This window comes from Bacillus sp. LL01, assembly GCF_001037965.1.
In genome coordinates, this window is record NZ_LFEL01000004.1 from 57,672 (window position 1) to 497,957 (window position 440,286).

Sequence of the window (440,286 nt, forward strand, 5' to 3'; positions counted from 1 at the left end):
TTGGTAAGTCTATCATATTTATTGCAATTCTAAGTACTTTAATGGTACCAACTGAAATGCTGATCATTCCTTGGTATCTTATGAGTTCTGAATTCGGTTGGACAGATAATTACTGGGGATTGTTGTTCCCAGGTCTCATGACCGGTTTTGGTGTATTCTTAATGAAGCAGTTTATGGAGTCCATACCTGATGATCTGCTGGATGCGGCAAGAATTGATGGATTGGGAGAGTTTATAATTTTTTTCCGGGTCGCCATTCCACAAGTATGGCCTGCGATATCCGCCTTATTCATTTTCTCATTCCTGAGCAACTGGAACGCCTTCCTATGGCCGTTGATAGTAATTGAATCATCGAATTTATACACACTTCCGGTAGGGTTATCTTTCTTCGCCTCAGGTGAGTTCGAGTCACGCTGGGAGTTGATTATGGCAGGGGCAACCATTACTGCACTGCCATTGATATTGGTATTCTTCTTGTTACAGCGACACATTATCAAGGGGATAACGTTGACAGGTATGAAATAATTGCAAAGAAGCTGATGGTCCTTTGGATTATCAGCTTCTTTAATTTGACACTATTTCGGATTATAGTTATAGAACTTTATCCAACTGACTATATAGTTCCTCCCGCTCGGACTGTTTCAGGCTAAATTCTTCATGCAACTCCTGAAGCATAATTAAATCTTCTTCACGGTTCATCCTATCCTCTATCTCAATCATGGCAGTTTCTATTTGCTCCAGTTTGTATTCAAGCTCCTCAAAACCAGTCACTTTCTCAGGAACCTGAGTGTGTAAAGGCTGAGAATTATTTTTCATTCTTTTTTCCCCTTGCCCCGAACATGTACGATCCTCCGAGTTTATGTCCTTTTTCCGCTCCAACAATTCTTCCCGCTTCCCTCGTGCATACTGATAATTTCCTTCATAGGTCACTATTTCACCATCCTCAAGCCAGCACGTCTTCTCAAAATACTGATTCAAGAAGTAGCGGTCATGGGAGACTGCAAGAATGGTTCCATCGAAATCCTCCAACGCTTCCTCGAGCACCTCGCGAGAATCTATATCCAGGTGGTTGGTCGGTTCATCCAAGATCAACAGGTTGATGTCATGGTGCATCAGTTGTGCCAGACGCAGGCGCATCTTCTCGCCACCACTCAAGTTCTCCACTTTCTTGAATACAGCTGGTCCATAGAATAAGAACTTGGCCAACACATGCCTTGCCTGCTCCAACGTAATGGAAATGTCCTCCCTGAAGGCTTCAATCAGAGTTTGGTTTGGTTTGGTGGCTTGCACATGCTGGGAAAGGTATCCGATCTTCACATTGCTCCCAAGCTTTACCACACCGCTATCAGCTTGCAAGTCTCCAAGTACTATTTTTAACAATGTTGATTTACCGGTACCATTCTGGCCGACAATCGCAGCCCGTTCTCTAAAATAAACAGCAAGACTAATCGACCTGAAGAGGTCTTTCTTATTAAATGATTTACTGACCTCTTTCAATATGACCACATCCTTGCCGCTTCGGTCACTTCCATCAAATTGTAGACCCATTGTCTTTCTTTCAAGTATAGGCCGTTTCAGTTTCTCGATTCTTTCCAAGGCTTTTTCCATGCTTTTAGCACGGCGGTGCAAGGCGGCGTTCGGCGGGTTGCTTTGATTTGCCCATTCCTTCAGGCGTTTGATTGTCTCTCTCATTTTCTTGATTTTCTTCTGCTGTTCCTGATATGCCGCAAACTCCAACAGCAACCGTTCTTCTTTTTCCTTTATGAAACCACTGTAGTTGGTGTGATACACATGGACCTCACCATCCTCCAAATCGATGATCTTAGTTGCCACTTCATCAAGGAAATAGCGATCATGGGAAATTGCTACGACAGTCCCTTCATAATCCTTTAAATATTGCTCCAACCATTCTACCGAAAAGATATCAAGATGATTGGTCGGTTCATCAAGCAACAATACATCCGGGTTTTTTAAAAGGATGAATCCCAAGCAGACCTTGGTCTGCTCCCCGCCGCTCAAGCTTCCAAAATGCTGGGGTAGAAGAGGGGCTATTTTTAAACCATTAGCAATCCGTTGTATAGAGGCATCCATTTCGTAACCTCCCATAAAACCGAAGCGTTCCTGCAATACGCCATACTCCTGCATAATCCGATCTAGACGATTTTCATCGGTCACACATGCCATCTGCTCTTCCAACGCTCGTAATTTTTGTTGTAGTTCCACTGTCTCTGCAAAAGCCGAACGTAAAACATCCTCCCCAGTTGTCCCTTCAGGATAGGAGGGAATCTGGGCAAGGTAACCGATTTTTGCTCCTTTTCTGATATGAATGGCACCTTTATCAGGAGTCTCCATTCCGCTTATTAACTGAAAAATGGTTGTCTTACCGCTCCCGTTCCGTCCGACCAGGCCAATACGATCCTTTTTTTGGATTTCCATGGAAACATCTTCAAAAATCATCGTTCCTGCAAAGCTTTTACTAATATTATTTAACGTACATATCATTATTTTCATAATCTCCTTCAAAATAATATGAAAGCACAAAAAAACCATGAGTAAGAAGAAGGCTTCTTTCCCATGGTTTTATTCCGGCAATTCAAGTACGCCTCTGATAAATGGAGTACCTGACTTTCCTTGCGCTATTGGGCAAAAGATCTCTTACTATCTGTTTTTCCTATTCAACTGTCTAAAAATGGACATACGTGTCCCGTTAACAGCTGAATCATGAAAAATCGCACGACAAATATGAAGGTATGCCATGTATTGTGTGCGAGCATTTACAGATAGTAACATCTTTTTCCCTCCTTCCGAACATGTAAGATGTCTCCATTATATAATGTTCCGTTTGAAAGTTGCAAATTTATTTAGGCTCTTTTCCCCAAGACTGTTGCTATTCGCTTGTAAAAAGTCGGCAATTGGACTTTTTACCGTGTATCTACTTTCAAAATATCATGCAATCTCTCCGAATAATCAGGAAAAGAGCACGACAGCAACAGTTATAACGGTCGTTGTAAAAAATACGAAATAGCAACAAAGTTTACGAAAACAGCATTTATTTAAAACTTCAATTAGATATTTTGAAACCTAACTCCCTACTAAGTATAGGATGCGCTTTCCTACGTCAACACTAATAACATTTGTAACTTGGAAAAGCAGTTATCCGTCATAATAGACGGAGGAATATTGAAATGGGGTGGTTGTGTGTGCGGATTTGCGGGATTCATGAAGAACGGGGAGGAACTGCCGGAGTGGTCTTTGTCAACCATGCTTCAAGTGATTCAGCATCGTGGACCTGATGAAAAGGGATATTTCCAGGATGAGCATGTGCAGCTTGGATTTCAGCGGCTTAACATCATAGATATCGAGAAGGGACATCAACCATTAACAGATCAGAGTGGACGCTATCAGATTGTGTTCAACGGGGAAATCTACAATTATGTAGAACTGAGAAAAGAACTTATTCGGGAAGGATGTACCTTTATAACCGATTGTGATACAGAAGTCCTACTAGTTTTATATATAAAGGAAAAGGAGGCCTGTGTCCATAGACTTCAAGGTATGTACAGCTTTGTTATTTGGGATAGCAAGGAAAAGGTTCTGTTTGGAGCCCGTGACCCTTTTGGTATCAAACCGTTTTATTATATGGAAAATAAAGAAGGCTTCGCGTTTGCCTCTGAATTGAAGTGCCTGCTTGGTTGCCTTCCTGAAAATGAAAGACACCAAACGGACGCCCTGCAACACTATCTTTCTTTTCAATATGTGCCGGAGCCTGACACTGCTTTCCCTTCCGTTAAAAGAGTGAAGCCAGGCTATTATTTTGCCAAGAGGGCCGGTGGCGAAACAGAATGGACGGAGTATTGGCACCCGAATTTTCAACCAATCAGGCAATCTGAAAAAGGACTTCAGGGAGTCATTCAAGATGTGCTGCGTGAATCAGTGGAAAGACATATGAGAAGTGATGTTCCAGTTGGGAGTTTTTTATCGGGGGGGATCGATTCTACCATAGTTGTCGCTCTGGCGAAGGAGGTTCATCCTGATATCCACACCTTCTCCGTCGGTTTTGATTTGGAAGGTTACAGTGAAATGGATATTGCAGCACAAACAGCGGAGGCACTGGGCGTCAATAATATCCAATATACCATCACGGCAGAGGAATTCCGGAGAGAGGTGCCAAAAATCATTTGGCACCTAGATGAGATGGTAGCAGACCCCGCGGCAGTTCCGCTATATTTTCTTGCACGTGAAGCAAGGAAACATGTAAAAGTGGCTCTGTCAGGGGAGGGGGCGGATGAGCTGTTTGGAGGCTACAATATATACCGGGAGCCCTACTCCTTGCAAGTGTTCTCCTATCTTCCTCCCATCGTGAAAAAATGCTTGCGATACTTTGCGAAGGAATTGCCGGATGGGATGAAAGGAAAAAGTTTTATCACGAGGGGCTGCTCCAATTTATCAGACAGATTTATTGGAAATGCTCATATTTTCTCTCAAGAGGAAAAGCCCTATGTTTGGAAGTCCTTTAGAGGGGGGAACTCTACTCGTGCAATCACAAGTGACATGTATAAACTGGCGGAAGACTATGAGGATGTTACCAAGATGCAATACATTGACGTGATGACCTGGCTGAGAGGGGACATTCTAGTAAAGGCGGACCGGATGTCGATGGCGCATTCCTTGGAGGTGAGGGTCCCATTCTTGGATAAAAATGTCTTCGAAATAGCCTCCTCCTTAACGGTTCCGAACAAAATCAATAGACACACGACCAAGTTTCTATTAAGAGAAGCATTTAGGAATCTGGTTCCGGCGCATGTCGTTGATAGGGAAAAACTCGGATTTCCTGTTCCTCTGAGGATCTGGTTGAGGGATGAACTGTACGAATGGGCGGTAATGGTATTGGAAAACAGTGAAGCGGCAGATCAGTGGTTCCACGTGGCTTATGTGAAAAGATTACTGGAAGACCACCGGAACGGAAAACGGGACAACAGCCGCAAGCTTTGGACAATTCTTGTGTTCTTGGTTTGGCATGATGTATATGAGGAAAAGAGGAAAAGCTTAGATAGAAAGAGGCAGCTACGGGATTTTATTTCAGGAGAATCGGAAAAGGAGGCGTGAGGGCCTCCTTTTTCTAATATCTTATGCAAGCTCTTGAAGTTTATCAGGTGCTAATGTGTTCTTGTAGTCTTTTAATAGCTTGTCGAAAATCGCATCCCAGGATTGTTTGAGGGCATACTGGCGTCCGGCCAAGCCCATCTGTTCACGATTTTCTTCATCAACCAAAAGGCTAGTGATGGCTGCAGCGAATGCCTTGGCATCATTTTGGATACACAGATGGCCAGTCAGCCCTTGCTGAATGATGGTTTTAACTCCGCCGGCATTTGCGCCAACCACAGGAGTACCTGAGGCCAATGATTCCAATACCACATTCCCGAAGGTCTCGGTTGCGGAAGGAAAGACGAAAAGATCGGACCCGGCATACACCTCCGCAAGGTTCTGTCCTGATTGAAAGCCGGCGAAGGTCATATTCGGAGGGGCTTTTTTGTGCAACTCCTGCTTCAAAGGACCGTCACCTACAATTAACCAGTGCACATCGCGACGGATGGATGCTGGCAAGGAGGCTTGGATTTCAGGAAGAATCGCTACATCCTTTTCCGGTGCAAGTCTTCCAACATAGGAAAGCAAAAATTTCTCTTTGATATTATATTTGTTTTTCAGCTGTTTCGAGTAGGAGGCATCAGGATGAAATACGGAACAATCCACCCCTCTTGGCCAGATGGCTGTATTGATGAACCCATATTTTTTAAGGTGATTTTGAGTGTCGGTAGATGGAACAAAAATTTTTAGCAACGGGCGATGAAACCAGCGCATATAGCTCCAGAGTACTTTTGTGAGAAATTGAAGGTCGTAGTATTCGAGGTATTTGTCAAAGTCGGTATGGTAGGAACCTACTACTGGAATGTTGAGTTTTTTTGCATAGTGAAGTCCGCAAAGGCCGATATTGAATGGAGTTGCAACATGAATGAGGTCCGGTTTGAATTCTTGAAGCTCTGCTTTTACGGAGTTCATGTTTGGCAAGGCAAGCCGGCATTCCGGATACAAGAAAAATGGCAGACTGGCAAAACGGTGAACTTGGCTTGTGAACAGATCCTTGTTTGTACTTTCCGGTGCAAACACCCTGTACTCCATTCCCTTACTGTCCAGATAATTGGTAAAACGCTTCAAGGTTTTAGCTACACCGTTAACATCTGGAGCAAATGTATCTGTAAAAATGGCAATTTTCATGGTAAACCTCCTTTAATTAAAACAGCCAATTATAAAAATAACCAAACAAACATCATGTAAGACAGTACACTTGTACTCGTTCCAAGCAGCATGCCGACTGCAATATCAGAAGGGTAGTGGAGACCAAGGTATATTCTTGAAATACCTACGCACAGCGCCAAAGGAATCAATAAAATTGCTAGAGACGGCATCAATAAGATAAATGGGATGATGCTAGAGAAGACAGCAGTTGTATGACCGGATGGGAATGAGTGATCTTTCAACGGGTTTGTCGACACTTTTATCTCATCAAGCGCAAGATAAGGGCGTCGTCTCGGATAAACTTTTTTGGCGATGGCCACGGGGATATGACTGAGTGCCAAGGAAAGACCTGCTGCCATAGCTGTATATTTAAGTGAATGATTGCTGAAGATGATCAGAAGTAAAAGGGTGCAAATGGTGAAAGTCGCCCCACCAACATGTGTGATATTGCGAAAAAAGAAGTTTACATACTTTCTGTCAAAATGACGATTCACACTGCGAAACAAATTACACTCGAATTCATAGAAGTTAGCTAGTAATTTGACCATCATCACAACCCCTTTTAAGCTGTACTATATTCTATTTATCATTATAGATGGAAAATATTTAGGAAGTTATAAGCCTATGTAAAGAAAAGGTTAGAATTTGCTGAAGGAAAATTAACAGAAACTTAAGAATAGGCTGTTTCCGCAAAGTTTGTTGCTTATAGAAAAATTTAGACAAATAAGTGGATTGGAGCGGAAGGCACTCGACTCCTGCGGGAGGTAGCGGTAGACTTGAGACCCCTGAAGCGTTGTGAGGAGGCTCAAGCACCGCCCCGCGGAAAGCGAGTGCCTGCAGCGAAAAGAAACGGTCAAACTTTTTAGCAACTATCAACAATCTTTTAGAAAGGCTCTTTTCTCAAAGATTCTTGCTATTCATTAGTAAAAAGTCGGCAATTGGACTTTTTACAGGATATCTACTCTAAAACAGGCATGTAGTTTATTCAGTACAGCCGGGAAAAGAGCACGACAGTAAGGAATATAACTGTTGGTTTAAAATTTCGAAAAAGCAACAAAGTTTACGAAAATAGCCTTTAGAAAACAGACTAAGAATAAAAAACACACCACCCGTTAATGGGATGGTGTGTAGGAATAATCAGTTCTGGACAGATTTGTAAAATTGCCCTTTTTCCACATATTCTCTTCGGATTCGTGCCATGTCCAGCTTGTCTTCTTCCGTCAGTTCGCGAACGACTTTTGCAGGTCGGCCGAATGCAAGTGTGTTTGGGGGAATACGTTTGCCGGGTGGGACCAGGCTTCCGGCTCCGATAAAGGAGCCTTCTCCGATTTCAGCTCCGTCGAGAATGATGGAGCCCATGCCAATTAAGGCGTTTTTCCGAACAAATGCGCTATGTAGTGTACATTGATGCCCAACTGTGACATCATCTTCTATTATCAATGGTTTGTTGGGACTCTGATGAAGTAGGGATTGATCCTGGATGTTCACCCTGTCACCGATGATGGTCGGAGCTACATCTCCACGAATGACTGTGTGGAACCAAATACTGCTTTCTTTTCCGATGGTCACATCACCTGTGATGACCGAAAAGTCTGCCAGATAGGCGGTTTCATCAATCTGTGGTTTTTTATCAAGATATGGGTATATTTTATTCATGAGTTCCTCCAGCTTGTCAGAAATGATTATTTTATTTTATTATATTATATCAGAAAGAATTTCTTTTTTTTGAGGGAGTGTTTAGAAATGTGGAAATGGGAGGCGGAAAATCCGAAAGGTACCATCGTAATTGTCCATGGCGCACAGGAGCATCACGGGAGATACACATGGTTGATGGACCAGTGGAAGTCAAGCGGATTCAATGTCATCATGGGGGATTTGCCTGGGCAAGGACTTTCCACACGAAGAAGAGGACATATTGATAATTTCGATGAATATATAGAAGAAGTGGAAAAGTGGATCAAAGAGGCTTATTTGTTGAAACCTCCCGTTTTTGTCATTGGTCATAGCATGGGCGGATTGGCGGTTATTCGGACGCTTCAGGAAAAGAGCCCTCTGATAGTGGATGGGGTCATCTTGTCCTCTCCATGTTTGAAGCTGTTACACCATCCGACAAAAGGATTGGATGTGCTATCCAAAGGGCTTAATTTCATATTACCAAAAACGAAATTCAAAACAGGTCTTACCATCGATAAAGCGACGAGAAATGAAGAAATCCGAAGAAATGCTGCAGGAGATGAGCTATATATCACGAAAGTATCTGTTAGATGGTATCGTGAGCTGGTTCAATCGATGAATCAGGCTTTTACGGGGATAGAGAAGTTCCCGGATGTACCGGTTTTACTTCTGCAGGCAGGCGACGATCTGATTGTCGATAAATTTGCATCAGAGACATGGTTCAATTCCCTTTCAGCAAGAGAAAAAAGCTATAAGGAATGGGAAGGACTCTATCACGAAATTTTCAATGAACCGGAGCGGGATCGCGTTTTCCGTTATGCAAAAGCTTTTGTGGACTTACAAATAGAAGGAAGTGACTGAATTTGAAGGTACCCACTCATCCTTTTTCCTTGATGAAAAGGGTGTATCGAGATGTGTTTCCTGTTGTGTATGAGGAGTTGGATTATTGGAAGAAGAAGGCGTCTGAAATTCCAGATGAGGAGCTTCGGAAACAAGCGATGGCTAGTATTGAGACGAAATCTTTTCATTGTGAAGGCGGAGGTATATTATCGTTACTTGCAGGGGCAGACTTTCGAGAAGCCGTGAAATTCATTGTTGCTTATCAGACCATCAGCGACTATTTGGATAATCTATGTGACAGAAGTACCTCGATGGATCCTGCTGATTTTGCCGCCCTTCATGAATCCATGCCGGATGCATTAACGGTAGGAGCTCCTTTGAAAAATTATTATCGATTTCGGGAAGAGCAGGAGGATGGGGGATACCTTGCGAATTTGGTGACAACATGTCAGACGGTGCTGAGTTCGCTTGCTAATTATAATTTGATAGCCCCGCATTTGGTGAAGCTTGCCGGGTATTATTGCGATTTGCAGGTACATAAGCATGTAGTAGTGGAAGAGAGAGTGCCAAGGCTTGAGGAGTGGTTTTCGCTTTATAAGAAAGAGCTGCCCCAAATGGAATGGTATGAGTTTTCTGCTTGCTCCGGATCCACTTTAGGAATTTTCTGTCTGGTATCGCAGTCTTATCGTGACTCCTTTACTGCGGAACATGCGGAAAAGATTGTGGGCGGATACTTTCCTTATATACAGGGACTTCATATACTACTGGATTATTTCATTGATCAGGAAGAAGATTTGGAAGGTGGAGATCTCAATTTCTGTACCTATTATGAAAGTGAGACTGCATTCATGAACAGATTAAGACATTTCATGGAGCAGGCGGACGTCTTTACAGCAGGCTTGCCTTTTGAGAAATTCCATCGCCTTATCAACCGAGGTCTGCTCGGGGTCTATCTTTCGGATCGAAAAGTTCACGACTGTAAAGACATTTCCTCCATGGCCAAAAGCATCATCAAAGCAAGCGGCGGTACCGCCTACTTCTTCTACATGAACGGCAGGGCGTATCGCCGATTTCAGAGTTGGCGTGGGGCTTGAAGATGTAAGGGAGTGCGGGGTGCTTTAGTGGTTTAAAGAAGTAACGAGGGTCTGACCCTCACTACGTTAAAGTAACAAAGGGGTCCGGCACTTTCTGCCGATCCCTTTGTTATTTTTTTTCAATGGCTATGATGAATGGCGGGTTGTTCACTTGGTTCATGAAGCGGTATTGGAGGACATGTGCTTTTTTTTGGTCCAGTTTGGTGACGTACTCTAGAAGGGCATCCCGTTCGACCTGTCCTTCCGGGTGTCCGTGATAGACGACAATCACGATGACCGCCTCTTTTTTCATAACAGAAAGAAGGTTGTCCACAGCCTTAATTGTGCTTTTAGGCACCGTCACAATATCTTTGTTTCCGCCAGGAAGATAGCCGAGATTGAAGATCGCTCCTCTAATCTGAGCATGTTTGTCCGCAGGAATTCTCTCCAGCACTTCTGCATGACTTGCTTCAAACAAAGTGACACGACGACCATCCCCATGTGCCGCTAATAAAGCTTTAGTGTTCCTTAAAGCTTCACCTTGGATATCAAAGCCATAAACATGGCCGGATTCACCCACAAGCTCCGAGAGAAAGAGTGAATCATGCCCGTTTCCAACCGTACAATCCACCGCGATATCGCCCTCTGACACGGCAAGCTTCATTATTTTTTTACTGTATGGTAAGACTCGCTCTAATTTCATCGTTTGTCATCACCGCCAGGACCAACATAATACTTTCCTTGCCAACTGTCCCGCCTTTTCAGTTCCGCATCAATGGCATTAAGAACCGACCACTTGTCCACACTCCACATCGGACCGATCATGATATCAATGGGTCCGTCTCCTGTAATACGGTGAACAATCATCTCGGGCGGCAGTATCTCCAACTGATCGCAAACAAGCTGGATGTAATCTTCAAAGGTCAGGAATTCCAGCATCCCTTTTTCATACTGCTTTACCATTGGAGTACCCTTCAGGAGATGCAACAAGTGGATTTTGATTCCTTGCACATCGAGCTTTGCAACAGCTTCAGCGGTTTCCATCATCATTTTATTATCTTCAAGTGGTAATCCATCAATGATGTGGGAACAAACCCGGATGCCATGCTTACGTAGCTTATTGACACCTTCCACATACGTTTCAAAGTCATGGGCACGGTTGATCAGCAGAGCTGTACGCTCATGAACCGTCTGCAAGCCGAGCTCCACCCAAAGATAGGTGCGTTTATTTAGTTCTGCCAAATATTCCACTACATCATCTGGCAGACAATCAGGCCGAGTACCAATCGATAGGCCAACCACACCGTCCTGCTTGAGCACCGTTTCGTATTTTTCCCTCAGCTCTTCTACAGGTGCGTGCGTATTGGTGAATGCTTGGAAATAGGCCATATATTTGCCGTCTTTCCATTTGTGGTGCATTTTTTCTTTTATTTCATTGAACTGGGTAAGCAGATCGTCTGCACGATTGCCGGCAAAATCACCGGACCCTGCCGCACTGCAAAACGTACAGCCTCCATGGGCGACTGTACCATCACGGTTCGGGCAGTCGAAGCCACCATCTAAAGCTACCTTGAATACTTTATGTCCAAAGTGATTACGTAAATGATAATTCCACGTGTGATATCGTTTATCTTCAACGGAATATGGAAACGGATTTTGCTTTGTTGTTTTGTTCATCCGTACTCCTCCTCTTTTTATCCAAGGCTCTTTTCTCAAAGATTGTTGCTATTCACTAGTAAAAAGTCGGCTATTGGACTTGTTACAGCTTATCTACTCTAAAATAGGCATGTAGTTTCTCTGTATACCCGGAAAAGAGCACGACAGTACGGAATATAACGGTTGGTTGATAAATACGAAAAAGCAACAACGTTTACGAAAACAGCCTTATCCAATGGCTCTGTTAAACTCGGCTGTTGATTTCCGCAATATGCTTCGCTTTCCGTGGGGCGACCTTGAGCCTCCTCGGGTTTTGCCCTGCGGGGTCTCAAGATTGTCGCTACTCTCCCGCAGGAGTCTACGCCTATTGCTCCAATCAACAGCTAAGGGACTTCATCTTTCCAACGTTTAACTTTACCAGAGCTTATCCAGCAAATACTTATGCTAACAAATCATTTTAGCACGTATTTAAGCACACCTTCAATACCGGTCAATTTTTTAGCATGGACTTGAAAAAAATGTGCAAAATAAAGCGGAGTACACAGAAAAATTGTGGGGTGAATAGAACCATGGCAACGAGAGAATCAGTTGAACAGTTTATTCAACAATGTGAGGATGCACTGCGCAATGCACATGCACAATACAGCGAAGCGAAGCAGTTGGAGCACTATAACGATACCGAGTTCACGAGTGCACAGGAGCAGATTGAGGCAACATACAACGATTTGATGCACCTTTCCCAAAGCTGTAACGCTCAGCAGCGCGATCAATTGAACCGCATGCGCCTGCAGCTGCAAAACCTTCAGAATGAAATGACATTGTTGAGACATTAAAAAAGATTGTTGAAGGGAGACTTCCAATATGAAGAAACGTTCCAAGCAAAATAACCCGGAACAAAAAACGAGAAACGCCGAAAATACCGCAGTCGAAATGGGTGCAGAGTATAACCCGGTGAGGGAAGTAAAGCAGAAGAACCTAAAAAAAGCCCAGCCGGTCAGATCAAAAAATCATAGCGAGAATGAGTAGGAGAGCAGCCTTGGTGCTGCTTTTTTTTTTGTTGGTCCCCAAAAGTCAGAATAAATACATTTTCCCATTTCACATTTTTTATATTGAAACTCCCATCAAAACGGATTACAATTATTTTGGATTTCGAAATAATTTGGTTGAAGGAGGGCATAAAGAAATGTTGAAAATGCCCAGAGCCCTTTGGTTATTAGTTATTGGAATGGCAATAAACGTAACTGGGGCTTCTTTTTTATGGCCGTTAAATACAATATACATTCATGATATCCTCGGGAAGTCCCTTTCTATAGCGGGACTTGTTCTGATGGTAAATGCGGGGGCAAGCGTCATTGGCAACCTGATCGGTGGGGTCCTTTTTGATAAAATCGGTGGCTACCGGTCCATTCTTTTGGGAATTTCCATCACCATCACAGCGCTTATAGGGATGACCATCAATCACACCTGGAACTTCTATGTGGTATATCTGACCATTATTGGATTCGGTTCGGGAATTGTGTTTCCATCCATGTACGCAATGGCAGGTTCCGTGTGGAAGGAAGGTGGACGCAAATCGTTCAATGCGATGTATGTCTCCCAAAATCTAGGTGTGGCGATCGGAGCGGCACTCGGTGGACTTGTAGCGGATATCCGTTTTGACTACATATTCCTTGCGAATACGGTCACTTACGCTGTATTTTTCGCTATAGCACTATTCGGTTATCGAAAAATACAGGCTAACCCGACTAGCCAGACCTCCATTCTTGATCAGAGTAAGAAGATAAAAGACCACACTAAACTTTATGCCCTGTTAACGGTATGTATTGGCTATCTCCTTTGTTGGATGGGCTATGTTCAGTGGCAGACAACCATCGCCACGCATACTCAGTCACTTGGTATTTCGCTGAAACAGTACAGCATTTTATGGACGATCAATGGTGCAATGATCGTGTTGGCACAACCTATCATCTCGTGGATTGTAAAAAGATATACAAAAACGCTTAAAACACAGATCATTGTGGGATTGGTCATATTCATCATCTCGTTTGCAGTTGTGGGAGTAGCCGAACAATACACGGCTTTCGTTGTAGCCATGATTATCATTACAATCGGGGAAATGTTTGTTTGGCCAGCCGTGCCGACTGTGGCGAACCAGCTTGCACCGAAAGGGAGAGAAGGCTTCTATCAAGGAATCGTCAACTCGACAGCAACCGGAGGTAGAATGCTTGGACCTTTTATGGGGGGAGTATTGGTAGACTTATCCGGTATGGGGATGCTGTTTGGAGTTTTGATGGGTTTCATGTTGATAGCAATTTTTACAACGTACATTTACGACAGGAAATTGAAAGTGGAAACACCGGTTAAAGAGCTTTCCAAAAGTATCTCTTAGAAATGAAGAAGCAGTGCTGTTCTAACAGGAATAGCACTGTTTTTTTGTTTTCCGTATTGCTGAGCTGCTCTTATCCTGTATTTACAGGATAAACTGCACAAACCTTTGCTAAAAAGATTTTTTTAAGGTGTGATATTATTGAAATAATCAAAAAATATTCGGATGAGGTATAAAATGTGAAGAGAAAAATCAGTATACCAATTCGTTGGAAAATAACAGGGTTATCGTTTGGTATTGTCTTATTTGCACTTCTTATCATTGGGATTATCCTCCTTGGGTACATTGTAAGTGTAAAGGAAGAGCAGTTCTCGCAAAGGGCGCTGATTACGGCCCAGGTAGTGGCGAGCAACCCTGTAGTGCAGCAGAATGTGGAGGAACCGAACGCTTCCGAGTTGCTAAGGCCGGTAGTGGAACGAATCAGGGTCATTAATAATCATGATTATATTGTCATATTGAACATGGATAAGATCCGTCTCACCCATCCGATTCAAGAGAGGGTGAACACTCCTTTTGTCGGGGGAGATGAAGGACCGGCTTTTACGGAGCATATTTATATCTCCAAGGCGGCTGTCTCGGATGATATTACCTCTGTGCGGGCATTTGTTCCGATTAAAAAGCCGGATCAGGTACAAGAACAAGTTGGCGTAGTGGTAGTGGGAAATGTATTGCCTACTGTGAAAGATATCATTTATGAATACCTGCATTCGATTATTGTAATCGCGTTCATTACCACACTGTTTGGTGTATGGGGTGCCTGGCTGTTGGCAAATCACATAAAAAAACAGACCTTTGAAATGGAGCCGGGTGAACTGGCAAGGGTTTTGGTTGAAAGGACAGCTACATTTAATGCTATCCATGAAGGGGTCATTGCAATTGATGATCAGGAGAGGATAACCGTCATCAACCATGCAGCGAAAAGGATGTTAGGAGTGGAAGGGGACGCAGTAGGAGCCCCAATAAGAGATGTGATTCCTGATACAAGGCTGCCGGAAATACTGGAACTGGGTAGGCCTATCTTTCAGCGTGATCTATTTGTTCAAAATAAAGCGATTTTAAGTAATAGAGTGCCTATTACAGTGGGTGAAAGAACGGTTGGAGCCTTAGCTATTTTCCAGGACAGAACTGAGGTGAACCGTCTTGCTCAGGAGCTGACAGGGGTCCAGGCATTTGTGGAAGCACTTAGGGTTCAGAATCATGAATACTCCAATAAGCTGCATACCATTGCAGGATTGATCCAGCTTGACGAAGGGGCAAAGGCATTGGAGTATATTTTTTCACTACAGGATGAAGAAACAGGGATTTCCCAAGCACTCCAACAAAATATCCACGACGATAATGTGATGGGCTTATTGTTAGGAAAAATCAGCCGTGGCAAGGAGCTTGGGTATTTTGTAAAAATAAATCCCGAGAGCAAATTCGGTGAGTTTCCCGAGGGAATTACAAATCATGATCTGGTGGTCATTCTCGGTAACCTGATTGATAATAGCTTTGATGCTCTAAATGAATCCAGTAGAAGCAGTAAGGAAGTGAAAATTCTTCTGAAGCAAACGCCGACCGAATTGCAGATTTCCGTCAAGGATAATGGGAGTGGAATGAGTTCTTTAGATGCAGAAAAAGTATTTTCACGTGGCTATTCCACTAAGGCGAAGCAAGGGAGGGGCATTGGGTTGTTTCTCATTCATTCCATCGTATCCAGGGTGGACGGCGAAATTTCTCTTAAGAGTAAACCTGATCAAGGAACGGAATTTAATATAAGCTTGCCGATGAAGAGGAGAGTGTTGAGCCATGGCTAGAAAAGAGATGCTGATAAAGGTTTTGTTGATTGAAGATGATCCTATGGTCCAGCATGTCAACAAGCTATTTATAGAAAAAATTGATGGTTTTGTGGTGTCTGGAGTTGCGTCTTCTGGTGTGGAGGGGAAAAAGCTTATCAAAGAATTACAGCCGGATTTGGTTCTATTAGATGTCTATATGCCGGGGCAGGACGGGCTTTCCCTGATACAGGAGCTTAGACACGAACAGATCGATGTGGACATTATTGCAGTGACGGCAGCAAATGATACCAATACAGTAAAAGTGTTTATGAGAAACGGGGTTATCGACTATATCGTAAAGCCGTTCACCTTTGAGCGAATGGAGAAAGCATTCCTCCAATATAAAGAAGTTTACCGACAACTGTATCGCGAATCCGCTATTTCGCAGGATAAATGGGATGAGGTAATGGCATCAGCAAAAAAAGAACCGATAAGTAAAGGTACGGACAAATTACCGAAAGGGCTGCAGGAGCAGACTTTAAACCAGATCTACAAGTATGTGATTGGATTGAAAGAAGCGAAGTCAGCTGAAGAAATCGGTAAGAAGGTAGGACTTGCCAGAGTAACTGCCAGAAGGTATTTGAGTTATTTGGAATCTGTCGGAAAAGTGGAAATGGAACTTACATACGGCACGATAGGAAGACCCATTCAAACTTATCGTTTTAAAGGGTAGGTGGATGTAATGAAAGGATTTATTGCCATATTGATCTTTTTATGTCTTGGTGTCATATCTGCAATTTATATCGGATTCGGGACTGGTGCAAGTACAGAACCGAAAGCGGTAGACCATGAAATGGAAGGACTAAATGAAAAGTATGTATTGAAATTCAGCCATGTGGTTGCAGAAAATACTCCCAAAGGTCTGGCTGCTGCGATGTTTGCTAAACTCGTAAGAGAAAAGACGGATGGATGGGTGGAGGTTCAGGTTTTCCCGAATGGGGTCCTCTATGATGCTCAGGAAGAGTTTGAAGCATTGCAGGAAAATGATGTACACATTATTTCGCCTGCATTTTCAGAGGTTACGGTACATGACCCGAATTGGATGGTGATGGACCTTCCTTTCGTATTCGAAGACGAAACAGAAGTGAAAGAGGCTTTCGAAGGGAAATTGGGAAGAAAGCTTTTTGAAAGCATCGAAAGGCGTGGCTACAAGGCCCTTGCCTATTGGGACAATGGTTTTAAGCAATTTACCAACCGGATACGTCCGATAGTGAAACCTTGGGATGTAGAAGGCATTGCTGTAAGGGTCATGCCGAGTGACGTTCTAATGGATACCTACGAGCATCTTGGGGCAAAACCAAGTACCCATTCCTTTAATGATGTTTATGGGGTTCTAAGCTCAGGAAAAATTGACGGGACGGAGAACACATTCTCCAATATCTATTCCAAAGGCTTCTATAAACAGCAGGAATATATGACTGTGACGAATCATAATTACCTGGGATATGCAGTGCTGATGAATTCGGAATACTGGGACGCTCTTCCCCTTGATCATCAAAAAAACATAGAAGAAGCAATGGCGGAAGTGACTAAGTGGCTTCGTGAATATGCACAATCACACAATCAAGAAATGCTGGAAAAGCTGGTAGACAGTAATGTGCTTGAAATTCACTTTTTGTCGGAAGAGGAAAAGGATGTATGGAGGGAAGAGTTGGTCCCAGTTTATCAGAAGTACTCTGATTTTATCGGAGACGGACTCGTAGATGAGCTATTGGAGAAAGATGAGGGAGATATGGAATAGGTGGATAAGGTTTCTTTGGAAGAAAGTACCGGGCGGGTTTTGTCCGGTTTTTCTTTGTGTATAAGAAGACAGCTGGTAAGACCAAAAAGATCAAAAAGAAACTTAAGAGCAAATAACAAAATAAATATGAAAGCGCTTTATAATTTGAATAGTTCGACAAAAGATAAAGGGGGATATATGTATGAAGTTTAAGCGCACTTTGTTAGCTTCGGTTGCGAGTTTGGGGTTAATCTTCTCGGCTGCTTGCGGAGGAAATGAAACGGGAGGTAGCAGTGGTGATAATACGGAAGTTCAGTATCAGGATGCACCATCCACAGTGGTTATCGGAACTGCTTCCCAAGGTGGGGTGTATTACATCTATGGTGGTGGACTTGGTCAGTTACTTGAAACAAAATTAAATGTCACCGCAAACGTTGAGGTTACAGGAGGTCCAGTTGATAATATCCGTTTAATCCAAAATGGTGACCAGGACCTTGGTATGATTACAACCGGACCAGGATATGAAGCGATGAACGGTGTAGGTACAGAGTTTGATGGGAACAAGCATGATGATATCCGAGTGGTTTTTCCGATGTACTATACTCCTTTCCATTGGTGGGCACTCGAGTCCAGTGGTGTTGCATCAATTCAGGATATGATTGATAAGGGGATCAGCCGTGCTGGTGTAGGACCTATGGGAGGAACATCGGGAACATACCTTCCACAAATTCATGAGTTATTAGGTTTAGACATTACACCTGTTTTTGCTGGTGCAGGTGATATGGCCTCTCAACAACAGGACGGCCAACTTGATGTTATCGGATTTGCAGCAGGTCTTCCAATCCCTGCTGTGCAAGAGGTAGCGGCATTGCGTGATGTAACGCTTTTCGGAATTGATGGGGAACAGCGTGACAAGGTAATAGAGGAATTTCCATTCTTCACTCCTTTCACCATTGAAGCTGGAACGTATGAGAACATCGACCATGGCGACATTGAGACGATTGCTCAGTTCAATTTTGGGATTGTCCACAAAACGATGAATGTTGATTTTGTATATGATTTGGTGAAAGCCTATCATGAAAACAACGACCTATTAGTAACAACTCACTCCTCTGCAACGGAAGCGGAACCTGAAGCGATTCTTCTCAATGAAACGGTTCCTTTGCATCCTGGTGCAATCAAGTACTATGAGGAAATAGGGATTGAATTGCCTGAATCTGTTTATCCACCGGAATATAAGAACGAATAAGTAACGACATTTCCTCTTCAATGGTATTGGGGAGGGAATGTTCCTTAAAGAATGGTATTCCAAAAGGGGTTTAGCAATATAGAAACTTTTTGGAATACCATTTTATAAAAGAATTTTTGAAACAAAGGAGGGTTTTCCCGTGGACAAAAAGACGAACAGGAATGTTACTGAAGACGAGAGGGTTCAATCCATCGTCAGTGACGAAAAAGCAAAAGAGCTCGAGGAAGCGGTGGATGCCAGTTCCAATATGAGGGTCCTAACTGGTTGGGTGAAGTATGCTTTCATGGCAATTGCTGTCTTTGGTGCGTTATTTCATTTATATATTCTTAATTTCCACCCAATTGATCCTTTGATTTTTAGAAGTGTTCACTTGGCATTTGGGGCAGTTCTTGGTTTTATTTTATTTAAAGGTTGGAAAACCAACTCCAACAAGGTTTCAATTTTTGATTGGCTATTAATTGCTGCCATTCTATATGTGACTTTTTATATCTATACGAATCTGCAAGCTGTTCTTAGTCGATTTGGAACAGTACCGCAAACCCAGGATACTATCGTTGCTGTCTTAGGGTTTATCGTAGTGTTGGAGTTAACTCGACGTACTAGTGGCTGGACCTTGCCCATTCTTGCAGGTGTTTTCTCGTTGTATGCATTCGTTGGTCCGTATTTACCCGGTATTCTTAACCATAGAGGTTACAGTTTCGAAAGGTTTGTAACTTATATTTTCAAAGACAATGGCATTTTCGGAGTGACCTTGGATGTGTCCTCTAAATATATTCTGTTATTCATCGTTTTCGGTGCTTTTCTTCAAATGTCCGGTGTTGGACGTTATTTTATCGATTTTGCCTTTTCATTGGCAGGAGGAATGCGCGGAGGTCCTGCAAAGGTTGCGGTTCTTTCAAGTGGACTGATGGGGATGATGAATGGTACTTCCGCGGGGAATGCAGTAGCGACCGGTTCCCTTACCATCCCACTAATGAGACGTGTCGGCTATAGCGGTCGCTTTGCAGCAGCGACAGAGGCGACAGCGTCTGCAGGTGGGCAAATCATGGTTCCAATTATGGGAGCAGGAGCCTTTATCATGGCTGAAGTAACCGGAATCAAGTACTCAGAGATTATAGTTGCAGCGACGATTCCTGCTATTCTATACTTCATTTCGGTTTATTTTATGGTGGATTTCCAGGCGATAAAAAATAATATGCGTGGCCTGAAACGCAATGAACTTCCTTCCTTGAAGGGTATTTTCAAACAGGCATATCTGTTTATTCCAATCATTATCCTTATCACTTCTTTGGTAATGGGATATTCTGTAATCCGTTCAGGGACCATTTCTATCATTGCCTGCTTAGTGGTGAGTTGGATTCAACCTTCCACAAGAATGGGTCTTAAAAAGATCCTTTATGCATTGGAGCTGGGGATGAAGAATACGATTCAATTGCTCGCAGTGTGTGCATGTGCGGGCATTATAGTTGGAGTAATCGCCCTTACAGGTGTGGGACAACGTTTTAGTTCCCTACTATTAAGCATTGCTGATAACAATATGTTAATTGCACTTGTTTTCGCGATGCTCATTTCCATCATTTTAGGAATGGGGATGCCTACAACCGCTGCATATGCAGTTGCGGCTTCCGTTGTAGCACCTGGTTTAATACAAATGGGGCTTGAACCACTTGCAGCCCATATGTTTGTTTTCTACTTCGCGGTAATGTCCGCTATCACACCACCTGTTGCGCTAGCTGCCTATGCAGCGGCTGGGGTTGCAGGAACTGACCCGTTCAAAACTGGTGTAACAGCATTCAAGTTGGGGATTGCGGCATTTATCGTACCGTTCATGTTCATCTACAGCCCTGAGCTAATGATGATGGGGGCAGGATGGAAGATCATCGTTGCTACCATAACCGCATCTGTTGGAATCTACTTCCTAGCAGCTATGGTTCAAGGTTGGTTTGCAGGAACCAACACAAATCTGCTAGTTCGTATCCTATTGCTTGCAGCAGCTCTCACCCTAATAAACGCGGGATTAGTGACAGATTTGATTGCACTAGGTATTGCAGTATTAGCTGTGGCAATCCAAAGAATTAAAAGGAAATCAGGTCCTCCAATGGAGACTAATAAGGCAGTATAAACTATATAGCCAATACTCTGATAAAAAAGAGTACTGGCTTTTCTTTTGCTAACCTATTGACATAAATTATCCAAATATGATAATTATTTTATAGAGTGTTAGCACTCTTTACCTTAGAGTGCTAAAATATACAATGATACATAACCGGAAGGAGAAATTAGAACATGACAAAAAAAGAATTTCAAGCTGAATCGAAACGACTGCTGGAAATGATGATCAACTCTATCTACTCCCAGCGAGAGGTGTTTTTACGTGAACTCGTCTCCAATGCAAGTGATGCGATGGATAAAATATACTATCGCGCGCTAACTGATGATTCTCTTACATTTGATAAGGACAACTACTTCGTGAAGGTTATCCCTAATAAAGCCGAAAGAACGTTAACCATCATTGATACAGGTATCGGAATGACGAAAGAGGAACTTGAAGCAAATCTTGGCGTTATCGCAAAGAGTGGCTCCTTGGCGTTTAAAAAAGAAAACGAAGTCAAAGACGGACATGATATCATCGGACAGTTCGGTGTCGGTTTCTATGCTGCATTTATGGTCGCGGATGTTGTGACAGTGACAAGTAGAGCACTTGGAAGCGATGAGGCATACAAATGGCAATCAGAAGGTGCGGACGGCTACACGATCGAGCCCGGCGAGAAAGATTCTATTGGCACCGAAATCGTTCTGAAAATAAAAGAGAACACGGAAGACGAAAGCTATGACGAGTATTTGGAAGAGTACCGCCTGAAAGCCATCATTAAAAAGTACTCCGACTTCATTCGCTACCCGATTAAGATGGATGTAACAACGTCCAAACCGAAAGCGGACGACAATGAAGAGGAACTGGAAGAAGTGACAGAAGAGCAGACCATCAATAGCATGGTACCGATCTGGCGGAAAAATAAATCAGAACTTACAACCGAAGATTATGAGAAATTCTACAATGAAAAACACTACGGATTCGACAAGCCGTTAAAGCATCTTCATATTAGTGTGGACGGTACGATCCGCTATAACTCGATTCTTTATATTCCAGAGAGTATTCCATTCGACTACTATTCCAAGGAATTTGAAAAAGGTTTAGAGCTATATTCAAGTGGCGTATTAATCATGAATAAATGTGCAGACCTGCTTCCTGACCATTTCAGCTTTGTGAAAGGGTTGGTGGATTCCGAGGACCTTTCACTGAACATCTCCCGTGAAATGTTGCAACAGGATCGTCAGTTGAAATTCATCGCGAAGAACCTTGCGAAGAAAATCAAGAGTGCTCTCCTTGGTATGCTGAAAGACGAGCGTGAGAACTATGTGAAGTTCTTCGAGGCATTCGGCCGTCAGATGAAGTATGGTGTCTATGCAGAATACGGTGCGAACAAAGAACAGCTTCAAGACCTGTTAATGTTCCATTCTTCCACAGAGAAGAAGCTCGTGACGTTGGATGAGTATATCTCTCGCATGAAAGAAGACCAGAAATACATCTATTATGCAACTGGTGAGTCGAAGGAAAGAATCGAAAAGCTGCCGCAAACGGAACTTGTGTCGGATAAAGGTTACGAAATCTTGTACTTTACAGAGGACATCGATGAGTTCGCCATCAAGATGCTGATGAACTACAAGGAGAAAGAGTTCAAAAGCGTATCAAGCGGAGACCTTGGCATTGATTCAGAAGAGGACGATAAACAGAGTGAATCCGAACAGGAAGCAAACAAGGACCTGTTTGAGGCGATGAAGGAAATCCTTGCTGAAAAGGTTTCAGCTGTTAAGGTTTCCAAACGTTTAAAAACTCATCCGGTTTGCTTATCGACTGAAGGAGAAGTTACCATCGAGATGGAGAAAATCCTGAGCGCGATGCCGGATAACCAAAATATCAAGGCAAACAAGGTGCTTGAGATCAACACGAACCATGATGTGTTTGCGTCGTTGAAGAGTGCGCATGAAGGCGACCGTGAGAAGCTGGCGTTATACACGAACCTATTGTACAGCCAAGCGTTGCTGATTGAAGGATTGCCGCTGGAGGATCCAGTAGAGTTTACTAATGATATTTGCAAAGTGATGGTTTGAAAATAAGTTAATATAGTTCGAGGCCAATCCTGCTCGTTGACGAGTGGGGTTGGCCTTTTTTTGATTGGGAAAATGTTTTCAAAGGAAATCTCCGTCGAATCCAGAATACATAAAAGAGGAAAATAAAAAGGAGGGAATTAAAGAATGCAAAAAACCATTCCGATTAAAAATCAAATGAACGGAGTATTTATTCATGTTACAAACCTCAAAAAATCCGCTGACTGGTACGCCAATCTTCTGGAGTTAGAAGTGGACCTTGATACTGTCGAGTCTCCTGTGTACAACATCCCCTTGAATGGAACCACTTCCCTGACACTCGATGACCATACATTCGACCCTACGTTTAACCATGAACCAAGCGCCGCACCATTGTTCAACTTTTACTCACCAGACATTGACGAGGCATATCAATTTATTCAGAACAAAAGAATCGAAGTGGTACGTGAAATAGAAAGAGTGGGGGATACTGCATGGTTCAATATCAAGGATCCTGACGGGAACGTGGTGATGGTCTGTAATTGCTGATGAAAAGAGGGGTAACCAATCTGTCATTCTCCTTCTGTTGCAAAAAGTACCTAATTAAACCGTGTGATTAAGTAAACCCAATAACTTAGATATCTCCATTAAGAGGGAACGTGGTCTTTCCATGTTCTCTCTTTTTCTTGTTCAAAACTTCTTTTCGAAAAATGTATTGTTATTGTAATATAACTTCAAATATTTTCCTTTATCTTCAAGAAATATGGATACCTATCACTTTCTAATATTACGTAAATCTTGAACTGGGAAATAAATTATGAATATCTTGGAATTTTTATAGATATCACATCTTTTGGCTTGTTTTAGACAGAGATTAATGGGTTATATACCTACTAAGCAAATAAATAAGAAAATTTTTGATCATTTGATCATATGACTACATTTAAAAAGTAGAAAGGAGCAATACGTAAATGAGTGTTCAAAAAAGTACAGACAGTTCAAGTCTAGCAGAAGTGATTGATCGGATTCTTGATAAAGGAATCGTTATTGACGCATTTGTAAGAGTTTCATTAGTAGGTATTGAAATACTTACAGTAGAAGCGCGGGTGGTTATTGCAAGTGTGGATACATGGTTAAGATACGCAGAAGCGGTAGGCCTTTTACGTGATGAAGTTCAGGAAGAAGGTCTGGCTAATAGAAATCAAGAGGGTCAATTCAGTTTCTGATCATCTGATCCTATTAAATGAAAACTCTCTTATAAGTAAATGCGAGATTCATACACAGAAGGGATGAGGTTGGTTTACATGGCAGTTAAAGAGAAGAACGAACAGCAAGAAGAAAAAAATGATAATGGAAATCACTCCGTTAACCTTGCAATCATTGGAGGGGTGGTAGGTGCAGGAATCGGTTTACTATCCAGTCCTGGAACAAGTAAAAAGATTTATAGAAACTTCAGTGAATCAGAAGTGGTGAAGGTTGCCGGCTATCAATTAAGAAGGTCAGTGCAAGAGATGCTGGCTGCCCAAGCGCAAAACGGGATTAAACAATTGGCTTCAGGCTATATGGGTAAAAATGTGGTAAGTCTATTGAATCCAACAAAAAATAATGAAAAGAAGGATGCTAAAGACGGTGACACATCTTCCGAATTTGAAGATATAAAGGAAGAAAATAAAAATATAAACAATCGCCTCGATAAAATTGAAAGCATGCTTAGTGAATTAGTGGATTCAAAGAAATAGCTAGTACTCTTTCGATGAATCCAAAGGTGGTAATTGGATGGACAAAGAGATTAAAAAGACATTAGGCAAGGCAGCAAAGAAGGTATTTGAGCACACTCCCGAGCCGATTAAAGATGAAATTAAAGATAAGGTCAAGGAAAAAGCTAAAGAGAAATTTGTGGACAGTGTACAAGATAAAGCGGAGGAAGCAACAGAAAACCTCCAGGAGACCACAGAAGAGAATGCAGAGAAATTTCATGATAAAGCAGAAGAAGGAAAAGAAAAGGCGCAGGAGGCTTTACTTTCTGTTCGTGACAAAGTAGGTAAAGTTGTCGAAGCGGGAGAGGATTTCCAAGAAAAAATATCCTCGACGAATGATAATGACGATGACCGCAAAATCAAAGGTGTGAAGAGCATCAAGAGCTATACAGATATGAAAGGTGCCAGCAATATCAAAAGCTCAAAAAATATTAAATCCTCAAATGACATTAAGACGATGGGTTCTTGATGACTGAATGAAAGGAGAAATGATGTATGTCCGTTCAAAAAAGTACAGATAGTTCAAGTTTAGCAGAGGTTATTGACCGTATTTTAGATAAAGGAATTGTTATTGATGCCTTTGTTCGTGTTTCAGTAGTAGGAATTGAAATCTTAACAGTAGAGGCAAGAGTCGTAATTGCAAGTGTTGACACTTGGTTACGATACGCTGAAGCGGTTGGATTACTTCGGGATGAAGTAGAAGAAAACGGGCTACCTGAACAACAGAATGAACGCAGCCCCCGCTTTAGTATTTAGATATTAGAACGGGAAGCAACCAGGGGGGATCTCCACCTGGGCTTTCCCTTCTATTTATGTAGGAGGTCCATATGGAAATCAAAAAAATCATGGGGAATGTCGCCGATTTCTTTAATGAATTTGTCGCACCCCTTCATAAAATCACCTCAGTTGAAGAAAGTGACAACGAGGGATGGAAACTGACAGTAGAAGTAATTGAAGAAAAGGAATATATGAAAAAGTATGCAAAAGATGAAATGTTAGGTATATATGATGTCCATCTCAATAAAGATAAAGAAGTCACTTCTTATAAAAGGCGTGATATCAGGTATAGAAGTTCCATTAAACATGAGGCATAGCACGTGGTGAGTAGGAGGGAATGGAGTGACGGTTTTAAAAGAAAAAATAAAGAAGGATTCAAGGGCATTAATCCAAGATTCTGAGACGAAGGATTTACTTTCTCGCTCACTGCAGTATTTAAAGGCCGGATATCCTATTCATTTTACAGGCCCATCAGGTGCAGGTAAAACTTCCATGGCACTCGCTCTTGCAAAAAAGAGGAAAAAGCCTGTTATGCTCATACACGGAAATCATGAGTTGAACAATAAGGATTTAATAGGTGATTTTACAGGGTTTACAAGTAAAAAGGTTGTAGATAACTATATCCGTTCCGTATATAAAAAAGATGAAAGTATAACAGAAACTTGGAGGGACGGTCGTTTGTTGGAAGCTGTGAAAAACGGCTACACACTTGTGTACGATGAGTTTACCAGGTCTCAACCAACGACAAATAATATCTTTCTATCTATATTGGAGGAAGGCGTTCTTCCATTGTATGGATCAAAGCTTACAGAACCCTTTGTACCGGTTCATCCGGATTTTGCAGTAATCTTTACAAGCAACCCTGATGAATATGCAGGTGTTTTTCATACACAAGATGCCCTGCTGGACCGATTGATTACCATCCATGTTGATTATAAAGAGGTGGATAGGGAAGCAATGATTGTTTCGCAGAAAGTCGACACAAAAGAGGAAGAAGCGAAAGCCATTACTGCTCTTGTAGCAGAGCTCCGGAAAGCATGCAAAAAGAACGGTCCCAGTTTACGTGCTTCCCTGATGATTGCCAAGCTGGCATCTGAGGGTGATATTCCAATAGACGGGGACAACGAAGATTTCAAGCGACTTTGCAAGGATATTCTCGGACATCAATTAAGCAGATGTCTGGATAGCGAAGAGCCGCTCAAAGACGCAGAAAAATTGATATTAAAGGCCTGTGACAATATGAAGGTCAGTGAGTAATAAAGGAGAGTCTTATGATGAGCCAAGAGAAAATGGGTATATATATCATCTGTGGAATTCAGACAGATGCAGAAGAGGAATTTGGTCATATCGAATTGGAAGGGGAGAAAAGAGAACTCTTCACAATTTCGTATAAGGACTCTGCCATGGTAGCTGCAGAAGTACCAATGAAAATTTACCACCCGAATAAAGAAAATTTGATGATGCATCAACAAGCCATTTCACTTGTGATGAAACAGAATGATACAGTCATTCCTGTCAGCTTCGGTAATGTTTTTCATTCAAAAGAGGATGTAGCAGTCCTGCTTGAAAACCTGTATCCTCAATTCGAAAAACTATTTCCATCAATCAAGGGAAAAATCGAATTGGGCTTAAAAGTAATAGGCAAAAAGGAATGGTTGGAAGGATTAGCTGGCGGTAATGAAAAAATGGGGAAAATGGCAGAGAAAGTTAAAGGGAAATCAGAAGCAGCGAGCTACTATGAGCGAATCCAACTAGGTGAGGCTGCCCAAAAACTTTTCCTCTCACTGCAAGAAGAGGTGCAAGCAGAAATTTTTCAACCATTAAAGGATACAGCTGAAGCATCGAAAGTGAATGATCCTATAGGAGAGAAAATGCTGTTAAATGCCTCCTTTCTGATTGATAGAGACAAAGAAGAAGAGTTTGATCAAAAAGTGAATGATGCTCATGATAAATGGAAGGATAAGGTCGATTTCAATTACAGTGGTCCATGGCCGGCCTACAACTTTGTCAATATCAGATTAACAGTTGAGGACGCTTAAATGCTCCACAAAATTATATCTGCTCCTATCAATCTTGTCATTAAGATCGGCGAGAAGGTAAAAGAGGAAGCGGACAAAGAACTGTACGACCTTCCAACCATTCAAAAAAAGCTCATTCAATTGCAGATGATGTATGAACTTGGTGAGATTCCGGACGAAGCATATAAAGAAAAGGAAGCAGAGTTGTTGCATCGTTACGAAGTAGCCAAGAATCTGGAAATGGAACAATGGGAGCAGATGACCAAAAAGAAGTGAGGGTAATAAAATGGGGGAATTAATTTATTTATATGGGTTAGTCCCATCTACTGAATCAGCAAGCCTGCCGCTTCCATCAATGAAAGGGTTCGATGGAAAAGGTGAAATGTACACTATATCAATAGGGGAAATAACCGCTATTGTAAGTTCACTGGATGCAAAAGAGTATTCAGAGGATATCATCAAAGAGAAAATCAATAGTGATATGGAATGGCTGCAGGAAAAAGCTTTTCATCATCATGAAACAGTAATGGGATTATCAAAATTATATACTGTAATACCTTTAAAGTTCTGTACGTTATATAAAAATGAAAATAGTCTAAGAGATATTGTGCAGCAAAACCAGTCCAAGATGACAGAAAAATTTGCGCTGCTTAAAGGCAATGAGGAATGGAATCTTAAAATATATTGCAATGATGAATTATTAAAGAAACAAGTAAGCCAAAGCAATCCTGCGATAGAAGAGCGAAGAGAAGAAATAAGCCAATTATCCAAAGGAAAACAATTCTTTGAAAAGAAGAAATTAGATAAATTGATTGAAGAAGAAGTCGAAAAAGAAAAAGATCGTATCAGTGAAGAAATTCATACACACCTCCAAGGTTTTGTTCTGTTGGGGAATGTAAAGAGGAATTGGGGTAAAGATGTGACAGGCAGGAAAGAAAACATGACCTGGAACAGTGTCTATCTAATCTCTTCCTCAAAAGTGGAACAGTTTTTAGAAGAAATCCAGCAGTTTGAAAAGAAAATGGAGGAGATGGGTTGGCAGTTTGAACCAACTGGACCATGGCCTGCCTATCACTTCTCAAGCTTTTCATGAGTGAGGATGACTATATATGTCCCATAGAGATTCTATAGAAAATAAAGATATAGCATTAATAGATATTTTGGACGTCATACTTGATAAAGGTGTGGCAATAAAAGCGGATCTGGTCATTTCCATTGCGGGAGTTGATCTTGTGTATTTAGATCTCCGTGTCTTGATTGCATCTGTAGAATCCCTTGTCCAGGCAAAGCAGGGAAATGGCAAGACGGTATCTTCAGTAGAATTTGATAATCAAAGGGAGGGATTAATATATGCAACCGGCCAACCCGACAAGTGGAAGAATTAATTTAGATCCAGATAAAGCGGAACATGGATTGGCTCAGCTTGTCCTAACAGTGGTGGAACTTCTGAGGCAAATCGTGGAACGTCATGCAATGCGCCGCGTGGAAGGCGGAACGTTGACCGATGAGCAAATTGAGGATCTGGGCGAAGCTTTAATGAACCTAGAAGAAAAGATGGAAGAGTTAAAAGAAATATTCGGCCTTGATGCAGACGACTTGAACCTGGACCTTGGACCTCTAGGAAGCTTGCTATAAATAAGCTCTTTTCTCAATGTTTGTTGCTTACTTCGTAGATGTAGGAAAAGAGCACGAAAACTACGATTATTACGTGGAATTTAAGAATACGCCAAAGCAATGGAATATGCGAAATCAGCCTTCATCCGTTACCCTAAGGAGGGTTCATAAATGGCAGTTCAAACGACTGGACAATCAAGTACGATAGTTGATGTGCTTGAGAAAATTCTAGACAAAGGTGTCGTAATCGCCGGTGACATCACAGTAGGTATCGCAGATGTGGAGCTGTTGACCATCAAGATACGTCTTATTGTCGCTTCAGTTGATAAAGCGAAAGAGATCGGGATGGATTGGTGGGAGACGGATCCTTACCTTAGCTCAAAAGCGGTAGATAACAACACCAAAGCACTGGAAGAAGAAAATAAAATGTTACAGGAGAGACTTGAATCTCTCGAAAGAAAACTAGATTCAAACAGATTAAATTCAACTGAATTCAACTACTAATAGGAGGTTTTTATCATGGCAGAAAACAAAGGTAAAACATCAGAAAATCAAACAGAGGAACAAAACACAAGTAAGGAAGAAAAAGGGAATTCTTATGCAGGTCCGTTAACACGTTCTATCACTGGTGGCATCATTGGGGCGACAGTAGGCTACTTAGCTACTCCTGAAAACGGGAAAAAACTATTGGATAGTATCGATACGGATGCTCTTAAAACGAAGAGTTCCAGTTTTGGAGAGACTGCGAAGGAAAAATCCAAGAAAGCTTATGAATCTATTAAAAGTTCAACAAAAGGCTTATTTAATAAAGAAAATGAAGCAAGTGACGATGCATCTGAAAAGGATGATTCAGAAGAAGATAGTTCAAATGAAGAAGAAGTGGCAGCAACAAAAGAGTCTACAAAGGATTCCACAAATGAAGATTACGAATCCCTGAAGGAAGAAAACAAAAATCTTACCGACCGCTTAGGCAAATTGGAGGAAATGCTGACAAAACTAACGGATGAGAAAGAAGCAAGTAATAGCTCCGACGAAGAAGCTGAAGAGGAAAACGACAGTGAAGAAGAGCCAGTGGATGAAGGGGCAGAAGATTCTGCAGATGAAGATGAGAGCAATGAAGAATCGGAAGATGAAGAAGATAGTGATGAAGATGATGATGAAAAAGGAAAGCAAACAAAACCGAAAAAGAAACGTTCTACAGCTAAAAAATCATCTAAATCTCAAAAGAAAAAAGATGAAGAGAGTGATGAAACCACTCTATCAAGTGATGACGATACTTCATCTTAATGAATGGAGGGAGTTTTAACATGACTAAAGAACAAGCGACAGGGAAAGACAGCATTCTTGCTTTCCTTGTTCAGGCAACGAACAAGCATAATGTATCCATTGATATCACTTTAAATGTAAATGGTGCCATTGTTACAGGGACTACTGTTTCAGCTAAGGAGTACTTCGTTAGCTTGAGCGAAACTTTTGAAGACGGCAGTGATGTCGCTCAACAGCTTAGTGAAAAACTTGCACAAGCAGGAGAAGCAATCGATTCAGAAGAAGATGCTGAAGCTAGCTTCATCCACCTTAAGGATACAAAAATATTTTGTGGCAGCAGTAAATCAACCCCTTCAAAGGGGGAAGCTCTATGGAGAGGGCCGCTAAGTGATATTAACGGTTTCTTTTTAGATAATATTCCCGACAGTGATGAAGAGCAGGAACAGGAAGAATCGGACAATAGCGATTATCAATCCTTAAAAGATAAAAATGGTAAACTTACAGATCGTATTGGTAAGTTGGAAGATATGATAGCTAAACTTAGCCCTGATAATCAAGAAGAGGATAAGAGCGAAGAATCTGAAGGCGAAGAAGAGTCTGAAGAAAAGCCTGAAGAAAAGCCTGAACAAAAGCAGGATTCAAGTGAAGAGCCATCTGAAGATGATAAAGAGAAAGAAAAGAATCAGAAAAAGCGTTCTGGTACTAAATCTAGTACTTCCAAAACACAAAAGAAAACCACAGCTAAAAAGACAACCAAATCCAAATAAGTTTAGAAAGAGAAAATAAAATAGTCAGACTTTCTTTACTGCAGAAGAAAGGAGAATTGTAAATGAATAATGAACTTAGTGCCAGTAAGGATAGTATTCTAGAGTTCTTTGTGCAAGCAGCCAATATACATGGTTTTTCACTGGATATAACCTTGAACGTTAACGGTGCTGTTATATCAGGTACTCTTATACCGGCAAAGGATTACTTTGAGACGATGAGTGAAACCTTTGAAGATGGAAATGAAGTAGCCCAAAAAATCAGTGATCAACTTGCTGCGGCAGGAGAAAGCTTTGAATCAAGTAAAGAAGCTGAAGCGAATTTCATCCATTTGAAAAATACAAAGGTTTATTGTGGAGACAGTAAACCCACCCCATCGGAGGGTAAGATACTCTGGAGAGGGAAATTGAGCGAGGTGGACGGCTTCTTTTTAGGAAGGATCTCAAATGAATCTTAAAGGATATGAAATTCGGCAAGAAAAGCAGCTGTCAGATCGTTCTGACAGCTGCTTTCAGTTAGTTCATTTTCTTTTTCCAGGACGTGTGTAGCCTACTGAAGCTCCATCACGTCTTGCATCGGCAACACCAACATACTCGCCTTTTTCGTAATCTATTAAGATACTTTGCACATTTCCGATCAGTTCTGAACTTGATGGGAAACGGTGTCCCATGGAGTTGAGTTCAGATAGCACTTCATTGGATATTCCATCTTCGTAACGATAGCTGTTGATGGCATTTGTATAAATACGAGGTTCGGCGATCGCTTCTTCGAGCCCCATTTCATAGTCCATGACATTCAGCACCACTTGAAGTACGGAAGTAATGATGGTAGGTCCGCCAGGTGATCCGACACTCATAATAGGTTTGCCATCTTCAAAAACAATCGTTGGGGTCATAGAGCTAAGCGGCCGTTTATTAGGTTGGACTTCATTAGCTCCGCCTGGTCTTGCATCAAAATCGGTCAACTCGTTATTAAGCATTAGGCCGTAGCCAGGTACCATGATCCCGGAGCCGAATACTTGTTCAATGGTAGTAGTGTAGGAAACCAGGTTTCCCCATTGGTCAGCTACAGTAAAGTGGGTGGTTTCCCCAATATCCTTCTCATCATTTTGCTCTACTACACTATAATTAGGGTCAACGTTTTCATATTGCCAAGGATCTCCTGGCTGTGGGTTGGTGTTCACAGAATTTATATCGATTAGCGCACTGCGCTCAGCGATGTAATCTGGATGAAGGAGGCCTGTCATCGGAACTTCCACGAATTCAGGATCTCCCGCATACGCACCACGGTCTGCATACGATAGATGCATGGCTTCAGCAAGTAGATGATACACCTCTTTCGATCTCCGGTCATATTGGCTGATATCGAAGCTATCCAATGTCTTCAGCATTTGTAGTAAGAACAATCCTCCTGAGCTTGGAGGAGGCATACTGGCAATGTCATAGCCTTTATATTCTCCCCATACCGGATCGTCCTCTGTAACCTCGTAGTTTTGAAGGTCTTCTATCGTCATGCTCCCGCCAAAGTCTTGAACCACATCAGCAAGTGCTTCACCGATTTCTCCAGTGTAAAACACTTCTGATCCATGAGATCGAATCAGTTTGAATGTTTTCGCGAGATCCCTTTGGACAAGCCAATCTCCCTCTTTAAGTGGTTCACCATCAGGAAGCAACACTTCCTTGGCAGCAGTCCCCGCCAATTTTTCCTTATTGTTTTCAATTTGTAATGCCAGCTGCCTATCTACTGAAAATCCTTTTTGTGCAAGCTTGAATGCAGGGGTGATCAGCTGTTGAAAAGGTCTGGTCCCCCATTTCTCATGGGCAGCCTCAAGTCCCTTCAAGGTTCCAGGAACCCCCACAGAGTTACCGTGTCTAACACGCTCTTGAAATGGGATGATGCTACCATAAGGATTCAAGAACATATCCGGTGTCGCGCCAGCTGGAGCCCGTTCACGACTATTTACAATCGTTGTTTCATCCGTCTCTGCATCATATACCATCATAAAGCCACCACCGCCAATTCCAGACATCATCGGTTCTACAACATTTAATGCGAATTGGACAGCAATGGCTGCATCCATGGCGTTTCCGCCTTTACGCAGAATATCCGCGCCAATCTCAGACGCCAAAGGATGTGATGTGGATACCATTCCATCCTTACCAACGGCCACTTCGTTACTGCCTGTACCTGGTTTTTGGGCTAGTCCCACATTTGGGATAAATGCCAGTAACAAGGTTAGTGATAAAATAATTGAAAATATAGCTCTAAACTTTCTTTTCTTCATGTTCCCACCTCGCCTCATTTTTTTAAAGTATTTCTATAACAAGGGTAAGTTTTACGAGGAGGGGGGTCAATAAAATAGGTTGAAAATTCAGAAAAATAAGCAAACCTAACTAGAGGGTCATACATATGTCCTAATCTATTATTAAGAGAAAACATATTTATCCATCTTTGTTAGTAGGACGTATGAAGCATGGAATGCACATAAGAAAGGGATTCCGTTTAATGGTATCGTTCAGCTTTATAAAATGCTAAGTTCATATTTAAAGAAGTAGAAGTAAAGAATAAAACGAGCGTCATTATTGTTGAAATAATATCATTTACTGTCTAAAATAAAGCGGACCTCTTAGTAGAGTTGAATTAATAATTATCGATTTCTATGTACTATTGGATACAGGAGTGTGGGAGATGAGATGAAACAAATAACTATATTAATTGCTGATGATGAGCCGGAGATTGCTGATTTAGTGGCTATTCACTTAAAACAAGAAGGTTACCACGTTGTTAAGGCTTTAGATGGACAAGTAGCTATCCAGGTAATCAAAACTCATACTATTGATTTGGTGATTTTGGATATTATGATGCCGAAATTAGATGGATATGAAGTAACAAGGCGTATTCGCGAACAATATAATATGCCCATTATTTTTTTAAGTGCTAAAACGTCTGAATTTGATAAAGTGCAAGGTCTAGTTATAGGTGCTGATGACTATATGACAAAACCATTTGCTCCTATAGAATTAGTCGCGCGTGTAAATGCCCAATTACGACGTGCTATGAAGCTGAATCAGCATAAGGTCCAGACTATATTGGAATATGAAGGATTAGTCATTTCCCCTGAGCAAAGGACAGTTTTGCTTTATGGGGAGAGGGTCGAGCTTACACCGAAGGAATTTGATATTTTGTACTTATTAGCTAGTAATCCGAAGAAAGTCTACAATGTTGAAACTATCTTTCAACAGGTATGGGGAGAGGAATATTATGAAGGTGCGAATACAGTGATGGTACATATTCGTACATTAAGGAAAAAGCTTGAAGAAGATAAACGGAAAAATAAGTTGATAAAAACCATTTGGGGAGTAGGCTATGCATTCAATGGCTAAAATTTTATACAATTTCCGCTCGAAAATGTTGATCTTATTTGGATTAAGTATGGGATTAGCTGGTATTATTACCTTTTTAATTTTTATAGTACTGCAATACTATTATCGTACTTCCGTTCGTTTGGAAGATCCACTGGCACGTGTTCGCATGTTGATGGGACAATTTGGTGATATTAACTCATTTTTATTAATATTCATCCCATTATCCATTTTATTTTTCTTTATATTTACTCGTTCGTATTCTATCTATTTTAAAGAAATTTCAAAAGGAATTAACAAGCTCTCTGTGGGTGACTTTAACCACAGAGTTGAGGTTACAACTAATGATGAATTTAGCGAAATTGCCGAAGGGATTAATCTTGCAAGTAAGCAACTAAAAGAAGCAATAGAAAGAGGTGACTTCGCAGAAAGCAGTAAGGATCAATTAGTCGTAAATTTAGCCCATGATTTACGTACTCCTCTTACATCCGTATTAGGTTATTTAGACTTAATCCTAAAGGATGAAAGTTTAACGAAAGAACAACAAAGGCATTTTATAACGATTGCCTTTACTAAGTCCCAGAGGCTAGAAAGACTTATTGATGAATTATTTAAAATAACAAGAATGAATTATGGGATGCTATCAATGAAGAGGATGCAAATAAACTTACATGATCTTTTATATCAATTAACGGATGAATTGTATCCTCTATTCGAAAAGAATGGATTGAAAGTTAGAATGAAGGTAACCCCGTCACTTCCGATTTTTGGAGATGGAGAGCTGTTGGCAAGGGTATTTGAAAATCTTATGACCAATGCCATTCGTTATGGGTTTGATGGTGAGTTTGTAGATATTAATGGTTGTATAGATTCTGGGGAAGTGATTGTGCAGGTAGTGAATTATGGTGATAGTATTCCTTCTAATGATTTGCCTCATCTTTTTGACATGTTTTTTACTGGGGATCAGGCACGAACACACCAAGAAGGGGGAACTGGTCTAGGCCTATTCATTGCAAAGAATATTGTAGAACAACACCAGGGTATCATTTCTGTTGAAAGTGATCTAATACGAACAGTATTTGAGGTGCGTCTGCCCTTTGAAAGTAGTGAAGGAGAACAAGAATAAATTTAAGAAAAATTTAAACATTACCCTACTATTTATTTAAAAAGATTTTCCTATTCTATATATAGGTTCAAAGTAGATTGAAGGAGGAAGATTTAAAATGAAGAAGTGGGGATTTTTGTTTATAGTCGTATGTTGCTTATGCATTGTAACTATAAAGATGACGGAAGATAGAGTAGAGATTCAAAGGTTTAACCAAGAAAACTCGAATGAATATAGCGACAAAATAGAGATTTTAAGTGATCAAGTCTATCAGGGAAATCTACTATTAGTGAATAAGGCATTTCCTATTAATAAAGATAGTGTTAAAACTGATATCGTTAATTTATTTGGAAATGAAGAATTGACACAAGAATATCAGGTGCTCAAAACAGATATCAGCTTATCAGAGGGTGTCGCTCGAAAATTCTTAGAGATGGTAGTAGCCGCTAAAAAAGAAGGAGTTCGGAACTTCACCATTAGTAGTGGATATCGAAATTTTGAGGAGCAGCAAGCAATTTATGAAGAAATAGGTGCCGACTATGCTTTACCAGCAGGTTTTAGTGAACATAATTTAGGTATATCGCTTGATGTCGGATCCACACAAATGGCGATGGACAAGGCGCTTGAAGGGAAATGGATTGAAAAAAATGCTTGGAAATACGGATTTATTTTACGCTATCCAAAAGATAAAACGGAAATAACTGGCATTCAATATGAACCATGGCATATTCGCTACGTTGGTTTACCACATAGTGCCATTATGAAAGAGGAAAATTTAGCTCTGGAAGAATATTTAGAATATCTAAAAAAAGAAAAAGATATTTCCGCTAGCTTTAATGGGAAAAAGTATACTATATCTTATAATCACATTTCTCGTGACGTGACAATTAATGTACCGAATGGACAACATTATGAAATTTCTGGAGACAATATGGATGGTGTCATTGTGACTGTGCAACATTAGAAGAGGGGAATATGTAGTTACTTCTCTTCTATCAAATCTGTAATATATGATATTGTGTAATCGCTCTCATAATTGTCAGATTTTTGTGCTATATTTAGTGCAGACATGCAGGAGGGGTAAAACGATGGGAGTAAAGGAAAGCTTGCTGACAGATGAAATGATGGACACAATTATCGCTAATGCATTTGAGTGGATAGTCGTGGTCAATCATGAAGGCAATATCATTTATATGAATGATAGTTATTGCGAATTTATAGGGGTTGATAATAAAGAAGTGATTGGTAGGCATGTGACAGGTGTAATAGAGAATACACGCATGCATGAAGTGGTGAAGACCGGAAAGGTGGAGCTTGCCGATCTCCAATATATTCGCGGAAACTACATGATTGCCAACCGTGTACCGATTTTCGATAAAAATCAGAAAGTGATCGGAGCATATGGAACCGTCATTTTCCGGGATACGAGTGAATGGGACAAGATGAACAGTCATGTCAAAAGCATGCTTGGCAGAATACGAAACTATCTGCAGGAATACGAGCAGCAGACTGGTGTGAAATACACGCTAGAGGATATTATCGGAAACTCCAAGCTTATCGGTCTATTGAAAGATAAGGTGAAGCAGATTGCTGCAAGCGATGTATCAATTCTGATTCGAGGCGAGAGTGGAACGGGGAAGGAATTGTTTGCACACAGCATACACCAACTAAGCGACCGCAGCCAGATGCCTTTTATTAAACTAAATTGTGCAGCCATTCCTGAGCACCTCCTTGAATCCGAATTATTTGGTTATGAAGAAGGGGCTTTTACAGGTGCCAAAAAAGGCGGGAAAAAGGGGAAATTCCATCTTGCGGACGGAGGCACGCTTTTTCTGGATGAAATAGGGGACATGTCCCTGCCGATGCAGATCAAACTGTTGAGGGCCTTACAGGAAGGGGAAGTGGAGCCGGTTGGTGCGATAAAGCCTGTACAGGTGAACGTACGTGTCATTGCTGCGACCAATAGGCCTTTGGAAAAGATGATGGAGGAGAAGCGTTTCCGTGATGACCTATATTACCGGATCCATGTCATCCCATTTCATATCCCTTCCCTTAGCGAGAGAAAAGAAGATATCCCGTTACTTGTGGAGCATTTTATCCAGAAGATATGTAAGCGGACCGGCAGGAGGGTTACGTCGGTAGCGGAGGATGCCCTTGTTGCATTGTCCCGATACCGCTGGCCGGGGAATATCCGGGAGCTGGAGAATGTCATCCAGGCAGCCGTTCATTTGTCGACGGGAGAAAAGCTGACATTGGAGGCGCTCCCTGATTACCTGACAGATTCATTCTCCATCCCGATTGGGTCTAAGTCGTTAAAAGAAACTTTGGAGGATGCTGAAAAGCAGGCAATCATTCAGACCTTGGAAAAATATCAACATGATAAGCTAGGGGCCGCCAAACAACTTGGCATCAGTAAATCAAGTCTCTATGAAAAGTTAAAAAAATATTCGATTCAATGAAATAGTAAGCACTCTCAGGATTCCAGAAAATCGGAAAGTGTTCCGGATTTCTGGAATCCTTTAGTTTGTATGACTCTGTCTCCTTTTGTCCAGAAATCCGGAAAAACTTTTTGTTTGAAATATTGAAACAATTAACTTTGCAAGTTGGCACGGTTCTTGCATTGATAAGTTCGGAAGACAAAAAACAATGGTATTTGCTTTCATAGGTTTGTAAGCGTTTACCTAATTAGAGGAGGAAAGACAGATGTGGAGCATGATTGGTCTTATCGGTGGTTTGGCATTATTAATTATTTTAACGATGAGAGGCATGAACCTTCTTGTAGTAGGTCCATTGTCGGCACTATTTGTAGCACTTCTAAGTGGAATGCCATTATTTCCACAACTTGTGGCTGAGGGGGAAGTCAACTTTGTCAGCAGTTACATGGGCGGTTTTTCGTCCTTCGTGACATCCTGGTACCTGATGTTCTTGCTTGGTGCCATTTTTGGAAAGGTGATGGAGGATAGCGGAGCGGCGGATTCTGTATCCAAGTTGGTTGTAGATAAGCTTGGAATGCGTTTTGCTGTATTAGCAATTGTCGCAGCTTGTGCGATTTTGACTTATGGAGGAGTTAGTTTATTCGTTGTGGCGTTCTCGGTTTATCCGATGGCAATCAGCTTGTTTAAGCAAGCGAACTTGCCTCGGAGATTTATTCCGGCAGCACTTGCATTTGGTTCGGTAACATTTACGATGACATCTGCAGGATCTCCGGAAATCCAGAACTGGATTCCAATTCCTTATTTAGACACAAATCCATATGCGGGTTGGGAAGTAAGTGCACTAGTTGCAGTGTTTATGATGATTTTTGGCTACTGGTGGTTGAAACGTATGATTTCCAAAGCGGTTGGACGCGGGGAAACGTTTGTTTCCAGAGAGGCGGATCCTGTTATTGATGGAGGAAGGGCACTTCCTAATCCGTTCTTGAGTTTTATTCCGCTAGCTGTAGTTTTAATTATTTCGTTCATTTTCCATGATGATTTAAAGCAGTCAGCATTAATCATTGCTTTACTCGGTGGAATCATCACGACTTATGTTCTCGGCCGAAAATACTTCAAGAACTTCTGGAACGCAATCTCAGAAGGTACAATGGGTGCTTTAATAGCCATTGGTAACACGGCTGCGGTAGTTGGATTTGGTGGAGTGGCTCAAAAAGTTCCGGCATTCGGTACGGTCGTTGAGGCAATGACAAACATTCCGGGAAGCCCGCTCATCGGTGCAGCAATCGCGGTCAGCGTCATCGCAGGTATGACAGGTTCCGCTTCTGGTGGTCAGGTAATCGCCCTGCCATTAATTGCGCCTCATTACATGGATATGGGTGTAAACCCGGAGGCACTTCACCGTACGGTTGCCATTTCTTCCGGTGCGCTCGATTCCTTGCCGCATAACGGATATGTCGTAACAACCGTCCGGGCGATCTGTGGTGAGACGCATCAGGCGGCATACGGCCCGGTTGCAGCTGTAACGGTCATTGTTCCGTTAATCGGCTTGGCATTGGCAATTGCGCTGTTTTCTATGGGACTAGGAATCTAATAACTATTGTGAAGGGAGATTGGAGCATTGGTTAATGATAAAGTTGTTCTCATCACGGGAGCAGCCCAAGGAATAGGGTACGAGATTGGAAAGCAGTTTGCCGAAGCAGGAGCAAAGGTCGTTCTGACCGATCTGAATGAAGAGAATGTTGTAGAGGCGGGAGAAGGATTGAACCGCCTGGGGTTGACTGCACAAGGATTACGTTGTGATGTAACCTCGGAAGAAGAACTGAAATCCGTGATTGACGCAACCGTCGCTGAGTTCGGGCGGCTGGATGTACTGATCAATAATGCAGGATTGCAATATGTATCAATGATTGAAGATTTTCCTACAGAGAAATTTGAGTTGCTGACACGGGTCATGCTGGTTGCTCCTTTTGTCGCGACAAAACATGCCTTTCCAATCATGAAAGCCCAGGGGTTCGGTAGGATTCTGAATATGGCTTCCATTAACGGCTTGGTCGGTTTTGCCGGGAAAGCTGCCTACAATAGCGCGAAGCATGGAGTAATCGGGTTGACGAAGGTTTCCGCTTTGGAGGGAGCAGCCCACGGGATTACTGTAAATGCAATATGTCCGGGGTATGTGGATACGCCTCTCGTTCGTAATCAGCTGAAGGATTTGGCGGAAACCAGAAATGTTGCTTTGGAGAAGGTGTTGGAAGAGGTTATTTACCCACTGGTTCCACAGCGCAGACTATTGGAAGTGAAGGAAATTGCGGATTATGCGATGTTCCTGAGCAGTGATGCGGCTGGTGGGGTTACCGGCCAGGCAGTGGTCATTGATGGTGGATATACGGTGCAGTAATGGTTTAATAACAGAGAGTCTCAGGGTACTGTTCTTTTACGGAAGAGTGGATCTGAGACTCTCTTTTTTGAGGTTAGATTACTTTAATAAAATTTATGTCGAAAATTAAATCAAATATTTTTGATTTAATTAGTTGCATATTTTTTCCTTTGAACATATAATGAAATTAATTAATCAATAAAATTTGATTTAAAGGAGAGAGTAATGTGAACACACATCCATACACGCTTACAAAATTGAACGAACAAAGATTAGAATCCTTGCATCATGACAGCCGCTTGGCCATAGCTTCAATGGGTAGCAGAATAAACTTCCTCAGCAAACTTCAAAACCTGTATGACAAATTTATCAGACACAACCAGAATCAACAACAAGATCCATGCTGTGCACAAAACTAGTTTTTGGGGTTTTAATCAAAAAATATTGATTTAAATATCAAAAGGAGGAAAAAATCATGTTCTCATTTTTAAAGAAGAAAGATGCAAATTGTTGTGGGGTGGAAATTATTGAAGTGAAGGAAGATCAGGCATGTTGTGAAGAAGCTGAACAAGAGGATTGCTGCAACCAAAGCCAGAACGAAAAGGAATCATCCTGCTGTTAACAAAGCCTTGCTATTGAATACTTTTCCAAATAACGTTCATAATGATTAGTGAAAATACCCCTTGCAGTTTTTCAGCAAATTCATTACAATACAAACTAACAACTAAAACTTATACGTTGAAAAGGAATAGTAGTGGACGAAACGAGCATAGAGAGTTGACGGGTGGTGGAAGTCAACAAACGATCGGACATGAACTCGCCTTGGAGTAGCAAGTGTGAACCCTTCATTCAGAAGGCAGTAATATTTCGCCGTATCATCCGCGTTAAGGATTCGAGTGATTATCGCACTATACTGTGATAATAATCTGGGTGGTACCGCGGTAGGTTAAGTATATTCAAACCTCTCGTCCCTTTATTGGGATGAGGGGTTTTTTGTATTTTTCGGCTGTTTATCAATGTTTAATGCGTATTTAAAAAGTTAGACAATTAGTGGATTGGAGCGGAGGGCACTCGACTCCGGCGGGAGGTAGAGGGAAACGGGAGACCCCGCAGGCTTGCCGAGGAGGCTCCCGTCCCTCCCCGCGGAAAGCGAGTGCCTGCAGCGAAAAGGAACGAAAAACCTTTCGAGTCAATAACCAGAATTGTCTAGAAAACAGCCTATTTGAACTAACAGGAGGAAAAGAAGATGTCGTTTCAGCACCAGTCCATTGAACAAAAATGGCAAAAGTATTGGGAAGAAAACAAAACATTCAAGACACATGAAGAAAAAGGGAAAAAAAAATTCTATGCTTTAGACATGTTCCCATACCCATCCGGCGCAGGCTTGCACGTAGGTCACCCGGAAGGCTATACAGCAACAGACATCCTTTCACGTTTGAAACGTATGCAAGGGCAAAACGTCCTGCATCCTATGGGATGGGATGCATTCGGTTTACCTGCAGAGCAATATGCATTGGACACAGGAAATGACCCTGCAGAATTCACGGAGCATAACATCAACACATTCCGCAGACAGATCAAGTCCCTAGGCTTTTCCTATGACTGGGATCGTGAAGTGAACACGACAGATCCTGAGTATTATAAGTGGACTCAATGGATTTTCTTGAAGCTTTATGAAAAAGGCTTGGCGTATGTGGATGAAGTTCCGGTAAACTGGTGTCCCGCATTAGGTACAGTTTTAGCGAACGAAGAAGTAATCGACGGAAAATCTGAGCGTGGCGGACACCCGGTGGAACGCCGTCCAATGCGACAGTGGATCCTTAGAATTACAGAATACGCAGATCGTCTGCTTGAAGACTTAAACGAATTGGATTGGCCGGAAAGCTTGAAGGATATGCAACGCAACTGGATCGGTCGTTCGGAAGGTGCGAATGTACACTTCAGCATCGACGGCACGGATGAGAACTTCACCGTTTTCACAACCCGTCCAGATACACTTTTTGGTGCAACTTATGCGGTATTAGCTCCTGAACATCCTTTAGTAAAAAAAATCACTACCGATGAGCAGCGAGATGCAGTGGAAGCTTATATCGCGAAGGTACAAAGCAAGAGTGACCTTGAGCGTACAGAGCTTTCCAAAGAAAAGTCCGGAGAATTCACAGGCGCCTTCGCAGTAAACCCTGCCAACGGTGAGAAGCTGCCAATCTGGATTGCCGACTATGTATTGATGAGTTATGGAACTGGTGCCATCATGGCAGTTCCGGCGCATGACGAGCGCGACTGGGAATTCGCGACGAAGTTCGAGCTTCCTATCGTGGAAGTGGTTGCCGGTGGCGATGTTTCCAAGGAAGCCTACACAGGTGACGGCGAACACGTCAATTCCGATTTCTTAAACGGTCTTGGAAAGGAAGAAGCGATCTCCAACATGATCGAGTGGTTGGCTACAAATGAAAAAGGCGAAAAGAAAGTCTCCTACCGTCTTCGTGACTGGTTGTTCAGCCGCCAGCGTTATTGGGGCGAGCCAATTCCAATCATCCATTGGGAAGATGGCACAACTACAGCGGTACCGGAAGAACAGCTTCCACTTGTTTTACCGAAAACGTCGGAAATCCGTCCATCCGGTACAGGCGAATCCCCGCTTGCTGCCATTGAAGACTGGGTGAATGTCGTAGACCCTGAAACAGGCAAAAAAGGTCGTCGCGAAACAAACACCATGCCACAATGGGGCGGAAGTTGCTGGTACTACCTGCGCTATATCGACCCGAAAAACAGCGAGCAGCTTGCTGACCCTGAAAAACTGAAAGAATGGTTGCCGGTTGACATCTACATTGGCGGAGCGGAGCACGCAGTACTTCACTTACTATACGCTCGCTTCTGGCACAAATTCTTGTACGATATCGGTGTGGTTCCAACAAAAGAGCCGTTCCAAAAGCTTTTCAACCAAGGAATGATTCTTGGTGAAAATAACGAAAAGATGAGCAAATCCAAAGGGAATGTCGTAAACCCTGACCAGATCGTCGAATCCCACGGTGCCGACACCCTTCGTCTATATGAAATGTTCATGGGACCACTTGAAGCATCCATCGCCTGGTCCACGAATGGGCTTGACGGTTCACGCCGCTTCTTGGATCGCGTCTGGAGATTGTTTGTAGAGGAAAACGGCAAACTTAGCTCCAAAGTTGCAGAAGTGACAGAAGAGGATTCACTTGAGAAAACGTACCACGCAACTGTTAAAAAAGTGACCGAAGATTATGAAGGCTTACGTTTCAATACTGCCATTTCTCAGATGATGGTCTTCATTAACGATGCTTACAAAGCAGACACGATTGCCAAAGATTACGTTGAAGGCTTTGTTAAAATGCTTTCCCCGGTATGTCCGCACATTGCAGAAGAACTTTGGAAGAAGCTTGGGAACGAAGGCACCATCACTTATGAGGCTTGGCCAACATTTGATGAATCCAAACTAGTCGAAGATGAAATCGAAATCGTTGTCCAAGTAAACGGTAAGCTAAAAGCGAAACTTTACGTTCCATCCGACGCAACACGCGAAAAAATGGAAGAAATCGCCCTTGCAGATGATGCAGTGAAAGAATCCATCGAAGGCAAGACCGTCCGCAAAGTCATCGCCGTTCCAGGAAAACTTGTGAACATCGTCGCGAACTAAGCATTCAGTAGATGCAAGACTGCCGCCGTACTAGCCGTCCGGTTTGGCAGTCTTGTTTTCTTTTTGTTAAAATAGAGGTAATTAGCATTACACTACATAGAATCGAGGTTTTTCATATGTCAGAAATCCAAACAATTACGACCGATGAGTTGAAGAAGAAGCTTGACACAGGCGAAGAGCTATACCTTGTCGACGTCCGGGAAGACGAAGAAATCGAGATGGGCAAAATCAAACAGGCCGAGCACATCCGCATGGGCGATATTCCCGATAACCTAGACAAGCTAGATAAAGACAAAGAATACATCTTCATTTGCCGCTCCGGCCGCCGAAGCGAAAATGTCTGCCACTACCTGCAGGACCAAGGCTACAAAGTCCGCAACATGGAAGGCGGCATGCTGGAGTGGGAAGGCGAAACGGAATAACTACTTTGTGAATGACCACTGACCGGTGGGCGAGGAAGGGGCCGCTGGTTGGTGGTTTTTTGTTTTGAGTTTGAGGTTTGGGATTTTGCTTTTTCCAAAAGTGGGTAACTGGTACTTTCTTCTAGAAACGACTAACTAAGGATGATTTGCCTCGAGGATCGAATCGAAATATAAGCTCAGAAAAGCAATTAGTCAAAAAACGAGCAAAAGTAATCAAAAAACACTTCGAATTATACGAAAAACGCTTCCAATTATACAAAAAACCTCTTCAAATTGACGAGAATCCATATATTGTAAGAGGTGATACGATATTCTTTTTATAAAGTGGGGAATATTCTAAAAGAACTTTTGCGGAAAAGGAGGAGATATGTAGAAAGGTGTCTAATAGTACTCTTATCCTATAAAAGAGGTGATACTTTGATAAAAAAAACAAGAGGGGTCCCCCTAAGAGTGCATATTTTGAGAGCAATGAAGAGGAGAGTTCGACCGAATCATGAAAAATACCAAGATTTCCTCAACGAATTAGGAAGAAAAGAAGCAGGAATTTACGGTGAACAATCCTTAGACTACTACTTAAAACTTCTCCCAGAAACAGAACATCCCTACTACATTTTCCACGGGTTAAGACTTCCATTTAGGGACACCTTCTTTCAAATGGATACCCTCATTCTATTTTCAAATTTCTTTCTAGTTGTAGAGGTAAAATATTTTAAAGGAACTCTCTACTTTGATCCGAAAAACTATCAACTATTACAAGAAGTAGAAGGGAATCCGCTTAAAGTATATCCAGACCCAATACTACAAGCATCGAATCAATGTTCCAAATTACAGTCATGGCTAAGAACCAAACAGTTTCCTGAACTCCGGTGTGAAAAGCTGGCAGTATTAACTAACCCAAAAGTGATTATGAAAGTATTATCAGATCCTAGTGAAGTGGATAGATATGTAATAAAAAGCCCCGCACTTTCGATGAAAATAAATACACTACTAAAACGACATACAACACTTCCCTTAGATAAAAAGATCACTAAAAAAATAATTAAACTATTGCTTAGAGATCATACACCAGATACCTCTTCCCCTATTCTTCAGTATGGAGTCTTGCCTTCAGATATAATAACAGGTGTTTTATGCCCCAGTTGTAATCCCTGTAAGATAATGAAAAGAATTTTCGGTAAATGGGAGTGCTCCAATTGTGGAGGACAATCAGAAGATGCACACAGAGCGGCTTTAGTGGATTATGCACTATTAATAAGTCCATTCCTCACAATGAGAGAGTTAAAGAGGTATTTAGGGATAGAAAATCGTGCTACTATTATCAGATTGCTAAAAAACCTCGATATAGATTTTGTAGGAGGAACCAAATCCCGCACCTACAACCTCACCCCACTCCTAACAAAAACTTGAAACCATTTCCCAATCTTAACCGTATTTAAATACACAAGACTCTCAACCAGGTAGGAGGCCACATCAACCATGGACTACATCGACCAAAACATATTTCCGCTATTTCTTATTATGATAGGTACATTACTCATCCTGGAGGCAATTACAAGTTTCCAACAAAAAGGAGTTTCAAAGATCTCCACTGGTAATAGATTTCAAGGGATACTAATGACAGGGCTCATAACGATTGGCCTATTGGTGTACACGACTTCTAATAAATATTGGGACTTTAACTCGCTCTTTTTGGCGCTTATTCCCGTACTTTTGCCATTTATTATGATTCTTATGCAAAGAAAAAAAGACGAGATACATATAAAGAAATATGTACCGCAAAATGTGATGCATGTTCTAGAGAGAAATCTTGACGACAAAAGATATTCTTATAAAAAAGATGTCATTGCAAATGAGGATTATATTAGCAGCAATTATATTACGATGTATTATTTAGATGATCCATATCAAACTATCAAAATAAAGTGGAAGGATCTTGAAATAAGTGGATTAGAGGTGGAATTCCAAAATTTTGCCGATAAGGATTTCATTAAGGAAGTGGTGGGGGACCTTCGTGAGGAGAGACCACCTATCTCCTTTTTCAAATTCAACAAGATTTCCTTGAGCATTTCAGGCATTGCCATCTACATTGGTGCCATGCAGTTGCTTGGATTCTAAACAAAGAAGGAGATTCGCTCATCATTAGCGAAGCTCCTTCTATTTTTCTGTTACACTATCATTTATCCGCGCTACAACATATCCTTCCGATTCCCAAGAATCTCTAACTCTATAGATTTCGACGTAAAGAGCGAAAACCCTTTGGGGGTCTGACCCCCAAAGGGTTTTTTTTCTCATTTCCCTCAATCTAAGTATAAAACCCCAAATTTCCATCTATACATAGTAATAAAAACAAGCTCTATTAATCATGAAAGGAGGTTGTTCGGGTTGGTGCAGATAAGGATGTTTGATGAGGAGCATGAGCGGGATCTGGAGGATGCGGTGAATGATTTTTTAAAAGGGTTGTCGGACCGGGATGTGATTGATATTAAGTATCAGGTCGGTTGTATCAACGACGAAGAAGATCAGATTTATTGCTTCTCTGCAATGGTAATATTTAGAACCTGAAAACTTCTTTAAAAGATGTTTATCAGGTTCTTTTTTGTGGGTATAGATAAATATCTGAAACAAATCATAAATAATTGAAACATTTTCGTAACACTACTCGTCTAATTAGTAACAGGTCATAACAACAACAAAACAAATACAGAAAGGAAGTAATCACTATGAACCACCACACACAAAACGAGGTACTGCAAGAAGAAAGTAAATCATTTATCAACGAGTTTGGCATGTATGGAGTAGGACTAGCATTTGTAATGTCTTTCGTATTAATTGTAACTACGTAGGCTTGCCGCCTTTTTTCCGGCGTTCAGGCCTGCCAGTCTTCCTGTCACCAAGGCCGAGGTGATATTATAACCACCAGTATATCCATGGATATCAAGTACTTCTCCACAAAAATATAATCCGTCTTTCATTTTGGAAGCCATCTCTTTCGGATGAACTTCCTTCACTGAAACTCCACCACCGGTCACGAATGCCTTTTCGATGGAAAGCGTGCCGGATACTTCAAATCGGAATTGTTTGCACATTTTCGCAAGATCCCTTATTTTTTCATGGGCTAATGTCGCACCAATTTCCTGCTCGTCAATCCCGCAAACCTCCAACAAAAACAATAAATATCGTTCAGGTACAAGCCCTTTAAGAACATTCTTGATGGCTTTTTTTGGTTCGTCCTTTAATGCGTTGTGAAGCTGTTGGAAGACCTGCTCCTCATTCAATGCAGGCATCACATCCAAATTCATCGGTACTCTATTTACCCCAAACTTCTTCATCGTTTTCACGACGTACTGGCTGCACCGCAATACTGCTGGGCCAGACACACCAAAGTGGGTGAAAATCATATCCATCTGGTGCGTTTTTACGACTTTTCCTTTAGGGTTCAAGACGCTCAGAGCTACATCACGCAGGGATAATCCTTGTAATTTTTTCTCCCGAATAAATCTTTCCTGTGAATTCAAAGGAACCTCTGTCGGAAATAAATCCGTAATTTTATGACCGGCTTTCCGAGCCCATGGATATCCATCGCCAGTGGAACCGGTATGTGGCACCGATTTTCCTCCAACTGCTATGACAACACACGTACATTCCAAAAACTCGCCAGTTTTCAACAATACACCACGTGTACGATCCTCTTCGTATTCCACCGTTTCCACAGAAGTGTTTGTACGAATCTCCACGCGCAACTCTTTCATCCTATTCAATAACGCATCCACCACACTCTGCGCCTTATCGGACACAGGGAACATCCGGCCGTGATCTTCTTCCTTCAACTGAATACCAAGCTTTTCAAAAAACTTGATGATATCCTCGTTATTAAACTCGGAGAATGCGCTATATAGGAAACGCCCATTACCTGGGATATGTTTAATGATTTCGTCCACAGGTAAACGGTTTGTCACATTACAGCGTCCGCCACCTGAAATGGCAAGTTTCCGTCCAAGTTTATTTCCTTTATCTATCAATAATACCTTTGCTTTTTGTTCCGCTGCGGCGATAGAGGCCATAAGACCTGATGGGCCGCCACCTATGATAATAACATCGTATTTCATTTTTTCACCAACCAATTAATTTTTGCTTACATGTTGCCTATTATACCCTCTATTCTCATGTTGGACAAAAAGGACAACATTCCGTATTATTTTTATGAGATTAAGAATTAATGAAAAGGGGTATCAAATGACGTACTCACCGAACATTTCAGAAGCACATATTCCGTTCGACGGAGGCTGGACAGAGGAGAATGGAACCCCAGTCCTATTGCTTTCCGTTCCGACAATTCCTATAGAAATGAACATCAACATACATAAATTCTCCTATACATGGCTTTATGAAAAGGAAATGAATGCATATGTACTCTGTATCCTCCTTAACAAAGAGGAAGAATTCGGGCTGATTTTCAGTCAAAAAGAAGCGGGACAGCTCCTTCTGGATTCTGAAGCCTACGGGGTATTTACAGTTGTGATTACAAAAGAGTCTCTTCAACAGCTTGGAGACGACACACCATATCTATCTTTTCCAAAAATTTCACTATCTAGAAGTCTCCAGGCAGGCTGGTAATATAGTTCGCCATCACTAAGAAGTATGGTAAAATACAAAGGTTAAACAAAAAGTAACAAATAGTAGGTAGGGATTTTATGTCAACTTCAAATATATTGAGAGGTACCTTTATATTAACGCTGGGTACCATGATTTCCAGAGTTCTTGGGCTTGTTTATATCTTTCCTTTTTATGCTTTAGTAGGTAATGCGGGAGGGGAATTATATACATATGCCTATGTGCTTTATTCGGTTGTTTTAAGTATAGCGACCATGGGTGTGCCACTTGCGGTATCAAAATTTGTAGCTAAATACAATGCTCTTGAGGAATATGCAGTGGGAAGAAAGTTATTCAGTTCTGGTTTACTGTTAATGAGTATAACTGGAATTGTGTCTTTTTTAATACTTTATATATTGGCACCAGTATTTTCTCCAATGATAATTAATGAGAGCAGTCAGCATTCATATGATGATGTTACGCTAGTCATTCGAATGGTGAGTTTTGCTTTATTGCTTGTGCCTGTTATGAGTTTGATTAGAGGGTTCTTCCAAGGTCATGAATCGATGGGACCTACTGCTGTATCACAGGTTGTAGAGCAGATTGCGAGAATTATCTTCCTGTTAGGCAGTGTCTATATCATTATAAATGTGACGAAAGGAAGCTTGCCGACAGCGATTGGTTACGCAACTTTTGGTGCCTTTATTGGCGCGCTGGCAGGATTGGGAATACTAGTATGGTATTGGTTCAATAGAAAAAGACATCTTGATATACTTTTAGAAAAAGATAAAGGCAATGTAGTGGTTTCTTATAAAGAGATGTATAAAGAAATCCTATTATATGCGGCACCATTTGTTTTTGTCGGACTTGCCATGCCTTTATACCAATTAGTCGATACATTCACATTTAATAAAGCTATGGTATTTGCCGGTGTTGACAGTGAAACTTCCGGAAACGCTTTTGCCATTATTAACACTTACGGTCAGAAGCTTGTTATTATTCCTGTAACACTTGCAACAGCGTTTGCGCTTTCCTTGCTACCAGCTGTAACGAGATCGTTTATTAACAGTGAATCAGATGTCCTTCAGCGTCAATTAAGTACGACACTCCAAATTTTAATGTTCTTGACAGTGCCTGCATGTATTGGATTGGCGATACTTGGTGGTCCCGCTTATGCGGCTTTTTATTCCTATGACGAACTGGGAGGGTATTTGTTGACCTGGTATGCACCAACAGCAATCCCGTTAGCCATATTTACGGTAACAGCATCTGTACTTCAAGGGATCAATAAACAAAAATACACTGTATATGGTCTAGCAGCGGGTGTTGCTCTAAAGTTGATACTGAATTATCCATTAATCTTTTTCATGGAGGCGGAAGGGTCCATTGTTGCAACTGCAATCGGTTATTTGGCAAGTGTCTTCATTAACCTCTGGGCCATCCAGAAATTCACTGGTTTCAGTTATTCTATTGTGTTAAGGCGGGGAATGCTGATGACCATATTCAACGTAATCATGATTGTAGGAGTACTATTCGTATTGCAACTGCTTGAAGGGGTCGTCCCTTACAGCGAAGGCCGCCTACAAGCCATCATCGTTGTGGCTGTCAGCGGAATAGTAGGAGCAGGAATCTACTTCTTCCTCAGCTACAGAAGTAACCTGTTAATGTACTTGTTCGGTAACCGTTTTTCATTTTTAAATAGGAAAGAAAGAGGATAGAGGTCTCATATCGAAAGGGGCCTCTTTCCCTATGAAAGGAGCGGCAATTAATGAGATTAGATAAGATATTGGCAAACAGTGGCTTTGGAACGCGAAAAGAAGTGAAGAAACTTCTCAAAACTGGCGTCGTAAAAGTGGATGGACAGGTTGTGAAGGATGCAAAGGTGCATGTGGAACCTCACGAGCAGGAGGTAAGGGTGCTTGACGAAGTGGTAGAATACCGCGAATTCATCTACTTGATGATGCATAAACCACCTGGGCTACTGTCGGCTACAGAGGATCACAGACAGGAAACAGTGGTGGACATCCTGCAGGAAGAGGACAAAATATTTGAGCCGTTCCCTGTTGGGCGTTTGGACAAAGACACGGAAGGCCTACTTCTACTGACAAACGATGGTAAACTTGCACACCAACTACTATCACCCAAGAAACATGTATCGAAAACCTATTATGCAAAAATTGATGGAGAAGTGACAGTAGAGGATATCCAAGCCTTCCGAAAAGGAGTCACACTAGATGATGGCTATGAAACCATGCCAGCCGAGCTTAAAATCCTTGAGGCGGGTTCAGAATCTGAAATTGAGATTACCATTGTAGAAGGGAAGTTTCATCAAGTAAAGCGGATGTTCCAGGCGGTTGGAAAGACCGTTACCTACTTGAAGCGATTAAGCATGGGGGAACTGAAGCTGGACGAGGACCTGGAACTCGGCGAGTATCGTGAATTGACGGATGAAGAGCTTGACCTGTTACAACAAAGAAAATAAATAACGAAGAGCCCCATTCCTTAATGAAAAGGAACGGGGCTTTATTGTGTGATTTTCAGCATATCAATTGTATATGTAGTCTTATGAAGTCAACCTAACTTTTTTCTGCGTAGTAGTCCACTTACCTTTCGTAGGACTTTGAACCAAGTCATTAAATGCCAGCACATTTAAATCACGCTGGACGGTTCGGGGGGTGATCCCAAATTCATCGACCAACTGCTGAGTGGAAACAGTTCCCTTTTCATGAATAAACATGTAGATGGCTTTAATACGGGTTAGCATACGGTTAGTTGAAGGCTTCAAAAAACCACTCCTTATCCGGTATTTAACATGGCACTACTAGCTAAATTCTTGATGATAGGTGTTAGGTATTAAGTTAGTTTATATTGTACACGATTATGTGGATAAAATTCTAGAATAATGATGCAATTTACACAATATTAACATTAAGTCTAAGATGTGTTAAGAGAGAATCCAAAAAACATGAGTCTATATACATTATTTTACACTACTCGACAATATCCTGCTAGTAATTTTTAGAAAAATATGAAACTTTCGACCTAATGCATCGTATGAACATGTTAGGGGAGGGAATCGGTATGGAATTATTAACGTTAAAATTAAGAAAAGCAGGTTATGATGATGAGATGTCCATTGTGGAGGATATTAATTTCTCTGTTTCCAAAGGAGAGATGGTTGGCCTGATTGGTCCGAATGGAGCAGGTAAAAGTACGACCATTAAGACGTTGCTTGGATTGAATCCATTTTATGAAGGAGATATATCACTCCCTTCCGATAAATCGTATGCCTATATCCCGGAAAAGCCGGTATTCTATTATGATATGACATTATGGGAACATATAGATTTGATGGCATCTCTATTGGAGATTGATGAAAAGGTTTGGAAAGAGCGGGTGGAGGAGCTGTTGAAGTTATTTGATTTGGAAAAAGTCATACATGAATCTCCCGCCACCTTTTCAAAAGGGATGCAGCAAAAAGCCATGTTGATCTTTGCCATCATGTCCAGACCTTCTTTGTATATTGTGGATGAGCCGTTTATAGGCCTTGATCCGATTGCGACGAAGAGACTTCTCCATCTTTTTGAACAAGAACAGGCAAGGGGTGTCGGCATATTGTTGTGTACCCATGTGCTGGACACTGCAGAAAAGATTTGTGACAGGTTTATTCTTTTGGCTGAAGGACGTAAGAAAGCGGAAGGGACGTTAACAGATATACAGGCAGAATGCGATCTTCCTGGTGCTTCATTGCTCGACTGTTTTTATACCTTATCATCCAGGGAGCAAGAGAAATGACTGCATTTCAATTATACAGGGAGCGCCTCAAACAAGAGCGGAAGTATCAATGGAAAAACACGAAAGCCGTTATTGATTGGACCATTCTAGTCTATATTGTCCTTACATTACTATTCGTTGCCGCCATGGTTTATGATATGTTTCCGAGTTTTATAGCTGTGCTTCAGGAATTACCATACGGTCTGACTCTATTTGTCATCTACTATCTCGCATGGACGGGGACTATCCGAGTATTTTATCTGCAAGCGGATTCCTATTTTTTTGTTCATCGAAAAGACTTGTTGAGCGGATTAAAAAAATACGGGATTTTAGCAAGTAATAGTAAGAGTATAATCAAGGCAACACTGATTTCAATCCTCTCCTATTTCCTGATGGCGGCGGTCAGCCCTTCCATGTTGCCTTTGGTTGATTGGATTTTATATTATTCCGTTCTGTTCCTATTTATCACCATTCTTGGGAAAGTCATAGACTCACATTGGTCTGGGTGGAAGCGGAAAGGAATAAATTTTTTACTATTCCTTTTTATTGGGGTTCTGGCCTATATTACATTAGATAGAGGTATGTGGTTGATAGCAATTGCTGTACTTGTACTTGGTATTGTCCTCATGCATGTAATCTACTTGCGGTTGGAAAGTTTCTCGGTGGATATGGCTCATAATGAAAAAATCCGCCAAAAGTATGTCGGGATGATTTTTTATGCATCGGAATATGTTCAAGTTCCGCGGGCTTCAGAGAGAACCAAGCCTTTATTTTTCAAACGATCCCAACGAATTTTTGAGGACAGGAAACCTCACAGTGCTATGACTGAATTGTTTTTTAAATATTTGTTGCGCAACTCCCGCCATATTTTCTCGTATTTGCAACTGATCGGTATCACTATTGCCGTTATGGGGCATCTGCCACTGTGGATGACATTCGGCCTGTTTATGGCGTTTTTCTTTTTTCTGAAAGAATGGTTAAATATAGTATATGATGAACTGGTTGGACACCCCTTTTTAAATATGCATAAGGGGAAGAAATTGGTTCAGGAGCATTATCAGGACCTGGTGACGAGATGGCTGTATTATCCGGCCGTCGGTTTGGTCGGCTTTGTACTAGTAATGAATACGCTTTTTCATTTTCTAATGAGGTGATAAGATGACGAAAATCAAATGGCTGGAAGAAGTGGAGAAAAGAAAAGATTCCTTGATTAAAGATACACAGGAATTTTTGCAAATCAACAGTGTGTTGAATGAAGAGGAAGCAAGCCCTATGACCCCTTTTGGAAAAGGGATAGAGGAGGCGCTTCAATATTTATTACATAAAGGAGAAGCGGATGGCTTTCTCACTAAAAATGTAGATCATTACGCGGGACATATCGAGCATGGTCAGGGAGAAGAGCTGGTCGGAATTCTCTGTCACGTTGATGTTGTACCAGAAGGCGATGGATGGACCGATGAGCCGTTCAGTGCCAGCATCCGTGACGGGAAAATCTTCGCACGTGGAGCGATGGATGACAAAGGACCGACAATGGCAGCTTACTATGCCTTAAAAATTGTAAAGGAATTGGATCTTCCTGTATCGAAACGTGTCCGCATCATCATCGGAACGGACGAGGAAAGCAGCTGGCAATGTGTAGACCACTATTTCAAGCATGAAGAAATGCCAACGATGGGCTTTGCTCCTGATGCTGACTTCCCGATTATCTATGCGGAGAAGGGAATTGGTGATATTCAGCTTCAGCTCAAACTGGACGGGGAAGCACCTTCTGCTTCTGTGACCTTGTTAACGTTCGATTCTGGTCGTCGCCTAAACATGGTTCCGGATCATGCAAAAGCGGCACTAGAAATCACGGAAGGCATGGATGAAATTACGCATGCATTTAATGCGTATGTATCGGAACATGGGATAGAAGGCGGTTATACGAAGGAAGGAAATGCGTTATTCCTTTCCATCAAAGGTGTTTCCGCCCACGCGATGGAGCCTGATAATGGAACCAATGCAGGATATCATCTGGCTTCGTTCCTTCATACGGTAGAATTAGATGTAAGAGGGGCATCCTATGTCGGGTTCATCAGCGAAAAGCTAGCATTTGATTCCCGTGGGAAGAAGCTTGGCATCACCTTCCATGACGATATTACCGACGATCTGACAGTCAATACCGGTGTATTTCATTATAATCGTGAAGTCTCTGTTGGAGCTTTAGGGGTGAACATTCGTTTTCCGGTAACATGTGACACAAAGGAAACGGAAAAGCAGCTGCAGCTTGAGGCGGCTGAGTATGGATTTGAAGTGAACAAATTCAATGTTTCCCCTGCGCACCATGTTCCTCAGGATCACGAGCTTATTCAAAGTCTGCAAAAGGTTTATGAGGAGCAAACAGGCGAGAAGGCGGAATTGTTGTCCATTGGTGGTGGCACTTACGCTCGTTCTCTGGAAGCCGGAGTCGCTTTCGGTCCGTTATTCCCGGGTAGGGAGGATGTAGCCCATCAGAAAGATGAGTATATTTTCATAGAAGATCTGATCAAGGCGACTGCCATCTATGCTCAAGCCATTTATGAGCTGGCGAAATAACTTCTTTCATCGAAATGTATGTATGGTAGAATGTAAAGGTTACCTCCCATTTGGGTGGTAACCTTATTTATTGACCTTAATGTTGATTAATAGAAAGAAGGATATAAAAATGGGCAGTACCTCTATGAAAGACAAAACAACTCGTTATTTTAACAGCTTTTATTTTCTGATGTTTTTCAGCTTTGGCGCGCTATTCCCATTGCTGACCGTGTACTTGAAGGAAGATGTGGGCTTAAGTGGATCACAGATCGGGATGATCATGTCCATCAGTCCGGTCGTCATGATATTCGTCCAGCCGCTATGGGGAGTTTTTAGCGACTATACACAAAAGCCGAAGCAGATTCTGATTTGGACGTTGTTCCTGACAGCGGTAACCGGGATCGCTTTTTCTTTTATGGGAAGCTATGGAGGTCTGTTGGCGGTGGCCTTTTTGTTAGCTGTAACACAAAGTGCCCTAGTTCCCATCTCTGACAGCATTACATTGAACTATGTACAGAGGACGAAAGGAAATTACGGATCTATCAGACTGTGGGGGGCAATCGGGTTTGCAGTGGCAGTTTTAATTGCAGGATGGCTTTCTGATTTCTTCTCTTTAAAAGTGATATTTTTCACATTTGCGATAGCCTTATTGTTAGGCACAGTGGTTTCTACCTTATTACCGAAGGAAAGCCAGCCGGTCAGTGTGAATGTTCGTGATGGCATAGGAACACTGATGAAGATGCCGAAATTTGTGATGTTTCTTGTCACGACCTTTCTTATTTTCGGACCAGTGTTTGCCAATAATTTTTATTTTGGCTTGTTTATTACTGATATCGGAGGCACTGTAACGGGAGTCGGGATTGCTTTCTTGTTGGCTGCTGGTAGTGAGGCGCCTTTTATGAGGGTGGCAGGAAAATGGATTGGGCGCTTCGGATTGCATACAATCATGCTCAGTGCAGCGACGATCGCGATGATACGCTGGGTGTTGTATTTCTTTGAACCGCCATTATATGTGGTTTATGCCACGACCATTGCGCAAGGTTTCTCTGTCGGGCTTTTTATTCCGGCAGCGTTGCAATTTGTTCGTGACATCGCCCCGACTTCCGCGCGTGCGACAGCTGTCTCCTTGTATACTGCTGTCGGGAATGGACTTGGAAGCTGGTTCTGTACGTTTCTGGGCGGATTTATTTTAGAGTATTATTCTGTAGCACATGTATATCTGTTTTTTGGAATATTGACAATGTGTGGACTAGTTTTCATTATGATGATTAACCAGGCGGATAAGAAGGAGCTTGCGAAGGCTTCTTAAAAAATTTGGAGCCGATCTTTTCTCTGGATAGAGGAAGGCGGCTTTTTCTTTTTCGCATGGCTCTGTTACAGTTAACTGTTGATAACTGTTGATAATGAGAAGATTTCTAGCTGTTGATTGGCAAAAGGCGTAGACTCCAGCGGGGGAGTAGCGACAATCTTGAGACCCCGCAGGCAAAGCCCGAGGAGGCTCAAGGTCGCCCCGCGAAAAGCGAAGCCTTTTGCGGAAAGCAACAGCGGCGTCTAACCGATCCTTCCACATAAAAAAGACCCCGGCCATCTACCCCGCCAGGATCCTATACTTACTTACTCTCAAAATCAAACAAATCAGTCGACAAGTAACGCTCTCCAGTATCACAGGCGATACAAACTACTACATCATCAGGAGTCAATCTCTTCGCCACCTCTATCGCGGAGTAGCAGGCTGCCCCTGATGACGGCCCAACCAAGATACCTTCAAGACGTGCAAGCTTTCGTGTAATCTCATATGCATCCTCATCTTTAATCTTGAAAATCTCATCATATACTTTCTGGTTCAAGATGTCAGGGATAAATCCTGGGCTCGTTCCTACAAGCTTATGCTTCCCGGGTTTTCCACCTGACAATACCGGTGACCCAGCTGGCTCGACAACATGGACAGTCAATCCTTCATAATGCTTCTTTAACTCTTCTCCTGTCCCGGTGATCGTCCCGCCGGTGCCGGCAGTTGCCACAAAAGCAGACAATGGCTTACCGATCTGCTCCATCCCAGCAATGATTTCGAGTGCGGTGGATTTACGGTGTGCATCGGAGTTTGCATGGTTTTCGAACTGCATCGGCATGAAGCTGTTCGGGATTTCCTTCACCAGTTCCTGTGCTTTTTTTATCGCACCTGGCATTTTTTCATCTCCTGGTGTCAATACTACCTCTGCACCATATGCTTTAAGCAGATTAATTCGCTCGTTGGACATTGTATCAGGCATAATGAGTATCGCTTTATATCCTCTTGCAGCGGCATTCATTGCAAGGCCGATACCAGTGTTGCCGCTGGTGGGCTCAATGATGGTTGCCCCCGGCTCGATGAGACCGTCCTTTTCAGCTTGTATAATCATATTGAAAGCGGCTCTATCCTTTACACTGCCGCTTGGATTTTGGAATTCCAATTTCAAGTACACAGTTGCAGCTCCTTCTGGAACTATGCGGTTCAATTTAACCATAGGAGTGTCTCCGATTAAATCAGCCATATTTGTAACAACCTTCACGACTAAACACAACCTTTCTATCACATGCATCTAATAATTCGTATTGTAACATAAATGAGGAAAGTGGACTAAGTAGATGGATTATTGGGGTATTGACTAACCATATCGTCTGTATAATGCTAAGATACTATTCAAGGCTATACAGTATATCTGCTAAAATAAGAAGGGTGAGACGATGACAACACAAACTCATTATTTTCTAGCGGTACCTCTTCCACAAGAGTTGAAAGAAGAGTTACATCTATATATGAAGGAATTGAAAAACAAGTACCCATTCACCAGATGGGTGCATCCTGATGATTTGCATATAACACTTGCATTCCTTGGAAATATGGAGGATGCACAAAAGGTTAAGCTTACATCATTAATTTATGACGTTGCAGCTCAACATCATGCATTTTCACTTACCTTGAGTGATTTGGGCACTTTCGGTAATCCCCAGTCTCCAAGAATCTTTTGGCTAGGCATAGAAAAATCGCAATACTTGAACACCCTTCGCAAAGATGTATATGATGCATGTGAAAAGGTGGGTTTCCAGCTTGATTCACGGCCCTTCCATCCTCATATTACATTGGCAAGGAAATGGAAGGGGCCAGGCTCTATCAATCAAGACTCGCTTTCAACCTATAAAGATAAAAAAGGTTCTTTTGAAGTGAACGAAATCACTCTTTACGAGACACATCTCAACAGATTGCCAAAATATGAAGAAAAGGAAATTTTTCCATTAGTATAGGAGTAGGATTGGATTATGAGGGGAATGAAACTAGTAGTACAGGTAGGTATTCTTTATGTATTTTATCGGGTAGGAGTTTATATTCATGACATTTTTTCCATCCCGGTACCTGGGAGTATCATCGGCATGTTATTATTGCTGATGTTTCTAATGATAGGTTTGATCAAGGATAAATACCTGCAGGAAGGATCGCGTGTATTGCTAATCTACCTGCCTCTGTTTTTTGTGCCCGCTACAGTCGGAGTCATGGATCATCTTGAATTCTTATCTAGCTTGGATGGTCTGATCATGCTGTTTGCGCTTCTGGTAGGCACGATAGTAGTCCTGCTGAGTTCCGGATTGGTAGCTCAAAAAACGGCAGCAGCTGTCGATAATAAAACAAAGGATGCAAGGAGAGACGGGATATGAGTATTTGGGTCAGCATCCTGTTTATTCTGATTACGATTGTCCTTTTTCTTGGGATGAGGAGTCTATATAATCGCGTACGTAACCCGGTTTTCAATCCGGTAGCCACGACAACCCTAGTACTCATAATCGGATTGATGGTTTCAGATATTAGCTATGATACATATATGTTGGGGGGCTGGTGGATCCAGGAACTGCTTGGTCCGGCTGTGGTTGCCTTGGCATATCCACTATACTATCAACGGAAGAAAATCCTCCGTTACCGTTTTCCATTGTTTGTAGGCTTATTATCGGGAATTTCTATTGGTATCATTTCGGGTTTGTTGTATGTGAAAGCTGCTACTCTAAGCCCTGCCTATTCCGCTTCTTTTCTTCCAAAGTCTGTTACTTCCCCAATTGCAATGGATATTGCAGCCATTACAGGTGGTATTCCAAGCCTTGCTGCAGCATTAGTCATATTGAGCGGAATAATCGGAGCAGTATTCGGCCCGATGCTGATGAAGCGCATGGGAGTATCCCATTATCTTGGTGTCGGCGTTGCGCTTGGTTGTGCAGCCCATGGGATTGGTACTGCCAAGGCAATGGAATATGGAGAGGAAGAAGCTGCATTCAGTTCCATCAGCATGACGCTTTCTGCGTTAATCTATGCCTTAGTGCTGCCAATTACTATTCAATATTTATTATAGAAACGTTAAGAAATGCTAAAACAGCCTAAAGAAAAGAGTGACCGCCAGTGGCTCAGCTAATTAAATTACAAGATTATATTACACGTTATGAATCAGATATTTATCGCTATCCGAGCCAATATATCCGGCTGAAAAAGCAGCAGTGGAAGACATTTGAAACGATGCTCAGAAATCCTGTAGATCCTACTCTTTCAACAAAGGAGCCTGTGGAGGAAATACAGGGTGACAAAGAAAGCAGGCTGTCCTCCTTGATGAAGTCGTTCAAAAGGAAGGGAGCGAATGAAGAAGAACTGTTTGTTGGAAAGGTGAGTACACCTGCTCCAGGGTTGGAAGAGGAGTGGGAGTTTCCAGTTGTCAGCGGCAAGAAGACACCTGCAGAAAGGAAACAGCAATTTCTTGATTCCATTCTTCCCCTTCAACTCAAGTGGGCGAGTTCGACCATAAGGGAAATGTCCTATCTGCAAAAAAATTATAAACGGGAAACCCTATTGAAATATTTTTTGCAACGCTTTCCTGACACATTTTTTGTTATGTACAAGCCGATTTTCCTTGTTAAACAGGCTCCCGTTGAGCTTGAAATCATTCTCATCACCCCGAATGAAATTTTTGCGGTCTATTATATGGATGAACAGGAGGAAAGTGTGATCTTAGGTAATAATGAACGCTTCTGGTCCATCCGAGAAAAAGAAAATGAAAGAAAAATAGTGAACCCGACCATCAGCTTAAACAGGATGGGGTCCATCATAAAGAACATTCTTCCACAATATGAAGTAAGTCTTCCTGTAACGAAAATGTTGTTACACCCAAAAGGATATATCGACATTTTTGATGGCCCTACTGATGTACAGGTAATTGATAAACGTACATATGATAAATGGTTTGAGAAGATGAGGGCAAATAGTCTGCCTTTGAAACACAGTCAGCTTAAAGCAGCTGGAGCTCTCCTGTCCCACTGTCAATCGACTTATATAGACAGACCGGAATGGCAATAATGAAAGATTGGAAGAATATCTGTCAAGCTTGGGCTGGTATATGAATAAGATATAGAATGGTCATAGTTGCATAAGACTTCATTTTTGTTAGATAGGGAGGGAATCGCATGATTTTCATCAAAAGAGAATTCGAAGCTTACTTAGATGAAATGGAAAAAATAACCATACTCTTGCCAATGGGAAGTTACCATGGAGAATCTGCAACCTTCACCCTCCTTTTTGAAGAAAACACCTACCCATTGGAAATTATTGATAAAAAAACGTTATCCAACGTGGTCAAATATATTTGTAAAACGGAGAACTCCATCACCATCGGGTCCAAATACATGGTATCGGATGAACATGGAAGAAAAACAGATCTGCAAATTGGGGCAGTTATTCGTACGGATGCATTTGATGAGACCTTTTTTTATGACAGAAATGACCTCGGCGCCACCTACCAAAAAGGGGAAACGACCTTTACACTTTGGGCACCTACTGCGTCTGCAGTAAAAATAAAGCTTAAGGTTCCTAAAAGCGAAGAGGACATCCATTATAGCCTGATCCGAGAAAAGAAGGGGATATGGCGCATAACAGTGCAGGGCGATTTGGAGGGCTTTCTTTACACTTACCTTGTTTGTGTGAACCTTGTTTGGAGAGAAGCGGTCGATCCGTATGCCATCGCCTCCAGCCTTAATAGTGAAGCGGCGGTTATTATCGATAAAGAACGGATAAATAATCCGAAAGTTCTGCTCCCTCCTTTTATGGAAGCGACAGATGCCATCATTTACGAGCTGCATATACGTGACTTTTCCTCCCATCCTAAGAGCGGAATGACGCAAAAAGGGAAGTATGCGGCCATTTCGGAGGACCCAGCTCCGAGTATTGAATCTGGCGAAACCGGGCTACCGTATATAAAAAAGCTTGGCGTCACCCATATTGAGCTATTACCCTTCAATGATTATGGAGGGGTGGATGAGGCGGAACCTGATAAAACATATAACTGGGGATACAATCCGCTTCAGTTCAATGTGCCTGAAGGAAGCTATGCGACCGATGCTAACAATCCCTACTCAAGGATAGTGGAGCTTAAAGAAATGATTAACACCCTTCACAGAAAAGACCTGAGAGTGATTATGGATGTGGTATATAACCATGTATATATTAGGGAGGATTCCTCTTTTGAAAAGATTGTCCCTGGCTACTATTTCCGTCATGACGAATATGGAATGCCATCAAATGGCACCGGGGTTGGAAATGACATTGCATCTGAGAGGAAAATGGTTCGGAAATTCATCTTGGATTCCATTAAATTCTGGCTGGAGGAATATGATGTAGACGGATTCCGATTTGACCTTATGGGAATATTGGATGTTCAGACCATGAATGCCGTAAAGGAAGCAGTATCCATCATAAAACCAGGTGCCATCGTCCTCGGCGAAGGATGGGAATTGAACACGCCTTTAGCAGTTGACCGTAAGGCGATGATCATGAATGCAAAAAAAATGCCGGGAATCGCCTTCTTCAATGATATGGTCAGGGATTCGGTCAAAGGAAGCACCTTTAACATGTTTGACCGCGGATTTGCACTTGGAAATACCCATAAAATCCACCTATTGAAACAATCACTTTCTGGAAGTGTCCAGACAGTACCGAATACTAAAGGGCTATTCCTTGAGCCGACCCAGTCCATTAACTATATTGAATCCCATGATAACCATACGATGTGGGATAAAATATCGATCTGCAATAGTCATGAGGATGAAGAAACAAGAATGAAACGTCACAGGCTTGCCACCTCTGTCATCCTATTGTCACAAGGTATTCCATTCATTCATGCAGGTCAGGAGTTCTACCGGACAAAGGGCGGGGAAGAAAACAGTTATAAATCTCCAGACACCGTGAACAACTTAGACTGGCAAAGGAAACAGCAACACAAGGAAAGTGTCACCTATTTGAGTGGTCTTATGCGATTAAGGAAGTCCCATAAAGCTTTCCGTTTTTCCACAGCTTCACAAATACAACGGCATGTGCGGTTTCCAGTTGAAAAGGGGCACCTGCTCATGTACCATCTCAGTGATGTAAAGATATACGGAAAATGGAACCATCTGCTTGTCATTTTCCATAATGGTCTTGTTCCTGAAACTGTAGCTTTTCCCCTTCATGGGGAATGGGAACTACTTGCAGACGAGAAGTCAGCAGGTGATTCGCCGATTAGGAAAGTGACTGGTGAATTACAGGTGGCACCTATCAGTACAGTTGTGCTGGGACAATATTAATTGTTTCACAAAGACTTGATTTAATCGGGAAATAACGATAAAATTTAAAAGATAGCTATTGTGAAATTGTTCAATAGCTGTTTTTTTGCTTAAAAGATGAAATTTCTTATATAGCGCTTGCGCTTTTCTAATATTTGATAATGAAAAGTTGTGTTGAAATTGAAGGTGAAATGGTTGGAACATTTATTAGGTGATGAGTGGAAAATCAGTCCTGCAGGTGGTTTGACAGGAGATGCTTATTTTGCTCAAAACGAGGGGAAAAAGCTCTTCTTAAAAAGAAATTCATCGCCATTTTTGGCTGTTCTTTCAGCAGAGGGCATAGTCCCGAAGCTGGTCTGGACAAAACGCCTTGAAAATGGGGATGTAATCACGGCACAGCACTGGATAAGTGCAAGGGAACTGAAGCCCCATGACATGAATATGGAAACAGTGGCTCAGCTCCTACACAAGATCCACCACTCGAAAGAGCTGCTAGATATGCTTACTAGGTTAGGAAAAGAGCCCGTTGAGCCCTCAACTATACTAGAGGACATTAAAACCGGAATCGCATTGGAACTCTTTTCTTTGGATGTGATTCAAAAATCACTTAATTTTCTTACAAAGGAAATAAAAAATGTCCATTATAAAGATAAGGTGGTCTGCCATTGTGATCTGAACCATAACAACTGGTTGCTTTCAGATCATCAGGAACTCTTCCTGATTGATTGGGATGGAGCGGTTATCGCAGATCCGGCTATTGATTTATGCATGCTATTATATTGGTATATCCCAGAGCAGGATTGGAAAGATTGGCTTTCTACCTATGGAATACCATTGACAGATGATTTGCGCCATCGTATGCATTGGTACGTGATAGCTCAGACAATCCTATCCGTACAATGGTATCACCATAAAGATATTGAAAAAGAAAAACAGAATTGGTTGAACTATTTGGAGAGACTTCTACCAGTTGAACTATGAGTATTGATCGATGCTATCGATCCAGTTGGTGAATTTTGTTTGATGCAGTTGATTGTGATCATGGTCATTGCTGGAATTGATGCCAGCTTGACTGTATGAATAAATATCCTGTAAGATACTTTTCACATTTTGATCGATTGCATTATTGACCATTAATGATTTGATGACACGTTCCAGCTGCTCATATTCAGCAACAGAACCGCAGCAATCAATTTGATGATCCGCCAAAATATCCTTTAGAAGATGTATTTGATCATGATAATTTAACGGCATTTATCAGCACTCCTTTATATTATATATGTACTAGCCTTTGTTTATTTATCATTCTTATACACGACAGAAGAATCGGTCCATCGAGATCGGTTTTTTTCTGTGATAGAGGTAAAAATTACTATTAGAACAACGAGGTGACCTAACGACAATGAGATTCAGAAACAAACCATGGGCAACAGAGTTTATCGTAGAAAATGCGTATTACTGCATTCCAGATCCTGAAAAGCGTAAAGGAAAATGGGCGGAGGTTTTCGGTAATAATAATCCGATTCATATTGAAGTGGGAACAGGAAAAGGAACGTTTGTTACGGAGATGGCTAAAGCTAATCCATCTATTAACTTTATTGGAATAGAGCTTTTTGAAAGTGTTATTGTGAAGGCATTGGAAAAAGCGGTCGCAGCTGAAATTCCGAATGTGAAGCTTTTGAACGTAAATGCCCAAAAACTTGCCGACTATTTTGAGGCGGGGGAAGTGGAAAGAGTTTATTTGAACTTCTCTGATCCATGGCCGAAAACACGCCACGAAAAAAGAAGGCTTACGTACAAAGCGTTTCTCGATCTTTACAAGGAAGTAATGGTTCCACAAGGGGAAATCCATTTTAAGACAGACAACAGAGGGCTATTCGAATACAGTTTGATGAGTTTTTCGGAGTATGGACTTCTATTGAAATATGTCAGCTTAGATCTTCATAATAGCGATTTTGAAGAAAACATCATGACGGAATATGAAGAGAAGTTTTCAAGTAAAGGCTTCCCTATTTACCGTTGTGAAGTAAAATATCCAGAATGAAGCCTTAATGCGCCCCTTTCTTTTGAAAAGAGGGCGTTTTTTGTTGGGAAAATTATAAATTTTAACGAATGGTATTGTAAAGCGGTTGATTTCCGTTTCAGGCGCTTCGCTTTCCGCGGGCGGTCCGGGAGCCTCCTCACTTCGTTGGAGGTCACTGAAAAAGTACTGAATTTTAGTTCTTGGGTAAACACCGCTGTTGATTTCCGCAAATAGCTTCGCTTTCCGCGGGGCGACCTTGAGCCTCCTCGGGCTACGTCCACTGCACCCCTTTTGTTGGACACACCATTAACAATAGGAGGTGTGGTCTGGAATGCCTAAATTCACTAAGGAGGAAAAACTCCTTGCCGCAAGACGATATATAGATGAATTATTTAGTTACCGCGAATTAGCTCAACAACTTGGAGTAGATGATTCTGTACTCCGATATTGGGTGATGTTAGTAAAGCACCACGGTGATCAAGCGTTTGTGTTTCCCTATACAAACTATTCGCCAGCCTTTAAACTGAGGGTAATTCAATTTATAAAGGAATCGAATTATTCTGTTCGAGAGGCGTCGGCGATTTTCCACATCCCAGATCCTTGTATGGTTCGTAGGTGGAAACGTAAGTGGGAGACATGTGGAGATGCCGCCTTTAATCCAAAAGAAAAGAGGCCATCTACTATGACTTCCAAACAAAATAAAACATCCAATAACGACAAAGCTACCAACCCTTCCMTGGAAGAGTTGAAAAAAGAATTAGAATACCTTCGTATGGAGAATGCGTATCTAAAAAAGCTRAAAGCCTTAGTTCAGGAAGAGAAGTTACCAAAGAAATCAAAGCGAAAGTAATATATGAACTAAGGCATGCATTTCCTGTTAATCAATTGGTGAAGGTAGCTAAAATGTCTAGAAGTACCTACTACTTCCTTGTTCAAACCTKGGAACAACCTGATYCTGATCGTAAGTGGAAAAGACGAATTCAATTCATTTACCGTAAACATAGTGGCCGTTTTGGATATCGTCGTATTACCGATGTTCTGCAGGAAAAAGGTCATAAAATAAATAAAAAGAAAGTGTATCGTATTATGAGAGACCTAGGACTTCAATGCATCGTTAGGATGAAGAAGTACAAGTCTTATAAAAGGAGAAGTAGGAAAAGCTGCCGCAAACATCTTAGACCGTAATTTTAAGGCCGATAGGCCGAATCAAAAATGGGTCACTGACGTGACAGAGTTTAAATTGTTCGGGCAGAAATTATACCTTTCTCCTATACTTGATTTGTTTAACGGCGAAATCATAACCTACACACTTCAATCAAGACCGACGTATGACTTAGTTGGAACTATGATGAAACAGGGTTTAGAACGGGTAAAGGAAGGCGATAACCTCTTAATCCATTCTGATCAAGGCTGGCATTACAGAATGCCAAAATACAAAAGGACTTTAAAGGAAAATAATATTACTCAGAGTATGTCTAGAAAAGGAAACTGTTATGACAACGCAGTAATGGAGAACTTTTTCGGAATCATGAAATCCGAATTATTGTACTTACAAGAATTTGATAGCATCGACCATTTTAAGGAGGAGCTAGAAGAGTACATCCATTACTACAACCATCTGAGAATCAAATCAAGATTAAAACGTAAAAGTCCAGTAGCGTATCGAGCTAATTTTGAGCAAGCTGCTTAAAAAATAAGTGTCCAGTTTTAAGGGTCCAGTGCAGCAGCCCGAGGAGGCTCAAGGTCGCCCCGCGGAAAGCGAAGCTATTTGCGGAAATCAACAGCGGTGTTTACCCAAGATCTAAAATTCAGTACTTTTTCAGTGGCCTCCAGGCTTGTCCGAGGAGGCTCCAGCCGCGCCACGCGGAAAACGAAGCCTTTCGCGGAAATCAACAGCGGTGTTTAATGGAGTTTTTCTCAAAAAAAAAAAGCCGGGAACCCGGCATTTCATAATAGCCCTATAAAAGCGGTGACGCCAACCTTGCCATCGATTCAACCACCTTCTGATAAAACGGGCGATTTGCATAAACCTCTTTCGCTATCGGCTTCGCATCATGCAGATCCTGCTCATAATCAGCCACTAGTGTCTCTACGCTATCAGTATTGTATAGGAAAGCATTCACCTCAAAATTTAGATGGAAGCTTCTCATATCCATGTTGGCCGTACCGATTGACGCGACCTGGTCATCCACTATAACCACCTTGCTATGCAAAAAACCTTTTTCATATTGGAATATTTTCACCCCGGCCTCCATCATCTCCGGAAAGTAGGACCTAGAAGCATAGTAGACAATTCGCTTGTCAGGCCTTTTCGGTACGAGCAACCTTACATCCAACCCACTTAAAGCCGCGACCTTCAGTGCTGTAAAAATATCATCATCCGGAACAAAGTAAGGAGACGCAATCCAAATGGATTTTCGGGCAGAAGTAATCATGGAAAAGTATAGACTTTTGATGACCTCCCACTCTTGGTCCGGTCCACCTGCAATCATCTGGACTCCGCCATACTTCTTCTCAACCGCAGGTCTTGGAGTCAGATAGCTTGGGGTGAGAAGGGATTCGTCCGTTGCGTAGTACCAGTCTTGCAGGAAAATCAGTTGAAGGGTCCTGACCGCTTCACCCCTAACATATAGGTGTGTATCCCTCCAGAATCCAAAATAATCGTCACGACCTAGATACTCATCTCCTATGTTGAGGCCACCCACAAATCCCACTTCTCCATCTACCACAATTATTTTACGGTGATTACGGAAGTTTATTTTATTATTGAATACTGGAATTGTTACAGGTGAAAAGGAGATAATCTCCACTCCAGCACCACGGAGTTCCTTTATGTATTTACCGCCCAATTGGAAACTTCCGACTGCATCATAGAGGAACCTCACTTGCACCCCGCTTTTTGCTTTTTCAATTAAAAGGTCTTTGATTTGTGTCCCTATTTCATCATCTCTTACAATATAATACTCAAAGTGAATATGATGCTTCGCCTTGCTTATCTCTTCTAGAATCCTAGTGAACGTCTGATTCCCGTTCGTCAGTACCACCGTTTCTGTTTCAAACGAAATTGGACTTCTTCCAATATTCTGAGACAGTTGAAACATGCCTTTCTTGCTTTCATCAAGAAGACTCATATCTTCCTCAGAGTACTCTCTCGCCCCTTCCACCTCTTCCAATACTTCTTTATCCAATAATGCTTTTCTTTGAAAAAGTCTGCGTTTCCTTACATTTCTTCCAAAAATCAAGTAAAAGAAGAACCCAAGAACCGGAAAACTCCCCAGTACAACAAGCCACGTCAACGTCCTTGTTGGATGACGGTTTTCCAGTGAAATAAGGAATGCGATAAAAACGACGGAGATGGTGAAAAATAAGGAAATGGACCCTAGAAGCCAGCCTTCCCAAAGACCTTGAGTGGCAAATAGAACCGCTCCGATAACTAAAATAAATACGATAACCCGAATGGTGTTTTTCAAAAAAATCTCATCTCCTCATCCAAAAGCGAAAGTTCTCTGTATTATCAATAATTCTCCATTTGAAAAAAACCGATTTCAACTTTGTGAAATCGGTCTTTCATCATTTAAGTGGAAAATGCTTTGTCATTTCCTTCATCGCATCGTCCTTTGCGACTTCCGATCCATATTCTTGAAGACGGTGGATGGAGATTGCTGACTCTTCCCCAAATTCCAACAATACACTTAATACGTTGTCAATATCTTCATCCGTGTAATGTTCACTGGAGAAATCGACATATAGATAGTAGTTCTTCTCATAGAAGTATAGATGGTTACTTAGATTCTCCAAGTGCTGCAAACGGTGACTGGCAGATATGATATACTCCAGGTCTCTGAAACGGACCATAAACTGAAGCATATCTTTTTCGTCTTCCAGCTTATCTTCTTTTGCCTCATCCGTCTTCGCGGAAGAGTTGAAGTGCTGATCCAAAAGAGCCTCGATTCTTTCGTCGACCGGTATGTCAATTCGTTTGTCCTCCGACACAGGAACTTCGAAGTTTTTGCCATCCTTTGATAATTGTGCTCTGGTAACAATAACTTCCAATCCTTTATCTAGTGCTTGAACTTGGATCCACAATGGCCCTTCTACCATGAAGTCTTCTTCATCATGCGCTTCATCCATCATTTCCCAGAACAGTTCTTCACTGCGTTCACGGTTATACCATATCTCCTCACGGTCAAAGCCGCGTTCTTCTATATCACCATATGAAATGTAAAACTTGACTGTATGATCATTTATACGTTCAATTTCCATCCTTAACAACTCCCTTCTGATTAGGTAAATGATAAGCGTGCTCTTTTTCCAAACACATCCCGACTGATTCGTCTTTGAGATATGTCAGTCTCTAATTGTCCGCTCCTCATTTTCCTCCGTCTTTCCTTGGAAGGGACCCTCCACAAATTTTCTATACCTTATTGTTACAATTTATCCATTTAGCATAGCGAGTAAACCTTAAAACTATGCAAAAATGAGCAGATGCGGTTGGTTCCGGTCCATTAAGCAAAAACATAGATTGTATCCATCTCCTTGATGAGATGATTTGTGACCTCAAGTACCCAGCGTCCAAAGCTGGACCATGACCGCAGCAGTTAAAAAGCACATTGTACTAAAGTGTTATACTTGTACTTTTATTTTATGATAAAGAAAGGAAGAATGGAAACAAAAATGCTCACATTTTCAAAAATCGTTAAAATGCCTATCCAACGGAACAGAAAGCCTAATCAATCTGTTTTCACAAGTAATTCTTCTGTCATATTCTCTCCTCTTTCCCACTATATTTATATATGACTGGGACAAGAAGGGGCGATATAGTGGAGCTGGAACTGATTACTTCCATCCTTATCATCATTGGCATTGATATAGTATTGGGAGGAGATAATGCCATTATCATAGCACTTGCATGTAGAAACCTTCCAGAACGTTATCGGAACAAAGCAATTGTCATCGGGACACTCCTGGCCATCCTTTGCAGGATCATCTTACTATCGGTGCAGTCTATCTATTGGCCATCCCATTTCTCCAATTTGTCGGTGGGGTGCTGTTGATCTATATAGCTGTCAAACTAATCCTCGACCAGGGGGATGAAACGCTTGTAAAAGGTAGCAGTTCACTTGCTGTGGCCATCAAGACAATAGTGGTTGCCGATGTTGTAATGGGAATAGACAATGTCATGGCTGTTGCCGGTGCTGCACATGGTAATTTTTATTTGGTGATCATTGGCCTGGTATTTTCCATTCCAATAATAATTTGGGGGAGTAAGATTATATTAGTGGCAATGGAGAAATATCCTATAATTATCTATTTAGGAGCAAGCATTCTTTGCTATACAGCCGGTAAGATGATTATTTTTGAACCAATGGTTTCTACGATGCTTCCGGCTGGTGAGTGGCGGATTTTTTTTCCTTATTTACTTATATTAGCTGTGTTGGTTTTTACAGGGTTACATAAGAAAATGCCTTTAAAGACCCGGTGATCATACACTAACATTAGAAAAATGAGTTTAGTATTTTGTTCGACAACTTATTGATTTTCGTTCCAGGTGATCGCTTTCCGCGGGGCGGTGCTTGAGCCTCCTCACAACGCTTCAGGGGTCTCAAGTCTACCGCTATCTCCCGCCGGAGTCTCTCACCTTGCACTGCAATCAATAAGGGGAATTGAATGAATTTTGGAATTTCCGTTTCAATCATAGCTAAAAATAAAAACTTCTACATGTCTTCCATGTAGAAGTTTTTTGTTCTCTTAGCTATTTACTAATCGCTGGGCTTCTCTTAATTGGAACGTTCTTACTTTTCTTGGTAAGAAGCGGCGGATTTCATCTTCGTTGTACCCTACTTGAAGTCGTTTTTCGTCTATGATGATAGGTCTTCTTAAAAGACCAGGATGTTCTTTTATAACAGAATATAATTCTTGGAGTGGCATTGCTTCCACATTTATATTCAGTTTTTGGAAGATTTTAGATCTGGTTGAGATGATTTCATCTGTTCCGTCTTCCGTCATTCGTAAGATTTGCTTGATCTCATCAATCGACAAGGATTCTGAGAAAATATTTCTTTCTGTATATGGAATGTTATGTTCTTCTAACCAATTTTTCGCTTTACGACAAGAAGTACAACTTGGAGATGTATATAGGGTTACCATGAACTTTCCTCTCCTTTTTTATCTAGTATTATTCGAAAAGAACATGCTGAATGGTTCTAATTGTGAATCGCTCTCAATTTGAAATTACTATAAAGAAGTAATCTCTATTGTTTATTATACACGATTTCCGACTAAAAAGGTATAGTATTTTAAAAGTCGGACAAGTTGTCACAACATGTTCAAATTTTCTTTTTCTGCATTAACTCCTGTAGAGAGTTCGCTTTCCGCGGGGCGGTGCTTGAGCCTCCTCACTTCGTTGCGGGGTCTCAAGTCTACCGCTACCTCCCGCAGGAGTCGAACCTCTTCCACTTCAAACTACAGGGGAAATTTAATAAATCATTCGTCATTTGGCCTTATATATATTCAGACGTTTGCTTGTACTTGAAAGTTTCATATAAATGAAATTAGTTCTCAATCTTTTTTTACATGTTCACAAAGTAGTAACAATTTTACTGTTTCGAATGCCCTTAGATAGTTAGGAATTGTAAGGGTTTGTAATACATGTTAGTTTTATATTTAGACAAGATAAGTATGAGGTGATATATGTTGAAAAAATATTGGCTGCTTCCAGCTATGTTCGTGCTCTTATTTTCAACCGCTTGCAGTCAGAAAGAGATTACAAGCCAGAATACAGAGTCCAATAAGATCCCGGTCACAGTTGCTGAAGTTACAGAAAAGAACATCAGCGATACCATTGAACTGGTTGGACTGGCTGTACCAGAAACACAAGTACCACTCCTAACTACTTCCCCCCTTACCGTTGAATCTGTTCATGTGAAAATTGGTGATATAGTCAAAAAGGGCGATATCATTGTTTCATTGGATTCCGAAGCTGCTACCGAGCAGGTAACTCAAGCTCAAAGTGCAGTGACAGAACTCGAAAATGCCCTATCAAAAATGAAAGAAATGCAAGAGGCAGCTGAAAATCAGGCCTCTTTATCTGATATACCCAAGTTGCAGGAAGAATTAAACCAAAGTTTAGAAAAATCTCAAGCACTTTTGGATGGTGTGGATACAGGCGCTGTCACTTCCCTTGATTTGGTGCAAAGTACGGTAGATGTCATGGTGAAACAGGCGCAGCTTGCGAACGCAGCGAGTCAGCTCCAGCAGATGCCTTCTTTTAATACGATGGAAATGGAAGCGCAGTTGAACCAGGCCCGCCAAGGTCTGAAACAGGCGCAACAAATGGCGGATGCCACTTCCATTACGAGCCCGATAGATGGAATGGTTTCAGAACTGAACGTTGTTGAGGATGGTATCGCCTCCCCTAATGTTCCAATTGGAACCGTTATTCAATTGGAAACAATCGCAGCGACCTTCCAGGTGAACAGCTACCAGGTAAGTAAGCTGAAGACCGGACAGGATGCGACGATTTCTTTTGAAGGACTCTCAGATACGTTTGAATCAAAAATTGAAACCGTTTCGCCTACAGTAAACCAGCAGACGAACATGTTCTCTGTCACCATTCCTATCAGTAATTCCGAGTTATCTATCAAAGGCGGCATGAGAGCAACCGCATTCGTAGCGGTTGATAACCTTGAAGCCCAGACGGTTGTTCCGATGGACGCTATTCTATATGAAGAAACCAATCCTTTTGTGTATGTGATTAAAGAAGGAAAAGCGGTTAGACAAGATGTCACAACAGGCTTCCGCGACAACGAATTTATGCAGATCATTGAAGGTTTAAGCAAAGGTCAGAAAGTAGCCGTAAACGGAAAAGAAAGATTAAAAGACGGTGCAGAAATATCAGAACAAAGTGAGTGAACCTATTAGATGAAAATTGCCAAGCTTTCCGTATTACGTCCCATTGCCATGTCAATGGTCATCATACTTATGTTAATTCTCGGCGCCGTCAGCATGCGAGGAATGCCGGTCGATCTGTTTCCGGAGCTGACGTTTCCCATTGTAGCAGTCACTACCACTTATGAGGGAGCGGGTCCGGAAGAAATAGAGAACCTCATCTCTTCCCCTCTTGAGGATGCCATGAGCACTCTGCCTAATGTGGAGTCTGTCACTTCCATTTCACGGACAGGCGGTTCCCTTGTTCTCGTTTCCTTTACCTGGGGGACAAATATGGATTTTGCCTCCTTGGATATGAGGGAGCGCATAGATTCTGTACGCGATTTCCTGCCTCCAGGTGCCAATATGCCAAGAGTTCTACGTTTCAACCCAAGTGATCTTCCAATTGTTCAGTTAGCCATCACCGATCCTTCAGGGGAAATGACCAAAGCCAAGCAATTGGCAGAGCAGGATATAGAGCCGCAATTGAGCAGTGTGGACGGTATCGCATCCATCTCGGTGGAAGGTGGTGCCGAAAATGAGGTCAGAATCACCTTGGACCCGAACGCCCTTTCTTCATTTGACGTTTCCATTGATCAGCTTCAGCAAATCATTGCTGCTGAAAACTTGAATCTGCCAGGTGGTTCCCTGACAGACCAGAATCAGAACCTTCCGATTAGGATAACCGGCGAATACAAATCTATCTTTGATATTCAGACCCTCCCGATCCCCACCTCCAAAGGTGTTATTCAACTGGATCAGCTTGGTGAAATGAAGGAGACCTTGCAGCCGACCACCCAGCTCAGTTACCTGAACGGGGAACCTGCTGTCGGGATGTCCATCCTTAAGCAGTCCGGGAGCAACACCGTAACGGTTGCCAATGACATTGAAAAGAAGCTGGAGGAAATCAGAAAAACTTTACCTGCCGGTGTTGAAATCAAGCCGATATTCGACCAAAGTGAATTCATAGAAAAATCCATACGAGCAGTGGCAACCAACATGATTGTCGGTAGTCTGTTGGCAGCTCTTGTATTGTTTTTCTTTTTAAGGAACATACGAAGTACGTTAATTATCTTATTCTCCATCCCGGTTTCCATTGTCGCCACGTTCATCTTCATGTATTTCAGTGGGCAGACTTTGAATCTGTTGACATTGGGTGGTCTTGCGCTGGGAATCGGTATGATGGTGGACAACGCCATTGTTATTCTCGAAAATATTTATCGATTGCGGCAAAAAGGCTATTCCATGAAGGATGCCGCAATTGAAGGAACAAGTGAAGTCGGACCTGCCATTATCGCGTCGACACTTACAACCGTTATCGTGTTTCTGCCAATCGTATTTGTGGACGGATTGGCTGCACAATTGTTCAAGCCATTGGCGCTTGTCGTGTCATTTTCTTTACTTGCCTCTTTGTTTACGGCACTGATCATTGTGCCTTTGTTCTCTTCTCTTCTATTAAAAGTGAATATAAATACGTCCAGTTTTGAAGAGAGGTTTACCGGCTTTACCAATTGGTATCGTTCAGTTTTGGAGAAAGCGTTAAGGAACCCGAAGAAAACCGTGACATCCATCTTCATCCTGTTCTTGATTTCCTTGATTGGGATTCCGTTTATCGGAAAAGAGTTCTTGCCACAGCAGGACCAGAGTTTCATTTCCATGACCGTCCGTTTACCTGATGGCAGTTCACTTGATGCCACCTACGATGTAATGGAGGAAATCGATGAAAGATTAGGTGATATCTCTGAGATCGACCTTGCTTTTGTAACGGTCGGCGGAACAGACAATTTCTCGGTATCTGCCGGAACACAAACAAATCGTGCCAACTATAGTATTCTTTTAACACCCGTAACGGAGCGAAGCCGCTCTGACAAAATAATCGGGGATGAGATCAGACAAAAGCTTGAAAATATCCCTGGAGCTGAAATCCGTCTTTCCTCCGGCGACTCAGGTTTCTCCCAAAACCCGGTTTCCTTAAGCATAACAGGACCGGATTTAACCACCCTTAAGGCGATGGCGGACGAAACAGTTGTACTTCTTTCTGAAATAGAAGGAATTCGGGAACCTTCTTCCAACTATACAGAGGGCAACCCGGAAATCGTCGTTGATATCGACCGCGTGAAAGCCAGCCAGTTCGGTATCGGAAGTGGTCAGATAGCCTCCGCTGTCTCTAGTGCCACAAAAGGGCTTGTGGCAACGAGAATGGCTCGTGACGGTGCAGAGTTAGATGTCCGCTTGACCATCGAAGACACTTATACCGCATCGATTCAGGAACTGGAAAAGTTGCTGATCAATACACCGACTGGGGAGAACATTCCCCTTCAAGCTGTTGCGACCGTTGAAAGAGGACAAGGTCCTAGTCAAATAAGCCGTACGAACCGAAATCGTGAAATTACAGTGAATGCCGACATCGTCAATCGCGACCTCGGTAGTGTCATTAATGACGTCGAAAAAACATTGAAAGAAAACATCTACATTCCGAACAATCAATATAAAATTACCATCGGCGGGCAGGATGAGCAGATGAACGATGCCTTTTTCAAGCTCGGAGGCGCATTGGCTCTGGCAGTCGTATTGGTTTATATGGTTATGGCGGGACAGTTTGAATCCTATTTCTATCCATTCATCATCATGTTTGCAGTGCCTTTGACGATTATTGGAATTATTTTCGGACTGCTTGTGACCGGGCAACCGCTCGGCGTCGGTTCACTAGTCGGGATGCTTATCCTTACCGGGATAGTCGTCAACAACGCCATCGTGTTTGTCGACTATGTGAATATGATGAAACGAGATGGCAAAACAACGTGGGAAGCAATTCTTATTGCGGGACCTACTCGATTGCGACCGATCTTCATGACCGCCCTTACTACCATACTGGGATTAATTCCATTAACGCTAGGTTTCGGAGAAGGAATGGAAATCCAGCAGCCTATGGCAATTGTAATTGTATTCGGATTGAGCTTTGCGACCATCATCACGTTGATATTGATACCGGTCGTTTACTATCTGTTTGATACGTATAAGGAAAAGAGAAGGCTGAAGAAGTTGGAGAAGCTAGACATATAACTAATCAGGGAGAGGATGAAGAACATGCTGAAAAAATGGAGTTTGGTTATAGCGCTGCTTGTTTCTAGCTTTCTTATCTATCCTCCCGTGATTGCGGAGTCCCCTAGGCAGATTACGTACATTGCCATAGGGGATTCATTGACTGCAGGGCTTGGCTCATCTGAAGAAAATCATTTGCGCATTCACGGCTTTGTACCTCAATTCACGAAATACTTGCGTGGCGAACACAATGTCACAGTTGAGAATTATGGAATACCAGGGCTTTCTTCAACCGGACTGCTTGCACTGCTGACTGCGGATGAAGCATTGCAAAACCGTTTAAAAACAGCTGGAGTCATATCTGTTTCCATTGGAGGCAATGACTTTCTTCAGACCATCCGCTCTGTACCGGAGGCTGAAGATGAATCGGCACTGAACCTGCGAATGGAGATTCTGAAGAGGACCTATCAAGAAACCTACAAGCTGCTAAGGGACCTGAACCCTGATGCAACCATTATCCTTTTAGGTCTGTATAATCCCTATCCTGAGGACCATGAACTTACTGATCTTGGTGCAAAGTACGCCCCATTGTTTAACGGCTTTATCGAGGAGTATGCGGATGACGAAAAGACACTGGTGATTGACCCTTATGAAGCATTCAATGGTAAAGCTTTGGAATGGACACATATCGCAAAAGAGGACATCCATCCTAATGATAAAGGCTATTCCGAGATTGTTCGGTTGATGAAAGCAGCCTACGAAAACAGCCCGTAATAAAAAAAGCTCAATTTAATAGTTTTTCGTTAACTTTTAGATGAATGAAATTACCTTGTTGATTGGAGTGGAAGGCGCGCAGACGCCCGCGGGAGGAAGGGACAAGTGAGACCCCGCAACGTAGTGAGGAGGCTCACGGACCGCCCGCAGGCAAGCGAAGCGCCTGGAACGGAAATCAACCGGATTATATACCTTCATATTCTTAAAATAAGAAAACTCCGCCCGGAATGATAGCATATCGCTTCCATTCCAGGCGGAGTCTTTTATTAGTCCAAGGTGCATCAGTTTACAGTTTCGACAATATATCCTCATTGCCATCATCTTCATCATAGGTTAATACCTTGTCCACTTTGTCATAGGATTCACCGTACAGTTCTTTATCCTTATATGTATGAATCTGTTCATATGTAGCTTTCATACCTTCATAGATTGCCTCTTCTCCTGCATCCGTTGGGGACCAGTAAAGGATCTCCATTGGATTCACTTCATTTGTAGCAATGGAACGACGTCTGTAGCCGATGGAAGAAGCATGTTCAAACCCCTCTCTTTTATAGAAACGGAGTCGTTTTTCTGTGTCGGTATCATCATAGTCGACAGGCTCGACCTCTAAAATGATTGCCTTCCCTTTTTCTTTCATTTTGTCCAACAGCTTATGCCCAAGACCCAACCCTCTAGCATCTTTTGAAACAAACAGGTAATCAATAAAAATAAAGTTTTCGAGTTCCACATACATCAGCACATGGTGCTCCCCCTCATCCTTATGGTAGATATCCCCTTTTTCTTTTAAAAGAAGCTCCATGTGCTCCCTCGATTTCATTTCTTCTACTGGAAAATACTGATTCAATTTTTCATACCAATTCATTCTGTTAATTGACTCCCCTTTCGATATATATATGTACATGTCAAGTATAACAGACTTGAACAGACCTCACTGTTAATATACCCTCTTCCTTTTCTCCTAAACATAGCCTACAATAGAAACATAAGAGATTTTTGTATACGATTACATACTATAAAGGGGATGTATGGTTTGATTGAATATTTCATTGATTTCACTATCGTAGCCATATTGGTGATCGGTATTACCGCTGTAATGGGAGTATTGACAAATGGTATTGGGGAAAAGGTTTTTGGCAGAAAAAAAGGTTCTGAAAGCTTTGATAAATCAGCAAGCATGCAAGCAGGATGGAAAAGTGTCGGAGGAAAAAATAAATAACAAAAAAGCTGCCGGGCGCTCGGCAGCTTTTTCTGAATGATTCTAGTCATTCAATGGTGTAAAATCAAGGCCTTCTGTATAGTTGTTACCAGCGTTCCATATCAAATATTCATCTATTCCATTTTCGTTCAGAGCGCGAATCTGATCTTCCACTTCCTTCGGGCCGTAAGGGATATAATTACCCGCACCAAGCCAAGTAGCCGTGAAATCTTGAATCCAAGGTCTTGAAACCGGTCTGTTTTCCAATTCATCTAGCTTGGCATTTTCAAGCTTCGAGTACTCCGCAATAAGCTCATAAGGTTCTGTATCAGGTTTTGCTATACCAAAATAAGATGTCCAGTGACTTGGATAAATCATCGAAGAAATAACATCTACGTGCTCGGAAATGCGGCTGAAGTTCTGACCGATTCCCGGTGCTTCCGGTAATGTTGCCGTATAGCCGAAGATATCCACTGATACCTGTACATTATATGGCTCAAGTCTTTCTCTAGCATATTCCACAAAATCCGTTACCGATTCAACTCTCTTTTGAACATTGTCCAAGTCCATATCTTTGTATTCACCATACCCGTATTCAAGGGAAGTGTCTCTCTTTTCAAAGCCTTCCGGGAAACGGACATAGTCAAACTGAATTTCCTGGAAGCCCATTTTCGCCGCCTCGATTGCTATATCAATATTGTAATCCCAAACTTCCTTTAGAAAAGGATTCACAAAAGCCTCTCCACGCCCGTTCACCCATACCTTTCCGTTTTCCTGAAATGATAAGTCCGGTCGTTCTTTCGCTAGAACAGAATCCTTGAAAACTACGATTCTACCAATCGGGTACACTTCTTTTTCTTCTAAGGTCTTCATCATATCTGCGGGATCTTTGATATATGGCTGGGCAATATCCATGAATGGGGAATCTTCTTCTTTCGGTATGTACGTTAAGTATCCATGATCATCCTTAATATCAATAACCATTGCGTTCAGATCCGTTTTTCCCAATAGATCCAATAAGCGTGGGAATCTTTCTCCCCCTGCAGAATGCCCCGTTACATAAATACCTCTGACAGCATCAGGGTATGCAAAAGTATAGCCTGAATCAAAAGCGAATCTTGCCATAGAAACAGGCAGTTCACGCGCTTCCAATTCCACTTTCTTTGTAGCATGCTTAGCCGCTTCCATTACTTCTTCATCTGCTTGAGCAAGTGTACCACTAAAAGCGAGTATCCCGACTGCAGCAACCAGACCACCGATCATTTTATTTATCATTCCATTTCAAAATCCCTTCTCTTATGTGTTACTTCTATTATACTGGAAAATCGTTGTCTTTTTACCTATTTCAACAAATTCCTGCAAAATTCCTGCAAAATAATCCGAGAGTACTAGAGTCGTGTTGATTGCTATCACTTATCGGACTCAGTAAAAAAACGACCCCCACACTTGTGAGGATCGGCTGGCAAAAAAGTAATAAAATTACTTCCCTGCATATTCAACTTGATATCTTTTATACTCCGCTTCTGAACACAGTACAAAATGTCCAGGCTTCACTTCGCGTAACTCAGGCACTTCGTCTTTGGCATAGCCATGAGAAGCTGGGTCATAAGCAAAACGCTTACGGGTGCGCTCAGAGTCAGGATCCGGCTGCGGAATCGCTGATAGCAATGATTTAGTATATGGGTGGATCGGGTTATTGTAAAGCTCGTCACTGGCGGCAAGCTCGACGATTTTCCCGAAATACATTACTCCGATGCGGTCGGAAATGTATTTTACCATCGAAAGGTCATGGGCGATGAACAGATATGTCAGCCCTTTTTCCTTTTGAAGCTTTTTCATCAAGTTTACAACTTGTGCCTGGATAGAAACGTCCAGGGCGGAGATCGGCTCATCGGCAATGATAAAGTCCGGTTCCACAGCAAGGGCACGGGCAATTCCGATACGTTGACGCTGACCGCCACTGAATTCGTGTGGATAGCGATTTGCATGCTCTTTGTTCAGACCAACTGTTTCTAGCAGTTCATGTACACGAGCAAGACGTTCTTTTTTTGTCTTGGCCAATCCATGGATGTCGATACCTTCTGCGATGCAGTCAGCAACGGTCATACGTGGATTTAAAGATGCGGATGGATCTTGGAATATCATCTGCATCTTGCGGTTAAATTTCAGCAACTCTTTTTTGGACTTTTTGCCGTGAACATCTTCACCCTCAAAAAGAACCTCTCCATCAGTTGCGTCATACAGGCGGATGATAGTACGCCCTGTAGTGGATTTCCCGCACCCGGATTCTCCAACCAGTCCAAGTGTTTCACCACGATAGATGTCAAAGTTCAAGCCATCTACGGCTTTTACCATATTCGGTTTGCCTTCGTTGAAATATTGCTTCAGGTTACGAATTTCCAATAATTTTTCATTGGTTGCCATGTTACTCACCTTCCTTTACCATAACAGGCTTATCGAAGTTGTGTGGCATGTTGCGACGACGCTTCTGCACTGCCAAAGGAGGCTCTACAGCCGGTGCATCTTCATGTAACAGCCAAGTTTTTGCAAAGTGAGTTTTGGAGATCTGGAACATTGGGGGTTCCATTTCCAAGTCGATTTGCATCGCAAATTCATTACGTGGCGCAAACGCATCACCTTTGGGTGGATCTGATAAGTCCGGTGGAGAACCTGGAATTGCATATAGATCAACCGCATCTCCAAGCTCAAGGTCCGGCATGGAGCTCAACAATCCCCATGTATATGGGTGGCGCGGATCGTAGAAGATTTCGTCTACTGTTCCCATCTCAATGATTTGCCCTCCATACATGACAGCTACCCTGTCTGCAACATTTGCTACAACACCAAGATCATGCGTGATGAAGATGATAGACGTATCAATTTTTTGTTGAAGGTCCTTCATCAAGTCAAGGATCTGTGCCTGAATGGTAACATCAAGTGCAGTGGTCGGCTCATCTGCAATCAATACCTTAGGGTTACAAGCCAGAGAAATTGCGATAACCACCCTCTGTCTCATACCACCTGAGAATTGGTGAGGATATTGTTTAAAACGCTCTTCCGGCATCGGTATTCCAACAAGACGGAGCAAGTCGATCGCTTTCTCTGCAGCGGCGCTTTTACTCAGCTTTTGGTGCTTGATGATCCCTTCCATGATTTGTTTTCCAACTGTCATAGTCGGATTCAAGGAAGTCATCGGATCCTGGAAAATCATCGCGATTTCTTTTCCACGGATGCCCTGCATTTCCTTTTCGGAAAGCTTCGCAAGATCTTTGCCATCAAATAGGATTTCCCCTTGCTTAATGTTAGAGTTGTTCTTTGGTAATAAATGCATCACCGTTTTGGTTGTAACGGACTTCCCTGAACCTGACTCCCCTACAATTGCAAGGGTTTCACCTTTTTTTAAGTCGAAGCTCACGCCACGGATGGCTTTCACTTCTCCTCCGAATGTATCAAAAGAAACATGTAAGTTATTCACTTCAAGAATTTTTTCCACTGTCATTCACCTACCTTTATAACTAGTCTTTCATTTTAGGATCTAATGCATCACGGAATCCGTCTGCAACAAGGTTAAATGCAATCATCAATAAACTGATGATAACTGCTGGGAATACCATGATGTGCGGGAAGATCTGCAAGGATTTGAACCCGTCATCTATCAATGTACCAAGAGAAGCCATTGGCGGTTTGAGTCCTAAACCGATGAAGCTCAGGAAAGCCTCGAAGAAAATGGCACTTGGAATCGTGAACATTGTATTGATGATGACTACTCCAACTACGTTCGGCAATAAGTGTTTTGTAATGATTCGGTTATTCGTTGAACCTAGTGTCTTGGATGCGAGGACATATTCCTGACTCTTAAGCTTCAGAACCTGTCCCCGTACGACCCTGGCCATTCCGACCCAACCGGTTATGGTCAAGGCGATGGTAATGGCGATTATCCCCGGTTCCAATACGAGAATCATTAAAATTACGATAACAAGGTTAGGGATACCAACTAATACTTCGATGATACGCTGCATGATGTTATCTGTACGTCCACCGTAGAATCCGGAAATACCGCCATAGGCTACTCCGACCACCATATCAATGAATGCTGCAAGTAAAGCAATATATAAGGAAATTCGTGTACCTGTCCAGACACGTGTCCACAAGTCACGGCCAAGGCTGTCTGTACCGAACCAATAGTAATCAGTTACGCCACGCTGTTCGTAAACGTCTACACCTTTTCTCGTTCCATCCAAGATACCCAGGTTTTCAATACCTTGGACCTTTGGAGGCAAATTACCTTGAGTTACATTCTGGGTATTGAATCCGTGGTCGTTCATGAAAGGACCAAAGATTGCCAAGAATGCTATTACGATTAGAATGATAGAACCTGCGATGGCTGCTTTGTTTTTCTTGATGCGAAGCCAAGCAGTTTGCCAATAGGTAAGACTTGGTTTTGCAATCTTTTCACTTTTATTTGGGTCTTGTGCCGCCGGTTGGAATAACTCCTTTGGCAGCTTATCAAAATTGTTGTTATTCATTATTTCTTACCTCCTGCCAAGCGAATACGCGGGTCGATAATTCCATAAAGAATATCAACTACAAGAACGATGACAATGAACAATGCCGCAAAGAACAATGTTGTTCCCATGATAACCGGATAATCGTTTGTAGTAATGGAACGGACAAACTGCTCTCCAAGACCAGGAATGGAGAAGATTTTCTCGATTACAAGGGTTCCTGTCATCAAACTTACTGCTAACGGTCCAAGAACCGTCACTACTGGAATCAATGCATTTCTTAATGCATGTTTTACTGCAATGTCATAATTTGAAGCACCTTTTGCTCGTGCCAAAGTAATATAGTCGGAACCTAGAACTTCAATCATTTCCGTACGCATGAAACGAGCGGCAATGGCAATCGGGAACATAGCAAGCGCGATGGTAGGCAACACCGTAAATTCCCAGCCTGACCAAAACGCCACAGGGAACCAACCAAGTTTTACTCCGACCCAATATTGTAATAATCCTGCGAAGACAAAGGAAGGAATGGATTTACCAAGTACCGCCATGATCGTGGAACCATAGTCCACCCACGTATTTTGTCTCAATGCAGCAATAACCCCTAAGAATATTCCAATAATGGTACCGAAGAACATCGCTTGGAAACCTAATTGAGCTGAGGGGCCAATACGTTGCATAATCAAATCGGTAACACTTCTGTTGTCATATTGAAATGAAATACCAAGATCTCCTTGTGCAAGACTAATAATATATTTCGCATATTGTACAGGCACTGGATCATCAAGACCATATTTTGCATTTAGAATTGCTTGTTGTGCTTCTGACAGTTTATCCTGCATCGTAAATGGGGAACCTGGCATCATTTTCATTAAGAAGAATGTAAATGAGGCAATTAAGAATAAGGTGATAAACATGTATAAGATACGTTGCAACAAATACTTTGTCATTTCTGCACCTCCTAGAAAAATAATGCGTCGAATTATTTATAATTTTCCCTAAAATTCGACAATTACATTACAGGGAAAAAGAGAGTATATATTTTCAAATATACTCTCTTTCTCTCCATTTTAAAAGAAATATTTTTATATCGATATAATATTATTTACCGCTGATATAAGCCCATTTGTAACTGAAGTCAGGACCGAAGTTATGACGGTAAACATTTTGTACATAAGGCTTCCAAAGTCTTGTTGTACCGCGTTGATAGATCGGTGCAATCGCAGCGTCCTCTTCAAGTAAGATTCTTTCTGCTTCTTGCATCGCTTCAAAACGTTCTACAGGATCATTGGCATACGTAGTCATTACGTCATTCAACAGTTTGTCATACTCTTCGTTGGAGTAGCCCATCTTGTTGTTTCCTCCATCAGTAATCCAAAGGTTGGAGAAAGAGATTGCATCAAGATAGTCAGGACCCCATCCAGCAAGCTGCATGTCATAGTCCATAGCTGAATCCAAGTCAAGACGCTGAGCAAATGGTACTTCTTTCAATTTGATCGTTAAACCAGGCAGGTTTTCTTGTAACTGGTTTTGAAGATATTCTTGCATAGTTTTAGCAGTTTCTGTATCTCCACCAAGAATCTCGATGGTAACGGAATCTGTTCCTAATGCTTCTAGACCTTTTTCCCAATGCTCTTTTGCTTTTTCAGCATCAAAAGCGTTGAAATCTCCATTTTTTTCGCGGAAATCTTCACCAGTTTCAGGGTGTTGAACGAATTCAACCGGTACTGAATAGTTAGCTGGAATAGAACCATTGTTCAATACGTAATCAGCCATATCTTGCTTATTGAAGCCCATAGAAATTGCTTTACGGATATCAACATTTGCTAAAGCTTCGTTTTTCGTCTGGTTGAATTTGAACCAGAAAATTGTTGGCTCCAAGTAAGAAATCATGTCCGGATCTTCCTTGTACTGTGTTACAAAATCAGAAGTCAATCCAGGAGAGATATCGATTTGTTGAGCTGTGTATAAGTTGACACCAGTGGAAACTTCTTTAACCACTTTTACATTGATTTCATCTAATTTAACTGTATTAGCATCCCAATAGTCTGCATTCTTTTTCATTGTCCAGCCTACTTCATGCTCCCAGCTGTCTAATGTGAATGGACCATTGTAGATTAAAGTGTCTGATTCTAGTGCATATTTGTCACCTTGTTCTTCAAAAAACTTCTGGTTTTGTGGGAAGAACGTCGGGAATGTCATTAAAGATTCAAAGTAAGCAACAGGTTGCTCAAGTGTTACCTCTAGTGTGTAATCATCAAGTGCCTTTACTCCAAGCTCTTCTAGTGGTAATTCACCTTCTGAAACTTGAGTAGCGTTCTTGATTTTACCATTCATCATGTATGGACCATACTCAGAACCTGAGTTAGGATCTACCGCACGCTGCCATGCAAATACGAAATCGTTTGCAGTTACCGGCTCACCATTAGACCAAACAGAATCTTCACGTAAAGTAAATGTATAAGTAAGACCGTCTTCGGATGCCTCGTGACTTTTCGCAACACCTTCTACTACTTCGTCATTTTCTCCTAGTCTGTAAAGACCTTCAAAAACGTTATTCATTACGTTGAACGCAACTGCATCTGTACCTTGGACAGAATCCATTGTAGGAATTTCTGCAGAATCTACTACGTTAAGTACTTGTGGACCTGATGGTTCTCCTTCACCTGCAGGTAGCTCATCACCTTGTCCAGCATTGTTTTGCGCAGAATTCCCGCCACCACATGCAGCTAAGAAAGCACTAAGTACAAGTGTAAGCGCTAAAAGAAGTAAATATTTTGACTTTTTCATTTACTTAACCCCCTAAGAATATTATGTCGAAATTTGTTATGTTTCGAGGTAACGGTTTTTATTATACAAGTTTTCTAAACATTGTGCATTCATAATTTTAACGCCAATTTTACAAAATACTGATATTTCAAGTACTTTCATTACAAAAATAGTCCTAAAGACCTATGATATTTTTGCGGATTATTGAACAAATATTACAATTCATTTACAATCATTACAATAATTTGTCAGAGTGTATTTACAAGTAATTCCTTTTATAGTTTCTTTAAATTTGTCTTATTCTATTCATTTCATTACAATACATTTTAGAGACTTTTTTTATAGGAGGAACTATGAACATTTCTTTTAAGATTACACTTATATTTTTCTGCGTTCTTTTTGGTGTTACATTAATCACTAGCTATTTGTATTATGGGGATATTTCACTTCTCACATTCATTAATACTTCTTTCTTATATTCAAGCATTCTCATTTTCCTGTCATTGTTGACGCTTGTAACGCAAAAGGGGTTCTTCGATGGGATTACATACAGTTTCCGGAGAATTTTTGCATCCAGTCAAGCAGATAAACAACTTGAGCACGATATCAGAAATGAAATGCGTCCGCCATCGGAATTATTGCAGCCCCTTTCTACACAGCCGATGCTAATGGCTTCTTTACTGTTATTTCTTTGCATGCTAGGTTCACTTTTTGTGTACTACAGTAGTTGATATTTTCCAAAGAATTGGCTATAATAGAAGAATATTTAATTAATATAAGCAATGATGAAGAGTAGTACTAAACATTTTAGTTTTTAGAGAGTTTGTGGTTGGTGGGAACAGACAACTAACGTTTAGGAATGGACTTCTGAGCTTCATGGCTGAACAAAAATAGTAGGCCGTGACGTGTCCTTACGTTACAAGGTTAAGTGATTTCTGCATTTTTTTGTGTGAAATAATAAGGGTGGTACCACGGTCCATTCGTCCCTTTTTCAGGGATGAATGGGCCTTTTTGTGTTTTTTTCAACTCAATAATTGGTATTTGATGCTGAAAAAAGTATCCCCTTGTTGTTTGGAGTGAAAGGTGTGAGACTCCGGCGGGAGGTAGCGGTAGACTTGAGACCCCACAACGAAGTGAGGAGGCTCAAGCACCGCCCCGCGGAAAGCGAACACCTGGAACGGAAAACAACAAGTAGTTTACTAAAGCAAAAACGAAAGAGGAGATCGAAAATGAAAACTATATTTTCAGGAATTCAACCAAGCGGTAATGTTACCCTTGGAAATTACATCGGTGCGATGAAGCAATTTGTAGAACTGCAGAACGACTACAACAGCTACTTCTGCATTGTTGACCAGCACGCCATCACTGTTCAGCAGGATCCACAGGAACTTCGCAAAAACATCCGCAAACTGGCTGCCTTATATTTAGCAATCGGACTCGATCCGAAAAAGGCTACCCTTTTCATCCAATCGGAGGTACCAGCACATGCCCAACTAGGATGGATGCTGCAATGTGTCGCTTACATCGGGGAATTGGAGAGGATGACACAATTCAAAGATAAATCCACCGGGAAGGATTCCGTAACTGCTGGATTATTGACGTACCCCCCATTGATGGCGGCTGATATTCTTCTTTATAACACAGATGTGGTACCTGTTGGTGAAGATCAAAAACAGCATCTGGAATTGACAAGGGATCTTGCAGAACGATTTAATAAAAAATACCGTGACATCCTAACTGTACCAGAAGTAAAAATAGCTAAAGTCGGGGCACGAATCATGTCACTCGCAGAGCCTACAAAAAAGATGAGCAAGTCAGATCCAAATCAAAAATCTTTCATTTCCCTGTTGGATACACCAAAGCAATTGGAAAAGAAAATCAAGAGTGCTGTTACGGACTCTGAAGGAATTGTCAGATTTGATAAGGAAAACAAACCTGGCGTTTCAAACCTTCTATCCATTTACTCCATCCTAAGTAACAAATCGATTGAGGAATTGGAAGTTCAATATGAAGGAAAAGGATACGGGGATTTCAAAAGCGATCTTGCCCAAGTCGTGGTTGAAGCCCTTGAACCGATTCAAACAAAATATAATGAACTCATTGATTCTAATGAATTGGATGCCATCTTGGATGAAGGTGCCGAGCGTGCGAATCGAGTAGCTATGAAAACATTGAAAAAGATTGAAAATGCAATGGGATTAGGCCGAAAACGTCGATAATTAATACAAAAAGCTGTCAGATTGATAACAATCTGACAGCTTTTATTTCTAATATCAATTGAAATAAGGTAACCCTGTTGACCGGAGTGTAAGGCGCGCAGACTCCTGCGGGAGGAAGGGACAAGGGAGACCCCGCAACGGAGGAGGGCACTGAAAAACTGAAAGCAAATTGTTTTTAATGGTTTCTAGCTGTGGATTGGAGCAAATAGCGTAGACTCCTGCAGGGGAGTAGCGACAATCTTGAGACCCCGCAGGGCGCAGCCCGAGGAGGCTCAAGGTCACCCCGCGGAAAGCGAAGCTATTTGCGGAAATCAACAGCGGTGTATACCCAAGAACTAAAATTCAGTACTTCTTCAGTGGCCTCCAACGGAGTGAGGAGGCTAACGGACCGCCCGCGGAAAGCGTGCGCCTGAAACGGAGATCAACAATTTTAGTGCAAAAAGTAAAATATTTCAACTTTCCTTGTATTAAAAATAGCTGTCAGACTTATAAAAATCTGACAGCTTTTATTTCTTACCTCGGAAATATTCAATATTCAATTAACCTTCGGATGCTGCTCCAATTCCCACAGCTTTTCAAAAAACGGCTGCCCTTTTACAAGATGTTCACAGAAATTCTGATGCTTTTCCGACCATCCATCTCTTGTTTCCTCTAGCAGTTGGGCCCACACTTCCTCAAAACTCATCGTTTGAATTTCACGATAATGAATCGGATTCCACTCTGTGTACCAATACCTTACTTCAGCAGCATTGCATGTTGATCTCAGTTGGTCCATAGCCATGAAAAGGAGCTGCTTCAGTTGTCTTTCTTTTCTCGTTAAACCGTTCATTATTTCTGGTGATGGGGATAATATATGATAATCTTTTTGCGATTTGCTAGTTGGTGAGAATGAATACTTTTCATAGTCATGGTTTTCTACCATGTCATATACCAGTTGTTCTTGCCTTGGAATAAGCCTGCTTTTACGGATTGGAATATTATATCCAATAGTGTCCACTGCAATAATGCCTTGTCCATCTGTTACCACAAAACAATAGTCCAATTGGATTCGCTCATGATTTTTACGGATATAACTTTTTTGAAAAATATCTTCCAGCAAAGATGGAGGCAGCTCTTGGAGGTCGTTTTCAATATAATGAAACAGGACTGAATCCACTTTCAATAGAGGAACTTGGTCCAGCAGCTCCACACTGTCGTCTTTTCTCCACTCATGAAAATGACAAACATTATAACCGTTTTCTTCTCCTTCAAACCAATTTACCCATACGTCATGAAGATACAACATATCATACCCCTCACTTCACATCTATCTTTTATTTATCCAACAGTATGAACAGTGAAGTGCAATATTATTCCATTAAACCCAATAATTTTTACTAATGACTACTCTTTGTCCCGAAAACTCGGATCTTGGTTCCCTGTTAAATAGATGCTATAGGTAACCAGTAACATTCCAATCGGCAAAAGATAACATTCTGGTCTTGAAAATACAAATGTTATAAACTCTATGATACTCATTCCTGTTGCAAAAAGATTCAAATAGGCAAGTACACTTATTCCCCCTGCAACCGCAATTCCAAAACCGCTCAAAAAAAGAAAGCCCCTAATCATCAGCCATCACTCACATAATAAAGCGTGTTTAAGCTCATAAAAATATCCCCTTGTCCATTCTATTACTATCATCTTATGACCTACTCACAAAATAATGACAGGTTATGAGGAAAATGGGCAAAAAAAAGAAAAGCCGAGATTGGCTCTCAGCTTTTCTATTCTAGTGTTTTAGGATCTAGTGCATCACGCAATCCATCTCCAACGAAGTTGAAGCTCAACACTGTAAATAATATCATCAATCCAGGAAATAATGGGTACCACCAATGTTTTAACATGATTGTAAAGTTCTGCGCATCTTGTAGCATGTTGCCCCAACTTGGTGTTGGAGGTTGAATCCCTAAACCTAAGTAACTTAAAGCGGATTCAGCCAGGATAACTCCACCTACACCAAGTGTTGCAGATACGATGATCGGCCCCATTGCATTCGGAAGGATGTGAGAGAAAATTATCGTATGGCTTCGTGTTCCAATAGTTTTGGAAGCAAGAACGAATTCACGTGTACGAAGAGATAAAAATTCTCCACGTACAAGACGTGCAGTAAACGTCCAGCCCGTTAAAGCGAAAATCATGATAAGCTTGTCCACACCAGGTTGGAAGATAGTTACCAATGTGATAAGCAAGAAAATAGTTGGAATCGAAATGATGACATCCACAATACGCATTAGGATTGCATCAATTTTCCCTCCAAAATAGCCCGCTACGGAACCAATGACTGTTCCTATTGTAATGGAACCTGCTACAGAAGCAAATCCAACTAAAAGTGAAACCCTTGCACCAAACAGAATACGTGAAAATACATCACGTCCATATCGGTCTGTTCCTAGCCAATGTTCGCCACCTGGAGTTTGCAATTTATTCAACAAACTTTGTTTTTGTGGTTCAAATTGGGTAATCCATGGCGCAAGGATTGCTAAGCTAATAATAATGAAAAGCAACACAGCTCCAATGACAGCCAATTTATTCTTCATAAACTTATTAATAGTTATTTTAGTTAGAGTATCTGGTTTCTGCTTAATATTGGGGTTTAACGATTTATTATTTGGTTGAGTTGATGGTTGAGTTTGCATCGATGTTCCCCCTTCTAGTACTCAATTCTCGGGTCAAAAATTGCATATAGAATATCGGCAATCAAGTTTCCGATAACTACAAAGACCGCTGAGATAACTGTTAGTGCCATGATAACCGGATAGTCCCGCTGGAATGCGGAATCAAAGAACAACAATCCAATACCAGGCCAAGCAAAAATCTTTTCAACAATAACCGATCCCCCAATGAAACCGGGTAGCATTAAACCAAATATCGTAATTACAGGAATTAAACCATTACGTAAGCCGTGTTTATACGTTACTTTGTTTTCCTTTAAACCTTTCGCTCTTGCTGTACGCATATAGTCTTGCTTTAACACTTCAAGCATACTAGAACGTGTGTATCTTGTTAGACCTGCCATATCTGCTGTTGCCAGTACAAATGCTGGTAATATAAGATGGTGTAACCTGTCGAGAATACTAAAGTCTGCATTCAAAGTCGCCACACCACCCGTTGGCATCCACTGCAACTGAACGGCAAATATCATAATAAGTACCAGACCGATCCAGAAGTTAGGTGTTGCAAGTCCGAGGAAGGAAGTGACCGTTACAGTATAATCGGTCAAGCTGTACTGCTTCCTTGCCGATATCACTCCAAAAGGAATTGCGACAATAACCGCCAATATGGTGGAAACAATCATCAATAATAAGGTATTAGGCAATCGGTTCATGATCATTTCACTTACAGGTACACCACGGCGAATAAGTGAATCGCCAAAATCACCTTTTACCATGTTACTCACCCATCGGTAATACTGGATGTGTACAGGATCATTTAGTCCATAACGCTCTTCGTATTTCTTCATTGCCTCTTTACTAATATTCGGATCCATCATTAGGGAAGTAGGCCCACCTGGTGCCATTTGGATGATGGCAAAGGATAATACTGTAATACCGAATAATAGGGGAATCGCCATTAAGCAACGGCGGATGATATATGAGATCATAGCTGATTCTCCTTTTCTGTCTTTACTTTAGGAAGGTAATAGTAAACGTGAATGGTTTATTTTAATACTGTGCAATTTGCGACGTAACACAGTAAAATGTTCAATTTTAGCGATAAAAAACGGCTCGTCCAGGACGGCTGCATTCCATCTTTTCCAATGAATAAAGTGTCTAGACAGTTCATTTCAGTAAAAAAGAAGGAAGGGGAATGTCCCCTCCCCTCTTCTTTTACCTTTTTACGGGGGTTAAATTAGTTATTGTTTAACCACCATTTGTGGATGTTGTAGTGTTCCGCTCTTGCATGGAACTCAAAGCCTTCTAGATTAGTAGGCATTGCACGGTGTGCATTTGGATAGTACAAGAATGTGTATACTTGCTCTTCAGCAATGATTCTGTTGATTCCTTGGATCTTCTCAGCACGCTCGTCACGATCCATAGTAAGGTTAGCTTCGTCCATTAAAGCATCAGCTTCAGAGTTAGACCAACCAACGAAGTTCAAGCCTTCTTCGATTTCTTTAGAATGGAAGATTCCACTTGGATCTGGATCTGTAGATAGAGCCCATCCTAGGATGATAGCTTCAAAATTCCAAGCAGGAGGATCGATGTCAGCCAAGAATGCAGACCATTCCATGATATCTGGAGTTACTTTAATTCCTAGTTCAGAGAATTGCTCTTGAACTACTACAGCGATATCTTCACGAACTTTGTTACCTTGATTCGTTTTTAAAGTGAATTCAAATTTCTGTCCGTCTTTTTCTAATGTACCGTCAGCACCTGGAGTCCATCCAGCTTCTTCAAGTAAAGCTTTCGCTTTTTCTACATCGTACTCAAAACGTGGTACATCTTCGTCATAAGCCCAGCTAAGTGGAGACTCAGGGACATCAGCAACTTCACCGTCTCCGTCCATTACAGACTCAACGATAAGTTCACGGTCAAGTGCGTGAGTTAAAGCTTGACGTACTTTTTTGTCTTCGAATAATGGGTTACGTAGGTTGTAACCTAAGAAAGTGTAAGATAATGCTAAACCAGACTCAACTTTTAATTGACCATTCGCTTCCCACTCTTTAACTGTTGCAATATCAGAAGCAGGAACTGTGTAGTAATGTACATCTCCAGCAGCTAATGCAGTCATTAGAGCATCTGCATCAGGAATAATGCGGTAAGTTAAAGAATCTAAGTATGGACGGCCATTCCAGTAGTCGTCGTTCGCAACAACTTTAACATATTGTCCATCTTCCCAAGTTTCGAATTTGAAAGGACCAGCTCCGATAGGGTTTTTCGTGTTGAACTCAGTGTATTCACCAAGATCAGCAATCGCAACTTCACCTAAGATGTGCTCAGGAAGGATAGGGTAACCTAATGCGATGTGGATTGTTGGATCTACAGCATTAAGAGTTACTTGTACAGTCAGGTCATCGATTTTCTCGACTTTTTCGATTTTCTCGAAGTAACCTGCACGAGGACCATCATAGTCTTCGCTTAAAGGAACACTTAGAGTGAAGACAACGTCATCAGCATCTAAAGTTTCACCATCGTGGAACTTGATTCCTTCTTTGATTTTCAGCGTGTGTACTAGGTCGTCTTCAGAGATATCCCAGCTTTCAGCCATGTTTAATTGAGTTTCGAAAGAAGTGTCGCTTGTTAATAATCCATCAAAAATGAAACCTTCAATTGCAGAACTAGCAGTATCTGCAGAGTAAAGCGGGTTGAACATTGTAGGGCTACCAGTAGAACCTAATACTAGATCTCCACCTGCAACCGGCTCACCAGTTGTAGCATCTTCTTCATCTTCTTCACCGTTGTTACCAGTGTTTGTTTCGTTAGTTTCGTTGTTCGTGTTCTTTGTGTCTGTACCGGCATTGTTCGATCCGCTACAAGCAGCTAGGAACAAGGACAGAACCAACGTTAAAACGATAAGTAGTAATGATTTTTGTTTCACGTTTACTCCCCCTAAAATTTTTAATGTTCTGAAAATGAAAGGTAAAGAAAGTTGACTTTTGGATTATCTCCCCCTTTCAAAGGGTATATATTTTATGTACTTGCCACCTATTCGTATAGGTGACAAGCAACAAAATGATCTGGTTTAACCTCTTTGAACTGCGGAATAATCTGTTTGCAGACATCCATTGCAGCAGGGCATCTTGTGTGGAAAACACAACCTGTCGGCGGATTTGCCGGACTTGGCAACTCGCCTTTAAGCACGATTCGTTCCCTTTTCAGTTGACCTTTGCGGCGTGTGGATGGTACTGCAGAAAGCAATGCCTGTGTATATGGATGTAGCGGCTCGCTATATAGGTCATTCTTGGTAGCCAGTTCCATCATGCGTCCTAGATACATTACGCCAACTCTGTCGCTAATATGACGTACAACGCTTAAGTCATGAGAAATAAAGATATAAGATAATCCCATTTCACTTTGTAGGTCCTGCATCAGATTGATGATTTGAGCTTGAATTGATACATCCAATGCGGATACCGCTTCGTCGGCAATAATCATTTCCGGATTCAGTGCCAGCGCTCTTGCAATACCGATACGTTGACGTTGTCCGCCGGAGAACTCATGCGGATAACGGTTAATAAAACTTGGATCTAATCCAACCTTTGCTAACAGCTCCTGCACTTTCTCTTCACGCTCTTTCTTGGTGAACAGATTATGCGTATTATATGGCTCTTTTAAGATTGACCTTAAAGTTTTTCTCGGATTGAGCGTTGCAAATGGATCCTGGAAAACCATTTGAATGTCTTTTCGGACAGTCTTTCTAAGTTCTCCTTCACTCATTGTCGCAATATCTCTTCCCTTGAAGATGATGTTACCTTCAGTAGGCTCATATAATCGGATAATCGTACGGCCGGTTGTAGACTTTCCACAACCTGACTCTCCTACAAGCCCAAGGGTTTCACCTTTTTTTATGTAAAAGTTCAGGTCATCAACAGCTTTTACATCGCCTACATGCCTTTGCAAAAGTCCTGCTTTTATTGGGAAGTATTTCTTTAACCCTCTAACTTCCAATATGTTATCCGGATTTGTTTCTGTTACTATTTTTTCTGTCTTTATCTCAGTTGCTGTCATTATTTCGCCTCCTCACCTTCGTATAAAAAGCATCGAACGGATCGGTTTCCGCCTTGTTTTATCAATTGCGGAATTTCGCTGTGACAACGATCGAATGCTTTTGGACAACGTGGGGCAAAACGGCAGCCCTGAGGCAGGTTTGTCGGCGGCGGTACGTTTCCTTCAATTGATTGTAGACGTGATATGTCTCCTTCAATATCAGGTATAGAGCCCATCAAACCATTTGTGTACGGATGTAGCGGCTCTTCGAACAGATCGTCCACGGAAGCCTCTTCCACCACTTGGCCACAGTACATAACTACTACTCTGTCAGCAATTTCTGATACAACCCCTAAGTCATGTGTTATTAACAAGATGGATGTGTCAAATTTATGGCTTAGATCTTTCATAAGATCAAGGATTTGCGCTTGAATGGTAACATCCAGTGCAGTGGTCGGCTCATCTGCAATCAGAAGCTTCGGATTACAGCTCATTGCCATTGCAATCATTACCCTTTGTCTCATCCCGCCCGACAGACGGTGAGGATAGTCATTTACGATTTCAGCTGCTCTGGAGAAACCTACAACCTCTAGCATTTCAATCGCTTTCTTCATCGCTTCCGTTTTGGTCATTTTTTGGTGAAGTATCAGTACTTCAGTAATCTGCTCACCAACTGTTAAAACTGGGTTTAATGAAGTCATGGGCTCTTGAAAAATCATTGAAATATCATTTCCACGAACCTTACATAATTGGTTTTCTGTTAGTTTCACAAGATCTTGTCCGTCAAATAGGATTTCCCCATCAACGATCTTCCCGCCTGGGCTAGGTACAAGTCCCATTATTGACAGGGATGTAATAGACTTACCAGATCCCGATTCTCCAACTAATGCCACAGTTTCTCCTTTTTTAATGGAGATATCTACACCATCTACAGCTGGAATAGCTTGCTTTTTCCTAAAAAAGTGAGTTTTCAGGTTTCTCACTTCTAATAAAGCTGACATTTAGCCTTCACCATCCTTTTTTCTTTCGATGCATGGTCTGTATGATGTCTAAATATGCAATTTAAAGATTATGAAAATTTAACTTAATCTTAACCTTTATATTACAAATTTATGAAACTACTAGCTTTCAATCTATTTATTTACTGCTTTTATAGATTTTCCATGCTATTTATTACAAATTATTCAGTTTATTTTCTGAAATTTACTGTAAAAACTAAATTATCGGAAAATAATTATCGTCTGTTTGTATATTATTACAATTCCGTTACAAGTTCAAGCTTATTTTGAAAATAAACTAAAAATTTTTTTAATTGCAACTTGTAGCAATCTTCTACAAAAACTGATTATATACAAAAAAAAACAAAAAAACTAGCTTTTTTTGCTAGATTTTTTGTTTTTTGTAATATTTCTCCTATTCCTCAAAGAATTATATGGCTAATAGCTTTGTTAGTTCTGTAAGACTCTTTGACATCAGTGCGGAATAACTGAGTTTTTCTTTATTTAATATTTTTTGAATGAGATAGTAGCCTACACAATAACCGAGCATTTTGGGATAAAAGCCCTTACCATAAAGTAGTTTCATATGATCTCTTTCACTTTTCTTCACTTCTTTATTTGGAATGATGTATTTATTTAAGAAGCTTTCAAGTTCCTTGTCAGAATAATACGAAGTCCAATTGGAAGTGTAGTCCTCCCCCAATTGATTATTCACCGCGCTTTCCGCCAATCCCTCTATTAAGACAGAATCTAAAAGTGTGTATTGATCATCAGGCCTCTTATTTTTCGCCAATACACAAATGTGGTTGTACTCGTGGGTAAGCAGCGCTTTCATTTCATTTATGTCAATGTCTTCGGGCAGGAACAAGAACAGCTTATCCTTAAAAGCAACTCCCGCTTTCCCTTTAAAATCTCTTTTTATCTGACTGTTATATTTGTCTGAAGGAAAAATAAAGATTGGAATGTCGGGACCATTCCACAGTTTCTTTAATCGTTTCCATTCCAACATTACAATATTCCAGCAATCCATATTCTTCAGTTTTTCCACAGTCCCCTTGCCGTCTCTTACAGGCCGGTACATTCCATGCAAAATCAGATAGTCGTATAGTTCTGCTGCAGTTACATCCTCAAAATACTTCAGCAGTTTCTTGGAAATGTTCAATGGGTGATGATAGTCTTCCTCCAACCATCTATCCGTCTGAATAATACTCATGTTCTACAGCCCTTTTCTTTGCTTTTTGTTGACATTGTATGATTGGAATGTGGAATTGGTGAAGTGTGTAACTAGCGAAACGATATGAGTATTCTAATAAGAAAAACCGGACAAAACCCGCCCGGTCCTTGAATGCTAAATATTAAGCTAGCCTCCGCTGTTCCTTTCCGCAAATGGCTCCGCTTTGCACGTGGCGACCTTGAGCCTCCTCACTCTGTTGGAGGCCACTGAAAAATTACTGAATTTTAGATCTTGGGTAAACACCGCTGTTGATTTCCGCAAATAGCTTCGCTTTCCGCGGGGCGACCTTGAGCCTCCTCGGGCTGCGCCCTGCGGGGTCTCAAGATTGTCGCTACTCCCCTGCAGGAGTCTACGCTATTTGCTCCAATCCACAGCTAGAAACCACTAAAAACAATTCGTTTTCAGTTTTGCAGCGCCCTCCTCTGTTGCGGGGTCTCAACTTTGCCGCTACTATCCTGTGGGAGGAAGGGACATGGGAGATCCCGCAGGATTGTACTGGACCCTTAAAACTGGAAAGCGAAGCGCCTGGAACGAAAATCAACCAGATTTTATACTTTCTTACTTTTTAAAAAAAGCAGTAGGAAAATGAAGTTATTTTCCCTACTGCTTGAAACCTTTATTCGTATTTTTTGAAAACGAGGGTAGCGTTATGTCCGCCAAAGCCCAATGAGTTGCTCATTGCAGCTTTAACCTCTTTATGGCGGGCTTCATTTGGTACATAATCAAGATCGCATTCCGGATCTGGTGTATCCAGATTGATTGTTGGAGGGATAATGGCATTTTCAATGGCTTTAATGGAAAATATTGCCTCCACTCCACCAGCTGCACCCAACAAATGACCTGTCATCGATTTCGTGGAGCTGATCGCTACCTCTTTCGCATTTGTACCAAATACTTCTTTGATAGCAATTGTTTCGAATTTGTCATTATATTCGGTGCTTGTCCCGTGTGCATTAATGTAATCGATATCCTCTGGTTGAAGGTCGGCATCTTGAATAGCCATTCTCATCGCGCGTACACCGCCCTCTCCGCCTGGTGCAGGTGCTGTAATGTGATGTGCATCCCCTGTAGCGCCGTATCCGACGATTTCCGCGTAGATGCGAGCACCACGAGCCAATGCATGCTCCAGGTCTTCCAATACGACTATCCCGGCGCCTTCGCCCATAACAAAGCCATCCCGATTAGCATCAAAAGGTCTACTTGCCGTTTTTGGATCCGGGTTTAATGATAGAGCTTTCGCTGAACTGAATCCTGCAAAAGACATTTCCGTTAGAGGTGCTTCCGTTCCTCCAGAAATCATTACATCAGCATCACCGCGTTGAATAACTTTGAATGCATCCCCTATGGAATTTGTTCCTGTTGCACATGCCGTAACCGTACAGGAGTTTACCCCTTTTGCTCCTAAGGCGATACTAATTTGCCCTGTAGCCATATCAGGAATCATCATCGGTACGAAGAATGGGCTTACACGACGTGCGCCTTTTTCTAAAAAGGTTTTATATTGTTGTTCAAAGGTTTCCATTCCACCAATCCCGGAACCTACCCAAACTCCAACTCTAGGAGCGATTTCTTCGGTGATGTCCAAGTTAGCATCCTTTACAGCCATTAATGAAGCAGCAATGGCGTATTGAGTAAAACGGTCCATTCTTCTCGCTTCTTTTTTATCCATAAAATCTTCGGCATTGAAATTTGTAATTTCAGCAGCCACTTTCGCCGGGAATTTTTCGCTGTCTACTCTTGTCAGTGGACCTACTCCCGAAACTCCCTTTATCGCATTTTCCCAAGCCTCGTTTACATTTAATCCAATAGGAGTCACCGCTCCTAGTCCCGTTACTACTACTCTTCTTTTAGGCATTTGCATGATTTCCTGCTCCTTCCACCGTTGTATCCGAATTAATATTTATTTTTATCTTCCCCATCTGATGGCAATTGCTCCCCATGTTAATCCTCCACCAAATCCTACCATAACTATTAAATCATCGTCATTTATTTTTCCATTTTCCAATTCCTCCACAAGGGAAATGGGTATGGATGCTGCCGATGTGTTTCCATATTTCTGCACGGTCATGGACATCTTTTCTAGAGGAAGACCTAGTCTTTCCCTCGCAGCTTCCATGATGCGAATGTTAGCTTGATGCGGGATTAGAAAGTCTACGTCCTCTTTTGACAGACCGGCTTTCTCCAGTACATTCACAGCAGATTCGCCCATTTGGCGGACAGCAAACTTGAACACTTCCCGGCCATTCATCACAATGGTTTCATCTTGATATAAATGCTTTGCCCCTGTTCCGTCTGCACCGAGTTCGAAAGATAAGATTCCTCTTCCCTCTGATACTGGCCCGACAATTGTTGCACCAGCTCCGTCACCGAACAGAACTGCCGTGTTGCGATCCTCCCAGTTTGTTATTTTGGAAAGCTTCTCAACACCTACCACAAGTACATGTTTATATGTTCCTGCTTCCACAAATTGCTTCGCTGTGATAATTCCATACATGAATCCAGCGCAAGCTGCACTTATATCAAAGGCACATGCCTTTTTAGCTCCCAGTCGTTCCTGGATCGTGCACGCTACACTAGGGAAAGGATTATCTGGTGTTACTGTTGCGACTATGATCATATCCAATTCTTCTGCTGTAATTCCTGCGTTCTCCAAGGCCTTTTCTGCTGCAAAAAATGCCATATGTGACGTATTCACTTCATCGCTTGCAATTCTTCGTTCTTCTATGCCTGTTCTTGTTTTTATCCATTCATCTGTTGTATCGACCATTTTTTCCAGGTCTGCATTGGTTAATATTTTTTCAGGTACATATCTTCCAATTCCTAGTATCCCTGCATTCATAGATATAACACCTATCTCTCTTTTGGACTTTTTATTTAAGATGGCCATCTTATGTTGATATTAGTTTTATAATTCGGCCGTTCCTTTTCGCTTCAGGCACTCGCTTTCCGCTCCAATCCACTTATAATTCAAACTTTTCTATAAGCAACAAACTTTAAGACAATATAAACCTCTATTTATTATCAAATATTATGACTTGGTACTAATTTTAACTTATTCTTTGTGTCTTGACAATATATAAATGCCTATTTTACAGGTAGTTCACTCAATTGGACCAAAGCCCATCCCATTTACGACAGCTGGCATATTATAGTTTCAGAAGGGATAAATGTGATTTGGTGAGGTGATGAACATGAATGAAAAGCAGCGCAAACCTGAAAGGGAAGAAGCTGAAGTAGACCCTTTTACCAGAATGATGTTTGGTGGGCCGTCAAGAAGAGAGGTTACAGAAAAACCGGCAGAAAACAGGTCCGAAAAAGTTAGCGATGATTATGAAGCGCTTAAGGAGCAGGTGGACTCCATTATGGACTCGGTAAATAAATTGAAACCGATGTTAAAGGACTTTTCGCCGTTGTTGGAATATTTTAAGAAATAACGGAAACCGAAGCCATTCGCGGAAATCAACAGCGGTGTTTAACAGAGCATAAGAAATAAAAAAGGAGACTGCCCAGTTGTAATCTACATTCTGGACAGTCTCCCTTTTTCATTATTCCATATCTAAAGCGTTCTGTTTTCCCAATTCGTATGCTTCATCCATCACTTTGGTCAATAAAGAAACCAGTGGTTGGATGTGCTGGGGTTCAAGCTCCAAGCCTGTCTCGTCCAACATTTGTTTTGCTTCCGGTAAGTATTTCATTGCAATTGCCATATACTGCATTGTTCTATCTTGTTCCATAATAAAACCCACTTTCTATTTTTCATTCGGTAATAAACCGGATTTTTTATATTCCTCAATTTGATCTTGAATGCTGTCTTGGTATTCTTTGCTTATCAATGGACTAAATTTGCCCAAGGAAATCACATCATCTTTGAAATCAAAGTATAGATTTCCAGAATCCAGATCCCCAGCAAAATAACGGCTTGCCACCAGTTCATACAATGCCGGGACATGCTGGACCGTGCTGGTAAGTACCGTATTCTCCCCTAGGTCAGACTGATCGGAGACAAACCCAATTGCATAAAGGCCTTTTTCCTTCAAACTATTGATGACGGGTACATTAAATCCATCTCCAGCAGGATAGACGACATCCACTTCTTGTAGAAGCATATTGTCTAGTATAGCCAGTGCCTTTTCAGGATCATCCCAGTCTTGGGTATAATCTATCATGACTCTTGCATCTGGGTTTTCGTGAAGTACTCCCTCAAAGAAACCGTCCACTTCCGGTTGCCATTCAAAAGCTGCAATGATTCCAATATTATTCGTTTCCGTCATATTACCTGCTACCATGCCACCGAAAAACCCCATTGCATTCGCTTCAAAATTCAGGCTTGTGACATTATCACCTTGAGCTTCGGAATTAAAACAGACAAAATGAATATCTGGATATTCAGATGAAATCGAGTTAAATGTTTGCGCATATTCACTTCCATGACCAAAAATCAGGGTCACACCATCTTTATGAAATTCTTCTACTGCTTTTTTTATAGATGAATCTGTATGTATTCCTTCTTGGTAATATACGTCTAGGTCATATTCGGTCTGTATTCTTAAAAGACCCTTATATCCCTTTGTTCCCCATACCTGATCACTCACAGTATCCGGAACCAATAGACCGACTTTTTGATCTCCGCTGTCAGGAGTAGTTTGTCCACATGCAGATAACAGAAGTATTAATAGTATAATTGCCATTTTTGTTTTTTTCATGTATGTACCACCCCCTAGTGCCCAAAAGGAATACCCCTCTATTTCCTATTCTCCATTTTATATTGTACATGCTTTGAAGACAAAGGAAAAGTTAATATTCTGTTAAAAACCTTCGGAAATGAGGGGGACCTGTATCCTATACATCTATTCCAATTTCAATTTTTGGCGCAGTTGTTCCCGCTGTGCTTGAAGACTTTCTTTCGTAGTCAGACTCTGTTTCACCTTATACTCTGTTACTTCATCCCATTCGTCATCATGTTCGGTATGGTCTAGGAAAGTAAGATTCAGCTCTTTCATTAGTTCATTCATCACTTTTGGGTTTTCGTTTTTGAAGCGAACTTCCTGCGATTCCTCTTCCATGATTGAGAGCTCGTATATTGCTTTTGCAGCATCCTCCACATATAATACATCCGTATCTCTAATGGCAATTGGCTGACGATCTTTTTCATCCTTTTCTTCAAGTAGTCTTTTATGAACAGCTTCCTCTTCCCCCTGCCACGGACCAATTACCATCGGCAAGTAAATGGAAAAGCATGTTTTTTTCGTGTCACCCTTCACTTTCTTGTTTAGCTGTTCTTTGAAGTTGTTATTCTTTCGACGGTTGTGATAGGAAGATACAAAAAAAAGCTTGCTGGCATTCTCTGCAAACGCCAGATACTTCTCTTGGTTGTCTTGATTTAAACGCTCTATCGTGTCTAGGAAGTAAAATGCAACATCAAAATTTTCATTCGAAGTTCTATCAATTTGGAGATGAAAGAAGGCATTACGTCCTATTTCCATCAGCATCTCTTCCGCTCTTTCGTCCATTTTCCCCGACCATTCGAGCCCTGTTACTTCCACTTCACGACTAATCAGCTTTTGACAAAGGGCAAACCCAACCTGTGTTGTGGCACCGATAATTACTGCATTTTTCATCACTTTCCACTCCACTCATCATTATTGATATTGTATCCTTATGCATGGAAACATAATAATAGTCCCTATTCCATGAGAGATGAAATGGGACTTTTCATAGTTTCTGTTCATATTTTTTGAAGAACTGACATATGGATGGACCGTAGGAATATCGTTTCTCTACAAGGTGATAGGTAACCGCTATCGGGGATTGGTTCTTTTGTCGAAGTTCCTCATACCTTTTACAATGCAGATTGGGATCAAAAGAGAAATTGGTCGTGGTCTGCCATATTTTCACTGGTAACACACTATGCTGAAACCGATGGATTTCAGGAAACCCTTCATAGTCTTCGAATTCATTTATTGAAACTTTGTATGCCTTGGCTATTTCATTCCTGACCTTCTTATAGAAAAACTTCCTGTCTTTTTCTTGTGCCAGCTGCGCCTTCAAATCCATACAAGGATTGATGAGAGCGACCGAACGAACCTTTTCCCCCAACTCCTCCATCAGTTGCAAAGCTGTAAGTGCCCCCATCCCTTCTGCAATAATATGAATTTTGTCATTCAAGATTTCCTGTTTCATAATGATATGATAAAGTTGCTTGGCTTGCAGGACAGATTGACTGCTCCCCCAATGCGCACCGTATAGATTTGAATAGAATAACGTATATCCACATTTCAATATCTCTTCTACAATTCTGTTCCGGCCGATATGCTGTAACCACAGGCTATTATGTTCATCAACGAAATGGTTGGTATCCCCGATGATAAGACAGCCAAACCCGTTCGGCTTTTCCGGTACATGTACAGCATTCCATTGACCGCCCATTTGAAAAAAACGTTGATTTATGCTCATCCGATTCACCCAACCCTCCAATTCACGAACTCATATATCATATGCTATGTAGATTACCTTTTTAATGATAGGGACAAAAGACCACTTGTGACAATTAATAATAAAAAATCAAAATGAGCGAACACCTGGAACGGAAGAGAACAGGGAGATGCCCAGAACTACCATTGTAGCCGAAAAATTAGAAAAAGGAAGGTATAAAACCTAATCCCTTCCCACCTCATCATATTGTAACTCTTCCCTCAAAATCTCCAAAGTTTGTTGCCCCAGTTCCGTCAAATTACTGACCTCTTGATCTAGCAGCATTTTCAGTTCAAGAAGCTTTTCATTACTATTCATCATTTAACAACCCCTTTTTCGACTAAGTTAAACATATTTACATTTATTATATGTTCCAGTTGTGGTAAAATATCCTCTGAATGAGTTTCGAAATAATAGATGGAGGGGGAGTCACGATGCGCGCATTCTGGACTATTTTCTGGTCACTTCTTCTTATAAACATGGTTGCTTATGTTGTTGCTAACATGCAGGGTGATACATATAACTACGTATTAGCTTCAATCATTGCTGTCGTTTTCGCCGTATTAGTTATGCTGATCGGGGAAGCGTTACCAAACGAACCGGTTGAAAAGCATTAATGTCTGTAAAAAAAGAACTTGCTCCTATGGACAAGTTCTTTTTTGTCTTTTTATTTATTAGTCACCGATAACGAGTTTTCCTTCCTCTAACTTAATAATTATTTCTTGAAAATCTTGGATGGTCCCTTTTATTATTTCCTTTGCAATAAGGGTCTCGATGTATTTTTGTATGAACCTTTTGAGCGGCCTCGCCCCGTAAGCAGGATCGTAGGAACTATCAGCAATGAATAGCTTCGCATCTTCTGTAAGACGTAATGTAAGATGCTTATCCTCCAACCGCTTCTGTAGATCCCTAATCAATTTTTCCACTATAAGCCCTATTTCATTTTTGGATAATGGAGAAAAGATGACTGTATCATCAATACGGTTTAATAACTCCGGTCTAAAGTGGTTCCGCAACTGTTGTAGCACTTTGTCTTTCGCTTCCTCGGAAATGATATCTGCTGTATTATCCAGTAATATGTGGGATCCGATATTGGATGTCATGATGATGACGGTGTTTTTGAAATCGACCGTTTTCCCTTGTGCGTCCGTTATTCTTCCGTCATCCAACATTTGTAGCAGGATATTGAATACTTCCGGATGTGCTTTTTCGACTTCATCTAGTAGTACCACAGAATAAGGCTTCCTTCTTACAGCTTCCGTCAGCTGTCCGCCTTCTTCGTAGCCAACATAACCAGGAGGCGCACCTATCAGCCTGGATACAGCATGCTTTTCCATATACTCGGACATATCGATGCGAATGATCTGCTCTTCACTATCGAAAAGGGATTGAGCAAGCGCTCTGGCAAGTTCTGTTTTCCCGACACCTGTAGGTCCAAGAAAAATGAAGGAACCGATCGGACGATTTGGATCCTTAATCCCTGCCCTTGCGCGGATGACCGCCTCGGAAACAAGCTGGACCGCTTCTTCCTGACCGACAACACGTTGGTGCAAGATTTCCTCCAACTTCAATAGCTTCTCTCTTTCCCCTTCCACAAGTTTCGTAACAGGTATGCCTGTCCACTTGGCCACGATGCCAGCTATTTCTTCTTCTGTGACCTCTTCACGGAGTAGCTGACTGGAATCTTTCTTTTGTTTAGCTTTTTCCTCCAATTGTAAAAGCTCTTTTTCCAAGCTCGGAATTTTCCCATGTCTAAGTTCTGCTGCCTTGTTCAAATCATAGTTGTTTTCAGCCGTCTCCAGGTCACGTTTGGATCTCTCCAATTCCTCCCGTTTGACTCTGACTAACTGGATATCATCTTTCTCAAGCTGCCACTGGGCTTTCATCGTGGAGGCCAGTTCTTTGAGGTTGGCCAATTCCTGTTGGAGCTGCATCAGTCTTTCCTTGCTTGCCTGATCTTTTTCTTTCTTCAGTGCTGCTTCTTCAATTTCCAGTTGCATTACCCTTCTCGTCACTTCATCCAGTTCAGATGGCATAGAATCTATTTCCGTCCGAATTATGGCACACGCTTCATCCACAAGGTCAATTGCCTTATCCGGTAAAAAACGTTCGGAAATGTAACGGTTGGATAAAACTGCTGCAGATACGATTGCACGGTCGTGTATGTTTACACCATGATGAATCTCAAAACGTTCCTTAAGCCCTCTTAAAATAGAAATCGTGTCCTCTACCGTCGGTTCTTGTACAAGAACCTGTTGGAAACGGCGCTCCAAAGCCGGATCTTTTTCGATATATTGCCTGTGTTCATTTAGTGTAGTAGCACCGATACAATGCAGTTCCCCGCGGGCAAGCATGGGTTTGAGCATATTGCCTGCATCCATTGATCCTTCCGTCTTGCCGGCTCCGACAATGGTATGCAGTTCATCAATGAAGAGCAGAATCTGGCCGTCGCTCTTCTTGATTTCCTGAAGAACAGCTTTCAGTCTCTCTTCAAATTCCCCTCTGTATTTAGCACCCGCTACGAGCGAGCTGAGATCCAAGGAGAATATTGTCTTATCTTTCAGGCCATCCGGAACGTCCTTTCTTACTATTCTTTGCGCCAGCCCTTCAACAATTGCAGTTTTTCCTACACCCGGTTCACCGATAAGGACAGGGTTGTTCTTTGTTTTTCTGGAGAGGATTCTGATTACCCTGCGGATTTCCTGATCTCTGCCGATAACCGGATCCAGTTTGCCGCTTTTCACCTCTTCAATTAGATCTCTTCCATATTTCTTTAACGCCTCATATGTAGATTCCGGTTCTTTGGAAGTCACTTTCTGGTTCCCCCTTATTTCCTGGATGGCTTGGTGTAGTCGTACTTCAGTAAGATTGTAGGAATTGCTTAACTTTTTCAATAGATATGTCATGCTTTTCTGATGGAATAGAGCAAGAAGAATATGTTCGACGGATAGATATTCATCTTCCCAGTCTATTTTCCATTCTTCTGCTTTTTTGAACGTTTGGTTCAGTTGATTGCTTATATAGGCGTCGCTGGTTGCGCCACTCACTTCAGGCTTTGTTTTCAGCATGTCATTTAAATCCGATTGAAGCATCTGAGTATCTATTTTCAGTTTTTGCAGGACTCTATCTGTAAGCCCTTCATACTGCTGAACCAATGAAAGAAGGAGGTGCTCATGTTCTATTTGAGGATGGTTTAATTTTTCCGCAAGACTCTTGGCTAACATGATGGCCTCCTGGAGCTTGGTGGTCATTTGGTTAATGTTCATATTGGCATCACTCCTTTTGGACAATGGTCGCAAAAAAATTCTATCGTTTTCCATTAAAATTTTCGATCACCTTTATGTACGTACCATATTAATTAAAAGTTTCCCTTATTTACTTCCATAGAGTCTATCCAAAAAAGCCACCCTCTAAGAAAGAGGATGACCTTATCCATTACGGACGGCGCTTTTTCGCCCAAAGACGGTTATGATTGGAGGTTTCGGGAAATGTGTCCCCAGCTTTCAGATTGATTTTCTGAGGATGTTTGACGCCACTGCCAGTTTCTCCGATTTCCAAATAGATACCGTTATTAGGCGCTTTCTGTCCCGGTCTGAATTGTTGATTTTGGCCCATACGATTCCCTCCTATTGTCAGATCATGAACTTCTAATTAGGCAGACAGTATGTGCATCGAGATATATTATCTCGTTACTATCTTTCCCAAAGCGGTAGTTTTCATGTCCGATACAAATAGATGGGGTTCCCTCCAAAATTAAGCAATTGTTAAAACTTCGTGTTTGGATGCAAGGTCGATAAAATGAGCCATGCCGCTAATTTCCCCGCTTATGAGCTTCTGTTCCACCTCATAGTGATCTACACATGTCTTACATGCATAAACAGGAATTCCAGCTTCATGGATTTCTTTCAGATGTACAGAAACCAGAGAATCTTCCGTTAGCGTATAGACCCCTGTATTCATCAGGAAAATTGCCTCTGGTTTATCTTCGCGTTGCTTCAGAATGGTAAAAAAGGTTTCAAGTACACCTTCTCCTAGAGCTTCATCCCCTCTTCCCAACTGATTGGAACTGACAAGTATCACCTTATTTTTCATGGTCATTTCTCCCCTTTCATTTGTATGTATCTTCAGTCTGTAACGTTCAATGCGATTTTTGCAAGACGGGACATTCTATCCTTGCTCCATGGCGGGTTGAATGTGATGTTAACATCGACATTATTGATTTCTTCAACAGGGGCAAGTTTCTTTTTGACATCCTCTACAATTTCCCCTGCCAATGGGCATCCAATGGAGGTAAGGGTCATTGTAATATCCACATTATTTGAGTCATCAATTTCAACATCATATACAAGTCCGAGGTTTACAATATCTACCCCAAGTTCCGGATCCTCGACCTCTTCCAATATTTCCATGACTTTATCTTTGAGTACTTCCTGCATGATATCGCTCCTTTTCATTGTGCTGAAGATGATTGGCAAACCAATCCACTGTAGCCAATACACCTAGCCTACTTACTTTGTGATCTGCTTGTTCATCTACGATTACCTTTATATTATTCGGTTTCTTTTTATAATAACCTTTATTAGCATTTACAAACGTCAATAGCGGATCTATCGGCACCTCTTTGTCCTGTTTTCCGTGCCAGCATAACAAAGGTCTTTCATTAAGGGTGGCAGGATCAGCTGCTAGATCATATGGTTCCAATTTCGAAATATATGTTATCAGTTGCTCTTCACTGAATGGAAGCACAAATCCTGACTCGAGAACTTTTTCCACTTTATATCGTGCAAAGTCCTGATAGCTTGGACAGCCCATCAAGCTTACAGCTGCTTTAATCCAAGGATACTTTCTCAATGCACCAAAGGTGACGATGCCGCCCATAGATGTGCCGGCAACCCCGATATCCGTTTCATCAGAAAACCCCTCTTGGATCAGATGTTTTTTTAGAATATCTATCTCAAGGACGGTTTGTACAACAATCTCCCAAAACGCTTGCATCATTTCATGATTTTTCAGTCCACTATCCCGCTCTCCATGATGAATGCAGTCAGGAAGGATGACCCTAAATCCCTTTTCTGCTAAAAGGTAGGCATAATGCAGGTTGTTCTCCTTTACACTTTGAAACCCATGTATAAAGATAACAGTAGGCTTAGTATTTGAAAAGGATTGTGCTTCACAGACGTGAAGAAAGGAAACCGCTCCTGTTCTTTGCTTTGCCACATTAATCATCTTACATCCCCCTGTACAATATTTTACCTCATTTTTCCTATTCTATCTGGTCATGTCTAGTTTAACATGTAGACAATCAAAATTGAAAAAGGTTACACTTGGAATAGAACGATTTTTTATGGAGGAAAAGAGGAGTATTGATATGGCAAAAAAACATCTAATTGCAGTAGATTTAGACGGTACATTGTTGACAGATGATAAAAGAATTTCTAAACGTAACAAAATGGCTCTCCAAAAAGCGATGGAGCAAGGTCATGAAGTGGTAATTGCAACCGGACGTCCTTATCGCGCCAGCATCATGTATTACGAAGAATTGAACCTTACATCCCCGATTGTAAACTTTAACGGAGCATTTGTTCATTTTCCAGGCAACGATGACTGGGGTATCTACCATGAGCCACTATCTATTGAAACCGTAAAGGAAATTGTGGAAGTGAGCGAGAAATACAATATACATAATATTTTGGCGGAAGTGATGGATGATGTTTATTTTCACTTCCATGATGAAAAATTATTGGACATATTTGGTTTTGGGAATCCCAAAATTGAAACAGGTGACCTTAGACAGGTCCTGAAAAAGGATCCGACATGTATTCTCATTCATGCAAGTGAAGAGGAAGTTCCGAAGATAAGGGAATATTTATCCGAAGTGCACGCAGAAGTGATTGACCATAGACGTTGGGCGGCTCCATGGCATGTTATTGAGCTTGTTCGCACAGGCATGAATAAAGCCGTTGGATTACAAAGAGTCGCTGCACATTACAATATCCCTCAGGAAAACATCATCGCTTTCGGTGATGAGGATAACGATTACGAAATGATCGAGTATGCAGGAACAGGTGTGGCCATGGGAAATGCCATTGACGGACTAAAAGGAAAAGCCAATGAAGTCACACTGAGCAATGAAGAAGACGGAATCGCCGTCTATCTGGAGAAGAAACTGAAGCTGTAGGACCAATATTTTGCACTTATAGTTCAGCCCGTTATTACTTACACTACATAGTGGACAAGTGATTGTCCGATATGAAAAGGGGGCTTTCATAATGGGTAGAAGCAGCAAATCAAAACGTTTTGTTCAGCAGGGAAAGAATTCTGTACAGCTTCATGACCAGCAAATCCCTTATCACCTGACGATGGAACAGGCAGAACGCAAAGCTCATCAAGCCGATCGTAATTCACTTGGAGGGATATAATCATGGGAAACCAATTATTTCAATCCGCTCGTGAAGCCGTCATGAATGTGGTAAAGGGCAAGCATGATTCTGCACCTGAGCATAACAGCAAACATGATTATTCATCAGAAGTCGACTCGAATTCGATGAGTGTTGCCAAAAACGCATTATCCTCCGCTTATGCAAATTCCAATGATGCTGAGAAAGTTCAGCTTCGGGAATTGCAGGAAGAACTTTTCAGTAGTCAAAAACAGAAGTAACACCAAAAAACAGCGCACAAGCTTTCAAGCTTATGCGCTGTTTTTCTTTAATCTTTCCGAAAAAACCCGAAAATACCTGTAGTCTGCACGATATTCGTAAAAGCATTCGGATCCGCTTCCTTCAGAATCCGCTCCAAATCATACATTTCATAACGGGTTATGACAATCATCAGCATCTCCTTGTCTTCTCCGGTAAACCCTCCGCGAGCCGGAACAGCTGTAATGCCTCGAACCATTTTCGCATGTATGGCCTTCTTCACCGCCTGCCCGTTTTTCGTCACAATCATCGCTGTCAATTTCTCATGACTTGTATGTATGGCGTCAATCACACGAGTCGAGGCGTATAGCGTAACAAGCGTATATAATGCTTTTTCCCAACCGAATACAAGCCCAGCTGTAACGATGATTACTGAATTAAGCGCAAAAAAGTACGTACCAACAGGCTTGTCCTTCATCCGCGATAAGATCATCGCGATGATATCCAGACCTCCTGTGGATGCCCCCCATTTAAGTGTCAAGCCGACACCGACCGCTGCAATGACACCACCGAAAACCGCATTAAGCAGAATATCATTATTGAAAGAGTAAATTGGAACGACTTCCAGGAAAAATGACATCAAAAATACACTCAAAAAACTATAAATGGTAAAAGAGCGTCCTACCTTCTTCCAGGCTAAAATCGTAACCGGTATATTCAGTAGCAATAATATAACACCTGTAGAAATCGTAAAAGGTAGAAAATCTTCAGATATACGGAAGATCAGCTGTGATACACCTGTAAAACCACTAGCGTAAACATCCGCAGGAATCAGGAAAAAGTTCATTGCAATTGCATTCAATAGAGCTCCGATCAATACGATCAGCACTTTTTTCGTATGTTGCTGTACATTCATATGGCTTTTAACCTCCTAACAAACCTACTGCCTTATTTTATGTATTTTTCCTCTTTTTACCCTTCTGAAACGAAAACTTGAATTTCTTTTCTTGAAGAGTGGTTCATTAATAGGTAAACTTGAAAAAGGAGCAATATTCCTCTAATGGAAGGATCGTCAGTTTTTCAACATTAAGCTTAACCCATGCTTGTTAGTATAATAAAGAAGGTGACCTTATGACAATAAGAATTATTGCAGATAGTGCCAGCGACTTACCGAAAGACTTTTTTGCAAGTGAAAAGGTAGACCTTATACCTCTGAAGGTACTGTTTGGTGAAACCGAATATGAGGATATGGTCACCATTGATTCATCCAAAGTATATGATGCCATGCGCGAAGGTCAAGTAGTGAAAACTTCTCAAGCCTCCCCTGTTTTTATGAAGGAGCTCTTCACGGAGGTGGCAAAAAAAGAGGAAACAGCTATATATGTTGCCTTTTCCTCTGAATTATCAGGTACATATCAAACAGCCGTGCTTATGCAAAAAGAAGTTATGGAGGAGTATCCACAGCTTGATTTAACGATTATTGATTCTAGGTGTGCATCTCTTGGATATGGTCTAGTCGTTAAAAGAGCTGCTGAACTTGCAGCTGATGGAGCTTCCAAAGAAGAACTATTAGCCTCTGTTAACTACGACATCACACATATGGAGCACGTCTTCACGGTGGACAACCTCGATTATTTGGCACGTGGCGGCCGGGTAAGCAAAGCATCGGCTTTTGTAGGGGGACTATTGAATATCAAGCCTTTACTTCATATGGAAGATGGAAAGCTAATACCATTGGAGAAAATACGTGGCCGCAAGAAAGTATTGCGCCGCATGGTTGATGTCATGCGTGATCGTAACGGTTTTAATACTTCTGAGCAGCGTATCGGAATTAGCCATGGAGACGATTTGGTTACAGCTCAAGCACTAAAGGAAATGATTGAAGAATCATCAGATTGCAGCAATTATACCATTACTTCTATTGGTTCAGCTGTTGGTGCCCATGCAGGCCCTGGCACAATCGCCTTATTTTTCCTGAACGGGAAAAAAGCATAACACATAACCTCACCATATAAGGACAACCTATTCCTATCTATTTCAGAAAGGGGTAGGTTTTCTATGCCACACACAAGCGATAACGACAAAAAAGCGAAAGACAACAATGCAAAGCGCCATGAAAAGAACATGGAACGCGAGAAAAATGAACAAAAAGGTGAACGTCAGTATTCCAAGAAGACGGATCATTTGTAGGATATAAGGTATGGGTGGAGCCGCTTCTATTGGGAGGCGGCTTTTGAGTTTTTATAACAGCCTTTAAGAAGAAGCTCAAGAGATTAAGTAATGGGGGGAATTCTATCTTTTGTGGGGGGAATCTTCTTATTTTCTGGTTTAATTCTTCTCTATTATGGGGGGAATAATCTGTTCTTTGGGGGGATTGAGATTGTGATGGGGGAATTGCTGTGATTTATGGGGGGATTCACTTCTATTAATGGTTGGAATAAGTACCTATAATGACGAGAAAAACGATCTGAGTGGGGGGATAAGAAAGAAAAAAAGATTGACTGTGGAAATAGAAGCTGAAATATAAGTTTATGAGGCTAAAAAATCGAGAAAAAGATTGGTTAGCACTTCCTGCGTGCAAAAAAAGAAGCAGTCCATACAATGAACTGCTTCTCGCCAGTTAATTCTCTTCTTCCTTCTTATACGTCCAGCCCTCAGACTGTCTAACCAATCCCTGTTTCAACAGCTTACCCATCGCGCGCTTGAATGCTGCCTTACTTACATTGAACTGTTCCTTGATATCTTCAGGGGAGCTTTTGTCGCTGTATGGCATTGCTCCGCCTCTAAGCTCCAAATAATCCATGATTATTCTTGCATCATCATCCATCGCTTCCTGCTTGCGAGGCAATAGAGATACGTTGATGGTTCCGTCGTCCTTCACGTCGATAACTCTACCTTCGACAACCTGGCCCAACCTTGGCTCATCTTTTCTCTCGGAGTTATGGATAAAACCTACATAACCCTCATTAGTAATCATGTAACTGCCAACCTTCAATAATCGGTAGATTGCCCCTTGAATGTTTTGGTTCAGGATATTGGATGGTGCTTTGATGGAGCGATCCAACATCACATCCTGTGTAGCAAGCTTTCCGATCAGTTTACCACGGCGGTCCGTTTTCACACGGCATAGCAGCTGGTCGCCAACCTGAGGCCAAATTTCTTCAAACACCGGTAGATCATCTGCAGGAATAAGGGCATCCTTAGCAATCCCGATGTTGATGAATGTACCAAGCCCCGGCAGGACTTCCACCACTTCCATCCACTCATGTCCATTCAGACCCTTAGGGATTGTCATTGTTGCTGTGATGCGACTTTTTTGGTCGGAGTATAAGAATACCTCCACCGTTTCGTCTTCCCCTAATTCCCTTGTCGCTTCATTTTTATGAAGAAGAATGGTCTCTTCCCCATCTGTTAACATATATCCAAGCGGCGTCTCGCGATCGACTGTCAATTCCAATACCGTACCTGTTTCCATCATAATTATGTACCTTCCTTTTATACGCTTTGTATTATAAAGTGTACCCGACTTTGATTAAGTTGTCCAAACCGCTTTATTCTACTATAATTAAGTACAGAAAGCGATGTTTTTTCTTACCATTACCATTTGGTAAAATTTTAACCTATGCTGGAGGGATTTCCATGGCAAAAGAGAGTTCTTTTGATATCGTCTCTAAAGTCGATCTGTCTGAAGTAACGAACGCCATCAATATTGCATTAAAAGAAATTCAAAACCGATTTGACTTCAAGGGGTCTGTCAGTGACATCAAACTTGAAAAAGAAGAAATCGTTCTTCTTTCAGATAGCGAGTTCAAATTGGATCAGTTGAAAGATGTGATGGTCAGTAAAATGATCAAACGTAACGTGCCTACCAAAAACATTCAATACGGTAAAATTGAAGATGCATCCAAGGGGGCCGTACGTCAACGCGGGAAGCTTGTTCAAGGTATTGATAAGGACAACACGAAAAAAATCAACACTATCATCAAAAACTCTGGATTGAAAGTAAAAACACAGATCCAGGACGACCAGGTACGTGTAACCGGAAAGAACCGCGATGATTTGCAACAGGTTATCTCGGCTCTCCGCGAAGCAGACTTGGATATTGATTTACAGTTTGTGAACTACCGATAAAAATAAATGAGATGCTTCGCCTTTCCGTGGCGAAGCATCTCTTTATTTTATAAACTTTCCCATTATTAATTCATCCGAGTAGGTACCATCTTCAAATTTTACATGCTTTTCTTTTCTTCCTTCCACTTTAAAGCCCAACTTTTTGTAAAGATGAATGGCCCGCTCGTTATGGGCGAATACTTCTAGGCACACTTTTTCTATTTCTTCCACTTCTTTTGCCCAATCAAGCAGCCGATTTATCATCTTACTTCCTAAACCATTGTCACAGTGCTCTTCTTGTATGCTGATGCCAAACATACAGATATGCTTTACTCTTATTCTTGAACCCCTTGTGGCGTTAAGCATCCCTACAATTCTGGAATCTTGTTCTGCTACAAGGGTCAGATGTCCTTTGTCTAAATTGTCCCTTAGCCACTGTTCTTCCTGGTCTGTGGTGACCTTGAATTCTTCTGGTGCTGTTAAAAGATTGCGCCCTTCTCCATATACTTTTCTAGCATGTGTAAGGAGTGCTTCTGCATCTTCTATTCTTGCTTCTCTAATAATCATTCTTTCTCTCCCCCCCTTTTCTTCTCCCGTTGGATAAATTATAGTTTCTTTTCTAATAATAGGAAAGATTATTGGAGGTGCTTTTTTATGACAGATCAACAGAAACAGACTCTCCCCCCTCAGCATCAAAACCAGCAGCCAGGAATAGAGTCCGAGATGACACCTAAGCCTAAATCAGAAGATCCGGCTTATAAAGGTAGCGGAAAATTAAAGGATAAGGTGGCAGTCATTACGGGTGGGGACAGTGGAATCGGGAGAGCTGTAGCCATTTATTTTGCCAAAGAAGGAGCAGACGTTGTCGTCGTGTATTTAAATGAACACGAGGATGCGAAGGAGACACAAAAGCAAGTGGAGGCGGAAGGTCGTAAGTGTCATCTTATTTCAGGAGATATTGGTGAGGAGGCATTCTGCAAGCAGATCGTAGATGAAACAATGAGCAACTTCAGTAAATTGGACATCCTTGTCAACAATGCTGCAGAACAGCACCCACAGGAAAGTATTGAAAATATTACAGCTGAACAACTGGAGAAGACTTTCAGAACCAACATTTTTTCCTTCTTCTTTTTGACCAAGGCTGCCCTTCCTTTCCTGGCAAGTGGCAGTTGCATTATCAACACAGCCTCTGTGACAGCATACGCGGGTAATGAGCTGCTGGTTGACTATTCTGCAACCAAAGGGGCCATTGTGTCCTTTACACGTTCTCTGGCTCTGCAATTGGCTGGAAAAGGGATAAGAGTTAACGGAGTGGCTCCAGGGCCCATCTGGACCCCTTTGATCCCTTCCACGTTTTCGAGTAGTAAGGTGGCGAGTTTTGGAGCAAATACTCCAATGAAACGCCCTGGTCAACCAGAGGAGGTCGCACCAAGCTTTGTGTTCTTGGCAAGTGATGATGCTTCCTATATGAGCGGGCAAATGCTGCATGTGAACGGAGGGAAAATTGTGAATGGGTAGAGACTATTAAGAACGAAGGCTCAATGTCGTCCCGCGCAAAACGAAGCCTTTTGCTGAAATCAACAGCGGTGTCATATCGACTATACCTAAAATTAAAAGCCGGCCTCATCTTCTGAGGCCAGCTTCTATCAGAAAATCATTTCGTCAATTCCTTACAAGTATGCCGCTTCACCATGTTATGCGGAATGATAATCCGCTTTGTCGGCTCACTTGGGTCCTTTACCTTTTGAATTAAGGTCTTGGCAGCCTGGAAGCCAAGTTGGAAAATGTTGATGTCAACAGATGTTAATGGCGGACGTGCCACCTCGGCAAGCAGGACATTGTTAAAACTTACAATGGACATCTGATCTGGTACTGAAATTCCCATATCATGCAAAGTGTTAAGGATACCTAGTGACATTAGGTCATCGGAAACGACAAGTGCTGTTGGCGGCTCTTCTAGAGAAAGCAATTCGGATATCGCCTCTTGGCCACCTTCTTTCAGGAACTCTTCGTGAATGATGTATTCGTCCCTGTATTGAATTCCTGCGTCTCTGATCGCTTTTTCATAACCAAGCAACCGGTCGATGGTAACCACCAATTGGATACTACCTCCGACAAAGGCTACCCTTTCGTGTCCCAGGTCGATCAGATGCTGTGTTGCCTCTTTGGCTGCACGGTAGTTATCATTGTCAACATGGGTGATTTCTTCGACCTGCTCGAATGGTTTACCGATTACGACAAATGGAAAGTTCTCTTTTTGAAGGTATTTAATAATCTTATCCTCCACTGCTGAATAGAGGAGTACAATGCCATCCACACGACGGCCCTGGACCATTTGCATGACCCCTTCTAAAATCTCATTTCCCGTTACCCCTGTTGACATATGAAGTGCGTATTGCTTTTCATGGGCTGCAGTACTGATTCCCCGAAGTACTTCCGGAAAAAATGGGTTTTGAAATGTTTTATCTGCTGATGCCGGCATTACTAGTCCAATCACTTGTGTCGATTGGTTTGCCAGGCTTCGTGCGATAAAGTTTGGATGGTATCCAAGCTCTTCCATTGCTTCTCTCACGCGTTTTTTTGTCTTTTCACTTATGCGTGGGTTGTTCGCGATAACGCGAGAAACTGTGGAAGGTGCAACATTGGCCACTTTTGCTACATCTTTTATCGTTACTGCCATGCACCTATCCCTCCCCTATATTAATTGAAAACGCATACACATTTAACGATACCTTCCCCCTTATTGGAGGAAATAGGCATCTAATTTTTATTCTTTTTCTTTCTTCTGATGATAGCAGCGGCGATAAATGCTATAAATCCACCATAAATCAATGCCATGGCACTGACGAAGCCCACGTTCATTCCAGAGTCATCTTTTACGGTATAGATTTCTGCTGTTTCCCGGTCAAGTCCGATGGTGTATTTTCCATTAGAATTCCGTACCAACTCATCTCCGAGTGTACCGCGCAATTCAAGCCCTTCACCTACCAGTTCCGCATTGATTGGTGCCGCTTGAGTCTCACTGGAATTGTTGATGGCAACAAAACTGGTTTCTCCTTTATATTCACGTTTGATGACAGCCATTCCGGCATTGTCATAAACCATTTCATAGGAGCCATGTGTCAAGCTTGGCATCGTTTTGCGCAACTCTGCAAGTTTAGTAATATAAGCCATAATTTCTTTGTCCGCACGGAAATTCATATCTCTGCGATTATCAGGATCTTCCCCACCATCTAAGGCAATTTCTGTACCATAATACACAATCGGGATTCCAGGTGCAGTGTACATATATGCAAGAGCGAGCTTCAATCGTGTTGGTGGGTGCTGCTTCTTTTTTATGGCAGCTCTTGTAAAGCGCTCCACATCATGATTGTCCAGGAATGTTCCCAGAACATATGGATTGTCATATAAATTTTTGTTGTGGTAAAACAGTGTGTCTAAACGGCTCAACGATTGATCTGCCGATGAAAATACACGTGTCAATTCGTTGTATGTCGGGAAATCGACAAAGGAGTCGATTCCGGTTTCTTGATAGCCTGCCACGTACTCCGGCTTGTCATGCCAAACTTCCCCAATCAGGAAGAAGTCATCTTTCACAGATTTAACTTCTTGAGCAAACTCTTTCCAGAAATCTTTCGGAACGTGCTTTACGGTATCGAGTCTGTATCCATCAATATCTGTTTCTTCAATCCACCATTTGGCCATCTCCAATAGATACTCCCTGACCTCAGGGTTGTCCTGGTTTAAATCAGGTAGACCATAAATCCAGCCATTTTCAACCTGCTCTTGGTCATCCCAATTACGGATAGGTTCATCTGGATGGAACCAGTCCTCCCTACCCTCTTCATTGAGCCAAGCATGCTGATAACCTGTGTGATTGACCACCAGATCGACGATGACTTTCATATCTCTTTTATGCGCTTCTTGTACCAATTCCTTAAATTCTTCAATGGTACCGAAATGCTCTTCGGTTTTATAGAAATCTTCCGTCCAGTAGCCATGGTAGCCTTTTTCTTCATTCTGTACGATCGGGGTCAGCCATAGTGCGGTGAATCCCATATCCTTCAAGTAATCAAGCTTTTCTGTAATACCACGGAAATCTCCTCCGTGATATGCTTTTGGATCATCTCGGTTGACGTCAAAGTCATTGGAGATATCCCCATTATTAAAACGGTCAATCATAATAAAGTAAATAATCTCATCTTGCCATGCGTGTTCTTCTTTTTCGGCGTTTACAGGTTGAACGGGTGGAACGAACCATGCAGAAAAAAGAAGAAACGGAACGAGAATGAGCACCATCACTCTTTTCATCAATTCCGCTTCCCTCCCTTAAAATCGTTTTAGTATTTAGCTTACGGTAAATGTACCTTTGCTTTCCATAAACGATTATATACTATTATTATCCTTTTGTTCCACCTGCAGTTAGTCCGGCAATCAAATAACGCTGCAAGAATAGGAAAAGTAATGCAATTGGAATAGCAATCAATATGGAACCTGCCGCAAAGCGGGTAAAGTTGTTAGCGAACTGGTCATTGATAAAATTAAACAAACCAAGTGCCAACGTGAAATTCTCCGGGTTCCTCAAAACAATTCGAGGCAGGATAAAGTCTGTAAATGGTGCCATGAAGTTGAATAGTGCTACTACAGCAAGTATTGGTTTAGCAAGTGGTAGCATGATTTTGAAGAATACTCCAAAGTGTCCTGCTCCATCCATGCGGGCCGCTTCATCCAACTCTTTTGGAATGGTATCGAAATACCCTTTTACAAGCCATGCGTTAAATGGTATTTGTCCACCGATGTAAACCAATGTCAATCCTACGAGTGAATCCAATAGACCGACCATATTCAACATGATATAAATGGCTACCATTGCCATCAGTGCCGGGAACATTTGTAATAGCAAGAATGCGTATAACCCATACGTTCTTCCTTTAAAACGATAACGTGAAAATGCGTATGCCACAAAAGCCGTAATCATTACAGAGAAAAACGAATTGGCGATTGCAACCATGATACTGTTTTTATACCAGGTTACATAATCACTCTGTGGGTCTGTAAATAACCATTTATAGTGCACAAGCGACCAGTTTTCCGGAATCATGGAAGCGGAGTAAAGACTTGTTCCAGGATTCAAGGATAATCCAATAGTCCATAAAAGTGGGTAGGCAATAATGATGAACATGAAGCCAAGGAATAAATAGATCAATGATACTTCGATCTTTGATTTTGTTTTACGGTTCATTAAATATTACCCTCCTCTTTAAACGAACGGGTACGACGGAACTGGAAGAAGGCAAAGCCTGCTACAATTACTCCTAGTAAAATGGAAATTGCTGCTGCCATGTTGTAGTTACTCGTATCGAACGTCAATTTATAAACCCATGAGATCAGGATGTCCGATCCACCGGCATTCTGCCCACGAACTGCAGGACCACCCTGGTTGAACAGATAGATGATATTAAAATTGTTGAAGTTTCCAGCATACTGCATGATCAATAATGGCGCAGTTGCAAATAAAAGATGTGGCATCGTGATGAAACGGAATTTCTGGAAACGTGTCCCGCCATCAACATCCGCTGCTTCATACCAGTCTTTTGAAATACTTTGAAGTACCCCTGTGAATAAGGCGAATACGAATGGGAATCCAAGCCATGTTTGAATCATGATGATTGCAATCTTTGTATAGAACGGATCTGTTAACCAAGGAAGTGCAACACCAATCGTACCAAGTATGTCGCGGTTAATAGCACCAAATCGGTCATTGAACATCGCCGCAAAAATCAAAATAGTTACGAATGCAGGCACTGCCCACGGTAATATCAGGATTGTACGGATGAATCGTTTATATTTTATACGGGGGTCATTTACTAGCAATGCTAAAAATAGTCCTAATGCGATTTGTCCGGTTGTTGCACAAACTGTCCAAACAACCGTCCAGGCGAATACACTTACAAAAGTGGTTTTCCATAGTGGAATCGATACCAGACTTGTAAAGTTCTCAAATCCAACCCAGCTCAATAATGCTCGAGGTGGTGTATTGTATAAATTGTAGTCTGTAAAAGCCAATGAAACCATGAACATCAAAGGAAGTACTACGACAAATAAAAGCAAAATCAATCCCGGAATTACCATGAAATATGGAAAACCATTGTCATAAAAGCTCTTAAGTGCTTCTTTTACAGTCGGCTTTTCTTTTCCTAACTTCATGTCGATTGCATTATTTCTAGCGTCGACAACGTTCAGGTAGTATAAGGCCACTGCAAAAACAGTGATGATAACAGAAATAAGTCCTTGTATTAATAAAAAGATGGAGTGGTCTACACGAGGAATTTCTCCGAGTGTGAATAGTCCCCAATATCCAATGTTAAGAAACTCGAAAAATGTAATCAAAAATGCCGCTTCGATGATGATGAATGTTATCCCTTTCGCATATCTGCGGTTATAGAGTTGACCTAACCCTGCAAAAATAATCGAAAGGACCATCGCTAAGGTTGGGTTGTGCGAGCGCATTTTTTCTGTTGCTGTGCCGGACATAGCAGATCCTCCTCTTAAAGAAATATAGTGGATAGACTAGCGTTGCAGCTTAGTCTACCCACCAGGTTTAATCGTTAGTAATTATTCAGCTCCACTAGCTGCGATATTATCCTCGATTTGTTTAACAGCTTCTTCTAAAACTTCACCAACATCGTCGCCGCTCGCGATGAATTGAAGCGCGCTACCCATTGGATCCCAAACTTGTTGCATTTGTGGGATGTTAGGCATTGGCTCACCATATTGAGTTTGCTCAGCGAAAGCACCGATGATTTCATCGTTAGCAATTTCTTCGCTATCTAAAGCTTTTTGTAATGCAGGCATTTCACCAGCAGCTTGGTAATATTTCATTGCATTGTCATAGCTTGTGATGAATTTCATCAAGTCGATCGCCCACTCTTGATTTTCAGAGTAAGAGCTCAACATCCAAGTTTTAACGCCAACGAAAGACTTAGGAACGTCCCCATTGTCAAGCTTAGGTAATGTAGCAGTACCTAATTTGTCACCAAGAGCTTCTTTATAATTAGCGATGTTCCAAGGACCTGTAAGTACAGATGCAACTTTACCATCAGTGAATAATCCATTCATGATATCTCCGTTGATCTCTTTAGGGATGTAACCATTGTCAAACCAAGATTGAATCAATGCTCCACCTTCAACAGCGCCTTCATTAGCAAGACCGATGTCAGAAGCGTCGAAACCGGAACCATCGTTGTTAAAAACATAACCGCCGTTACCAGCGAAGAAAGGATAGACGAAATAGAAGTTAGTTGCTTCCATTAAGAATCCGTACTCGTCTTTACTGTCATCTGTTTTCTCTTCCGCAACTTTCATAAGACCTTCCATTGTTGCGATTTCTTCAGCAGAAACTAGGTCTTTATTATAGAACATACCGTAAGTTTCAAGAACTTGTGGTACACCATACACTTCTCCATCAACTGTTACAGCATTGATAGCTGTCTCGCTGTAAAGAGCAGCATCTTCTCCTAAGTCGATAGGATCTGCAAGACCACGAAGAACGATATCACCGATACGGTCATGTGGGCCGAAGAATACATCTGGACCTTTTTTTGCAGGACCATCTAAAGCAAGTGCTTCCACTTGATCTAACATAGCCATAGCATTTGTTTTAACTTCAATACCAGTTTCTTCTTTATAAGCTGCAAAGATTTCATCTAATGCCGCTTTTTGTTTCTCATCATCATTTACCCATACTGTAAGGCTTTCTGGCTTATCTACACCTTCAGTAGTAGTACCTTCGCCTTCATCAGCGTCGTTGTTGCCACCAGCATTGTTAGTCTCACGTTGTGGACCACATGCAGCCAGGACGCCTAAAGTAAGGACGGCAACCATTAACATTGTTAGGAACTTTTTCATTTTGACCCCTCCGTCATTTGAATAGTCTTTCTACTAAATTGCACAAACGATTGCATAACAATGAAAGCGAAACCATTTAGCGCTTACATTTCAATGAAAACGATTGCACAACTTTCACTTTTTATTATACATGTATTCGCCCAATTGACAACCTGTTTTTTTCGAAAAATTTAATATAGTGATAGTTAATAAGTTTAAATTAGCAATCTATTTAAGTTCCAACCTTGATAGATATGAGTTTATTAAAAGTTCTTCAGGACTTTTAATCTATGATTTTTTTTCATCTTCCCCTCTCTCTTTCAAGCTGTTTCTCTTTTCATTGACAACGCTTACGTTTTGACATACCCTTATGTTGAATAAAATGGCAATGAAACCATTTCAACCATTTTTTTTCACAAAAAATGCAAGCGATTGCATGAAGGAGAGGTTGAAAGCTATATGCTAAAGGAAGCAATATTCCATCGTCCCAAGAATAATTTTGCATACGCGTATAATGAAACGACATTACATATCCGTCTGCAAACTAAGAAAAATGATGTAGACTCTGTTGAATTGATATACGGCGATCCTTATGTATGGGAAAAAGACCAGTGGATTTCAAAAAGAAAGCCGATGAAAAAATCAGGTTCCGATGAGCTTTATGATTATTGGCTTGCAGAGGTTGCCCCTGAGTACAGACGTCTTCGTTACGGATTCGCAATGACATCAGGCGGAGTAGAGTTAATTTACAATGAAAAAGGCTTTTATGAAGAGGAACCGAAAGATTGCGGTCTCTATTTTTGCTTTCCATTCCTTAATAAAATAGATGTTTTCCAAGCTCCTGCATGGGCAAAAGATACGGTATGGTATCAAATATTCCCCGAACGCTTCGGAAACGGCAACAATGAAAATGACCCTGTAGGCGCACTTCCATGGGGAAGCACGGAGCCTTCCACGACCAATTTTTTTGGCGGTGACTTTGAAGGTGTCATTGATCATATCGATCATTTAGTAGAGTTAGGAATTAGCGGCATCTATTTCACTCCTATTTTCAAAGCACATTCAAATCATAAATATGACACCATTGACTATATGGAAATTGACCCTCAGTTCGGCACGAAAGAAACTTTCAAAAAGCTTGTTGAAGTATGCCATGAGCATGGTATCAAAGTCATGTTGGATGCTGTTTTCAATCACAGCGGCTACTATTGGGCACCTTTCCAGGATGTCTTGAAAAATGGAAAAGAATCGAAGTACAAAGACTGGTTCCATATTTGGGACTTTCCAGTAGTGACAGAACCTAATCCGAACTATGATGCTTTTGCCTTTGTCTCTCAAATGCCTAAACTTAATACGGAACATCCAGAGGTTAAGGATTATTTATTGGAAGTCGGCCGCTATTGGGTAAGAGAGTTTGACATTGACGGCTGGAGATTGGATGTTGCCAATGAAGTAGACCATCAGTTCTGGAGAGACTTCCGTAAAGCTGTGAAATCGGAAAAAGAAGATGTATATATCCTTGGAGAAATATGGCATGACTCGATGCCATGGTTGCAAGGAGATCAATTTGATGCAGTTATGAACTATCCGTTTACTACTGCAACACTTGATTACTTGGCTAAAAACAAAACGAAGGCACAGGATTTCGCAAATTCCATTTCAAAGGTAATGCATTCCTACCCTGCAAATGTGAACGAGGTTGCTTTCAATCTGTTGGGAAGTCACGATACTCCACGTATTCTAACGATTTGTGAAGAGGACAAAAACAAGTTGAAGCTTTTGTTCTTATTTCAATTATCTTTTATCGGAACTCCATGCATCTATTATGGAGATGAAATTAGCATGACAGGTAATCAGGATCCAGGTTGCCGCAAGTGCATGATTTGGGAGAAAGAGAAACAGGATCGTGAAATGTTCGATTTTGTTAAGAAATTGATTGCGCTTCGCAAGGAAATACCTGTGTTCGGAAACCACGGAGATATCCGTTTCATTGAAGCAAATGATGAAACCAACCATGTAATGTATGAGAAGTTTTCCGGTTCCGCTGAGGAGTCGATTCTGTTTGTGGTGAATAACAGTGATCAGGAATTGGTAGTGACTTTGCCTGAAAGTACAAAAGGCGAGGTATTGCGAGATCTATGGACCGGGGAGGAGTTTGCTGCAGAAGCTGAGACGTTGCAGGCGAAGCTTCCCGCTTACGGCTTTATGGTATTGGCTTATTGATTGTTTTTGGCTGAAAGTTAGGTATAGATTCTTGCACGATTGATGGGGCCCGCTAAGTATTTAGCGGGTTTTTATGACTTTCTATGCACCAATCTCCTATACTCCATCGGCGTCGTCCCTTCCATCTTCTTAAACAGCTTGGAAAAATAAGTGACATCATCAATGCCTACCTCGCGAGAAATGGCTGAGACCTTATACTCCGTTTCCGCCAACAGACGTTTAGCGTGATGCATACGGTAATGGGTCAAATATTGCATAGGGCTTATCCCAATCGTTTTTTGCATACACCTAGTAAGATAATCAGGATGGAAATTCAATTCCTCTTTCAAAACACTCATATTGATGTGTTTCTTATAATTCTCTTGAATGTATTTCATTGCACTTTCGCAAACCTTTTCGGTTGCGCTCGGAATGGAAAATGCCTCTTTTTGCAACTGGACGATAAATTCAGAGAACTGGATTTGTTGCCTCAAATAATCATCAGGTACATGTGCATCTCCATCTCTGATACTTAGCAGCGTTTCCAATTGCTGCTCCACAATCTCCCTTCTTTTCACTTCACCAAATTGCGGGATGTGAAACTGATAGTGACCCACTTCTGTAAAAGTTGGCTCCTTTTTATAAACAAAGGACCAATCCAGCTCTTTATCTTCTACCATAAGATATTCATTGTCGGGAATAACAAAGTGAAGCCAGAAGTAATCGGTTTGATCCGTACAATCTGCATATCCCTCATGCCTTTCTCCAGGAACCAATATGACATATTGCCCCTCTTTCACTTCAAATTTCTGTTCTCCCTCTTGCATAAACAAAGTTCCTTTTTTCACATAAAGCAAATCAAAAACGGTAAACACCCTAGAGAAATGACATTCTCCTTTATAAAATGTGTATTCCCCTCCCCTTATGAAGGTTGGAAATGGCGGAATTGACATTGCTATCATTGACATTCTTTACACCTCAAGTCGTAATAATCCAATAAGTATCGAAATTCTCTCTTTCTATTATAATGAAATCCGTTTAAACTAGGAATGGTTTTATGTCGGATTCATCAAAAGGAGTATCCTCAATGAAAGAAAACAACACAAAAAAATTAACTCTATTTGCCTTAACATGGCCAATATTCATAGAAATTCTCTTGCACATGCTGATGGGGAATGCAGATATATTAATGCTTAGCCAATATTCGGATGACTCGGTGGCAGCAGTCGGGGTTGCAAATCAGATCCTATTCATGCTGATAGTCATGTTCGGCTTTATCGCTACAGGAACCACGATTCTTGTTGCACAATATTTAGGAGCGAAAAACAGAAATCTAGCTGCAGAAGTGACTGTCGTCTCCATAGGTGCCAATCTGATATTCAGTGTTGCCATCAGTATTGCTGTGTTTCTTTTTAGTTCCAAGCTTCTATTAATAATGGACCTTCCTCCCAACCTCCTATCTGAGGCTGATTCTTATTTAAAACTGGTTGGAGTTTTCTCCTTCATCCAGGCGCTTGTCATTACAATCGGTGCTACCATTAGAAGTTACGGTTTCACCAGGGATGCCATGTATGTCACCATCGGAATGAATATCATTAATGTAATAGGAAACTATTTATTCATCTTTGGTCCATTCGGAATTCCGGTTCTTGGTGTGGACGGTGTGGCGATTTCCACTGTGGCAAGCCGTACGTTGGGATTGATTGTGATTACGATCCTACTTTTCAAAAGAATTGAAGAGCCGTTGCCTTTCGGAAAAATGTTCCGATTACCTGTTGAACACCTGAAAAATCTTTTGAAAATAGGCATTCCATCAGCTGGTGAACACCTATCCTATAACACTTCACAGATTGTTATCACTTACTTTATTGTCATGATGGGAACGGAAGCACTAACCACCAAAGTGTACGCACAGAGTCTGATGATGTTCATTTTTCTTTTCAGCGTCGCAATCAGTCAAGGGACTCAAATTATGATTGGTCATCAGATAGGTGCAGGTCAGGTGGAGGATGCCTATAAACGTTGCCTCAAAAGCTTGCGACTTGCGATTTTGATTTCTGTGTTGACTGCAATACCCATTGCCATTTTCTCTGATACCTTGTTAGGCTTTTTCACTTCAAACCCTGACATTATCGCACTTGGCGGAACATTAATTTTGTTGACGGTCATATTGGAGCCCGGCCGCTCGTTCAACCTAGTAGTCATAAATGCCTTGCGTGCTGCAGGGGATGTAAAATTCCCGGTCTATATCGGCATATGCTCGATGTGGGGTGTTAGTGTTACTGTTTCCTATATACTTGGAATTCATTTCGGCCTTGGACTTGTCGGTGTATGGATTGCCATGATATTAGATGAATGGTTGCGTGGAATCATCATGCTGTTCCGCTGGAGATCACGTGTGTGGATCAACAAATCGTTTGTGCAAAAACAAGCATCCTAGCCTTACAAAAAGCCCTCTTAATCGGAGGGCTTTTTACATTGTCAGGTTTCCTTACAAACTAGTAAGCGCTTTCGACTGATTTTTTTGATAATTCCTATTGCAACCAACATAATTATAGAATATGATATAAAACATAACTACAGATGTTAGGAAACATAACATTGAATTAAAGGAGAGATATCGATGAAAAAAGTGGAAGCCATCGTCAGACCAGAAACTTTCCGCACTCTTCGTGAAAAATTAGAAGAAGTCGGAATCAACGGATTAACAGTCTCAGAAGTTGCCGGTTGCGGACAACAAAAAGGACAACAAGGTTTGTTTAGAGGAAACACATTTGAAATTAAATTGCTGCCAAAAGTGAAGGTGGAAATGGTAGTGGAAGCCGAGTTTGTGGATGAAATTGTACAGATCATTCAAGAAACCTGCTCAAGCAACACCGTCGGGGACGGGAAGATTTTTATCTATCAGATTGAAGACGCCATACGGATCCGAACTGGAGAGAACGGCAAACTGGCAATTATCTAACTTAATCAAGAAAGGATGATACAAATTGAAGAAAAAGATTGGTTTACTAGTTACTGGCGGAATGTTGATCAGCTCCACTGCACACGCACAGGCACCTACAGTCGAAGGCCTCAGTGTTTCCCTTGATATGGTGTGGATTATGGTTGCAGCACTTTTAGTATTTTTCATGCATGCAGGTTTTGCCATGGTGGAATCTGGATTTACACGTTCTAAAAACGCCCTCAACATTTTAATGAAAAACTTCCTTACCATTTCCATAGCCGCTGTCCTATATTTAGCCTTAGGTTATGCCATCATGTTCGGCAGCTCAATAGGAGGCTTTACCGGTTTGGACGGTTTCTTTCTGAGAGGTCACGAGGACCAAATAGGCTTTTTCGTCTTTCAAGCTATGTTCGCCGCAACATGTGCTACCATCATTTCCGGTGCTGTGGCAGAACGCATGAAGCTATCAAGCTATATTTTATTAACGGTTGCCATGACGGCACTAATCTATCCGATTGTCGGCCACTGGGTATGGGGTGGAGGCTGGTTGGCGGAACTAGGCTTTACCGACTTTGCAGGATCTACCGTGGTACATTTGACCGGTGCACTTGGAGCAATTGTTGCCGTCAAGTTCCTGGGCGCACGTCTTGGAAAGTATGCAAACGGAAAAGTGAATGTCATTTCTGGTCATAACATCCCGCTTGGGGCACTTGGCGTCTTCATCCTTTGGTTTGGGTGGTTCGGATTTAACGGGGGAAGTACATTGGCGGCAGACCCGTCCCTTATCCCACATGTCATCACGACTACCTTACTATCCGCTTCCGCTGGAGTGTTGGCATCCGCATTTTATACAAATCTACGCTATAAACGCATTGATCCATCATTAACACTTAATGGTGCGTTGGCAGGGTTGGTTGGAATCACTGCTGGTACAGGAGATGTTTCCCCGATTGGTGCGATCATTATCGGGTTGATCGCAGGAGTTCTTTTAGTAGAGGCAGTTACTTTTATTGACCGCAAATTGAAGCTAGATGACCCTGTCGGTGCCATTGCGGTTCATGGTGTCTGCGGAATTTGGGGTACACTTGCAGTCGGTCTATTCTCCACATCCTCCGGTTTATTTTACGGAGGCGGGATCACTCAATTAGGCATTCAGGCCATCGGTGTGATTGCAGTTACAGCATGGACGATCGGTTCCGTGAGTGTATTTCTCTTTATCGTCACTAAGTTCACCAGCATCCGTGTTACGAAAGAAGAAGAGATTTCCGGACTTGATTTTGCAGAGCATGGTTCTTCTGCTTATGAATTAAGAGAGTCGGTATTCTCCGATAACAGCTCTGCTCCTGAATTCGGAACAGGCCTTGTCCACCGACTCAATAATTTGGGAAGCTCAGCAAAAAAAGCTAAAGCTAACTAATATTAAGGCTCTGTTAAGCACCGCTGTTGCTTTCCGCGGGGCGACCTTGAGACTCCTCAGGCTTTGCCCTGCGGGGTCTCAAAATTGTCGCTACTCTCCCGCAGGAGTCTACGCCTTTTGCTCCAATCAACAGCTAGAAACCATCACATTAACTCAATTTCTTCATATAATTTGAATAGAGCTAAGTATAAAAAGTTTCCGTATCGTCCAACATGAATAAAACAAAAGGCGATTCATGGCAGAGCCCATCGGATCGCTTTTTTGCATATACAAAACATATACAATCATTTAACTATGATGATATAATTCCTCCTAGAGGTGATAATTTTGAACACTAGCACGTGGGAAAAAATGATTTTCCGATTTTTTATTATTTGGTACATATGCGGCGTCGTTCTGTTAACCTTTGACCTTCTACCACCATGGCTGGAATGGGCAAATGTCGTATTCCTGGTGACAGCAGGAACTCTTGGAGCGATTTATTTTATAAAAAACTACCGTGGCATCGGAGTTATTTTTACATTGGTTGTATTCTTCGTATCCATGGCTGCCGAGCATTTCGGAGTGAAATTCGGTTTCCTCTTTGGCAACTACTACTATAACTCCTATTTCGGACCAAAACTGTTTGATGTGCCAATCACGATAGGCTTTGCCTGGGTTTTGGTCATATCGACCTCCCATGTGATTGCACTGAGAGTCATTCCCCATGCATCCATTTCCACCAAAGCTATACTCGGCGCTCTTGCTACGGTTGTGTTGGATCTGATTATTGACCCGGTCGCGTTCATCGCAAAGGAGTATTGGATATGGGAAAGCACAAGCTTCTATTACGACATTCCGATGTTCAATTTTTACAGCTGGTTTGGATTATCCTTAATGTTTCATTTATTCCTATTACTTTTTTCGAAAAATATTTCTTCAAAGGAAAACATCTATTGGGAAAAGAATATGTATGTATTATACGGGATGATGGTTGCAATGTTCTGTATGATAGCCGTTACAGCGCAACTTTATTTAGCTTTGACCGTGACAATTATTCCAACACTTCTCCTATACGTGGCCACTCTGAAACTAAAGGGGTTAGCGCATGATTCCAGCAAAAAAAAGCAGTCAGTTTGATTTCTTTTTTCATCAGTTCAATAAACGCTTTCTTCGATTTCATTTCAGGGGAGTACATTACGCGGATGGACCAAATGTTTCCATCCCACCATCCCCTGCTCTGTTTATCGTCAATCATAGTACTTGGTGGGACGCACTCGTTGTTTTTCATTTGAATCAGCTTGTGATAAGACAGGAGAGTTACGTAATGATGCATGAAAAAGGTATCAAGGAATTCTCTTTTTTTCGCAAAATAGGAGCTTTCTCCGTGAACAGAGACAATCCAAAGGATATTGTTCGTTCCATTAACTACGCAAAAGATAGATTGAAAGAAGAAAAAACCCTGTGGCTGTTCCCTCAAGGAGATGAACGTCACCTTGAGATTCGGCCGCTCTCTTTCCTTCCCGGCGCGATTCATATCGTGAAAAATACCGATATTCCGATTGTTCCCGTATGCCTGTACTATACATTTACCGGTGAGAGAAAACCTGAAGTATTTATCAAACTTAATGAACCCCTCTTTTACTCTCAGCTTGAGGGTGCTTCATCCAAAGAGAAAAATCAATTCCTGGAAAATCATTATACCGTGCTGCTGGATAAAGTGAAGCAGGAGGTTATTAAGCAAGATATCGCAAATTACCGTTCATTATTTTAATTCTTACTGTGATTAAATAAGGAGGGAATCGATTTGGAACTATTCATCTACCTGTTATCCGCCCTGCTATTCGTTTCTTTCCTTTGGATTATCGTCAATGGCCTGTTCTATCCCAGTTTTCAGAAACCGGATAAAGTGTATGTAAATCCCCTAGTTTCCATCCTTGTACCAATGCGAGATGAAGAACGAAATGTTCTTCATCTAATTGAAAACTTAACCCAATTGACTTTTCCAAACCTGGAGATTATTTTGTTGGATGACCATTCATCCGACGCCACTTATTCGTTGGCTCTCGGTCACATCAATAAAGATAGTCGATTCTCGATCATCCAGGGAGCTCCCTTGAAAAAAGGCTGGGCCGGAAAAGTGCATGCCTGTTATCAGCTTTCCCTTGCTGCAAACGGAGACTACCTTCTATTTCTGGATGCAGATGCAAGACTTAAAAAGAACACCATAGAGAAGATGCTTCCCTTTTTCCGGAATGAAAAGGTAGGGTTGGTAACAGGCTTTCCTCATTTCCCGGTTACATCATGGCTAAGCAAATTACTTGTGCCAATGCAGCATTTTGTTATCTGGCTCCACCTTCCCCTTGGACTGGCAAATTACAGCTCCTTTAAGCCCGCAAGTGCTGCGCATGGCGCGTTCATGTTTTTTGAAAGAAGCGCCTATGATTTTGTAGAGGGGCACTTTTCTGTAAAGTCGAGCATTGTGGAGGATGTCCATCTAGCACGGGTTATGAAAGAGCATGGCTTTCAAGTGAAACTAATCAATGCAACACCTTATGTTACCTGTCATATGTACGAAACCAATCGGGAAGTTTGGAATGGCTTTTTGAAAAACATTTATATAGGAATCGGGAAGTCACCTGTCATGGTAACCGTATTAACGATCTTTTACAGCTTGTTTTATGTGTTGCCTCTATTTTTGGCGTTTCTATCCCCTATCTACGGTATCTGGTTTTTAGTGCCTCTAGTGTTGGTCTGGATGCAAAAGCTCTATATCGATTTGCAAACGGGGCAACTTTCCTATCTGTTTCTATTCATGCCACTAAGCGCACTCGCTTTCCTAGTCATCCTGCACGCCTCCATGTGGAAATCATTGAAGAAGCAACATTATATCTGGAAGGGTCGTGCCTATAAATGAAAAAGATCGTTGTTATCGGAGGAGGTCTTGGAGGCTTATCAGCTGCCATCACCCTAGCCACCAGGGGTTCTAACGTAACGTTATTGGAAATGAACAGCCACTTAGGAGGAAAGCTGATGCCTGTTCAGCTCGGTCAGGCATCTTTCGATTTTGGACCGAATACCATCACCATGCCTGATGTTTTTCGTGAGGTAATTTCTCAGACTGGGGAAAATCCTGAAACCTATATTGATTTTATTAAACTGGACTCCCATACGAGAAATATCTCTTCTGAAGGTACCATATTCGATTTCAGCGCTGATAAAGAAAAAATGCTCGAGCAGTTAGGGAATCTCGATCCCATTGGTGCAAGGAACTATCCTGCTTTCTTAGAGGAAGTCACTCGATTATACAAACTTGGAGAATCCCAGTTTTTTCGCAGAACCTTTACCTCCACTAAAGATTACTTGTCACCGAGTTTAGGTGCTTCTTTTGGCAAAGTTCGACCACTGCAATCCTTACATAATTTTCATCGGAAATATTTCACCAACCCGTTTGTCATTCAAGCGTTGGATCGCTATGCTACCTATATCGGTTCCTCTCCCTATGTTACCCCTGCCACATTTGGCCTGATCGCTTACTTGGAACTGGTGGATGGAGTCTTCTATACGAAAGGCGGAAACACTAGAATTGCAGAAGGATTTGAAAAGGTTGCCAGAAAACTTGGTGTCACTATCCTGACCAATTGCAAGGTTACGAGTATCGAAGTGAAAAATAAGAAGGCGGTTTCCGTATCAACCGAAAATGGCGAGCTGTACCCGGCAGATACGGTTGTCATGAATGCGGATTTGCTCGTCGCATATCCAGAACTTGTGAATGAACTGGACAGACCACATTTTTCCGATAAAAAGGCGGAAGGCTATGAACCTTCCATCTCCGCCTATGTACTTCTTGCCGAAATGAACAAGAGGCATTCCGAATTGCTTCATCATACCGTTTACTTTTCAGGAAACTATAAAGAAGAGTTTCAAAGTCTATTTAAGAATAAAGAATATGCAAGTGACCCTACCATCTATCTGAGCAATTCTTCTTTTACGGAAAGGGAGAAAAGTCCCAATGGAGATAATCTGTTCATCTTGGTGAACGCACCTGCAATTTGCAGGCACCATACCGGCGCTTCAGACAATCACAAAGAGTTGATTTACGAAATTTTAGCTCAAAAGGGTCTATCTCTAAAGGAACATGTTTTGACAGAAAGGGTAATTGACCCAAGCGATATCCAATCCCGATTCGGAGCTTTCAAAGGCGCTTTGTATGGGGTTGCTTCCAACCGAAAAATGGATGCCTTCTTCCGCCCCAGAAATAAATCCACTGACATCGGAAATCTCTTTTTTGTCGGAGGCTCCACACACCCAGGGGGAGGCTCTCCAATGGTCACACTCTCGGGATTGAATATAGGAAAGCTTATTGCAGAAGGCAACTAAAAAACACCACAGTGTCCAACCATCACACTGTGGTGTTTCTTTATATTTGCGAAATGATTTCATGCTTTTCTTCACTGCTGACAAAATGCTTCCTCTTAAATACAGAATATCCTTTTCTGCGAATGGAACCGAGTATAGCTCGATACAGATAGGCTGCTCCCTTAACAGGCGTTCTGGAATGAAGAGGATATAAATCTATCGAAACCATCGCCTGCTCATATAGCTTTTCCGCCTCAAAAGCCATCTCCTCCCAAACGGAGATAAACTTGTTGTTCACCACATGCCTTTTCAGCTCATCCATGGAATAGCCCGCGGCCTCTAGCTTTCCAATCGGAATGTAAATCCTTTCACGCTCTAGGTCTTCCCCAATATCCCGAAGTATGTTAGTAATCTGCATTGCCTGCCCAAGCGCAATGGCATCCTGTCGCAAGGCACCCTTAGTTTTAGGAGCAAGGATTGGCAACAGCATCAGACCAACCGTACTTGCCACATGGTAGGAATAATGCAATACTTCTTTTTCTGTATAATACAGCTTTTTGTACAGGTCCATTTCCTGCCCAGCTATCATGTCGTGAAAGGCTGGAACATCCATCTCATATTTTCCGAACACATCTTGAAGGGCAAGCCACATCGGATCGGCAGATGGCAACTCCCCTTCCAGAAATATAGAAAACGATTGTTTGAATGCAAAAAGCTCTTTCTTAGGATTTGCCCCCTCATCTACAATATCATCTACCTGCCTACAGAATGCATAGACTGCCCATACCGCTCTTTTCTTTTCTTTCGGCAAGAGCATAAATGCTTTGTAAAACGTTTTGGAATGTTCTTTAATTATGGATTCACAATGATGATATGCTTTCATCAAATCGTTCATTAAGATTCACATCCTTTGCAGATGAATGATGGGCAAAATCATGGATAATTTGGTTTGCTGCAAGCTTGGCACTTTGCATCACGATAGGGATACCGCCCCCGGGATGAATTGAAGCACCTGTTGCGTACACATTTTCGAACGAGGATAGCTTAGCTTGAGGTCGAAATACACCTGATTGGAACAGACTAGGTGCGATACCAAAGCTTCCTCCCTGAAATAGGCCTTCCTGTTCCGCATCATTTGGTGTTCGGACTTCCATCCATTCCATCTTTTCCGTCAGCCCAGGAAATGCTCTCGCTTCAATATTTTTTATCATTCTATCAATAAACTCCGATTCCTCGCTCCAATCGATATGACTTCCTGATGGAACTGGAATTAGCACATATAAAACGCTTTTCCCTACAGGCGCCAAAGTGGAATCCATTAGACTTGGGTTGAATGTATAAAAAGAGGGGTCTGTTGGAATCTTCTTTTCTTGAAACACTTCCCTCATATGCTGTTCAAAGTTCCCGCCCATAAAAAATTGATGAACATTCGAATTAGGATAGTTTCCATTTATTCCAAAATAGAGCAGAACACACCCTGATGAAGATTCATAGTTTCTGCGATCTTCCAGCAGTTTGGCGGCAGACGGAAAGTCACCATTCCAAACAAGACCGTCCACTTTAACGCTTCCTCCATTAACCTTTATGGAAACTACCTTTCCTAACTTCTTTTGGATTTCCTCCACCCTACTATTCTCATACAAAGGAATACCTTTTTCCTCCAAAGTATCTGTCAATACCTTTACAAGCGATGCATAGCCACCTTTCAAATAATGGATGCCATGTTCATGTTCACTGTAAGGAATTAGACTATACATTGCCGGAGCAGTTTGCGGGTTCCCCCCAATGTACAATGTCTGAAGAGAATAGGCTTCCCGTAGGCGTTCATCCTTAAAAAAGGTGCCGGCAAATTTCTTCATGGACTGGTAGGCTTTTAATCTGACAAGGGATTTCAGATTCTTCGCTGTCCAAAAATCCCTTTTCCTTGAAAAAGATTTTTTCAAAAAAGCAGACTGCCCTATCTCAAAGCTTCTACGCATTTCTTTCATGTATTTCTTAAACCCTTCCTCTTCTCCAGGAAATACGTGGCTCAATTCATTCAGCTGCCTAGCAATGTCTTTGTATTTCGTGTACTTTTTCCCATCTTTAAAATGAATGGAGTACAAGGTATCAAGCCCTAAGAGTTCAAAAGCATCATTAGAGACTCCCGCTTCAGCCAATATATCTTTAAGCATATGAGGCAAAAGGACAATAGTTGGACCTTTGTCAATTCGGTAACCCTGTCTTTCGACAAAAGCAAGGCGACCTCCTGCCTTATTCTCTTTTTCATAAATACTCACTTCAAATCCCTGCTTCTTTAAAAGTAGGGCTGTTATCATTCCGCCTATTCCCGCTCCTGCTATGGCAATATGTTTATTCATTGAGCTTTCTCCAGTCTTTGCGCTTGGAAGCTTTTTTGAGAGTCCATTTCGTATTTTTCACGCACCAGTCTGGTCGTGATTCTGGCAGATTCCAGGATGGTCGGCAACCCGCTCCCTGGATGGGTTCCACCACCAACTAGCCAACAGTTATCCAACTCTTCAAATCTGTTATGTGGACGAAGTACCATCATCTGGGTCAGCTGGTGTCCAAGGTTGAAAGTGGCTCCTTTATATACAAACACTTCTTTTTCCCAATCTGCTGGAGTAATAATTTTTTCTACTTCTATATGATTTCTAAGTCCTCTGAATCCACTCTTCTTCTCCAATGTGTCAAACACCAATTGTCTGAATTTCTCCTTATTTTCCTGCCAATCAATCTCACTGAAATTGTTAGGAACGGGAGCAAGTAGATAGAGGGCGGATTTTCCTTTTGGTGCCAATGTGGGATCTGTCACCGAGGCATTCTGAACATAGATGGAAGGGTCACTTGAAAGCTTTTTCGTTTTCGTGATCTCTTCCACATTTTTTTTGTAATCCTCTGCAAATATAATGCTATGGTGAGGTAGATCGTACACTTTATCCAATCCAAGGTAGATCATGAACGTTGAACAGGAAAATTTTTTCTTTTCCAATTTCCCTTTACTGTATTTTTTCAACACTTTATCATCCACCAAATTCGTCATGACGTGGGCAAAGTCTCCATTTACTACAACCTCGTCCGCCTCCACCTTCGTACCATCGTCTAACATGACTCCAACCACTTTACGACCTTTTAGCCACAGCTTTTTCACTCCAGTGCCAAGACTGATCGTGCCACCATGTTCTTCCACCACTTTAGCCATGCTTTCGGATAGCCGGTTGACTCCTCCAATAGGATGATAGATTCCATAAGCATGCTCCATCCAGGAAAGGATAGAGAATGCACCCGGACATTCCCAAGGTGACATTCCCAGATATTTAGATTGAAAAGTGAATGCCAGCTTTAATTGTTCATATCGGAAATATTTACTCAATTGATCATACAAGCTGCTTCCTAGACTGAGTTGCGGAAGGGCTTTAATGACCTTCCATTGAAAATAATGATAAAAGCGGTCCATCTTTCCTTGGAGAATGGGAGTCAGGGCCTCCATTCGTTTTTCCGTTTCCGTCATGAATCGTTTATACCCTTCCCCGTCGCCCGGAAAGTAGTTTTCAATAGTCTGTTTCATTTTCTCTTGATCGCGAGTTACCATGAATGATTTATCCGGAAAAACAAGTTCATACATGTCCTTTAATTCTTTCATTTCCATGTAATCATGCATGTTCCGCTTTGATTCCTCGAAAATCTCTTGTGCAATTTGAGGCATACTCAGAAAGGTTGGGCCCATATCAAACGTGTACTCACCAATTTTCATGGCAGAGTTACGTCCTCCAACATATGGCTGTTTTTCCAATACAGTCACCTGGTAACCGCTGGCTGAAAGCATCATGGCAGCTGCCAAACCCCCAGGTCCTGCGCCAACCACTATTATCTTCTTACTCACGTTTTGTACGCCTCCTCATTCCAAACAAACCGTTCAATCATTAAACAAAGATTATACAAAAATTATACACAATATATTTTTTTCTATCAATCATTAATACTCTTTATTAGGTAAAGGCTGTTTCCCCATACTTTGCAAGTAAAAATGTATGTAAGCTTGTCTACTTGAAGAGTGAAATAAAAACCCCTCATCAGGAGTTTTCACTTCTCTAATACAGTAAAGCGATTTACTGTAACAAAAGCATACTTAACTTTCATTAACAATTTATTCCTTTATTGTTACTTTATAATTGGTAAACCATACATGAATTTGTGCCAGGTGGGCGAGAAGCTGAGGACCCGTCATCAACTGGCCGAACCAAGGTACTTGAAAAGCTTTTCCTTCAGTTGAAACGATTTCTTGCAGTTTCTTTTTATTGAAAAATTCCAGTAAAGGACTGTTGTTATCATGAAGGATTTCTTCCAGCCAGTTTTTGACCAACTTCGTATAAACTGGATGGTGGGTCTTTGGATATGGGCTCTTCTTACGATAAAGTACTTCCTCAGGCAATATCCCTTCCAAAGCCTTCCTCAAAATCCCCTTCTCCCTGTTGCCATGCATTTTCATTTCCCAAGGGATGTTCCACACATATTCCACCAGACGATGATCGGCAAAAGGAACTCGTACTTCCAGACTCGCTCCCATGCTCATTCTGTCCTTGCGATCAAGCAGTGTTGTCATAAACCAAATCATGTTCAAATAGAAAAGTTCACGTCTACGCGCTTCCAAAAGACTTTCCCCTTCTAGTCTAGGAGTTTCAGCCACTGTTTCTTCAAATTTGGAAGTGATGTATTCATCAAGCTTCAGTTTTCTTCTCCACTCAGGCCGAAGCAAATCCATCCTTGCCTTGGTGGAACGCATCCAAGGGAAATTGCTCGATGCCAAATCTTCCGGTCTATGGAACCATGGATACCCGCCGAATATTTCATCGGCACATTCCCCTGAGAGGCTTACCACATAATTTTGTTTAATTTCCCGGCAGAACCACAAAAGAGAAGAATCGATGTCCGCCATTCCCGGTTGATCCCTAACAAGTACCGCTTCCTTTAGAAAGGCTGCGAGGTTTGTTTGCGATATAACGGAGCTGTGATGGACCGTACCAAAGGTTTCTGTCATTTTCCTTATCCATTTTTCATCGGAATTCGGCTGAAATTCATTGACTTTAAAATATTTGTCGTTCTCTTCGTAGTCGATGGAATACGTATTTAAAGGCGGCTTTCCTTCCCTTTTGAATGCATTGGCAGCAATGGCGGTGATAGCACTTGAATCCAGTCCGCCTGAGAGTAAGGTACAAACAGGCACATCAGAAACCAATTGCCTTGTTACTGCATCTGTAAACAAATAGCGAACCCGCTCTACCGTTTCGTCCAGACTGTCGGTATGAGGTTTACTTTTCACATTCCAATAGCGCTTTATCTTCAACCCGCCACTTTTGGACAATATCAGAAGATGAGCTGGTCTGAGCTCCTTTATGTCATGGAACAATCCATGGCCAGGGGAACGGGATGGACCAAGACCAAAGATCTCTGCCAAGCCATCATATCCCACTTCACTCGATACATCAGGGTGTGCCAGGACCGCTTTCAATTCAGACCCAAAGATCAACTTCCCCTCCGCTTCATGGAAAAAAAACGGCTTCACCCCTAGCCTGTCTCTTGCAATGAACAATTGCTCTTTTTCTTCATCCCAGATGGCAAAAGCAAAAATGCCATTCAAATGATGTACACATTCTTCCTTCCATTCTATATAGGCAGTCAGCAATACTTCCGTATCTGAATGCCCACGGAAAGAGTATCCTCTCCTTAAAAGCTCCCTTCTGATATCTTCGGTGTTATATAGCTCCCCGTTGTAACAGATGGTGTAATTTTTTCCCGCTTTTGTTCTCGTCATCGGCTGTTTGCCACCCTCTAAGTCGACAACAGCCAAGCGTTTATGTCCAAATGCCGCATGAAGGTCGATCCAGACATTTGTATCATCAGGGCCGCGAAGCGATAACGTTTCCGTCATTTTTCTCACTATATCTCCCTGGTCCTTTATATCCCTTTTGAAATCTATCCACCCTGTAATTCCGCACATATTGTCCATCCACTCCTTTGCTTTAGGCAAACCACGGCTGTTTTATACTATGCCGAGAGTGCTTATACCATGAATTCCAGATAGGGTTTCGACCATATTTTCATGTCAGTCCTTCTTCCATATTCTTAGGGAAACTTGTGAGCCGTTTAAAGGTTTGCCAAGTAGGGAAGAATGTCAAACACAAAGGTTTAACCCCTCAAAACTTGTTGACTAATGGAGGAAACGACTGTGAATCTTCAAAAAAGGAAAAACATCATTTATGAACAAAAACGCTCCTTTACTTGCGGAACGATCGAGAACATAAACGAACAATGGATTTTTTTTGAGGCGGAGGATGATGAAGCATTTCTGCTGGAGGAAATTTCGGAAGATGGCATTGAAATACTGCTATCCAATGAATGGGTACCAGGAGTACTTCTAGAATCAGGTCAGGTGGTACTACATACGAAACATTTATATGAATTGAATAACGGAGATGCAGTTCGTGTCCGCAAAAGACTCCCTCAGCCCTACATGGAATTGTTGGAGGAGCTATCGGAGGATGCTTTCGCGAAATTCACCACCCTTCTAAATAATTCGAATATCTCGCTGTATGATTGTATCTATTGTCATAATACGATGCAGTTCATGGATAATATAAAAGAACCTTCGGGAGTAAATTTCCTTGTATATGATAATGAAACTTTCATTTGTTCCGTACAGCACCATTTTGCCCGCGGTAAATCTGTATCCGACCGTTTCGAATATACCTTGCAAACAGGAAAAAGATATATGTTTACGAATATGGAACGCAAAAAGGCGGAATAAGAACATAAGAAAAAAACCGTGATTCATCTAGCGAATCACGGTTTTTCATGGAGCTAAGAAAAATCAGGAAAACCTCCCAGTCCTTCCTTGTTAGTTGGGTTCTACACCGCTGTTCCTTTCCGCAAATCGCTCCGCTTTCCACGGGGCGACCTTGAGCCTCCTCACTCCGTTGCGGGGTCTCAACATTGCCGCTACTTCCCCGTAGGACAAGGAAGGCTACGGCAGCGATACTTCGCACGCAGAAAATGCTCGCATTTTCAAGGAGTCTTCGCCATTTACTCCAATCCACAGCTATAAATTCTATAGAAAGATAGGTTAATGGCTATTTCAATCACCTCGATTAGATAGCTTTTAATTAACCCGTTGGTGAATGAAACCACCAAGTTGATTGTAGTGGAAGGCGCGCAGACTCCTGCGGGAGGAAGGGACAGGGGAGACCCCGCAACGGAGTGAAGAGGCTCCCGGACCGCCCGCTGGAAAGCGAAGCGCCTGGAACGGAAATCAACAGTATTATATACTTATTCATAGAAAAAAACTCGGTTGTCTTTCGATCATGAACCTCTCAAATTCCGCCATTGGCCTAGGCTTAGAAAGATAAAAGCCTTGTGCCACATCACAAGTCAGTTCCTTAAGAAGGCGCAACTGTTCTTCCGTTTCAATCCCTTCAGCAATCACGTTCAGATTCAACCCTTTCCCCATTGTAATGATGGCATGAACAATGGCATGATCTTTTGATTCAACACGAAGATTCTTTATAAAAGACCGATCTATTTTCAAATTATTGATAGGAAGGTCTCGCAAATAACTTAAGGAGGAATAACCTGTGCCAAAATCATCCACCGAGATTTGTACCCCTAGTTTCCGAAGACTCTCCATGACTTCAATACTGTAAGAGGCATTGCGCAACATGACACTCTCCGTCAATTCAAGGTGAAGATGACGGGGTGAAAGTCCAGTAGTTGCCAAAGCGTTTTTCACTTCTTCCACAAATTTCGGCTGTTGAAATTGCTGAGCAGAGACATTCACAGAAATATTCAAATCTCCATAGCCTTTATCCTGCCATTGCTTTGTGTGCCTGCAGGCCGAGTTAAGCACCCAGACTCCTATTTCGGCAATTATGCCAGTCTCTTCAGCCAGCGGGATGAAATCCGCTGGTGGGATGAGTCCGAGTTTCGGGTGGTTCCAACGGATCAGTGCCTCTGCTCCTATAACCGTTTGTGATTCAATATCGATGAAAGGTTGGTAGCATAGGAAGAACTCATTTTTCTCCAGAGCTTTCCGGAGATAACTTTCCAGTTCAATTCGATGCAATGCTTGGCTGTTCATGTCATCCGAGTAAAATTTCATCCGGTTTCCACCAAGCTTTTTAGCTTGGTTCATTGCGGCATCTGCATTTTTTAGCAAACTTTCTTCATGAACGCCGTCATTAGGGTATAGGCTTACCCCGATGCTTGCCGTCACGTAGAATTCCTGTTCCTGATACATGATTGGCTGATTAATTGAAGTCAAAAGGGACTTTGCCAAACTGAATACTTCATCCACCTCATTGAATCCAGTATAAGACAAGGAGAATTTATCCCCGCCAAACCTCGCAAGATAACAATTGGCAGGCAAAGCATGCGATATCTGTGTGATTACTCTCTTTAAGAGCTCATCTCCCACCAAATGACCTAGGCTATCATTGATAAGCTTGAACCGGTCAAAATCAATAAACATTACTGCCAGTTTCTCCTTGCTTTTCTTCAACTCATCAAGTTTCATTTTTAAACTTTCATTGAAGTTCTGCCTGTTTGGTAGAGAGGTTGCCGGGTCATAGTAAGCAAGATAGGCGACTCGCTCTTCTGCTTTCTTTTGCGCTGTAATGTCCCTACCAATACCGAAGACACCAGTTCTGGCTCCATCTATGACTATCGGAACATGCTTTATTAGGTAGGTTCTCTCTTCCCCATCTCTCTCAATGAGCTCTATTTCATACGTCTGTTCAATTCCGTCCAACGCTTTGAAAAAATGATGAGTTACACGTTCGATATCTTTCGTTTTCAAAAAGTTCAAAGCACTTTTACGTAGAATCTGTTTTTCCGAAAATCCAAATATTTCCGTGAACCTCGGATTTACGCTAATGATTCTACCAAATAGATCCACCGAAAAAACGATATCGCTATTATGCTCAAACAACGACTTGTATCGCTGCTCCGACCTCTTCGCCTTGCGATTCAATTTCACAATATCACGAGAAGAAGCATCAATGAGGTTCGAAAGTGCAATGACCGCCTTGGATTCATCGGGAATTTGAATATCGACATCCACATCTTTTGGTACCTTCACTAAGTTACTCTCAGATAAAGCCAAGTGAATGGAAGTAAAGTTTCGATAGTCGACTTCTCCCTCCGTTGAACTCTGGATTTCTCCATAGGAAAAATAACCGAATGTCGGTGCTATCTGTTGCAGCACTTCAATCTCCTTAAGCACAAACCCCTCAAAATTTCGCCTTCTGGCCATACAATTAAAAATCAGGATAGACTCTACCGGCTTGGTCAACATATCTTTGATTTGTTTTTTCGAAGACTCAAGTATTCCCTCTGCGTTAGCATAGGAAAAAGTAAACTGCTCGCCTTCATGGACTTTCCTGTCGACTTGTATGAACCCTTCCTCCAGAGTATTTATCACATAAATAGTGGTTTTCTTCCCATTTCTATTGATAATCAGTGGAAACTGGGCTCCACTTTCTGGGAGTTCTTGGACAAAATGTTTCCCCAAATATTTAATTAACATTTTAAGTGGATTTTTATTGTCTATCTGTTTAATAACATTTTCTTCCGCACTTGTAATGGAAAAGTTTATCCCGATTTCTTTCAAGCTGTGGTTCGTGTAGGAATGCACCTGCAATTCATCACTCTCAAAGGCAACTGCTACAATTCCTTGACTAGTAATCTCTTTATCTAACCCAACAAAGGTTGCCCCGAGATTCCCTTCTACTCCTGCAAGTGCTCCCGCTATTTTCGTTTCAGGCATATTTTCGTTTATGCCTTCCATTAATCCTTCCACATCAATAGATAAGCTATTTGCCAGCAGTAGTAACAACTTTGTCTGAGACGAAAGCATTTCCCGTACCAATGTTTGTCCGACTACCTCCAATGGCTGGTCTGTTTCTACAGAATATAATTTTGCATTGATTGTTGTTTTTTCAAACACCATAAATGAGATTGCCACTTTATTGGTTGAAACCTCACCATTGCAGATTTCACCGTCTGTAGTTGCCCCTATAACCGTGGAAAAAGGTAGTACACTTTTGATTTCGGACAGGATGGTATGGAACTTCCCTTCTTGGAGCACACCTGAATAAACTTGTACAAGCACAGTTGGAAACGACAACAAATTGTTTTTATGAATAAATGGAACTATTTCCTGTGGATCAACACAAGAAAGATTGAATGTTTTCATAAGTAAGAACTCCTATACGTTCTACAACATTTGACAAATCAATGGTTTTTTGCAATTATCTACCTTTCACTTTATCATATAAATCTAAATAGAAAAACGAAAATTGTGAAAACATTCCCAAACAAAAAAACTTGGATCCCCATGAAATAGGACCCAAGTTTTTTCTAAAGTATGAAGAGTTACATCGGTAAACTGAAGCCCAAATGGATGATATAAGCCAATGTAAGCACAAACAGAACCCATACCACGACAGTGGATTTCCCTTTTCTTGTGCGGACAGAAATCATTTCCATCAAGCCTATGACCACGATACCAAGGACCATTTTCAATACATATTGCCCGTTAGTAATCCAACCCCAGCCAAGTTGTAAGCCTGTCACAACAATAAGTATGTAGAACAACCTCAGCACCATCGATGTAATTTTAGCACCTTTTTCTTTTCCTACCTTTGTCAAAACAAGAACAACAACAAACAAAATAAGTGCAATTGCCCATGTGGAAATATGCGCGTGTGTCATTTTCCCAAACCTCCTTCATTCAACTCAAAACTACTTGTATCATACCATAGAGTCCGAAAAAAACTAAATAAATTACCTCAACAACAAATTTTTCGAAAATAGACATTAACAATGATATAATACCTTTGAAAGCCATTACATTGATTAGATGGAGGTATTTCATATATGACAACTAAAACTCATGACATCATCAGTATCACAGAAAAATTCGGTGCCAATAACTATCATCCACTTCCAATCGTTATTTCAAAAGCGGAAGGTGTTTGGGTGGAAGACCCGGAAGGCAACAAATACATGGACATGCTAAGTGCCTATTCCGCAGTCAACCAAGGGCATCGCCATCCTAAAATCATTCAAGCATTAAAAGACCAGGCTGATAAAATCACTTTGACTTCCCGGGCTTTCCATAATGATCAGCTCGGACCTTGGTATGAAAAAATGGCAACGTTAACTAACAAAAACATGGTCCTTCCGATGAACACAGGTGCAGAAGCTGTTGAAACGGCAGTAAAGGCTGTTCGCCGCTGGGCATATGATGTAAAAGAAGTACCAGTCAATCAAGCAGAGATCATCGTTTGCGAAGACAATTTCCACGGCCGCACCATGACCGCTGTATCCATGTCTTCGAGTGAAGAGTACCAGCAAGGGTTCGGACCGATGCTTCCTGGAATAAAAGTGATTCCTTATGGAAGCATTGAGGCATTAAAAGGTGCCATCACCCCGAACACTGCCGCTTTCATTTTCGAACCTATTCAAGGTGAGGCAGGCATCAACATCCCTGCTGAAGGATTCCTAACTGAAGCTTACGAAGTATGTAAAGCGAACAACGTATTATATGTAGCCGACGAAATCCAAGCTGGCCTTGGCCGCTCAGGCAAACTTTTCGCTTGTGACTGGGAGAATGTCGAACCTGACATGTACATATTAGGAAAAGCACTTGGAGGCGGAGTGTTCCCGATTTCATGCGTTGCAGCGAACAAAGATATCCTTGGTGTATTCAACCCTGGATCTCACGGCTCCACTTTCGGAGGAAACCCGTTGGCATGTGCCGTATCCATGGCATCATTGGAAGTATTAGAGGAAGAAAAATTGGTGGAACGCTCCTTTGAACTAGGCAACTATATGATGGAAGAATTACGCACCATCAATAACCCTGCCATAAAAGAAGTGCGTGGCCGCGGACTCTTTATCGGAGTGGAACTTACTGAAGCTGCTCGCCCTTATTGCGAAAAGCTGAAGGAAGAAGGACTACTATGCAAGGAAACACATGAAACGGTGATCCGTTTCGCACCACCATTAGTCATTTCCAAGAAAGACCTGGATTGGGCTATTGATAAAGTGAAGAAGGTATTATCTGTTTAAAAAGCAAAAGCTGTCCAAAAGGTGAATAAACCTTTTGGACAGCTTTTTTAAACCACTACATTCCTCAAGGTTCCAATTTTCTCTACAGTAACCTCTACCACATCACCCTTTTTCAAAAAGCGAGGCGGCTTAAATCCTTTTCCTACACCAGCAGGAGTTCCTGTGGCTATAATATCCCCGGGCTCCAAGGTCATCCCTTTAGAGATGGTCGAGATGATCTCAGGTATCGAGAACATCATCAGTTTTGTTGATGCATGTTGCCGGATTTCCCCATTCACTTTCGTCTCCACCATCAAACTTTGAGGATTTTCAATGACCGATTTATGTACTATTGCCGGACCCATTGGACACGATCCATCCAGACTTTTTCCAAGAAAGAATTGCTTATGCTGCTTCTGCATATCCCTTGCTGTTATATCGTTGACAATGGTGTACCCAAATACATGATCAAAGGCATTTTCAATGGAGATGCCATTCCCTGACTTCCCTATGACTATAGCTAGCTCACCCTCATAATCAAGCTGGTCTGTAATGTCTTCATGGCTCTGGATATAAGCTCCTGGGCCGACAACTGAAGTCGGAGCCTTTGTGAAAATCATGATATGCTCCGGTATGTCGCCTTCACTTCCCATCTCAAGCACATGATCGTGATAGTTCTTTCCGACACAGAAAACATTTTTGCGTGGCCTTGGGATCGGAGCACGAAGATGGACTTCCCCCATCTCATAAAAATAAGATTCAGAGTCCCTTTGCGTAAATACCCAATCTCTTAACTTGGAGACCCTTTCAATAAAAGATTCCCCTTGTTCAATTCCTTCCATTAGAGTGGATGGCCAAGTGGTACCATCAGCAGAAACTCTATGCGCTTTATATAAATCAAGTACATAATTATGGGTTTCATCTGTCAATCCGATTCTTACTTCACCTTCTATTTCCATCGTTACGAAATGCATTTTTTTAGTTGCTCCTTTCACGTCGCACTTGGTTTGTGTAGTAATTTGTTATATTATGACTTGTTTTATCGAAGTGCTTTTTTTCTTATAAAAGCCGTGCCATAATAAGGACTCTGGCGTTACTTAATCTTATAAAATTGGAGTAGAAGCAAATGTTAGCTTTAAAAATTGAACTAAAAAGAAAGCAAATGATCCATTGCGCAAAAGAATACGGATTTACTGCATCCCAAACTGTACGATGCAGCCAAGAACTCGATGTACTGTTAAACAAACAATCACAACAGCTTCGGATATTGGAAAACCAAAATAAATATTCCTTTGCCCAATAACAGAGATGTGAAGCATATGCTCACATCTTTTTTAATTTAGGTCTATTACCGTAAGTCCCTGCCCTCCATAGCCATTCCATCGGGCCATAGTGGAAATAGGACACCCAGATTCTACTGATTATGATTTGGAATATATAAATTCCAAGGACGAGCCATAAACCATAAAATGGTGTAAATGAACCGTATAACCCTAATCCATAACTGTAAAAGATAAGGGAACAAACAACGGATTGAAACAAATAGTTGGTCAAACTCATTTTCCCTACATACTGGAAAGGGGACAAAAGCTTCATCCCCAAGCTTTTTCTGGTAACCATCACAACTGTAAGGAAGTAGAATACCGCACTTGCAGGGCCACCAATCCCGTCCTGGAGATATTCCGTAGCATAATTCTGCTGTGTATAATATGGAAGCAGTTTAAAAATCAATGCCAACACAAATGTCAATGCCCAGAGCTTTTTCATTCCTGAAAGATGCTCTTCCACTTTTTCAAGCCACTTGGACTTTGCTGCAGCCGCCCCGAACAGGAACATCGGCAACACAGAAAGCACAATAAAAAAGAAGTTCGCTATATTAACAAATGACCAATCAGAAATACGCTGTTTGGTTATCTCCGTAAATGTCCCATTTGCATAAACCTCTAAAGACTGCAGAGCATTCGCTTGTAACGGAGCATAGATATCCGCATCCCCCATTGTCATGGTCACCACAAGCATCAATAAGGATAACATTATGGTCGGTATAACAATAAGCAGCAGCCCCGTCCACACCATTGCCTTTGCTGACATCTTCCTCATCACCAATAACAGAAATCCGCAAATCGCATATGTAATGAGGATATCGCCATGCCAAATGAAGAAAGCATGGATTACTCCTATTACCAACAATACGACTAGTCTTCTAGAAAAATATTTTGGTACAGATAGATTCTTCTCCGCCACCCTATTGGCAAAGATAATAAAACCATACCCGAACAAAAACGAAAAAAGTGTATAGAAACTAGCCTGGGCGAGGATATCCACTCCATTCATTACTACTATGTCCCTTGTTTCCGACCAGTATGTTTTCATGTTCACATAAAGCATCGGAGAAAAAAACGAGGGCATATTCACTAAGAAAATACCTAAGATCGCAATTCCCCTAATAATATCCAAAGCTACAATTCTCTCTTTTTCTTGTATTGGTGCCGCTTGCATCCAGATTCCTCCCTTTATTTCTTACTTCATAAAGAACATTATAGCTCTTTTTCCTTTATATTCCTATCATCAAATCATTCTGTTTTACGATTCCAATTATCCACTCACCATACCGGGCTAATGTCATAGGATATAGCATAAGCGCACAGTAAAGGAGTTAACGTTTATGCCAGCAATCGTCGGAGCTGTAAATGTTAACAGTATCGGTAATTCTGGAATCTTTCATATCGGGGACGTGTTCCAGATGTCTCCGGTCAGTTCAGCCAAAACATTTGCAGGAGCCGGGAGTTTCAATACCGGAGACAGTATTTCAATAAGCAATACCAACAGCCAGACCAACACCTATGATCAGGACGTCAATGACCAACCGGTGGCGTTGAATATGTAAACCGAAAAGCGGAGGGCGCCCGTTCAGCGGCGTACAAACTGGACTGAGCCGTATGAGATAAAGGAAACACGAAGAGCGATAGCGATTCGATGTTGAGCTTATCGTAAGGAGGTGAGGGAAGTTTGATAGACGCTGCCGCCCAGAGCTAGACAAGGAGGGGGCCTTATGGCATCCAATTTTTTTATCAATCAAAACATTGTCATCCATCATCTGAAAATTGGGGGAATCACCAATTCCTCCGTCTTTCAGATTGGCAGTGCAGGCGTAATTAAATCGCTTTCCAATCTTTACAACACAGGAGGATTCACTGAACCAGGCCCAGTAAGCAGTGCTGAGATTGCCCAAGGTCAACAAGGTACTGGTGCTTCGGGTGCTTCGGGAGCTTCGGGAGCTTCCGGACCGTTTGTACCTTTAAAAGGAACAAGTTAAAACATTTTCTGGGCATTCACCCATTTTCAATGATTGCATAAAGTATTAGAGATGATTCTCGGAACTCGACAGCAACCAAGGAAAGGGGTGGCCAGATGTACAATAACTATCAGTATTTTTATCAATCCCAACAGCAGATCCAGCAGCTTCAACAAATAGTTGATAATCAGACGAAACAGATTTCCGCCCTTGAGGAACTGGTCAAACTGATGCAGCAGGAGATCATCCAGTTAAAAGCAAAGCCTAGTATCAACATAGAACGGATTGAGTACAAATTTGACCAACTGAAGGTCGAGACGCTTGAGGGTACATTGAATATCGGTCTGACCCCTGGTTCTGCCGGGGAAATCGAAGACTTCATCGTTACCCAGAACAACTTGGAAGTACCTGTCCCAGAGCAGAACCAGAACTTGGCCAAGGTAGTAGAGACCGATCTGAGGGAGTATTTGAACCAACGAGGAGAAGCGAAGATAAAACAGATTGCCAAACAACAAGGAAGAACACTCGAAAGGCACTATTATGATTTTATGATTCAGGATGTCAGCAAACAGCTTCCTTCCAGAATCAATCATACTTTGAATATGATAACTTCCGAGGCAGTCCAAAAAGGCTATAATGATGAAAAAATCAAGGAAGTAACAGTCCGCCAGCTACAAGAAGACATGGATAAAGCATTCTCAGCATTTATCCAGAACCTGCCTGCAAACAATTAGACTCTTTTCTCAAAGTTTGTTGCTTATAGTAAAAGTTAGACAAATGAGTGGATTGGAGCGGAAGGCACTCGACTCCAGCGGGAGGTAGAGGGAAACGGGAGACCCCGCAGGCTTGCCGAGGAGGCTCTCGGCCCTCCCCGCGGAAAGCGAGTGACTGCAGCGAAAAGGAACGGGTGAACTTTAGAGTCAATTTTTTAGAAAACAGCCAAAAATTATGAGCGTGGTGTTAACTTATGAATTTTCAAGTATCAAACCATAATCTCCAAGTAGATAACATCAATATTCTGGGAGTATCTTCTTCCTCCATCTTTCTCGTCGGGGACACACAGAACATCTGCCTTACCTCCTATTTTGATACGCCTCCAGAAGCATTGATTATTGGACCGTTTGTACCACTTACAACGGAATAAGCCAATGAGAGTTTCTAGAGTGAATGAAATCAACCTGCACTCCTTGTCATTCAGTTCTTATTTTCATATAGGGGATTCCTACTATATTAATGCAAAATCCCGTGCACTGGCAGTCAAAAGGGAGTTTCCAAGATTTTATGGAAATGAGGGGAATTTCTCTACGTATCCTATTTTTACTATGCAGTCCCCTCAGCCTACAATTACCGATCAGGTGAATATGAGCGTTTCAAATATCAACCCGAATATTTGTGTCAATCACATAAAGATTAAAGGGGTTTCATCCTCTTCTGTCCTGCAAATAGGATCGTCCCAAACCATATGTGCAGAAGCGAGAGTTAAACATACTAGACAACTGCTTGGTCCAGAAGTCCATCAACAGTTATAGTAGTTCGTGTATCATCATCTGATTGGTCAACTCGATAGTAAGTAAGGTTTTATAGAAACGTGTCCTTCACCATTTAGGCAGGAGTTCATATAGTGTAAGTATCAAAAAGAAAAAGGATGTTCTACATGCCAGCTATTGTCGGTCCGGTTGCCATCACAAGCGTAGGTGGAGGCGTTATCAACTTTGGAGATTCCTTCTATATTTCTCCCAAATCCGCTTCCAAAACTGCTGCAGGTTCCGGTGCACTAAATACCGGTAACTTCGTCATCACAAACAACGGCCTCAGCGCCACCAACGCCATTGACCCTGACATTAATGACCAGGATATTGTGGCGAATAACTAAAATAAGAAAAAGAGAAAAAAAAGGGGTTTAAGAAAAACCAGGAAAAACCGCCTGGTCCTTTTTAAGCTAAAAATCATTATTTGTTTGGTTAACCGGCGCTGTTCCTTTCCGCAAATAGCTCCGCTTATCCTAAGGGCGACCTTGAGCCTCCTCACTCCGTTGCGGGTTCTCAAGAGTGTCGCTACTCCCCCGTAGGACAAGGAAGGCTTCGGCAGCGATACATCGCACGCAGAAAATGCTCGCATTTTCAAGGAGTCTACGCTATTTGCTCCAATCCACAGCTAGAAATCAGTCATCTCATTAAGATAGTTTTTGGTTATCTTTTCGGTGAATGAAACCACCTTGTTGATTGGAGTGGAAGGCGCGAAGACTCCCGTGGGAGGAAGGGACAGGGGAGACCCCGCAGGCTTGCCGAGGAGGCTCCCGGACCGCCCACTGGAAAGCGAAGCGCCTGGAACGGAAATCAACCGGATTTTATGCTTTCTTACTTTTCAAAAAAAGGGGTCAGACCCCTCTAGGAGTTTCCCCTTCAATGGGGAAATAACACAAAAACCGTGCACACGCAAGTGGCACGGTTTTTGTGTTCAACGTTTTTGTTTTTTTCGTTCATTTGATTTGACTGTTTGTGGTATTTTGGTGGACGGTTGTTTTTGGATCCATTTGATGAAGGTGGCGACCTTCGGATCATCTTTTAAAAGTAACACCGTATTCAAACGTATGGCCAGTTCATCATTTGTGTATATGGCGTGTATCTGCTTATGGCATGGGATGCAAAGATTTGCCGTTGGAAGGAAGGTTCCTCCCATCTCCTTCGGGGTCAGGTGATGGACTGTTATCTCCACCTCTTCCCGTTCACAAAGCTCGCATATACCAAATTCCCGTTTTTTCTTCTTTGCCATTTCAGCATACACCTCCAAGATTCAAATCATCAGCCCTACATTAGCCATCTTTACAAACAAAAGGGTCATCATAGGTCTTCCAGTGTAACCACAGATCCTTTGCCGGAAGATTGTGCAGGCGTAACCACCAACCGCCTTGGCAAGCGGGCTCTCAGCTCCTGGACGTGAGAAATCACTCCTACTGCTAGGTGGTTGGATTGAAGCTTCTCTAACGCTGTAACCACTGCATCCAACAACTCCGAATCCAGTGTACCAAATCCCTCATCAAGGAAAAAGAATTGTAATGGATATTCTCCACGCAATTGGATTTGAGCTGATAAAGATAATGCAAGTGCAAGGGAGGTAAGGAATGTTTCCCCACCGGAAAGGGAGGAGACCGGTCTTCTCACTCCACCATTTGCATCATCACGGATAATAAATCCTCCCTGTGAATCCATCTCCAATGCATATCGCTGACGCGTAAGGTGTCCCAATCTTTCTGATGCATCCCTGCTTATCTGAAGAAGCTGCTCCTCAGCCAAGTATTCTACAAAACTGTTCCCTTTAAAGACAGCCTGCAGTTTCTGATACGCCTGGGTTTCCTCAGACAATTTCACTTTCTTTTCTTCAAGGAACCTGAACCGTTCATTCCGGTCTACGATAGAAGAAAGGTTCTGTTGGAGCGCACTCTTTCTTTCTATCTCTTCACGCAGATTCTTCCTTGCCAACTGCAGCTTGTCCTGCAATTCCAACCATTCTGCCTCTTCCAATTTTTCCGATCCTATCAGTGTGTTGAGACGGGAAATATCCTTTTCGACCGCTCTTCTTTCTTCCCAATATTGTTCTATTTGTTTTTTCCACAAATCTTTTGAATTTATATGGGCAATTGCTTCTGTTACTGAATCGATGGATGAAAATATGGATTTTTCCAAAGCAAGCTTCCATTTTTCTTGGATGTTCTCCAGACGAGATCCTGTCTCCCTTACCATCTGTTCGCTTTGAGAAGTAGCTTTTTCACTTTCCTGTGCCACCCTCTGTGCTGAGATCCACTTTTGGTAGCGTTCTTTTTCCATCCCATTTAAGTTTTCCATGGCAAGATCTACGCGCTTAAGTTCATCCTGGATTTTATTTTCTCCAACAATGGACTTTATTTCTTCTTGCGCTTCACTAATACGGGAATGAATTTGGTCGAGACTGAGACTCTCTTGGTAAATGACTTTTTCCATTTCTATTTTCTTTTCTTGCGCTTCTTTTAATTCTTTCTCTTTTGTCTCTATAAAATCCACACTTTTATTGATTCTTTCCTGCAGGTCCACTCTTAGCTTTTCAATCTCTTTGGCATCCTGATAGGTTCGGTCAATTTCTTCAAAGTCCTCATTTTCGAAGGCCTTATCCCACTGAACCTTTTTGTTTGCCAGTTCCAGCCTGGAAGTTTCCTGGCGCTTATCCCACTCTTCCCGTTGCTCGATGTAACTCGAAGATAGTTTTTCGGTTTCCTTGAATGTTCCGGACCAGGTTAAAAGATAACTGTCCACTTGTTTTTTCTTTTCCTGCACTTGGATAAGGTCCTGGATCAGCGCTTTTTGTTCTGTGACAATTCTGCTGTATTTTTCAATCAGAAGCCCTGCAGCGTCCTTCGACTCGGCCAATTCCTTGTTCCACTTGTCCACTTTTTCAAAAGATTCCTTTGGGCTAGGTAATTCTCTTTCACCTTCAAGATCTCGATAAAGCTCAGAAGCCAACTGCTCCAATTTGAGCTTAATTTTCAGATTCTCCTGCTTTTGGAGAGCTATTGCTGTAGGTAGCTTTTCCACTCCATGTTCCTCTTTACTGCTGGCTACTTCCCGTAGTCCTTCATGTGAGGCAAAGCCTGGATGGTCTTTGGACCCGCAAACAGGACATGCTTCGCCTTCTTCAAGTGATTGGGCCAATTCCAATGCCAGCTGGTGGATCTTTGCATCTTCCTCAAGCTTTTGTTCCGCCTGTAAAAACTGCTCTGCCTGTCGTTCGAGCCAGTCAAGGGATTGTGTCATTTCTGAAGCATGGTCATAATGCTTCTCTGTAGTTTGAAAAATTTCCAAAAGACCTTCTTTTCCCTTTTTCAGGTTTGTCTTTGCCTTTTGGTTCTCCGCTTGAAAAGATGCAATCTTGTTTTGCAGCGTTAAAACTTCTGCGCCGTTTTCCGCCACTTTTTTCTCGATATGCATAATTTCCTGTTTGCTTTCAAATGCCTTCTGGAGAAATTCCAACCTCGCAGGTGCAAGGGAATGGGAAGCAAGCTCATCCTTTAGCATCTTCTGTTTTTTTACCGCTCTCGCATAAAGGCCTTTTGCTTTTTCTTCCTGTGCTTCTATTTGGGAAAGATCATCTTTTTTGGATGCTAAAGACTGCTGCAACTCAACTACCTTTGGTTGGTGAACAGACAGTCCATCCTCTAGCTTTTGGGCACGTTCCAATTTTTCTCTCTTAGAGAGAAGTGGAGGCAGTTCTGATTCTTTCTTTAGCCTCGCCATTTCATAGGTTTTCACCGATTCTTCTAATGCCTCTTTTGCTGTGGTATTAGAAGCGAGGTCCTGATCGCTTTTTTGTTTCCATTGAGATAAGGCGAGTTCTACTTCTTTCAAGTCTTCCAATAGCGGCTTCAAGCTTTCCGCTTGTTCGGCAAGAGTATAGGATGTCTCCAGTTCTTTAATGGAAGCTTCTCGCTCTCTAAAAGTATGGAGTTTTTGTTCCACCAGTCCTCTTTCCGTTTGCCATTCCCATTGTTTCTTTTTACTCTCAAAAACTTTTTCGATTTCTTGTAGTGTTTTTTCCGCAGCTTTGACGATAGCTTCCACTTCTTTAAAAGCTTTTTGTGCTGCGTTCACCGCTTCATCAGAAGCCTCGCCCAACCCAAGCTGTTCGGCCTGTATTTCTCCAAGCAGTCTTGTTTTCTCCTGAAGCTCTTCTTTTATTTTCCTGGAAAGCTGGTCTCCGTACTTTTCCAATTGGAACAAACGTTGTAGCATTTGTCTTCTGTCTGCACCTTTCAAGGATAGGAACTCCGCGAATTTCCCTTGTGGCAGCACGACCGCACGAGTAAAATCATCAATGGTCAGCCCTAGAATTTCCTGGACCGCGGCATTGACATCGCTAGCCTTGTCTGCAATGACTATATGTTCACTGTCCTTCACTTCCGATAAACGCGATATTCCAGACTTGACCCTGATATCATCGGTTCGTTTAAAGGTTCGCTCCACTTTGAATCGTTGCCTGCCCTTGGCGTTTTCCAGTTCAAAAAGGAAGGAGACTTCTAGAACGTTTTCTGCGTGATTCATAATCCCTTGGGTATTATTGGAGGCACGTTCCACTTTTCCATATAAAGCAAGAGTCATACCATCCAAAATGGAGGATTTCCCGCTTCCTGTAGGACCAAATATCCCGAATACGCCACCTTGGCAAAGTGATTCAAAATCAATTACCTGCTTTTCTCGGAAACTGTGTAATCCTGCAACCGTTAAAGATATCGGTTTCATGCCTGCCCCTCCTTCACTGTTTCATCCTGCAGCAATGACAGGAATAGACGAACCAATTCCTCTTCAGGCTGAGCTCCTCCAGATTGCTTTTCATAAAACTTAACAAACAGCTCTTCAATCGGAACACTGTCCATCTTCACCGCTTTGCGTTCCTCGACCATTTCAGGAAAAATAGGACGAATATGAAGAATGCCATCATGGTGCTTACGGATGCGATGGATCTCTTCCATAGATAGCGCGTTTGTCACATGTATTTCGACATCGACCCAGGCGTTGCTGTCCTTCTTTTCATCCAGCCAGCCAAAAACCTGTTGGATCCCTTCTGTCGCTTTCCATTTCACAAGAGGCTTTCCACTGGATAGATAGATTTCCTTCGTTTCCACCTCTGCACTTGGCTTGGCATCAATAATGGTGACACTTTTTGTGTATCCGGCCTCGGAAAAACTATAGGCAAGCGGTGAGCCTGAATACCTGGCTGCGGTTTTCGCACGCTTTATGGTTTGCGGGCGATGCAAATGACCAAGAGCGACATATTGAGCCTGATGGGGCAAACTTTCTGCGGCTACGGTAAATGCCCCGCCAACTTCAATTGGACGTTCTGAGTCGGTCGAGTTTCCACCAGCCACAAACAAATGGCTCATCGCTATATTGACAGATGTCTCTGTAAACTGCTCACACATCTTGTTAAAGATCTGACGAATTCTTGCATCATAATGATCCCGTATCGCTTTTTCTTCAAACTCTTCGGAAAGTACTTCGTTAAGTCTGGATTCTGAAGGGTATGGCAAGGAAGCTAGCTTGAGGGTTTCATCTGTTGTAGGAATGTAGATGCTCTGAACGTCCATTGTAGGATATCCCAGCAAGGATATATTCTGTGATCTTGCAAGAGGTCGGGATGCCGAGAGACGGTCAGGATTGTCATGATTTCCTGCAATTACGGCAACCGGTCTTTTTCCATTGTTTGATAGCTGCTTTAGCGATTCATAGAATAGGACTTCTGCTTGTGCAGGGGGATTGACCGTATCATAGACATCACCGGCCATCAAAACGACATCCACTTTCTCCTCCTCCACTATTCGCAATAATTCTTCCAAGAACTGTGCCTGCTCCTGCAACCTGCTTCTTCCTTCCAGTGTCTTACCCAAGTGCCAGTCGGCCGTATGAAGTATTCGCATCTTCTTCCTCTTCCCTTCATTAAAAGAGGCTCAAGCAACAAGTTTTCTAACATCTTACTTTTGCCGCCTGAGCTCTTTGCTTGTATTAATCCATTTTCACTAATTGGTTTCCGTCAAAGAAATATAAATATTTTTCCTTTAAGTCTTTCTTCCAGATTGCTTCAACAGCCTTCCCATACAAAGCAACCTGGTCCTTATAACGGTTACGGAGCACAGGTTCCGCCTCTTCAAATCCTTTAACAAATCGTCCTGTGATGGTGTCCGTTTTGTAATCGATCAAAACGAGACCTTCTTCATCTTCCAGTAGGCAATCAATAACCCCCTGCACGAGGATGGTTTCTTCTCTTAATTCCGTTTGTTCTCCAAGCTCATGGCCTTGAAGTGCGAAACTAAACGGAACCTCCCTATGAACATGAACCGACTGCAGCATCCGCTTTCCGACAGGGGTGGAAAAGAAAGTTACAATTGCCTCAAAATCTATCACGTTTGCCTGTTCTGCTGTAATCAATTCTTTTTGAACCATGTCCAGGACCTGTCTTTGGACATAATCTCTATCGACTGTTTCTGCCGAAAGGTCGATATTCTGCATCACGGCGTGCATCGCAGTTCCAATCTCTGAAGCTGACAGCTTCTTCTTTTGCAGAAATGCCGGGCGATCAAGGAAATATTTTCTTTCCGTTTGGACAAGAGAGGTATCTGCATAAGGATCCTGCTGTTCTCTCATTCTTTTTATTTCCGACACGGATTGCTTGGAACGGTGAAGGCTTGCCTCTTTAAATGGATAGGACCAGGTGAGTTGGTCTATTACTCTCGTTTTATATGGACTTTCTATGTCCACCGGTACCCCATGCTTTACTTTATCCAGCAATAGGTTTTCTTCTTCTTTTTCTGCTTCTATCCCCTCTAGGAGTTGTTCCACGTTTGTCACTGAAACCTTCCATGAAGTTGGATGGTTGGTAATATCTTCAGGAACGGCACTTGACAGCTCGTTGCCTCTCAAGATTTCTGCATCTTTATGGCGAACAAGCGCAGGACCAACCCAGTCCATATAGGATTTCGCCCCCGCTCTGGCATAGTCCGGCAACAGCCAGCTTGCATGAGAGGTGTGTTCATTCCACATCGCTTGAGATTTTTCAAAGTCTTTGACCGTTCCAACAAGGTATAATTTCTCTTTTGCCCGTGTCAACGCTACGTATAATACTCGCATTTCCTCTGCAATCAGCTGCGCCTTGGCTTTTCGCTTCAACGCCAGCTGCAAAATCGTAGGATACGTGATTCGCAGTTTTGCATTAACATACTTGGACCCGAAACCAAGCTCCTTATCAAGCAGATAGCTGCTATTGAGATCCATCATATTGAACTGCCTGGACAAGCCGGCAACAAAAACGACGGGAAATTCAAGTCCTTTACTGGAGTGGATAGTCATGAGTCTTACAACATCCTCTTGCTCGCCAAGTGCTCTCGCAGCTCCAAGGTCCTCCCCTCGATCCTGCATCCTTTCTATAAAACGCAGGAACCGGAATAAGCCGCGAAAAGAGGTGGACTCATATTGTCGTGCACGGTCATAGAGAGCTCGCAAATTCGCCTGGCGCTGCTTACCGCCTGGCATGCCACCGACAAAGTCGTAGAAATGCGTATCCTGGTAAATCTGCCAGATCAATTCCGATAATGCTCCTTCGCGGGCAGCCGTTCTCCATGTCTGGAGCATCTGGTAGAATAGCTGGACTCTTTTTGCCAGGTCACGCTCTTCTGCTGTGTCCGGTGATTTTTTCATAAATGCAATCAATGCTTCGTAATAGGATCCCCTCTTTTGCTGAATACGGATAGTGGCCAAATCATTGGAATCCAAACCGACTATCGGCGATCTCAAAACGGATGCTAGTGGAACATCCTGGTAGGGGTTATCAATAATTTTTAATAGGGAGAGAAGAATGGCGACTTCTGTTGCCTCGAAATATCCTGTACTCAAGTTTGCATACAGCGGAAGGCCTTCCTGTTTGAACTCATCCATAAATTGTGGTGCCCATGGCATCGAACGCATTAGGATGACAAAATCCCTGTACGTTACAGGACGCATCACCTTTCTGTCCTTGTCAAAGATTTCATAGCCAGACTGGACGAGATGCTTTATTTTCTGAGCAATCATTTTCGCTTCCACTTGAGCCGTTTCCAATTCCACTTTATCAAAACCGGTGGAACCTCCTGCAGACTCCTCCATTTCGTCCGTTTCCTCTTCACCTGAAGGGGAACTGCTTCGATCTATCAGCATCAGTTCCGATTCCCGGTTTGATGCTTCAGGATAATAGGTGGCCCCGAATTTCAGCTCCGCATCGTCGTCATAGTCGATCTCCCCTACGGTTTCTCCCATGATCTGTTTAAAAATGAAGTTGGTTGCATCCAGGACTTCAGGCCGGGAGCGGAAGTTTTTATTAAGGTCGATACGGAAACCTGATTCCTCCCCTGCAGTATTGAATCGCTTGTACTTGCTTAAAAAAAGAAATGGTTCCGCTAATCGGAATCGGTAGATGGACTGCTTTACGTCCCCAACCATGAACATGTTCCCAGTCTCTTCGCTTTCCTTTGTGACAAGCTTGAGGATTTCCTCCTGGACCATGTTGGTATCCTGATACTCATCCACCATCACTTCCTTGAAAGTCGACTGGTAGCGAAGGGCAGCTTCGGAACGTTCGATCTTACCCTCCTTACTTTTTGCGAGTACACTAAGGCATAGATGCTCCAAGTCGGAGAAATCCACCAAACCTTTTTCCTGCTTCAATAGGCTGAATTCCACGCCATATTTCTTAACTAGGTCTACAAGTGTGCCCATCACAGGTGCTAGTTCCTCCAGATCCTTTAGGAAGGATTCAGGACGTCTTGAAAACAGTTCTTCTTTTATTCCTTGAACCATAGCTTTTGCATTGTTACGAACTTTGGTCCATCTTTCTATCAGTTCTTTATCGTATTCATCACCGCGGCAAGTTTTTGCTCTTGAGAAATCGAGCTCTTGCATCACCGCATACAACTCTTCCCATGAAGAATCCAGGGCGGTTTGAAGTCTGTGAAGTTGAGACAGATCCTGTTCAATATTCTCAGCTCGCGGAGCAGGCCCACCAGGCTCAAGCGTGATTTTCATCGCATTTTCTAATAAGCTTTCCGCCCCTAGAAATTGTAGTTTCATTTCTCTCTTCAACGTCGAGATAAAAGGCAGTTCATCTATGGAAAGCAGGCTTGTGGATTGATAGAATTTCTCGATTTCCTCAAGCCATTTCTCGGGATCAGGATTCGCTCTTGAAAACTCATGAAGATCAAGGACAAGATTCTGCAGTGCACCATCAGAACGGTCATTTGTGTACCGGTCTACCAGTTCAAAGAAAGCGTCATTCCCCTCTTTTCCATACTCCTCTTCAAAAACATTCTCGAGCACTTCCTCTTGCATCAATTGGATTTCTGTTGTATCGGCAATACGGAAGCTTGGGTCAATATCAATCATGTAGTAGTATTTTCTTACAACATCCAGGCAAAAGGAATGGATGGTGGAGATTGACGCACGGTTAAGCAGACTCAGCTGGCGGCGCAAATGCAGGGATGCAGGCTTTTTCTCTAGTTGCTTCTCCAAAGCCTCCCCGATACGGTGGCGCATTTCGGCAGCTGATGCATTAGTGAAGGTCACAACAAGCAGCCTGTCCACATCCACATGCTCCTCGACAATCTTATGGATCATCCTTTCCACAAGGACCGCGGTCTTACCTGAACCAGCAGCGGCAGCTACTAATATATCTTTACCAGAGGCGACAATCGCTTTCCACTGATCATCTGTCCACTGGGCATCTATCGGTTTAGGAAGAAGCTCCATGCTCATGATTCCTCTCCCCCTTCGATTTTTGTTTTCATCGAGGCAATGACCTCGTTTTTCGGTATGTTAGACAGCACTCTATAATCGTTCTCATCTAGAGAAGTATCGAATTGACAGAATGATTTATAAGAACAGAACGTACATGGGGTCTGATTCTTCAGTTTGTAAGGAGCAATACTTGTCTCCCCTTCAGAAATTTTCATGCCGATATCTTCAAATGTTCTTCTGACATATGTGCGCAGATGCGTAAATTCTTCCTCACTTGCAATCGAAGAGTTCGCTTGAAATCCGCCATTCTTTTTAAGGGCGGCAGACACTATTTTGGAGTGTCCGGTTTCAAGCGTCTGATCCATCAGTTTTACGGACTCCTCTTCTCCTAAAAGAAGGCCCTTCATCTTGAAGCTCTTGAAAATCTCTTCTTCAATAATATCCTCAGGTGTCATTCCATTCGTCTTGATCATCGGGTTGTGTACATGAAAGTACAAAACACCAGCAGGGGTGGCTTCACTTCCAAGCCAGCCTTGCGAATGGGAAATGACAATATCCAGATAGGTCAGCATCTGCAAGGCCAATCCATAATAGACTTCCGTTAGGTCAAGTGCTTTGTTGCTTGATTTATAATCGATGATACGAAGCAGTAATCCATTGCTTCCCTCCGCTTTATCTACACGGTCTATTCGGCCTACAAGCTCCATTTGGACGCCGTTCGGCAGGTTGATCTGGATGGGAGGCAGCTCCTCTTTTTTACCGAAGCCGAGCTCCAGCCCAACAGGTGTGAACTTGCTCGCTTTGGAATGGTCGCTCAGGATCTGCGATGCTCTTGTAATGATCGTTTCCAGCTTCCGTTTAATATAGTGGAAGCGATTGGAACTGAGCAGTATTTCCCCTTGCAGCTTAGGAGCGAGAATGTGAACCGCCTCTTTGGCCAGAACCTCGCATTCCTGCTTGGAAAGGTGCTTCCAATCACTGCCGCTCTTCCTGAGTTTATCTGAAATGTGTTTCAGTGCGGCATGAAAAAGCTGACCAATATCAGGTGCTTCCAATCGATAAATTTTTCTGTCTTTCAGTTTCAAGCCATGTGATGCGAAATGGGAGAAGGCGCACGCACTGAATTTTTCCATTCTGGACACACTTGCTTCCATGAAATTTCCGTAAAGCTCACGGCTAACCTTCTGCTCCAGCTTTTTGGCTTCATTTTTATAAAATAAACTCCGTAAGACCTGTTCGGTTTTAGCCTTCCATTCTTCACTATCCAAGAGTGTATTGTACACATCCCACCAGATCGGTTCGACCGGATATTTCTTCATCCAGGCCTGAAGCTGAACCGCCAAGTTGGAGAGCGTGGTAGAAGGTGTATGCACAAACATCAGCTGCTCCTCTTGGGAGAGCTCTGCAGGTTCATTGAGCAATAATTTCTCTTCCAGCAGCGGGAACATTTCCTTGATCCGCTTAATGTAGGAGGACGGTAGAAGTGTTTTCCCCTCTTCATCTGCAAGGGCATAACTAATATATAAATGATGCGATGGACTCAAAAAGGATGAGTAGACAAGAAAGTGTTCATCAAGCAGCCTTTCCATACTAGTCGGGGCAAGCTCCATCCCGTAGTTAGTCAAAAGCTCGCGTTCTTCTTCGGACACAAACCCCTCGTCCTTAATTTTCGCAGGGATTATTCCATCATTAACCCCAATTACAAAGCTGTGCTTAATATCCGTCAAACGAGAAAGGTCGAAGTTCGCGACAATTACCTGGTCGATAGCTGGCGGCACAAGACTGAAACGAAGGCTTTCCAACCCGCTTTCGACCATTTTCGTGTACATGGTCATCGATATTGGGTGTTCCCCGATCAATTCGACCATTTGATCTAGCATCTGTATGATGGCCTTCCAAACCTGCTCGTTTTCTTTTGCAGCGGAAAGATTTCCTTCCTCTTCGGCCCTTTTCATTCTTGCTTCCAGCTTTTGAGGGATCTTGAGGTCTTCCATATATTCATAGAGAGCTTTGCAGTAACTATCCATCGTCTTCGCTTTTTTCCAGCGCTTTTCAAGCATGTGGAGCGGTTCTACAATCATTCCTCTTAATTCATTGATTTCCTGTTCATAGGCAACCTCTTCATCTGTTTGCACATATGGCCCTTCTGTATCCACACTAAAGAAACGTCGATATCTCCAAGGCTCTTTGGAGGTCCATCTGTTCCCCTGGATTCCGTACGATAGGCAATAGTTTTCCAGTTTGTCCGTCTTTTCTCGCATTTCATTAATATCCTGGTCCAGCGAGTAAAAGAAATCCGTTTTCACACAACGGAAAACCGATTCATAGCGCCAGTTCCTAATTATCACTTCAAGGCTTGAGCGCAGCAATTCTACCAATGGATGATGAAGCATCGTCCGCTTCTGATCTACGAAAAAGGGAATATCATAATCTTTAAAAACAGTATTTACCAGGTCTATATAGGACTCCGAATTTCTTACAATTACCGCTATATCCTTATAGCGATTATCATTGTCCCTGACAAGAGAGATGATTTCCCTGGCCACCCCTTCAATCTCCGCTCTCCGGTTGACCGACTGTAGAATAGAAACTTCTGCCTTGTTGTGATAGACGACTGTAGGTCGAACATCAAAATACTGCTCCATATGGCGCAAGGAGTCTGCATGTTGAAACCGGAGTGGATCTTTTAATAGAATTGGTTCCCCCAGTTTGCAGCCCTCTTCCAATGCAAGCTTTCTCAGCTTTTGATAGGTCGTTCCTGTCTCACGGAATAAATGTAGGTCATAAGGTGCTTCTTCGTCATACGGCTTATCTGCGGTCAAGGCAATTGTGACCGAGTTTGCATGCTTCATCAATTGTTTCAGCACTTCCAGTTCCTGGGGGGTGAAGCTATGAAAGCCATCAATGAAAATATCCGCTTTGTGGATATAACTGGATTGGGGTATTTTTTCAGCTAGAAGCTGTAAGTAATCCTCTCCATCCAAATACTTTCCTTCAAGGCTTCCTTCCAATTGACGATAGACTACCAGAATATCTGTCAGCTTTTTGGCTAGCATTTTTTCATGTTCGGAAATGGAGACGTCTTCTCCGATTTGCACGATTTCTTCTTGCAAAAGGTCTGGTGTGATGCAATAACGTTTAAATTCTGTAATCATGCTTTCCATTTGTTCAATGAATCCAAACTGCTCGGCTGATTTACCGAACACCTGAAACTGACTTTTGTGTTCTTCAATCACTTTCCGAAGAAGCATGTGAATTCCTGTCTGGTCAATGTGAAAACGGCTGATACCCCCGACTTCCTGTAAAATTCTCCATGCCAGGCGAGTGAAACTGAACACTTGGGCCCGTATCATTCCTTTTATGTCAGGTGATTGGACAATGCGGTATTCCGATTGAAACGTCATCTGTTCAGGGACTAGATACACAACTGGGGCTCCTTGTGGGTTACTCTTTAGTTTTTGGAGAATTTGCTCGTTGCACCATGTTGTTTTCCCACTGCCTGTTCTTCCTAATAAAAAACGTATTGACACAAGATATCCCCCACTTTATATATCCAAAATAATTATACGTACTTATGTTCTTCTATTTCTATTGTACTGAAAAACTATCATTATTGCCAATGTCACAGCCATATTCAGAAGGTTGTATCTTTCGTGCACGTAACCGGTCAAACCCATGGTGCATAAGGTAAAATGGGCAGGTGATTGGGATGAAAACGAGAAATAACCATTATTTTTCAGCGGCACTATTGATTATCATGGGATTTTTAGTGGTCTGTAACCTTTACACATTGATTCCTCTGTACGATCAGATCAGCATGGAATGGAATGTTCCAACACGTAAGGTAATCCTGGCCAGCAGCTTCTTCAGCGTTTTCTATGCCCTGGGGCTTCTGACATTCGGGCCATTATCCGATAGATTCGGCCGGAAGAATATTATCAGCTACGGATTTCTTTTTTCCTTTGTTGTCACTTTTCTAATCTCCCAATCTACGAATATTTCTCATTTATATCTCTCCCGCTCCATACAAGGATTCGCGCTGGGGTGTTTTGCTCCTGTTGCTTTCGCTTACTGCTTTGATCATTTCTCCCAGTCCCTTCGAACCTTTACCATTTCCCTCATCAATGCAGGGTTTTTGCTTTCCGGTATATTTGGACCGATGATTAGCGAGAAAGTGTCTTTTTATTATCATTGGGACGGAGTTTACGTATTCTTTGCATTCTTATATTTTCTATTGTTTTTATTCGCACATTTAGTTTTAAGACCATCGAAAGCATTGGGTAGTAAGGGGGAGCAACCGTTGCGGAATTTTTCCACCCTCTTGGCTGACCGTGATTTAAGAATCCTCTATATCATCGTTTTTTCTTTACTGCTCTCCTTCGTAACTTTTTACGACAGCCTTTTTCATTTTCTATCCAAAGAATTTCCTGACCAATCCTTCTTGTTGGTCCGTTCCATCGGGTTAATAGGTACTGTCTCCTGCTTGTTTTCAGATGTACTGCTACGTACTGTTGGTGCAAAGCGCCTTATTTTCTTGTGCTCTTTGGCCATTTCACTATCCTTCTTTTTTATGGTGGTTTTCAGCGAAAGTCTGTTCATGATAGGTGCATTATCTGTCATCTATGTTGCTGCCATCTCTTTTTTCCTGCCAGCAACCATCACCTACATCGGGATACTCGGGGGGAAACACCGTGGTAGTGCCATCTCCCTGTACTCCTTCACTTTATTAATTGGTACCGCATTAAGCCCAATAATAAGCCATATCTTCTCATTTGCATCTGTGTTGGCTTTCTTAGGCATCTGGTTTTTAGTGAATTCAATTTTCATTTGGAATATCAAGAAAGATACCTAAACTATAGGTACTAAAAGAGCTTTCCAAACCTAATTTTAAGCTAAATGGCAGAACCAAGTTGATCGCAGTGGAAGACTCCTGTGGGAAGAAGGGACAAGTGAGACCCCGCAGGCTTGCCGAGGAGGCTCACGGACCGCCCACTGGAAAGCGAAGCGCCTGGAACGGAGATCAACCGCTCTAAGACAACTATTGAATTTTTATACTTGTCTTTTAAAAAGGCTGTTTTCGTAATCTTTGTTGCTTTTTCGTATTTATAAACCAACCGTTATATTCCTTTCTGTCGTGCTCTTTTCCTGTCTGTACAGGATAACTTGGATGCCAATTTTAGAGTAGATAAGAAGTGAATAGTAACAATCTTTGAGAAAAGAGCCTTTAAAAAAGCCTCCAACTTCCTTTATAGGAGGTTAGAGGCTTTTATACCGAAAAGGTGTTTATGTGCTCGGAACAGCGGTTGTTGCTTCCATCTCTCTCAAGGTTCTCATTCGTTTTTTCAAATAAAGACCTTGAGCAATTCCAAAAATATTCCCGACCACCCAGTAAAGCGCCAATGCGGAAGGAAGGGTCAAACCAGCAATTAAGATAAACACCGGGATGATATTCATGACCATCTTCATCTGAGGCTGAATATCATCCGTCAAGGTGACTCTTGTTTGAATAAATGTAGTGATAGCCGCCACTACCGGTAAAATATACATAGGGTCAGGCTGTCCAAGACTGAACCAGAAGAATGAATGCTCGGCTATTTCCGTTGTTCTGCCGATTGCATAATAGAAAGCCATGATCACAGGCATTTGAACCATCATCGGTAAACAACCAGCGGCAGGATTTACTTTATGGGCTTGGTATAAAGCCATCAGTTCCGTTTGCATCTTCTTTTGATCATCAGGATTCTTTTTGTCTTTATACTTTTTTTGTAGAGCTTCCATTTCAGGTTTAATTTTTTGCATCGCCAGCATGCTTTTTTGCTGCTTCAAAGCAAGTGGCAATATGAGAAAACGTATGGCGATTGTGACGATGATGATGGAAATACCATAGCTTCCGCCTGTCCAATCTGCAACCGTCGTCAATGCAAGAGATAGTGGATAGACGAAGTAATGATTCCAGACTCCCGAACTATCTGCCGTAATCGGCTCACTCATGTTACAACCTGTTAATAATGCCACCAAAAATACTATTAAACTTACTGTCCAAAACTTTCTCATGTAACTTCCTCCTACTTTTTACAAGATTATTGATTCGTGTAAGCAAAGTAGATGGAGGAGTCTTCTTCATCCAACACTGATTCTTTTGTCGGTCTTTTTCTATAAATAAAGGTAATAAGCCTTCTTCTTTTGCCGATTACTGACTGCAGCTTGTTCGTTTCTAAATCCAAGGATGTGGTATAGCTATTGTGTTGATAAACCACATACTTTGAATCCAAGTAAAAGCAGAATGTGATCAGGCAAAGGATGCCGGCAGTTACATATGGTGCATAGAGTAACAAATCGAGATAGAATTCCATATATGTGACTCACCTTTTTGTTGTTAGTATAGTAGATACGATACTACTTGTACGAATCGGGATTATATAAGTTTCATTTAAAGTATATCCCCACAATAAAAAGATACACCTAGTCAGCAATAATTACTAGGTGTATCTTTTTGTTAATTTTCCTTCTATACATGTTCTTCTTTATTTTCCATGTGGACGAACAGATCACTGTAAGTTTCCTGCAGCTCTTTTTTATCCATTTTCCCTACGGCAGTTTTCGGCAATTCAGCGACGAAGATTATCTTCTTCGGTATTTTATAGACCCCTATCTTCCTCTTGCAAAAGGTCAACAGTTCCTTTTCAGAAGTCTGCTTCTTGTTGGAAATGAGCGCAATAACTGCCTCTCCCCAAACAGGATGAGGTACACCAATTACACAGGCCTCTTTGACCGCTTCATGCTGACAGAGAATCTGCTCCACTTCCAAAGGGTAGATATTCTCCCCACCTGAAATGATCATGTCTTTCACCCTGCCGACTATATAATAATAGCCATCTTCATCTTTGCAACCCAGGTCACCCGTTTTCAGCCAGCCATCACTTTTGATTTTATTGGTTTCTTCTTCTTTCTCCCAATATTTCGAGAAGACATGGGAACCTCTGATATAGATCTCCCCAACCTCCCCTTCAGTTGCTTCCTGACTGTCATCTATCATTAATTTTACTTCATTGAATAGCATTGCTTTCCCGACCGAACCTTTTTTTCCATACGCTTCATGAGGATCGATGTAAAAGTTGTTCGGACCTGCTTCTGTTAATCCGTATCCTTCTTTGAATAATTTTCCCTTTTGGTAGAAAGCCTCATATATTTCCAACGGACAAGGCGCCCCACCTGAGAGGAACGTTCTCATGGTCGGGAAGTCTGTGCTATGAAAACGGGGATGTTCTATCAGCATGCCATACATAGTAGGTACCATCAGGGCAATTGTGCATTCATACAAGTTCAAGAGATCAATCGCTTTTTCCGCACCAAAATTTCTCATTAAAACCACGGTCCCGCCTGCCATGAGTAATGGAGTCGACAAGGCGTTTAAACCTCCAGTATGAAACATGGGCAGGCAAGTGAGGGTGATATCCTCTCCATTCAATCCCCAACTTACAATTGTATTAATAGCATTGGATGTGATGTTCTCATAGGTAAGCATGACCCCTTTCGGCTGTCCTGTTGTGCCACCGGTGTAGATGATGGCTACCGGGGCATTGGAATGTTTGGTGTGTGGGCTTTTCGCTCGTATTTCTTTTTTTGACAACTCTTTCAGCGAAAGCACCTGACATTCCAGCCCTTTTGCATCCTCTAAGTAATCTTCATGCACCACCACACATTTAGCCTTGCAATCTCTTACTATATAGTTCCATTCCTCTACCGCAAGTCTCCAATTTAACGGAACAAAGATCGCTCCTATCTCTCCACATGCAAAAAACAAATCAAAGAATAGAATATGATTGGGCGACAACAACGCCACTCGATCCCCTTTTCCAATACCGGCCGAATTCAGTCTGCCAGCCATGACTTCTGAGCGGTCATACAATTGCTTATAAGTCCATCTTTCTCCTGTTTCGCCGTCTATCACCGCGACCTTACATGGAGACAGTTGTGAACGCTTCTGTAACCAAGAATCATTCCATTCCACTTCCATCTCTCCCCTACAACCTACAAGATACTACCACTATAGGAGTAGAGAGTTACAGAAGGGTTACAGGGAGGAGATTTATGATTTCTCTGCAGTTCCACGGCTGCAAAAAGAAAACTGGCGCCATCAACATGATGGACGCCCGTTTGCAAATGCTTATGCTTCTTTCACTTTTCTCCGTTTGATCACAATATAAAATGCTGGTACAAACAATAGCGTAAAGAATGTCGAGAAGAAAATCCCTGAAATAATGGAAATCGCAAGTGGTGTAAAAAGTACGTCACCACTGAACGCAATAGGAAGCAATGCGGCAATGGATGTAAAGGCCGTCAGTACTACCGGTCGCAATCTGGCTTTTCCTGAATCAATGACCGCTTCACTAAGCGTAGCGCCTTCTTTCAATCGAGATTCCATGAATTCGATAAACACCGTTGCATTCCGCACCACAATTCCGGCAAGCGAGACAATCCCCATCATGGCCATGAACCCTAGGCCTGTTTGGGTGATGAATAACCCGATCACTGCCCCTGAAATGGCCAGGTACACGGAACTCATAATTAGCAACGGCAGTCGTAATGAATTGAACTGAACAACCATTAAGATGTAGATCAGGAAAATAACGATCAGAAAGAGTTTTCCCACTTCAATAAAGAAGTCACTTCTTGCAGAGGATTCTCCTCCAACAGAAACGGAAATACTGTCAGATTCATAAGTAGCAGCTATGTCTTTCACTTCCGCCTCTAATTGCTGCTTATCATCTTCCCCTGGATATACACGAACCGTTATCGTTCTGTCTCCGTCCTTGTGAGGAATTAACGGCAACACTTCTGTTTCTTCAACCGAAACAAGCTCCTCTAGTGGAACAAGAACCGGTGCTCCAAACTCAGTGGTTTCTGTTTTACTTGGCAGCTCCAAGGCTTCAAGAACAATTGCTTCTCCATCCTCTACAAGATCTTGGACGATGGTCAATGTCTCTCTCTCAAGTCCTGCTTCATAAGAACCAACTGGAATGCCTTCTGTAACGAGCCTGATTTGATTACTTATTTCTTGAGCTGTTATGCCATGCTCCTCCATCGCTTCCCTGTTTGGAACATAGTTGATGGTAGGCTGTGCGGAACCTACATCATCGATAACTGCTCCACTTCCTTCGAGACTTTGAATCTCTTCTTTCATCCCATTGACGGATTCCATCAATTCTTCTATATCTTCCCCTACTACCGTCAGAGCAATAGGAGCTCCAACAGGAGGACCGGCTTCAATAGTGGAAAGCATGACCAGCGCATCCGGATTTTCATCGCGGAGTTTAGGCTGCCACTGGGCAATCGTATCTGCAGTAGACTGAAGTTCACGGTCGACCCTGAGTACAACCTGACCAGTGTTTTCACCTGAATTGGATAATGTGCTTCCGAATATCCCAGGTTCCCCGCTCCCAGCAAAGATGGTTGTCTCATAAACAGCTTCATCTGTTTTGATGCTTTCTTCCATCTCTTGAAGCCTTGATTCTGTTTCCTCAAGTGGTGTGCCTGCTGGATAGGTAACGGACACGGTTACCTCTTCACGATCGGCACTTGGGAAGAATACTACCGGAATAAATGGAACAAGGGCGTAACTTGCTGTACAAAAGGTAAGAACAGCAAGTCCTGTAAGCAGGGGCTTTTTCACTACCTTTGTCAATATTCTTGTACTATACCAGTTACTCGCTTTATCAAACTGTGATCCTAGCAGTCCGTCTTTTGCTTTTTTACGCTTCTTTTTCTTTTGGCGCCATGCCATGAAAATTGGCACAATCGTTAAAGCGACAATGGTCGAACCGATGATGGTGGCAATCAACACGGTTGGCAGAGCAGAAATAAAAGCCCCGTTCGGACCACCAAGGAACGTCAATGGCAAGAAGGTAAAGACAATGGCCAGGGTGGAGGTAATGATGGATACCCGAACTTCTTTACTTCCCTTAATGGCACCTTCAAGCGGGCCATCCCCAAGTTGGTAACGCCTCTGGATATTGTCATTCACTACAATGGCATCATCCACCAGAATTCCTAGCGCAATGATGATTCCGATTATGGAAATTTGGTTTAAATCCACATTTGCATACGGCAAAGGAATCAATCCTAGTGCAATCGAAATCGGAATCGAGATTGCCACCAGGATGGCCGAAACGGCATTTAATCCAAAGAAAGTAATCAATACCACTGCTAAAATGGAAATCAGGAATGAAACCCCTAAGTCCTTGAAAATTTTAGACACAATATCATTTTGGGTATAGTAGAGCTCCATCTTCATTTCTTCTGGAAGATCTTTGGAGAGGCGCTCCATCTCTGCATCTACTTTCGCATGCAGCGTCGGGATGTCCACTCCTTTTTCCTGCATAATGGTCAAGGAAATGGCAGGTGTCCCATTATACGTAATTAAGTCTTCCTGGTCTGTCGGAACCTGCGTTAAGCTTGCGATATCCCCGACATGAAGGGAATTGCCCTCATCATCCTTTTTTAGAAAAACACTTTCCACTTCTTCGATATTTTCAATGTGTTCAAAAGTCAGCTGGGAGATCTGGTTTCCTTCCTGTTTACTGCCGAGCGGAGTGATTTCGAGCTCGTTCTGGATAGCTGTTATTACATCCGGAAGTAGCACTCTTTCCTCCTGCATGTTTTCCGAATCAAGGTTAAGTGTGTAACTTGACTCTTCTAGTCCTTTGACTGTGACTTTTCGGACTCCATCAATTTTTTCTATTTGAGGAATCCAGTTATCAATCACATCTTTCTGCTCTAATAGAAATTCACGGTCTTCATGAAGTATATGGTAGGAGGCGATGGCTCCCATTTGAATGTCCGAGTTCACTGTCGGCTCAAATGCGTCCTCCGGGAACTCCCGGCTCACATCGGACACTTTCTGCTGGACAAGAGAGAATACTTTATCCCTGTCCGCATCATCCGTCAATTCCAATACGATATTGGATATCCCCAATCCTGAAATGGAAGTGACACTGTCCATTCCATCAATATCCAATAATTCTTTTTCAAGAGGGGTGGTGATGTCCCGCTCTACCACGTTCGGCGCAGCCCCCGGATAGACGGTAGTTATCGTCCCGACATTTAGAGAGATCTCAGGAATCTCCCGTTTTGGTATCTGAAAATAGGTCAACGAACCGATGACTACCAATAATAGTAGGAAAATTAATGTTACCTTTGGCTTTTTAATGAGTGCATTAAACACCTGGATGTCCTCCTATACGCAATTATTCAAATTTGACTATATATCATGAATTCATCATAAGGTGTTGGCATCCCACTTGGCAAGAATGAATATGCTTCAGAACGAAATGTTACTTTTGTTGCCAAAATAAATGAGATATACAAGATTTGTTAGGTCTATAAAAAACAGGCTCTGTTTAACGCCGCTGTTGATTTCCGCAAATAGCTTCGCTTTCCACGGGGCGACCTTGAGCCTCCTCGGCCTTTCGCCTGTGGGGTCTCAAGATTGTCGCTACTCCCCCGTAGGAGTCTACGCTATTTGCTCCAATCCACAGCTAGAAACCAGTCATCTCATTAAGATAGTTTTTAGTTATCCTTTCGGTGAATGAAACCACCTTGTTGATTGGAGTGGAAGGCGCGCAGACTCCCGCGGGAGGAAGGGACAGGTAAGACCCCGCAACGGAGTGAGGAGGCTTACGGACCGCCCGCAGGAAAGCGAAGCGCCTGGAACGGAAATCAACCGCTCAGTGAAATAACCCAAATATATGAATAAAAACTAGGTACCATATCAGTACCTAGCCAGAAAAGAATATACAATTACATCATGATGCCGCCATCCACATGCAGCACTGTACCATTTACATAATCCGATTCATCCGAAGCAAGATACAGATAGGCATTCGCGATATCACTCGGCTTTCCAAGACGCTGCATCGGAATCACCTGTAGTAACCCTTGTATCACCTTCTCCGGTACAGTGGCTACCATATTGGTATCCACAAAGCCCGGAGCCACTGCATTCACGTTAATATTTTTTCGGCCGAATTCCTTCGCCCATGATTTTGTCATTCCCACTACCGCTGCTTTGGACGCCGCATAGTTCGTCTGCCCGACATTTCCATAAACACCGCTGACAGAAGACGTGTTGATAATTTTCCCTTTACCGTTTTCCAGCATATGAGGTACCACTGCCTGTGTACAGTTGAAGACACCGTTCACATTGACATCCATCACTTTTTGGAAATCTTCCCCGCTCATTTTCAGAAGCATATTATCCTTTGTAATGCCTGCATTGTTGATTAATATATCGATCTTGCCGAACCTTTCTTTTACCATGGAGACCATCTCCACAACCTTTTCCTGGTTGGCTACATCCACTTGATAAAATGCCGCTTCCCCTTCCGCTTGAAGCTCTGATGCTCTTTGTTCCCCAGTCGTTGCATCATAATCCACAAGGGCCACCTTCGCCCCTTCTTTTAAGAATACTCGTGCCGCTTCCAATCCCAATCCGTTTGCAGCACCGGTTATGATGGCAACTTTTCCTTCTAATCTCATTTGTACAGTTCCTCCTGTTTCGCTACGAATGTTGTAATCGCTTGCAATAATTGTGGTAGATCATCTACTTGTGCGGAGTGTCCGCAACCCTTCAGTGTGATGAACGTGGCGGCATCGCCAAGATCCTCGACTATTTCTTTTGCCATCTGTTCGGAAATGACGAGGTCTTTTTCTCCTGCCAAAACGAGGACAGGGATGTTGATATTCTTCACTTCCCCAGTACCTTCTTTCAAGCCGTTATGGTGGGAACTGATATTGAATGTGTTTAGTGCATGCAGTATTTCCGGGTAGTTTCGCTGTGTTAACATATCGTCGAGGTATTCTTCATAGCGTGCAGGTTCCGGTTTATTGTCATGATAGATGGCATAATCCCAGATCATTCTAAGTACATCCTTATTTCGTAATTCGTATGCGTGAGAAATGGTTATGGTCCTTGTCTTATCCTGTAATACCTGATCATAGCTTGATAGCCTTTTGCTTAGATCCGGTTGACCGTTTTCATCGGTATAAAACATTGGATATCCTCTTGTGGAAGCGGAAGCCAGCAAAATAAGCTTTTCTGCATAGCCGGGGTGATCGGAAACGAATTGCATGGCCACTGCTCCACCTGTCGACCATCCAGCCATTACAAAGCTTGAAAGCTTCAATTCATCTACAAATAGCTTTATGTCATCCGCCAAGTCCTTGATGGAATATATTTTCTCATTATAAGTGGATTCACCGAAACCCCTCATATCCACTGCGACAAGATGGTATGAAGAATTCATGTTTTCCATCAGGAGGTCCCAATGCTTGGAAGAAGTCATATTCCCATGAATAAGTACCAATGTTTTTCCGGAACCTTCACGTTCCCTATAGCCGTACGTCTCCCCGTTTGGCAGTTTCACTTGCTTTTGCACAATCATTATTATAACCTCCTTTAAGATTTTCCCCATTGAATAGTCGTTGCGCCCCACGCATAACCTATACCTGCACTGACAAGTACTATTATGTCTCCCTCTTTGATCCTGCCCTGCTGTAAGGCAAGCTCCAACGAGAGAATTTGATCGATTTGCCCGATGTGGCCATAGTCTTCGAGATAGATAGATTGATGTTCCGACAAACCTAGTTCATGTAGTACATAATCATGGGCAGATCTTTTCATGTGAAGAATTCCGAGATAATCCACATCCTCCTGGGTAAATCCGCTTTTGGATAGCGAGCCGCGTATCACTTGCAGGAAGTTTCTCATTGATTTTTCTTCCAGTCTCGCTTTCATTCCTTCAGGGTCCAATACATCCAGTTTATTTTGCCTTCGTTTCAGTGCTTCTGCTGAAATGGGATGTTTTGTTCCTCCCGCAACCACGACAACATCCTCTGAAAAGGACCCGTCCGTAATAAGATGGGAAGACAAAACTCCATTTTCCCCATAGTCTTTTTTCAGCAGGATGGCTCCACCCCCGGCACCCAGGTTATACATGAAACGGGTGCGAGGGTTTGTATAATCAATAAAATCTTCATTCCGATAGCCACCTGCAAGTAAGACGGTCCGAATGGATTCGTCCGCTATCATCATATCCTTTGCCAGTTTTATCCCCATTATCGTGGTACCACACCGCAAAGCCATATCAAAACCAACTGCATTTACCGCCCCAAGCTGCTTTTGCATATAAAGGGCTGCAGTCCATAACGGATACTCCTTGTGCTCTTCTCCGATATAGATAATCAGGTCTATTTCCTCCGGATCAACATTCCCCTTCTCCATGGCAACCCTTGCAGCTTTTATTCCCATCTCACAGGTATGATCCTTATCTGCTGCTACAGGCTTAGTCTTGATACCAAGCTTTTCTTCCACCACATATATAGGTATTCCAGATTTTTCTGCAATCTCCTTGCTGGTCATGAAATTTTCTGGAAGAAATGTACCGACACTTACAATTCCGACTGACGTCATCTCATCACCCGCTTAGTTTATCTTTCATATTTTTCTCTTTTTTAACTTTTAGTTGTGGGCCTTTTCGTTTGGACCACCATAATCTGACTGTCCCTACAATGCCTTGTGGGAAAAACATAACTACGACGATGTAAAGGATTCCGAAAAATATGATCCAGCGTTCAAATATCCAATGCACCTTTGCAAGATCTGTCAACCAGTGATGGGCAAACTCGATCAATCCTGCACCGATGATTGCTCCTATCAATGTGCCTACGCCTCCAATGATAGTCATTAATAAGGCATCCAACGTAACATCGACCGCAAATACGGACGTATTGACAAATCTTAGTGTCAATACATAAAGACTACCGGCAAAGCTTGCAATGACTCCGGCCACCACACTTGCTATCACTTTGTAATGCAGCACATGATAGCCAAGTGATTCTGTCCGGTCTTCGTTTTCTCTTATAGCCTGCAATACCCTGCCTAAAGGAGAATGTGTAAATCTTTTTAATAAAAGAAAGATAACCACCATCAGCAACAAAGCTAGCAAATACAGATTCAACCTGTCTCGCAGCAGATCCGGAATGCTGAAGGTGAACCCATCGTTTCCATATGTGAGAGTACGCCATTTTTCTGCCAATACCAAAAACAGACCAGAGAATGCAAGTGTTAACATGGCATAGAAGTGACTTTTCAACCGGAGGGAAAGCATTCCAACGATATAGCTGACAATGCCAGCGATGATGGCACCAACGAGCACTGCCAGTAGAAGCATGGCAATAGTACTATCATATTGCTTCAGCATTATCCCTGTCGAATAGGCTCCAATACCGAAGAACATAGCGTGCCCGAACGAGACAATTCCTGTGTAGCCAAGTAGGATGTCGTAGCTCATTGCGAAAATGGCAAAAAGGAAGATCTGGGTGAACATGATTAACAGAGTACGAGAGTCTGTAACAAACGGAAGGGCAAGAAGCATCAGGAAAATAATGATATACACTGTATTGGGTTTTGTCATATATCTGTTCATGCTCTCACCCCTTTACTCCAAATAAGCCTTGAGGACGGAAAATCAAGACAATGGTCATCAGCAGCATATTGACTGCCAGCGCCAAGTCCGGTACGTAATAGGCCATAAATGAACCGCTTATTCCGACCAGGATGGCTGCAAGGACCGAACCTGTTATACTCCCCATTCCTCCGATGACCACCACAATGAACGCCAAGATCCCGAATTCAAGTCCCATTTCTGCATAGATGACTCCGGAATATGGTCCAAGCAGCATCCCCCCGAGCGCAGCCATTGCTGCTCCAGCCATGAACACAAGCATAAACACTCTTTTTATATTGATGCCCAATGCCTGCACCATCTCCTTATTAATTACACCAGCACGAACGATAAGACCAATTTTCGTATTCCTTAAAATATAGAAGATGGCTGCAAAAACAAGCGCCCCGATAATGATGATGAACACGCGGTATTTAATAATGATGATATCGCCAAATTCCCAGCTTCCACTTAAATAAGACGGGGTTCTCGCGCTGAGCTGATTCGGGCCGAACACTACTTTAATCATTTCACTTAAAACAAGCATGACCCCTAATGTAATTAGGATCTGCTGTACATGATTTCCATAGACAGGTTGAATGATAAAACGCTCTAACGCCAACCCTAGTATAAGTCCCGTACCTATCGCTGCAATAATTCCTATCATAAAACTCCCTGTTGCCGTGTACACCCAGATTCCGGAGAAGGCCCCCCAGGCAAACAGACCCCCATGGGCAAAGTTAAGGACATCCATTAGACCGAATATCAATGTCAGACCAGCAGCAAGCAAGAATATCAGCATTCCTGTTGCTAATCCATTTACTGTCAGATTCACTAAAACTTCCACGTATCGCCCCTCCTATTATGCAATTCCAAGATAATGCCTTCTGAGCTCCTCATCTTCCTTCAGCTCATGCATGAGGCCATGGTGAACGGTCCTCCCGTCATCCAATATATAAAAACAATCCCCGATTGTACTAGCCATGTAAAAATTCTGCTCCACCAAGATGATCGTTGTTTCTTTTTTCATCTCCTGGATGGAATTCATCACTTTTTCCACCATGATCGGAGCGAGCCCCTTGCTTGGTTCATCGATCAATAGTAGCTTGCTGTTATTGACATAAGCTCGGGAGATTGCCAGCATCTGTTTCTGACCGCCACTTAAGTTCCCGCCACGTTTTTTCCAATATGTCTTCAAATCTGGGAACAGTTCGAGCACCCATTCTAATTTTGCAAGTGTTGTTTCATCATTCTTTCTCATGGCGACCTTCATATTCTCCTCCACAGTTAGTTCCCCGAAAACCCCTTGATCTTCAGGCACATATCCGATTCCCTTATTCGCAATTTCATAGGTTGCCAGTCCCGTAATATCCTCCCCGTCAAAAACAACCGAGCCCTTTTGAGGTGGATTCAACCCCATGACACTTCTTAGAGTGGTCGTTTTTCCAGCGCCGTTTCTACCTAGAAGAACGGTAACCTCCCCCTGTTTGGCTTCAAAATCAACACCTTGCAATATATGAAACTGTTCAATATACGTCTGGATTTTCTCCACTTTAAGAAGCGTTGTCATCATATAGTCCTCCCAAATACGCCGACTGTACTGTTTCATTGTTCATGATTTCTTCTGGTGTCCCATCCGCCAACAATCTTCCGTTAAACAGTACGGTAACCGAATCCGATAAATCCATAATCATGTCCATTTTATGTTCAATGAGGATGATAGTTCTGTCCCCTTTGGCCTTTATTAGTTTGATAACCTCCAAGATAGCTGGAACCTCTTCTATGGACATCCCTGCCGTCGGTTCATCCAAGAGAAGAATTTCCGTCTCCAGCGCCAATAGCATGGCAATTTCAAGTTTTCTCTTTTCACCGTGGGCAAGGTTCTTGGCAACAGCATGGGATTTGTTCTCCAGAAGGACAGTCGTCAACAGTTCCAGCGCCCGCTCTTCAAACTCCTTAAAGTGAAGAAAATGGGAAAACATGTTATATCGGACGCCTCTTTGCGACTGAACGGCCAGCCTAACATTCTCCAACACCGTCAGATTGGGAAACACATTGGTTATCTGAAAGGAGCGGCCAATTCCTTTCCTTGTCCGTTTCATTGGCGGAAGCTTTGTAATGTCCTCCCCTTTTAAGATCACTTCCCCTTTTGTCGGTTTCAACTGCCCGCTCAATAAATTGAAAAAGGTTGTTTTTCCCGCTCCATTCGGACCGATGATGGACTTGAAATGATATGGATCCACCGAAAAATTCACATGGTCCACTGCCACATGCCCACCAAAAGCGATGGTTAAATCCTTTGTCTGCAAAATCGGATTCAAGCTGACTACCTCCTTTTCATTTAAAAGCTGATTTCTAAAAGATTGTTGTTGGCTATAAAGTTTGACCGTTCCTTTCCGCTGCAGGCACTCGCTTTCCGCGGGGAGGGCCGGGAGCCTCCTCGGCAAGCCTGGAGGCCACTGAAAAAGTACTGAATTTTAGTTCTTGGGTAAACACCGCTGTTGATTTCCGCAAATAGCTTCGCTTTCCGCGGGGCGACCTTGAGCCTCCTCGGGCTGCGCCCTGCGGGGTCTCAAGATTGTCGCTACTTCCCTGCAGGAGTCTACGCTATTTGCTCCAATCCACAGCTAGAAACCATTAAAAACAATTCGTTTTCAGTTTTACAGTGCCCTCCAACGGAGTGAGGAGGCTCAAGCACCGCCCCGCGGAAGCGAACACCTGGAACGGAAGGAAACAGGGCGTTTAACAGACCCCTCCATAGAAGTTTTCCAATAACACGAAGGAACCTCAGGGCAGCGCCCCAAAGTTCCACATCAGCTTATTGATTATTCCGAACCGGAGGCGCTGTTTCTTCCGGAGTCAACTCCCTCATCAACACAGGAACCGGATAATCGAACCCATCCACCTTCTCCAGACGCACAGCATATAAAGTTTGTAACGCCTGATGATCTTCAGCACGGAACGTCATTTGCCCCTTTGGAGTATCAAAGCTCATCCCTTCCATCGTCTCAATGATCAAATCCGTATCCGTATCACCCTCTGTTTTCTTCAATGCTTCCACAATTGCAATAGCAGCACTCATTCCACCTGGTGTAAACAAATCAGGAACTTCTCCGTTAAATTTCTCCTTATGCTTCTCCACCAGCCAGTCATTGACCGGATTATCAGGTAATGTGTGATGGTAAACAGTGAACCCTTCCATGCCAATCAATTGTTCCATCGTATAAAGTGCCGCAATATCAGGGGCACCTGTAGAGATCTTGATTCCTCTGTCCTGCACTTTCATATCAGAAATCTGATTCCAAGGAGAATTGGCTCCAGCCCATACGACAAACAGATAGTCAGGTTTGGCATCCAAAATCTTCTGGATATTGGATGTGAAGTCCGTTGCTGCCGGATCCGCAAATTCTTCCAAGACAATTTCTGCACCAAGTTCCAATGCCGCCTCTTTGAAAGCGGCAACTCCATCATGCCCAAATGAATAATCAGGTGCCAAAGTAGCTATTTTCACTCCCTCACCAGCAATTGCAGCTGCACCAGCCACCGCATCTTGAGAAGAGTTACGTGCTGTACGGAAAATATACTTGTTCCAATCGGCTCCCGTAATACTATCTGCTACTGCCGGCTCGACCAGCATCACTTTTTTATATTCCTCAGCAAGAGGAAGCACTGCCAATGTATCTCCAGAACTCGAAGATCCCACCAAGAAATCCACTTTGTCTTCTTCCAATAACTTGGTAGCCTTTTGGATGGCCACTTCCGGTTTAGTTTCCGTGTCTTCCACGACAAACTCGATTTTATGGCCGTTCACTTCCATTGTTCCTTCCGTTGCATACTCAAGACCAATTTCAAACCCTTGCACCGTTTGCTTACCATACGTTTCAAGGGCTCCAGTCATTGACGCTAGTACACCAACCTTAATTACCTTCTTGTCTCCATCATCACTTGAGTCTGTGTCTGTCCCGGCATTACTGTCACTACATCCTGCCAACACCAGCATCATCATACACAGAAGCAGAAAACCTGTCTTCCACTTTTTCATCTACTTTCCCCCTCATCAACCCTTTGATTTGTAAAGTTGTAGCTTCAGCATAAGACGAAGTGGTTACAAATGGGTTACAAGAACAAAGTGAGGAGGTTCCCGGACCGCCCACTAGAAAGCGAAGCGCCTGTAACGGAAATCAACTGCTTTAAGACAAACCAGAAAAAAAACCCACCATTCAGGTGGAGTTCAATTCGCTTTTCCAAGCACCATATCGTACATCTGCTTTGTGGAAAACATCGGTTCCACACCGAGCTCATTTTTCAAATACTGCTTACACTTTGCAAACCATTTCATCGCTTGTGATCGATTATTCTTATGGTAGTAACAAAACATCAGTAGGCGATACGCTTCTTCCCAAGTAGGGTCTTTTTCAATAACCTTCTCGCACCATTGGATGGCGGTATCATACTCTTTGCGGGCCACCAATAGCTGTGCAAGCTTTTCACTGCATCGTAAATAATAGACTAATAGTCGCTCTCTTTCATTCAGACACCAATCAGCATATTTCTGATCAGGGAGAAAATCTCCTTTATATACTGCCAACGCTTTTTCTAAATACGCAAAGGCCTTTGTTGGATCCTGTTCTTCCAATCCAGCCGAGGCGAATGATTCAAATTCGATGCAATCTACCAAATAGCCGCTGTTAGGATTCAAACCATATGAATGCCCTTCCCTTTGAATGAAAAAAGATTCAGTTCTCGCCTTCCTCTCCGGCTCTAATGCATTGTTCAAGGCATTCAGGGCGACTTTGAAATCCCGGGTCATGGACTTTTCCGGTACATTCGGCCACAATGCTGCAAAAATCTCATCCTTTACTAATTGCTTGTTTCTTTTGGTGACGAAAAACTCTAAGAGCTCTTTTGCTTTTATACGCTGCCAATCTTTCGCTTCGACTTCTTTTTGTCCAAGCCAGACTCTGAAGCTACCTAATGTTTGAATTTTCAAAGTGTAGCCCGGATGATTTCGGACTTCAGAAAAACCAAGTTCATTCAGCAAGGATGTCACATATGTGCGCTGAATATTTCTGCTTTGCGCTTCCAACAAAAGGGGAGTGTATTTCTGAAGGTCACTTGGACCGAAAGTGGTTCGATTGAATAGAATGAATTCATAATTTCCGGTTTGTAAGGTCGTTAAAAATGCGTTCATAGAATCTTTAAATCCATTCCACTCCTGGAGTTCATAGTGATAGATGGACTGCCAGAAATTCAGCAACATCTCTGCATATTCATCTCCGCATTTATGCAAAAGTCTGGTCGCCCGAAGTCCATATAACTCAACCTCTTCCCACTTCCTGCTATGAACAGAAGCAATTTTCATCGCGAGATAGATAAGGCCGGAAAGCCAATTATCTTTTACCTCTTCCGTTTCTTTTAACGCTTCTTCCCCACAAAGAATGGCTTTCTCATAGGCGCCTTGTTCTGTATATAAAATACAAAGCCCCATGTTCGCTTCTGCTTTCCCTCTTGAAACATTTAAATCTTCCATAATTTCCAATGCGGTTTGATAGCATTCCTTGGCAAGGACACTATCATATATCTCCATCAATTGAACCGCATGACCCAGACGAATCCAGCCACAAGCCTCCACGAATGGGGCTTGAAGTTTGACTCCCTGTTTAATTCCTGCATCAGCCAGTTTTTTAGCCTGATCCGCATTGCCGATAAATGCTTCCACAAGAGATAACAGGAGGTCTGTTTCACGATGTGATTGAGGAAGTGTCCCTTCTGTATGACTTTTTTTCTTGTATATCAGCAGTTTCTTAGCCATCTGCAGTTTTCCGGAACGCAACAGGATTCTGGCTTCCAGATTTCCGGCTTCCTCTTGTTTATAAAATGTATCCAGCTTTTCAAACCATTCAAAGGCTTTGGTGGCATGACCCGCGTTTAATAGATTCTCGGCCATGATGGCATATAGCTGGTTCTCTTCTCTTTTTTCAATAGGGCAGTTTTCCATTAGTTTTATGGCTTCCGATAAGACCCTTTCTGCTTTGATTGGTTGGATGGTATCTAGGTATATTTTCGCGATTCCTTTTAACGATCTGATGATGACCAGTGAATCACCATTCATTCTTGCTGCTTCCAAGCCATTTCTATACGCCGTTTCTGACTCTTCATATTGACAGCGATAGCGCAGTATCTCTCCTTGTATATACCAAAGCATATAGTAGTTCCCTTTAATTTGGATATTCATTCTAAGCAGTTTTTCTAAGACATAAGATAGCTGGCCTTGTTCCAACAACTTTACTCCATGCTCATGAACTAGAGCTCCTATGGCTCTATAATCCCCGATTTTTTCAAAATGAGCGATTGCAGGAAGAATCTCTCTTTGTTTCATATACCACTTGGCACAACGCTTATGCAAAAGCATAAATTGCTGTTCCTGATCTTTTATCCTTCTTTCCAAAAACTCTTTGAACAAGGCATGATAACGGTATTGGTTCTTTCCGGTAACGGTAATAAACAGGTGACGTTCTGTCAGGGATTGCAACAAGTAATTGGACCCATTGATTCCAAGAACTTCATCACACATCTCCCCGTTCAGAACGTCCAATATGGAGGTTTGTTCCAGAAACTGCTGTACCATCGGGGTTTGTTTCATGAACACTTCTGTCGCCAAGTATTTGAATAGGTCCTCCAATGTTCCTTGCGTCATAATCAGTCCTTCCGTGGATGTTTGCTCCACAAGCCTCTGACTCAACAACCCTAATGCCATGACCCATCCTTCCGACAAAGAATAGATTAGTTCTATATCATCTTTGCCAACATCGAGCATATAAACATCTTCCAGAAGAACCTCCACTTCCTCTATCGAAAATTTAAGATCCTCTTCCGTTATTTCCAAGAGCTCATTTTTAACTTTCATCGCTGTAACAACTTCCCAGCCAGGTCTTTCCCTAGTTATTAAAATCACATGAAGATTACTAGGGATATGCTGTAGCAACCAATGGAACCATGTAATAATTTCCGGATTGTTCTGAACAAAATGAAAGTCATCTATAATTAATATGAGAGGCTTTCCAATAAGCGCGATTTCATTAATGAACAGAGAGCAAAGATCTTGGACTTCTTCCTCTCGAATATACCGGTCCATTCTGTTCAGGTAATTTAAAAGACCTTCTCCGAATTCCCTGTATCTGTTTCTAATAGAGTGGACAACATACCGAAGAAACGGAATCAATTCATCATCGAAATCCGTTGCGGTGTACCAACAGGAAGTGGATTCAAACGTAGGTACGAATGAGGCTACAATGGTACTTTTCCCATATCCGGGACCGGAGTGAACAAGGGTGACCCCAAAACTCGTAACCGCTTTCATTTTTCTTGCTATCTTAGCCCTCCTTAGAACATACTCTTTGACAGTTGGTGTCGTAATCTTGGTCTGCAATATGGTATCCTGAGAGATCATCAATCCGCCCCCTTTTTTCAGAATCTTTTTAATTCAATTATAATGATTAAAACTTCCAATAGCACTAAAAAGAACAGCTTTTATTTATAAAGCTGTTCTCTACTTGAATGTCGTATTAAATTCATCAAATGGCCAATAGCGGACATGAACCTTACCTACAATGTCCTCTATTTTCACAAAACCGAAATGCCGGCTGTCCAAGCTGTTCAGTCTGTTGTCTCCGATGACAAACACATGCCCTTTTGGCACTACTTCTTCCCCTGTTATCTCTGAAAGTGAAAAGTCCCCTGTAAAATTACCCCCGAATACCTTCAAATGATCAGAACGGATAAACGGTTCCAGAACAAGATTACCATTCACATATAGCATATCCTGCTTATACTCTATTTGGTCTCCCGGTAGACCAATCACTCTTTTCACATAATTAAACTCTTCATTTTCCTGTTGAAAAACAACCACATCAAAACGCTCCGGCTTGGTGAAGGAGTAGACCATTTTATTGACCATAAGGAAATTTCCCTGTTCCAATGTAGGATTCATGGAATGCCCTTCCACAATATAATTAGAAAAGAAAAGCGCACGAACCATAAGCACCAAAAGGAAAGAGACGATCAACCATTTCATTGCCGATTTACGTTTAGTGTTCTTTTCTTTCAATTCATAACCCCCGAATTTCTATCTAGTAGGTCTTTAGCACTCTAATATTATCATAATATACTGAATTTTTACAAATGAATAATACTTTTTACTAACGAATTGCAACAATCTTTGAGAAAAGAGCCTTATTTTTCTCCTGACAGTTGCAGACGGAGCTCCACTTTTTTTCCGATAAACCACAACACCAACATAATGGTGAGGGCAATTGCGGTCTTAATAGGCGCACGTATGAATGATAACAAGTCATAACCAATATAGCTGATGGTAAATATCATGACCATTTTCCCAGCAACTAGTGCAAGAAAAAATTGAAAGAATTTTATCTTTGAAAGTCCTGCTACCACATTGATTAAAAACGAAGGCGTAAATGGGAAACACAATAGAAAGAAAAGGGGCCCGAAACCATGCCTCTCTATCCAAGACATCGTTTTCCTTATCTTTTCTTTTCTTAGCATGGCCTGTACTCTGCGGCTTCTTTGCAATTTATGTACAAAATAGTAGACGATCACCGCTCCTACTACTGAGCCTGCCCAAGATATAAGAAACCCCATCCATAGTCCAAATGCAGCAGCGTTAGCCATCACGATGACAATCAGCGGCAAAAAAGGAAGGAATGCTTCCAGTACCACCAACAAAAAGCCCGGTAGCGGACCAAATGATTGGTATTCCTCCAAGAGCTCCAACAGGTTCTCTATTGTCAGTAATTCTTTTATATAGTCTAAAAATTCCATTATGCTATCTCCACTTCTGTGCAAATCTTCTTTCTCTATTGTACTAGTTATACCTTTATTCACCCAATAAATAACATCAAATTTAAAAGAATCTATATTTTTTGTTATTTTACGCTCCTTTTAAAAGCAAAATAAAAAGACTTGCTTATACTAAGCCCTTTTATTAAATAACATTCTATTCTGTCTGTCCAATTTTCATTCCAAAAGGTCCATATCTTTGATGATGCAGTTTCTCAAACACAAAAATGCTTTCATAAAATGGGATACTATATTCTTCTCCGTCCTCGATAGACCAGCATGTGGAGAGAACACCATGCGCGAACCCCCAGGCAAGTATTCTTCTTTCATCCAGCTTTAATTTATCCACTAAAATGGAAATTCTTTTCGAAAGGATTATTTCTATATTTTCTTCAGGTAGTTTGTTCAATAGAAATTGAATCGTATCGTATTCCCGTTCTCCCACCAGCCCTTTTGGATCGATGGCCACCCATGATGCTTCCGCCTTTAAGATATTGTAATGATGCAGGTCTCCATGCAGTATGTATCTTTCATTTTTTTCCTCCAGTAAACTTTGGAAGGTATGAACTGCTTTTTGAAGCAGCTCTCTTGTAATTGGGTTCTTCCCTACCGGATATTTACTTTGGAAATTAAGTAAACTATTCTCCCTTTCTTCGATTTTGGGCAGGCGGGAAGCTGGTGTTTCCGGTACCCATAACGATTTCATGATATCGGCCGCAATTTCCGTTGCTTCTATGTCATCCTCCAAGTTTGCCAACGTATCCCCCGGAGTGAGACGATTTAAAATCAATATCCCTTTTTCCATTTCAGCGTCTACGACTTTGACCATTTTATCACCAGCAAAGTAACTTAACGCTTCCACTTCGGAATAAAACTCCCTATTGGGTACGGAAAGCTTTAAAACAACCTGTTTACCATCTTCTTTTATCGCAGGAGCTACAAAATTATATGAAAGTTCGAATGGCGAGAGAACCTTGAGATTCCATCTATTCTCACAGTATTCGATTAGTGTGCCAAAGTTCTGTAGCCACTCTTCCCCTTTTTCTTTATGGATGTTTCTGATTGTTTGAATATAATTGGACGGGAGATTCACCATGGTCCTATTCTCCACGCTGTGTAAATGCCCAGCGGTGACCATCGGGATCCTCCAGCTCAAACTGGATGTCCCCCCAGGGGCGGGTAATGGGCTCTGTAAGAGATTTATTGTTGTTCTGATGATCTATGGGAATAAGTCCGCTTTCTTGAACAAAACGAAATAATTCATTAACATTTTGTACTGCTGCATGGACTTCCGTAATACCTGGATTCGTTTCATCTGCAGGATGAAGCATGACCAGTCCGCTTCCAAGGTGGAACCAGTGCATTCCTTCATAGCCATGGGAGTATTGAAACCCTGCGTTTGTGTACCATTCTTTGGAGCTTTCCGTGTCTTTACAAAATAAAACGACGTGATCCAGACCTTTTATCATTTGTGTTGTTCCTCCTTCTATTAATTCTGATAGATTTTTAGATAGTTCAGGCCAAATAGCACCGAGTTCATGCCGATGCCATTTTTTCAGCTGCCTTGTCGACCTAGGCTACTAAACAGCTTTCAGTAAAACGAAGCTCTCCCAAAAGGAAGAGCCTCGCTGCGTTATACTTTTTACTTAGCGCCTTCCAAATACTCCACAAACCAGTTCTTTATATGCTCAAGTCTATGAACACGAAGTGCGGGATCTCCACTTCTGGAAAGCTCATGATTAGCTCCAGGGAATCGTACCAGCTTGGTCGTCTTTCCTTGTTTCTTAAGTGCAATGAAAAGCTGCTCCGCCTGTTCCACCGGACAACGGTAATCTCTTTCCCCATGCAAAATCAGCAGTGGTGTGTTCACATCTGCCACATACTTAATCGGGGAATGTTCCCAAAGCTTCTCTACATTCTCTCCCATGTCGCCTTTTACTTCCCACTCGGAGAAATAATAGCCGATGTCACTGACACCGTAAAAGCTCAGCCAGTTGGAGATGGAACGCTGTGTAACGGCCGCTTTGAATCGGTCGGTATGACTTACCACCCAGTTCGTCATAAAGCCGCCATAGCTACCACCTGTTATTCCAAGATTGTTTTCATCAATGAAATCGAAAGTTTCAAGAGCATAGTCCATCGCAGTCATCACATCGAGATAATCTTTTCCTCCATAATCACCACGAACAGCATCTACAAAATCCTGGCCATAACCATGACTTCCACGCGGGTTTGTAAAGAGCACTACGAATCCTTGGGCTGTGAGCGTTTGAAACTCATGGAAATACGTATTAGCATACATAGCATGAGGTCCGCCATGCACTTCGAGAATCGTCGGGTATTTTTTGCCCGCCTCAAAGCCTACAGGTTTCATAATCCAGCCGTGTAGATCCCAACCATCCGGAGCGTTGTAGCGGATTGGTTCTGCCACACTGAGTTCGACTTCCTTTAACCATGCTTCATTGACGTTCGTCAGCTGCTTTCTTGTTTGTGATCTGAAATCAAGATGGTAAAGCTCCCCTGGATCTGTGGAGTTGCTTACACCTACAATCGCTTCATGGGTATCAGTTAGCATACTTACGGCATACACATGCTCATCTGGAACATGAATTGGATACATAGATCCATCCAAGGAACCGAAGTAGATTCCTGTTCCGCCCTGGTCACTCATAAGGAAATAGAAGCCTTCACTTTCTTCCGTCCACATAAGTCCCGGGTTGACATTTCCGGAATGGAAATCACCAATCGCCACATCGCCAACCTCCACATCGAGGTTCTCTGTGAGACAATGGGTTTCACCGGTTGCAACCTGCGTCACCCATACTCGTGTCAACGTAGCACTTTGGAATTCCTTTTCATGACCAAGGAAACCAAGGTACTGTCCATCTGGTGAAAAGGAAATCGTGGAAAAGAAACCATTGCTATGGGTAATCTTTTTCTTCTGTTTTGTCTCAAGGTCCATCACAAATACATCGGATACCAACGATACATCCGGATTTTCTTCAAGGTTTGCCACAAAGGCGATACTCGTTCCATCCGGTGACCAAGCAGGACTGCCATAATCCCTATCTCCTTCTGTAAGGAGACTCACCTCTTTTGTTTCCAAATTCAATAAAGCAAGATGGTCGTTTTTACTATCGTGAAATCCCTTTGCATCCGATTTATAACGCATTTTTTCCACTACAAGAGGTTCGGGCTTTTTCTTTTCCTCTTTTTTATCCCTTACTGCATGCAAATCTTCCGCACTTTCCACTGATGTACTGAACAGAATTTTTGTCCCACACGGTGACCAAACAGGTCCTCTTGCACCATTTTTACAGAAAGTCACCTGCTCGGCCTCTCCGCCATTCACCTGCATCACATAAACCTGGCTTTTCTCGTTTCGGTTGGAAACAAAAGCAAGCTTGCTGCCATCAGGTGACCACCTCGGGCTTGTCGCTCTTCCATTTCCGGCAGTAAAGGGGACCTTATTCCCCTCCAAATCACCTACGAATATGGTAGAGCGATACTCATTGTCTTCTTCATTTATCGTTGTATGAACAAATGCATACCTGCGGGAATGTTTATCCCATTGTGGATCAGTTAAAGATGTTAGTCGAAACAGATCGTTTGACTCTATTTTTCTCTTTGCCATTCTAATCTCTCCCTTATGTAAAATTCTCCATTCTACTTATTTCGACAAATGAAATAATTCCCCTCTAAAAAATATAAAAAAGCCCGTTTTTTTTTACGAGCTTAAAAAGTTACTTGCATATTTTCAGCTTTTTGGTATAAAATAAATACGAACAGACGTTCTAGTTATTTTAGGAGGAAGATTAATGACCAGATTATCAAAAGAGCAAATAAACCTGTTTGAACAGGCTATTTATCTTCCTTTGCTACTTATTGTCCTGGAAAGGGATACCACCATCATTAAAGATAGCAGCATCAAATTAAAGGAACCCTACCTGGCGCTTATCGACCAGGTCATGCGAAAAATTCAGCTTCAGCTTAAACAAATAAAATCCGACATGAAACAGCAACACATGAAGCTCCACAAATTGAAACAGGATGAATCGTTTACAATGTATGCCTTTCTGTTCAACGGATATGAAGAACATCACAACTATTTCAACCCGCGTATCAGGAACAGGGTGAACGAGCTTATGATGCAATATCTTCTGAAAGCGGAAGATAACTTCACTAGTGAAAAATAGGAATGGATCGGTTTGGAGCATTTCGCAAAGAAACATGCAATTGATTTTTTTCATTTATAGACGCGTAAAATACATTCTCCACAGTAGCTATTTGCTGTTTTAGCAGTTCCTCCCGAAGCCATGCATCATCTAATCCTTGGTATGCCAAAGTTTCCTTATAGATACGGCCGTCTATTATGACAGGAAGTTCTATCGAGTTTACGTATGGTGCTGATCGAACATCTTCCACCCTTGCTGTCTCTTTTTCAGGTTTCAACTTAACAGAGAGGTTCCCGTTCGCCTCGATTAAGGCAAAGTGAACATCTTCCACCTTGAACACATCTTTTTCCCTTAGCATCTGCAGAATATTGTCAATGGAGTAACTGATTCCCTGCATATTTTTAATATGAAATTCTCCATCATAAATGACCATTGTGGGCTCAAAGGTTAAAAGTCTGCCCACCCGTTGATTTTTTATCTTCGCCCATGCTATCACTTTCTGTAAAAGTGCTATGGCGATAATGGCACCTGCAGTGGGCAGATGATGGATGCTGGGATCTGCTATATCAGCCCCAACCACGGCCCCAAGCGTAATGATGACAATGAAATCAAATACGGGAAGTTCTCCAATCGACCGCTTTCCCATATATAAAGTAACTACCAACATGAGCGGCAGGATTGTAATAATTCTGCCCAGTACCTTTAAAAAATCCATGAATAGCTCCACTTTTTTCTCCCTTCAAGTTGACCTTAATGAAAAATGGGTACATTTTGTGTGTAGCCGGGGGTTTTCATAGTAATATGCAGTCTTCTCTCTTCATTAATTGCCGCATAGAAAACATCTTGGATATTTACAATATCTTTTTTCAGAAGCTCCTCCCTTAACCAAGCTTCATCATGCCCCAGAAACTCCAATGCCTTTTGCTGGATCCTTCCGTCCATGATGACGGTGTATTCAATGGAGGTTTTAGGCAGAGCGGACTGCACGTGTTCCACTTTCACCGGTTCTTTTTCTGGTTTTAATTTCACTGAAAGCTCACCGTTCGCTTCGACTAATGCGAAATGGACATCCTCCATACTAAACACATCCTTTTCCCTTAACATCTGCAGAATATTATCAATGGAGTAACTGATTTTATGCATATTTTTAATATGGAACTGCCCTTCATAAATAACAAGGGTCGGCTCAAAGGACAGAAGCCTCCCAACTTTATGATTCTTTATTTTCCACCATGCAATCAGCTTTTGTAGTAGCGCAATGGCTATGATTGCCCACACAGTAGGTAGGTGATGGACGTTAGGATCAGCGATGTCTGCTCCTACTACCGACCCTAGGGTTAAGATGACCAGAAAATCAAATACAGGAAGTTCACCAATTGAACGCTTTCCCATAAATAGGGTCACAATGAGCATTAATGGCAATATCGTTATAATGCGAAACAGCACCTTAAATAAGTCAATGAAAAGTTCCATATGCATCGCTCCTCCATCCTTTTACTTAGCCTTATTCAAAAAGGGGATGATATGCATATTTCTTCAAAAAAAATACGCCTTTCTTTTTTGAAAGACGTAGGGTGTAGACAATATTGATTCCAATATTCAATATACTTTTTGCAGTATCAACAATGCAGATCCTTATTATTTCTTAAACGGTACATCATTCCAGGTGTAGCGACAAGGCTTCGGTTAGCACTGTTCCGTTTCCTGTTGACCCGCTGTTGGAGCTTAGCCCGAAAAAGGGAGGTGCGATGTACTTGGGTCTCATAAGAGGATTTGGAAATCGGAAATTCCACGGTGGTGTTGTTCGGGAACATAACATTAGTGTTCGCTGCAGGAGTTTTTTTATATTCATATGCATAATGTAGTGAAATCCAGATGCAGTTTTCATTTGTAGGTGAAGCAGTGGGGAAAAAGAATATGTCATTCATCGGATCAATGACAATAGGGGGTTTGTGGGTATAGCCGGAGATGCCCTTAGTACCTTGTTTTCTTCCTTCAAAGCTTGATCCATAGAAGTTGCAGCTGTCCTCAATAATTTTAATTGGAGGCAATGCCACATAGAGCTCCCCCTCTTCCTCAAGAACTTTTGAATAGAGATTCCCTTCCACCTCAACGGGAATTATTGCCATTGTGAATCCGTTAATCTCATAATCTACTGATAAATCGACACTATTCTTCATTGATTTCACCCTTTCTCTCCTTTTCCAATTGCCTCTATACGACAATAGGACTAATAATTTGTCTAATTATGTATATTTTCCCAAATAATACGTCCGTTGTAAAGGTTTTTAAAATATTTTAAATATTTTAAATATTTGTTGATTTTTATAGCATTACTCAATATACTAGTAAAAAGGCTCGAGGTGAGGAACTCATGAAGAATGAGAAGTCTTATACGGAATTAATGAAGGCAAGAAAGATGAGCAAGAAAGTGTCCGTTGAAGCCTTTATGATGAATGTTTATGTCCAGATGATTATTGATGAGTCTTTATTCCACTACCACAAAAACCTTCTGCAAGAAAAGATTGACTCTGCTCTTGATGCGAATGACCCTTCCTTGTTTCACTTACTTTCCGCCAGATATAAAAAGTTCCTGAATGATTGGGGCGTTGCTGCTTAGACGATTAAAACGCCAAAATGAAGAGAAGAGCACAACCGGCTCTTCTCTTTTTTCGTTCTTGTTTACCAGTGAGGAGGGAAAACCTGCCTCATAGTATATAATTATTTTTTCGTTTGATAAAACTGCTCTTCTTCTGTAGATCCACTTAGTGCGGTAGTGGAGGACGTTCCACCGGAAACAAGCTTCGCTACTTCATCGAAATACCCTGTTCCTACCTCGCGCTGATGTCGAGTTGCCGTGTAGCCATACTGCTCACTTTCGAACTCAGCCTGTTGCAGCTCGGAATATGCTCCCATTCCACGGTCACGATATCCTCTTGACAGTTCGAACATGCCATGATTTAAAGCATGGAATCCTGCTAAGGTTACGAACTGGTATTTATAACCGAACTGAGCGATCTGCTCTTGGAACGTTTCAATGGTTGCGTCATCCAATTTCGATTTCCAGTTGAAGGATGGGGAACAGTTGTATGCCAAAAGTTTCCCTGGGAACTTCTCGTGTATTGCTTCTGCAAATGCTCTTGCCTGCTCAAGATTCGGCTCAGACGTCTCACACCAGATTAGATCTGCATATGGTGCATATGCAAGACCACGGGCAATTGCCTGGTCGATTCCCGCTTTTGTGCGGTAAAAGCCTTCTGCTGTTCTCTCACCAGTCAAGAAAGAATGATCGTTCTCATCAATATCACTTGTGATAAGGTCAGCTGCATCCGCGTCCGTTCTGGCAATTAATACAGTTGGAACACCCATTACATCAGCGGCCAGACGTGCTGAGATCAGATTTTTCACAGCTGTTTGTGTAGGAAGTAACACTTTTCCTCCAAGATGGCCGCATTTTTTCTCCGAAGATAATTGATCTTCGAAGTGAACACCGGAAGCCCCAGACTCAATCATACCTTTCATCAGTTCGAACACATTTAGCTGGCCACCGAATCCTGCCTCTGCATCTGCAACGATTGGGGCAAAAAAATCCACATCTTCGTGTCCTTCTAAGTATTGAATCTGGTCTGCACGCTGTAGAGCTTGGTTGATACGTTTAACCACATGTGGCACGCTGTTTGCCGGATAGAGACTTTGATCCGGATACATATGACCTGATAGGTTTGCATCTGCCGCTACCTGCCAGCCACTCAAATAGATGGCCTTCAGACCAGCTTTCACCTGTTGGATAGCTTGGTTTCCTGTTAGAGCTCCAAGTGCATGCACGTATTCCTGATTATGAAGTAGGTCCCAAAGCTTCTGTGACCCTCTTTTCGCCAATGTATGTTCGATATCAATGGATCCCCGTAGACGTAATACCTCTTCAGCGGAATAGGGTCTTTCAACCCCGTTCCAACGTTGGTCAAGCTCCCAGCTTTCCTCTAAATGTGCAATTCTTTCTTCTCTTTTCATTTTTATTTCCTCCCTTGTTTTATAGGTATCTATTAATCTTCCAATAAACTGTAAGCTGGAAGTGTTAAAAACTCAGCAAATTCATCATCCTTGATCAAATTTTCAAATAGGGCTGCTGCTTGATCAAGCTTTCCTGGTGAATAGCGGGTTGGTCCTACTTTAGCGACGATGGCCTTTTTCTCTTCCTGGATCAATTGCTTGACCAATTCGAGTGTTAGCTGTGTTCCATCCTCTAGTTCCGCATGTGGATGCCTTACCCATTGCCATACTTGTGATCTGGAAATCTCTGCTGTTGCTACATCCTCCATGAGGTTGAAGATAGGGACTGCACCATTTCCATGCAGCCATGCAGCAATATACTCCATGCCGACGTGAACGTTTTTCCTCAAGCCATCTTCCGTTATCGTGCCTTCTGGAATTTGTACAAGGACTATTGGGTCAGCAATGACGTCCTCTCTTTTTCGATGCACCTGATTCTGCCCATCCATATGTTTATTGAATACTTCCAGTGCTACAGGAACTAATGCTGGGTGTGCTACCCACGTTCCATCATGCCCATCTTTTACTTCCCGAAGCTTATCTTCCCTTACTTTCAAAAATGCCGCAGTGTTTGCTTCTTCGTCATTTTTGACAGGGATTTGTGCTGCCATACCGCCAATTGCGAAGGCTCCTCGCTTATGACAAGTTTGAATTACAAGTTGTGTGTAGGCTCTCATAAACGGGACAGCCATCGTCACCTGACTTCTATCCGGTAACAGGAATGATGGGTCATTTCTGAATTTCTTGATGAAGCTGAAAATATAATCCCATCTTCCACAGTTAAGTCCTGCAGCGTGTTCTTTCAGTTCATACAGAATTTCATCCATTTCAAATGCGGCCGTTATCGTTTCAATTAGAACAGTCGCTTTAATGGTCCCTTGTTCGATTCCCAGCTCCTTCTGTGCGAAAACAAACACATCATTCCAAAGTCTTGCCTCCTGATGACTTTCAAGCTTGGGAAGATAGAAATATGGAGCGCTTCCATTTTGCAGTAGGACTTTGGCATTGTGGAAAAAGTACAATCCAAAGTCGAATAGACTTCCAGAAACAGGGTGGTTGTTGATCTGAATATGCTTTTCATCGAGATGCCATCCTCTTGGTCTTACAAGGAGTGTTGCAATTTCTTTGTTCAGTTTATATTTCTTCCCATTTGGTGCCGTGAAGTCAATTTTGCGCTGGTTGGCATCTCGCAGATTGATTTGCCCTTCTATCATGTTGCTCCACGTTGGTGAAGATGCATCCTCAAAATCTGCCATGAACACCTTTGCACCGGAGTTGAGTGCATGAATAATCATCTTGCGGTCAACCGGCCCCGTTATTTCGACTCTTCTGTCCTGAAGATCTTCTGGAATTTCATTTACTTGCCAGTCACTTGTGCGAATAGCTTTCGTGCTTTCCAGAAAGTCTAATTTTTCTCCTTGATCGATTTTAAGTTGCCTTTCTTTTCTTGCTGCTAACAATTCTTTTCTGCGCTCGTCGAATGTGTGATGTAGCTTCTCAATGAAGGATAGAGCTGCCTGTGTTAGTACAGTTTCATAGCCATTTTCCAATTTACCTGTAACGCTAATGCCTGTTGTACCAATATTCACGATATACTTGCCCCTCTCTTGTTATGAAACAGTTAGTATATTTGTATTGTATTATATAACAGAGTGTTCGCGATAAAAAGACTTTTTTGAAAATTTATTGAATTTTTTTTCGACAGGAGAAAATCATATAAAAAAGGGCAACTCGCCCAGACCTTATTGGATTAACAAGTATAGATATCTCAATTTAGACGTAGACTCCAGCGGGGGAGTAGCGACAATCTTGAGACCCCGCAGGGCATAGCCCGAGGAGGCTCAAGGTCGCCCCGCGGAAAGCGAAGTCTTTTGCGGAAAGCAACAGCGGTGTTTAACCAAAACCTAGAATTAAGTACTTTTTCAGTGGCCTCTAACGGAGTGAGGGAGGCTCACGTACCGCCCACTGGAAAGCGAAGCGCCTGTAACGGAAATCAACCGCTTTACGACAACTAAAGAATTATATGCTTTCTTACCACTAAAAAAAGCAAGCAGCGCACCCTTAGCACACTGCTCACTCTTCCTTTACGTACCGTTCCAAATAGGCAATTCTGTCCACCATCGGAGGGTGGGTATATCGAAAAAATTTCACTAAAGCTGGAGGATTCACTTCACTTAAACTGGACCTCGTAATTTCCTGGAAAGCTACAATGGCCGGTTCAGGGTCCCCAGTTAATTCAAGGGCAAATACATCTGCTTTGTGTTCCTGATGACGGGATACTGCATTCGTTATGGGGCTTGCTATGAAAAGCAGCAGAGACACAAGCAACAGCAATAGCGGAAGTGATGCAAGTTGGCTTAAACTATATATCTTCAATCTCCTGCCAAATTTGTCTATAATCTTCACTGCCGTCCAATGGATCAAATAAAAAGCGAAGAATGAAAATATGATATATCCGGTAATGCCGATGACAACATGGTGCATGACGTAGTGTCCCATTTCATGTGCCATGATAAACAAGATTTCATCATTCTGTAGCCGGGTTAGGAGTGTATCCCAAAGAACGATACGAGAGTTTCCGCCCACCCCAGTGACATAAGCGTTTATACTATTTGTTTTTTGGGACATGTTCACTTCATACACCCGGTCTGCTGGGATATCCGATTCAACTGCCAGATCCAGTATTTTTTCCTCGAGCACTTTGTCTTGAAGCTCGGTAAAATCATTGTATAAAGGATCTATGACAACCGGTTGGATGTACATCATAAAAAACACGAACGGTATAAATAATCCCCAGGCAATTGCCCACCACCACTTCTGGAATTTACGAATGAGCACATATAGGACAAGAACCACCACCCACATGATGAGGATTCCTTCCCAAAAGCCGACGACCTGGTCACGCATCCAACTCGAGTATGATTGAATGGTAATGCCATAGTCCCTTGAAAGAGAATAGCGAAGATAGCTTAGTGGAAAATGGATCACGGTGCTGAAAAGGGTCAGCCAAAATAAATAGATGCCTGCCTGAAGTGTTTTATAGTTTGTTATCTTCTCCGTCCATCCCTGAATGGCTTTTGCCCCACCTAAAACAAGAAGGAGGAAATAAAAGATCCATTCCACAGGAAGTGTTAGGAAGTAAATTGTATTTCGAATCTTGGAATATTCTTCTGCAAACAGCAGTTCCTTGTTACTGAGAAAAGTGGCAGGGTCCGCTTTTGTACCTACAAGCTCAGGTGGAAGTGAAGTATCTGCCCCCACCCATATATAAAAGGATACCGCCCCGGCATAAAGAATGTAGCCGAAGAGTGTCCATGCAACTACCTTTTTCACAGTTCCGTCCCCCCTCTTGTCCAATGCTCTCTTTCTTTATTTTATGGGATTAAGTATAAAGATATTTACACTAAATGATATTTTCATCCGTAAAGCAAGAAGGGAGCATGGTAACTTAAGAAGATTCAATCTTCCGCCCGTTTTTTTCTAAGAATAAGTATATAATTCTGTTGATTTCCGTTCCAGGCGCTTCGCTTTCCTGCGGGCGGTCCGCCCCGTGGAAAGCGCAACCATTTGCGGAAAGGAACAGCGGTGATTAACCTAACATGTAACTTAAAAGTACCGGACGGGTTTTGCCCGGTTTTTCTTTGTTAACCAACCATCCAGGAATATACACTCAATGCTGCGATGGCACTGATGACAACCAGAATGACATTAGCACCGAAATAGGCGACAATGAAAGCCACAGCTGCCCCGATTACCCCATACATGATATCTTCATTGATAAGAAAGATCCCTGGAACAATAAGCGCTCCTAATGTAGCATAGGGAACATTTTTCAATACGCTCTGGACGAATGGAGGCAACTCCTTGCCTTGGAACATGACAAAAGGAATCATCCTCGGAAGGTAGGTAACGACAGCCATCCCCACAATCATGATGATAATGGTGCTATTCATTTCTATTCTCCTCCTTCGACCATTTGCTAAATAAAATCTCAATTCCTACAGCACTTGTGATGGTTGCAAGTACGATAGACCATCCTGCTGCTATACCGAGTACAAGTGAAAACACAGAATTGAGGATAGCGGCAGTCCCAGCGAGAACAACCACTTTCCGATGCTTTTTCAAAGACGGCATCAACAAGCCAACAAACATGGCATAAAGGGCAACAGCCATACTCTCCTGCAGAGATGCCGGCAGACTGCTTCCAATAACATGCCCTACTCCTGAGCTGACCACCCAACTGGAATAGGCGATCAGGATGACACCGAACATATAACCTGTCTGGATGCTATCCTCTTTGGTAGCCGTGACAGAAAACGTTTCATCTGTAATTCCAAAAGAGTAAAGTGATTTTTTCCAAAGGTTCTCCTCTTCCACCTTTTCGTTCAAGGAAGCGCTCATCAGGAAATGGCGGATGTTCAGAATAAAAGTGGTCATGACAATTTCAAATACTCCCGACCCCAGTACAATCATATTCAGAGACATATATTGTGCCGCTCCGGCAAAAACGAGCAAGCTCATTAGTACTGTTTCCGAGACCGTCAAGCCCGCGGACTTTGCCAAGAGTCCGAACGTAATGGCGATTGGTATGTAGCCGATTGCTATACTGACACCAGCCTGCAATCCATTTCGAAAAGAAGAGGTATTTCTAGTTGCGATAGTGGTTGCCACTGTGCATTTCTCCTATACTAGTAAATTGAATTATTTATAAATATACTAGTAGATCGCTGGGTATGTAAAGGGTATTTCGAAATGCGAGACAAATTCGTATCATCCGATTATTTTTCTCCTATTAAAAAGCTGTTTTCGTAAACTTTGTTGTTTTTTCGTATTTATCAAACCAACCATTATATTCCTTGCTGTCGCGCTCTTTTCTTAGGTGTACAGAATATCTCGCATGCCTGTTTTAGAGTAGATAAGCAGTGAAAAATCCAAAGGCCGATTTTTCTTGTAAAAAGTCCAATTGCCGACTTTTTACTGGCGAATAGCAACAATCTTTGAGAAAAGAGCCTTGAGAAAAGAGCCTATTAAAAACTCCCCCTTCAAACAGAAGAGAGAGTACAAAAGCAAACAAACTATTTATTTCCCCTTAAATTCCGGCGCTCGTTTCTCCCCGAACGCAACAAGCGCTTCCACGCGATCCTCCGTAGGAATGATGACTTCATATGCTTTACGCTCAATTTGCAAGCCTGTCTGCATATCCACACCCATTCCTTGTCGGATGGCGAACTTCGCTTGCTGCACAGCAACTGGTCCATTTTTCAGCATCTCATGGGCAAGCTCCATGGCCCCATCCAACACATGGGATGGTTCCTCTACCAATCTTGTAATTAGACCGAACCCACTCGCCTCTTCCCCGGTAAAACGGCGTGCCGTCAGTATCAGCTCCATTGCTTTCGCTTCACCAATAATACGGGGCAGGCGCTGGGTTCCACCAGCACCAGGAATGATGGCCAGACTGGTTTCAGTCAATCCCATTTTCACTTCACGCGCCGTCACACGGAAGTCACAGGCTAGCAGAAGCTCCATCCCGCCTCCAAAGGCGTAGCCATTGATGGCTGCAATCGTTGGCTGCGGTAGGTCGGCAATCCGGTTGAATACATCTCCGATTTTGTAGACATTTCGCCTAACCTGCTGTTCAGTAAGCCCTCTTCTTTCCTTAAGGTCCGCACCGACACTGAACGCCTTCTCCCCTGCAGCAGTTATCACTACCACACGCACGTCGGCATTTGTGCGAAGCTCCTCGGCGACATTTCCCAATTCCATTAACATATCATAATTAAACGCGTTCATCGCATCGGGGCGATTGAGCGTTACAGTTGCTAAATAATCTTTTACCTCTAATCCAATATAACTCAAGTCTGTCAGTCTCCCTTCTAGATTGTTAGCGGTTACAAATTTCGCTATTTTATACATTCTCTAAAGAGAGCAAAAATCCTTTATACACCAAGTTTTTCTTTTAACGCTCTTCGTAAGATTTTTCCAGTTGTATTCTTCGGAAGCTCTTCAAGGAACTCGATGGAAGATGGAACCTTATACTTGGCCAGACGCTCGTTACAGTATCCAAGTAATTCCTGCTCATTTATTGTGCTGTTTGTTACGACAAAACACTTTATCGCTTCACCAAACTGAGGGTCAGGCACGCCGACAACTGCCACTTCCACCACGTTTTCATGGCTGTACAGAACTTCTTCTACTTCACGTGGGTAGACATTGTAGCCACCGACGATAATCATGTCTTTTTTGCGATCGACGATATAGAAATAGCCTTCTTCGTCCATTTTGGCAAGATCGCCTGTGTATAGCCATCCATCCTTGATGGCAACAGCCGTCTCTTCCGGCATTTTGTAGTAGCCTTTCATGACATTCGGTCCGCGGACAACAAGCTCTCCCACTTCCCCTGGAGCCACTTCCTCACCTAGTTCGTTCACCACTTTATTCTCTATGTTTACAATGGTCGTTCCAATAGATCCTGCTTTACGGGGCTTGTCCAATGGATTGAAGCATGTTACCGGAGATGCTTCCGATAGACCATAGCCTTCAGAGATGATGACATTGTATTTCTTTTCGAAATTCTTCAGCAGGGCAACAGGCATAGATGCTCCGCCGGAAATACATAGACGCAAGGATTTAAGGTCATCCACTTCTCCTGGGGACTGCAACAGGAAATTGTACATTGTCGGCACTCCTGCAAATACGGTCGCTTTGTATTCTTTCACTACATCAAAGATGGCCTGTGGGCTGAATCTTGGTACGATAATGACAGTTGCTCCATTCATCAATGGTGCATTGAGGGCAACTGTCAAGCAGAACACATGGAACATCGGCAGGGTTGCAACAACTTTATCTCCTTCGTTGATTTTCAGGAAGTCGGCAGAATCTTTGGCATTTCGATAAAGGTTCTTATGTGTTAGCATCGCGCCTTTTGGTTTGCCGGTAGTACCTGAGGTGTAAAGGATAACTGCCACATCCTCCTCCTTCAGCTCCGGTCCTACATATGTAAAGCTTCCAGAAGCCATGATGGATGTAAACGATTTCAATTTTGGATAGACTGAAAGTTGTTCAATAGGAAAATCCTTCACTTTCTCTTTTCCGTCCGGTGTTTCACAAATAATGTAATGCTCAGTCATTGGCAGGTGTGCATGAAGCTTTTCAAAAAGCGGAACAAGAAGGTCTAAGGTGATGATGACTTTCACGTCGCCATCTCTAAGAATGTAAGTAAGTTCGTCTGGAGTATAAATTGGATTGATAGGAATAACGGTTGCCCCAATTCGCGCAGCTCCATATAGCCCAATGACAAAGTATGGAGAATTCCCTACAACAAGCCCGATATGATCTCCCTGTTTGATTCCCATTCCTTCAAGCCCAGTTGCAAATGCATTGATGGCAGCGTTCAATTCTGCATATGTTTTTGAATCCCCTTCAAAAATATATGCTTCTTTCATCGGATTCGTTTTTGCAGTTAGTGCCAATTGCGATGAAATATTCAAGTTTTTCATCTCCCCTTCGACTAAAATTGAATGAATGACCATTCATAAATCTCCCATTATCCATTATAGTAGATTGCTAGATATCTGTCATTAAATTATGTCGATAAAATTAAAATTTTCTGATAAAATATTTTGATATAAAGCTCTATTAAAATGGTAGATTATGAGTTGGTTTCTAGCTGTTGATTGGAGCAAAAGGCGTAGACTCCTGCGGGGGAGTAGCGACAATCTTGAGACCCCACAGGCTTGCTGAGGAGGCTCAAGGTCGCCCCGCGGAAAGCGTAGCCTATTGTGGATATCAACAGCGGCGTTTAAAGTTAGTTTAATATAAAAAAAGAGCAGGAATTCCCCACTCTCCCTGCTTACAAAATTAATATATCAAATCAATCAATTCATCTCTGGTAATATTTCCAAAATAATGTTTCACATCTATTCCTTCTAAAGCCTGTGCAATTTCCGCCTTCTCATACTTCACACCGGAAACCAAGTTCTCAACCTCAGTCACATCCCCTACACCGAAGAAGTCACCATATATTTTACAATTTTCAATCTTCCCTTTTGTTACATCAAGGCGAATATCAATCTGACCCACAGGAAAACGATGAGAATGTTGCAGGTTGAACTTAGGTGACTTCCCATAATTCCAATCCCAGTTCTGGTACCGTTCTTTGGAAAGCTCGTGAATGTTTTTCCAATCATCTTCTGTCAATTCATACTTAGGTATATCCTTTGACTTGAATATTGCTTCCAACAGAAGCTGACGGAACTGTTCGATAGTGATATCCTCTGACAGGAACTCTTTAATATTTGCCACACGGCTGCGGATCGACTTTATCCCTTTGGATTCTATTTTGTCTTTTTTCACATTCAGGGCGGACACGACATGCTCAATCTCAGAATCAAACAACAACGTTCCATGACTGAACATACGGCCCTTCGTAGAAAACTGGGCATTTCCGGAAATCTTGCGTCCTTCTGCAAGAATATCATTCCGCCCGCTCATCTCCGCCTCGACGCCAAGACTTCTCAACGCTTCAACAACAGGAGCGGTAAATTTTTTGAAGTTATGGAAGCTCTCTCCGTCATCTTTTGTGATGAAGCTGAAATTCAGGTTTCCGTGATCATGATAGACCGCTCCTCCACCGGAAAGCCGGCGCACCACATGAATGCCATTGTCTTCCACATACTTCGTACTGATTTCCTCAACACTGTTCTGGTTTTTCCCGATGATAATGGACGGTTCATTTATATAGAACAGTAGATATGTATCTTCAATGTTCAAGTTTTTCAATGCATACTCTTCAATCGCCAAGTTTATCCTTGGATCGGTTATTCCATGATTATCTATAAAAAGCATCATTTCTTTCCACTCCCCCATATATATCCTTTATGTGCTAATGCAATCTTCCCTTTAAAGATGGTTGCGGCTTCTTCCACCAACTGATCAACTGTTCCGAAATGGGGTAGATGTGTGAGCAGCAATTCCGGCACCTCAGCACCTTTTGCTACCTTTGCAGCATCATGGCTGTTCATATGCCCAGCGGCCTGGCCGTTTTGGTGGGCATAGAGATTACACTCACAGATGAGTAAATCTGCTCCTTTAGTAAAAGGAATGAACGATTCTTGATAACTAGTATCTGCCGTGTACACAAATGATCCTTCTTCAGTGGATACCTTCATGGCATAACAAGGTACAGGGTGGGTGGTTTTCAGAAATTCTATTGTGAACGGGCCTACCTTTAATGCTTTGGATGGATCGTAGGCAATCCCTTTTGTGTATTCTTTATGATCAAGTGCCGCAAACCCTTTCATGTCCTCCTGATGCCCGTAGATGTGAAGCTGTGTCACTGTTTTTCCCATATAAAACGAAATCAGTCTGGCAAATTGCAATGGCCCGATGTCAGCTACATGATCATGATGGTAATGCGATAAAATGACGGCATCGAGATCTGTTACTTCTATGTAATTTTGAAGCTGTGCTAATACACCACTTCCGCAATCAATCAGTAATTTAAAATTCTCATGCTCGACCAAATACCCCGATGTCGCACTATTAACAGCCGGATATCCTCCCCAAAACCCTACCACAGTAAGCTTCATGGCTATACATCACCCTTCTTTTGGTTTCCAGAATCAAGTCTACCATATCCCTGCCCAATTTCCTATTTTGATTAGTTGTGTTAAAACAGATGTTGACAGGACAAGTTCTGTTATAATACAATAACAATAAATAAGAAAACGGAGGGTGATAACATGTTGATTAAAAGTACAGAATTTTTTAAAACCTTACCACCTAAAAAATGTGTAGAATGCAAAAAGACAATGGATGAGCAGCACGAATGCTACGGCAACCAATGCAATGAGTGTATGTCAGGTCAATTAAAATAATTATGTAAATAGAAGTCAGGGAATTTGCTAGATTCATAGCAGGTTCCCTGTTTTTTTATTGAAACAAAAGAGTGGATTGGAGCGGAAGGCACTCGACTCCGGCGGGAGATAGCGGTAGACTTGAGACCCCTGAAGCGTTGTGAGGAGGCTCAAGCACCGCCCCGCGGAAAGCGAGTGACTGCAGCGCAAAGGAACGTCAAACTTTATCGCTAATAACAAAAAGAGCACTCATCCCCATAAGTGCTCTTTTCCTCTATTCTATACGTAAACCCCTTGTTTGACCGTTGATTCCCGAACGATGAGTTCGAGATCATATTCATATACTTCCTTGTGGCGGTATCGCTTGGACCGGACCTTTTCCATCATCACCTGAAATGCCTTGCGGGCCATTTCATCAATCGGTTGATACACCGTGGTGATGGTCGGCTCCACTAGTTCCGTAATTGCCTGGTTGTCAAAGCCTACTACTGCAAGGTCCTCTGGAACTTTCCAGCCTGAGCGTTTTGCCTCTGAAATGATACCAGCAGCAACCTCATCCCCGCCTGTAAAAATGGCATTTGGTTTATCCTCCAACTCCAAAATCTCCCGGAAAACCCTTCTACCGTCCTCGATGGTAAAGGCGTCACGGAAGGAAAACTCTTCCCGAAATTCCACCTTGAATTCTGCCAGCGCTTTTCGAAAGCCTGCCTCCCTGCTTTTGGCAACATTGCTTTTGTAGCCCCCAGTACAATAGGCGATCTTCCGATGGCCAAGATCCAAAAGATGCTTGGTGGATATGTATCCTCCATACGTCTGGTCAAGCCTTACAGATGGCACTTCTGCTTCTTCTTCAAACTCATTGCATAAAACGATTGGGCCATATTCTAAAAACGGTTCTATTATATTCCAGTCATTTTGTATGGAAGAAAGTATGATTCCGTCTACCTGTCTCGTTTTCAACAAGTTCAAGTAATCTAGTTCCTTTTTCTTGGAATACTTCGTCTGACAGATGATCAGTTGGTAACCATTTTCCGCAGCGGCCATTTCCATTCGTTCAATCAGCTCACTGAAAAATGGATTCATCACACGTGGAATTAATAACGCCACCATTTCCGTCTTCTGACTTCGCAAACTTCTTGCAGATGAATTTGGAACATACCCAAGTTCACTCATTGCGTTCGATACAAGTACACGTTTCTTTTCCGACACATACGGGTGGTTATTAATGACACGGGAAACAGTGGTCCTCGATAACCCTGCAAGTTTTGCTACATCTTCTATTGTTGCCACGAGTCTCGCCACCTTAGCTGAAATTGATATGTTAGTAGAACGTTTGAAATCGTTTTCATAACTACTAGTATAAAAGGAAATGTAAGTGTTTTCAATAAAAATTTTACAATTTAAACTTAAATCTATTTTTTTGAAAGCATTTTTTGGATTGTTAAACACCGCTGTTGCTTTCCTCGGGGCGCTGCTGGAGCCTCCTCGGCAAGCCTGCGGGGTCTCCACCAAGCGCTATCTCCCGCCGGAGTCTTCGCCTTTCGCTCCAATCACCAGCTAGAATTGCTAAGGATCAACATTATCCTATATCAAAACCGGAGCCCACAGGACTCCGGTCATCACAACTATTCAATAGAAACTGAGTTATCTATCAATCTATCATTCTTTTTGAACCTATAAGCAAAATAAGCCCAAGTACCTACAAGCATGACAAACATAAATCCGCTTAATATCCAGACGTTCTCCCACATGAATTCGATATCACCGCTTGAAATGACGGCCTTGAAGCCTGAAACGGAATAGGTCATCGGCAATAAAAGATTGAACGGTTGAAGCGCATCCGGAATCAGTTCCAGCGGGAAAGTCCCAGCACTTGTTGTCAACTGCAGAATCAATATCAGTATCGCCACAAAACGCCCAGGGTCTCCAAGCGTTGTCACCAAAAATTGCACCAATGCAATAAAGGTGAATGATGTAATGATGCTGAAGAATATAAACAGAGGCAGGCTTTTCACTTCCACCCCTAACCCTACTAAAAGAACTGCATCTGCAAGTAATGCTTGCAGAATACCTACCACTGAAAGTACAGCTACTTTTCCAGTAAACCAGGCTGTTCCTGATTTAGGAACGCCTGCAGGCTCACGCATTGGATAAACAATGGATAATAACAGTGCACCAACAAACAAGCCAAGTGATAAAAAGTAAGGAGCAAAGCCTGTTCCATAGTTGGGCACTCCATTTTCGACTTCAGATTTCACTTTCACCGGCTCAGAAATCATATCGTATGTCTGTTCAGTTCCTTTAATCGAGCTGGATTTTTCTGATGCATCCCTCAATTTCCCTTGCAACTCTTCTGTTCCATCCCCGACTTCCGTTAGTCCTGATGTGATTTTACTTGATCCTTCTGCCAACTCTTTTGTACCCTGTTGAAATTGCCGGGATCCTCCGTCAAGCTGTTGCATTCCTGCTAAAAGCTGCCCGGAACCTTCTGCAAGCTTTACGCTGCCTCCATTTGCCTCTCCCAATTTACTACCAAACTTTGATAGTCCTTGGTTGAATTCTGTCTGGCCCTTAAGAAGTTCCGATGAACCAGCAGCTATTCGTTTGGAGCCCTCTGCCATTTCTGAGAGGCCAGCGTTTAACCTCTTTTGTCCATCTGCAAACTTCTTAACGTTTTGTTCTAATGAATTAGCTCCTTCATTAAGTTCGGACGCTCCCTGCTCGAGTTCCACTAACCCTTGGGAGAATTGGCTGCTTCCATTAGTGAGCTCCTCCATATAAGTATTTATTGCCACTTTTTGTTCCTCACTTGCTTGATCTAACATTGGCTGGAGTAATTGTTGTAGCTGAACTATTCCCTGATTCAATTTCTCTGCTTGTCCTCGAGCTTGTGCCGACCCTGCTTCTAGCTTTGAGATTCCAGAGGTCAATTTTGTGGAACCTTCAGCCAGACTGCCCGCTCCATTTGAAAGATCTTCTTGAGCTTCAAGCAACCGTGTCATTCCTTCATTGCTTTCAGCCAACCCGTCGTCAAGCGATTTTGCTCCTGCCTGAAGCCTGTCTGAACCTAAAGAAAGTTTTTCATGGCCTTCTACCAATAAACCTAACCCTGCAGAAAGTTCCTGGTTCCCTTTATGGATATCTTTCACTCCGGAATAAGCTTGTTCCACTCCATTATGGAAAACAATCGATTTTTCTGCCGCCTGTTCCAACCCTTTTTTTAAAGCTTCAGAGCCATCTCTCAACTCGTGAACTCCATTATTTAACTCACTTGTGCCATCTGCAGCCTGCTGGTAACCCTCTGCCATTGTTTCCATATTGGCAAACATTGCTTCTGCATACGTACCTGTCAGCTCTTTTGACACTTCTTCCTTTATTTTTTCCACCGCTGTAGAACCAATCTGCGCAGACAGAAAATTATAGCTTTCATTTGGTACAAATTTCATTTCTAAAGCAGATGGGGTATCATCCATGAGCGTGGTAGCACGTCTGGAAAAATCACTTGGTATTTCAATCACCATATAAAAGTGTTGTTTGTCCAGCCCTTCATATGCTTCATCCTTTGAAACGAATTCCCATTTGAATCCGTCATTCTGCCTGAGATTCTCCTCGAGGTCTTCACCGATTGTTAACTCTTTTTCTTCATATTCAGCACCTTCATCCAAATTCACCACCGCTACCGGTAGTTCATTCAGTTTTTCATAGGGATCCCAGAAAGCCCAGAGAAACATTCCACTATACAGTAATGGAATTAATAGAACAGCTATCACTGGGATCAGAATCTTTTTATTGGTCAGTAATTCATTCCATTCAGATCGTACACTTTTCATTACATATTACCTCCATATTACATTATGACCAATTTTGTCTTCTGGTCATTTTTTGATAAAATAGTAAGGATCATCAGGTTGACAATCCTTTGATAAAATACAATTCAAATAGATTTGCTATTTCCTCTTTTGACAAAGGTGTGTGATGCTCCTCCCAGTCCACTACTAAAGCCACATAGAGTTTGAGCATCAGAAAGGCTGTAACTTCAGGGTCACACTCTCTTATTTCCTCTTTTTCGATGGCCTTCTCAATTCTTTCTTTTATAAAAGTAATGATCATTTGCTCCAATCGATTAAGTTCCTGGTTGACTACTCGGGTTCCGAGTTCCTTTTCTTCCTGAATCAGTTTGACGGTTAATTGATGTTCACTGCGAAAATCAAGTAAGCTGATAAGTGCACGATGCGCATTTTCAAAAAAGGATTGCTCAGGATCAATCGATCTATCTGCAACTACTTGCATTTCTTTTAAAATGCCAGCAACAATTTCACTGAACAGTTCTTCTTTATTGGAATAAAAGGTATAGATGGTCCCTTTTCCAACATTTGCAATTTTTGCGACCTGATCCATCGTTGTAGCTTTATATCCAAACATCGAAAATGATTTTAACGCCGCTTCAAGGATGCTCTGTTTACGATCCATTAGTTTGCCCCTTTCTAAAAAACTGACCAAATGATATTTACAGTCAATAAGTTCTCATTATATCTTCTAAGCGATTAGAAAGCAAGAAAAAACGGCCCAGTCGCTGTTATCCGGCGACTGAACCGATTAGTTAAACCTGGACAGCAGGTTTTTTGTTTAAACTATATAGTACAGCTTTGACTGCCGCTTCACCGGAATCGATGCAGTCAGGCAGCCCTACACCTTCAAAAGAACTTCCTGCAAGATATACACCAGGCATGTCTTCTGCTAAACGCTCATTCATCTCACGAACCATCTGTTTATGGCCAACTGCATATTGTGGCATCGCTTCTCTCCAACGTGTAACTATCGTGAATTCCGGTTCTGCACCGACCTCCATAATCTTGTTGAGATCATCGAGCACCACTTTCTTGATTTCCTCGTCACTCTGGTCGACAATCGCTTCTTCTCCCACTCTACCAACATAACAGCGAAGGATCACTTTTCCTTCCGGTGTTGTGTGTGGCCATTTCTTATGGGTCCAGGTACAAGCTGTAATCGTATAATCATTGTTTCTTGAAACGACGAAACCTGTTCCATCAATGTCCTGTTTAAGTGCTGATTCGTCAAAGGCCATTGCAATGGTAGCAACAGATGTGGAAGACATATTTTGAAGTGGCGCGAGATAGTCCGCTTCCTTAATCAAGTTTGCAATAGTATGATGAGGTGTTGATACGATGACACTATCGCAATCGATGGTTGTACCATTACTCAAGAAAAGTTGGTATCCACTGTCACCTTTTTTCACCAGACTATCAACTTTCACTGCTTTCAAAACGTTCACATTGCCCAGTTTTTCCTCAATGGCATCAACTAGTGTTTGAAGTCCTCCACGCAGCGTCTGGAACATGCCCTTTTTCTTTTGTGCAGGTACCGGCTTTTGTTTAGGAGTTGTCTGTTTCATCCCTAAAATCAAGCTTCTGTATTTCTCTTCCACCTGCTGAAATTGAGGAAACGTGGCTTGCAAGCTGAGCTTATCAATATCTCCGGCATATATCCCGGATAATAATGGCTCAATCAGGTTTTCCACCACTTCATTGCCAAGTCTTCTTCTGAAGAAGGAACCGAGGGATTGGTCTTCCCCTCCATTGTTGGAAGCCGGCAGAATCAGATCGGCAGCTGCTCGCATTTTCCCCATAGGAGAAAATAGACCAGTGGTCACAAATGGAGAGAGCTTTGTGGGAATACCCATTACAGCCCCCTCTGGCATCGGGTGAAGCTCCCCTTTAAGAAGGATGTATGCCTTACCCGTCGAATTATGCACCAGTTGATCTTCAAGTCCCACTTCTTTTACCAAACGGCCGGCACTCAACTTTCTTGCTAGAAAGGAATCCGGTCCGCGTTCTATCGTGTAGCCGTCTCTTTGTACAGTTTGGATTTTTCCCCCAAGACGGTTGCTTGCTTCAATCAGGGTAATATCTATATCAAGGTTTTTTTCTTTGCTTTCCTTTTGAAGATAATAGGCGGCAGCAAGGCCAGTGATGCCGCCACCGATGATGACAACCCTTCTTTTCTCCTCATTCATGGTTTCATCGCCTTCTTTTCTAGATTTACTGTGTTACTTTCTTTAATTCTTCCAATACAACTGTAGCCATTGCATCTATAAATTCAGGTTGCGTATTTGGCATTTCCGGACGATAGTATTTGGCACCGATCTCATCCGTCACAATCTTACACTCGTAGTCATTGTCATATAAAACTTCCAAATGATCGGAAACGAACCCTACCGGTGTGTACACGAAGGAGGTATAGCCCTTCTCCTTGTATAGGTCACGGGTAATGTCCTGCACATCCGGGCCTAACCACGGATCAGGTGTGTTCCCTTCACTTTGCCATGCAATTTCATAGTTTTTAACTCCAGCACCTTTAGCGATAAGGTCTGCCGTCTCTTGGAGTTGATCTGGGTAAGGATCACCCATTTGAATGATTTTTTCTGGAAGGCTGTGGGCTGAAACAATCAGCACTGCCTTTTCACGTTCTTCTCCACTCATGGAAGCGAATGTTTTTTTGACGCGGTCCACCCAATATTGGATGAATTTTGGCTCGTTATACCAGCTTTCAACAGAAACGATGGACGGTCCATCAATCTTCTCAGCTTCTTCTTGCGCACGTCCATTATAAGATTTAACGCTGAATGTTGAGAAGTGAGGGGCAAGTACGATGCTTACCGCTTCTTGTATTCCATCTTCTTTCATTTGTTGGACAGCATCTTCCACGAACGGTTCAATATGCTTTAACCCAAGATAGACTTTAAATTCAATGTCATCCTGGATGTTGTTCAAGTGTGCCCCAAGTGCATTTGCCTGTTCTTCGGTGATTCGTGCAAGTGGTGATATCCCACCGATTGCGTTGTATCTGTCGCGAAGGTCCTGAAGCATTTCGTCCGATGGTTTTCTGCCATGGCGAATGTGTGTATAGTAGCGTTCTAGATCTTCTTCTTTATATGGTGTACCGTATGCCATTACCAAAAGGCCCATTTTTTTCTTTGACATATAGTTTACCTCTTTTCTGGTCGTTTTTTATATTGGTACTTTGTTAAACGTCGCTGTGGATTACCGCACTGGGCTTCGCTTTCCGCGGGGCGCCTGTGGAGCCTCCTCGGCAAGCCTGCGGGGTCTCCACTATGCGCTACCTCCCGCCGGAGTCTTCGCCCTGTGCTCCAATCAACAGCTTATATATCTTTTTACGACTTATTTATTAGAAGAATAGTCATGTACGAATGTTGCTAAACGTTTTAGAGTGTCCGGGTTAACTTCCGGGAATACTCCGTGACCGAGGTTGAAGATATAGCCTGGTTGTTGCATTCCTTGATCAAGGATTGCTTTGGCCTTTGCTTCAATTACATCCCAAGGTGCTAACAGGATCGCTGGGTCTAAGTTACCTTGCACTGTTTTTGTGATTCCACGTTGTCTTGCTTCTGAGATAGGCAAGCGCCAGTCAAGTCCCACTACATCAAGTGGAAGGTCGTGCCATTCGTTAGCCAGGTGGCTTGCACCGACTCCAAACATGATCAATGGTACATTTTCCTCTCTTAACGAAGAAAAAATACGGTTCATTACCGGTTTGATGAAATAGCGGTAGTCTTCAACATTTAATGCTCCAACCCAGCTATCAAAAATCTGGATCGCTTTGGCACCTGCATGAATTTGAGAACGAACATATGTGATTGTCATATCTGCAAGCTTGTCCATTAATGCAAACCATGCTTTCGGTTCTGCATACATGAATGCTTTCGTTTTATTGTAGTTTTTGGATGGACCGCCTTCAATCATATAGGAGGCAAGCGTGAATGGTGCACCTGCAAAGCCGATCAAAGGAACATCGAGCTGTTCTTTTGTTAATAGTTTAATTGTATCAAGTACATAGGGAACATCTTCTTCCGGATTGATTTCTCCAAGCTTTTCAACGTCTTGGACAGTACGTATCGGGTTGTCGATGACCGGACCGATTCCGGATTTGATTTCAACATCCACACCAATTGCAGGAAGGGGACTCATGATATCCTTATAAAGAATGGCAGCATCCACGTTGTACTGATCTACAGGCAGCTTTGTAACATAAGCACATAGCTCCGGCTGATGAGTGATTTCAAATAAAGAATACTTCTCTTTGATTTTTCTGTATTCGGGTTGAGAACGCCCAGCCTGTCTCATATACCATAATGGGACATGCTCCGTTTTCTCCCCTCTACATGCTCTTAAAAATGTATCATTAAATTTTGATTGATTCACAATGATGACCCCTTCCGTCTGACTTTTTCTGCTTTTATTACGTTACACTTCTGTCATGTTACACTATACCTATAAATGATAGGAAAGTATAGAATCAGTGCTTATTGTTCATAAAATAGACGATTATTCGGACTCCTTTGAATGTGGCAGAAGAATCTCCACAGTTGAGCCTTTATTTTCTTCACTGTGGATCGTTAATTGACCACCATGATTTTCAATAATTTTCATGGAAACCATCAATCCAAGACCCGTTCCCTGCTCTTTTGTCGTAAAGAAAGGCTGTCCAACTTTATTAACCACTTCTTCAGGAATTCCAGTACCTTCATCCCTGATTAACAGGTGGGCAAACCCGTCCACAATTTCTGTTTGTATAGTGATTTTCCCCCCATCCGGCATTGCTTCCATCCCATTTTTTATCGTATTGATCAGCACTTGTTTCATTTGATTTGGTTCACAGTTCAACCATATGTATTCGTCTAAATGGACAACTTCGATGACCACTTGGTGTATAAATGCTTCGCTTTCGAGAAACAAGCAAACCTCCTCGATAAGCTCCCTCAAGTTTTGTTTCTTAAAGTTTATCGCCTGTGGTTTGGCTAAAGCCATAAATTCATTTGTGATCTGATTGATGCGCTCCAGTTCCTTGTCCATGATTGTATAAAACTCTTTTTCTCTACTTTCCTGGGAAAGCAGTTGTACAAATCCCTTCAACACTGTAACTGGATTTCTGATTTCATGTGCCACTCCAGCTGCAAGCTCACCAATCACTGATAGCTTTTCTGACTGCATCAGTGCTTCCTCTGTCCGCTTTTCATCTGTTACATCTTTCATAAGAAAAACAAGTGCAAGGATATCCCCATCACTATTTTTCACGGGAGTAACGGTAATACTTACGTCAATATGACCACCACTTTTAGTAGAGGTTAACAATTCAAAGGACAGCTGCTTCTGATTACTCAATTTTTTAAGGAATACCCGCAATGAGTTTTCCGATGTAAAGGATAGAAAGCCGGTTTTGAAGCCGACTACGTCCTTTGCCACCACCTCGAACATTTTCTCGAAGGAGCCATTGACCTTTAATATGGTCCCTTGTAGGTCATACACCCCGATCGCATCCGTTGTATTATTGAAATACGCTTCCAGATACTCTTTTGTGGATAACAATTCCAAAGAAGTCCTCTTTTCTTTCTCTTCCGCCTTTAATAGGAGACTTCCCGTCAACCTGCTGGAAAACAGTAGAAATATAGTCACAAAGATGGAAAAGAGGATGAAATAGAACACATCCACTTTCAAATGGTTCGAAAATACAATAACGCTATAGTCTATATAAAAAAAAGATAAGGTGATGCAAGTGATAAAACTGGATATTAATATAGGCAAAATGCGATTGTACAGAGAGGACATAATCAATGGCATCGATAAAAAGTAAAAGTTGATAACATCTTTATCCAGATAGGCAACTACCCAGAATGGAATAAAGGATGCACATACAGTGACATACATCCCTACCTTGGCAAGCTTTGGCCGCATCACAAAGTATCCTACCAATAAACATCCCGTACCTGCTGTTATGAGAATGGCAGGCAATATTTCTGGAAATATAAATATATTTGTCAATATATCCAGGAATAATAGGGTTGTAAAAACAACCAGCATCAGCTTGTTTTTTTGATGAATAATATGAACCTGTTCCTTGTTCATCCTTTTTTCATTGAGCCAGACTTCCCTTAAACTCGTCAGAGAACGAGTTAAAATAGTTCCTAGTTTAAAATTCATCTCCTGCTTCTCCTCTAACAGTTCGTTCCTAGCATTTTTTCCGCTATCTAAACGAAGGTTTCAATGGTTCAGAGGGCTGGCCCTCTTTCTTTGTTTGAGTATTGTATGGAACAACATAGTACTCTGGTACGTTGAAAACATTTACATTTTTAATGGAATATTGATTTTCCCCTGAGACTTCATTAACCAGGATCTCCTTGTCACCAGCGACAGAATATATTCGGTAGACTATTCGATCATCGTCGGCTTCCGTCCATTCGAGGTTCACGGTGAACAGACTTAATGGATGAAATGTCATCGCCCCATTCAATTTGGTGTTCTCAGGTAAAGTGATAGGCTCCTCCAGGTCTGTAACACCAACTGGAACCGAAAATTCTCCATTATCAAGTTCGGCATCTTTCAAGATATCCTTCAGCAACCTAGTAGGAAAATCCCCTCCTGCCGTTAAGTGCTGATCAATTGTAGTCGTATCATAGCCCATCCATACCGTTCCAATTACATCCTGTGTGTATCCGACAAACCACGTATCCTTGATCGCCCCATCTGCACCGGGATAGTTGGTGGTTCCAGTTTTCCCTGCCAATTCTCCTTGCAATTCCCCTTTGCGGGCTGTACCTTCCCGTACAACCCCTTCTAACATTCGTGTCATATTCCATGCCGTCTGTGGACTGAAGACTTCCTTTTCCACTTTTTTAGCCTTGGCTATCACTACGCCTTTCCTTGTCTTTATTTCTTTAATAAAAAAAGGTTCAACTATTTTCCCGTTGTTGCCAAATGAACGGTACGCCTTTGTTAAATCCAAAGGAGTAATTCCATCCTTCAGACCTCCGAGTGCAATGGCCAAACCATTATCAGGAATGGAAAGCTCCATCTTTTTCAGATAATCTTTGCTCGTATTAATTCCCAATTCATTTAATGCCCATACTGCTGGAGCATTCAATGAATCTTTGATTGCTTCATACATGGTAACTTCCTTTTTATATTGATGATGATAGTTTCTTGGTTTATAGACTTCTTGTCCGTCTTCATAAGAAAGCAGTTCGTCCTTTAAAAGACTGTAAGGCTCATACTTTCCTTCCTCGAGCAAAGGAGCATAGACTGCTAAGGGCTTGAACGTAGATCCCGGCTGTCTTGTTATGTTGACTCTGTTGATGCCCTTTGTAACATAATTTCTTCCACCAATGACAGCCATGACTCCTCCATTGTGCTGATTCATCATGACAAAAGCACCTTCGACATTGTCAGTCGTGCCTGGAAAATATTGATCTTCCTGAAAGCGTTGGAATGCGGCATCCTGGGCAGCAACGTTCATGGGAACTGTAATTTTGTATCCGCCTCTATGTAGCTCTTCCGGGGTAAGACCGTACTTTTCTTCCGCCTCTTCGGTCACCATATCGATATACGTCAGGTATGCCTGTTTTTCCTGGGATTCAACAATATCCAGTCCCAGTGTTCTCCCCATCAATCCGACCGCTTCTTCTGCTTCCAAGTAACCATGATTCTCCATTAGGTGCAATACAAGATCTCGTCGACTCTTCGCTTCCTCTGGATAATTGATGGGGGAATAGCCATTCGGCGCTTTCGGAAGTGCAGCCAATAATGCCCCTTGTTCGACTGTCAGGTCTTCTACATTCTTGTTAAAATAAAGCTGAGATGCCGCTTGGACCCCATAGGCACCATGACCAAAGTAAATCTGATTCAAATACATTTCCATTATTTCATTTTTAGTGTATCTTCGCTCAAGGTTGATAGCAATAACAGCCTCTTTTGTTTTTCGAAGCCATGATTTTTCGTTAGTCAAAAATATATTTTTAGCCAACTGCTGGGTAAGAGTGCTCCCTCCCTCAGCCTTGCTTCTTGCAAGAACATCCCGATAAACCGCCCTGCCGATTGCTCGGACATCAATCCCTCTGTGTTCATAAAAACGATTATCCTCCACAGCAACAAATGCTTGCTGAACATGCTGTGGAATTCTATTGATCTCAACGATTTCCCTATTTTCAAAAAAGAGAGAAGCTATTTCGTTTTCATTTTCATCTACCATCGTAGTAGCGGAATCCATAATTAATTTCTTTTCATCTATAACATAATCCCCTAAAAAAATGATGAAGATATAACCAAAAAGGCCAACAGCTGCAATACTTGCAAAAATAAAAGGAATAAGGAAGTATTTTTTAGATAAGATTGTTTTGATGTTCTTCAGCTTCTTAATTGATAGTTTTTTTCCTCTAAATCTCTCCAAAGTGGTTTACCTCCTCCTATGTTACGGGAATAATTAGTACGTAAGGTTTGTTTTTAAGGTTAATTCACCTATATTCTACCTTATTCTACATATTTTTTCTCGAGTTTACCTTATTTTGTAATTATATGGCACAAATTAAACATAAAGGAGAGGGATTAGGATGAATTTCTATATGACATTCGGTACAACCGATTACTTGAACGACTTGAAAAACAATCTAGATAATGGGGAGTCATTGTTGATGTACGGCGAGGATAATGCTGTATTGATGCATGAAACCAACGAGCAGACGAGCTTCAACTCTGGCAAAAACTTCGAAGTCCTTGACTCGAATGGGGATTTAGGAAATGGAAAATTTGCTGTTCTGAATAACATTCCCGTTACAGATGAAGGGCGTCCATTGTTTGAATACCGTTTCAGTCAGCGTGCAGGTCTAATTGAAAAAGAGCCTGGTTTTGCCGCTATTCGTGTATTGCGTCCAACTGGTTCGGATACGTATGTCATTTTGACATTGTGGGAGGATGTAAAGTACTTCAAAAAATGGCAGGAGTCAAAAGCTTATGATAAAGCACACGAAAAACGCGGATCCTCCGAAGGGGTAGACCAGAAGCAACAAATCTTCCCACGCCCTTCCTATGTAACCACCTATGTTGCGGAAATGCCGGAAAAGGATTAAACAAAGAAAAACCGGGCAAAACTCGCCTGGTCCTTTTTTAAGCTAAAAATCATTAGTTGTTTGGTTAACCGCCGCTGTTCCTTTCCGCAAATAGCTCCGCTTTCCACGGGGCGACCTTGAGCCTCCTCACTCCGTTGCGGGGTCTCAAGATTGTCGCTACTCCCCCGTAGGAGTCTACGCTATTTGCTCCAATCCACAGCTAGAAACTAAGATAGTTTTTTGTTATCCTTTCGATGAATGAAACCACCTTGTTGATTGCAGTGGAAGGCGCGCAGACTCCCTGTGGGAGGAAGGGACAGGGGAGAACCCCGCAGACTTGCCGAGGAGGCTCCCGGACCGCCCACTGGAAAGCGAAGCGCCTGTAAGGGAAATCAACAGAATTATATGCTTTCTTATCTTTTAACAAGGCTCTTTTCTCAAAGATTGTTGCTATTCACTAGTAAAAAGTCGGCCGTTGGACTTTTACAGGCATGTAGTTTACTCTGTACACCCAGGAAAAGAGCACGACAGTAAGGAATATAACGGTTAGTTGATAAATACGAAAAAGCAACAAAGTTTACGAAAACAGCCTATAACAAAGAACCCGCACTTCTTTTAAGAATGGCGGGTTTCGTCAATTATAGAGCTATTTTTTCTCACGGAGAACGCCATGTCTATTGGCATAAATGGCTGCCTGCGTCCGGTCTGCCACTTGCAGCTTGCTTAAAATATTGCTTACATGTGTTTTGACAGTCTTTACCCCGATGAAAAGTTCATCACTTATTTCCTGGTTGGTCAATCCATCTCCAAGGCACATGAGCACCTCCAGCTCCCGCTCCGTCAATTCATCATGCGGAAGCTTTGAAGGTGATCGGAACCGTTTCATCATTTTGCTTGCGACCTTGGGCTCAATGACAGGCTCATTTTGCACAGCCTTCTCGATCGCCTTGATGATATCTTCCGCTCTTGCTGTTTTCAATAAATAACTATATGCTCCGGCCTCAATGGCAGGGAATACTTGTTCGTCATCGAAATAGCTCGTAATGATAATAATTTTACAATCAGGCAGAAATTTGACGATTTCCCGTGTCGCTTCTATTCCTGTGCCGTTATCCATTAGCAGATCCATCAACATCACATCCGGTTTTTCTCTTTTTGCCAATTCAATAGCCGCCTGTCCACTCGAACCTTCCCCGACAACCTCGATAGTGGGCTCTGTTATTAAATATGCTAATAGTCCTTTTCGCACCATATCATGATCATCCACTACCGCCACTTTGATTCTATCCATCTATTTTTCCCCCTCTCTTATCGGGATATGGATTTCAATATGCGTCCCTTCCCCTTTTTTGGAGCGAATATTGAACTGTCCACCTATTTCTTCACAGCGCTCTCTCATGGTATGTAGTCCATAGGAAGCCTGTTTTTGTTGATTGATATCAAAACCTTTTCCATTATCACTAATAAATATGTATACATACTGGTTCCCTTTTTGATGCATGTCCAATTTAACAATTGTTGCATCTGCGTGCCGAAGAATATTGGAGATGGCTTCTTGGATGATTCGGAACAAATGATCTTCAGTGGCACTTGAAAGAACATTGGTCTCCTGGATTTCCTTTTGGAAAGTGATTGGAGTACGATCCTCAAGTTCTTCTAGCAACTTATTAATTCCGACGCACAAGGAATCATTTGTCAAAGAAATGGGTCTTAAATGGAGAAGGAGTGCTCTCATTTCACCCTGAGCCTGTGCTGCAATGGAAGCGATATCAGTCAATTGTTTCTTTGCCTCTTCAGGATACAAATCAAACATCCTGATAGCAGCCGAAGACATGATGCTAAGTGCAAACAGTTGTTGACTTACTGAATCATGCAATTCCCTCGCCAGACGCTGGCGTTCTTCGATCGTAGCAGCGTTATGGGCTTTAATCGCAAGCTCATTTTTTTCTTCGGCAAGCTTTTGCAAGGATTTCACTTGATTCTGTATCTTAATGGCCAGCTGGTTGATATCTTCCGATAACCTTCCCAACTCATCTGTCTGTCCGACAGCAATTCTTTCCGAAAATTTACCTCTCCCAAGAGTCGCAATGAAGGTCGAGATATCTTCCACACGTTTTTTCATATAGCCGCTCTGCTTATATCCAAAATACAAGCTGGTTACTGTCATGATGAAAAAAGCGACAACCGTCATCAACATACTCCATTGGACATTGACTACCAAGCCTTCAGGATAGAAAAGCAGTACACTTTGGAGGAAAATGAATAAAAGAAAAGCTGAAACAACCGACACGACAATAAAGGAACGAATATACCAAAAACGCAAACTTTCTATTTTCTTCCCTTTATCAGACCCGATCAATTCGAACATCCCCTATTTTCATATCCAGCACTATATTGAGTTTTCTGGTTGCCTCTTCATAATTTGGTGATACATAGAAAAGTTTGTTCCCCTTCCCTTCAGACGTATTACCAAAGATATTCAATTGACCTACTTTCACTTTTGCCGCTACTTTAATTGGCAGATCCTCAGGTACAAGCATTTTTAAATCCGCGACCACTCCTTTGATTTGGATGTTTGTTTCCTTATCGGGAATATATGCTTTACTGAAGTCAAAATAGTAATCCCCCACTACATTCCAGACGGTCAATGGCTCCACCGCCCAGTTCTGCTTATTCATTTTCATATCGCCGATGGTTATCACTTTCTTTGAACCTGCTCTTTTTGATTCCTGAAATTCTGCCTTCTCCTCATCCGAATCGAAATGGACATCGAAGTCGGTATCTCCTTTAGCGAATGAGACTTTTACCGGACGCTTGTTTACAAAAAGCCTTACACCTAAGTAAATAATCAAAAGCGGCCACAGTTTCCAGAACATATGAAATTCAAACACCACTAATCCGAACCGGTCCATTAAAAGCAACCCGCCAAAGGCTAGCAGAAAAACGCTTAAGAAGAGCACACGCCTACGGTAAAAAATGGTGTCGACCAAAAATTTCAGTCCCAAAAGCACAATCAGGACCGGATAGTATGTGACAAAATACTCTTTTATTTCCAAGGAAATGACACCTATGTTGACAAACAGCAACATAATTCCTATAAAAACAAAAATAATGGCAATTATTTTTTGATTGAATGTTTTCATCTATTTCCTGAAGCCTCCCTTCTATTATAATTTGACACTGTTAGAAGCAATTCCTCCACTATACTGTTAGTTTACTAATTTCATTGAAGAAAATCCCCTATCCCCGGTCACTTTCTTTGTCCGTCTGGAGGCGGAAATTATATTGAGTCACAGGTGGAACAGGAAAAGCGATGAGCTTCAGCTACATCGCTTTCCTCTTCATGACCATAGCCTGAATCCATTCGTACACCAATACCCCAAGTATCAAACAGATATATCCAGCCGAGTACCCTGCAAGCACATCGGAAGGATAATGGTAGTTTAAAAAGATTCTACTTGTTCCAAGCAATGCAATAAACACCGTTCCGAAAATAGCGATCGCAAGCTTCTTTTTGCTTCCTTTTGTATAAGCTAACGCAAAATAAAGTAATAACCCATAGAAGAAAAGGCCGACCATCGCGTGTCCGCTAGGGAAACTGAGACTTTCCGCACCTGGTCCTGTCATCGGCCTCTCGCGACCAGTATAATCTTTCAGCCATTTATTGAGCTCATTGACGATAATCACTCCGCCGACAATCACTCCCATTGCTGCATAATCCCTCTTTACCCACCAAATAAGCCCTATCGATAATAGCATGATAATGATGACTCCGGTTTTATCACCAAGCATTGTGAACAGATGAAAAAAACTAACTAACAATTCCGCTTCAAGTCCATTTACACCATTGCGAATCGATTCATCAAATCCTATTGAGTTCTGTAGCACGATTTGTTGAAAAGACCAGATAAAGAAGGCTCCACAAAAAATTAGTAACGTAAGCCTTTTCCACAATTTATTGTTCTTTTTCTTGCCCAACTCCCGGCCATATTCCGCTTGCATTCCAATCATCTCCTCTTATTCCATCATCCACCTTTAATTTTACTAAATTTAAGAAAGTTATGACTATTCTTTTTTAACAGAGTCAGATAGAATACTATATTAAATAGGCTCTTTTCTCGAAGATTGTTGCTATTCACTAGTAAAAAGTCGGCTATTGGACTTTTCACAAGAAAAATCGGCCTTTGGATTTTTCACAGCTTATCTACTCTAAAATAGGCATGTAGTTTACTCTGGATACTCGGGAAAAGAGCACGACAGCAAGGAATATAATGGTTGGTTTATAAATACGAAAAAGCAACAAAGTTTACGAAAACAGCCATTAAATACAAAATTTTCGAAATGAGGAGTGCACTATGTTAAATAAGCTGAATGAACTGTTGGAAAATCGTTATGATGAAATGGTAGAGATTAGACGTTATTTGCATCAATTCCCTGAAGTTTCCTTTAAAGAATTCCATACTGCAGCTTACATAGCAGACTTCTATAAAAAATTAGGCATTGCCCATCAGACACACGTCGGCGGCAATGGTGTGGTGGCAAAAATCGCTGGTGCACGCCCCGGGAAAACCGTAGCATTACGAGCGGACTTTGATGCCCTTCCCATCCAGGACGAGAAGGATGTCGAATACAAATCAAAAGTCCCAGGTGTCATGCACGCATGCGGACATGATGGACACACTGCGACATTGCTCGTTCTTGCAAAATGTTTAAATGAACTGAAAGAGGACCTTGAAGGGAATGTTGTCTTCATCCACCAGCATGCCGAAGAATATGCACCAGGCGGAGCGATTGCGATGATTAATGATGGATGTCTGGAAGGGGTGGATGTCATCTTTGGAACCCACCTTTGGTCAGGTGTTGAGCTTGGCACCATTCAGTACCGTGTCGGACCGGTAATGGCTGCGGCCGACCGTTTTTCCATCAAGCTTCAAGGTTCTGGCGGACATGGAGCACAGCCGCATAAAACAAAAGATGCTGTGGTCACAGCTTCTCAACTCGTCCTTAACCTTCAACAGATTGTCAGCAGAAGAGTGAATCCTGTCGATCCCGCAGTCATTTCGGTCGGAACTTTTGTGGCGGAGAATGCCTTCAATATTATTGCCGACTCGGCTTATTTGGAGGGGACGGTTCGAACATTCAACGATGAAGTGCGTGATCAAATCGAATCAGAAATAGATGTGGTAGCTTCCTCCACTTGCGCTCTAAATGGTTCGACATACGAATACAAGTTTGACAGAGGCTATCCTGCTGTCGTCAATCATAAGGACGAAACAGACTATCTTGTTAGTGTCGCGTCCTCTGTCAGAGAGGTGGAGGCCGTGGAAGAGACTGATCCGCATATGGGGGGAGAGGACTTTGCCTATTACCTGAGACATGTCAAGGGGACCTTCTTCTTTACCGGTGCGAAGCCTGAAGGGGTGGAAGTGGCATATCCACATCATCACCCTAAGTTTGATATTCATGAAAAAGCATTGTTGGTTGCTGCTAAAACGTTAGGCGCGGCCACAGTTATGTACCACCAGTATGAACAGGAAAAGCTTGTTCCTTCCCATCAATCATAGTTGGTTTATAAAGCAAAACGCCGGGCTACCTCCTAAGTGAGAGCCCGGCATTTTTTGTTTTTCTAAAAGATTTTTGTTATTTTAAAGTTTGACCGTTCCTTTCCGCTGCAGGCACTCGCTTTCCGCGGGGAGGGCCGGAAGCCTCCTCGGCAAGCCTGCGGGGTCTCCCGTTTCCCTCTACCTCCCGCTGGAGTCGAGTGCCTTCCGCTCCAATCCACTCATCCATTTAACATTTTAAATATACAACAAACTTTGCGAAAACAGCCTATATGTCTTCCCCCTTTTCCCGGAACATTCTTATACGGTAGCAGTTTTTCGCGGTGGTACCCAATTGGTCGAGAAAATTATAATTTGCGTATGCACCGACGATTGCTCCAAGTCCCGGAATCATCTGTAGCATCTTGACTAAATCGATATGGTCTCGATACTCCTGCTGAAACACCTTCCAATCAAGCTCTTTTGCTTCCTCTTTGTGCTCCTCCCAATTCTCGATATACCTCAGCACTTCTTTCCGTCTGTCATCACTGGAGAAAGCTAATTGAAAAATATATAAAACAAACACCCTCTCCTCGTAGTTTTTCGTGTTGTATCCATATATGGCTGCCACTTCAAAAAGAAACTTCATTTTGATGGAGAGCAATAATGGGAAGTCCGCCAACCCGAGCAATATTCCACCTGCTCCCGTTCCCGCTCCTTCCATCGCTGCGGTCCTTTTATATATGTTGATTTTCTCCTGGATCCATTTTTCCTTTTCTTCTAGGGTCATTACGACATGCCCCTCATTTATTTTGGTTGTCAGCTTACTTCCTACAAGTGTCCCCTGCACCATCTTTTTGATGCTTTCCGTCATGACGGTATGAACCCTTTCCGGAATCATTGTATTCACTTTATTCTGCGCACCTTTGGAAAGACGCTGAAACATGGTAGATTTTTTCGCTACTTGCAATTTCCACTTTCTGACCTCAGCCTTCACATTATCCTCGTACATTGGAAGCACTCCTTGTATGGTTTATGTATTATATCTTATATACGGGTATTCTGAGCAGTATGTTTCAAAATAAGAAAAACACCCAAATGCTCAGTGATCATTTGAGTGTTTTCCTGTTATTTAATGGCTGTTTTCGTAAACTTTGTTGCTATTTCGTATTTTTACAACGACCGTAATAATTGTTGCTGTCGTGCTCTTTTCCTGGTTATTCGGAGAGATTGCATGATATTTTGAAAGTAGATACACGGTAAAAAGTCCAATTCCCGACTTTTTACAAGCAAATAGCAACAATCTTTGAGAAAAGAGCCTATTTAATTGATGCAATTTTTCGTTTTACAACTCCTTGCACATATATGTAGGAGAAGAACATCCCCCCACCAAGGATAATCGCCACTTCCATCCATGTTGCCACGAAGGCCAAAAGGATAGCGAGGATTACCGTTTGTGAAATAAGAATCAGGGATATCATTTTGGTAAAAGCATGGACCCGATGCTCTTCCTGAACAGGATAGATGGATAGCCATAGCTTATTATAATGATGTCTCCACATCGGTATAAGTTGAAAACCTGTCAGATAAAGAACAAGTACCGGAACCAAATAAGTCGCATAGCCCACTGGGAGTGTAAGAAGCAGGACACAACCGATAATCAATAGGCGAAGATATAATCCAAAATAGTCACCTGAACGAAGGAATGTACGCAAATAGAGATAGTGAAAGGACTTCTCTCTGGCATAAGGAGTGAACCCCAGGATAAAATCCAGCCACCTTCTTCTTTTCACTTTCTCCTTCAATCCGGGCACATCGACAAACAGGTTTGCCACACGATAGAACAGCTGCATTCTTTTCGTTTCGTTTTCAATCAGCAAGTCCCATTTCCAGTTCATTTTTTGGGAAGCTTTCTGGAAGTAAGCAAGTAGCAGTAGCATTACTACTATTATTAATCCAATAAAAAGCAGACTCGCTTCGGAAAAAACAAGATATAGCAGACCGAAATTCAATGCAAGTCTGATCCACCAGTCCGTTAATCTCACTTTTTTATCTGTATAGAAATTAACAAGCCACGTCATCCACAGGTTCCAGGATTTCATTCCAAGCAATAAGAGAAGAATGGCTAAAAGTGTCTGGAACGTAGCATCTGTCAACGTGAAAAATAAAGGCACAGAAACGCCAAAAACCAGCAAGAGAAAATAACTTTCTAAGACAATCGAATAAAGAAATGATTTCTTTATATACGGCTTCAACTTTTCTTCCAAAGGAAGCAAAAAGACAAGGTCGGGGTCTTTCAGGAATGTATGTATGCTTCCTCTGGTCATCAAGATCGCCAGTACTGCCCCCATGAGCCATGGATAAGGAAAATCAGGCGGAACGATGTCCAGCCAGTTCTGGTAAGCGAGAGCGAGACCGCTTAGAAGAAAAATCATCACGATAACAAGATGATCATTGAACATATAACGTAAATATCTGCGAGTATCCTTTATATATTGGCTGAATCTGGACTTCCAGAGCTGATCGACATTAAACATTGCTCTCTTCCTTTGTCAGCTGGATATAAAGGTCATCAAGGGAAGCCATTGGCATTTTGAACTGCTGTCTTAACTCTTGGAGAGTTCCTTTTGCTCGCACTTCTCCTTCATGTAAGATAACGAATGAATCGCAGTATTTTTCCGCTGTCGCGAGGATATGCGTGGACATGAGAATCCCCGCTCCACTCTTTTTCGCCTTGTCCATGATTTCCAGGAGAGAATGGATCGCAAGTGGATCCAACCCTACAAAAGGCTCGTCTACAATGTACAGCTTCGGTTCAATCAAGAAAGCAGCAAGGATCATTACCTTCTGCTTCATCCCTTTAGAGAAATGTGCAGGAAACCACTTAAGGCGTTTTTCCATCCTGAACTCTTTTAGCAATGGGTGAAGGCGCTTTTCGAAGGTTTCTTTCGATAAACCGTAGGCCATCGCGGTCAATTCTAGATGTTCATACAACGTCAATTCATCATATAAAATCGGGGTTTCAGGAATAAAGGTGAAAGTCGAGCGATATTTCGTCGTATCCTCCTGAATTGAAATGCCATCGATCTTAATGGACCCTTTCTTCGGCTCCATCGTCCCGATTACATGCTTAATCGTGGTACTCTTCCCGGCACCATTCAACCCAATCAAGCCCACCAACTCATTCTGCTTCACACCAAACGAAATATCCTTTAACACCGCTTGATTCGTGTACCCACCAGTCAACCCGATAATCTCCAATAAACTCACATCAACCTATCCTTTCTGCCAACCATTTTATGTATTGAATATAGCTACTACATGGAGGACGGAAATCCTTCAAGGGTCTGACCCCTTTTCAAAATTTAATCCTCCTGTAACCTATATGAAATATAAACTAATTATTAAATTTTACCATAACATAATTTAAGCAAAAGTGCGCATCATATGTAGGGAAGGGGACAGAGGGGCACTTATACAGGCCTTTAGTTAAGACTTCTTTATAGATGAGGTGACTGTCAAAGACAGTTTTGCTTTGTTCTTGATAAAGTTTACAATTTACTCTCGTCGTTGCGGGACTTAACCGACTGCAACTACACGATCATCTGTAACGTAACTCCGATTGATGAAGAAATGAGGTGCTTACGGGCGACACTTTACTGTAAAGTCGTAACCTGTGATTGATTCATTTTGAAAATGAGGTGTTCGTTAAAGAGACTTTAAGTCGATAGCCGCGTTACTAAAGTTGTCAAACTCAGTAACAAGGGGATGGTTGTTTTGAACAGGAAAGCTGACAATTAGACACATTTTATAAATCAGATGAGGTGTTTATCAAACACAGTTATTTGAACGCTAAAATGATGTTTGTAGGCTTCTCCTTATTCAGATAGAGAAGCTTGTTGCCTCTCTTCCCTTTCTTAGCAAGCAGGAGCATTTGCTCTTGCTTGTTTCATTTGTCTTCCTACCATATTAGGCTACTTGTCCAAAACATGGTAAAATAGATGAAACTAATTCCAGAGGTGATACTGATGAGTGATTGTATTTTTTGTAAAATTATCGATGGGGATATTCCTGCAGCCAAGGTCTATGAAGATGAGCATGTACTGGCTTTTCTCGATATCAGTCAGGTGACAAAAGGGCACACTTTGGTGATTCCTAAAGTACATAAAGAGAACATTTACGAACTTACCCCTGAAATAGCAGAGAACCTATTTAAAGTGGTTCCTAAAATCGCCAACTCCATTAAAGAGCAGTTTCAACCAATTGGCCTAAACCTATTGAACAACAACGGAGAGGCTGCCGGGCAATCCGTATTCCATTACCACCTACATATTTTGCCGCGCTATGGCAAAGGTGACGGATTTGGTGCTGTGTGGAAATCGAACCAGAGTGACTACACACCTCAGGATCTACAAGAAATTTCATCCCAGATTAAAGATGGCATTAAATAAGGCAAAAATGACGTGGGACAAACAGTGCTCCCACGTCATTTTTTAAAATTAAAACGATCTGCTCATGTCCGCTACCGATGCAATATTTTCTACCATCTTCCAATCCGGGTGTTTAAACGAGTAGGTACACTCTGACTTCAGGTAACCCTCAACATAATCCCTGTAGTTTCTATCCCACCTCAATAAATGAATAAATTCCTCTCGTGTTCCTTTATGGTCCACAGCAGATTTTAACTTGTTCAGCATATCACTTTGCCATACAGGCTGAAGCGGACTGTCCCCTGGAATATCCGCAAATCTGCGCATCTCCCCTTCCCACAATAGCGCCCGTGGCTCGAAGTAGGCATACACCTTATCAAAAACCTCTCCGGTCTCCAATTGCACCTTCTTTCCGGAGTGTTCCCTAAGTTCATATCCTTTTTCGGTAGAGTTGATCAATTCCAGCTGCTTCTTATCGATGAACGTCAACCACACCTCTGCCACAGCACCTTTTACAGGGGCAATGACTGCTGGCAATGAACCATATGGGGCCAAGAATGGTGCATACACAATATCGGAATCCAACACCTTCCCTTTCAAACAAAGCATGAAATCATCCTCATCTGGACGTAAGCTGAATTTATATTGAAGCTGTGCCAAACAGACATTAGAACCATAGGCGACCACCGGAACCTTTGATGCCAAACCGTCTTCCTGTAAAAAATCTTCCACCTTCTTCACGTCAGCACTTTGAAAAGCAAGGCTTCCCAATACATGATCCACATTGGAAAAGTGGATGGAATGTTGCTCGACCGACATTCCTTTTTGAGCTTCCAGGCGGCGGGCTTTTCCTTGCCAAAATAAAAAGGAAGTGGCAGGTCTTGGTCCAGGATAGATATCCGGATGATCATATGGACTTACATCAAAAGGCTTTTGTTCACGATACATTACAAAACTCCTAACTTTTTTCGAAATCTTTCATGTATTCTAACACAATCCATGATAGGATATATATTAATATTTTCAGGACACTTTAGGAGGGTAATAGGATGAAGCGTGTGTATAACTTTAATGCAGGTCCGGCTGCACTACCAAAAGAAGTATTAAAGCGTGCTCAACAGGAATTGTTGGATTTTGAAGCTACAGGCATGTCCGTGATGGAATTAAGTCATCGAAGCAAGGAGTACGAAAAGGTTCATAATAAAGCAGCAACACTATTAAAAGAACTTATGAATATACCAGATAACTACGACATCCTCTTTATGCAAGGTGGCGCAAGTCTTCAGTTCTCGGCAATACCCATGAATTTTCTTGCCCCTGGGAAAACGGGAAATTACAGTTTAACCGGTTCTTGGTCTGAAAAAGCTTTAAAGGAAGCAGGAAAAATCGGAGAAACTCACGTATCCTCTTCCACGAAAGAGTCAGGCTATACGAGTACCTCTACTCACCTGGAGCTATCTAGTAATCCTGCCTATCTACATATCACAAGCAATAATACAATCTTCGGAACACAATGGTGGAACTTCCCTTCCCTTTCTCCGGAAGTTCCATTGATTGCGGACATGTCGAGCGATATCCTGAGCAGGCAGATCAACATTGAAGATTTCTCCATCATCTATGCAGGTGCCCAGAAAAACCTCGGTCCTTCAGGTGTGACAGTAGTGATTATAAAAAAAGAATTACTCGAGCAATGTCCTAATAACATTCCGACCATGTTGAATTATCAGACCTTTGCCAAAAACAGATCCCTTTACAACACCCCTCCTACCTTCTCCATCTATATGCTGTCACTTGTATTGGAATGGGTGGCGGAACAGGGTGGTGTGGATACAATTGAAAGGAACAACCAAAAGAAGGCCGAGCTTCTATACGAAGTTATTGATCAAAGTGAAGGCTTTTACATCGGTCATGCCGAAAAAGATTCAAGGTCTCACATGAATATCACCTTCAACCTCGCTACAGAGGAACTTACAATAGCTTTTCTAGCAGAGGCAAAAGAGAAAGGCTTTGTCGGACTCGGAGGACATCGTATGGTTGGCGGCTGCCGGGCGTCCATTTATAATGCGGTACCATTAGAGTCCTGTGAGGCATTGGCAACGTTCATGCATGCTTTTCAAATTAAGTATAAGTAATGGATAGCTTTACCCTTTTCAAAAGCAATTAACTTTACTATACTAGTACCTAATAATTCGCATTAGACAACGAGTGTACTAATGGAGTTATAAAAGAGATGATTAGTTGAGGAGAGATGAGAAATGAATACGAAGATTTTAGTGTCACTGGCTTTACTTGTTGGGATTGGTGCTGTACTACACACAATTGTACCGGGACTTATCCTGGGAATGAAACCTGATTTGGCTTTAACGATGATGTTTCTTGGAATTATGCTATTTCCTGAAAAGAAAAATGTATTGCTGATAGGTATCGTCACCGGATTGATATCCGCACTGACCACCACTTTTCCAGGCGGGCAGATTCCAAATATCATAGACAAACCAATCACAGCATTTATGTTTTTCTTCATGTTGATTGCTCTGAAGAAGGTTAACAAACCACTTGTTAAAGCAGGACTATTAACCGCAATCGGCACCCTCATTTCAGGAGCAATTTTTTTAATATCCGCCTTGACACTTGTAGGTCTGCCAGGCGGAGGAACTTTTGCATTCTTCATGCTGACAGCTGTACTTCCCGCTGTTGCCATGAATGTAGTAGTGATGATAATTCTCTATCCCATAGTAAAAGGCATTGCCAAACGCTCTAATTTAATTCCAGCAACATAATAAAGAGGGAAAATTCCTACTCAGGAATTTTCCCTCTTTTCTGTGTATCTTAAGTTATCCAGGTCGCAAATACCGCCAACAGTAAAATGACTCCTCCCGCAGCACAGATGGTAAGGGCCTTTTGCTGCAATACTCGTCTAGGCGGATATACCCCTGCTCTCTGCGATGCAAGAAAGTAATTTCCACCTCCAAATAAAAGCAAAATACTTAAGGTGAATAAACCGAATGTTACGCCTACCAAATTAGCCCGCCCCCTTTTCTACCATAACTATGCGAATCTCCCTGTTCTTATGAAACAAGTTGTCATCCATGATCGATCGACTAGCCCCTATTACTTCCGGAAATTAAATATATCGTTTCCATTTTGGGAAGAATACAAATATATGTCGAAATAAACTCTATAAAAAAGATCATAAAAAGAGGATTTTTTTTAGAAATGTTGAATTATATAATAATCTTAGGGTATTGAACTATACTTACATAATTTTAATTTGAGGTGATTACTATGAATGGGAAATCATTCATCTACGGAATTCTATTAGGAGGAACAATTGCAGGAATCTCGACACTGTTAACAACACCAACATCCGGAGCGACCAGAAGAGCCCAAGTAAAGTCTGCAGCACGTAACATCCAATCCACACTGAATGAATTGAAACAAGAAGCTATTCAGGTCAAGGATCAAGTAGCACAAGCACTTGAGGAGGGCAAGGCAACTGTGGGAAACATTGCGGAGGAAATTCAGGTTTCTGTAGATCTTTGGCAGAATTCTATAAAACCGCATCAGGAATCCATACAGCAAAACATTGCGAATTTAGAAAAAGAATTGGAAAATCTGGAAAAAGAAATGGCTAAAAACACAACAAAATAAAAAAATTTTAATTTTTTGTAAATTTTGACCTTTATTAATTTTTATTTTATTGTCATAATAGATAGTAATATATTAGAAAAAAGTAGGTGAGTTTGTGAATACACAGAATGGACAGTATTCATTAAAGGAAGCTATGCTCTTCAGCCAGCGTGTTGCACAGCTTAGCAAAGCTCTTTGGAAAACAATTGAAAAGGATTGGCAGCAATGGATCAAGCCTTATGACTTAAATATTAATGAGCACCACATTCTTTGGATTGCCTATCATCTAAAGGGGGCTAGCATTTCTGAGATTGCCAAGTTCGGTGTTATGCATGTTTCCACTGCATTCAACTTTTCGAAGAAATTGGAGGAAAGGGAATTACTGCGCTTTTCCAAAAAAGAGAACGATAAACGTAATACTTATATCGAGCTCACTGAAAAAGGAGAGCAAATACTTCTGGATTTGATGGAAAGCTATGACCCTAGCAAAAATTCGGTGTTCAGTGGTGCATTGCCGATGCATGACTTATACGGGAAGTTTCCGGAATTGCTGGATATCATGTGTGTGATACGTAATGTGTACGGAGAGGATTTCATGCAAATTTTCGAAAGATCCTTTAACAATATTGAGGAGGACTTCGAAGAGATTGATGGAAAGCTATCTAAAAAAGAAGAAACACTTATAGAAAAAAATGAAAGCGTTACTTCTTCTTGATCAGCTTATGAAATTCATCCATTAATGAAATGTAAAGTCCTTGCGAATGTAGGGCATTAATTGTCTCTTCCCACGGTAAACCGGGTGGCAATGCATGTCTGAATTGTAAAAGAAGCGGAGAGAAAGTGACAAAACCTTCCGCTTTTTGTTTTTCCATTTCCTTGCTCAATTCTTCACAAGTATCGTATATGGATTGAACATCCCTTCTACTAAGCTTCCCTCTGATAATTAAGTAATCCCATGGGAAACGTGTACCATCCATCTGTTTCACTAACAGATCTATATAATACTCCAAAGTCGCCAGTCTTTCTTCTTCCAATTTACTCATTCCTCACCAAGTACATTTCTGTTAGCTATTTGCTTTTCGGCCGTCCAAAACCCCATAGCATCTATATATTTTACATCAAATAATAGTTCTTACCAATATTTAGATGCCATTACTGAAAAATAAATTACATTCACCTATTGATTTTTCGGTTAAAAAAGCTTACATTAATTTAGTAATTTTGATTACGAATAGCAATTACGGTAGGTGATCCAACTATGAACTGCTGGAAATCCATTGATATCTCAAGACAATATGGACTCCATCGCATAACACTTGTATCGTTTATCATCACTTTACTTTCGTTTATTGTATTATTTTTAACTTTTAGCCTTATATACAATGACACAACTGTCTCATCATCTAACTTTGGATGGTTTATCCTTGGGCTTGCAGGTATGTTCACCATGCACAAGCTATGTCATGTACTCCCGCTAATTGCGACAAAAAACCAAGTAAAACTCAGATGGAAACTTAAGTGCTATATGCCTTATATGAAAATAAAAACAAAAAAACCATTTACAAAAATCCAATCCTACGCTGTTTTACTGGCTCCATTTGCCATCATCACAACAGCGTGTATACTACTTGCCCATATCTTTCCAGACTACTATCATTACTTTTCGATGCTAGCAGCAGTAAATATCGGCCTGAGTATTCCAGACTTCCTCTATATTCAACTGATTCAGCGAGCACCGAACAAATGTCAAATTGAAGAATTGGAAAATGGGTATGATATTTTAATAATCAATGAGAGTAGGAATGAAATAGCGTCCTAACCTTAACTGGGATGTTGTTTCATTTTTTTGTAAGTCCTTTTTAAAACCGTTGCCATAAAACAATAAAGTACATGAAAACAGCCTCTTGTAAAATTTTTGGAATGTGAAGGTATCTTTTTTTCAAAATCTTTGGTATGGTAAAAGGCATAAGTATAAAATTCGTATAATAGTTTAAAAGCAATCAAGCCAAAGGAGGGATTTTATGGCTATCGCATCTCTATTTGTTTTGGTGGCTATATTCATACTCTTCTACATAAACAAATTAACGAATGCGTTATGCGTTCAGAAAGAAATCCCGGAGGAACGTCATCCGAAAGTTTTCCGAACCATAAATGTACTAATTACCATTCTATTAATTTCTTCTTATGTAGATATTTTGCTTAGTTCCCAATAATAAACCGAACAAAAACACCTTCCATTTTTGATGGAAGGTGTTTTTTTGGAGAAAGGGACATTGTCCCGTCTCCATGGTCCTAGCTTAGTATAACCAAGCTGCACCTACGATTACTAACAAGATAAATAAAACTACGATTAACGCAAATCCGCCGGAATGTCCACCAGACATGTTGGTTCCTCCCTCTGATTAAATGTATTTAGTACAACCAAGCTGCACCTACGATTACCAACAAGATAAACAATACTACGATTAATGCGAAGCCACCTGCATACGCATTACCCATCTTTGTAACACCTCCCTTATGAGTTGTTACGATATCTTATGCAACAAATTCCAAGGAGGCATAGGCGTTTATCCTGCCCCTAAAGTTTTTTACATGAAATTCTGGGACAACAAGTTTGTGTTGGTGTATTTCATGATTCCATTTATAGTATGTGAGAATGTTAGAATGGGAATGGACGATAGCCCATTTTTTAAAAGGTTATGTTAGAGTAGAATGTAAAAATTTTTGATGTTATAGCTGTTGATTGTAGCAATGGGAGAAGACTCCAGCGGGAGGTAGCGCTTAGTGGAGACCCCGCAGGCTTTCCGAGGAGGCTCCACAAGTGCCCCGCGGAAAGCGAAGCCCGGTGCGGAAATCAACAGCGCTTGTGAACAGACCCTTTTAAAAAAGCACATGGGACTTTGGATGAATGTGATAATATTTCATTAAATTAGGAGATTATGCTATAGTATGGGGTAGAACGTTCTACTACATATGGGAGTTGATCAACATGAAAAAATGGATGATTGCTGTAAGTGCCACAGCCTCACTCTTGGCGCTATCTGCATGCAATACTGATAAAGCCGACAATTCAAAGGTGATTGCGGAAACCTCTGCCGGGAACATTACACAGTCTGAACTTTATGAGGCTATGAAAGATCGATTCGGTGAAGAAGTGCTTCGTGAATTGGTTTTCGAAAAAGTACTTAGTGAAAAGTATGAAGTAACAGATGAAGAATTGCAGGAGCGAGTGGACGAGCTGAAGCAACAACTTGGACCGCAATTTGATATGGCATTAGCACAAAGCGGCTTCAAAAATGAAGAACAATTGAGCCAAACATTACGCATTTCCATGCTTCAGGAAAAGGCAGCAATGGAAAATGCCGAAGTTACGGAAGAAGAGATTCAAGAACACTATGATGCTATGAAACATGAGATACGGGCAAGCCACATTTTAGTGGAAGATGAAGAGACCGCCAAGGAAGTAAAAAAACAGTTGGATGAAGGTGCTGACTTTGCAGAGCTGGCAACTGAATTTTCAACTGATCCAGGGTCTGCACAAAATGGCGGGGATCTTGATTGGTTCGGTTCAGGGGTAATGCTACCGGAATTCGAAGAAGCAGCTTACAATCTTGAAGTAAATGAGATCAGTGAGCCTGTTGAAAGCATGTACGGCTATCACATCATCATGGTGACCGATAAGAAAGAAAAACCACCATTAGAGGAAATCAGAAAAGATGTGGAAGAAGAGCTTCTTCAGTCCAAAGTACAGCAAGAAGCTGCTGACGCAGCACTTCAGAAAGAATTGGATGCTGCCAATATTGTCGTGAAAGACTCTTCTCTTAAGAACACATTTGAAGAGGAAGAAGAGGAAGAGCAGGAGCAACAATAAAAGATAAACATCAACACAGTGCTACTGTTTAAGCGCCTGGAACGGCAATCAACAGTAAATCCCAATACAAAAACAATGCAAAAAGGAAGCGGAATCCCCAATTCTAATTGTTATGCAGAAACCTTGTTGATTGCAGTGGAAGGCGCGCAGACTCCTGCGGGAGGAAGGGACAAGGGAGACCCCTGAAGCGTTGTGAGGAGGCTCCCGGACCGCCCGCGGAAAGCGAAGCGCCTGGAACGGCAATCAACAGTAAATCCAAAAACAAAAAAGAAGCGGAATCCCCCGCTTCCTTTTTATATTTGGCTGTTTTCGTAAACTTTGTTGCTTTTTCGAAATTTTTAATACAACCGTTATAATCCTTGCTGTCGTGCTCTTTTCCTAGCTGTCCAATATAATATGCATGCCTAATTTAAAGTAGATAAACGGTAAAAAGTCCTAATGCCGACTTTTTACTACCAATTAGCAATCTTTGAGAAAAGAGCCTTAATTTTATACATTCACAACCTGTCGTTTCTTCTCTCTCTCTTCTTGTATCCTATCCATATAGACTTGTCCCTCTTTTTCAATGATGGCAGTCTCCACTTCTTTCTCTTCCTTGGCCGAACGTAAAGTCATATATGCGCTGAAACATATCCCGATAACCACCAATAGCATCCACCACGGCATAAAAAAGCCCCCTCTCTTTCATATGTGCTACTAATTTATACATATGATAGAGTATGGGAGGCTAGTACTTATTTATGAAAAGTAGGTTTATAGAAGTTTCGGTTATCCATCGCAAAGATTCTTTCTGTGTACTCTCCAGGTTTCACTCGTTCAAGAGCACGGTCGAGCATATTCATCTTGGCATCAATATTGTCGATATAGTGTAGAATCTCCGCTTCCTTAATCAGTGGCAGCTTAGGACTTCCCCACTCCGGTTTACCATGATGGCTTAATACAAGGTGTTGAAGCACCATCACTTCTTCTCCTTCAATTCCTAGTTCGTCTGCTGCTTTACCGATTTCATTCACCATTATAGAGATGTGCCCAATCAGGTTACCCTCTACGGTATAACTCGTGGAAACTGGACCAGACAGTTCCGTCACCTTTCCTAAATCATGTAGAATCACTCCTGCATAGAGAAGGTCCCTGTCCAAGGAAGGGTATAATTCAGCTATCGCTTTGGCCAGATCTAACATGGAGACAACGTGGTAGGCCAATCCGGAGACAAACTCATGATGATTTTTTGTAGCAGCCGGATATTGCAGGAAATCCTGCTGGTGTTTTTTTAATAGATGCCTTGTAATCCTTTGGACATTTGGATTTTTCATTTCAAATATCGCCTGAGTGATTTTATCCATCATTTGCTCCTGGCTTAAAGGGGCTGTTTCAATGAGATCGGAGACGCTGACGTTTTCATGGTCTTCCTTCGGCTTAATTTTACGGATTTTCAACTGATTACGTCCTCGGTAATGATGTATGTCCCCAAGGACCCTCACAATGCTCTGTGGCGTATATAGCCCCTCATCATCGGAAGAAGCGTCCCAAAGTTTCGCTTCTATCTCACCGCTCTTATCTTGGAATATTAAAGTCAAAAAAGGTTTTCCATTGCTGGCGATACCTTTTGTTGCATTTTTAATCAGTAAATGAACATCTACTTGTTCTCCCACTTCAAAGTGGAGAATACCCTTCTTCATCTTTCCTTCCCCCTATCAAAAATTAAATGATGATTATGAGATGTGAGTACGCTTATAATACTACTCATTTATAATCAGGAACAACAATGTTATGAAGCAACCTCTACCCGTTCCTTTCTCTTGGCGAGCCATATTTTTGTGACAAACAATCCGAATAGCATGATGGAAGCTCCAAACAGATAGGGTATGTGGATATTGATTTCAAAGAAAATCCCTGCCAATATGGGACCGGCTACATTTCCCAGGCTAAGAAAAGAATTATTGAGACCCATGACAAGCCCCTGTCTGCTTCCTGCGAGTTTGGAAATGAACGAATTCAAGGAAGGCCTTAAGAGGGAGTTTCCGAGAAAGAATAGGCAGGTGGTCAAAAGGACCGTAGTAAAACCTGTAGCAAGTGTCATCATCACAAAACCAATCGCACTGATCATTAATGCACTTGTAACCACCCTTTCCTCTCCAAACCGCTTCGTCAGCCTACCAACCAGAACGCCCTGTACAATGGTTCCCACTAGGCCGACAATCAATATGATTAGCCCTATTTCACTTGGGTTATAGTTGTAACGTTGCATGGTGTAGTAACCGAAAATGGATTGGAAATTGGCCAAACCGAAACTCATAATGAACACTAGGATAAGCAAGAAACCGACCGGGCTTTTAATCGCTTTATACATGACAATAAATTGATTGTCCCGCTTCTCTCCCGATGTTAGGAGAGCGTCACTTTCGCGTTTTTCTTTGGAGTAGGATTCTGGCAGTATTAACACAGAAACTATACCGGCGATGGTTGCCGCAACACCTGCCACCAGAAAAGGAAGCGAGAGATCGTATTCGGCAAGCCATCCTCCTATTCCAGGCCCAACAACGATACCTAGACCCATGGCAGCCCCCATGATTCCCATGCCCTGTCCTCTTTTTTCAGAAGAGGTGACATCTGAAACATAAGCCATGGCTGTAGGCATCAGTGCCGAACCGAATGTTCCAGCCAGTATTCGCGATAGAAACAGCATCCCCAATCCGTTTGCAAAAGCAAAGATGAATTCCGCTATCGCAAATCCAAAAAGACCGATAGTGATGAGAGGCTTTCGACCGACCTTATCCGAGAGCCTTCCCCACATAGGAGCGAAGAGGAATTGCATAAACGCAAATACTGCTACCAGCAATCCCAACGTCTTTGCATCTGCACCGAATTTATCGATATAAAAAGGAAGAATCGGGATGACTAATCCTATGCCGACCATGACGATAAATAGATTGAAGCTTAATAGAATCAACGGTGCTTTATTAGTTTTCATTACACTCTCACTCATTCTGTTTATCCTTTCAACTTGCTTGTCTATACCTACTTAAGCATAGCACTTGTTTCTTCCATTCGGCAATGGATGGGGCCAATTTCAATCAGGAGATGAAAACGTTCCGACCGCAGTGTTGTTGCTGAATGAAAATACGTAGTTGGCGGCTCCATGTGACAGTCTTTTTTGGATCGAATGATGACAGGTGAAAAAGATAAACTGATTTCCCTGTTGCGCCAACCTGTTCATCAACTCGATAGCCAGGTCTGACCTTTTTCGATCGAAATTGACAAAGCTATCATCCATCATAAATGGGAGTCTCTGTTCTTCACTCCACACCTGTGCTACCGCAAAGCGGATGGCTATATATAATTGTTCTATCGTTGCCTGGCTTAACTCTTTCGGCTCAAAAATTGTACCGTCCTGGTGTTCCACTATGATTTTTCTCTCAAGCTTGTTGTCATGGACTCTGACATAATTTTCATCGGTTAGGAAACGAAAGTGTTCTGAAGCGTGCTCGAGAACTTTGGGCAGCTTAACTGTCCGATAAAAGTCCATGGTTTTTGTAAGAAGGTGCTGAGCTGTAGCATACACCGCCCATTTGCGCGCATGACGCTGTAACGTACTTTTGGACAATTCAAGTCGTTGAACGGCGTCTGAATAGGTTCCGCCCTCCTCCAGATGCCGGATGGTTTCATAAGTAGCAGTTCTTTTTTCAAGCAGATGTTGCTGGTTTTCGTTTAGCACTCCCAGCTTCCGCTCCAACTCCTCCTTATCCTTTTTCCAGCTATCCAAGGGTCTACTTGCTTCCAGTGTGACATGATAGGCATTTTGAAGTTGTTTTAATTGACTCGATACCAACGCAAGGTCCCTTTCAAGCTCCATCTGTTCTGTGCGTTGGTGACTTTTCAAACGGAAGGAATTTTCATCCTTTACACAAGCCTGCTCATATAACAAATGAATCTTTTTACGTGCATCCTCAAGATGAACGGCTAATGTAGTAGACTCCTCACGCATTTCCGAGACAATTTCCTCGATTCTATCAGCCCTTTGCCGTCTGTTTATATGTTCTTCCATAATATTATCAATTTGACTGAGAACATCTTCAGGAGAAGCATACTCGTCCTCCCAGTTGATGTCTTTCACCATTTGAGTAACACGGACTGTAAAATCTTCTACTAAAAGTTCATAATGCTTCTTTTTTTCGATTAATGCCTTTCTGTCAACAATAGTGGATTTCAAAAGGACCACCTTATCGAACGCTTCCTCCATAAAGGTGCATGAGATGTGGGCAAGGCGTGTTGATTTGGCCCAATTTCTCCAATTATCCTCAAATAGGAAATTCTCCTTTTCCCATTCTTCAAACTGATGAATAATTTTATTGTATGCCCGTTCACTTTGAGAAAGAAGTAGCCTTTCCTTTTGCAAAAGATGATTTACTTGTTCTTCTTTCGCAAGGGCCTGCTGGTATTCATCCAATTTTTCATAGGTTCCGCTTGAAAAGAATTCGGCCCTCAACTTCTCCAGCTTGCTCTGCAATTCTTCTTTCTCCTTTTTAAAATCTGCCCAAAGGCCATCTGGTTCATACTTTCTGGTAATCATAAACGAAATAACGCCAAAGATCAGGAAAAACAACAGTGCAAGGAAAAATTGGTTCTGCAAGAACAAAGCTATAGAGCCGGCTAAACCGATTAAGAAAGTTACTGTGCCTGTAATTATCTTGTTCTTCTTTTTCGAGCGTTTGGCAAATTCCTGACCCTCGAGCTGCCTTTCTAATTGGGATAGCAGCTGCTCGGTAACATGGATCTCTTTCTCAAGGCTGTCCTTCCCCAGATCTCCGACGACTTTTTTCATCCGCATCACTTCATCCACCGGGAGCAACTCTTTTTCCAGACTTTGCACCCTTTCCTCTTGCATTTCCAGTTCATCCCTTGTTGCCTGGAACAGTTCATCCAGTCGCTGTTTCTGAATAGAAAGCTCATGATTTTGCTTTAACAGTTCCTTTAAATCGGCTTTGGAAGCCAAGCTTGTATTGACCTCATCAATCGTTTCGTCATGTAATCCCTTCCAATCCAACTCCGTCTTCAAAATCACAATCTGATTATCCAGTTTTTCAAGTTCTGAGGAAAGCAGGACCAATTGATTCTTTGCCTGCTCATATGTTGGGCGTTGGGATAACAATTGCTTCAGCATTTCTTTCTTATCCAAAAGGTGTTGATTCACTTGAAGTTCTAGCAGTTCCTTCTCTCTGTCCCTGATATCTTGGAACACTTTTTCTAATTTAGTCTGATAGAACCCCTCTTCGGTTTGCCATTTTTCCATCCTGGAAAGGCCGTCCACCGGTATCGATTCGACATCCCCCAAACTTTTCATCTGATATTGAATAAGTTCGATTTTATCCACAAGGGGCTGAATGGCAAGCATGGCTTCGATATATTTTAATTCCGTTGTACCATCTTCTTTTTTCTGCTGGATAGCTTTAAGTTGTTCATCCAAATCTGTTATAGCAGATTGAAGCCTTTCATATTCTTCTATTTTTCCCTTCCAAAGCTGTACCGTTTTCGCCTCATCTTTCAAACTAATCAATAACCTATTGATTTCAGGCTTTCTTCCGTTTGGTTTGAAGCGATCCTCCTGCTCTTTATTTAGCTGATTGGAAAGCTTGTGGAGTTGGTCACTTCCGATAAGTCCTGATGAAAACAGATAACCGCCAAGCTGTTCCGCATCAATCAGCTTGAGATTCTGCAGATCCATGATGTTAAAGGAGAAGATCCCCTTATACATCGATCTGTCCAATCCGCCTAGAATATCATCCAATTCACACTGATTTCCTTGTTCGTCCAATACAGAGACGTCACCTGAAGACCTTCCTGCAATTCGCTCGATGGTAATGGAGCGCTGATCATTTGTTTCGATAATTAACTTTCCACCATATTTGTATCCTTTTTTGGGAAGGTAACGTAAGTCCTGTTGATTTTTAGCAGGAAATCCGAAAAGGACTGCATGAATGAACGCCATGATGGTGGACTTTCCCGCCTCATTTTCTCCATAGAAAACCTGAATAGCTGGAGAAAAGTTTTCCACCATGACATTCTCCAATTTTCCGAAGCCATAAATATGTAATGCCTTTATTTTCAACGCGTTCACCTCTTCTCGCTTTCCAGAAACCTAGTCACCAACCATTGCTCTGCTTCTCCCAGGATCTCTCTCTTATCTTCATCATCCAATGGCTCCAGATAGTGCCTTGCTTCTGAGTGCCGGTATAGGGCGGATAGAACCTCTTCCATATCTTCCATCTGCTCCAACATGGAATAAAAATCACGGTAAAAGCTCTTTTCCTGCAAGCTTTCTCTATTGAAAGCACCTGTTGTCCGAACATGCAAGGAGTATATGTATATAAACGGATTTCTATTGTCCTCTCCCTCATTCAAAAGGACTTGCAAGTCTTCCTGTTTACTCTCATCTTGAAGGGATTGGTGCAGTGCCCCACTCCCTTTATAAATAAGCCTTACCAATTTACTTTTGTCTTCAGCCTTTTGGGCAATTAATGCTTTTCTTGTTACCTCCATCAACTGATCCAACGACTCCAGTCCTTTGATGGAAATCTCCACTTCCTCCCAGTCGATGGGGGATGTTTCAACATATTCTAGTTCTGCCCTTCCTCCTTCTGTCAGTTCCACAATATAGCAACCCTTGCCTCCTGTTTCCTTTTTGTGCCTTCCCTGAATATTGCCGGGATATACAATCGGAGGATTTTTATGCAAGATTTCCCGTTTATGTATGTGCCCAAGTGCCCAGTAATCAAATTCCTTTTCCAAAAGCTCACGAATACTGAAAGGAGCGTAAGGGTCATGTTCTTCCCTGCCGGATAGGTTTCCATGGAGCATACCGATATGAAAAGGGACGCTCGTGTTAGACTTCCGATAATGCTTGGTCATATTTTCTGTCGTATGCCTTCTGCTGTAGCTGAAACCATAGATGTTGGCCAGATGCGTCCCATTTTTGATGAAAGGCTCGCATTCAACCGTTTCTTTAAAAACATGGACATTTTCAGGATATCGAAAGAGTCGATGGTTTTCTGTGACATAATCGTGGTTTCCATGGATAATGTAAACCTGAATTCCCGCTTGCCACAGCCTTACAAATTCTTTTCTGAGTGTGGCTTGTGCATACAGGCTTCTTTGCTCCAGGTCAAATAAATCCCCTGACAAAAGAAGCAGATTCACTTCTTTTTTGATTGCCATGTCTATGAGGTTAGCCAATGCCCGGAATGTGCTGTTTTTTATTTGATTGAAAATTTCAGGTGGAAGATGGGTCAACCCTTTGAAGGGACTGTCCAAATGCAGGTCTGCTGCATGAAGAAAACGAATTTTTTTCATCATTTTTTAGTACCTCTTATTATTTGTCTTACCTTTATTTTACCACGGACGAAATACGAATGCACGTTCGGTATGAAGATTTCTCAGTTATCTAGCTGTTGATTGTAGCAAATTGCGAAGACTCTTCTTATGGATATAGAAAAAAGCACATGGGCTCCAACATCCTGATCCCACATGCCTTCAATAAAACTATTTATTTTTCGTTAGCTGCAATGCCTTTTTGATATCTTTCAACGACGAGGACTTTCCATACATCAGGACGCCACCACGATACACCTTTGCACCGAAGATGGCCAACAGTACAATTGTTGCCATCAAAAGGCCAATGGAAAGACTGATCTCCCAAAGAGGAACATTTAACATCCCTACTCGAAGGAACATGATCATTGGCGCAAAAAACGGAATGAATGAAGTTACCTGGATAAAGGAATTGTCAGGATTACCGAGACCGAACATGGATATCATGAATCCAGCCACTATCAATAACGTCATCGGCATGATCATCTGTTGGATTTCTTCAATTCTGCTTACAAGCGAGCCAAGGAAAGCAGCAAATGTTGCATAAAGGAAATATCCCAACAGGAAGAATACAACCGCATAGACAAAGGTTGCTATTGGCAGATCACCGACTCCAAAAAATTCAAACACACCACCAGCTTCGGTCATGCCATCCAGATTACGGCTCAGTGAAGAATATCCGATGATAATCCAGAACGCAAGCTGCGTTAAACTCAGCAAGGCGATTCCCAAGATCTTTCCGAACATATGCATGATCGGGGATGCCGAGGAAATAAGTATTTCCATGACACGGGAGGATTTCTCCACGGCTACTTCTGTTGCAATCATGCTTGCGTAAAGAATGACGGAAAAGTAGATGACAAAGAGCAAGACATAAACCAATCCACGGGCCTGGTTAAGCTCTTCAGCTGACTTTGCTGACTCCTCCAATGCCACTACATCAAAAGTGATTGGTGTATATAACTGCGCAATCTCCTCCTGTGATAACCCAAGCTGGCTTGTTGCCAGTTCATTTTTCACCTGTTGAAGCATAGCCTCCACTTGCATCATCGTCTCAGAATCTGTAATGGAAGCGGCTTTATACACTCCTGATGGCAAGCCGGCCTGGTCGGTGGAAAGTACGAGAAGCCCATCATACTCTCCTTTCGTCACTTTATTCTCAGCATCTGTTTCGTTGCTTACCATTTCTAGATTCAGATTACTGTTTGGATTCATCGCAAGTTGCTGTTCCAATAATGGTGCGATTGCGTTCTCCTCATCCAAAACCGCTACCACTTTGTCTTCCTGTTTATCAAAGATATCAATGATGGATTGAATGTTTGTAACACCGATAATAAGCACTGTTGTAATCAATGTGGAAATAATGAACGATTTGGACTTCAACTTGCTCATGTATGTGTGCATTAAGATAATCAAGAATTTATTCATGATAAGAAGCACCCACCTTTTCTATGAAAATATCATTCAAGGATGGCTCTTCCAAGATGAATTTCCGGATATAGCCTTTACCTGTTATCTGTTGCAGCAGGGTCTGTGAAACATCTTCATCATCAACCTGTAGAATCATTCCTTCTGCAGTCTTTTTCGTTTTCGTTACACCTGCTATATTTGATAAATATCCTAAGTCAAAATCTGCATGAATGATGACATTCTTCTTCCCGAATGAGCGTTTGATATCCCTAAGGGACCCATGGACGACAGGCTGACCATGATGCATGATACATAAATGTTCACAAAGCTCTTCCACATGCTCCATTCGGTGACTTGAAAAGACGATAGATGTTCCTTGGTTTTTAAGGTCCACTACCGCTTCTTTTAGCAACTCCACATTCAACGGATCAAGACCACTGAAAGGTTCATCCAAAATAAGCAGTTTCGGATTATGGATGGTCGACGCGATAAACTGTATTTTTTGCTGATTCCCTTTTGAGAGTTCTTCCACTTTTTTATTCAGATATTCCGGTACCTTGAACCGTTCCAACCAGTAATCGAGCTGTTTCAGGATCTCCGCCTTCTCCATCCCGCGCAGCCTGCCCAAATAGATCATTTGGTCCTTTACTGTCAGCTTGGGATAAAGCCCTCTTTCTTCTGGTAAATATCCGACCAGGTGGCTCTCTCTATATGTTATCGGCTTCCCTGCCCAGGAAATCTTCCCTTGCGTTGGCTCCAACAATCCAAGTACCATACGGAATGTGGTAGTCTTACCGGCACCGTTCGCACCTAGAAAACCAAACATTTCACTTTCAGGTATCTCCAAGGTCAAGTTATTAACGGCTACATGCTTCCCAAATTTCTTGGTCACACCTTCTATCTTTAATGCCATATAGTAATCCCTCCTATGCTATCTGTTACCTATACGATTATAAGTGTAAAATAGTTTCATAATGTAGTAAAATAGATTTAATGAATTGCGATTCAGTTACTAGACACGGAGGGGAAACAAATGGGAAAATATATGTTAACGGCCTTTAGTAAAAACGGGGAAACACTTCTTGATGAGAGCTTTGAGGCTGCAACAGAAGAAGCGGCAAAGGAAATAGGCGAAAAAAAACTAGAAGAGCTTAAACTTCTGGACACAACTCACCGCTGTACAAACGCAAGTGGAAAGCTGGTTCTTTTTCATCGGTAGACAGGTGCAACAAAAGTGCTAAACATTCCAATAAAGTAAAAAACGCTTGGAGACCTTTGCATTATGTCTCCAAGCGTTTTTGTTAATTGTTTCTGTTTTTTCCAGTAAATTGAGGCTTTCTCTTTTCAACAAAAGCCCTAATACCTTCTTTATGGTCTTGGGATTGTCTCATTCTACGCTGAGCATTTTTTTCAAGCTCAAGAATCTGCTGTAGCTTTGGCAGGGATTGCTTTTTGTAAATCGCCTTCGTTTCTAGCATCGCCTGCAGGGGAGCATGGAGAAGTAGAGCAACTCTTTGCGAGATTTCCTCTTCGACTTGATCTCCTGCCAGGCTATCCACCAAACCTAAACGGAGAGCGTCTTCAGCAGAGATCGTTCTACCTTCCCAGATCATCTGTTTGGCCTTTGCTTCACCAAGACGCTTTTCCATGAAAAAGTGACCGCCGCCATCCGGGATCAACCCGATTTTGATGAAATTCATGGCAAGCTTCGTGGAGGTATGTGCTACTACAAAGTCGCTGGCAAGAGCAAAGCTCAAACCCAGTCCTGCCGCGGCACCATGAAGGGCACTAATCGTAATTTTCGGCATCGTGTAAAGCTTGGTGATAATGGAACCGATTGTATCCATTACTTGGTCAAAGTCCCCACCTACATTTTCCTGAAGCATCATTTTGATATCCCCACCGGCACTGAACACATTTCCGCTTCCCTTTAACACCAGCACCTTCGCATCATTCATTGAAATCTCATCCAGGACACGTTCCAGTTCCACAAGCATCTCCACATTCATCGCATTCAACGACTCCGGCCGATTCAACTCCAACACCACAACCGAACCTTGATTCAACACATTAACCGTACTCATACAAACACACCCTTTCTAGGAATCCATTGAATTATTTTTAAATATTCAGAAATATTAAAGTTCTGTGCGGGGGTCAGACCCCCGCAGGAGTTTCTCTCTCAATCTCGAATAATACCTTTACTGTTGCCTAGGAGGACTTGTTTGCCTTTTTGGTTGGTGTAGATGGATGTTACGTTGACTTGTTTGTAGCCTTCTTGTTGTTGGACATTGGTGAGGGTGGCTTCACAGGTGATGGTGTCTCCTGTAAAAACGGGGCGTAGAAATTCCATGTTCATTTCTCTTGCAATGTAGTTCAGGTCTCCCCCTATTTTGGTACCGAGACTTGCAGTTAACAATCCATGAACCATTAAACGGCCAAGTTCATCCTGTTCTACATGGTGCCTGCCTTTATCACTGAAACTTCTCCAAATTGCAAGATCTCCTCCACTGTAAATGTTCTCGAATAAGTCAGTACCTCTCCTATTTGGACTGTCATCCCTTTCCCTCCTCCAAGTTATATATATCTAGTATAATATGAAAACGTTTAAAAATGAATGATTATTCACTCATTAACACAAAAAATCTAAGGGATGAGGAACCCTATCCTCACCCCTTAGTTAATTAATCAAATGAAACTAGAGCCCTATCCAAAGAAAACTTCTTCCAAAATCCCGATTTTTTCATCCGTATAATGTTCAAAGCCATCGTTATAGGATTTGGGATCTTTCGGATTGGCAAACCGAGTTATCTTGCCTGTTTCAGGATGGACAAATTTACTTGATGCCCCACACCCGAGTCCAATGATTGTTTGTTTCTCTTCCATAATCATGATGTTATAGATGCTATCCTGGCCAGGCAATGCATAACCTACATTCTCGAGGTTGCCCAAAATATTTTTCTGGCGATACAGGTAGTACGGGACATAGTTATGAGCTGTCGTCCACTCGGTTGCCATATCCATCATTTTCCCGATTTCATAGCGGTCTGCAACCTTGTATCGATTTTTATTCTGTGTCATTTCAGATGCCCGTTTGAATGATAAGGTATGAACGGTCAATGATTCCGGCATCAGCTTTTCCGTCTCTTCCAATGTATGGGCGAACTCTTCCACCCCTTCGCCTGGCAAGCCAATAATCAGATCCATATTGATATTGTTCATGCCCATTTCCCGTGCGAGGTGGAACTTATCAATTGTTTCTTCTACGGTATGATGGCGCCCGATCGCTTTTAAGGTTTCCTGTGTATAGGACTGCGGGTTGATGCTGATCCGGTCAATATTCCACTTTTTCAGCACTTCAAGTTTCTCTGGCGTAATCGTATCCGGCCGTCCAGCTTCCACTGTCACTTCACGTACTTTTTCCATATCAGGGAATGAAGCATACATCTGCTCATAAAGCATATCCATTTCTTCCGCTGTGATACTTGTAGGAGTACCTCCACCGTAATAAACAGTGGTGATCTTGATGCCTTTTTCCTTTAACCAAGCACCAATAGCATCAATCTCATGATGCAATCCTCCAAGAAACGAATCCACTTTTCCCTGTTTTCCATTAATGGCATAGGCCGGGAATGTACAATATGCACACTTTGTCGGGCAGAATGGGATTCCAATATAGATGCTTACTTCCTCACCTAATTTATGCAAGTCCGGTACCACATCAAGCTGGCGATCCACAATTTGCTGCATCAACTCGATTTTTTCATCTGTAATCAGATAATCCTCCCGTAGCTGTTGATGCACCTTTTCTTGTGGCACCCCTTTCTGAAGCTTGGAGTGGAGAAGTTTCGTCGGACGGATTCCCGTCAGTATCCCCCACTTCTGGATAATGCCTGTTTGCTCCTGAAGGAGAGTTAAATAAACATAGGAAACTGCTTGCTTTTTACGGCGAAAGCTCTCTTTTTCATCAGAATCGCCAAGGTCTTTCTCATGCGAACAGGAAAGCTCCCCTAATTCACCAAATACAGTAAAAGTGGAGTTGTTTTTCTCTGCCAGTGTAAATGTAATTTCCATCTCGGAGGAATCATGCTCCCCTAGCACTACTTCTGTTTCCTCAAAAAATAAATCCGCAATCAATGATAACGGACGCAGGTATCTATCATCATGTAATCCTTTTACAGCAATCTTCAAGCTAATCACCTTTCACACTTGCTTTCTTTTCCGCAAGATTTTTCACTCCCACTAGTGTAACGGATGTCAGGCGCGCTTATCAAGATATTACCGCTAGAAAAGAAAGTTTATAAACAAACTAAAAGACAAACCCCATTTTCAGAGTCTGTCCCCTTCACCTTCTAAATCTTCATTTTATTTAAAAACGCAATACGTTGCTGTTTGCGGAAATGTTCTTTGATCATATAGGCTACACCGTTTTCATCATTTGTCCTAGTAATCCAATCAGCAGCGAGTTTCACTTCTTTTGGTGCGTTGCCCATTGCAACACCTAGTCCTGCCACTTCGATGATCGGCAGGTCCTCCATCGTATCACCGATGACAACCATTTCCTGCGGTGGAATCTTCAGCACTTCACCAAGAATCAATAAACCGTCCATCTTAGTTCCACCATCTGGCAGGATATCCACCTTTCCGTCGGGATGAACAAGAATTTCTATCCCCTCAAACGCGGATTTTAAGGTGGTTAATACTCTCTCCCTTTCTTCCGGTTCTGTAAAATAGACCTCCATTTTCGGTGGAGCAATCGGATTATCGATCAACGTATCCCCTAAGGACTCGACAAATTGCATAGGATAGATCAATGGATCGCTTGAACCAAGTACCGCTCTTGCCATTAAGTTGTTGGCACCGCGCAGCCGGTTTCCAATTGAGTAGCGTTCGTGCAGGATACGTACAGTGCAGTCATAGTTCTCAAGCACCTGGACAAGATTGAATGTTTTATCCTCCGACAGTCGCTTAACATGCAGAGGCTGCTCCAGTTTGGAAGCAATAAAAGATCCCCCGTGTGTGACCAAAAACGTATCAAGTTTTAAAGATTTGGCCACTTTTTTCGCAAAAGCAAAGTTTCTGCCGGTAACAAGTGTAACGTAGACTCCCTTGTTTTTCACATACTCTATCGCTTCTTTCGTTTCCTTTGCCAATCTTCCATTCGATTTCAGTAGCGTTCCATCAATATTGATGGCGAGCAGGCGGTATATCATGGAGAGACCTCCTTATCTAAGATGTTTGTACTTATTGATATGAGTATGAGGGAAATGGGGGAAATAGAACATTTGGAGTTTACGTCAAGTAAAAAATGAGGAGAGAGTCGGTTAGAAATTTGACCGTTCCCTTCCGCTACAATCCACTCCTACATATAACTTTATAGGCAAAAGAAAAAACGCACCACTAAAGGTGCGTTTTATCCTAACTATTCAACGTGTCAATTAGTTAGCAGAATCTACATCGCTATACAATTCTTCAAGAGGCTTCATGATGATCTTGTTAAGTTCGCTTACCATCATGCTCATTTGTTGCTCAGCTTCCATAAGCTTTGCAATTGATTCGTTCTGTTGAACAACTGCTACAGTCTTTTGAGCCTGTTCCACTTCTTCTTGTGTGATTTCCTGGCCGCTCATTTGCTTTTGTTGAAGCTCTAATTGAATGTTGCGGAAGTTTTCGAACATTCTTTTTGTCGTTTCGTCAGCGAAAACCTCTTTATATAAAGATTGTAGATTTTTGAATTCATCACTCTCTTTTACTGCTGTTTCCAGGTTGTACGCTACATCATAAACATTGTTTGCCATTTGTATGTCATTCCTTCCTTTTTTGCCCATCTTTCAGGCATGCTAGTGACCAGTATAACAAACCTGCCAGAGTCATACAAATCAAAAGGGTTTAGCCATGCATCTCCTGTAGATTTACGTTCCAGGGGTTCGCTTTCCGCGGGGCGGTGCTTGAGCCTCCTCGGCTTCGCCTGTGGGGTCTCAAGACTACCGCTACCTCCCGCAGGAGTCGAACCCCTTGCACTCCAATCTACAGGGGTAATCGCAAATCATTCTGGCTCTTTAGCAATACTTAGCACTAAAGGAAAAGTACCAGCATTCCTTGTAGGAACCCTATCAGCCCACCTAGTAGAGCTCCTAGATATGTGATTAATTTCAATTCTCGACGGGATACGGATAGGACCATTTCCTCGACTTCCTGGAGGGAAAAGGATTCCACCTGGTCCCGCACCACTTCCTCAAGCTTCAACCTTACAAGCAGCTCTTCCAATTTATCTAACAGAAGCTCGCTTCCTGCTGAAAAGGCAGCGGGTACCAATTTCTCCATCATCCACGGATAGATTGGTTCAATCGCTTCTGTAACGGTTTTATTCATCCATTTTGGTACATCGACCGTACGCCTTACTACTGTATGGAGAGAGGAAAGAATTGCTTCTCTAGAGATTTTATTTTCCAGATTCTGAATCTCCATTTCCTTCAGTTTGTTCCATTCCCGGTACAGGACATTCATGAGTACATCCTTAGTCCCATCATGCTTTAGGAACTTTATGATCTCGGGTTGAACCTTGTCAACTAGAGGGTAGTTGCCCATGAACATTTGCACAACACTCCCCAACTTTCCACGGGTTGCGATAAAGTCGTTGATCATCTTGGTCAGCTGCCGCTTCCCTTCCACACTCTCAAAGTGATGGATAGCTTTAGTCAGGATAAATTCAGAAACTGTCGGGATATTACTTTCCACGGAATGTAGCAGGTGCGCTGGCAATACCTGCTGTATGGGTTTTGAACGTAACCCTTTCATGACTTCTTCGTATTTACTCTCCACGATTTGGTGTAAATTCTCTTGAAAAAGTGTTTCGGCGTCTTCTATGCCGAATTTCACCAAGATTTCCTGCACGCTTATCCCTTTTTGCAGATAGCGATCCATTTCCTCTTTTATCCATTCTTCCGATTTTTCCTGGAAGGAACTGTTCAACAATCTTCTTTTCATGCTTTCTGCTGTCAGGAGGTGCTCCATGACCAGCTTTCCAAGTTGATCGGCAAGCTCTGATCTTCTTTTTGGTATTAATCCAGGAGTGAACGGCACCCTTTTGCCAAAAAGAAAAATTGGACTATACGGGCGAAACAGCATCCGAATCGCAAGAGAATTGGTAACGCCACCTATCAAGGCGCCTATACCCATCATCAACACAATAACTAGCAATATATCCATCTATGTAACCTCTTTCCCAATCACCGATTTATCTTTGTTTCAATACTATACATTGTGGGGCAGTTCCCCATGTCTTTCCTACAGTGGCCTAACCTTAGACGAAAAATGAGGGAAAAACATGAACTTTCAAGCAGTCAGAGTAATTCCTGTTGAAAATAGAACGTCTATACCAATTATACAAATAAGTGGAGCTTTAGCAAAAAGATTAAAGCTTCCCGAAGATGTATCCATGTGTACTGTCCAATGCAGCCGGAATACAATCACATGTAATGTCGTAAATATCAATATAGAAGGAAACCTGTTGAGAATGGACAGAGCCATCCAGGAGGCCCTACTCCTTTTTGAAGAAGAACGAACTTATCTCATCACCTATGACGCTGAGGATAACAAGCTTCATATCGGCCCTGTCATCGCGCTTTTGACCGAAATTTCTATAAAAGAAGATAACCAAATCGACCTCAAATCCATTAAAGAGTATTGTATGGAGCTTGCCAACTATTCGGAAGATATCGGAGTCATCTTCTATGTATTTACGCTTCATAAACACCTTAGGGAAAAAAGTATGGTAGGTTTTTATCTGGAAAACAACAACTGGAACAAAGCATTGCTTCCATACCCTCAAGTTGTTCACAACCGACTCCATAAACGTACGAATGAAAAGAGCGAAGTGTTCCAGGAATTCACCTCTCAATTACAAGAATGGAGCATTCCATACTTCAATGATCATTTTCTCAATAAGTGGACTGTCCATGAGCAGCTTTCCGGAGCGGAACATTTGCTTCCGTACCTGCCGGAGACAGCACTCTTTTCTGCCAAAGTGCTTGAATCATGGGTGGATAAGTATTCTTCGGTGTTTTTAAAACCAATCAATGGAAGCCAAGGAAAACAAATCTTCAAAATATGCAAAACCACCGATGGATACAATCTGGACTACTCTTCTCTTCAACAGCAAGTATCTCAAACATACAGCAGTTTCAATGATTTGTACAAGCGATTTTCCCCCCATATAAAAAAAAGGCAATATATCCTGCAACAAGGCTTGGATCTACTTCGTCTCGATGGAAGACCGGTGGATTTCCGGTATCTGTGTCACCGCACCGAGAATAATCGCTGGCAGGTCACATCCTCCACTGCAAGGGCATCCAAAAGCGGTTCATTTGTTTCAAACCTTGCCCAAGGAGGGGAAATGCTATCAATCAATCATGTGCTGAGTGTCCAATTTAATGCCAAAGAAACGCCACAAATCCGCAAACACCTAAAAGAACTGGCCTTGGAAGTTGCAAGCGAAGTAGGGGCTGTTTCAGAAGGTGTTTTTGGAGAATTGGGCATTGATCTAACTATAGATACATCCGGTCACCCATGGATTATTGAAGTGAATACTAAACCGTCAAAAAATATGGATCAACCGACTAACACAAGGACAATCAGACCCTCTGCCAAAGCCGTCATTCTCTATTGCCTATACCTTATCCATGAACATTTAAAGGAGAGATAACATGATAACCCTTGGTGTCCTCTCGTTCTCACAACCTACCCCCTACCTCACGAAAATTGCCGAACATGCAGCCAATAATGAAGTCATGATTTGTATCATTTCACCTAGTCAATTGACTGGGAGTTCTTCAATAGTTTCCGGGTTGCTATATGCTTCAAACAAAAAGGAATGGGAGAACACATCGTTTCCCATTCCCTCCTTTATTTACGACCGTTGTTATTACGGCAACAAAAATACAATTTTTTCCAAGTACCATATTGAAGCACTGAAAATGAGGGACGATGTGCACTTTCTCGGCTATGGCCTGCCGGATAAATGGGAAGTGTATAAAGTACTTTCTTCACTATCGGATCTAAAGTCGTATTTCCCTCTTACAAGAAAATTGACGAGCGTAGCTTTCTTTTTGTCCCACTTCAATTATAACGATACTTGGTTGATCAAACCGATAAAGGGCTCGCAAGGAAGGGGCTTGATTAAGGTGGAGAAACTAAATGGACAATACGTCGTAAAGGAAGTGGTGCAGCCTGGAGAACAGCTCTTTGTATTCCGTTCTGATGCCAAATTGAAACAGTGGCTACATACAAAAATGAAAAGTAATGAATATATATTCCAGCCTTTTCTTCCCTTGCAAAACAAAAAGGGTGTTCCATTTGATTTAAGGCTTCTTCTACAGAAAAATGAAGAAGGGGATTGGACAGAGAGGGTTCGGGTCATTCGGACAGGGCCCAAAAACTATATCACCTCGAACTTGGCAGGAGGTGGCGAAATGCTCCCTTTCTCCGTTCTTTTCCAGGGAATGACCTCTACAAAGAAAAAAAAGATGGAAGAAAATCTACAGAAAATCGCCGACTTCTTGCCACCTGCCATAGAGCAAACCATTAAACCTCTATTTGAGCTTGGCATAGATATCGGAGTTGACCGTGACCATAATTTATGGATTTTAGATATTAATTCAAAGCCCGGTCATAAGATAGTAACAATGGCTTCTCCTTCTGTCCAGAAAGAGATCTACGAAGCCCCGAGTAAGTACTGCATGTACTTAGCTACTATAAAAAGGTGATCAAATGGGAGTTGATGTTAATGAAAGCACTCTTACCTGTTAAATGCAGGGAGGAATTAAAGGACCACCAGATCCTTGTTCCGGATAAGATAAGTAATATGGAAATAGAAGCAATTGCCTTTGGTACACACCAACATGCTTGTAAAGCAATCAGGCATGATGGGCATTCCCTTTTCCTTTCCAGGCACTTATTCAATAAGTTGCTTCTTCCCTACGAAGGGAATGTCCATTTGTTCGTCCATGAGAATACGTTGCATCTCGGTCCATTAATCGGTATTTTCACAGCTGGCTTCACAAGTTCCATCATCCGTCCAATCGGCGAACGTTCCTTATTTTTCTCTAAACTGCTTGCCACCGAAAGAAAGGTTGGTGCATACATGTTCCTGTTCGGTGCCAACCATATAAATTGGGAGGACGGAACAATGGAAGGGTTTATGTTTACAGAACAGGGATGGTGTAAAAAAACGCTCCCCTTTCCGCACGTCGTTTATGATCGTCTTCCCAACAGACGGACAGAGAGACACAAGTTGCTTGCGGCTACACGTGATAAGATGCAAAAGGATTATGCCATTCCATGGTTCAATCCTGGATTTTTCAACAAATGGGATATACATCAGAAATTGATGATTGAAGAGAACATCGTTTCCTACCTCCCTGAGACCCATAATGATGTGACAATTATATCGATAGAGAAATTGTTGTCTAAATATCCATTCATCTATTTAAAGCCTACCAACGGAAGTCTGGGTCTAGGCGTATATAAAATTATCTACAATCGGGAAGAGGAAGCATATTATGCCCGCTATAAAACGGAAGAGTTTGTAAATAAGTTGCAGCGCTCTTCCTCCTTGGAAGCATTATTGTCCCATATACTGAAAAACAGGGACCTATCCGCCTATTTGATTCAACAAGGCATTCCATTACTGAAAGTGGAAGACTCCTTCGTTGATTTCCGAGTTCATACGAATAAGGATGAACATGGAAAATGGGTAGTCAGTGCGATGGCCGCTAAGCTTAGCGGTAAAGGCAGCATCACCACCCATGCCAACAGTGGTGGTATCATAAAGACCATTTCCGAGATTTACACAGATGAGAAAGATCAGGAAACGGTTATAGATAAACTTACCCAAGCCTCCCTCCTGATCAGTGAAGCCATCGATACCCATATGCCTGGTTTCATCGGTGAGATAGGATTTGATTTCGGACTTGATAAGGACCACAAACTTTGGATGTTTGAAGCCAATTCCAAACCTGGTCGTTCCATCTTCCATCATCCAAAGTTGAGAAGTGAAGATATCCTCACCCGCAAACTCTCCATCGAGTATGCGGTGTATTTAACAGAAAACACGATAAAAAATCCGGAAGGTGTTTTTTCATGAAAGAACTTTATTATGAATTAACCTCCCAGACCTGGTATCAGAGTTTTGATGAAGAGGAAAAGGTGACGCTTGGAAAGTATTTTTCCATTCCATATAAAAAAGAGCATACAGCCAAACATCTAACTCTTCCTTTTCTTCTGAAGGACCATAAAGCGGGACCTCTTGTAGGCATTTTGGCCAGCCCTAAAAAGGACGGTTTTGTCGGGAACATCAGCTTGTTTAAAAGAATACAGAAAAGCCTGCATCGGCATGGTGGCCTCTCTGTTGTGGTCACTCCAAAACACCTTACCGAAAATGGGCTCAACGGGTTCTGCTACCAGCCAGAACATGATCACTGGATAAAGATACAGACCCCTCTTCCTGACATTCTCTATAATCGTTTGTCCCGGTATGAGGATGAAAAACTGTTTCTGGATCGAACAGAGAAGCTTGCCTCTCTCTACCACATTCCTGTGTTCAATCCACAATTTTTTGATAAGTGGGAACTTTATTTACAACTGAAGGATAATGATAAATTAATCTCGCATCTACCCAACACTGCCCTGTTATCCGAAGAGACTTTGGCCGAGTTCCTAGCGACCTACCCAACCGTTTACATTAAGAAGCGTAAAAGCAAGAAAGGAAAGGGAATTTACCTGATCACAAGAAATGGAAATACTTATATGATGAGGACAACTTCTACAACGACCGTCCTGTTTCCGTCCTTAAGCAAGCTTGCCCGGTTTCTGCAAAAGGAGGAAGCGTTAAATTCCTATATTATCCAAGAGGCCATCTCCACGGTTCCTATGAAAGGGAAAAAATTTGATTACCGAATCCTGGCCCATGCAAACTTGAACCGTTTTACAATCACTGGTGTTGGAGTCAGGTTGGCCAAAAAACAACAGGTAACAACCCATGTTCCTTCCGGGGGCGTGATCGTCTCAACAAATGAGCTTCCTGTCAAAACAGACCATGAAACAATGGACCTACTCATCAACCAATGCGGGAAGCAGCTTTCTTCTTTCTATGATGACATTGGGGAATTCTCGGCAGATGTCGGGGTGACACGCGAAGGCAAGCTTTACATTTTCGAATTGAATGCCAAACCGATGGATTTTGATGAGCCATCCATCAAGCAGCAGGCAGCTGAAAATATTACCAGAGTGTTTTATGAACGGACGGATTATTCCATGCAGGAATCCACCTCCTAGTGTAGAATATTGTTATAAGTGTCAAATAACTGTTACACCAAGAGGAGGAAATTTGCTTGATTTCACACTTTCAACTGAAACCTCTGTACCAAAACAATCAACTACCCGGCTGGCACCTTTCCTTTTTTTATAAAGGGCACTCCGTAAAAGCCGTCTACCACAAAAACGGCTCCATTGAATGGCCGGAATCGCAAGCCCTATCCGAAGAGGAAAAACAGGCAGTGGAAGCCCAGATACATGAATTGATGCTGTTCCATGTCTATGATTAAGGCTCTATTATACGCGGAAATCAACAGCGGTGTTACCAGAGCCAAACAAAATAAAAAGAATCATTTCCCCTCCTTTAGAAACACTACCAACAAGGAGGGATTTTTTATGTCAGAAAAGAAAAAAACGCCTAAAGAACCGCAATACGAAGGCCGTGACGAATATTTCATGGATGTGGACAGGTATATCAACGAGGGAATGGCCGGTGGATCTGTCTTTGAACGGGACCGATATACCAACATTGAAGAAGCCCGGGACCTGGAAAAAGAAGAACCACCTATAGAAAGAAATTAGACTCTTCCCCCGTGGAGGAGTTTTTGTTCTTTGTTTGTCCTGCCCACTTCGATATAATGGAATCATGAGCATTCACCAGCTAGTTAATAACAACGGTTTAAAAGAAGAGGGATAAGCCATGTACAACCAATTAGCAAAAATTTATAAAGATGCACTTATTCAAACATCTTCCCCCCACAGCTTTTCCCGTCATGTCTGGTTCATCTCCCCGGACAACGACTATTATGGAATTGAAAAAGAAGCACTCACTCCACGGGATATTCTTTTGCTAGAAACATTTTTGAAACGAGTGGAAGAAAATCAGTTCTCCATGACAGATACCGAAAAATGGTGGCACGAGCAATTGTTTCTCCACCAGAATCCCGATAAGAACCTTTTACAAAATCAACCAAAAACATCGCGGTTTATCCATTTCCATTTCTCCGAGCCCTTGTTGCATAAGGAAGAATGGAAGGAAGCCCTGATAGCTTTTTTCGATAGTGAAATTGAAATCGTATGGGATAGCCTTACACGTGGAGTAATTATCGACTTCATGCCGGAATACAAAGAAGATGAATTCGTCTCCTTTTCAGATATTGTGGATACCACCGCATCCGATTTTTACACAAATGTAAAACTATACATTGGGGCATATACCAGTTCAGGTGATAACTTAACCGACCTGTTTCATTGGGAAGAACACTGCTTTGCCCTTTCCATGAAAGGAAGAAAGCAACGAAACATCCATACGTTCGAGCACGCCCTCCCCTATATCGTGACAGACCATTTGGAGACTGAACATTTTCTTCATATCAAAACTATGTTTGGAACGATCCTAGAAGATGAAAAGGAACTATTGCAAAGTGTAAAGGTCTATATAGAAAATAATATGAATGTATCGCTCACTTCCAAAAAGCTCTTTATGCACCGTAACAGCCTTCAATACCGGATTGACAAGTTCATCGAACGGACAGGGATAGATATAAAGAACTTTCAGGGCGCAATGGCTGCCTATTTGGCAATCATCATTATGGAAAATGAACAAAAAAGGTAACGTTGCACAAAGACGTGCCTTTTTTTTGTGCAACTTGTACATTTACGGAATGTAATCGTTTTCGGTACACTGTAATCAGCTTAAGAAAACGATTTCATTAGGGGGAAACAAACATGGCAGAGTTACAGTTAAATAACATTTATAAAGTTTACGAAGGCGACGTAACTGCAGTTGAAGATTTCAACCTTCACATTAAAGATAAAGAGTTTATCGTATTCGTTGGTCCATCCGGTTGTGGTAAATCTACAACTTTACGTATGATTGCAGGTCTTGAGGAAATTTCAAAAGGCGATTTCGTAATTGACGGAAAAAGAATGAACGATGTTGCACCGAAAGATCGTGACATTGCGATGGTATTCCAAAACTATGCATTATACCCGCATATGAATGTGTATGACAACATGGCATTCGGTTTGAAATTACGTAAATTCCCTAAAGAAGAAATTGATCGTCGCGTTAAAGAAGCAGCGGCAATCCTTGGATTGGAGCAATACTTGGATCGTAAACCAAAAGCATTATCCGGTGGTCAGCGTCAGCGTGTGGCACTAGGACGTGCCATTGTCCGTGATGCAAAAGTATTCTTGATGGATGAGCCTTTATCCAACCTTGATGCAAAGCTTCGTGTAGCGATGCGTGCTGAGATCTCAAAGCTTCACCAACGTTTGCAAACGACTACTATCTATGTAACGCATGACCAGACAGAAGCTATGACAATGGCAACTCGTCTTGTTGTTATGAAAGATGGAGTCATTCAGCAGCTTGGTTCTCCAAAAGAAGTTTATGAAAACCCTGAGAATGTCTTCGTTGGCGGATTCATCGGATCTCCAGCAATGAACTTCTTCAACGGTAAACTAGAAGATGGTTCATTTACAATCGGTGAGCAAAAAATCACGGTTCCAGAAGGAAAAATGAAAGTGCTTCGCGATCAAGGATATGTTGGAAAAGAAGTAATCCTTGGAATTCGTCCAGAAGATATCCATGACGAGCCTGTGTTCATCGAAGCCTCTGTTGGAAGCACCATCACAGCAGTAATTGAAGTATCTGAGCTTCTTGGTGCAGAATCCATGTTATATTCTCAAATCCACGGACAGGATTTTGTAGCACGTGTTGATTCCCGTACAGATGTGAAGCCTCAACAGAAGCTTCAACTTGCATTGGACATGAACAAATGCCACTTCTTCGACCTTGAAACAGAATCTCGCATTCGTTCCAAGTAATATAATGCTTTTTGAAAGAACAGGTCTTTACCGGCCTGTTCTTTTTTCAATATGTTAAAAAAGAAAAATGATAAGGTGTTGATTGTAGCACAGGGCGAAGACTCCGGCGGGAGGTAGCGGTTAGTGGAGACCCCGCAGGCTTGCCGAGGAGGCTCCACAAGTGCCCCGCGGAAAGCGAAGCCCAGGGCGGAAATCAACAGCGGGGTTTTACAGAACATTTTCATTAAGGATAAAATTATTTATTCTTGAATGGGTATGATCTGCTCTTTTTGACAGACAGGGCAACTGAACAAATGGACGCAAACATGACCTTCCAAACTGTTCAAATCCCCATCCACCATTTTCAAAAGATTTACCTCCATATATGCACTATAGTCATCCAGATAATCCGTAACTTTCCCGGTGTCAACCAGCATGCTCCCGCAAGATGTGCAAGAATCCTTAAAATCTTCAAAGCCATTACATAACGGACAAATCTCCATAATTGTTCCTCCAGTTACATTCATCTCAGCTTCCCTTTAATTTTCACATCTTAACAGTAAATATGCTATATTCCTCAAATTCAAAATATCCATAAATTACCTAAAATAAAATGGATAAAGATTTTATGAAATTCCTATAATACAAGTAACAACTTATCAACCGATGGACCGAGCCTAGACGGCAGCAGAACTCTCTGCACTTACTGGTGCAATCCCAGTTGGTCCAGCCAAAACTATATTACGAGGAGATGAATCATCATGGCAAACCAATCAAGAAATTCGTCAAATCAATTAGTAGCACCTGGAGCACAAGCAGCAATCGACCAAATGAAGTACGAAATCGCAACTGAATTTGGTGTAAATCTTGGTGCAGACACAACTTCTCGCTCTAACGGATCTGTTGGTGGAGAAATCACTAAACGTCTAGTTCAAATGGCTGAGCAATCCCTAGGCGGAAGATAAGTAACAGTTTTTATGTAACAAAATAACTTTATAGGTATGGCTGAAGGCACCTCATGTAAATGGGGTGTCTTGTTTAGTGTGCCATAAACCCTTAAAATGTATCTAAAATAATAAAGGGGGCGATATGGTTTGACAATTGTCTTAGTTGGTGGGGGCCATGCACATTTAAAGTGTTTAACACAAATAAAAAAAGATATTCCCTTATCGGACCAAACAATCATACTTATCTCACCTGACCAATATCAGTATTATTCCGGTATGTTCTCAGGATTTACAGAAGGAATCTATTCGCTTGATGAAATCAGGATAGATCTGAAAAAGCTCGCGGATGATGCCGGTGTTGTTCTTTTACAAGAAAAGATTATCGAGGTCTCAAGTGTTAATAAAACACTTATAACAGAAAATGGTACCATCATCCCCTTTGACGTGGTGTCATTTGATATCGGCTCATATATGGAGGCGCCTTCTTCTTTTGAGAGGTGGCTGGTTCCCCTTAAACCTAATTATCTCTTTGCGGAAAAAATGAAAGCATATCGCAAGCAGAAATATCCGGTTGTGGTTGGTGGTGGTGCTTCGGGAGTGGAGATTGCATTGGCTATTACAGCCTGGAGAAAAAAGAATGGATACCCTTTAAATGTGACATTGATTTCCTCTTCACGACTTTTGCCCTCCTCTTCCCAGAAAGCAGGAGCTGATATCAAAAAGGTCACAGTAAATAAAGGGGTTCGCGTCATTGAAGGAGACCGTGTGGCAGAAATATACGATACTCATTGTAAAACTGAAAAAGGTCTATGCTTCCCGCACTCTCACTTACTTTGGTTAACAGGGCCGAAAGCAAGCGACATCTTTCTCAAAAGTTCACTTCCATGTGATGAGGATGGTTTTTTGCTTGTAGAGAGCTCACTACAAGCCTCAGGAATCCCTTTTATGTTTGGTGCTGGGGACTGCATCACCCTAAAGGAGTATCCTCACCTTGCGAAGAATGGTGTGTACGCTGTCAGGCAGGGGGAATTGCTTTCGGAGAATATTTTCCGGTTTCTAAACGGAGAGGTTTGTCTCCACTTTTCACCTCAACGTCATTTTTTATCATTAATCTCCAGCGGGAATAGGGAAGCGTTACTTCAATACGCTCGCTTCTCCACTCACAGTAAGCTTAATTGGCTACTAAAAAACACAATAGACAAACGTTTCATGAAAAAACACAAATAATACCCCGTTACCTATTAACGGGGTATTATTGTGACATAGCGTTTTAGACGCCACTCTCTATCAATCGCAGAAATTGCTTCGTTCGATCTGTTCTAGGATTTTCAAAAATCTCAGCTGGCGTCCCCTTTTCGACAATCTTCCCATCATCCATGAAAATAACTTCATCCGCCACTTCTTTGGCAAACTTCATCTCATGAGTAACAACAACCATCGTCATTCCCTCCTGCGCCAAATCTTTCATTACTCTGAGGACTTCTCCTATAAGTTCCGGATCAAGGGCGGAAGTAGGTTCATCAAACAACATCACTTTAGGTTCCATCGCAAGAGCCCTTGCGATACCAACTCGCTGTTGCTGTCCACCGGAAAGCTGAAAAGGATAAAAGTCAAGTTTGTCACCAAGCCCGACCTTTTCGAGAAGCATGCGTGCACGTTCCTCCACTTTTGCTTTCGCTTCTTTTTTAACTGTAATCGGACCTTCCATGACATTTTGTAGGGCGGTCATGTGCGGGAACAGGTTATAGCTTTGAAACACCATTCCGGTCAGTCTTCTGAAATCGGCAATCCTGTTAGAAGAAACCTTGGAGGTGAAATCAAGTGATTGCTGACCGATTTCCACTAAACCGGAAGTTGGAGTCTCCAATATATTCAAGCAACGAAGGAGTGTGGTTTTCCCAGACCCAGATGGGCCAATGACCACTACCACCTTTCCCTGCTCAACGTTCAAGTCAATACCTTTTAGTACTTCCAAATCTCCAAATTGCTTATATAAGCTCTCTACTGAAATCATTTCTCGAGCTCCTTTATAATTGGCTGTTATTTGTCATTTAGCAACATACCGATCTAATCGACGTTCGACTCTTCCCTGTACCAAGGATAAACAGAAGCAGATTATCCAATAAATTGCACCGGCTTGAGCATATAACAATAGAAATTCATAGTTGGTTGCAGCTATCTGCTGAGCTACCCTGAACATCTCTGTTACCAATATCAAGGATGCCAACGACGTATCCTTCACAAGACTGATGAACGAATTGGATAATGGCGGTATGGAAACACGGGCAGCCTGAGGAAGAATGATTCTTCTCAGCGCCTGTGGATAGCTCATTCCCATGGAATATGCCGCTTCCCACTGGCCTTTTGGTGTGGATAAAATGGCAGCACGGATAATCTCAGATGCATATGCCCCTACATTCAATGAAAATGCAATGATTGCTGCAGGAAAAGAGTCAATGGTAACTCCGATGGAAGGCAACCCATAAAAGATAATAAACAATTGCACTAACAGTGGGGTACCTCGAATAATGGAAACATAAATCTTGGCAAGTACCTGTAATGGTTTTATGGGAGATATTCGTGCCAAAGCCGTTAAAATGGCGAGCATCAAACCCAAACTAAATGAAAGCAACGTTAACGGAATGGTATAAGACAAAGCTCCCTTCACCAAAGGGAGAAGGGAACTTTGTGCAATTGTCATCCATCTATCTAAGCGTTCCGGATCAGTCAGGATACTAGTTAAGTACATTTTCACCAAACCATTTCTCAGCAATCTCTTCGTACGTTCCATCTTCAATGAGTTCAGCAAGTGCTTCGTTCACCGCTTCTACAAGCTCGTCACTGCCTTTACGGAACATAAATCCACTTTTTGCTGCATTTTCATGTTCTGCTACAATTTTGATTGCCGCATTCGGGCGGTTTTTCTGGAAATCAAGCACGGATAATTTATCATTGATAGTGATATCCACGCGATTGGAATTAATTAGTTCAATCGCTTGGTTAAAGCCTTCTACCCCTTCGATTTCCGCATTATAATCACGGGCAATATCCGCATAGTTGCTTGTCAGGGATTGTGCAGATTTCTTCCCTTCAATATCTTCAAAGCCTTTGATTTCATCATTATCTTCTTTCGTTACCAATACGGCAGCAGAAGTGATGTAGTGTTCGGAGAAGTCATACTTCTCAAGGCGGTCCTCACGAATTCCCACCTGGTTCGCAATCATGTCAAAGCGCTTGGAATCAAGGCCTGCAAACATGGCATCCCATTGTGTTTCCATGAACTTCGCCTCAACCCCCATTTTTTCGGCAATCGCTTCAGCAATCTCCACATCAAAACCTGTCAATTTACCAGAATCATCGTGGAATGTGAATGGAGGATATGTACCCTCTGTCCCAATCAGAAGTTCGCCTTCCTCTTCTACTTTAGTTAAAAGGTTGTCTGTTTCTTTCTCAGGAGCATCTCCTGTTGAACCGTTGTTATTTGATGTACCACATGCAGAAAGTACCACTGCAGATAGTAATAGAAGTGTAAAAATGGACAGTAAATTCTTCTTCATTTCGTTAAACCCCCAGTAATCTTATATGAATTATTTTCATTGTAACCTATTGTATAGTATAAAATGTTGGAACACTTGTCAAAGACTTTGTTTCCTTTTATTTTGCATACCTATTTTTACTATTCCCTTCTAAATGTAAAAATAACAAAAGGGCCACGGAGATTTTATTCACCCGTGACCCTCTTTATTTAACCTGCTAGCCCTTTGTTACCCTGCTGCAATTCATACATCTGATAATACTTTCCTTTTCTTTGCATTAGTTCATCATGATTGCCCCTCTCGACAATTTCTCCTCTGTCCAATACTAAGATCTGATCAGCATTTTTAATAGTAGAAAGTCGATGTGCAATGATAAAGGTCGTTCTGCCTTTTTTAAGTACCTCCAAAGCCTGCTGGATAATAGCTTCTGTTTCGGTGTCGATACTTGCTGTTGCCTCATCCAGAATTAATATTGCCGGATTAAACGCCAGAGCACGTGCAAAAGAAATCAGCTGCCTTTGCCCCGAAGATAATGTACTTCCTTTTTCAATTACAGGTTCCTCCAGCCCTTTTGGAAGTGCGTTGATGAAGTCCATTGCACCTACATCTTCAAGTGCCTTCCTCACCCGATCTTTGGTTATGGATGGATCCTCCAAACTTACGTTGGAAGCAATTGTTCCAGTAAATAGGAACGGATCCTGCAATACTATCCCCATATGCTGCCTAATTGCCTGTTTCGGGAGGTCTTGAATGTTTTGCCCATCAATGATAATTCTTCCTTTTTCTATATCATAAAAACGGAATAAAAGATTCATGATCGAGCTCTTACCTGACCCGGTATGACCAACTAGTGCAACAGTTTCCCCTTTGTTGGCAGAAAAGGAGATGTCTTTAAGTACATACTCGTTTTCCTTGTAGCCGAACCAGACAGATTCAAACGATACATTTCCTTCATAGCGTGGATGCTTAATATCTGAAACCTGAACACCCGCCTCATCCATCAATTCGAAGACACGGACCGCGGAAACTCGAGCCTGTTCCAGGTTAGCCAATTGATTGACCATTCCAGTGATCGGCCCGAACATTCTTCCTAAATAATCCACGAAAGCGTAGAGAACACCTAGTGATACCATGGTTCCTATACCGATAGAAGCGCCTCCGAAATACCAGATTACTACAACAAATGAGATGTTTCTGAGTACCCCGACAAGATTATGCGAGGTCAGGGCATTCAAACTTAGTAGCTTATTTTGATAGGAAAAGTGCTGTTCATTCCAGCCCTCGAACTCTTCTGACGCCTTCTTCTGACGCCTGAAGGCTTGAATGATTGTCATTCCTTGGATCGATTCATTAATATTACCGTTGATATCACTGAGAAGTGCCCGTATTTTGTGATTATAAACAGAGGCATACTTACGGTAAAAGATGAACCAAACGATCAAAATAGGGATCAGCGCCAAGCAGATTGCCGCCAATCTGACATCAAGTAAAAAGAGTGCAATATAGATTCCTGTGATATAGATCAGTCCGGAAAAGAATGTAGCCAAAACCGTGACATACAATTCCTTGATGGTTTCCGTATCATTGGTGATCCTTGATACCACTTTACCTGCTGGCAGGTGATCAAAATACTGGATCGGGAGCTTCTGAATCTGCCCAAACACGTCCTCCCTCATTTTTTGGATGATACGGTTGGCTGATGTCTGCAGATAGTAGCTCTGTCCGTACTGGAAGAAGGATGCCAATACTAGCAAGCCGAAGTATAGCCCTACCAGATAGATGATGTATTTCACTTCAGGCTGATAAAAGCTGACCAGCTCACTGTTTGACAGTCTTTGGGCTTGATAGGACTCCTGTTGGTCACCTCGGCTTATAATGACCTTGCCGTTTTGTGCCGTTCGTTCTCCGTCAAAACTTATATCCGAAGGAAGGAAGTAATATTCCCGACCAATCTGCAGGATTCTGGCAGTGTTACCCTCTGTTGCTTCTATCTCCTCACGATCTTCCCTGGCATAATATTTACCTTGGTAGAAGACCCGGTCCTTCCCGTCCTGTTCGGTTGCAATCCAAGCTTTTTCAATCCCCAGAATATGACTGTCAATCATGCGTTTTGCAATAAATGGCCCTGTCAGTTCAGCAGCAACGGCAACCGAGAGCATCAGCAATGCAATAATAATTATTTTCTTTTGTGTTAATGCATATTGAAATAGGCGTTTGCCTGATTTTATTTTCTTCATGTTAATACTTCGCCTCCTTTTGGCGACTGAACCTGTTGCCGTTCAAACTGCTCTTTGTACCATCCTCCTATTGCCATCAATTGCTCATGCATACCGGATTCCACGATTTCCCCGTCTTCTAGAACGATGATCCAATCGGCATCCTGGACACCTGATAGTCGGTGAGTGGAGATAAGAGTAGTCTTCCCAGCCCGTTCGTTTCTGATATTTTCAATGATGGTTGCTTCCGTCTTTGCATCGACTGCTGATAAGGAATCATCCAGTATCAGTATGTCAGGGTTGGCTATTAGAGCACGGGCAATAGATATACGCTGCTTCTGTCCACCTGATAACGAAACCCCTTTTTCCCCTACCAATGTCTGCAAGCCTTCCGGAAGCATCTCCAGATCTTTTTCAAAAGCCGATGATCTAATTGCCTGAGCAATATCCTCGTCTGAGGCATCTTCTTTACCAAAGAGAATATTCTCTTTGACAGATCTTGAGAAAAGAATGTGATCCTGTGGGACGTACCCGATCCATCCTTGGATGGTATGAAGTGGTATTTTTCCCAGCTCCACATCATTGATATTGATGAATCCAGTTCCAAGCGGATATTCCCGAAGTAGCTGCTTGATCAGCGTCGTTTTTCCGCTACCAGTTTTCCCGACAATACCAAGTGTCTGACCTGCTTTCAGTTGAAAGGACACATTTTTCAAATTGTCTACTGTCGAGGAAGGGTATTTGAATGTAACATTATTGAACTCAATAGTATTAGGCTTTAGCACATCAATAGGTTCTTGATGATCTGCTACATCCTCTTTATATGCCAGAGTTTCATTAACGCGATCCAACGACGCATTCCCTCTCTGCATGACATTGATCAGCTCACCGATTGCAAACATCGGCCAGATCAGCATGCCAAGGTACACGTTGAAAGCGACAAGTTCCCCCAAGGTAATCGTTTTGTGAAAAACCAAGTACGCTCCATATCCCAAACCAATCAGATAACTTGCACCGACTAACAACTTAATGGTCGGCTCAAATAATGAATCAATGATGGCAACCTTTACATTTTTCTCATAAACATCATCTGTCATCTGATGGAATCTGCCCTGATCCGCCCTTTCCTGTACATAGGCACGAATGACACGGACCCCTGCAATTGATTCAAGAACCCTGTCATTCATGTCTCCGAAGGCATCTTGTGCTTCTGTAAAACGCTGATGAATTTTCTTCCCATATATATTCATGGCCAGTGCCATCAAGGGCAGTGGAATGATAGCCGCAAGCGTCAGCTTCCAACTGATCATGAAGCCCATTGTCCCCAAGATGATTAGCATGAAAACGCTCGAATCAATCAGAGTCAATACCCCAAAGCCCGCTGTTGTCGAAATGGCCTTCAAATCGTTGGTAGCGCGGGCCATCAAATCCCCTGTACGGTTCTTTTCATAAAAGGTAGGTGTCATCTTTAACAGATGTCCCATCAATTTGGATCTTAGCGACCTTTCCACCAAAAAAGAACTTCCAAAAAGCTGATACATCCAGGTATATGTGATTCCGTAAATGATAATTGCCAAAATCGTCAGGAACACTACATATTGCATAAGTTTTTCCGGTGTGAATGCTCCTACCTGAATATCATCAATTGCCATCCCGATCATTTTCGGTGGAATGACCTCCAAAAAACCTGCAAAAATAAGTAATGCGATTGCTATCGTATATCTCTTCCAATGTTCTTTAAAAAACCAACCCAATTTTCCTAGTACTGATAACATAATTGTAAACTCTCCCTTCTATGCTGAATTCCAGTTTCTTGCTACCCTCCATCTGAAGCCACTTTGTACATCATCAAACGAACATAAATACTTTGCATATCTGATTCCTCCTAATATTACGGAAGCATATCCACTTCCGTTGAATGAATTTGATGGGAAAATATAGAAATAAAACAAAACAAAAAGGTGGCATACCGAACGTTACTCGGTATGCCACCTTTTTTCTCCATAAAAAAAGCACACGTCACGCCCTGTTGGCGACCTGTGTTCCCTACAAAGATATCTGTGCAAATTTAAAGAAACAGAAATGAGTTACAAACTAACCTCATATCTTTTAGGACAGGTCACGAGATCTATTAAATTATGAGTTTTATCATTTTTGCCAGCTTTGCCAGTCAACATATCAGTTGTCATTAACTTAATCATCTTCATAACCTCCCTTTCCTTCAAATTTATAGTTTCATATAATTTCCACTTTTTTAACTTACCACCCCTGACAAGCACTTGTCAATCACCAATTTAACCAAAATTAAGATAGTTTAAATATTTCAGTCTTATTACAATTGTTAAATTTTATGAAGGGGGTCAGACCCGCACAGGGATTTTCCTTGCTACAACGAAGGCTCACACAGTTTTGGGCTTTTGAGTTCTCCTCTTGCTATTTTTGTATTTTCCTGTTATTCTAAAGAAGAATTATTTTTGTTCGGTATGTAAGGATTCAAAGTTAAGATTTAACTTTCGCCTTGATATTTCTAAGAGCAAGAATAGTAATACATTGTGTGGCAAGCACACTAGGAGGTAACAACATGTTACAAGGTACAGTAAAATGGTTTAACGCAGAAAAAGGATTCGGATTCATCGAACGCCAAGACGGAGACGACGTATTCGTTCACTTCTCAGCAATCCAAGGCGAAGGTTTCAAATCTTTAGAAGAAGGTCAGTCTGTTACATTTGAAATTGTTCAAGGTAACCGTGGCGACCAAGCTGCTAACGTAAACAAAGCATAATTTATAGCACAACATATAAGGGCTCCCAGCGATGGGAGCCTTTTTGCTTTGGGCTAATTGAAGAATGCCATCGATCTCACTAAACACTTCCCCTTTTATCGGAACGCAACTCTAGTTTGTCCAAACACTTATATTAGAGTTCCTCTCAAACACTTAAACTTGTGACCAATTTGTTAAAGATGTATTTTATATATTACTTTAATCTCAAATGTCCTTTATAATAAAGATGTATTTAAAATATATCTTTTAACAGGGAGGCATTTCGATGCTTAGCTCAAAAACTATCCAAATTGTAAAATCAACCGCTCCAGTCTTGGCCGTGAAGGGTGAGGAGATTACCACCCATTTCTATAAAACACTTTTCTCTAACCATCCTGAATTATTAAACATCTTTAATCATGCCAATCAAAAGAAAGGTAGACAGCAAACCGCCTTGGCGAACACGGTCTATGCTGCAGCAACATACATTGACCAGCTAGAAGTCCTTCTGCCGGCTGTAAAGCAGATTGCCCACAAGCATAGAAGTTTGGCTGTTAAACCTGAACATTATCCGATTGTTGGCGAACATTTACTCGAAGCAATCAAGACTGTGCTTGGAGATGCAGCAACAGATGAGATTATTGAAGCTTGGGGAGAAGCGTACGGAGTCATTGCAGATGTATTTATCTCTGTAGAAAAAGAGATGTATGAGGCAGCGGCACAACAGACTGCTGGTTGGGAGGATTTCAAAGACTTTGAAGTGGTGGAAAAATTGAAAGAGAGCGAGCTTATTACCTCCTTCTACTTGAAGCCAGCTGACGGATCTGGTGTACCATCTTTCAGCCCGGGACAATATATTACAATCAGACTTTCCATTCCAGGTGAAACGAATTTATTCAACCGTCAATACAGTCTATCAGATGCAGCCAATGGCGAATACTTTCGGATTTCTGTAAAAAAAGAAAGTGGCGACCCGGATGGGATTGTATCCAACTATCTTCATGATCATGTGGAAGCCGGTCATAAAATTGAAGTGACTGCACCAGCCGGTGACTTTATACTTGAATCTGGCGAGGAAACTCCTATCTACTTAATTAGTGGTGGTGTCGGAATCACTCCAATGCTCAGTATGCTGAAAACCCTATCCAAGGAGCAGCCGGCACGACCAACAACATTTATTCATGCGGCCAGAAACGGATCAGTTCATGCCTTTATGGAAGAGGTCAACGAGGCTCTGGCATCCATCGACAATGGGAAAAAGTTGTTTGTTTATGAAAATCCCACAGAAGAGGACACAAGAGTAGGCGCCTTTAATGTACAGGGTTTTATCACAGAAAACTTGCTTAGAGAATTGAACTTGAATAAAGCCGGCCTTTATTACGTGTGCGGACCAGTTCCATTCATGAAGTTTATTATTTCCACACTTTCTAAGCTTGGAGTCGAGGAAGAAAGAATTAGGTACGAGTTTTTCGGACCTTCCATTGATTTGAAGAAGGAAGAGGAAATATTAGTGAACTAATATGGATGGGGAGCTTGCTGAAAGTGGCAAGCTCTTTTTTTCATAGGGATAAAAAAACACCCCCACTCCAAGGTCAGAGCAGGGGACTAAATACAAACATGTTATAAAGTAAATGGTGTTTTAATTATATCATTGTTTTATGAAATAAGTGATTAATTTTTGACAAAGTTGTGAATACGGCCTAGCTCTTTCACTGCGAAAGAGGGCGAATCAGCTTTCGAGATAGCGGAAATGACGGCAACACCATCTGCTCCGGACTCCAATACCGCTTCTGCTGTTCCAACAGAAATACCTCCGATCCCCACAATAGGAACCGTCATGCCAGAATTACGGATTTGCCTGATAACCGCTGGGCCCTTCACTTCCTTGATGTCTTTTTTGGTCGTGGTAAAGTACATCGGTCCCACCCCTATGTAATCTGCTCCGGCGCGCACAGCCTCTGCAGCCTCTTCCACCGAATGACAGGATACACCGATAATCATCCCAGGGGTGAGCCGCTCCTTCACCTCGCAAAAAGTTGCATCCTCCTGACCGATATGTACACCGTCCGCTTCCACCTCAAGCGCCAAGTCAATATCATCATTAACGATAAACGGAACAGCATGTTTTTGACAAATCCCCCTAAGCTCCCGTGCAAGTTTCAGCTTCTCAGCACCTAACTTGGCACCACTCCCCTTTTCACGAAATTGGAAAAGAGTGATACCTCCCCTGATAGATTCCTGCAGTACAGCCCCTGGATCGCGACCGTTACAATCCTTGCTGCCCATAACGAAATATACGTTCAGCCATTCCCTATTCATACGCCGACACCAGCTTTTCGGTAAGCCCAATGGTTGGTCGGACCATGACCGCTACCTATTCCTAGCTCGTGCTCTATGGCTTTATGGATGAATTGTTTAGCTATATGAACGGCCTCCTCCGCTTTACAACCTTTAGCAAGACCAGCCGCAATCGCTGCAGCAAATGTACACCCGGTACCATGGGTGTGTTTGGTATCAATTCGTGTACTTTTCCATTCATGGAATCTGGTCCCGTCATAAAAGAGGTCCACCAACTCGTCCCCTTCACCATGTCCGCCTTTGATGACTACATTGGAGGAACCGAGCTTATAAAGCATTTTGGCTGCCGCCTTCCTTCTGCTTAACGTATCCAATGTCATATCCGTCAGCACTTCCGCCTCGGGAATGTTTGGCGTGGTAACGGTCGCAAGCGGCAGGAGGTTTTCTCGAATGGCCTGGATGGCATCCTCCTGTAAAAGCTTTGCTCCACCTTTGGCAATCATGACCGGATCCACCACTACATTTCCCCAACCATATTCCTTGATTTTGTTTGCAACAGCCTCAATAATGACCCCACTGAAAAGCATGCCGGTCTTTAAAGCATCGGGCCGCAAATCTTCTTCAATGGAGTGCAATTGCTCAAGCACCATGTCAACTGGGATCGGATAGACACTTTGAACCCCTAGGGTGTTTTGGGCGGTCAAGGCGGTGATAGCCGACATGCCATACACATCCATCTCCTGGAATGTTTTGATATCTGCCTGGATTCCAGCCCCTCCGCCACTATCGGACCCTGCAATTGTCAATACTTTTGCTACCATAGTTTTCTCAGTCCCTTATCCAAAATATCTGTGATACAATGTTCTCGCTCTAGTTATCTCTTTAGTTCCGTGAACCAGCACTCTTCCATCTTGGAAAGCTACAAGGCGATGGTCCTCCACCTGAAAGGACATTAGATATGGATTGGCTTCCACGCTGACACCCTGCGATTCAAGCTGTTTCTTAAGCGCAATCAGACTCCTGCCTTCCGTCCATGACTCCGGTGGTCTAATTTGGACGGAATCCCTTCCGCAAAGGACGGCTGTTTTCGTCTGGTTTTCAAAAGAAAGATGGGGATATGTCCGATCTTCCCCACAGCTCTGGCAATGGGAATCCTTCAATTTCTCTACATTCAATGATACATACTGGTTCTTCCACAAATCGAAGGAAACAAGCTTACGATTGCAGTCCCTGACGTTACCAGACAGTATTTTCAATGCTTCTGCAACTTGATGCGCGACCACCATCCCGACAGCTGGGGCAATGATTCCAACCGTATCACAGGTTGCCCCTCCCAGTGGAACGGTTTTCAGCAGGCACTGCAAACATGGTGTTTCGCCAGGCAAGATGGTAAAGGAAATTCCGTAGCTCCCCACACATGCCCCGTATATCCAAGGGATAGCATGCTTTTGACATACGTCATTCATGATCATGCGAATATCAAAGTTATCGGTTGCATCAAGAATCAGGTCAAATCCTTCCCTTTTTAACAGCGCCTGCAGTCCATCCGCGGTAACGTCTGCAACTTGCGCTTCAACCTCTACTTCCGAATTGATCAACTTTAACCTTTCCTTTGCCGCCACCGCTTTCGGGAGCTTTTCTTGTGCATCCTTTTCGCTATAGAGCTGTTGGCGCTGCAGGTTGCTCCACTCGACATAATCCCTGTCCATGATGGTGAGCTTCCCGACTCCCGCTCTGACTAGTGCCTCTGCATTACCGGTTCCCAATGCTCCTGCACCGATAAGCAATACGTGCTTCTCACGGATGCTTTTCTGTCCGTCCATTCCAATCGGTCCGAACAGAGTCTGACGTGAATATCGATCCATTACCCGACACTCATTCCTTCGCTTGGGCTGCTTGCTGTTGCGTAACGTTTCTTTTCCATTCTGCCCGCTTCATATCCGAGGCGTCCCGCTTCTATGGCAAGCTTCATTGCCTCGGCCATTTTCACAGGATCCTTCGCTGCTGATACGGCTGTATTCAATAGAACTCCGTCCGCACCAAGTTCCATTGCCTTGGCTGCATCTGCCGGTGAGCCGATTCCTGCATCCACAATGACCGGGACGTTCGCCTGCTCAATGATAAAGCTTAGATTTAACTCATTGATGATTCCCTGTCCGGATCCGATCGGGGAAGCGCCAGGCATGATGGCGTGGGCACCAAGCTCTTCTAGTTTTCTTGCCAGCACCACATCATCTGATGTATATGGAAGCACTGTGAAGCCTTCTTTTAAAAGTTCTTCGGTTGCTTTCAAGGTTTCCACCGGATCTGGCAGAAGTGTTTTCCAACAACCGATCACTTCCACTTTGATCATGTCACAAAGTCCAGATGCCTTAGCCAGCTTTGCAATCCTTACAGCTTCTTCCGCCGTTTTTGCCCCTGCCGTGTTCGGTAGCAGCGTATATTTCTCCAAATCCAGCTTTTCCAGAAAGTTCGGTTGGCTTGCTTCAAAGATATTCATTCTTCTTACTGCAAACGTGAGGATTTCCGATTCAGAGACATCCACTGCCTGCTTTTGTGTATCAAAATCCGGGTACTTTCCTGTCCCTAGTAATAAACGGGAATTAAATGTGTATGAACCAATTTTCAACATATTAACCGCCTCCTACAAAATGTACTAACTCTAATTGGTCGCCGTCTTGTACGCTCTCTGAACCGTGACGATCCTTTTGTAAAATCTCTTTGTTTTTTTCCACAATGACTACCTTCTTGTCTAATTGAAAATGCTCTAGTAATTCCGATACGGTCCTGATGGAATTCGGAAGTTCCATAGAGTCACCATTGATGAAAAGTTTCATTGGTTTCTTCACCTCTTTGCATATTCTTCCAATCTATTCATCTTGAATTCTTCCATATAATTAGGTACAGGCTTTCCCTGTATCATTTTCGTAACCAGTTTACCAGTTATAGGGGCAAGGAGAATTCCATTCCGATAATGTCCTGTGGCGATAACGAGATTCCTGTAACTCGGATGCTGCCCCAGATACGGAAGACCGTCACCTGTTTGCGGACGTATTCCGGACCATGAGCGTTCAAAGGATGCACTCTTCAATGCAGGAAGTACATTGGAAGCCTCCTCCATTAATTGAAAAAGTCCTCCTACCGTAACATTCTCGGAAAATGTATCAGGTATCATTGTTGCTCCGATGACCACCCTGTTTCCGCTCTTCGGAACAAGATAGCAGCTCTCCGTAAAAATGGTACTTGAGAGCAATGGACGATCCGTGATTACGGAGAAGCACTCCCCCTTAACCGGGTATGCCGGTAATGTCCCCCCGCACTCCTCGAGCATCCTTTTACTCCAGGCACCTGCGGCTACTATAATATTTTCTCCATGAAACGTTCCTTCGCTCGTCTCTACACCACTAACGGTATATCCATCTTTTATCAATGAATAAACCTCTACATACTCTTTCAATTCAGCACCCTGATTTACTGCAGCCCTTGCAAAGGCGTGGGTGAGCCGTTCCGGATTGACGTGACCATCCATGGGAATATCCATGCCCCCTAAGAAGTTTTCTGAGAGTTGGGCTTCTCTGTCCATTACTTGTTCCGGAGTCAGCCAATCCACTCTTTCTCCCAGCTTCTGCTGAAAGGCAATTGCACTTTTCAGATGCTGAACCTCATCATCGGTTCGTGCAAGCTTCAGCATCCCTTTTTGAACCAGCTCTATATCAATGCCGGATTTCTCTTTCAATTCATATTGAAGGGAGGGAAACATGGCCCTGCTTTCCTTGGCCATTTCAAAAAGTGCACCTTCTTCTGTCACTTCCACTTGGGCACCAAGCATTCCCGCCGCTGCACTGGATGCCTTACCAGCTAACCGCTCCCTTTCCAGTATCAGCACACGTTTACCTTCACAAGCCAGGTAATAGGCAATTGAACAACCGTTGACCCCGCCACCGATAACGATAACGTCATAACTTGTACTCAACCAATCTCCTCCTTTTCAGCAAGTTTCGCTGTTTGATAGGCTTTGGCCGCATTTATGGTGTCTTCTGCATCCATAATTCCCGACATGACAGCAATCCCTCCAGCCCCGGTTGCCCGAAGTTCCTGAAGTTTGTCAGGAGCTATTCCCCCTATTGCGATTACGGGAATCTTTAAGGATCTTGTAAGTCTTCTTAATTCCATCAGACCCTTAGGCAACAACCCATCCTTGGAAGAGGTGGTATATATATGCCCATACATGATAAAATCAGCCCCGTCCATTTCTGCTTGTATTGCTTCTTCATAACTATGTACCGACTTCCCTATCCTCAATTCCGGAAAACTTCGGCGAATCTCGGAAACTCCCAGACTGTGATAGGCCAACTGCACCCCGCCGACATTCAGTACATGGGCCACATCGACTCTATCGTTAATGATGATTTTTCCAGGCCGTACCCCTAGCCTTATCAGTTCATCGACCAGTTCAAAGATCTCATTTGCGCTTCGGTGTTTTTCTCTTACATGTATGAAATCCACAGAATCATGAACTTCAGTCAAGATGGCAACCAGCTCTTCCTTTGTTTTTTTACCATCCGTAATTAGATGTAATTGCAAAGACCCACACCCTTTTTTTAATACTTTGGTGTTTACCATATAAAAATCCCCCTGTAGATTGTAGTGCAAGGTGTGAGACTCCTGCGGGAGGTAGCGGTAGCTTGAGACCCCCGAGCGTTGTGAGGAGGCTCAAGCACACGCCCCGCGGAAAGCGAACACCTGGTACGGAAATATACAGGAGTTTAACAGACCTATCTAAATACAAAAAACCCACTCTTTAGCGTAAAGAGTGGGTTTCTTCTATGTGTCGTATGTATAAGCCAACAGTGATAGAGCAATTCCACTTCCCTACGCTAGTATGAACTAGATCAGGTTCAAAGGGTCTGGAAATTATTCTTTCCATCTCAGTCACTATTGACTCCCCTAGTGTTACGAGTTATTCAATTTATGTGTAAAGTATAACACATGATTCCCAATATTCAAAAGAAAAGGGATGACCTCCTATCCGTATCGTACATCCATTGTGGGCAGATATGGGAGATGAAATCCCATATATAGAGACGATGCCAACATGAACAAAATAAGAAATACGAACCCCAGATCTTCGCGGGAATACCCCATCTCGTAGTAAAAGGTCCGATTCCTCTGTTGACTGAATCTTTTGGCTTCCATAGCCACGGCAATTCGGTGCGCTCTTCTGATACTCTGGGAAAGTAAAGGAATGCTATAAAAGTATATCTTTTTTAATAAGCTACCTTTCTGCTCCACTCCTCTGACAATCAACGCCTTCCTTAAGGTCAGGAATTCCTCCAGGATCAAGGGCAACAGCCGGATACCTGCCATAAAGCTGTAAGCGAATTTCGGGGGCAACCTCCATTGCTGCATCAAGGAATAGAATAAATATACCGGTTGAGTGGTCAAAGCAAATATTAATCCACAAAAAGCAAATGCAAGCGATCTTAATCCAAGATGGACCCCTCGATAGAAACTTTCTTCCGTAATCTGTATAAGGCCGAATTCAAACCAGACAGTATCCCCTTTTCCAAATAGCACCATCGAGATGGCTGAAGTAAAAAACAAAAAGATGAACGGTATCAACAATAAGAGCTTTAGCTTATAAGTCTGTCCTGTCATAAAAAGATAGATGACTAAAAGAATTCCTGACAGGTTCAGCATCACATTGATATTATGAATGAAGAGTATAGCAACAAACAGAAGAATCATTCCTAGAAGCTTGAAGCTTGGATTGATTTCATGCATCCACGTCTTGTTTTTATAAAGCTCCAACTGCATCTTTTTCTCCCCTGTCTTTTATTCTCCCATTATGCTTCTTGTCGATAAGTCTTCCATCCTTTACCGTCCATATCGTATCCGAAAACTCCGAAACTATTTTTTCATCATGAGTGACCATCATAATGGCTACTCCGGATGCCTTCAGCGCTTCCAGCCATTCCAGCATGGCAAACGTATTTCTGCTGTCCTGCCCGAATGTCGGTTCATCCAATAAGAGAATATTCGGTTGATGAATCACAGCTGCAGCCACGCTCAGTCTGCGCTTCTGCCCAACGGAAAGCTGATATGGATGGTGATGACGTACATGGCTCAAATGAAAAAGTCTCAGCATCTCCTCTACTCTTTCTATAACCTCTTTTTCATCAACCTTCTTCAGCCTCAGTGTATATGCCACTTCCATTTCCACTGATTTGGTAACAAACTGAAATTCAGGATTCTGAAAAACAAAGGTGATGAAATCAGTAGGGATCTTTTTGACCGTTTCACCATCGATCTCAAATGTACCTTCCGTCTTCAATAGCTTCATAAATGATTCCAGCAATGTGCTCTTTCCTGCCCCATTTTTCCCGATAATGGAAATCCATTCCCCCTTACGGATTTCCGCTTCCTCCACATAGATCTTTCTCTCTTTTCCACGGAAGCCTGAAAAATGCTTTACAGTCATTACAGCTTCATTTTCTACAAGAAAGTTTGAGTTAGGGTTTCTAGTTTTTAAATAATCCTGCCATACATCCGGATACCATATTCCATATTCCTTTAAAAGGGTAGTGGAGGAATGAAGTATATCTGCAGTTTTACCGTCTGCGACTATATTTCCATTTTCATCTAAAACAATAATTCTCTCTACAAAGTCGAGCAGCTGTTCCACTTTATGCTCTACGATGATGACCGTTTTATCATCGGTCAACTTCTTAATTGTGTCCCATACTTCCTTAGTACCTTCCGGGTCTAATAGTGCCGTTGGTTCATCCAAAAAGAGCACCTCAGGCTCCATCGCAAGGATAGAAGCAATGGCAAGCCGCTGCTTCATCCCGCCTGAGAGCTTTTGTATTTTCATATGGGATTCAGGTAAATACAATCCCACCATTTTCAATGCATCTTCTATTCTTTTCGCCATCTTCTCCCTTGGAACTGCGAGGTTTTCCAATACAAATGCAAGTTCTTCATCCACATAGGGCATACAGAACTGAGCATCAGGGTCTTGGAAAACATAGCCCCATGAATTCGGAAGAAGCTGCTCCTCTACTATCATCGGCACTTCCACTACATTTGGAATGAGACCTGACAAAACTTGGATTAAGGTTGATTTCCCGCTTCCGGAAGGTCCTAGAATCAACACTTTTTCCCCTTTTCGGATAGTTAGGGACAGATTATCAAAGAGCTTTTCTGCACCAGGATATTTAAGTCTTAAATCGTTTAATTTTATGATAGGTTTCATCCCTGCCTCCCTTATTGCTTCAAAGAATCATAATCCTCCTTGCTCACCGGTCTGAGAAGACTGGTGACACCTGTTGCCTCCAGCGCTTTTACAAGTGCATAGGCAAGTACTCCAGCTAAAAGGACAGCTCCGATCAATCGGAATGAAATCAGCAATGTCACATTCCACCAGACATAATCAAACAGATACCCTCTAAATAGATCGAGAAGAAGCGAACCGACACCAGCCGCAATTCCCGCAAGTGATGCGACAAGCAAATCAAAACGTTTGTAGCGGAAAGCCATGAAAACCAATTCTGCAAACAGTCCTTGTATCACTCCATAGATAAGCACCATCAACCCATATTCCGAACCAACCAGAAATTCACCAGATGCCGCTGCCACTTCCGCCAAGAAAGCGACACCCGCTTTCCTGATCAGGAGATAGGCAACTGTAGCTGCAATGAACCACATCCCATATGTCAACTCCTGAAGCTGAAGTCCGAATGGCGCAAGTACGTTATAGACGGGAGCCCATATCTTATAGACAATCCCGAAGACCAGTGCAATAATGACCGTCACTAGTATATCTGTGAGTTTTAAACCTTTATTCATATTGACCAGCACCTCCTATGCATTCACTTTCTTTTCAGATACCGGCCACTGTTCAAGTGTGTATGCCATCTCCCAGAATGCATATTCATACTGGCTGCTGATGATGAAATACTCAAGCATCCTGGCTTTCTCTTCTTCCGTAGCCTTCTCAGCCAATTCATCCAATCTATTAATCTGTTCTTCCACCAGCTCCCTGAACCATTCTCCACCGTAGGCTGCAATCCACTCCTGATAGATTGGTTCAGCCGGGGTGAAGTCTTTCAGTCTTTCACCAATTTCATAGTACAGCCAATAGCAAGGAAGCAGTGCTGCAATCACTTCTCCCAATCCGCCAGTCAATACAGCTCGATACATATGAGAGGTGTAGCCATGAGCTGTCGGAGCCGCTTTGAATGCCATCTTTTCTTCTTCCGTTACACCAAGTCGCTTTGAGAAATTTTCATGTAAGGATAGTTCCGCTTCGTATGTACCTTGTGCATGGGCTGCCAGCCTCGCCGTTGTTTGGAGATCGAACGCTTTTGCTCCAGCATAGGCTTGCACTTTCGCAAAATGGCTCAAATAATATGCGTCCTGAAGTACATAGTACTTGAAAGATTCGTGGGATAGAGTTCCGTCTGCTATTCCTTTGACAAACGGATGATGGAAACTCGCCTCCCAAATGTAATCCGCTTTCTCTCTTGCAATCTGTGAAAATTTCATTCTCCATTCCTCCTAAAATTGTTTTAATCTTTTTCTTGATGCATAAAAGTCTTATGAAATGCAAAAAACCACCTTCCTCGCTTGCGCAAAGAAGGTGGTGAATACACTAACATAGCTGGACTATTTAAGAAAAAGTGTCTCGACCCCACTTCCCTACGCTGGTGTTAACCAGATCAGGTTCTAAGAGTCTTGAAGTCGCACTTCAATCTCAGCCTTATAAAGGCACCCCTAGTGGTAGATTCGTATAAAGTTGTCGGAAAGTGATTTCTGATACTTATCTTAATCAGCTTTCTCATTTTTGTCAAAGGTTAATTTTGTGCTGGTGCGGAATTTTCCAATTTTGCAGGTGCCTCTTCGTCGTCAGTAACATGTTTGGGCAAGGTAAACATATAAAACACTCCAACTAACAGAAGGCAGCCGCCGACAACGAGATGTAGCCCTTCCACCGTAAGCATTTTTTGAAAGGTCAAGGCAATTACTCCAAGTGTGATAGATTGAGACAACATCATCAAAGGTGTAATCCACCCTTGCACCCTGCCCATCATCTTAGGGTCTACAATTCTTGGCAACCACCCACCGATTCCGATGTTGACGAATGGAAGACCGAGCCCAATCAGTGCAGTAAAGACAAGGTAGTAATGTGTACTCGAGCTATATCCGCTTGCTATAACGAATGCACCAGAAATGCTAAGGCCGATGAAGATCATTTGATACAGTTTTAGTTTTTTTGCCATCATGGAGGCCACAATGCTTCCGACCATAACCGAGATACCGAATACTACTCCCATTACCACCATGAGTTCCTCATAGTCCGCTGGGGCGAGTTTATATTTCAGAATATATGCAGGTATGACAGATAATCCACCATTAACAATTCCAAAGACAAAGAATCCGATAATCAGGTAAACCAATAGAGGATTTTTTAAGATGTATAGCATTCCATCTTTGAAATCATTTGCCACAAATTTGACATTTAATTGATTCCACTTATGTCTGCCATTCGGGAGGACGACCTCCTCTTCCAATTTGCATGCCCTAATCAGAATGGCACTGATCAGATAAGTGAAAAAGCAGACAAAGATGGCACCCTGAAGCCCAACCGTCCAGTAAATAAAAATTCCCAGCGCATTTCCGAAGAGCATGAACAAGCTGCTTGTCATCTGGTTCAATCCTGCTGCCACCGTGTATTCATCCTTCGTCAGAATTCCCTGGATGATAGCAGCCTGGGCGGGGTGGAAGAATTTCGATACCGCACTTCGCAAGAATAGCAAAGCAAATATAAGCGGCATCCAATCGATATAGATGGCACCCATAAGAGCCAATGATAAAACCGCACAGATCACATCACTGTAGACCGCAATCTTCTGACGGTCCATCCTATCTGCCAATACACCCACAAGGAAAAATACCGCAAGTGTCGGCAAAGAATACATAAGCTCCGTCAATGCTGCATAGAACGGCTGATCTGTATAGCGGTCCAACAAATACAGCATCAATGCAGCAATACCGACGATACTCCCCATTGTAGAAGTAAAGGAAGACCAGAATAGCAAACTGTAATTAGGTTTCTTAAATATCTCCATCATATTTTTCATAGTTCCGTCCTCCACCAATTTTTATCTAAAATCAGTTTACCGAATTTAGAAATTGTTGGTAACGGACTTTCGGTACTTTTTCTCTCGGTCTGGAGGTGGAGGACAATAAGGCTGAAGTTTATATAGGCTTGAAAAATAATTGCATAAAACATCTTGTCTCTAAAATATATATATAGTTGTGTGCAAAGCCACATCTAAGGAGGTTTTTGATGGATTCTCATGACAAGTATCGGAATATGGAGGAGCTACAGCAGTTTCAAGAATGGTTTGAAGCGAATAAGCAAAAACCTTACCCCTTATTTCCTAATTACGGAAAAATAACTCAGTATCAAGAAGTGCCGATCAACTTTCCGGAACAGCGTCAGTTACAGCATCCAGGCTTGGAAAAATTCATGGTACCAAAGCCCATTATTGAAAATCCGAATTATAAAGGTAGTGATAAGCTGAAGGGAAAGGTTGCGCTTATTACAGCAGGGGATAGTGGGATTGGTGCAGCGACAGCTATTTCTTATGCGAAAGAAGGTTCAGATGTAGCCATCTCTTATTTAGATGAGCACGAGGATGCTAACCGAACCAAAGCTAGAATTGAAGAATTGGGGCAACGTTGTATTTTGATGCCGGGGGATTTAAGAGAGAAGACTCAATGTGTGGCGATTGTAGAGCAAACTGTCCAAGCATTTGGGAGACTGGATATCCTCGTTAACCATGTGGGGATACAATTCCAGCAATTAAGTTTGCTTGATATAACCGATGAACAGTTCGATGACACTTTCAAGGTGAATATCTACTCCCATTTCTATACAACCAGAGCAGCTTTGCCCCACTTAAAACCCGGTAGTTCCATAATAAATACAGCCTCAGTAGTGGCTTATGCTGGGGAAAAACAGTTGATTGATTATACAGCTACAAAGGCAGCAAATGTCGGCTTTACCCGTGCGCTTGCCAATAATGTAGTTGACCAAGGCATACGTGTCAATGCTGTCGCCCCTGGAAGAACCTGGACACCACTCATTCCTGCAAGCTTTTCGTCTGATCAAGTAGCAGTGTTTGGCGTAAATAACCCGATGAAGCGGGCTGCACAACCGTTTGAACTAGCTCCAACCTATGTTTATCTAGCTTCCGATGACTCCCGATTCGTTACAGGGCAAGTGCTGCATGTCAATGGAGGAGAGTTTACGGCTTCTTAATCAGAGGAAAATGGGAGGAGATGATAAACATGCATTACGAATTCAATCCTGAAGTCAAACTATTGTTGATAAATCAATCTGATGCCAAAGTCCAAATGGTTTATCAATCTAGTACGTGGCCGATGCCGAAGATCGGTCCACGCCCACCGTACTACACAGAGCCAATTTATGAAGCGGAATATCCCATTCTTTAGCTGTCAGAATAAGAAAAGTAGATATTCTTACCTTTTCTTAAAAGCCCCCTTGAATGTAAAGGGGGCTTAAAACAAAAGTTATGCTAATAACTTCTCTAAAACGGTATTCTCATTTTCGTTTAAAAGGTTCTTCTGGATAATAGCATCCACCTTTTTATTCATATATCCTTCAAGCAATTCGGCTTCCTCTTTATCACCAACTAATATTATTTTCTCCCATTTTTTATCCGCTGCTTTTTTATCAAGCTTGCTGCCAAGGCTTTTCACCCATCTTTTCTGATTCGCTTTGACGCGATCATCATAATGGTCCACCTGGCTAGCTGTTTTGATGGCTCCACTTCCCATACTCGAACTGTCATGTGAGGGACCTTGATGCAATCGCCAGTCATCAATCTCCAAATCAAATTCCATTGATTCGCTTTCTTCAATCCGGGCAAAAACCGAAGTAAGTATCTTGATTTCATTCTGTTGCATGAGAACAAATCCTGTTAAAGGATAAGCTTGATTCATTTTTTGAAGTTCATCGAGTACAGGCTGTTCCTCCCAATAAAAGTTCGTCGGTACAGAAACCTGTAGTTCAAACGTCTCCCATAGTCCGCTATCCGCAGATGCAAAAATGATTAGCCCTCTTGGCATTTTACGTTCCATTTTTTCTACATACTTTTCCACATCTTGACGTATTGCCCGAAGCCTTTTTAACTCGTCCTTACTGCTGGCTTCTATATATTCCTCTAATCGATTAAATCCATTCTTTAACGCTATCTTCCATTCTCCACCCTGCTGATCGGGGTGACTGCGATCGGTGTGCAAATATAAGCTTAATACTTTGTCCGGTTTTGTAAATTTCATATTCGATAGTTTTTCCATTGTCTTTTGATAGGTCACTAAATCCCCTCCATTAAACTTGTTGTTTAGTAGTCTTTATCACGAAAGAGGATAAACTAAACATATATTTGATAGTTCTTTAACACCAGAAGCCCATAAGAAAAACCTCTCCCACATTACATGAGAAAGGTGTCTACTGTTAATCATCATCGTCATCATCGCGGTCTTTTTTCTTGCCACGCTCTTTCTTTTCCTTTTTCTTTTCTTCTTTTTTCTTTTCTTCCTTCTTCTGTTGCTCTCTTTTTCTTTGCTGGTCCTGGTCCTGGTCCTGCTCCTGCTTCTTCTCTTCCTTTTTTGCAGACTCTTTCTTTTTCTGCAAGCTTGCAGGGAGGTTGAAGGATTCCACCGGTTCCCCCTCAAGCGCTTCACTTACCACCTGTTGGAATACCTTTGCTGAAGGACTGCCTGCCCCTGAGATGATAGGAAGGACATTTTCCGAGGACTCTTTATCGAACCCTATCCAGAATGCTCCTACGATTTGTGGTGTATAGCCTACAAACCATTGGTTGGAAGTGGCTCCATGGTTATTGTCATTCGTCTGGGTGGATCCGGTTTTTCCGGCAACTTCACGCCCATCGATTATAGCGTTCTTTCCGCTGCCTTCTTCAATAACCCCTTTGAGCATAAAGTTCATTTTTCCTACCACTTCTTCAGAGAAAACGCGCTCTTTATCTTCTTCAAATGACGCCACTTCTTTTCCGGTAACCGTCTCTATTTTAACAATCGCATGAGACTCGATGATTTCCCCGTTGTTGGCATAAACGGAATATGCTTCTGCCATATGCTTGGGGGAAACTCCGTAAAACCCACCTAGTGCTATGTTCCCAAGTGTTCTGTCCTCTTTTTCATCAACCGGCAAATACAACTTCTTTGCTGCATCCATGCCTTTTTGGATTCCCATATCATAAAGCAGGGATACAGCTGGAATGTTATAGGAATTTAAAACCGCGTCGTACATTGAAACTTCTCCGCGAAAATCCAATGTATGGTTCTGTGGCTTATAATCCCCAAATTCAGTCGGCGAGTCGTTCAACATATCATAGACATCATATCCCTCTTCAAGGGCAGGTGAATACACTAGTAATGGCTTGGCCGTTGATCCTGGTGGCTTCTTTAATCTGGAGGCACGGTTGAAATCACGGAACTTATAGTCCCTTCCGCCAATCATACCAAGAATGCCACCTGTCTTAGGATTTAGAAGAACTCCACTGCTTTGTGCAACTTCCCCAGTTGGTGCAGTCGGGAAGTTTTCTGGGTCTGCATACACTTTTTCCAGAGCTTCCTGCACTTTCGGCTCCAACGTGGTATATACACGATAACCGCCGGCCAGCAGTTCGCTTTCGCTGATTCCATACATTCTTTCCGCTTCATCTATTATGTAATCCGTAAAGCTAGGGTACTTAGCTTTATACGGATCTACGTGCCTTTTTTCAAGCTTCAACTCTTCCTGCTTCGCCTCTTCCACTTCATCCGCAGAAACAAAACCCTGCTTATGCATCAGGGAGAGCACCAAGTTTCTACGTTGAATAGAACGTTCCTCATTATTTAATGGGGACAGGGCAGACGGCGCTTTAATCAGCCCTGCCAAAGTGGCAGATTCCGCCAGCGTCAGGTCCTTAGGTTCTTTGGCAAAATAAACCGCGGCTGCCCGCTTGACTCCCCAGGCGCCTTCCCCAAAATAGATCTGATTTAAATATAGACTGATAATTTGGTCCTTTGAATAAGATTTTTCCACTTTCTTTGCCAAAAAGAACTCATCGGTTTTACGTTTTAAGGTTTTATCGTGTGACAAAAAGACATTTTTTGCCAACTGTTGGGTGATGGTACTTCCACCCTGCACATAGCCCCTTGCTTTTACATTCGTAGTCAAGGCACGTACAGTACCTACAAAATCAAACCCGTCATGCTCATAAAAGCGCTGGTCCTCAACCGCTACAACCGCCTGCTTCAGCACTTCCGGTATTTCATCTGCGGGAACGCCCTCTATTTGATTGGTCGTAATCCTGCTCGCTACTTCCCCATGCCGGTCATAGATGACAGAGGACTGTGGCAATGGATCTGTCAATGCACTGACATCCCTTGTGTTTATATAAAATTGCATTCCTAACAGTATAATTAATGCCAATAAACCAGTAATAAGTAGCAGTGCTCTAAAACTCACTCTTCGTTTTTGCTTACTTACTCTTTCAGCCATAAGAACCCCCTAATTGTGCAGCAAACTATTGATAGTTATTCGAAATGAATCATCTCTTTTTTAGGGTAACGAGCATAAACCCCACCATGATCCATTAAAATATTTAGAAGCCATTTACCTTATTGATGATAACATTCCTATAACTTAAACACTATTACATACCCTTTTTCAACAAAAGTGAACCCCTTTGCCCATATTCGAAATTTTTCGCCATTATATTCCTACTTGACTCTCTTTCCTTCCCCCTTCTATAATGAGGAACAATTAAAGAACTACTCGTATAATCTTGGAGATAAGGTCCATAAGTTTCTACCAAACTGCCGTAAAGAGTTTGACTACGAGAATACCCCGCCAGTTAATAAACTGGTGTATTCTCACTTGTTAAACTCCAAGTTATTGCTTGGAGTTTTATTTATTGCAGTTTATATCTGGAGGGGAAAACAATGAAACAAAACCTGGAAACTATAATAAAAGCAGCTGCAAAGCATACAAATGCAGATCTCGTTATAAAAAACGGGAGAATTATTGACGTCTTCAATCTGGAAATTATAGAGGAAGACATCGCAATCAAGGATGGGATGATTGTAGGAATTGGGAAGTATGAAGGGGAAAAAGTGATTGATGTTGATGGGGCATTCATTTCTCCGGGCCTAATAGACGGACATGTTCATATGGAATCTTCCATGATCCACCCCTACTATTTTACTAACACCATTCTTTCGCACGGGGTTACCACCATTATTACAGACCCTCATGAGATTGCCAACGTCAGTGGCACATCCGGAATACAGTTCATGCTCGATGCAACGGAATCCGTACCAGTTGATGTGTTTTTCATGCTCCCCTCTTGTGTGCCTGCAACTTCTTTCGAACGTAATGGAGCGACCGTACATGCAAGTGACCTTGCTCAGTTTTATACCCATGAACGAGTAATAGGGTTAGCGGAAGTGATGGACTTTCCAGCAGTTCGTGACAGGGATAATGCTATGCTCGCCAAGCTTTCACAAGCAATTCTGAATAACAAAATAATAGATGGCCACGGTGCCGGACTTACTGCCGAGGACGTAAATATCTTTGCGTCAGCCAACATTAAAACCGATCATGAATGTGTAACCACTCAAGAAGCAAAAGAAAGAATCAAACGGGGAATGTATGTGATGATGCGGGAAGGGTCCGTTGCAAAGGATGTTAAAGCCTTGCTTCCGTTAGTAAACGAACGAAATGCCCGCCGCTTTCTATTCTGCACTGATGATAAGCATCTAGATGACCTAGTGAACGAGGGAAGTATCGACCACAATATCCGTATTGCCATTCAGGAAGGGCTCGAACCCCTGCTTGCCATACAGATTGCTACGTTGAATGCGGCAGAATGCTTCTCTCTTACGGATCGAGGAGCTATTGCACCTGGGTACCGTGCAGATTTTCTAATCATTGATGACCTTGAGCATTTTACAATAAATGATATCTATAAAAACGGAACAAAAATAGATGCCAACAAATCTATAAGCTCTGCGCATATAATTCCAGATACGCTTTTGGAATCTGTGAAAATAGGACCAATAAGCAAAAAAAACCTACAAATAAATATTGATCCCGTCAAGCCATGCAATATTATCGAAATCATTCCAAATAGTCTTGTTACCAAGCATATTTCTGAATTGGCTTCTTCAAAAGATGGGGAGTTCGTAGCAAACAATGAACACGATCAATTGAAGCTCGCAGTCATTGAAAGACATAAACGAACCGGAAATATCGGACTTGGGATCGTAAAAGGCTTTCAAATAAAAGATGGCTCTATTGCCTCTACAGTTGCTCACGATTCTCATAATATTGTGGTAGTTGGCACATCTGATGAAGATATGCTGGTTGCTGTGAAGGCACTTGATCAGATGCAGGGCGGTTTAGTTGTGGTATATAAAGGAAAAACCGTTGCGACTTTGCCACTGCAAATTTCCGGTTTGATGGCGAGGATGCCGACTGAAAAGGTCCTTCCTTCTTTGAAGGAGCTTCACGATGCCTTACAACTGATTGGCAGTCAGAATAGCTTTAACCCTTTTGTGGCACTGTCTTTTTTGAGCCTACCGGTTATTCCAGTTCTGAAATTAACGGATAGCGGACTATTTGATGTAAAGCGTTTCGAGCATGTTTCGATACAGTAAACAGTAACGTTGAATAGCCTATCTATAGAGGATTTAAATGGAAATACCTCCACTATCTCTCCCTAACACAAAGTTTAAAAGTTGTTGCAGAGGGTACTTAAATTACAACAACAACTTACAAATATAGCTGAAAAGGAGTAGATGGATGATGGAAGCTTTTAATAACATTCTTATTGCCTATGATGGGTCGCAGAGCAGTTTGAAGGCAGTAAAGATGGGAATTGACATGAAGAAGAGACTACACTCAAATATCACAATCCTCCATGTATTGGAGGAGACTTCGGTAAACGTTCCAATTCAATCATCGAGACCTGACGCAGTACCTGCAGGAGGCATGGGTAATATAGATGGGTTGAACATCTACACACATAATGTGAAGGAACGTGTCCCGTCACAACGACATATAGCTGCGACAGATCAGGAGGGTACCGATAAATCATTAAATGAAATTCATGCCCTTCTTTCCCAAGAGAGAGTGGAGGCACCTGTAGAAGTAATACAAGGTGATCCAGCTAAAACCATCTGTAATTTTGCAGACACACATGAAAGCGACCTTATTATAATCGGTAGCAGAGGACTTGGCGGATTGAAGAAATTGATTTTAGGAAGCGTCAGCGATAAAGTTACCAACACCGCCAACTGTCCTGTGTTAATTGCAAAATAGATTCTTGCTTCAATGTATCAGGCTTCCATTCTGGAAGCCTGATGTTTTTGTTTTCACCAACCTCTGGGCATATGCATACCGTATAGAGAATTTAATAGAAGGGAGAAATCCTATGTATCCATATCGTCAACTTAACTTTCCGCCATTTGGACCGCCTCCAGGTGGTGGCCAAGGTCCTGGATTTGGACCGCCTACTGGAGGGCCGCCTGGATTTGGACCACCCGGAGGACCAGGGGGGCCAGGATTCGGACCACCCGGAGGACCAGGTGGAGGTGGACCTGGCAGTGGACCACCAACTGGACCACCACCATCCTCTCCTCCACCACAAATCGCAAGTTTCGGCTCACCTGGGGGACCATCTGCATTAGCTGTTGATCCGGGCGCATTTTTCGGCTGTTTGTATCGTTTTACTTGGGTCAGGTTAAATAATGGGGAACAATTCTGGTTCTACCCTACCTTTATAGGAAGAAGATCAGTTGCAGGTTATCGTTGGTTCTTCTTTACTTGGGTTTACTTTGGAATAGATTCTAACCGCATTCGTTCTTTCCAATGCGTCTAATAATTTGATGCATAACAAAACACACCACATTTCTGCGGTGTGTTTTGTTATCCCTGTATTTTTTTCGCTTCAATATTCACTTCTTCATCGTTTTCCTTCATCTTGTTCACCATATTATGAAAAGCACTCCATTTAGAGAGCTTATCAATTGCTTCCTGTTCGGAATTAACACCAGTAACTTTGAAGGAATTCTCATTAACCGACACTTCATAGGCAGGTTGGGCAGCTTTTTGCTCTTTTCTATTCTTCTCACGCTCCATGTGTCTATTAATTCTTCTGACACTTTTCGCATCTTTCTTTAAATCAGAACCTTCTTCTGCATACTTGGCCTTTTCCATCAAATTCTGATTTTTCTTTTTCAACGTATTATCACTCAACGTAATACCCTCCTTATTGTTCTTCTCTAGTTGTAGGGCGATGTGTATTGCTTTGAGCTCTCTGACGTGAGGCCACTAACCGATTGGTATGTCCAATGGCACGGTGCTCTGCTTGTGATTTAAAAAGAGCCTGCCTCTTCTCCAACTTAGCCTTCAAACGTTTCTTCACATCAATTCCTCCCTCATCTCTTACTGTATAAATACCCCTTTGTCAAAAAATAAAACACACTAGTGTTTGATTTTCCCCGGTAAATATCATATAATGGCATTGCAACCTAACGAACGGTAGGTAGTTAAATTCTTGAGGTGATTTCATTGACGACATCCACATCTGAACGAATTAAGCAAAACGCCCTTCAATTATTTGCTCAAAAAGGGTATTACGGAACTTCACTAAACGAAGTGGCAACAATGGTCGGGATTAAAAAGCCGTCCCTATATGCTCACTTTAAAAATAAAGATGACTTGTATGTATCCATCCTCCAAGAACTGATGGATACGTTTAAAGAACGCGTCACCATTGACGCTGGTGAAATAAATCAGTATTCAACAAAAAAGCTAATGTATCGATTTATGAAGAATATGGTCGACTTTTGGAAGGATGAAACCCTTGGGCTCCTGTATAAAAGGACTCTTTTATTCCCTGAGGAGCAGTTCCGTTCTACTATACAAGAGCAATTCATTCAAACAGAAGCTCATACGACCGATATCCTTAGACAGATTCTTGACAAGGGACAACAAAACGAAGAGATTACCTCCCAGCAAATGGAACCTTTGATTGACGCTTTTTATGTTTTGATCGATGGCCTTTTCGTACAGCGTTTTTTTTACTCCCCATCAGATTATGATAAGAAGGTGGAGCATGCATTTGAGCACTTTTGGAAAGCAGCAGAGATAGGAGGGAATTAATCATGCAATGGGTGTACATTTTCATAGCAGGACTATTGGAAATAGTATGGGTTTTAGGTCTGAGATTTTCTGAGGGGTTTACCGTTTTGACTCCGAGTATCGTTACTGTAGTTACGCTGACAATCAGCTTTTATCTGTTTTCAAAATCCCTCAAATTTATACCGATTGGTACAGCCTATGCTATTTTTACAGGGTTTGGAGCTGCCGGTACTGCTGTGGTGGGAATACTATTTTTCCAAGAATCAGCGAGCTTTTCCAAGTTATTTTTTATAGGACTTATGCTGGTCGGAATTATCGGGTTAAAAATAACTACTAGCGATGAAGAAGATACACCTGTTTACAAGGAGGGGATATAAATTGGCATGGTTTTTCCTTACGATAGCCGGATTGTGTGAAATTGGTGCAGTAGCTTCATTGAAACTGGCTGAGGGATTCAAGAAGCTATACCCTTCCCTCAGTTTCATCGTAATCGGCATGTTGAGCTTTTATTTCCTTTCCCTTGCTCTAAAGGATATTCCGATGGGCACCGCTTACGCTGTCTGGACAGGTATCGGTTCAGCAGGAAGTGTACTCCTCGGGATGATTTTCTTTAAGGAGTCCAAGGATAGAATTCGAATAGTTTTGCTCTCTTTAATTATTATCGGTGTAATCGGTTTGAAAATAACTCAGTGAATAGAGTCTTTGAAATTGAAAAAAACCCATTCCGGATTTATTCTCCGGAATGGGTTTTTGTTTATATCTTCTGTTCTTCAGGCATTTTAATTTCGCCTTCTTCCGATTTTGCTACAATGAATGCACAAGTTGCGTCACCTGTAATGTTGACAGCAGTTCTCGTCATATCAAGCAATCGGTCAATACCCAGAATCAAGGCAATACCTTCTACTGGAAGGCCAACCTGACCGAGAACCATGGCAAGGAGAATGAATCCTACGCCTGGAACACCAGCGGTCCCGATACTTGCAACAACCGCCAACCCTACAACCGTAAGTAACTGAGCCAACGATAAATCAATGCCGTACACCTGTGCGATAAAGACAGTGGCAACACCTTGCATTATGGCTGTACCATCCATATTAATCGTAGCACCCAGTGGCTGTACGAAACTACTGATCCGTTTAGGTACACCCAGGTTTTCCTGGGCTACGTCCATGGACATAGGAAGTGTCGCATTACTGCTGGATGTACTGAAAGCGACACTCATCGCCGGAATAAAACGTTTGAAAAATGTAAACGGGTTTATTTTCCCTAGTAGGAAAAGTGCTCCTCCGTAAGTGATGAAGAAATGGAGGAACAGTGCGATTAGTACTACTATAAAGTAAGCCCCCATCGCTTTGATTGCATCAATTCCTAGACCGCCAACTGCAGAAGCAATTAAACCAAATGCTCCATAAGGTGCCGTTTTGATGACGATATGAACCAGAAACATTACGATATCATTCGCCTGCTCAAGCAAGGTTTTGACCCTTCCCGCTTTTTCTCCTAATGCATTTATCGCAAATCCAAGTAAGACAGAAAATGAGATTATTTGCAACATTTCGCCTTCCGCCATTGCCTTGATAGGGTTGGTTGGAATGATATTCAATAACGTTTCCATAACTGGAGGAGCTTCTTCAGGTGTATCCTCCTCCGCCAATTCATCAACCAGCATGTTTTCAAAATCACCAGCAAGTCCCGGTTGAATAACAGAAGCAAGTGAAAGCCCGATAGTTATGGCAATACATGTTGTTATCAAGAAAAATAATATTGTTTTGAGGCCGATAGTTCCAAGCTTCTTAGTATCCCCAAGTCCCACCACGCCAAGCGTAATGGAGATGAGTACAATAGGGACGACAAGCATTGTAATTAGGTTTAAAAAGATTTTCCCAAGGGGTTGAAATAGGTATGTATCAAATGGTTCAAATAGAGATGGCGCATACATATTCAATGCAAGCCCAACTAGAATACCTAATATAAGGCCGATAATTATTTTCTTAGTTAATGTCATTTTCACATGAAATTCCTCCTTTTCGTAATATTAATATAATTTATTTTTTCGGAATTCTGCAATATATCCTACAATTCGACAAAAGGCGACTTTTTTCATTCTACGTGGTATTTTTATTTCTGTAAAGTGATTTATGATAGACCAACATCCTCACGTCTGTTATAATACACAATAAAAAGTTCAAAAGTCGGGTTGTTTTCCTTTCAAATTTTTGATATATTTAACAACAGCTTTCTACCTTTATTTACCCACTATTTTAACTTTTATAGCATTTACAAATAGAAAATTTTTCATGCAATTAACGGAGGGGTTTAGATGAAATTACTTTGGAGGGTTATTGTGGCAGTATTTACTCTTGTTGCAGCAAAAGTTGCCATTGATTCTTACCAAATCATTAAGGGGGCAGCAGGCGGGGAACATATAAGAATAGATCCATCGCTGTACTTTAATTTATCATATGTCATTTTCGGTTGTATTGGACTGATGTTTTTCTCGGACGTATATAAGAAGTTCTTGAATAAGAGAAATAACCAGCTAAAATTTTAATAGGAAAACGTCCAATTTATGGACAACTCCAACAAAAACCGGGACAATTGTCCCGGTTTTTTTATTATTAAAATATAACAAAAATCAAGCTACTTCTTTCCCCTTTGAAGCTTCGAGAATTTCAAACCACTGCTGTCTGGACAGCTTGATTTCCAAAGCATCCACCGCTGACTTTACCCGATCAGGTTTCCCTGAACCTACTATAGGAATTATTTTGGCAGGGTGCGTTAGTAACCAGGCATATAAAATCTGGTCAATTGAAGCAGCTCCTGTTTCTTCTTTTATTTTTTCCAGTGTGTTTCTGACGCGTATAGCTTTCTCGTCGGTGCTGGTAAAAATCCCCCCTCCGCCAAGCGGAGACCATGCCATGGGAGAAATTCGATCGCTTAGGCATTGTTCAATCGTTCCATTCTCAAAGTGCTCCAAATGTGTTGCGGCAATCTCGATTTGATTAGTCACTAATGGATCTTCCAAATAAGAGTTGAGCATTTTGTATTGAGATGGCAGAAAATTAGATACACCAAATCGCTTCACTTTCCCCTCCCTTTTCAAGCGGGAAAATGCTTCTGCCACTTCACTTGGATCCATCATGGGATCTGGTCTATGTATCAATAATACATCTATGTACTCTGTCTGGAAGTTCCTTAAAGATTGTTCCACTGATTGGATGATATGCTCCCTGCTGGTATCATAATATTTAATTCCATGCTCAGGTCTATTCGACGAAATCAACTTGATTCCACATTTTGTTACCAGCTCTAACTGGTCTCTTAAGGAAGGCTTCAGCGCAAGTGCGTCGCCAAACTGTTCTTCCACTGTGTAATCCCCGTAAATATCAGCATGGTCAAAAGATGTAATGCCCATATACAAACAGCTTTCAATGAAATTCAATGTCTCTTCCTTGCTGTATCCCCAATCATTCAATCTCCACATCCCGTGAACGATTCTCGAAAGTGACACATCTTTACCTATCTGAATTCTCTCCATCATAACACTCCTATCCATTCAATATTTAGAAATTATACCTCTTCTGCGCCCTAATAGCCAAAAATACTGCTTCCTTCTTAGTTTAATCCAATAAAAGATATACTTCTTTTTCATTTTTCATTAAAATAGATAGTAAATATAATTGTTTGAAGAAAGGATTCGTCGACAATGACAGCACATACATTGATAGGAAATAAATTGATAGATTCACAGCATGAAGTTGCAGCAAACATTTTATCTGAAATCCAGAATACTTATCCAGACGTAGCAGAATATCGGGACATAGAAACAGAAGAAAAGATTAAGGAAATCTTTCGTAACCTCCTTCAGTTTCTGGGAGAATACGTTCTCGATACTGAAAAATGCATCCTAGATCGAGCGAAAGATTGGGGAGAATCAATAGGCTACATGTCCGTCAAAGCTGGCGGCTCTTTAGAGAACACCCTTTCAAATATGACCTTATATAAAAGATGTCTATGGTCATTCATCGAACGTGAAGCATTAGCAGAAGGATATCACATGAAACAGATTACGGAGATTTTCATTCTAATCGATGAATTATTCAATATAATCGTTTATGGATTCAGCCAAGCATTTTCTTTTGCAACGGAACAGAAATTGCTTGAATCCAGAGCTTCCCTGATCCGCCTTTCCATTCCTATTGTACCGCTACTGCAAGGTATGGCAGTCCTGCCACTTGTTGGGGAGATTGACGAGGTGCGTGCAGGGATCCTTATAGAAGAAACATTGGAAAAGAGCAAAAACCTATCCATTTCTAAACTGATCATCGATTTCTCCGGTGTCTACCGGCTTGACGAAACGGTCCTTCACACGATGGAACTCCTCCTTCGCGCATTAAAACTGATCGGCATCACACCAATCATTACAGGACTACGTCCGGAACTAAGCATACAATTCATCAACTCAGGTCTTGTACTCCGTGACATTCACATCGGCGGATCCATCGAACAAGTATTGCAAGAACAATAAAAAATTCCTGCCGGGGTCAGACCCCGGCAGGAATTTTTCACTTCATGTCGAAACCCCCGCAATCCATAAATTTCTCTAGAAATCCTTCCAATTAAATGTCTTGCCATTTGTGTATGTTTCATTTATGATAATACTATCATTCACGAATAACACTATATATTGTATAAAAATCACATTCAAACATCTATATACAGTAAAAATGTCCATAATGCGGTAAAGGTGTCTTTTAGTAGACTTAATAGGGAATCCGGTGAAATTCCGGAACTGTTCCCGCAACTGTAAGTGCAGACGTTCTTGATAATCCACTGTCTAAGCAGGCTTAACGGCTCTTATATGGGAAGGATCAAGATAGGAAGAAGCACGAGTCAGGAGACCTGCCTTTAGCGATTATAGTTTCACTTTCTTCGGGAGTTGAGAAGATGAAACGATCCATAGAACCTGGTAGAAGGCAGATATATCCGATTTCAACATCCAGTTGACAGGATGCCGCCCCCTTCTCCTTTTTACCATTCTATGATCGTTTGATCCACTCAGCTACCTGAGTGGATTTTTTTTCGGCATTTTCGCCTTGCCCATAACAAAATTTTCAACGAAACTTGCCCAATCTTTCAAACGAAATGGAGTGGAAAAATATGACCATACATACTGAAATACATTACAAAGAAAAACGGCCATCCTTGCAGAACTTTCAAGCATTGCTAGACTCGACATTACTACAGTTCCCATCCCTTGATGCGGATGCGTTTTTACAAAAAGCGGAGAAGCTTATCGACAAGCTCCTGCCACTTAATCAAGTACAGGAGCTTTACAATCAATTAATCTTGGATGCGCTCAATCATCTGACGGAAAATGAGCCGGATTGGACTTACGTAGCCTCCAGACTCCTTGCTCATAAACTTCAACAGGATGTCTGCCACATCAGGAAAACTGTCAACCCATATACCAACCTGTATCAATTAATAGAAGCATTGACCGAACAAGGAATCTATCATTCCCAGCTTCTAGAGTCTTACAGTTTAAATGAGATACAGCAATTGGAGTCTGTCCTTCAACCCAAACGAGATCATCTTTTCACCTATATCGGACTAAAGACTCTCTCAGATCGGTATTTAACACGTGATCATAGCAAGCAGCTTTGGGAGCTTCCACAAGAACGGTTCATGATCATCGCCATGACACTGATGAGAAAGGAACAGACTAACAGACTACAGTATGTGAAAGAGGCATACTGGGCATTGAGCAATTTATATATGACCGTTGCCACCCCCACCTTTGCCAATGCAGGTAAAACATATGGTCAGCTTTCCAGCTGTTTCATTGATACGGTGGATGATAGTTTACAAGGAATATATGACAGCAATACGGATATCGCAAACCTTTCCAAGTCCGGCGGAGGAATTGGAGTGTACCTTGGTAAAATCCGAAGCCGTGGCAGTGATATCCGTGGCTTTAAAGGAGTATCTAGTGGCGTCATTCCATGGATGAAACAGTTGAACAATACCGCAGTCAGTGTGGACCAACTCGGCCAGCGGAAAGGAGCCATATCGGTCTATCTTGATGTATGGCATAAGGACATCTTTTCATTCCTCGACAGCAAACTGAATAATGGCGATGAACGCATGCGCACACATGACCTATTTAACGGAGTATGTATACCCGACATTTTTATGGAGCAGGTAGAGAAAAGGGGCGACTGGTATCTATTCGATCCCCATGAAGTCAGAAGTACGATGGGATATTCCCTGGAGGATTCCTTTGATGAGGTAAAAGGTGCCGGCAGTTTCCGGATAAGATATGCGGAGTGCGTGAACCACCCTGATCTTGCAAAAGAAAAAGTGGCTGCCATCGATATCATGAAAGCAATCATGAGGGGGCAACTTGAAACAGGAAGTCCATTCATATTTTACCGTGATGAAGTAAATCGAATGAATCCCAATCATCATAAAGGCATGATCTATTGTACAAATCTATGTACGGAAATTACCCAGAACCAAAGTGCCACGGTAACCAATACTCAGTTTGTGAAAGACGGAAGTATCATCACCGTTAAAACGCCAGGTGATTTCGTTGTTTGCAACCTCTCTTCCATTAACCTTGCACGTGCAGTCAAAGCGGATGTGCTAGAGCGCCTTGTTCCTATTCAGGTGCGCATGCTTGATAATGTAATTGATTTAAATGACATCCCTGTTCTTCAGGCTAAAATGACCAATGAGAAATACCGGGCTGTCGGATTGGGTACCTTTGGCTGGCATCATCTATTGGCACTAGAAGGCATTAAATGGGAATCGGAAAAAGCCGTAAAGTATGCGAATGAGCTCTACGAAAAAATTGCTTTTTACACGATTCAAGCAAGTGCGCTTCTTGGAAAAGAAAAAGGTGCGTATCCTGCATTTGAAGGATCCGATTGGCAAACAGGAAGATATTTTTCAAAAAGAAACTACGATTCACAAGCCGGATTGGATTGGGAAGTGCTTCAAAAGAAAGTTGCAACTACCGGTATCCGTAACGGCTACCTGATGGCGGTTGCACCGAATGCGACAACATCAATCATTGCCGGGAGCACAGCAAGTATCGATCCTATTTTCCTGAAGGTATATTCAGAAGAGAAAAAAGATTACAAGATACCAGTTACTGCACCTGACTTAAATGCGGAGACTAACTGGTTCTATAAATCAGCCTACCATATCGACCAGCATTGGAGCATCGCCCAGAATGCGGCAAGGCAAAAGCATATTGACCAGGCAATCTCCTTCAACCTGTATGTTACAAACGCAATTAAAGCCAAGGCCTTACTGGATCTACATTTGGACGCATGGAAACAGGGGCTGAAAACCACCTACTATGTTCGGTCAACATCAACGGATATAGAAGAATGCGATTCGTGTGCAAGCTGATAGAGGAGGAAGAAACATGAGCAATAACCTGAAGACCCGCTCCATCATGGACGGAAAAGCACCTAATAGATCAACCAGAATCATCAATGGGGAAAGTTCCAATGTGCTGAACTGGGATGACGTTGCATTTTCATGGGCGTATCCCAAATACAAGAAAATGCTCGCCAATTTCTGGTCCCCCTTTGAAATAAATATGTCCCAGGATATTAAGCAATTCCCGGACCTATCACCGAAGGAACAGGATGCATTCCTGAAGATCATCGGCCTGCTTGCACTGTTGGACAGTATTCAGACCGACTATGCAGGAAAAGTGGCAGATTATTTGACAGACTCAAGCCTGAACGCATTGATGATTATGCTTGCCCAACAGGAGGTGGTACATAACCACTCCTATTCATATGTCCTATCGAGTCTCGTAACCCGCACGAAACAGGAGGAGGTTTTCGAATACTGGCGTACCGAACCTACCTTGAGGAAGCGGAATGATTTCATTACAGATGGCTATAAAGCATTTGCAGAGGATCCTACAGTCGAAAATTTGTTGCGTTCTATTGTCTATGATGTGATATTGGAAGGTTTATTCTTTTATTCAGGATTCGCTTTCTTTTATCACCTTGCCAGAAACCAGAAAATGGTTGCTTCTAGTACGATGATCAATTACATCAATAGGGATGAGCAGATTCATGTAGATCTGTTCGTTAAGATTTTTCAAGAGGTACTCAGGGAATATCCTGAACAAGATTCAAATGAACTTACTCTTTTTGTGGAAGAAACGTTTAAGCAAGCAGCAGAACTGGAGATAGATTGGGCGCGACAAATAATCGGTAATCATTTTACCGGTATTGAGCTGGAGGATGTGGAAGCCTACATCAAATTTTACGCCAATGTCCGCTCCAACCAACTCGGCTTTAGCCGTCCTTTTGAAGGGTACCGAACTAATCCATTAAAATGGATCAAGGCCTATGAGGAAGTGGACCTTGGCAAGTCGGACTTCTTTGAGCAAAAATCGAGGCAATACACGAAAGTCAATGTCGTGGATAACGGTTTTGATGATTTGTAATACGTCTTCTCGCCGTGGGCCAACCCAGTCCACGGCCTATTTACTTTTTGGCTCTGTTAAACATCGCTGTTGCTTTCCGCAAAAGGCTGCGCTTTCCGCGGGGCGACCTTGAGCCTCCTCAGGCTTTGCCCTGCTGGGTCTCAAGATTGTCGCTACTCCCCCGCTGGAGTCTCCACCTTTTGCTCCAATCAACAGCTAGAAACTAGCTCATTATCAATAGTTAACTTTATCAGAGCCTACTTTTTAAACGGTGATCAGATTCAAAATTCACCAAATGGGATAGACGAAAAACGAAAAACCTAGATACAAAACCCCCATGAACAGATAACCCAAAAAGCTTTGTTTCTCCCAAAAAAATCTTTCCATCCCCCTGAGCATAAAAGCTCCTGCAAAAAGCCAAAACATCCATCCTACATGGGTAGGGCTATCAAGGTACGCTCCCATTCCCCCTAGAATGAGGCCTCCGAGAACCAGCAGCAGCTGCAGGATAACAATAGGTTTTTTTCTTGTTTTTATATCTTTGAACACAGAATACTCCCCCTTTGTCCTCCTTTCATAATAACAGAATTTTTTGTTAAAAGAAAAATCCTTATTTAAGTCTGTTTTCGTAAACTTTGTTGCTTTTTCGTATTTATCAACTAACCGTTATATTCCTTGCTGTCGTGCTCTTTTCCTGGCCGTCTCAATTAGATTTGATGCTAATTTTAGAGAAGATAAGCTGTAAAAAGTCCAATAGCCGACTTTTTACAAGTGAATAGCAACAATCTTTTGGAAAAGAGCCTATTAAAATAACCCCAGATATTGCAGACTCAGAACTACAATTCCCAATACCCACACATACACCGCAAACGTGCGTAGAGAATGCTTCTTCAAATAATTAATCATCCATTTTACCGCAATGTACCCGAAGAAACAGGAAGCAAGAATTCCGATCAGCAACGAAGTCAGCGATATATCCTCCCTGCCCACCTGTGAGACCTCAACAGTTTGCAGAAACACCGCACCTGCAATTGCAGGCGTTGATAACAGGAATGAAAAATAAGCGGCCGTTTCCCTATCCAGCTTTCGGAACAAACCTGCTACAATGGTCAGTCCTGAGCGGGAAATGGCAGGAAAGATGGCGGCAGCTTGAAAAGAACCAATAAAAAAGGCATCTTTCCACGTGATATCCTCCATTTTTTTTGCACCTTTTTTGATGGAATCGGCGAACCACAGAAAGGCGCCCGTAATTAGGAATTCCCACCCAATTGTAACGCCTGTTTGGGAAATCTCTTCAAAATAATCTTTGAAAGCAAGTCCTATAACTACTGCAGGAATGGTTCCAATTACCAACAGTAAGGAAAGCTTATGGAAAGGATTTCTAATTATCTTGATAAATTCCTCCCGGTAAAAATAGAGGACTGCAATCAATGTCCCGAAATGCAGCATTGTATCAAGTAACAATCCCGCTTCTTGCAGACCGAACAAATTTCGTCCCAAATACAAATGACCCGTACTTGAAATTGGAAGAAATTCCGTTAGTCCTTGAATAATTCCTAATATGAATGCCTCGATTTTGGACATGATCTTCCCCTCCTATTCCGTCCGTTTCCTATCAAATACAAAATAAGTGATGGCTCCCAAAATGATCAAAATCATCAAAGGAATAATGAGCGGTTGGGCAGCATGCTTTATTTCACGCCAGTTTTCACCCAATTGAAAACCTATGTAAAGGAAAAGTACCGTCCAAGGTAGGACCGCGGCAACGGTGTAAAGCAAAAAGGGCAAAAACTTCATCTTTGCAATGCCGGCCGGTATGGAAATGGCATGTCTGACTACAGGAATAAAACGGGCTGTAAATATTACAATCGGTCCATAGTTCTGGAACCATTTTTCCGAAAGATCCAAATGCTTTGGCTGAATTAATATGTACTTCCCATACTTTTCAAGAAAAGGTCTTCCTCCAATGCTTCCTGCCCAATACAAAAAAAGTTGCGCAAGTGTTCCCCCTGCCACACCCGCCAAAAGGGCTCCTGTAAAACCGATCTCCCCGATTGAAATCAAATACCCGCCATATCCCAAAACAATTTCGCTGGGGATGACTTCCACCATTAAGCCCAGGGCTATTCCCCAAACTCCCATTGTTGTAAAAAATTCAAAAATAGATAAAAAAAAGTGCTCCATATCCTCGCCTCATTTGTAAGAGAGTTGTCCCTAACAATGTATGAAGGCAAGTCCATGAAAAGCACTAAAAAGCGAATGTAGTTATTTTTAAATGTTGGGATGAGTGTGAACTGTTCATGAATGGTATAGAAAAACCTAAGTCATACTAGTATCAAAAGGATATTTGATGATGAGGGAGTTCTGTATGTTTATTGCACTAACAATAACGATAATTTTGTCCGTTTTCCTGATGCTTTCACTACGTTACCTAAAATTCGAGATCCTCGAACTGACTTTGTTATTCCTATTTTCATCCTACATCTGTCAAAATACATTCTATAAATTGTTTTCCCCTTATGACCGAATTAGCATTGCCGATAGTGGGTGGGCAAAACTCACAGTAAAATTACATTTTGGCATTACCCTCCCCGTTCTACTGATTATTGTATTGTATATTCTAAAGTGCACAAGTTTCAGCTATTATGTAGCAAGCGGTATTGGATGGATAGTGATTGTTATTGTAAGTGAAAAAGCTTTACTATTATCAGGGATATTGGAAACCCAAAATGAAAAGTGGGTTCCACTCATTGATATAGCAGCATCTATCTTTATACTTCTACTAACCAATTTTGTATGGAAGACTATTCATATACTATTGAAAAAAGAACAGGTAATCACATGAATAATCAATTTAAAGCTATACTCACTCCCATATCACCAAAAAACTTTGATGAAAATGAAGTATTCACTATTCTTATTTCCATTTTGGTAATTGCGGTCCTCTGGTATTTACATACACACTGCAGAACACTTACCAACACCGAAATGGTCAGTGTGTATCTATTTAATCTCTTTTTGACCACTACCTTGGAATCATTGTTAGCTGAGCACCCTTTAGATTTTTACGATACGATGGACTACGCACATGCCGAAATCTTTGATGTTATTTTACAGACTTTTCCTTATCCTGCTACTATTGTTATTGCCATTCATTTTTATGCAAAATTCAGACCTTCTACAATCGCATATGTAATTGGTTGGGCTCTCATTCTGATATTTTTGGAATGGATCTCGCTTTTTTTCAACCTTTTTCAATATAGGGAGTGGACACTCATTTACTCATTCATGTTTTACGCATTTATAATGGCTTTGAATACATTCTTTTTCAACAAAATCAGAAAGCACCTTCAAAAAAAAAGCTAAGCCTATAAAATAAAAAAGATCAGAAAAGGGTTTCTCAAAAACATGTCGAATAATACCTATTGGAGGTGTTGATACATGAAGAAACCCATTCTTCTATCCCTATTCCTCCTTTTTCTAACAGCCTGTGGTATGCCAACACACATACCAGATCGGTATTCTTACATCGAGGTTGTCGACCAGAAAGAAGATGCAACACTGTCTGAAATTGAAGATATCGATTTTATCCTGAAGGACAGTGAAGTCGTTATTGGATTGGATGAGGCAACCGAGAATTACCCCAAGTACAATATTGAACAAACTCCTGCTTATATAGTGTTTGAATATACAGGGTATCTTACCGACGACATGATCCTATTCACCTATGACAAGGAAGAGGCTGTATCGTTATTGAAGGACAAAATTCAAGACGAAAAAGAAAAAGCGGAATAAACAAAGAAGGTCGAACCGAAGACACGCTTGTCAAAATCGTTCCCGGTTCGACTTTATTAATTCTGATGTTTGTAAACGCTTACTATAAGGTATAATACACACTTCTTTCACATAACATTAAAAAAATTTGAACATTGGAGGGCATATATGGGGGAACTATGTCTGCAATCTTCTTGCGTCGGGTATGATTTAGTCCTGATTACTTTGGGCTGCTTATTTATTTTATATATCGGTTATCGTTTCCTTGGTCACGAAGACTAAAGCTCCTCATGATTTCACCTCATTTGCTCCATACTAATGAAGAGGTGATAAAAATGAGGAAAATCTTCTTATTTCTACTGCTCATCTGGGGTGCAATTACCATCAGTGTATCGGCACAGCCCCTTCAAATAGAAGTCTTTGACGTAACACAGAGCAAGGTGATAAAGTCGATTCCATTGGAAGAAAAAAATCGGGTAGAGGCGTTAAAGCTTGTAAAAAGTGCGAATACCCTTTATCCCAAATTAAACCCAACACCTAAGACGGGTTTTATGGTCAAGGTCCCTTTTGAACCTGCTGAAAAAGTCGACACCAATGTATTGAAGCAATCGGTCAAACAAGTAATTTTCATTTTCCCTGAAGGAGAAAAGCCTTATCTGCTTATTTTCAATGAAAAAGAACATCCCATGTTCTATTATTTCAGTGAAGATTTCAGACCGTTTGTTGACATGCTAAGCTTGGAATAACTAAAAAAAGGAATAATGGGTACACTATCTTCAACTTTAACCTTCAGGGAGGGGTTTTATTTGAAAAATGTACTCATTATTCTTTTTATTGGAATTCTTATTTCGGTCGTTCCTATTGGTTGCGGTAGTGCAATTGAGGGAGTGCCGGGCAAAGCGGAAGAACCACCTCCCTTACTGCCATCATCAGGGGACTATACCTTCCAACGATACATTGAAGAAAAAGAGCATACAGAGTATAGAGTGTTGTACAGCAAGGTACCAGACAGTAATATTATCCAGGTGAAAACTGTTGTGGATATGGATTCTGCCAATACTTCAACAGATGTTTTTGAAACAATCAATTTCTATGAAGAAACAAAAAAAGGCATCTATGGCTATATCGTATTATCAGAAGACTTTCCATTGGATTGGGATGCAAATGATATAAAAAAATTTCCTAAAACTAAGATTATCGCATACCCATTAGAGGCCAGTAACAAGTGGACAGAGACGATGGAGGAGTTCGAACTCGAAATAACATATCACATTCGAGCAATAGATTCTGAAGTTGAAACCCCTGCCGATACTTTCAAGAATTGCATCATTATTGATTTTGAAGAAAAGGATCAGAATGGAAATACATTACGAAAAGGAAGTTCGGTATTTGCACCACAGGTGGGCTGGATTCGGCATGAAATAAAAGAGGAAGTATTAAAGGATGTTCATAAGTTAATAAAGATTAATGAGGAATAATTACACGTTTTACCTTGAAATTCCTCTTTCATTGGAACCTTTTCGTCTTTTTGATCGTCTTATTACTGGATTCCTTCGTTCTACGAAGATTTTACATAACTGTAATGAAGAGACAAACAAATTTATTGTATAATTACACACATACCATCACTTGTTAATGGGTATATAGATACCGAGCAAGAAATTATGCTATACTTCTATAGTTAAGGAGGAGGATGTACCATTGAGTTTGAGCAAAATTATTTTCGTAATTAGTATTATGGCCAGTTTCCTTATGCTTGTTGCATCGGTTATTGCATTTGTTATCCACGATATCGGGTATTTTTGGATGATGTTCGCTCTTATGGTTGTCAGTATCCTTCAAAATATATCAGTATATAAACACATCTCCACAAGAGATCAACCTTTAAAAAGTTAGACCGCTTCCTGTACATATACCTCAAGCGGTCTTATTAGTGATACGCATTCTTATATCTTTCTTTCATATGGTCCTCTTACAACCTCTAAACACTTAGTCCCTTCAAATAGTATAAAAAAAACAAAAGCCAGCAAAATGCTAGCTTTTCATCTCTGTTCGTATGTAGTTTCCCTCTTTATCATATAAGTGGAATTTTTTCACGAGTTTTACGTCTGACTCCAGCACTTCTGGTACTGAAATATGAAAAAAGAACTGATTTGCAACGACATCACTTGAAATTTGATAGATTACTTCTTCTTTCTTTTCTACCTCAAGTATTACTTTTTGAACTTCTTCTGTTTGAGGCACCAATCCATGGAGATATATAAGTTCTTCTGTTTCCACACTAACCTTTTTCTCTTCGAAACAGAAACTTTTCTCTCCATTCATAGAATAGAAATTCGGCTCTTCTACCCCTGTAACGGTATAACCCTCATCGTTCTGTTGATAGCTGCCTAGAACCGTTTTTAAGACTGCATTTTTCTCTGAATATATCAGAAATGATTGATGATTTTCGTCTACAAACATCAACTCCATTTCTTGCAAATTGTTCGATGCACTTGTAATGGCTCCCTTTAAAGTACGATATATGTAGATTGGATTAGTGTTGATTTTTGATACATTTTCCATTTTACTAAAGTGTGTGTAGTATTTTTGAGGAGGGATAGCTATTTTCACTCGATCGCCATGGCTGACAATGTCGGTTTCAATTGTCTTCACGGATGTTTGCAAGTTTTCCACTATGAAAAGGATATAGGTTCCTTTGTTCGTATCCAGAATTTCCGAATAGTATGTATGATCGAGCAGTATATTTTCAAACTTCAAGTTACCGTACAATCCTTGCTGAAAGATGACCGCACCCAATTTATTTTGATTATATTCAAATGTGGCAACGACCTTGTTGGTATCTTCTATTTTGATTGCTTCTAATAATAACGGTTTTTCCTGCACTGGACCAAACTGTTCATGGATGAAGGTTGTAATCTCACTCTCGGAATACTCCAAAGTGTAATTGGTATATTCATATATAGAATAACCTCCAAGCACTATAAGACTGGATATTGACATGATAATAAGCAATTTTCTCAATACCCTTCCCTCCTTCCATTATTACGCCTATAGGAAATACAAACCACATATAGTTCTATAGCCCCACCTTTAATCTTAAGGCATATTGCTAATAGAGGCTATTGGGAAAATGACTTGGTTTTTTCCTTTTTAATTTGCCTTTTCAGTTGACCATTTTCCTGTCACATTAACTTACTGGATTATCTCGTGTTTTTTGGACAAAGTAAGTAAGATTGAAAGTTAAGGAGGTAAATTGATGAAAAAACTTTTGTGTTGGACCCTTATTACCGTTCTTCTCTGTTCTGGAAGCATTATCGCTGCCCCAACTGTGCTCGCTTCACACGATCAGCACCATTCACACCATAAAGAGTGGAGTAAAGAAGATAAAGATAAGTTCAAACAATTGGAAAAAGACGGCTATAAAAAACACGATATTTTCCACGCCATGCATTTGGCAAAGCTTGCAAACAAAGACGTAGAGGAAATCTTAAAGTACTACAAACAATCTCAATCTTGGGAAGCTACAGCGGAACATTTTAACGTTGAAGCGGATTTGCTCAAGAAACATCATCACCGCCATTCGAAAAGGTATAATGAATATCTCGAACAGAACAAGGATAAAATTGTGCCATATCTCTCTACTTACTTAAACAAAGACCAAGCTGATCTGGAAAAGTACCTTAATGAAGGAACCAAAATGCACACTTTGGTGAAAGCATCTATATTATCTAAATTGGCCGATGTAGATATTGCTGATATTCTTGCAAAGAAAGAGAACGGTCAATCCTTTAAGGAAATTGCAGAAGAATTAAATGTTGATAAAGAGGAAATCTTTACCGAAATCAAAAAGTTGAAAGAGACAATAAAACCCCAATGAGGAAGCGTGCCCCGCTTCCTCTTGTGTGTAAAAAAGCAATACTTCAAATTGAAAATGCAGAAACCGAGTTGATCGATGTGGAAGGCGCGCAGACTCCTACGGGAGGAAGGGACAAGGGAGACCCCGCAAGGCGAAGCTTGAGGAGGCTCCCGGACCGCCCGTGGAAAGCGAAGCGTCTGGAACGAAGATCAACGGTTCAATGTATTATAAGACTTTATGGTTATTTCAATAGTCTGAGTGAGGAGTTTTTCTTGGGATTTTCCGAACTCAACCATTCATGTTCATAACTTTATTCGTGTTTTTAAAGGAAACCCCTTTTCAAGTCCACCTTTTTCCTATATAATCACTTCATAATCCAAACAATTCAATAATAGAATAACTCGTATAAAAGTAGGAATATGGCCTACAAGTCTCTACCAAGCTACCGTAAATGGCTTGACTACGAGTGATACTTTAATTTCCCCTTTCTTAGGCTTGACCTGAGTAGGTTTTTGCATTCCCGGAAGTTAGAGATGGTCACTTGTAGTTCTAGTGCCATTTCGACTTTCGGGAATTTTTATGTTCAGAAGGAGGACATCATCATGAAACTATTAAAACAAACCATCCTTGATAAAGGTACTGTTTTACCAAACGGCGTTTTAAAAGTTAACACATTTTTGAATCACCAGGTGGATACAGGATTAATGATTGAAATCGGCAAGGAATTTGCAAAGCGCTTTGCAGACTCCAATATTAATAAAGTGATCACCATTGAATCATCCGGAATTGCCCCAAGTTTCTTTGCTGCCCATACTCTTGGTGTTCCCCTGATTTTTGCAAGAAAGAAAAAATCGCTGACATTGAAGGACAATGTTTATACAAGCGAAGTGTTCTCTTTTACGAAACAAGAGTCAAGTGAAATAACAGTGGCAAAAGAATTCTTGGAGGAAAATGACAGAGTTCTGATTATTGATGATTTCCTGGCAAATGGACAGGCTGCCCAAGGTTTGATTGATGTAGTAAAACAGGCCGGGGCAACTGTTAGCGGAATCGGTATCGTCATCGAAAAAACCTTCCAGCCTGGTAGACAGATATTAGAGGATAAAGGTTATCGTGTTGAATCTCTTGCAAGAATCCAGTCGCTTCAGGACGAAAAGATAATCTTTGTGAAAGAGCCAATTACCGTTACAAACTAAGAAAAATGGAGGTCATCTCATGAAAGCAACGACTGTTAACTACCCTTGGTATAAAAAAGAAGACACCGATGCCTTCTTCGCACTCTTTCAAAATAACTTGGCAAACTTTGTTATCATTGCTGTAACAATGCTTGGCATGGGCTTCCCAGCAAGCATCGTATTCGGCAAAGTCATCCCTGGTGCTGCTGTTGCCGTAATGGTCGGTAACCTTTATTACGCATTTATGGCAAATCGCTTGGCACAAAAAGAAGGAAGAACAGATGTCACTGCTCTCTCCTATGGAATCAGCACTCCTGTCATGTTCGTTTTCTTATTTGGTGTTCTGGCGCCTGCAAACGCATTGACCGGTGATCCGGAACTTGCTTGGAAGATTGCAGTTGCTGCTGCCTTTTTGAGTGGATTAATTGAGACATTAGTAAGCTTCACTGGAAACTGGGTCCGAAACCATTTGCCTCGCGCTGCCATGCTTGGCGCACTTGCCGGGGTCGCCCTTACCTTTATCGCTGGGGAAATGTTATTCAATACCTTTTCCATTCCTGTTGTAGGATTAGTTGCACTTGTTATCATCATTGTCGGTGTTGTTGGGAAGATGTCGATGCCATTTAAAATTCCCGCTTCCTTGTTTGCTGTCATTATTGGGACAGTTCTGGCATTCGCGTTAGGTTATCAATCACCATCACAAATATCTGACGGACTTGCCAATATTGGATTCTATCCTATTTTACCTACATTGGCCGCTTTTGAAGGAATGACTTACCTATTCGGAACACTTATTGGACTATTGGCTATCATACTACCTATCACTCTTTATAATGCGATTGAAACAATGAACAATGTGGATGCTATGTCTGCAGCGGGCGACTCCTATGATGTTCGGGAATGTCAGGCAGTCGATGGAGTAGGCACAATGATAGGAGCTGTTTTTGGAGGCCTCTTCCCTACTACCGTTTATATTGCGACAGTCGGTTCCAAATGGATGGGTGCCGGTAGAGGATACAGCATCTTAAACGCCATCGTTTTCGGAGTCGCAGCCATAACAGGTGTGATTGCTGCTCTCGCTGCTATTATTCCGCTTGCTGCAGTAGCTCCGATCTTGGTATTTGTCGGGATTTCCATGGTAGCAACCGCATTCCAGTCCAATGACAAAAAGTATTTCCCTGCCGTTGCAATTGCAATGCTCCCTTACTTTGCAAACTATGTAATGACCCGCTTCAACAATAGTGCAGGAGAAGTGGTTTCCGGTATTTCTGAGGGAATCGTCCCTCTTGGTCAAGGTGCCATGTTTACAGCTATCGTGCTTGGTTCTATTACTGTTTATATCATCGACCAGGACTACCGCCGAGCAACTTACTTCGCTTTGATTGGTGCTTTCCTATCCTTCGTCGGATTTATGCATGCACCAAAGCTTGCTGTAAATGCTGCTCCTGATTTTGCTATCGGCTATGTGTTAGTGGCTGTATTTTTGGTCTATTGCGCATACCAACGGGCATCGAGTACACTTACTAAAACTGAACGTAAGGTTTCTGTTAAAAGGCAGATTGCGTCTTGAAATAATAACAAATCAAAGTTTGAACCGAGAGAATATCTCGGTTCTTTTTTATTTATCATGCTTTTTCTTTAATTTTTTCCTCTTTCAAGGCGGTTGCCCACGATTTTTGGACGAATGCACATACAATACAAAGTAGGCATAGTTAGGAGGAGAAGTAATGCATTTACAAAATCATTGGTACGGCGTTTCAAACCACGGGCAGCGTAGCATTGGCCCGGGCTATGGAGGAAGACCTGGACATGGAGGGAGACCAGATCCGAGGTTTGTCGGGGTGGGCTTTGGGTTACCTCTATTAGGTGGACTTGCGGGCGGACTGCTAGGCAGCGCGCTATTTAATAACTTTGGATACGGTGGAGGGTTTGGAGGTCCAGGGTTTGGCTATCCTGGTTTTGGATTCGGCGGGCCAGGATTTGGTGTTGGACCAGGGTTCGGCGGTGGACCTGGATTCGGTGGTGGACCTGGATTTGGTGGTGGACCTGGATTCGGTGGTGGACCTGGATTCGGTGGTGGACCTGGATTCGGCGGTGGACCTGGATTCGGTGGTGGACCTGGATTCGGCGGTGGACCTGGATTCGGTGGTGGACCTGGATTCGGCGGTGGACCTGGATTCGGCGGCAGTCAAGGGTTCACTGGTGGGCAAGGGGTTCAAAGTGATTTCCAATAACTCAATTGAAAGGAACAAAAGCCCTCATATGTATTTTCTCAATGAGGGCTTTTAAATTCTTACGAAAGCATAGTAAGATAAAGGCAACTTCCCCAGATAGACCCATTATTATTCCTAATTCTTAGTATCATTTTCATAAATATAGAAAAACTACTGATATCATTGAAAATGAGAGCAGGCCTTACAATGTCGGTTAAGCAACAATACATTGAAATTTATAAAAAAAACAATTTTCTGTCCTATCACATGTGAAGTTTTGGCTTGAGAGCATGTAGTATTCTCCTGGCAATGGTGGATAATGGTCAGTACATTTGTACTCTTATGGACATTGTTTTGGAAACTAAAGGAGACGAATGCTCTGCCGAGAATAACCATTTACGATTTATTCTGGATTATCGTTGCCTCCAACCTGGATGGGCTGGGTTATGAGTTAGGGCTATGGGGATACACTTACAAATTGAGTCCTTTCCTTCCTAAATCCTATGTATTTGATTATTGCTTAATTCCCATTACATATATGCTGATCTATCAATACTTCCCAACAGGAAAAAGCTTCTTTTGTGCAAATGTCATTTTGGCTTTTGGAGCTTCATTTGTAGCCGAACCAGTGGCTGAAAAGCTTGGCCTGTATATCCCTTTTCATTGGAATTTTTTCATTTCCATTCCGCTATACATAATTATTGCATACATCCTAAAATTCTTTACAGAAATCATTTGTCGTTTCATTTTACAAAAAGAAACCGGGTAACCGTAATGGCTACCCTGGTTTTATACAGTCTCTTTTATATCCTTTTTTTCATTCGATTCTTCATCATCACTGTCAATCCCTTCCTCATTGACAACCACTTCAGACTCTTTCTTCTTTTTAAGGAATTCTTCCAAGGCAAGTTTACTATTTCTAGCAGTCAAGATATATAAGAAATCCTTATCCCTGATGACAGTATCACCTGATGGTGTCACAAGAATCCCAGCTCGAATAATGGCATTGATCAGTGTTTTATCCGGAAATTCCAACTCAATCAGTGTTTTTCCGACCATGTCCAGATCCTTTTCCACCTGGAACTCGATAATTTCCGCATTTGCTTTACCAATTGAAACGAGCTCCAAGGAATGTATTGGTGCTATTTTCTTTGGTCCCGTAAGATTCAATTTTCTTGCAAGCATCGTAATCGTCGATCCTTGGACAAGAGTGGAGGTCAACACGACGAAGAATACGACATTAAAGAAAACCTGCGCATTTGGTATTCCTGCAATCATTGGAAATGTAGCGAGAACGATTGGTACTGCTCCTCGAAGACCGGCCCATGATAGAAATACCTTTTCTTTGACACTGAAGTCCATGCCTAGCGTAGAAAGGAATACCGCTATTGGCCTAGCAACGACAATCAAGATTACAGAAAGCAACAAGCCTTTGAACATAATATCCCATTGGAATAACTGACCTGGGAAGACCAACAATCCTAAAATGATGAACATCAGAATTTGCATCATCCATGCAAACCCTTCATTGAAGCGGAAAATTGATTGACGATAGGTAAGTTCATTGTTACCGATAATCAAAGCCGCCACATAAACCGCTAACAGTCCACTTGCTCCCATTAATGCAGCAATACTATATGTCAATAGAGCAAATGCCATGGCAAAGACTGGATATAAACCAGAGGAGTCAAGGTTTATCTTATTAATAGAAAGGGACGCCAGTTTTCCTAGTCCTAATCCCAATAATAAACCAATACCCATCTGCCAGAAGAAGCTTCCGATGAATCCTATGTAACTAGGATTGGAGGCAGTAAGCAATTCAATAAAGGATAATGTCAAAAAAACTGCCATCGGATCATTCGTACCGGACTCTGCCTCAAGTGTGGCGCCCATACGTGCTTTAATGTTCTGACCTTTCAAGACTGCGAATACTGCTGCTGCATCTGTTGAACCAACAATTGCTCCGAACAGGAATGCTTCCAACCAAGATACATCCAGGATTAGTTTCGCAGATGCCGCGACCAGAGCCGAAGTCAGGATTACACCGAGAGTTGCCAATGTTAAAGACGGTTTAACAACTTTTCTTACCGTTGTCCATTTTGTTTGTAGCCCCCCCTCAAACAGAATGATGACAAGAGCGAAGATACCAATCAGCTGAGCGTGCTTCACATTATCAAAGTAGATGAAACCGAGTCCATCACTGCCCGCAATCATGCCGACAATGATGAACAGAACCAGCGCAGGAACACCGAGTCTTGAAGAAAATTTGGTTGTAATGACACCAACAATTAGAAGAAATGCGGTTAACAAAATAAAATAATCTACATTCAATGCACCTTGTAGCATTATATCCCCCCTTATAAATTCACATCGATTTTAACTGGTATATTTTCTTGTTTATTGATTCCCAAATAGCGGAGTGTTTCTGAAGGTGTGGAATGATGAAAGTGCTTTTGGAGTATAGAGACTGCCACACCACTTCTGTATGCATGGTATCCGAAGGTTTTACGCAAAGTATGTGTTCCCACTTTGCCGGGTACCCCGACGTCTTTTGCAGCTTTATTAATGATGCGATATGCCTGCTGTCTGGTAATCGGGGAACTGCATTTTTGGGATTTGAATAAATAATCCGTGGAATGCAGTTCTCTCTTATGAAGGTATTGCTTTATGGCTTGTTTGACATGTTTGTTCATGAAGACATAAGGTTCATTATCCACGTAATAAAACTCTTTGATATTACCGTCTTCAGTAACATCCCCAACTTTTACATGCAAGAGTTCACTAAGCCTAAGGCCCATATTAATCCCCATAACAAAGAACAAGTAATCTCTTAAGGAGTAGTTCTTTAAATATTCTTTAATCTGTTGAATATATTTGCGATCTTTCAATGCTTCAACATATTCCACAAAAACGCCTCCTTAATGTTACTTAACTTCATTATAACATATATATATGTAACATTTTAATGATATACACCAAAAAAAATAAACCCCATTTACGTGGGGTTTATTTGGCTGCACAAAGGGGCAATTCCATTGTTTTTACATAAAAATCAAAACAAGCGTACCAACAATAAAACAATAGATGGAGAAATAAATCAGGTTTCCTTTTGCCATGATCCCCATAAACCATTTCAATGAAAAATATGACGCAATCAAAGAAGCGATAAACGCCAATGAATAAGGCAGGACAATTTCATTTAAATTATCCATTCCAAGTAAGTCCTTAATTGCCAGTAGGATGCTTCCCACACTTACCGGAATGAATAGAAGGAACGAAAACCTTAATGCCGTTTCCTGTTTCATTCCTCGTGCCATCGCCGCAACAATCGTTGCACCAGATCTACTGACACCTGGAATCAATGCTACCGCCTGTGCGAAGCCGACAATGATTGCATCAAGGGTTGAAAGTTCAGCATCATTTTTTCTTCCTCTAAGGTTACGAATCAACCAAAGTGCGATACCTGTAGCAATAAGTGTGACACCAATAACTTTAATGTTCTCTAATGCACCTGAAATCACATCACCATACACCACGCCAATTACTCCGGCTGGAATGGTACCTATGATCAGATACACAACAAACATGAAATCAGCTTTATCCTCTTTATCTTTTTTTGTTATGAAGCGTAATGCTCCGAAGAAAAGTCTGGAGATGGATTCGCGGTAAATGATTAGGATAGCTATCAAAGAAGCTGCATTTACTACAATTTCAAAAGTCAGGCCCTCGAGTCTCATTCCCATTAGCTCTTGCAAAATCATGACATGACCGCTTGAAGAAACCGGTATCGGCTCTGTGATCCCTTGGAAAATTCCAAGGAATATGTACTTCAATAAATTTAAAATTTCTTCCATACAAGTTATACCTCAATTTCTAATAATAATAAATACCAAGTATAGCACATATGCTACTGCCAAGAAGCTGCCTTCTCTTTTTCCTATACGGAAATTCGTTCGAGAAAAGACTAGAAGAATTACAGTCAATATCAGCATCAGGCCAATATCCACAAATACTTTTCCATTGACTGGTAAAGGTGTAATCAGGGAAGACGTCCCGAGTACAAAAAAGATGTTGAAAATATTGCTTCCTACGATATTTCCAAGGGCTATCTCACTCTGTTTCTTAATGGCTGCCGTGATGGATGTGACCAATTCCGGTAAAGATGTACCAATCGCAACAATGGTTAAACCCACGAGTGTTTCACTCATGCCAAGAGATACGGCTATATCCGTACTGTTTCTGACAACAAGTTCTCCACCGAATATTATGGCAGCAAGACCGACTAATGTACGAATGCTTTTCTTGCCCCAAACCGCTTTCTCGGATGTTTCTACCGGTTCCATCTTGTCTCTGTTATTTCTAGCAACCTCAAAAATATAATACATGAAGATACTAAAAATCAACAGAAATATTAATCCATCACTTCTCGTAATCAGGTTTTCTGTGAATCCTTGCAGGACCACATCACTGATCAGAACAAGTAGGACCGTACTACCGAGCAGCGTGAAAGGAATTTCTTTTCTAATTGTTTCGCTTTCCACTTTTAATGGATTCAATAATGCCGTTAGTCCCACTACAAGGGTTATGTTGAAAATATTACTTCCAATGACATTCCCTAACGAAATTTCGGCACTTCCATCAAGTGCCGCCAATATACTTACCGTCGCTTCAGGTGAACTTGTTCCAAATGCAACAATCGTCAACCCGATCAACAAAGGCGAGATGCGGAGGATTTTTGCAATTTGCGAAGCTCCTTCCACAAACCAATCCGCCCCTTTAATCAGCAAAGCGAATCCGACAATTAATAGTAAATACGTCATGTTTCATGTTCCTTTCCTAGACAAAATCAATTTCTTATTCCACTTTACCTGAAACCTTCTCTAATTGATGATACCAATCTTTTGTTTGTTCTGCACTTTTTGAATTAATGAAAATTCTATCATCTTTCGTCTCGATATATAAATAGGGAGAATTACCTTTATGAATGAACAACAAACTGCTTTCATAGTCTTTGACCTTAAAATGCCCTTTGGACATGGATTGCATACCGTATCCGTTTGTTCGGAGCGTTACTTCCGGCATTTCGTCCAACAGTTCCATATGAGTGACCTCTTCATAGTACCACTCATCTCCGTACACTCCGGTTACCTCAAACGAATCCTCTTTTAGTAACAATTCCGGATCCTGGTAGCCAAAATAGAAAATGACCGATAAGAAGCCAAAAGTGATGAATGCGATGGAACTACTAATGATATAGCTTTTCTTTCGTTTTTTTGGTATTTCGTATTTGGAAAGGTAAATGAAGCCCCCCAGCAAAAGAACAACCATTACCCCTATCTGCAATTCTAGAGCATATGGGAATGCTGTAAACAACAAAGGTAGCAAAAGCAGTAGGACAAGCCCTGTCGCAAGAAGCAGCTTTCCTGTTTTTTGCGGATAACCATTGCGTATGAGCTCCTCTTTCTCATCTTGCGGACGTGATCTGAAACTGGAAATTAATCCGTAGGCTTCTTTTTTGACGATAGCCCACCCTATCAATAGGAAAACAAGCACCAATGCTAGCTGTATGAAAAAAAATAACCACATGTTTATTCCCCTTTCTCTACATTCTTTGCTAATCATACGTATTTCGAAGTCTATAAGTTTCAAATCTTAAATATCTTATTAATAGCCCTTTCAACGGAGGTGATTGTTGGACAGATGAGCTTGGTGATTATATTGATTCCTGTTGTCATTTTACTTCTTATTTTTTTATTGATTGGATTTTTGATCAGTAATAGTTCCAGAACATTAGGTGAGAAAAGGAGTGCCATTATGATAAGAGTAGTTTACTATTATGTGATATTGTTTATGACATTGATGATGACCATCGGGGGAAGTGTTGCAGTTTTCATGGCTATCGCCGATATTGTTTCCCCATCCAGCTACTATCAGACATACAGCGATTATAAAGAAATGAAGATAGCCAACAAAACAAAGTATGATGATTCTGGCAAACCAACTTCTGTACCTGAAATAGATGAAGAGGAGATGCTTGCAGAATACAATACGGTGGTTGCACAAGAAAAAGAACGTAATCGAGAAATGGCATGGAACAGCCTGATTAAAAGCTTTGGTTGGATCATCATTCCACTCCCTGTGTTCATCTTTTATCAGAGAAAAGTCAGGCGGAATGAATAGATAAGAAATAAAATAAGAAAAACCGGACAAAAACCGCCCGGTCCTTTATTGCTAAATATTGAGTTAGCCTCCGCAGGCTTGCCGAGTAGGCTCCCGGACCGCCCACTGGAAAGCGAAGCGCCTGGAACGGAAATCAACCGGATTTTATACTTTCTTACTTTTATAAAAAGGTCACCCGGCACCACTGCAAATTAGCAGCTGTCAGGTGGTCTTTCCATTTTTCAATGCGGTTTGATCAATTTTCCAACTTAGCCAATCTCTTTTTCTCCTGCCTGCTCGTCAACAAGCTATAAATGACCGGAATTACAACCAAGGTCAGCACTGTAGAACTCAACAGTCCACCAATAACCGCGATGGCCATCGGAGCCTGCAACTCGGTTCCTTCTCCCAAACCAATTGCCAATGGTAGTAACCCTAACATCGTTGTCAGTGCTGTCATGACAATCGGACGTAGACGTGTTGCTCCAGCCTGAATCAGCGCTTCACGAACCAACATTCCTTTTGCTCTAAGCTGATTCGTATAATCAATAAATACAATGGCGTTATTCACCACAATCCCCACCAATATGATGATTCCAATGAAGGCCGTAACCCCGAAAGCATAGCCTGTCACAAACAAACCTAGAATCACTCCGATTATTGCGAGTGGTAATGTAAACATGATGATAAATGGTTGCAGCAACGATTCAAATTGACTCGCCATTACCATATAAACAAACACAATAGCAAGAACAACAGCCAATAGCAGGCTTGCGAAGGCATCATCCATCATTTCAGCCCCACCACCGGTTTTGATAGTATATTGATCAGTATTAATATCCAGATCCTTTACCATTTCGTTGATGGTATTCTGCACATTCATGGAAACCGTACCCATGTCTGTTCCTTCAAATGTTGCTGTCAGCATGATAGAGTCCTGTTGATTTTCCCGTACGACTGTTACAGGACCTTCCCCTCTGATCACTTCACCGATATCTTTCAATGCCACTTCCTGACCGGATTGATTTGGTACCAACAAATTCTCAAGGTCCTCTTTAGAATTGGATATTCCATCCATGTGAACTCTTACATCTGTATCATAGATGGTAGCTGCAACATTTCCTTGCAAGGATTCATTGATGAAGTTACCAACTTGTCCGGCAGTCAGACCGAATTTGAAAGCTTCCTCTTTGTCCAAGATAAACTGGTATTCAGGTTTCCCTGTCTGGACACTGTCTGTTACGGAACGGATCTCTTCCAACCCATTCAACCGTTCAGAAAGGTCCGCTGTGTACTCTACCAATTTTTCTTTATCATTACCAAGCAGCATTACTTCCACTGCATTCTGGGCTCCACTCATCGCTTCCATGGAATTGCTTAAGTTGAAGGTAAGCGTTGCATCTTCTTCCCAACTACTAACCTGGTCTTTTACTGTATTCATGACTTGCTCGGTGGAACGTTCTCTTTCACCCGCTCCCACAAGCTTTACTGTTAAGCTTCCTTGGTTCTCCCCGCCTCCGGTTGCAGCTGCCATTAATGCATCGGCATTACCAACAGAAGCCGTAACGATATCCACTTCCTCCATCGCTAAAATCTCTTCTTCCATTCCTTCTACAACTTCCAATGTCCGTTCAAATGAAGCTCCTTCCGGAAGCTCCACATCCACTGAAAATGTTCCCTCGTCCTGTGAAGGCATGAATTCCGTTCCAATTCTTGGTGCCAGGAAAAAGGAACCCACTAGCGTACCAATTGCAAGAAGTATGATTATCAAACGATGATCAAGCGCCCAGGAAATAACCTTTTTGTAGGCTTTGCTTTCTTTCTTTTCCTTCACTTTTTCCGGTTTAAGAAGTATTCCGGCAAGCGCTGGAACGACGGTCAGTGCCACTGCCCAAGATGCGAGTAATGCAAATGTAACTGTCAACGCCAACTCTTTGAATATATCACCTATCATTCCGCCAACAAATACCATCGGTAAGAAGACAGATAAGGTCGTTAGCATCGATGCTGTCACGGCGCCTCCTACTTCTGTCGCTCCCGTAACTGCCGCCTCTTTGCGAGACCCTCCTTTGGAAAGGTGACGATAAATATTTTCTATAACGACAATGGCGTTATCTACAAGCATTCCTACTCCCAGAGCCAATCCTCCTAGCGACATGATGTTCAATGTCATTCCGGAGAAATACATCAATACAAAGGTTGCGACAACCGAGAACGGGATAGCAATCCCGACAATTAGGGTTGAAGCAACAGAACGCAGGAATACGATAATGACTGCTACCGCGAAAAGTCCACCGAATACAAGGGCAAGTGTTACATTGGAGATGGATTGTTCAATCACTTCTCCTTGGTCCATTGCAACATCAAAGGTTAGATCACTATTAGAGTTGCCGATGGAATCTAGTCTTTCCTGGACTTTGGACGAAACCTCTGCAGTATTGGCTGTTCCCTCTTTTTGGATACTAACCATCAAGCTTTCAGTACCATTTGTTCTTGCAAAAGAGGACACATCTTTCGGAGCTAATTCCACCTCGGCCACTTCCCCGAGTGTGACTACTTCCATTTCTTCTCCACTTGGATTTATACTGACTGGAAGCTCTCTTAATGCATCTACTGTTTCCACTTTGGCTAGAATACGAAGATTCAGCTTTTCGCCGCCTTCTTCAATGACACCACCAGGAAGGGTCATATTGTTTCCTTGAATCAACTGAACAATCTGTGACTGTGTGAGGTTGTTTTCCTCAAGGGTTTCTTCATTTAATGTAACTTTAATTTCCTCTTCGAAACCACCTGTCACATTGACGCTTGCCACTCCATCAATATTTTGCAATTGTGGCACGATCAAATCGTTGACCGTTTCTTGAAGGAATTGGATCTCTTCTCCACTAGAAACGGAAAATTGAACAATCGGCATCATAGTCGGATCAAATTTAATGATGGTCGGTTGACCCACTGCGTCAGGCAATTGCACCAGATTAAGTGAAGAGCTTAGATCCTCCCTTATCTCGGATATATCCGAACCCCATTCGTATTGGGCAATTATAAGTGAGGAATTCGAACTACTTCGGGATTGCAATGTCTGTAAACCTGCACTCGTTCCCACTACATCTTCTATCGGTTTGGTTACTATGTCCGCTACTTCTTCAGGTCCAGCTCCAGGATAGGTGGTCATGACGGCAAGGACAGGGGGATTGATATTTGGCATTAAATCCATTTTTAAATTCGTTAGTGATACAAATCCCAATAACAGCACGAGCATCATCATCATGATGGTTGTAACGGGTCTTTTTACTGCAATTTTTGGTATTTTCATTAGAAATCGGTTCCTCCATATTATGTTGGTAAGAGTACTGTCAGTCTCCCCTTACCTTTCTTTTCTGATTTTCTAACATGGCTACCTTTCGTTTCATGTAGCGATATAAAAAAAAACTAGGTATAAATGCAAACAGTAAAGCGATAAGAAGATAGCCTTCTATTTTCTCAGACAATAACCCGTTCGCAATAAAACTCAATAAAAGCAGATAGAGTGCATTCCCCAAAAATGTAGCTGTCAGAAAGGGAGTCAAACGTATGGAACTGACACCCCCAGCCAGGTTAATGAAACTTGATGGGATAAAAGGGACGACTCGGAGCAGCAATACAAATAAAAAGCCATTCTTTTCAAGCTTTTCAATATACCCTTTTTTCACTTTGTGGATCAAGAGGGATTGAAACCAATATCGGAACACGATAAATGCCATCATTGCTCCAACAACACTTGTCGCAAGGCTCCATAAGTACCCATACACGAAACCGAACAAAGCAATATTTATGACAATGATTCCGACAATCGGGATTAGCGTAAATAGGTTTTGGATACTCATAAGCAGAAACGTGATAAGGAGAATGGAGAAGATTTCTTCTCTAAGGAACAACTGTATCTGTTCTATATCGCCACTTTTGAATATGGAAAACCACTCTGTTTGGACAACCCATATCAATGAAACGGCTACAGCAGAAAAAGACAGCATCTTCCATATTCGTCTACTGGGAATGAAAGCCCCCTCCCTTCTTATCTTTTGGCTATTTTCGTAACTTTGTTGTTTTTCGCTAATTGCCGATTTTTTACTTGTGAATAACAACATTCATTGAGAAAAGAGCTTTTATTTTCACTACTGACTTCTACCATATACAGGGTACTATGTGAATATGAACACAAAATGAACACCTTGATTATTTTTTATGTTTTTCCGCTAACGGTAAATAAAATAGGAAGGTCGTCCCTTGTCCAATTGTGCTCTCCACTGTGATGGCAATTCCATGCTGATCTAGAATATGTTTTACGATGGAAAGGCCGATTCCGGTGCCCATTTTACTGGATCTCGCTTTGTCCACTTTGAAAAATCGCTGCCAAATAAACGGAATATCTGCTTCATCAATACCTTTGCCATAGTCCTTTATGGTGATAAAGGCGTTACTGTCTTTTTCCGTAAGGATCACTTCCATCCTGCTTCCTTTCGGAGAGAATTGGACTCCATTTTGAATCAGGTTTGTTAAGACCTGCTCCATTCTATCCGCGTCCGCAAATACATTCAATTCCTCACCGATTTCTTTGAAATCTATTTCGATTTGATGTTTTTTCAACTCAGGCTCCATTTTGGCAATCACTCTTCGGAGCTGTTCAGAAATGTTATAGGATTCAGGTGTCAACGTGATTTGTTTGGATTCCAATTGTGTCATATCAAGAAGATCATTGACCAGTTTGATCAGCCTGTCCGTTTCAACACGCATAATGGTTAAATAATGGTCCCTGCGGTGTTCAGGTATCGTTCCGTCCTGAATTGCCACTAAAAACCCCTTAATGGATGTCAACGGAGAACGCAAGTCATGGGAAACGTTTGCTACAAAATCTCTTCGTACCTGTTCCATTTCTGCCAGCTCTTTTGCCATGTAATTGACGGATTCCCCGAGTTGTCCTATTTCGTCTTTACGATTGATGGTCACTTCCCTTGAAAAATCCCCTTTTGCAAATTCCAGCACATTTTCGTTCAACTCACGCAAGGGTGCTGTGATTTTTCTCGACGCAAAGAAAATGATAATTCCTGTCACTAGAATGGTGATAAAGATGGCACCAAGGTTCAATAAGCGAATCGGGTTGACATCCCGGTCAAATCCATGAAAAACCACCACCATGGCATGATTCGGAGTTTCTTCTGTTTCTATTTCCATAGGCAGGGAAATGATGAACATATGTCGATCGTCCACTTTGACCTTCTTGATTACTTCTTCATTATTAAGCGCCTTTTCCACATATTCCTCTTCTATGATGGGGAGTAGTTCTGTTCTTGAATCACCTAAAAACTTTTGCTTCCCATCCGATCCGAAGATGAACGTTGTCTGATCTTCCTTATGCATACTCAGCTCGAGAGATGAATAAAAAGTGTTATCATCCAATACTTTTCCTGATACTCCATTGATGTAGCTTGTCAACTGATCCCTCTGGTAGTATAGGGAGTCTTGATAATTCTTAAAGAGGACACTATGCAGTAGATAGTTGAAAATAACTGCAAAAAGTAAAAAAGATACAAATAAAATCAGCAATGACGTTAAAAACAGTTTTATGAAAATGGACTTTCTGTTAATAGATTTCATCAATTTCAATCATCATTCACCTCAAATTTGTAACCGATCCCTCTTATTGTTTTCAATGCCCAACTGGTGGACTCCTTCTCCAGCTTTTCCCGTATCCGTTTAATGTGGACGTCAATCGTTCTTGGATCACCATCATAATCATAGCCCCATATCTTGTCCAACAGTTGTTGCCTAGTAAAAACCTGATTCGGATACAGTGCAAGAAAATATAATAATTCCATTTCTTTAGGAGGCATCAATAATTCATTATTTTTATAAAAGGCTTTATATTCACTCATATGAATCAGCAAATCAGGAAAAGAGACTGACTCCTTCAGATATGCCGGATGAGTTCTTCTAAGGACCGCCTTGACCCTAGCAATAAGTTCATTGGGATCAAATGGCTTAACGATATAATCATCCGCTCCAATATCAAGTCCCCTGATTCTATCATAGCTCTCCCCTTTTCCGGTAAGCATAATAATAGGGATCGCGGGGTTATCTTTTCTCACTTCTTTACACACTTCCCATCCATCCATTTCTGGGAGCATGATGTCGAGGATGATAAAATCAGGATCGCTATCATAATACATAGCTAAACCCATTTCCCCGTCCCCCGCACATGCAACTTGAAATCCTTCTTTTTCTATATACAGCGAAATAAGTTCGGATATATTGGGATCGTCTTCTACTATTAATACTTTTAGTTGCTTTTGCATCATTACCCCTCTTCCCTAACAGACGTGTATTCCTCTATTATAGCCAGACTATATGAACAAAAGGTTAACGGAACTAAAGAAAGCGCTTTACATATTTTTTACAGATTCCCTATTGACGAAGTGAAAAAAGGGGAGTAAATTAAGTATCATCATTTAATACAAGTTAACCTATTGCTTAATCTTTACAGAGCGGGGGAACCATATTGATATCCAGATAGAATTTTTGAGATATCTTGGGGTGTATCGTACATGTTGCGAAGAGGACTCTCATTCTCTAACCCGTCAGCTAACCTCGTAAGCGTATTGAGAGAAGGGTCTGATCAGCCAAACAGGAGACCATTCTTTGAGTTGCAAAGATTGGTCTCTTCTTATTTTGCAACAACGCTCCTAAAAATAAGACAGAGAAGTCGTTACACTGTCCTAACACAGTTTCCCCTGTTGACTGGAGTGCAAGGTGTGAGTCTCCGGCGGGAGGTAGCGGTAGACTTGAGACCCCACAGGCTCAGCGAGGGCACTGAAAAACTGAAAATGAATTATTTTTAATAGTTTTCTAGCTGTGGATTGGAGCAAATAGCGTAGACTCCTGCAGGGGAGTAGCGACAATCTTGAGACCCCGCAGGGCGCAGCCCGAGGAGGCTCAAGGTCGCCCCGCGGAAAGCGAAGCTATTTGCGGAAATCAACAGCGGTGTTTACCCAAGGACTAATATTCAGTACTTTTTCAGTGGCCTCGGCTCAGCCGAGGACGCTCAAGCACCGCCCCGCGGAAAGCGAACATCTGAAACGGAGGAAACAGGGAGTTTAACCAGACCCCCTCACCACCTAATTCAAGAGAGAAGGAATAAACATGAAGAAGCAATTTGTTGTCATAGGACTAGGTCGTTTTGGAGGCAGCATCGTGGAAGAATTCTCCACACTTGGGGTGGAAGTCCTTGCTATAGACAAAGACGAAGACAACATAAATAAAATAAGCGAATATGCAACACATGCCGTACAGGCAAATGCAACAGACGAAGCCACTTTGAATTCCCTAGGAATCCGTAACTTCGATCATGCCATTGTTTCAATGGGTGACGATATTGAATCAAGTATTCTGACAAGCTTACTATTGAAGGAAATGGGAATCAAACAAGTCTGGGTAAAGGCCACCAATAAGTATCATAAAAAAGTTCTTGAAAAAATTGGTGTGGATCGAATTATTCAACCAGAACGGGATATGGCAAAAAGAGTTGCCCACCATGTGGTTTCGGATAAAATCTTTGACTACATTGAGCTATCCGATAACCATAGTATCGCCGAGCTTTTTGCATCGAAAAAAGTAAGCAATAAAAGTTTGACTGATTTGGACCTTCGCGCAAACTTCGGATGCACGTTAATCGGCATACAAAGGGACGGGGATATCATTATCTCTCCTCCGGCAGATGAAATTATTCGTGAGGGGGATTTGCTGATCATTCTTGGACGTAATGAAGATATCCATCGCTTTGAAGATATTGGTGTATAACCATGTGGCGACGCATCAACAGGATTAAAAGAAAAACTCCCACAGTCTTAGATAAGTGGGAGTTTTCATATCATCTAAATGAGATCAATAGTAACGCTTACGGAAGCCCTCTTCCAGCAGATATTGCTTTGCCTCATTATAGGAAGGGAACGTTCCATCCAAGTTCTTACCTGCATATACATTCCACATATCATCTTCAAGGACAACCTTCAAAGAATGCCCCTCATCATTTGCCCATTTCTCTTCTTCAAACACTTCTTCATTTGTTTCCACTTTATATTCTTTGCTCAGTTGATCAATTGATTTTCTAATCAGGTCCTGCAGTTCATCCTCTTCAAACTCACGGATGTTCACCATACCCTTATCATCCGTTTTATAGCCTTTAATCCCTTTTGCATAGACAAATCCGTTGCCGTTTGGGTGAAGATGATAAACAACATTCTTTTTGTCGCTAAGACTCTCTTCGAATTGAAAATTCACACGCTTCAGAGATACATCTTTTCTAGTTAATTGAGGAAAGGATTCTATGATTTCAAGCTTTTGTTCAAAAGTTAGCATATTGCCTCCATGTACATTTATTAGTTTCGGTACATTATAGCACTTGAACTGAATGAAGAAAAGGAGCCATCCCATGAAAGGGATAGCTCCTTTGTTATTTCGACCTTAAAAAGTATGAGCCTTATCCTTCGCACGAGCAATGGCATCCGCTTTGATTTCCTCAGCTTTATCTGGCATAGCAGCATGACCTTCCACAAACAGTCCTTCAAAGGAAGGAACTCCAAAGAATTGCATAAGCACCGTCAGATAACGATGGCCCATTTCCATACCTGCAGCTGGACCTTCGGAATAAATCCCACCTCGGGCCTGTATATGGATCGCTTTCTTATCTGTCAATAATCCCACAGGACCCTCTGCCGTGTATTTGAACGTCTTTCCGGCTACTGCAACGGAATCCAGATATGCCTTCATAACAGGTGGGAATGAGAAGTTCCAAAGTGGTGTAACAAAGATATATTTATCCGCCCCAACGAATTGCTCCGTTAACTCGGAAAGGCGACTTACTTTTGCCTTCTCTTCATCTGAAAGCTCTTCAAACCCTTTCCCGGTCTGCAGTTTTCCCCATCCACTGAATACATCAGCATCAATATGTGGAATATGTTCCGTGTAAAGGTCCACATGCACGATGTCATCAGCTGGATTTGCTTCCTTATATGTGTCAATAAATGCTTTCCCTACTGCCATGCTGTAGGATTGTGTGTCGTCATGCGGATGTGCCGTAATGTATAAAACTTTTGCCATGTTGTATCTTTCCTCTCTTGTTTGGAATATATATTATAGTTTGTTACCAAAAGACATATCTTACCAACTATCTTGAATTAAACTATTTTTAATTCGAGATAATAATATAAGATACTCGTAAGTTTTGCAAGTAACTTGCTTCTTAAAAAAAAAAGACCTGCCATATTACTCGACAAATCTTCCATCAATTCTTTCTATTGATCATTATGCAGGATATATGGATTAGCTCCGATATTTTTCCTCATATCGTCAGTCATGACAAAAGACTCATTATCCACTCCCGTATTTCTTTTTACATCAGCCTGTACACTGCCGTCATAGTGATTTGGTTTATCTTCCATCAACAACACCCCCATCAATAATATGGTTAGTTTATACAACCATTGTACTATTTTATTCTTTATTTTAATAGATTTTTTTGGAATACAATGTAAAAAGTCCCAGTCTTTTTCTGAGGCGAAATTCCGCGAACTTCATACATATATAAAATACTGCTTGAATTGGATGTTTGGAAAGGGGTTGCATACCATGCACATCAATCACAATCACATTTACCATGGCACCAACCTTTTTTCTGCAAAATTGATCGACCAGCATGGTGTATGGATCTATGCACAACGGGAAGCGACGGATTTCGGGAGAGGATATTATCTTACTGATAACCTTGAACAAGCTATGGACTGGGCACAAGTACGCTCCTTGACTCCACAAATTTCCAGATCCACCCTCTCCATGATTGGATTATCCATGAAGGAGTTCCAGCACCATCCCGACACAAAAGTCCCAGCACTCCTTCAGTACCGTATTCTTCCATCAGAGCTCATGAAGTTGAACGGTCTTGTATTTCCGCTTCCTTCCCACCCTCAATGGCCGGCAGCTTCCAAGGTATGGCACAGCTTTGTTACACTCAACCGCAAAGGGATCAACCTTCATTCATTCGATTATGTGTTTGGACCTGTCAGTAAAAACAAAGTTTCCTCCACTGGGAAGTTAGATGTCTTTCCTGATAAAAACCAACTATCGCTACATACCGAAAGCTCTCTACAATGCTTGGCGGACATGAAAATATTCACCCTGATAAATCCACCAGTGGAAAAAGAGTTTCTCGAGATATCTTCCCCTCTTGCAGCCTATTACAAATTTATTAAAGATAGATTGACCAATAAATCTCGAATTTCGCCTGTATTTTCATTTCCTAGCGAGGCTGTCCTGGAAGAACCTCCTTCCTATTGGGCCGACCTGTTGAATGTAACGGGATTCTTTAGATTCCCTTTCTAAGAAATGCCGGATATAGTTTCTTATCCAAATGGAAATTGGAAAAGAACAGTGTATATCCCGCCTGTGTATCAAACAATTGATAGGTGTGAACATGTTTTTTTAGTAAAAGAAACGTGCGCGGAATCTGCTTATGTGTGTTTTGTATCACAGATTCCGGCACTCGTCGGCCCGTTGAGTTTTCACGGACTTTTGCCCGCTTCCGTGCCACTTCCAAAGGAACATCCGCTATCCAAACATGAATCAGAAAGCCGGCTTCTTTTAGCTTCTTCATTAATTCTAAGTAGTTGCGGCTTTTAGCCATGGTACCTTCGTATAGGAACGACGTACGTGATTGAATTAGTTTCTCCAAGGCAAGGTCTCTGAGATAAGTAGATTCTTTATGGACTAACGCCGCAGCCTGACTGGGGGCAGTTTCGAGGAATTCATAATAATGAGGCAAAAGTAACTTTATTTCATCTGCATCAACCAAGCTATAGGAAATGAAGTTTTCCTTTAGCTCCTTTTCTATTATTTCTTTCCGGAGTTGGGTTTTTCCGCTGGCAGTTCCTCCACCAACCAAGATTGCAAAGGGATGAGTCCCCTTTTCATTCTTATCAGCCGTAGCTGTTATAGCTGAAACAATTTTTTTATGAAGGCCCTCATTCTTATGCAAGGTACCACCCCCGTCAGTTAAAAAGAACAACTGTGATAAAACAGCTGCTCTTCTATACATACATTATTCTCCTATTAAGTATTCCTCGATGTTCAGTTCTTCACCTGAGAGAAGTGCAGCATCATAATCCAAATGAACAAATTCATAGCTCTCATCAATCAATGGAACAAATTGAAATTCAAACACAAGTTCTTCCCCAGGTTCAAAAGTGGAAGTGAGATCCCCGTCAAAAATCATGATATGGGATTCCTCGGGGGCAAAGGAAAGTGTCGATTGACCGGATGTCTCATCATATGCAATGCTTTGTAGTTCTCCACCAACTTTGATGGTTTCCCACATTTCAAAGTTCCTTGAAACCTGTACCTGTTCTCCCCACCCTTTATCGTAGAACTCATCTAACATATCGGCAAAGGTGTACACCTCTTCTTTTCCCTCTACTTTAGATGGTGCCGAATGCATTTCTGATGGAACAAGGTATCGTTTACCGTCCACTTCAACATAGCTTTTGGAAGATGTCGTAACTTTTTCAGGCTCACTTGATAAAGCATTGGACACCCTTATCGCCTCCATGAAGTCCTTCACTTTCTTCTCATTCGAAAGAGTGTTGTTGATGACCTCTGCTTCCCATAGCTCTCTTTTGGCTTGAAACTCCCGGACATCCCTTTCATAAAGGTCTTCAACTTGAAGCCTTCTTATCGTGTATGTCTGGTTATCTCCTAAGTAATCAATGTGAAACGTAACATATTCCCCATTTTGGAAAAAAGTGAAATACGCTGTCGCATTGAAAATAAGTGTCCAAGGAAGGTTGGAAACGTGAAACGCCTCTTTTTCAAAACCTGTAGCTGACGTTTCTTCGGTCACCTTGTAGTGCATGTTGATTCCCATCGGATCTTCCGAGGTCTGTAACTCCATCCCGTTAGCATAATAGCTTCCAGGTAATACCTGTCCGTGGTACCTTCCAAGTGCCCCGTTATTGCCAATAAAATCTCTTTCTGCACTTACTTGATCATGGACCTCGATGGTTTTTAAATAGGATACATAATCCTCATAGACTTTTTCTTCTTCTGGAGCCGAAGACCTTGGCGCTTCTCCTTCACTACCGGTGAACAGAATAAACGAAAATAAAGCAATTGCTACGGCACTTACCGTTAACACGGCGGCAGATTTAATATTCGTCAACCAACCACCTCGCTTATGTTCTTCCTTATGCTCCATAATGGCTTGATGCAAGAGATCTTTCTTTTCTTCCCTTAGTTTTGTCATGGGCAATGATTGCAGCTTCTTATCCAATTTCTCATTCATGTGCATCCCCTCCCAACTTCGCTTGCAGGGCCAATTTTGCGCGATGAAGCGTAGAGCGCACTTTATTCTCGGTCCAGCACAGGGCTGCTGCTGTTTCCTGTACAGATAACTCCTTTATGGCCCTCATGATAAGCACCTCTTGATAGGATTCCTTTAACGTTCTAATCGCGTTCAACAGTTCCTTCTGCTCCTCTGAGACAAAATAAAGCTCCTCTGGTGTTTCGGTTGTCATTTTCTCTGGGACACTTCCGTTTTCAAATGAGAACAGCCACTTCCACCTGTCACGCTTTCTTTTCCTATGCGCATCAATGGCTACATTTCTAGCAATGCTGTAAAGCCACGTTTTGGGTGCAGACTCCCCTTTGAACCTGTCCAGACTCTTCAATGCTCTGATGAATACCTCCTGAACAAGGTCCTCAACATCATGATGCTTGGAACTTAATCGGTAAAATAAATACTGATAGATATCATCGCTGTATAAATAAAACCATTTCGAAATAACTTGTTTGTTTGACATCCTTTTCCCCCGTTTGTTGCAGTTTCACTAAGATTAGACGAATCCTTTTTCATTTTATCGCACTTGTGGTGAAAGATTATTGCTTTTTTAGTAAGAAATGGGGAATTCGAACGGAAAGGAACGGTCAAACACTTCATGCCAATATCAACAATCATTTAGAAAAAAGTCAAAAAATTAATTATAAACAGTAATTATTTATTGTAAAACAATAAACTCTATGATAAATTCATATTGATAAAATTAAATGAGCGCGTCTCTGTTAAAGAGGGGAGTTATTTATGAATCTTACCATTCAAAAAATGGAGGCACATATCTCGAGATCACTAAAACAGCTTCTTCGTTTTGGTTGGGAGCAGGCTCTCTCCTGTTTGTTTCCTGTCGTTATCTTCGCCTCTTTGGCTGTAACACAATTCTTGCCTCTTCCTGTATTACCACGTTATGACTGGCTACTTATCATCTGCCTTTTGATGCAGTGGTGGATGTTGCGTTCAGGTCTTGAAACAAGGGATGAATTGAAGGTAATCACATTGTTTCACCTGATTGGGCTTGCCCTTGAACTCTTCAAGGTGCATATGGGCTCTTGGTCTTATCCTGAGGAAGGATATTCAAAAGTCTTCGGAGTACCTTTGTATAGCGGATTCATGTACGCAAGTGTAGCGAGCTATCTTTGCCAGGCGTGGAGAAGGTTAAATATTCATCTCATTAAGTGGCCTCCATTCCTTGTAGTTGTGCCTTTGGCAGCTGCTATCTATTTGAATTTTTTCACCCATCACTATTGGATGGATGTTCGTTGGTGGTTATCCGGACTTGTCATTATCGTCTTTTGGAAATCATGGGTCACATACGAGATTAATGGCACTACGTACCGTATGCCACTCGCCTTTTCCTTTGTTCTCATCGGTTTTTTTATATGGATAGCCGAAAATATCGCAACGTTCTTCGGTGCTTGGGAGTATCCAAACCAAACCGATGCTTGGAGTCTCGTTCATCTTGGAAAAGTAAGTTCATGGCTTTTACTAGTGATTGTCAGTTTTCTGATAGTGGCAACGCTAAAGCGGGTCAAAGGAAAAACTTCACCACAATAACACGAAAACCTAAAAAACTCGCCAACAATGTGGCGAGTTTCATTATATTAACTAGCTTCTCTCAAGTTACAAATCTACTCAACAGATTCCGTTTATAAAAATATGCAATCAGTAATAACAGCCCTGAAGGCAGTCGCTTTGGAAACAAACGTCTTTTATAATATTTATAATAGCCTCTTTTCAAATCTTCCCATTGCGTACAATGTTTCTCCTGATCAAAGCGAACTACATCAATCAATTTTACATTTCCTCTAGGAGTTATGAGGATATTGTGCAGATGAATATCCGATGGGTTCAGTCCTCTTTGCTTTGCCAGAGATATTGCCTCATCCACCTCTTTCAACACACGTTCACTTATCTGACTACCTCTTACAAGACATTCAAAAAGGGTTAAGCCTTCTATATAATCGATGACAATATAATTTTCCCCAGAAGCGTAGAGCTCGGAAAAAAAGGGGATCCCTGTTAATTTTCCATATACGGCCGCTTCTCTTTTTGCAAGCTGTTCAAAAGGAGGATAAAAAACTTTCAGTGCCTTACCCGTCCGCTGCACCTTGAAGACAAAAGCACTTCTCCCGGAACCAACCAGTTCAAGGCATTTTTCATCGAAGGATTCCACTTGTGTTTTTCCATTTGTTCGTTTGAACACGACAGACTCAACAAGCTGTTGATAAGGTGTAAAGTTTTCTAAAGTTCCCTTCATCCGTCATCTCTCACTCTCATTAAAGCATTCCTACTATTTATGCACCCAGGTCTTCCAATAGATTCATCATGGTTGTCACTTCATTGATTAAAGTAAACAGTTCAGATTCCTGCAGCTTATCAAGAGCTACCTCTCCGTTAACCATGGAGCTTTCAATTACACCTTTAAGCGCTTCATTTTTTTCCACTATCTGCTTATGAATTCCTTCAGCAACAGCAGGAGCTTCCGTATTATTAAACTCATCTATTTCATTTAGCAAGGAGTTTAATTCCGCCTCCAACTCCTCTTTGGCATTGGCATCCTTCGCCGCCGCTTGTATCATTTGAGGAGCCTCCTGCCCAAAGTCCTGCCATGTATTAATATGTTCCGTCGCTTTGTTGGCATATTCCAATGAACTGTTGACTTCTTCCAATATGGAGCAACCACCCAGTAGAATAGATGATAACAGGGCTGTAACAAGTATGATTTTTCGCATGTCGTTCCCTCCTATTTCTTCATTCTCTTTTTGACTTCTTTCATCACAACCGGCAGGACTTTCTTCTTTGCCATTGTGACACCTTTTTTCAATATCAATGCTTTGACCAGTTTTTTTATCATGTCTATAACCTCCCAGTTTTCCCAAAAAAGAAAAAGACCCTTCACCATATTGGCGAAAGGTCCCTGAAAATACAAAAGACCTTTGCCAGAATGATGGTACTGACAAAGGTCTCGCTAACAACACATGGTTGCCAACAAAGCCGAGGACTAATGTCCCGTAATGACGACTTTGCTGTAAAAAGCTACTCCCCTTTGGGATGAATGTTTAAAATTATGTTTTAATCATAGCCCAGATTGATGAAAAGGTCAACTTTCATACACTATTTAAAGTTTTGGTAAAGATTTTCAGCATGTGTTGGGACATCTAAAACCATGTGATATATTATTATCAAATAGCAGTGTTTAAATGAACAAAAAATCAAAGAAGGTGGTCATCGTGAAGAAAAATAGAGGCATAAAATCATTATTGGAAATACTCATCGTTTCAACTAGATTAGGACTTACCTCCTTCGGTGGACCTGTAGCCCACCTTGGATACTTCCACACCGAATATATCCGACGTAGAAAATGGATGGACGAGAAAAGCTACGCCGACCTTGTAGCCTTATGTCAGTTCTTACCAGGTCCGGCGAGCAGTCAGGTTGGCATCGGGATTGGTGTCATGCGGGCTGGAGTGCTTGGAGGAATCGTCTCCTTTCTGGGATTTACGCTACCATCGGTCATTGCACTCATTATTTTCGCTATCATTCTACAAGGATTTGATGTGGGAAACGCAGGATGGATTCACGGATTAAAAATTGTGGCAGTGGCAGTTGTCGCTCACGCGATTATTGGAATGGCAAACAACCTTACACCTGACCTAAAAAGAAAAACCATTGCATTATTCGCATTAGTGGTGACTCTTCTATGGCAAACAGCCTTTTCTCAGGTAGGTGTCATATTAGTTGCGGCAGTGATTGGGTTTCTCCTATTTAAGCAAAGTGTGGAGGCAGATGATTCCCGTTTAGAATTTCCGATATCCAAACGGTTGGCTGTTATTTGCTTAACTCTGTTCTTTGGGTTACTAGTTCTGCTTCCGATTCTAAGAGAAGCTACTTCACTGAATTGGATCGCATTATTTGACAGCTTTTACCGTTCAGGTTCCTTAGTATTCGGGGGCGGACATGTGGTTCTTCCATTACTTGAGCGTGAATTTGTACCAAACGGATGGATCAGTGAAGAGGCATTTCTTGCAGGTTATGGGGCCGCACAGGCCGTGCCAGGACCACTTTTCACTTTTGCGGCGTATATAGGCTCAGTAATTAACGGATGGAAGGGTGGCCTGCTGGCTACTTTCGCCATCTTCCTACCGGCATTTCTATTGATATTAGGTACGTTACCTTTTTGGGATTCCCTTCGCCGTAATTCCAAAGTGAAAGCCGCTTTAATGGGTGTGAATGCAGCAGTGGTCGGCATTCTTATCTCTGCCTTCTACTTTCCTATTTGGACTAGCTCTATTAAGAGTCCTATTGATTTTGCTTTTGCTGCCATCTTGTTCAGCATGCTTGTCTATTGGAAACTCCCCCCTTGGATCATTGTACTTACAGGCGCCATTGGCGGAACATTGTTGGGAATATTCCTTTAAGCTATTCAAAAAGCAACCGGTCTCTTACCTGAGAGATCGGTTGCTTTTGTTCATTCTTTATTTACTTACGGTATAGAAATACAAGAACCATACCGCATGATTCTGCTCATCAGCTGCAGCCCTCTTGAACACCCTCCTAATATACGGATTTTGTGTAGAATCCGCTATATCTAGATAAAAATCCACCGTCTCCTGTTCATCTTTTAAAGAGGCTGACAAAGCTTCCTGATAATCCTCTGGACATTCCTCAGACAGCTCTGGTGTAGCTGGTTTACCTGTCAAAGACTGATAGATTTGGGAAAACGTATTGTAGTGCTTCATCTCATCTTCTCTGATTTCCAGTATCCTCTTTCTGGTTTCCTCATCGGGTGACATTTTTGCCAGCTTTTCATAACATGCAACTGCGCTATATTCGCCATTGATGGCTTTTGAAATATTCTCTATCAAAGACGGGTCCTGTTGGGCCCTAGTATAGTAAGGATAGTAAAATCCGTTCACTCTTCTCATCCCCTTTCATCCCTTCTCTATTAATACACTATGATAAGGGTTTTATATTCATTCCTACAGATGGCTATACTAATAGAACCGAAAAAAACATAATGTGATAAGGAGTTGGATTCATGCCTGAACACGTGGAAGTGATTATCCGGTCCATCCTTGCTTTCACATCCTATTGATAGGTACCAGACTGTTAGGGAAACAGACAATCTCCCACAATGGGTTACTTTATATCGACTATTATGATGATTTCATTCCCTCTCCCATAGATCAGGAATAGTAAATTTTTCGAATTATTAAACACTTATAATGAAAGTTAGTATAATATTATCCTAAGCACATTAGTAATGTTGACTAGGGGTGATAAAATGAAAGAGAACATATTGGTTTGCGTCAGCAATCCAAAACATGTGGAGAAGCTGATTCAGCGCGGGAAAATCATAGCGCAAACATTTGGCGGGGACTGTTTTGTTTTATTTGTTTATACTGTTCCTTACGATGATTTGGACCTTAATCAGATTAGGACAAAGCAGTTCTTCAAAAGCATTGCCGACAAATATGGTGTCCCTATGCTTATAGAATATTCAAAAGGAAAAAAAGTTTCTGCTGTGATTGCGGAAACCACTACCAAGCATGGCATTACACAAGTCATTCTAGGACAGCCGGTTCAAACCAAACTCGAAATGATGATCAAGCATGCATTGATTAATGAGATTTTCAGCAAGGTTACTGGTGTGGATATACATGTTGTGGAAGTGGGGCGTGAAAACATTCCCCAACCTGAAACCTATGACCGCGGACTTCATGCACATTTAATCCATAAAGGGAATATTTACGAAATTGCCTTCGATACTCCTTGTGAAAATGCCATCAAGGGCATCTTCTTCAAAGAATCTTCCACAGACTTCCTTAATGGCTATTTTGTCATCCACCAAGGAGAGGATCATAAAGTATTGAAAGTGAATGATGGCTTAGTAGAATTTGAAGCCCTTTCCTCTACCTGAAACAGAAAACACCAGGAAGTCTAAAGAGACCTTCCTGGTGTTTTTCATAATTTTACACATTCAAACTATAATTAGGCTGGTATTCTCTTCTTAAGCAATCCGACCATCACCGCTGTCACAACAGCACCAATCAAGATAGCCAACACATACATGAAGATTCCACCTGTAACAATCGGAATAACGAAAATCCCACCATGAGGAGCTGGCAATCCAATTCCAAATAACATTGCCAATGCACCGGCAACCGCTGAACCTACAACCACTGAAGGTATGACCCTCAACGGATCAGCTGCTGCAAATGGAATGGCACCTTCCGTGATAAAGGATGCCCCCATGATATAGCACGTTTTCCCCGCTTCTCGCTCTTGTTTGTTGAATTTATTCTTAAAGATAGTTGTAGCAAGTGCCAATCCTAGTGGCGGAACCATCCCCGCTGCCATTATCGCTGCATGTGGTGCGTAGTTTCCTGCATCAATCATCGCAATACCAAATGTGAAAGCTGCTTTGTTGATAGGGCCGCCCATATCAATGGCCATCATGGCACCTAAAATTATCCCTAATATAACCAGGTTCCCTGAACCCATGCCTCCGAGCCATGACGTCAATCCCTCATTAAACGCTCTCAAAGGTGTTACAAGTTGTAACATAATCATACCTGTCAAAAAGATCCCGAATAGCGGATACAATAGAACCGGCTTGATACCTTCGAGAGACGCTGGCAATCCACTAAGTAATTTCTTCAACCCTAAAACCAGATATCCTGCAAGGAAACCAGCTATCAGACCACCAAGAAAACCGGCCTCACCCGTATAGGCAATTAATCCCCCGACCATTCCTGCTGCAAATCCAGGTCGATCCGCGATACTCATCGCAATGAATCCGGCAAGAACAGGAATCATCAAGTAAAAGGCATTCCCGCCACCAATTGTCATAAGAGCATCCGCAAACCAATGGTAACTCGGGTCATTCGGATCTGATGCATTGATTCCGAACATGAAAGATATCGCAATAAGGATTCCCCCACCAACCACAAACGGAAGCATATTGGAAACACCGCTCATCAGATGTTTATAGAAACCAGAACGTCCTTTCTTCCCTTCCGAGCTTGAAGTACCTGTTCCAGTGTACGTTTCGCCTTCTCCACGGCTTGCCTTTTTCAATAGCTCCTCCGGCTTACGAATCGCTTGTGCAACTGGGACCTGAATGATCTTTTTGCCATGAAACCGTTCCATTTCTACTTGCTTATCGGCAGCGACAATGATTCCAATCGCTTTATCGATTTCCTCCTGGCTCAGTTCATTTTTAACCCCACTTGACCCATTTGTCTCGACCTTCACATTAACTCCGATCTCTTTAGCCTTTTGCTTTAACGCATCGGCAGCCATATAGGTGTGCGCGATTCCGGTAGGGCAGGCGGTAACAGCTAAGATCAAACCATCCTTATCAGAAGAAGATGAATCCACTTCTTCCTCTTCAAATAACTCTTTTTCCTTCGTATCTATCAATCTGATAATCTCTTCCTTTGATGAAGCATTCATTAAAGACTTACGAAATTCACTATCCATCAGCATCGAAGACAAACGAGATAGAGTTTCCAAGTGTTCGTTGTTAGCGCCTTCACTTGCTGCAATCATGAAAAACAGCTGACTCGGCTGACCGTCCAATGACTCATAATCAATACCGTCCTTTGCAACTCCAAAGGCAATTGCAGGAGTCTTCACCGCATTCGTTTTCGCATGAGGAATAGCTATACCTTCGCCGATTCCAGTCGTACTCTGTGCTTCCCTTGCAAGAATCGCCTCTTCATATTTCCCCTTGTCTGCAAGCTTACCGGCACCAGCCAGTGAGTCGATCAATTCCTTAATGACATCAGATTTGTTCCCTGATCTCAAATGAAGTGTGACGGTGTCTTTCGTCAATAAATCTGTAATCTTCATAACTCTCTCCCCCTCATAATTTTTCTATGTGTACTTGTTCCAATAATCCATTTACATCTGCCTTTTGACAAAGGTCATAAGAAAATGCTGTTGCACTGCCTGATGCAATTCCATATCGTAAAGCCTCTTGGCTATTGTTAGAGCTAACATATCCTGCAAGGAAACCGGCGACCAGCGAATCACCTGCACCGACGGAATTCTTCACTTCCCCTTTAGGAGCTTTTGCAAAATAAACACCATCATCTGTATAAAGAAGAGCCCCTTCACCAGCCATGGATACGACAACATTCTGTACACCTTGTTCATGGATTTTTGCTGCGTAATGGATCACTTCTTCTTTTGATTGAATGGTGACGTCAAACAGGGCGCCAAGTTCATGGTGGTTCGGCTTTATGAAAAAAGGTTTATACGATAGTAGAGCTTTCAAAGTCGTTCCACCTGTATCAAGCACCACTTTCACATCGTGTTCTTGACACTTCTGAATAAGTGTTTCATATATGTTAGAGGGCACTGTGCCCGGGATGCTTCCTGCCAGCACCACAATATCCTCACTTGAAAGCTGGTTAAGTTGCTGCAGCAATCTTCTTACCGCATCATCATCTACCAAGGGACCGGTACCGTTGATCTCTGTTTCGTTATCCGCTTTCAGTTTCACATTTATACGAGAATGGCCATCCACTTCCAAAAGCCGGACTGCCACTTGTTCCTCTATCAGCTTCTCTTTTATAAAATTACCGGTAAAGCCTGCAGCATAGCCTAGTGCCATCGTATCTGCCCCAAGTCTCTTTAATACTCTAGATACGTTAATCCCTTTTCCCCCAGGATAATACTTTGTTTCATTTGCCCGGTTAATGGTCCCTTCCTTAAACGTCTCTACTTCCATCACATAATCAATGGAAGGATTCAATGTAATCGTATATATCATGAACTCACCTCTATCACTGTTGTTATGTCTCTGTATGCAGGGGCTATCGTCTCATCCAAGCGGTCAATAATTAGTGCAGCCGATTCGATAGGCGCAACTTTTGCGAAAGTCACTTCATTAACTTTAGAGGAGTCGGCAAGTATGAATGCATCATTTGCGAGTTTGATTGCCAGACTCTTCACACTTGCTTCCTCAGGATCGGGAGTTGTGTATCCACTCTTAAGATGAACACCGTTCGCTCCAATAAACGCTTTATCGAAGTTGTAATCCAATAAAGATTGAATAGCTTTACTCCCGATGATGGCCCCCGTTTTATTCTTCATAAATCCGCCAACGATATAAGTGCTGATTCCTCTTTCCATCAATGACTGAATATGGGCAAAACCGTTGGTGACTACGATAATCTGTTTGTTTTCAAGATATGGAATCATTTGAAAAGTCGTTGTTCCTGCATCAAGGAAGATGCAATCGCCTTCTATTACAAGCTCTGCTGCAGCTTTGGCTATCTGTTGCTTTTCATGAAGGTTTATGGATGCTTTCTCAAAAATGCTAGGCTCTTCCGCCTTTTGATGAACTCTCGCAGCCCCTCCATGAACCCTTTTCAATTTATTCGTTTCCTCTAGTTGACTCAGATCTCTCCTGATTGTCGATTCCGACGCTCCAGTTGCATCCACAAAGTCCTGAAGCTTCACCACATCTTGCTTTTGTACCAACTCAAGTATTTTCTGTTGTCTTTCTGGTGTAAGCACGGAAATCACCTTTCCCCTAGTTCGTTTGGATGTATCTACATTGTAATGTAAGCTCTTTCAAAAATCAATCAAAATCAATCAAAAGTAATCATTTTCAATCAAAATAAACCAGACTAGTGATTAATTGTACAGTAATTAGGGTGACTCGATGAACAGTTGATTTTTCTATTTCAATACTTTTACTGAAGACAATAGTTGTAAACAGTCTAAACTAGTCTCTTATGATAAACTAAAAATTATCAAACCATTTTTAGGAGGGAAGCTTTTGGAGCCGAATAAAATATATCTTTTTACGTTTCATTGTTCCAGAAAAGAAAAATGGACCATCGATTGTATTAACGAAAGAATGACAAAGCTTTATAATATTAAAAAAGTACATAATCATTCCTTTCTGATTAAAACCACAGAAGACATCAACATATTGGAAAAATATTTAATGGCTTGTTTTGACAGAAGTGACACCTACTTCTTAGTCGATATTTCCGACCAGAAAAGCAAATTCCAGCATATTGAAGATGGTAACATTTCAGGATGGATTGAAAATATTTAAAGGCTGTTTTCTGACCACGACCATTTTCAAAGATAATGGAACAATGTTTATGTTGAAATCAAAATTCATTTAGAGGTGAGACCAATTACTACATTCACATCCTCAAATCTAGAGAGTATTACGGAAGGGCATGTCTATTATCGTTTTAAGGATGAAGACGTCTACCTAAATAATCTAATTACATTTATAAATACCGGCATGAAGAATAGAGAAAATATACTAATTATCGAGAGTATGAAAAACCTGCGTCAGATAAAAGATGAAATAAAAAAGCGTTATAGCGAAGAACAACAAACCACTATCAGAATAGTCAATAATTTCGATTACTATTTTTCCGGTGGAGATTTTAATACAAAAACGATATTAGAACATTTCGAAAAAGATCTTACATTATTGAAAAAAGGCAATCGTTCGGTCCGCACTTGGGCTCATGTAGAATGGGCTTCAGACGAGCCAGATGCTGATCAACTTAGGGAATATGAAGCTACATCCGATGATTTCGTCGTTCAGGAACGAATGATTTCGGTCTGTGCATACTCCTGCAACTCCTTGTCATCAGCCCTACATTCGGCATTGGAGCAGGTACATAAATATGTGATGACAGATGACAGTTTTTCCACTTCGGAATCATATAAAAAACCTTGAGGAGCTCCTCAAGGTTTTTGTTTTAGATATACTTCCGATGCACACTCTTTCCGTCATACGTGAACAGCACATTCTTCGTTTCGATAACAGACTCCATATGGACAGGACGGCCCCAAATTTGGAAAATGTACGGCATTACTTTCTCCAAGTACTTGAGATCAAGTTCAATCCCTTCATACCAATGCTTCAGGTATAACTCCCCCGTTCTCAGATAATCCCCATCATTTACTGTGATATATGGAAATCCCCCATTGACCCGCATGTTCACCAGCTGGTCGCGAACCTTCTCCCAGCCTTTATCGACAATCTTGTAGTCCTTGCCCTGTTTTTGGAAAAGATACATATCCTCACGCATAACAAGATCCTTATTCAAATAGTTGCGAAGGAAAGAGATATCGGATTCCACTTCTCTCACTTCAAACATTCTCTCCCGTCCAGATCCCGGTTTTACTCCATCACGAATCATTTCCTCGGTTGGATTGTCGTAGCGTTCTTCAATGTCTTCAAAGATCTTAATCCCCAGATAGTATGGATTGATGCTTGTTTTAGAAGGCTGCACGACCCCTGCATTCAGTTTCGCATATTCCAGCGCCTCATCGCTTGTCAGGTCCATTTCGCGCAAGATGCGTTGATGCCAGTACGAAGCCCAGCCTTCGTTCATGATTTTAGTTTCCATCTGTGGCCAGAAATAGAGCATTTCCTCACGCATCATTGTGAGAATATCGCGTTGCCATTCCTCCAGCTCGCTGCTGTAATGTTCAATAAAGAGCAATATATCCTTTTCGGGTTGGGGTGGGAATTTCTTTTTCCTCTTTTTTGGTACCGCTCTCGGTTTATTTCTTTCATCCAGGTTCCAGAGATCATCATATTGACTCGTCTTTTTCGGCGCTTCATCCTCTTCTTCCATGTCCTCGATACTCCAGGCAAGTTTGGAGCGTACAAGTGAAGGATCGATATGCTCCTGAATCGCGAGGACAGCATTGAGGAAGTCCTCCACCTCTTTTTTACCATGATCATGTTCATACTGTTTAATACGTTCAGCTGTTGCCGCCATACTCTCCACCATATCTCTGTTTGTATTCTGGAAACGGCAGTTGTTTTTGAAGAAATCACAGTGGGCAAGGACGTGTGCTACAATCAGCTTGTTCTGGATAATTGAGTTAGTATCTAAGAGAAATGCATAGCATGGATTGGAGTTTATCACCAGTTCATATATTTTACTGAGACCAAGATCATAATGCAGTTTCATTTTGTGAAATTGTTTTCCAAAGCTCCAATGAGAAAAACGTGTTGGCATCCCATATGCTCCAAATGTATAGATAATATCTGCTGGGCAAATTTCATATCGCATTGGATAAAAGTCCAGTCCAAACCCCTTTGCTATCTCGGTAATTTCATCGATGGCTTGAAATAAGACTTTTTCGTTATTTGCTCTCATTAAAACTACCTCCCTTTTCCTCTTATCACAATGTATGAACAAGGTGACAATAACATGAGAGAGGATTGTTCAAAGAGGACATTTTTCTAATTGGCTCTGTTAAATTAGCTTGTTGATATGTAAGATATTTAAGCTGTTGATTGTAGCACAGGGCGAAGACTCCGGCGGGAGATAGCGCTTAGTGGAGACCCCGCAGGCTTGCCGAGGAGGCTCCACTAGTGCCCCGCGGAAAGCGAAGCCCAGTGCGGAAATCAACAGCGGCGTTTAACAGAACCTTCTAAATTAAAGACCGTTGATTTGGTAGCAATGTTATACTTTTAACAGAAAGTTATTGAAGGAGTTTACATATATGGAGTTTATACTTTTTATTCTTTTAGGTTTTTCGATTAGCATGCTTTCAGGTTTTTTCGGGATTGGAGGTGGCCTTGTTCTTACACCCGTGCTGCTTCTACTAGGCTACACTCCAGTAGAGGCGATTTCCACCAGTTTACTCTATACTATCGGAACATCGATGGCTGGTGTGTATGCACATTTCAAGATGAAAAACATTCAGTGGAAGGCGGCTTTAATTATTGGAGCAAGTGGTGTCGTTGCCACGCAAATTGCCTATCCTGTAGTCAGCTGGATGGAATCAAACGGTTATGATACAACGGTTGTGCCAATACTGTATCTTGCATTGCTTACATATTTCGCTTACAAAATGTTGAAGAAAGATAATGGAGATACAAGAGCAACCTACGATCCCTCCGCAAAAGGCCAAGGTGTCTTGAAGTTCATTTTCATCGGAGTTATTGCAGGATTGCTTTCTACGACTCTTGGTGTAGGAGGAGGATTCATCATTGTGCCCTTGTTGATTGCTTACTACGCCTTCTCTTCCAAACAGGCAGTCGCAACAAGCCTGGCGGGGGTTATCTTAATAGTCAGTGCAGGATTCATTACATATGCGGTGAATAATCCAATCAATTTAAAGGTTGGACTGTTCTTAATCGCAGGAGCAATCATCGGCTCTCAGTTAGGAGCACGCGCCACTTCTTTCTTCAATAGCAGAAGCATCCAGAAACTGCTGGGATTCCTCTATATAGTGACAATGCTCAGTTTGATCTTGGAGATGATAGAGTTTTCTACAGTTGGTTTGGTGGCTTTGGGCTGTTATACCCTCTTCATCAATATCTTTTTGATAACAAGGCTTCTAAAGAAGAAAGTGCAACCTTTGAATTGAGATAAAAAAGACCATCCTCGCAACAGGTCGCACCTGATGCTTAGATGGTCTTTTTTGCTTTTCATTTTATGGAGCCAAATGAGAAAGAAATGCTGTTGCAATACCAAAATAAATCAATAAAGACAGTATATCATTCAATGTCGTAATCAGCGGACCAGATGCAATCGCAGGGTCGATATTCAACTTATAGAGAATTAACGGAATAATCGTCCCTGCCAGCGTTCCGATAATTAGTGTGAAAAATAATGAAACCCCGACAACCATTCCAAGTACTGGGTCGCCACGCCATACAAATGCAATGATTGCAATTAAGATGGCACAAGTAAATCCGATAGTGATTCCCACACCAAGCTCACGGAAAACAACCTTTGTAACCAGCTTCTTATCCAAATCACGGGAAATCAGCCCACGTACAATCACCGCAAGAGACTGTGTCCCGGTATTACCTGTCATCCCTGCGATCATCGGCATAAAGAATGCCAATGCTACGACAGTTCCTAATGTATCTTCAAATCCACTGATAATGCTACCGGAAATAAGCCCAATAAATAATAATAAGATCAACCAAGGCAGTCGTCTTGCAGATGCCACTAAAGCAGGTGTATCGAAGTCAATATCCTTACCAGATGCGGAAAGCTTCTCGATATCCTCATTCGCCTCTTGGATGACAACGTCGATAACATCATCGACGGTGATAATCCCAATCAATGTCTTTTCATCGTCCACAACCGGTACTGCCAGGAAATCATAACGTTCGATGATATGAGCCACTTCTTCCTGGTCCGTATCCACATGAACGGATATGACACGGGAGAACATGATTTCCTGAATTTTCTCGTTAGCTTCTGCAAGAATGAGGTCACGATAGGAGACTACCCCTACCAGCCTTTGCTCTTCGTCAATCACGTACAGGTAGTTGATGGTCTCCGCAAGTTCCGCAAATGACTTCAGCTTTTCGACCACTTCCCGAATGGTATATTCCTGGGGAATCCATACATAACGGTTGGTCATCAATCGACCTGCTGTTTCCGCTTCGTATTTCATCAAGTCCTGTACAGCTGTGGACTCTTCTTTGTTCATTTTTGCTAAAAAGCGGCCTTTGATCTCCGGATCCATTTCGTCAAATAAGGAAGCCAGGTCATCGTTGTCCATACGATCCATTACTTTTGCCGATTTTTCCACACCAATTCTTTTTAAAACTTCCAATTGAAGATCCTGATTCAATTCCTGAATTAGTGCGGTCAACTGTTCAATTGTAAGGTAGGTTAAAAATCGAACCTTATGTTTTTCCGGAAGCTGTTGATAAATGACTCCCGTATCGTATGGCTGTAATTCTTCAATAATATCCTGAAATGCCTTTCGCTTTCCTTCTTTCAAAAAGTTGATGATATTTAATATGATTTGATCCTCTGTCATGTTCTTCACCATGAGCTCTGCCTCCTCTGCTTGCTAAGGAGTACAAGGAATCACATCTTTATTTTACCGAAGAGGCGGTAACCAAAAATGATATGTATTCACCTGTACTTCTTATAAATTTCGTCCTTGGACTTGGACTACTATCCATTTTTGTTACCACCACCTTGAATTTTCTTGGCATTTCATTTGGAACTCCCTGTTTCCTTCCGTTCCAGGTGTTCGCTTTCCGCGGGGCGGTGCTTGAGCCTCCTCGGCTTTGCCTGCGGGGTCTCAAGTCTACCGCTATCGCCCGCCGGAGTCTCACACCTTGCACTACAGTCAACAGGTGGAGAATTAGGGGATCATCATGTCATCCCATTAAAAAAGCACCTGTCATCCAAACGAATGAAGGCGCATAAAGGCATAGTTGATCCTTATGATTTCCCTCATTCGTAGAGCTTTAGCACTGTGTGGCATAGGAAAATATCCAGCTGCATTAAATACCACCTTATATCGATGGTCTCTGTTGACCCATTGGCGTCTTTGGACGTTTCTGGGCAGCAGCATATCTCCACACAGGAGCCTCACCTAACGAAGGTAAATGAGTTTCACAATTACTACTCTACAAGGGAAAAACAGACTATGTCAACCTTTTTTCAGTTACTCTTTTTTTCTTCAATCGATAAAGTTTTCATTTGTTTTGTCTGTTGGTTAAATGTTTGCGTAACCATGCACAAAAATAAAATCACTTAACATACTTAATACCCATTTTTCATCATCAGAAACCTCCTAATATTGATACATACCGTTATTCTGCTTTATTATTTGGTGACACATTATTATTCAGATACAGATTTTTTGTTTTTGCTGCGAGATATATTCCCACCTTTTTGTTGCGATTCCACTCCTCCTGGAAAACGGATAATGGCGGGTTTGTATCTTCGACAAAGTAGGAAATCTCCGGAGTGAAGGATGGCCGTTTAAACTCTGACACAAACCAATCCGAAAATCCTCCCCCTACCGCATGCTCCTCTGGCTGGTCCAGCGAATAACCGGTAAGCTTAGAAAGCTGTTCTGCTATCCTTTTATCCCGATTGATGACAGCCTGATCATTTTTAAAATACCAATAAAGAACTCGTCCTGAAGAGTGATAGGTGATCGCCATCAACGGCTGAACTTCACGTGTAAAGGACACAACCGCTCTGGCCTCCTTGGCTTGAAGTGGGAACTTGCCCTTATAATACTGAAAAGAAGGAGCATTCGTTTTTTCTTTGATTGTTGACCAGCCTGCAGGATATTGCCGGTTCAAATCAATTCCATTCCCATTTGCCTTCCATCGGTCAAAATCGTCACTGTTTCCGTTCATTTTGATCAATAGTTTCTGTTGGTACTTCGGTAAAAAGCATACTCCCTCCTGCTGAATACGGACACCGTCAGGGTTGACCATAGGAATGAACCATATCGACACTTCATCCAAAAGATCAGGATTGTAACCGAAGATTTTTTGATTACTCTTATACGCTTGAAGATAGTACTCCAACTTTGTCATGACAAGACTTGTGGTTAACCATTCCCTCCCATGATGCCCGGCAAGGATTACAATATTAGCGTCCCCTTTGCCTATTTTTGCAGCCCAAATATTTTGTCCGAACTCTGATTTCCCGATTAGCTTGATATTAAGTTCATGGCCGTATTTCCTTTTCAATAGCTTAAGGTCCTCAAGCATTCGATCATACGTGTACCATTCCTGGGCATTAACTATCTGCTCCGCTTTTGTTGTGAAGGGATAGATTTGTATCAAAAGAATAAACAGAAATATCGCTTTGCATGTCCTCATTTATACACCTCTAAAATGCATTTCACTTATTTTGTGTCAATTTTCGTATGGAGATACGACCAACATTTTCAACGAGGGAAACATGCAGTTCTGACACAAAATATAACTACTCCTTAAAAAGAGGAGGAGAGGACTCAGATGAACACAGTTGACTACGACCGAGCGTTATATTACACGCACCGCTCAGAATGGGATAACCTGCTTATCCTGATGGTGCGGACAAAAGATGACTTCCTCTCCAAAAATATCGAGCATTTTCTTCACTCCTACAATTTCTCTAAGGACTATAAGGAAATTGAGAGTAACCTGTATCAACTGCTCCGGTATATTGATCATGCTGTAACAAGGAGCACAGAAGATCAAATGGACGAGGTAAGTCACGGATATATGGTGTAATTCATTTCTTAGGCAAACAGTGATCCGAGGTGCGACGAGCCTTGGGTTACTGTTTTTATGGTGAATTTGCAAAAAAAAGAGCCCTCCAATCAGGCCTCTTCATTCTCAAACAGATATTCGCGCATTTTCACATACATAACTAACTCTTTATAAAGAGCATCCACAAGATCGGCACTTTCTGCATTCAACGTGTCATTTTCATACTCAAAGCAGTGAGGATCCAACACCAGCTGTTTCGGGATGACATTCGCGTACACACCACGCCCTACCACACGCATATTGTTCAGTGCATTAATACCGCCTTTCCCACCGCCTGCTACTGCCAACAACCCGACAGGCTTGCTGTGGAACTGCTCGCTCCCAAGGAAATCCAATGCATTTTTTAACGCACCACTCATTCCGCTATGGTACTCAGGGGACAATAAAAGAACGGCATCCGCATTCTTGACTTTTTCCCTCAAGGAAATTACGTTATCCAATTCCGTTTGATAGGACTCTCCATTATATAAAGGGATTTCGCCCTCACTTAAATCAATTACCTCCACACCATATTTCCCATTCAGGAATCGTGCAGCTATTCCAGTACGTCCACTTTTTCTTGGACTTCCGCTTATCGCTAAAATGTTCATATATAATCTGCTCCCTCCAACTGTCTTTTATAATCTTAGTATAATCGACATTACAAGTTGGCAAATCGGAATAAATAGCTAACTTTTCCTACGAAAAATGAATCATTTTTTCTACGACTAAAGATGTAGGTCAGGCAATGCCATGTTTCACAGCATATAATGCCGCCTGCGTCCGATCTGCCAACTCCAATTTTGCTAAAATATTGGAGACATGCGTCTTCACAGTCTTTTCCGTAATGAAAAGGGCAGAAGCAATTTCTTTATTGCTTTTCCCTTTCGCAATCTCCGCTAAAACCTCCAATTCCCTTTTCGTAAGTTCCTCATGAAGATTCTTACTTCCAACTCCTCTCGCAAAATGGGACATGACATGAGAAGTTACCTTAGGGTGCAGCTGGCTCTCTCCTCGATGCACAGCACGAATGGATTCAATCAGCTGATCAGGCTCAACATCCTTCAGTTGATAGCCGGATGCTCCAGCACGTATTGCAGGGATAACATGATCCTGATCGGAAAAACTGGTCAGAATCAACACCTTAGACGATATTTTTCTTTCCATGATCTGTTTTGTCGCTTCGATTCCATCCATTTCCGGCATCACCAAATCCATCAGGACAACATCTGGATTCAAGGCTTCAGCTAGCTCCACTGCTTCCTTCCCGTTCTTTGCTTCCCCGACAATCTCAATATCCTTTTGCGTTTTCAAGAAAAAAAGCAAGCCTCTTCTTACAACATGATGGTCATCTGCAATTACTACCCTAATCATTTCTTCTCCCCCTTTGTCACTGGCATTTCCACCCGCACCATCGTGCCTTTTCCCAGTTCACTTAACAGCGTGAACGTTCCACCCAGGGCCTCGGTTCTCTCCTTCATACTTCTTAATCCCAGTGAAGGAATCTCTTCACTTTGTGTAAAAGAAAAGCCTGCTCCTGTATCTTTAATCTCCATGGAGACTCTTTTATTCTTCACATCAATAAGCAGGCATGCCTCTTTTTTCCCTGCATGCTTTTTACAATTGTTTAATGCCTCCTGTCCAATACGCCATAGACACTCTTCAAGGTGGTTCGGCAGGTCGATTACGCCTTTCACTTCCGAATGGATGCTGAGCCCCAACACTTTTCCATAGTTGAGCAGTGCACTGACGACCCCATTTTCCAACCCTTCAGGCCTGAGCTGCCAGATGAGTGCCCGCATTTCACTTAAAGCCTCCAGGGAAAGCTCCTGCATATATGTAAGCATTTCGAGAATTTGAGGGTCCGTTGTAAGCTCCTTCGTCCCTCTGGCTGTGAGCATAAGTGAAAACAGAAGCTGATTCACCGAATCGTGCAAATCACGCGCAAGCCTGTTTCGTTCCGCCAATATGGATAGATGCTGCTCGTTTTCCGAAAGCCTAATCCGCTTGATTGCGGTCCCGATCTGATACGCAACCGATTCTAAAAGGGCTAGTTCCGTATCAGTGAAATGTGTTTTGAAAGGTGCCGCCACATTCAGCAGACCGAACTTTTCCTCTCCTGCACGTAAAGGGACTGTTGCGTGGTGGGTGACATCGTCCGTATGCCCCCACTCATACTTGATTGCGTCCTCTATGCGTTTACAGGCAATAATATTGGATGCACGCTTAAGCCGCCCATCCCCGTAGCGATCCAGACACCAACAGCCACCCTCGCACATCGGTTTTTTGTTGTGACTTTTGAGTGCTTCCGGCAACTGATGATCTGCTGCCAATGCGTAGTTACCTTTTTCATCTATAAGATAAATCCAGCCTGTCTGCAGGCCTGTTACTTGAAGAAGTTCCTTTAACACACTTGTAAGCATTGTCGGCAAGTCATTGGCTTGATTCAGTGATTCCGCAATGATTTTTAATGCTCGCAGTTCTTGGATTCTTTGGTTTTCATGGACCATATTGCAAGTCCTCCTGTCCTTTGATGGTTCAAGTCATCTATTATCTTTCTATTGTAGCAGTGAGAATCCCTTTTGGCTTTCGGAAAAAGTCTTGGGTTTTGTGCGACTTTGGTCGTAGACGTTATTTAGATGATGTTACATAACAAAAAAAAGCCGCCCCAAGCATCACACCATGCTTGAAACAGCTCCGCATCTATTTTTAAACTTTCCCTACAGAATTCATACGATTCAAAAACTGGTCCACTTTTTCCATCAGCGATGTTGACATGGTATCCAATTTCTCTTTACTCTGTTCCATTGTTTCAGACTGGGTTCCAAAATAGAACTTAATCTTCGGCTCTGTTCCGGAAGGCCTTACACATACCCAAGTTCCGTCCTCTAGGAAATACTTCAGCACATTCGATTTAGGAAGATCGATTTTCTCTACCGCTTTTGTTTCCACAACAAGCCGTTCTTGAGTAGAGTAGTCCTCAATCGCTGTCACCGCGTAGCCTGCCACTTCAGCTGGAGGCGTGTTACGGAAGGCTGTCAGAAGGTTCGCAATCTGTTCCGCTCCTTCTTTTCCTTTCAGAGTTAAAGACTTCATGCCTTCAAGGTAGTAGCCGTATTGTTTATACAACTCCATTAAACCTTCATACATGGTCTTGCCTTGTTTTTTATAGAATGCGCAGATCTCCACCGCCATGATGCACGCTTGAACGGCGTCTTTGTCACGGGCAAAATCAGCGATCAATGAGCCATAGCTCTCTTCGTAACCGAACAAGAAGGAGTATTCCCCACTAGCCTCATACTGCTTGATTTTTTCCCCGATGAACTTGAATCCTGTTAACGTGTCCACCGTTGCAACACCGTAGCTATCAGCAATAACACGACCGAACTCAGATGTTACAATCGTTTTCAGCATCACTCCGTTTGAAGGAAGTGTACCTGTAGCCTTCTTCTCCGATAATAAATAGTGAAGGAAAAGAGCGCCTGTTTGGTTTCCCGTCAACACGACGTATTCTCCCTCAGGATTTTTCACTGCAACCCCTAAACGGTCCGCATCCGGGTCAGTTGCAATCAGGATATCTGCATCGATCTCCTTACCATCACGAATCGCCAATTCAAAGGCTGCATGCTCCTCAGGATTCGGAGAAGAAACCGTGGAGAAATTGGGGTCCGGCTGCTCCTGCTCGGCAACAACCTTCACATTTTTATATCCAAGTGCATCAAGACCCTCGCGAACTGGTAGGTTAGCTGTTCCGTGCAAAGGAGTGAATACCACCTTCACTTCCTCACCCATCTGCTTCCCTAATTCTGGGTGCACACTGATCGTAGTAAGCTGCTTCAAGTATTCCTTGTCCACTTCTTCGCCGATGATTTTGATCAGGCCTTTATTTTTCAAGTCCTCTTCCGAAGCAACCTTGATTTCGAGCTCATTTTCAATTTCATTTACTTTTGCAATCACTTGATCTGCTTCAAACAACGGCAATTGTCCTCCGTCTGGACCATACACCTTGTACCCATTATATTCTGGTGGGTTATGGCTTGCTGTTACCACGATTCCTGAGAATGCATTCAAGTATCGAACGGCAAAAGATAATTCCGGAGTCGGACGCAGACTTTCAAATACATACGTCTGAATGCCATGGCTTGCCAATGTTTTGGCCGCTTCCATTGCAAATTCTGGTGATTTATGACGGCAATCATAAGCTATCGCGACACCGCCCTTTTTCGCTTCCTCACCGAAGGACTCTATGTAGCGTGCCAATCCTTCTGATGCTTTTCGAACCGTATATAAATTCATTCGGTTTGTACCAGCGCCAATTTCTCCGCGCATTCCACCAGTACCAAATTCCAATTCTTTATAAAAGCTTTCTTCCCTCGCCTTGTCATCATGCTTCATCTCTTGAATCAGCTTCACCATTTCTTCATCAAGATTTGTATGTGACTCCCAAAGGTCGAATTTTTCCATCCATTTCATCTGTCTCTTCCTCCTTGCGTTTATCAGGATATAGTAAGACTTCTACTTACCTACTAAAGCTTCCTGCAAAAAAAATACGTCGAATTATGACAAATTATGCACTCGTGAACGTTTTCACTCATTATTATACTAAAAAAGAAAAGAAATCGCATTCACAATTCCTTTTCCTTTCCTGAATTATTTATCCGATTTTACTTACGGAAGGGTCAGGCTCCTCTTCATCCACTGCCGTCACTGCATCGCGGAGGTGACGCTCCAACTCTTTACCGTATTTTTCTTTTTGGGATCTGTTCCAGATAAGCTCCCTTTCCATACAATCCAATACTTTTCCTTTCCATTTCTCTATCCAGCCGATATGGAAAAACAAGGCCCCTGTTCTTCGGATGAAAAAATCTAACGGGGTGGCAGCCATCTCCTCACGCATGGCATAAATCAATTGGACATACACATCTAGTGGTAACCCTACCCGGTCTGCTTTCCCACGCTCTGCTTCCGCTATTTTATATAGCTTATCAACATTGGATCCATACAGGGAGGCGAGTCTATTCGCTTCTTCCAACGTAAATCCATAAGCTACTCCCTCTTCCCCTATCTTATCTACAAAGCGGGGGAAGTTCGCGGAACCTCCTACATCCCCACCGGATATCGGCATGTTCTTTGTTTTAGATGCCCCATAATTTTTACTGATCTCCTTGGAAAACTGCTTGTTAATCAGATCTACCACCAACTCGGCCATTTTCCGATATCCTGTTAATTTACCTCCTGCTATCGTAATCAGTCCTGAATCTGATACCCAAACCTCATCCTTCCTTGATATCTCGGATGCGGACTTTCCTTCTTCATGGATGAGCGGTCGCAAACCCGTCCAGCTGGATTCAATGTCCGATTCTTCCAAGTGAACGGAAGGAAACATGAATTTTATCGCGGCAAGAACGTAATCCTTATCTTCCTTCGTCATCCTCGGATGAACCATATCTTCTGTATAAACTGTATCTGTTGTACCCACATACGTTTTTCCTGCTCTTGGGATGGCAAAAATCATCCGTTTATCTTCCGTGTCAAAATAGATCGCCTGCTTTAGCGGAAACTTTTTCTGATCAAAAACCAAATGAATTCCCTTTGTCAGCTGCAGATGCTTTCCCTTTTTAGATCCATCCATTTCACGAAGGGAATCCACCCAAGGGCCAGCTGCATTTATCACTTTCCTAGCTCGAACTTTATAGCTTCTATTACTCAGCTGGTCGACCACGATCGCACCAGCCACTTTTCCGTTCTCATAAAGGAGCTTTTCCACTTTTGCATAATTTACCGCCTCAGCCCCCTGCTTGATGGCCTCTTTCATGACCTCAATGGTAAGTCGTGCATCATCTGTTCGATACTCGACATACACACCGCCACCTTTTAAGCCTTGACTATTCAAAAGAGGTTCCCGCTTCTGTGTTTCCTTTGCATCCAGCATTTTTCTGCGCTCTGACTTTTTTACATTGGCCAGAAAATCATACACCTTCAACCCAATGGATGTGGAAAATTTGCCGAATGTGCCGCCTTGGTAGATCGGCAAAAGCATCCATTCCGGAGTGGTGACATGCGGACCGTTTTCATAAACGACCGCTCTCTCTTTTCCGACTTCTGCAACCATCTTCACTTCCAGCTGCTTCAGATAACGTAGACCCCCGTGAACAAGCTTGGTCGACCGGCTTGAGGTTCCCCCCGCAAAGTCCTGCATCTCCACTACAGCCGTTTTCATTCCTCGCGTTGCTGCATCCAGTGCAATCCCGCTCCCGGTAATCCCACCACCTATTACAAGGATATCGTATGTTTCCTCAGACATCTTTTCTAACAATAACCCTCTATTGAAGCTTGCGAATGTCAATTTTTTCATGGGTAACAGCCTCCATCTTTATTAGTATGTATATATACAAAAAGAGACCACAGGAAACATAGACAAAGCTTTTGCTTCGAATATGTTCTGTGGTCTCTCCTAATCTCCAACCGGTCTATTAACTTATCAATACTATATCATATGCAGCGCTTACTTAAAAGCCATAGTTGCATTAACCGCTTTTTCCCATCCCTCATAGAGCTCTTTTTGATCCTCTTCCGTCATTTTCGGCGCAAAGGTTTCTCCCTTTTGCCATTGGGAAGCAATCTCTTCTTGATCCTTCCAGTATCCTACTGCAAGTCCTGCCAGATATGCCGCTCCAAGTGCCGTTGTTTCATTCACAAAGGGCCGCTCCACTCCCACTCGTAGCATGTCGCTCTGGAATTGCATGAGGAAGTTGTTCTTAACCGCACCGCCATCAACCCTTAAGGCTTTTAAGGAGATACCAGAATCCTGTTCCATAGCAGTCAGCACATCTTTCGTCTGATATGCCAACGACTCTAGGGTAGCCCTAATTAAATGTTCCTTGGAAGTACCACGCGTAAGGCCGAACATAGCACCGCGAACGTCACTGTCCCAATAGGGAGTGCCAAGTCCAACGAAAGCAGGTACTACATACACACCTTCCGATGATTCGACCCGTGTCGCATACTCTTCACTCTGACTCGCATCCTTGAACATACGCAGTCCGTCCCGTAGCCACTGGATCGCAGAACCTGCAACAAAAATGCTTCCCTCCAATGCATAGGTAACTTTTCCATCCAATCCCCAAGCAATTGTAGTAAGCAATCCGTTATCGGACTTAATTGCTTTTTCACCTGTATTCATTAGCATGAAGCATCCCGTGCCATACGTGTTCTTCGCCATTCCTTTTTCATAGCATGCCTGCCCGAACAAAGCAGCCTGCTGATCACCTGCCGCCCCTGCGATTGGAACCTCATGACCGAAAAAGTGGAAATCAACCGTCTTGGCATACAATTCCGAAGAAGCTTTCACTTCGGGCAGCATACATGCCGGCACTTCAAAAATATTTAATAATTCTTCATCCCACTTCAATTCGTGGATATTGTAAAGAAGCGTTCGGGACGCATTCGAATAATCTGTCACATGAGCTTTCCCGCCTGAGAGCTTCCAAATCAGCCATGTATCAATAGTACCGAAAAGAAGGTCCCCTTTTTCTGCTTTTTCACGTGCACCCTCCACATGGTCAAGGAGCCATTTTACCTTTGTACCCGAAAAGTACGCATCCACAAGAAGTCCCGTTTTCTCACGGATTTTCTGTTCATGCCCTGCAGCTTTCAATTCTTCACAAATGGAGGCTGTCTGTCTCGATTGCCACACAATGGCATTATGTATCGGCTGGCCTGTATTCTTATCCCAAACAACAGTTGTTTCCCGTTGATTCGTAATTCCTATTCCTTCAATCTGTTCCGGTTTGACCCCCGACTCGGAAAGACATGACGCAATGACCGCAAGAATGGAGCTCCAGATTTCGTTGGCGTTATGCTCCACCCACCCCGACTTGGGAAAATACTGTTTGAATTCCTTTTGGGCCGTATAGACCGGCTCCCCTTGTTTATTGAAAAGTATGGCCCTTGAACTTGTGGTCCCCTGGTCCAAAGATAAAATATACGTTTCCATCCTTTCCCCTCCTTCTCCGTATTCATTTCGAGTAATGCTCCCAAAGTTCCTGCTTGGATGTCGTCACAGCGGTGGCTCCTGCCGCTATCGCCCGATCCACATCTTCTATCGTACGAATCAGTCCCCCAGCGAACACCGGTATCCCCGTTTTCTCTTTCACTTCCTTTATCATATGAGGAACAACACCAGGAAGAACTTCAATAAAATCTGGTTGTACCTTCTCAATGACCTGATAACTCTTTTCCACCGCATTTGAATCTAACAGAAACAATCGCTGAATTGCATAGACCCCACGCTGTTTTGCTTTTGTAATCACAGTGGCTCTCGTAGACACCAACCCTGCTGGCTTCAAGGTCTGACAAAGAAACTCCGCCGCATGTTCATCATTCTTAATCCCCTGGATCAGATCGACATGAATAAACAGTTTTTTATTTTCCCTTTTGGCCGCCTTTATGAAACTGGGAATCTGTGAAAGCTGACTGTCTAGTATTACCCCATATTCATAGCTGCTTTGTAAAAAGCGCTCCAATGTTTTGCCGTTCTTCACTGCAGGTAGAATGGTCTGGTTTTGAAAAGTCATGGGAAGCCTCCCGTTTTTAATGAATTATTATCTGATTTTGTTGAAAGGAAAACTTGAACCTTTACAAGTTAAAATATTTACAACACCAACCAAAACATCACCGGCAACGTAACAGGGGTCAATAACGTACTAACCAAGGTCGCACTTGAAACGAATTCCGGTTCTGTGTTGAATTCCAGAGCATACATGGTCGTGTTCGCCGCTGCCGGCATTGCCGCCATTATGATCATCAACTGTTTAATCATCGGATCCACCGGAAGCACCAAAGTGAATAGAAAAGCAATGAATGGTGAAACCACCAGTTTAATGGAAAGAGCGTACAGCAGTTTTTCCTTTGCTGTCGTACGTATGGATATTTTCGCAAGCTGCATGCCCAAGATAACCATGATGACCGGAATTGTTGCATCCGCCACTAGATGGACAGCCTGCATGATGGGCTTGGAAACCGGTACTGAAAACCATTGAAAAAACAGACCTATTACTGCTCCATACATGATTGGCATTTTCACCACAGACATTAGTGCTGATCGGAAGCCATCATTGTCCGGACTTCCCTTTGCTGCATAATACACTCCGACTGTCGCCATCAACAACGATTGAATGACCATCAGAACAATTGCATACTCAAATCCGGCAGCACCAAAGAGCAGCAGTGCCACAGGTGTTCCGTAATTTCCATTGTTCATGAAACTCGATGATAGAATGAGACCACAGGTTTCAGATTTTGAATACCTTCTCACCCAGGCAATAAGGTATGTAAAAATAATTAATGAAAAACAAAGCAAACAACAATAAATGATGATGTAAAGATGATCACTAGAAAATTCGTTCACGTAGAAAGTCCTGAACACAAGAACCGGTGACAATAGATACATCGCCATCTTGGACAGGGCTTTCACATCAAACCCGATTGTTTTCTGACCGATAAAGCCAATTGCAAATATCATGAAAACCGGTAATATTACCTCTAAAAATATCAAACTACTCTCCCCAAATCTTTGTGTGAATTAACTATGTCAGTTTTGTATCTCCTATACTATCAAAACTTAACACAATTATCTTCTTACCAGTTTTTATTTGTTGCACTTCTTTACACAAGTCGAGTATGATAGTCATAACAAATATCCGATTATACAGGTGGGATTAATCACATATGAAAAATAACACTTTACCTAAACCACTAGTTACCTTTAACCAATGGTTCATTTTATCTACCGTTGTCCTTTCCCTTGCAACCGGTTTATATATTCTGATGGCGTTGCCTCTGCTTGCAGGTCTGATGGGTCTTTTTTTGAAATGGAACCCAGCCATTATTGTTGCAAGGAAGTTCCTTTCCAAGCCAGCTGGATCTTATCCACAGGAAGATGTTGCGCAGCTTCAATTCAACCAATCCATCGCGGTTGCATGTTTAGCATTGGCGTTGATTGGATTCTATTCCGGATATGTCATTGTCGGTTATGTATTTGCCGTGATGGTAGGTGTAGCATCTGGAGTCGCTCTGATGGGCTTTTGCGTAGGCTGTTTTATCAGGTTTCAGTGGCAGCAGTATAAATATCGTCGTTTTAATTAAAGTTATTATTAATGAACTCCTCATGGGGTTCATTTTTTGGTTCGTTTGGTTCGGGAATGATAAAAACGCGTATGGTGACTTTTTCCTACATCCAATTCGGCAAACTCTGTCCTCATTGACCTTGTATGACGACCTCCTCCCATGAAAAACCTCAAACTCTGTCCTCATTCCTCATTGAATAATGCATGCTAAAAAAGCGACCCACCAAAAGGTCGCTTTCCACAAATTATTTTTTATACTTGATTTCGTACACGTCCCTACGACGGTCCTTCAACTGACGCACCGTACCCGACTGACGCTGGCGACGGAGAATCTCTAAGTCCACATCCCCGATAATTACCATTTCAATATTCGGATTGCACTCTCCTACAATTCCGTCCCTTGCAAATTCGAAATCGGACGGAGCAAAGATCGCCGACTGGGAGTACTGGATATCCATGTTCTCCACCTGCGGAAGGTTTCCACATGTCCCCGCAATAACCGTGTAGATCTGATTTTCCACAGCGCGCGCTTGAGCACAATAGCGGACACGAAGATAGCCTTGGCGGTCCTCTGTATTAAATGGACAGAAAATGATGTTGGCTCCCTTTTCTGTCGCAATACGAGCCAGTTCTGGAAACTCGATATCATAGCAGATCTGGATGGCGATTTTTCCGCAATCCGTATCGAATACCCGAACGCTCTCCCCACGGCTGATTCCCCACCATTTACGTTCATTCGGGGTGATGTGCAATTTGTACTGTTTCTCTATGGTCCCATCACGACGGAATAGATAAGCAATGTTGTAGACCTTTTCATCCTCCTCAACGAAATGCGAGCCTCCAATGATATTCACATTATATTTAACTGCAAGGTCAGTGAATAACTGGATATATCGTTCCGTATACTTCGTTAATCGTTGAACAGCTTTACTAGGTACCTTCTCATGTAAAAAGCTCATTAATTGAGTAGTGAAAATCTCTGGAAACACTGCAAAGTCAGCGCCTGCATCCGAGGCAACATCCGTGTAATACTCCACCTGTGTTGCAAATTCTTCAAAAGAGCTGATGGGTTTCATCATGTATTGGACCACACAAACCCGAACAGGGAAGGAAGTCTTAAAGTGGCGCTTTGTCTTAGGAATGTACTCGACGTTATTCCATTCCATCAATGTTGCAAATTTATTGGAAGCGACATCGTCCGGCAAATAGCCTGGATTGATACGCATCAGTGTAAATTCATTAAGAAGCTGGAAAGAAAGTACAGGATCATAAACTTTATGACGCATCACCTGCCTGACGTACTCACGAGGCGTCATCTCTTCTGCATACTTGTGATAGTTCGGGATCCGACCACCAATGATGATACTTTTCAGATTCAGCCTTCGTGCCAGGTCTTTTCTCGCCTCATAGAGACGGTGCCCTACCTTCATACGGCGATAGCCCGGATGTACCATCACTTCAATTCCATACAAGTTGTAGCCATCTGGATTGTGATTGGTGATATATCCTTCATCTGTGATGTCATCCCATGTGTGACGATCATCATACTCATCAAAGTTGATCAGAAGGCTTGAGCAGGATCCGATTATTTCCCCATCATATTCCGCGCATAGCTGCCCTTCAGGAAACATGTTCAAGTGGCTTTCCAGGTGCTCACTCTTCCAAGGCTGCATCCCTGGAAAACACAAATGCTGAAGTGCAATAATATCATCTATGTCTTTCAATTCTATGTTTCTGATATTCATTTTTCTCTCAAATTTAGATAAATCGATTTTTGACAAAGCTTACATCTCCTATCCTTATGTACAAAAAAGCATGCCGGGCTGTTTCTATTTGTAAAAATGTAGAATAGCCCAATATTACTTATTCCCTAATTTTATCATAACAAAACAAAAAACAATAAAGGACTTTGACATCAATTTCATTGTTACTTATCAACAAACTAACATTTATATGATCTACTATTCCATCCATGTCGAAATAATTTTTATTTCCCGAGAAATTTGTCACAACTTATATTTTTTCGTCACAAAACATAAAACCAGTATTGGAAACGGCTTTCTTTATCCCCGTCAAAGAATGTTCACATTAATATGAAGGGAATAGTTTTGCAATAATGATGAGTAAGGACTATAATTTTAGAAAAGTATCTTGAATTCAAAAGAGGCGAGTTATGGTGGATCATTCCAAGAAAGTGGAGAACCTATTGCTTGTGGCAGCAATCATTGCCCTTGTCGCAACTCTAGGCAGTTTATATTTTTCTGAAGTATTGATGTATATACCATGTGAACTGTGCTGGTATCAGCGGATACTGATGTACCCGCTTGTAGTTCTGCTAGGAATTGCTGCGGTAAAGAAAGATGCGGGGATTGCGACCTATGCTCTTCCTCTATCCATTATCGGAGGCACCATTTCCATCTATCATTATTTGGTGCAGAAGGTAGCATTTTTCGGGGAGAACTCCGTTTCCTGCGGAGTGGTGCCGTGTACTGGCCAATACATCAACTTACTGGGCTTTATTACTATCCCATTTTTAGCACTTATCGGTTTTACATCCATTACGGCAATTTTACTTTATGTGAAAAAACTTTCAAAGAAAGCAGGTAACTGACCATGAAAAAACTTATCATCATCATGGCGGTCATTATGGCCATCTTTATAGCACTCGTTGTCATCACAAATATTCAGCAGAAGCAGAATGTTGAAGGTAATCCTTTTGGAAAGGACAAACTTCATACAGAAACACAAAAACAGCTCGATGACCCTCTTTATCAAAACATCATTACTCCAGATCAATTGAAGGAAGATCTTGCTGCTGGAGAAACGAAAACAATTTATTTCTACAGCTCCACTTGTCCCGCTTGTAAGCAAACAAGCCCTGTTGTTGTTCCAATGGCCGAAGAGATGGGAGTCGAAATGGAACTATATAATCTTGAGGAATTTAATGATGGCTGGAATGAATATGGCATCAGATCGACTCCGACCTTCATTCATTTCGTAGATGGCCAGGAAGTGGAACGCCTTGAGAACTACCACGAGGACCATAACGTGTACTCCGAATGGTTCGAGAAAGTAAAAGAAACTCCTAGCGAATGATCGCCAGGAGTTTCTTCCTTTTTTCGGTTAAATTAAGAAATGATTAGAAGGACTTATAAATTTACTGAAGATATTAGCCTTGCTAGGTTTCGGTGTAAATTGATCAATTGAAAACGGGAAGGAAAAACCAAACTCTCTTAACATATTGACATTCCTCTTATATATTTCACGATGCTTGTTTAATAGATCCTCTTCCTGGATTGCTTCAATAACTGCAATGATTGCTTGAAGGCATGAAATGATATGAAATGCTTCTTTCAATGTTCCATTATAATCGGAAAAAGTATCATGGACTTCTCCAGTGTGAAGGGATAATTGTTTTGCAAGGTTTTCTATCTCTTTGTCTGTGAAATAATAAGGAAGAATGTTCGTTAAGAGGTGTTGGACCAATTCACCGATATGGTCCTCCTGCTCTGGAGTTGAAGCGTACACTACTTTCACGAATTAAAACCACCCTTGTAACTTCTCTATAACAAAAGAGTAACATAAATGCATCTTTATTTGGGTAGGTAGTTAATGGAATCCATAGACTGATTACGACAAAAATCAAGCAGAACTTTGCGTACCACAGTAGTATCATATTTCTTATATATAAAGGAGCTCACAATGAACAACCAGAAACTTAGATTTACTGTTTCTAAAAATGCATCCCTCCCTTTGCAGGGTTATCTGAAAGAGATGATTGGCATACCAAAGGGTCTTCTTCATGAACTACGGATGTCCAAGCAGGTCACCGTAAATGAAGAAATACCGAATTGGACAACACCTCTTCTGGAAGGAGACCGAATCTCTATACCTGTTTTACCAGAAGAGGTATCGCCTCCTGCTACGGATATGAATATTGAGGTAGTTTATGAAAATGAACATTTAATGGTGGTAAACAAAAATGCAGGTTTGGAGACACATCCGTCTTCAGAAAAAGATTTCCATTCCCTTTCCAACGGTGTTTCACAATATTTCAAGCAAAAAAATATTCAGGCAAAAGTACGCCATGTCCACCGTTTGGATAAAGACACCAGTGGAGCCATTCTTTTTGCCAAACATGCCATCTCTGGAGCTATACTCGATAGGCTGCTGGAGGAAAGAAAAGTGAAACGAACATATCTGGCTCTTGTTGAGGGAATATTGAACACCTCGAAAGGTACAGTCGATAAAGCAATCGGAAAAGATCGCCATCATGCATCTAGAAGGCGAATTTCCCCCAACGGCCAAAAAGCTGTCACTCATTACAAAGTCATTAAGACATTTCCCAAGGATCGATTGTCACTTGTGGAACTGACTCTCGATACAGGAAGAACACATCAGATCCGTGTACATATGAGTAGCCTAGGTCACCCTTTATACGGCGACAAACTTTATGGAGCGACAAACAAACACCATCGCCACAGCCTCCATGCCTGGAAACTGAGCGTTCCACATCCGTTCACTGGTGAGAGTGTCACTGTTCATGCACCACTACGTGATGGGTTCGGTCCTTCTTTTCTGAAGTTAGAAGAGCTGTAGCACGGGTGCTACAGCTTCTTTCTGAACACATAACTCGATTTCTCATAATCCATCTTATCTTCATAAAACCTATGGGCATCCACTCTTGCTAGACCGGAAGACAGTGTTACCTTCTCACAGCCCCTTTCTTTACCTAGCTCTTCAATATACCCTAACAGTTTTTCGCCATATCCCTTGGATCTTGAACTGCTTTTGGTTACAAGGTCATAGACATAAATATGGCGCCCATCATAGAAATTTGTCAGCGTGATGATCCCCGTAACTGCCTCCACTTCTTCTCCTTCAATATAAGCATGCAATTCATAGCCCTCACCTTGCATCGTTTCGTAAATCTCTAGGAAAGACTCCTCAGTCAAATGAGGTCTTAACTCTTTTAATACATGATATCCTTGTAATAGCTCCTCTTTTGTTTGTAGATGCTTAATCATATTCCTCAACCTCCCTTATGTATAAACCATATCGAGTATGGCCAATACCAATATAGTACTATGTTTGTTCACAGGATTGATCTTTTTTTAATAATTTTCCTTTAAGATTCTAGATATAATAAAACCATTGAACGAGAGGAGTGTTTTAGTTGAAAAAATTCACTATACTGATCTGCTTGCTTTCATTATTAATGTTGGCAGCTTGCGGATCATCCGATAACAATGAAAATACAAATGGTAACAGTGATGGAGTTCCTAGCATGGTTGAAGTAGAAATTAAGCTTCCTGAAGCAATTGAACCAAATGAAGAAGTGAAAATTGAAGCATTGGTCACACAGGGTGATGAAAATGTGGAAGATGCAAATGAAGTAACATTTGAAGTATGGAAACAAGGTCAGGAAGCCGACCATGAAATGATCGAAGCGACAAATGACGGAGCCGGAATCTATTCCATTACGAAAACGTTTGAAGAAGAAGGCTTCTACTATGTGGTGGCGCATACCACTGCAAGAGAAATGCACGTGATGCCCCGTGTAGAATTGACTGTCGGAAACCCTGACCCTTCCGAACAGGAGGAAGAGAAACACAGTCACGAACATAAAGAGGACGGTCACAGCCACGACCATGAAAATCATGAAAAAACCGACCACGATGATCATCACAGCCATGAGAACACATTAAACATGACGTTACAACATGGTGATACGGTGAAAACAAATCAAGAAACAACCTTGTCTACAGAACTTAAGCATGAGGATGCAACATTTACCGGTGCGGATGTGCGCTTTGAAATCTGGCATGAAGATTCCGAGCAACATGAATTTGTGAATGCCGAAGAAGTTAGTGAAGGTGTCTATGAGGCAAAAGCGACCATGACAGAAAGCGGTCTGCACTATGTACAGATACATGTGGAAAAAGACGATTTGCATGAACACCAGCTTGAAGAATTAGAAGTTGAATAATAAATAAGTAAAGGTGCCAGTTCCTAATGTTAAGAACGGCACCTTTTCCTAATGGGCAATATGATCTGTATAACTCCTGTAGATTTACGTTCCAGGTGATTCTTACATAACATGAAAATTGTGGCGAACGTCCCAACAAATCACTTAAAAATCAAAGTTATCTGGATCTGGACCTACACGTTTGTCTTCATTCAACGCATGAATCTTCTGCATGTCTTCCTCTGACAATTCAAAGTCAAAGATATCCGCGTTTTCTTTGATACGGTGCTCTTTCACTGACTTCGGAATCGTTACCACACCGTTCTGTAAATCCCAACGCAAGATGACCTGTGCTACAGATTTATTATGTGATGTTGCGACTTCTTTTAATACTTCGTTATCCAAGAGTTGGCCCTGCATAAGAGGAGACCAAGCTTCAAGCTGGATTCCGTTTTCTTTACAGAAATTAAGCAGTTCTACCTGTGAAAGCTTAGGATGATATTCCACCTGATTGACCATCGGCTTCACTTCTGCCACATCCAAAATATCTTGAAGGTGGTGAATGTGGAAGTTGCTTACACCGATTGCACGCACTTTTCCATCTTTATATAGCTTTTCTAGCGCTTTCCAAGTATCAACATACTTGCCTTTTACAGGCCAATGTACCAAATAAAGATCCAGATATTCCAGTCCAAGCTTTTCCATACTCTCATCAAAAGCTTTTAATGTGGATTCATACCCCTGATCTGCATTCCACACTTTTGTAGTAATGAAAAGCTCTTCGCGAGGCACATCAGATTCTCTGATTGCTTTTCCGACACCTTCTTCATTTTTATAGATGGCTGCCGTATCAATACTCTTATACCCAGCATGAATCGCCATTTTCACAGAAGCTTCAACCTCTTGCCCTTCTTCCACTTTAAAAACACCCAATCCGAACCATGGCATTTCTAAACCATTATGTAAGGTTGTGGTGGACGCTAAACTTTTCATTTTTTTCACCTTCCTATTCGTAGTATACTTTTATTATGTCGGATTGAGGTAAATAAGCAAATAATTTGCTTAGGCACTCACCTATCAATTTGTCCTGCTATATATATAGAAAAAAGGAGATTTATATGGAGATGTATGACTACATTATGCTCTTGAATCTGTTGGCCATTGTTTCTACGACACTGGGCAGTTACCTGTACGTCTCGCAGTTGGTGAAGAGAAAAGGAGCATTCTTTTTCCACACAGTTATCAGCCTTTTCTTTATTGTTATTACCTGGTTCATCACCACTTCGATTTGGTACTTCCTGACCATACAGGTTGACGGACTCCTTTACATTGGTGGGATGCTTTTTAATATGATGGTAGCCATATTCTGTTCAACCGTCCTCTTGGCTTACCTGTTTGTCCAACGGGCTTATTTTATAAAAAAGTATAAAAAAAGCAATAAATAAAACACCTATCTAAAGGTTCACTCTGAACCTTTTGGGATAGGTGTTTTCTCTTATTACTGCATTCCGTTCTTGATAGCACTCGCCACCTGGATGGTTCGCTTGGTTTGATGCTTCACCGCTGCTGCCACATCCTCTTTCCAGTTGCCATCCTGATCGGCTGTTACACTTGTTCCATACGGATTTCCTCCAGCTTCAAAAATGGAGTTATCAGTATAGCCTGGTGCTGCTACAATCACTCCCCAATGGTACATGGTCGTGTACAGGTTAAGAATAGTCTGTTCCTGGCCGCCGTGGGGATTGCTTGCTGATGTCATGGCGCTTGCGACTTTGTTTGCAAGCTTCCCTTCCGCCCAAAGTCCTCCTGTTGTATCCAAGAACTGCTTCATTTGTGCTGGAAGGGTACCATATCTTGTCGGAACACTGAAGATATAGGCATCTGCCCATGTCAGGTCATCTAGGCTTGCTTCCGGTACATCCTTTGTTTCCTCCAGGTGTTGTTTCCAAGCGGGGTTGGATTCGATTGCCTGCTGAGGGGCAAGCTCTGGCACCTTGACGAGTTTCACTTCCGCTCCAGCTACTTTGCCAGCTACTTCTGCCGTCTTTGCAAGTTTGTAATTGGTTCCAGTTGAGCTATAGTAGATTATTGCCAATTTCACATTCGTTGCCATCGTTTATCGCTCCTTTTCCAATTTAGTCAAAGGGTACATTCATGTTAGGGATTCATATTACTTTTCCCCTATTAGTTATCTTGTACCCAATTATCTTGAATTAAAACTATGGAAGATGCGGCGTACAGCTATATCAGAAATTTTACCCCAAAAACAAACAAAAAACCCCACCCGACAAACAGAATGAGGTTCTCCCAAAAATCCCTTTATTCCAAACCTATAAATCATCCACCTGGAATAGGTTCGGGGTGCTCATCTTTTCCAGATGTAGACATTACATCCGGTTGTGTTTGGACTTGCTCCTTTTGGAGTTCTCCAGCTCCTCCAAACAATAAGAATACAGCGATTGCTAAAAGAACCAAGTTTTTTTTCATACTGATCATCTCCCTATTTTAAGAATGTTTGTTTCTTTAATTCTTTATAGCCAAGTGAATAGTAATAGCTAGCCTTTTTATATTTATAAGTTGACTCGTAATAATGAGCCAATCGTTCTGCATAAATGATGAGCGGTTCCTTTAGATCCTTCTGTTGAAAATATGGTAAAGCCTGCTCCTGAAAAATCTCGTCGAACCTTTCAAAATCCCCTTTCAGAATACTGTCGTGAATGGAAAAATAATAATGATACTCGATGGCATCCTCAGGATCAACTAATAGCGACTGGCCTATTTGAAGCCACTTCCTACACTCAGAAAGATCACCAAGCTTATCATATTCTAATAGAATGCAATAAATCGAAGTCAGCTTGCTTAGCGGTTTATCTTCCCGTTTTAAGTAATAGCTTTTTTCGTATTCTTTTATGGCATCCATATGGTGGCCCTGAATGGAATACAATTTTCCAAGATTATGATAGATGAGTGATTGCAGATATATATTGTTGAGGGACTCGGACAGTTTCTGAGCAAGAAGATAGCTCTCTTCCGAGCGGTCATATTCACCTATTCTTCGATAGCAGATACCTAGCAGTACTTGGCATTCAGCACTTCTTTTAAAATCATAGATTGCCTGGAATTCGTGGAGTGCCTTAGTGGTATATGTGATACTTAATGGCTCTTTCATTGTTTGGCTGTATGTAAGCCCGAATAAATAATAGAGATCGGCTTCTTCAGATTTTTCGAAATTGGAATTCCTCTGAAGGAGTTTTTCAGCAATTTTCAAGTGCTCCAATGCATGGACGAAATTGTTCAGCCTGTACTCATAGATGGAATAGAACTTTTGGAAATAGTAATGCATTTGTATATCAAAAATATCCATAAACTGTTGGAGTTTATCAATAAGTAATCTGGATTGTTCAGTGTTCTTAAGATAAAGGTGATATCTCAGTTCAAACAATACGAAATACATATAGGTTTTCGTGTTGACGAATTGAATTTTTTTGGAGATGGTCTCATATCTCCGTTCTATCTCTGCACTTTCACTCGACGTCATCAATTTGTACCATGAAACCAGTTCTTGCAGAATGGTATCGTCCTGCTGTTCAATAAGGCTGACACCAAGGCGTTCACATAACAGCCTTAAGACTTCCTCACTTGGTGAGGTTAAATTATTTTCAATTTTTGATAAGTAGGAGACAGAAATAATTCCTCTTGCAAGGTCCTCCTGCTTTAAGCCTTTTTGGATGCGAAAAAATTTGATTTTGCTACCAATATCCATTTTCGTTGTCTTGGTTGATGGGTGATCTAGATTTATCATATGGACCATTCCTTCGCTTTGTATTTCTATTTTAAATATTCAGATTACTATAAGTAAACCTCTAAGTCAAAGCTACTAGAACCCTATCTTCTATTATAAGACCTAAACTTCCATTCCGTAACCTATTTTTATAGTTATCTAGGCATATTTCAATAGGAAAATTTTCCTTTCTTCGCAGAAAAGAACTAGTTATTGTTGGAACTCCACTTTTTTTGCCGAACGATTACTAGTTTTGTCTTACTTGAAGGATTTTCTTTACTGATGTGTAATTAGATATAAACAAAGGGAGGTTGTTTAAATGGAGTTAAAGACACATGAAGTTGCAAAAGAATTGGGAATGGCACCGAGAACCATCCGAAAATGGGTACAAAAGCACAACATTCCTTGCAGCAAAAATGATTATGGTCATTATGTCTATGATGCAGAAGCCATCGCCCGCCTGGAAACTCTAAAAACCAACTCGGAAGTAGCCGGTACGCTTGAAGTGTATGAATCAGAAGTTAACTACGCTCAAGATGAACAAAAAGGTAATAGAATGTTGGAACATCAGGTCAAAGCCTTGACCGAAAGAGTTAGCAGAACAGAACAGCTCGTTCAGCAAAAAGCCGACGAAGTTGTATCCTACCAACTTCTACAGCAGAGAAAAGAGATTGAAGAACTTACAAAAAAATTGGCTATGATGGAAGGGGTACTAGATCAATTTCAATCCAAGCAAGTAAAAAAACTCGATCCCCCACTTATCTTTGATCAGCCCCCACAACAAAAACGCCGCAATGTATTTCGTTCCATATTCGGATTATAGAAGCTGCCATTGCACAAAGATGGTCAGCTTTCTTTTTTTAGTTCATCCAGCACATTGGTATATACTTTCATTAATAAGAGTTGTTCAGAATCTTTCAAGGGGGAATCCATGATGCGTTTGATAGCTATGGCATATTTCTCCACCGGTTTCCTTCTTGTTCTCGGATGTGTCCATTCATCCTTCAGTTCCCTGCGTATTGCCTGATACAGTACGTTCTCACCTTTCCCAATGGCATATGGAAGTGAACGACAATTCCATAATTGTCCATACAAATCCAATAATTTTCCATCTGTTTCTTTCATCATTTTCCTCCTAATTACTACAAATTATCGTAAATTTTATAGAATTTTCTTTCAATTTATGGTACTTTGATAAGGAATACCAGTACTTATAGCATCCGGGTAAGGAGACTAGCAATGGACTTTTTGAAAGATATACTACTGCAATTATTCTTTTTAGTAGTTCCTCTTCTTTTTTACTATACATTAGTACATAGGAGATACAATATGCCTTCAGAGTTTTTTCGCCAGCTAGGCATTTTTTTCTATTGTGCTATTTCCGCCTATTTTTGCTCCCAATTTCCGATACATATTAATGACGTATCATTTCATTTGAGTGGAATTCCTGTGATGATTGCCATTTTATATGGTGGTTATTTCGCAGGTGTCTTAACCATTCTGTTTTTAGTTGCTCATTCCTTTATTTCACCATTGCCTGAAGGTTATATGCATACCTATTTCATCATTCCTGCACTCGTAGTACTACCGCTGTTTTTTCTAAAAAAATGTAAATCGTACTCCACCGTTTCTAAATACAAATTCATGACTATTGTGGCAGGTATAGGGGGAGTATTACATATTATTACTGCCACACTTTTACTCTTCAACAACAACGTTACTGCTGCCTGGAAAGATCTTTTCCCTCAGACTTTATTGATCGGTATGGTTTTTATGGGATCTAGCCTTCTTCTTCTTTATTTGATTGAATTTCTCTGTGGGGTTGTCCAGCTTCAACAGAAGTTCAAAAAAATGAAAAGGCTATATCATATCAACATTATGGCGGAAAAAGTGTCAAATGAGTTCCATAAGCCACTAACGATGGTAAAAGGCTTCACACAATTACTCGGTATGGAAAAGAATAAGGTTAATAAGGAATATGTTCCTATTATTCTCCATGAATTGACCAGTGCAGAAAGGATCATTGAATCTTATTTAAAGCTGGCAAAAGGAGAGACAATTTCCTTTAGGACTATTTCCTCTAAAGAATTATTGGAAAATGTGTTAACTGGCATTTACACATATGCTATCAACCAGAACGTTGAAATCAGAAGCAAAAACACCCGTAACCTTAGAATCAAAGGTAATATGGAGATGCTAGAGGAATCAATGTCCAATATATTGAAACATTGTATCGATACAAACGGACGGGGATTCAAAAAGATCCAGCTTAGTCATTATCTTCACCGGAACGATGCTGTTTTTGAAATACATCTAGATACTATCCGCAATGATAAAGAGCCCATTAAAACGTTATTACATTTAACTGCTTTGCTGGATAATAATGAGAATTCCTCACTCTATACTGCCTATACAATCTTGCTTGCTCATGGCGGGGATATACAAATCAAAACTCGGAGGTTCAATAAAATAGTCATCCTTACTTTGCCTGCACAAATCAAGAAGAGTGAGTATATCAGCAGAAAAGTAATCAGAACAAACTAAATGAAGGGATACCCTATTTTCCGGGTATCCCTTCATAGATATTGCTGCCTGTTTAAATATCCATAACAGTATCCGGATCAATCAATAGATACACTAATATTGCTGCTATGAAGCAGTATATGGCAAAGTATAACAGCTTACTGCGCTTCAAGAAACCAATGAGCCAGACTATGCCCAGCCACGAAAAGATGAACGTGACTATAAATGCCGTAACTAAAGAAGGAATCCCTATTTCTGTCAGAAGGCTTCCTGAGATATCCTCCAGTGCTAAGACCGAAGATCCCAGAATCACTGGAATGGATAAAAGAAAGGAATATTTTACTGCCGTTTCCCTGTTAAGTCCTGTGAGCAATGCAGTAATAAGCGTGGCACCTGACCTGGATATTCCAGGAAATACAGCTAAGGTTTGACCTAACCCTACCACGAAGGAATCCCTGAAAGTCATTTCCCCTTCACTACGAGTCCCATACCGGTGGAAACGCTCGATATATATCAAAGCAATTCCCGTAATTGTAAGAGCCAAAGCCATGGAAGCAGGGCTTTTCATGGATTCGTGAAAAACATCACTTAAAACGACTCCAATCCCTCCTGTAATAATTGTGGCAACCACTATGTATATCGCGAACCAAAACTGCGCACTATTCTCCGGTGTTTTATTTTTAAAGTATGAAAAGAACCCCACTATCACCTGCCAAAGGTCATTTCTGAAGTAGATTACGACAGCGAGTATCGAAGACAAATGCAAAAATATTTCAAAAGATAATCCTGGGAATCGGTACCCGAGCACTAATTGTGTGATGATAATATGGGCAGTACTGGAAATAGGTAAGAATTCCGTAATTCCCTGAACAATACCAAAAATGATTGCTTCAACAATAGACATATTTTTTCTCCTATCCTATATTAATTCGAGGTTCATCAAGAAAAATCCAAGTATAAAACCTAGTATGGAACCTGCAATACTTAACACAACATACATTCCCGCATTTTTATAAAGCTTGTTTATTAAGAGCTGAACCGCTTCCACACTAAAAGTGGAAAACGTAGTGAATGCTCCAAAAAAACCTAACCCTAACGCAATGAAAATTGTATTCCCGTATAATATCTCAGGGTCATCATACATCCCCCCGTACAGTAAACCAAGTCCAAGTGAACCAATTAGATTTACTATAATCATGGCAAAAGGGATAGGTGGCCTAGGTAATTTGTTCATGTAAAACAAGCCAACCAAATACCTGCATACCGCACCAATCCCACCACCGGCAGCAAGTAGCAATGCCATCATAGACTGACTCATTCCACCTCTCCTCCCTTTTGAACTGATAGCCGCCTCTCAGCTAGACTACGGCCAGAAACTATCCCGATAAAAGCAAAAAGCATTCCTCCTATAACAGAGGAGAATAAATAAATAGCTGTGAGAAGCGCTGTAGCCTGTGACCACATTAAAAAAGCATCCCCTGCCAGAGTTGACATAGTGGTAAAACCTCCGCAAAGTCCAACACCCAAGCCTGTTTTTACCCATTCTGCTGACTTTATATAAAGGAACCATCCTGTAAGTACTCCGAGCAAAAAACTTCCAATTACATTTTCCAATAATGTACCAAATGGAAAGCTATAGGAAAGCGTCCCCAAGTTGATGCCATATCTTAATAAAGAGCCCAATGCTCCTCCGACCAGTACAGCCAATATATTTTTTATCATTTTGTCTACCACCTGTTTGTATCCTTCTTAACAAAAGAAAGAATAATTACTGGTAAAATTAGTTTGAATTTAGAAAAGCAATAAAGAAAGGAGTGGATGTATACCGCCACTCCATCTTTTCTTCTATATTTCCACCTTTTCCTTCTCCGGTTCAAAATAAGCACGTACTATGATCTCCAGGATTTCCTTTGTCATATTCAAGTGAACGATTGGGCTCCCCTTCAACAGTTCCTGAGTATTTTTATCCTCAAAGGAAATGCTTCGATCAAGATAAGGTCCGAACACATCTATCATGTTGTTCAATTGAGTTTCTACTGGTGTTAAGGAAAATATTGTCCCTTTTTCATAAATACCCAGTGAATCGAATTGAAGATGTTCCTTAATTGTACCGAGAATTTCCCTATTCGTGGGAGGAGATGGATTAGTAATGTTGTAGATTGCATTCTTTTTTGCTTTTTTTACTGCAATCGTTAAAATATCCGCCACATAATCAACAGGGACAAGATTGGATGTACCTTCCTTAGAACCAACCAGATGAACCTTTTCTTTATATTTTTTGCGTTCCAGTTTCCTTTTGAATAGTTCCAATCCTCTCATGAAACCATAAAGTGTGAAACTCGAGTCCGCTTCTCCTGTCTTGGAATCTCCTACAATAATAGCAGGGCGAAAAATGGATACGTCCATTGTATCCTTATACTTCATCACCTCATGTTCTGCAAGTGCCTTGCTCTCTTCGTATGGGTTGTTGAAACCTTGTTCCAGATCATAAAGTTTCTCTTGACCTGCATTGGATACACCAACCGTGTAGGCCGTGCTGACATGGATGAATCTTGGTGCCCTGATTGTTTTCGCTGTTTGCAGTGCATTTTTGGTTCCTTGATAATTCATCTCCATTAAAGTATCACGCAGATGCTGATCAAATTTCACAAGTGCTGCCAGATGGTAGAAAATATCTATTTTATTGGTAAGTTCCAGAATAAGCCTATGAGAGAAACCAAAATTCGGTTCGACAATGTCACCCTCCAGGATGGTGACATTCCCTTGCAAGGGTAGTGGAAGCCTTTCCTTTAAAGCATTGGCTTTTTCGATATTTCTGGCTAATATATAGACAGTATGCCCTTCTTCCAAGAGGTTGCGAATCAGCCTTCCTCCTAAAAATCCAGTAGCACCAGTTAAGAATATATTCATTGAAGTCCTCCATTGTTGAACATGATTTGTCAATCAAATCTACTATAATAGTAATATAAATTCCGCCTTAAATCAAAACTTGGAAAATATTGAAGTAACATATCAATATTAGTGGTCAGAGAATGGCGTACGTTATAATAAGGATAACGACAAATGACAAAGGAGTCTGCTGTGATGAGTAAAAGATTCTGGGGATTGTTTCTTGTGATAGCTTGTATTGCTGCCTACTTCTTAATACCCAAAATACATGCGACTGTAACACAGAAGTCTGTCGGGAGTATGCCATATGAAATTGAAGAAAGTGAGAACCTTGCATATGCCACATTTGCCGGAGGATGCTTCTGGTGTATGGAGCCTCCTTTCGAGAAATTGCCAGGCGTGTATGAGGTCGTTTCCGGCTATACTGGCGGACATGTAGAGAACCCTGCCTATAATGAGGTTACCACGGGGGAAACAGGACATGTGGAGGCTGTCATTATCGCCTATAACCCGAATGTCATCGATTATGGGACGCTATTGGAGGTATTCTGGAGACAGGTCGACCCGACAGATGAGACAGGTCAATTCGTAGACAAGGGAACGCCATATCGATCCGGCATCTTCTATCATAATGAAGAACAGTTGCAATTAGCGAGGGAATCCAAGAAAGAGCTTGAAACATCCGGACGTTTTGACCAGCTAATTGTGACAGAAATTAGAGCTGCAGAAACTTTTTACATCGCAGAGGAATATCACCAGGACTATTACTTACAGAACCCTGTACGCTATGAATATTATCGTGATAATTCTGGCCGGGATGCCTTTTTAGATGAGGTTTGGGGTGAGGATCGTAACGTCACACCAGTAGTGAAGGATGATGGTACTACGTTTCTCCATTTATCCAAAGAAGAATTACGTTCCGTTTTAACAGCCGAACAATACTATGCCACCCAAGAGGATGGTACCGAAGAACCGTTCAATAATGAGTATTGGGACCTTGAAGACGAGGGAATATATGTGGATCTCATTTCGGGGGAACCATTATTCAGTTCTACAGATAAATATGATTCCGGTACAGGTTGGCCAAGTTTTACAAGGCCCTTGGTCGAGGATAATATTGTAGAGCTTGAAGACAGAAGTTTCTTTTCGGTAAGGACCGAAATCCGCAGCAAACTCGGAAACGCCCACTTAGGTCATGTTTTTGATGATGGTCCGGAGCCGACCGGTCTACGCTATTGCATGAATTCGGCTGCACTGAGGTTTATACCGAAAGAAGAGATGGAAGCTGAAGGCTATGGGGAGTTTCTTGAAATGTTTAATTAAACGCCACCACCCACCTTACCTGTTGAGGAGAAGTGGGTGGTTTTTTGTTAGGCATCTTTCAGTTTTTTTGATTTTTGTGTACATGCTTCCATTGCGGATACCACTGCAGACCGGAATCCTTGTTTCTCAAGTGTCGTTACAGCTTCAATTGTCGCTCCACCAGGCGTACACACATTATCCTTCAGCTCTCCTGGATGTTTTCCTGTATCCAGAACCATTTTAGCTGCTCCAAGTACCGCTTGGGCTGCTAGTGTATAGGCCTGGTCACGAGCAATTCCTTGTTGCACCGCTCCATCTGCCAACGCTTCAATGAACATATATACATAGGCCGGTGACGAACCGCTGACAGCGGGTACTGCATCCATCAGATTTTCAGGCAGTACCTCCGCTTTTCCGAAGCTTTCAAAAAGGCGGATGACATCTTTTAGCTCTTCCTTATTCACCGCTTTATTCGCGCAGATCGCACTCATCCCTTCGCCTACCAGTGATGGTGTATTAGGCATGACACGGACGGCCTTTATTTTTCTGCCAAATGACGTTTCAATGAAATCCAATGTTATTCCTGCTGCAATCGTGATAATGACGGCATCATTCTTGACCACGTTGGCAATATCCTCGATAACCTCTCCATGAAGATCCGGTTTAACAGCCAAGATTAGCATATCAGCTTCTTTCGCAATTTCGCTGTTATGTATCGTAGCAGTAATTGCGAATTTTTTCACTACATTCTCTACCGTCTCGCTTGTTTTCGCACTGGCTGAGATCAGGTTTTTCGGAACTAGTTCAGAACTTATAAGCCCCCCTATGATTGCCTCTGCCATTTTACCGCAACCGATAAATCCTATTTTCTTATTCATCATTATGTATCACTTCCTAACCGTTCTGCCTTGAATTATATAGAATGGACGATTGGAAAGCTACCCTCATAGTAGGAGATAGCTTGTTTATGGGCTTACAAACAGGAAAATGCTGTTCGCCGCATATAGCACGATAATCGCTAACGAAATGATGAGATAACTTGGTGCCTGTTTTGCTTTCGTCCGATGAAGCATCGTATAAAGAACAATCAGATTCATGACAATAAGAGTTATTGTTGATACATAATGGAACAGTTCAACTGATGAGAGCAAAAGCCCTCCTCTGTAAAAAATGTCTGAACTGCCAAGTACGAACAGATTGAACAGGTTGCTCCCCAAGACACTTCCGATTGCAAGCCCAGGGTTTCCGAGGCGAACTGCAACTATACACCCTACCACTTCCGGCAATGATGTCGTAACAGCAATCATGAACATCCCTACAAAGCTTGAGCCCAAACCTGTAAGCTCCCCGATTCTATCCCCTGTCACAGTCAAAATCGTACCAGATACCATTATTAGAAAACAGCTAAGGATGAAATAAGAAATTGTCCTTTTCATCGATATTGCCGAATAATCAATTTCTTTCTTTACATTTGTAGTATTGAGTGGAACTTCTGGGACTTGTATTTTGGAAAGGAAGAACATTCCTAGACCATATCCCGTTAAAAGAAGAATGGAATCCAATCCGATTCCGAACACCTGAAAGCCCGATTCCACATGAAGCCCCACTAAGAGGTAAAAGGTAAGAATCAGTCCGACAAGTGCTGTAAAAACATGTTCCTTCGTCTTATGCTGAAAAATCCTTCTCTTGATAAAATAGATATTAATGAATGCTAAGGTCAGCATATTAAATAGGTTGCTTCCCAGAATGTTACCTAAAATTAGATCAGGATTATTGATGATAGCGGCCGTATAGCTTGTTGTAATTTCCGGAAGGGAAGTTGCTCCTCCTAATAAGGCTGCTCCTAAAAAAGCTCCTCCCTTTTTGGATTTTTTGCTAATGATATCCGCATATTTGGACAGTTTCACAGCCACTAGGACTGTTACAATCACACTGACGATAAATAACAAATAGACCAATTTGCATTCCTCTTTCTACTGTCGGCTGTTTATTAAAAGGCTTTTTTCGTAAACTTTGTTGCTTTTTCATATTAATAAACCAAACGTTATATTCCTTGCTGTCGTGCTCTTTTCTTGGCTATACAGGATAGACTGCATGTCAGTTTAAAGAAGTTATGCGGTAAAAAGTCCAATTGCCGACTTTTTACTAGCACAATCTTTTATAAAAGAGCCTATTAAAAAAATAGTTGTTATCGCTAGAAAGTTCGATCGTTCCTTTTCGCTGCAGGCTCTCGCAAAAACAGCCTTAAGAATTAATTTCCCTCAAAAGCGTTTCTTTTAAAGCAACAGATATTGGTAGCATTTCCATTCTGGTATTCCCCTTTCATAGTAGGAATTAACTTTTTGGAGGGATATATAAAAAGGCCCTGGCATCCCATTTCGATGCCAGAACCAACAATAATATAAAAAATTAGGCAGAGAACACGATATCTACGTTTTTTTCTACAACTACTTTTTGGATTCGGTGTTTTTTCACTTCTTCAATATGAATGACAAAGCTTTCACATTCAACTCGTTCTCCCTTTTTCGGAAGGTAGCCGAGCATGTCGGATATCCAGCCGCCTAAAGTGTTTGCAGTGGAATCGGCTACTTCAAGTTGCAATAATTCCGTAAATTCTTCAACAGGCAGCCGCCCATCCATTCTGAATTTCAATTCATCCAGAACTTCCACAAAGTTTTCATTCTCATCATGCTCATCCCAAATTTCCCCAACAATCTCCTCGATGATATCTTCAATCGAGATGATACCTGCAGTTCCTCCATACTCATCCAATACGATGGCAAGATGGTTTTGGGAGGTTTGCAGTTCTTTCAACAGATTGGATATTTTAGCAGAACCGATGACAAAGAATGGACTGCGGGCAATGTCCATCAAAGTAAAGTCAGGATTCTGGACATATTGAGCGAAAAAGTCTCTATGTGAAATGACTCCAATTATATTATCAATTGATCCCTCATATAAAGGTAAGCGCGAATACTGTTCTTTTACAAAAATGTCTTTAATTTCTTCAATAGACGTCTCTTCAGAGATGGCTACAACATCTGGCCTTGGCGTCAGAATATCTTTGACAACGATATCATCAAACGCTATTGCATTATGCAGCAGTACTCGTTCCTGTGTGAGAAAAGTCCCTTCCTCTTCTCCGATCTCCACCATAGCAATTACATCTTCTTCTGTAACAGTAGGTTCCTCCTTATCTGCTCCAAGGAGTTTTTTGATACCTACTTTCAGCTGGACGAACATCCATGTAATCGGATAAAAGAGTTTCATGACTATCATTAAAGAAGCAGATATTAAGAGTAAATATTTTTCTGCATATTGTTTAGCTAAAGACTTCGGCAAAATCTCCCCAAAAACAAGGACTACTATGGTAATAATCGCTGTCGTAATAGCAAGTGTACTGCCAGTTGGCCCATACATTTGCGTAGCAATGTTTGTTGCTATCGCAGCCATTGCAATGTTAACAATATTATTACCTATTAAGATTGTAGAAACACTTTGATCAAAGTTTTCTGCCATGTTTAATGAGCGTTTTGCTCTTGCATTGTTGTCTGCCTGATTACGGAGGCGCAATTTGTTTACGCTCGTAATAGCTGTTTCAGATGCCGAAAAATATCCTGATAATATTAACAATGCCCCTAATAAAATTATCGAGTCATAGGGTATACTATCCAAGTTCTCATCACTCTCCTACATATATATATTATAAATATATTTTGAAACGTGAGATTTAGCAATAAAAATGCAAGAAACAACTAAAAATTTTGTATTTTTCTAATAAATTTCATACATTGCAGAAACAATTTCATCATGTTATAATTATCTTGAATTCGAGATAATTTTATTGAAACCATTCACATACAAGGAGTGATAACCTATGGAACTGTTAGGTTTACACCATGTTTCTTTATTAACAGCAAAAGCGGAAAAGAATTATCATTTTTTCACAGAGGTTCTTGGTATGCGTCTTGTTAAAAAGACCGTAAACCAGGATAATACATCCTCCTATCATCTGTTTTACGGAGACGCCGTCGGTAACCCCGGAACAGAAATCACTTTTTTTGATATCCCTGGGCTTGGTAGAACGCACGAAGGGGTTTCTAGCATCTCCGCCACTTCATTACGCGTGCCGACTACAGAATCACTTTATTTCTGGCAAGGCAGATTCAAGGCCTTAAACATAAAACAGGAAGAAATAAAAAAGCGAGCAAACCGAGACACACTTGCATTTGAGGATTACGAAGGGACAAAGCTAATTTTAGTTGCGGACAACGGTGAAAATGGTGTACCGGCTGGAGTACCATGGGAGAAGCAGGAGATACCAAAGGAGCATGCCATTGTCGGACTTGGACCTGTAACATTAACGGTCAAATCAGCTCTTCCAACAGCCAGTATCTTGACCAATGTCCTTAGATTCAGACATGTTGGGTCCTATCCATCGCTTAAGGGCGACTTTCCTGCTATTGAGGTATATGCTACAGGAAAAGGCGGCGCTGGAGCAGAAGTTCATATTGAGACAAGACCGGATCTTCCGCCTGAAAAAATCGGACGAGGCGGCGTGCACCATGTAGCGTTCCGCATTCCAAACAAAGAAGAATTCAATCACTGGGTTCAGCGAGTAAGGGAAACACGCCTTCCAAACTCAGGGGAAGTGGAAAGGTACTATTTTAAGGCTCTCTACTTCAGAGAACCAAACGGAATACTCTTTGAGCTATCAACAGACACCCCTGGATTCAGTGCAGACGAACCGCTGGAAACAATGGGAGAAAAACTCGCACTCCCCCCGTTTTTAGAACAGAAAAGGGAAGAAATCGAAGCGAGTTTAAGACCACTTGAAATAAACTAAGGGGGATAGTAAAGGGAGCTGAAACCAATTGGATTTCAGCTCCCCTTTTTGTTGAAGTGCAGTCTATGATTCTACCCGTTCTCTTCCACTTCTTTTTTGTAAATTATCCCCAATACAAGCACAGAAATGATCGGAGCAAGTGCTACAAGCGCAATCATTCCAAAACCGTCCGTCAAAGGATCACTTCCTTCCGTTACAGAAGCAACTCCGACCGCCATAGAAAGAATAAACGTGACAGTCATCGGCCCTGTTGCCACACCACCCGAATCAAAGGCGATACTAACGAAGATTTTCTTGGTGAAAAACAGCAGAATAAACGCAATGAGATAACCGGGAATAATGTAGTACCATACGGAAAAGTTAAATTGGATACGGAGCATGGAAAGGGCAATGGCAACACCTACGCCAACAGAAAGCGTAAGAAGCATCGCCTTTTTGGAAATGTATCCATCCGTCACATCCGCCACTTCCTTATTCAATACACGAACTGCAGGCTCAGCAATTGTCGCCACAAACCCCAATACAAAGCCGATAGGAATTAAGATCCACGAATGGGACATTTCCCCCAAGCTCTCTCCCATCCGTTCTCCAACAGGCATGAAGCCGATATGGACCCCCTGAAGGAATAGAGCCAGCCCTATGTATGAAAAGCCAAAACCTAATAGAATTTTCCTCAGTTTAACCCAGTCCAATTTCAAGAAAATAAATTGAAAAACAAGGAAAAAAACTAATAATGGTACCAATGCAAAGGTTACTTCGAGTAACAGCTCACCGAAACCATCAAATACATCTTGAATCATTGGTAAATCACCCCTAACAGTAAGACCGCCAAGATCGGTCCGATTGAAGCCAAAGCAACCAGACCAAATCCTTCACTGGAGGATTCGTCTTTTCTCATGACAGACGCCACACCGACACCAAGTGCCAGTATAAACGGAACGGTCAATGGTCCTGTCGTCACTCCACCGGCATCAAACGAAATTGGGACAAATGTCTCCGGTGTGAAAAAGGCAATTATGAAAACAATTAGGTATGCAGGCATTAATAAGTAGGGGAGCTTAATTTTATAGATTGTCCTTATCATAGCTAAGGCAACAAATATACCCACCCCAAGCGCAACGGAAAGAATCAGGAGGGTAGAAGTGATTTTACCCTCTGACACTTCGTCCACCTGTGTTGCCAACACCCGTACATCAGGTTCTGCAACGGTAACGGCTATCCCTAGTATTAATCCCACAACAATAATCAGCCACTTCTTCTTTGGCTTCGGAAGTGCCCGACCTATCATATCCCCCACCGGTAAAAGACCAATATTGACCCCCATCAGGAAGAACATAAGTCCAAAGGTCACCATCAATAAACCGATTAAAAACAACAGGAACTTCTCAAAAGGAAGTCCAATCAGAAAAATTTGAAGTAAAATAATTACCGCTGAAACTGGTAATATTGCCAGAAAAGATTCTTTAACGGAATCTTTTATATCTTCCATTCTCTCACTCCCACTCTTTTTCTCTTTCTTTCTATTTACCCTATTATTCCTATTTCATAACTGAAGAATGCGCAATCCAAAGGAAATTTTATGAAAACGCTAACATTTTTAAGTCTATGCACATATAGTGTTAGCAAAGGGAAAGGAGGGTGTCACATGGAACGAATTCTTCTGTTTTTTGCTGCCATGCTAGCTGGATTTGCACTTCTTAGAGTGCCTTTGACAGGAACAATTGCTGCTATTGAGCCGATCACTAGTATTTTGGGCGTCATTACCGTTTTAGTATTCTCACTTGCCTTAATTTATCACGGGGTACGAACCCTGATAAAACGTTAACGATTTATGTTATAATTTTAAATAATCTGTAAAGTCCAGGGTATTTATATACCTGGGCTTTTTTATGAGAGGATGAATCAGATGACATTAAAGATAGTGAACGCCACTGCGAGGGATACCATTGATTCAACGGCTGAATTTATCAGCATGCTGAATGGAAATGCAGAAACCCATATCGGGTATTGCGGTAAGAAAAAAGAGGAGATCGCTTCCACCTTACGAGACGAATTTACAGACGTTCCTTATGAAAAATCCTTTGTACTGGCATATGAGGGAGATACTCTTGCTGGTTCAATTGGATTTGATGCGGATTTGGAGCAAAGATCGGCGGAGGTCTGGGGCCCGTTTGTAGCCAGGGATGATTTGGATCTGGAGTCACTATTATTTCAGCAGATGTTGAAATTAATTCCATCCAAAGTGGACAAGCTCTATCTCTTTCCCAACAAGAAAAATGTACTTGCCAAAAAATTAGCATCTACCAATGAATTCATTTTGAAGAGTGAGCAGACTATCTTGAATATGGATCGAACAGGTGGAAACTACGCAAAACATCCAATACTAGAGGAAATATCTCCAAAACAATACAAAGAGATGATTGATCTACACAATCGCACCTTCCCCAAAACATATTATGACGGGGAACAAATAATCCAACGAATGACTGAGCATCGAAAAGTTTTTGTTGTAAAAAAAGAAGACCATTTGGCCGGCTATATTTATGTAGAAGTGGAACCGGAGTTCTCTGAGGCGAGTATTGAGTTTTTTGCAGTGGATGAACGTTTTCAAGGGGAAGGGATTGGCACTGAACTTTTGAAGTGTGCGGTTGCTTGGATTTTTTCTTTTAAGCAGATGGACTCCCTTCAATTATGTGTGAATACCACAAACTCAAATGCCATCAGGCTCTACCAGAAAGCCGGATTCCAACTTGATGCGGAGCTTGACCATTACGAAAAGAACTTGAAGTTGAGTGCTGCTAAAGTATAGCTATGCTTCATCTCAAGCAAGCAGATGTTGGAGTCCTGATATGTAAATGTTTCCTAAGACAGTTGATCTCCGTTCCAGGCGCTTCGCTTTCCGCGGGCGGTCCGGGAGCTTCCTCGGTTCGCGCGGAGGGCACTGAAAAACTGAAAACGAATTGTTTTTAATGGTTTCTAGCTGTGGATTGGAGCAAATAGCGTAGACTCCTTGAAAATGCGAGCATTTTCTGCGTGCGATGTATCGCTGCCGTAGCCTTCCTTGTCCTGCAGGGGAGTAGCGACAATTTTGAGACCCCGCAGGGCGCAGCCCGAGGAGGCTCAAAGTCGCCCTCTGGATAAGCGAAGCTATTTGCGGAAATCAACAGTGGTGTTTACCCAAGAACTAATATTCAGTACTTTTTCAGTGGCCTCGCTCGCGCGTGCGGGGTCTCTCCTGTCCCTTCCTCCCACAGGAGTCTGCGCGCCTTACACTGCAATCAACTAAATTTCCGCATCCTATTCCTGCAGCTTTTTTCTGTCTAGGGATTGTGGCGGTTGCTCTAGCCAGCCCCTTTTAATGAGCAATTCCAGACCATCTTCTCCATATTTTGCGACATCCACGATAATGGATGAGTAGTGCATAGTAAGGTCTTTTCGCATCGAAGTTGACATGGCATATGCCAATAGGTAAAGTCCGGTGGAACTTGTAGTGGTAATCAGAAACAGGATCAACTTATCTGAAAACGGGGATATTTTGGAGTCTGTGACTTCCATGCTCACAGGGATATTTCCAAGGTGGTTCTCCTGTTTCAATACCGAGTTGAAGACCTCCACCTGTTTTTCCGCAAGCTCCTTGCCTTTTTCCAAATACTCCTTTATTTCCTTATCTTTCATTACTTGCGTTAGCCCCATAAGCATCACCATTCCTATGTAATTGCGCTCAATCACATAGAATATCTCACCAAGCTCCATTACATTTAACGGTCTCTTCTCCCCAAACCAAGTCCCTAGGATGGTCTGTTGTTCCTGAATATACTGAACTGCCTTTGGATACGGAATTTTTGGTGGGCGATCATAAATCCCCTTCGCCAACATCAAGTCAAGCGCATGCCGATAATGCTTAGTTGATGTTTTCAGACACTCGCTAAAAAATGCAACAACATCACTTCTAGCAATCTTGGTCAGCACAGTTGCATAATAAGGAACCGTCATCTGGCCAACCCTATAGGTAAAACTCAGGGCAAAAAGATCAGTATATAGAGGAGGTGCGGACATATTTATATCCTTGTCTGAAAAGCCATCTGGTACCGGGAATCCCTCTTTTATAAAAATCTTCTCTATCTCTTCGTTATACCTTTGCTCCAAATATAAAGACTCCTTGACCACATGCTCAATCTCCGAGTCTTCCATCTGTTGCAGAAAGTGCTTATAAAAACATATTGTGGTGCTATTCTGTATGTAGGTTGTCCATAATGCCGCAATCTCCGGCGTTGTAAGTTGAATGTTATGCTCTTTCATAGATAGCTCCCATTATACCTGTAGTTACCTTTATCATGTGTCAGTTAGTGGAAGAGTATTCAATTTACTATGCTATATCTCAATAGGAGTCAAAGTCGCACAAATTCCAACAGCTAAATAAAAAAAACGGGCAAACCACCAGGCCCTTTTAAAGCTAAAAAATTTTAGTAGATTGGTTAATCGCCGCTGTTCCTTTCCGCAAATAGCTACGCTTACCACAGGGCGATCTTGAGCCTCCTCACAAACGCTTGAGGGGTCTCAAGATTGTCGCTTCTCACCCGTAGGACAAGGAAGGCTCCGGAAGCGATACATCTCATGCAGAAAAATGCTCGCATTTTCAAGGAGTCTCCGCCATTTGCTCCAATCCACAGCTAGAATTCTTAAGTAAGTTAGGATCATGGCTATTTCAGTCCCTTTATATTAGAAGGGGGTTTCGTTATTCAATCGGTGAATGAAACCACCTAGTTGATTGTAGTGGAAGGCGCGCAGACTCCCGCGGGAGGAAGGGACAGGTAAGACCCCGCAACGGAGTGAGGAGGCTTACGGACCGCCCGCAGGAAAGCGAAGCGCCTGGAACGGAAATCAACGGAATTATAAACTTATTCTTCGAAAAAAAGGGGTCTGACGTTATACCAATCTAATTTTATTTCCTGATGGGTCTTCCGTGAAATAATCTCCATTGTCCTGATAGACTTTAGCACCAAATGATTTCAGCGTTTCTACCACATTCCTCTTCTTTCCTTCACTAGGAACAACCAACGTGAACCACTCTAGTCCAACCGTGTTCTCATCAGGTGCACCTGCGCCAACACCATTCCAAGTGTTAAGACCAATATGATGATGGTAACGTTCTGTTGAAATAAACAATGCCTGCCCGCCATAGCGGGTGACCACTTCATACCCGAGCGCTTTTGTATAGAATTCCTCTGTTTCTTTAAGTTGTGAAACATGTAGATGAATATGCCCCATGACCGTAGTCTTTGGAAGCCCTTGCCATGGTCTGTCCTGCCCTTCTTTCAACAATGCTTCAACATCAAGCGCCACAGAGGACATTTCCACCTCCCCATCATCCCATTTCCACTGACCTGCAGGACGGTCCGTGTAGATTTCAATTCCGTTCCCATCCGGATCTGCAAGATAGAGTGCTTCGCTAACAAGATGATCAGAGGCACCTTGCAGTTTAACCTTGCTATCAATGAAATGATGTATCATGCTTCCAAGGTCCGCTCTTGCAGGCAAAAGTATTGCGAAATGATAAAGCCCTGTTGTCCGGTGTTGCTTCGGTTGAATGTTTTCCGGTTGCACAATCGTTAATAGTGCAGTTGCACCATCAGCAGTAAACGTAGCTTTGTCTTCACTTTGATCTAGTAGCTGAAATCCTATGACTTCTGTATAGAACTTGATAGAGCGTTGTAGATTTTGCACTTTTATTCTTACTTCACCTACATAAGTTGCTGGATATTGATGAAAATGTTTCATAAATAATAACCTCCTGATAGAAACTCTGAATATAAATATCTCGAATTAAAGATATTTTATCACATTAGCTATTATTTTCATACAAATTAATTCTATAATTGTAACTTATTGAAGATGATTTAAAGAAGGCCTGATATTAGATAAATGCCAGACCCTAACGTTTGAAGTATAAATAGGCTCTTTTCTCAAAGATTGTTGCTATTCACTAGTAAAAAATCGGCCTTTGGATTTTTTACCAAGAAAAATCGGCCTTTGGATTTTTCACAGCTCATCGACTCTAAATCAGGCATGCAGTCTATCCCGTATCGCGAGGAAAAGAGCACGATAGCAAGGAATATAACGGTTGGTCTATAAATACGAAAAAGCAACAAAGTTTACGAAAACAGCCTATAAATAAGATACGAAAACAAATTTATTTGTCTTACATCTGGTGGTTTGCTTCCGTCACTTTATTCCACAAGTCCTCTGTTCCAACTGCCCGCTTGATGGTATTAATAGTCCCCTGATGCAATCCTTCATGCCATATAGCAAAGTTCAATAGCTCCCCAACAGTTCTTAGCTCATAATTTCCCAATTTGAACGGCTGTCGAATCGGTTCTTCTAGCTTTCCGGCAAAGTCCTTTTGGATACGGGTAGGCTGGGCCACTAAATATTCCCTCAATTCTTGAAGGGACGGAGCTTCCGCTTCCCAATTGAGTGGGCTTGATCCCATTCCGAACAGTTCCAAATAAAGCTCTGGCACTTGATGTTCTTTGCCAATGAAAGGATAAAGCACCGTATCATGCGAAACAAAAATGTGACCGAGATTCCACCTGATGGAGTTTCTCACGCCACCTGGCATCTCATCAGCAAGCCTTTCAGTTGTTGCATCCAACGCTGCAATGGTTCTGTTTCGTACAAACTGCATCTGCTTAAATAGCATTTCCTCCATGAATTCATCCCCATTTCAAAATTTTTTCAGGACCAGATTCCAAGTATCCATCCCATTAGCGAAAAAGTCACAATATGATACCCTGCATCAATAAAAAACAGCTTCAACGGTTTGCGCTCGAAAAGATAAGTGATTCCCAAAGCTGCGGCAACATAAAATGCACCTGCCATAAAACCGGCAAACAAACCAAAACTCCCCGAACTTTCAGGACCGATAAACATGGCTAAAGAAAAAGAAATGATAATTGCCAAAACAAACGCACCGCCAAAGACTCTACCCACTGACTTTTTCAATTCGTCCTCCGTAAAGTTATGTATATTCATCCAAGTCTTGCCGAAAAGAACGGAATACCAAAGCCCACCTATAAAAAAAGCGGATAAAGCCGCCACTAGCACAGCCCAATAGTTGATGCTCCCAATGACATCTTGCATCTCCAAAATCTTCACCTCCTCCCCCACTTATAATAAAAGAATGGTGAATTTATGCATTGTAAAAAACGGACATACTATAAAAAATTATTGGATTCTACCGCTCTCCTCTTAGTATTCTTCTGGAGTCATTCCCGAAAACCTCTTAAATTCCTTGATAAAATGTGATTGATCATAGAAACCCAAATCAATAAGTGACCTGAAGTCCTCTTCATCCGATTGTGAATAGAGATGGCTGAACGACTTTTCAAATCGGAAAATTCTAGCCAGGAGCTTAGGAGTCATTCCCAAGTGATCATGGCAAACCCTCCCTAAATGACGTTGCGAAACACCTAGCTTGTCTGCAAGAAGGGAAATGGATTGTTCAGGATGTGTCTTCAGATAGCGAGTAATCTCCATCATCAGCTTAATCTGTTTTACTTTTGAATGGTCCATGCTCTTTACTAAAAACTGATCCAGATTGGAAAATATCCGTTCCGTAGAGGTGGCTTGATAGATGCTTTCAAACAACTCGTCATAAACTTTTCCTATTATTTCATTTAATGGCTCCACCACGTTTACCGTTTCGCTGACAGGCAGATTTAAAAATGGAAAAAGTCCGTTTGGGTGAAATCTAATACCTATTAAATTTGACCTTCCATGATACGAGATATGTAACGGTTCATGCTGTATCCCAGATAACCAGGACTGTTTCATTCTATTAGTTTGGCGATTTACGACGGTGTAGTTTCCATCAATGGCAAATATCATTTCAATTTTCCCATTGGGGAGAATGGTTTCTCTCTTTGGGATTGGTCCTGCATCCAATTGGACGTGCCAAAAAGCCTCCACCCATGGGACTAAAATAGGACTTGGCTTTCTAGTTCGATAAAGCATGTGCAGTCACCTTCTCATTGAATCAGTTTCGATTTTTCCTACCATTATCTAGTTTAGCATCTCATAAGGTAGGTGGGAACGACTATGATAAATACGAGTTCTACCATAAACACTAAAAAAGCCACCGGATCACATGTGATCCAGCAGCTCCACTTACTTATGCACCTTTTTCGTCAGCTAGGGTCGATGCTTCTTCCTTTTCCCAGCATTCTGTATTCTTCAATCCGTCAATATTACTCGCATAGAATACAGGATCCTTTCCTTCTTTACGCTGCTTCAAATAATCCTTCAGAACAGCTAGGGCAATTTTTCCGATAAAGGCTAAAGCCACCAAGTTGGTGATTGCCATCAATGCCATGAACAGGTCAGCCATGTTCCACACCATGCTAAGGCTGGCAACAGAACCGAAAATGATCATTCCTAACACCGCAAATCGGAAAATCATGATAGCAACTTTGCTTTCTTTGATAAATTCAATATTGGATTCACCATAATAGTAGTTTCCGATAATGGAACTGAAGCAGAATAGCAGAATCGCAATAGCAATAAAGATGCTTGCCCATGGTCCTACATGTTCAGCCAGTGCCACTTGTGTCAATTGAATCCCTTCCATCTCCGCTCCACCAGGAATCCCAGCAAGTAAAATGATGAATGCTGTTGCACTACAGATTAGGATGGTATCTACGAATACTCCAAGTGTCTGGATGAAACCTTGCTTGGCAGGGTGACTTACATCCGCAGTTGCTGCTGCAACCGGGGCACTACCCATACCAGCTTCATTGGAGAACAATCCGCGTTTGACACCATTCATGATGGCAGCACCGATACCTCCGGCTACCGCTTCGTTCAATCCGAAGGCACTGGAGACGATGACACCGATCACTCCTGGAATTTCACCCAAGTTCAATGCGATGACATACAAAGCTAGCAATAAATAGGAAACGGCCATAACAGGCACGACAATTTGCGAAACTTTAGCAATTCGTTTTACCCCACCGAAGATTACCAATGCAACAATACCCGTCAGCACTAGTCCAAGTGCCAAACGGTTCACACCGAACGCTTCGTGGAATGCGACAGTGATGGTATTTGCCTGGACGGATGTAAACGCCAATCCGAAACAGAACGTGATCAGAACCGCGAAAAGAATTCCCATCCAGCGTGCTCCCATAGCCTTTTGCATATAGTAGGCTGGTCCACCTTTAAATCCGCTCTTATCCTTCACTTTGTACACCTGTGCGAGCGTACTCTCAATAAAGCTTAAGGAAGCGCCGAACAGGGCCACCACCCACATCCAGAAAACAGCACCAGGTCCTCCAAGTGATATGGCGATTGCCACACCGGCAAGGTTACCTGTCCCGATTCGGGTTGCTGCACTGATACAAAATGCTCCGAATGAAGATACTCTTTTTTTCGTTTCGTTGGAGGAAGGACTTTCCTTCAGAAGACGAAGCATCTCCCCTAACTGGGTAAACTGTACAAACTTTGATTTCAAAGAAAAGAAGATTCCAAGGCCAACCAATAGTGCAATAAGAACATATGACCAAAGAATTTCATTACTCCACTCGATTATTATGTCTATCATGCTGTTCACACCTTTTCCTTTAGATTCAAAACACTTGCAATATTGGCAACGCTTCCATTATTTGTTTCTAATAAAAAGATTTAATAGAAAAGCTTAAAAGTTTTCCTATTAAATATTTCTATTAATAAAATACACACTATTACAGACCAGAAGCGTTTACCTTCCAAGTGTTATATAATACTTTTATAACTTTATCACTATGCTAAAATAGTTTCAACAATAATTACTGAATTAAATATTTTCGCTATTTTCAGACATAAATCACTTTTACCATTTTGCAAAAATTTCATATTACCTTTCTTGGCAGAAATAGTTTATACTGAATCTACTAGCAAAGACCATTAGGAGGAATCTATATGACAGAAAGTAATGAACCAAAGAAGATCAGCCTGCAAGAAGCAATGAAAAAGCAATTGGAAAACAAAAAGAAACAGGCAGCTGGCGGCAAAGGAAACTTTAACGGTCCACAAGGCACGCAAAAGATGAAAAGCCAACAAACGAAAAAGCCTAGCAACACCAGAAGAAAGATGGGCGTTTAAAGTTTATGTATAGTCAATAAATAAAAAGCAGTAAGAGGGGCTAGTTACATTCCACTTACTGCTTTTTATTTATTGGCAAGTGTTCCCATGAAGGTGTTAATCTAGTTCCTTGTCTAGTAGGCTTGGAACTCATGCTCCCGGAATAAGCAGACATAGGCCGAGTGAATAAGGTAGAAAGTGCATTTTGCTCTTCATACAACCCCTTTGACACCCGGATTTCAAACTCCGTGTCAATTTCGGGCTCCATACAACCCCTTTGACTCCCGGATCTCAAACTCCGTACCTATTTCGGGCTCCATACAACCCCTATGACTCCCGGATCTCAAACTCCATATCTATTTCGGGATTCATTCACCCCCTATGACTCCCGGATCTCAAACTCCATACCCTATTTCGGGCTTCATACAACCCCTATGACTCCCGGATCTCAAACTCCATACCTATTTCGGGCTCCATACAACCCCTATGACTCCCGGATCTCAAACTCCGTACCTATTTCGGGCTCCATACACCCCCTATGACTCCCGGATCTCAAACTCCGTACCTATTTCGGGCTCCATACACCCCCTATGACTCCCGGATCTCAAACTCCGTACCTATTTCGGGCTCCATACAACCCCTATGACTCCCGGATCTCAAACTCCATCCCTATTTCGGGCTCCATACGTAACATCCTAACTCAACATCGCTATTACAATGAGCGACAAACATCAAAAAACCACCCTCAATAACAGCTGAGAGTGGTTTATCCATAACTATTAATAATTTGTCTTCAATTGAGAGAAATCAACAGCACCATCTTCCACCAAGTGGCAAGCGGATTGCTGATTCACACCAGGAATCGCATGAAGCTTCGGCTCTTCCGTTCTGCAGCGGTCGAACGCATATGGGCAACGCGTATGGAAACGGCAACCAGCAGGCGGATCGATTGGAGAAGGAACGTCGCCTTTCAAGATGATACGTTCTTTCTTTTTACCTAGATCTGTACTAGGAATAGCAGATAATAATGCTTTTGTATAAGGGTGCTGTGGATTTGCGAAAAGCGCATCTTTATCAGCAATCTCCACAATTTTCCCCAAATACATAACAATGATTCTATCGGATATATGACGTACAACCCCAAGATCATGAGAGATGAATAAATACGTAAGATTGAATTCACGTTGTAATCTTTTCAGCAGGTTCAGAACCTGTGCTTGAATGGATACGTCTAACGCAGATACAGCTTCGTCACACACTATTAACTTCGGATCTACGGATAACGCGCGCGCAATTCCGATACGTTGACGTTGCCCTCCACTAAATTCATGGGGGTGACGGTCAACCTGATGAGCACCGATACCAACTGTTTCAAGCAAGTCCACAATCTTTTTACGTCGTTCTTTACGAGGGACAACATTTTGGATTTCCAATGCTTCCTCCAAGATCTGGCTTACTGTCTGACGGGGGTTTAGAGACGCGTACGGATCCTGGAATATAATCTGCAGGTCCTTGCGTTTTTTTCTCATCTGGGACTTGCTTAAAGCTAGTAAGTCCTCCCCTTGGAAGCTCACTTCCCCGGCATAAGGATTATCTAGGCGAAGAATAGCACGGCCTGTCGTGGACTTTCCACAGCCGGATTCCCCTACGATACTGACCGTTTCCCCTTCTTTGACGCTGAAGCTGATATCATCCACCGCTTTTACATGGTTGACGGTTCTACCGAAGACTCCACCTTTAATTGGAAAGTATTGTTTAAGGTTTTTCACTTCTAATAATGTTTGATTACTCATGGCTAGCAGCAACCTCCTCATCTTCCCACTTATCTGTATAGATCCAGCAACGAACTTGATCTCCGTCTTCCGTTTCTTTCAAGTCAGGCAGACTGCTTAGGCAAATGTCCTTCGCATGCGGGCAACGTGGTGCAAAACGACATCCCTGTGGCAGGTTAAATGGACTTGGCACAGATCCATCAATAACAGATAGGTCTCCTTCCACATCTTGATCATGCTTTGGAACGGAGTTTAATAGACCGACAGTGTACGGGTGTTTAGGGCTTGAGAAGATGGTTTGGACATCTGCATATTCCACCACTTTACCACAATACATAACGGCAACCTTGTCACACATCTCGGCAACCACTCCAAGGTCATGGGTGATTAGCATAAGGGAAGTCCCAAGCTCTTCTTGTAATTTTTTCATCAGATCCAGAATTTGCGCTTGAATGGTTACATCAAGTGCGGTAGTCGGTTCATCGGCAATCAACAGCTCAGGATTACATGCAAGGGCAATGGCGATCATGACACGTTGGCGCATCCCGCCAGACAGTTCGAACGGATATTGTTTTGCACGTTTCTCCGGAGAAGGGATACCAACAAGACGAAGCATATCCACCGCTTTCACCCAAGCAGCCTTGCGACCAAGCTTTTGGTGAATTCGGACGGATTCTGCAATCTGCTCTCCACAGGTCAATGTCGGATTCAATGAGGTCATCGGCTCCTGGAATATCATTGAAACATTGTTTCCACGGATCTGCATCATTTGCTTTTTGGTTTTATCTAATAGGTTCTCCCCTTTGAAAATAACTTCACCGCCTACTACTTTACCAACAGGCTCCTGAAGTAAACGTAAAATGGAAAGGGAAGTAATACTTTTACCGGAACCTGACTCCCCGACAATACCAAGTGTTTTTCCTTTTTCTATGGAAAAATCAACTCCATCAACAGCCTTTACTTCCCCTTCATCTGTAAAAAAGGAAGTACGCAAGCCTTTCACTTCTAATATTTTATCTTTCTTTGTTGTTGTCATTTTCTTCACCGTCCTTTAGTTAAGGTCTATACGTTTGTTTATTAAACGGTATGTGATATCCACCAGGAAGTTTACAAATACGAACAGAACCGTACAGACAAGGATTGTTCCTTGTACCATCGGGAAGTCACGCATTGTAATGGAACTGATAATTAATCGTCCCAATCCATTAATGGCAAACACTGTTTCTGTAATTACCGCTCCGCCCAGCAATCCACCAAATTGCAAACCTACTACGGTAACAACCGGAATCAATGCATTACGTAAAGCATGCTTATAGATGACCAATTTATCGCTGACACCTTTTGCATATGCGGTACGGATATAATCCTGGTCAATAACGTCCAGCATACTGGATCGTGTCATACGCGCGATGATCGCCGCTCCACCAGTACCAAGTGTTAGAACAGGTAAAATCATCTGCTTCCAGTCATTGCCCCAACCTGCAACAGGCAAGACGCCCAAGTTTACAGAGAAGAAATAGATAAGCATAATACCTAGCCAGAAGTTAGGCATGGAAATACCAAACAACGCAACAATCATTAAAGAGGTATCTGCAAATGTGTATTTTCTAGTTGCGGATACAATACCTGCAATCAATCCAAGAATGACGGAAAGAATAGTTCCCCAAATCGCCAATTCAACGGTAATCCAGAACCTGCTTGTAAAAATCTCTGATGTAACGTCACGGTTCGTACGGATGGAAGTTCCCAAATCCCCCTGAATCGCATTTCCGATATAGCTGAAGTACTGAACATATAATGGATCATTCAATCCCAATTTATCACGCATCGCTTCAATCTGTTCCGGGTTTGCCTGCTCCCCCGCCATAATCTGGGCAGCATCCCCTGGAATCAAGTGCATCATCATAAAAACTGCTAATGTAACACCAAACATTACCGGAATTGTTTGGAAAAGTCTTCGAATGATATATATCAACATGTTAGTTCACCTTCTTCTCCATTATTTTTTCGCTTTAGGATCTAATGCATCACGCAGTCCGTCACCCATCAAGTTGAATCCGATAACAACCAGCAAAATGACAAGTCCAGGGAATAGCGTGATATGAGGAGCCTGAGCAATATAAGAACGTCCTTGACTCAACATGGCACCCCACTCTGCAGTAGGTGGTCTTGTACCCATTCCAAGGAAGGAAAGAGCACTTGCTGTAATAATGGCAGAAGCAATATACAACGTTGCTTGTACAATAATCGGTGACATAATATTCGGTAAAATATGCTTGAAAATAATTCTAAAGTCTTTCGCACCCATCGCCCTGATTGCGTCAATATATTCTAATTTCTTCACACTGAGTGTAGAACCACGGACAATCCTAGCAAAGGACGGTATCGCATAAAATGCAACAGCGACAATAACGTTTCTTGTACTTGCTCCAAGAACACTTACGATAGCCAAAGCAAGAAGTATCCCAGGAAAAGCCAATAATACATCACAAATCCTCATGATAAGGGAATCCACCCATCTACCATAGTAACCGGATACAATTCCAAGTGTGACACCTACAACCGCACCAAGAATGGTAGATAAAAACCCTATCCCCAATGAAATTCTTGCACCAAAAAGTAAACGACTGAAAATATCACGTCCTACATCATCCGTACCCAAGTAATTTTCAGCTGATGGCCCTTGAAGCTTATTCATTACATTAGTTGTATTCGGATCATGTGTCGCAAGTAAGGGGGCAAATATACCCATCAAAATAACAAATATAATAATAAAGGCACCAGCCATGGCAGCTTTATTTTTTGCCAGCTTCTTATAGAAAGATCTCCATCGAACCGATTTCGTATTTTCAATAGTAACTGGAACTCCTGTTGTCGTTTGTGCTTGTGGTTGATCCATACGCTCTTCTCATCCCTTCATCTCTTTGTAACAAACTTAATATTTCTAAATATTCAACACAACTAGATACTATAATAGCTATTAATTCGTAATATTACAATAGTTTTAAAGAGTCTTAGCATACTTAATTTTATGATTAGTAGATTTTTTACATAGATTTGGCTTTCATTATATGCATGAAAAAATTAACAAAAACGTAATATTCAATTGTATTTTCCTTTAAATTATTACAAAAATAATAAATTTATTAAAATTCTTGTAAAACAACTCTTGTGAATTTTCAGTTTTTGAATTATGATAATAAGCAATCATGGCTTTTCCATTGATTACAATCTTGTAACAAAAACCAAAATCTTCAGGGGGGTAATTTTACATGAAAACAAAAAAGAATGTGTTTATCATGCTTCTGCTTTCACTTATGCTAGTTCTTTCAGCATGTAGTGGTGGTAACAGCAGCACACCGACTAACGGAAACGGAAACACTAACACCGGTTCAGGTGATGGTGAAGAAGTTGCAGGACAAGAAGGCGGAGAATTAGTGTATGTAGTTTCATCTGACGCTCCAACACTTGATCCACACGGAATGAACGATACTGCAACAACTAACGTAACAACTCAACTATTTGACCGTTTAACTGCTTATGAAGGAGACGGAACTGTAGTACCTTCCTTAGCTGAATCTTGGGAAGCTGTAGATGAAACTACTTGGGAATTCAAACTTCGTGATGACGTTAAATTCCATGACGGAACTGACTTCACTGCAGATGCAGTAAAAATGACGATCGAGCGCATCATCGATCCTGAATTTGCATCTCCACGTGCAGTAGTACTTAACATGATTAAAGAAGTAAATGTTGTAGATGACTACACTGTACAATTTGTAACAGAAAAGCCTTTCGCTCCACTACCAGCTCACTTAGCACATAACGCTGGTTCCATCATTGCTCCTTCTGCTATGGAAGAAGAGAACAGCGGTGGTAAGAAAGTAGACGAAAACCCAATTGGTACTGGTCCATTCGTATTCGGATCTTGGAACCGTGGTGCTGAAATCGTATTAAACAAAAACGAAAACTACTGGAATGGCGCTCCTGCCCTTGATTCCATTAAATTCGTAGTGAACGCAGAACAAGCTACTCGTGTTGCACAGCTTGAAGCTGGTGAAGCTCATGTAATTCAAGTTGGTGCTTCCGACGTTGCTCGTGTAGAAGGTTTGGAAAGTGCTGGAATCGAATTAACTCGTGTTCGCGGTACTCGTATGGACTACTTAGGATTCAACATGGAAAAAGAACCTTTCAACATTAAAGAGGTTCGTCAAGCAATCTCCATGGCTGTAAACAAAAACGATATCGTTGACGGTATCTTAGATGGTCAAGGTGTACCGGCAGTAGGACCACTTGCTCCTACAGTTGTTGGTAACTACCAAGATCTTGAGCCACTTGGATATGATGTAGAAGCTGCAAAGCAATTACTTGCTGACGCAGGATTCGAAGATGGTTTCGAAACTACTCTATATGTAAACGAAGGTTCTAAAGAACGTGCTGATATCGCAATCCTTGTACAAGACCAATTGAAACAAATTGGAATTGACGTAACAATTGAAACAATCGAATGGGGTGCATTCCTTGACGCTACTGGCGCTGGTGAGCACGAACTATTCATCTTAGGTTGGACTACTGTAACAGCTGATGCTGACTACGGTCTATACGCTTTATTCCACTCTTCTGCATTCGGTGCTCCTGGTAACCGTTCATTCTACGCTAACGACCGCGTGGATGAGTTACTTGACCTAGCTCGTTCTGAGACTGAACAATCGAAGCGTGACGAAGCGTACAAAGAAATCTCTGAGATTCTTGTAGACGAAGCTCCAATGGTTTACTTACAACATCCTGACTTTGTTTATGGAACTAATGGTGCTACCGGTCTATTTGTAGACTTCAGTGGAACTCCTTACTTCCATGGTGTGAAGTTGAAGTAATAAACAGACCCCCGACTAGTATTAGTCGGGGGTTTTCTTATGTAAAGATTCTGTTAAACACCGTTGTTGATTTTTATGTATCAAAGACTGTCACATAAAAAACTTTAGTTGACTGGTTAATCGCCGCTGTTCCTTTCCGCGGGGCGACCTTGAGCCTCCTCGGCAAGCCTGCGGGGTCTCAACATTGCCGCTACTCCCCCGCAGGAGTCTACGCCATTTGCTCCAATCCACAGCTAGAAATTACCAGAACGAAATATTAATTCTATTTTCCAGTTAAATTGGTTAGATAGATTTACGTTATCCTTTCGGTGAATGAAATTACCTTGTTGATTGTAGTGGAAGGCGCGCAGATTCCTGTGGGAGGAAGGGACTGGAAAGACCCCTGAAGCGTTCTGAGGAGGCTTTCGGACCGCCCGCGGAAAGCGAAGCGCCTGGAACGGAATTCAACAGAATAATATAATTTCTTAACTTTTCAAAAACTAGCTGCTAATGTTAGTTTCCGCCGGAAGCTTGATGGTAAAGGTCGTCCCCTTCCCCACTTCACTCTTCACTTCAATTTTACCTTGTAACAACTCAATGATTTGGAAAGATATCGTCAAACCGATTCCAGTTCCTTTATCCTTTGTAGAATAGAATGGTGTTCCCAATCTATCAACCTGTTGTGGTGTCATACCCACTCCGTCATCTATAATCTCTATTAAAACTGTTTCTCGATTACTAAAGGCATTCACAACAACGGTTCCGCCTTTTTCTACAGCTTCTATCGCATTTTTGATCAGATTGATCAGCACCTGCTTCATTTCATCCTTATTCGCCTTAATATACAGATTTTTTTCTATTTGGTGGCGGATCAGCGTATTTTTAATATTCGTATAGGTGGACATGAGCTGGATGACATGCTCCACCTCCATGGATACATTTATCCTGTTCATCCCCTGCTTATTGGGCTTAGCTAATGAAAGATAATCTTGAATGATAGATTGGGCCCTGTCCAGCTCTTCAATGGAAATATTAATATACTTTTTCTGGGAACTATTAAGATTATCATCTTGGCTCATTAACTGAAGGAAACCCCGTGTTGATGTCATCGGATTCCTGACTTCATGTGCAACCGAAGCGGCAAGCTCACTTACCACTTTCAGCTTTTCCGATCGCTGTAGTTCATGCTGCAGTTGCATTTGCATATTCAGATTTTCAATAATTAATATTGCCGTCACTAGGGAAACCCACGTAATAGCTGAAACAATCAGAGATAAAAAAATCTCACCAAGCTCATCTCTATGCATGAACCGCAGGGCCCGAGTGATTGTGACCAACAACAGCAATATGGAGATTATATATATTTTCTTTTTTAATGTCATGTTTCGATATATATTAGAGGATACCAATAGAAATACGGAAACCACGGTATAGTTCAACAGCATCACTAGAAAATTGCTCTCGCCAATGATAAACAAATAATAAAGCATGGCTATCAGTACCGTCAGTCCCGTCAACCATCCACCATACAAAAATGCCAATATAACCGGAATGATCTTTTGATCATAATAAGAGCCATCTGTTACTTCTATAGGGAAAGACATTGTACACACCAGCATTATCAATAACGTTACCAGAAAACGGTAATTTACCTTGGATGTAATTCCTGTAACTCTTTTATTCAAGAATTGATAATAAAACAGGATTGGAAACAAAATAATCAACACGTGATATAAAACATGCCCCACATTTTCAAACATAATAACGCCCCTACTAACAAAGTAATCACTATTTTTGTATCATCATAAACACTTCGACTTGCTTAGCATTTATTCCTTCTTTTATCCCATAAGAAAAACCAGCCCACTCGGCTGGTTTTAGTTAAGCAAATTTTTTATTTTGCTCTTTCTTGAAGAACTCCTTCATCGCATGAAAGACATCCGGCTTTTGCTTCAAAATATAATGCCTGAACTTCTCATCATTGACATTCTTATATGCCGACATCAACGTAGAGTGTCTGTTATACTGATTCACTTCCCCATACCCAAACATATTGGAAACCTTCATCAGCTCCGCGACCAATTTAACGCAACGCTGATTGTCTGAAGTGAGATTATCTCCATCCGAAAAGTGGAAGGGATAAATGTTGAAACGTGTAGGATTGTATTTTGTATCAATTAATTCCAGTGCTTTTCGATATGCTGAAGAACAGATGGTCCCTCCACTTTCCCCTTTTGAAAAGAAGTCCTCTTCACTGACCACCTTCGCCTCTGTGTGATGGGCAATAAACTCAATATCCACAGTTTCGTATTTCGTCCGGAGAAATCGAGTCATCCAAAAGAAAAAACTACGCGCCATATACTTTTCCCACATTCCCATCGATCCGCTCGTATCCATCATCATCAATACAACCGCTTTGGAATCCGGCTTCACCACTTCATTCCATGTTTTGAATTTGAGGTCCTCCTGATAGATTGGATGGAAGCTTGCCGTCCCTGTCATCGCATTCCGTTTATAGGCGGACATCATAGTACGTTTTTTATCTATATTCCCCATAAGACCTGTGCGTCTGATATCGTTAAATTCATAGTGCTCGATGGTGTTTTCATCACGCTCTTTTTGCTGCAGGTTCGGCAGCTCCAGCTGGTTGAATAGTGCCGCTTCGAGATCCATTAAGGACACTTCTGCCTCATAATAGTCCTCCCCGGCCTGATCTCCCGCTCCTTGCCCCTTACCTGGACCCTTTTGCTGACCCGACCCGTCCCTGGCTACAACATCCCCGACCTGACTGTCTCCATCTCCTTGGCCAACATGCTTGTTTTTGTCATAATTATAACGAATTCTGTACTCATCTAAAGACCGGATTGGAATCTTTACGACCTCTCTGCCATTGGACATTACAATGTTTTCTTCAGTAATAAGATCTGGTAAGTTATTTTTAATAGCCTCCTGGACCTTTTCCTGATGGCGTTTTTGGTCGTCGTGGCCTTTTCGATGGAGGGACCAATCCTCTTTGGACACTACAAAATTCGTATCATCTGACATTGTCATCGATATCCCTCCCTATTTAATTAATTTTACGTTTCTAGGAACCTTTTCATCACTATTTTCATAAAATATCTTGGTGAAATTTTAAGAATCCAACCTCCGTGACAATTAGGGTTGGTTACTTTATCCTATGCACACATCTCAAATAATTGACAGATTATTTAGATAATTAGGCGTGCATTTCTATTAATTAGACAAGCTTACGATGATTCTATAGTAATAATAAATTTATGCTTTGATAGGGTCGTACTATACGTTTTTAAAATGAAAAAAACCCTCCAAAGATATTGGAAGGCATTCTTACTCTTTTTCATTTTCCTTATTATTTTTATGCTGCTTCGGACTACGTTCTTTATCCGTTTTATTTTCCTTCAGCTGCTCCATTTCCTTCGCCAGCTTTTCCATCTCTTTTTCATTCGGTGCCATCGTATTTTCATAGGTTTTTTCTTTAGTCATTTTAATCACCTCTTATTCTAATAAGTTCCCCTTAATAATGGAAAACAAACCTCATGCTGCAAAAAAGCAGCGGCACTTGGACCGCTGCTTTTCCTATTATCTATTCAATAAGCTTCCCACATAACGCAATAGATCATTGGCTGAACTGGAGTTATAGCCGTGTTCATCGACCAATCTTGCTACCACTTCATTTATTTTTTTCAACTGTGTCTCATCCGGAGTTTTAGAGGACGTCGTAATCTTCACAACGTCTTTCAGATCTGCAAACAGCTTCTTCTGGATGGCTTCTCTCAGACGCTCATGGGAATTGTAGTCAAACCGCTTCCCTTTGCGCGCATATGCGGAAATTCTGATCAGAATCTCTTCACGGAATGCCTTTTTCGCATTCTCGGAGATACCGATCTGCTCTTCGATGGAACGCATCAATTTCTCGTCGGCACTCATCTCTTCCCCAGTGAGAGGGTCCCTTAGCTTCGCCTTGTTACAATAGGCCTCCACATTATCTAGGTAGTTATCCATCAATGTTTTCGCAGACTCTTCATAAGAATACACAAATGCTTTCTGGACTTCCTTCTTCGCAATATTATCATATTCTTTTCTCGCCACCGATATAAAGTTCAAGAATCTCTCTCTATCCTCATTGGATATGGATGCATGCTGATCCAAGCCTTCTTTTAAAGAACGAAGGACATCAAGGGAATTGATGGAAGGAATCTCTTTACGAATGATCGTGGACGAAATCCGGTTGATGACATAACGCGGATCAATCCCGCTCATCCCTTCATCTGCATATTCTTTCTTTAGCTCTTGAACATCTACAGAGTTAAAGCCTTCCACCGACTCCCCATCATATAGACGCATTTTCTTCACAAGGTCAATATCTCCCCGCTTCGCCTCTTTCAGACGGGTGAGGATCGTAAACATCGCAGCGACTCTCAACGTGTGCGGCGCAATATGAACGTTTGCCACATCACTCTCGTTAATCATCTTTTCATAAATTCTCTCTTCTTCCGACAGTCTTAGATTATATGGAACCGGCATCACAATAATCCGCGAATGCAGGGCTTCATTCTTTTTATTGGAAATGAAGGAGCGATACTCGGTTTCATTCGTATGCGCCACAATGAGCTCATCCGCACTGATAAGCGCGAACCTACCAGCTTTGAAATTCCCTTCCTGTGTTAAAGATAATAGATGCCACAAGAATTTCTCATCACACTTCAACATCTCCTGGAATTCCATCATTCCCCGATTCGCCTTGTTCAATTCTCCATCAAAACGGTATGCACGTGGATCCGACTCGGACCCAAACTCCGCAATAGTAGAAAAGTCAATACTTCCCGTAAGATCCGCGATATCCTGGGATTTAGGATCGGATGGACTGAATGTTCCAATTCCGACACGCTGGTTTTCAGATAAGAAAATGCGCTCCACCAATACATCCTCAAGGCGACCCCCATACTCTTTTTCCAGTCTCATCATATTTAATGGAGACAGATTGCCTTCTATTCTCACACCATACTCATTGTAAAAATCTTCTCTTAGATGGTGCGGAATCAAGTGAAGAGGATCTTCATGCATCGGACAACCTTTTATGGCATACACTGCTCCTCTATCCGTATGAGTGTACAGCTCTAGTCCACGTTTAAGAATAGTAACCAGCGTGGATTTACCGCCACTAACCGGCCCCATCAACAAAAGAATCCTCTTTCTGACATCCAAACGTTTGGCTGCAGGATGGAAATACTCCTCCACCAGCCGCTCCAATGCTTCTTCTAAACCAAAAAGGGCATTGCTAAAGAATTTATACTTTCGCTGCCCATTGACCTCTTCTACCCCAGCATCTTTGATCATATTGTAAACCCGTGAATGTGCGGATTGAGCTACCCAAGGTTCCTTTTTTAAAATTTCCAAGTACTGCCCGAAGGTTCCTTCCCACTTCAGCCTCTGTTCTTCTTCCCGATACTTTTCAATTTTACGTAAAATATCCATAAGGACCTCCCCTTTTATTACAGCTTCAAGAGTCGTGATTGCGTGATTAATATACTCTATGCGCCACGGAAGTGAAACATGCTTTTTTTAAGAGGGCTTCAAAAAATCACTCTGTCAAAAATTATCCACACATTTCATTCACATAACCTGTCCGTTGGGCTATAATATAAATAGTATGCTTACAAGAACTAACCTTACATAAGGAGGAAAACAAAGATGGGTACAACAGGCATCTTAATTCTAGGTGTATGCATTGCATTCCTTACAGCCATTTTCACTGCTGGATACAACGAGCGTCCAGGTACACGTAAAAAGTAATCTGCATAAATAAAGAAGCCCTCCATTTCATCCTTTACTTGAAATGGAGGGCTTCTATTTTTTCACCTATTCTTTAGGAAACTCTAACGAAAGATTCGGGTAGTCCTGTTGACGCAATGCTTCGTATATTAATATCGCAGCCGTGTTGGAAAGATTCAATGATCTTACATTTGTCGTCATCGGCAAGCGCAGGCACTGGTCCAGATTATTTTGGATCAGATCCTTAGGAAGCCCTGTTGTCTCTCTCCCGAACACAAAGAAATAGTCCTTATCCAACTTGCTATAATCAAATGAAGTATGCGGCTTCATCCCGAACTTCGTAATATAGAAGAAGTCCGCCTCTTTATTTTTCTCAAACAATTCATCCAACGAATCATAGTAGACCACGTTCACAAATTCCCAATAATCAAGCCCCGCACGCTTTAACATCTTATCATCCGTCGAGAACCCGAGCGGTCTAATTAAATGAAGCGTTGTATTCGTAGCTGCACAAGTCCTAGCAATATTACCTGTATTTGCTGGAATCTCTGGTTGATATAATACCACATGTAATCCCACAATCGTCACCTCATATTTCTTTCTTTCACTTTCATCCTCTACAACAATACCTTTTTATCGTAAGGGAATCAAGTATCTAATTGCGGTCCAGAATGTGGAAAAATTTATATTTAATATTCGGTGTGTAAGCTGTCGAATCCTCGTACTTCCAATACCTCATCCGAGAATTATACGTGTTCGCATTGACTAGCGGCTCCCCGTTCTCATCCTTCGCCACCACAATCGTATTATGGTCGAAACGTCCATCTCCTTCAAAATCATAGCAGATTACATCACCCGGCATGAGTTGCGCGACACTTGTCACCTCTTTCGCTTTCAAACCCTGCTTTGCGCTAGGTAGATACCACCTTAGGGCATGCGCCACTGTCCAAGTATAACTCCAATCATTATTCCGCATCCACCAGCCACCAGATTTTTTGGGATAGCCCACCATCGGCGCCCCTCCAGCATAAAGACATTGCGAAATGTAGTTGGTACAGTTCACCTCGAACTTCTTGAACTGCGGATTGTAGCTGTTCCAATACTGTTCCGCATACCTGACCGCTTCCATACGGCTAAACTTAAAGCGGAGTTCTTGTTGGTGCTGTTCGTCTTCCTCTTGCGGAGGGATAAACCTCGGCGATGTCATATCCCCTTCATCTTGCAAGGAGAAATCCTGCTTAAGCTCTCCGTCAATCCACTGCGCGTATCGCTGATCTGCTTCCTCCTCCAGATAAAGATTGTCTCTTTGCTTGATGAGGTACCGGATATGAACTTCGTAGAAAACATTAGCTTCCCCCTGCTGTTCATCCTCGTGGATAGAATGGATTCTTGCTGACGCAGTGCATTTGACTATTTCTGCTCCTCTTCTTTTGTGAGTTTCCTGCTTTTGGGTGATGGTGTCGTGGTTGATGATGGCCCTGCTTGTTTGCTTACTTTTGAAAACATAGGTGTCGAGGCGGTCTTGAATGTGTGCTTTAAGCTTCTCTCTCATAGGCGTGCCCCTCCTCTGGGTAATGGTCCTTGTAGATATGTTTATGTGGGGGGCTTGGGTTTGTTGTTTGGGGTGGGTGGTTTTTTGTGAAAGTGGTTGAGGTAATTAGGCTTGGGTTTTTCTAGAAGTACTTAAGGTAATCATTCCTTTACTTTCTTGCGCATTTCTTCGTACCTTCTATTTTCAGGCTTCATTGACCTCCTATAGTCCCGCTTTTCTTCTCCGCTTCTATTTTCGGGCTTCATTGACCTCCTATGAGTCCCGCTTTTCTTCTCCGCTTCTATTTTCGGGCTTCATTGACCTCCTATGAGTCCCACTTTTCTTCTCCGCTTCTATTTTCGGGCTTCATTGACCTCCTAAGAGTCCCACTTTTCTTCTCCGCTTCTATTTTCGAGCTTCATTGACCACCTATGAGACCCGCTTTTCTTCTCCACTTCTATTTTCGGGCTTCATTGACCTCCTATGAGTCCCGCTTTTCTTCTCCGCTTCTATTTTCGGGCTTCATTGACCTCCTATGTGTCCCGCTTTTCTTCTCCGCTTCTATTTTCGGGATTCATTGACCTCCTATGAGTCCCGCTTTTCTTCTCCGCTTCTATTTTCGGGCTTCATTGACCTCCTATGAGTCCCACTTTTCTTCTCCGCTTCTATTTTCGGGCTTCATTGACCTCCTATGAGTCCCGCTTTTCTTCTCCGCTTCTATTTTCGGGCTTCATTGACCTCCTATGAGTCCCGCTTTTCTTCTCCGCTTCTATTTTCGGGCTTCATTGACCACCTATGAGTCCCACTTTTCTTCTCTGCTTCTATTTTCGGGCTTCATTGACCTCCTATGAGTCCCGCTTTTCTTCTCCGCTTCTATTTTCGGGATTCATTGACCTCCTATGAGTTCTGGTGTCTCTCCCTTAGTCTTTTTTGTGATTTCATATGATACATAGCATGCAGATTTCCCATGACCAACTAATATATAGTTTTGACCTAGTATTCTTTTAATCATTTTTTTGGAACAAATCATCCCACACCAATCATAAATCAATTTACTTGTACAAGTGTTAGTATTAAAAAGAGACATATATTCCTTAATACTTCTTAATATACCAATTTCTACTCTTTCGGAATAAGAACAATTCCTGCATCCTAGAAAATTCCTTGATACCATTACCCCCATTCCCCCACACCCCGCACAAACAATCCCCTTCCTCAACTCATCATACCTATACTCGGGCAGCCGATCATACGGCGATTTCTCCACATGCAACTCACACAACTTCTCGGCCAAACGGGTGTGTCTTGCATTTAATCTTCCAGAACTAGACGATTGCTTCAGTAACTTCTTAGTGTATCGATTCATCTGGGAATAAAACACTATTGGTAAATTAGGTGAACAATTATATAGGGTAAACTCGGGGTTAATAAAAATGAGGGTGGATTCTATGGGGGATTGAAATCCGAGGCTTCTAAGAAGTTGCCTTAATGTTGTTTCACAGCGCTGTAACTGCAACAGAGGGCTTTTAATTTCAAATTTATTAATAGAGAACCATTTGTCACCATCTATATAGTAATCCCCTTCGAAATTTTTCACTTCAAACAGATAGATCTTATCAGCTCCGATCACCAGTGAGTCAATCTGAAACAAAGTGCCACCATGCTCCAGCAGCAGATCATTCACCACAATCCATTCACCATCCATGCTCGAAAACCATTCATCAAACAAAAGCTCTCCCAGGTAACCTTTTTCCAGATTCCAAAAATGACTTTCATCCACCTGACCTGCGCGTGCCTTCAGTATCCTTAATAACTTCAACTCACCTGGCTCCAAACGCTCCTTCATCATCACACTCATCCACAACACTCCCATAATACATTATTAAGAAAAGCAGGCAAACCTAATTACCTACTTTTTAATCCAAAACCCAAGACTCACTCGTCCCACCATGAACCTGGAGAAACATCTCACTGATTGCTGCGAGCATCTCCTCACATTCCCTAACGTCCATCGAAGGCTTGAAATACACGACATGCAAGGCGGAAGTAGTTTCCTCTGTAACTGCTGTTCTGCGACTATCGACAAATGGACTACCGAACGGACCTTCCCCATCACTCGTGTGTAGCATTTTATGTAATTTAATCTCGCGTCCATTCAAACCTTCATATCTTGCCGTTTCATCCCCAACAGCAATCTCAACATCGCCGACAGTCTTACTTGAATCATAAATACCTAAGGGAATTTCATATTTCAGTGAGAAGAAGTTGTTTAAATCGACTGCCGAATTGAATGGTTCAAGAAACTGCCCTTTTTTGATTCGGCGGTACAACGCTTCAATAGAAGGACGATACCTTGATGGATCCGTTCCGGTCTGCTTAAAAATAGACCGCCATTCCGCCACCCCAGGTATATCCTTCATGTCCTTTTCTTCCAAATCCAAATGAAGCGATTCTTGATAAAGACGGATTCTTCCTTTCAACATCTGTGGGGACGAACCGACTGTAATATCCTTATAAATGACGACACCGTATTTGGAAGACTTCACTCTTTCTGAAACCTCTTCGCGAACCGATACTCTCACAACTACTTCACCCTTTCTTTTCATTATTATGGTAATTGTATCATATATACCCGTCCCTCTTCCTTAAACCTTTAATCGCGTAAACGGTTTTTTACCCCCAACTAAAATGGATATAATTAGATATATCAAAGAAAATAACCAAACATAAAAATATGATAAAATATAGGTTGGTTCTAAATAAAACGAAATTTAAAACAAAGGAGGTGTTCACATTGAATGAGGAAAACAAGAGGTTAAAAGAAGATATTATAGCCTACAGCAAACAGATCGGTATCGATAAAATCGGTTTCGCAAGCGCTGGAGTATTCACCAGCCTTAAAGAACGTCTCAAAACTCAACAGGACTTTGGCTACCAATCCGGATTTGAAGAACCGGACATCGAAAAACGCACCAGCCCTGAAGTTTTGGTACCAACGGCCAAAAGCATCATTGCCATCGCCCTTGCCTACCCCTCCAAAATGAAAGATGCTCCACGTAGCACCCGGGAAGAAAGACGTGGAATTTTCTGTCGAGCATCCTGGGGAACCGATTACCATGACATATTACGGGAGAAACTCAGACTTTTGGAGAGTTATATAAAAGAAAAGTCCCCCGGTGCAATAATGAAATCGATGGTAGATACCGGAGAGCTGAGTGACAGGGCGGTTGCAGAGCGATCAGGTATTGGATGGAGCGGAAAAAACTGTGCCATTATAACGCCTGAATTCGGCTCCTACGTGTACTTGGGAGAAATGATTACCACTATACCATTTGAACCTGATACTCCCCTTGAGGACAACTGTGGGACCTGTAATAAATGTGTGGAAGTTTGTCCTACTGGAGCACTCGTTCAAGGTGGACAACTCGATTCAAATAAATGCATCGCCTTCCTAACTCAAACTAAAGGATTCCTTGCAGAAGAGTACCGTACAAAGCTCGGAAACAGACTATATGGCTGTGACACCTGCCAGACCGTATGTCCGGAAAATAAGGGCAAAGATTTTCATCTCCATCCTGAAATGGAACCTGATCCTGAAATAGTCAAACCGAAACTTAAGCCCCTTCTGACCATTTCTAACCGGGACTTTAAAGAGAACTTCGGTAAAATTTCCGGATCTTGGCGAGGAAAAAAACCTATACAGCGGAATGCCATTATTGCGCTGGCTCACTATAAAGATACTACAGCTATCCCTGATCTGTTAAGTTTGTTAAAGAACGACCCTCGTCCGGTAATAAGGGGAACAGCAGCTTGGGCAATCGGTAAAATTGGAGATATACAAGCCTTGGAGTCACTGAAAAACCACCAGAAAACAGAAAAAGATCCAGACGTATTAAAGGAACTTGAAAAAGGAATTGCAATGCTAACAGAACAAGAATAAAATAAATTAAAAAGCCACAAAGAAGTAAGATTCTTTGTGGCTTTTTAGTGCTTTACAATTATATAAAGGAATAGTATGAATTTCTTATGTACAAAAAAGACTCCAACCAAACGGTTGAAGTCTTGAGAAGTTATGTATGGAGCGGGTGAAGAGAATCGAACTCTCATCATCAGCTTGGAAGGCTGAGGTTTTACCACTAAACTACACCCGCATAGACAAGTTCGAAAACTTGTCTATAAAATTAGTACCGGTGGCCGGGGTCGAACCGGCACTCCAGAGGAACACGATTTTGAGTCGTTAAACTTAAAACCATGTCGGAGTATTACCGTCGATTCCTACGGACACCTAACGTACTAACACGTTAGACAAGCGTATAATCAAGCAACTTCGCACGATTATGTTGCGAACATGTATTAATATATCAGATTTTGGCGAAACGCGCAAGTATTTTCGCGAAATAATTTCCGCAGTTATGTAAAAAAAGAATCGCCCGCGGTTAGTCGGACGACTTTCTTCTATAATAAAGGGCGTTCGCCATCTTCGTCAATAAATCCGCGCCCGCTCGCCGGATTGCTTATTACGCCAAGCACGACCAGCACCGCAAGCAAGGAGTTCACCGCCACCATGACGTCGGCAATCCATTCGTTCGTAATCTCGTAGCCTATTAATGCGCCGATTGACTGCGCCGCAAGCAATACCGCACTAGCAAGCGCCACCCATAGCCCGTGATTCCGCCATTTGTTCGCCATTACTTCTTCACCTCCGCAAGCAAGAACGAGTCGAAGCCCGCCTTTTTCAAGTCCGCCATGCGTTGCTCCGCGTTCTCTTTATCGTTAAATGAGCCGGTCACTACGCGATAAAATACATTCGGATTAACCGCCGGTTTCGGCTTTGGTGCTGGCTTGCGCTTTAGCCCGAAGTATTTCGCGATTCCCGTCGCAATAGCAACCGCACACGTTTTACGGTATGCGTCCGTTTTCAAAAGCGCCGCTTCCGTTTGGTTCGTCATAAATCCGCACTCGACTAGCGCGCTCGCCTTGTTAAATTCGCGCAGCATATGGAAATTCGCCTTCTTCGCGCCTCGGTTCGGGCGTTTGGTTGCCGCGATTAGTTCCGCCTGCAAGAGCGCCGCCAATCGATCACCGTTCGGCGAGTGACCATCCCAAGAAAACGTCTCGATACCCGCCACGTCGTTTCTCCAACCGCCATTGCCGAATGCGTTCGCGTGAATAGATACGAGCATGTCGGCGTTGGCTTTGTTCGCGGCATCCGTCCGCTCTTTTAACTGCACATCGCGCGCATCGGAATGCGTGAACATGACCGCCACGTCTTCGTATTGCTCGAGTTCCGCTTTGGCGTAGTTAGCGACCACGCGGTTGAATTCGTATTCCCTCATTCCGTCGGGCGTTCGTTTGCCTGGCGTTTCCGGTCCGTGACCTGCGTCCAGCACTATTAACTTCGTCATTGCTTATCCGCTCCCTTTCGTTGTATAATTACGTTAAGGTTGGCGGTCGCGTTTGTCCATCCGTCAAATGTTCAACCCAGCGGCCGCCAACTGGCTTATATAAAAAGCGCTACTACCGCCACGATTATCCCTAATCCGGTCAGCATAACGCCCCAAACCCACTTCGTATTCACTTTCATTTCTACGATGTCATCGCGATTCTGCTCCGCGAGTGATAACGCCTTGCTCGCCTTCACTTCCGCAAAGTCCGCCTTCTCTTCCGCTCTTTCCGCGCGATACTTAATATCCGACATCATATCCATTTTCGTATCAATCCGCACTAACCATTCGCGAATGTCCGCTATCTTTTCGTTCAGTTCGTGGCCGCTCGGTTCCGTCATGTTTCCGCCTCCCTTCCGCATTCGCTAAATGCTATTGTTGCGGAGTTGCGAGGATTTGGTCCGCCTCTTCTGCCGTAATAAACCCTTTAACCGCATAGCTGCGTACTTGAGTTTCCGTTATCTTTCCGGATGCCCACATGTTTAAAATGAATCCGTAAAAAGTAACCGCCTCCTTTCCGAGTTACATCATATCCATAACGTTAATTAGCGCCAGTTCCGTAAAGTCTAGGCGCTCTTTCAACTGGCGATTTTCCTCCGCCAAGTCTATCTTGCGGAATTGCTCCGCTTGGTCTTGCGCGATTAATTCCGCCGACACTTCCGCGCCAACTTCCGCATCGTCCGGCACGATTATATATTGCGCCTTGATTCCGCGCAAAGAACCATCGCGCCATGTAACTGCGTCGGCTTCGACCTCTATGTCGCGCAAGTCCTCGATTACCTCAAGGACTGCGTTGCTTTCCGCGTATAATACGAGTTTCATTATTCCGCCTCCTTATGCGTACGTGATTTCCAGGCGCGCGTCTACGTTAAACTTGGCGTAGTTGGACGTGCTTGTCGAATTGACGTAAATTCCGATTCCTTTCGTCGTGCCGTTTTGGAAGCCGGCATAGAACGAGCTCGGTATCGTAATCCACTTCTTCGTGCCGACGGAGAATCCGGCTTGCGTGCTCGGCGATTGGTAAGACGGCTGTCCGCTTGGTCGCGACGTGTACGTGTGTGGTCGGAAAGTGACGTTAACGTTTCCGCTATTACCGCCTGCTTTCCGTTCGACGTATAAGCGCATCGACTTAATCGTTTTGCCGGTGACCGCGTTAGAAGGCGCTGATCCGAATAACCATAATCCCGAATACGCGCCGAGTCCGCCCCATCCGCCTTGCACTACGCTACCGTCGTTCCACCATTGCCCGCCAAACTGTGGCCGCCAAGCATCGCCTTTTGGACTGCCCGTTGAACTCCACGTGTTTTTTGTTTCCGGTGCTGACGGCGGCGTTACCGGCGTTGTTGTCGGATAAGTGAAGGTTGCGTGAATTTTCCCACCTAATTGTTCCGCTTGGTTAGAAACGCCACCCTCCGGCGCTTGACCTGTCCCTACGACATAGCCCGCATACGCATATACACCACGCACGGAACCTTTTCCGCTAACCGTCATAAGATGCGCTGTTGCTCCATATCGCCCAGAAACGGCAACCTCTACGTTATGCACACCGCTATTTATTACCTCGCCATATCCGCTTTGCATAAAATCTATTCCAAAACTAGCGCCATTTCCGAAAACCTGTAAATCGCGGAATATAGCATACGTATTTTGAACGGATGATACCGCCGCATAACTAGAGCTACGCGCATTTAGCGTTAAACGTTTAATTTCGAATGTCAATATGTTACACGCTGCGAATACGTTTCCGACTACCTTCGTGGTTTGACTCAAGCCGTCGACGGTTACCTTTCCTCGCCCTATAAATCCACGGAAGGTAATATCGCCGTAAAACGTTCCACCATTCCGCAAATTAATAGTCGCCTGACCATCGTAAAACAGCGGTATGCGCCTTAATGCTTCGTTAATAGTCGCGAGTGGCGTGGACCAAGTAAGACCGTCGTTGTTATCGTTCGGCTCGTTTTGGTCTGACACGTAAAACGTCAAATCGCTCGACCCGTAATTGACGACGGTAGGCGAAATAAGATTTTGCACGTACAAATCGCCGCTAAATCCGCGCTGCTCCGCATCTAAGTCCGCAATCAACTCGCCGTCCGCGTCAAGCACCTGCATACGTCCGTTACCGTTCGCCGGCCCGCCCAACGTAAAAAGACCGCCTTGTATGCGGTCAGCCAACATCGTGCCGGTCGTAATTAAATCCGCCACAAATCCTTCGCCAGTCATCGCCGTGCGGAACGTTTGACCGCCGTCGACACTCACGCCCACGCCCGCCGAATTAAATAGCACGAGGTGATTCGGATTTATTTTACTGCGCGCGATTATGCCGTTTTCGAATTCGAGCTCCGTCTGCGCGCTTTGTAGCGCCTCTGTCGCTCGCCTGACCGCTTCGTCTAGCGCGTTGTATGGTAGGCGCTTCTTGCCTTCGAATAAGTCCGCTACGTCCTTGCTTACGCGCCCAAAGTCCGCTAAAATATCGCTAGCATTTTTGCGAAAGTTGGCAAGCGTGATTCTCGTTGCGTCGGGCTGTTCCGGATACTCTTCGTACTCCACAATGCGCGCCATTACGTCCACGCCCATCGGTTCGTAGATAACGTAGATTTCGTCGCCCAAATCGAATTGCTCATACGTGAAGCCCGCGCGTTTCAGTTCCGCGTATTCTGCCGTGATGCTTAGTTCTGGCTCGTCGATTAGGTCGCGCTGCAGGCGTTCGAGCAAGCCCGCCTCTGTCGTGTACCTTTCGTCACGCACCGGCTTTGCGTCGCGAATGCCGAAGATTTCCGCGTTAGAACTCGTATATTCCGCCTCGATACCTTCCGCCCCATATCCGCGAATATACGTGGATAGCTTCGAGGAATCAATGCTTTTGCTTATCGTTTTGACGTTGTGGCGGTAGCGTAACTGCATGTCGGTCGTAACGCCTATCTTCGCGCGAAAAGTAAGATGCGTGCCAGCGATTTGTATTTCCGCGCCGTAGCGAGTGAGTATCGTTTGCAAGAGCGCCAGCACGTTATCGTCGCCGAAGTTTTCGAATTCTTGCGACGCGAATGTGCCGATGACTGTATGCGAGTAGCCCGTGTCGGCTAGCGTCCAATTTAAGATATTGCCGAGCGTACGCTGACCGCTAAACGTTTCGTATTTGTGAACGTCGATTAAGTCGAAGAATACGTGATGCGCCTGCACGCGCTTTACCGATCGATTGCCGAGATTGCGTTCCTCGACGAGCTTGATGCGGTATTGCACGTCGTTATACTCCGCGATAGATTCCTCGGAGACTAAATCGAATGCGTGCGCGTTGCGGTCAGTCGCGATAAGTAAGAAGGATAGCGACCGCTCGCCGTTTATGCGGCGCTTGATGGCGAGGTCTTTATAGTCGGTGAGGGCTTCGGTATTGCCGAGTAAGTCCGTTATCGTTAGCAAAGTACCGCCTCCTTTCCGTTTTTATGTGCGTTTTTATACGCAAAAAAGACACCGCCGATGGTGGCGATGCCTGATTGCGAGTTGGTTTCGTGTTTCTCGTTAAGAAATCTCTTTCAATTATCTAATTGCCATCTATATATCTCTTTGTTATTATCCATATAGAGGGGGAACAAAAAAATGTCAAATATAACGAAAATTGGCGTGCTGGGGTCTTGTGTCACTCGCGACAATTTCAATTCTACTTTTAATCCGAATTACAAAAGTCAGTACGATTGCATTGTGCATCAGAACCAAGCATCACTAATAAGTTTGATGTCAGAACCTATACCATATAACCCACAAGATACCACACTAAGCAGACCTTACGACACTTGGCAAATAAAAACTGAATTCACTAAAGAATTTCTTACTAACTTAGTAGACAGAAAGCCTGAGTATCTAATTTTAGATTTCTTTGGTGACGTTTATTACGGTTGTATTCAAGTTGGCGAAAACCAATATCTCACCAACAATCGTAATAAATTGTGGAAAACGGACTACTATAAAGCAATAAAAACCCAAGTTAAGCAATTTGATTTGGAGTCCGACAAAGAAAGCTATATGACATTATGGAGAGAAAGTGTAGATAAACTCTTTGTATTTTTGAAGCAAAACTTGCCTAACTGTAAAATTGTTATAAATATAAATGATTTTATGGATACTCTTATTACAAAAGACAATCAGACTATTAGATTAAGTCAAACGGGTAATTATAGAGCTATCGATGTTGAATTAATCAATAATCTAGTAAGAGAAATGGAATCATACATATCAAGTAAATACGAAGTAATTACTTTAGATATGACTAAAGGTGATTACAGATTAGTTGATAATCACCCTTGGGGCAGATTTTTCTTGCACTTCAACAAAGAATTTTACTACGATTTCCTTAAAAAGCTTCATGTTATTACAGGAAAAAATGAAATATCTTTAAATTCCAATGAGTCTATCATTAAGGAAATTAACGAAATACACAAAAAATTAGACCGTGTTTTAGAATTAGTAAACAGCAACCGTTAATTGGTTGCTGTTTTTATGCTTGGGTATATACTGGCGCTCCGGAGTTGTTTATGGTCACTCTGTATCTAGTACCGTTTGGCGCGTATGTGTAATATCCTTCAAAAATCGTGGGTACGGATGCTAAATTAATTCGACCTGTTGCTCCCTCCAAATCGTTGTCATGCACTTGAATATTAACACAAGTACCTGTCACACCTATACCATGACTGTTCCGATTACTTCCAGACCGATTTTTATTCCCGCGCAGAACGCCGTTTTGTGAAGAAGACGCAATATTAATCGCTACTCTAGTGTTATCTGTTTCACTTCCTGTGTTTTCTAGTTGGTTCTCATTAACTTTAAACCCATTCGCCCACTCTAAAAATACCCCAGACCTACGAGTATCTCTAATGGTATTGTTAGTTATTTCAATATCTTTCGTATGATTTAGATTACGAAAGCTGGTTTCGGGTTCGGTGAAATATATTCCCTCCAATTGACAATCAGAAATGAGGTTGTTGTTGATTTTTACATTAGAAAGATACCAATTTTCAAACCCGCGATTTAAACCTTTTATACGATTGTTCGCCACAAACAAACCATCAATCCAACGTAGCCTAAATGAAGCGGTGTTAGAATTTGATGGATTATCTACTACATTACCAACAATAATTACATTTGTTAGTTTCTTTACGTTATCCGGAGTGTTTGTTTGCCCTGCTGCGTAAATTATATCAGACTCGACATTGCGAAAAATGTTGTGGGATATGGTGTAATTTTTCCCTGATTGCGCCCCCCGCTCAACTCCATTTACATCTTTAGAAGAATTTGTGTTTGGCGCGGTATTGGATAAAGCTATCCCTGACCTCGTATTTAAAAACAAATTGTTTGTTATAAACACATCATTAAATTTCATACACCTTATACCTGCATAAGTACAACCTTCGAAGGTATTACCAATAACATGGATATTCTCTGAAAAAATATCATAAGTGGCTCCGTGCTCTCCAACGCCAACTGCCCAAGGTTGCATGTTCGGTGTATCGCTACCTCCAAAATAGCAACTCCTCACAGTGATATCACGGCACGGTGTGTGGTCGTACGCACCAAACGGATGGAAACCTCCCTGAGTAGAACGAGATATTTGGATAGCTTCTGAGAAATCTCGACTACCGTTCGTTAAGTCCTGAAATCCTAAGAATCTGCATCCTTCAATGATTACATCACGCAATCCATTTAAATCAAAAGCGTGCGCATTCAGCGTATCCTTAAATGTGATGTCTCTAAAACGGAATGTAGTCCCGTGATTTAGTTCGATGTGATTGAATCCATTAGCATTAAACATCCCAACATTTCCATCGAAAGCCCCACCTGTTATGGCGATATTTCCGTTTCCGTCATATCCATAATACTCATCGCCAACTTCTCCATTCATTATAATGGAAGTGTTGTGATGACGAACCAATACCGCCCCTTCTTGCATATCTATTTGTGTGTTTGAAAAAATACTTAATCTTTGTGTTAGCTTATACCTGCCTTTTGGTACAAAAACACGAATCGGAGACACCTTCGCTAAATTAAATGCGGTTTGAAAGGCGTTAGTATCATCCGCAATTTCATCTCCTACTGCTCCTAACATCTTCACATTAACTGATCGTTGCTCTAAGTCGGTGGCGACAACCCCGATTTGCAGTTCGTTTTGTTCCAATTGCGCACCCACGTCCGCAAACTGTTCCGCCACCTTTGCCCCGTCCGACGCAATTCTATCTCGCGCCGTCGCGTGCTCTACTCCGTCCTCATCTACGCGAATATCCACAACCTCGCTCGGCTGCGGAGCGTTTACGATTAAGTTATCGACGCGTCCTTTTTGCACGTTTAATTCGCGCTTTGCTTCGTCAAAGTTGGCGTTTAAGTCATTGCGGAATAGGCGGTTGAACGCAACGCCCAAGTTTTTAAAATTCGCCATTTGTCCGCCTCCTTTTACACATAATAAAAACGGAAGCCGAACGCAATAGTAAAACTGCCGCTCGCTCCCGTTATTTCGAAATCATTTAAGCCTGGCGCAATAGTCAGCACCTTGCGATTAGTCGCGCCGAATACCGACAAGCCGTTTTTTGTCGCCCGCACGCCGTCAAGCACTACCGACTGGCCCGCGTTCGTCGTTCCGGTATATTGCCAATCGTCGCCCGTCGTTAGATTGCGGATTCGCAAGTTGGTGCTGGCGCCCGTGAACGTTATTTTAAGCGGTAGCTCGCGCGGATCAATCGCAATGTCGCCCGCATTGTAAATCTGAAATTGCGCCGTGCTATGCGTGTATGCTACGTCGTCCGCCGTTAACCCTTGCCCGAGTTGCCATAGTTCCGCGTCAAATGTTAGCGGGTCGGCGGTCGTGCCGGTCGATTCTGCGAACGGTGTCGGACAATCTAGCGTCAGCGAAAACTGCCCGTAAGAACCTAGCCGCGACATCGACAATTCGTTCGCCAAGTTTACTAAAAAGCGTTTGCCCGGCTCTTTTGCGGTGACAAGATATACTTTTTCATGCGTCAAAAACAAGCGATATATTTCATTGCGCAAAAGCGCGTAGTCTTTGTTATCTACCGCGAACATCGAGCATTCGGCGGTAATTGTCCGGTCATCCATCGTCTTACCTATCGCGACATAGCCCGCGCGACTTTCTACCTTTTCGTAAAAGTAACGTAGTTTTGGCGACGGAACGGTGAGCGACCGAACGAGTACGTCGTAGTCTGCCGCCATATCATATACTGCGCCATCTTCTGCCACCAACTGAAAATTATCATCCGTTATCATTCGATCACCTCTTTATTCCGTTAATCCGTCCGGTCGACCTTGCGCCGGCTGTAAATTGTGAATCTATATACGGATAAGTAACTTCCGCCAATTCGCGTCCATCCGCCTCGAGTTTCACGGTAATCGGTCGGTCTTGCGAAGAGCCAATCGCATTAACTAACTGCTCGATACGAGCTACTAAATCGCCGTTTGTTCCGCCAGCATTCGTATGCCCCGCGTCAATCATCCGCATAAGGTTCGCTTGTTGCGCCTCTGTTAGTACCATTTCATTACGCAGCAATCGAGCGTCCACTTCGTTATGCAATGGCGCGCTTTGAAGTTGCGATGCGAGTCCACCCGTATGAAGCTTCGGTAATTGACCACGACCAATAATCCCGCCAGTATGATACTGCGAGATGGACGCTCCTGTTTTTGTATATTGCGTGATATTGACACGCTTATTGACCGCTTTGCCGAGCTCCGCATTCATCGTACGTGCTTCGTTTATAATGCCGGTTACTTTTCCGCGAGTCGTTTCGAGCTTCGAGATTTGACCGTCAATTTGCTTTATACCGTTTTTATACTCGTCGGTTTGCTTCATCGCTGCGGACGTGGAAAACTCCATTTGTATCTTCTGCTTTCTAAGGCGGTCTATTTCCTCGTCAACCGCTTTGATGCCTTTACCTTTTTCCGCGGTGATACCGGCTTGTTTTAACTCGAGGTCGATAAGTTTATTACGCACTTCGTCCATCTTTCCGAGTTCCTCATTAATGACGTCGATTTCGTCCTTCTTTATGAGGTATTTTTCCATCGTTTTCGCGTTCTGTTCCTTTAGTCCTTGCAGAATATCCTCCGCCAAGTGGAGCTCTTGCGATAGGTTATTAACAACGCCTTGATTACCTTCGTCCTTCGCTTTTGCAAGTTCTTTCGTTTTATCGATGATTATCTGCTCTTGTGCAGCGATGTTTTTTTCGATTTCATTACGCTTGTCTTGGATGTTGTTAATTTCCGCCTTCAAGTCTTTTTGCTTCTGCAAGTTATCCGCGTAATTAGCTTCTAGCAGAATCTGTTGTGCTTCGAGTTCCAAGCGGATTGTTTCGTATTGCTGCTTATTGAACTCTTTCGCTGCATCCGCATTATTAAGCAAGATATTCCCCTGCTCGGTCAGATGCACGTTAGAATCCGGCACTACTGACGCAATCTCTCCGTTTAAGTCAACAAAGCGTTGCATTTCAGTATTAGTTAGTCCGCTCGATTCCAGTAAGCCTTCTTGTTCTTCCGTCAATGCCGCAATTACTTCCGGATCAGCCGTTTGCGCAAGAATTGAGTTAATGTCGACAAAACGCTCAAGCTCGTCGCTAGTTAGGCGCAATCTTAGCTTTAAGTTGTCGTACTCGTCGATATTGGCGGAAAGAGTGTCTGCTTCTGCTTGCATCGTGTTAATTGTTTCGAGGTTTACTTCGTTCATGCGCGAATATTCGTCGCGAACGCCTACAACTAATCCGCCGATAATAGATAGCCCCGCGATAACCCAGCCCGCCGGCCCCATTGATAACATGAGCGTGCGCATGGCGGTAACTAATTTCAGTACCGTCGTCGTAACTAATCCGATAGCCGCCGCCGTTCCCGCCATTTTAAGACCGGTCGTAGCAACGCCAGGATTCAATTCGCCAAGCATTCGCACAATGTCCGTGCCATATCGCACGATGTCCGTAAATACCGGCAGAAACTCCTCGCCAATTGCGATACCTACGCCCTCAAGCGCCGACTGGAATTCCTTAAACGAGCCTTGCAACGTATCCATTTGCGTCTTGGCCACACGTTCAGCCGTTCCGCCCGCGTTTTCGAGCTCCTTCGTATAATCGCGCAAACCTTCCTCGCCGACCTCAAGTAGCGCCATAAAGCCCGACGCTGCCTCCGTACCTACTAACTGAGCGACGGTGGCGGTTCGCTGTGCGCCTTCCATTCCGCTTAACTTTTCGGAAATGTGTCCGATTAGTTCGGGGAACGGTTTCATTGCGCCGTCCGCATCGGTTATTTTAATGCCGAGTTCATCCATCGCTTTGACCGTTTGACCGGTCGGATTTGCGAGAGAAATTAATGCCGCACGTAATGCCGTTCCGGCTTGTGATCCTTGAATACCTGCGTCCGACATTTTACCGACTGCTGCCGCCGTTTCTTCGATTGATAATCCGAGAGACTGCGCTAATGGAGCAACGTATTTCATCGCTTGACCTAACTGCGGTAAATCCGTGTTTGCGCTTGTCATCGTTTTAACTAGCACGTCGACCGCGTGACCGGTATCGTCCGCGGTTAAGCCGAAGCCAGTCATAATGTTCGATACGATGTCCGCAGAGGAGCCAAGGTCTATTTGCGCGGCAGCCGCTAAATTTAGAACGGAAGGCATTGCGCTAACTATTTCGTTTACTTCAAAACCCGCCATTGCTAAAAAGCTCATGCCCTCCGCAGCTTGACTCGCACTAAACTGCGTTGTAGCTCCTAAATCTTTCGCGGTATCTTTTAATTTCTCGAAATCTTCACCAGTCGCATTACTAATCGCGCCCACTCGCGCCATACTCTGTTCAAAATCGGCTGCTACAGTTACACTAGCTCCAATTCCGGCAATTACCGCTGCACCTACCGCAAGTGAAGCTTTCTGCACGATTCCTAAGTCGCTAGCAAACCGCTGACTCGCTTTTGACGATTTACTCATATCCTCGCGCGCTTTATTCATTCCGTTACTAAACTCTTTCGAGTCCAATACGAGGCGCGCTTTTATTTCGCCCACTGTCGTTGACATATTCGCCCTCCTTTCTACTTCGTCCTATTTCCGCCACTACTCGTCATCGCCCGCAATTGCTCGAACTTGTCGCGATTAAAATTCGTTTCCTGCTTTACTCCGACCGCCTTCGTAGCTTCGCGAATAAACGCCTTGTACTCCGTTTCATCAAGCGATCGATTATTCGTAGCGAGGCGCGCGTGTACGTCCTGCATAAGTTTCGCCGCTTCTTGCTTCCGCTTTTCCGCGACTACTTTCGGAAGGTCGACCATGTAATACTCCGTTTCAACCGCCACTTGCGATACGCCGAGCGCTACCGCTACTTCGAGGAGGAAATCATCAACCGTATATGTTACGCCTTCTTCGCGTTTGCCCCCGGAAGAAGGCTCTTCACGTTTTTTATTGTTTCGCCGAGGTTATTGCGCTTAAATGTGCGCGTTAAGTAATCTACTAATTCGTCCACGCCGACATGTTCGTTCAGATAATCCTCGTCAATGTCGGACAGGACTGCGACAACCTTAACGATTTCATCCATCGCTAGTTCACATGCGGAGATTAGGTATGCGTGGAAATTTTCCTGGGGCGCCGCGATAACTTGCAGAATCAAGCCGGGCAGAGTGTCGATGGTTTCGAAAAGAGTGCGCCAACGGTTGGGCGTTAATTTATTTATGGAAACTCGCTTTTCGCCGAGATACATTTCGTAGTCATTGGTTCTAAATTTGAACGGATTCATTTCCGCACCTCCAAATTAAAAAGGGAAGCCGAAGCCTCCCGTAGTTTTTATGCGTCTATTGCAGTTTCGTCGCCGATAATATAAAGCGTTCCGTCGTTCGCTAAGTCAGGATAAGCTACGAACGTGATATTTACTACGCGCTCATTGTCGCTGTCGTACGTATATTCCGGATCAGCCATCGCGCCTGCCAGTGGAAGTGTAATCCAATCGTTAGCGGTTGCGTTCGGGTCTGTCGGCTTAATGATTAGCATTTTCGCGTTGGATAACATGTCGAAGCCAGCTTGCGATTTAACGACGATTTTGGACTTAACTCCGTCATTCACGTAATCACTATTCGGAATAACCTCCGAAAGTCTTGCTAAGTCGTGCAGCGCGAATGGAACCGTTACTTGCGCAGTACGCCCTTTCATAATTGACTTAACGACCGTGTCGCCATATTGATCTACCGTAATATCTTGTTTCGACGTACTAGACTGGAATTGAATTCCGCCTTTTGTAATGTCGAACGTTACTTTCTCTGCGCCATCACCGTATTCAACGACGGCTGGCCCGATAGGTACGTTAATTCCGTTTGCCATTTCGTTTCCCCCTTATCAAATAAAAAAGCGCAGTATTCCGGTTGGTTACGGACGTACTACGCAATCAAAATTCATCGAATATATTGGTCGTTCTTTGTCGTCATTTCCGATATAAACCGGCACGCTATTCATTGAGCGAATTACCACAACGGAACTTTCGCCGATTGTTACTTCTCGCAAATTAGTGAGCGCATTGTGTATCTCGTAAGCTTTTGCCTCACAGTCGCCTTGTTTGTGCGTAGACTCGCGTACTTGTATCTGGAACGACGGCTGCGTTTTACCCGTCCATTGACTCGTCGGAAATCCGCTAGTCAATCGCACTAATACGCAGTTATCTTGCGAAGTGGTCGGAAAGCTATTCGGATAATATACGCCTGCAACTCGCGCTCTAATAAACGTTATTAATTCGAGGATTCGCATTATAATCCGAGCCCCTTTCCGATTTCCTTCATAATCCAACCGAGATACTTTTGCGATTCGCCTTTAAGCGGACGTTCAACGTATTTGTTGCCGACGGAGTATCCCTTATAGCCGGGCGCCGCTGCCGACTGTTCGCCGAGATTGTACGATTGTTCATGCGTCCAAAGCGCGTAGTTAAAGCGCCCGTTTCCGCTCTTTTCTACCGCAGAAAAACCAATCTCTCCGACCAGACGCGTAGGAGATTCCCACGTAATTCGCTTGTCGACATCAACGCTTTTTCGTAGTGTCGATTTGTCAATCGGCGCGATGTTTTGCGAAATCAACGCAAGGTCGTCGGTGGAATCGCGCATACCTAATTCGGAAGCTGCTCGCGTTTTCAGTTCCTTTGCGCCTAGTCCTTTGAGAAAATCTGCGCCGTCAAACTCGAAACTCATAGCTTCACCTCCGTAAGTATCGGTTTTCCGCCGACATTACGCCTTACGTTTATTTCCTTTGGCTTGCCGGTGATTTCTTCGCCTAACTCGTTCGTAAACGTTAGTATGTCGTCGTAACGAATGTCCGCCAGTTTATCAAGCAATATCCGCACAAAACTGACTGCTGTTTCTCCGTTACGGTCGAGTCCGCCGCTACGACTTGCAGACAAGCGAGTTCCTTCATCTACGCGACAATTCATCGTAATTAATTCGCCAGGTATTGGATTTCCCCATTCGTCAAGCCCTCCGCCTCGCTGCACGGTAATCGTTTGTTTCATCGGTACTATTGGCATTAGCGCACCGACCTTCCAACACGACGTTGCGACAAGTTGACACCATTCTCCTCACCTATCAAATCAATTGTTGATTGAGGTATCAATGCCTCCAAATCGCGCTTCATCGTATCTTTAAAGTTAAATGAACCTACACCAGTAATAGAAAACCCTGCGATCCCGTGATTGTTCAGTCGGTTTGTATCGTTATTCGCGATTGCCAAAACATTCGAAAAGTCGTAGACAGCCGAAGCGGGAACGACATACTTAGAAAACTTTCGCGTAAGTGTCACTTGTGCAACATTTAACAGTCGTTGTTTTTTGTCGTCGTCCGCATCTTCCCAATCTTCGATGTCAATTACGTTTGTTGCGATATACTGATCCGCTTCGAAAATACTTAAACCCATGCGTTACACCTCCCGATTATTTCGCGGAAGGTTTTCGCTTCGGCTGCGCCTTTGGTTTAGCGTTTTCCTCCGCCTTCTTTTGTTCTAATGGTTTTTCTTGTTCTTTCTTAGCGTGTCTGCGACGTAATAACATGATTTATCACTCCTTTAATAGAAAAAGAGAACCGCGGTTAGCGACCCTCTCTACTATGCTTTCGTGATTAGCTTAACTACTTTAGAATCATCTTCTAATGCCGCAACATAATGCTCATCCGCGGAGATTACAGTTGTTTTCGCTAAAATATCACGCTGACTTTCTACTTCTACATCGCGTTTTAGGTAGATTGCTAATGCGCCTGGTTTTACGATAAAGTTCGTGTACTTTCCGTCTACGTCATTGAAAGGGACTTTCTTTGAAGCTACCACTTGGCACCCAGCAATCTCGCCAACAACGCCAGTCATAAATGCATTAGGCACATTTTCAATGAATTGCGGATCTTTTCGTAGCGTTCCTTTTTGAAGTGGATGGATGAATAGGATTTTTGCTTCATCGTCCTCTTCTTCGAATTTGTCTACTCCGTCAACAACGCTGTTATAAGAGATTAACTCAGCAGATGCGTCATGAGATAAGCTAGCGCCGTTTAACGCAGTGACAGAATCAACATCTACTTTTGACGCGATTGAATCTTCTAATTGACGTTCGGCTTCTCCAACTGGATCACCGTACCCGGCTAAAGCAGCTTTGTCCGTGATTTCGACTGCCTTACCTGCTTGCTTAATAGTTACAGTTTGAGTTGTCGTAGATAGTACAACAGTACCCATTGCTACGCCTTCCGTTAAATCGTCAGCATCGCCGATATACCCATACTTAGGAATCGTAACCGTGTCACCTGCTTGGCCTACTAACGTTGTGTCAATACGAGCTAACGGTGAAAACTTAATCTTGCTTGGTAGTGATGCGGAAATCATATCCGCCATTACTTGAGGATTAACTAAATTTGCTAATTTCGTTTGTGCCATTTAAAACACTCTCCTTAATATTTTTTAGCGACTAAGTCTTTTATAAAGCTCAGGGTTTTCATTAAGTAAACGCGCTCTATCTTGGTACGAAAGTTTTGCGAAACTCTCCTTACTCATCCCGGAATAGCTAGCCGCATTAGTCGATTCGCCAATTGGCTCTTGTACTTTGGATTTAAAAAGTCCTTTTTCTTCCGCACGATTTAACCAAGCTAATTTCTGTTCTGGTGACAAATTTTCCGGAATTAAATCATGCAACTCCTTAGGAACTGCGGATAACTTCGAATCTAGTAAACCTGTAACAACCGATTCTAACTCTTGTGCTCTGGCGTTCGCTTGCTCTAGCTGGGATTTAAAACCGTCCAATTCTTTGGAGGTTGTTTCGTACAGCCCACGAAATTCACCTTGTTCCTCTTTCGCTTTGCGTTCAGCGACCTCCTTAGCACTTTGCAATTCCGCAAGTTGAGCTTGGACGTCTTTGTAGCGCGTATTAACTTCATCAAAGCGAGATTTGGGAATCATGTGTTGCCCTGCCGCGCTCTCTTCCGTTTTTTTCGTCTCGTCAGACGTATTTTGTTCAGCGCCTTCCGCAAAAAATTGAATATCTAGTCGTAATGGTTCAGTTTGTAACATCGTTAGTTCCTCCTAATTCGTTTTTTCCGAGCAACGCCTCGATAATTTGCGACTTTTCAAGACTTTCGCCAGGTCAAAATAAAAAGACACCTATCCGATGTCTGTTGGGTTACGCTTTCCAGTTTTGATTGCCTTCTCGCCAAGCTCCGACTGCTTTTCCGCAAGTTGGCGAATAGTGTCCGGCAATTTTTCCACGTCTCTAATTACAGAAAATACGTGCTTACATGCCGGATGCCATATTTGTCCGGACGCTTTCAACTCTTCGTAAGTTGGATAATTCCCTGGAGCTTCCGGCGTTAACTTAATGATTCGGCCTTCGTGAAACCTACACGCATCTTTCGCTCCATGCCTCGAGATAACCGCGTAAAAGGCTTCGCGAGATATCGCCTCGTTGGTCGTTGCTTCCCGATAAGTTTCTAGCATTTTTGTTCGCGTTAACATTTCCGCATATACTTCCGGCTTCCACTTACGCCCCGCTGCATCAACAATCGCTGAATTAACCGAATCGCCAAGTTCTTTCCGAAGCCCCTTAAGTATTTCGGCTTTTATCGCTTTTCTACCGTTAAGCCCAGCCGCCATATTCGCTCTCATTGATTCTGCAACTACTTTGCGTACAGTTCCTCGCACTCGGCGGTTAATATTTTGCGTTACCGCTAATAAGTCTGACTGAGTGTCCGCTATTGCAGCCGCGACAAGGTTTTGGTTGATCCGGTTAAACTTCGCAATCTCTACCGCTTCTTCGAACGTTTTAGTGTAACCAAGGTTAAATATTGCCCTTGCGGTTCCTTCTCGCGCAGCTAACGAAATATTCTCATCTGCCCACGCCTTCGTTTCCGCGTCTAGACCGGATAATACCTGCGAAACTTCTGCTAACATTGCTGCGGATTGATTACGCGACATGTCGGTAACGTCCGCGCTTTCCAACTCTAACAAGATGGCGGTTACGGCTTGTTTATACGCGGTGACTAGTTTATTAACGCGATGATTATAAGTTGGCTCCGGCGCATTCAGCATTACTCGTCGCCTCTATTAAACACCGACGCATCTACGAAACTATCTTCTCGTTCCTCTTGGCGGATACGCTCGAGTTCTGCCTTCGCTTGTTCTGCGGTCAACCCTAGCGTTTCCTGAATTGCGGTGATTTGTGACTGAATAGGCTTACCGCCAGTTCGAATTTGCGCTATTGTCGCTTGTTCCATTTCGTCGTCCGGAAGCCCGTCTTTAAATTGAATTCTCGGTACTGTTACCTCGTAGTTTAGCTCGCTCTTGCTTAACTTCGAATGCTCCAGCAATTGCGCAATCAAAAGAACATGTTTTAGTCCTTTGTTGTAGTACTGACGTTTTCGGTTAATCTTCGCTAACAAACTATTCATTCGCCACTTGATAGAAAGCCCTGACGATCCGCTCGTTCCACTATCAGCTTTTCCGAGTGCAACCGGAGGTAATTCGGAAACTGTCAGTAAGTGGTCAACTAATACGTTGAGCTCTTTAAAAGCCGCTTCAAGCTGTCCGTTCCACGTAATATACTGCGGAATTAACTCGTTTCTTCCATCAACTTCGAATATTTTATCGCGACCTGCGTGGAAAATTGGATTTCCGTACGCATCCTCGCCTAGTGTTCCCGAAGGTACCGCCATTGCTGGATCGGAATGTTTATCGAGGATTTCAGCGATTTTACTTAATCGGTTATCAATCTCCGCGAAGATAGATTCATTTTCGGACAAGTCGTCAATACCTTCCCATTCGTCATCCGTTGCAAAGTTCGGAACGTGGACGACAAGGGGGTGCTTAACACCCGTTAGAACTGTTCTTCTTGCTGAATGTATTTCCTCTTCAATCTTCCACTCAATAACAGCGTTTTCGTAAGGCGAATGCTTAAACGGGCTAACTAGATACTTCGAATACTCAATTTTTCCAGGGTAATGTGATTCTACGTTGAGTAACCATTCTGTATCGCCTGTCCCTTCTACGACTGTCGGATACGCAATGTGATAAGCGTAGACAGTAGTTGTGTCGCCTGGCAATGTTTCGGGAAACACGTACTCAGCTTTTTGAGCATCAATAAAGACACGAAAAGGATCGTCTGCTGCCGACATTTTCCCTCCGTATTTCTGCCCCCATCGAATCTTATAGAAAGAATCTCCGCGATAAGCGTTAGATAGGGCGGACTCGTAGTTTGTTATATTTAAGTCGTTATCCTCTACTAATCTTTCAATAGCCTTCTGTTCGTTTGAATCATCCGCATTACCTGCACTAAATACCGGCGTTTCTCCGAAAAGGAAATCAGCAGATTTCTTCGCAATAGTGCCGGGTAGGTTGGATGCGATAAAAACCGCGTGTTGTTGGTGGTCGTCAAGTAATTTTGTATGATTGAAAATTGCGTAATGATCGCCTTTAAAAAGCTTTTTATTTTTTCTATAACGGTCAACTCGTTCAGCATGACCATATGGCGGAAAATACTCGCCCACTTTGAATAAACTCAAACGCTAACACCTCCCATTTATAATCCGTACGGTTTGGACTTGAATGTTCTTCTTCGTCTCACTCCGCCAACCAAGTCGACTGCGCCAGCCAACGAATCCGGCAAATCGTCATGTTGTCCGGTCGGAAACTGCTCTAGTTGATCCAAGAGCAACGTGTGATGGCGCATAAAACGTAAAAAACCATTCTCACATAAAGGTTCCAGCGATTCGATTCGCTTTTCCTTATTTGATGAATGGTGTGATATTGGCTTAATTTTCGTCCCATAAATACGTTCTTTTGAAAGTTTTTCGCGTAACTGCCGGTACATATCGTGACCTGCGCCAATCGTCTCCACCGCAAACACGTTATGACCAAACTGTCGAATTTTCTCGACTGCGACGTTTAAAGCAACATGCGACGGACATTTCTTCGCCCATGCGTCTATTACGTATATAACTCCGGTATTTCTATCGCGTGCAATAGTGACAATGGCGTTATAGTCAGCGCGTGAACTCTTGCCGGTAGCCACGTCCCAAAACGCTGCATACTCTAGCGGCATGTTTGGCTGAATGTCCGACTCGCCAAAATAGCGGAATGAATCGGCCACGAAAACCTGCGACTCTTCATCGCGAGGCTCGTTCTGATATTCCGTGTTGAACGCCTTTGATCCGTTTGCCCATTTCCAAGTCATTAGTTTCCATAACGGCTGTACTTCCGGCCATAAAACAACCGCGCCCTCATCCATAGCGGCACGGTTAGCTTCGTAATATTCCCTTGCTTTATCTTCACGTTCGTTGACCGGTATTTGATCGCTTAAATAGATTGCGCGACATTTTTCCCACAAGTCCATACGGTCCGGTTCTTCGATAAGCGCCTTGTACTTTTTCGATTTGAAATCAGCGCGAAACCTTAGCAAGTCGTTTAGCAAGCTTGCCTCATGAACGACTGTTCCCATTACGATAAATGCTGTCTTTTCGCCTTTCGCGTCGCCCAATGGCATTACCGATTGAGCAAACCAATCTTTCAACTTTTCGCGTAGCTCTTTCGTGGCTGCATTCGTTTTAATATCCTCGAGATCATCTCCGATTATAAAATCCGGTCGCGTTCCGTTCCAGTTCCGTCCGCGAATCGCTTGACCGGTGGAAGCCGCTTGAACTAGCGTTAATTGCTTCTTATCGTCAGTACCTAACGGTTCCCACGCAACAAACTCCGTACTATTGTCCTTTGGGTTTAGCTGTTGTTTAGGCGACATCAACGGGCCGAAGTCCTTACGCAGCTTTTCATTGCTCTTAAGCTGACCCGCCAGCCATTCGAGGTTAGGCCCGGAAACTGACGGCGTTTCCGAAATCAAAATAATGTACTTACGCTTACGAAAAACTACTTCGCGTAAAGGAGCCGCTTTACTTAAGTACGAGCTTTTGCCGTGTGATCTCGGCGCTGCCCGTACTATTTTTGCGTTCTTTACGACGTTTGATACTTCGTCGATACTTTCGCATATTTCACGGTGAAAGCGAGGCGCATCGTCAACCGAATCAAGGTCAAATCCGTCCCAATTGCCGGCGTTGCCAGGATTGCGTGCTTCGGAAAAGTATTCATGCGCAAAGTATAATAAGTTCGATTCCGCGCGATTGATTCTGCGCAGATGTTCCAATTCGCTAATCAGTTCGTCCAATTCTTCGTACTCTGACGTTAACAAGCCGCGTTTCAATTCCGTTTGTAGCATTGCCTCGACAAGTTGCGACGTTTGTTCGATCAGTTCTTCGCGTTCCTTGCGAGATAGCCAACGATTATTAACCCATGCGATGACGACCGCCTCCTTTCCGTGAAATTTAATATAGATATAGTTCAGATGATAGCGTAAGGCATTCGTTATCAGCGCAAACAAAAAAGACACCCAACGAAAGGAGTGCCTTTGTTTCACATATATGACCGGGCTGTTAGTTCCTCATTTACGCCTCATTTAACTGTGAGCCTCGCTATCACAGCACCCGGTTATCAATCTAATTTCATGTAAATCCTATATATTTCATCAATTACTGGCTGTAATTTGTATTCTTCACCCCTAAAGGTAAGAACATTCTCGTCGCTATAAAAATTCCTAAACATATCCATCGAGTCAACGCCAGAAATATATCCTCTTGGTCCCACATTGGAAGATATGTAATTCTTACTTTTGGAATTCTTCATCCATTTGGTGATTTGTTCATCGTAGTGCTCAAAAAGATTTCTAAATCTTCTCGATCTTAATGGGGAAGCATCCTCTACCTCCAAATCTGCTCTTATTCGCTTAGACATTTCTGGGGCTGCTTTCTCCGAGTTCCAAAGTAACTTTGAAATATTTGCAGATGCCACTAAGAAACTCTGAACATTATACCAAAAGAAGTCGATCGAAAAATTTTCCTCTCCGGAATTAGTTAGAAACATATTCATATTTTCAACGGCAATAAACGCAAACTTACACTGGTACTTTATCTCGCTTTTGAAAACTCCTAGTTCATGTAGATTCACGAAATTTCACCTCCTTTTTCGAAAACATTCGACAGAGGACGCGAAATACCCTTTAATTGGAAACCCAAAAATAAATTTTTATATTCGGATTTATTTCACGCTAGATTCGGGGTGGACAAAGGGTGCTCCCATGGGGTACCCCTCTTCACGTTTCCTTTTATAGAGAAAATAAACTTTTTTGTTGTATTATACATAGAAAAGATTTACAATTGAACGTATAAATAACGTTTCTTTTAACAAACGTTTTTCATAACGAAAGGTTGTGAATCGATTGTGATAAAAGTTGTTGGCTACATTCGCGTTTCAACAAACGAACAAGCAAGCGCTGATAGGTACGGTCTACCTGTACAGCGCGACGAGGTGGCTAGGTACTGCCACGACCATGGCTACGAACTAATAGACATCTACGCCGACGAAGGCGTGTCAGGCTCTACGCTAGACCGCCCAGGACTTAACCGCCTATTGCTGGAACTAAAGGACATCGCGAAGGTAATCGTCCCTAAGTACGATAGAATAAGCCGCGACCTATACGGCCAGCTATTCATCGAAAAGGAGCTAACCGTCAAGGGCGTATCCCTAGAGTCGGTGCGCGAACCATTCAACGGTAGCACGCCGGAAATGGCTCTCATGCGCCAAATGATGGGCGCATTTGCCGAATTCGAGAAACAACGCATCTCTCAACGTCTGGCTACTGCACGCGCATATAAACGTAAGCAGGGCGGCTTTGCTGGCGGCCGTGCTCCGCTAGGATATACCGCGCAAAAAGGTAGCAAGCGACTGCATATCAACGATGCTAAGGCGGCAACAGTCCGGCGCCTATTCGCTCTTAAAGACGAAGGGTTGACGTTGCAGGCCGTAGCTGACCGTCTAAACGACGAAGGGTACACGACACAGAACGGTAAGTCCTTTACGCAAATGCAAGTTAAACGGGCGCTAGAACGCGCTGATTTATATTACGGCAAACTCGAGGCTGATCCGATTCTTTGACGGATGGCTTCTTTCTTTTTGAAAAGTTTTCGAGGGGCGTGCGCTAGGCATCCGCAGCCGATGTAAATGCCTCGTTTCACAACGTAACCCATCCGCAAATAGTCCTACTAACCGAGTTTCTTCATATAAATTTCCGCAACCTACTCCGTTGTGGATTCGTTCCTATAACGCTCCAACCGCGCCTTGATTTCATCGATGTCTTTCTCGTTTCCGGTCGTCTGCGAAACCTCTACGCGATCAGTCAGCATGTCATTCGCTTGCATAATCAGCTTAGCCGCCGCTGCGTTTCCTTCTTTAATCGCGTTATCAATCAGCGCGTTCATCATATCCGGCAGTCGTTCCTGAGTGTTCCGTACCATTTCGCGCTTTAGTTCTCGCGTAAACAGTTCGTCCTTGCGCCAGTTAAGTATTGAGTTCGAATGCACTCCGCATTCCTTGGCGATTTGTTCGTATGTCAGTCCGCCGCGTTTCGGCAGCGCCAGGTATTTAATTGCGAGCATGTGCTCGGCTTCCAGTCGTTTTAATCCCATCGCTATTGCACCTCGCTCTTATTTAATTCAGCGGTGAATTTAACGTCATAATTTACAAACGGTTTATTTCGAAGAGATACACTTACGTTATGCTCCCATTTCTTCGGAGCTATTCCTTTACACAAAATGTTACCCTCGAATGATTCTGATTCTTTAATAGATCCGTAGAAAACCACTTCCGGCATTTCGTCAAACTCAAGTACATATTTTTTAGTAACTTTGTTGAACTTTATCTTATTCTCCATCGCAATGCAGCTCCTCTCATTCTTTTATCCTTTACCGCGCAATCTTTTATGGAACGATATTATCTTTTATATTAAAGGGCAGCGCGGTTATAGTGCTCTTCTATAACCCGCAATTACTTATATATTCTTAGTGCCTTAGTTCTTAGTAATATAGTTCTTAGTACTACGTAAATTTTACGAATAGCTGAACGTAATTTTTACGATTACCTGAACGTAAATTTTACGAACACCAACTAAAACCAGTCGACTAACTCGCTTTCCAACGCCTGCTCCTCTCCGCGAATCGCATCTAACGCGGACATCTTACGTTCATATTCGCGACAAGCAATCGGAAACTTCGCTTTGAATTCTCCAACCGTTGCTGGCTTCGGAAACGAGTAAACGTGAAAGGGTCGGTTATTGCGGTATAAACGGTCGACTTTAAGCAGCCCCACGTTTTCCAGTACCGCTATGTGTTTCGCCAACGTCTTATCCGCCATTACTAGCTCGACTTGCAGGCGCCTTTGTGACGGCCAAGCCTTGTGGTAGTGGCGATGTTCCTTGTTCGTATTGCGGTGCTGAAATATCGCTCTGAACACGTCCAACGATGCGCTTGTTACCTTGTAATCGGCGTAAGTATGGGCGGCAGGCATCCACGACTCGCGGTCCTTCTTTTTGGCGTGACCAGTTATCGTGTACAGCGCAACCTCGTTCTCATAGCGGACAAATCCGCCTTCGTATATATGGTTATAGTATTTTTTACTCATATAAAATCATCCCTTTTCGATTAATAGTTAATTCTTCGATTAATTGTTGCGAGGTTGGCTTGCCTTATATGCGTCTAACCCGGTCTGTAATGCCGGAGATTTTTCGAACATAGTAAACATTTTGCCGGAGTTAGGGTGAATCGCCTCTGTGATCGGGTCTAGCCCGCATTCATTAATTAAGTAACGCGCCACTCTACGGCTATAAATAAACGTCAATTTTTCTTTCATTCCGCATCATTCCTTTTCGTTTAGTTAAAACACTGTATAGTTTCGGGAAGGAAGATAGCTCCGGCCACTCTTTAATGCCTGCTACCCGTTCCTTCCGCCTACTTACTATTAGGTGTGAAGTTAGTCATTTCTAGGCAATTTCGGACTGTTTCTGCACTTGTTTCACGAACATTTTATAATATTCTAACGAAGATAGTCCGGTTTTAATGTAATCTGCGCCTTTATCGGAAAGTGTCCAGTTGTAAAAATGTCGGTACTCTGCGTCAGTCAAATCGCACATTTCAGCCAAGTAACTCAGTAGGTTGTCGACCAACTCCGGATCAACCTTCGCATCCACATGCGGTTTTTCCAACCAGTCGAATAGGTTGCGGCTACCCTTTGAACAATTAAGACTCCGCGAAAGTGGCACGCAGTTCCAGGCAGTCGTTCCGCTACTCTCGCTAGAAAGTGAAATTACGTGATCCATCGTTGCTTCCGCCCCGGTCAATGCGCACTTGCCTCCAAATATCTTTAGCGTTGTTTCCCATTCTTTCCACGTTAAGGTAGCCGGTAAGCCTCTATCTCTTGCACGCTTGTTATGTTGCGCTACGTCATCGCAAATACGACAGTAGTCAAACAGTCCGTCGTGATTGCCGGAGTGCTCGCGGTACAATGATCGTTTACGTAACTTGCCGCAGCACGGGCAAACTTTTTCGCTTACTACGCCCTGCTCGTCGTAGAACCTAGTTGCTCTCGCCTTTTGCGTTTTCTTTGGGCCGCCTTTAACGGATAAGCCTTGCTTGTTTATCGCGTCCATTTTCGCGTGGCATGTTTTACATTTACTTTGTTGGCCGATAAACCTGCGCGAGTCCGCACGGAAATTGTCCAGCGTTGCAAGTTTAACCATATGACATTTCGTGCACCTTTTAGCGATTACGCTTCCGTCCACATCTACGTAATGCTCAACGCTTTTTCGGCGCGGTATTTTTTGAATACGCAGTACCTCTCCGTCGAACCTTTCCGCGAACCATTGCCCCTCTGTTTCGTACACCTTTTTGATTTCTCCCATTCTAATAGCCCCCTTTATTAAAATAAAAAAGACGCTTCTAGAGATTTTTTTTCTCAGAAACGCCCATTGACATATTTATTTTTGTGATTTATAATTTAATTTGGATATTTATGCGATTTTAATCATATAAAACAAAAAAATAAAAAAGCTTTTCACTTTTACTCTATCTCGTGAGTCATACCGAAAGTGTCAAGCTTCGTAATTTTGTAAGTTTTAGATTCTTCCGCTTCAATAGTTCTTATATATTCTCCTTCTTGGTTATATACGTAGGTAGGTTGAGTTTTTGTGAATTCCTTATGCCTTCTCTTCCTAAACATATTTATCTCTTTTGCCTCTTGATTAGGCATTATTGGCGCAGTAGGTACGTATGCCTCAACTTCCTCCTTTAAATTCACCAAGTGCAACTCTACCGCTTCGAAAATATCGTAAAGAATCTTCGAATCTATTACATCGACCTCGTCTTTTAAATAACTCACGAAGCCTTTCGTAGCCTCTACATTGCCAGCAATCGCGTCATAAACAAAATCAACCGCATCCTCGCCGTGTTCAGTTTCTTGTTCCTTTATCCAGGCTGACAACCTTTCGTTCTGGCCCGATAAATTATCGTCTGATTCTCCGATAGCAATAAACTCTTTCCATTTCGCAATCTCACCTAGCAGATACGTTTCTCTCCGTGATATGCCGCCCTCTTTCCACGCCTTCATTGTTCTCTCGTATATGCGTTTCTTCAAATGAGTCAGATTCGTGCGATCCATGCCGGCTAGTTCGCGGAAGTCGCAATCTTCAACATAATCGGTGTCTTTTGCGGTATCAACCGAAAGAGCATCGATAAACGCGTTCTGCCGGGTAGTTAAGAAGTCCTGGCGATTATCGCGGAACCACTCTAAAAACGGATTAGAACCTGAGTAGTCGTGAGACTGTCCGAAGAATGACTCCGACACCCCGTCGCCAATCGTTCCAATTTGGAGATCACTCTCGTCATATACCGCCTTGTCTAACGATTCGAACTCCGTGGTTACAAACATATTCCCGCCGGTTTCCGGATCATACATACGCCTTGTGTTGGGATTTATTAATTGCGGAAGCTCGTGTTCCAGTTTTAATACGATAGACTTTACGAGACGATTTAAATTAAGTACGTCCGTTCCGTCTAATAGGGCTTCCCACGTTGTTGTTTCCTCTAAATTAAACGACTCTAATGCCTCCCATGAGCGAGATGCAGCTTCGCCGATAATTTCAAATTCACGAAACTTATTCCGCTTTCCCATCGCTTCAATAATCCCGTGGACGGTTCTTTTGATTTTAGGGTGTTTCGGTTTAAGAGAGCATTCAACATTTCCATCAGTCGCTTCGAATAATACCGTCATATATAAGTCTAATTTTGCGTGTTCCATACCGTAATCTCCCCTTTTTTTGAAGTAGTTTTTAGAAATACTTGACTTTCTCTCTTTTTGTTGGTATTATTATTATGAATAAGTATGCGTACCTGAGAATTTACACAAAAATTAACCTATTAACCTTTTAATCTCGGATATCTTTTCCGGAGTAAGATTAAGCTCAGTTATTAACCTCCTACTTACTTCGTGCGTAATAGAACGCTCTCCCTTTTCTATCTTGGCGATTAACGATTGGCTTACACCTAGTATTTTCGCTATATCATCTTGATTTAACCCTTCTAACTTACGGATCACCGCAAACAATTTTGCATCCATTACTTTTCCCCCTTGTTTATGTGTTGTTTTTATAACATCAAATCAAAAAATAAAGACCAGGGAACTTCCTCCCTCACTTACTACTAGGGATGAACTTAGTCATTTTTAGTACAGATTGAGATAAATAACTACCTCCACCCCAATTCTAAACAGATTAAAGCTTAATTTTTTCAATCTCTGAAACTTTCATCGCGTTCAGCTTATTCGCTCCGCCGTAATGCTCCAATGCCTTGTCTATTCGTTCGATTCCTTTCGCAGTAACATACGTTTGACTCGAGTTATGATAACCGAAAGCGGACGTTGATTGCTTAACTTCGAAATATCCTTCGTTAATATGTTGCTGTTTTGGCAGCGGACGTCCTCGTTTTGTAAAAACGCCTACAGCACGAAGAAAAGCGATTAGTTTATTGCGCCCCACACCTAACGACTTCGCCACGCTGTCGAGGTTCTGCGCGTTCACTGCAGCCATAAAACGATCGTGTTGCTCAACCTTCGGCTTCATTGTCGTAATTAAATCGTTCTGCTTCCGTACAGTTTCCAATGTCGCGCTGAAAAGTAACTTCGTTTGCTCATCCGCGAAAGGTAAGTAAGTGTCGACGAATAGTTCATCGTTTGCGACATAGCCTCCGGTTTTACGAATGGCTGGCAATACTTCGTGCGTGATCCAGCGCTTGAATTGGCGAGCTTCCGGCTTGCGGCTTTTCAATATTGCCGAGTATAGTCCCGACTCACTAATTACGGTTAAAGATTGATTCCCGCCATGGGTCTGTATAGTATGCGTACCCTTTTCGTCCTCGTCTAGAGAGCGCGCCATGTCGCTTGCCATTCTAAAACCGAGTACATCCGATACATCTTTCGCAACAAACCACGGCTGACCTTCCTTTGTTACCGTCCTAATTTCTAATCCCGCGTAATTAAATACGTTCTGTAGTTCGTTCATTTTCCATTCCTCCCTCTTCGCAATTACCTGCTTCCGCTAGTTTTATCGCAGTAGCTAAGAATTCTTGCGCTGTATCTTTTTCCACGAAAAAATCCGAGCACCTTTCTCCCTCCTCGTCGCAAATATAATAAGCGTCCATTTGAATGCTATATTTTACGTTCATATTCGATTCCTCCTCCGTTTAATTCGGGAAATAATAAAATTATGGTATTTTAATATACTTATAAACCGCGGCTATCATTTCGTAACCTATCACATCTACTACGAGACTGACTTCCTACAACCATTCGCGCGATTCGTACACGACGCTTCGTGTGGCGTAGATTTCCTGTTCTTCATTAATTGACTCATGGTAAGGTCTGAATGTGTATTAAAGGTATAACTTAATATTGTAGGTAGATTCCAAATGTTTTTTAATTTCATCATATTCTTGTTCGGTAATATCCCATGTTTCAAGGAAGTCAATAAAGCTAATTCTTGAAGCGTCCTTTAATAATCCGTACATTAATTTTTCAAACTTTTTATCATCCATTCCTTTCACTCCTTCGCAATATCAGTCTATTATTCTTCTATCATTTACCGCGCAATCTTTTAAACTACGATATTATCTTTTGTTTTTAAACGGCAGCGCGGTTATGAGCGATAGCGAATAACGCGCAATTACTTGTTGGTATGTTTACGTTGGTATCTTTATATTGATATGTTTAGATAGACCTCTAATATCAATCTCGGAGCGGTCATCTAATGCCTATCTCGAGATTGACCTCTAATGCCTATCTCGCTAAATACATGAAATTATCCGGCACCACCTTTTCACCGTCAGCATTCACCAAATAGCCCTCATCCGTTATTCGCGGACAGAATGAAACGTAATACCATTTTCCGTTCCACTTTAATTTAGTTCGGACTAACCCGTTTGCCTCTAAGACATCAACCAGCGGCTTTATTCGTTTTGCAGCGATACCTAAATCGGCGCTGATCTTTTCATGCGACGGAAAACTAGCACCGAACCTATCGCTTTTTGTTCCGTCCTCTCTCGTATGCTTACCGTCTACATATGAAAGCAGATAAAAGTATAGTGCGATAACGTCGCGGATTTGTGGCTTACGTTGAACCCGATTGTGCGCAGTGTCATGTTCGGCAATTATTCTCGGAAACACTTTGCGCATGAGATCGAGATTATACATTTCGTAATTCTTTCCGTCGAGTAGCGCCTGTTTGTCGTTTGGTACGACTTTAGTGCGGTGGGTCATCGTTTCTTCCTCCTTCTATTTAAATAAAAACCCGACTTTCGCCGGGCGTTTAGTTAACAAACATAAAACTTATAAAATCCGTCTCCTAAATCCTCCATATCATCTATAGCTTGGCTTATACCGACAAAATAGTATATTCCATAATAATCTAACGCTAATTTCGCGAACTGTACCACCCCGCATGTAGCACGGATGATTGATACAACGTTCTCATAGTCCGGAGATATAGTAACCCTATCTTCTAATTCATATAAATTTTCGAATACAGTTGCGCTCACCCCGGTTACCTCACTTAAAAACTCTGTATCGACTTTTGTAAATTTCAAATCGATAATGACCTCTCTTAGAAACTCCGATTCATGAAGAACATACAGAACTTCCTCCTCCCCGTAATTCTGGCCCTGTTCCAAATATCCGTGTTTAATAAGAACCTCTGTTTTCAATTTGTTCATGCTTGCCTCAGTGAATTCATTTTTTCTCATCTCAATCTCTCCCTTTTCATTTATATTTTTAATCGTACAAACCTCCAGCACCGTTCACCCTCATCGGAATGTTTTCGTCCTACTCCATAATACGCCCAAGACCGACTATCGTCGCACCCTTCACGTCATCATATGGCGAAGTCCGCCCGTCTACACAAAAGCGCGTAAACTTTTTTCGCCTCTCATAATAATGTACGTTTCTCGCGACAACCTCGCGCACTAGATTATACGAAATTCAATCGCCATCTACACAAATCCACGAATTTTTTCGCCAGCAGTCACGGTACACCGCACAACGCGCAGGTTGCCGCCTGGGGCGCTCCACAATGTACCGTCTGCCATTAATCTGGGATCGCACGAGAGCCTATCTCGCCGATCCTGCCGAATGCTATCGCCTTTCTACACGTTCAACGCCTCAAACACTTCCTCGATAGTCATTTTCGCATTAAGTTGCCGCTTAATACGGGTACTACCGCGCGATGCCCTGCCGTAACGCTCGTCCAGCTTTTCGCCGCTATCATTAAATAAACAGTAGATAGGCGATAATGTGCGGACTTCTTCTTTCGCGATCCGGCGATAGGTTAGCGTTTCCTTTAAATCGTGCATCGCCTTTATGCCTTCCGCGCTTTCTACATCGTCCAGAACTTCGATTGCATGGTAGATGTCCGCCAAGCGCCGATCTAATTCGGACACTAGACCGCGTAATGTATCGAATACTTCCAATGATTCCGACTGCAACTGTTTTATTTGCGTATAATAACGTTCGCCGTAACTCATTCCGCTTCACCGTCCGAATCCAATGACCGCCATAGCACGACGCAATAACCGACCATTGCGCCAGCTTGAACAAGTAATACCAGCCAAGTGTAGTCGTACATCAGCCGAGTTGCTCCTGGTAGCGTTCCATTAGCGCCAGTAATTCCACCGCGCTTAACTTGGGATCACTGACAAGGTTGCGCGTTTCTTCGTTCAACTCGAGCGCGAATAGGTCGTTTAGTAGCTCGTAATAGCCGCGGTGCTTATTGCTCGGCATTAGCGTGCCGACGATTGCTTGTCCCTCGATTTCCGTGAAGTAAAGCGCTGTTTCTCCGATGCGAGTGCTCTTATAGAATTCCGGTACGTTTATTTCAACTTCAAGCACGACAGCTACAACTTTTTTATTTTCAATTTTCATGATATACTCAACTCCAGTTCGTATTTAGTAGTTGGGCGGTTACTGTTCGCAGCAGTGGCCGTCCTTTTTTATTTCCGCAAAGCAACTTACAATTTCTTGCGCACTCATTAGTTCTGATGCGCCGATCCCGATTAGAATAGTGTTTCCGGTCGGGTTAAATCGTTCAACTTTCAACTCGTCGCCGTCGGCGTGCATAAATACGTTTTGCGCGATCAGTAATCCTTCTTTGCGTTCTGCAAATTGACCAAGACCATCCTCGCCGATGTAGTACGCTTGTACCTTTTTGAAAAGCAATTTTGCACCTCCTTTGCTTTGTTAGTTTTACTTTGTACGTTAAATATACCACTAAGAAAGTTTAACGTCAAGCGTTTACTTTAATATTTTTTTCATATATAATTTAAAATGTAGAAAAGGAGGAGTAACAATGACAAACAAAGGATTTAAGGCTATGAAAGATTCAGGGTTCACACCTGTTTTACCTAAAACACTTGAAGAATTGAATATGACAAGAAACGGTTTAGCAGTTGAGGCCAAGGTTAGGCCTGGAAGTATAAACGATCTTTATAGTGGAGATTCACGTACTGTACACTTCGAGACACTACAAACGATAATAGACACGCTTAACAGGCAAGGTTTCGAAAAGGGTTTAAGTAGAAAATTTACGATTGAAGATGTTTTTAAATACGATGCCCGAACGAAGAAAAGCGCCGAGTAACGCACTCGAGCGCTTTTTTTATTTTATAGTAGCATCGCAAACCCGACCGTCTTCCCTATTCCGACTAGCAACTCCATCAATAGTGGCATAAGCTGCACGAGGATATAACCTATACTCGCATTCTGTATTAGCCCGATACCGCGATCCTTCTGATTTATCATAAACATCAGCGCCCCACCCGTCAGCATCACGAGCGCCACCGGATAACTAAGCGCCTGTATCATATCCACAAGCGGCATAAACGCCTCAACGATTTGCTCTTTCGCCTTTCCTTTGACATAACCGGCAGGCCCTTCCGCATAAGCATAATTAGTAACCGTAGTTAACCCGATTGCAGTCGCACCGGCAAGCGTTGTCACGAACGCCTTTAAGCCAACCGCGGCTGCTTTTTTATTGATTCGTTCTACCTCGCGTTTTAACTCGCGCGACTCATTCCGCATAAACTCTCCGATTGATCCGACCGTTTGAATTTTCGGTTGAAAAAACATCGCCATCGCCCCTTTTCTTAGATGAAATCTTTCGCGGTAAATACCTTTACGTCTAGCCCCTCGCATAATGCCAGCAGTTGCTTGCGGCGATATTCGGTCGTTGTGATCCATATAAATTGCGGCGGTTGCTCAAATACGCCCAGGCTGATTAATTTGCGGTATCGTTCGACCTTGCTTCGGTTCTTTGCCATTTTCTGCGTATTATCAACCTCGACAATGTAATACCGCTTTTCTCTCACGAAATAAGCATCGCAAATGACGTTTACTTTACCCTTTACACCTAACCGCATTTCATTCCGCCAAGTAGCCGGACAACCAAACGCAATATAGACCGCATTCCGCATGATGTAATGTTGCGCCGTGGTGGATTTCTTGCGGACTTTCTTGGCACCCACACGTTCGCGACCTTCCCCGTTTAAGTAGTACACGGCTTCACTATCGCGGAAACTACTAACATACTCGCCCAACTGCTGCATGACCCTCGAGGCGTTCCGTGCGCTTCCGAGGCTGTGCATAACTTGCAATTGACTACGCGTTAGATAATCACACTTCTTCAATGACAAGAGTATTCGTTCCTCCCGTTGCTGGCGGTTGATTTGTTTTCGCATGTGCCGGCTCCTTTCTTGGACGGATGTTAATATGTGGATGAATCGTCGTATTGATAAAATCATTCGCAATGTAAGGCGTTTGGACTTCCGTACATTTGACCGTCTTATAGATTGCGCGCCCTTTAATAAGAGGCAACGACTCGGCGCCCGCCTGATCGAGCACGACCGTACTTGCTATTGCAGTATCGAGCACGAAGCATAATCGCGCCAGACAATTCCGCTTAACCTGACTATCTACCGTTTGAGCAGTCGGATATTGCGTGCTATAAATCAGCCGATAGCCTGCCGCCCTACCACGCCTAGCGATGTCCTTAATTATGTCGACGCAACACTTATGATCGGCAATGTCGGCCGCCTCGTCTATTACGATGAAATGTCGGTCATGCAAGCCCGCCTCTTTGACGTCCTCATAGTTATGCGCGATAAGATAATCCATTGTGCCGTTCATACGTTCTTGCACCGCCTGTAAAGCCTCTAGCGCCTCCTTTGGCGACTTTGCGATAGGCTCGACTTGCTTTACATCGCGAAACCGATTGAATGACAGGCCGCCTTTTAGGTCGATTAGGGTAAACGTAGCATGATCCGACTTGCGATGTATGAGCGTTGTTATCGTCGATTTAAGCCAGTTACTTTTGCCGAAGTCAGTCGTGCCAGCTACGATTAAATGCGGTATCTTATCAAAGTCATGCGTGAGATACTTCTTGCGCGATACTCCGACCGGCACCTGCCAACCTTTGACGCGGTTTAAGTCTGCCTCAGTAAACTCGCAATACTCCGGCAGGGCTTCCTCATACACGCGAAATATTAGCATTCCGTCAAAGTCTAGTTCGACCTCCTTCCGCTGTTTTCGTTTGCGGGCTATAAGCGCCTTTATTTCCGCCAATATGTCACCGTGCCAGTTAATCGTCTTTAAGTCGCCCAGGCTAACGTCTAGCACCGACCGTTTGACGTTTAAGCCGTCCTGGAATCGGTCTAGCTTATCGCGGAACATTTGCGAGGAAAGTCCGTCGGGTAACTGATACGCATATTCCATATAACCCTCGCGCTTGCTCTTGCGGTGAATGCGAATCTTTTTACCATCGCGAGCCACTAGCCCGGCGTTGTCTGCAATCCGCTGAATGCGCACATGATCGTTGCTTCCGTAACCGTTTTGATACCCGTACGTACACACAAGAACTCCGGCCATTAAGATTGTTGTAAACAATAGCGCCACCCCTTTCTTATCGTAAGATAGTCCCGAGCTACCCGACGTAAATAATCGGCTGCCCTCCTTGATGCGATGCGCTTTATTGTGGCGAGTTGGCGGTCAGTATTAGAAATTCAACTCGTAGGTTGTTCGCGAATAGTCAATGCGACATTTACTCGGTATGGTAAAGCGTATTGTAGCCGGCTTGGTCATTATGTCAAAAAGTTGCGCAAGGTTTAAAAAATGACTTTTTGGACGAGGCTAGTGCTATTAAGCGCTAGGAGGTGCCGGCAATGCTCGGACTAGGTAAACGCAGGAGTAAATTCGGCAAGTGGATGGATCGCGAGGGAATATCGCAAATAGAGCTCGAGGAAGAGGCGAGGCTAAGTCGCGGGACTGTATCGCGGTTATGTAACGATGATGATTACGAGCCGAAGCACGATACTATTGCGAAGATTAATAAAGGGCTGGCGAAGTTAGGAAAGAAATTACCGGATAGGTACTTCGGATGTTAGCGGATAAGCTGCGTATAGTAGAATTAAAGCGGCGCCTGTTAAGTACCGCCACGATGCTTGCGGAGGATGAAGTATATAGTCGCGAGGATGCGGTGAGTGATATTACGTGGGTGGTGCGACAGCTGGGCGATATGGAGCGGAATTACACGTAATTTACGAAGTTATCGAAATAGACATCGAAATACAAATATGGGTTGTATTGTAAAATCCCAAAGAATATACTAAAAGAAATGGGATATAAGGGGTTGGGTTTATGGAAGGTATTGAAAAAGTAATTGGTTGGTTTGGAGCCATCGCTTTATTGGGAGGAATACTTGTAGGGGGATACCTATTCTTTTCAATTGATAAAGAGTCGTTCGATAGAGCGAAGGAGATTGCGGAAAGTCTTTCAACTAACTCGCTGGCACAAGCGGAGTATCAAGCCGTTGCTTCGTTATACTACGCGCAGTTAACGTTTGCATTAAGCATACTTTTCGGCGGATCCGTAGTGGGATTATTTTTCTTGGGTTTTGCGAAATTAATAACTACCGTTCTGGACCAAGAACACGTTCTTAATGAGAAATTAGGCAATATTACGAGAGCAATACAAGAAACCGAAAAACACAGAGACGTTAGTTAATTAAGCCTCCGATTGCGTGGAGGCTTTTTATTATACGTCTAGGTCGTCATTCTCTTCAACTTGGTTAAATCGCTCTTTTATCTCTTCTTCGTCGTACTTTAAGTAGACTTGCGTTGTAGATAGATCAGCGTGTCCCATAATCAATTGCAGCGCGCGTATGTCTCCGCCATTCTTTAGGAAGTTGATTGCGAAATTATGCCTTAGCTTGTGCGGACTTACCTTGCATTCACCCACTAACCCTGCCTTGTTTGCGTATTTATACATGTTCTTACGCAGATAATCAGGTAGCAGCGGATTTCCGACATTTGTAACAAAGACGTATTTAGCTTCATCCCCAAAATACTGTTTATTCTTTGTAGTTAACATTTTTAATTCATCCGATACTTTTTTTGAAAGCGGAACTATTCTTGTCTTGCGGTTTTTATTCTTCACACCAGGTAATCTAATTACTTCACTTTCAAAATCAATATCTTCCACTTCTAATGAATCGATTTCATTGACTCTCAGACCACCTTTTAACATTAGCAACATAGCTACATAGTCTCTTCTACCTGCGTAGGACTCTTTATTAATTGCACCGAACAACCTCCTTATTTGACTGTCTTTTAGACCCATAATTACTTTCTCGTCCGTTTTCAAACGCTTTATGTTAAGAACGGGATTTTCTCCTTTTATTACGCCTTCAAGGAATAACCGATTAAACATAGCCCTCATAGCTGTCAAACGGATATTTATTGTCACATTCGAAAGCCCTTTTTCTCTTTTTAAATATGCAATATATGTACGGATATCTTCAGAAGTTACGTCATCTATAAAATATTTTTCAATAATGGTAAAAAACTCATTCCAATACATCTCATAATCATCTACAGTTCTATCGCGGTAGCCTTCTGAATAATATATAAGCTTAATTTTTTGCAACGCTGCTGGTATTGTAATTCTCGAGATATTATCAGTTTTACTACTTAAAAACCTTCTCTTTACAACTCTTCTCTTTTTTCTCTCCAATGCTTTTCACTCCTAGTGTTTTCTCACCAAACAGTATTGACATCGAAACTCTCGTATTATACTCGTCTACTATTCCGCTATATAATTCTATTAATACTTCGCACCTAACTTCGTCACATTTCGCTACTTTCTACGTCATATAAAAAAGCCGCCGGTAGTGGCGACTTAAATGTTTTTACGTTTCTTTAAGGAGTTAAGCGGAGAGAACTTACGATGCTTTTCCTTTATGTTGTCCGAGAATAGGTTTACGTACGTCTTTACCATTTCCATCGTAGTATGTCCGAGTATCGCCTGCAGTTCGAATATGCCAGCGCCATTCTCTACACTCATTCGCGAAAAAGTGTGTCGGAAAGTGTGAGGCGAGCATCTTACGCCATCTATGTGTGCTTCCTTACCGTACTGGGATATGCGGTTCTGTACCTGACGCTTTGCAAGCGGAGTCTCGTCGATTGTAACAAACAACGCATCGCAGTCCGGAATACCCCCGCGAATAGAAATATACCGCCGTAAATGGTCTTTCATAATCGCGGATAACGGTACTAGGCGTTGCTTGTAGCCTTTTGCATTGCGGATCAATAGCGTCGAATCATCCCACCGTACATCGCTTAACGTAAGCCCTACAAGCTCATTAGCGCGTATGCCCGTCTCTACGAGTAATAACATTAACGTATAATCGCGCAAGCCTGTAAACGTCTTTAAGTCCGGCGCATTAAGTAAGTCATTCAATTGCTTGCGAGTAAACGTCTCTATAACCGCTTTCCTATCGCGTACCAGGCTTACGTTCTTCATCGGATTAGTCACGATGTAATTATTATCGAATAAGTAATTAAAGAACGCCCTGATCGCTCGTAGCCGAGTATTGACCGTGCTAATTTTTAATTCCTGTACATTCCGCATATATAAGATAACGTGCTCGCGGATCATTTCCGCGGTTATCTCGCCAGGCAACGTCGTAACGCCCTGTGTATCGAGCATCTTCCGGAAAGTGTTTAATTCATTGCGATAATACTTTAACGTATGTTCCCGTAGATTCCGGATCTCTCCATCGCGGATAAACAACCGCATTGCCTCGTCGTAGTCTAAGTAGTCCGACCGCATAGTACCTCGTAGCTTGCTAATACTCGCGGTGGATAGTTGGTTATTGCGCCGATTCCTCGCCACACCTACCGCCTCCATTTACCGTCTATTGTTCGCAACGATGCGTACGACTAGGTGCGCATGATTCCTACGGTAAAAATCGTGTGCATACAACGAAAAAAGACCGCCTACAATCGCTTGTAGACCGCCTTTTAACAACGTTTATTAGTACCGGTGGCCGGGGTCGAACCGGCACTCCAGAGGAACACGATTTTGAGTCGTGCGCGTCTGCCAATTCCGCCACACCGGCATACTCAATCAATAAATATTCAAATGGTGCCGAGGACCGGAATCGAACCGGTACGGTAGTCACCTACCGCAGGATTTTAAGTCCTGTGCGTCTGCCAGTTCCGCCACCCCGGCTTGTCTCGTATATATGAATAATTATTTTATAAAATTGGAGGTGGCAACCGGATTTGAACCGGTGATAAAGGTTTTGCAGACCTTGGCCTTACCACTTGGCTATGCCACCTGAATTTTGGAGCGGAAGACGGGATTCGAACCCGCGACCCCCACCTTGGCAAGGTGGTGTTCTACCACTGAACTACTTCCGCAAAAATGGCTGGGCTAGCTGGATTCGAACCAACGCATGTCGCAGTCAAAGTGCGATGCCTTACCGCTTGGCTATAGCCCATTAAAATTGGAAATAAAAACGACTCAATCTTTTATATAAGTCGAAAAAATAAAATATGGGGCGACTGATGGGAATCGAACCCACGAATGCCTGAACCACAATCAGGTGCGTTAACCACTTCGCCACAACCGCCATAATTAATTATAAAATTGGCAGGGGCAGTAGGAATCGAACCCACACCGGAGGTTTTGGAGACCTCTGTTCTACCGTTAAACTATGCCCCTATGAATCAATTTGTTACACTTTCTCAAAAGAAATGGTGGAGGGGGGCAGATTCGAACTGCCGAACCCGAAGGAGCGGATTTACAGTCCGCCGCGTTTAGCCACTTCGCTACCCCTCCATGTTTCTGGTGCCGGCGATAGGAGTCGAACCCACGACCTACTGATTACAAGTCAGTTGCTCTACCAACTGAGCTACACCGGCATAAAAGCTAAATATTTTTACTGTGTAAAAATTAATGGTGGCTCGGGACGGAATCGAACCGCCGACACATGGATTTTCAGTCCATTGCTCTACCAACTGAGCTACCGAGCCTAATTGTATTTTCAAAGAAAATGGCGGTCCCGACCGGGATCGAACCGGCGATCTCCTGCGTGACAGGCAGGCATGTTAACCGCTACACCACGGGACCATTTGGTTGCGGGGGCAGGATTTGAACCTGCGACCTTCGGGTTATGAGCCCGACGAGCTACCGAACTGCTCCACCCCGCGATAATATTAATTAAGTTTTGTTTCTTATGCACATTTCATACCAACTGTCCCGATTTCTAAAAGCTAAGTCAAGGAAGTGAATCAATCGGTACAACTCGAAGCTTTTGCAAGAAGCTTATGCTCGTTGCTCCACCCCGCGATAATAATAATCAATCTTTTTTTATTATGAGTATATTAGAAAATTTATGGTGGAGGATGACGGGATCGAACCGCCGACCCCCTGCTTGTAAGGCAGGTGCTCTCCCAGCTGAGCTAATCCTCCTATGTATGGATGGTTATTTTGATATTATTATATGGATAGTTATTTTCGCTCCGCGAAAAAACTTTGGTGACCCGTACGGGATTCGAACCCGTGTTACCGCCGTGAAAGGGCGGTGTCTTAACCGCTTGACCAACGGGCCAAAGATAATGGCGGAGAGCAAGGGATTTGAACCCTTGAGACGGCGTTGACCGTCTACACGATTTCCAATCGTGCTCCTTCGGCCACTCGGACAGCTCTCCATATAATTGGCTCCACCAGTAGGATTCGAACCTACGACCCTTCGGTTAACAGCCGAATGCTCTACCGCTGAGCTATGGTGGATCAATACCAGCCTGGCAACGTCCTACTCTCACAGGGGGAGATCCCCCAACTACCATCGGCGCTGAAGAGCTTAACTTCCGTGTTCGGTATGGGAACGGGTGTGACCTCTTCGCCATCATTACCAGACAAATATTATTATAATATATCTTTGAAGAAAATCAAGATGTTTTTCATCTTTTTTATTCCTTCAAAACTAGATAATGTGTTCATATCAAGGTATTCCTATCGTTCAAATGTTTTGGGTTAAGTCCTCGATCGATTAGTATTCGTCAGCTGCACGTGTCGCCACGCTTCCACCTCGAACCTATCTACCTGATCATCTTTCAGGGATCTTACTTGCCGAAGCAAAAGGAAATCTCATCTTGAGGGGGGCTTCATGCTTAGATGCTTTCAGCACTTATCCCGTCCGCACGTAGCTACCCAGCTATGCCTTTGGCAAGACAACTGGTACACCAGCGGTGCGTCCATCCCGGTCCTCTCGTACTA

The 440,286-nt window shown here is 42.2% G+C and carries 431 protein-coding genes, 17 tRNA genes, 2 rRNA genes, 3 pseudogenes, 7 riboswitches and 2 other annotated features (1 of these 462 cut by a window edge); of the genes and pseudogenes, 172 read left to right on the top strand and 281 right to left on the bottom strand.

Annotated features, from left to right (window positions below; all coding sequences use genetic code 11):
* Window positions 1–524, top strand: partial view of a carbohydrate ABC transporter permease gene (locus AB685_RS12860; RefSeq protein ID WP_047971017.1) — the 3' portion only. 292 nt of this gene lie to the left of the window's left edge; the window shows 524 of its 816 coding nt (coding positions 293–816); the start codon falls outside the window, past its left edge; its stop codon occupies window positions 522–524.
* A 66-nt stretch (window positions 525–590) separates the two neighbouring features.
* Here AB685_RS12860 and abc-f read toward each other — a convergent pair whose 3' ends face one another.
* Both abc-f and AB685_RS32375 read right to left on the bottom strand, forming a co-directional pair.
* Window positions 591–2,510, bottom strand: coding sequence for a ribosomal protection-like ABC-F family protein (gene abc-f, locus AB685_RS12865; protein WP_241773288.1), 1,920 nt, complete (start codon window positions 2,508–2,510; stop codon window positions 591–593).
* Between the two features lie 147 nt (window positions 2,511–2,657).
* Window positions 2,658–2,789 carry an RAxF-45 family protein gene (locus AB685_RS32375; protein WP_277814287.1) on the bottom strand — a complete coding sequence of 44 codons (132 nt, stop codon included), beginning with the start codon at window positions 2,787–2,789 and terminating at the stop codon, window positions 2,658–2,660.
* 351 nt (window positions 2,790–3,140) lie between these two features.
* Here AB685_RS32375 and asnB (AB685_RS12870) point away from each other — a divergent pair, with 351 nt between their 5' ends.
* Window positions 3,141–5,105: an asparagine synthase (glutamine-hydrolyzing) gene (gene asnB, locus AB685_RS12870; protein WP_241773289.1), complete on the top strand. Its 1,965-nt coding sequence runs from the start codon at window positions 3,141–3,143 to the stop codon at window positions 5,103–5,105.
* Between the two features lie 21 nt (window positions 5,106–5,126).
* On the opposite strand, the gene AB685_RS12875 is transcribed toward asnB (AB685_RS12870), so the two are convergent.
* The 3 genes from AB685_RS12875 to AB685_RS12885 form a co-directional block, all read right to left on the bottom strand.
* Window positions 5,127–6,272: a glycosyltransferase family 1 protein gene (locus AB685_RS12875; RefSeq protein ID WP_047971018.1), complete on the bottom strand. Its 1,146-nt coding sequence runs from the start codon at window positions 6,270–6,272 to the stop codon at window positions 5,127–5,129.
* A gap of 29 nt (window positions 6,273–6,301) precedes the next feature.
* The gene (locus tag AB685_RS12880) at window positions 6,302–6,841 is read right to left on the bottom strand and encodes a phosphatase PAP2 family protein (protein WP_047971019.1); all 540 of its coding nucleotides are present in this window, start codon (window positions 6,839–6,841) and stop codon (window positions 6,302–6,304) included.
* A gap of 589 nt (window positions 6,842–7,430) precedes the next feature.
* A complete protein-coding gene (locus tag AB685_RS12885; protein ID WP_047971020.1) occupies window positions 7,431–7,949 on the bottom strand; it encodes a gamma carbonic anhydrase family protein in 519 nt (172 codons plus the stop codon).
* Between the two features lie 87 nt (window positions 7,950–8,036).
* On the opposite strand from AB685_RS12885, the gene AB685_RS12890 reads away from it, so the two are divergent.
* Together AB685_RS12890 and AB685_RS12895 are read left to right on the top strand one after the other, a co-directional pair.
* Window positions 8,037–8,828, top strand: a complete 792-nt coding sequence (locus AB685_RS12890; protein WP_047971021.1) for an alpha/beta hydrolase — start codon at window positions 8,037–8,039, stop codon at window positions 8,826–8,828.
* A gap of 2 nt (window positions 8,829–8,830) precedes the next feature.
* The gene (locus AB685_RS12895; RefSeq protein ID WP_047971022.1) at window positions 8,831–9,901 is read left to right on the top strand and encodes a tetraprenyl-beta-curcumene synthase family protein; all 1,071 of its coding nucleotides are present in this window, start codon (window positions 8,831–8,833) and stop codon (window positions 9,899–9,901) included.
* A 109-nt stretch (window positions 9,902–10,010) separates the two neighbouring features.
* Here AB685_RS12895 and AB685_RS12900 read toward each other — a convergent pair whose 3' ends face one another.
* Together AB685_RS12900 and AB685_RS12905 are read right to left on the bottom strand one after the other, a co-directional pair.
* Window positions 10,011–10,583, bottom strand: coding sequence for a class I SAM-dependent methyltransferase (locus AB685_RS12900; protein ID WP_047971023.1), 573 nt, complete (start codon window positions 10,581–10,583; stop codon window positions 10,011–10,013).
* A complete protein-coding gene (locus AB685_RS12905; RefSeq protein WP_047971024.1) occupies window positions 10,580–11,557 on the bottom strand; it encodes a TIGR01212 family radical SAM protein in 978 nt (325 codons plus the stop codon). The genes AB685_RS12900 and AB685_RS12905 overlap by 4 nt, the downstream gene beginning before the upstream one ends.
* Before the next feature lie 548 nt (window positions 11,558–12,105).
* Here AB685_RS12905 and AB685_RS12910 point away from each other — a divergent pair.
* From AB685_RS12910 to gvpU (AB685_RS13035), 26 genes are all read left to right on the top strand, one after another.
* Window positions 12,106–12,369 (top strand): YtzC family protein, encoded by a 264-nt coding sequence (locus AB685_RS12910; RefSeq protein WP_047971025.1) that lies wholly within the window; start codon window positions 12,106–12,108, stop codon window positions 12,367–12,369.
* A gap of 28 nt (window positions 12,370–12,397) precedes the next feature.
* Window positions 12,398–12,562 carry a hypothetical protein gene (locus tag AB685_RS12915; protein ID WP_047971026.1) on the top strand — a complete coding sequence of 55 codons (165 nt, stop codon included), beginning with the start codon at window positions 12,398–12,400 and terminating at the stop codon, window positions 12,560–12,562.
* Window positions 12,563–12,728: 166 nt separating this feature from the next.
* Entirely contained in the window at window positions 12,729–13,925 is a 1,197-nt protein-coding gene (locus tag AB685_RS12920) for an MFS transporter (protein ID WP_047971383.1), read from the top strand.
* A 176-nt stretch (window positions 13,926–14,101) separates the two neighbouring features.
* Entirely contained in the window at window positions 14,102–15,718 is a 1,617-nt protein-coding gene (locus AB685_RS12925) for a sensor histidine kinase (RefSeq protein WP_047971027.1), read from the top strand.
* Complete coding sequence (locus AB685_RS12930) at window positions 15,711–16,412, top strand: response regulator (RefSeq protein WP_047971028.1); 702 nt, start codon at window positions 15,711–15,713, stop codon at window positions 16,410–16,412. The genes AB685_RS12925 and AB685_RS12930 overlap by 8 nt, the downstream gene beginning before the upstream one ends.
* A gap of 9 nt (window positions 16,413–16,421) precedes the next feature.
* The gene (locus AB685_RS12935; protein ID WP_047971029.1) at window positions 16,422–17,480 is read left to right on the top strand and encodes a DctP family TRAP transporter solute-binding subunit; all 1,059 of its coding nucleotides are present in this window, start codon (window positions 16,422–16,424) and stop codon (window positions 17,478–17,480) included.
* A gap of 181 nt (window positions 17,481–17,661) precedes the next feature.
* Window positions 17,662–18,708 carry a TAXI family TRAP transporter solute-binding subunit gene (locus AB685_RS12945; protein ID WP_047971031.1) on the top strand — a complete coding sequence of 349 codons (1,047 nt, stop codon included), beginning with the start codon at window positions 17,662–17,664 and terminating at the stop codon, window positions 18,706–18,708.
* A 139-nt stretch (window positions 18,709–18,847) separates the two neighbouring features.
* Entirely contained in the window at window positions 18,848–20,830 is a 1,983-nt protein-coding gene (locus AB685_RS12950) for a TRAP transporter permease (RefSeq protein ID WP_053073806.1), read from the top strand.
* Between the two features lie 164 nt (window positions 20,831–20,994).
* A complete protein-coding gene (gene htpG, locus AB685_RS12955) occupies window positions 20,995–22,878 on the top strand; it encodes a molecular chaperone HtpG (protein WP_047971032.1) in 1,884 nt (627 codons plus the stop codon).
* Between the two features lie 144 nt (window positions 22,879–23,022).
* Window positions 23,023–23,403, top strand: a complete 381-nt coding sequence (locus AB685_RS12960) for a VOC family protein (protein ID WP_047971033.1) — start codon at window positions 23,023–23,025, stop codon at window positions 23,401–23,403.
* 422 nt (window positions 23,404–23,825) lie between these two features.
* Window positions 23,826–24,080 carry a gas vesicle structural protein GvpA gene (gene gvpA / locus AB685_RS12965; RefSeq protein ID WP_010195308.1) on the top strand — a complete coding sequence of 85 codons (255 nt, stop codon included), beginning with the start codon at window positions 23,826–23,828 and terminating at the stop codon, window positions 24,078–24,080.
* Window positions 24,081–24,119: 39 nt separating this feature from the next.
* The gene (gene gvpT / locus AB685_RS12970) at window positions 24,120–24,593 is read left to right on the top strand and encodes a GvpT/GvpP family gas vesicle accessory protein (RefSeq protein WP_241773290.1); all 474 of its coding nucleotides are present in this window, start codon (window positions 24,120–24,122) and stop codon (window positions 24,591–24,593) included.
* A 37-nt stretch (window positions 24,594–24,630) separates the two neighbouring features.
* Window positions 24,631–25,080 (top strand): gas vesicle protein GvpQ, encoded by a 450-nt coding sequence (gene gvpQ, locus AB685_RS12975; protein WP_047971035.1) that lies wholly within the window; start codon window positions 24,631–24,633, stop codon window positions 25,078–25,080.
* Window positions 25,081–25,106: 26 nt separating this feature from the next.
* On the top strand, window positions 25,107–25,367 hold the full coding sequence (gvpA, locus tag AB685_RS12980; protein ID WP_010195314.1) for a gas vesicle structural protein GvpA: 261 nt from the start codon (window positions 25,107–25,109) through the stop codon (window positions 25,365–25,367).
* Window positions 25,368–25,438: 71 nt separating this feature from the next.
* Window positions 25,439–25,705, top strand: coding sequence for a gas vesicle protein GvpO (gene gvpO / locus AB685_RS12985; protein ID WP_010195316.1), 267 nt, complete (start codon window positions 25,439–25,441; stop codon window positions 25,703–25,705).
* A 25-nt stretch (window positions 25,706–25,730) separates the two neighbouring features.
* Window positions 25,731–26,645 (top strand): gas vesicle protein GvpN, encoded by a 915-nt coding sequence (gene gvpN, locus AB685_RS12990; protein ID WP_047971036.1) that lies wholly within the window; start codon window positions 25,731–25,733, stop codon window positions 26,643–26,645.
* Window positions 26,646–26,659: 14 nt separating this feature from the next.
* On the top strand, window positions 26,660–27,427 hold the full coding sequence (locus AB685_RS12995) for a GvpL/GvpF family gas vesicle protein (protein WP_047971037.1): 768 nt from the start codon (window positions 26,660–26,662) through the stop codon (window positions 27,425–27,427).
* Entirely contained in the window at window positions 27,428–27,682 is a 255-nt protein-coding gene (locus AB685_RS13000) for a gas vesicle protein GvpG (RefSeq protein WP_047971038.1), read from the top strand.
* 10 nt (window positions 27,683–27,692) lie between these two features.
* Window positions 27,693–28,499 (top strand): GvpL/GvpF family gas vesicle protein, encoded by an 807-nt coding sequence (locus tag AB685_RS13005; RefSeq protein ID WP_047971039.1) that lies wholly within the window; start codon window positions 27,693–27,695, stop codon window positions 28,497–28,499.
* Between the two features lie 16 nt (window positions 28,500–28,515).
* Window positions 28,516–28,791 carry a gas vesicle protein gene (locus AB685_RS13010; protein ID WP_047971040.1) on the top strand — a complete coding sequence of 92 codons (276 nt, stop codon included), beginning with the start codon at window positions 28,516–28,518 and terminating at the stop codon, window positions 28,789–28,791.
* Window positions 28,757–29,041 carry a gas vesicle protein K gene (locus AB685_RS13015; RefSeq protein ID WP_047971041.1) on the top strand — a complete coding sequence of 95 codons (285 nt, stop codon included), beginning with the start codon at window positions 28,757–28,759 and terminating at the stop codon, window positions 29,039–29,041. The genes AB685_RS13010 and AB685_RS13015 overlap by 35 nt, the downstream gene beginning before the upstream one ends.
* Before the next feature lie 16 nt (window positions 29,042–29,057).
* On the top strand, window positions 29,058–29,228 hold the full coding sequence (locus AB685_RS31705) for a hypothetical protein (protein WP_198530505.1): 171 nt from the start codon (window positions 29,058–29,060) through the stop codon (window positions 29,226–29,228).
* A complete protein-coding gene (locus tag AB685_RS13020) occupies window positions 29,192–29,524 on the top strand; it encodes a gas vesicle protein (protein ID WP_047971042.1) in 333 nt (110 codons plus the stop codon). Before AB685_RS31705 ends, AB685_RS13020 begins: the two co-directional genes overlap by 37 nt.
* Before the next feature lie 15 nt (window positions 29,525–29,539).
* Window positions 29,540–30,307 carry a YtxH domain-containing protein gene (locus tag AB685_RS31295; RefSeq protein WP_047971043.1) on the top strand — a complete coding sequence of 256 codons (768 nt, stop codon included), beginning with the start codon at window positions 29,540–29,542 and terminating at the stop codon, window positions 30,305–30,307.
* 20 nt (window positions 30,308–30,327) lie between these two features.
* The gene (gene gvpU / locus AB685_RS32105) at window positions 30,328–31,053 is read left to right on the top strand and encodes a gas vesicle accessory protein GvpU (RefSeq protein WP_241773291.1); all 726 of its coding nucleotides are present in this window, start codon (window positions 30,328–30,330) and stop codon (window positions 31,051–31,053) included.
* A gap of 62 nt (window positions 31,054–31,115) precedes the next feature.
* Window positions 31,116–31,508, top strand: coding sequence for a gas vesicle accessory protein GvpU (gene gvpU / locus AB685_RS13035; RefSeq protein ID WP_047971044.1), 393 nt, complete (start codon window positions 31,116–31,118; stop codon window positions 31,506–31,508).
* 63 nt (window positions 31,509–31,571) lie between these two features.
* Here gvpU (AB685_RS13035) and ggt read toward each other — a convergent pair whose 3' ends face one another.
* Window positions 31,572–33,335: a gamma-glutamyltransferase gene (gene ggt / locus AB685_RS13040; protein ID WP_047971045.1), complete on the bottom strand. Its 1,764-nt coding sequence runs from the start codon at window positions 33,333–33,335 to the stop codon at window positions 31,572–31,574.
* A 409-nt stretch (window positions 33,336–33,744) separates the two neighbouring features.
* Between ggt and AB685_RS13045 the strand changes: the two genes are divergently transcribed.
* The 14 genes from AB685_RS13045 to AB685_RS32380 all read left to right on the top strand — a co-directional run bounded on the left by AB685_RS13045 (window position 33,745) and on the right by AB685_RS32380 (window position 47,256).
* On the top strand, window positions 33,745–34,434 hold the full coding sequence (locus tag AB685_RS13045) for a response regulator transcription factor (protein ID WP_047971046.1): 690 nt from the start codon (window positions 33,745–33,747) through the stop codon (window positions 34,432–34,434).
* Complete coding sequence (locus tag AB685_RS13050; RefSeq protein ID WP_047971386.1) at window positions 34,427–35,539, top strand: HAMP domain-containing sensor histidine kinase; 1,113 nt, start codon at window positions 34,427–34,429, stop codon at window positions 35,537–35,539. Before AB685_RS13045 ends, AB685_RS13050 begins: the two co-directional genes overlap by 8 nt.
* Before the next feature lie 97 nt (window positions 35,540–35,636).
* Window positions 35,637–36,482, top strand: a complete 846-nt coding sequence (locus tag AB685_RS13055; protein ID WP_047971047.1) for a M15 family metallopeptidase — start codon at window positions 35,637–35,639, stop codon at window positions 36,480–36,482.
* A 124-nt stretch (window positions 36,483–36,606) separates the two neighbouring features.
* The gene (locus AB685_RS13060; RefSeq protein ID WP_047971048.1) at window positions 36,607–37,977 is read left to right on the top strand and encodes a sigma-54-dependent Fis family transcriptional regulator; all 1,371 of its coding nucleotides are present in this window, start codon (window positions 36,607–36,609) and stop codon (window positions 37,975–37,977) included.
* Between the two features lie 244 nt (window positions 37,978–38,221).
* Complete coding sequence (locus tag AB685_RS13065) at window positions 38,222–39,544, top strand: GntP family permease (protein ID WP_047971049.1); 1,323 nt, start codon at window positions 38,222–38,224, stop codon at window positions 39,542–39,544.
* Between the two features lie 27 nt (window positions 39,545–39,571).
* Window positions 39,572–40,348 carry a 3-hydroxybutyrate dehydrogenase gene (locus AB685_RS13070; RefSeq protein WP_047971050.1) on the top strand — a complete coding sequence of 259 codons (777 nt, stop codon included), beginning with the start codon at window positions 39,572–39,574 and terminating at the stop codon, window positions 40,346–40,348.
* A gap of 206 nt (window positions 40,349–40,554) precedes the next feature.
* Window positions 40,555–40,746, top strand: a complete 192-nt coding sequence (locus AB685_RS30915) for a hypothetical protein (protein WP_128755858.1) — start codon at window positions 40,555–40,557, stop codon at window positions 40,744–40,746.
* Between the two features lie 56 nt (window positions 40,747–40,802).
* Window positions 40,803–40,949, top strand: a complete 147-nt coding sequence (locus AB685_RS31710) for a hypothetical protein (protein WP_198530506.1) — start codon at window positions 40,803–40,805, stop codon at window positions 40,947–40,949.
* A 107-nt stretch (window positions 40,950–41,056) separates the two neighbouring features.
* Window positions 41,057–41,303 (top strand) — a binding site (T-box leader).
* 270 nt (window positions 41,304–41,573) lie between these two features.
* On the top strand, window positions 41,574–43,991 hold the full coding sequence (leuS, locus tag AB685_RS13075; protein ID WP_047971051.1) for a leucine--tRNA ligase: 2,418 nt from the start codon (window positions 41,574–41,576) through the stop codon (window positions 43,989–43,991).
* 116 nt (window positions 43,992–44,107) lie between these two features.
* On the top strand, window positions 44,108–44,413 hold the full coding sequence (locus tag AB685_RS13080) for a rhodanese-like domain-containing protein (RefSeq protein ID WP_047971052.1): 306 nt from the start codon (window positions 44,108–44,110) through the stop codon (window positions 44,411–44,413).
* A 417-nt stretch (window positions 44,414–44,830) separates the two neighbouring features.
* Window positions 44,831–45,820 carry a nuclease-related domain-containing protein gene (locus tag AB685_RS13085; protein WP_047971053.1) on the top strand — a complete coding sequence of 330 codons (990 nt, stop codon included), beginning with the start codon at window positions 44,831–44,833 and terminating at the stop codon, window positions 45,818–45,820.
* A 69-nt stretch (window positions 45,821–45,889) separates the two neighbouring features.
* On the top strand, window positions 45,890–46,528 hold the full coding sequence (locus AB685_RS13090; protein ID WP_047971054.1) for a hypothetical protein: 639 nt from the start codon (window positions 45,890–45,892) through the stop codon (window positions 46,526–46,528).
* Between the two features lie 267 nt (window positions 46,529–46,795).
* Window positions 46,796–46,975 carry a sporulation protein Cse60 gene (locus AB685_RS13095; protein ID WP_047971055.1) on the top strand — a complete coding sequence of 60 codons (180 nt, stop codon included), beginning with the start codon at window positions 46,796–46,798 and terminating at the stop codon, window positions 46,973–46,975.
* A gap of 158 nt (window positions 46,976–47,133) precedes the next feature.
* A complete protein-coding gene (locus tag AB685_RS32380; RefSeq protein WP_277814288.1) occupies window positions 47,134–47,256 on the top strand; it encodes a hypothetical protein in 123 nt (40 codons plus the stop codon).
* Here the strand turns inward: AB685_RS32380 and AB685_RS13100 are convergent.
* On the bottom strand, window positions 47,239–48,519 hold the full coding sequence (locus tag AB685_RS13100; RefSeq protein WP_047971387.1) for an NAD(P)/FAD-dependent oxidoreductase: 1,281 nt from the start codon (window positions 48,517–48,519) through the stop codon (window positions 47,239–47,241). The two genes, AB685_RS32380 and AB685_RS13100, sit on opposite strands and share 18 nt — an antisense overlap.
* Before the next feature lie 127 nt (window positions 48,520–48,646).
* On the opposite strand from AB685_RS13100, the gene AB685_RS13105 reads away from it, so the two are divergent.
* From AB685_RS13105 to AB685_RS13115, 3 genes are all read left to right on the top strand, one after another.
* Window positions 48,647–49,027 carry a hypothetical protein gene (locus AB685_RS13105; protein WP_047971056.1) on the top strand — a complete coding sequence of 127 codons (381 nt, stop codon included), beginning with the start codon at window positions 48,647–48,649 and terminating at the stop codon, window positions 49,025–49,027.
* Window positions 49,028–49,104: 77 nt separating this feature from the next.
* Window positions 49,105–50,721 (top strand): polysaccharide biosynthesis protein, encoded by a 1,617-nt coding sequence (locus tag AB685_RS13110; protein ID WP_047971057.1) that lies wholly within the window; start codon window positions 49,105–49,107, stop codon window positions 50,719–50,721.
* A gap of 50 nt (window positions 50,722–50,771) precedes the next feature.
* Window positions 50,772–51,485 carry a pseudouridine synthase gene (locus tag AB685_RS13115; RefSeq protein ID WP_047971058.1) on the top strand — a complete coding sequence of 238 codons (714 nt, stop codon included), beginning with the start codon at window positions 50,772–50,774 and terminating at the stop codon, window positions 51,483–51,485.
* Window positions 51,486–51,566: 81 nt separating this feature from the next.
* Here AB685_RS13115 and AB685_RS13120 read toward each other — a convergent pair whose 3' ends face one another.
* Entirely contained in the window at window positions 51,567–51,788 is a 222-nt protein-coding gene (locus AB685_RS13120; protein ID WP_047971059.1) for a DeoR family transcriptional regulator, read from the bottom strand.
* A 296-nt stretch (window positions 51,789–52,084) separates the two neighbouring features.
* On the opposite strand from AB685_RS13120, the gene AB685_RS13125 reads away from it, so the two are divergent.
* From AB685_RS13125 to AB685_RS13140, 4 genes are all read left to right on the top strand, one after another.
* Window positions 52,085–52,798: an ABC transporter ATP-binding protein gene (locus AB685_RS13125; RefSeq protein WP_047971060.1), complete on the top strand. Its 714-nt coding sequence runs from the start codon at window positions 52,085–52,087 to the stop codon at window positions 52,796–52,798.
* A complete protein-coding gene (locus AB685_RS13130; RefSeq protein WP_047971061.1) occupies window positions 52,795–53,931 on the top strand; it encodes an ABC transporter permease in 1,137 nt (378 codons plus the stop codon). The genes AB685_RS13125 and AB685_RS13130 overlap by 4 nt, the downstream gene beginning before the upstream one ends.
* A 4-nt stretch (window positions 53,932–53,935) precedes the next feature.
* Window positions 53,936–55,351: a dipeptidase PepV gene (gene pepV, locus AB685_RS13135; protein ID WP_047971062.1), complete on the top strand. Its 1,416-nt coding sequence runs from the start codon at window positions 53,936–53,938 to the stop codon at window positions 55,349–55,351.
* 109 nt (window positions 55,352–55,460) lie between these two features.
* On the top strand, window positions 55,461–56,639 hold the full coding sequence (locus AB685_RS13140) for a major facilitator superfamily domain-containing protein 6 (protein WP_047971063.1): 1,179 nt from the start codon (window positions 55,461–55,463) through the stop codon (window positions 56,637–56,639).
* A 301-nt stretch (window positions 56,640–56,940) separates the two neighbouring features.
* Here AB685_RS13140 and cysK read toward each other — a convergent pair whose 3' ends face one another.
* Window positions 56,941–57,909 (bottom strand): cysteine synthase A, encoded by a 969-nt coding sequence (gene cysK, locus AB685_RS13145; protein ID WP_198530507.1) that lies wholly within the window; start codon window positions 57,907–57,909, stop codon window positions 56,941–56,943.
* Between the two features lie 145 nt (window positions 57,910–58,054).
* Here cysK and thpR point away from each other — a divergent pair, with 145 nt between their 5' ends.
* The 6 genes from thpR to AB685_RS13175 all read left to right on the top strand — a co-directional run bounded on the left by thpR (window position 58,055) and on the right by AB685_RS13175 (window position 63,913).
* Window positions 58,055–58,612, top strand: a complete 558-nt coding sequence (gene thpR, locus AB685_RS13150; RefSeq protein WP_047971065.1) for an RNA 2',3'-cyclic phosphodiesterase — start codon at window positions 58,055–58,057, stop codon at window positions 58,610–58,612.
* A 24-nt stretch (window positions 58,613–58,636) separates the two neighbouring features.
* Complete coding sequence (locus AB685_RS13155; protein WP_157860719.1) at window positions 58,637–59,020, top strand: CidA/LrgA family protein; 384 nt, start codon at window positions 58,637–58,639, stop codon at window positions 59,018–59,020.
* Window positions 59,017–59,703, top strand: a complete 687-nt coding sequence (locus tag AB685_RS13160) for an LrgB family protein (protein ID WP_047971067.1) — start codon at window positions 59,017–59,019, stop codon at window positions 59,701–59,703. Before AB685_RS13155 ends, AB685_RS13160 begins: the two co-directional genes overlap by 4 nt.
* Window positions 59,704–59,750: 47 nt before the next feature.
* A complete protein-coding gene (locus AB685_RS13165; protein ID WP_047971068.1) occupies window positions 59,751–60,695 on the top strand; it encodes an NERD domain-containing protein in 945 nt (314 codons plus the stop codon).
* A 107-nt stretch (window positions 60,696–60,802) separates the two neighbouring features.
* On the top strand, window positions 60,803–62,953 hold the full coding sequence (gene pulA, locus AB685_RS13170; protein ID WP_047971069.1) for a type I pullulanase: 2,151 nt from the start codon (window positions 60,803–60,805) through the stop codon (window positions 62,951–62,953).
* Window positions 62,954–63,106: 153 nt separating this feature from the next.
* Window positions 63,107–63,913: a phosphotransferase family protein gene (locus AB685_RS13175; RefSeq protein ID WP_241773302.1), complete on the top strand. Its 807-nt coding sequence runs from the start codon at window positions 63,107–63,109 to the stop codon at window positions 63,911–63,913.
* Here the strand turns inward: AB685_RS13175 and AB685_RS13180 are convergent.
* Window positions 63,908–64,186 (bottom strand): YtzH-like family protein, encoded by a 279-nt coding sequence (locus AB685_RS13180; protein WP_047971071.1) that lies wholly within the window; start codon window positions 64,184–64,186, stop codon window positions 63,908–63,910. The two genes, AB685_RS13175 and AB685_RS13180, sit on opposite strands and share 6 nt — an antisense overlap.
* A gap of 148 nt (window positions 64,187–64,334) precedes the next feature.
* On the opposite strand from AB685_RS13180, the gene trmB reads away from it, so the two are divergent.
* Entirely contained in the window at window positions 64,335–64,976 is a 642-nt protein-coding gene (trmB, locus tag AB685_RS13185) for a tRNA (guanosine(46)-N7)-methyltransferase TrmB (protein WP_047971072.1), read from the top strand.
* A 310-nt stretch (window positions 64,977–65,286) separates the two neighbouring features.
* Window positions 65,287–66,645 (top strand): annotated as a pseudogene (locus AB685_RS30325) (IS3 family transposase).
* Between the two features lie 268 nt (window positions 66,646–66,913).
* Here the strand turns inward: AB685_RS30325 and cls are convergent.
* The gene (gene cls / locus AB685_RS13200; protein WP_047971074.1) at window positions 66,914–68,425 is read right to left on the bottom strand and encodes a cardiolipin synthase; all 1,512 of its coding nucleotides are present in this window, start codon (window positions 68,423–68,425) and stop codon (window positions 66,914–66,916) included.
* 100 nt (window positions 68,426–68,525) lie between these two features.
* Complete coding sequence (gene mecA / locus AB685_RS13205) at window positions 68,526–69,218, bottom strand: adaptor protein MecA (RefSeq protein WP_047971075.1); 693 nt, start codon at window positions 69,216–69,218, stop codon at window positions 68,526–68,528.
* Between the two features lie 557 nt (window positions 69,219–69,775).
* On the opposite strand from mecA, the pseudogene AB685_RS13210 reads away from it, so the two are divergent.
* Window positions 69,776–70,332, top strand: a pseudogene (locus AB685_RS13210) (TerC family protein); the annotation flags it as partial.
* A 371-nt stretch (window positions 70,333–70,703) separates the two neighbouring features.
* On the opposite strand, the gene spxA reads toward AB685_RS13210, so the two are convergent.
* Window positions 70,704–71,102: a transcriptional regulator SpxA gene (spxA, locus tag AB685_RS13215; protein WP_047971076.1), complete on the bottom strand. Its 399-nt coding sequence runs from the start codon at window positions 71,100–71,102 to the stop codon at window positions 70,704–70,706.
* A 543-nt stretch (window positions 71,103–71,645) separates the two neighbouring features.
* On the opposite strand from spxA, the gene AB685_RS13220 reads away from it, so the two are divergent.
* Genes AB685_RS13220 through AB685_RS13230 form a run of 3 tightly spaced genes read left to right on the top strand, consistent with a single transcriptional unit; the run spans window position 71,646 to window position 76,697 of the window.
* Window positions 71,646–72,866, top strand: coding sequence for an efflux RND transporter periplasmic adaptor subunit (locus tag AB685_RS13220; RefSeq protein WP_047971077.1), 1,221 nt, complete (start codon window positions 71,646–71,648; stop codon window positions 72,864–72,866).
* Window positions 72,867–72,875: 9 nt separating this feature from the next.
* On the top strand, window positions 72,876–75,944 hold the full coding sequence (locus AB685_RS13225) for an efflux RND transporter permease subunit (RefSeq protein WP_047971078.1): 3,069 nt from the start codon (window positions 72,876–72,878) through the stop codon (window positions 75,942–75,944).
* Between the two features lie 24 nt (window positions 75,945–75,968).
* Window positions 75,969–76,697: a GDSL-type esterase/lipase family protein gene (locus tag AB685_RS13230; protein ID WP_047971079.1), complete on the top strand. Its 729-nt coding sequence runs from the start codon at window positions 75,969–75,971 to the stop codon at window positions 76,695–76,697.
* 286 nt (window positions 76,698–76,983) lie between these two features.
* Here the strand turns inward: AB685_RS13230 and AB685_RS13235 are convergent, their stop codons facing one another.
* Window positions 76,984–77,559, bottom strand: coding sequence for a GNAT family N-acetyltransferase (locus tag AB685_RS13235; RefSeq protein WP_047971080.1), 576 nt, complete (start codon window positions 77,557–77,559; stop codon window positions 76,984–76,986).
* A 168-nt stretch (window positions 77,560–77,727) separates the two neighbouring features.
* Between AB685_RS13235 and AB685_RS13240 the strand changes: the two genes are divergently transcribed.
* Entirely contained in the window at window positions 77,728–77,913 is a 186-nt protein-coding gene (locus AB685_RS13240) for a hypothetical protein (protein WP_047971081.1), read from the top strand.
* A 42-nt stretch (window positions 77,914–77,955) separates the two neighbouring features.
* Here AB685_RS13240 and AB685_RS13245 read toward each other — a convergent pair whose 3' ends face one another.
* The 6 genes from AB685_RS13245 to AB685_RS13270 all read right to left on the bottom strand — a co-directional run bounded on the left by AB685_RS13245 (window position 77,956) and on the right by AB685_RS13270 (window position 85,187).
* A complete protein-coding gene (locus tag AB685_RS13245; RefSeq protein WP_053073807.1) occupies window positions 77,956–79,167 on the bottom strand; it encodes a putative glycoside hydrolase in 1,212 nt (403 codons plus the stop codon).
* A gap of 204 nt (window positions 79,168–79,371) precedes the next feature.
* Window positions 79,372–80,316 carry an ATP-binding cassette domain-containing protein gene (locus AB685_RS13250; protein ID WP_047971082.1) on the bottom strand — a complete coding sequence of 315 codons (945 nt, stop codon included), beginning with the start codon at window positions 80,314–80,316 and terminating at the stop codon, window positions 79,372–79,374.
* Window position 80,317: 1 nt separating this feature from the next.
* The gene (locus AB685_RS13255) at window positions 80,318–81,385 is read right to left on the bottom strand and encodes an ABC transporter ATP-binding protein (protein WP_047971083.1); all 1,068 of its coding nucleotides are present in this window, start codon (window positions 81,383–81,385) and stop codon (window positions 80,318–80,320) included.
* A gap of 22 nt (window positions 81,386–81,407) precedes the next feature.
* Window positions 81,408–82,418, bottom strand: coding sequence for an oligopeptide ABC transporter permease (opp3C, locus tag AB685_RS13260; protein ID WP_047971084.1), 1,011 nt, complete (start codon window positions 82,416–82,418; stop codon window positions 81,408–81,410).
* The gene (opp3b, locus tag AB685_RS13265) at window positions 82,418–83,347 is read right to left on the bottom strand and encodes an oligopeptide ABC transporter permease (protein WP_047971085.1); all 930 of its coding nucleotides are present in this window, start codon (window positions 83,345–83,347) and stop codon (window positions 82,418–82,420) included. Before opp3b ends, opp3C begins: the two co-directional genes overlap by 1 nt.
* A gap of 151 nt (window positions 83,348–83,498) precedes the next feature.
* Window positions 83,499–85,187: a peptide ABC transporter substrate-binding protein gene (locus AB685_RS13270; protein WP_047971086.1), complete on the bottom strand. Its 1,689-nt coding sequence runs from the start codon at window positions 85,185–85,187 to the stop codon at window positions 83,499–83,501.
* A gap of 332 nt (window positions 85,188–85,519) precedes the next feature.
* Here AB685_RS13270 and AB685_RS29750 point away from each other — a divergent pair, with 332 nt between their 5' ends.
* Both AB685_RS29750 and trpS read left to right on the top strand, forming a co-directional pair.
* Window positions 85,520–85,897, top strand: a complete 378-nt coding sequence (locus AB685_RS29750) for a DUF3899 domain-containing protein (RefSeq protein ID WP_053073808.1) — start codon at window positions 85,520–85,522, stop codon at window positions 85,895–85,897.
* Window positions 85,898–85,939: 42 nt separating this feature from the next.
* Window positions 85,940–86,157, top strand: a binding site (T-box leader).
* Window positions 86,158–86,395: 238 nt separating this feature from the next.
* Complete coding sequence (gene trpS / locus AB685_RS13280) at window positions 86,396–87,385, top strand: tryptophan--tRNA ligase (RefSeq protein ID WP_047971087.1); 990 nt, start codon at window positions 86,396–86,398, stop codon at window positions 87,383–87,385.
* A gap of 535 nt (window positions 87,386–87,920) precedes the next feature.
* Here trpS and AB685_RS13285 read toward each other — a convergent pair.
* The 10 genes from AB685_RS13285 to AB685_RS13330 all read right to left on the bottom strand — a co-directional run bounded on the left by AB685_RS13285 (window position 87,921) and on the right by AB685_RS13330 (window position 99,145).
* Complete coding sequence (locus AB685_RS13285; RefSeq protein ID WP_047971088.1) at window positions 87,921–88,670, bottom strand: YjbA family protein; 750 nt, start codon at window positions 88,668–88,670, stop codon at window positions 87,921–87,923.
* 98 nt (window positions 88,671–88,768) lie between these two features.
* Window positions 88,769–88,975: a hypothetical protein gene (locus AB685_RS13290; protein ID WP_347230869.1), complete on the bottom strand. Its 207-nt coding sequence runs from the start codon at window positions 88,973–88,975 to the stop codon at window positions 88,769–88,771.
* 176 nt (window positions 88,976–89,151) lie between these two features.
* Window positions 89,152–90,063: an oligopeptide ABC transporter permease gene (gene opp4C / locus AB685_RS13295; protein WP_047971090.1), complete on the bottom strand. Its 912-nt coding sequence runs from the start codon at window positions 90,061–90,063 to the stop codon at window positions 89,152–89,154.
* A 14-nt stretch (window positions 90,064–90,077) separates the two neighbouring features.
* Window positions 90,078–91,028, bottom strand: coding sequence for an ABC transporter permease (locus AB685_RS13300; protein WP_047971091.1), 951 nt, complete (start codon window positions 91,026–91,028; stop codon window positions 90,078–90,080).
* A gap of 248 nt (window positions 91,029–91,276) precedes the next feature.
* Window positions 91,277–92,965 carry a peptide-binding protein gene (locus AB685_RS13305; protein WP_082153620.1) on the bottom strand — a complete coding sequence of 563 codons (1,689 nt, stop codon included), beginning with the start codon at window positions 92,963–92,965 and terminating at the stop codon, window positions 91,277–91,279.
* Between the two features lie 107 nt (window positions 92,966–93,072).
* Entirely contained in the window at window positions 93,073–94,095 is a 1,023-nt protein-coding gene (locus tag AB685_RS13310; RefSeq protein WP_047971093.1) for a dipeptide ABC transporter ATP-binding protein, read from the bottom strand.
* Window positions 94,095–95,075 (bottom strand): ABC transporter ATP-binding protein, encoded by a 981-nt coding sequence (locus AB685_RS13315; protein ID WP_047971094.1) that lies wholly within the window; start codon window positions 95,073–95,075, stop codon window positions 94,095–94,097. The genes AB685_RS13310 and AB685_RS13315 overlap by 1 nt, the downstream gene beginning before the upstream one ends.
* A gap of 427 nt (window positions 95,076–95,502) precedes the next feature.
* Window positions 95,503–96,285: a DUF2268 domain-containing putative Zn-dependent protease gene (locus AB685_RS13320; protein WP_047971095.1), complete on the bottom strand. Its 783-nt coding sequence runs from the start codon at window positions 96,283–96,285 to the stop codon at window positions 95,503–95,505.
* 637 nt (window positions 96,286–96,922) lie between these two features.
* The gene (gene fabF, locus AB685_RS13325; protein ID WP_047971390.1) at window positions 96,923–98,161 is read right to left on the bottom strand and encodes a beta-ketoacyl-ACP synthase II; all 1,239 of its coding nucleotides are present in this window, start codon (window positions 98,159–98,161) and stop codon (window positions 96,923–96,925) included.
* A 51-nt stretch (window positions 98,162–98,212) separates the two neighbouring features.
* Window positions 98,213–99,145 (bottom strand): beta-ketoacyl-ACP synthase III, encoded by a 933-nt coding sequence (locus AB685_RS13330; protein ID WP_047971096.1) that lies wholly within the window; start codon window positions 99,143–99,145, stop codon window positions 98,213–98,215.
* Between the two features lie 352 nt (window positions 99,146–99,497).
* On the opposite strand from AB685_RS13330, the gene AB685_RS13335 reads away from it, so the two are divergent.
* A complete protein-coding gene (locus AB685_RS13335) occupies window positions 99,498–99,740 on the top strand; it encodes a hypothetical protein (RefSeq protein ID WP_047971097.1) in 243 nt (80 codons plus the stop codon).
* 111 nt (window positions 99,741–99,851) lie between these two features.
* Here AB685_RS13335 and AB685_RS13340 read toward each other — a convergent pair whose 3' ends face one another.
* The 5 genes from AB685_RS13340 to AB685_RS31300 all read right to left on the bottom strand — a co-directional run bounded on the left by AB685_RS13340 (window position 99,852) and on the right by AB685_RS31300 (window position 103,098).
* Window positions 99,852–100,040, bottom strand: a complete 189-nt coding sequence (locus tag AB685_RS13340) for a ComZ family protein (protein ID WP_047971098.1) — start codon at window positions 100,038–100,040, stop codon at window positions 99,852–99,854.
* A 15-nt stretch (window positions 100,041–100,055) separates the two neighbouring features.
* Window positions 100,056–101,009 (bottom strand): BMP family ABC transporter substrate-binding protein, encoded by a 954-nt coding sequence (locus AB685_RS13345; protein WP_047971099.1) that lies wholly within the window; start codon window positions 101,007–101,009, stop codon window positions 100,056–100,058.
* Between the two features lie 144 nt (window positions 101,010–101,153).
* Window positions 101,154–101,924, bottom strand: coding sequence for an NAD(P)-dependent oxidoreductase (locus AB685_RS13350; protein ID WP_047971100.1), 771 nt, complete (start codon window positions 101,922–101,924; stop codon window positions 101,154–101,156).
* Between the two features lie 94 nt (window positions 101,925–102,018).
* Window positions 102,019–102,759: a hypothetical protein gene (locus AB685_RS13355; protein ID WP_047971101.1), complete on the bottom strand. Its 741-nt coding sequence runs from the start codon at window positions 102,757–102,759 to the stop codon at window positions 102,019–102,021.
* A gap of 201 nt (window positions 102,760–102,960) precedes the next feature.
* A complete protein-coding gene (locus AB685_RS31300; RefSeq protein ID WP_157860720.1) occupies window positions 102,961–103,098 on the bottom strand; it encodes a hypothetical protein in 138 nt (45 codons plus the stop codon).
* A 113-nt stretch (window positions 103,099–103,211) separates the two neighbouring features.
* Here AB685_RS31300 and AB685_RS13360 point away from each other — a divergent pair, with 113 nt between their 5' ends.
* Window positions 103,212–103,394, top strand: coding sequence for a YjzD family protein (locus AB685_RS13360; protein ID WP_047971102.1), 183 nt, complete (start codon window positions 103,212–103,214; stop codon window positions 103,392–103,394).
* 57 nt (window positions 103,395–103,451) lie between these two features.
* Here AB685_RS13360 and clpB read toward each other — a convergent pair whose 3' ends face one another.
* From clpB to AB685_RS13385, 5 genes are all read right to left on the bottom strand, one after another.
* Window positions 103,452–106,043: an ATP-dependent chaperone ClpB gene (gene clpB / locus AB685_RS13365; RefSeq protein WP_047971103.1), complete on the bottom strand. Its 2,592-nt coding sequence runs from the start codon at window positions 106,041–106,043 to the stop codon at window positions 103,452–103,454.
* A gap of 169 nt (window positions 106,044–106,212) precedes the next feature.
* Window positions 106,213–106,392, bottom strand: a complete 180-nt coding sequence (locus AB685_RS13370) for a YjzC family protein (RefSeq protein WP_047971104.1) — start codon at window positions 106,390–106,392, stop codon at window positions 106,213–106,215.
* Between the two features lie 138 nt (window positions 106,393–106,530).
* Window positions 106,531–106,869 (bottom strand): DsrE family protein, encoded by a 339-nt coding sequence (locus AB685_RS13375; protein WP_047971105.1) that lies wholly within the window; start codon window positions 106,867–106,869, stop codon window positions 106,531–106,533.
* A gap of 32 nt (window positions 106,870–106,901) precedes the next feature.
* On the bottom strand, window positions 106,902–107,216 hold the full coding sequence (locus tag AB685_RS13380; protein WP_198530515.1) for a metal-sulfur cluster assembly factor: 315 nt from the start codon (window positions 107,214–107,216) through the stop codon (window positions 106,902–106,904).
* The gene (locus AB685_RS13385; protein WP_047971107.1) at window positions 107,191–108,003 is read right to left on the bottom strand and encodes an alpha/beta fold hydrolase; all 813 of its coding nucleotides are present in this window, start codon (window positions 108,001–108,003) and stop codon (window positions 107,191–107,193) included. The genes AB685_RS13380 and AB685_RS13385 overlap by 26 nt, the downstream gene beginning before the upstream one ends.
* 142 nt (window positions 108,004–108,145) lie before the next feature.
* Here AB685_RS13385 and AB685_RS13390 point away from each other — a divergent pair, with 142 nt between their 5' ends.
* The 3 genes from AB685_RS13390 (at window position 108,146) to AB685_RS13395 (ending at window position 109,435) form a co-directional block, all read left to right on the top strand.
* Window positions 108,146–108,955 carry a Cof-type HAD-IIB family hydrolase gene (locus tag AB685_RS13390; RefSeq protein WP_047971108.1) on the top strand — a complete coding sequence of 270 codons (810 nt, stop codon included), beginning with the start codon at window positions 108,146–108,148 and terminating at the stop codon, window positions 108,953–108,955.
* 91 nt (window positions 108,956–109,046) lie between these two features.
* Window positions 109,047–109,196: a hypothetical protein gene (locus AB685_RS31715; RefSeq protein WP_198530509.1), complete on the top strand. Its 150-nt coding sequence runs from the start codon at window positions 109,047–109,049 to the stop codon at window positions 109,194–109,196.
* A gap of 2 nt (window positions 109,197–109,198) precedes the next feature.
* Window positions 109,199–109,435 carry a DUF3813 domain-containing protein gene (locus tag AB685_RS13395; protein ID WP_047971109.1) on the top strand — a complete coding sequence of 79 codons (237 nt, stop codon included), beginning with the start codon at window positions 109,199–109,201 and terminating at the stop codon, window positions 109,433–109,435.
* A 47-nt stretch (window positions 109,436–109,482) separates the two neighbouring features.
* Here AB685_RS13395 and AB685_RS13400 read toward each other — a convergent pair whose 3' ends face one another.
* Entirely contained in the window at window positions 109,483–110,328 is an 846-nt protein-coding gene (locus AB685_RS13400) for a YitT family protein (RefSeq protein ID WP_047971110.1), read from the bottom strand.
* A 215-nt stretch (window positions 110,329–110,543) separates the two neighbouring features.
* Between AB685_RS13400 and AB685_RS13405 the strand changes: the two genes are divergently transcribed.
* Together AB685_RS13405 and AB685_RS30345 are read left to right on the top strand one after the other, a co-directional pair.
* Window positions 110,544–111,407 (top strand): DegV family protein, encoded by an 864-nt coding sequence (locus AB685_RS13405; protein ID WP_047971111.1) that lies wholly within the window; start codon window positions 110,544–110,546, stop codon window positions 111,405–111,407.
* Between the two features lie 63 nt (window positions 111,408–111,470).
* A complete protein-coding gene (locus tag AB685_RS30345; RefSeq protein WP_082153621.1) occupies window positions 111,471–111,602 on the top strand; it encodes a DUF3941 domain-containing protein in 132 nt (43 codons plus the stop codon).
* 430 nt (window positions 111,603–112,032) lie between these two features.
* Here the strand turns inward: AB685_RS30345 and AB685_RS13410 are convergent, their stop codons facing one another.
* Window positions 112,033–112,887, bottom strand: coding sequence for a S1-like domain-containing RNA-binding protein (locus AB685_RS13410; RefSeq protein ID WP_047971391.1), 855 nt, complete (start codon window positions 112,885–112,887; stop codon window positions 112,033–112,035).
* Between the two features lie 164 nt (window positions 112,888–113,051).
* Between AB685_RS13410 and AB685_RS13415 the strand changes: the two genes are divergently transcribed.
* Window positions 113,052–113,543: a YajQ family cyclic di-GMP-binding protein gene (locus AB685_RS13415; RefSeq protein ID WP_047971112.1), complete on the top strand. Its 492-nt coding sequence runs from the start codon at window positions 113,052–113,054 to the stop codon at window positions 113,541–113,543.
* Between the two features lie 42 nt (window positions 113,544–113,585).
* On the opposite strand, the gene AB685_RS13420 is transcribed toward AB685_RS13415, so the two are convergent.
* Window positions 113,586–114,089, bottom strand: coding sequence for a GNAT family protein (locus tag AB685_RS13420; protein WP_047971113.1), 504 nt, complete (start codon window positions 114,087–114,089; stop codon window positions 113,586–113,588).
* Between the two features lie 87 nt (window positions 114,090–114,176).
* Between AB685_RS13420 and AB685_RS13425 the strand changes: the two genes are divergently transcribed.
* Window positions 114,177–115,040 (top strand): SDR family oxidoreductase, encoded by an 864-nt coding sequence (locus tag AB685_RS13425; RefSeq protein WP_047971114.1) that lies wholly within the window; start codon window positions 114,177–114,179, stop codon window positions 115,038–115,040.
* Between the two features lie 136 nt (window positions 115,041–115,176).
* Here AB685_RS13425 and AB685_RS13430 read toward each other — a convergent pair whose 3' ends face one another.
* The 5 genes from AB685_RS13430 to AB685_RS13450 form a co-directional block, all read right to left on the bottom strand.
* Window positions 115,177–116,202, bottom strand: coding sequence for a LacI family DNA-binding transcriptional regulator (locus AB685_RS13430; RefSeq protein ID WP_047971115.1), 1,026 nt, complete (start codon window positions 116,200–116,202; stop codon window positions 115,177–115,179).
* A gap of 80 nt (window positions 116,203–116,282) precedes the next feature.
* Window positions 116,283–117,833 carry an alpha-amylase family glycosyl hydrolase gene (locus AB685_RS13435; protein WP_047971392.1) on the bottom strand — a complete coding sequence of 517 codons (1,551 nt, stop codon included), beginning with the start codon at window positions 117,831–117,833 and terminating at the stop codon, window positions 116,283–116,285.
* 88 nt (window positions 117,834–117,921) lie between these two features.
* The gene (locus AB685_RS13440) at window positions 117,922–118,764 is read right to left on the bottom strand and encodes a sugar ABC transporter permease (protein ID WP_047971116.1); all 843 of its coding nucleotides are present in this window, start codon (window positions 118,762–118,764) and stop codon (window positions 117,922–117,924) included.
* Window positions 118,764–120,056 carry a sugar ABC transporter permease gene (locus AB685_RS13445; RefSeq protein WP_198530510.1) on the bottom strand — a complete coding sequence of 431 codons (1,293 nt, stop codon included), beginning with the start codon at window positions 120,054–120,056 and terminating at the stop codon, window positions 118,764–118,766. Before AB685_RS13445 ends, AB685_RS13440 begins: the two co-directional genes overlap by 1 nt.
* An 81-nt stretch (window positions 120,057–120,137) precedes the next feature.
* A complete protein-coding gene (locus AB685_RS13450; RefSeq protein WP_047971117.1) occupies window positions 120,138–121,430 on the bottom strand; it encodes an extracellular solute-binding protein in 1,293 nt (430 codons plus the stop codon).
* 438 nt (window positions 121,431–121,868) lie between these two features.
* On the opposite strand from AB685_RS13450, the gene AB685_RS13455 reads away from it, so the two are divergent.
* The gene (locus tag AB685_RS13455) at window positions 121,869–123,632 is read left to right on the top strand and encodes an alpha-glycosidase (RefSeq protein ID WP_047971118.1); all 1,764 of its coding nucleotides are present in this window, start codon (window positions 121,869–121,871) and stop codon (window positions 123,630–123,632) included.
* 71 nt (window positions 123,633–123,703) lie between these two features.
* Here AB685_RS13455 and AB685_RS13460 read toward each other — a convergent pair whose 3' ends face one another.
* Window positions 123,704–124,459: an AraC family transcriptional regulator gene (locus tag AB685_RS13460; RefSeq protein WP_241773292.1), complete on the bottom strand. Its 756-nt coding sequence runs from the start codon at window positions 124,457–124,459 to the stop codon at window positions 123,704–123,706.
* 239 nt (window positions 124,460–124,698) lie between these two features.
* On the opposite strand from AB685_RS13460, the gene AB685_RS13465 reads away from it, so the two are divergent.
* The 7 genes from AB685_RS13465 to crtI (AB685_RS13495) all read left to right on the top strand — a co-directional run bounded on the left by AB685_RS13465 (window position 124,699) and on the right by crtI (AB685_RS13495) (window position 132,334).
* Window positions 124,699–126,051 (top strand): MATE family efflux transporter, encoded by a 1,353-nt coding sequence (locus AB685_RS13465; protein WP_047971120.1) that lies wholly within the window; start codon window positions 124,699–124,701, stop codon window positions 126,049–126,051.
* A gap of 183 nt (window positions 126,052–126,234) precedes the next feature.
* Window positions 126,235–126,576 carry a P-II family nitrogen regulator gene (locus tag AB685_RS13470; RefSeq protein WP_047971121.1) on the top strand — a complete coding sequence of 114 codons (342 nt, stop codon included), beginning with the start codon at window positions 126,235–126,237 and terminating at the stop codon, window positions 126,574–126,576.
* A 61-nt stretch (window positions 126,577–126,637) separates the two neighbouring features.
* On the top strand, window positions 126,638–127,975 hold the full coding sequence (locus tag AB685_RS13475; RefSeq protein WP_128755872.1) for an ammonium transporter: 1,338 nt from the start codon (window positions 126,638–126,640) through the stop codon (window positions 127,973–127,975).
* A gap of 351 nt (window positions 127,976–128,326) precedes the next feature.
* The gene (locus AB685_RS13480) at window positions 128,327–129,094 is read left to right on the top strand and encodes a carotenoid biosynthesis protein (protein ID WP_047971394.1); all 768 of its coding nucleotides are present in this window, start codon (window positions 128,327–128,329) and stop codon (window positions 129,092–129,094) included.
* The gene (locus AB685_RS13485) at window positions 129,063–129,728 is read left to right on the top strand and encodes a lysophospholipid acyltransferase family protein (RefSeq protein WP_047971123.1); all 666 of its coding nucleotides are present in this window, start codon (window positions 129,063–129,065) and stop codon (window positions 129,726–129,728) included. Before AB685_RS13480 ends, AB685_RS13485 begins: the two co-directional genes overlap by 32 nt.
* Before the next feature lie 33 nt (window positions 129,729–129,761).
* Entirely contained in the window at window positions 129,762–130,871 is a 1,110-nt protein-coding gene (locus AB685_RS13490; protein WP_047971124.1) for a glycosyltransferase family 2 protein, read from the top strand.
* Window positions 130,868–132,334: a phytoene desaturase family protein gene (gene crtI, locus AB685_RS13495; RefSeq protein ID WP_047971125.1), complete on the top strand. Its 1,467-nt coding sequence runs from the start codon at window positions 130,868–130,870 to the stop codon at window positions 132,332–132,334. Before AB685_RS13490 ends, crtI (AB685_RS13495) begins: the two co-directional genes overlap by 4 nt.
* 40 nt (window positions 132,335–132,374) lie before the next feature.
* On the opposite strand, the gene AB685_RS13500 is transcribed toward crtI (AB685_RS13495), so the two are convergent.
* From AB685_RS13500 to asnB (AB685_RS13515), 4 genes are all read right to left on the bottom strand, one after another.
* Window positions 132,375–133,208, bottom strand: coding sequence for a phytoene/squalene synthase family protein (locus tag AB685_RS13500; protein ID WP_047971126.1), 834 nt, complete (start codon window positions 133,206–133,208; stop codon window positions 132,375–132,377).
* A complete protein-coding gene (gene crtI, locus AB685_RS13505; RefSeq protein ID WP_047971127.1) occupies window positions 133,174–134,673 on the bottom strand; it encodes a phytoene desaturase family protein in 1,500 nt (499 codons plus the stop codon). The genes AB685_RS13500 and crtI (AB685_RS13505) overlap by 35 nt, the downstream gene beginning before the upstream one ends.
* Window positions 134,670–136,196 carry a phytoene desaturase family protein gene (crtI, locus tag AB685_RS13510; protein WP_047971128.1) on the bottom strand — a complete coding sequence of 509 codons (1,527 nt, stop codon included), beginning with the start codon at window positions 136,194–136,196 and terminating at the stop codon, window positions 134,670–134,672. The genes crtI (AB685_RS13505) and crtI (AB685_RS13510) overlap by 4 nt, the downstream gene beginning before the upstream one ends.
* A gap of 264 nt (window positions 136,197–136,460) precedes the next feature.
* Window positions 136,461–138,320: an asparagine synthase (glutamine-hydrolyzing) gene (gene asnB / locus AB685_RS13515; protein WP_198530516.1), complete on the bottom strand. Its 1,860-nt coding sequence runs from the start codon at window positions 138,318–138,320 to the stop codon at window positions 136,461–136,463.
* A 219-nt stretch (window positions 138,321–138,539) separates the two neighbouring features.
* Between asnB (AB685_RS13515) and AB685_RS13520 the strand changes: the two genes are divergently transcribed.
* On the top strand, window positions 138,540–139,118 hold the full coding sequence (locus tag AB685_RS13520; protein ID WP_047971130.1) for a DUF2777 domain-containing protein: 579 nt from the start codon (window positions 138,540–138,542) through the stop codon (window positions 139,116–139,118).
* A 522-nt stretch (window positions 139,119–139,640) separates the two neighbouring features.
* On the opposite strand, the gene AB685_RS30355 is transcribed toward AB685_RS13520, so the two are convergent.
* Both AB685_RS30355 and AB685_RS13530 read right to left on the bottom strand, forming a co-directional pair.
* Entirely contained in the window at window positions 139,641–142,559 is a 2,919-nt protein-coding gene (locus tag AB685_RS30355; protein ID WP_047971131.1) for an EAL domain-containing protein, read from the bottom strand.
* Window positions 142,560–142,738: 179 nt separating this feature from the next.
* On the bottom strand, window positions 142,739–143,077 hold the full coding sequence (locus tag AB685_RS13530) for a DUF1516 family protein (protein WP_047971132.1): 339 nt from the start codon (window positions 143,075–143,077) through the stop codon (window positions 142,739–142,741).
* Window positions 143,078–143,242: 165 nt separating this feature from the next.
* Between AB685_RS13530 and AB685_RS13535 the strand changes: the two genes are divergently transcribed.
* Entirely contained in the window at window positions 143,243–144,439 is a 1,197-nt protein-coding gene (locus AB685_RS13535) for an ornithine--oxo-acid transaminase (protein ID WP_047971133.1), read from the top strand.
* Window positions 144,440–144,486: 47 nt separating this feature from the next.
* Here the strand turns inward: AB685_RS13535 and AB685_RS13540 are convergent, their stop codons facing one another.
* Window positions 144,487–145,392, bottom strand: coding sequence for a fumarylacetoacetate hydrolase family protein (locus tag AB685_RS13540; protein WP_047971134.1), 906 nt, complete (start codon window positions 145,390–145,392; stop codon window positions 144,487–144,489).
* Between the two features lie 152 nt (window positions 145,393–145,544).
* Here AB685_RS13540 and AB685_RS30360 point away from each other — a divergent pair, with 152 nt between their 5' ends.
* Window positions 145,545–145,721, top strand: coding sequence for an aspartyl-phosphate phosphatase Spo0E family protein (locus tag AB685_RS30360; RefSeq protein ID WP_082153624.1), 177 nt, complete (start codon window positions 145,545–145,547; stop codon window positions 145,719–145,721).
* Between the two features lie 20 nt (window positions 145,722–145,741).
* On the opposite strand, the gene AB685_RS13545 is transcribed toward AB685_RS30360, so the two are convergent.
* Window positions 145,742–146,917 (bottom strand): DUF418 domain-containing protein, encoded by a 1,176-nt coding sequence (locus tag AB685_RS13545; RefSeq protein WP_047971135.1) that lies wholly within the window; start codon window positions 146,915–146,917, stop codon window positions 145,742–145,744.
* Between the two features lie 166 nt (window positions 146,918–147,083).
* Between AB685_RS13545 and AB685_RS13550 the strand changes: the two genes are divergently transcribed.
* The 6 genes from AB685_RS13550 (at window position 147,084) to AB685_RS13575 (ending at window position 149,586) form a co-directional block, all read left to right on the top strand.
* A complete protein-coding gene (locus tag AB685_RS13550; protein ID WP_047971136.1) occupies window positions 147,084–147,305 on the top strand; it encodes a spore germination protein in 222 nt (73 codons plus the stop codon).
* Between the two features lie 165 nt (window positions 147,306–147,470).
* Window positions 147,471–147,734: a spore germination protein GerPB gene (locus tag AB685_RS13555; protein ID WP_047971137.1), complete on the top strand. Its 264-nt coding sequence runs from the start codon at window positions 147,471–147,473 to the stop codon at window positions 147,732–147,734.
* A 95-nt stretch (window positions 147,735–147,829) separates the two neighbouring features.
* Entirely contained in the window at window positions 147,830–148,447 is a 618-nt protein-coding gene (gerPC, locus tag AB685_RS13560) for a spore germination protein GerPC (protein ID WP_047971138.1), read from the top strand.
* Window positions 148,448–148,680: 233 nt separating this feature from the next.
* On the top strand, window positions 148,681–148,857 hold the full coding sequence (locus AB685_RS13565) for a spore gernimation protein GerPD (protein WP_047971139.1): 177 nt from the start codon (window positions 148,681–148,683) through the stop codon (window positions 148,855–148,857).
* A gap of 4 nt (window positions 148,858–148,861) precedes the next feature.
* Window positions 148,862–149,242, top strand: coding sequence for a spore germination protein GerPE (locus AB685_RS13570; protein ID WP_047971140.1), 381 nt, complete (start codon window positions 148,862–148,864; stop codon window positions 149,240–149,242).
* Window positions 149,243–149,367: 125 nt separating this feature from the next.
* The gene (locus AB685_RS13575) at window positions 149,368–149,586 is read left to right on the top strand and encodes a spore germination protein (protein ID WP_047971141.1); all 219 of its coding nucleotides are present in this window, start codon (window positions 149,368–149,370) and stop codon (window positions 149,584–149,586) included.
* 584 nt (window positions 149,587–150,170) lie between these two features.
* Here the strand turns inward: AB685_RS13575 and AB685_RS13580 are convergent.
* The 5 genes from AB685_RS13580 to addB all read right to left on the bottom strand — a co-directional run bounded on the left by AB685_RS13580 (window position 150,171) and on the right by addB (window position 162,525).
* Window positions 150,171–150,485, bottom strand: coding sequence for a hypothetical protein (locus tag AB685_RS13580; RefSeq protein WP_047971142.1), 315 nt, complete (start codon window positions 150,483–150,485; stop codon window positions 150,171–150,173).
* Window positions 150,486–150,553: 68 nt separating this feature from the next.
* Window positions 150,554–153,979: an SMC family ATPase gene (locus tag AB685_RS13585; protein WP_047971143.1), complete on the bottom strand. Its 3,426-nt coding sequence runs from the start codon at window positions 153,977–153,979 to the stop codon at window positions 150,554–150,556.
* Entirely contained in the window at window positions 153,976–155,154 is a 1,179-nt protein-coding gene (locus tag AB685_RS13590) for an exonuclease SbcCD subunit D (protein WP_047971144.1), read from the bottom strand. Before AB685_RS13590 ends, AB685_RS13585 begins: the two co-directional genes overlap by 4 nt.
* Window positions 155,155–155,239: 85 nt before the next feature.
* On the bottom strand, window positions 155,240–159,013 hold the full coding sequence (gene addA / locus AB685_RS13595; RefSeq protein WP_047971145.1) for a helicase-exonuclease AddAB subunit AddA: 3,774 nt from the start codon (window positions 159,011–159,013) through the stop codon (window positions 155,240–155,242).
* Window positions 159,010–162,525: a helicase-exonuclease AddAB subunit AddB gene (gene addB, locus AB685_RS13600; protein ID WP_047971146.1), complete on the bottom strand. Its 3,516-nt coding sequence runs from the start codon at window positions 162,523–162,525 to the stop codon at window positions 159,010–159,012. Before addB ends, addA begins: the two co-directional genes overlap by 4 nt.
* 179 nt (window positions 162,526–162,704) lie before the next feature.
* Here addB and AB685_RS13605 point away from each other — a divergent pair, with 179 nt between their 5' ends.
* Entirely contained in the window at window positions 162,705–163,847 is a 1,143-nt protein-coding gene (locus AB685_RS13605) for an MFS transporter (protein WP_047971147.1), read from the top strand.
* 431 nt (window positions 163,848–164,278) lie between these two features.
* On the opposite strand, the gene yidC is transcribed toward AB685_RS13605, so the two are convergent.
* The 18 genes from yidC to AB685_RS13695 form a co-directional block, all read right to left on the bottom strand.
* Complete coding sequence (gene yidC / locus AB685_RS13610) at window positions 164,279–165,049, bottom strand: membrane protein insertase YidC (protein WP_047971148.1); 771 nt, start codon at window positions 165,047–165,049, stop codon at window positions 164,279–164,281.
* A gap of 26 nt (window positions 165,050–165,075) precedes the next feature.
* On the bottom strand, window positions 165,076–165,348 hold the full coding sequence (locus AB685_RS13615) for a hypothetical protein (RefSeq protein WP_047971149.1): 273 nt from the start codon (window positions 165,346–165,348) through the stop codon (window positions 165,076–165,078).
* 155 nt (window positions 165,349–165,503) lie between these two features.
* The gene (locus tag AB685_RS13620) at window positions 165,504–167,006 is read right to left on the bottom strand and encodes a long-chain fatty acid--CoA ligase (protein ID WP_241773293.1); all 1,503 of its coding nucleotides are present in this window, start codon (window positions 167,004–167,006) and stop codon (window positions 165,504–165,506) included.
* Between the two features lie 156 nt (window positions 167,007–167,162).
* On the bottom strand, window positions 167,163–170,219 hold the full coding sequence (locus AB685_RS13625) for an efflux RND transporter permease subunit (protein ID WP_047971151.1): 3,057 nt from the start codon (window positions 170,217–170,219) through the stop codon (window positions 167,163–167,165).
* A gap of 575 nt (window positions 170,220–170,794) precedes the next feature.
* Window positions 170,795–171,532, bottom strand: a complete 738-nt coding sequence (gene fabG / locus AB685_RS13630; RefSeq protein ID WP_047971152.1) for a 3-oxoacyl-ACP reductase FabG — start codon at window positions 171,530–171,532, stop codon at window positions 170,795–170,797.
* On the bottom strand, window positions 171,529–172,437 hold the full coding sequence (locus AB685_RS13635) for an alpha/beta hydrolase (protein ID WP_047971153.1): 909 nt from the start codon (window positions 172,435–172,437) through the stop codon (window positions 171,529–171,531). Before AB685_RS13635 ends, fabG begins: the two co-directional genes overlap by 4 nt.
* Window positions 172,438–172,451: 14 nt before the next feature.
* On the bottom strand, window positions 172,452–173,465 hold the full coding sequence (locus AB685_RS13640; RefSeq protein WP_047971154.1) for a 3-oxoacyl-ACP synthase: 1,014 nt from the start codon (window positions 173,463–173,465) through the stop codon (window positions 172,452–172,454).
* A 4-nt stretch (window positions 173,466–173,469) separates the two neighbouring features.
* The gene (locus tag AB685_RS13645) at window positions 173,470–174,480 is read right to left on the bottom strand and encodes a branched-chain amino acid ABC transporter permease (RefSeq protein ID WP_047971155.1); all 1,011 of its coding nucleotides are present in this window, start codon (window positions 174,478–174,480) and stop codon (window positions 173,470–173,472) included.
* A gap of 4 nt (window positions 174,481–174,484) precedes the next feature.
* On the bottom strand, window positions 174,485–175,345 hold the full coding sequence (locus AB685_RS13650; protein ID WP_047971156.1) for a branched-chain amino acid ABC transporter permease: 861 nt from the start codon (window positions 175,343–175,345) through the stop codon (window positions 174,485–174,487).
* Window positions 175,346–175,360: 15 nt separating this feature from the next.
* Window positions 175,361–176,068: an ABC transporter ATP-binding protein gene (locus AB685_RS13655; protein ID WP_047971157.1), complete on the bottom strand. Its 708-nt coding sequence runs from the start codon at window positions 176,066–176,068 to the stop codon at window positions 175,361–175,363.
* Window positions 176,052–176,819 (bottom strand): ABC transporter ATP-binding protein, encoded by a 768-nt coding sequence (locus AB685_RS13660; protein ID WP_047971158.1) that lies wholly within the window; start codon window positions 176,817–176,819, stop codon window positions 176,052–176,054. The genes AB685_RS13655 and AB685_RS13660 overlap by 17 nt, the downstream gene beginning before the upstream one ends.
* Window positions 176,820–177,316: 497 nt before the next feature.
* Window positions 177,317–178,540 carry a substrate-binding domain-containing protein gene (locus tag AB685_RS13665; RefSeq protein WP_047971159.1) on the bottom strand — a complete coding sequence of 408 codons (1,224 nt, stop codon included), beginning with the start codon at window positions 178,538–178,540 and terminating at the stop codon, window positions 177,317–177,319.
* Window positions 178,541–178,729: 189 nt separating this feature from the next.
* Complete coding sequence (locus AB685_RS13670; RefSeq protein WP_047971160.1) at window positions 178,730–181,948, bottom strand: BTAD domain-containing putative transcriptional regulator; 3,219 nt, start codon at window positions 181,946–181,948, stop codon at window positions 178,730–178,732.
* A 99-nt stretch (window positions 181,949–182,047) separates the two neighbouring features.
* The gene (gene lepB, locus AB685_RS13675; RefSeq protein WP_047971395.1) at window positions 182,048–182,572 is read right to left on the bottom strand and encodes a signal peptidase I; all 525 of its coding nucleotides are present in this window, start codon (window positions 182,570–182,572) and stop codon (window positions 182,048–182,050) included.
* Window positions 182,573–182,730: 158 nt separating this feature from the next.
* Window positions 182,731–183,336: a TVP38/TMEM64 family protein gene (locus tag AB685_RS13680; protein WP_047971161.1), complete on the bottom strand. Its 606-nt coding sequence runs from the start codon at window positions 183,334–183,336 to the stop codon at window positions 182,731–182,733.
* Window positions 183,337–183,511: 175 nt separating this feature from the next.
* Window positions 183,512–184,450: an aminoglycoside phosphotransferase family protein gene (locus AB685_RS13685; protein ID WP_047971162.1), complete on the bottom strand. Its 939-nt coding sequence runs from the start codon at window positions 184,448–184,450 to the stop codon at window positions 183,512–183,514.
* A gap of 4 nt (window positions 184,451–184,454) precedes the next feature.
* Window positions 184,455–184,823: a VOC family protein gene (locus AB685_RS13690; RefSeq protein ID WP_047971163.1), complete on the bottom strand. Its 369-nt coding sequence runs from the start codon at window positions 184,821–184,823 to the stop codon at window positions 184,455–184,457.
* A 173-nt stretch (window positions 184,824–184,996) separates the two neighbouring features.
* Window positions 184,997–186,988: a S9 family peptidase gene (locus AB685_RS13695; protein ID WP_047971164.1), complete on the bottom strand. Its 1,992-nt coding sequence runs from the start codon at window positions 186,986–186,988 to the stop codon at window positions 184,997–184,999.
* Window positions 186,989–187,172: 184 nt separating this feature from the next.
* Here AB685_RS13695 and AB685_RS13700 point away from each other — a divergent pair, with 184 nt between their 5' ends.
* Window positions 187,173–187,550, top strand: a complete 378-nt coding sequence (locus AB685_RS13700) for a hypothetical protein (protein ID WP_047971165.1) — start codon at window positions 187,173–187,175, stop codon at window positions 187,548–187,550.
* Here AB685_RS13700 and AB685_RS13705 read toward each other — a convergent pair.
* From AB685_RS13705 to AB685_RS13715, 3 genes are all read right to left on the bottom strand, one after another.
* Window positions 187,537–188,244 carry a DUF421 domain-containing protein gene (locus AB685_RS13705; RefSeq protein ID WP_128755862.1) on the bottom strand — a complete coding sequence of 236 codons (708 nt, stop codon included), beginning with the start codon at window positions 188,242–188,244 and terminating at the stop codon, window positions 187,537–187,539. The genes AB685_RS13700 and AB685_RS13705 overlap by 14 nt on opposite strands.
* A 35-nt stretch (window positions 188,245–188,279) precedes the next feature.
* Window positions 188,280–189,002 carry a DUF421 domain-containing protein gene (locus tag AB685_RS13710; RefSeq protein WP_047971167.1) on the bottom strand — a complete coding sequence of 241 codons (723 nt, stop codon included), beginning with the start codon at window positions 189,000–189,002 and terminating at the stop codon, window positions 188,280–188,282.
* Window positions 189,003–189,148: 146 nt separating this feature from the next.
* Complete coding sequence (locus AB685_RS13715; RefSeq protein WP_241773303.1) at window positions 189,149–189,709, bottom strand: competence protein ComK; 561 nt, start codon at window positions 189,707–189,709, stop codon at window positions 189,149–189,151.
* Between the two features lie 194 nt (window positions 189,710–189,903).
* Here AB685_RS13715 and AB685_RS13720 point away from each other — a divergent pair, with 194 nt between their 5' ends.
* The gene (locus tag AB685_RS13720) at window positions 189,904–190,149 is read left to right on the top strand and encodes an IDEAL domain-containing protein (protein WP_047971168.1); all 246 of its coding nucleotides are present in this window, start codon (window positions 189,904–189,906) and stop codon (window positions 190,147–190,149) included.
* 101 nt (window positions 190,150–190,250) lie between these two features.
* Here the strand turns inward: AB685_RS13720 and aceA are convergent, their stop codons facing one another.
* The 9 genes from aceA to AB685_RS13765 form a co-directional block, all read right to left on the bottom strand.
* Complete coding sequence (aceA, locus tag AB685_RS13725) at window positions 190,251–191,540, bottom strand: isocitrate lyase (protein ID WP_047971169.1); 1,290 nt, start codon at window positions 191,538–191,540, stop codon at window positions 190,251–190,253.
* Between the two features lie 32 nt (window positions 191,541–191,572).
* Entirely contained in the window at window positions 191,573–193,168 is a 1,596-nt protein-coding gene (gene aceB, locus AB685_RS13730; RefSeq protein ID WP_047971170.1) for a malate synthase A, read from the bottom strand.
* Between the two features lie 484 nt (window positions 193,169–193,652).
* Window positions 193,653–194,912 (bottom strand): M48 family metallopeptidase, encoded by a 1,260-nt coding sequence (locus AB685_RS13735; RefSeq protein WP_047971171.1) that lies wholly within the window; start codon window positions 194,910–194,912, stop codon window positions 193,653–193,655.
* A 311-nt stretch (window positions 194,913–195,223) separates the two neighbouring features.
* The gene (locus AB685_RS13740) at window positions 195,224–195,532 is read right to left on the bottom strand and encodes an AzlD domain-containing protein (RefSeq protein ID WP_047971172.1); all 309 of its coding nucleotides are present in this window, start codon (window positions 195,530–195,532) and stop codon (window positions 195,224–195,226) included.
* Window positions 195,525–196,250 carry an AzlC family ABC transporter permease gene (locus AB685_RS13745; RefSeq protein WP_047971173.1) on the bottom strand — a complete coding sequence of 242 codons (726 nt, stop codon included), beginning with the start codon at window positions 196,248–196,250 and terminating at the stop codon, window positions 195,525–195,527. The genes AB685_RS13740 and AB685_RS13745 overlap by 8 nt, the downstream gene beginning before the upstream one ends.
* Before the next feature lie 408 nt (window positions 196,251–196,658).
* The gene (locus tag AB685_RS13750; RefSeq protein WP_047971174.1) at window positions 196,659–197,438 is read right to left on the bottom strand and encodes an enoyl-CoA hydratase-related protein; all 780 of its coding nucleotides are present in this window, start codon (window positions 197,436–197,438) and stop codon (window positions 196,659–196,661) included.
* A gap of 80 nt (window positions 197,439–197,518) precedes the next feature.
* The gene (locus AB685_RS13755) at window positions 197,519–199,069 is read right to left on the bottom strand and encodes a fatty acid--CoA ligase family protein (protein ID WP_047971397.1); all 1,551 of its coding nucleotides are present in this window, start codon (window positions 199,067–199,069) and stop codon (window positions 197,519–197,521) included.
* A 370-nt stretch (window positions 199,070–199,439) separates the two neighbouring features.
* Entirely contained in the window at window positions 199,440–200,426 is a 987-nt protein-coding gene (locus AB685_RS13760) for a lipoate--protein ligase (protein WP_047971398.1), read from the bottom strand.
* A complete protein-coding gene (locus AB685_RS13765) occupies window positions 200,426–201,169 on the bottom strand; it encodes an MBL fold metallo-hydrolase (protein ID WP_047971175.1) in 744 nt (247 codons plus the stop codon). The genes AB685_RS13760 and AB685_RS13765 overlap by 1 nt, the downstream gene beginning before the upstream one ends.
* A gap of 153 nt (window positions 201,170–201,322) precedes the next feature.
* On the opposite strand from AB685_RS13765, the gene yhfH reads away from it, so the two are divergent.
* Complete coding sequence (gene yhfH, locus AB685_RS30375) at window positions 201,323–201,457, top strand: protein YhfH (RefSeq protein ID WP_082153627.1); 135 nt, start codon at window positions 201,323–201,325, stop codon at window positions 201,455–201,457.
* 258 nt (window positions 201,458–201,715) lie between these two features.
* Here the strand turns inward: yhfH and AB685_RS13770 are convergent, their stop codons facing one another.
* From AB685_RS13770 to AB685_RS13805, 8 genes are all read right to left on the bottom strand, one after another.
* Window positions 201,716–202,726, bottom strand: a complete 1,011-nt coding sequence (locus tag AB685_RS13770) for a LacI family DNA-binding transcriptional regulator (protein WP_047971176.1) — start codon at window positions 202,724–202,726, stop codon at window positions 201,716–201,718.
* Between the two features lie 335 nt (window positions 202,727–203,061).
* Complete coding sequence (locus tag AB685_RS13775) at window positions 203,062–205,266, bottom strand: YhgE/Pip domain-containing protein (RefSeq protein ID WP_047971177.1); 2,205 nt, start codon at window positions 205,264–205,266, stop codon at window positions 203,062–203,064.
* Window positions 205,267–205,339: 73 nt separating this feature from the next.
* Window positions 205,340–205,906, bottom strand: coding sequence for a TetR/AcrR family transcriptional regulator (locus AB685_RS13780; protein ID WP_047971178.1), 567 nt, complete (start codon window positions 205,904–205,906; stop codon window positions 205,340–205,342).
* Window positions 205,907–206,036: 130 nt separating this feature from the next.
* A complete protein-coding gene (hemY, locus tag AB685_RS13785) occupies window positions 206,037–207,470 on the bottom strand; it encodes a protoporphyrinogen oxidase (protein WP_047971179.1) in 1,434 nt (477 codons plus the stop codon).
* Window positions 207,471–207,495: 25 nt separating this feature from the next.
* Window positions 207,496–208,437 (bottom strand): ferrochelatase, encoded by a 942-nt coding sequence (hemH, locus tag AB685_RS13790; protein ID WP_047971180.1) that lies wholly within the window; start codon window positions 208,435–208,437, stop codon window positions 207,496–207,498.
* Window positions 208,438–208,635: 198 nt separating this feature from the next.
* Complete coding sequence (gene hemE, locus AB685_RS13795) at window positions 208,636–209,676, bottom strand: uroporphyrinogen decarboxylase (protein ID WP_047971181.1); 1,041 nt, start codon at window positions 209,674–209,676, stop codon at window positions 208,636–208,638.
* 123 nt (window positions 209,677–209,799) lie between these two features.
* Entirely contained in the window at window positions 209,800–211,452 is a 1,653-nt protein-coding gene (locus AB685_RS29760) for an ATP-binding protein (protein WP_053073812.1), read from the bottom strand.
* A gap of 43 nt (window positions 211,453–211,495) precedes the next feature.
* Window positions 211,496–213,637, bottom strand: coding sequence for a PBP1A family penicillin-binding protein (locus AB685_RS13805; RefSeq protein WP_047971400.1), 2,142 nt, complete (start codon window positions 213,635–213,637; stop codon window positions 211,496–211,498).
* A 217-nt stretch (window positions 213,638–213,854) separates the two neighbouring features.
* On the opposite strand from AB685_RS13805, the gene AB685_RS13810 reads away from it, so the two are divergent.
* Entirely contained in the window at window positions 213,855–214,370 is a 516-nt protein-coding gene (locus AB685_RS13810; protein WP_047971182.1) for an antibiotic biosynthesis monooxygenase, read from the top strand.
* Window positions 214,371–214,995: 625 nt separating this feature from the next.
* Here the strand turns inward: AB685_RS13810 and AB685_RS13815 are convergent.
* From AB685_RS13815 to AB685_RS13830, 4 genes are all read right to left on the bottom strand, one after another.
* The gene (locus AB685_RS13815; RefSeq protein WP_047971183.1) at window positions 214,996–215,640 is read right to left on the bottom strand and encodes a response regulator transcription factor; all 645 of its coding nucleotides are present in this window, start codon (window positions 215,638–215,640) and stop codon (window positions 214,996–214,998) included.
* Window positions 215,641–216,708: a sensor histidine kinase gene (locus AB685_RS13820; RefSeq protein WP_082153630.1), complete on the bottom strand. Its 1,068-nt coding sequence runs from the start codon at window positions 216,706–216,708 to the stop codon at window positions 215,641–215,643.
* Window positions 216,695–217,492: a cell wall-active antibiotics response protein LiaF gene (gene liaF, locus AB685_RS13825; RefSeq protein WP_047971185.1), complete on the bottom strand. Its 798-nt coding sequence runs from the start codon at window positions 217,490–217,492 to the stop codon at window positions 216,695–216,697. The genes AB685_RS13820 and liaF overlap by 14 nt, the downstream gene beginning before the upstream one ends.
* A 181-nt stretch (window positions 217,493–217,673) precedes the next feature.
* Window positions 217,674–218,351 carry a phosphatase PAP2 family protein gene (locus tag AB685_RS13830; protein ID WP_053073813.1) on the bottom strand — a complete coding sequence of 226 codons (678 nt, stop codon included), beginning with the start codon at window positions 218,349–218,351 and terminating at the stop codon, window positions 217,674–217,676.
* Between the two features lie 353 nt (window positions 218,352–218,704).
* Here AB685_RS13830 and AB685_RS13835 point away from each other — a divergent pair, with 353 nt between their 5' ends.
* On the top strand, window positions 218,705–219,913 hold the full coding sequence (locus AB685_RS13835; protein WP_047971186.1) for a M20 family metallopeptidase: 1,209 nt from the start codon (window positions 218,705–218,707) through the stop codon (window positions 219,911–219,913).
* 265 nt (window positions 219,914–220,178) lie between these two features.
* Here AB685_RS13835 and AB685_RS13840 read toward each other — a convergent pair whose 3' ends face one another.
* The 3 genes from AB685_RS13840 to AB685_RS13850 all read right to left on the bottom strand — a co-directional run bounded on the left by AB685_RS13840 (window position 220,179) and on the right by AB685_RS13850 (window position 223,159).
* On the bottom strand, window positions 220,179–220,901 hold the full coding sequence (locus AB685_RS13840) for an EcsC family protein (RefSeq protein ID WP_047971187.1): 723 nt from the start codon (window positions 220,899–220,901) through the stop codon (window positions 220,179–220,181).
* 307 nt (window positions 220,902–221,208) lie between these two features.
* Window positions 221,209–222,426 carry an ABC transporter permease gene (locus tag AB685_RS13845; RefSeq protein WP_047971188.1) on the bottom strand — a complete coding sequence of 406 codons (1,218 nt, stop codon included), beginning with the start codon at window positions 222,424–222,426 and terminating at the stop codon, window positions 221,209–221,211.
* On the bottom strand, window positions 222,419–223,159 hold the full coding sequence (locus AB685_RS13850; RefSeq protein ID WP_082153632.1) for an ABC transporter ATP-binding protein: 741 nt from the start codon (window positions 223,157–223,159) through the stop codon (window positions 222,419–222,421). Before AB685_RS13850 ends, AB685_RS13845 begins: the two co-directional genes overlap by 8 nt.
* A gap of 758 nt (window positions 223,160–223,917) precedes the next feature.
* Here AB685_RS13850 and AB685_RS13855 point away from each other — a divergent pair.
* Window positions 223,918–224,340: an HIT family protein gene (locus tag AB685_RS13855; protein ID WP_047971189.1), complete on the top strand. Its 423-nt coding sequence runs from the start codon at window positions 223,918–223,920 to the stop codon at window positions 224,338–224,340.
* A gap of 48 nt (window positions 224,341–224,388) precedes the next feature.
* Here the strand turns inward: AB685_RS13855 and AB685_RS13860 are convergent, their stop codons facing one another.
* Window positions 224,389–225,267 carry a hypothetical protein gene (locus AB685_RS13860; protein ID WP_047971190.1) on the bottom strand — a complete coding sequence of 293 codons (879 nt, stop codon included), beginning with the start codon at window positions 225,265–225,267 and terminating at the stop codon, window positions 224,389–224,391.
* A 101-nt stretch (window positions 225,268–225,368) separates the two neighbouring features.
* Between AB685_RS13860 and serC the strand changes: the two genes are divergently transcribed.
* From serC to AB685_RS13885, 4 genes are all read left to right on the top strand, one after another.
* On the top strand, window positions 225,369–226,451 hold the full coding sequence (serC, locus tag AB685_RS13865) for a 3-phosphoserine/phosphohydroxythreonine transaminase (RefSeq protein WP_047971191.1): 1,083 nt from the start codon (window positions 225,369–225,371) through the stop codon (window positions 226,449–226,451).
* 123 nt (window positions 226,452–226,574) lie between these two features.
* On the top strand, window positions 226,575–227,099 hold the full coding sequence (locus AB685_RS13870; RefSeq protein ID WP_047971192.1) for a tryptophan transporter: 525 nt from the start codon (window positions 226,575–226,577) through the stop codon (window positions 227,097–227,099).
* 505 nt (window positions 227,100–227,604) lie between these two features.
* On the top strand, window positions 227,605–227,970 hold the full coding sequence (locus AB685_RS13880; protein WP_047971194.1) for a YtxH domain-containing protein: 366 nt from the start codon (window positions 227,605–227,607) through the stop codon (window positions 227,968–227,970).
* Between the two features lie 94 nt (window positions 227,971–228,064).
* Complete coding sequence (locus tag AB685_RS13885; protein ID WP_082153633.1) at window positions 228,065–228,664, top strand: HTH-type transcriptional regulator Hpr; 600 nt, start codon at window positions 228,065–228,067, stop codon at window positions 228,662–228,664.
* Here AB685_RS13885 and AB685_RS13890 read toward each other — a convergent pair.
* On the bottom strand, window positions 228,651–228,992 hold the full coding sequence (locus tag AB685_RS13890; protein ID WP_047971195.1) for a DUF1878 family protein: 342 nt from the start codon (window positions 228,990–228,992) through the stop codon (window positions 228,651–228,653). The genes AB685_RS13885 and AB685_RS13890 overlap by 14 nt on opposite strands.
* A gap of 215 nt (window positions 228,993–229,207) precedes the next feature.
* Here AB685_RS13890 and AB685_RS13895 point away from each other — a divergent pair, with 215 nt between their 5' ends.
* Both AB685_RS13895 and AB685_RS13900 read left to right on the top strand, forming a co-directional pair.
* Window positions 229,208–229,768, top strand: coding sequence for a DUF3267 domain-containing protein (locus tag AB685_RS13895; RefSeq protein WP_047971196.1), 561 nt, complete (start codon window positions 229,208–229,210; stop codon window positions 229,766–229,768).
* Window positions 229,769–229,976: 208 nt separating this feature from the next.
* Window positions 229,977–230,162 (top strand): hypothetical protein, encoded by a 186-nt coding sequence (locus AB685_RS13900; protein ID WP_047971404.1) that lies wholly within the window; start codon window positions 229,977–229,979, stop codon window positions 230,160–230,162.
* Between the two features lie 84 nt (window positions 230,163–230,246).
* Here AB685_RS13900 and AB685_RS30385 read toward each other — a convergent pair whose 3' ends face one another.
* The gene (locus AB685_RS30385; protein WP_082153634.1) at window positions 230,247–230,333 is read right to left on the bottom strand and encodes a YjcZ family sporulation protein; all 87 of its coding nucleotides are present in this window, start codon (window positions 230,331–230,333) and stop codon (window positions 230,247–230,249) included.
* Between the two features lie 28 nt (window positions 230,334–230,361).
* Window positions 230,362–230,448 (bottom strand): YjcZ family sporulation protein, encoded by an 87-nt coding sequence (locus tag AB685_RS30390; RefSeq protein WP_063561705.1) that lies wholly within the window; start codon window positions 230,446–230,448, stop codon window positions 230,362–230,364.
* A gap of 490 nt (window positions 230,449–230,938) precedes the next feature.
* Between AB685_RS30390 and AB685_RS13905 the strand changes: the two genes are divergently transcribed.
* Entirely contained in the window at window positions 230,939–231,820 is an 882-nt protein-coding gene (locus tag AB685_RS13905; RefSeq protein ID WP_047971197.1) for a peptidylprolyl isomerase, read from the top strand.
* 489 nt (window positions 231,821–232,309) lie between these two features.
* On the opposite strand, the gene AB685_RS13910 is transcribed toward AB685_RS13905, so the two are convergent.
* From AB685_RS13910 to AB685_RS13940, 7 genes are all read right to left on the bottom strand, one after another.
* Window positions 232,310–232,486 (bottom strand): sporulation YhaL family protein, encoded by a 177-nt coding sequence (locus AB685_RS13910; RefSeq protein ID WP_047971198.1) that lies wholly within the window; start codon window positions 232,484–232,486, stop codon window positions 232,310–232,312.
* Between the two features lie 68 nt (window positions 232,487–232,554).
* The gene (gene yhaM / locus AB685_RS13915) at window positions 232,555–233,499 is read right to left on the bottom strand and encodes a 3'-5' exoribonuclease YhaM (RefSeq protein WP_047971199.1); all 945 of its coding nucleotides are present in this window, start codon (window positions 233,497–233,499) and stop codon (window positions 232,555–232,557) included.
* 89 nt (window positions 233,500–233,588) lie between these two features.
* On the bottom strand, window positions 233,589–234,791 hold the full coding sequence (locus AB685_RS13920; RefSeq protein ID WP_047971405.1) for an MFS transporter: 1,203 nt from the start codon (window positions 234,789–234,791) through the stop codon (window positions 233,589–233,591).
* Window positions 234,792–234,890: 99 nt separating this feature from the next.
* Window positions 234,891–237,926, bottom strand: coding sequence for an AAA family ATPase (locus AB685_RS13925; RefSeq protein ID WP_047971200.1), 3,036 nt, complete (start codon window positions 237,924–237,926; stop codon window positions 234,891–234,893).
* 5 nt (window positions 237,927–237,931) lie between these two features.
* Window positions 237,932–239,170, bottom strand: a complete 1,239-nt coding sequence (locus AB685_RS13930) for a DNA repair exonuclease (protein ID WP_082153637.1) — start codon at window positions 239,168–239,170, stop codon at window positions 237,932–237,934.
* A 186-nt stretch (window positions 239,171–239,356) separates the two neighbouring features.
* Window positions 239,357–240,613, bottom strand: a complete 1,257-nt coding sequence (locus AB685_RS13935) for an ABC transporter permease (RefSeq protein WP_047971201.1) — start codon at window positions 240,611–240,613, stop codon at window positions 239,357–239,359.
* Window positions 240,606–241,508 carry an ABC transporter ATP-binding protein gene (locus AB685_RS13940; protein ID WP_047971202.1) on the bottom strand — a complete coding sequence of 301 codons (903 nt, stop codon included), beginning with the start codon at window positions 241,506–241,508 and terminating at the stop codon, window positions 240,606–240,608. Before AB685_RS13940 ends, AB685_RS13935 begins: the two co-directional genes overlap by 8 nt.
* A 120-nt stretch (window positions 241,509–241,628) precedes the next feature.
* On the opposite strand from AB685_RS13940, the gene AB685_RS13945 reads away from it, so the two are divergent.
* Entirely contained in the window at window positions 241,629–241,814 is a 186-nt protein-coding gene (locus AB685_RS13945; RefSeq protein ID WP_047971203.1) for a YhzD family protein, read from the top strand.
* 82 nt (window positions 241,815–241,896) lie between these two features.
* Here the strand turns inward: AB685_RS13945 and AB685_RS13950 are convergent, their stop codons facing one another.
* From AB685_RS13950 to AB685_RS13975, 6 genes and pseudogenes are all read right to left on the bottom strand, one after another.
* Window positions 241,897–242,679 carry an enoyl-CoA hydratase gene (locus AB685_RS13950; RefSeq protein WP_047971204.1) on the bottom strand — a complete coding sequence of 261 codons (783 nt, stop codon included), beginning with the start codon at window positions 242,677–242,679 and terminating at the stop codon, window positions 241,897–241,899.
* A 98-nt stretch (window positions 242,680–242,777) separates the two neighbouring features.
* Window positions 242,778–243,154: pseudogene (locus tag AB685_RS13955) on the bottom strand (MaoC family dehydratase N-terminal domain-containing protein).
* A 147-nt stretch (window positions 243,155–243,301) separates the two neighbouring features.
* Window positions 243,302–244,786, bottom strand: a complete 1,485-nt coding sequence (locus AB685_RS13960; protein ID WP_047971205.1) for a coproporphyrinogen III oxidase — start codon at window positions 244,784–244,786, stop codon at window positions 243,302–243,304.
* 161 nt (window positions 244,787–244,947) lie between these two features.
* Window positions 244,948–245,808, bottom strand: coding sequence for a Cof-type HAD-IIB family hydrolase (locus AB685_RS13965; protein WP_047971206.1), 861 nt, complete (start codon window positions 245,806–245,808; stop codon window positions 244,948–244,950).
* Between the two features lie 225 nt (window positions 245,809–246,033).
* Window positions 246,034–246,393 carry a YlbF family regulator gene (locus AB685_RS13970; protein WP_047971207.1) on the bottom strand — a complete coding sequence of 120 codons (360 nt, stop codon included), beginning with the start codon at window positions 246,391–246,393 and terminating at the stop codon, window positions 246,034–246,036.
* A 277-nt stretch (window positions 246,394–246,670) separates the two neighbouring features.
* A complete protein-coding gene (locus AB685_RS13975; protein ID WP_047971208.1) occupies window positions 246,671–247,804 on the bottom strand; it encodes a DUF445 family protein in 1,134 nt (377 codons plus the stop codon).
* 118 nt (window positions 247,805–247,922) lie between these two features.
* Here AB685_RS13975 and AB685_RS13980 point away from each other — a divergent pair, with 118 nt between their 5' ends.
* From AB685_RS13980 to ugpC, 8 genes are all read left to right on the top strand, one after another.
* A complete protein-coding gene (locus tag AB685_RS13980) occupies window positions 247,923–249,299 on the top strand; it encodes a YheC/YheD family protein (RefSeq protein ID WP_053073814.1) in 1,377 nt (458 codons plus the stop codon).
* Between the two features lies 1 nt (window position 249,300).
* On the top strand, window positions 249,301–250,359 hold the full coding sequence (locus AB685_RS13985; protein ID WP_047971209.1) for a YheC/YheD family protein: 1,059 nt from the start codon (window positions 249,301–249,303) through the stop codon (window positions 250,357–250,359).
* 20 nt (window positions 250,360–250,379) lie between these two features.
* Window positions 250,380–251,738, top strand: coding sequence for a YheC/YheD family protein (locus AB685_RS13990; RefSeq protein ID WP_047971210.1), 1,359 nt, complete (start codon window positions 250,380–250,382; stop codon window positions 251,736–251,738).
* Complete coding sequence (locus AB685_RS13995) at window positions 251,735–252,928, top strand: YheC/YheD family protein (protein WP_047971211.1); 1,194 nt, start codon at window positions 251,735–251,737, stop codon at window positions 252,926–252,928. The genes AB685_RS13990 and AB685_RS13995 overlap by 4 nt, the downstream gene beginning before the upstream one ends.
* Window positions 252,929–252,984: 56 nt before the next feature.
* Window positions 252,985–253,197 (top strand): YheE family protein, encoded by a 213-nt coding sequence (locus AB685_RS14000; protein ID WP_047971212.1) that lies wholly within the window; start codon window positions 252,985–252,987, stop codon window positions 253,195–253,197.
* Between the two features lie 106 nt (window positions 253,198–253,303).
* Complete coding sequence (locus AB685_RS14005) at window positions 253,304–253,489, top strand: hypothetical protein (RefSeq protein ID WP_047971213.1); 186 nt, start codon at window positions 253,304–253,306, stop codon at window positions 253,487–253,489.
* Between the two features lie 118 nt (window positions 253,490–253,607).
* Window positions 253,608–254,522, top strand: coding sequence for a helix-turn-helix domain-containing protein (locus AB685_RS14010; protein ID WP_047971214.1), 915 nt, complete (start codon window positions 253,608–253,610; stop codon window positions 254,520–254,522).
* Window positions 254,523–254,635: 113 nt separating this feature from the next.
* Entirely contained in the window at window positions 254,636–255,739 is a 1,104-nt protein-coding gene (gene ugpC / locus AB685_RS14015) for a sn-glycerol-3-phosphate ABC transporter ATP-binding protein UgpC (protein ID WP_047971215.1), read from the top strand.
* A gap of 239 nt (window positions 255,740–255,978) precedes the next feature.
* On the opposite strand, the gene AB685_RS14020 is transcribed toward ugpC, so the two are convergent.
* Window positions 255,979–256,245: a hypothetical protein gene (locus AB685_RS14020; protein ID WP_241773294.1), complete on the bottom strand. Its 267-nt coding sequence runs from the start codon at window positions 256,243–256,245 to the stop codon at window positions 255,979–255,981.
* Window positions 256,246–256,479: 234 nt separating this feature from the next.
* Here AB685_RS14020 and AB685_RS14025 point away from each other — a divergent pair, with 234 nt between their 5' ends.
* Window positions 256,480–256,683 carry an alpha/beta-type small acid-soluble spore protein gene (locus AB685_RS14025; RefSeq protein WP_047971217.1) on the top strand — a complete coding sequence of 68 codons (204 nt, stop codon included), beginning with the start codon at window positions 256,480–256,482 and terminating at the stop codon, window positions 256,681–256,683.
* A 129-nt stretch (window positions 256,684–256,812) separates the two neighbouring features.
* Window positions 256,813–257,892: an FAD-dependent oxidoreductase gene (locus AB685_RS14030; protein WP_047971218.1), complete on the top strand. Its 1,080-nt coding sequence runs from the start codon at window positions 256,813–256,815 to the stop codon at window positions 257,890–257,892.
* Window positions 257,893–257,935: 43 nt separating this feature from the next.
* Here AB685_RS14030 and AB685_RS14035 read toward each other — a convergent pair whose 3' ends face one another.
* From AB685_RS14035 to AB685_RS14055, 5 genes are all read right to left on the bottom strand, one after another.
* A complete protein-coding gene (locus AB685_RS14035; protein WP_047971219.1) occupies window positions 257,936–258,679 on the bottom strand; it encodes an amino acid ABC transporter ATP-binding protein in 744 nt (247 codons plus the stop codon).
* Window positions 258,680–258,712: 33 nt separating this feature from the next.
* Complete coding sequence (locus tag AB685_RS14040; protein ID WP_047971220.1) at window positions 258,713–259,414, bottom strand: amino acid ABC transporter permease; 702 nt, start codon at window positions 259,412–259,414, stop codon at window positions 258,713–258,715.
* A complete protein-coding gene (locus AB685_RS14045) occupies window positions 259,401–260,222 on the bottom strand; it encodes an amino acid ABC transporter substrate-binding protein (RefSeq protein ID WP_047971221.1) in 822 nt (273 codons plus the stop codon). Before AB685_RS14045 ends, AB685_RS14040 begins: the two co-directional genes overlap by 14 nt.
* Before the next feature lie 188 nt (window positions 260,223–260,410).
* Window positions 260,411–262,429: an ABC transporter ATP-binding protein gene (locus tag AB685_RS14050; protein WP_047971408.1), complete on the bottom strand. Its 2,019-nt coding sequence runs from the start codon at window positions 262,427–262,429 to the stop codon at window positions 260,411–260,413.
* Between the two features lie 5 nt (window positions 262,430–262,434).
* Window positions 262,435–264,192 (bottom strand): ABC transporter transmembrane domain-containing protein, encoded by a 1,758-nt coding sequence (locus tag AB685_RS14055; RefSeq protein WP_047971222.1) that lies wholly within the window; start codon window positions 264,190–264,192, stop codon window positions 262,435–262,437.
* 806 nt (window positions 264,193–264,998) lie between these two features.
* Here AB685_RS14055 and AB685_RS14065 point away from each other — a divergent pair.
* Together AB685_RS14065 and hmpA are read left to right on the top strand one after the other, a co-directional pair.
* The gene (locus AB685_RS14065) at window positions 264,999–265,199 is read left to right on the top strand and encodes a cold shock domain-containing protein (RefSeq protein WP_010198513.1); all 201 of its coding nucleotides are present in this window, start codon (window positions 264,999–265,001) and stop codon (window positions 265,197–265,199) included.
* Between the two features lie 265 nt (window positions 265,200–265,464).
* Window positions 265,465–266,697, top strand: coding sequence for an NO-inducible flavohemoprotein (hmpA, locus tag AB685_RS14070; RefSeq protein WP_047971224.1), 1,233 nt, complete (start codon window positions 265,465–265,467; stop codon window positions 266,695–266,697).
* Window positions 266,698–266,849: 152 nt separating this feature from the next.
* On the opposite strand, the gene thiE is transcribed toward hmpA, so the two are convergent.
* The 12 genes from thiE to AB685_RS14130 form a co-directional block, all read right to left on the bottom strand.
* A complete protein-coding gene (thiE, locus tag AB685_RS14075; RefSeq protein ID WP_047971225.1) occupies window positions 266,850–267,497 on the bottom strand; it encodes a thiamine phosphate synthase in 648 nt (215 codons plus the stop codon).
* Complete coding sequence (gene thiD / locus AB685_RS14080) at window positions 267,494–268,297, bottom strand: bifunctional hydroxymethylpyrimidine kinase/phosphomethylpyrimidine kinase (protein ID WP_047971226.1); 804 nt, start codon at window positions 268,295–268,297, stop codon at window positions 267,494–267,496. Before thiD ends, thiE begins: the two co-directional genes overlap by 4 nt.
* Before the next feature lie 15 nt (window positions 268,298–268,312).
* Entirely contained in the window at window positions 268,313–269,341 is a 1,029-nt protein-coding gene (locus AB685_RS14085) for a thiazole biosynthesis adenylyltransferase ThiF (RefSeq protein ID WP_047971227.1), read from the bottom strand.
* A complete protein-coding gene (locus tag AB685_RS14090) occupies window positions 269,341–270,108 on the bottom strand; it encodes a thiazole synthase (protein WP_047971228.1) in 768 nt (255 codons plus the stop codon). The genes AB685_RS14085 and AB685_RS14090 overlap by 1 nt, the downstream gene beginning before the upstream one ends.
* A 1-nt stretch (window position 270,109) precedes the next feature.
* Window positions 270,110–270,313 carry a sulfur carrier protein ThiS gene (thiS, locus tag AB685_RS14095; protein WP_047971229.1) on the bottom strand — a complete coding sequence of 68 codons (204 nt, stop codon included), beginning with the start codon at window positions 270,311–270,313 and terminating at the stop codon, window positions 270,110–270,112.
* 8 nt (window positions 270,314–270,321) lie between these two features.
* On the bottom strand, window positions 270,322–271,449 hold the full coding sequence (gene thiO, locus AB685_RS14100; RefSeq protein ID WP_047971230.1) for a glycine oxidase ThiO: 1,128 nt from the start codon (window positions 271,447–271,449) through the stop codon (window positions 270,322–270,324).
* The gene (tenI, locus tag AB685_RS14105) at window positions 271,446–272,099 is read right to left on the bottom strand and encodes a thiazole tautomerase TenI (protein ID WP_047971231.1); all 654 of its coding nucleotides are present in this window, start codon (window positions 272,097–272,099) and stop codon (window positions 271,446–271,448) included. The genes thiO and tenI overlap by 4 nt, the downstream gene beginning before the upstream one ends.
* A 229-nt stretch (window positions 272,100–272,328) precedes the next feature.
* A riboswitch (TPP riboswitch) is annotated at window positions 272,329–272,435 on the bottom strand.
* A gap of 66 nt (window positions 272,436–272,501) precedes the next feature.
* The gene (locus tag AB685_RS14110; RefSeq protein ID WP_047971232.1) at window positions 272,502–273,293 is read right to left on the bottom strand and encodes an energy-coupling factor transporter transmembrane component T; all 792 of its coding nucleotides are present in this window, start codon (window positions 273,291–273,293) and stop codon (window positions 272,502–272,504) included.
* The gene (locus AB685_RS14115; RefSeq protein WP_047971233.1) at window positions 273,274–274,731 is read right to left on the bottom strand and encodes an ABC transporter ATP-binding protein; all 1,458 of its coding nucleotides are present in this window, start codon (window positions 274,729–274,731) and stop codon (window positions 273,274–273,276) included. Before AB685_RS14115 ends, AB685_RS14110 begins: the two co-directional genes overlap by 20 nt.
* Before the next feature lie 11 nt (window positions 274,732–274,742).
* Window positions 274,743–275,324 (bottom strand): ECF transporter S component, encoded by a 582-nt coding sequence (locus tag AB685_RS14120; protein WP_047971234.1) that lies wholly within the window; start codon window positions 275,322–275,324, stop codon window positions 274,743–274,745.
* A 15-nt stretch (window positions 275,325–275,339) separates the two neighbouring features.
* Window positions 275,340–276,023, bottom strand: a complete 684-nt coding sequence (gene tenA / locus AB685_RS14125) for a thiaminase II (RefSeq protein WP_047971235.1) — start codon at window positions 276,021–276,023, stop codon at window positions 275,340–275,342.
* 133 nt (window positions 276,024–276,156) lie between these two features.
* Window positions 276,157–276,263: riboswitch (TPP riboswitch) on the bottom strand.
* Window positions 276,264–276,331: 68 nt separating this feature from the next.
* On the bottom strand, window positions 276,332–277,618 hold the full coding sequence (locus tag AB685_RS14130; RefSeq protein ID WP_047971236.1) for an MFS transporter: 1,287 nt from the start codon (window positions 277,616–277,618) through the stop codon (window positions 276,332–276,334).
* A gap of 209 nt (window positions 277,619–277,827) precedes the next feature.
* Between AB685_RS14130 and AB685_RS14135 the strand changes: the two genes are divergently transcribed.
* Window positions 277,828–278,805, top strand: a complete 978-nt coding sequence (locus AB685_RS14135) for an SDR family oxidoreductase (RefSeq protein ID WP_198530511.1) — start codon at window positions 277,828–277,830, stop codon at window positions 278,803–278,805.
* A 29-nt stretch (window positions 278,806–278,834) separates the two neighbouring features.
* Complete coding sequence (locus AB685_RS31720; protein ID WP_198530512.1) at window positions 278,835–278,999, top strand: hypothetical protein; 165 nt, start codon at window positions 278,835–278,837, stop codon at window positions 278,997–278,999.
* A gap of 78 nt (window positions 279,000–279,077) precedes the next feature.
* On the opposite strand, the gene AB685_RS14140 is transcribed toward AB685_RS31720, so the two are convergent.
* Window positions 279,078–279,866, bottom strand: coding sequence for a VLRF1 family aeRF1-type release factor (locus tag AB685_RS14140; protein WP_047971410.1), 789 nt, complete (start codon window positions 279,864–279,866; stop codon window positions 279,078–279,080).
* A gap of 157 nt (window positions 279,867–280,023) precedes the next feature.
* On the bottom strand, window positions 280,024–282,078 hold the full coding sequence (locus AB685_RS14145) for a PBP1A family penicillin-binding protein (protein WP_047971237.1): 2,055 nt from the start codon (window positions 282,076–282,078) through the stop codon (window positions 280,024–280,026).
* Window positions 282,079–282,334: 256 nt separating this feature from the next.
* Window positions 282,335–282,436: riboswitch (purine riboswitch) on the top strand.
* Between the two features lie 85 nt (window positions 282,437–282,521).
* Here AB685_RS14145 and ade point away from each other — a divergent pair.
* The 3 genes from ade to AB685_RS14160 all read left to right on the top strand — a co-directional run bounded on the left by ade (window position 282,522) and on the right by AB685_RS14160 (window position 285,460).
* Complete coding sequence (ade, locus tag AB685_RS14150) at window positions 282,522–284,237, top strand: adenine deaminase (RefSeq protein WP_047971238.1); 1,716 nt, start codon at window positions 282,522–282,524, stop codon at window positions 284,235–284,237.
* A 145-nt stretch (window positions 284,238–284,382) separates the two neighbouring features.
* Window positions 284,383–284,901 carry a universal stress protein gene (locus AB685_RS14155; RefSeq protein WP_047971239.1) on the top strand — a complete coding sequence of 173 codons (519 nt, stop codon included), beginning with the start codon at window positions 284,383–284,385 and terminating at the stop codon, window positions 284,899–284,901.
* 112 nt (window positions 284,902–285,013) lie between these two features.
* The gene (locus AB685_RS14160; protein WP_047971240.1) at window positions 285,014–285,460 is read left to right on the top strand and encodes a hypothetical protein; all 447 of its coding nucleotides are present in this window, start codon (window positions 285,014–285,016) and stop codon (window positions 285,458–285,460) included.
* Between the two features lie 47 nt (window positions 285,461–285,507).
* On the opposite strand, the gene AB685_RS14165 is transcribed toward AB685_RS14160, so the two are convergent.
* Both AB685_RS14165 and AB685_RS31305 read right to left on the bottom strand, forming a co-directional pair.
* Entirely contained in the window at window positions 285,508–285,837 is a 330-nt protein-coding gene (locus tag AB685_RS14165) for a hypothetical protein (protein WP_047971241.1), read from the bottom strand.
* A 13-nt stretch (window positions 285,838–285,850) separates the two neighbouring features.
* Window positions 285,851–286,006, bottom strand: a complete 156-nt coding sequence (locus tag AB685_RS31305; protein WP_157860721.1) for a hypothetical protein — start codon at window positions 286,004–286,006, stop codon at window positions 285,851–285,853.
* A gap of 146 nt (window positions 286,007–286,152) precedes the next feature.
* Between AB685_RS31305 and AB685_RS14170 the strand changes: the two genes are divergently transcribed.
* The 3 genes from AB685_RS14170 to AB685_RS14180 are packed head-to-tail and all read left to right on the top strand — an operon-like array spanning window position 286,153 to window position 287,418.
* Window positions 286,153–286,746 carry a TetR/AcrR family transcriptional regulator gene (locus tag AB685_RS14170; RefSeq protein ID WP_047971242.1) on the top strand — a complete coding sequence of 198 codons (594 nt, stop codon included), beginning with the start codon at window positions 286,153–286,155 and terminating at the stop codon, window positions 286,744–286,746.
* Window positions 286,747–286,748: 2 nt separating this feature from the next.
* Entirely contained in the window at window positions 286,749–287,102 is a 354-nt protein-coding gene (locus tag AB685_RS14175; protein WP_047971243.1) for a multidrug efflux SMR transporter, read from the top strand.
* Window position 287,103: 1 nt separating this feature from the next.
* Window positions 287,104–287,418, top strand: a complete 315-nt coding sequence (locus AB685_RS14180; RefSeq protein WP_047971244.1) for a multidrug efflux SMR transporter — start codon at window positions 287,104–287,106, stop codon at window positions 287,416–287,418.
* Window positions 287,419–287,479: 61 nt separating this feature from the next.
* Here AB685_RS14180 and AB685_RS14185 read toward each other — a convergent pair whose 3' ends face one another.
* Window positions 287,480–288,730 (bottom strand): dicarboxylate/amino acid:cation symporter, encoded by a 1,251-nt coding sequence (locus AB685_RS14185; RefSeq protein WP_047971411.1) that lies wholly within the window; start codon window positions 288,728–288,730, stop codon window positions 287,480–287,482.
* 315 nt (window positions 288,731–289,045) lie between these two features.
* Between AB685_RS14185 and AB685_RS14190 the strand changes: the two genes are divergently transcribed.
* Window positions 289,046–289,276: a hypothetical protein gene (locus AB685_RS14190; RefSeq protein WP_047971245.1), complete on the top strand. Its 231-nt coding sequence runs from the start codon at window positions 289,046–289,048 to the stop codon at window positions 289,274–289,276.
* Between the two features lie 84 nt (window positions 289,277–289,360).
* Here AB685_RS14190 and AB685_RS14195 read toward each other — a convergent pair whose 3' ends face one another.
* Entirely contained in the window at window positions 289,361–290,263 is a 903-nt protein-coding gene (locus AB685_RS14195; RefSeq protein ID WP_047971246.1) for an aldo/keto reductase, read from the bottom strand.
* 168 nt (window positions 290,264–290,431) lie between these two features.
* Here AB685_RS14195 and AB685_RS14200 point away from each other — a divergent pair, with 168 nt between their 5' ends.
* The 3 genes from AB685_RS14200 to AB685_RS14210 all read left to right on the top strand — a co-directional run bounded on the left by AB685_RS14200 (window position 290,432) and on the right by AB685_RS14210 (window position 295,207).
* Entirely contained in the window at window positions 290,432–291,253 is an 822-nt protein-coding gene (locus AB685_RS14200; protein WP_047971247.1) for an STAS domain-containing protein, read from the top strand.
* Window positions 291,254–291,453: 200 nt separating this feature from the next.
* Window positions 291,454–291,650: riboswitch (cobalamin riboswitch) on the top strand.
* A gap of 235 nt (window positions 291,651–291,885) precedes the next feature.
* Window positions 291,886–294,147 (top strand): ribonucleoside-diphosphate reductase subunit alpha, encoded by a 2,262-nt coding sequence (locus AB685_RS14205; RefSeq protein WP_047971248.1) that lies wholly within the window; start codon window positions 291,886–291,888, stop codon window positions 294,145–294,147.
* Between the two features lie 16 nt (window positions 294,148–294,163).
* Window positions 294,164–295,207, top strand: a complete 1,044-nt coding sequence (locus AB685_RS14210; RefSeq protein ID WP_047971249.1) for a ribonucleotide-diphosphate reductase subunit beta — start codon at window positions 294,164–294,166, stop codon at window positions 295,205–295,207.
* Window positions 295,208–295,474: 267 nt separating this feature from the next.
* Here the strand turns inward: AB685_RS14210 and AB685_RS14215 are convergent, their stop codons facing one another.
* The 3 genes from AB685_RS14215 to AB685_RS14225 all read right to left on the bottom strand — a co-directional run bounded on the left by AB685_RS14215 (window position 295,475) and on the right by AB685_RS14225 (window position 297,370).
* Window positions 295,475–295,735, bottom strand: coding sequence for a hypothetical protein (locus AB685_RS14215; protein ID WP_047971250.1), 261 nt, complete (start codon window positions 295,733–295,735; stop codon window positions 295,475–295,477).
* A gap of 255 nt (window positions 295,736–295,990) precedes the next feature.
* Window positions 295,991–296,770 (bottom strand): undecaprenyl-diphosphate phosphatase, encoded by a 780-nt coding sequence (locus AB685_RS14220; RefSeq protein WP_047971251.1) that lies wholly within the window; start codon window positions 296,768–296,770, stop codon window positions 295,991–295,993.
* Between the two features lie 12 nt (window positions 296,771–296,782).
* Window positions 296,783–297,370, bottom strand: coding sequence for a DedA family protein (locus tag AB685_RS14225; protein WP_047971252.1), 588 nt, complete (start codon window positions 297,368–297,370; stop codon window positions 296,783–296,785).
* A gap of 184 nt (window positions 297,371–297,554) precedes the next feature.
* Here AB685_RS14225 and AB685_RS14230 point away from each other — a divergent pair, with 184 nt between their 5' ends.
* The 6 genes from AB685_RS14230 to AB685_RS14255 all read left to right on the top strand — a co-directional run bounded on the left by AB685_RS14230 (window position 297,555) and on the right by AB685_RS14255 (window position 300,856).
* A complete protein-coding gene (locus AB685_RS14230) occupies window positions 297,555–298,031 on the top strand; it encodes a hypothetical protein (RefSeq protein ID WP_047971253.1) in 477 nt (158 codons plus the stop codon).
* Window positions 298,028–298,552: a CBO0543 family protein gene (locus tag AB685_RS14235; protein WP_047971254.1), complete on the top strand. Its 525-nt coding sequence runs from the start codon at window positions 298,028–298,030 to the stop codon at window positions 298,550–298,552. Before AB685_RS14230 ends, AB685_RS14235 begins: the two co-directional genes overlap by 4 nt.
* A 75-nt stretch (window positions 298,553–298,627) precedes the next feature.
* Window positions 298,628–298,981, top strand: a complete 354-nt coding sequence (locus tag AB685_RS14240) for a hypothetical protein (protein ID WP_047971255.1) — start codon at window positions 298,628–298,630, stop codon at window positions 298,979–298,981.
* Between the two features lie 314 nt (window positions 298,982–299,295).
* Window positions 299,296–299,706, top strand: coding sequence for a hypothetical protein (locus tag AB685_RS14245; protein ID WP_047971256.1), 411 nt, complete (start codon window positions 299,296–299,298; stop codon window positions 299,704–299,706).
* A 60-nt stretch (window positions 299,707–299,766) separates the two neighbouring features.
* A complete protein-coding gene (locus AB685_RS14250) occupies window positions 299,767–300,438 on the top strand; it encodes a hypothetical protein (protein ID WP_047971257.1) in 672 nt (223 codons plus the stop codon).
* A gap of 223 nt (window positions 300,439–300,661) precedes the next feature.
* A complete protein-coding gene (locus tag AB685_RS14255; protein WP_047971258.1) occupies window positions 300,662–300,856 on the top strand; it encodes a hypothetical protein in 195 nt (64 codons plus the stop codon).
* A gap of 138 nt (window positions 300,857–300,994) precedes the next feature.
* Here the strand turns inward: AB685_RS14255 and AB685_RS14260 are convergent, their stop codons facing one another.
* Complete coding sequence (locus AB685_RS14260; protein WP_047971259.1) at window positions 300,995–301,984, bottom strand: hypothetical protein; 990 nt, start codon at window positions 301,982–301,984, stop codon at window positions 300,995–300,997.
* A gap of 235 nt (window positions 301,985–302,219) precedes the next feature.
* On the opposite strand from AB685_RS14260, the gene AB685_RS14265 reads away from it, so the two are divergent.
* The 5 genes from AB685_RS14265 to AB685_RS14290 all read left to right on the top strand — a co-directional run bounded on the left by AB685_RS14265 (window position 302,220) and on the right by AB685_RS14290 (window position 306,976).
* Window positions 302,220–302,840: a hypothetical protein gene (locus AB685_RS14265; protein WP_047971260.1), complete on the top strand. Its 621-nt coding sequence runs from the start codon at window positions 302,220–302,222 to the stop codon at window positions 302,838–302,840.
* A 360-nt stretch (window positions 302,841–303,200) separates the two neighbouring features.
* Window positions 303,201–303,302: riboswitch (purine riboswitch) on the top strand.
* A 119-nt stretch (window positions 303,303–303,421) separates the two neighbouring features.
* Window positions 303,422–304,015: a xanthine phosphoribosyltransferase gene (locus AB685_RS14275; RefSeq protein ID WP_047971262.1), complete on the top strand. Its 594-nt coding sequence runs from the start codon at window positions 303,422–303,424 to the stop codon at window positions 304,013–304,015.
* A 19-nt stretch (window positions 304,016–304,034) separates the two neighbouring features.
* A complete protein-coding gene (locus tag AB685_RS14280) occupies window positions 304,035–305,564 on the top strand; it encodes an NCS2 family permease (RefSeq protein ID WP_047971263.1) in 1,530 nt (509 codons plus the stop codon).
* Between the two features lie 157 nt (window positions 305,565–305,721).
* Window positions 305,722–306,228 carry a hypothetical protein gene (locus AB685_RS31310; RefSeq protein ID WP_053073816.1) on the top strand — a complete coding sequence of 169 codons (507 nt, stop codon included), beginning with the start codon at window positions 305,722–305,724 and terminating at the stop codon, window positions 306,226–306,228.
* Window positions 306,229–306,526: 298 nt separating this feature from the next.
* Window positions 306,527–306,976: a CBO0543 family protein gene (locus tag AB685_RS14290; RefSeq protein WP_053073817.1), complete on the top strand. Its 450-nt coding sequence runs from the start codon at window positions 306,527–306,529 to the stop codon at window positions 306,974–306,976.
* 20 nt (window positions 306,977–306,996) lie between these two features.
* Here AB685_RS14290 and AB685_RS14295 read toward each other — a convergent pair whose 3' ends face one another.
* The 5 genes from AB685_RS14295 to AB685_RS14315 form a co-directional block, all read right to left on the bottom strand.
* Window positions 306,997–308,553 carry a potassium/proton antiporter gene (locus AB685_RS14295; RefSeq protein WP_047971264.1) on the bottom strand — a complete coding sequence of 519 codons (1,557 nt, stop codon included), beginning with the start codon at window positions 308,551–308,553 and terminating at the stop codon, window positions 306,997–306,999.
* 11 nt (window positions 308,554–308,564) lie between these two features.
* On the bottom strand, window positions 308,565–309,113 hold the full coding sequence (locus tag AB685_RS14300; RefSeq protein ID WP_047971265.1) for a tyrosine-type recombinase/integrase: 549 nt from the start codon (window positions 309,111–309,113) through the stop codon (window positions 308,565–308,567).
* Window positions 309,114–309,248: 135 nt separating this feature from the next.
* Window positions 309,249–310,061, bottom strand: a complete 813-nt coding sequence (locus AB685_RS14305; protein WP_047971266.1) for an undecaprenyl-diphosphate phosphatase — start codon at window positions 310,059–310,061, stop codon at window positions 309,249–309,251.
* 12 nt (window positions 310,062–310,073) lie between these two features.
* Window positions 310,074–311,027, bottom strand: coding sequence for a calcium/sodium antiporter (locus AB685_RS14310; RefSeq protein ID WP_047971267.1), 954 nt, complete (start codon window positions 311,025–311,027; stop codon window positions 310,074–310,076).
* Window positions 311,028–311,061: 34 nt separating this feature from the next.
* Window positions 311,062–311,793, bottom strand: coding sequence for a DUF3784 domain-containing protein (locus AB685_RS14315; RefSeq protein ID WP_047971268.1), 732 nt, complete (start codon window positions 311,791–311,793; stop codon window positions 311,062–311,064).
* Window positions 311,794–312,021: 228 nt separating this feature from the next.
* Here AB685_RS14315 and AB685_RS14320 point away from each other — a divergent pair, with 228 nt between their 5' ends.
* Window positions 312,022–312,387 carry a hypothetical protein gene (locus tag AB685_RS14320; RefSeq protein ID WP_053073829.1) on the top strand — a complete coding sequence of 122 codons (366 nt, stop codon included), beginning with the start codon at window positions 312,022–312,024 and terminating at the stop codon, window positions 312,385–312,387.
* 235 nt (window positions 312,388–312,622) lie between these two features.
* On the opposite strand, the gene AB685_RS14325 is transcribed toward AB685_RS14320, so the two are convergent.
* From AB685_RS14325 to AB685_RS14340, 4 genes are all read right to left on the bottom strand, one after another.
* Window positions 312,623–315,679 (bottom strand): efflux RND transporter permease subunit, encoded by a 3,057-nt coding sequence (locus AB685_RS14325; protein ID WP_047971269.1) that lies wholly within the window; start codon window positions 315,677–315,679, stop codon window positions 312,623–312,625.
* A 40-nt stretch (window positions 315,680–315,719) separates the two neighbouring features.
* Window positions 315,720–316,376 carry a VTT domain-containing protein gene (locus AB685_RS14330; RefSeq protein WP_053073818.1) on the bottom strand — a complete coding sequence of 219 codons (657 nt, stop codon included), beginning with the start codon at window positions 316,374–316,376 and terminating at the stop codon, window positions 315,720–315,722.
* A gap of 202 nt (window positions 316,377–316,578) precedes the next feature.
* Complete coding sequence (locus tag AB685_RS29765) at window positions 316,579–317,997, bottom strand: HAMP domain-containing sensor histidine kinase (RefSeq protein WP_241773305.1); 1,419 nt, start codon at window positions 317,995–317,997, stop codon at window positions 316,579–316,581.
* A gap of 5 nt (window positions 317,998–318,002) precedes the next feature.
* Window positions 318,003–318,698: a response regulator transcription factor gene (locus tag AB685_RS14340; protein WP_347230870.1), complete on the bottom strand. Its 696-nt coding sequence runs from the start codon at window positions 318,696–318,698 to the stop codon at window positions 318,003–318,005.
* A 159-nt stretch (window positions 318,699–318,857) separates the two neighbouring features.
* Window positions 318,858–319,010: riboswitch (cyclic di-AMP (ydaO/yuaA leader) on the top strand.
* A gap of 529 nt (window positions 319,011–319,539) precedes the next feature.
* Here AB685_RS14340 and AB685_RS14345 point away from each other — a divergent pair.
* Window positions 319,540–320,196 (top strand): TrkA family potassium uptake protein, encoded by a 657-nt coding sequence (locus AB685_RS14345; protein ID WP_047971271.1) that lies wholly within the window; start codon window positions 319,540–319,542, stop codon window positions 320,194–320,196.
* 84 nt (window positions 320,197–320,280) lie between these two features.
* Here AB685_RS14345 and AB685_RS14350 read toward each other — a convergent pair whose 3' ends face one another.
* The 3 genes from AB685_RS14350 to AB685_RS31725 form a co-directional block, all read right to left on the bottom strand.
* Entirely contained in the window at window positions 320,281–320,754 is a 474-nt protein-coding gene (locus tag AB685_RS14350) for a hypothetical protein (protein ID WP_047971416.1), read from the bottom strand.
* 105 nt (window positions 320,755–320,859) lie between these two features.
* Window positions 320,860–321,495 (bottom strand): FMN-dependent NADH-azoreductase, encoded by a 636-nt coding sequence (locus tag AB685_RS14355; protein WP_047971272.1) that lies wholly within the window; start codon window positions 321,493–321,495, stop codon window positions 320,860–320,862.
* A 194-nt stretch (window positions 321,496–321,689) separates the two neighbouring features.
* Window positions 321,690–321,836 carry a hypothetical protein gene (locus tag AB685_RS31725; RefSeq protein WP_198530513.1) on the bottom strand — a complete coding sequence of 49 codons (147 nt, stop codon included), beginning with the start codon at window positions 321,834–321,836 and terminating at the stop codon, window positions 321,690–321,692.
* Between the two features lie 187 nt (window positions 321,837–322,023).
* On the opposite strand from AB685_RS31725, the gene AB685_RS14360 reads away from it, so the two are divergent.
* Window positions 322,024–322,773 (top strand): DUF3990 domain-containing protein, encoded by a 750-nt coding sequence (locus tag AB685_RS14360; protein WP_047971273.1) that lies wholly within the window; start codon window positions 322,024–322,026, stop codon window positions 322,771–322,773.
* On the opposite strand, the gene AB685_RS14365 is transcribed toward AB685_RS14360, so the two are convergent.
* The 3 genes from AB685_RS14365 to AB685_RS14375 are packed head-to-tail and all read right to left on the bottom strand — an operon-like array spanning window position 322,757 to window position 325,244.
* Window positions 322,757–323,485, bottom strand: coding sequence for a zeta toxin family protein (locus AB685_RS14365; RefSeq protein WP_047971274.1), 729 nt, complete (start codon window positions 323,483–323,485; stop codon window positions 322,757–322,759). The genes AB685_RS14360 and AB685_RS14365 overlap by 17 nt on opposite strands.
* A gap of 3 nt (window positions 323,486–323,488) precedes the next feature.
* The gene (locus AB685_RS14370; RefSeq protein WP_047971275.1) at window positions 323,489–324,727 is read right to left on the bottom strand and encodes a DUF4825 domain-containing protein; all 1,239 of its coding nucleotides are present in this window, start codon (window positions 324,725–324,727) and stop codon (window positions 323,489–323,491) included.
* Entirely contained in the window at window positions 324,720–325,244 is a 525-nt protein-coding gene (locus AB685_RS14375; protein ID WP_047971276.1) for an RNA polymerase sigma factor, read from the bottom strand. The genes AB685_RS14370 and AB685_RS14375 overlap by 8 nt, the downstream gene beginning before the upstream one ends.
* A gap of 299 nt (window positions 325,245–325,543) precedes the next feature.
* Here AB685_RS14375 and AB685_RS14380 point away from each other — a divergent pair, with 299 nt between their 5' ends.
* The gene (locus AB685_RS14380; protein ID WP_198530517.1) at window positions 325,544–326,329 is read left to right on the top strand and encodes a DUF817 domain-containing protein; all 786 of its coding nucleotides are present in this window, start codon (window positions 325,544–325,546) and stop codon (window positions 326,327–326,329) included.
* Between the two features lie 61 nt (window positions 326,330–326,390).
* Here the strand turns inward: AB685_RS14380 and AB685_RS14385 are convergent, their stop codons facing one another.
* Window positions 326,391–327,032: a serine/threonine protein kinase gene (locus AB685_RS14385; protein ID WP_047971278.1), complete on the bottom strand. Its 642-nt coding sequence runs from the start codon at window positions 327,030–327,032 to the stop codon at window positions 326,391–326,393.
* Window positions 327,033–327,069: 37 nt separating this feature from the next.
* Window positions 327,070–327,507 (bottom strand): DUF6376 family protein, encoded by a 438-nt coding sequence (locus AB685_RS14390; RefSeq protein WP_047971279.1) that lies wholly within the window; start codon window positions 327,505–327,507, stop codon window positions 327,070–327,072.
* Window positions 327,508–327,975: 468 nt separating this feature from the next.
* On the opposite strand from AB685_RS14390, the gene AB685_RS14395 reads away from it, so the two are divergent.
* A complete protein-coding gene (locus AB685_RS14395) occupies window positions 327,976–329,193 on the top strand; it encodes a chromate transporter (protein ID WP_047971280.1) in 1,218 nt (405 codons plus the stop codon).
* A gap of 57 nt (window positions 329,194–329,250) precedes the next feature.
* On the opposite strand, the gene AB685_RS14400 is transcribed toward AB685_RS14395, so the two are convergent.
* Complete coding sequence (locus AB685_RS14400; RefSeq protein ID WP_047971281.1) at window positions 329,251–329,700, bottom strand: ferritin-like domain-containing protein; 450 nt, start codon at window positions 329,698–329,700, stop codon at window positions 329,251–329,253.
* Between the two features lie 359 nt (window positions 329,701–330,059).
* On the opposite strand from AB685_RS14400, the gene AB685_RS14405 reads away from it, so the two are divergent.
* Window positions 330,060–330,695 carry a histidine kinase gene (locus tag AB685_RS14405; RefSeq protein WP_047971282.1) on the top strand — a complete coding sequence of 212 codons (636 nt, stop codon included), beginning with the start codon at window positions 330,060–330,062 and terminating at the stop codon, window positions 330,693–330,695.
* A gap of 71 nt (window positions 330,696–330,766) precedes the next feature.
* On the opposite strand, the gene AB685_RS14410 is transcribed toward AB685_RS14405, so the two are convergent.
* From AB685_RS14410 to AB685_RS14420, 3 genes are read right to left on the bottom strand one after another with little or no spacing between them, the layout of a single operon-like run.
* Window positions 330,767–332,632, bottom strand: a complete 1,866-nt coding sequence (locus tag AB685_RS14410) for a PTS fructose transporter subunit IIABC (RefSeq protein ID WP_047971283.1) — start codon at window positions 332,630–332,632, stop codon at window positions 330,767–330,769.
* Between the two features lie 13 nt (window positions 332,633–332,645).
* Complete coding sequence (gene pfkB, locus AB685_RS14415; protein ID WP_047971284.1) at window positions 332,646–333,557, bottom strand: 1-phosphofructokinase; 912 nt, start codon at window positions 333,555–333,557, stop codon at window positions 332,646–332,648.
* Window positions 333,554–334,306, bottom strand: coding sequence for a DeoR/GlpR family DNA-binding transcription regulator (locus AB685_RS14420; RefSeq protein WP_047971285.1), 753 nt, complete (start codon window positions 334,304–334,306; stop codon window positions 333,554–333,556). The genes pfkB and AB685_RS14420 overlap by 4 nt, the downstream gene beginning before the upstream one ends.
* Window positions 334,307–334,571: 265 nt before the next feature.
* Between AB685_RS14420 and AB685_RS14425 the strand changes: the two genes are divergently transcribed.
* A complete protein-coding gene (locus AB685_RS14425; RefSeq protein WP_047971286.1) occupies window positions 334,572–334,856 on the top strand; it encodes a hypothetical protein in 285 nt (94 codons plus the stop codon).
* Window positions 334,857–334,931: 75 nt separating this feature from the next.
* Window positions 334,932–335,501, top strand: coding sequence for an MEDS domain-containing protein (locus AB685_RS14430; protein WP_047971287.1), 570 nt, complete (start codon window positions 334,932–334,934; stop codon window positions 335,499–335,501).
* 22 nt (window positions 335,502–335,523) lie between these two features.
* On the opposite strand, the gene AB685_RS14435 is transcribed toward AB685_RS14430, so the two are convergent.
* Window positions 335,524–336,939, bottom strand: coding sequence for a SpoVR family protein (locus tag AB685_RS14435; RefSeq protein WP_047971288.1), 1,416 nt, complete (start codon window positions 336,937–336,939; stop codon window positions 335,524–335,526).
* A gap of 349 nt (window positions 336,940–337,288) precedes the next feature.
* Between AB685_RS14435 and AB685_RS14440 the strand changes: the two genes are divergently transcribed.
* Window positions 337,289–338,158: a sulfite exporter TauE/SafE family protein gene (locus tag AB685_RS14440; RefSeq protein ID WP_047971289.1), complete on the top strand. Its 870-nt coding sequence runs from the start codon at window positions 337,289–337,291 to the stop codon at window positions 338,156–338,158.
* 66 nt (window positions 338,159–338,224) lie between these two features.
* On the opposite strand, the gene mgtE is transcribed toward AB685_RS14440, so the two are convergent.
* Entirely contained in the window at window positions 338,225–339,586 is a 1,362-nt protein-coding gene (gene mgtE, locus AB685_RS14445; protein ID WP_047971290.1) for a magnesium transporter, read from the bottom strand.
* Between the two features lie 405 nt (window positions 339,587–339,991).
* A riboswitch (M-box (ykoK) riboswitch) is annotated at window positions 339,992–340,156 on the bottom strand.
* Between the two features lie 205 nt (window positions 340,157–340,361).
* Window positions 340,362–341,390: a M14 family metallocarboxypeptidase gene (locus AB685_RS14450; RefSeq protein ID WP_053073820.1), complete on the bottom strand. Its 1,029-nt coding sequence runs from the start codon at window positions 341,388–341,390 to the stop codon at window positions 340,362–340,364.
* 138 nt (window positions 341,391–341,528) lie between these two features.
* On the opposite strand from AB685_RS14450, the gene AB685_RS14455 reads away from it, so the two are divergent.
* On the top strand, window positions 341,529–341,786 hold the full coding sequence (locus AB685_RS14455) for a YhdB family protein (RefSeq protein ID WP_047971291.1): 258 nt from the start codon (window positions 341,529–341,531) through the stop codon (window positions 341,784–341,786).
* 89 nt (window positions 341,787–341,875) lie between these two features.
* Here AB685_RS14455 and AB685_RS14460 read toward each other — a convergent pair whose 3' ends face one another.
* The 8 genes from AB685_RS14460 to AB685_RS14495 all read right to left on the bottom strand — a co-directional run bounded on the left by AB685_RS14460 (window position 341,876) and on the right by AB685_RS14495 (window position 351,360).
* Window positions 341,876–342,415, bottom strand: a complete 540-nt coding sequence (locus tag AB685_RS14460; protein WP_047971292.1) for an NADPH-dependent FMN reductase — start codon at window positions 342,413–342,415, stop codon at window positions 341,876–341,878.
* A gap of 130 nt (window positions 342,416–342,545) precedes the next feature.
* Window positions 342,546–343,178 carry a response regulator transcription factor gene (locus AB685_RS14465; RefSeq protein WP_047971293.1) on the bottom strand — a complete coding sequence of 211 codons (633 nt, stop codon included), beginning with the start codon at window positions 343,176–343,178 and terminating at the stop codon, window positions 342,546–342,548.
* Window positions 343,175–344,314: a GAF domain-containing sensor histidine kinase gene (locus tag AB685_RS14470; RefSeq protein ID WP_047971294.1), complete on the bottom strand. Its 1,140-nt coding sequence runs from the start codon at window positions 344,312–344,314 to the stop codon at window positions 343,175–343,177. The genes AB685_RS14465 and AB685_RS14470 overlap by 4 nt, the downstream gene beginning before the upstream one ends.
* A 199-nt stretch (window positions 344,315–344,513) precedes the next feature.
* A complete protein-coding gene (locus AB685_RS14475) occupies window positions 344,514–346,277 on the bottom strand; it encodes a phospho-sugar mutase (RefSeq protein WP_047971295.1) in 1,764 nt (587 codons plus the stop codon).
* A gap of 181 nt (window positions 346,278–346,458) precedes the next feature.
* Complete coding sequence (locus tag AB685_RS14480) at window positions 346,459–348,150, bottom strand: glycerol-3-phosphate dehydrogenase/oxidase (RefSeq protein WP_198530518.1); 1,692 nt, start codon at window positions 348,148–348,150, stop codon at window positions 346,459–346,461.
* 159 nt (window positions 348,151–348,309) lie between these two features.
* On the bottom strand, window positions 348,310–349,800 hold the full coding sequence (gene glpK / locus AB685_RS14485; RefSeq protein WP_047971297.1) for a glycerol kinase GlpK: 1,491 nt from the start codon (window positions 349,798–349,800) through the stop codon (window positions 348,310–348,312).
* A gap of 22 nt (window positions 349,801–349,822) precedes the next feature.
* Window positions 349,823–350,380, bottom strand: a complete 558-nt coding sequence (locus AB685_RS14490; RefSeq protein ID WP_047971298.1) for a glycerol-3-phosphate responsive antiterminator — start codon at window positions 350,378–350,380, stop codon at window positions 349,823–349,825.
* Window positions 350,381–350,457: 77 nt separating this feature from the next.
* A complete protein-coding gene (locus AB685_RS14495; protein WP_047971299.1) occupies window positions 350,458–351,360 on the bottom strand; it encodes an AEC family transporter in 903 nt (300 codons plus the stop codon).
* Window positions 351,361–351,533: 173 nt separating this feature from the next.
* On the opposite strand from AB685_RS14495, the gene AB685_RS14500 reads away from it, so the two are divergent.
* Window positions 351,534–351,950, top strand: coding sequence for a DUF4395 domain-containing protein (locus tag AB685_RS14500; protein ID WP_047971300.1), 417 nt, complete (start codon window positions 351,534–351,536; stop codon window positions 351,948–351,950).
* Window positions 351,951–352,176: 226 nt separating this feature from the next.
* Here AB685_RS14500 and AB685_RS14505 read toward each other — a convergent pair whose 3' ends face one another.
* Window positions 352,177–353,676 carry a bifunctional GNAT family N-acetyltransferase/carbon-nitrogen hydrolase family protein gene (locus AB685_RS14505; protein ID WP_047971418.1) on the bottom strand — a complete coding sequence of 500 codons (1,500 nt, stop codon included), beginning with the start codon at window positions 353,674–353,676 and terminating at the stop codon, window positions 352,177–352,179.
* A 428-nt stretch (window positions 353,677–354,104) separates the two neighbouring features.
* Between AB685_RS14505 and AB685_RS14510 the strand changes: the two genes are divergently transcribed.
* Both AB685_RS14510 and AB685_RS14515 read left to right on the top strand, forming a co-directional pair.
* The gene (locus AB685_RS14510; RefSeq protein WP_047971301.1) at window positions 354,105–354,542 is read left to right on the top strand and encodes a disulfide oxidoreductase; all 438 of its coding nucleotides are present in this window, start codon (window positions 354,105–354,107) and stop codon (window positions 354,540–354,542) included.
* A 2-nt stretch (window positions 354,543–354,544) separates the two neighbouring features.
* Complete coding sequence (locus AB685_RS14515) at window positions 354,545–355,027, top strand: thioredoxin family protein (RefSeq protein ID WP_047971302.1); 483 nt, start codon at window positions 354,545–354,547, stop codon at window positions 355,025–355,027.
* 27 nt (window positions 355,028–355,054) lie between these two features.
* On the opposite strand, the gene AB685_RS14520 is transcribed toward AB685_RS14515, so the two are convergent.
* Window positions 355,055–355,468: a DUF5365 family protein gene (locus tag AB685_RS14520; protein WP_047971303.1), complete on the bottom strand. Its 414-nt coding sequence runs from the start codon at window positions 355,466–355,468 to the stop codon at window positions 355,055–355,057.
* A 165-nt stretch (window positions 355,469–355,633) separates the two neighbouring features.
* On the opposite strand from AB685_RS14520, the gene AB685_RS14525 reads away from it, so the two are divergent.
* Window positions 355,634–356,530, top strand: a complete 897-nt coding sequence (locus AB685_RS14525; RefSeq protein WP_047971304.1) for an RluA family pseudouridine synthase — start codon at window positions 355,634–355,636, stop codon at window positions 356,528–356,530.
* An 8-nt stretch (window positions 356,531–356,538) separates the two neighbouring features.
* Here the strand turns inward: AB685_RS14525 and AB685_RS14530 are convergent, their stop codons facing one another.
* Window positions 356,539–356,958, bottom strand: coding sequence for a GNAT family N-acetyltransferase (locus tag AB685_RS14530; protein WP_047971305.1), 420 nt, complete (start codon window positions 356,956–356,958; stop codon window positions 356,539–356,541).
* 149 nt (window positions 356,959–357,107) lie between these two features.
* Here AB685_RS14530 and AB685_RS14535 point away from each other — a divergent pair, with 149 nt between their 5' ends.
* Window positions 357,108–357,920 (top strand): FixH family protein, encoded by an 813-nt coding sequence (locus tag AB685_RS14535; RefSeq protein WP_047971306.1) that lies wholly within the window; start codon window positions 357,108–357,110, stop codon window positions 357,918–357,920.
* A gap of 144 nt (window positions 357,921–358,064) precedes the next feature.
* Here the strand turns inward: AB685_RS14535 and AB685_RS14540 are convergent, their stop codons facing one another.
* Window positions 358,065–358,892 (bottom strand): aldo/keto reductase, encoded by an 828-nt coding sequence (locus AB685_RS14540; RefSeq protein ID WP_047971307.1) that lies wholly within the window; start codon window positions 358,890–358,892, stop codon window positions 358,065–358,067.
* Between the two features lie 131 nt (window positions 358,893–359,023).
* On the opposite strand from AB685_RS14540, the gene AB685_RS14545 reads away from it, so the two are divergent.
* Window positions 359,024–359,344, top strand: coding sequence for a hypothetical protein (locus tag AB685_RS14545; RefSeq protein WP_128755864.1), 321 nt, complete (start codon window positions 359,024–359,026; stop codon window positions 359,342–359,344).
* Between the two features lie 53 nt (window positions 359,345–359,397).
* Here AB685_RS14545 and wrbA read toward each other — a convergent pair whose 3' ends face one another.
* From wrbA to AB685_RS14555, 3 genes are all read right to left on the bottom strand, one after another.
* Window positions 359,398–360,012 (bottom strand): NAD(P)H:quinone oxidoreductase, encoded by a 615-nt coding sequence (wrbA, locus tag AB685_RS14550; protein WP_047971309.1) that lies wholly within the window; start codon window positions 360,010–360,012, stop codon window positions 359,398–359,400.
* A gap of 224 nt (window positions 360,013–360,236) precedes the next feature.
* Window positions 360,237–360,386 (bottom strand): hypothetical protein, encoded by a 150-nt coding sequence (locus AB685_RS31315; RefSeq protein WP_157860722.1) that lies wholly within the window; start codon window positions 360,384–360,386, stop codon window positions 360,237–360,239.
* A gap of 13 nt (window positions 360,387–360,399) precedes the next feature.
* Window positions 360,400–361,701 carry a helix-turn-helix transcriptional regulator gene (locus AB685_RS14555; protein ID WP_053073821.1) on the bottom strand — a complete coding sequence of 434 codons (1,302 nt, stop codon included), beginning with the start codon at window positions 361,699–361,701 and terminating at the stop codon, window positions 360,400–360,402.
* 298 nt (window positions 361,702–361,999) lie between these two features.
* Between AB685_RS14555 and AB685_RS14560 the strand changes: the two genes are divergently transcribed.
* Window positions 362,000–362,503, top strand: coding sequence for a MerR family transcriptional regulator (locus AB685_RS14560; protein WP_047971310.1), 504 nt, complete (start codon window positions 362,000–362,002; stop codon window positions 362,501–362,503).
* A gap of 23 nt (window positions 362,504–362,526) precedes the next feature.
* Here the strand turns inward: AB685_RS14560 and AB685_RS14565 are convergent, their stop codons facing one another.
* Entirely contained in the window at window positions 362,527–362,808 is a 282-nt protein-coding gene (locus AB685_RS14565) for a hypothetical protein (protein ID WP_128755865.1), read from the bottom strand.
* Between the two features lie 201 nt (window positions 362,809–363,009).
* Between AB685_RS14565 and AB685_RS14570 the strand changes: the two genes are divergently transcribed.
* Window positions 363,010–364,224: a HAMP domain-containing sensor histidine kinase gene (locus AB685_RS14570; protein WP_047971312.1), complete on the top strand. Its 1,215-nt coding sequence runs from the start codon at window positions 363,010–363,012 to the stop codon at window positions 364,222–364,224.
* A gap of 52 nt (window positions 364,225–364,276) precedes the next feature.
* Here the strand turns inward: AB685_RS14570 and uppP are convergent, their stop codons facing one another.
* The 4 genes from uppP to AB685_RS14590 form a co-directional block, all read right to left on the bottom strand.
* Window positions 364,277–365,107, bottom strand: a complete 831-nt coding sequence (gene uppP / locus AB685_RS14575; RefSeq protein WP_047971313.1) for an undecaprenyl-diphosphatase UppP — start codon at window positions 365,105–365,107, stop codon at window positions 364,277–364,279.
* A gap of 15 nt (window positions 365,108–365,122) precedes the next feature.
* Window positions 365,123–365,521, bottom strand: a complete 399-nt coding sequence (crcB, locus tag AB685_RS14580; protein WP_241773295.1) for a fluoride efflux transporter CrcB — start codon at window positions 365,519–365,521, stop codon at window positions 365,123–365,125.
* Window positions 365,518–365,925: a CrcB family protein gene (locus tag AB685_RS14585; RefSeq protein WP_047971314.1), complete on the bottom strand. Its 408-nt coding sequence runs from the start codon at window positions 365,923–365,925 to the stop codon at window positions 365,518–365,520. Before AB685_RS14585 ends, crcB begins: the two co-directional genes overlap by 4 nt.
* 123 nt (window positions 365,926–366,048) lie before the next feature.
* On the bottom strand, window positions 366,049–367,113 hold the full coding sequence (locus AB685_RS14590) for an SDR family oxidoreductase (protein ID WP_047971315.1): 1,065 nt from the start codon (window positions 367,111–367,113) through the stop codon (window positions 366,049–366,051).
* Window positions 367,114–367,287: 174 nt separating this feature from the next.
* Here AB685_RS14590 and msrA point away from each other — a divergent pair, with 174 nt between their 5' ends.
* Entirely contained in the window at window positions 367,288–368,415 is a 1,128-nt protein-coding gene (gene msrA / locus AB685_RS14595) for a peptide-methionine (S)-S-oxide reductase MsrA (RefSeq protein WP_082153643.1), read from the top strand.
* A 47-nt stretch (window positions 368,416–368,462) separates the two neighbouring features.
* Here the strand turns inward: msrA and proC are convergent, their stop codons facing one another.
* The 3 genes from proC to AB685_RS14610 all read right to left on the bottom strand — a co-directional run bounded on the left by proC (window position 368,463) and on the right by AB685_RS14610 (window position 372,069).
* Window positions 368,463–369,272: a pyrroline-5-carboxylate reductase gene (gene proC / locus AB685_RS14600; RefSeq protein ID WP_047971422.1), complete on the bottom strand. Its 810-nt coding sequence runs from the start codon at window positions 369,270–369,272 to the stop codon at window positions 368,463–368,465.
* Window positions 369,273–369,359: 87 nt separating this feature from the next.
* Window positions 369,360–370,352: a sodium:calcium antiporter gene (locus AB685_RS14605; RefSeq protein WP_047971316.1), complete on the bottom strand. Its 993-nt coding sequence runs from the start codon at window positions 370,350–370,352 to the stop codon at window positions 369,360–369,362.
* A 451-nt stretch (window positions 370,353–370,803) separates the two neighbouring features.
* Window positions 370,804–372,069, bottom strand: a complete 1,266-nt coding sequence (locus AB685_RS14610) for a hemolysin family protein (RefSeq protein WP_047971317.1) — start codon at window positions 372,067–372,069, stop codon at window positions 370,804–370,806.
* Between the two features lie 202 nt (window positions 372,070–372,271).
* Between AB685_RS14610 and AB685_RS14615 the strand changes: the two genes are divergently transcribed.
* Window positions 372,272–373,240, top strand: a complete 969-nt coding sequence (locus AB685_RS14615) for a ring-cleaving dioxygenase (protein WP_047971318.1) — start codon at window positions 372,272–372,274, stop codon at window positions 373,238–373,240.
* A gap of 71 nt (window positions 373,241–373,311) precedes the next feature.
* Here the strand turns inward: AB685_RS14615 and AB685_RS14620 are convergent, their stop codons facing one another.
* Together AB685_RS14620 and AB685_RS14625 are read right to left on the bottom strand one after the other, a co-directional pair.
* On the bottom strand, window positions 373,312–374,040 hold the full coding sequence (locus AB685_RS14620; RefSeq protein ID WP_047971319.1) for a DUF1538 domain-containing protein: 729 nt from the start codon (window positions 374,038–374,040) through the stop codon (window positions 373,312–373,314).
* Window positions 374,037–374,729: a DUF1538 domain-containing protein gene (locus tag AB685_RS14625; RefSeq protein ID WP_047971320.1), complete on the bottom strand. Its 693-nt coding sequence runs from the start codon at window positions 374,727–374,729 to the stop codon at window positions 374,037–374,039. The genes AB685_RS14620 and AB685_RS14625 overlap by 4 nt, the downstream gene beginning before the upstream one ends.
* 156 nt (window positions 374,730–374,885) lie before the next feature.
* Here AB685_RS14625 and AB685_RS14630 point away from each other — a divergent pair, with 156 nt between their 5' ends.
* The gene (locus AB685_RS14630) at window positions 374,886–375,065 is read left to right on the top strand and encodes a hypothetical protein (RefSeq protein ID WP_047971321.1); all 180 of its coding nucleotides are present in this window, start codon (window positions 374,886–374,888) and stop codon (window positions 375,063–375,065) included.
* A gap of 81 nt (window positions 375,066–375,146) precedes the next feature.
* Window positions 375,147–376,049 carry a GNAT family N-acetyltransferase gene (locus tag AB685_RS14635; protein WP_047971322.1) on the top strand — a complete coding sequence of 301 codons (903 nt, stop codon included), beginning with the start codon at window positions 375,147–375,149 and terminating at the stop codon, window positions 376,047–376,049.
* 488 nt (window positions 376,050–376,537) lie between these two features.
* Here AB685_RS14635 and AB685_RS14640 read toward each other — a convergent pair whose 3' ends face one another.
* From AB685_RS14640 to AB685_RS14665, 6 genes are all read right to left on the bottom strand, one after another.
* The gene (locus tag AB685_RS14640) at window positions 376,538–377,539 is read right to left on the bottom strand and encodes a DUF3231 family protein (protein WP_047971323.1); all 1,002 of its coding nucleotides are present in this window, start codon (window positions 377,537–377,539) and stop codon (window positions 376,538–376,540) included.
* Between the two features lie 627 nt (window positions 377,540–378,166).
* Window positions 378,167–379,018: a VOC family protein gene (locus tag AB685_RS14645; protein ID WP_047971324.1), complete on the bottom strand. Its 852-nt coding sequence runs from the start codon at window positions 379,016–379,018 to the stop codon at window positions 378,167–378,169.
* 421 nt (window positions 379,019–379,439) lie between these two features.
* Entirely contained in the window at window positions 379,440–379,949 is a 510-nt protein-coding gene (locus AB685_RS14650) for a DinB family protein (RefSeq protein ID WP_047971325.1), read from the bottom strand.
* Between the two features lie 26 nt (window positions 379,950–379,975).
* Window positions 379,976–380,380 carry a DUF1761 domain-containing protein gene (locus AB685_RS14655; RefSeq protein WP_047971423.1) on the bottom strand — a complete coding sequence of 135 codons (405 nt, stop codon included), beginning with the start codon at window positions 380,378–380,380 and terminating at the stop codon, window positions 379,976–379,978.
* Window positions 380,381–380,488: 108 nt separating this feature from the next.
* Window positions 380,489–381,253 (bottom strand): helix-turn-helix domain-containing protein, encoded by a 765-nt coding sequence (locus AB685_RS14660; protein ID WP_047971326.1) that lies wholly within the window; start codon window positions 381,251–381,253, stop codon window positions 380,489–380,491.
* Between the two features lie 157 nt (window positions 381,254–381,410).
* Window positions 381,411–382,838 (bottom strand): alanine/glycine:cation symporter family protein, encoded by a 1,428-nt coding sequence (locus tag AB685_RS14665; protein ID WP_047971327.1) that lies wholly within the window; start codon window positions 382,836–382,838, stop codon window positions 381,411–381,413.
* Between the two features lie 356 nt (window positions 382,839–383,194).
* Between AB685_RS14665 and AB685_RS14670 the strand changes: the two genes are divergently transcribed.
* A complete protein-coding gene (locus AB685_RS14670) occupies window positions 383,195–383,377 on the top strand; it encodes a hypothetical protein (protein ID WP_047971328.1) in 183 nt (60 codons plus the stop codon).
* Window positions 383,378–384,135: 758 nt separating this feature from the next.
* Here the strand turns inward: AB685_RS14670 and AB685_RS14675 are convergent.
* From AB685_RS14675 to AB685_RS14690, 4 genes are read right to left on the bottom strand one after another with little or no spacing between them, the layout of a single operon-like run.
* Window positions 384,136–385,149, bottom strand: a complete 1,014-nt coding sequence (locus AB685_RS14675) for a dipeptide ABC transporter ATP-binding protein (RefSeq protein ID WP_047971329.1) — start codon at window positions 385,147–385,149, stop codon at window positions 384,136–384,138.
* The gene (locus AB685_RS14680) at window positions 385,142–386,164 is read right to left on the bottom strand and encodes an ABC transporter ATP-binding protein (RefSeq protein ID WP_047971330.1); all 1,023 of its coding nucleotides are present in this window, start codon (window positions 386,162–386,164) and stop codon (window positions 385,142–385,144) included. The genes AB685_RS14675 and AB685_RS14680 overlap by 8 nt, the downstream gene beginning before the upstream one ends.
* A gap of 15 nt (window positions 386,165–386,179) precedes the next feature.
* A complete protein-coding gene (locus AB685_RS14685; protein ID WP_047971331.1) occupies window positions 386,180–387,106 on the bottom strand; it encodes an ABC transporter permease in 927 nt (308 codons plus the stop codon).
* A gap of 21 nt (window positions 387,107–387,127) precedes the next feature.
* Window positions 387,128–388,027 carry an ABC transporter permease gene (locus AB685_RS14690; RefSeq protein ID WP_047971332.1) on the bottom strand — a complete coding sequence of 300 codons (900 nt, stop codon included), beginning with the start codon at window positions 388,025–388,027 and terminating at the stop codon, window positions 387,128–387,130.
* Window positions 388,028–388,400: 373 nt separating this feature from the next.
* Between AB685_RS14690 and AB685_RS14695 the strand changes: the two genes are divergently transcribed.
* Window positions 388,401–390,002 carry a glutathione ABC transporter substrate-binding protein gene (locus tag AB685_RS14695; RefSeq protein WP_047971333.1) on the top strand — a complete coding sequence of 534 codons (1,602 nt, stop codon included), beginning with the start codon at window positions 388,401–388,403 and terminating at the stop codon, window positions 390,000–390,002.
* A gap of 479 nt (window positions 390,003–390,481) precedes the next feature.
* Here the strand turns inward: AB685_RS14695 and AB685_RS14700 are convergent, their stop codons facing one another.
* From AB685_RS14700 to AB685_RS14730, 8 genes are all read right to left on the bottom strand, one after another.
* On the bottom strand, window positions 390,482–391,741 hold the full coding sequence (locus AB685_RS14700) for an ATP-binding protein (RefSeq protein ID WP_047971334.1): 1,260 nt from the start codon (window positions 391,739–391,741) through the stop codon (window positions 390,482–390,484).
* A 121-nt stretch (window positions 391,742–391,862) separates the two neighbouring features.
* Window positions 391,863–393,032 (bottom strand): sporulation protein YhbH, encoded by a 1,170-nt coding sequence (gene yhbH, locus AB685_RS14705; RefSeq protein ID WP_047971335.1) that lies wholly within the window; start codon window positions 393,030–393,032, stop codon window positions 391,863–391,865.
* Window positions 393,033–393,329: 297 nt separating this feature from the next.
* Window positions 393,330–393,485: a hypothetical protein gene (locus AB685_RS31320; protein ID WP_157860723.1), complete on the bottom strand. Its 156-nt coding sequence runs from the start codon at window positions 393,483–393,485 to the stop codon at window positions 393,330–393,332.
* A gap of 96 nt (window positions 393,486–393,581) precedes the next feature.
* Window positions 393,582–395,477, bottom strand: a complete 1,896-nt coding sequence (locus AB685_RS14710) for a PrkA family serine protein kinase (protein ID WP_047971336.1) — start codon at window positions 395,475–395,477, stop codon at window positions 393,582–393,584.
* 384 nt (window positions 395,478–395,861) lie between these two features.
* Window positions 395,862–396,362 (bottom strand): tRNA (uridine(34)/cytosine(34)/5-carboxymethylaminomethyluridine(34)-2'-O)-methyltransferase TrmL, encoded by a 501-nt coding sequence (gene trmL / locus AB685_RS14715; RefSeq protein WP_128755866.1) that lies wholly within the window; start codon window positions 396,360–396,362, stop codon window positions 395,862–395,864.
* A gap of 67 nt (window positions 396,363–396,429) precedes the next feature.
* Entirely contained in the window at window positions 396,430–397,326 is an 897-nt protein-coding gene (locus AB685_RS14720; RefSeq protein WP_047971338.1) for an amidase domain-containing protein, read from the bottom strand.
* An 865-nt stretch (window positions 397,327–398,191) separates the two neighbouring features.
* Complete coding sequence (locus AB685_RS14725; RefSeq protein ID WP_053073822.1) at window positions 398,192–399,163, bottom strand: nuclease-related domain-containing protein; 972 nt, start codon at window positions 399,161–399,163, stop codon at window positions 398,192–398,194.
* Window positions 399,164–399,221: 58 nt separating this feature from the next.
* Window positions 399,222–399,911: a phenylalanine--tRNA ligase beta subunit-related protein gene (locus AB685_RS14730; protein WP_241773296.1), complete on the bottom strand. Its 690-nt coding sequence runs from the start codon at window positions 399,909–399,911 to the stop codon at window positions 399,222–399,224.
* A 188-nt stretch (window positions 399,912–400,099) separates the two neighbouring features.
* On the opposite strand from AB685_RS14730, the gene queG reads away from it, so the two are divergent.
* Window positions 400,100–401,245, top strand: coding sequence for a tRNA epoxyqueuosine(34) reductase QueG (gene queG, locus AB685_RS14735; protein WP_047971339.1), 1,146 nt, complete (start codon window positions 400,100–400,102; stop codon window positions 401,243–401,245).
* A 137-nt stretch (window positions 401,246–401,382) separates the two neighbouring features.
* On the opposite strand, the gene AB685_RS14740 is transcribed toward queG, so the two are convergent.
* The 6 genes from AB685_RS14740 to AB685_RS29770 form a co-directional block, all read right to left on the bottom strand.
* Window positions 401,383–401,456: transfer RNA gene (locus AB685_RS14740), tRNA-Gly, on the bottom strand.
* A 304-nt stretch (window positions 401,457–401,760) separates the two neighbouring features.
* Window positions 401,761–401,994, bottom strand: coding sequence for a phage holin (locus tag AB685_RS14745; RefSeq protein WP_047971340.1), 234 nt, complete (start codon window positions 401,992–401,994; stop codon window positions 401,761–401,763).
* A complete protein-coding gene (locus tag AB685_RS14750; protein ID WP_047971341.1) occupies window positions 401,994–402,710 on the bottom strand; it encodes an N-acetylmuramoyl-L-alanine amidase in 717 nt (238 codons plus the stop codon). The genes AB685_RS14745 and AB685_RS14750 overlap by 1 nt, the downstream gene beginning before the upstream one ends.
* 95 nt (window positions 402,711–402,805) lie before the next feature.
* Window positions 402,806–403,090: a hemolysin XhlA family protein gene (locus AB685_RS14755; RefSeq protein ID WP_047971342.1), complete on the bottom strand. Its 285-nt coding sequence runs from the start codon at window positions 403,088–403,090 to the stop codon at window positions 402,806–402,808.
* A gap of 181 nt (window positions 403,091–403,271) precedes the next feature.
* Window positions 403,272–403,571, bottom strand: a complete 300-nt coding sequence (locus AB685_RS14760; RefSeq protein ID WP_047971343.1) for a hypothetical protein — start codon at window positions 403,569–403,571, stop codon at window positions 403,272–403,274.
* A 12-nt stretch (window positions 403,572–403,583) separates the two neighbouring features.
* Window positions 403,584–406,163, bottom strand: coding sequence for a phage tail protein (locus AB685_RS29770; RefSeq protein WP_053073823.1), 2,580 nt, complete (start codon window positions 406,161–406,163; stop codon window positions 403,584–403,586).
* A 177-nt stretch (window positions 406,164–406,340) separates the two neighbouring features.
* Between AB685_RS29770 and AB685_RS14770 the strand changes: the two genes are divergently transcribed.
* Entirely contained in the window at window positions 406,341–407,222 is an 882-nt protein-coding gene (locus AB685_RS14770) for a DUF6270 domain-containing protein (protein ID WP_047971344.1), read from the top strand.
* Between the two features lie 13 nt (window positions 407,223–407,235).
* On the opposite strand, the gene AB685_RS14775 is transcribed toward AB685_RS14770, so the two are convergent.
* The 16 genes from AB685_RS14775 to AB685_RS14850 form a co-directional block, all read right to left on the bottom strand.
* A complete protein-coding gene (locus tag AB685_RS14775) occupies window positions 407,236–409,167 on the bottom strand; it encodes a right-handed parallel beta-helix repeat-containing protein (RefSeq protein WP_053073824.1) in 1,932 nt (643 codons plus the stop codon).
* Between the two features lie 14 nt (window positions 409,168–409,181).
* Entirely contained in the window at window positions 409,182–410,009 is an 828-nt protein-coding gene (locus tag AB685_RS14780; RefSeq protein WP_128755867.1) for a phage tail family protein, read from the bottom strand.
* Window positions 410,010–410,013: 4 nt separating this feature from the next.
* Complete coding sequence (locus tag AB685_RS14785; protein WP_128755868.1) at window positions 410,014–412,788, bottom strand: phage tail tape measure protein; 2,775 nt, start codon at window positions 412,786–412,788, stop codon at window positions 410,014–410,016.
* A 14-nt stretch (window positions 412,789–412,802) separates the two neighbouring features.
* Window positions 412,803–413,063, bottom strand: coding sequence for a hypothetical protein (locus AB685_RS14790; protein ID WP_128755869.1), 261 nt, complete (start codon window positions 413,061–413,063; stop codon window positions 412,803–412,805).
* A 56-nt stretch (window positions 413,064–413,119) separates the two neighbouring features.
* Entirely contained in the window at window positions 413,120–413,500 is a 381-nt protein-coding gene (locus tag AB685_RS14795) for a hypothetical protein (RefSeq protein WP_047971346.1), read from the bottom strand.
* A gap of 47 nt (window positions 413,501–413,547) precedes the next feature.
* Window positions 413,548–414,078: a hypothetical protein gene (locus AB685_RS14800; RefSeq protein WP_047971347.1), complete on the bottom strand. Its 531-nt coding sequence runs from the start codon at window positions 414,076–414,078 to the stop codon at window positions 413,548–413,550.
* A gap of 45 nt (window positions 414,079–414,123) precedes the next feature.
* Entirely contained in the window at window positions 414,124–414,498 is a 375-nt protein-coding gene (locus tag AB685_RS32110; protein WP_047971348.1) for a minor capsid protein, read from the bottom strand.
* Window positions 414,498–414,932, bottom strand: coding sequence for a hypothetical protein (locus AB685_RS14810; protein ID WP_047971349.1), 435 nt, complete (start codon window positions 414,930–414,932; stop codon window positions 414,498–414,500). Before AB685_RS14810 ends, AB685_RS32110 begins: the two co-directional genes overlap by 1 nt.
* Window positions 414,929–415,264, bottom strand: a complete 336-nt coding sequence (locus tag AB685_RS14815; protein WP_047971350.1) for a hypothetical protein — start codon at window positions 415,262–415,264, stop codon at window positions 414,929–414,931. The genes AB685_RS14810 and AB685_RS14815 overlap by 4 nt, the downstream gene beginning before the upstream one ends.
* Complete coding sequence (locus AB685_RS14820) at window positions 415,264–415,650, bottom strand: hypothetical protein (RefSeq protein ID WP_047971351.1); 387 nt, start codon at window positions 415,648–415,650, stop codon at window positions 415,264–415,266. Before AB685_RS14820 ends, AB685_RS14815 begins: the two co-directional genes overlap by 1 nt.
* Window positions 415,651–415,836: 186 nt before the next feature.
* Window positions 415,837–416,649, bottom strand: a complete 813-nt coding sequence (locus AB685_RS14825; protein WP_047971352.1) for a N4-gp56 family major capsid protein — start codon at window positions 416,647–416,649, stop codon at window positions 415,837–415,839.
* A 24-nt stretch (window positions 416,650–416,673) separates the two neighbouring features.
* Window positions 416,674–417,279 (bottom strand): hypothetical protein, encoded by a 606-nt coding sequence (locus AB685_RS14830; RefSeq protein ID WP_047971353.1) that lies wholly within the window; start codon window positions 417,277–417,279, stop codon window positions 416,674–416,676.
* Window positions 417,280–417,369: 90 nt separating this feature from the next.
* Window positions 417,370–418,293, bottom strand: a complete 924-nt coding sequence (locus tag AB685_RS14835) for a phage minor capsid protein (protein WP_047971354.1) — start codon at window positions 418,291–418,293, stop codon at window positions 417,370–417,372.
* Window positions 418,293–419,762, bottom strand: a complete 1,470-nt coding sequence (locus AB685_RS14840) for a phage portal protein (RefSeq protein WP_047971355.1) — start codon at window positions 419,760–419,762, stop codon at window positions 418,293–418,295. The genes AB685_RS14835 and AB685_RS14840 overlap by 1 nt, the downstream gene beginning before the upstream one ends.
* A gap of 17 nt (window positions 419,763–419,779) precedes the next feature.
* Window positions 419,780–421,636, bottom strand: coding sequence for a phage terminase large subunit (gene terL, locus AB685_RS14845; protein WP_241773297.1), 1,857 nt, complete (start codon window positions 421,634–421,636; stop codon window positions 419,780–419,782).
* A gap of 101 nt (window positions 421,637–421,737) precedes the next feature.
* Window positions 421,738–422,250 (bottom strand): hypothetical protein, encoded by a 513-nt coding sequence (locus AB685_RS14850; protein WP_047971356.1) that lies wholly within the window; start codon window positions 422,248–422,250, stop codon window positions 421,738–421,740.
* A 273-nt stretch (window positions 422,251–422,523) separates the two neighbouring features.
* Between AB685_RS14850 and AB685_RS14855 the strand changes: the two genes are divergently transcribed.
* Window positions 422,524–423,237, top strand: a complete 714-nt coding sequence (locus AB685_RS14855) for a recombinase family protein (RefSeq protein ID WP_047971357.1) — start codon at window positions 422,524–422,526, stop codon at window positions 423,235–423,237.
* A gap of 140 nt (window positions 423,238–423,377) precedes the next feature.
* On the opposite strand, the gene AB685_RS14860 is transcribed toward AB685_RS14855, so the two are convergent.
* The 15 genes from AB685_RS14860 to AB685_RS14925 form a co-directional block, all read right to left on the bottom strand.
* Window positions 423,378–423,767, bottom strand: coding sequence for a phBC6A51 family helix-turn-helix protein (locus tag AB685_RS14860; RefSeq protein ID WP_047971358.1), 390 nt, complete (start codon window positions 423,765–423,767; stop codon window positions 423,378–423,380).
* 2 nt (window positions 423,768–423,769) lie between these two features.
* Window positions 423,770–424,012 carry a hypothetical protein gene (locus tag AB685_RS14865; protein ID WP_047971359.1) on the bottom strand — a complete coding sequence of 81 codons (243 nt, stop codon included), beginning with the start codon at window positions 424,010–424,012 and terminating at the stop codon, window positions 423,770–423,772.
* Between the two features lie 233 nt (window positions 424,013–424,245).
* Window positions 424,246–424,758: a hypothetical protein gene (locus AB685_RS14870; protein WP_047971360.1), complete on the bottom strand. Its 513-nt coding sequence runs from the start codon at window positions 424,756–424,758 to the stop codon at window positions 424,246–424,248.
* A 39-nt stretch (window positions 424,759–424,797) separates the two neighbouring features.
* A complete protein-coding gene (locus AB685_RS14875; protein WP_047971361.1) occupies window positions 424,798–424,986 on the bottom strand; it encodes a hypothetical protein in 189 nt (62 codons plus the stop codon).
* A 130-nt stretch (window positions 424,987–425,116) separates the two neighbouring features.
* A complete protein-coding gene (locus AB685_RS14880) occupies window positions 425,117–426,034 on the bottom strand; it encodes a hypothetical protein (protein ID WP_047971362.1) in 918 nt (305 codons plus the stop codon).
* Window positions 426,035–426,192: 158 nt separating this feature from the next.
* Complete coding sequence (locus AB685_RS14885) at window positions 426,193–427,428, bottom strand: hypothetical protein (RefSeq protein WP_047971363.1); 1,236 nt, start codon at window positions 427,426–427,428, stop codon at window positions 426,193–426,195.
* A gap of 111 nt (window positions 427,429–427,539) precedes the next feature.
* Window positions 427,540–427,746 (bottom strand): helix-turn-helix transcriptional regulator, encoded by a 207-nt coding sequence (locus AB685_RS14890; protein WP_047971364.1) that lies wholly within the window; start codon window positions 427,744–427,746, stop codon window positions 427,540–427,542.
* Window positions 427,747–427,900: 154 nt separating this feature from the next.
* Window positions 427,901–428,686 (bottom strand): BRO family protein, encoded by a 786-nt coding sequence (locus tag AB685_RS30395; protein ID WP_082153646.1) that lies wholly within the window; start codon window positions 428,684–428,686, stop codon window positions 427,901–427,903.
* On the bottom strand, window positions 428,661–428,849 hold the full coding sequence (locus tag AB685_RS14900; RefSeq protein WP_047971365.1) for a hypothetical protein: 189 nt from the start codon (window positions 428,847–428,849) through the stop codon (window positions 428,661–428,663). The genes AB685_RS30395 and AB685_RS14900 overlap by 26 nt, the downstream gene beginning before the upstream one ends.
* Window positions 428,850–429,056: 207 nt before the next feature.
* Window positions 429,057–429,218 carry a hypothetical protein gene (locus AB685_RS31325; RefSeq protein WP_157860725.1) on the bottom strand — a complete coding sequence of 54 codons (162 nt, stop codon included), beginning with the start codon at window positions 429,216–429,218 and terminating at the stop codon, window positions 429,057–429,059.
* Between the two features lie 241 nt (window positions 429,219–429,459).
* The gene (locus AB685_RS14905; protein WP_047971366.1) at window positions 429,460–429,939 is read right to left on the bottom strand and encodes a hypothetical protein; all 480 of its coding nucleotides are present in this window, start codon (window positions 429,937–429,939) and stop codon (window positions 429,460–429,462) included.
* A gap of 53 nt (window positions 429,940–429,992) precedes the next feature.
* The gene (locus tag AB685_RS14910) at window positions 429,993–430,421 is read right to left on the bottom strand and encodes a hypothetical protein (protein ID WP_128755870.1); all 429 of its coding nucleotides are present in this window, start codon (window positions 430,419–430,421) and stop codon (window positions 429,993–429,995) included.
* Between the two features lie 399 nt (window positions 430,422–430,820).
* Entirely contained in the window at window positions 430,821–431,198 is a 378-nt protein-coding gene (locus AB685_RS14915) for a hypothetical protein (RefSeq protein WP_047971368.1), read from the bottom strand.
* 100 nt (window positions 431,199–431,298) lie between these two features.
* On the bottom strand, window positions 431,299–431,595 hold the full coding sequence (locus AB685_RS14920; protein ID WP_047971369.1) for a hypothetical protein: 297 nt from the start codon (window positions 431,593–431,595) through the stop codon (window positions 431,299–431,301).
* Between the two features lie 39 nt (window positions 431,596–431,634).
* Window positions 431,635–431,889: a hypothetical protein gene (locus AB685_RS14925; protein ID WP_047971370.1), complete on the bottom strand. Its 255-nt coding sequence runs from the start codon at window positions 431,887–431,889 to the stop codon at window positions 431,635–431,637.
* Window positions 431,890–432,019: 130 nt separating this feature from the next.
* On the opposite strand from AB685_RS14925, the gene AB685_RS14930 reads away from it, so the two are divergent.
* Entirely contained in the window at window positions 432,020–432,310 is a 291-nt protein-coding gene (locus AB685_RS14930) for a helix-turn-helix transcriptional regulator (RefSeq protein ID WP_241773298.1), read from the top strand.
* A 23-nt stretch (window positions 432,311–432,333) separates the two neighbouring features.
* Here AB685_RS14930 and AB685_RS14935 read toward each other — a convergent pair whose 3' ends face one another.
* From AB685_RS14935 to AB685_RS14945, 3 genes are read right to left on the bottom strand one after another with little or no spacing between them, the layout of a single operon-like run.
* Window positions 432,334–432,798: a hypothetical protein gene (locus AB685_RS14935; protein ID WP_047971371.1), complete on the bottom strand. Its 465-nt coding sequence runs from the start codon at window positions 432,796–432,798 to the stop codon at window positions 432,334–432,336.
* A 17-nt stretch (window positions 432,799–432,815) separates the two neighbouring features.
* The gene (locus tag AB685_RS14940) at window positions 432,816–433,406 is read right to left on the bottom strand and encodes a replication-relaxation family protein (RefSeq protein WP_082153647.1); all 591 of its coding nucleotides are present in this window, start codon (window positions 433,404–433,406) and stop codon (window positions 432,816–432,818) included.
* Window positions 433,342–434,610, bottom strand: coding sequence for an FtsK/SpoIIIE domain-containing protein (locus AB685_RS14945; RefSeq protein WP_241773299.1), 1,269 nt, complete (start codon window positions 434,608–434,610; stop codon window positions 433,342–433,344). The genes AB685_RS14940 and AB685_RS14945 overlap by 65 nt, the downstream gene beginning before the upstream one ends.
* A gap of 275 nt (window positions 434,611–434,885) precedes the next feature.
* On the opposite strand from AB685_RS14945, the gene AB685_RS14950 reads away from it, so the two are divergent.
* Together AB685_RS14950 and AB685_RS14955 are read left to right on the top strand one after the other, a co-directional pair.
* Window positions 434,886–435,107 (top strand): helix-turn-helix domain-containing protein, encoded by a 222-nt coding sequence (locus AB685_RS14950; RefSeq protein WP_047971372.1) that lies wholly within the window; start codon window positions 434,886–434,888, stop codon window positions 435,105–435,107.
* A 253-nt stretch (window positions 435,108–435,360) separates the two neighbouring features.
* Entirely contained in the window at window positions 435,361–435,726 is a 366-nt protein-coding gene (locus AB685_RS14955; RefSeq protein ID WP_047971373.1) for a hypothetical protein, read from the top strand.
* Between the two features lie 30 nt (window positions 435,727–435,756).
* Here AB685_RS14955 and AB685_RS14960 read toward each other — a convergent pair whose 3' ends face one another.
* From AB685_RS14960 to AB685_RS15055, 20 genes are all read right to left on the bottom strand, one after another.
* Window positions 435,757–436,734: a tyrosine-type recombinase/integrase gene (locus AB685_RS14960; RefSeq protein ID WP_047971374.1), complete on the bottom strand. Its 978-nt coding sequence runs from the start codon at window positions 436,732–436,734 to the stop codon at window positions 435,757–435,759.
* A gap of 165 nt (window positions 436,735–436,899) precedes the next feature.
* Entirely contained in the window at window positions 436,900–437,832 is a 933-nt protein-coding gene (locus AB685_RS14965) for a tyrosine-type recombinase/integrase (RefSeq protein WP_241773300.1), read from the bottom strand.
* A 208-nt stretch (window positions 437,833–438,040) separates the two neighbouring features.
* Window positions 438,041–438,121: transfer RNA gene (locus AB685_RS14970), tRNA-Leu, on the bottom strand.
* 24 nt (window positions 438,122–438,145) lie between these two features.
* Window positions 438,146–438,234 (bottom strand) — tRNA-Leu (locus tag AB685_RS14975).
* Between the two features lie 35 nt (window positions 438,235–438,269).
* Window positions 438,270–438,343, bottom strand: a tRNA-Cys gene (locus AB685_RS14980).
* A gap of 7 nt (window positions 438,344–438,350) precedes the next feature.
* Window positions 438,351–438,425, bottom strand: a tRNA-Gly gene (locus AB685_RS14985).
* A gap of 5 nt (window positions 438,426–438,430) precedes the next feature.
* Window positions 438,431–438,505 (bottom strand) — tRNA-Gln (locus AB685_RS14990).
* Between the two features lie 56 nt (window positions 438,506–438,561).
* Window positions 438,562–438,637 (bottom strand) — tRNA-His (locus AB685_RS14995).
* An 18-nt stretch (window positions 438,638–438,655) separates the two neighbouring features.
* Window positions 438,656–438,729, bottom strand: a tRNA-Trp gene (locus AB685_RS15000).
* Window positions 438,730–438,762: 33 nt separating this feature from the next.
* Window positions 438,763–438,846, bottom strand: a tRNA-Tyr gene (locus AB685_RS15005).
* Between the two features lie 7 nt (window positions 438,847–438,853).
* A tRNA-Thr gene (locus AB685_RS15010) sits at window positions 438,854–438,929 on the bottom strand.
* A 35-nt stretch (window positions 438,930–438,964) separates the two neighbouring features.
* Window positions 438,965–439,040: transfer RNA gene (locus AB685_RS15015), tRNA-Phe, on the bottom strand.
* A gap of 21 nt (window positions 439,041–439,061) precedes the next feature.
* A tRNA-Asp gene (locus tag AB685_RS15020) sits at window positions 439,062–439,137 on the bottom strand.
* A gap of 3 nt (window positions 439,138–439,140) precedes the next feature.
* A tRNA-Met gene (locus AB685_RS15025) sits at window positions 439,141–439,217 on the bottom strand.
* 186 nt (window positions 439,218–439,403) lie between these two features.
* A tRNA-Val gene (locus tag AB685_RS15030) sits at window positions 439,404–439,479 on the bottom strand.
* A gap of 64 nt (window positions 439,480–439,543) precedes the next feature.
* Window positions 439,544–439,618 (bottom strand) — tRNA-Glu (locus AB685_RS15035).
* 8 nt (window positions 439,619–439,626) lie between these two features.
* A tRNA-Ser gene (locus AB685_RS15040) sits at window positions 439,627–439,718 on the bottom strand.
* A 7-nt stretch (window positions 439,719–439,725) separates the two neighbouring features.
* A tRNA-Asn gene (locus tag AB685_RS15045) sits at window positions 439,726–439,800 on the bottom strand.
* Window positions 439,801–439,809: 9 nt separating this feature from the next.
* Window positions 439,810–439,926, bottom strand: a 5S ribosomal RNA gene (rrf, locus tag AB685_RS15050).
* Between the two features lie 113 nt (window positions 439,927–440,039).
* Window positions 440,040–440,286 (bottom strand): 23S ribosomal RNA (locus AB685_RS15055); the annotation flags it as partial.

What these genes read in the sequence shown, in the direction of transcription:
- abc-f (WP_241773288.1), bottom strand. Translation starts at nt 2,510, where the DNA reads ATGAAAATAATGATATGTACGTTAAATAATATTAGTAAAAGCTTTGCA.
- AB685_RS32375 (WP_277814287.1), bottom strand. Translation starts at nt 2,789, where the DNA reads ATGTTACTATCTGTAAATGCTCGCACACAATACATGGCATACCTTCAT.
- AB685_RS12875 (WP_047971018.1), bottom strand. Translation starts at nt 6,272, where the DNA reads ATGAAAATTGCCATTTTTACAGATACATTTGCTCCAGATGTTAACGGT.
- AB685_RS12880 (WP_047971019.1), bottom strand. Translation starts at nt 6,841, where the DNA reads ATGGTCAAATTACTAGCTAACTTCTATGAATTCGAGTGTAATTTGTTT.
- AB685_RS12885 (WP_047971020.1), bottom strand. Translation starts at nt 7,949, where the DNA reads ATGAATAAAATATACCCATATCTTGATAAAAAACCACAGATTGATGAA.
- AB685_RS12890 (WP_047971021.1), top strand. Translation starts at nt 8,037, where the DNA reads ATGTGGAAATGGGAGGCGGAAAATCCGAAAGGTACCATCGTAATTGTC.
- AB685_RS12900 (WP_047971023.1), bottom strand. Translation starts at nt 10,583, where the DNA reads ATGAAATTAGAGCGAGTCTTACCATACAGTAAAAAAATAATGAAGCTT.
- AB685_RS12905 (WP_047971024.1), bottom strand. Translation starts at nt 11,557, where the DNA reads ATGAACAAAACAACAAAGCAAAATCCGTTTCCATATTCCGTTGAAGAT.
- AB685_RS12910 (WP_047971025.1), top strand. Translation starts at nt 12,106, where the DNA reads ATGGCAACGAGAGAATCAGTTGAACAGTTTATTCAACAATGTGAGGAT.
- AB685_RS12915 (WP_047971026.1), top strand. Translation starts at nt 12,398, where the DNA reads ATGAAGAAACGTTCCAAGCAAAATAACCCGGAACAAAAAACGAGAAAC.
- AB685_RS12920 (WP_047971383.1), top strand. Translation starts at nt 12,729, where the DNA reads ATGCCCAGAGCCCTTTGGTTATTAGTTATTGGAATGGCAATAAACGTA.
- AB685_RS12930 (WP_047971028.1), top strand. Translation starts at nt 15,711, where the DNA reads ATGGCTAGAAAAGAGATGCTGATAAAGGTTTTGTTGATTGAAGATGAT.
- AB685_RS12935 (WP_047971029.1), top strand. Translation starts at nt 16,422, where the DNA reads ATGAAAGGATTTATTGCCATATTGATCTTTTTATGTCTTGGTGTCATA.
- AB685_RS12945 (WP_047971031.1), top strand. Translation starts at nt 17,662, where the DNA reads ATGAAGTTTAAGCGCACTTTGTTAGCTTCGGTTGCGAGTTTGGGGTTA.
- htpG (WP_047971032.1), top strand. Translation starts at nt 20,995, where the DNA reads ATGACAAAAAAAGAATTTCAAGCTGAATCGAAACGACTGCTGGAAATG.
- AB685_RS12960 (WP_047971033.1), top strand. Translation starts at nt 23,023, where the DNA reads ATGCAAAAAACCATTCCGATTAAAAATCAAATGAACGGAGTATTTATT.
- gvpA (WP_010195308.1), top strand. Translation starts at nt 23,826, where the DNA reads ATGAGTGTTCAAAAAAGTACAGACAGTTCAAGTCTAGCAGAAGTGATT.
- gvpT (WP_241773290.1), top strand. Translation starts at nt 24,120, where the DNA reads ATGCGAGATTCATACACAGAAGGGATGAGGTTGGTTTACATGGCAGTT.
- gvpQ (WP_047971035.1), top strand. Translation starts at nt 24,631, where the DNA reads ATGGACAAAGAGATTAAAAAGACATTAGGCAAGGCAGCAAAGAAGGTA.
- gvpA (WP_010195314.1), top strand. Translation starts at nt 25,107, where the DNA reads ATGTCCGTTCAAAAAAGTACAGATAGTTCAAGTTTAGCAGAGGTTATT.
- gvpO (WP_010195316.1), top strand. Translation starts at nt 25,439, where the DNA reads ATGGAAATCAAAAAAATCATGGGGAATGTCGCCGATTTCTTTAATGAA.
- AB685_RS12995 (WP_047971037.1), top strand. Translation starts at nt 26,660, where the DNA reads ATGATGAGCCAAGAGAAAATGGGTATATATATCATCTGTGGAATTCAG.
- AB685_RS13000 (WP_047971038.1), top strand. Translation starts at nt 27,428, where the DNA reads ATGCTCCACAAAATTATATCTGCTCCTATCAATCTTGTCATTAAGATC.
- AB685_RS13005 (WP_047971039.1), top strand. Translation starts at nt 27,693, where the DNA reads ATGGGGGAATTAATTTATTTATATGGGTTAGTCCCATCTACTGAATCA.
- AB685_RS13010 (WP_047971040.1), top strand. Translation starts at nt 28,516, where the DNA reads ATGTCCCATAGAGATTCTATAGAAAATAAAGATATAGCATTAATAGAT.
- AB685_RS13015 (WP_047971041.1), top strand. Translation starts at nt 28,757, where the DNA reads ATGCAACCGGCCAACCCGACAAGTGGAAGAATTAATTTAGATCCAGAT.
- AB685_RS31705 (WP_198530505.1), top strand. Translation starts at nt 29,058, where the DNA reads ATGTTTGTTGCTTACTTCGTAGATGTAGGAAAAGAGCACGAAAACTAC.
- AB685_RS13020 (WP_047971042.1), top strand. Translation starts at nt 29,192, where the DNA reads ATGGCAGTTCAAACGACTGGACAATCAAGTACGATAGTTGATGTGCTT.
- AB685_RS31295 (WP_047971043.1), top strand. Translation starts at nt 29,540, where the DNA reads ATGGCAGAAAACAAAGGTAAAACATCAGAAAATCAAACAGAGGAACAA.
- gvpU (WP_241773291.1), top strand. Translation starts at nt 30,328, where the DNA reads ATGACTAAAGAACAAGCGACAGGGAAAGACAGCATTCTTGCTTTCCTT.
- gvpU (WP_047971044.1), top strand. Translation starts at nt 31,116, where the DNA reads ATGAATAATGAACTTAGTGCCAGTAAGGATAGTATTCTAGAGTTCTTT.
- ggt (WP_047971045.1), bottom strand. Translation starts at nt 33,335, where the DNA reads ATGAAGAAAAGAAAGTTTAGAGCTATATTTTCAATTATTTTATCACTA.
- AB685_RS13045 (WP_047971046.1), top strand. Translation starts at nt 33,745, where the DNA reads ATGAAACAAATAACTATATTAATTGCTGATGATGAGCCGGAGATTGCT.
- AB685_RS13050 (WP_047971386.1), top strand. Translation starts at nt 34,427, where the DNA reads ATGGCTAAAATTTTATACAATTTCCGCTCGAAAATGTTGATCTTATTT.
- AB685_RS13055 (WP_047971047.1), top strand. Translation starts at nt 35,637, where the DNA reads ATGAAGAAGTGGGGATTTTTGTTTATAGTCGTATGTTGCTTATGCATT.
- AB685_RS13060 (WP_047971048.1), top strand. Translation starts at nt 36,607, where the DNA reads ATGGGAGTAAAGGAAAGCTTGCTGACAGATGAAATGATGGACACAATT.
- AB685_RS13065 (WP_047971049.1), top strand. Translation starts at nt 38,222, where the DNA reads ATGTGGAGCATGATTGGTCTTATCGGTGGTTTGGCATTATTAATTATT.
- AB685_RS31710 (WP_198530506.1), top strand. Translation starts at nt 40,803, where the DNA reads ATGTTCTCATTTTTAAAGAAGAAAGATGCAAATTGTTGTGGGGTGGAA.
- leuS (WP_047971051.1), top strand. Translation starts at nt 41,574, where the DNA reads ATGTCGTTTCAGCACCAGTCCATTGAACAAAAATGGCAAAAGTATTGG.
- AB685_RS13080 (WP_047971052.1), top strand. Translation starts at nt 44,108, where the DNA reads ATGTCAGAAATCCAAACAATTACGACCGATGAGTTGAAGAAGAAGCTT.
- AB685_RS13090 (WP_047971054.1), top strand. Translation starts at nt 45,890, where the DNA reads ATGGACTACATCGACCAAAACATATTTCCGCTATTTCTTATTATGATA.
- AB685_RS32380 (WP_277814288.1), top strand. Translation starts at nt 47,134, where the DNA reads ATGAACCACCACACACAAAACGAGGTACTGCAAGAAGAAAGTAAATCA.
- AB685_RS13100 (WP_047971387.1), bottom strand. Translation starts at nt 48,519, where the DNA reads ATGAAATACGATGTTATTATCATAGGTGGCGGCCCATCAGGTCTTATG.
- AB685_RS13105 (WP_047971056.1), top strand. Translation starts at nt 48,647, where the DNA reads ATGACGTACTCACCGAACATTTCAGAAGCACATATTCCGTTCGACGGA.
- AB685_RS13110 (WP_047971057.1), top strand. Translation starts at nt 49,105, where the DNA reads ATGTCAACTTCAAATATATTGAGAGGTACCTTTATATTAACGCTGGGT.
- AB685_RS13115 (WP_047971058.1), top strand. Translation starts at nt 50,772, where the DNA reads ATGAGATTAGATAAGATATTGGCAAACAGTGGCTTTGGAACGCGAAAA.
- AB685_RS13125 (WP_047971060.1), top strand. Translation starts at nt 52,085, where the DNA reads ATGGAATTATTAACGTTAAAATTAAGAAAAGCAGGTTATGATGATGAG.
- AB685_RS13130 (WP_047971061.1), top strand. Translation starts at nt 52,795, where the DNA reads ATGACTGCATTTCAATTATACAGGGAGCGCCTCAAACAAGAGCGGAAG.
- pepV (WP_047971062.1), top strand. Translation starts at nt 53,936, where the DNA reads ATGACGAAAATCAAATGGCTGGAAGAAGTGGAGAAAAGAAAAGATTCC.
- AB685_RS13140 (WP_047971063.1), top strand. Translation starts at nt 55,461, where the DNA reads ATGGGCAGTACCTCTATGAAAGACAAAACAACTCGTTATTTTAACAGC.
- cysK (WP_198530507.1), bottom strand. Translation starts at nt 57,909, where the DNA reads ATGCATGTGATAGAAAGGTTGTGTTTAGTCGTGAAGGTTGTTACAAAT.
- thpR (WP_047971065.1), top strand. Translation starts at nt 58,055, where the DNA reads ATGACAACACAAACTCATTATTTTCTAGCGGTACCTCTTCCACAAGAG.
- AB685_RS13155 (WP_157860719.1), top strand. Translation starts at nt 58,637, where the DNA reads ATGAAACTAGTAGTACAGGTAGGTATTCTTTATGTATTTTATCGGGTA.
- AB685_RS13160 (WP_047971067.1), top strand. Translation starts at nt 59,017, where the DNA reads ATGAGTATTTGGGTCAGCATCCTGTTTATTCTGATTACGATTGTCCTT.
- pulA (WP_047971069.1), top strand. Translation starts at nt 60,803, where the DNA reads ATGATTTTCATCAAAAGAGAATTCGAAGCTTACTTAGATGAAATGGAA.
- AB685_RS13180 (WP_047971071.1), bottom strand. Translation starts at nt 64,186, where the DNA reads ATGCCGTTAAATTATCATGATCAAATACATCTTCTAAAGGATATTTTG.
- trmB (WP_047971072.1), top strand. Translation starts at nt 64,335, where the DNA reads ATGAGATTCAGAAACAAACCATGGGCAACAGAGTTTATCGTAGAAAAT.
- mecA (WP_047971075.1), bottom strand. Translation starts at nt 69,218, where the DNA reads ATGGAAATTGAACGTATAAATGATCATACAGTCAAGTTTTACATTTCA.
- spxA (WP_047971076.1), bottom strand. Translation starts at nt 71,102, where the DNA reads ATGGTAACCCTATATACATCTCCAAGTTGTACTTCTTGTCGTAAAGCG.
- AB685_RS13220 (WP_047971077.1), top strand. Translation starts at nt 71,646, where the DNA reads ATGTTGAAAAAATATTGGCTGCTTCCAGCTATGTTCGTGCTCTTATTT.
- AB685_RS13225 (WP_047971078.1), top strand. Translation starts at nt 72,876, where the DNA reads ATGAAAATTGCCAAGCTTTCCGTATTACGTCCCATTGCCATGTCAATG.
- AB685_RS13230 (WP_047971079.1), top strand. Translation starts at nt 75,969, where the DNA reads ATGCTGAAAAAATGGAGTTTGGTTATAGCGCTGCTTGTTTCTAGCTTT.
- AB685_RS13235 (WP_047971080.1), bottom strand. Translation starts at nt 77,559, where the DNA reads ATGAATTGGTATGAAAAATTGAATCAGTATTTTCCAGTAGAAGAAATG.
- AB685_RS13245 (WP_053073807.1), bottom strand. Translation starts at nt 79,167, where the DNA reads ATGATAAATAAAATGATCGGTGGTCTGGTTGCTGCAGTCGGGATACTC.
- AB685_RS13250 (WP_047971082.1), bottom strand. Translation starts at nt 80,316, where the DNA reads ATGGCAACCAATGAAAAATTATTGGAAATTCGTAACCTGAAGCAATAT.
- opp3C (WP_047971084.1), bottom strand. Translation starts at nt 82,418, where the DNA reads ATGAATAACAACAATTTTGATAAGCTGCCAAAGGAGTTATTCCAACCG.
- opp3b (WP_047971085.1), bottom strand. Translation starts at nt 83,347, where the DNA reads ATGACAAAGTATTTGTTGCAACGTATCTTATACATGTTTATCACCTTA.
- AB685_RS13270 (WP_047971086.1), bottom strand. Translation starts at nt 85,187, where the DNA reads ATGAAAAAGTCAAAATATTTACTTCTTTTAGCGCTTACACTTGTACTT.
- AB685_RS29750 (WP_053073808.1), top strand. Translation starts at nt 85,520, where the DNA reads ATGAACATTTCTTTTAAGATTACACTTATATTTTTCTGCGTTCTTTTT.
- trpS (WP_047971087.1), top strand. Translation starts at nt 86,396, where the DNA reads ATGAAAACTATATTTTCAGGAATTCAACCAAGCGGTAATGTTACCCTT.
- AB685_RS13285 (WP_047971088.1), bottom strand. Translation starts at nt 88,670, where the DNA reads ATGTTGTATCTTCATGACGTATGGGTAAATTGGTTTGAAGGAGAAGAA.
- opp4C (WP_047971090.1), bottom strand. Translation starts at nt 90,063, where the DNA reads ATGCAAACTCAACCATCAACTCAACCAAATAATAAATCGTTAAACCCC.
- AB685_RS13300 (WP_047971091.1), bottom strand. Translation starts at nt 91,028, where the DNA reads ATGATCTCATATATCATCCGCCGTTGCTTAATGGCGATTCCCCTATTA.
- AB685_RS13310 (WP_047971093.1), bottom strand. Translation starts at nt 94,095, where the DNA reads ATGACAGCAACTGAGATAAAGACAGAAAAAATAGTAACAGAAACAAAT.
- AB685_RS13315 (WP_047971094.1), bottom strand. Translation starts at nt 95,075, where the DNA reads ATGTCAGCTTTATTAGAAGTGAGAAACCTGAAAACTCACTTTTTTAGG.
- AB685_RS13320 (WP_047971095.1), bottom strand. Translation starts at nt 96,285, where the DNA reads ATGAGTATTATTCAGACGGATAGATGGTTGGAGGAAGACTATCATCAC.
- fabF (WP_047971390.1), bottom strand. Translation starts at nt 98,161, where the DNA reads ATGCCTAAAAGAAGAGTAGTAGTAACGGGACTAGGAGCGGTGACTCCT.
- AB685_RS13330 (WP_047971096.1), bottom strand. Translation starts at nt 99,145, where the DNA reads ATGAATGCAGGGATACTAGGAATTGGAAGATATGTACCTGAAAAAATA.
- AB685_RS13335 (WP_047971097.1), top strand. Translation starts at nt 99,498, where the DNA reads ATGAATGAAAAGCAGCGCAAACCTGAAAGGGAAGAAGCTGAAGTAGAC.
- AB685_RS13340 (WP_047971098.1), bottom strand. Translation starts at nt 100,040, where the DNA reads ATGGAACAAGATAGAACAATGCAGTATATGGCAATTGCAATGAAATAC.
- AB685_RS13345 (WP_047971099.1), bottom strand. Translation starts at nt 101,009, where the DNA reads ATGAAAAAAACAAAAATGGCAATTATACTATTAATACTTCTGTTATCT.
- AB685_RS13350 (WP_047971100.1), bottom strand. Translation starts at nt 101,924, where the DNA reads ATGAAAAATGCAGTAATTATCGGTGCCACAACACAGGTTGGGTTTGCC.
- AB685_RS13355 (WP_047971101.1), bottom strand. Translation starts at nt 102,759, where the DNA reads ATGAGCATAAATCAACGTTTTTTTCAAATGGGCGGTCAATGGAATGCT.
- AB685_RS31300 (WP_157860720.1), bottom strand. Translation starts at nt 103,098, where the DNA reads ATGATGAATAGTAATGAAAAGCTTCTTGAACTGAAAATGCTGCTAGAT.
- AB685_RS13360 (WP_047971102.1), top strand. Translation starts at nt 103,212, where the DNA reads ATGCGCGCATTCTGGACTATTTTCTGGTCACTTCTTCTTATAAACATG.
- clpB (WP_047971103.1), bottom strand. Translation starts at nt 106,043, where the DNA reads ATGAACATTAACCAAATGACCACCAAGCTCCAGGAGGCCATCATGTTA.
- AB685_RS13370 (WP_047971104.1), bottom strand. Translation starts at nt 106,392, where the DNA reads ATGGGCCAAAATCAACAATTCAGACCGGGACAGAAAGCGCCTAATAAC.
- AB685_RS13375 (WP_047971105.1), bottom strand. Translation starts at nt 106,869, where the DNA reads ATGAAAAATAAGGTGATACTTGTCAGTTCCAATCAGTTGGGAAGAGGG.
- AB685_RS13385 (WP_047971107.1), bottom strand. Translation starts at nt 108,003, where the DNA reads ATGATTAATGTGGCAAAGCAAAGAACAGGAGCGGTTTCCTTTCTTCAC.
- AB685_RS13390 (WP_047971108.1), top strand. Translation starts at nt 108,146, where the DNA reads ATGGCAAAAAAACATCTAATTGCAGTAGATTTAGACGGTACATTGTTG.
- AB685_RS31715 (WP_198530509.1), top strand. Translation starts at nt 109,047, where the DNA reads ATGGGTAGAAGCAGCAAATCAAAACGTTTTGTTCAGCAGGGAAAGAAT.
- AB685_RS13395 (WP_047971109.1), top strand. Translation starts at nt 109,199, where the DNA reads ATGGGAAACCAATTATTTCAATCCGCTCGTGAAGCCGTCATGAATGTG.
- AB685_RS13400 (WP_047971110.1), bottom strand. Translation starts at nt 110,328, where the DNA reads ATGAATGTACAGCAACATACGAAAAAAGTGCTGATCGTATTGATCGGA.
- AB685_RS13405 (WP_047971111.1), top strand. Translation starts at nt 110,544, where the DNA reads ATGACAATAAGAATTATTGCAGATAGTGCCAGCGACTTACCGAAAGAC.
- AB685_RS30345 (WP_082153621.1), top strand. Translation starts at nt 111,471, where the DNA reads ATGCCACACACAAGCGATAACGACAAAAAAGCGAAAGACAACAATGCA.
- AB685_RS13410 (WP_047971391.1), bottom strand. Translation starts at nt 112,887, where the DNA reads ATGGAAACAGGTACGGTATTGGAATTGACAGTCGATCGCGAGACGCCG.
- AB685_RS13415 (WP_047971112.1), top strand. Translation starts at nt 113,052, where the DNA reads ATGGCAAAAGAGAGTTCTTTTGATATCGTCTCTAAAGTCGATCTGTCT.
- AB685_RS13420 (WP_047971113.1), bottom strand. Translation starts at nt 114,089, where the DNA reads ATGATTATTAGAGAAGCAAGAATAGAAGATGCAGAAGCACTCCTTACA.
- AB685_RS13425 (WP_047971114.1), top strand. Translation starts at nt 114,177, where the DNA reads ATGACAGATCAACAGAAACAGACTCTCCCCCCTCAGCATCAAAACCAG.
- AB685_RS13430 (WP_047971115.1), bottom strand. Translation starts at nt 116,202, where the DNA reads ATGGCAGTAACGATAAAAGATGTAGCAAAAGTGGCCAATGTTGCACCT.
- AB685_RS13435 (WP_047971392.1), bottom strand. Translation starts at nt 117,833, where the DNA reads ATGAAAAGAGTGATGGTGCTCATTCTCGTTCCGTTTCTTCTTTTTTCT.
- AB685_RS13440 (WP_047971116.1), bottom strand. Translation starts at nt 118,764, where the DNA reads ATGAACCGTAAAACAAAATCAAAGATCGAAGTATCATTGATCTATTTA.
- AB685_RS13445 (WP_198530510.1), bottom strand. Translation starts at nt 120,056, where the DNA reads ATGTCCGGCACAGCAACAGAAAAAATGCGCTCGCACAACCCAACCTTA.
- AB685_RS13450 (WP_047971117.1), bottom strand. Translation starts at nt 121,430, where the DNA reads ATGAAAAAGTTCCTAACAATGTTAATGGTTGCCGTCCTTACTTTAGGC.
- AB685_RS13455 (WP_047971118.1), top strand. Translation starts at nt 121,869, where the DNA reads ATGCTAAAGGAAGCAATATTCCATCGTCCCAAGAATAATTTTGCATAC.
- AB685_RS13465 (WP_047971120.1), top strand. Translation starts at nt 124,699, where the DNA reads ATGAAAGAAAACAACACAAAAAAATTAACTCTATTTGCCTTAACATGG.
- AB685_RS13470 (WP_047971121.1), top strand. Translation starts at nt 126,235, where the DNA reads ATGAAAAAAGTGGAAGCCATCGTCAGACCAGAAACTTTCCGCACTCTT.
- AB685_RS13475 (WP_128755872.1), top strand. Translation starts at nt 126,638, where the DNA reads ATGTTGATCAGCTCCACTGCACACGCACAGGCACCTACAGTCGAAGGC.
- AB685_RS13480 (WP_047971394.1), top strand. Translation starts at nt 128,327, where the DNA reads ATGATTTTCCGATTTTTTATTATTTGGTACATATGCGGCGTCGTTCTG.
- AB685_RS13485 (WP_047971123.1), top strand. Translation starts at nt 129,063, where the DNA reads ATGATTCCAGCAAAAAAAAGCAGTCAGTTTGATTTCTTTTTTCATCAG.
- crtI (WP_047971125.1), top strand. Translation starts at nt 130,868, where the DNA reads ATGAAAAAGATCGTTGTTATCGGAGGAGGTCTTGGAGGCTTATCAGCT.
- AB685_RS13500 (WP_047971126.1), bottom strand. Translation starts at nt 133,208, where the DNA reads ATGAACGATTTGATGAAAGCATATCATCATTGTGAATCCATAATTAAA.
- crtI (WP_047971127.1), bottom strand. Translation starts at nt 134,673, where the DNA reads ATGAATAAACATATTGCCATAGCAGGAGCGGGAATAGGCGGAATGATA.
- asnB (WP_198530516.1), bottom strand. Translation starts at nt 138,320, where the DNA reads ATGGACAATATGTGCGGAATTACAGGGTGGATAGATTTCAAAAGGGAT.
- AB685_RS30355 (WP_047971131.1), bottom strand. Translation starts at nt 142,559, where the DNA reads ATGAAAACATTCAATCTTTCTTGTGTTGATCCACAGGAAATAGTTCCA.
- AB685_RS13530 (WP_047971132.1), bottom strand. Translation starts at nt 143,077, where the DNA reads ATGACACACGCGCATATTTCCACATGGGCAATTGCACTTATTTTGTTT.
- AB685_RS13535 (WP_047971133.1), top strand. Translation starts at nt 143,243, where the DNA reads ATGACAACTAAAACTCATGACATCATCAGTATCACAGAAAAATTCGGT.
- AB685_RS13540 (WP_047971134.1), bottom strand. Translation starts at nt 145,392, where the DNA reads ATGCATTTCGTAACGATGGAAATAGAAGGTGAAGTAAGAATCGGATTG.
- AB685_RS30360 (WP_082153624.1), top strand. Translation starts at nt 145,545, where the DNA reads ATGTTAGCTTTAAAAATTGAACTAAAAAGAAAGCAAATGATCCATTGC.
- AB685_RS13545 (WP_047971135.1), bottom strand. Translation starts at nt 146,917, where the DNA reads ATGCAAGCGGCACCAATACAAGAAAAAGAGAGAATTGTAGCTTTGGAT.
- AB685_RS13550 (WP_047971136.1), top strand. Translation starts at nt 147,084, where the DNA reads ATGCCAGCAATCGTCGGAGCTGTAAATGTTAACAGTATCGGTAATTCT.
- AB685_RS13555 (WP_047971137.1), top strand. Translation starts at nt 147,471, where the DNA reads ATGGCATCCAATTTTTTTATCAATCAAAACATTGTCATCCATCATCTG.
- gerPC (WP_047971138.1), top strand. Translation starts at nt 147,830, where the DNA reads ATGTACAATAACTATCAGTATTTTTATCAATCCCAACAGCAGATCCAG.
- AB685_RS13565 (WP_047971139.1), top strand. Translation starts at nt 148,681, where the DNA reads ATGAATTTTCAAGTATCAAACCATAATCTCCAAGTAGATAACATCAAT.
- AB685_RS13570 (WP_047971140.1), top strand. Translation starts at nt 148,862, where the DNA reads ATGAGAGTTTCTAGAGTGAATGAAATCAACCTGCACTCCTTGTCATTC.
- AB685_RS13575 (WP_047971141.1), top strand. Translation starts at nt 149,368, where the DNA reads ATGCCAGCTATTGTCGGTCCGGTTGCCATCACAAGCGTAGGTGGAGGC.
- AB685_RS13580 (WP_047971142.1), bottom strand. Translation starts at nt 150,485, where the DNA reads ATGGCAAAGAAGAAAAAACGGGAATTTGGTATATGCGAGCTTTGTGAA.
- AB685_RS13585 (WP_047971143.1), bottom strand. Translation starts at nt 153,979, where the DNA reads ATGAAACCGATATCTTTAACGGTTGCAGGATTACACAGTTTCCGAGAA.
- AB685_RS13590 (WP_047971144.1), bottom strand. Translation starts at nt 155,154, where the DNA reads ATGCGAATACTTCATACGGCCGACTGGCACTTGGGTAAGACACTGGAA.
- addA (WP_047971145.1), bottom strand. Translation starts at nt 159,013, where the DNA reads ATGAGCATGGAGCTTCTTCCTAAACCGATAGATGCCCAGTGGACAGAT.
- AB685_RS13605 (WP_047971147.1), top strand. Translation starts at nt 162,705, where the DNA reads ATGAAAACGAGAAATAACCATTATTTTTCAGCGGCACTATTGATTATC.
- yidC (WP_047971148.1), bottom strand. Translation starts at nt 165,049, where the DNA reads ATGAGAAAGTTTTGGACAGTAAGTTTAATAGTATTTTTGGTGGCATTA.
- AB685_RS13615 (WP_047971149.1), bottom strand. Translation starts at nt 165,348, where the DNA reads ATGGAATTCTATCTCGATTTGTTACTCTATGCACCATATGTAACTGCC.
- fabG (WP_047971152.1), bottom strand. Translation starts at nt 171,532, where the DNA reads ATGAGATTAGAAGGAAAAGTTGCCATCATAACCGGTGCTGCAAACGGA.
- AB685_RS13635 (WP_047971153.1), bottom strand. Translation starts at nt 172,437, where the DNA reads ATGATTGTGCAAAAGCAAGTGAAACTGCCAAACGGGGAGACGTACGGC.
- AB685_RS13640 (WP_047971154.1), bottom strand. Translation starts at nt 173,465, where the DNA reads ATGACGTCAGTCGGAATTGTAAGTGTCGGTACATTTCTTCCAGAAAAT.
- AB685_RS13645 (WP_047971155.1), bottom strand. Translation starts at nt 174,480, where the DNA reads ATGAACAGATATATGACAAAACCCAATACAGTGTATATCATTATTTTC.
- AB685_RS13655 (WP_047971157.1), bottom strand. Translation starts at nt 176,068, where the DNA reads ATGACAACGCTTCTTAAAGTGGAGAAAATCCAGACGTATATTGAACAG.
- AB685_RS13665 (WP_047971159.1), bottom strand. Translation starts at nt 178,540, where the DNA reads ATGAAAAAGTGGAAGACAGGTTTTCTGCTTCTGTGTATGATGATGCTG.
- AB685_RS13670 (WP_047971160.1), bottom strand. Translation starts at nt 181,948, where the DNA reads ATGATCTCTCAGGATACCATATTGCAGACCAAGATTACGACACCAACT.
- lepB (WP_047971395.1), bottom strand. Translation starts at nt 182,572, where the DNA reads ATGAAATGGTTGATCGTCTCTTTCCTTTTGGTGCTTATGGTTCGTGCG.
- AB685_RS13680 (WP_047971161.1), bottom strand. Translation starts at nt 183,336, where the DNA reads ATGGAATTTTTAGACTATATAAAAGAATTACTGACAATAGAGAACCTG.
- AB685_RS13685 (WP_047971162.1), bottom strand. Translation starts at nt 184,450, where the DNA reads ATGGTGAATCTCCCGTCCAATTATATTCAAACAATCAGAAACATCCAT.
- AB685_RS13690 (WP_047971163.1), bottom strand. Translation starts at nt 184,823, where the DNA reads ATGATAAAAGGTCTGGATCACGTCGTTTTATTTTGTAAAGACACGGAA.
- AB685_RS13695 (WP_047971164.1), bottom strand. Translation starts at nt 186,988, where the DNA reads ATGGCAAAGAGAAAAATAGAGTCAAACGATCTGTTTCGACTAACATCT.
- AB685_RS13700 (WP_047971165.1), top strand. Translation starts at nt 187,173, where the DNA reads ATGACCAGATTATCAAAAGAGCAAATAAACCTGTTTGAACAGGCTATT.
- AB685_RS13705 (WP_128755862.1), bottom strand. Translation starts at nt 188,244, where the DNA reads ATGGATTTTTTAAAGGTACTGGGCAGAATTATTACAATCCTGCCGCTC.
- AB685_RS13710 (WP_047971167.1), bottom strand. Translation starts at nt 189,002, where the DNA reads ATGGAACTTTTCATTGACTTATTTAAGGTGCTGTTTCGCATTATAACG.
- AB685_RS13715 (WP_241773303.1), bottom strand. Translation starts at nt 189,709, where the DNA reads ATGAAGAATAGTGTCGATTTATCAGTAGATTATGAGATTAACGGATTC.
- AB685_RS13720 (WP_047971168.1), top strand. Translation starts at nt 189,904, where the DNA reads ATGAAGAATGAGAAGTCTTATACGGAATTAATGAAGGCAAGAAAGATG.
- aceA (WP_047971169.1), bottom strand. Translation starts at nt 191,540, where the DNA reads ATGAAAAGAGAAGAAAGAATTGCACATTTAGAGGAAAGCTGGGAGCTT.
- AB685_RS13740 (WP_047971172.1), bottom strand. Translation starts at nt 195,532, where the DNA reads ATGAATAGCACCATTATCATCATGATTGTGGGGATGGCTGTCGTTACC.
- AB685_RS13760 (WP_047971398.1), bottom strand. Translation starts at nt 200,426, where the DNA reads ATGCTTTTTATAGATAATCATGGAATAACCGATCCAAGGATAAACTTG.
- AB685_RS13765 (WP_047971175.1), bottom strand. Translation starts at nt 201,169, where the DNA reads ATGAAGCTTACTGTGGTAGGGTTTTGGGGAGGATATCCGGCTGTTAAT.
- yhfH (WP_082153627.1), top strand. Translation starts at nt 201,323, where the DNA reads ATGTTGATTAAAAGTACAGAATTTTTTAAAACCTTACCACCTAAAAAA.
- AB685_RS13775 (WP_047971177.1), bottom strand. Translation starts at nt 205,266, where the DNA reads ATGAAAAGTGTACGATCTGAATGGAATGAATTACTGACCAATAAAAAG.
- AB685_RS13780 (WP_047971178.1), bottom strand. Translation starts at nt 205,906, where the DNA reads ATGGATCGTAAACAGAGCATCCTTGAAGCGGCGTTAAAATCATTTTCG.
- hemY (WP_047971179.1), bottom strand. Translation starts at nt 207,470, where the DNA reads ATGAATGAGGAGAAAAGAAGGGTTGTCATCATCGGTGGCGGCATCACT.
- hemH (WP_047971180.1), bottom strand. Translation starts at nt 208,437, where the DNA reads ATGTCAAAGAAAAAAATGGGCCTTTTGGTAATGGCATACGGTACACCA.
- AB685_RS29760 (WP_053073812.1), bottom strand. Translation starts at nt 211,452, where the DNA reads ATGAATTTTAAACTAGGAACTATTTTAACTCGTTCTCTGACGAGTTTA.
- AB685_RS13810 (WP_047971182.1), top strand. Translation starts at nt 213,855, where the DNA reads ATGAATTTCTATATGACATTCGGTACAACCGATTACTTGAACGACTTG.
- AB685_RS13815 (WP_047971183.1), bottom strand. Translation starts at nt 215,640, where the DNA reads ATGGATAGAATCAAAGTGGCGGTAGTGGATGATCATGATATGGTGCGA.
- liaF (WP_047971185.1), bottom strand. Translation starts at nt 217,492, where the DNA reads ATGAAAACATTCAATCAAAAAATAATTGCCATTATTTTTGTTTTTATA.
- AB685_RS13830 (WP_053073813.1), bottom strand. Translation starts at nt 218,351, where the DNA reads ATGCAAGCGGAATATGGCCGGGAGTTGGGCAAGAAAAAGAACAATAAA.
- AB685_RS13835 (WP_047971186.1), top strand. Translation starts at nt 218,705, where the DNA reads ATGTTAAATAAGCTGAATGAACTGTTGGAAAATCGTTATGATGAAATG.
- AB685_RS13840 (WP_047971187.1), bottom strand. Translation starts at nt 220,901, where the DNA reads ATGTACGAGGATAATGTGAAGGCTGAGGTCAGAAAGTGGAAATTGCAA.
- AB685_RS13845 (WP_047971188.1), bottom strand. Translation starts at nt 222,426, where the DNA reads ATGTTTAATGTCGATCAGCTCTGGAAGTCCAGATTCAGCCAATATATA.
- AB685_RS13855 (WP_047971189.1), top strand. Translation starts at nt 223,918, where the DNA reads ATGAGTGATTGTATTTTTTGTAAAATTATCGATGGGGATATTCCTGCA.
- AB685_RS13860 (WP_047971190.1), bottom strand. Translation starts at nt 225,267, where the DNA reads ATGTATCGTGAACAAAAGCCTTTTGATGTAAGTCCATATGATCATCCG.
- serC (WP_047971191.1), top strand. Translation starts at nt 225,369, where the DNA reads ATGAAGCGTGTGTATAACTTTAATGCAGGTCCGGCTGCACTACCAAAA.
- AB685_RS13870 (WP_047971192.1), top strand. Translation starts at nt 226,575, where the DNA reads ATGAATACGAAGATTTTAGTGTCACTGGCTTTACTTGTTGGGATTGGT.
- AB685_RS13880 (WP_047971194.1), top strand. Translation starts at nt 227,605, where the DNA reads ATGAATGGGAAATCATTCATCTACGGAATTCTATTAGGAGGAACAATT.
- AB685_RS13890 (WP_047971195.1), bottom strand. Translation starts at nt 228,992, where the DNA reads ATGAGTAAATTGGAAGAAGAAAGACTGGCGACTTTGGAGTATTATATA.
- AB685_RS13895 (WP_047971196.1), top strand. Translation starts at nt 229,208, where the DNA reads ATGAACTGCTGGAAATCCATTGATATCTCAAGACAATATGGACTCCAT.
- AB685_RS30385 (WP_082153634.1), bottom strand. Translation starts at nt 230,333, where the DNA reads ATGTCTGGTGGACATTCCGGCGGATTTGCGTTAATCGTAGTTTTATTT.
- AB685_RS30390 (WP_063561705.1), bottom strand. Translation starts at nt 230,448, where the DNA reads ATGGGTAATGCGTATGCAGGTGGCTTCGCATTAATCGTAGTATTGTTT.
- AB685_RS13905 (WP_047971197.1), top strand. Translation starts at nt 230,939, where the DNA reads ATGAAAAAATGGATGATTGCTGTAAGTGCCACAGCCTCACTCTTGGCG.
- AB685_RS13910 (WP_047971198.1), bottom strand. Translation starts at nt 232,486, where the DNA reads ATGCCGTGGTGGATGCTATTGGTGGTTATCGGGATATGTTTCAGCGCA.
- yhaM (WP_047971199.1), bottom strand. Translation starts at nt 233,499, where the DNA reads ATGAAGAAGGGTATTCTCCACTTTGAAGTGGGAGAACAAGTAGATGTT.
- AB685_RS13920 (WP_047971405.1), bottom strand. Translation starts at nt 234,791, where the DNA reads ATGAAAACTAATAAAGCACCGTTGATTCTATTAAGCTTCAATCTATTT.
- AB685_RS13930 (WP_082153637.1), bottom strand. Translation starts at nt 239,170, where the DNA reads ATGATGAAAAAAATTCGTTTTCTTCATGCAGCAGACCTGCATTTGGAC.
- AB685_RS13935 (WP_047971201.1), bottom strand. Translation starts at nt 240,613, where the DNA reads ATGAATAAATTCTTGATTATCTTAATGCACACATACATGAGCAAGTTG.
- AB685_RS13940 (WP_047971202.1), bottom strand. Translation starts at nt 241,508, where the DNA reads ATGGCATTAAAGATAGAAGGTGTGACCAAGAAATTTGGGAAGCATGTA.
- AB685_RS13945 (WP_047971203.1), top strand. Translation starts at nt 241,629, where the DNA reads ATGGGAAAATATATGTTAACGGCCTTTAGTAAAAACGGGGAAACACTT.
- AB685_RS13950 (WP_047971204.1), bottom strand. Translation starts at nt 242,679, where the DNA reads ATGAGTACGGTTAATGTGTTGAATCAAGGTTCGGTTGTGGTGTTGGAG.
- AB685_RS13965 (WP_047971206.1), bottom strand. Translation starts at nt 245,808, where the DNA reads ATGATATACCGCCTGCTCGCCATCAATATTGATGGAACGCTACTGAAA.
- AB685_RS13970 (WP_047971207.1), bottom strand. Translation starts at nt 246,393, where the DNA reads ATGGCAAACAATGTTTATGATGTAGCGTACAACCTGGAAACAGCAGTA.
- AB685_RS13975 (WP_047971208.1), bottom strand. Translation starts at nt 247,804, where the DNA reads ATGGATATATTGCTAGTTATTGTGTTGATGATGGGTATAGGCGCCTTG.
- AB685_RS13980 (WP_053073814.1), top strand. Translation starts at nt 247,923, where the DNA reads ATGAACTTTCAAGCAGTCAGAGTAATTCCTGTTGAAAATAGAACGTCT.
- AB685_RS13985 (WP_047971209.1), top strand. Translation starts at nt 249,301, where the DNA reads ATGATAACCCTTGGTGTCCTCTCGTTCTCACAACCTACCCCCTACCTC.
- AB685_RS13990 (WP_047971210.1), top strand. Translation starts at nt 250,380, where the DNA reads ATGAAAGCACTCTTACCTGTTAAATGCAGGGAGGAATTAAAGGACCAC.
- AB685_RS13995 (WP_047971211.1), top strand. Translation starts at nt 251,735, where the DNA reads ATGAAAGAACTTTATTATGAATTAACCTCCCAGACCTGGTATCAGAGT.
- AB685_RS14005 (WP_047971213.1), top strand. Translation starts at nt 253,304, where the DNA reads ATGTCAGAAAAGAAAAAAACGCCTAAAGAACCGCAATACGAAGGCCGT.
- AB685_RS14010 (WP_047971214.1), top strand. Translation starts at nt 253,608, where the DNA reads ATGTACAACCAATTAGCAAAAATTTATAAAGATGCACTTATTCAAACA.
- ugpC (WP_047971215.1), top strand. Translation starts at nt 254,636, where the DNA reads ATGGCAGAGTTACAGTTAAATAACATTTATAAAGTTTACGAAGGCGAC.
- AB685_RS14020 (WP_241773294.1), bottom strand. Translation starts at nt 256,245, where the DNA reads ATGAATGTAACTGGAGGAACAATTATGGAGATTTGTCCGTTATGTAAT.
- AB685_RS14025 (WP_047971217.1), top strand. Translation starts at nt 256,480, where the DNA reads ATGGCAAACCAATCAAGAAATTCGTCAAATCAATTAGTAGCACCTGGA.
- AB685_RS14035 (WP_047971219.1), bottom strand. Translation starts at nt 258,679, where the DNA reads ATGATTTCAGTAGAGAGCTTATATAAGCAATTTGGAGATTTGGAAGTA.
- AB685_RS14040 (WP_047971220.1), bottom strand. Translation starts at nt 259,414, where the DNA reads ATGTACTTAACTAGTATCCTGACTGATCCGGAACGCTTAGATAGATGG.
- AB685_RS14045 (WP_047971221.1), bottom strand. Translation starts at nt 260,222, where the DNA reads ATGAAGAAGAATTTACTGTCCATTTTTACACTTCTATTACTATCTGCA.
- AB685_RS14055 (WP_047971222.1), bottom strand. Translation starts at nt 264,192, where the DNA reads ATGTTATCAGTACTAGGAAAATTGGGTTGGTTTTTTAAAGAACATTGG.
- AB685_RS14065 (WP_010198513.1), top strand. Translation starts at nt 264,999, where the DNA reads ATGTTACAAGGTACAGTAAAATGGTTTAACGCAGAAAAAGGATTCGGA.
- hmpA (WP_047971224.1), top strand. Translation starts at nt 265,465, where the DNA reads ATGCTTAGCTCAAAAACTATCCAAATTGTAAAATCAACCGCTCCAGTC.
- thiE (WP_047971225.1), bottom strand. Translation starts at nt 267,497, where the DNA reads ATGAATAGGGAATGGCTGAACGTATATTTCGTTATGGGCAGCAAGGAT.
- thiD (WP_047971226.1), bottom strand. Translation starts at nt 268,297, where the DNA reads ATGGTAGCAAAAGTATTGACAATTGCAGGGTCCGATAGTGGCGGAGGG.
- AB685_RS14085 (WP_047971227.1), bottom strand. Translation starts at nt 269,341, where the DNA reads ATGGATCGATATTCACGTCAGACTCTGTTCGGACCGATTGGAATGGAC.
- AB685_RS14090 (WP_047971228.1), bottom strand. Translation starts at nt 270,108, where the DNA reads ATGTTGAAAATTGGTTCATACACATTTAATTCCCGTTTATTACTAGGG.
- thiS (WP_047971229.1), bottom strand. Translation starts at nt 270,313, where the DNA reads ATGAAACTTTTCATCAATGGTGACTCTATGGAACTTCCGAATTCCATC.
- tenI (WP_047971231.1), bottom strand. Translation starts at nt 272,099, where the DNA reads ATGGTAAACACCAAAGTATTAAAAAAAGGGTGTGGGTCTTTGCAATTA.
- AB685_RS14110 (WP_047971232.1), bottom strand. Translation starts at nt 273,293, where the DNA reads ATGCAGTTGGAGCTTTATAAAAACAAGACGTGGATGCATGAAATCAAT.
- AB685_RS14115 (WP_047971233.1), bottom strand. Translation starts at nt 274,731, where the DNA reads ATGAAACCTATCATAAAATTAAACGATTTAAGACTTAAATATCCTGGT.
- AB685_RS14120 (WP_047971234.1), bottom strand. Translation starts at nt 275,324, where the DNA reads ATGAATAAAGGTTTAAAACTCACAGATATACTAGTGACGGTCATTATT.
- tenA (WP_047971235.1), bottom strand. Translation starts at nt 276,023, where the DNA reads ATGAAATTTTCACAGATTGCAAGAGAGAAAGCGGATTACATTTGGGAG.
- AB685_RS14130 (WP_047971236.1), bottom strand. Translation starts at nt 277,618, where the DNA reads ATGAAAAATATGATGGAGATATTTAAGAAACCTAATTACAGTTTGCTA.
- AB685_RS14135 (WP_198530511.1), top strand. Translation starts at nt 277,828, where the DNA reads ATGGATTCTCATGACAAGTATCGGAATATGGAGGAGCTACAGCAGTTT.
- AB685_RS31720 (WP_198530512.1), top strand. Translation starts at nt 278,835, where the DNA reads ATGCATTACGAATTCAATCCTGAAGTCAAACTATTGTTGATAAATCAA.
- AB685_RS14140 (WP_047971410.1), bottom strand. Translation starts at nt 279,866, where the DNA reads ATGGAAAAACTATCGAATATGAAATTTACAAAACCGGACAAAGTATTA.
- AB685_RS14145 (WP_047971237.1), bottom strand. Translation starts at nt 282,078, where the DNA reads ATGGCTGAAAGAGTAAGTAAGCAAAAACGAAGAGTGAGTTTTAGAGCA.
- ade (WP_047971238.1), top strand. Translation starts at nt 282,522, where the DNA reads ATGAAACAAAACCTGGAAACTATAATAAAAGCAGCTGCAAAGCATACA.
- AB685_RS14155 (WP_047971239.1), top strand. Translation starts at nt 284,383, where the DNA reads ATGATGGAAGCTTTTAATAACATTCTTATTGCCTATGATGGGTCGCAG.
- AB685_RS14160 (WP_047971240.1), top strand. Translation starts at nt 285,014, where the DNA reads ATGTATCCATATCGTCAACTTAACTTTCCGCCATTTGGACCGCCTCCA.
- AB685_RS14175 (WP_047971243.1), top strand. Translation starts at nt 286,749, where the DNA reads ATGCAATGGGTGTACATTTTCATAGCAGGACTATTGGAAATAGTATGG.
- AB685_RS14185 (WP_047971411.1), bottom strand. Translation starts at nt 288,730, where the DNA reads ATGACATTAACTAAGAAAATAATTATCGGCCTTATATTAGGTATTCTA.
- AB685_RS14190 (WP_047971245.1), top strand. Translation starts at nt 289,046, where the DNA reads ATGAAATTACTTTGGAGGGTTATTGTGGCAGTATTTACTCTTGTTGCA.
- AB685_RS14195 (WP_047971246.1), bottom strand. Translation starts at nt 290,263, where the DNA reads ATGGAGAGAATTCAGATAGGTAAAGATGTGTCACTTTCGAGAATCGTT.
- AB685_RS14200 (WP_047971247.1), top strand. Translation starts at nt 290,432, where the DNA reads ATGACAGCACATACATTGATAGGAAATAAATTGATAGATTCACAGCAT.
- AB685_RS14205 (WP_047971248.1), top strand. Translation starts at nt 291,886, where the DNA reads ATGACCATACATACTGAAATACATTACAAAGAAAAACGGCCATCCTTG.
- AB685_RS14210 (WP_047971249.1), top strand. Translation starts at nt 294,164, where the DNA reads ATGAGCAATAACCTGAAGACCCGCTCCATCATGGACGGAAAAGCACCT.
- AB685_RS14220 (WP_047971251.1), bottom strand. Translation starts at nt 296,770, where the DNA reads ATGTCCAAAATCGAGGCATTCATATTAGGAATTATTCAAGGACTAACG.
- AB685_RS14225 (WP_047971252.1), bottom strand. Translation starts at nt 297,370, where the DNA reads ATGGAGCACTTTTTTTTATCTATTTTTGAATTTTTTACAACAATGGGA.
- AB685_RS14230 (WP_047971253.1), top strand. Translation starts at nt 297,555, where the DNA reads ATGTTTATTGCACTAACAATAACGATAATTTTGTCCGTTTTCCTGATG.
- AB685_RS14235 (WP_047971254.1), top strand. Translation starts at nt 298,028, where the DNA reads ATGAATAATCAATTTAAAGCTATACTCACTCCCATATCACCAAAAAAC.
- AB685_RS14240 (WP_047971255.1), top strand. Translation starts at nt 298,628, where the DNA reads ATGAAGAAACCCATTCTTCTATCCCTATTCCTCCTTTTTCTAACAGCC.
- AB685_RS14245 (WP_047971256.1), top strand. Translation starts at nt 299,296, where the DNA reads ATGAGGAAAATCTTCTTATTTCTACTGCTCATCTGGGGTGCAATTACC.
- AB685_RS14265 (WP_047971260.1), top strand. Translation starts at nt 302,220, where the DNA reads ATGAAAAAACTTTTGTGTTGGACCCTTATTACCGTTCTTCTCTGTTCT.
- AB685_RS14275 (WP_047971262.1), top strand. Translation starts at nt 303,422, where the DNA reads ATGAAACTATTAAAACAAACCATCCTTGATAAAGGTACTGTTTTACCA.
- AB685_RS14280 (WP_047971263.1), top strand. Translation starts at nt 304,035, where the DNA reads ATGAAAGCAACGACTGTTAACTACCCTTGGTATAAAAAAGAAGACACC.
- AB685_RS31310 (WP_053073816.1), top strand. Translation starts at nt 305,722, where the DNA reads ATGCATTTACAAAATCATTGGTACGGCGTTTCAAACCACGGGCAGCGT.
- AB685_RS14290 (WP_053073817.1), top strand. Translation starts at nt 306,527, where the DNA reads ATGGTCAGTACATTTGTACTCTTATGGACATTGTTTTGGAAACTAAAG.
- AB685_RS14295 (WP_047971264.1), bottom strand. Translation starts at nt 308,553, where the DNA reads ATGCTACAAGGTGCATTGAATGTAGATTATTTTATTTTGTTAACCGCA.
- AB685_RS14305 (WP_047971266.1), bottom strand. Translation starts at nt 310,061, where the DNA reads ATGGAAGAAATTTTAAATTTATTGAAGTACATATTCCTTGGAATTTTC.
- AB685_RS14310 (WP_047971267.1), bottom strand. Translation starts at nt 311,027, where the DNA reads ATGACGTATTTACTATTAATTGTCGGATTCGCTTTGCTGATTAAAGGG.
- AB685_RS14315 (WP_047971268.1), bottom strand. Translation starts at nt 311,793, where the DNA reads ATGTGGTTATTTTTTTTCATACAGCTAGCATTGGTGCTTGTTTTCCTA.
- AB685_RS14320 (WP_053073829.1), top strand. Translation starts at nt 312,022, where the DNA reads ATGATAAGAGTAGTTTACTATTATGTGATATTGTTTATGACATTGATG.
- AB685_RS14325 (WP_047971269.1), bottom strand. Translation starts at nt 315,679, where the DNA reads ATGAAAATACCAAAAATTGCAGTAAAAAGACCCGTTACAACCATCATG.
- AB685_RS14330 (WP_053073818.1), bottom strand. Translation starts at nt 316,376, where the DNA reads ATGCTGTCTTTTTCTGCTGTAGCCGTTTCATTGATATGGGTTGTCCAA.
- AB685_RS29765 (WP_241773305.1), bottom strand. Translation starts at nt 317,997, where the DNA reads ATGAAATCTATTAACAGAAAGTCCATTTTCATAAAACTGTTTTTAACG.
- AB685_RS14340 (WP_347230870.1), bottom strand. Translation starts at nt 318,698, where the DNA reads ATGATGCAAAAGCAACTAAAAGTATTAATAGTAGAAGACGATCCCAAT.
- AB685_RS14345 (WP_047971271.1), top strand. Translation starts at nt 319,540, where the DNA reads ATGAAGAAGCAATTTGTTGTCATAGGACTAGGTCGTTTTGGAGGCAGC.
- AB685_RS14350 (WP_047971416.1), bottom strand. Translation starts at nt 320,754, where the DNA reads ATGCTAACTTTTGAACAAAAGCTTGAAATCATAGAATCCTTTCCTCAA.
- AB685_RS14355 (WP_047971272.1), bottom strand. Translation starts at nt 321,495, where the DNA reads ATGGCAAAAGTTTTATACATTACGGCACATCCGCATGACGACACACAA.
- AB685_RS31725 (WP_198530513.1), bottom strand. Translation starts at nt 321,836, where the DNA reads ATGGAAGATAAACCAAATCACTATGACGGCAGTGTACAGGCTGATGTA.
- AB685_RS14360 (WP_047971273.1), top strand. Translation starts at nt 322,024, where the DNA reads ATGCACATCAATCACAATCACATTTACCATGGCACCAACCTTTTTTCT.
- AB685_RS14365 (WP_047971274.1), bottom strand. Translation starts at nt 323,485, where the DNA reads ATGTATAGAAGAGCAGCTGTTTTATCACAGTTGTTCTTTTTAACTGAC.
- AB685_RS14370 (WP_047971275.1), bottom strand. Translation starts at nt 324,727, where the DNA reads ATGAATGAGAAATTGGATAAGAAGCTGCAATCATTGCCCATGACAAAA.
- AB685_RS14375 (WP_047971276.1), bottom strand. Translation starts at nt 325,244, where the DNA reads ATGTCAAACAAACAAGTTATTTCGAAATGGTTTTATTTATACAGCGAT.
- AB685_RS14380 (WP_198530517.1), top strand. Translation starts at nt 325,544, where the DNA reads ATGGAGGCACATATCTCGAGATCACTAAAACAGCTTCTTCGTTTTGGT.
- AB685_RS14385 (WP_047971278.1), bottom strand. Translation starts at nt 327,032, where the DNA reads ATGAAGGGAACTTTAGAAAACTTTACACCTTATCAACAGCTTGTTGAG.
- AB685_RS14390 (WP_047971279.1), bottom strand. Translation starts at nt 327,507, where the DNA reads ATGCGAAAAATCATACTTGTTACAGCCCTGTTATCATCTATTCTACTG.
- AB685_RS14395 (WP_047971280.1), top strand. Translation starts at nt 327,976, where the DNA reads ATGAACAAAAAATCAAAGAAGGTGGTCATCGTGAAGAAAAATAGAGGC.
- AB685_RS14400 (WP_047971281.1), bottom strand. Translation starts at nt 329,700, where the DNA reads ATGAGAAGAGTGAACGGATTTTACTATCCTTACTATACTAGGGCCCAA.
- AB685_RS14405 (WP_047971282.1), top strand. Translation starts at nt 330,060, where the DNA reads ATGAAAGAGAACATATTGGTTTGCGTCAGCAATCCAAAACATGTGGAG.
- AB685_RS14410 (WP_047971283.1), bottom strand. Translation starts at nt 332,632, where the DNA reads ATGAAGATTACAGATTTATTGACGAAAGACACCGTCACACTTCATTTG.
- pfkB (WP_047971284.1), bottom strand. Translation starts at nt 333,557, where the DNA reads ATGATATATACGATTACATTGAATCCTTCCATTGATTATGTGATGGAA.
- AB685_RS14435 (WP_047971288.1), bottom strand. Translation starts at nt 336,939, where the DNA reads ATGAGAGCAAATAACGAAAAAGTCTTATTTCAAGCCATCGATGAAATT.
- AB685_RS14440 (WP_047971289.1), top strand. Translation starts at nt 337,289, where the DNA reads ATGGAGTTTATACTTTTTATTCTTTTAGGTTTTTCGATTAGCATGCTT.
- mgtE (WP_047971290.1), bottom strand. Translation starts at nt 339,586, where the DNA reads ATGGTGAAGAACATGACAGAGGATCAAATCATATTAAATATCATCAAC.
- AB685_RS14450 (WP_053073820.1), bottom strand. Translation starts at nt 341,390, where the DNA reads ATGAGGACATGCAAAGCGATATTTCTGTTTATTCTTTTGATACAAATC.
- AB685_RS14455 (WP_047971291.1), top strand. Translation starts at nt 341,529, where the DNA reads ATGAACACAGTTGACTACGACCGAGCGTTATATTACACGCACCGCTCA.
- AB685_RS14460 (WP_047971292.1), bottom strand. Translation starts at nt 342,415, where the DNA reads ATGAACATTTTAGCGATAAGCGGAAGTCCAAGAAAAAGTGGACGTACT.
- AB685_RS14465 (WP_047971293.1), bottom strand. Translation starts at nt 343,178, where the DNA reads ATGATTAGGGTAGTAATTGCAGATGACCATCATGTTGTAAGAAGAGGC.
- AB685_RS14470 (WP_047971294.1), bottom strand. Translation starts at nt 344,314, where the DNA reads ATGGTCCATGAAAACCAAAGAATCCAAGAACTGCGAGCATTAAAAATC.
- AB685_RS14475 (WP_047971295.1), bottom strand. Translation starts at nt 346,277, where the DNA reads ATGAAATGGATGGAAAAATTCGACCTTTGGGAGTCACATACAAATCTT.
- glpK (WP_047971297.1), bottom strand. Translation starts at nt 349,800, where the DNA reads ATGGAAACGTATATTTTATCTTTGGACCAGGGGACCACAAGTTCAAGG.
- AB685_RS14490 (WP_047971298.1), bottom strand. Translation starts at nt 350,380, where the DNA reads ATGACTTTTCAAAACCAGACCATTCTACCTGCAGTGAAGAACGGCAAA.
- AB685_RS14500 (WP_047971300.1), top strand. Translation starts at nt 351,534, where the DNA reads ATGAAAAATAACACTTTACCTAAACCACTAGTTACCTTTAACCAATGG.
- AB685_RS14505 (WP_047971418.1), bottom strand. Translation starts at nt 353,676, where the DNA reads ATGAATATCAGAAACATAGAATTGAAAGACATAGATGATATTATTGCA.
- AB685_RS14510 (WP_047971301.1), top strand. Translation starts at nt 354,105, where the DNA reads ATGGTGGATCATTCCAAGAAAGTGGAGAACCTATTGCTTGTGGCAGCA.
- AB685_RS14515 (WP_047971302.1), top strand. Translation starts at nt 354,545, where the DNA reads ATGAAAAAACTTATCATCATCATGGCGGTCATTATGGCCATCTTTATA.
- AB685_RS14525 (WP_047971304.1), top strand. Translation starts at nt 355,634, where the DNA reads ATGAACAACCAGAAACTTAGATTTACTGTTTCTAAAAATGCATCCCTC.
- AB685_RS14530 (WP_047971305.1), bottom strand. Translation starts at nt 356,958, where the DNA reads ATGATTAAGCATCTACAAACAAAAGAGGAGCTATTACAAGGATATCAT.
- AB685_RS14540 (WP_047971307.1), bottom strand. Translation starts at nt 358,892, where the DNA reads ATGAAAAGTTTAGCGTCCACCACAACCTTACATAATGGTTTAGAAATG.
- AB685_RS14545 (WP_128755864.1), top strand. Translation starts at nt 359,024, where the DNA reads ATGTATGACTACATTATGCTCTTGAATCTGTTGGCCATTGTTTCTACG.
- wrbA (WP_047971309.1), bottom strand. Translation starts at nt 360,012, where the DNA reads ATGGCAACGAATGTGAAATTGGCAATAATCTACTATAGCTCAACTGGA.
- AB685_RS31315 (WP_157860722.1), bottom strand. Translation starts at nt 360,386, where the DNA reads ATGAAAAAAAACTTGGTTCTTTTAGCAATCGCTGTATTCTTATTGTTT.
- AB685_RS14555 (WP_053073821.1), bottom strand. Translation starts at nt 361,701, where the DNA reads ATGATAAATCTAGATCACCCATCAACCAAGACAACGAAAATGGATATT.
- AB685_RS14560 (WP_047971310.1), top strand. Translation starts at nt 362,000, where the DNA reads ATGGAGTTAAAGACACATGAAGTTGCAAAAGAATTGGGAATGGCACCG.
- AB685_RS14565 (WP_128755865.1), bottom strand. Translation starts at nt 362,808, where the DNA reads ATGATGAAAGAAACAGATGGAAAATTATTGGATTTGTATGGACAATTA.
- AB685_RS14570 (WP_047971312.1), top strand. Translation starts at nt 363,010, where the DNA reads ATGCCTTCAGAGTTTTTTCGCCAGCTAGGCATTTTTTTCTATTGTGCT.
- uppP (WP_047971313.1), bottom strand. Translation starts at nt 365,107, where the DNA reads ATGTCTATTGTTGAAGCAATCATTTTTGGTATTGTTCAGGGAATTACG.
- crcB (WP_241773295.1), bottom strand. Translation starts at nt 365,521, where the DNA reads ATGAGTCAGTCTATGATGGCATTGCTACTTGCTGCCGGTGGTGGGATT.
- AB685_RS14585 (WP_047971314.1), bottom strand. Translation starts at nt 365,925, where the DNA reads ATGATAAAAAATATATTGGCTGTACTGGTCGGAGGAGCATTGGGCTCT.
- AB685_RS14590 (WP_047971315.1), bottom strand. Translation starts at nt 367,113, where the DNA reads ATGAATATATTCTTAACTGGTGCTACTGGATTTTTAGGAGGAAGGCTG.
- msrA (WP_082153643.1), top strand. Translation starts at nt 367,288, where the DNA reads ATGAGTAAAAGATTCTGGGGATTGTTTCTTGTGATAGCTTGTATTGCT.
- proC (WP_047971422.1), bottom strand. Translation starts at nt 369,272, where the DNA reads ATGAATAAGAAAATAGGATTTATCGGTTGCGGTAAAATGGCAGAGGCA.
- AB685_RS14615 (WP_047971318.1), top strand. Translation starts at nt 372,272, where the DNA reads ATGGAACTGTTAGGTTTACACCATGTTTCTTTATTAACAGCAAAAGCG.
- AB685_RS14620 (WP_047971319.1), bottom strand. Translation starts at nt 374,040, where the DNA reads ATGATTCAAGATGTATTTGATGGTTTCGGTGAGCTGTTACTCGAAGTA.
- AB685_RS14625 (WP_047971320.1), bottom strand. Translation starts at nt 374,729, where the DNA reads ATGGAAGATATAAAAGATTCCGTTAAAGAATCTTTTCTGGCAATATTA.
- AB685_RS14630 (WP_047971321.1), top strand. Translation starts at nt 374,886, where the DNA reads ATGGAACGAATTCTTCTGTTTTTTGCTGCCATGCTAGCTGGATTTGCA.
- AB685_RS14635 (WP_047971322.1), top strand. Translation starts at nt 375,147, where the DNA reads ATGACATTAAAGATAGTGAACGCCACTGCGAGGGATACCATTGATTCA.
- AB685_RS14640 (WP_047971323.1), bottom strand. Translation starts at nt 377,539, where the DNA reads ATGAAAGAGCATAACATTCAACTTACAACGCCGGAGATTGCGGCATTA.
- AB685_RS14645 (WP_047971324.1), bottom strand. Translation starts at nt 379,018, where the DNA reads ATGAAACATTTTCATCAATATCCAGCAACTTATGTAGGTGAAGTAAGA.
- AB685_RS14650 (WP_047971325.1), bottom strand. Translation starts at nt 379,949, where the DNA reads ATGGAGGAAATGCTATTTAAGCAGATGCAGTTTGTACGAAACAGAACC.
- AB685_RS14655 (WP_047971423.1), bottom strand. Translation starts at nt 380,380, where the DNA reads ATGCAAGATGTCATTGGGAGCATCAACTATTGGGCTGTGCTAGTGGCG.
- AB685_RS14660 (WP_047971326.1), bottom strand. Translation starts at nt 381,253, where the DNA reads ATGCTTTATCGAACTAGAAAGCCAAGTCCTATTTTAGTCCCATGGGTG.
- AB685_RS14665 (WP_047971327.1), bottom strand. Translation starts at nt 382,838, where the DNA reads ATGATAGACATAATAATCGAGTGGAGTAATGAAATTCTTTGGTCATAT.
- AB685_RS14670 (WP_047971328.1), top strand. Translation starts at nt 383,195, where the DNA reads ATGACAGAAAGTAATGAACCAAAGAAGATCAGCCTGCAAGAAGCAATG.
- AB685_RS14675 (WP_047971329.1), bottom strand. Translation starts at nt 385,149, where the DNA reads ATGAGTAATCAAACATTATTAGAAGTGAAAAACCTTAAACAATACTTT.
- AB685_RS14680 (WP_047971330.1), bottom strand. Translation starts at nt 386,164, where the DNA reads ATGACAACAACAAAGAAAGATAAAATATTAGAAGTGAAAGGCTTGCGT.
- AB685_RS14685 (WP_047971331.1), bottom strand. Translation starts at nt 387,106, where the DNA reads ATGTTGATATATATCATTCGAAGACTTTTCCAAACAATTCCGGTAATG.
- AB685_RS14690 (WP_047971332.1), bottom strand. Translation starts at nt 388,027, where the DNA reads ATGGATCAACCACAAGCACAAACGACAACAGGAGTTCCAGTTACTATT.
- AB685_RS14695 (WP_047971333.1), top strand. Translation starts at nt 388,401, where the DNA reads ATGAAAACAAAAAAGAATGTGTTTATCATGCTTCTGCTTTCACTTATG.
- AB685_RS14700 (WP_047971334.1), bottom strand. Translation starts at nt 391,741, where the DNA reads ATGTTTGAAAATGTGGGGCATGTTTTATATCACGTGTTGATTATTTTG.
- yhbH (WP_047971335.1), bottom strand. Translation starts at nt 393,032, where the DNA reads ATGACAATGTCAGATGATACGAATTTTGTAGTGTCCAAAGAGGATTGG.
- AB685_RS31320 (WP_157860723.1), bottom strand. Translation starts at nt 393,485, where the DNA reads ATGACTAAAGAAAAAACCTATGAAAATACGATGGCACCGAATGAAAAA.
- AB685_RS14710 (WP_047971336.1), bottom strand. Translation starts at nt 395,477, where the DNA reads ATGGATATTTTACGTAAAATTGAAAAGTATCGGGAAGAAGAACAGAGG.
- AB685_RS14720 (WP_047971338.1), bottom strand. Translation starts at nt 397,326, where the DNA reads ATGAGAGAGAAGCTTAAAGCACACATTCAAGACCGCCTCGACACCTAT.
- AB685_RS14725 (WP_053073822.1), bottom strand. Translation starts at nt 399,163, where the DNA reads ATGAGTGTGATGATGAAGGAGCGTTTGGAGCCAGGTGAGTTGAAGTTA.
- AB685_RS14730 (WP_241773296.1), bottom strand. Translation starts at nt 399,911, where the DNA reads ATGAAAAGAAAGGGTGAAGTAGTTGTGAGAGTATCGGTTCGCGAAGAG.
- AB685_RS14745 (WP_047971340.1), bottom strand. Translation starts at nt 401,994, where the DNA reads ATGGCGAACAAATGGCGGAATCACGGGCTATGGGTGGCGCTTGCTAGT.
- AB685_RS14750 (WP_047971341.1), bottom strand. Translation starts at nt 402,710, where the DNA reads ATGACGAAGTTAATAGTGCTGGACGCAGGTCACGGACCGGAAACGCCA.
- AB685_RS14755 (WP_047971342.1), bottom strand. Translation starts at nt 403,090, where the DNA reads ATGACGGAACCGAGCGGCCACGAACTGAACGAAAAGATAGCGGACATT.
- AB685_RS14760 (WP_047971343.1), bottom strand. Translation starts at nt 403,571, where the DNA reads ATGAAACTCGTATTATACGCGGAAAGCAACGCAGTCCTTGAGGTAATC.
- AB685_RS14770 (WP_047971344.1), top strand. Translation starts at nt 406,341, where the DNA reads ATGTCAAATATAACGAAAATTGGCGTGCTGGGGTCTTGTGTCACTCGC.
- AB685_RS14775 (WP_053073824.1), bottom strand. Translation starts at nt 409,167, where the DNA reads ATGGCGAATTTTAAAAACTTGGGCGTTGCGTTCAACCGCCTATTCCGC.
- AB685_RS14780 (WP_128755867.1), bottom strand. Translation starts at nt 410,009, where the DNA reads ATGATAACGGATGATAATTTTCAGTTGGTGGCAGAAGATGGCGCAGTA.
- AB685_RS14785 (WP_128755868.1), bottom strand. Translation starts at nt 412,788, where the DNA reads ATGTCAACGACAGTGGGCGAAATAAAAGCGCGCCTCGTATTGGACTCG.
- AB685_RS14795 (WP_047971346.1), bottom strand. Translation starts at nt 413,500, where the DNA reads ATGAATCCGTTCAAATTTAGAACCAATGACTACGAAATGTATCTCGGC.
- AB685_RS14800 (WP_047971347.1), bottom strand. Translation starts at nt 414,078, where the DNA reads ATGGCAAACGGAATTAACGTACCTATCGGGCCAGCCGTCGTTGAATAC.
- AB685_RS32110 (WP_047971348.1), bottom strand. Translation starts at nt 414,498, where the DNA reads ATGCGAATCCTCGAATTAATAACGTTTATTAGAGCGCGAGTTGCAGGC.
- AB685_RS14810 (WP_047971349.1), bottom strand. Translation starts at nt 414,932, where the DNA reads ATGAGTTTCGAGTTTGACGGCGCAGATTTTCTCAAAGGACTAGGCGCA.
- AB685_RS14815 (WP_047971350.1), bottom strand. Translation starts at nt 415,264, where the DNA reads ATGCCAATAGTACCGATGAAACAAACGATTACCGTGCAGCGAGGCGGA.
- AB685_RS14820 (WP_047971351.1), bottom strand. Translation starts at nt 415,650, where the DNA reads ATGGGTTTAAGTATTTTCGAAGCGGATCAGTATATCGCAACAAACGTA.
- AB685_RS14825 (WP_047971352.1), bottom strand. Translation starts at nt 416,649, where the DNA reads ATGGCACAAACGAAATTAGCAAATTTAGTTAATCCTCAAGTAATGGCG.
- AB685_RS14830 (WP_047971353.1), bottom strand. Translation starts at nt 417,279, where the DNA reads ATGTTACAAACTGAACCATTACGACTAGATATTCAATTTTTTGCGGAA.
- AB685_RS14835 (WP_047971354.1), bottom strand. Translation starts at nt 418,293, where the DNA reads ATGCTGAATGCGCCGGAGCCAACTTATAATCATCGCGTTAATAAACTA.
- AB685_RS14860 (WP_047971358.1), bottom strand. Translation starts at nt 423,767, where the DNA reads ATGGGATTAAAACGACTGGAAGCCGAGCACATGCTCGCAATTAAATAC.
- AB685_RS14865 (WP_047971359.1), bottom strand. Translation starts at nt 424,012, where the DNA reads ATGGAGAATAAGATAAAGTTCAACAAAGTTACTAAAAAATATGTACTT.
- AB685_RS14870 (WP_047971360.1), bottom strand. Translation starts at nt 424,758, where the DNA reads ATGAGTAAAAAATACTATAACCATATATACGAAGGCGGATTTGTCCGC.
- AB685_RS14875 (WP_047971361.1), bottom strand. Translation starts at nt 424,986, where the DNA reads ATGAAAGAAAAATTGACGTTTATTTATAGCCGTAGAGTGGCGCGTTAC.
- AB685_RS14880 (WP_047971362.1), bottom strand. Translation starts at nt 426,034, where the DNA reads ATGGGAGAAATCAAAAAGGTGTACGAAACAGAGGGGCAATGGTTCGCG.
- AB685_RS14885 (WP_047971363.1), bottom strand. Translation starts at nt 427,428, where the DNA reads ATGGAACACGCAAAATTAGACTTATATATGACGGTATTATTCGAAGCG.
- AB685_RS14890 (WP_047971364.1), bottom strand. Translation starts at nt 427,746, where the DNA reads ATGGATGCAAAATTGTTTGCGGTGATCCGTAAGTTAGAAGGGTTAAAT.
- AB685_RS30395 (WP_082153646.1), bottom strand. Translation starts at nt 428,686, where the DNA reads ATGAACGAACTACAGAACGTATTTAATTACGCGGGATTAGAAATTAGG.
- AB685_RS14900 (WP_047971365.1), bottom strand. Translation starts at nt 428,849, where the DNA reads ATGAACGTAAAATATAGCATTCAAATGGACGCTTATTATATTTGCGAC.
- AB685_RS31325 (WP_157860725.1), bottom strand. Translation starts at nt 429,218, where the DNA reads ATGGATGATAAAAAGTTTGAAAAATTAATGTACGGATTATTAAAGGAC.
- AB685_RS14905 (WP_047971366.1), bottom strand. Translation starts at nt 429,939, where the DNA reads ATGACCCACCGCACTAAAGTCGTACCAAACGACAAACAGGCGCTACTC.
- AB685_RS14910 (WP_128755870.1), bottom strand. Translation starts at nt 430,421, where the DNA reads ATGAGAAAAAATGAATTCACTGAGGCAAGCATGAACAAATTGAAAACA.
- AB685_RS14915 (WP_047971368.1), bottom strand. Translation starts at nt 431,198, where the DNA reads ATGAGTTACGGCGAACGTTATTATACGCAAATAAAACAGTTGCAGTCG.
- AB685_RS14920 (WP_047971369.1), bottom strand. Translation starts at nt 431,595, where the DNA reads ATGAAAATTGAAAATAAAAAAGTTGTAGCTGTCGTGCTTGAAGTTGAA.
- AB685_RS14930 (WP_241773298.1), top strand. Translation starts at nt 432,020, where the DNA reads ATGACAAACAAAGGATTTAAGGCTATGAAAGATTCAGGGTTCACACCT.
- AB685_RS14935 (WP_047971371.1), bottom strand. Translation starts at nt 432,798, where the DNA reads ATGTTTTTTCAACCGAAAATTCAAACGGTCGGATCAATCGGAGAGTTT.
- AB685_RS14940 (WP_082153647.1), bottom strand. Translation starts at nt 433,406, where the DNA reads ATGCGAAAACAAATCAACCGCCAGCAACGGGAGGAACGAATACTCTTG.
- AB685_RS14950 (WP_047971372.1), top strand. Translation starts at nt 434,886, where the DNA reads ATGCTCGGACTAGGTAAACGCAGGAGTAAATTCGGCAAGTGGATGGAT.
- AB685_RS14955 (WP_047971373.1), top strand. Translation starts at nt 435,361, where the DNA reads ATGGAAGGTATTGAAAAAGTAATTGGTTGGTTTGGAGCCATCGCTTTA.
- AB685_RS14965 (WP_241773300.1), bottom strand. Translation starts at nt 437,832, where the DNA reads ATGCGGTCGGACTACTTAGACTACGACGAGGCAATGCGGTTGTTTATC.